358 protein-coding genes, 9 tRNA genes, 2 pseudogenes, 1 CRISPR repeat array and 4 riboswitches (1 of these 374 only partly in view) are annotated in these 406,209 nt (G+C 38.4%); of the genes and pseudogenes, 193 read left to right on the top strand and 176 right to left on the bottom strand.

Features of this window, described 5'->3' with window-relative positions:
- On the top strand, window positions 1–304 hold a 304-nt coding region (locus QWY93_RS17980), incomplete at its 5' end, for an AMP-binding protein (protein ID WP_290249789.1).
- Window positions 232–1,569: a non-ribosomal peptide synthetase gene (locus QWY93_RS17975; RefSeq protein ID WP_353959671.1), complete on the top strand. Its 1,338-nt coding sequence runs from the start codon at window positions 232–234 to the stop codon at window positions 1,567–1,569. The genes QWY93_RS17980 and QWY93_RS17975, both read left to right, overlap by 73 nt.
- On the opposite strand, the gene QWY93_RS17970 is transcribed toward QWY93_RS17975, so the two are convergent.
- From QWY93_RS17970 to QWY93_RS17910, 13 genes are all read right to left on the bottom strand, one after another.
- Entirely contained in the window at window positions 1,554–2,648 is a 1,095-nt protein-coding gene (locus QWY93_RS17970; protein WP_290246177.1) for a sulfotransferase family protein, read from the bottom strand. The genes QWY93_RS17975 and QWY93_RS17970 overlap by 16 nt on opposite strands.
- Before the next feature lie 157 nt (window positions 2,649–2,805).
- A complete protein-coding gene (locus QWY93_RS17965) occupies window positions 2,806–3,588 on the bottom strand; it encodes a sterol desaturase family protein (RefSeq protein WP_290246176.1) in 783 nt (260 codons plus the stop codon).
- Between the two features lie 230 nt (window positions 3,589–3,818).
- Window positions 3,819–4,739, bottom strand: a complete 921-nt coding sequence (locus tag QWY93_RS17960; protein WP_290246175.1) for an IS1595 family transposase — start codon at window positions 4,737–4,739, stop codon at window positions 3,819–3,821.
- A 265-nt stretch (window positions 4,740–5,004) separates the two neighbouring features.
- A CRISPR array of direct repeats spans window positions 5,005–7,100; the repeat unit is 46 nt; unit sequence GTTGTGAATTGCTTTCAGAATTATACCTTAGCTAGGTAATCACAGC.
- 116 nt (window positions 7,101–7,216) lie between these two features.
- Entirely contained in the window at window positions 7,217–7,564 is a 348-nt protein-coding gene (cas2, locus tag QWY93_RS17955) for a CRISPR-associated endonuclease Cas2 (protein WP_290246155.1), read from the bottom strand.
- On the bottom strand, window positions 7,557–8,246 hold the full coding sequence (gene cas1, locus QWY93_RS17950) for a type II CRISPR-associated endonuclease Cas1 (RefSeq protein ID WP_290249788.1): 690 nt from the start codon (window positions 8,244–8,246) through the stop codon (window positions 7,557–7,559). The genes cas2 and cas1 overlap by 8 nt, the downstream gene beginning before the upstream one ends.
- Window positions 8,144–8,449, bottom strand: a complete 306-nt coding sequence (locus tag QWY93_RS17945) for a CRISPR-associated endonuclease Cas1 (RefSeq protein WP_290249787.1) — start codon at window positions 8,447–8,449, stop codon at window positions 8,144–8,146. The genes cas1 and QWY93_RS17945 overlap by 103 nt, the downstream gene beginning before the upstream one ends.
- 17 nt (window positions 8,450–8,466) lie before the next feature.
- Window positions 8,467–9,072: a transposase gene (locus tag QWY93_RS17940; protein WP_290246173.1), complete on the bottom strand. Its 606-nt coding sequence runs from the start codon at window positions 9,070–9,072 to the stop codon at window positions 8,467–8,469.
- A 170-nt stretch (window positions 9,073–9,242) separates the two neighbouring features.
- On the bottom strand, window positions 9,243–9,746 hold the full coding sequence (locus QWY93_RS17935; RefSeq protein WP_290249786.1) for a hypothetical protein: 504 nt from the start codon (window positions 9,744–9,746) through the stop codon (window positions 9,243–9,245).
- A 71-nt stretch (window positions 9,747–9,817) separates the two neighbouring features.
- Window positions 9,818–12,223 carry a type II CRISPR RNA-guided endonuclease Cas9 gene (gene cas9, locus QWY93_RS17930; RefSeq protein ID WP_290249785.1) on the bottom strand — a complete coding sequence of 802 codons (2,406 nt, stop codon included), beginning with the start codon at window positions 12,221–12,223 and terminating at the stop codon, window positions 9,818–9,820.
- A gap of 14 nt (window positions 12,224–12,237) precedes the next feature.
- Complete coding sequence (cas9, locus tag QWY93_RS17925) at window positions 12,238–13,839, bottom strand: type II CRISPR RNA-guided endonuclease Cas9 (RefSeq protein ID WP_290249784.1); 1,602 nt, start codon at window positions 13,837–13,839, stop codon at window positions 12,238–12,240.
- Window positions 13,840–13,987: 148 nt separating this feature from the next.
- The gene (locus QWY93_RS17920) at window positions 13,988–14,464 is read right to left on the bottom strand and encodes an HIRAN domain-containing protein (RefSeq protein ID WP_290246163.1); all 477 of its coding nucleotides are present in this window, start codon (window positions 14,462–14,464) and stop codon (window positions 13,988–13,990) included.
- 436 nt (window positions 14,465–14,900) lie between these two features.
- Window positions 14,901–15,632 carry a LytR/AlgR family response regulator transcription factor gene (locus tag QWY93_RS17915; RefSeq protein ID WP_290249783.1) on the bottom strand — a complete coding sequence of 244 codons (732 nt, stop codon included), beginning with the start codon at window positions 15,630–15,632 and terminating at the stop codon, window positions 14,901–14,903.
- Complete coding sequence (locus tag QWY93_RS17910) at window positions 15,629–16,705, bottom strand: sensor histidine kinase (protein ID WP_290249782.1); 1,077 nt, start codon at window positions 16,703–16,705, stop codon at window positions 15,629–15,631. Before QWY93_RS17910 ends, QWY93_RS17915 begins: the two co-directional genes overlap by 4 nt.
- 287 nt (window positions 16,706–16,992) lie before the next feature.
- Here QWY93_RS17910 and QWY93_RS17905 point away from each other — a divergent pair, with 287 nt between their 5' ends.
- Window positions 16,993–19,506 (top strand): TonB-dependent receptor, encoded by a 2,514-nt coding sequence (locus tag QWY93_RS17905; protein WP_290249781.1) that lies wholly within the window; start codon window positions 16,993–16,995, stop codon window positions 19,504–19,506.
- Window positions 19,507–20,060: 554 nt separating this feature from the next.
- On the opposite strand, the gene QWY93_RS17900 is transcribed toward QWY93_RS17905, so the two are convergent.
- The gene (locus QWY93_RS17900; RefSeq protein ID WP_290249780.1) at window positions 20,061–21,041 is read right to left on the bottom strand and encodes a pyruvate dehydrogenase complex E1 component subunit beta; all 981 of its coding nucleotides are present in this window, start codon (window positions 21,039–21,041) and stop codon (window positions 20,061–20,063) included.
- 94 nt (window positions 21,042–21,135) lie between these two features.
- Window positions 21,136–22,497, bottom strand: coding sequence for an NAD-dependent succinate-semialdehyde dehydrogenase (locus QWY93_RS17895; RefSeq protein ID WP_290249779.1), 1,362 nt, complete (start codon window positions 22,495–22,497; stop codon window positions 21,136–21,138).
- A gap of 352 nt (window positions 22,498–22,849) precedes the next feature.
- On the opposite strand from QWY93_RS17895, the gene QWY93_RS17890 reads away from it, so the two are divergent.
- Together QWY93_RS17890 and QWY93_RS17885 are read left to right on the top strand one after the other, a co-directional pair.
- Window positions 22,850–23,350 (top strand): metallophosphoesterase family protein, encoded by a 501-nt coding sequence (locus QWY93_RS17890; protein WP_290249778.1) that lies wholly within the window; start codon window positions 22,850–22,852, stop codon window positions 23,348–23,350.
- A 256-nt stretch (window positions 23,351–23,606) separates the two neighbouring features.
- Window positions 23,607–24,353: an EcsC family protein gene (locus QWY93_RS17885; RefSeq protein WP_290249777.1), complete on the top strand. Its 747-nt coding sequence runs from the start codon at window positions 23,607–23,609 to the stop codon at window positions 24,351–24,353.
- A gap of 242 nt (window positions 24,354–24,595) precedes the next feature.
- On the opposite strand, the gene QWY93_RS17880 is transcribed toward QWY93_RS17885, so the two are convergent.
- Both QWY93_RS17880 and QWY93_RS17875 read right to left on the bottom strand, forming a co-directional pair.
- Window positions 24,596–25,402, bottom strand: a complete 807-nt coding sequence (locus tag QWY93_RS17880) for a 3'-5' exonuclease (protein WP_290249776.1) — start codon at window positions 25,400–25,402, stop codon at window positions 24,596–24,598.
- Window positions 25,399–26,766 (bottom strand): UDP-N-acetylmuramate--L-alanine ligase, encoded by a 1,368-nt coding sequence (locus QWY93_RS17875; RefSeq protein ID WP_290249775.1) that lies wholly within the window; start codon window positions 26,764–26,766, stop codon window positions 25,399–25,401. The genes QWY93_RS17880 and QWY93_RS17875 overlap by 4 nt, the downstream gene beginning before the upstream one ends.
- Window positions 26,767–26,958: 192 nt before the next feature.
- Here QWY93_RS17875 and dnaB point away from each other — a divergent pair, with 192 nt between their 5' ends.
- On the top strand, window positions 26,959–28,554 hold the full coding sequence (gene dnaB, locus QWY93_RS17870) for a replicative DNA helicase (RefSeq protein WP_290249774.1): 1,596 nt from the start codon (window positions 26,959–26,961) through the stop codon (window positions 28,552–28,554).
- Window positions 28,555–28,610: 56 nt separating this feature from the next.
- Complete coding sequence (locus QWY93_RS17865; RefSeq protein ID WP_290249773.1) at window positions 28,611–29,609, top strand: zinc-binding dehydrogenase; 999 nt, start codon at window positions 28,611–28,613, stop codon at window positions 29,607–29,609.
- Window positions 29,610–29,627: 18 nt separating this feature from the next.
- Here the strand turns inward: QWY93_RS17865 and QWY93_RS17860 are convergent, their stop codons facing one another.
- Window positions 29,628–29,951 carry a tetratricopeptide repeat protein gene (locus QWY93_RS17860; RefSeq protein WP_290249772.1) on the bottom strand — a complete coding sequence of 108 codons (324 nt, stop codon included), beginning with the start codon at window positions 29,949–29,951 and terminating at the stop codon, window positions 29,628–29,630.
- A 911-nt stretch (window positions 29,952–30,862) separates the two neighbouring features.
- Between QWY93_RS17860 and QWY93_RS17855 the strand changes: the two genes are divergently transcribed.
- From QWY93_RS17855 to QWY93_RS17835, 5 genes are all read left to right on the top strand, one after another.
- Complete coding sequence (locus QWY93_RS17855; RefSeq protein WP_290249771.1) at window positions 30,863–31,288, top strand: hypothetical protein; 426 nt, start codon at window positions 30,863–30,865, stop codon at window positions 31,286–31,288.
- A 605-nt stretch (window positions 31,289–31,893) separates the two neighbouring features.
- Entirely contained in the window at window positions 31,894–32,631 is a 738-nt protein-coding gene (locus tag QWY93_RS17850; protein WP_290249770.1) for an electron transfer flavoprotein subunit beta/FixA family protein, read from the top strand.
- Window positions 32,632–32,665: 34 nt separating this feature from the next.
- Window positions 32,666–33,631: an electron transfer flavoprotein subunit alpha/FixB family protein gene (locus tag QWY93_RS17845; protein WP_290249769.1), complete on the top strand. Its 966-nt coding sequence runs from the start codon at window positions 32,666–32,668 to the stop codon at window positions 33,629–33,631.
- A gap of 6 nt (window positions 33,632–33,637) precedes the next feature.
- On the top strand, window positions 33,638–34,246 hold the full coding sequence (locus tag QWY93_RS17840; protein ID WP_290249768.1) for a bifunctional nuclease family protein: 609 nt from the start codon (window positions 33,638–33,640) through the stop codon (window positions 34,244–34,246).
- Between the two features lie 333 nt (window positions 34,247–34,579).
- Window positions 34,580–35,866: a NupC/NupG family nucleoside CNT transporter gene (locus tag QWY93_RS17835; RefSeq protein ID WP_290249767.1), complete on the top strand. Its 1,287-nt coding sequence runs from the start codon at window positions 34,580–34,582 to the stop codon at window positions 35,864–35,866.
- A 56-nt stretch (window positions 35,867–35,922) separates the two neighbouring features.
- Here QWY93_RS17835 and QWY93_RS17830 read toward each other — a convergent pair whose 3' ends face one another.
- The gene (locus QWY93_RS17830; protein WP_290249766.1) at window positions 35,923–36,360 is read right to left on the bottom strand and encodes a peptidylprolyl isomerase; all 438 of its coding nucleotides are present in this window, start codon (window positions 36,358–36,360) and stop codon (window positions 35,923–35,925) included.
- Between the two features lie 219 nt (window positions 36,361–36,579).
- Here QWY93_RS17830 and QWY93_RS17825 point away from each other — a divergent pair, with 219 nt between their 5' ends.
- Window positions 36,580–36,849, top strand: a complete 270-nt coding sequence (locus QWY93_RS17825; protein ID WP_290249765.1) for a hypothetical protein — start codon at window positions 36,580–36,582, stop codon at window positions 36,847–36,849.
- Between the two features lie 58 nt (window positions 36,850–36,907).
- Here the strand turns inward: QWY93_RS17825 and pckA are convergent, their stop codons facing one another.
- On the bottom strand, window positions 36,908–38,509 hold the full coding sequence (gene pckA / locus QWY93_RS17820) for a phosphoenolpyruvate carboxykinase (ATP) (protein ID WP_290249764.1): 1,602 nt from the start codon (window positions 38,507–38,509) through the stop codon (window positions 36,908–36,910).
- A 392-nt stretch (window positions 38,510–38,901) separates the two neighbouring features.
- Between pckA and QWY93_RS17815 the strand changes: the two genes are divergently transcribed.
- Window positions 38,902–40,506, top strand: a complete 1,605-nt coding sequence (locus tag QWY93_RS17815) for a peptide MFS transporter (protein WP_379945306.1) — start codon at window positions 38,902–38,904, stop codon at window positions 40,504–40,506.
- A gap of 46 nt (window positions 40,507–40,552) precedes the next feature.
- On the opposite strand, the gene QWY93_RS17810 is transcribed toward QWY93_RS17815, so the two are convergent.
- From QWY93_RS17810 to QWY93_RS17800, 3 genes are all read right to left on the bottom strand, one after another.
- A complete protein-coding gene (locus QWY93_RS17810; protein WP_290249763.1) occupies window positions 40,553–40,699 on the bottom strand; it encodes a hypothetical protein in 147 nt (48 codons plus the stop codon).
- Between the two features lie 123 nt (window positions 40,700–40,822).
- Complete coding sequence (locus QWY93_RS17805; RefSeq protein WP_290249762.1) at window positions 40,823–41,056, bottom strand: hypothetical protein; 234 nt, start codon at window positions 41,054–41,056, stop codon at window positions 40,823–40,825.
- Between the two features lie 117 nt (window positions 41,057–41,173).
- Window positions 41,174–41,530, bottom strand: a complete 357-nt coding sequence (locus QWY93_RS17800; RefSeq protein WP_290249761.1) for a response regulator — start codon at window positions 41,528–41,530, stop codon at window positions 41,174–41,176.
- Window positions 41,531–42,720: 1,190 nt separating this feature from the next.
- Here QWY93_RS17800 and QWY93_RS17795 point away from each other — a divergent pair.
- The 8 genes from QWY93_RS17795 (at window position 42,721) to QWY93_RS17760 (ending at window position 54,184) form a co-directional block, all read left to right on the top strand.
- A complete protein-coding gene (locus QWY93_RS17795) occupies window positions 42,721–44,094 on the top strand; it encodes an undecaprenyl-phosphate glucose phosphotransferase (RefSeq protein WP_290249760.1) in 1,374 nt (457 codons plus the stop codon).
- Window positions 44,095–44,689: 595 nt separating this feature from the next.
- On the top strand, window positions 44,690–45,097 hold the full coding sequence (locus QWY93_RS17790) for a hypothetical protein (RefSeq protein WP_290249759.1): 408 nt from the start codon (window positions 44,690–44,692) through the stop codon (window positions 45,095–45,097).
- Between the two features lie 282 nt (window positions 45,098–45,379).
- A complete protein-coding gene (locus QWY93_RS17785; RefSeq protein WP_290249758.1) occupies window positions 45,380–46,243 on the top strand; it encodes a polysaccharide lyase family 20 protein in 864 nt (287 codons plus the stop codon).
- A 294-nt stretch (window positions 46,244–46,537) separates the two neighbouring features.
- Entirely contained in the window at window positions 46,538–47,662 is a 1,125-nt protein-coding gene (locus tag QWY93_RS17780; RefSeq protein WP_290249757.1) for a polysaccharide lyase family 20 protein, read from the top strand.
- 92 nt (window positions 47,663–47,754) lie between these two features.
- Complete coding sequence (locus QWY93_RS17775) at window positions 47,755–48,780, top strand: polysaccharide lyase family 20 protein (protein WP_290249756.1); 1,026 nt, start codon at window positions 47,755–47,757, stop codon at window positions 48,778–48,780.
- Window positions 48,781–48,881: 101 nt separating this feature from the next.
- Window positions 48,882–50,411, top strand: a complete 1,530-nt coding sequence (locus tag QWY93_RS17770) for a polysaccharide lyase family 20 protein (RefSeq protein WP_290249755.1) — start codon at window positions 48,882–48,884, stop codon at window positions 50,409–50,411.
- A gap of 101 nt (window positions 50,412–50,512) precedes the next feature.
- On the top strand, window positions 50,513–52,675 hold the full coding sequence (locus QWY93_RS17765) for a polysaccharide lyase family 20 protein (protein ID WP_290249754.1): 2,163 nt from the start codon (window positions 50,513–50,515) through the stop codon (window positions 52,673–52,675).
- A 666-nt stretch (window positions 52,676–53,341) separates the two neighbouring features.
- Window positions 53,342–54,184: a class I SAM-dependent methyltransferase gene (locus QWY93_RS17760; protein WP_290249753.1), complete on the top strand. Its 843-nt coding sequence runs from the start codon at window positions 53,342–53,344 to the stop codon at window positions 54,182–54,184.
- A 71-nt stretch (window positions 54,185–54,255) separates the two neighbouring features.
- Here the strand turns inward: QWY93_RS17760 and QWY93_RS17755 are convergent, their stop codons facing one another.
- The 17 genes from QWY93_RS17755 to QWY93_RS17675 all read right to left on the bottom strand — a co-directional run bounded on the left by QWY93_RS17755 (window position 54,256) and on the right by QWY93_RS17675 (window position 75,866).
- Window positions 54,256–55,227 (bottom strand): polysaccharide deacetylase family protein, encoded by a 972-nt coding sequence (locus QWY93_RS17755; protein WP_290249752.1) that lies wholly within the window; start codon window positions 55,225–55,227, stop codon window positions 54,256–54,258.
- Between the two features lie 78 nt (window positions 55,228–55,305).
- Window positions 55,306–56,946, bottom strand: coding sequence for a GNAT family N-acetyltransferase (locus QWY93_RS17750; protein ID WP_290249751.1), 1,641 nt, complete (start codon window positions 56,944–56,946; stop codon window positions 55,306–55,308).
- A 108-nt stretch (window positions 56,947–57,054) separates the two neighbouring features.
- Window positions 57,055–58,152: a DegT/DnrJ/EryC1/StrS family aminotransferase gene (locus QWY93_RS17745; protein ID WP_290249750.1), complete on the bottom strand. Its 1,098-nt coding sequence runs from the start codon at window positions 58,150–58,152 to the stop codon at window positions 57,055–57,057.
- Window positions 58,153–58,211: 59 nt separating this feature from the next.
- Window positions 58,212–58,778, bottom strand: a complete 567-nt coding sequence (locus QWY93_RS17740; RefSeq protein ID WP_290249749.1) for a hypothetical protein — start codon at window positions 58,776–58,778, stop codon at window positions 58,212–58,214.
- A gap of 44 nt (window positions 58,779–58,822) precedes the next feature.
- Window positions 58,823–59,908, bottom strand: a complete 1,086-nt coding sequence (locus tag QWY93_RS17735; RefSeq protein ID WP_290249748.1) for a GNAT family N-acetyltransferase — start codon at window positions 59,906–59,908, stop codon at window positions 58,823–58,825.
- A gap of 69 nt (window positions 59,909–59,977) precedes the next feature.
- The gene (locus QWY93_RS17730) at window positions 59,978–61,285 is read right to left on the bottom strand and encodes a UDP-glucose dehydrogenase family protein (protein WP_290249747.1); all 1,308 of its coding nucleotides are present in this window, start codon (window positions 61,283–61,285) and stop codon (window positions 59,978–59,980) included.
- The gene (locus tag QWY93_RS17725) at window positions 61,282–62,310 is read right to left on the bottom strand and encodes a DUF354 domain-containing protein (RefSeq protein WP_290249746.1); all 1,029 of its coding nucleotides are present in this window, start codon (window positions 62,308–62,310) and stop codon (window positions 61,282–61,284) included. Before QWY93_RS17725 ends, QWY93_RS17730 begins: the two co-directional genes overlap by 4 nt.
- Window positions 62,311–62,318: 8 nt before the next feature.
- Window positions 62,319–63,257 (bottom strand): glycosyltransferase family 4 protein, encoded by a 939-nt coding sequence (locus tag QWY93_RS17720; RefSeq protein WP_290249745.1) that lies wholly within the window; start codon window positions 63,255–63,257, stop codon window positions 62,319–62,321.
- A gap of 92 nt (window positions 63,258–63,349) precedes the next feature.
- Window positions 63,350–64,486 (bottom strand): glycosyltransferase family 4 protein, encoded by a 1,137-nt coding sequence (locus QWY93_RS17715; RefSeq protein ID WP_290249744.1) that lies wholly within the window; start codon window positions 64,484–64,486, stop codon window positions 63,350–63,352.
- A complete protein-coding gene (locus QWY93_RS17710) occupies window positions 64,483–65,271 on the bottom strand; it encodes a hypothetical protein (RefSeq protein WP_290249743.1) in 789 nt (262 codons plus the stop codon). Before QWY93_RS17710 ends, QWY93_RS17715 begins: the two co-directional genes overlap by 4 nt.
- Before the next feature lie 4 nt (window positions 65,272–65,275).
- Entirely contained in the window at window positions 65,276–66,388 is a 1,113-nt protein-coding gene (locus tag QWY93_RS17705) for a glycosyltransferase family 4 protein (RefSeq protein WP_290249742.1), read from the bottom strand.
- A gap of 2 nt (window positions 66,389–66,390) precedes the next feature.
- A complete protein-coding gene (locus QWY93_RS17700; protein WP_290249741.1) occupies window positions 66,391–67,659 on the bottom strand; it encodes an O-antigen ligase family protein in 1,269 nt (422 codons plus the stop codon).
- Window positions 67,656–68,444, bottom strand: a complete 789-nt coding sequence (locus QWY93_RS17695) for a hypothetical protein (RefSeq protein ID WP_290249740.1) — start codon at window positions 68,442–68,444, stop codon at window positions 67,656–67,658. The genes QWY93_RS17700 and QWY93_RS17695 overlap by 4 nt, the downstream gene beginning before the upstream one ends.
- Complete coding sequence (locus QWY93_RS17690; protein WP_290249739.1) at window positions 68,417–69,856, bottom strand: nucleoside/nucleotide kinase family protein; 1,440 nt, start codon at window positions 69,854–69,856, stop codon at window positions 68,417–68,419. Before QWY93_RS17690 ends, QWY93_RS17695 begins: the two co-directional genes overlap by 28 nt.
- A gap of 12 nt (window positions 69,857–69,868) precedes the next feature.
- A complete protein-coding gene (locus QWY93_RS17685) occupies window positions 69,869–71,413 on the bottom strand; it encodes a lipopolysaccharide biosynthesis protein (RefSeq protein ID WP_290249738.1) in 1,545 nt (514 codons plus the stop codon).
- Window positions 71,414–71,618: 205 nt separating this feature from the next.
- Complete coding sequence (locus QWY93_RS17680) at window positions 71,619–74,048, bottom strand: GumC family protein (RefSeq protein ID WP_290249737.1); 2,430 nt, start codon at window positions 74,046–74,048, stop codon at window positions 71,619–71,621.
- 999 nt (window positions 74,049–75,047) lie between these two features.
- Window positions 75,048–75,866, bottom strand: coding sequence for a polysaccharide biosynthesis/export family protein (locus QWY93_RS17675; protein ID WP_353959663.1), 819 nt, complete (start codon window positions 75,864–75,866; stop codon window positions 75,048–75,050).
- 283 nt (window positions 75,867–76,149) lie between these two features.
- On the opposite strand from QWY93_RS17675, the gene QWY93_RS17670 reads away from it, so the two are divergent.
- Window positions 76,150–76,632: a deoxycytidylate deaminase gene (locus tag QWY93_RS17670; RefSeq protein WP_290249736.1), complete on the top strand. Its 483-nt coding sequence runs from the start codon at window positions 76,150–76,152 to the stop codon at window positions 76,630–76,632.
- A 223-nt stretch (window positions 76,633–76,855) separates the two neighbouring features.
- Here the strand turns inward: QWY93_RS17670 and murB are convergent, their stop codons facing one another.
- On the bottom strand, window positions 76,856–77,875 hold the full coding sequence (gene murB / locus QWY93_RS17665) for a UDP-N-acetylmuramate dehydrogenase (RefSeq protein ID WP_290249735.1): 1,020 nt from the start codon (window positions 77,873–77,875) through the stop codon (window positions 76,856–76,858).
- Between the two features lie 190 nt (window positions 77,876–78,065).
- Here murB and QWY93_RS17660 point away from each other — a divergent pair, with 190 nt between their 5' ends.
- From QWY93_RS17660 to QWY93_RS17595, 14 genes are all read left to right on the top strand, one after another.
- Entirely contained in the window at window positions 78,066–79,004 is a 939-nt protein-coding gene (locus QWY93_RS17660; protein ID WP_290249734.1) for a succinylglutamate desuccinylase/aspartoacylase family protein, read from the top strand.
- 72 nt (window positions 79,005–79,076) lie between these two features.
- Window positions 79,077–80,222, top strand: coding sequence for an ergothioneine biosynthesis protein EgtB (gene egtB, locus QWY93_RS17655; RefSeq protein ID WP_290249733.1), 1,146 nt, complete (start codon window positions 79,077–79,079; stop codon window positions 80,220–80,222).
- Window positions 80,223–80,234: 12 nt separating this feature from the next.
- Complete coding sequence (egtD, locus tag QWY93_RS17650; RefSeq protein WP_290249732.1) at window positions 80,235–81,200, top strand: L-histidine N(alpha)-methyltransferase; 966 nt, start codon at window positions 80,235–80,237, stop codon at window positions 81,198–81,200.
- A 162-nt stretch (window positions 81,201–81,362) separates the two neighbouring features.
- Complete coding sequence (truA, locus tag QWY93_RS17645) at window positions 81,363–82,139, top strand: tRNA pseudouridine(38-40) synthase TruA (protein ID WP_290249731.1); 777 nt, start codon at window positions 81,363–81,365, stop codon at window positions 82,137–82,139.
- Between the two features lie 777 nt (window positions 82,140–82,916).
- Entirely contained in the window at window positions 82,917–83,498 is a 582-nt protein-coding gene (locus QWY93_RS17640) for a hypothetical protein (protein WP_290249730.1), read from the top strand.
- 306 nt (window positions 83,499–83,804) lie between these two features.
- A complete protein-coding gene (locus QWY93_RS17635; RefSeq protein ID WP_290249729.1) occupies window positions 83,805–84,764 on the top strand; it encodes a sensor histidine kinase in 960 nt (319 codons plus the stop codon).
- A 5-nt stretch (window positions 84,765–84,769) separates the two neighbouring features.
- Window positions 84,770–85,522 (top strand): LytR/AlgR family response regulator transcription factor, encoded by a 753-nt coding sequence (locus tag QWY93_RS17630; protein ID WP_290249728.1) that lies wholly within the window; start codon window positions 84,770–84,772, stop codon window positions 85,520–85,522.
- A 128-nt stretch (window positions 85,523–85,650) separates the two neighbouring features.
- Window positions 85,651–86,211 (top strand): hypothetical protein, encoded by a 561-nt coding sequence (locus QWY93_RS17625; RefSeq protein WP_290249727.1) that lies wholly within the window; start codon window positions 85,651–85,653, stop codon window positions 86,209–86,211.
- 76 nt (window positions 86,212–86,287) lie between these two features.
- Window positions 86,288–86,428 (top strand): hypothetical protein, encoded by a 141-nt coding sequence (locus QWY93_RS17620; RefSeq protein WP_290249726.1) that lies wholly within the window; start codon window positions 86,288–86,290, stop codon window positions 86,426–86,428.
- Window positions 86,429–86,664: 236 nt separating this feature from the next.
- Window positions 86,665–87,654, top strand: coding sequence for a CARDB domain-containing protein (locus QWY93_RS17615; RefSeq protein WP_290249725.1), 990 nt, complete (start codon window positions 86,665–86,667; stop codon window positions 87,652–87,654).
- A 278-nt stretch (window positions 87,655–87,932) separates the two neighbouring features.
- The gene (locus QWY93_RS17610) at window positions 87,933–88,952 is read left to right on the top strand and encodes a hypothetical protein (protein WP_290249724.1); all 1,020 of its coding nucleotides are present in this window, start codon (window positions 87,933–87,935) and stop codon (window positions 88,950–88,952) included.
- 12 nt (window positions 88,953–88,964) lie between these two features.
- Window positions 88,965–91,346 (top strand): T9SS type A sorting domain-containing protein, encoded by a 2,382-nt coding sequence (locus tag QWY93_RS17605; protein WP_290249723.1) that lies wholly within the window; start codon window positions 88,965–88,967, stop codon window positions 91,344–91,346.
- A 5-nt stretch (window positions 91,347–91,351) separates the two neighbouring features.
- A complete protein-coding gene (locus QWY93_RS17600) occupies window positions 91,352–91,768 on the top strand; it encodes a hypothetical protein (protein ID WP_290249722.1) in 417 nt (138 codons plus the stop codon).
- Between the two features lie 207 nt (window positions 91,769–91,975).
- The gene (locus QWY93_RS17595) at window positions 91,976–92,743 is read left to right on the top strand and encodes a LytR/AlgR family response regulator transcription factor (RefSeq protein WP_290249721.1); all 768 of its coding nucleotides are present in this window, start codon (window positions 91,976–91,978) and stop codon (window positions 92,741–92,743) included.
- A 97-nt stretch (window positions 92,744–92,840) separates the two neighbouring features.
- On the opposite strand, the gene QWY93_RS17590 is transcribed toward QWY93_RS17595, so the two are convergent.
- Both QWY93_RS17590 and hppD read right to left on the bottom strand, forming a co-directional pair.
- Window positions 92,841–94,568, bottom strand: coding sequence for a phospho-sugar mutase (locus tag QWY93_RS17590; protein WP_290249720.1), 1,728 nt, complete (start codon window positions 94,566–94,568; stop codon window positions 92,841–92,843).
- A gap of 267 nt (window positions 94,569–94,835) precedes the next feature.
- Entirely contained in the window at window positions 94,836–95,930 is a 1,095-nt protein-coding gene (gene hppD / locus QWY93_RS17585; protein ID WP_290249719.1) for a 4-hydroxyphenylpyruvate dioxygenase, read from the bottom strand.
- 354 nt (window positions 95,931–96,284) lie between these two features.
- Between hppD and QWY93_RS17580 the strand changes: the two genes are divergently transcribed.
- Window positions 96,285–96,707, top strand: coding sequence for a hypothetical protein (locus tag QWY93_RS17580; RefSeq protein ID WP_290249718.1), 423 nt, complete (start codon window positions 96,285–96,287; stop codon window positions 96,705–96,707).
- Window positions 96,708–97,007: 300 nt separating this feature from the next.
- Here QWY93_RS17580 and trpS read toward each other — a convergent pair whose 3' ends face one another.
- Window positions 97,008–97,979 (bottom strand): tryptophan--tRNA ligase, encoded by a 972-nt coding sequence (gene trpS / locus QWY93_RS17575; RefSeq protein WP_290249717.1) that lies wholly within the window; start codon window positions 97,977–97,979, stop codon window positions 97,008–97,010.
- 71 nt (window positions 97,980–98,050) lie between these two features.
- Here trpS and QWY93_RS17570 point away from each other — a divergent pair, with 71 nt between their 5' ends.
- Complete coding sequence (locus tag QWY93_RS17570) at window positions 98,051–99,148, top strand: DUF1573 domain-containing protein (RefSeq protein WP_290249716.1); 1,098 nt, start codon at window positions 98,051–98,053, stop codon at window positions 99,146–99,148.
- 337 nt (window positions 99,149–99,485) lie between these two features.
- Here the strand turns inward: QWY93_RS17570 and QWY93_RS17565 are convergent, their stop codons facing one another.
- Entirely contained in the window at window positions 99,486–100,694 is a 1,209-nt protein-coding gene (locus QWY93_RS17565; RefSeq protein ID WP_290249715.1) for an acyl-CoA dehydrogenase family protein, read from the bottom strand.
- Window positions 100,695–100,826: 132 nt separating this feature from the next.
- Here QWY93_RS17565 and QWY93_RS17560 point away from each other — a divergent pair, with 132 nt between their 5' ends.
- The 5 genes from QWY93_RS17560 to ppk1 all read left to right on the top strand — a co-directional run bounded on the left by QWY93_RS17560 (window position 100,827) and on the right by ppk1 (window position 108,220).
- Window positions 100,827–101,795 carry a tryptophan 2,3-dioxygenase family protein gene (locus QWY93_RS17560; RefSeq protein ID WP_290249714.1) on the top strand — a complete coding sequence of 323 codons (969 nt, stop codon included), beginning with the start codon at window positions 100,827–100,829 and terminating at the stop codon, window positions 101,793–101,795.
- Between the two features lie 81 nt (window positions 101,796–101,876).
- Window positions 101,877–103,454 carry an NAD(P)/FAD-dependent oxidoreductase gene (locus QWY93_RS17555; RefSeq protein WP_290249713.1) on the top strand — a complete coding sequence of 526 codons (1,578 nt, stop codon included), beginning with the start codon at window positions 101,877–101,879 and terminating at the stop codon, window positions 103,452–103,454.
- Window positions 103,444–103,827: a CoA-binding protein gene (locus QWY93_RS17550; protein ID WP_290249712.1), complete on the top strand. Its 384-nt coding sequence runs from the start codon at window positions 103,444–103,446 to the stop codon at window positions 103,825–103,827. Before QWY93_RS17555 ends, QWY93_RS17550 begins: the two co-directional genes overlap by 11 nt.
- Before the next feature lie 137 nt (window positions 103,828–103,964).
- Window positions 103,965–105,923: a DNA topoisomerase (ATP-hydrolyzing) subunit B gene (gene gyrB / locus QWY93_RS17545; protein WP_290249711.1), complete on the top strand. Its 1,959-nt coding sequence runs from the start codon at window positions 103,965–103,967 to the stop codon at window positions 105,921–105,923.
- Between the two features lie 116 nt (window positions 105,924–106,039).
- On the top strand, window positions 106,040–108,220 hold the full coding sequence (gene ppk1 / locus QWY93_RS17540) for a polyphosphate kinase 1 (RefSeq protein ID WP_290249710.1): 2,181 nt from the start codon (window positions 106,040–106,042) through the stop codon (window positions 108,218–108,220).
- On the opposite strand, the gene QWY93_RS17535 is transcribed toward ppk1, so the two are convergent.
- From QWY93_RS17535 to QWY93_RS17515, 5 genes are all read right to left on the bottom strand, one after another.
- Window positions 108,217–109,107 (bottom strand): Ppx/GppA phosphatase family protein, encoded by an 891-nt coding sequence (locus QWY93_RS17535; RefSeq protein WP_290249709.1) that lies wholly within the window; start codon window positions 109,105–109,107, stop codon window positions 108,217–108,219. The two genes, ppk1 and QWY93_RS17535, sit on opposite strands and share 4 nt — an antisense overlap.
- Before the next feature lie 138 nt (window positions 109,108–109,245).
- Window positions 109,246–109,455: a hypothetical protein gene (locus QWY93_RS17530; protein ID WP_290249708.1), complete on the bottom strand. Its 210-nt coding sequence runs from the start codon at window positions 109,453–109,455 to the stop codon at window positions 109,246–109,248.
- A gap of 61 nt (window positions 109,456–109,516) precedes the next feature.
- Complete coding sequence (locus tag QWY93_RS17525) at window positions 109,517–110,500, bottom strand: TerC/Alx family metal homeostasis membrane protein (RefSeq protein ID WP_290249707.1); 984 nt, start codon at window positions 110,498–110,500, stop codon at window positions 109,517–109,519.
- 67 nt (window positions 110,501–110,567) lie between these two features.
- Entirely contained in the window at window positions 110,568–112,349 is a 1,782-nt protein-coding gene (locus tag QWY93_RS17520; protein WP_290249706.1) for an SLC13 family permease, read from the bottom strand.
- A 10-nt stretch (window positions 112,350–112,359) separates the two neighbouring features.
- On the bottom strand, window positions 112,360–112,635 hold the full coding sequence (locus tag QWY93_RS17515; RefSeq protein WP_290249705.1) for a DUF202 domain-containing protein: 276 nt from the start codon (window positions 112,633–112,635) through the stop codon (window positions 112,360–112,362).
- Window positions 112,636–112,684: 49 nt separating this feature from the next.
- On the opposite strand from QWY93_RS17515, the gene QWY93_RS17510 reads away from it, so the two are divergent.
- Window positions 112,685–113,605: a DUF3078 domain-containing protein gene (locus QWY93_RS17510; RefSeq protein WP_290249704.1), complete on the top strand. Its 921-nt coding sequence runs from the start codon at window positions 112,685–112,687 to the stop codon at window positions 113,603–113,605.
- Window positions 113,606–114,028: 423 nt separating this feature from the next.
- Here the strand turns inward: QWY93_RS17510 and QWY93_RS17505 are convergent, their stop codons facing one another.
- The 4 genes from QWY93_RS17505 to QWY93_RS17490 all read right to left on the bottom strand — a co-directional run bounded on the left by QWY93_RS17505 (window position 114,029) and on the right by QWY93_RS17490 (window position 118,246).
- Complete coding sequence (locus tag QWY93_RS17505; protein WP_290249703.1) at window positions 114,029–115,564, bottom strand: DUF4301 family protein; 1,536 nt, start codon at window positions 115,562–115,564, stop codon at window positions 114,029–114,031.
- Window positions 115,565–115,816: 252 nt separating this feature from the next.
- Complete coding sequence (locus QWY93_RS17500; protein WP_290249702.1) at window positions 115,817–116,545, bottom strand: glycoside hydrolase family 25 protein; 729 nt, start codon at window positions 116,543–116,545, stop codon at window positions 115,817–115,819.
- Entirely contained in the window at window positions 116,532–117,398 is an 867-nt protein-coding gene (locus QWY93_RS17495) for a hypothetical protein (protein WP_290249701.1), read from the bottom strand. The genes QWY93_RS17500 and QWY93_RS17495 overlap by 14 nt, the downstream gene beginning before the upstream one ends.
- A 182-nt stretch (window positions 117,399–117,580) precedes the next feature.
- The gene (locus QWY93_RS17490; RefSeq protein ID WP_290249700.1) at window positions 117,581–118,246 is read right to left on the bottom strand and encodes an NAD-dependent epimerase/dehydratase family protein; all 666 of its coding nucleotides are present in this window, start codon (window positions 118,244–118,246) and stop codon (window positions 117,581–117,583) included.
- A 283-nt stretch (window positions 118,247–118,529) separates the two neighbouring features.
- On the opposite strand from QWY93_RS17490, the gene QWY93_RS17485 reads away from it, so the two are divergent.
- Genes QWY93_RS17485 through QWY93_RS17470 form a run of 4 tightly spaced genes read left to right on the top strand, consistent with a single transcriptional unit; the run spans window position 118,530 to window position 120,776 of the window.
- Window positions 118,530–119,093, top strand: a complete 564-nt coding sequence (locus QWY93_RS17485; protein ID WP_290249699.1) for a sugar-binding domain-containing protein — start codon at window positions 118,530–118,532, stop codon at window positions 119,091–119,093.
- A gap of 14 nt (window positions 119,094–119,107) precedes the next feature.
- Window positions 119,108–119,512, top strand: a complete 405-nt coding sequence (locus tag QWY93_RS17480) for a hypothetical protein (RefSeq protein WP_290249698.1) — start codon at window positions 119,108–119,110, stop codon at window positions 119,510–119,512.
- Between the two features lie 22 nt (window positions 119,513–119,534).
- A complete protein-coding gene (locus tag QWY93_RS17475; RefSeq protein ID WP_290249697.1) occupies window positions 119,535–119,840 on the top strand; it encodes a glycoside hydrolase family 2 TIM barrel-domain containing protein in 306 nt (101 codons plus the stop codon).
- A gap of 24 nt (window positions 119,841–119,864) precedes the next feature.
- Window positions 119,865–120,776, top strand: coding sequence for a hypothetical protein (locus QWY93_RS17470; protein WP_290249696.1), 912 nt, complete (start codon window positions 119,865–119,867; stop codon window positions 120,774–120,776).
- A gap of 209 nt (window positions 120,777–120,985) precedes the next feature.
- Here QWY93_RS17470 and QWY93_RS17465 read toward each other — a convergent pair whose 3' ends face one another.
- A complete protein-coding gene (locus QWY93_RS17465; RefSeq protein ID WP_290249695.1) occupies window positions 120,986–121,480 on the bottom strand; it encodes a YciE/YciF ferroxidase family protein in 495 nt (164 codons plus the stop codon).
- A 217-nt stretch (window positions 121,481–121,697) separates the two neighbouring features.
- Here QWY93_RS17465 and QWY93_RS17460 point away from each other — a divergent pair, with 217 nt between their 5' ends.
- Together QWY93_RS17460 and QWY93_RS17455 are read left to right on the top strand one after the other, a co-directional pair.
- The gene (locus QWY93_RS17460; RefSeq protein WP_290249694.1) at window positions 121,698–123,035 is read left to right on the top strand and encodes an erythromycin esterase family protein; all 1,338 of its coding nucleotides are present in this window, start codon (window positions 121,698–121,700) and stop codon (window positions 123,033–123,035) included.
- Between the two features lie 389 nt (window positions 123,036–123,424).
- Window positions 123,425–124,780: a transglutaminase-like domain-containing protein gene (locus QWY93_RS17455; RefSeq protein WP_290249693.1), complete on the top strand. Its 1,356-nt coding sequence runs from the start codon at window positions 123,425–123,427 to the stop codon at window positions 124,778–124,780.
- Window positions 124,781–124,929: 149 nt separating this feature from the next.
- Here the strand turns inward: QWY93_RS17455 and QWY93_RS17450 are convergent, their stop codons facing one another.
- The 3 genes from QWY93_RS17450 to QWY93_RS17440 form a co-directional block, all read right to left on the bottom strand.
- Window positions 124,930–125,148: a hypothetical protein gene (locus QWY93_RS17450; protein ID WP_290249692.1), complete on the bottom strand. Its 219-nt coding sequence runs from the start codon at window positions 125,146–125,148 to the stop codon at window positions 124,930–124,932.
- A 500-nt stretch (window positions 125,149–125,648) separates the two neighbouring features.
- Window positions 125,649–125,945, bottom strand: coding sequence for a GIY-YIG nuclease family protein (locus QWY93_RS17445; protein ID WP_290249691.1), 297 nt, complete (start codon window positions 125,943–125,945; stop codon window positions 125,649–125,651).
- Window positions 125,946–125,997: 52 nt separating this feature from the next.
- Window positions 125,998–126,071: transfer RNA gene (locus QWY93_RS17440), tRNA-Ile, on the bottom strand.
- Between the two features lie 135 nt (window positions 126,072–126,206).
- Here QWY93_RS17440 and QWY93_RS17435 point away from each other — a divergent pair.
- Window positions 126,207–126,842 (top strand): HAD-IA family hydrolase, encoded by a 636-nt coding sequence (locus QWY93_RS17435; protein WP_290249690.1) that lies wholly within the window; start codon window positions 126,207–126,209, stop codon window positions 126,840–126,842.
- Window positions 126,829–127,935 (top strand): site-2 protease family protein, encoded by a 1,107-nt coding sequence (locus QWY93_RS17430; RefSeq protein WP_290249689.1) that lies wholly within the window; start codon window positions 126,829–126,831, stop codon window positions 127,933–127,935. The genes QWY93_RS17435 and QWY93_RS17430 overlap by 14 nt, the downstream gene beginning before the upstream one ends.
- 317 nt (window positions 127,936–128,252) lie before the next feature.
- Here the strand turns inward: QWY93_RS17430 and QWY93_RS17425 are convergent, their stop codons facing one another.
- The 6 genes from QWY93_RS17425 to QWY93_RS17400 form a co-directional block, all read right to left on the bottom strand.
- A complete protein-coding gene (locus QWY93_RS17425) occupies window positions 128,253–128,561 on the bottom strand; it encodes a rhodanese-like domain-containing protein (RefSeq protein WP_290249688.1) in 309 nt (102 codons plus the stop codon).
- Window positions 128,562–128,563: 2 nt separating this feature from the next.
- Window positions 128,564–130,414 carry a T9SS type A sorting domain-containing protein gene (locus QWY93_RS17420; protein WP_290249687.1) on the bottom strand — a complete coding sequence of 617 codons (1,851 nt, stop codon included), beginning with the start codon at window positions 130,412–130,414 and terminating at the stop codon, window positions 128,564–128,566.
- Window positions 130,414–131,187 (bottom strand): PASTA domain-containing protein, encoded by a 774-nt coding sequence (locus QWY93_RS17415; RefSeq protein ID WP_290249686.1) that lies wholly within the window; start codon window positions 131,185–131,187, stop codon window positions 130,414–130,416. The genes QWY93_RS17420 and QWY93_RS17415 overlap by 1 nt, the downstream gene beginning before the upstream one ends.
- Before the next feature lie 152 nt (window positions 131,188–131,339).
- Window positions 131,340–134,249 carry a T9SS-dependent choice-of-anchor J family protein gene (locus QWY93_RS17410; protein WP_290249685.1) on the bottom strand — a complete coding sequence of 970 codons (2,910 nt, stop codon included), beginning with the start codon at window positions 134,247–134,249 and terminating at the stop codon, window positions 131,340–131,342.
- Window positions 134,250–134,441: 192 nt separating this feature from the next.
- Window positions 134,442–134,693, bottom strand: coding sequence for a NifU family protein (locus tag QWY93_RS17405; RefSeq protein ID WP_290249684.1), 252 nt, complete (start codon window positions 134,691–134,693; stop codon window positions 134,442–134,444).
- 3 nt (window positions 134,694–134,696) lie between these two features.
- On the bottom strand, window positions 134,697–135,791 hold the full coding sequence (locus QWY93_RS17400) for an Mrp/NBP35 family ATP-binding protein (RefSeq protein ID WP_290249683.1): 1,095 nt from the start codon (window positions 135,789–135,791) through the stop codon (window positions 134,697–134,699).
- Between the two features lie 230 nt (window positions 135,792–136,021).
- Here QWY93_RS17400 and dnaG point away from each other — a divergent pair, with 230 nt between their 5' ends.
- The 4 genes from dnaG to surE all read left to right on the top strand — a co-directional run bounded on the left by dnaG (window position 136,022) and on the right by surE (window position 141,185).
- A complete protein-coding gene (gene dnaG / locus QWY93_RS17395) occupies window positions 136,022–137,953 on the top strand; it encodes a DNA primase (RefSeq protein ID WP_290249682.1) in 1,932 nt (643 codons plus the stop codon).
- A gap of 82 nt (window positions 137,954–138,035) precedes the next feature.
- Window positions 138,036–139,271, top strand: a complete 1,236-nt coding sequence (locus QWY93_RS17390; RefSeq protein WP_290249681.1) for a bifunctional 3,4-dihydroxy-2-butanone-4-phosphate synthase/GTP cyclohydrolase II — start codon at window positions 138,036–138,038, stop codon at window positions 139,269–139,271.
- 353 nt (window positions 139,272–139,624) lie between these two features.
- Window positions 139,625–140,254, top strand: a complete 630-nt coding sequence (locus tag QWY93_RS17385; protein ID WP_290249680.1) for a hypothetical protein — start codon at window positions 139,625–139,627, stop codon at window positions 140,252–140,254.
- Between the two features lie 154 nt (window positions 140,255–140,408).
- Window positions 140,409–141,185, top strand: a complete 777-nt coding sequence (gene surE, locus QWY93_RS17380) for a 5'/3'-nucleotidase SurE (protein WP_290249679.1) — start codon at window positions 140,409–140,411, stop codon at window positions 141,183–141,185.
- Between the two features lie 185 nt (window positions 141,186–141,370).
- On the opposite strand, the gene QWY93_RS17375 is transcribed toward surE, so the two are convergent.
- Genes QWY93_RS17375 through QWY93_RS17360 form a run of 4 tightly spaced genes read right to left on the bottom strand, consistent with a single transcriptional unit; the run spans window position 141,371 to window position 147,425 of the window.
- A complete protein-coding gene (locus QWY93_RS17375) occupies window positions 141,371–143,800 on the bottom strand; it encodes a TonB-dependent receptor (RefSeq protein WP_290249678.1) in 2,430 nt (809 codons plus the stop codon).
- On the bottom strand, window positions 143,801–145,156 hold the full coding sequence (locus QWY93_RS17370) for an HTTM domain-containing protein (protein ID WP_290249677.1): 1,356 nt from the start codon (window positions 145,154–145,156) through the stop codon (window positions 143,801–143,803).
- Between the two features lie 3 nt (window positions 145,157–145,159).
- The gene (locus tag QWY93_RS17365; protein ID WP_290249676.1) at window positions 145,160–146,293 is read right to left on the bottom strand and encodes an imelysin family protein; all 1,134 of its coding nucleotides are present in this window, start codon (window positions 146,291–146,293) and stop codon (window positions 145,160–145,162) included.
- Window positions 146,283–147,425: a DUF4856 domain-containing protein gene (locus tag QWY93_RS17360; RefSeq protein WP_290249675.1), complete on the bottom strand. Its 1,143-nt coding sequence runs from the start codon at window positions 147,423–147,425 to the stop codon at window positions 146,283–146,285. The genes QWY93_RS17365 and QWY93_RS17360 overlap by 11 nt, the downstream gene beginning before the upstream one ends.
- A 755-nt stretch (window positions 147,426–148,180) precedes the next feature.
- Here QWY93_RS17360 and QWY93_RS17355 point away from each other — a divergent pair.
- The 4 genes from QWY93_RS17355 to QWY93_RS17340 all read left to right on the top strand — a co-directional run bounded on the left by QWY93_RS17355 (window position 148,181) and on the right by QWY93_RS17340 (window position 159,451).
- Window positions 148,181–148,645: a hypothetical protein gene (locus QWY93_RS17355; RefSeq protein ID WP_290249674.1), complete on the top strand. Its 465-nt coding sequence runs from the start codon at window positions 148,181–148,183 to the stop codon at window positions 148,643–148,645.
- A gap of 52 nt (window positions 148,646–148,697) precedes the next feature.
- Complete coding sequence (locus tag QWY93_RS17350; protein WP_290249673.1) at window positions 148,698–149,282, top strand: phage tail protein; 585 nt, start codon at window positions 148,698–148,700, stop codon at window positions 149,280–149,282.
- 173 nt (window positions 149,283–149,455) lie between these two features.
- Window positions 149,456–158,440: an MBG domain-containing protein gene (locus tag QWY93_RS17345; protein WP_290249672.1), complete on the top strand. Its 8,985-nt coding sequence runs from the start codon at window positions 149,456–149,458 to the stop codon at window positions 158,438–158,440.
- A 54-nt stretch (window positions 158,441–158,494) separates the two neighbouring features.
- A complete protein-coding gene (locus QWY93_RS17340) occupies window positions 158,495–159,451 on the top strand; it encodes a PorP/SprF family type IX secretion system membrane protein (protein WP_290249671.1) in 957 nt (318 codons plus the stop codon).
- Between the two features lie 9 nt (window positions 159,452–159,460).
- Here the strand turns inward: QWY93_RS17340 and QWY93_RS17335 are convergent, their stop codons facing one another.
- The 3 genes from QWY93_RS17335 to topA form a co-directional block, all read right to left on the bottom strand.
- Entirely contained in the window at window positions 159,461–160,177 is a 717-nt protein-coding gene (locus QWY93_RS17335; protein ID WP_290249670.1) for a pirin family protein, read from the bottom strand.
- A 46-nt stretch (window positions 160,178–160,223) separates the two neighbouring features.
- A complete protein-coding gene (locus QWY93_RS17330) occupies window positions 160,224–160,919 on the bottom strand; it encodes an SIR2 family NAD-dependent protein deacylase (protein ID WP_290249669.1) in 696 nt (231 codons plus the stop codon).
- Window positions 160,920–161,058: 139 nt separating this feature from the next.
- On the bottom strand, window positions 161,059–163,383 hold the full coding sequence (topA, locus tag QWY93_RS17325) for a type I DNA topoisomerase (protein WP_290249668.1): 2,325 nt from the start codon (window positions 163,381–163,383) through the stop codon (window positions 161,059–161,061).
- A gap of 164 nt (window positions 163,384–163,547) precedes the next feature.
- Between topA and QWY93_RS17320 the strand changes: the two genes are divergently transcribed.
- The 5 genes from QWY93_RS17320 to QWY93_RS17300 all read left to right on the top strand — a co-directional run bounded on the left by QWY93_RS17320 (window position 163,548) and on the right by QWY93_RS17300 (window position 167,608).
- A complete protein-coding gene (locus tag QWY93_RS17320; RefSeq protein WP_290249667.1) occupies window positions 163,548–164,021 on the top strand; it encodes a SixA phosphatase family protein in 474 nt (157 codons plus the stop codon).
- Window positions 164,022–164,208: 187 nt separating this feature from the next.
- The gene (locus QWY93_RS17315) at window positions 164,209–165,276 is read left to right on the top strand and encodes an agmatinase family protein (RefSeq protein WP_290249666.1); all 1,068 of its coding nucleotides are present in this window, start codon (window positions 164,209–164,211) and stop codon (window positions 165,274–165,276) included.
- Window positions 165,277–165,666: 390 nt separating this feature from the next.
- Window positions 165,667–166,065, top strand: coding sequence for a TOBE domain-containing protein (locus tag QWY93_RS17310; protein ID WP_290249665.1), 399 nt, complete (start codon window positions 165,667–165,669; stop codon window positions 166,063–166,065).
- On the top strand, window positions 166,065–166,733 hold the full coding sequence (gene modB, locus QWY93_RS17305; RefSeq protein WP_290249808.1) for a molybdate ABC transporter permease subunit: 669 nt from the start codon (window positions 166,065–166,067) through the stop codon (window positions 166,731–166,733). Before QWY93_RS17310 ends, modB begins: the two co-directional genes overlap by 1 nt.
- Window positions 166,733–167,608 carry a sulfate/molybdate ABC transporter ATP-binding protein gene (locus tag QWY93_RS17300; protein ID WP_290249664.1) on the top strand — a complete coding sequence of 292 codons (876 nt, stop codon included), beginning with the start codon at window positions 166,733–166,735 and terminating at the stop codon, window positions 167,606–167,608. Before modB ends, QWY93_RS17300 begins: the two co-directional genes overlap by 1 nt.
- On the opposite strand, the gene QWY93_RS17295 is transcribed toward QWY93_RS17300, so the two are convergent.
- From QWY93_RS17295 to QWY93_RS17285, 3 genes are all read right to left on the bottom strand, one after another.
- Window positions 167,589–169,562: a heavy metal translocating P-type ATPase gene (locus QWY93_RS17295; protein WP_290249663.1), complete on the bottom strand. Its 1,974-nt coding sequence runs from the start codon at window positions 169,560–169,562 to the stop codon at window positions 167,589–167,591. The genes QWY93_RS17300 and QWY93_RS17295 overlap by 20 nt on opposite strands.
- 273 nt (window positions 169,563–169,835) lie before the next feature.
- Window positions 169,836–169,917 (bottom strand) — tRNA-Leu (locus QWY93_RS17290).
- 540 nt (window positions 169,918–170,457) lie between these two features.
- Window positions 170,458–171,507, bottom strand: coding sequence for an MBL fold metallo-hydrolase (locus QWY93_RS17285; protein ID WP_290249662.1), 1,050 nt, complete (start codon window positions 171,505–171,507; stop codon window positions 170,458–170,460).
- A gap of 616 nt (window positions 171,508–172,123) precedes the next feature.
- On the opposite strand from QWY93_RS17285, the gene mbhE reads away from it, so the two are divergent.
- The 8 genes from mbhE to QWY93_RS17245 all read left to right on the top strand — a co-directional run bounded on the left by mbhE (window position 172,124) and on the right by QWY93_RS17245 (window position 178,962).
- A complete protein-coding gene (mbhE, locus tag QWY93_RS17280) occupies window positions 172,124–174,424 on the top strand; it encodes a hydrogen gas-evolving membrane-bound hydrogenase subunit E (protein WP_290249661.1) in 2,301 nt (766 codons plus the stop codon).
- 5 nt (window positions 174,425–174,429) lie between these two features.
- A complete protein-coding gene (locus tag QWY93_RS17275; protein WP_290249660.1) occupies window positions 174,430–174,846 on the top strand; it encodes an MnhB domain-containing protein in 417 nt (138 codons plus the stop codon).
- Window positions 174,843–175,217, top strand: a complete 375-nt coding sequence (locus QWY93_RS17270) for an NADH-quinone oxidoreductase subunit K (RefSeq protein ID WP_290249659.1) — start codon at window positions 174,843–174,845, stop codon at window positions 175,215–175,217. Before QWY93_RS17275 ends, QWY93_RS17270 begins: the two co-directional genes overlap by 4 nt.
- Window positions 175,218–175,221: 4 nt before the next feature.
- Window positions 175,222–176,733, top strand: coding sequence for a Na+/H+ antiporter subunit D (locus QWY93_RS17265; RefSeq protein WP_290249658.1), 1,512 nt, complete (start codon window positions 175,222–175,224; stop codon window positions 176,731–176,733).
- The gene (locus QWY93_RS17260) at window positions 176,733–177,227 is read left to right on the top strand and encodes a Na+/H+ antiporter subunit E (protein WP_290249657.1); all 495 of its coding nucleotides are present in this window, start codon (window positions 176,733–176,735) and stop codon (window positions 177,225–177,227) included. Before QWY93_RS17265 ends, QWY93_RS17260 begins: the two co-directional genes overlap by 1 nt.
- The gene (locus QWY93_RS17255; RefSeq protein ID WP_290249656.1) at window positions 177,224–177,496 is read left to right on the top strand and encodes an MrpF/PhaF family protein; all 273 of its coding nucleotides are present in this window, start codon (window positions 177,224–177,226) and stop codon (window positions 177,494–177,496) included. The genes QWY93_RS17260 and QWY93_RS17255 overlap by 4 nt, the downstream gene beginning before the upstream one ends.
- A complete protein-coding gene (mnhG, locus tag QWY93_RS17250) occupies window positions 177,497–177,856 on the top strand; it encodes a monovalent cation/H(+) antiporter subunit G (protein WP_290249655.1) in 360 nt (119 codons plus the stop codon).
- Window positions 177,857–178,032: 176 nt separating this feature from the next.
- Window positions 178,033–178,962: a universal stress protein gene (locus QWY93_RS17245; RefSeq protein ID WP_290249654.1), complete on the top strand. Its 930-nt coding sequence runs from the start codon at window positions 178,033–178,035 to the stop codon at window positions 178,960–178,962.
- 851 nt (window positions 178,963–179,813) lie between these two features.
- On the opposite strand, the gene QWY93_RS17240 is transcribed toward QWY93_RS17245, so the two are convergent.
- Window positions 179,814–179,905 (bottom strand) — tRNA-Ser (locus tag QWY93_RS17240).
- A gap of 547 nt (window positions 179,906–180,452) precedes the next feature.
- On the opposite strand from QWY93_RS17240, the gene istA (QWY93_RS17235) reads away from it, so the two are divergent.
- The 3 genes from istA (QWY93_RS17235) (at window position 180,453) to QWY93_RS17225 (ending at window position 183,831) form a co-directional block, all read left to right on the top strand.
- Entirely contained in the window at window positions 180,453–182,000 is a 1,548-nt protein-coding gene (gene istA / locus QWY93_RS17235) for an IS21 family transposase (protein ID WP_290249173.1), read from the top strand.
- A gap of 11 nt (window positions 182,001–182,011) precedes the next feature.
- Window positions 182,012–182,749 carry an IS21-like element helper ATPase IstB gene (gene istB / locus QWY93_RS17230; RefSeq protein WP_290246385.1) on the top strand — a complete coding sequence of 246 codons (738 nt, stop codon included), beginning with the start codon at window positions 182,012–182,014 and terminating at the stop codon, window positions 182,747–182,749.
- Window positions 182,750–182,925: 176 nt separating this feature from the next.
- A complete protein-coding gene (locus tag QWY93_RS17225; RefSeq protein ID WP_290249653.1) occupies window positions 182,926–183,831 on the top strand; it encodes a CHAD domain-containing protein in 906 nt (301 codons plus the stop codon).
- Here the strand turns inward: QWY93_RS17225 and QWY93_RS17220 are convergent.
- Both QWY93_RS17220 and aceK read right to left on the bottom strand, forming a co-directional pair.
- Window positions 183,828–184,496 (bottom strand): DUF4136 domain-containing protein, encoded by a 669-nt coding sequence (locus tag QWY93_RS17220; RefSeq protein WP_290249652.1) that lies wholly within the window; start codon window positions 184,494–184,496, stop codon window positions 183,828–183,830. The genes QWY93_RS17225 and QWY93_RS17220 overlap by 4 nt on opposite strands.
- A 282-nt stretch (window positions 184,497–184,778) precedes the next feature.
- Complete coding sequence (gene aceK / locus QWY93_RS17215; RefSeq protein WP_290249651.1) at window positions 184,779–186,506, bottom strand: bifunctional isocitrate dehydrogenase kinase/phosphatase; 1,728 nt, start codon at window positions 186,504–186,506, stop codon at window positions 184,779–184,781.
- Window positions 186,507–187,183: 677 nt separating this feature from the next.
- On the opposite strand from aceK, the gene QWY93_RS17210 reads away from it, so the two are divergent.
- From QWY93_RS17210 to QWY93_RS17200, 3 genes are all read left to right on the top strand, one after another.
- A complete protein-coding gene (locus tag QWY93_RS17210) occupies window positions 187,184–187,735 on the top strand; it encodes an NUDIX hydrolase (RefSeq protein WP_353959662.1) in 552 nt (183 codons plus the stop codon).
- Between the two features lie 78 nt (window positions 187,736–187,813).
- On the top strand, window positions 187,814–189,067 hold the full coding sequence (locus QWY93_RS17205; RefSeq protein ID WP_290249649.1) for a DUF819 family protein: 1,254 nt from the start codon (window positions 187,814–187,816) through the stop codon (window positions 189,065–189,067).
- 7 nt (window positions 189,068–189,074) lie between these two features.
- Complete coding sequence (locus tag QWY93_RS17200; protein WP_290249648.1) at window positions 189,075–189,317, top strand: (2Fe-2S) ferredoxin domain-containing protein; 243 nt, start codon at window positions 189,075–189,077, stop codon at window positions 189,315–189,317.
- Window positions 189,318–189,418: 101 nt separating this feature from the next.
- Here the strand turns inward: QWY93_RS17200 and QWY93_RS17195 are convergent, their stop codons facing one another.
- Window positions 189,419–189,742 (bottom strand): YbjQ family protein, encoded by a 324-nt coding sequence (locus QWY93_RS17195; RefSeq protein ID WP_290249647.1) that lies wholly within the window; start codon window positions 189,740–189,742, stop codon window positions 189,419–189,421.
- Between the two features lie 394 nt (window positions 189,743–190,136).
- Here QWY93_RS17195 and QWY93_RS17190 point away from each other — a divergent pair, with 394 nt between their 5' ends.
- From QWY93_RS17190 to metF, 4 genes are all read left to right on the top strand, one after another.
- Window positions 190,137–191,447 carry a hypothetical protein gene (locus QWY93_RS17190; RefSeq protein ID WP_290249646.1) on the top strand — a complete coding sequence of 437 codons (1,311 nt, stop codon included), beginning with the start codon at window positions 190,137–190,139 and terminating at the stop codon, window positions 191,445–191,447.
- 151 nt (window positions 191,448–191,598) lie between these two features.
- Window positions 191,599–191,697: riboswitch (SAM riboswitch) on the top strand.
- Window positions 191,698–191,762: 65 nt separating this feature from the next.
- Window positions 191,763–192,809: a homocysteine S-methyltransferase family protein gene (locus QWY93_RS17185; RefSeq protein WP_290249645.1), complete on the top strand. Its 1,047-nt coding sequence runs from the start codon at window positions 191,763–191,765 to the stop codon at window positions 192,807–192,809.
- A gap of 5 nt (window positions 192,810–192,814) precedes the next feature.
- Entirely contained in the window at window positions 192,815–195,523 is a 2,709-nt protein-coding gene (gene metH / locus QWY93_RS17180; RefSeq protein ID WP_290249644.1) for a methionine synthase, read from the top strand.
- A 92-nt stretch (window positions 195,524–195,615) separates the two neighbouring features.
- A complete protein-coding gene (gene metF, locus QWY93_RS17175; RefSeq protein WP_290249643.1) occupies window positions 195,616–196,569 on the top strand; it encodes a methylenetetrahydrofolate reductase [NAD(P)H] in 954 nt (317 codons plus the stop codon).
- 221 nt (window positions 196,570–196,790) lie between these two features.
- Here metF and QWY93_RS17170 read toward each other — a convergent pair whose 3' ends face one another.
- Window positions 196,791–197,408 (bottom strand): alpha-ketoglutarate-dependent dioxygenase AlkB family protein, encoded by a 618-nt coding sequence (locus QWY93_RS17170; protein ID WP_290249642.1) that lies wholly within the window; start codon window positions 197,406–197,408, stop codon window positions 196,791–196,793.
- A gap of 44 nt (window positions 197,409–197,452) precedes the next feature.
- A complete protein-coding gene (locus QWY93_RS17165) occupies window positions 197,453–198,298 on the bottom strand; it encodes a bifunctional helix-turn-helix domain-containing protein/methylated-DNA--[protein]-cysteine S-methyltransferase (RefSeq protein WP_290249641.1) in 846 nt (281 codons plus the stop codon).
- 569 nt (window positions 198,299–198,867) lie between these two features.
- On the opposite strand from QWY93_RS17165, the gene QWY93_RS17160 reads away from it, so the two are divergent.
- Complete coding sequence (locus tag QWY93_RS17160; RefSeq protein ID WP_290249640.1) at window positions 198,868–199,218, top strand: hypothetical protein; 351 nt, start codon at window positions 198,868–198,870, stop codon at window positions 199,216–199,218.
- A 144-nt stretch (window positions 199,219–199,362) separates the two neighbouring features.
- Window positions 199,363–199,488, top strand: coding sequence for a hypothetical protein (locus QWY93_RS17155; protein WP_290249639.1), 126 nt, complete (start codon window positions 199,363–199,365; stop codon window positions 199,486–199,488).
- A gap of 31 nt (window positions 199,489–199,519) precedes the next feature.
- Here the strand turns inward: QWY93_RS17155 and QWY93_RS17150 are convergent, their stop codons facing one another.
- Window positions 199,520–200,809 carry a glycosyltransferase gene (locus QWY93_RS17150; RefSeq protein ID WP_290249638.1) on the bottom strand — a complete coding sequence of 430 codons (1,290 nt, stop codon included), beginning with the start codon at window positions 200,807–200,809 and terminating at the stop codon, window positions 199,520–199,522.
- Window positions 200,810–201,374: 565 nt separating this feature from the next.
- On the opposite strand from QWY93_RS17150, the gene QWY93_RS17145 reads away from it, so the two are divergent.
- The 4 genes from QWY93_RS17145 to QWY93_RS17130 all read left to right on the top strand — a co-directional run bounded on the left by QWY93_RS17145 (window position 201,375) and on the right by QWY93_RS17130 (window position 206,341).
- Window positions 201,375–203,741 (top strand): TonB-dependent receptor, encoded by a 2,367-nt coding sequence (locus QWY93_RS17145; protein WP_290249637.1) that lies wholly within the window; start codon window positions 201,375–201,377, stop codon window positions 203,739–203,741.
- Between the two features lie 90 nt (window positions 203,742–203,831).
- Window positions 203,832–205,139 (top strand): PepSY-associated TM helix domain-containing protein, encoded by a 1,308-nt coding sequence (locus QWY93_RS17140; RefSeq protein ID WP_290249636.1) that lies wholly within the window; start codon window positions 203,832–203,834, stop codon window positions 205,137–205,139.
- A 143-nt stretch (window positions 205,140–205,282) separates the two neighbouring features.
- On the top strand, window positions 205,283–205,612 hold the full coding sequence (locus QWY93_RS17135) for a DUF6686 family protein (RefSeq protein ID WP_290249635.1): 330 nt from the start codon (window positions 205,283–205,285) through the stop codon (window positions 205,610–205,612).
- Window positions 205,613–205,627: 15 nt separating this feature from the next.
- Window positions 205,628–206,341 carry a DUF4198 domain-containing protein gene (locus QWY93_RS17130; protein ID WP_290249634.1) on the top strand — a complete coding sequence of 238 codons (714 nt, stop codon included), beginning with the start codon at window positions 205,628–205,630 and terminating at the stop codon, window positions 206,339–206,341.
- 967 nt (window positions 206,342–207,308) lie between these two features.
- Here QWY93_RS17130 and QWY93_RS17125 read toward each other — a convergent pair.
- From QWY93_RS17125 to mgrA, 14 genes are all read right to left on the bottom strand, one after another.
- A complete protein-coding gene (locus tag QWY93_RS17125) occupies window positions 207,309–208,256 on the bottom strand; it encodes an Ig-like domain-containing protein (RefSeq protein ID WP_290249633.1) in 948 nt (315 codons plus the stop codon).
- 183 nt (window positions 208,257–208,439) lie between these two features.
- Window positions 208,440–209,611, bottom strand: a protein-coding gene (locus QWY93_RS17120; RefSeq protein WP_435380184.1) for an IS3 family transposase whose coding sequence is annotated in 2 segments (ribosomal slippage) — window positions 208,440–209,350 and window positions 209,350–209,611 — 1,173 coding nt in all. Because the reading frame shifts where the segments join, the coding sequence is not laid out codon by codon here.
- A gap of 39 nt (window positions 209,612–209,650) precedes the next feature.
- Window positions 209,651–210,703 (bottom strand): hypothetical protein, encoded by a 1,053-nt coding sequence (locus QWY93_RS17115; RefSeq protein WP_290249632.1) that lies wholly within the window; start codon window positions 210,701–210,703, stop codon window positions 209,651–209,653.
- Between the two features lie 183 nt (window positions 210,704–210,886).
- Window positions 210,887–211,930: a carboxypeptidase-like regulatory domain-containing protein gene (locus tag QWY93_RS17110; RefSeq protein WP_290249631.1), complete on the bottom strand. Its 1,044-nt coding sequence runs from the start codon at window positions 211,928–211,930 to the stop codon at window positions 210,887–210,889.
- 168 nt (window positions 211,931–212,098) lie between these two features.
- Complete coding sequence (locus QWY93_RS17105) at window positions 212,099–212,881, bottom strand: hypothetical protein (RefSeq protein WP_290249630.1); 783 nt, start codon at window positions 212,879–212,881, stop codon at window positions 212,099–212,101.
- A gap of 348 nt (window positions 212,882–213,229) precedes the next feature.
- Window positions 213,230–214,012, bottom strand: coding sequence for a LuxR C-terminal-related transcriptional regulator (locus QWY93_RS17100; protein ID WP_290249629.1), 783 nt, complete (start codon window positions 214,010–214,012; stop codon window positions 213,230–213,232).
- 355 nt (window positions 214,013–214,367) lie between these two features.
- Window positions 214,368–214,898 (bottom strand): alpha-ribazole phosphatase, encoded by a 531-nt coding sequence (gene cobC / locus QWY93_RS17095; protein ID WP_290249628.1) that lies wholly within the window; start codon window positions 214,896–214,898, stop codon window positions 214,368–214,370.
- Window positions 214,883–215,689 carry an adenosylcobinamide-GDP ribazoletransferase gene (locus QWY93_RS17090; protein WP_290249627.1) on the bottom strand — a complete coding sequence of 269 codons (807 nt, stop codon included), beginning with the start codon at window positions 215,687–215,689 and terminating at the stop codon, window positions 214,883–214,885. The genes cobC and QWY93_RS17090 overlap by 16 nt, the downstream gene beginning before the upstream one ends.
- Window positions 215,690–215,746: 57 nt before the next feature.
- Complete coding sequence (cobT, locus tag QWY93_RS17085; protein ID WP_290249626.1) at window positions 215,747–216,796, bottom strand: nicotinate-nucleotide--dimethylbenzimidazole phosphoribosyltransferase; 1,050 nt, start codon at window positions 216,794–216,796, stop codon at window positions 215,747–215,749.
- A 2-nt stretch (window positions 216,797–216,798) separates the two neighbouring features.
- Window positions 216,799–217,527 (bottom strand): Dph6-related ATP pyrophosphatase, encoded by a 729-nt coding sequence (locus tag QWY93_RS17080; protein ID WP_290249625.1) that lies wholly within the window; start codon window positions 217,525–217,527, stop codon window positions 216,799–216,801.
- A gap of 2 nt (window positions 217,528–217,529) precedes the next feature.
- The gene (locus tag QWY93_RS17075) at window positions 217,530–218,039 is read right to left on the bottom strand and encodes a bifunctional adenosylcobinamide kinase/adenosylcobinamide-phosphate guanylyltransferase (protein WP_290249624.1); all 510 of its coding nucleotides are present in this window, start codon (window positions 218,037–218,039) and stop codon (window positions 217,530–217,532) included.
- On the bottom strand, window positions 218,036–218,188 hold the full coding sequence (locus QWY93_RS17070; RefSeq protein ID WP_290249807.1) for a DUF5522 domain-containing protein: 153 nt from the start codon (window positions 218,186–218,188) through the stop codon (window positions 218,036–218,038). The genes QWY93_RS17075 and QWY93_RS17070 overlap by 4 nt, the downstream gene beginning before the upstream one ends.
- A 201-nt stretch (window positions 218,189–218,389) precedes the next feature.
- Window positions 218,390–220,300 (bottom strand): TonB-dependent receptor plug domain-containing protein, encoded by a 1,911-nt coding sequence (locus tag QWY93_RS17065; RefSeq protein ID WP_290249623.1) that lies wholly within the window; start codon window positions 220,298–220,300, stop codon window positions 218,390–218,392.
- Window positions 220,301–220,414: 114 nt separating this feature from the next.
- Window positions 220,415–220,610: riboswitch (cobalamin riboswitch) on the bottom strand.
- A 167-nt stretch (window positions 220,611–220,777) separates the two neighbouring features.
- Entirely contained in the window at window positions 220,778–221,773 is a 996-nt protein-coding gene (gene mgrA / locus QWY93_RS17060; RefSeq protein ID WP_290249622.1) for an L-glyceraldehyde 3-phosphate reductase, read from the bottom strand.
- Between the two features lie 470 nt (window positions 221,774–222,243).
- Between mgrA and QWY93_RS17055 the strand changes: the two genes are divergently transcribed.
- From QWY93_RS17055 to QWY93_RS17000, 12 genes are all read left to right on the top strand, one after another.
- A complete protein-coding gene (locus QWY93_RS17055; protein WP_290249621.1) occupies window positions 222,244–222,576 on the top strand; it encodes a hypothetical protein in 333 nt (110 codons plus the stop codon).
- A 335-nt stretch (window positions 222,577–222,911) separates the two neighbouring features.
- A complete protein-coding gene (locus tag QWY93_RS17050; protein WP_290249620.1) occupies window positions 222,912–223,190 on the top strand; it encodes a hypothetical protein in 279 nt (92 codons plus the stop codon).
- Between the two features lie 185 nt (window positions 223,191–223,375).
- On the top strand, window positions 223,376–224,131 hold the full coding sequence (locus tag QWY93_RS17045; protein ID WP_290249619.1) for a DUF547 domain-containing protein: 756 nt from the start codon (window positions 223,376–223,378) through the stop codon (window positions 224,129–224,131).
- A 118-nt stretch (window positions 224,132–224,249) separates the two neighbouring features.
- On the top strand, window positions 224,250–225,596 hold the full coding sequence (locus QWY93_RS17040) for an NAD(P)/FAD-dependent oxidoreductase (protein WP_290249618.1): 1,347 nt from the start codon (window positions 224,250–224,252) through the stop codon (window positions 225,594–225,596).
- A 32-nt stretch (window positions 225,597–225,628) separates the two neighbouring features.
- The gene (locus QWY93_RS17035; RefSeq protein ID WP_290249617.1) at window positions 225,629–227,173 is read left to right on the top strand and encodes a 4Fe-4S binding protein; all 1,545 of its coding nucleotides are present in this window, start codon (window positions 225,629–225,631) and stop codon (window positions 227,171–227,173) included.
- Complete coding sequence (locus tag QWY93_RS17030) at window positions 227,173–228,621, top strand: cellulose synthase family protein (RefSeq protein ID WP_290249616.1); 1,449 nt, start codon at window positions 227,173–227,175, stop codon at window positions 228,619–228,621. Before QWY93_RS17035 ends, QWY93_RS17030 begins: the two co-directional genes overlap by 1 nt.
- A gap of 59 nt (window positions 228,622–228,680) precedes the next feature.
- Window positions 228,681–229,376: a glycosyltransferase family 2 protein gene (locus tag QWY93_RS17025; RefSeq protein ID WP_290249615.1), complete on the top strand. Its 696-nt coding sequence runs from the start codon at window positions 228,681–228,683 to the stop codon at window positions 229,374–229,376.
- Window positions 229,377–229,378: 2 nt separating this feature from the next.
- Entirely contained in the window at window positions 229,379–230,269 is an 891-nt protein-coding gene (locus QWY93_RS17020; RefSeq protein WP_290249614.1) for a hypothetical protein, read from the top strand.
- The gene (gene mptB, locus QWY93_RS17015) at window positions 230,270–231,598 is read left to right on the top strand and encodes a polyprenol phosphomannose-dependent alpha 1,6 mannosyltransferase MptB (RefSeq protein ID WP_290249613.1); all 1,329 of its coding nucleotides are present in this window, start codon (window positions 230,270–230,272) and stop codon (window positions 231,596–231,598) included.
- Between the two features lie 22 nt (window positions 231,599–231,620).
- Entirely contained in the window at window positions 231,621–232,370 is a 750-nt protein-coding gene (locus tag QWY93_RS17010; protein WP_353959670.1) for a DUF6503 family protein, read from the top strand.
- 2 nt (window positions 232,371–232,372) lie between these two features.
- Window positions 232,373–233,056 (top strand): haloacid dehalogenase type II, encoded by a 684-nt coding sequence (locus tag QWY93_RS17005; RefSeq protein WP_290249611.1) that lies wholly within the window; start codon window positions 232,373–232,375, stop codon window positions 233,054–233,056.
- A 568-nt stretch (window positions 233,057–233,624) separates the two neighbouring features.
- A complete protein-coding gene (locus tag QWY93_RS17000; RefSeq protein ID WP_290249610.1) occupies window positions 233,625–234,014 on the top strand; it encodes a LytR/AlgR family response regulator transcription factor in 390 nt (129 codons plus the stop codon).
- Between the two features lie 20 nt (window positions 234,015–234,034).
- Here QWY93_RS17000 and QWY93_RS16995 read toward each other — a convergent pair whose 3' ends face one another.
- On the bottom strand, window positions 234,035–235,246 hold the full coding sequence (locus QWY93_RS16995; RefSeq protein ID WP_290249609.1) for an S-adenosylmethionine:tRNA ribosyltransferase-isomerase: 1,212 nt from the start codon (window positions 235,244–235,246) through the stop codon (window positions 234,035–234,037).
- A 125-nt stretch (window positions 235,247–235,371) separates the two neighbouring features.
- On the opposite strand from QWY93_RS16995, the gene QWY93_RS16990 reads away from it, so the two are divergent.
- Entirely contained in the window at window positions 235,372–236,463 is a 1,092-nt protein-coding gene (locus QWY93_RS16990; RefSeq protein ID WP_290249608.1) for an o-succinylbenzoate synthase, read from the top strand.
- A gap of 62 nt (window positions 236,464–236,525) precedes the next feature.
- On the opposite strand, the gene QWY93_RS16985 is transcribed toward QWY93_RS16990, so the two are convergent.
- Both QWY93_RS16985 and QWY93_RS16980 read right to left on the bottom strand, forming a co-directional pair.
- Complete coding sequence (locus tag QWY93_RS16985; RefSeq protein WP_290249806.1) at window positions 236,526–236,717, bottom strand: cold-shock protein; 192 nt, start codon at window positions 236,715–236,717, stop codon at window positions 236,526–236,528.
- Between the two features lie 323 nt (window positions 236,718–237,040).
- On the bottom strand, window positions 237,041–238,249 hold the full coding sequence (locus QWY93_RS16980; protein WP_290249607.1) for a lactonase family protein: 1,209 nt from the start codon (window positions 238,247–238,249) through the stop codon (window positions 237,041–237,043).
- Window positions 238,250–238,751: 502 nt separating this feature from the next.
- Between QWY93_RS16980 and QWY93_RS16975 the strand changes: the two genes are divergently transcribed.
- Window positions 238,752–241,301, top strand: coding sequence for a phosphoenolpyruvate carboxylase (locus QWY93_RS16975; protein WP_290249606.1), 2,550 nt, complete (start codon window positions 238,752–238,754; stop codon window positions 241,299–241,301).
- 72 nt (window positions 241,302–241,373) lie between these two features.
- On the opposite strand, the gene QWY93_RS19790 is transcribed toward QWY93_RS16975, so the two are convergent.
- The 6 genes from QWY93_RS19790 to QWY93_RS16945 form a co-directional block, all read right to left on the bottom strand.
- A complete protein-coding gene (locus QWY93_RS19790) occupies window positions 241,374–241,655 on the bottom strand; it encodes a Dps family protein (RefSeq protein WP_353959669.1) in 282 nt (93 codons plus the stop codon).
- Between the two features lie 653 nt (window positions 241,656–242,308).
- Window positions 242,309–243,331 (bottom strand): hypothetical protein, encoded by a 1,023-nt coding sequence (locus tag QWY93_RS16965; RefSeq protein ID WP_290249605.1) that lies wholly within the window; start codon window positions 243,329–243,331, stop codon window positions 242,309–242,311.
- 12 nt (window positions 243,332–243,343) lie between these two features.
- The gene (locus tag QWY93_RS16960) at window positions 243,344–243,676 is read right to left on the bottom strand and encodes a DUF3817 domain-containing protein (protein WP_290249604.1); all 333 of its coding nucleotides are present in this window, start codon (window positions 243,674–243,676) and stop codon (window positions 243,344–243,346) included.
- 36 nt (window positions 243,677–243,712) lie between these two features.
- Complete coding sequence (locus QWY93_RS16955; RefSeq protein WP_290249603.1) at window positions 243,713–244,324, bottom strand: hypothetical protein; 612 nt, start codon at window positions 244,322–244,324, stop codon at window positions 243,713–243,715.
- A 90-nt stretch (window positions 244,325–244,414) separates the two neighbouring features.
- Complete coding sequence (locus QWY93_RS16950; RefSeq protein ID WP_290249602.1) at window positions 244,415–244,948, bottom strand: acyl-CoA thioesterase; 534 nt, start codon at window positions 244,946–244,948, stop codon at window positions 244,415–244,417.
- A gap of 73 nt (window positions 244,949–245,021) precedes the next feature.
- Window positions 245,022–245,687 carry a protein-L-isoaspartate(D-aspartate) O-methyltransferase gene (locus QWY93_RS16945; RefSeq protein WP_290249601.1) on the bottom strand — a complete coding sequence of 222 codons (666 nt, stop codon included), beginning with the start codon at window positions 245,685–245,687 and terminating at the stop codon, window positions 245,022–245,024.
- Window positions 245,688–245,816: 129 nt separating this feature from the next.
- Between QWY93_RS16945 and QWY93_RS16940 the strand changes: the two genes are divergently transcribed.
- The gene (locus tag QWY93_RS16940; RefSeq protein ID WP_290249600.1) at window positions 245,817–246,410 is read left to right on the top strand and encodes a riboflavin synthase; all 594 of its coding nucleotides are present in this window, start codon (window positions 245,817–245,819) and stop codon (window positions 246,408–246,410) included.
- A gap of 155 nt (window positions 246,411–246,565) precedes the next feature.
- Here QWY93_RS16940 and QWY93_RS16935 read toward each other — a convergent pair whose 3' ends face one another.
- Genes QWY93_RS16935 through tamL form a run of 3 tightly spaced genes read right to left on the bottom strand, consistent with a single transcriptional unit; the run spans window position 246,566 to window position 250,509 of the window.
- Window positions 246,566–247,153, bottom strand: a complete 588-nt coding sequence (locus tag QWY93_RS16935; RefSeq protein ID WP_290249599.1) for a phosphatase PAP2 family protein — start codon at window positions 247,151–247,153, stop codon at window positions 246,566–246,568.
- Window positions 247,154–247,155: 2 nt separating this feature from the next.
- Window positions 247,156–248,061 carry an oxygen-dependent coproporphyrinogen oxidase gene (gene hemF / locus QWY93_RS16930; RefSeq protein WP_290249598.1) on the bottom strand — a complete coding sequence of 302 codons (906 nt, stop codon included), beginning with the start codon at window positions 248,059–248,061 and terminating at the stop codon, window positions 247,156–247,158.
- 30 nt (window positions 248,062–248,091) lie between these two features.
- Window positions 248,092–250,509 (bottom strand): translocation and assembly module lipoprotein TamL, encoded by a 2,418-nt coding sequence (gene tamL / locus QWY93_RS16925; protein ID WP_290249597.1) that lies wholly within the window; start codon window positions 250,507–250,509, stop codon window positions 248,092–248,094.
- Between the two features lie 13 nt (window positions 250,510–250,522).
- On the opposite strand from tamL, the gene QWY93_RS16920 reads away from it, so the two are divergent.
- Both QWY93_RS16920 and QWY93_RS16915 read left to right on the top strand, forming a co-directional pair.
- On the top strand, window positions 250,523–251,260 hold the full coding sequence (locus QWY93_RS16920) for a TrmH family RNA methyltransferase (protein WP_290249596.1): 738 nt from the start codon (window positions 250,523–250,525) through the stop codon (window positions 251,258–251,260).
- Window positions 251,261–251,281: 21 nt separating this feature from the next.
- The gene (locus tag QWY93_RS16915; RefSeq protein ID WP_290249595.1) at window positions 251,282–252,286 is read left to right on the top strand and encodes a bile acid:sodium symporter family protein; all 1,005 of its coding nucleotides are present in this window, start codon (window positions 251,282–251,284) and stop codon (window positions 252,284–252,286) included.
- On the opposite strand, the gene QWY93_RS16910 is transcribed toward QWY93_RS16915, so the two are convergent.
- The 9 genes from QWY93_RS16910 to QWY93_RS16870 form a co-directional block, all read right to left on the bottom strand.
- Window positions 252,281–253,087, bottom strand: a complete 807-nt coding sequence (locus tag QWY93_RS16910; RefSeq protein ID WP_290249594.1) for a queuosine precursor transporter — start codon at window positions 253,085–253,087, stop codon at window positions 252,281–252,283. The genes QWY93_RS16915 and QWY93_RS16910 overlap by 6 nt on opposite strands.
- Entirely contained in the window at window positions 253,084–254,004 is a 921-nt protein-coding gene (locus tag QWY93_RS16905; protein ID WP_290249593.1) for a ribonuclease Z, read from the bottom strand. Before QWY93_RS16905 ends, QWY93_RS16910 begins: the two co-directional genes overlap by 4 nt.
- 2 nt (window positions 254,005–254,006) lie before the next feature.
- Window positions 254,007–254,384, bottom strand: coding sequence for an STAS domain-containing protein (locus QWY93_RS16900; RefSeq protein WP_290249592.1), 378 nt, complete (start codon window positions 254,382–254,384; stop codon window positions 254,007–254,009).
- 69 nt (window positions 254,385–254,453) lie between these two features.
- A complete protein-coding gene (locus tag QWY93_RS16895; protein WP_290249591.1) occupies window positions 254,454–255,389 on the bottom strand; it encodes a phosphoribosylaminoimidazolesuccinocarboxamide synthase in 936 nt (311 codons plus the stop codon).
- Window positions 255,390–255,667: 278 nt separating this feature from the next.
- Window positions 255,668–256,912: a toxin-antitoxin system YwqK family antitoxin gene (locus QWY93_RS16890; RefSeq protein WP_290249590.1), complete on the bottom strand. Its 1,245-nt coding sequence runs from the start codon at window positions 256,910–256,912 to the stop codon at window positions 255,668–255,670.
- A 14-nt stretch (window positions 256,913–256,926) separates the two neighbouring features.
- Entirely contained in the window at window positions 256,927–258,108 is a 1,182-nt protein-coding gene (locus tag QWY93_RS16885; protein WP_290249589.1) for an acetyl-CoA C-acyltransferase, read from the bottom strand.
- A 36-nt stretch (window positions 258,109–258,144) separates the two neighbouring features.
- Window positions 258,145–258,780, bottom strand: a complete 636-nt coding sequence (locus QWY93_RS16880; protein WP_290249588.1) for a hypothetical protein — start codon at window positions 258,778–258,780, stop codon at window positions 258,145–258,147.
- A complete protein-coding gene (locus tag QWY93_RS16875) occupies window positions 258,770–259,429 on the bottom strand; it encodes a hypothetical protein (protein WP_290249587.1) in 660 nt (219 codons plus the stop codon). The genes QWY93_RS16880 and QWY93_RS16875 overlap by 11 nt, the downstream gene beginning before the upstream one ends.
- An 11-nt stretch (window positions 259,430–259,440) precedes the next feature.
- Window positions 259,441–260,406 (bottom strand): vWA domain-containing protein, encoded by a 966-nt coding sequence (locus QWY93_RS16870; protein ID WP_290249586.1) that lies wholly within the window; start codon window positions 260,404–260,406, stop codon window positions 259,441–259,443.
- Window positions 260,407–260,782: 376 nt separating this feature from the next.
- Between QWY93_RS16870 and QWY93_RS16865 the strand changes: the two genes are divergently transcribed.
- From QWY93_RS16865 to glsB, 4 genes are all read left to right on the top strand, one after another.
- Window positions 260,783–263,146 carry a TonB-dependent receptor gene (locus QWY93_RS16865; protein ID WP_290249585.1) on the top strand — a complete coding sequence of 788 codons (2,364 nt, stop codon included), beginning with the start codon at window positions 260,783–260,785 and terminating at the stop codon, window positions 263,144–263,146.
- Window positions 263,147–263,151: 5 nt separating this feature from the next.
- Window positions 263,152–263,988 (top strand): DUF4249 family protein, encoded by an 837-nt coding sequence (locus QWY93_RS16860; RefSeq protein WP_290249584.1) that lies wholly within the window; start codon window positions 263,152–263,154, stop codon window positions 263,986–263,988.
- Between the two features lie 159 nt (window positions 263,989–264,147).
- Window positions 264,148–265,002: a lyso-glycine lipid O-acyltransferase GlsA gene (gene glsA, locus QWY93_RS16855; RefSeq protein WP_290249583.1), complete on the top strand. Its 855-nt coding sequence runs from the start codon at window positions 264,148–264,150 to the stop codon at window positions 265,000–265,002.
- A 4-nt stretch (window positions 265,003–265,006) separates the two neighbouring features.
- A complete protein-coding gene (gene glsB / locus QWY93_RS16850; protein ID WP_290249582.1) occupies window positions 265,007–265,963 on the top strand; it encodes a glycine N(alpha)-acyltransferase GlsB in 957 nt (318 codons plus the stop codon).
- 39 nt (window positions 265,964–266,002) lie between these two features.
- Here the strand turns inward: glsB and QWY93_RS16845 are convergent, their stop codons facing one another.
- The 4 genes from QWY93_RS16845 to sucC form a co-directional block, all read right to left on the bottom strand.
- The gene (locus QWY93_RS16845; protein ID WP_290249581.1) at window positions 266,003–267,418 is read right to left on the bottom strand and encodes an SDR family oxidoreductase; all 1,416 of its coding nucleotides are present in this window, start codon (window positions 267,416–267,418) and stop codon (window positions 266,003–266,005) included.
- A 117-nt stretch (window positions 267,419–267,535) separates the two neighbouring features.
- Window positions 267,536–268,117, bottom strand: coding sequence for a DJ-1/PfpI family protein (locus QWY93_RS16840; protein ID WP_290249580.1), 582 nt, complete (start codon window positions 268,115–268,117; stop codon window positions 267,536–267,538).
- 249 nt (window positions 268,118–268,366) lie between these two features.
- Window positions 268,367–268,440: transfer RNA gene (locus QWY93_RS16835), tRNA-Arg, on the bottom strand.
- A gap of 55 nt (window positions 268,441–268,495) precedes the next feature.
- The gene (gene sucC, locus QWY93_RS16830; protein ID WP_290249579.1) at window positions 268,496–269,713 is read right to left on the bottom strand and encodes an ADP-forming succinate--CoA ligase subunit beta; all 1,218 of its coding nucleotides are present in this window, start codon (window positions 269,711–269,713) and stop codon (window positions 268,496–268,498) included.
- 141 nt (window positions 269,714–269,854) lie between these two features.
- Between sucC and QWY93_RS16825 the strand changes: the two genes are divergently transcribed.
- On the top strand, window positions 269,855–270,514 hold the full coding sequence (locus QWY93_RS16825) for an ABC transporter ATP-binding protein (protein ID WP_290249578.1): 660 nt from the start codon (window positions 269,855–269,857) through the stop codon (window positions 270,512–270,514).
- A gap of 28 nt (window positions 270,515–270,542) precedes the next feature.
- Here QWY93_RS16825 and QWY93_RS16820 read toward each other — a convergent pair whose 3' ends face one another.
- Window positions 270,543–270,998: a peroxiredoxin gene (locus QWY93_RS16820; protein WP_290249577.1), complete on the bottom strand. Its 456-nt coding sequence runs from the start codon at window positions 270,996–270,998 to the stop codon at window positions 270,543–270,545.
- Between the two features lie 252 nt (window positions 270,999–271,250).
- On the opposite strand from QWY93_RS16820, the gene QWY93_RS16815 reads away from it, so the two are divergent.
- From QWY93_RS16815 to QWY93_RS16800, 4 genes are all read left to right on the top strand, one after another.
- Window positions 271,251–272,054, top strand: a complete 804-nt coding sequence (locus QWY93_RS16815; protein ID WP_290249805.1) for a DMT family transporter — start codon at window positions 271,251–271,253, stop codon at window positions 272,052–272,054.
- Window positions 272,054–273,529, top strand: a complete 1,476-nt coding sequence (locus QWY93_RS16810; protein ID WP_290249576.1) for a nicotinate phosphoribosyltransferase — start codon at window positions 272,054–272,056, stop codon at window positions 273,527–273,529. Before QWY93_RS16815 ends, QWY93_RS16810 begins: the two co-directional genes overlap by 1 nt.
- A gap of 163 nt (window positions 273,530–273,692) precedes the next feature.
- Complete coding sequence (gene pncA, locus QWY93_RS16805) at window positions 273,693–274,247, top strand: bifunctional nicotinamidase/pyrazinamidase (RefSeq protein ID WP_353959668.1); 555 nt, start codon at window positions 273,693–273,695, stop codon at window positions 274,245–274,247.
- 65 nt (window positions 274,248–274,312) lie between these two features.
- Window positions 274,313–275,104 (top strand): PhzF family phenazine biosynthesis protein, encoded by a 792-nt coding sequence (locus QWY93_RS16800; RefSeq protein WP_290249575.1) that lies wholly within the window; start codon window positions 274,313–274,315, stop codon window positions 275,102–275,104.
- 48 nt (window positions 275,105–275,152) lie between these two features.
- Here the strand turns inward: QWY93_RS16800 and QWY93_RS16795 are convergent, their stop codons facing one another.
- From QWY93_RS16795 to QWY93_RS16785, 3 genes are all read right to left on the bottom strand, one after another.
- Window positions 275,153–276,238 carry a 3-oxoacyl-ACP synthase III family protein gene (locus QWY93_RS16795; protein WP_290249574.1) on the bottom strand — a complete coding sequence of 362 codons (1,086 nt, stop codon included), beginning with the start codon at window positions 276,236–276,238 and terminating at the stop codon, window positions 275,153–275,155.
- Between the two features lie 325 nt (window positions 276,239–276,563).
- On the bottom strand, window positions 276,564–277,199 hold the full coding sequence (locus QWY93_RS16790; protein WP_290249573.1) for a peroxiredoxin: 636 nt from the start codon (window positions 277,197–277,199) through the stop codon (window positions 276,564–276,566).
- A 189-nt stretch (window positions 277,200–277,388) separates the two neighbouring features.
- The gene (locus tag QWY93_RS16785) at window positions 277,389–278,579 is read right to left on the bottom strand and encodes an aspartate aminotransferase family protein (RefSeq protein WP_290249572.1); all 1,191 of its coding nucleotides are present in this window, start codon (window positions 278,577–278,579) and stop codon (window positions 277,389–277,391) included.
- Between the two features lie 245 nt (window positions 278,580–278,824).
- On the opposite strand from QWY93_RS16785, the gene QWY93_RS16780 reads away from it, so the two are divergent.
- Window positions 278,825–279,958: a geranylgeranyl reductase family protein gene (locus QWY93_RS16780; protein WP_290249571.1), complete on the top strand. Its 1,134-nt coding sequence runs from the start codon at window positions 278,825–278,827 to the stop codon at window positions 279,956–279,958.
- 111 nt (window positions 279,959–280,069) lie between these two features.
- On the opposite strand, the gene QWY93_RS16775 is transcribed toward QWY93_RS16780, so the two are convergent.
- Window positions 280,070–280,945, bottom strand: coding sequence for a Cbp1 family collagen-binding glycoprotein adhesin (locus QWY93_RS16775; protein WP_290249570.1), 876 nt, complete (start codon window positions 280,943–280,945; stop codon window positions 280,070–280,072).
- A gap of 306 nt (window positions 280,946–281,251) precedes the next feature.
- Here QWY93_RS16775 and QWY93_RS16770 point away from each other — a divergent pair, with 306 nt between their 5' ends.
- Both QWY93_RS16770 and QWY93_RS16765 read left to right on the top strand, forming a co-directional pair.
- Window positions 281,252–282,013: a 3-keto-disaccharide hydrolase gene (locus tag QWY93_RS16770; RefSeq protein WP_290249569.1), complete on the top strand. Its 762-nt coding sequence runs from the start codon at window positions 281,252–281,254 to the stop codon at window positions 282,011–282,013.
- Between the two features lie 45 nt (window positions 282,014–282,058).
- Window positions 282,059–283,387 carry a Gfo/Idh/MocA family protein gene (locus QWY93_RS16765; RefSeq protein WP_290249568.1) on the top strand — a complete coding sequence of 443 codons (1,329 nt, stop codon included), beginning with the start codon at window positions 282,059–282,061 and terminating at the stop codon, window positions 283,385–283,387.
- Window positions 283,388–283,440: 53 nt separating this feature from the next.
- Here QWY93_RS16765 and QWY93_RS16760 read toward each other — a convergent pair whose 3' ends face one another.
- From QWY93_RS16760 to QWY93_RS16720, 9 genes are all read right to left on the bottom strand, one after another.
- On the bottom strand, window positions 283,441–284,205 hold the full coding sequence (locus QWY93_RS16760) for a cyclase family protein (RefSeq protein WP_290249567.1): 765 nt from the start codon (window positions 284,203–284,205) through the stop codon (window positions 283,441–283,443).
- A gap of 140 nt (window positions 284,206–284,345) precedes the next feature.
- Window positions 284,346–285,266, bottom strand: a complete 921-nt coding sequence (locus tag QWY93_RS16755; protein WP_290249566.1) for a DUF6807 family protein — start codon at window positions 285,264–285,266, stop codon at window positions 284,346–284,348.
- 111 nt (window positions 285,267–285,377) lie between these two features.
- Window positions 285,378–286,346, bottom strand: a complete 969-nt coding sequence (locus tag QWY93_RS16750; protein WP_290249565.1) for a transketolase family protein — start codon at window positions 286,344–286,346, stop codon at window positions 285,378–285,380.
- A gap of 133 nt (window positions 286,347–286,479) precedes the next feature.
- Window positions 286,480–287,331, bottom strand: coding sequence for a transketolase (locus QWY93_RS16745; protein WP_290249564.1), 852 nt, complete (start codon window positions 287,329–287,331; stop codon window positions 286,480–286,482).
- 10 nt (window positions 287,332–287,341) lie between these two features.
- Window positions 287,342–287,791, bottom strand: coding sequence for a thioredoxin-dependent thiol peroxidase (gene bcp / locus QWY93_RS16740; protein WP_290249563.1), 450 nt, complete (start codon window positions 287,789–287,791; stop codon window positions 287,342–287,344).
- Between the two features lie 64 nt (window positions 287,792–287,855).
- On the bottom strand, window positions 287,856–289,724 hold the full coding sequence (locus QWY93_RS16735) for a M23 family metallopeptidase (protein WP_290249562.1): 1,869 nt from the start codon (window positions 289,722–289,724) through the stop codon (window positions 287,856–287,858).
- Window positions 289,711–290,322: a fumarylacetoacetate hydrolase family protein gene (locus QWY93_RS16730; protein ID WP_290249561.1), complete on the bottom strand. Its 612-nt coding sequence runs from the start codon at window positions 290,320–290,322 to the stop codon at window positions 289,711–289,713. Before QWY93_RS16730 ends, QWY93_RS16735 begins: the two co-directional genes overlap by 14 nt.
- A 488-nt stretch (window positions 290,323–290,810) precedes the next feature.
- The gene (locus QWY93_RS16725) at window positions 290,811–291,689 is read right to left on the bottom strand and encodes a pirin family protein (protein ID WP_290249560.1); all 879 of its coding nucleotides are present in this window, start codon (window positions 291,687–291,689) and stop codon (window positions 290,811–290,813) included.
- A 71-nt stretch (window positions 291,690–291,760) separates the two neighbouring features.
- Window positions 291,761–292,216: a hypothetical protein gene (locus tag QWY93_RS16720; protein WP_290249559.1), complete on the bottom strand. Its 456-nt coding sequence runs from the start codon at window positions 292,214–292,216 to the stop codon at window positions 291,761–291,763.
- 772 nt (window positions 292,217–292,988) lie between these two features.
- Between QWY93_RS16720 and QWY93_RS16715 the strand changes: the two genes are divergently transcribed.
- The gene (locus QWY93_RS16715) at window positions 292,989–293,657 is read left to right on the top strand and encodes an MCP four helix bundle domain-containing protein (protein WP_290249558.1); all 669 of its coding nucleotides are present in this window, start codon (window positions 292,989–292,991) and stop codon (window positions 293,655–293,657) included.
- Between the two features lie 126 nt (window positions 293,658–293,783).
- On the top strand, window positions 293,784–295,532 hold the full coding sequence (locus tag QWY93_RS16710; protein ID WP_290249557.1) for an ABC transporter ATP-binding protein: 1,749 nt from the start codon (window positions 293,784–293,786) through the stop codon (window positions 295,530–295,532).
- Window positions 295,533–295,700: 168 nt separating this feature from the next.
- Here the strand turns inward: QWY93_RS16710 and QWY93_RS16705 are convergent, their stop codons facing one another.
- The 7 genes from QWY93_RS16705 to QWY93_RS16675 all read right to left on the bottom strand — a co-directional run bounded on the left by QWY93_RS16705 (window position 295,701) and on the right by QWY93_RS16675 (window position 300,856).
- On the bottom strand, window positions 295,701–296,411 hold the full coding sequence (locus QWY93_RS16705; protein ID WP_353959667.1) for a 3-keto-disaccharide hydrolase: 711 nt from the start codon (window positions 296,409–296,411) through the stop codon (window positions 295,701–295,703).
- A 142-nt stretch (window positions 296,412–296,553) separates the two neighbouring features.
- Window positions 296,554–296,880 carry an L-rhamnose mutarotase gene (locus QWY93_RS16700; RefSeq protein WP_290249556.1) on the bottom strand — a complete coding sequence of 109 codons (327 nt, stop codon included), beginning with the start codon at window positions 296,878–296,880 and terminating at the stop codon, window positions 296,554–296,556.
- A gap of 224 nt (window positions 296,881–297,104) precedes the next feature.
- Window positions 297,105–297,932 (bottom strand): amidohydrolase family protein, encoded by an 828-nt coding sequence (locus tag QWY93_RS16695; protein WP_290249555.1) that lies wholly within the window; start codon window positions 297,930–297,932, stop codon window positions 297,105–297,107.
- A 74-nt stretch (window positions 297,933–298,006) separates the two neighbouring features.
- Entirely contained in the window at window positions 298,007–298,864 is an 858-nt protein-coding gene (locus QWY93_RS16690; RefSeq protein WP_290249554.1) for a fumarylacetoacetate hydrolase family protein, read from the bottom strand.
- 75 nt (window positions 298,865–298,939) lie between these two features.
- On the bottom strand, window positions 298,940–299,695 hold the full coding sequence (locus tag QWY93_RS16685) for an SDR family NAD(P)-dependent oxidoreductase (protein ID WP_290249553.1): 756 nt from the start codon (window positions 299,693–299,695) through the stop codon (window positions 298,940–298,942).
- 83 nt (window positions 299,696–299,778) lie between these two features.
- A complete protein-coding gene (locus QWY93_RS16680) occupies window positions 299,779–300,699 on the bottom strand; it encodes an enolase C-terminal domain-like protein (protein WP_290249552.1) in 921 nt (306 codons plus the stop codon).
- Window positions 300,662–300,856: a hypothetical protein gene (locus tag QWY93_RS16675; protein ID WP_290249551.1), complete on the bottom strand. Its 195-nt coding sequence runs from the start codon at window positions 300,854–300,856 to the stop codon at window positions 300,662–300,664. Before QWY93_RS16675 ends, QWY93_RS16680 begins: the two co-directional genes overlap by 38 nt.
- A 325-nt stretch (window positions 300,857–301,181) precedes the next feature.
- Between QWY93_RS16675 and QWY93_RS16670 the strand changes: the two genes are divergently transcribed.
- Window positions 301,182–302,054, top strand: a complete 873-nt coding sequence (locus QWY93_RS16670) for an AraC family transcriptional regulator (RefSeq protein WP_290249550.1) — start codon at window positions 301,182–301,184, stop codon at window positions 302,052–302,054.
- On the opposite strand, the gene QWY93_RS16665 is transcribed toward QWY93_RS16670, so the two are convergent.
- From QWY93_RS16665 to gap, 3 genes are all read right to left on the bottom strand, one after another.
- Window positions 302,048–302,944, bottom strand: a complete 897-nt coding sequence (locus tag QWY93_RS16665) for a cation diffusion facilitator family transporter (RefSeq protein ID WP_290249549.1) — start codon at window positions 302,942–302,944, stop codon at window positions 302,048–302,050. The two genes, QWY93_RS16670 and QWY93_RS16665, sit on opposite strands and share 7 nt — an antisense overlap.
- Window positions 302,945–303,191: 247 nt before the next feature.
- Entirely contained in the window at window positions 303,192–303,443 is a 252-nt protein-coding gene (locus QWY93_RS16660; protein ID WP_290249548.1) for a YdeI/OmpD-associated family protein, read from the bottom strand.
- Window positions 303,444–303,726: 283 nt separating this feature from the next.
- Complete coding sequence (gene gap / locus QWY93_RS16655; protein WP_290249547.1) at window positions 303,727–304,761, bottom strand: type I glyceraldehyde-3-phosphate dehydrogenase; 1,035 nt, start codon at window positions 304,759–304,761, stop codon at window positions 303,727–303,729.
- A 193-nt stretch (window positions 304,762–304,954) separates the two neighbouring features.
- Between gap and QWY93_RS16650 the strand changes: the two genes are divergently transcribed.
- From QWY93_RS16650 to QWY93_RS16640, 3 genes are all read left to right on the top strand, one after another.
- Window positions 304,955–305,029, top strand: a tRNA-Glu gene (locus QWY93_RS16650).
- 26 nt (window positions 305,030–305,055) lie between these two features.
- Window positions 305,056–305,127, top strand: a tRNA-Glu gene (locus QWY93_RS16645).
- Between the two features lie 345 nt (window positions 305,128–305,472).
- Window positions 305,473–305,694 (top strand): hypothetical protein, encoded by a 222-nt coding sequence (locus QWY93_RS16640; RefSeq protein ID WP_290249546.1) that lies wholly within the window; start codon window positions 305,473–305,475, stop codon window positions 305,692–305,694.
- 198 nt (window positions 305,695–305,892) lie between these two features.
- On the opposite strand, the gene QWY93_RS16635 is transcribed toward QWY93_RS16640, so the two are convergent.
- From QWY93_RS16635 to gldC, 3 genes are all read right to left on the bottom strand, one after another.
- Window positions 305,893–307,356 carry a hypothetical protein gene (locus QWY93_RS16635; protein ID WP_290249545.1) on the bottom strand — a complete coding sequence of 488 codons (1,464 nt, stop codon included), beginning with the start codon at window positions 307,354–307,356 and terminating at the stop codon, window positions 305,893–305,895.
- Window positions 307,357–307,370: 14 nt separating this feature from the next.
- The gene (locus QWY93_RS16630; protein ID WP_290249544.1) at window positions 307,371–310,253 is read right to left on the bottom strand and encodes a TonB-dependent receptor; all 2,883 of its coding nucleotides are present in this window, start codon (window positions 310,251–310,253) and stop codon (window positions 307,371–307,373) included.
- Between the two features lie 231 nt (window positions 310,254–310,484).
- Window positions 310,485–310,829: a gliding motility protein GldC gene (gene gldC, locus QWY93_RS16625; RefSeq protein WP_290249543.1), complete on the bottom strand. Its 345-nt coding sequence runs from the start codon at window positions 310,827–310,829 to the stop codon at window positions 310,485–310,487.
- A gap of 335 nt (window positions 310,830–311,164) precedes the next feature.
- Here gldC and QWY93_RS16620 point away from each other — a divergent pair, with 335 nt between their 5' ends.
- Entirely contained in the window at window positions 311,165–311,590 is a 426-nt protein-coding gene (locus QWY93_RS16620; RefSeq protein WP_290249542.1) for a DUF2147 domain-containing protein, read from the top strand.
- Between the two features lie 21 nt (window positions 311,591–311,611).
- On the opposite strand, the gene QWY93_RS16615 is transcribed toward QWY93_RS16620, so the two are convergent.
- From QWY93_RS16615 to QWY93_RS16540, 16 genes are all read right to left on the bottom strand, one after another.
- The gene (locus QWY93_RS16615) at window positions 311,612–312,271 is read right to left on the bottom strand and encodes a CoA transferase subunit B (protein ID WP_290249541.1); all 660 of its coding nucleotides are present in this window, start codon (window positions 312,269–312,271) and stop codon (window positions 311,612–311,614) included.
- Between the two features lie 35 nt (window positions 312,272–312,306).
- Window positions 312,307–313,005 carry a CoA transferase subunit A gene (locus QWY93_RS16610; RefSeq protein ID WP_290249540.1) on the bottom strand — a complete coding sequence of 233 codons (699 nt, stop codon included), beginning with the start codon at window positions 313,003–313,005 and terminating at the stop codon, window positions 312,307–312,309.
- Between the two features lie 22 nt (window positions 313,006–313,027).
- Complete coding sequence (locus QWY93_RS16605) at window positions 313,028–313,954, bottom strand: bifunctional riboflavin kinase/FAD synthetase (protein ID WP_290249539.1); 927 nt, start codon at window positions 313,952–313,954, stop codon at window positions 313,028–313,030.
- Window positions 313,951–314,634 carry a tRNA pseudouridine(55) synthase TruB gene (gene truB / locus QWY93_RS16600; RefSeq protein WP_290249538.1) on the bottom strand — a complete coding sequence of 228 codons (684 nt, stop codon included), beginning with the start codon at window positions 314,632–314,634 and terminating at the stop codon, window positions 313,951–313,953. Before truB ends, QWY93_RS16605 begins: the two co-directional genes overlap by 4 nt.
- Before the next feature lies 1 nt (window position 314,635).
- Complete coding sequence (locus QWY93_RS16595) at window positions 314,636–315,433, bottom strand: undecaprenyl-diphosphate phosphatase (protein WP_290249537.1); 798 nt, start codon at window positions 315,431–315,433, stop codon at window positions 314,636–314,638.
- On the bottom strand, window positions 315,434–315,640 hold the full coding sequence (locus QWY93_RS16590; protein WP_290249536.1) for a DUF3098 domain-containing protein: 207 nt from the start codon (window positions 315,638–315,640) through the stop codon (window positions 315,434–315,436).
- A 1-nt stretch (window position 315,641) separates the two neighbouring features.
- Window positions 315,642–316,532, bottom strand: a complete 891-nt coding sequence (locus tag QWY93_RS16585) for a cell division protein FtsX (protein WP_290249535.1) — start codon at window positions 316,530–316,532, stop codon at window positions 315,642–315,644.
- Between the two features lie 209 nt (window positions 316,533–316,741).
- Window positions 316,742–317,131, bottom strand: a complete 390-nt coding sequence (locus QWY93_RS16580) for a VOC family protein (protein WP_290249534.1) — start codon at window positions 317,129–317,131, stop codon at window positions 316,742–316,744.
- 162 nt (window positions 317,132–317,293) lie between these two features.
- The gene (metX, locus tag QWY93_RS16575; protein WP_290249533.1) at window positions 317,294–318,349 is read right to left on the bottom strand and encodes a homoserine O-acetyltransferase MetX; all 1,056 of its coding nucleotides are present in this window, start codon (window positions 318,347–318,349) and stop codon (window positions 317,294–317,296) included.
- 396 nt (window positions 318,350–318,745) lie between these two features.
- Window positions 318,746–318,855, bottom strand: a riboswitch (SAM riboswitch).
- Window positions 318,856–319,228: 373 nt separating this feature from the next.
- Window positions 319,229–319,333 (bottom strand): 30S ribosomal protein THX, encoded by a 105-nt coding sequence (locus QWY93_RS16570; RefSeq protein WP_290249532.1) that lies wholly within the window; start codon window positions 319,331–319,333, stop codon window positions 319,229–319,231.
- Window positions 319,334–319,611: 278 nt separating this feature from the next.
- Complete coding sequence (locus tag QWY93_RS16565) at window positions 319,612–319,989, bottom strand: energy transducer TonB (RefSeq protein WP_290249531.1); 378 nt, start codon at window positions 319,987–319,989, stop codon at window positions 319,612–319,614.
- A gap of 100 nt (window positions 319,990–320,089) precedes the next feature.
- Entirely contained in the window at window positions 320,090–320,617 is a 528-nt protein-coding gene (locus QWY93_RS16560) for a M56 family metallopeptidase (protein WP_290249530.1), read from the bottom strand.
- Window positions 320,618–321,164: 547 nt separating this feature from the next.
- Window positions 321,165–321,887 carry an IS21-like element helper ATPase IstB gene (istB, locus tag QWY93_RS16555; RefSeq protein WP_290249529.1) on the bottom strand — a complete coding sequence of 241 codons (723 nt, stop codon included), beginning with the start codon at window positions 321,885–321,887 and terminating at the stop codon, window positions 321,165–321,167.
- 18 nt (window positions 321,888–321,905) lie between these two features.
- Window positions 321,906–323,483 (bottom strand): IS21 family transposase, encoded by a 1,578-nt coding sequence (istA, locus tag QWY93_RS16550; RefSeq protein ID WP_290249528.1) that lies wholly within the window; start codon window positions 323,481–323,483, stop codon window positions 321,906–321,908.
- A gap of 310 nt (window positions 323,484–323,793) precedes the next feature.
- The gene (locus QWY93_RS16545) at window positions 323,794–324,162 is read right to left on the bottom strand and encodes a BlaI/MecI/CopY family transcriptional regulator (protein ID WP_290249527.1); all 369 of its coding nucleotides are present in this window, start codon (window positions 324,160–324,162) and stop codon (window positions 323,794–323,796) included.
- Window positions 324,163–324,436: 274 nt separating this feature from the next.
- The gene (locus QWY93_RS16540; protein WP_290249526.1) at window positions 324,437–325,186 is read right to left on the bottom strand and encodes an acyl-CoA desaturase; all 750 of its coding nucleotides are present in this window, start codon (window positions 325,184–325,186) and stop codon (window positions 324,437–324,439) included.
- Between the two features lie 327 nt (window positions 325,187–325,513).
- On the opposite strand from QWY93_RS16540, the gene QWY93_RS16535 reads away from it, so the two are divergent.
- From QWY93_RS16535 to QWY93_RS16505, 7 genes are all read left to right on the top strand, one after another.
- A complete protein-coding gene (locus QWY93_RS16535; RefSeq protein WP_290249525.1) occupies window positions 325,514–325,858 on the top strand; it encodes a phage holin family protein in 345 nt (114 codons plus the stop codon).
- Window positions 325,859–326,031: 173 nt separating this feature from the next.
- Window positions 326,032–326,598 (top strand): hypothetical protein, encoded by a 567-nt coding sequence (locus QWY93_RS16530; protein ID WP_290249524.1) that lies wholly within the window; start codon window positions 326,032–326,034, stop codon window positions 326,596–326,598.
- Between the two features lie 71 nt (window positions 326,599–326,669).
- The gene (locus tag QWY93_RS16525; RefSeq protein ID WP_290249523.1) at window positions 326,670–327,572 is read left to right on the top strand and encodes a histone deacetylase family protein; all 903 of its coding nucleotides are present in this window, start codon (window positions 326,670–326,672) and stop codon (window positions 327,570–327,572) included.
- Window positions 327,573–327,687: 115 nt separating this feature from the next.
- Window positions 327,688–328,329 carry an OmpH/Skp family outer membrane protein gene (locus tag QWY93_RS16520; protein WP_290249522.1) on the top strand — a complete coding sequence of 214 codons (642 nt, stop codon included), beginning with the start codon at window positions 327,688–327,690 and terminating at the stop codon, window positions 328,327–328,329.
- A 106-nt stretch (window positions 328,330–328,435) separates the two neighbouring features.
- Entirely contained in the window at window positions 328,436–329,407 is a 972-nt protein-coding gene (locus QWY93_RS16515) for a deoxyhypusine synthase family protein (RefSeq protein WP_290249521.1), read from the top strand.
- A gap of 1 nt (window position 329,408) precedes the next feature.
- Window positions 329,409–331,127 (top strand): OmpA family protein, encoded by a 1,719-nt coding sequence (locus QWY93_RS16510; RefSeq protein ID WP_290249520.1) that lies wholly within the window; start codon window positions 329,409–329,411, stop codon window positions 331,125–331,127.
- Window positions 331,128–331,269: 142 nt separating this feature from the next.
- Window positions 331,270–331,482 carry a hypothetical protein gene (locus QWY93_RS16505; protein WP_290249519.1) on the top strand — a complete coding sequence of 71 codons (213 nt, stop codon included), beginning with the start codon at window positions 331,270–331,272 and terminating at the stop codon, window positions 331,480–331,482.
- A gap of 43 nt (window positions 331,483–331,525) precedes the next feature.
- Here the strand turns inward: QWY93_RS16505 and QWY93_RS16500 are convergent, their stop codons facing one another.
- Both QWY93_RS16500 and QWY93_RS16495 read right to left on the bottom strand, forming a co-directional pair.
- The gene (locus QWY93_RS16500) at window positions 331,526–332,065 is read right to left on the bottom strand and encodes an SRPBCC family protein (RefSeq protein ID WP_290249518.1); all 540 of its coding nucleotides are present in this window, start codon (window positions 332,063–332,065) and stop codon (window positions 331,526–331,528) included.
- Window positions 332,066–332,309: 244 nt separating this feature from the next.
- A complete protein-coding gene (locus tag QWY93_RS16495; protein WP_290249517.1) occupies window positions 332,310–332,642 on the bottom strand; it encodes a hypothetical protein in 333 nt (110 codons plus the stop codon).
- 445 nt (window positions 332,643–333,087) lie between these two features.
- On the opposite strand from QWY93_RS16495, the gene QWY93_RS16490 reads away from it, so the two are divergent.
- Window positions 333,088–333,732, top strand: a complete 645-nt coding sequence (locus tag QWY93_RS16490) for a DUF7255 family protein (protein WP_290249516.1) — start codon at window positions 333,088–333,090, stop codon at window positions 333,730–333,732.
- Window positions 333,733–333,769: 37 nt separating this feature from the next.
- On the opposite strand, the gene QWY93_RS16485 is transcribed toward QWY93_RS16490, so the two are convergent.
- Window positions 333,770–334,672 carry a 3-hydroxybutyryl-CoA dehydrogenase gene (locus QWY93_RS16485; RefSeq protein ID WP_290249515.1) on the bottom strand — a complete coding sequence of 301 codons (903 nt, stop codon included), beginning with the start codon at window positions 334,670–334,672 and terminating at the stop codon, window positions 333,770–333,772.
- A 144-nt stretch (window positions 334,673–334,816) separates the two neighbouring features.
- Here QWY93_RS16485 and QWY93_RS16480 point away from each other — a divergent pair, with 144 nt between their 5' ends.
- Window positions 334,817–335,647, top strand: a complete 831-nt coding sequence (locus tag QWY93_RS16480) for a CvfB family protein (RefSeq protein ID WP_290249514.1) — start codon at window positions 334,817–334,819, stop codon at window positions 335,645–335,647.
- On the opposite strand, the gene QWY93_RS16475 is transcribed toward QWY93_RS16480, so the two are convergent.
- Entirely contained in the window at window positions 335,644–336,003 is a 360-nt protein-coding gene (locus tag QWY93_RS16475) for an arsenate reductase family protein (RefSeq protein WP_290249513.1), read from the bottom strand. The genes QWY93_RS16480 and QWY93_RS16475 overlap by 4 nt on opposite strands.
- A 110-nt stretch (window positions 336,004–336,113) precedes the next feature.
- Between QWY93_RS16475 and QWY93_RS16470 the strand changes: the two genes are divergently transcribed.
- Window positions 336,114–336,521: a YkgJ family cysteine cluster protein gene (locus QWY93_RS16470; protein ID WP_353959661.1), complete on the top strand. Its 408-nt coding sequence runs from the start codon at window positions 336,114–336,116 to the stop codon at window positions 336,519–336,521.
- Window positions 336,522–336,650: 129 nt separating this feature from the next.
- On the top strand, window positions 336,651–337,568 hold the full coding sequence (locus QWY93_RS16465; protein ID WP_290249512.1) for an ROK family protein: 918 nt from the start codon (window positions 336,651–336,653) through the stop codon (window positions 337,566–337,568).
- A 3-nt stretch (window positions 337,569–337,571) separates the two neighbouring features.
- Here the strand turns inward: QWY93_RS16465 and QWY93_RS16460 are convergent, their stop codons facing one another.
- On the bottom strand, window positions 337,572–337,919 hold the full coding sequence (locus tag QWY93_RS16460) for a hypothetical protein (protein WP_290249803.1): 348 nt from the start codon (window positions 337,917–337,919) through the stop codon (window positions 337,572–337,574).
- A gap of 281 nt (window positions 337,920–338,200) precedes the next feature.
- Between QWY93_RS16460 and QWY93_RS16455 the strand changes: the two genes are divergently transcribed.
- The 10 genes from QWY93_RS16455 to QWY93_RS16410 all read left to right on the top strand — a co-directional run bounded on the left by QWY93_RS16455 (window position 338,201) and on the right by QWY93_RS16410 (window position 350,610).
- Complete coding sequence (locus QWY93_RS16455; RefSeq protein ID WP_290249511.1) at window positions 338,201–338,701, top strand: DNA topoisomerase IV; 501 nt, start codon at window positions 338,201–338,203, stop codon at window positions 338,699–338,701.
- Window positions 338,702–338,734: 33 nt separating this feature from the next.
- Complete coding sequence (locus tag QWY93_RS16450) at window positions 338,735–340,642, top strand: DNA topoisomerase IV subunit B (protein ID WP_290249510.1); 1,908 nt, start codon at window positions 338,735–338,737, stop codon at window positions 340,640–340,642.
- 94 nt (window positions 340,643–340,736) lie between these two features.
- On the top strand, window positions 340,737–343,358 hold the full coding sequence (locus QWY93_RS16445) for a DNA gyrase/topoisomerase IV subunit A (RefSeq protein WP_290249509.1): 2,622 nt from the start codon (window positions 340,737–340,739) through the stop codon (window positions 343,356–343,358).
- Between the two features lie 9 nt (window positions 343,359–343,367).
- Window positions 343,368–344,057 carry a TrmH family RNA methyltransferase gene (locus QWY93_RS16440; RefSeq protein ID WP_290249508.1) on the top strand — a complete coding sequence of 230 codons (690 nt, stop codon included), beginning with the start codon at window positions 343,368–343,370 and terminating at the stop codon, window positions 344,055–344,057.
- Window positions 344,058–344,188: 131 nt separating this feature from the next.
- Window positions 344,189–346,138 carry a threonine--tRNA ligase gene (gene thrS, locus QWY93_RS16435; RefSeq protein ID WP_290249507.1) on the top strand — a complete coding sequence of 650 codons (1,950 nt, stop codon included), beginning with the start codon at window positions 344,189–344,191 and terminating at the stop codon, window positions 346,136–346,138.
- Between the two features lie 88 nt (window positions 346,139–346,226).
- Window positions 346,227–346,778, top strand: a complete 552-nt coding sequence (gene infC / locus QWY93_RS16430; protein WP_290249506.1) for a translation initiation factor IF-3 — start codon at window positions 346,227–346,229, stop codon at window positions 346,776–346,778.
- 22 nt (window positions 346,779–346,800) lie between these two features.
- Window positions 346,801–346,995: a 50S ribosomal protein L35 gene (gene rpmI / locus QWY93_RS16425; RefSeq protein WP_290249505.1), complete on the top strand. Its 195-nt coding sequence runs from the start codon at window positions 346,801–346,803 to the stop codon at window positions 346,993–346,995.
- Between the two features lie 105 nt (window positions 346,996–347,100).
- Window positions 347,101–347,445 carry a 50S ribosomal protein L20 gene (gene rplT, locus QWY93_RS16420; RefSeq protein WP_290249504.1) on the top strand — a complete coding sequence of 115 codons (345 nt, stop codon included), beginning with the start codon at window positions 347,101–347,103 and terminating at the stop codon, window positions 347,443–347,445.
- A gap of 645 nt (window positions 347,446–348,090) precedes the next feature.
- A complete protein-coding gene (locus QWY93_RS16415) occupies window positions 348,091–348,822 on the top strand; it encodes a PPK2 family polyphosphate kinase (protein ID WP_290249503.1) in 732 nt (243 codons plus the stop codon).
- A 735-nt stretch (window positions 348,823–349,557) separates the two neighbouring features.
- Entirely contained in the window at window positions 349,558–350,610 is a 1,053-nt protein-coding gene (locus tag QWY93_RS16410) for a class I fructose-bisphosphate aldolase (protein WP_290249502.1), read from the top strand.
- Between the two features lie 171 nt (window positions 350,611–350,781).
- Here QWY93_RS16410 and QWY93_RS16405 read toward each other — a convergent pair.
- A tRNA-Met gene (locus QWY93_RS16405) sits at window positions 350,782–350,855 on the bottom strand.
- 408 nt (window positions 350,856–351,263) lie between these two features.
- Here QWY93_RS16405 and QWY93_RS16400 point away from each other — a divergent pair.
- From QWY93_RS16400 to bshB1, 8 genes are all read left to right on the top strand, one after another.
- Window positions 351,264–351,659 (top strand): START-like domain-containing protein, encoded by a 396-nt coding sequence (locus QWY93_RS16400; protein WP_290249501.1) that lies wholly within the window; start codon window positions 351,264–351,266, stop codon window positions 351,657–351,659.
- 83 nt (window positions 351,660–351,742) lie between these two features.
- Window positions 351,743–353,626, top strand: a complete 1,884-nt coding sequence (locus tag QWY93_RS16395) for an LptF/LptG family permease (RefSeq protein ID WP_290249500.1) — start codon at window positions 351,743–351,745, stop codon at window positions 353,624–353,626.
- Window positions 353,627–353,711: 85 nt separating this feature from the next.
- Complete coding sequence (rpsO, locus tag QWY93_RS16390) at window positions 353,712–353,987, top strand: 30S ribosomal protein S15 (protein ID WP_290249499.1); 276 nt, start codon at window positions 353,712–353,714, stop codon at window positions 353,985–353,987.
- 107 nt (window positions 353,988–354,094) lie between these two features.
- Complete coding sequence (gene pnp / locus QWY93_RS16385) at window positions 354,095–356,242, top strand: polyribonucleotide nucleotidyltransferase (RefSeq protein ID WP_290249498.1); 2,148 nt, start codon at window positions 354,095–354,097, stop codon at window positions 356,240–356,242.
- 78 nt (window positions 356,243–356,320) lie between these two features.
- On the top strand, window positions 356,321–357,184 hold the full coding sequence (locus QWY93_RS16380; protein ID WP_290249497.1) for a sigma-70 family RNA polymerase sigma factor: 864 nt from the start codon (window positions 356,321–356,323) through the stop codon (window positions 357,182–357,184).
- A gap of 197 nt (window positions 357,185–357,381) precedes the next feature.
- Window positions 357,382–358,332, top strand: a complete 951-nt coding sequence (gene trxB / locus QWY93_RS16375; RefSeq protein WP_290249496.1) for a thioredoxin-disulfide reductase — start codon at window positions 357,382–357,384, stop codon at window positions 358,330–358,332.
- Window positions 358,333–358,335: 3 nt separating this feature from the next.
- Window positions 358,336–359,370, top strand: coding sequence for a M23 family metallopeptidase (locus tag QWY93_RS16370; RefSeq protein ID WP_290249495.1), 1,035 nt, complete (start codon window positions 358,336–358,338; stop codon window positions 359,368–359,370).
- 52 nt (window positions 359,371–359,422) lie between these two features.
- The gene (bshB1, locus tag QWY93_RS16365) at window positions 359,423–360,139 is read left to right on the top strand and encodes a bacillithiol biosynthesis deacetylase BshB1 (RefSeq protein ID WP_290249494.1); all 717 of its coding nucleotides are present in this window, start codon (window positions 359,423–359,425) and stop codon (window positions 360,137–360,139) included.
- Window positions 360,140–360,168: 29 nt separating this feature from the next.
- Here the strand turns inward: bshB1 and pdxH are convergent, their stop codons facing one another.
- Complete coding sequence (pdxH, locus tag QWY93_RS16360; protein WP_353959660.1) at window positions 360,169–360,828, bottom strand: pyridoxamine 5'-phosphate oxidase; 660 nt, start codon at window positions 360,826–360,828, stop codon at window positions 360,169–360,171.
- Window positions 360,829–360,899: 71 nt separating this feature from the next.
- Between pdxH and QWY93_RS16355 the strand changes: the two genes are divergently transcribed.
- From QWY93_RS16355 to QWY93_RS16330, 6 genes are all read left to right on the top strand, one after another.
- Window positions 360,900–361,469: a YqgE/AlgH family protein gene (locus QWY93_RS16355; RefSeq protein WP_290249493.1), complete on the top strand. Its 570-nt coding sequence runs from the start codon at window positions 360,900–360,902 to the stop codon at window positions 361,467–361,469.
- Between the two features lie 61 nt (window positions 361,470–361,530).
- Window positions 361,531–363,387 carry a DUF349 domain-containing protein gene (locus QWY93_RS16350; protein WP_290249492.1) on the top strand — a complete coding sequence of 619 codons (1,857 nt, stop codon included), beginning with the start codon at window positions 361,531–361,533 and terminating at the stop codon, window positions 363,385–363,387.
- 158 nt (window positions 363,388–363,545) lie between these two features.
- Window positions 363,546–363,618, top strand: a tRNA-Thr gene (locus QWY93_RS16345).
- A gap of 118 nt (window positions 363,619–363,736) precedes the next feature.
- Window positions 363,737–363,809, top strand: a tRNA-Thr gene (locus QWY93_RS16340).
- A gap of 284 nt (window positions 363,810–364,093) precedes the next feature.
- A complete protein-coding gene (locus QWY93_RS16335) occupies window positions 364,094–366,571 on the top strand; it encodes a PIG-L family deacetylase (RefSeq protein ID WP_290249491.1) in 2,478 nt (825 codons plus the stop codon).
- A 93-nt stretch (window positions 366,572–366,664) separates the two neighbouring features.
- On the top strand, window positions 366,665–368,365 hold the full coding sequence (locus QWY93_RS16330) for a sodium:solute symporter family protein (RefSeq protein ID WP_290249490.1): 1,701 nt from the start codon (window positions 366,665–366,667) through the stop codon (window positions 368,363–368,365).
- Between the two features lie 20 nt (window positions 368,366–368,385).
- Here QWY93_RS16330 and QWY93_RS16325 read toward each other — a convergent pair whose 3' ends face one another.
- On the bottom strand, window positions 368,386–369,210 hold the full coding sequence (locus QWY93_RS16325; protein ID WP_290249489.1) for a DUF2911 domain-containing protein: 825 nt from the start codon (window positions 369,208–369,210) through the stop codon (window positions 368,386–368,388).
- 121 nt (window positions 369,211–369,331) lie between these two features.
- Here QWY93_RS16325 and QWY93_RS16320 point away from each other — a divergent pair, with 121 nt between their 5' ends.
- From QWY93_RS16320 to QWY93_RS16310, 3 genes are read left to right on the top strand one after another with little or no spacing between them, the layout of a single operon-like run.
- Window positions 369,332–369,940, top strand: a complete 609-nt coding sequence (locus QWY93_RS16320; protein WP_290249488.1) for a DNA-3-methyladenine glycosylase — start codon at window positions 369,332–369,334, stop codon at window positions 369,938–369,940.
- Complete coding sequence (locus QWY93_RS16315; protein WP_290249487.1) at window positions 369,940–370,860, top strand: 2-hydroxyacid dehydrogenase; 921 nt, start codon at window positions 369,940–369,942, stop codon at window positions 370,858–370,860. The genes QWY93_RS16320 and QWY93_RS16315 overlap by 1 nt, the downstream gene beginning before the upstream one ends.
- A gap of 17 nt (window positions 370,861–370,877) precedes the next feature.
- A complete protein-coding gene (locus QWY93_RS16310) occupies window positions 370,878–371,711 on the top strand; it encodes a universal stress protein (RefSeq protein ID WP_290249486.1) in 834 nt (277 codons plus the stop codon).
- Here the strand turns inward: QWY93_RS16310 and QWY93_RS16305 are convergent, their stop codons facing one another.
- Complete coding sequence (locus tag QWY93_RS16305; RefSeq protein ID WP_290249485.1) at window positions 371,712–372,440, bottom strand: tetratricopeptide repeat protein; 729 nt, start codon at window positions 372,438–372,440, stop codon at window positions 371,712–371,714.
- Window positions 372,441–372,547: 107 nt separating this feature from the next.
- Here QWY93_RS16305 and msrA point away from each other — a divergent pair, with 107 nt between their 5' ends.
- The 10 genes from msrA (at window position 372,548) to trmB (ending at window position 383,819) form a co-directional block, all read left to right on the top strand.
- Window positions 372,548–373,201: a peptide-methionine (S)-S-oxide reductase MsrA gene (msrA, locus tag QWY93_RS16300; protein WP_290249484.1), complete on the top strand. Its 654-nt coding sequence runs from the start codon at window positions 372,548–372,550 to the stop codon at window positions 373,199–373,201.
- Between the two features lie 60 nt (window positions 373,202–373,261).
- Window positions 373,262–374,290, top strand: coding sequence for a DNA polymerase III subunit delta (gene holA, locus QWY93_RS16295; RefSeq protein ID WP_290249483.1), 1,029 nt, complete (start codon window positions 373,262–373,264; stop codon window positions 374,288–374,290).
- A 15-nt stretch (window positions 374,291–374,305) separates the two neighbouring features.
- Window positions 374,306–377,290, top strand: coding sequence for a tetratricopeptide repeat protein (locus QWY93_RS16290; RefSeq protein ID WP_290249482.1), 2,985 nt, complete (start codon window positions 374,306–374,308; stop codon window positions 377,288–377,290).
- 31 nt (window positions 377,291–377,321) lie between these two features.
- The gene (locus tag QWY93_RS16285; RefSeq protein WP_290249481.1) at window positions 377,322–378,980 is read left to right on the top strand and encodes a TonB-dependent receptor; all 1,659 of its coding nucleotides are present in this window, start codon (window positions 377,322–377,324) and stop codon (window positions 378,978–378,980) included.
- 109 nt (window positions 378,981–379,089) lie between these two features.
- Complete coding sequence (locus QWY93_RS16280) at window positions 379,090–379,815, top strand: SPOR domain-containing protein (RefSeq protein WP_290249480.1); 726 nt, start codon at window positions 379,090–379,092, stop codon at window positions 379,813–379,815.
- Between the two features lies 1 nt (window position 379,816).
- Entirely contained in the window at window positions 379,817–380,512 is a 696-nt protein-coding gene (locus tag QWY93_RS16275; protein ID WP_290249479.1) for a MotA/TolQ/ExbB proton channel family protein, read from the top strand.
- A 1-nt stretch (window position 380,513) separates the two neighbouring features.
- On the top strand, window positions 380,514–380,906 hold the full coding sequence (locus tag QWY93_RS16270) for an ExbD/TolR family protein (RefSeq protein WP_290249478.1): 393 nt from the start codon (window positions 380,514–380,516) through the stop codon (window positions 380,904–380,906).
- 4 nt (window positions 380,907–380,910) lie between these two features.
- Window positions 380,911–381,852 (top strand): energy transducer TonB, encoded by a 942-nt coding sequence (locus QWY93_RS16265; RefSeq protein WP_290249801.1) that lies wholly within the window; start codon window positions 380,911–380,913, stop codon window positions 381,850–381,852.
- A 10-nt stretch (window positions 381,853–381,862) separates the two neighbouring features.
- Complete coding sequence (locus QWY93_RS16260) at window positions 381,863–383,155, top strand: bifunctional folylpolyglutamate synthase/dihydrofolate synthase (RefSeq protein WP_290249477.1); 1,293 nt, start codon at window positions 381,863–381,865, stop codon at window positions 383,153–383,155.
- A 1-nt stretch (window position 383,156) separates the two neighbouring features.
- The gene (trmB, locus tag QWY93_RS16255) at window positions 383,157–383,819 is read left to right on the top strand and encodes a tRNA (guanosine(46)-N7)-methyltransferase TrmB (protein ID WP_290249476.1); all 663 of its coding nucleotides are present in this window, start codon (window positions 383,157–383,159) and stop codon (window positions 383,817–383,819) included.
- 89 nt (window positions 383,820–383,908) lie between these two features.
- Here the strand turns inward: trmB and QWY93_RS16250 are convergent, their stop codons facing one another.
- Window positions 383,909–384,535, bottom strand: coding sequence for a beta/alpha barrel domain-containing protein (locus QWY93_RS16250; RefSeq protein ID WP_290249475.1), 627 nt, complete (start codon window positions 384,533–384,535; stop codon window positions 383,909–383,911).
- A 171-nt stretch (window positions 384,536–384,706) separates the two neighbouring features.
- Between QWY93_RS16250 and QWY93_RS16245 the strand changes: the two genes are divergently transcribed.
- The 17 genes and pseudogenes from QWY93_RS16245 (at window position 384,707) to QWY93_RS16165 (ending at window position 401,720) form a co-directional block, all read left to right on the top strand.
- Window positions 384,707–385,384: a hypothetical protein gene (locus QWY93_RS16245; RefSeq protein WP_290249474.1), complete on the top strand. Its 678-nt coding sequence runs from the start codon at window positions 384,707–384,709 to the stop codon at window positions 385,382–385,384.
- Window positions 385,368–387,005 carry a S8 family serine peptidase gene (locus QWY93_RS16240; RefSeq protein ID WP_290249473.1) on the top strand — a complete coding sequence of 546 codons (1,638 nt, stop codon included), beginning with the start codon at window positions 385,368–385,370 and terminating at the stop codon, window positions 387,003–387,005. The genes QWY93_RS16245 and QWY93_RS16240 overlap by 17 nt, the downstream gene beginning before the upstream one ends.
- Before the next feature lie 141 nt (window positions 387,006–387,146).
- Entirely contained in the window at window positions 387,147–387,797 is a 651-nt protein-coding gene (gene rpe, locus QWY93_RS16235) for a ribulose-phosphate 3-epimerase (RefSeq protein WP_290249472.1), read from the top strand.
- Between the two features lie 161 nt (window positions 387,798–387,958).
- The gene (locus QWY93_RS16230; RefSeq protein WP_290249471.1) at window positions 387,959–388,480 is read left to right on the top strand and encodes a hypothetical protein; all 522 of its coding nucleotides are present in this window, start codon (window positions 387,959–387,961) and stop codon (window positions 388,478–388,480) included.
- A gap of 226 nt (window positions 388,481–388,706) precedes the next feature.
- On the top strand, window positions 388,707–389,669 hold the full coding sequence (locus tag QWY93_RS16225) for a hypothetical protein (RefSeq protein ID WP_290249470.1): 963 nt from the start codon (window positions 388,707–388,709) through the stop codon (window positions 389,667–389,669).
- 92 nt (window positions 389,670–389,761) lie between these two features.
- Window positions 389,762–392,319, top strand: a pseudogene (gene gyrA, locus QWY93_RS16220) (DNA gyrase subunit A).
- Window positions 392,320–392,330: 11 nt separating this feature from the next.
- Window positions 392,331–393,542, top strand: coding sequence for a tetratricopeptide repeat protein (locus QWY93_RS16215; protein ID WP_290249469.1), 1,212 nt, complete (start codon window positions 392,331–392,333; stop codon window positions 393,540–393,542).
- A gap of 368 nt (window positions 393,543–393,910) precedes the next feature.
- A riboswitch (TPP riboswitch) is annotated at window positions 393,911–394,009 on the top strand.
- 56 nt (window positions 394,010–394,065) lie between these two features.
- A complete protein-coding gene (gene thiS / locus QWY93_RS16210; RefSeq protein WP_290249467.1) occupies window positions 394,066–394,272 on the top strand; it encodes a sulfur carrier protein ThiS in 207 nt (68 codons plus the stop codon).
- A 13-nt stretch (window positions 394,273–394,285) separates the two neighbouring features.
- Window positions 394,286–396,157 carry a phosphomethylpyrimidine synthase ThiC gene (gene thiC, locus QWY93_RS16205; RefSeq protein WP_290249465.1) on the top strand — a complete coding sequence of 624 codons (1,872 nt, stop codon included), beginning with the start codon at window positions 394,286–394,288 and terminating at the stop codon, window positions 396,155–396,157.
- On the top strand, window positions 396,157–396,762 hold the full coding sequence (locus QWY93_RS16200; protein ID WP_290249464.1) for a thiamine phosphate synthase: 606 nt from the start codon (window positions 396,157–396,159) through the stop codon (window positions 396,760–396,762). The genes thiC and QWY93_RS16200 overlap by 1 nt, the downstream gene beginning before the upstream one ends.
- Window positions 396,752–397,405 carry a thiamine phosphate synthase gene (gene thiE, locus QWY93_RS16195; RefSeq protein WP_290249463.1) on the top strand — a complete coding sequence of 218 codons (654 nt, stop codon included), beginning with the start codon at window positions 396,752–396,754 and terminating at the stop codon, window positions 397,403–397,405. Before QWY93_RS16200 ends, thiE begins: the two co-directional genes overlap by 11 nt.
- Window positions 397,386–398,153, top strand: a complete 768-nt coding sequence (locus QWY93_RS16190) for a thiazole synthase (protein ID WP_290249462.1) — start codon at window positions 397,386–397,388, stop codon at window positions 398,151–398,153. Before thiE ends, QWY93_RS16190 begins: the two co-directional genes overlap by 20 nt.
- Window positions 398,146–399,267, top strand: a complete 1,122-nt coding sequence (thiH, locus tag QWY93_RS16185) for a 2-iminoacetate synthase ThiH (protein WP_290249460.1) — start codon at window positions 398,146–398,148, stop codon at window positions 399,265–399,267. Before QWY93_RS16190 ends, thiH begins: the two co-directional genes overlap by 8 nt.
- Window positions 399,257–399,888 (top strand): annotated as a pseudogene (locus QWY93_RS19785) (HesA/MoeB/ThiF family protein); the annotation flags it as partial. The gene thiH and the pseudogene QWY93_RS19785, both read left to right, overlap by 11 nt.
- Window positions 399,874–400,326 carry a rhodanese-like domain-containing protein gene (locus QWY93_RS19780; RefSeq protein ID WP_353959666.1) on the top strand — a complete coding sequence of 151 codons (453 nt, stop codon included), beginning with the start codon at window positions 399,874–399,876 and terminating at the stop codon, window positions 400,324–400,326. The pseudogene QWY93_RS19785 and the gene QWY93_RS19780, both read left to right, overlap by 15 nt.
- A gap of 146 nt (window positions 400,327–400,472) precedes the next feature.
- The gene (locus tag QWY93_RS16170; RefSeq protein WP_290249456.1) at window positions 400,473–400,673 is read left to right on the top strand and encodes a dodecin family protein; all 201 of its coding nucleotides are present in this window, start codon (window positions 400,473–400,475) and stop codon (window positions 400,671–400,673) included.
- Window positions 400,674–400,760: 87 nt separating this feature from the next.
- Entirely contained in the window at window positions 400,761–401,720 is a 960-nt protein-coding gene (locus QWY93_RS16165) for an aldo/keto reductase (RefSeq protein WP_290249455.1), read from the top strand.
- 165 nt (window positions 401,721–401,885) lie between these two features.
- Here the strand turns inward: QWY93_RS16165 and QWY93_RS16160 are convergent, their stop codons facing one another.
- Entirely contained in the window at window positions 401,886–402,611 is a 726-nt protein-coding gene (locus QWY93_RS16160) for a hypothetical protein (protein ID WP_290249452.1), read from the bottom strand.
- Window positions 402,612–402,692: 81 nt separating this feature from the next.
- On the opposite strand from QWY93_RS16160, the gene QWY93_RS16155 reads away from it, so the two are divergent.
- Both QWY93_RS16155 and QWY93_RS16150 read left to right on the top strand, forming a co-directional pair.
- The gene (locus tag QWY93_RS16155; protein WP_290249450.1) at window positions 402,693–403,217 is read left to right on the top strand and encodes a HEAT repeat domain-containing protein; all 525 of its coding nucleotides are present in this window, start codon (window positions 402,693–402,695) and stop codon (window positions 403,215–403,217) included.
- A 115-nt stretch (window positions 403,218–403,332) separates the two neighbouring features.
- Window positions 403,333–403,941: a hypothetical protein gene (locus QWY93_RS16150; RefSeq protein WP_379945411.1), complete on the top strand. Its 609-nt coding sequence runs from the start codon at window positions 403,333–403,335 to the stop codon at window positions 403,939–403,941.
- Window positions 403,942–404,547: 606 nt separating this feature from the next.
- Here the strand turns inward: QWY93_RS16150 and QWY93_RS16145 are convergent.
- Both QWY93_RS16145 and hrpB read right to left on the bottom strand, forming a co-directional pair.
- The gene (locus QWY93_RS16145; protein ID WP_290249448.1) at window positions 404,548–404,772 is read right to left on the bottom strand and encodes a cold-shock protein; all 225 of its coding nucleotides are present in this window, start codon (window positions 404,770–404,772) and stop codon (window positions 404,548–404,550) included.
- A 206-nt stretch (window positions 404,773–404,978) separates the two neighbouring features.
- Window positions 404,979–406,209, bottom strand: partial view of an ATP-dependent helicase HrpB gene (gene hrpB / locus QWY93_RS16140; protein ID WP_290249446.1) — the end only. It continues 1,253 nt past the right edge of the window; 1,231 of the gene's 2,484 nt are visible here — the last part of the coding sequence; its start codon lies beyond the right edge, outside the window; the stop codon is at window positions 404,979–404,981.

Raw genomic sequence — 406,209 nt, 5'->3', positions numbered from 1 at the left:
AAGGTCAATAGAAATGCTGGTAGCTCTTTTGGCAGTTAGTAAGACTGGTGCAGCATATGTTCCTGTACATGCCTCCATCCCAATACGCCGGGTTGAGTTTATTCTAAAGGACGCACAGGTAGGTGTTTTGTTGACGAATATTGAGACCAAAATTTTGGATAATTTTGAGTTATCAATAATCCGCTTAACAGAAAATTCAAAGTTTAAAATGGGGAGTTTTCAAACCCCAACATTAAAATTGACCCAGAGCAACTTGCTTATATTATCTATACCTCCGGATCAACAGGTACTCCAAAAGGGGTAATGATTAGTCATGCTTCTTTGACAAATTTTCTTTGTTCGATGAGTAAAAGCCCTGGGATTTGTCAGAATGATATCCTGTTAGCAATTACTTCCCTTTCTTTTGATATTGCTGCTTTGGAGCTATTTTTGCCTTTGATGGTAGGAGCAACCATTATTATTGCCAGTGATGAGCTGCTCTCACAACCCCAGGAGCTTTGTGAATCAATAGATAAATTTAAGGTAAGTATTATGCAGGCCACCCCTGCAATTTGGCAATTGCTTCTCGAGACAGAATGGAAAGGTAGGCCAAACTTAAAAGCCTTATGTGGTGGTGATGTTTTGTCACTTCAACTGGCAAATAATCTTTTGGAAAGGGTGGGGAAATTGTGGAATATGTATGGGCCCACTGAAACGACTATTTGGTCCTCTATAAGTTTAATAAAAAAAGGAGATACACGGATTACCATTGGTCAGCCTATTGACAATACGCAGCTTTATATTCTAGACCGGTACCAACAGCAATTGCCGGTAAATGTAGTAGGGGAGCTTCATATTGGAGGGGAAGGAATAGCCCGTGGATATGTAAATATGCCCCAATTGACAGAAAAGAAATTTATACCTGACCCTTTCTCCCTCCAGAAAGGGGCTAAATTGTACAAAACTGGTGATCTAGCAAGGTATTTGGCTGATGGTTCTATTGAAATTTTGGACAGAAAAGATGACCAAGTTAAAATTCAGGGAAATCGAATGGAGTTAGGGGAAATTTCTGCTCTAATGGTTCAACACCCAATAGTAAAAGATGCCATTACCCTTGCCAGGCAAGAAAAATCTGGCGAAAAACGATTAGTCACTTATTTTGTCCCTAAAGCCTTTGATAAACCTCTTGATTTGGGAGAATTGAAAGAGTTTTTGGGTGAAAGACTTCCTAATTATATGATTCCCAACTTCCTTATTCCAATGAACTCATTTCCTTTAACTCCAAATGGAAAGATTAACCGGAAGGCTTTTCCAGTACCAGAAGATGTAAGGCTACTTTCTGGTTATATAGGGCCAAGGTGTGAAGAGGAGCAAATTTTGGTGGAAATTTGGCAAAACATATTAAATATTGAACAGGTGGGAGTGAATGAGAATTTTTTTGACCTTGGTGGAGCATCATTGCAGAGTCTCCAAATGGTGGCCAATGCAAATATGTATGGATTAAAAATAAAAGTAGAAGATATCTTTGAATATCAAACCATCCATGAATTGGCAACTTACCTAAAAGGGGAAAATTACAATATGGGATAATTCCAATAGCGGAGAAAAGGTTCCAGTTTTTCAGTAACAATTTCCCTTTCATTTTTAGCTATTGTATGTTTTAGTTGCACAAAATCCTTCTGTGGTCCAATAAATGATTTTAACTTATCTTTACAATAATCGAAATCTGGAAGGTGGAGAGTTTGATATGTTTTTTGAAGGGTTTCCAGTGGATTTTTTATGAAATCAATATAGGCGAGTTCGGTCAATTGCCCTGGTGGAATTAAATCTTTTGTCTCCAAATACCGTGACATCATTTGAGAATAGGTGTCCAAAATTATTTTATTGACATTGACCTTATTGCTGTTTTGTAAAGCGTAAACTTTTTGAACTACTTTCCAAAAACACTTATTGGAAGCGTATACCTCATAGGGATTACGATGAATGAAAATAAATTTAGCTTTGGGAAAAATGGAAAGCAAAAATTTTATTCTAGCTGTATTGGGTGGACTTTTGAGTACAAGTTGTTTTTGATGATTCGCTATGGAAATTTTTTTGAGCAGATAAACAAACGAATCCTTCCAAGCTTCTAATTCGGATTTTGTAATATTCTCGAAAAGCACATATTTACTAAACTGTTCATTCATCATCCCAGGGAAGAAGTAACCCCATTGGGCCCCTTTTTCATCTAAATAAGTGGTCATTGTGGCATCCTCTTCACCGGGAAAGCGAAAAGATAAGGGTACCCTGTGCACGGAATCTTTTAGTTTAAAAATCCGACAAATAAGCTCAAAAATTGGTAGTAATTTTTTTTCTGTACTTAACATTATTTCAGGTAGTACCATTTGATAATTACTATGATAACCAAAACGGTTGTCCTGCACCAAGCACTGGTGTAGATAAGAAGTTCCACTGCGATAATAACCAAGGATAAAAAGGGGAGACTTTTCAATTTGATGTTGACTGATTTTTTGATCATATAAGGCTAGCTCGATCCACCTGATAGGTTCAAATAATATGATCTTTAACAGCCATGGAGGGGTGTTTTTAAGCTTTGAAGGGTCAATACCACCATTTTTTCTGACCATCTTGTAAAAAGAAAATAAAGGAAGTGGAAAAAAACGGTGCATGAGCTGGCTGTTTTATCTTAATACATATAGCATTTTGAAAAAAAGTTAAAGTTTTTCCTCAATATTTCTCCAGGGAATACATTTATTAAATTTTGATAATTTTAATTCAATTAAAAAAATAAAGACCTGCCCAAGGTTAACTTTTTTTTGGGTAAAACTAATGGGCCATTTTTATTTTTTCACCAAATCTTCTTTTTTGAATGCTATCGTAAATTTTTACATAATCCGAATGTTCTGTCCCCATCAATCTATCCCAAATTCTAAAATATAGTCCATAATTCCCTTTAAAATTTGAATGATGAAGATTATGGTAAACAGAACTATTTATTACTTCAAATAACCAGGAGTTCCTAAACCACTTGGGCATGATTTCAAATCCCAAATGCCCGTAAACGTTTATGGTAAATGTACAAAAATTAAAAGTCAAAAACATTAATGGGTGAATTGGGACCGATAAAACGAGAATTGGAATAAAGAAAACCAAAGTAAATGCTTCCCAAAAATGAAAAGAGTAAGAAGCCCAAGGGGTAGGGGAAATGGATTTATGATGAACCCAATGTATGGTTTTAAAAAATAAGGGAAGATGGTATATCCTATGTAACCAATAAAAGTAAGTGTCATGGATAAATAAGGATAAAATCAAGCTAATAGGCATCCACCATAAGGGATAAGCCGTAATATCCCTGTAAATTTTGGTGTACTCCACCCAAGGACCGCGGATAATGATTATTGCTGCAAGAACAAATATGATATTAGAAACAAGGGAATGAAAAATCTCCCTTTTAAAATCCTTGCCATTGGCCAATCTTTTCTGAATTTTTGCTTTAAAATATTTATAAAAATAAAACTTATAAAAAATCAAAAAGGATACTCCTGCAACTACAAAGTATCGCATAAATGCAATGCCCACCCCGATCAAAAAGGCAATAATATTTTCCATTTTGACTTATGGTTGGATTAATACTAATATTTCAGATTAAGATTTACATCCAATACTTTTTTGGCTATGGTCTTTTTTAATGAGTTTTTGATCCATTTCTTAAACTTTATGGGTATAAGGCCTAATCAAATATTCCAAAGCATAATAAACCACAATTAACTAATAGAAAGTTAGAAAAATTAAATTTTACTTTTTAGAAAAAGTAAAGAATAAATTAATTTTAATTATGATTATCCGCAATCATGCCAGTAAGGATAAATGGAAGCAATAATGAGCCGGTCAAAAAGTTTTTGACCGAAATATTTTCTGTTGAGCTTATAACTAAACTCATCAAGATAGTTTTGCATCATCCTTTCACTTATCATATGGTATGTCTGCAGCTGTTTCTTTAAATTACTTATGGCTATATGAACCCATTTGAGGTTAAAATGGCCTTTATCAGTTCCAGAGACCTCTCTGACATGAACCTCAATACAGTCACCCAGATCTGAGAAGGTGGTACTCTTATCTGTTTGAAGCACTGAGTCCTGATCAATGAATTCTTTGACCAGACCTTGGGCTGTTTTTGCCTCTAAGTTCTTTATCTTCTTCATTTTAAAATATCTACAGCTCTTTTCAAGCTTTCCGGATTCAGGGTTTTCTAAAACTGTCGATTCGGCCATTACCGCTACAATGGACTGTTTTTGACTGCCCCTGCCTCTTTTGAGCTTGTTTTGGGATTTGGCTTTGGTGGCTTTTCCTACAAAGGCCTCATCATATTCTACCATATCCTCAAGCCTATAGATATCATCGCGTTGTCCCATGACCTTCCTGAGTTTATGGTACATCCTGAAAACAGGTTCATACCGCTTCATCCCAAGCTGCCTTTGTAGCTCTGAGGCACTGAAGCTCTTCTTAGTGGCGGTTATGAAGGTCATGGCCAGCAGCCAGGTCCTAATTGGAAGGTTGCTGTTTTCCATAACAGTACCACTCTTGATGCTGGTCCTGAACCCACATGAAGCACATTGAAAGGACTTCTTGTTTTCAAGCCAATAATGACGGTTACAGCTGCACCGTTTGCAAATGATGCCCGATTTTGTCCTTTGTTCTCTAATGAACTTAATACAGGAAGACTCGTCAGGAAACCGATTAATGAAGTTGATTATATTCATGGTCAAAACCGTTTATTTTGACCCAATTTATACAGAGTAATAACTTAACTAAAGCTATTGACACTAACTGTCACTTTTAATTTATTTGGCTACTGGTGTCATTGCGGATATACATAATTTTAATTTTAAAAATAAAATATTCATTATGCGTTTTTTTAAAATAACGAAAAAAATTATAGGTGAAATCATTAGGGGAAGATGCCAGGGAGATCCTCCCTAGTAAGGTAATCACAGCAAAAAAACTGCTGTTTAAACTGGAAATGCTGTTGTGAATTGCTTTCAGAATTATACCTTAGCTAGGTAATCACAGCAGAGTAATTTTGGAAATAGAACAGAGCATTGTTGTGAATTGCTTTCAGAATTATACCTTAGCTAGGTAATCACAGCTATGCCATAAAATTTATTATTAGCCAACTTGTTGTGAATTGCTTTCAGAATTATACCTTAGCTAGGTAATCACAGCTAATAGCATTAATTACACCTGAACCACACGGTTGTGAATTGCTTTCAGAATTATACCTTAGCTAGGTAATCACAGCCTTTCAACATTGTCATGAGTTATTCTTCCGTTGTGAATTGCTTTCAGAATTATACCTTAGCTAGGTAATCACAGCATTTGATACTGAATTTACCGGATCAGTAACGTTGTGAATTGCTTTCAGAATTATACCTTAGCTAGGTAATCACAGCATGCCTTCGAAGCTCTTCAATACCTTGACCGTTGTGAATTGCTTTCAGAATTATACCTTAGCTAGGTAATCACAGCACAAGTGTAATGAATGCCACCGCTATTGTGGTTGTGAATTGCTTTCAGAATTATACCTTAGCTAGGTAATCACAGCTTTTGATATTGAAGGAAAGCCAGATTATGTGTTGTGAATTGCTTTCAGAATTATACCTTAGCTAGGTAATCACAGCTGTATATGAAAACTGCTTCGAGCCTCCTACGTTGTGAATTGCTTTCAGAATTATACCTTAGCTAGGTAATCACAGCGTTTTTGCATAGGAACTGATAGAAACCTGTAGTTGTGAATTGCTTTCAGAATTATACCTTAGCTAGGTAATCACAGCTTTCTTCTGTTTATTAATCCTTTAATTTCCGTTGTGAATTGCTTTCAGAATTATACCTTAGCTAGGTAATCACAGCTGGAAATATTCAACTTCCTCCAGGTAATCAGTTGTGAATTGCTTTCAGAATTATACCTTAGCTAGGTAATCACAGCCTTAGGCGAAAATGAAAATAGAACAATGCAGTTGTGAATTGCTTTCAGAATTATACCTTAGCTAGGTAATCACAGCCTCCTTTTTGTGCCCATGGTAGGCAAGAGGGTTGTGAATTGCTTTCAGAATTATACCTTAGCTAGGTAATCACAGCTGGCCTGTAGTGTTCCGGCTCTCCTATTATGTTGTGAATTGCTTTCAGAATTATACCTTAGCTAGGTAATCACAGCAAATAGGCTCAATCATGCAGAGGAGGATTTGTTGTGAATTGCTTTCAGAATTATACCTTAGCTAGGTAATCACAGCAAAGGGCGCTTTTATAGTTACCAACATTTCGTTGTGAATTGCTTTCAGAATTATACCTTAGCTAGGTAATCACAGCCTATGGTGGCACAGGCCAACAAAGACAATGTTGTGAATTGCTTTCAGAATTATACCTTAGCTAGGTAATCACAGCCCACCCCTAAATTATCCCTATGCAGGAAATGTTGTGAATTGCTTTCAGAATTATACCTTAGCTAGGTAATCACAGCAAGGGGTGCAATATGAATTTAAAGGTCATCGTTGTGAATTGCTTTCAGAATTATACCTTAGCTAGGTAATCACAGCGTCTTTATGTCCTAACATTTTGGAAACTGTGTTGTGAATTGCTTTCAGAATTATACCTTAGCTAGGTAATCACAGCGTTACAAAATCAGGCTCAGAATGTTAATGCGTTGTGAATTGCTTTCAGAATTATACCTTAGCTAGGTAATCACAGCGAATCATTTGAGCGGGGGATATTTGAGGGAGTTGTGAATTGCTTTCAGAATTATACCTTAGCTAGGTAATCACAGCACCTGAAATTACCTGCACTTGGAGCACCTGTTGTGAATTGCTTTCAGAATTATACCTTAGCTAGGTAATCACAGCCAGAGGAGCCGCGAAAAAACAACAAAAGCGGTTGTGAATTGCTTTCAGAATTATACCTTAGCTAGGTAATCACAGCTGTGGGATTTGAGGAGGCTTCATCATGTACGTTGTGAATTGCTTTCAGAATTATACCTTAGCTAGGTAATCACAGCCCCCTCCGATTAGCAAACTCCCTATCTGCCGTTGTGAATTGCTTTCAGAATTATACCTTAGCTAGGTAATCACAGCATACCTCCATGTAAGTGGTTGGTATGCTGTTGTTTAAGTTGATATTTAGAAATAAAAAATCAAGCTGTTTTTGGGTTGTTAAAAAGGATAGTAGGCCAATTTCATTTTTCAAATGATTAAAATAAATCCAATTGTTGGGAGGGAGGTTCATTATCTACACTTTTGGTTCCGTGAAAAATTTCCATCAAGCCAAATTGCCGGTCTGTAATCGACATAATACCCACTTTTCCCTTCGGTGGAAGATTTTTTTTGACCCTTTTGATATGCACATCAGCATTTTCCCGGCTGGGGCAAAACCGCATATAGATGGAAAACTGGAACATGGCAAAGCCATCATCCAGAAGTTTTTTCCGGAAGGAGGAGGCTATCCTCCGGTCCTTTTTGGTTTCCGTTGGCAAATCAAAAAAAACTAAAACCCACAAAGTTCTATATTGGTTAAGTCTTGAAAAATAGCTTTCATCCATATTCGGGGTAAATAATTTTCCGGCTAATGCCTGCAAAACATTCAAATAAAGAACTGGTCGTTCTACTGGCTGCAACCATTAAAGGGCTTTTTTGCCCATCAATAATTACATCCAAGACCGGAATTTGTAATAATTCTCTTTTTAGGCAAGTGGTGAGTTGGGTGATATCTTCTTCTGTGTCCACAATATGGGACACGATCAGGTCAACAAAAGGTCGATAGGGTTCCATAATATCATCGGCCAGACAGTATGCATTGTATTTATTTCGATGCCAAATGCCAACATGGGGTAAAAGACCGGAAGAAACCAATGCTCTGGCAATAACAGCCCTAAGAATGGCATAACCATAATTTAAAAGGTTATTGGGAGGGATACCGGTTTGGTGGCGGTTGAATTCTGGAATATCAAATATATTTTGCCAATATATGGCGGCGGCCTGGGCTTCATGGTTGCCAGTATCCCCGGAATTTACATTTTTGGCCAGGTATTGTAATCGTTTATTTTCTTTCCCTTTATCTTCCAAAAGGCAGGCTTGATTTTGGATTTTGGCCGATACTGTTTGCTGCCAAAGGTTTTTTTTCAATGGGAGGGAAGCATTGAGTTGGTGTTTGATCCTTTCAGTTTGTTCGGTGTGGCCATGGATGGGAAGAAGGAGGCCGTTGGAAGGTGTTGCCCATTGCAAGTTACTACGGCAACTTTCTGATTATTCAATTTGGCCAATAGTCCATTGGTGATAGTGATCTGCGGATTTTCCAATATGACCATACCGATGTCTTCTATGGGAACTGTCTTATCAGGTTTATCATCTGTAAATGCTATCACCAATTGTTCATGCTTGGTGCTGAGGTAAGCAGGGTTTCCGAAGAAGAGGGTGCGTTTGATCATTTTTATAAGTTTATTACTTACTCTATTTCCAGGTTCTTATTTAATAATATCTCCCTTTTTACCTCCATCATATCATTGATATGAAATATTCCATCAAAGAAGTTCATAAAATAGGTACGCTCTAATAGAGACTTCTTTTCTAAATATTTATAAGCATGCCAGCCTGACCATTTCCAATCGTTTACCGATGTGGCAAACTCGTGTTTTATTGGGTTGAGATGGAAATACAGGAAGATTTCCTGCCATTGGGATGTTGTTTGGATTGGTTTTCTCCTGAAGTTATTGATAAACAAACTTCCTTTTCGTTTATACTTTTTGTTGAAAGTTTGGGCATAAGAACTGAAAAAGTTTGAAAATTGCTTGGAGATTAACTTTCCCAAAGTTTCAAACTTTGGAAAAGTTTTCTTCAAGGCTTCCTCAGACTTTACCCCAACCAAAAAATGAAAATGATTGGGCATCAAGCAAAAAGCATAGGTGTCCACTACATTCCCTAAGTATTTGCTATACTGTTGGAGAAAAAAACGATAATTTTCCTCCTCCCGGAAAATATCCTCCGAGCCACTCGCTTGCCGGACGGGCAGGTTGGCGTGTTTGTAAATATGGTAGGATTGGCCTTGTTCCATAAGATTGGTGGTTTGTGCATATTCAAACCTGTCAGGTCTGGGAGACCTGACAGGTTTTGATATTTTCTAGAATGAGAATATGCCTTAAGGTGTCTTTGTAAGTGTTTGGAAATCCCTTTTTGGATTTGTTGGTGAATGAATTATCTAGTTTCCTGTTTTTAAGCTCTCCATTAAACTTCTTTATTTTCATACTCGTGGTTTCCTATTTTTATTATTCCTGATTTGTTATGGACACTTTTGATATTTCCAAGTCTATCTGTATTAAGCTTAGAACAAAATTCTTTTATCATCACACCATTTACACTTCTTTCCATTTTATTAAGCGCTGAATATTCAACTTTATTTACAATGGCGGTAGATACGTCTTGTCTAAGGAAAAAACATTGATTTCCTGAAGAACTCACCATTTTGTATATCCTTTCTGTTTGTTCCTTGGTTAGATTATTAAAGTCAATGGTGTCAATGTTTTCATCCTCATTTGGCACATACACCAAATCATTTGGAGATAAATAAAACAGTAATTTTTCTTCTTTTTCGTTAATCTCTGGGACAGAAGTCAGCCCCTGTTTTTGCCTTTCTATCACAATATTCAAAGGGATGGTATCATAGCTTCGCTTCCCCTCACCATTTTGATATATGGCAAAAAATAGGTTGGTGCCTTTGGCAGCTTCCACATATTTCTTCCTCTTATTCCCCGTTTCTCCTACTTTAAATTTGTTCCCTTTTGGTTCATAAGTTCTTACCTTTAATATGGGCTTGTGAAATTTCCCCCATTGAGTTGAATGATATTTTTGTTCATCTCATCAACTCCTTCTGGGGTGAAGGCCAACTGTTCTGGTGCCATAGATTTGCCTTTTTCATCAACCCTGTTTTTATATTTTTCTAAATGGGCCAGTAGAATTTTTTGGATTCCGGTATCTGTAATTGATCCTTTAATCCGTTTTTCATTGAATGAAGTATCTAAGCTTGTACGTGTTGCTACTAAGTCATTTTCCCAATAATAAATTTCTACTCTAGAAATATCTTGAGTTTTCCACTTGTATTTTCTGTCCTTAAAATACTTGGTCAAAAGATTTTTATCATATTTCAATCTTGCTAAGGATTGAACTTCCTTTCTCAACGGCTTATTGACGATATCCGAAATATTGTCCAATGCAACTCCAAGAGAAACTTTCTTCTTTTTTCGAAGCTTAATTAGTCCAGAGACAGTGTCTTTATGTATTGGCTTCCTAATAGCCCAGTTAAGTCCTTTTTGTTCCACTATTTCTTTGGACTTTTGGCCGTTTTTTTTAATCCATTTTTCATATTTATTAGTAGCTTTATTTATCACCCTAAGGTTTTGCTTGAAACTTATTACTATGGTTTCTAAAGCGTTTCTGGAATCAATTGTAAAAGTTTCCCAGGGTTTTTGGAAATCTTTTGGCACCTCTCTTTCAATTCTATCTTTGGTTTTTGGGTGGGAGTAAGCGACTTTTACATATTTTCTTAGTTTCCTATTTAGATCAAAGCGTTCCTTAGATTTTGCATATTGGTTATTTAAAAGGTTGACGTGATCACGTGTTGCACAAGCTATAACCAAAGCATCTAAAGCATGGTGTCTGTGGTCAATTCTCTTTTTTTGGAAACCTTTTGACAACTCAAGAGGCACGGTGGGTAAGTATTTTTGATGATTTTTGTTCCAGCTTGTAAAACCTTTTGAATTGGTAAGCTGATTCATCCGTTCGAAGCGGGTTAAGATTATCCCATTCCAAATATCATTCAACCCCCAATCCTGTTTAAGGGTAGCAGTGATTTTTCCGTTACCTGGAATAAGATTTTTGGAATTGATGCCTTCATCATTAGTTTCTGAACGGACTATATTGGATAGGACTGCTGAAATATACTTGCTTATGTAACGAGTGTCATTTATTTGGCGCTCGATCATCTTCTCCGGAATTTCCTCCATGAGCAATTTGTTCCGCTTTGAAAAGGATTTGGAGTAATGGTCTTTTACAAAAGTTTCATATGTCCTGACCTCAAATATTTTTACGCTCTTGCCAAAACCATTTTCTACTATTTCTCCGTGATGGTTTTTTATAAATTCTAAACCTATTTGATTGTCTTTTAATTTGTTCACGGAAGCTTCACATATTACTTTATTGCTGAAACTGTCATCAAAGTATCGGCTTTGTGGAATAATGTGTTCGATTTCATATTCAGAAGTAAAAAGCTTTGTAAATGGAATGATTTCACCTGTATACGGGGAACGATATTTTTGTTCAAGCCAAAGCTTATAGCGCAATAATTCCGAAGAAGTAGGGATGGCCTTTTTGCTGATCTTTTCTATATCCTCTGGAATTTCAATATTGGAATTGAGCACTCCATTTTCATAAATTTTAAGAATTTCCTGCTGCATTGGTGAATATGGACGAACATTCTCAAAACCTGTATCATTCTTGAGTTCAGTTAGTAAAGCTTTTATACGAAGATTGGTGTTTTCATTATCCGTAATTTGGTTAGTTATTTGTTTGCGCTTATCTGCAGGATTTTTCATTTCCCGCCCCAATTCCACATGGATTTCATCAAAGAAATCTTTCTTCCCTTCGCCGTATTCTTGCCAAATATCCCTTACTACCCTGAGGGTTTCGGTTACTACTTGCTCTACAATGGGGTTACGCAGTGAGTGCTGCTTGAAATCTTTGATATAACCATCCAAATCAACAACCGAATTCCATTTTTTACTAATATCAGCTTCGGAATGTCTATCATAAACAATATAGCTTGCTAACCAAAGCTGTAAGCCTTGAAAATGATGGTACTCGGTTAAATTAATTGCTTTCTCCCTAACCCTATTTTTGATCTTTTCATCAAATTCACCAGTTGTGACTTTATCAATCCTGCTTTTTGTTTTTTCATCAATAGCATCCCAACTCCAATATTTTCCTAAACGTAATAAGGGTAATAATTTTTTAATGGCTTTTAGAGAAAAAGGGCCGTACTCGCTTTTAAACGGGGGGAACTTTTTGAAATTTTCCACAAAGGAATTGACATCCAATCGGTGTTTTTCAGCAAAGGTTTTCAGGGCTTTTTCATATTCTATTTTATCTGTGACTGAGTAGATAATATGCCACAAATTGTACTCAATTTCTCTTGTGAAGAAATCAAAAGACATATTTTCGACTTTTTTTAATCTTCTCCTGATTTCATAACCAGTTTCATTACAGGGATATTTTTTGATTCATCCTTTACAGAATCATACACGTAATTCCATCGGTACTTTGCAGTTTCTGCATTTAACGCTTTTCCCTTCAGTTCTTTAGAGGTAAGCAAATGTTTCAATATAATCTTATGGTCTACCTCTTTTTGCCTCATCAAAAACTCAAAAAGATTTTCCCAATCTTCAATGTTGGATAGAAACTGGCCAGTTACATCAACTTCATCCTCCTTTTTGTAGATCTTAAGGTTATACATCCATTGCCAAACCCTGAATTCTTGATAATAAGGATTGGATTTGGGGACAGCATTCAGGTATTTGGTTTTCCTTTCTCCGTTAATCCTGAAATTTCTGTACTCTAACGAGCATTTTCCTATATTAAATTTTTGGCTTTTTAGAGGCCGTTGGTAAAAAATGATATCCTCAAGGAAAAGGTGTGTAAAATCCTTTTTGCTTAATGCCCATTGGTGTGCATCATTGTTTCTGTATAGTTCTCTCACACATTCGTTGTACAAACCTTCATCCGTTAATTCAGGATGAAATGCCTTTTGTTTTTCCAGAATAGCCTTTAATTCTTCTTTGTAGAATTTACGTTCAATAGTACGGACTAATTTGCCCTTTACTTTTTGACTTGGGTTTTGTAATAGTGTGTCGTAGATATATGCACCTACCGTTTTACTAGAATGGTCAATTTCCTGTTCGGTTTTCTTTTTGATTAGTGTCCAATCATCTTCCTTTGGGGCTCTAAAGCTCCTTTTTTCATTTCCCTCTTTATCCCTTTTAATTGAGCCATCCTCATCCAGGTCAGTAGTAACAATGAAATCCCTGACTTTATCTTTCCAATCGTATAAATCTGTTTTACTTGAACGTCTATAAACCCATCCATTTTCGAGAATCAGTGAATACCAAGTCTCTCCCTTTTTATTAGTTTCTTCAGCTTTTATATCGATAATTTTCAATGAATAAAACTCGACCAATTTATTAGGATTTTCTTCCTCCTCTTCTCCTCTAAACTGATAGTACCCCCGCTTTTGATTAAAATTTAGGATGACCCAAGCGAGCTCCTCTTTTTCAATTTTCTGAGAAAGTGCTTTTTTTCGTAGGAAATAGATTGTCCAGTCATAAGGGATTAGTTTTCCTTCTTCTAATAACTGTGGTTGACACTTCTTGAAATCAACAAGCATCTCCTCAAATGATTTTTTGAAGATGAATTCTTTATTATTAAAAGCCAGTTTGGGCTCCATTTCCCTCTTGAACTTGCCAAGGCGATTCTCGAAATCTATTTGTGAAGAGTAATGCTTAGGGAGAAATCCCAAAATATTCAAAATACGATGTAGCCTTTCCCTACGGAGTAAATGTCTCTCGCGGAGTCTTCGGGTTCCTCTGAAACCTGTTCTTTCAGCCGTTTGGGAAACTGAATTTCCTTTTCCAAATTCTCCTAAAATATCCTGACTCATCGGAATAATCCTACTTCCCATTCCAAGTATTTCACCTTGCTTTTCCTCAAAGTTTTGCGCAACCAAAGCCCACCCAATAGAGTTTGTTCCCAAATCCAGTCCTAATATTCTTTTCATATTATAATTTAATTTATTCTTTATTTAACTTTTTTATTGCCTTTTTAAAATTCATTCCTAAATTGAAATCATAATTCTGAAAGCAATTCACAATAAGGATTATTCCGTTGTGAAAACATTCAAGGCGGGGCAACTCGCCTTTCTTTTTCTACCTCCTATATCCATCATCCACATCATCTGCTGCCTTGTTACTAAGTTTCTCTGTAGCTTCCTTTTCTGGGACGATCAGATTAGTCCAGATGCCTATTCCAAATTGATGCAAAGAAAGTTTAGCATTAACCATGGCATTTAACCTGGCACCAGCATCCATCAGGTTGGCCAGGACAATGTTTTCATAAGCAGGTAAATACCCCAGAAACATATTTTCCCATTTTACCCCAACTGCAATACGGTCATGTTCGTGTTCTGAAAATTGTTCCAAGATTACCAGGTCACCTGCCCGGATTTTCCCAAAACATTTATTTAAAGAATAATACTGGACCCCAAGCAGGTAATTGTCATATATTTGGATGGGCTTGGCAATCAGGTTGGTAACCAATTCAGCTTTAGGAGAAGAGCCTGGTAAAATCAGGGATATGCCTCCCAGTCCAGCCGATTTCAAAAATTCCTTTCGGTTAAGTTTCATAAAATTTTACTTTATGGGTCATTAAAGACCGAAAAACATGGATTAAAAAAGATGTTTACAAGCATCAAAAATAGAATTTTTGAATACAAACTGCGCTCTCCTTTTTTTGAATAAGATGCTTAGAATTAATCTCGTAATCTCTAAAATAACCATTTTATAGTGAAAATAATTACCTTTATTAGGTGAAATTTGCCCTTTCCGCTAGCTTCTTCAAAAAAAGATCCGGTGATTAGCATTCTAATTTAAATAATGGAGCACATTAATGAAATACCTAAATTGCGGTATTTTTTAAGATTAAGGGAATCGGGTTTTATCGGAGAGGAGGGAATAAATAGGGCTAAAATTAATATAAAACAATAAGTGGGGATGACCTAGCCAAACGTTGTTGGAGTAACCCTTCAAGGGTTCAAAACCTTGAAGGGTTTTACCATTAAAATCACCCCATCCAACGATTCAAAAACTTCAAAAAATTCTCCTTATAATTTTCACTTACCGTGATGGTGGATTTCCCAATTTGAATGCTGTTTTTGGTAATGGAGTGGATATGGTCCAGGGCTACAATAAAGGACCGGTGGACACGCATAAATTTATTGGAGGGGAGCAATTCCTCCATGTTTTTAAGGCTTGTCAGGGATAGGAGAGGATGGGGTTTGTCCACCAGGTGGACTTTGACATAATCTTTGTACGCTTCCACATAGAGAATGTCCTTTAGCAAAACTTTTACCAATTGATATTCCACCTTTAGAAAAATATATTCGGGTACTTCATCTACTTTTTTTATGGATTTTTTTTGGTTTTCAAAAAACTGCAAAGCCTTGGTGCTGGCCTTAAGAAATTCCTCATAATTATAGGGCTTCAGCAGGTAATCCAGGGCATCCACTTTATACCCTTCAATGGCAAATTGGTTATAGGCAGTAGTGAAAATGATACGGCAAGGGGAATCCTTTTTATTGGCGCCCATAATTCTGGCCAGTTCCATCCCGGAAAGATCGGGCATTTGGATATCCAGAAAAACCAAGTCTACCGGTTCTTTATGAATAAAAGCCAGGGCATCGATTGCATTTTCAAATTTACCCATCAAGTTCAAAAATGAAGTTTGGCCGATAAACTTACTGATCATTTCCAGGGCAAGGGGTTCATCATCTACAGCGATACAATTGATTTTCATGCCAGGTGGATTTTTAGGTTGACGCGGTATTCATTTTCCGGATTTTGATCATCGATTTCCAATTGAAACCGTTGAGCATAAAGCAATGAAAGCCTCCTTTTTGTATTGGTAAGGCCAATACCCTTTGCTTGCGATTCAGGGCTATTGGAATAAGAAGAAATGATATTGTTGCAGGTATATAGGTGCAATACCTGGTCCTTTTCAGATAGTTTCACTGTGATAACACTTTGTTGCTGAGAGCTGATGCCATGTTTGAAGCAGTTTTCAATAAAAGGAAGCAATATCATGGGCGCAATGCATTTTTCCTCCATCTGTTCCTGTATATCCAAGTTAATTTTTACCTTCTCAGATATCCGCAATTTCATTAACTCAATATAGTCTTTAATAAAATCAATTTCCCTACTCAATAGGGTCTGGCCCTTTTCTGTTTCATAAAGCACATAACGCATCAACCTGGAAAGTTTGTGCAGGGCAGTTTGGGCCCTTTCCACATCAATGTTGGTAAGGGAATAAATATTGTTGAGGGTATTGAAGAAAAAATGGGGATTGATTTGGGCTTTGAGATAAGATAGCTCCGATTTAATTCTTTGTTGGTCCAGTTGCTGTCTAAGGAACTCATCTGCCTGCCATTTTTTTACCGCCGCCACACTGGTGCTGATCCCAAGGGTAAGAAAAGCCACGATCAGGTTAAAAATATGGAAGGGGAGAGGTTTCTTTCTGGGGATATATTCCTCTTCAGGGTGAAAGGCCTGGTGCATCAGTTTGGGAAGACCCAACCAGTTTTCATAGTATTCCAGGAAGTACATGAGGATTACACTGACCCCAATTGTCAATAATAAAAACCAACCCACACGTGACTTAAACAGCAAGTTGGGAACCCATAAATGCTGATTGATATAAAATAAACCTATCAAAAGGATGAAAAAGGTAACCTGTCTAACCCAAAACTGATGGGGAAGGGCTACGTTCCAGGACAATGGAGTTAATAGGAAAAACAAGGTTCCCATCAGTATCCACCCTAAAATATGGATTAAAACGGTAATGTTTTTATGAAGGACAAGGGATGGTTTCATTCAGTACAGGTCAATTTAATTCTTTAAACATAAAATAATCCCGGCAAAACAGGAAAAGTTAATCGACCAATGAAAGGTTTTTACCTATGAAGCCCGGGTTTTCCTCTTTGGGCTATAATAATAATATTCCTAAAGGGCTTCGTCTGGGGAAATGACCATTCAGTCGATATTTCCGTCCGTTTGATCTATTTCATTTTTTAGTAATTGATTTACCCACTTCCTTTGTTGCTGAATCATGTCTTGAGAACAAGTTTGACTGATCCTTATTAAAATTGAACAAACCTATTATGAAAATTTATCTAAAAATTCAGTGGATCCTATTGTTGCTTTTTTCTTTTGTCAGTGGACAGATATTGGCCCAGGAAAAAACAATTTCCCAAAAAGGGGGCTTCCAATTGACTGGAAAGGTGATAGAAAAGGAAAGTGGAAATTCCATTTCCTATGCAACCATCCAGCTCTTGGATGCGAAAAGCTCAAAACAGATTGCCGGGGCTGTGGCAGATGATCAAGGTGAGTTTTTTATTACCGGATTTGAGGTGGGTTCTTATAAGGTACAGGTTAATTTTGTTGGGTTTGAAACCAAAACTTTGGAGGATGTTAAGATCCAGGAGGGGCAAACCCTGTTGAACTTGGGGAAGATCGGATTGCAGGAAGAATCCGTCTCTTTGGAGGAAGTTACCGTTCAGGGACAACGGGAATTGATCGAGGAAAAAGTAGACCGAACCATTTACAATGCTGAAAATGACAAAACTACGGTAGGAGGGGATGCCACAGATGTTTTGAGGAGAGTGCCTATGCTGTCAGTGGATCTGGATGGCAATGTCTCCCTAAGAGGAAGCCAAAATATCAGGGTGTTAATTGATAACAAACCTTCCACCATGTCAGCCAGTAGCATTGCCGATGCCTTGAAACAAATTCCCGCAGATGAGATCAAATCAGTGGAGGTAATCACTTCTCCTTCGGCCAAATATGATGCAGAAGGTTCCGGTGGCGTGATCAATATTGTAACCAAAAAGAATAATCTTCAGGGCACTTCCTTGAGTATCAATACCAGTGCGGGAATGAGAGGCTCCAACCTGGGCTTGAATGCAAGTGCCAGAAAGGGGAAATGGGGATTTTCTTTGGGTGGATTTGGCCGGGCAGGTTATAATATTCAAGGTGGATTTGAAAACAACCAATTGCTCACCAATGAGGATGGAAGTACTTCCCGTGTAGTCCAAAGTGCAGATACTCATACCAATATGTTGATGGGCAGGTATAATTTTGGGGCGGATTATGAAATCGACAAATACAATTGGTTAGCAGCCTCGGTAAATTTTGGCATGTTTAATTTTAAAAATAAGCAGGATAATTTATTGACCGAGAATTTCCAGGAGGATGAATTGGTAAGTGCCTTGATGAGAAGGGTAAATATGGATAACTTTTCCAATACGATTGATGTAAGCTTAAACTATACAAGGACTTATGAAAAACCTCAAAAGGAATTTAGCATTATGACTTTGTACAGCCGTAATAACAGAACCAATGATTTTGTTCAGGCTTTGCTGGATGGTGATTTTGAGGAAATTGAATCAAGGACTAAAAACGAAAATGCCAGCAACAATCAGGAATTTACTTTTCAGTTGGATTATATTACTCCCTTAGGAGAGGGAGAAAATCAGATATTGGAATATGGGGCCAAAAATATCCTGAGAAGGGTAAACAGTGATTATGTCTATTTTTCAGCTCAAGGCCCTGATGGAGATTATTTGGAAAATACAGATGCTACTTTTTCCAATGCTTTTAACTATGATCAAAATGTAACAGCAGGATATTTGTCCTATACTTTGGGTTTTTGGGATAACTATACGGTGAAGGCAGGAATGAGGTATGAATACACTCATATAGATGCGGATTTTGAATCCGGTGAGCAGGAAGCGGAAATTCCATCTTATGGGGTTTGGGTGCCCAGTGTTAATTTGAGCCGGAAACTAAAAAATGGCAATATGATAAAAGCTGCCTATAACAGAAGAATCCAAAGGCCATCCCTTAGGTATTTAAATCCCAATATTCAGGGGTCTAACCCTAGCATTATTACCCAGGGAAATCCCTTGCTTGATCCGGAGTTTACGGACAATTATGAATTGTCATACAGCACTTATTGGGATAAAGCCAGCTTTAATTTTTCCAGCTTTTTCAGAAATTCTTCCGGTGCCATCCAGCCGGTCAGAAGTATCCAGGAGGATGGGGTGATTTATACCACCTATGAAAACATTGGAAGTGAAAAGGCTTATGGCTTGAGTCTTTTTTCCAATATCAATATATCCGATAAATTTTCACTCAATGGAAGCATCGATGGCTATTATACGCAAATTGACAATAATGTTTCAGACCTGCAGTACCAGGCTTCCAATAATGGATTCGTAGTAAGCGGTAGGGTATTTGGAAATTATAATATCACCGACAGTTGGGTGCTTCAGGGATTTGGTTTTGCCCGAGGCAGGAGGGTCAATCTTCAGGGCTATGATAGTGGATTTGGAATCTATGGATTAAATATCAACAAACAGTTCAAAGAAAAAAAAGGAAGCATTGGTATAGGGGCTGAGAATTTCTTTACGCCGGAATTTAAAATGAGAAATGAAATCAATTCGGCAACCATCTCCCAGCAAAGCACCAATATGATGCGGAATATGAATTTCAAGATCAATTTCAGTTACCGGATCGGGAAAATGAGTGTAGGGCCAAAAAGGAAAAAGAAATCCATTGAAAATAATGATATGGATTCAGGAGGTGGCCAAAATATGATGGGGCCAGGGCAGTAAAAGCTTATCATTAAGAATTTTAAATGGGAAAGATATATTGGGTCCAAGTTTTCAAGCTTGGACCCTATTTTGATTCGATAAGGTGGATTTATCTCCATAAAAAATACGACCACCTTCGGGGGCGTGGAAAATGGTTTATCTTGTTATTTTATAGATATTCCATCCCTTCGGGATGGGGTGCAAATTACAAATAATGAATTTCTTTTGTTTAATTTTTCAAAAACGAGAATTTGTTAAACCAAAAAGGTTTATGGCCCCGAAGGATTCAAATCTATTTAAAAAAATTAAAGCAACCAGCCCCCGACCCCGATGGGATCGTATAAATTGATACTATAATAGGGAGAGGTAGGGATCCAATTATGGATTATCCGAAAAAGATTTTCTAAGCATATATTACTTTATTTCAATGATTAATTAAGGTCAGGAGACTTTATATTCCTAGGTCCAGTTCAGAGACTTGAACCATCTCAATCAATAAAACTTCTGGAAATTTTACATAAAAAAGCCTGTTTGGAACATCCAAACAGGCTTTTTTATGATATTGTCAATGTGACTTATTTTACATATGTCACTTTTTTTACGGCTTCGATGGTTCGCTTTACATTGGGAAGGGTTGCTTCAATGTAGGATGGCGCATAACTCAATGGAATGTCCATGGAGTTAACTCTCAGGACAGGGGCATCCAAGAAATCGAATGCTTGTTTCTGGATATTGAAAGCCAAATCAGTAGCGAGGGAAGCAATTGGATTAGCTTCTTCAACGACCACGCATCGGTTGGTTTTCTTAACTGATTCCATGATGGTAGGGTAGTCAATTGGTCTTACGGTTCTAAGGTCAATTACCTCAGCATCAATGCCGTCTTTGGCCAATTGATCTGCAGCTTCCAAAGCTACTTTCATAATTTTACCAAAAGAAAGGATGGTTACATCTTTTCCTTTTCTTTTGATATCGGCAACGCCCAATGGCAACAAATATTCACCTTCAGGCACTTCTCCTTTGTCACTGTACATCAATTCTGATTCCATGAAAATAACAGGGTCATCATCACGGATAGCTGATTTTAACAATCCTTTTGCATCATAAGGGTTGCTGGGAACAACTACTTTCAACCCTGGAGTATTGGCAAACCAGTTCTCAAAGTTGGAGGAGTGGGTGGCACCCAATTGGCCAGCATTCCCAGTCGGTCCTCTAAATACAACTGGTACATTGTATTGCCCTCCGGACATGGCAAACATCTTAGCAGCTGAATTGATGATCTGGTCCATGGCTACCAGTGAAAAGTTAAAAGTCATGAACTCAATGATCGGCCTAAGGCCATTCATGCCTGCACCTACGCCCAAACCGGCAAAACCCAGCTCAGAAATAGGGGTGTCATAAACCCTTTCCGGGCCAAATTCATCCAACATGCCTTGGGTTACCTTGTAGGCACCATTGTACTCGGCTACTTCCTCGCCCATGAGAAACACGTTTTTATCGCGTCTCATTTCTTCGTTCATAGCCTCTCTTAATGCTTCTCTAAATTGTATTTCTCTCATGTGTAAGCCAAAATTTTCGCTCGTAAAAATAGAAAGGAATCCTTCAATTACCAAGCCTATTGTCGAATTAAGCGACAAAATGGATAATTTCAGGTTATCCTAAATACACGGTTTTGATATTTACAAACTCTTTGATCCCTATTTCGCCCAATTCCCTACCATATCCAGAAGTTTTGATACCCCCAAAAGGGAGGTAGGGGTTGGATGCCACCATTTTATTGATAAATACAGCTCCTGTTTCAATTTCCCGACTTAATTGGTCTGCTTTATCTTTATCATTGGTCCAAACGGAAGCAGCCAGGCCAAAAGGGCTGTCATTGGCAATCTGGATGGCCTCCTCTACATTTTTTACTTTAAAGACCAATGCTACCGGACCAAAAAACTCTTCCCGGTAAGCGGGCATTTCCGGACTGAGGTTGGTTAATATCATCGGCTTAAAGAAGGATTTTCCCTTTTCGGGAACCATGCCATGTAATAAAACTTCAGCCCCCAACTTCAGGGAATCATCCACCTGGTGATAAAGTTCCTCTGCTAAGTCGGGCCTGGCCATACAGGCATAATCGGCCGATTCGTCCAGTTGTTCTCCCTGCTTATAGGATTCTATGGTTGATTTGAATTTCTCTATAAATTCATCATAAACTTCCTCTTCAATAATAAACCGTTTAGCAGCAATGCAGCTTTGACCAAAATTAATCATTCTGGCTTTGGCGGCTGTCTTTGCAGCTTTTTCCAAATTGGCATCTTTCAAAACAATAAATGGATCACTTCCGCCCAGTTCTAAAACTGTTTTCTTGATTACCTTGCCCGCTTCAGCAGCAATGCTTTGGCCCGCTTTTTCACTCCCGGTCAGGGTGACTGCTTTGACCAATGGGTTTTCGATGATGTTTTTTACTTGACCCGATCCAATCATAAGGGTTTGGAAGACTCCCTTGGGGAAGCCGGCCTTAATAAATATATCTTCAATGGCCATGGCACATTTAGGAACATTGGAGGCATGTTTGAGCAAACCGGTGTTTCCTGCCAGTAAATTGGGGGCAGCAAATCTGAAAACCTGCCAAAATGGAAAGTTCCAGGGCATTACTGCCAAAATAACACCTAGTGGATTGTAGATTACTTTGGCTTTTTTACCCTCAGGAAGCTTAATTGGCTCATCCTTTAAAAAACCTTCTGCATTTTCTGCATAATAATCACAGACCCAAGCGCATTTTTCCACTTCTGCCCGGGACTCCTTGATCACCTTTCCCATTTCAAGGGAAATGATGCGAGCATATTTTTCTTTATTGTTTCTAAGTACTTCAGCCACCTGTGACATCAGTTTGCTGCGGTCTTTTATTGTAATCCCGCGCCATTGTAAAAAAGCCTGATGGGAATCTTCAATTATCTGTTGTGTCTCCTGTTCAGAATGTTCGTTAAACTCCTGTAAAATTTCTCCATTATAGGGATTGATGGATTTCATAATATTATGGTGTTATGGATAAATTTATTTCTTATCAAAATCTATATATTCAATTGATTGAAGCTATTTCTGTTAGAATTAGACCAAAATAATTTGAAACAGGGACAAAAGTCCAAAGACTCCGTTCAAATGCATAGTGGCCATGTTTTAGAATTTCTAACAAAAAGAGATCATCAAATTAAATTTACAGACAAATTTTTCAAATGAAAACTAGATTCTGTAAACTGGTCCAAGATTAATTTGTCTTTAGGCGATATGTTATTACTATTTTACATTGCTTCCTAAATTGCATTTCTTTGCCTTTATTCCAATTAATTAATCCATTTATTATTTCCAGGATTTTTCCAAAATGATGAAAAAAATAGCTCTGATTTCTGACTCCCATAGTTTTATTGATGAGAAGACCTTGTCCCATTTGCAGGATGTGGATGAAATTTGGCATGCTGGGGATATTGGCGATTTCCAGGTAATGGAATCCCTGCCTATGGAAAAGGAATTGAGGGTGGTTTATGGAAATATTGATGATGAAAATGCCAGGAATTTATATCCAGAATGGCTTGATTTTGAAGTGGAGGGAGTGAAGGTTTTGATGACGCATATAGGCGGGAAGCCTCCCCGTTATGCTAAAGGGGTGGTTCCTGCCCTAAAAAAATTTCAGCCCAATATTTTTGTCTGTGGGCATTCGCATATTTGTAAGGTGGAATTTGACAAGCGGTTCGATTGCCTTTACATGAACCCTGGAGCCATTGGCAATCAAGGTTTCCATCAAATGCGGACCTTGCTAAAATTTGAAATCGAAAATGGAAAACCCCAAAATTTGAGGGTGATTGAGTTGGGGAGAAGGGGCGTGTGAGAGATAGATGTGAAATATGGGATTCTTCCAGGTTTCGCCCTGGCCTAACCGGTTCGGTGGTATAACAGATAAAAAATTAATAGACTTTAAAATAGAGAATTTAGAATGAAGGACTGACAATTGGAGCCTTTCAGTTCGACGATTTACCATTTCGACGATTCGTCCAAAACCTTAATAATTTAAATTCGAATCATTATTTTTTGATGCAAAGTGAAACCCGGGTCAGGGAAGAAAAGTACAAAAAGAAAAAGATTACATGGTATTGTATGAAGAAATAGCTTTTAATGAAATGAATGCCTGGCTCAAGAAGGTGAAGAAAAATCCATCTATCATCAACCGGATGGCTACAGGTGTTCAGCACAAAATCAATGATTATATTCCCGAAAAGGTACATCAGGCCATCACTTATGCTGTTGAAAAAATGGTTAAAGGGGTGATTTTTGGATCAAGCTATATCAATGCTACTATGCCAGAAAAGGCCACTTTTGAAATGCGGGAAAGCAGGATAAAGGAAAAAATTAAATTTTATCAAAGAACGGCCAGCGTGGAGGGGGCCGTAACAGGAGCAGGAGGGATTTTGTGGGGATTTGTGGATTTTCCTGCTTTTTTTGCCATCAAAATGAAATTGATGTTTGAAATAGCTTCCCTTTATGGCTATGATGTAAAGGACCTTAAAGAGCGGCTTTTTATTTTGTACATTTTTCAATTGGCTTTTTGCAGCCAAAAGAGGAGAAAGGAATTAGCAGGTTTTATGGAAAATTGGCCCCAATACAGTAAAACCCTCCCAAAAGAGGAAAGTGAAATTGATTGGCGGACTTTCCAAATTGAATACCGTGATTATATGGATCTGGCAAAGCTTGCCCAATTGATACCTGTCATTGGTGCAGGAGTGGGGGCAATAACCAATTACAGGCTTGCAGACCATTTGGGCAAATCAGCCATGCAGTGTTACAGAATTAGGTATTTTGATAGAAAGGGTTTATTGGATAAACCAATTTCTTGAGATGCAAAAACTGAGACATTATACACAAGTTGCAAGACACAAGTCAAAAGCCGATCAAATACATTTAGGTTGCTTATTTTGAAACAACCGGGTTTATCAGCCGTCAATAGATTCGACTACAGATTGACTTTAATTATAATCGAATTGATTTTGGTACTATCGGTAAAATCCTTGATACTCATTTATTAACGAAAAAAGGCAGGATTAATATCTCCTGCCTTTTTTCGTACTTCTTATTATCCCTACCGGTTATTAAAATTCCTAAGCTTAATCTGTGTGAATTTTCTTTTGGTATCCAAAGGGAAATCTCCTTTCATCATCCAATCATAATAATTGGGTTCTTCCTGTAGGACTTTTTCCACTGGCTTGCCTTTGTGTTTACCGAAATTAAAGCATTCCACTCCATCATCATTGAAAATAAAGCGGCCCGCAAGATCAACCATTTTTTCATTGATCAGGTTATGGATTTTTTTCATGTCATTTTCTATGGTACCGAGAGGTTTTCCCTGGAGGTCTACAGCTTTTTCATTTTCATACCTTTCCACTTGAGCCTTAAAAACCTCATAGGTGGCCAAGGTATCGGCTTCTGCACTATGGGCATTTTTCAACTCCTTGCCACAATAAAATTTATAGGCAGCAGTAAGATTCCTTTTTTCCATCATATGGAAAATCTTTTGAGAATCCAGCAAATTCCTCTTTTCGATATCAAAGTCAATTCCTGCCCTTAAAAATTCCTCTACCAATAAAGGGATATCAAATTTCAATACATTAAACCCAGCAAGATCGGCGCCTTCCAAAAACTGATGTAGTTCACGGGCGACATCTTTGAAAGGAGGTTCATTTTTAATGTCCTCATCATAAATCCCATGAATCAATGAAGCTTCTTTGGGAATTGGGATGGTGGGGTTGACCTTCATGGTTTTAATTTCTTCATTACCATCAGGATGGACCTTTACGATAGAAATTTCAACAATTCGGTCAGTGGAAATATTGATTCCTGTGGCCTCCAGGTCAAAAAATGCAAGAGGGGATTTTAACTTCAAATTCATTTTGTATGGGTATTTATTTTTTTGATAAGTGTTTCCAGCTCCATGTTATCGTAGTTTCCGGAACTCATCAGGAGCAGGTTAGTATTTTGATAAGGTTTTGCTTCTAAATAATTTTTTAGCTGATCAATATCCACGAAAAGCTTCAGGTCTTTCCTTTTAAAACCATCTTGAAGCATGGCCTCATCCATCAGTTCCAGTTTTTTCAAAGATACGGCTTTAGGGTTTAAATAAACAATCGCCTCATCTGCTGCATCGAAGGTATGGGCGTAATTGCTAATAAAGTCTTTATTTAAAGAACTATAGGTATGCAATTCCTGGGCAGCAATCAAGGTCCTTTTGGGAAACTGCTCTTTGACGGCCTCTACTGTAGCTTTCAGTTTAGATGGAGCATGGGCAAAGTCCCGGATAAAAAGACTGTTTTCAGAATTGGCCAGGATTTCCTGCCTTTTTGCAGCACCCTTGAAAGAGGAGATGGATTGGTAGAAAAACTCATCCTTAATGCCCAATGCCCTGCAAATTTCCAGGGCCCCTTGGAGATTTTGAAGGTTGTGTTCCCCAAAAATAGAAATTTCTTTTTCTCCAAAGGGGGTTTGCAAAAGGGTTTTCCCATCCTGGATTTGATAAGGATGGGCAACATAGGGTGTTTTGGGGAAATGATTGTTTTTTCCGGCAATATTTCTAACCTCTTTATCTAGGTCACAATAAATAAATTGACCTTGTTTTGGGGTCATAGCGGTTAGGTCTTCAAATTGTTTCCTGTAGTTTTCAAAGGTGGGGAAAACATTATAATGATCCCAGGCGATGCCGCTCATCAGCAGGATATCATGATGGTAATGGAAAAACTTCGGCCTGTGGTCAAGCGGGGAGCTCAGGTATTCATCCCCTTCCAGGATAATCAAGGGAGCATCAGAAAGTTTCACCATCAAATCAAAGCCTTTGATCTGTGCGCCTACCAAATAATCAAAGTCCATACCGGCCTCCTTCAATATATGTAGAACCATGGAAGTGATGGTGGTTTTTCCATGACTTCCTGAAATGACCACGCGCTTTTTATTGCGGCTTTGTTCATAAATAAATTCGGGAAAAGAAAATAGGGGAACCCCGAGCGATTGGGCTCTTTGCAGTTCAGGGTTGTCCGGTCTGGCATGCATACCCAAAATTACCCCGTCCAGGTCATTATGGATTTTTTCAGGAAACCAGCCAAAAGAATCTGGGAGGATTCCGGCCTTTCCTAATCGGGTTTTGGATGGTTCGTATATTTCATCATCTGACCCGGTTACCTGGTACCCTTTGGCTGCCATGGATAGGGCAAGGTTATGCATAACACTGCCTCCAACGGCAATAAAATGATACTTTTTTGACATGTCACAAAGATATTAATTTCAAAAAGCCAGGGAACTGTTGGAGAAGGAATATGAAATATTTTTTCCGATTATCAATATGGTATTGTGCGCGTAGATTTGTAACATGTTGTCAATAAGCAGGTTAATAAAGTGTTGATAACAAGTGAATAAATTGTTGAAAATCTTTGCATCAAAGCGGTTACATTTGTTCTTATGGCAGAAAGTAATACTACAGGAAGGGAAAGGTCTCCTTTTAGAAGAAAACAAAATAATGATTTTGGATTTGGGACGGGAATTGGTAAAATCCCCCCACAGGCAATAGAGCTTGAAGAAGCCGTTTTAGGGGCATTGATGCTAGAAAAGGAAGCCATCACCGTGGTGGTTGACATCCTAAAACCAGCCAGTTTTTATAAAGATGCACATAAGGAAATCTATGAGGCCATATTGAACCTTTTCAATGAAAGTGAGCCCATAGATCTGCTGACTGTTACCAACAAGCTTCGGAAAAACGGAAAGCTTGAAATTGCAGGTGGGGCCTTTTACATCACCGAGCTAACTTCCAAAGTTTCCTCTGCTGCTAATATTGAATATCACGCTAGGATCATCACCGAACAAGCCATGAAACGGGATATGATCCATGTGGCTTCGGAGATTCAAAGGGATGCCTATGAAGAGACTACTGATGTTTTTGAATTGCTTGACAAAATGGAGCAATCCCTTTTTGAAATTTCCGAAAATAATATCCGGAAAAATTATTCCGATATGAAATCCATTATGCGGGAGGCCATTACCGAATTGGAAGGTAAAAAGGACCTTAAGGATGGTTTGACCGGGGTTCCCAGTGGTTTTACTGCCTTGGACAGGGTTACTTCCGGATGGCAAAAATCAGATTTGGTGATCATCGCGGCCCGTCCTGCAATGGGTAAAACTGCCTTTGTGCTTTCTGTTTTACGAAATGCCGCAGTGGATCACAGCAGGCCAGTGGCCATTTTTTCCCTGGAAATGTCGGCCGTTCAGCTGGTTAACCGTTTGATTTCCTCAGAAGCGGAATTGGATTCAGAAAAAATTAAAAAGGGGAATTTGGCCGACTATGAATGGGAACAACTGATCCATAAGACCAGCAAATTGTCCTCTGCCCCTTTATTTGTGGATGATACCCCGGCTTTATCGGTGTTGGAATTGAGGGCCAAATGTCGAAGGCTTAAAGCGCAGAGTGATATCCAGATGATCGTTATTGATTACCTTCAGCTGATGTCAGGAGACTCTAAGGCTAATGCAAATGGAAACAGGGAACAAGAGATTTCCAGCATTTCCCGGGCTTTGAAGAAAATAGCTAAGGAATTGGAAGTTCCAGTTATTGCTTTGTCCCAGCTTTCCAGAGCAGTTGAAACCAGAGGTGGAGATAAGCGTCCCCAGCTTTCCGACTTGAGGGAATCTGGAGCCATCGAGCAGGATGCCGATATTGTCATGTTCCTTTACAGACCGGAATATTATGGTATCAATGAAGATGAAGAAGGTAATACCACAGCAGGAACTGGGGAAGTGATCATTGCCAAACACCGTAGTGGTTCGCTAGAAACTGTCAAATTGAGATTTATTGGCAAATACACCAAATTTACCGATCTGGATATGAATGTCCCCTATCAACCACAGGCTCAGGAAGCTTTTTATGGAAGTAAATTCCCAAGTGCTTCCGGAGGAAAAGGCTTTGATGATTCCAATATGATCCGGATCCAAAGTAAAGCCAATGGGGATGATGACGATGCATTCCCAGGGGGCCTGGGAAGTAATGAACCAGCTCCATTTTAATTTCAATTCAGAAAATCCTAAATATTCACCATTTAACAAAATTTAAATCACTGCTTATGAAGGGTATTGTCCTTAACTCCAAACATCCCGATAAAATAGAAATTAAAGAAGTTGAATTGCCTAGGTTGAAGCCACATGAGGTAAAGGTGAAAATAAAGGCAGCTGCTCTTAATCATAGGGACGAATGGTGCAGACGGGGACTTTATCCGGCACGAATTGATGGGGTTGTTCTGGGTTCTGATGGGACGGGAGTGGTGGAAGAAATTGGAGAATTAGTTGAGAAGGATTGGTTGGGTAAAGATGTAATCATCAACCCCGCTAAACACTGGGGAAATAGTCAAAAAGCCCAATCTGAGGAATTTCAGATTTTGGGTATGCCAGAGCACGGAACCTTTGCAGAATATGTTCAGGTACCTGCTGACCGGTTGAAAGAAAAACCTTTGCATCTGAAATATGAGGAAGCTGCCGCATTGCCTTTGGGTGGTTTGACGGCATACAGGGCAGTATTTACCCAGGGGAAAATAAGTGAAGAAGACAAAGTTTTGGTTACAGGATTTGGGGGTGGCGTAGCCCAATTTGCAGCTCAATATGCCATAGCAGCAGGAGCCAAGGTTTATGTCAACAGCAGCAAAGAAGAAAAGATCCGGAAGGCAATTAGTTTAGGTGCTCATGGAGGATTTAATTATAAAGACAAAGTCTGGGCAGCAGATGCCATCAGCCAAATCGGAGGTTTTGATTTGATCATTGATGGAACTGCAGGGGATACCTTTGATGACCTGACCAAAATACTCAATCCAGGAGGAAGATTGATTTTTTATGGAGCGACTTTGGGGAACCCTTCCTCAATTAATGCCCGAAGAGTTTTTTGGAACCAATTGACCATCCAGGGTAGCACCATGGGGAGCGACCATGACTTTGAAGAAATGGTCAATTTTGTCCAGGAGAAAAAGGTTATTCCTGTAGTGGACTCTGTTAGGCCTTATTCAAATGCCATTGAAGCTTTTGAAAAAATGAGTGAGGGTGCTCAAATGGGCAAATTGGTGTTGACCTTTTAATTTGACACTTTAGGAAAATTAATCTATATCATACTCAAATAAAAAATTTTGATAGGCATTTTGAAGCTCTCTTAGGGTATGCTGGTCATTTTGTTGCTTGGCCAGGTCAATACCTGATTCATAAATCTGCTGTGCTTTTTCCAGTTTCCCAAATTCAGCAAATAAAGCTGCAGCATGAAAATAAGTGGGCAGGTAATCAGCATGATTTTCCAATAATTTTTCGAAATAATCCCGGGCAGCCTCTTGGTCTGTATTTTGGTATTCCAGGGCGATGGCATAGAGGTTAAACGGGTTGTCAGGTTCTTCCTCAATAAATTGTAATAATAGCTTTATCCTGTCCATTGGGTGATTTTTAGCTTAATCCATTTGGGTATTAGGTGTTATTCGAAATTAATAAAATATCCATGAAATAAGGGCTAATAAGGGTGGATATTTGTCAAAAGATATTTGGAGACCCGATGAAAATGTAGGACCGAATAGGGTGTTTGAAAATGGTTTTTGGGGAGACTATCTGCTTTCTCTGGATTGAAAATATTTTTTGGAAAATGTTCTAGAAGATTTCCGCGCAGATGATTCAGGGTTCTGGCTTTAAACTGGGGTTTATGGAAAAAAAATTTAGGGCCAGGAGAAAGTTTATCCAAACCTATTAAATGAATTGAAACTTCATTTAATAATTTTAAAAGCCTTACTACTAAATAAAGAATTTGTTCACCACAGGGTTAAATATTTTCTTAAAGATTAAATTCAATTATTGATTTGATGTTCAATATCTATTTGGTTTTTTTTTCTTAGTAAAAAGGGATTTTAATCTGATTCTAGTAGTTATGGGACTTAAAATGTCCTTTTATGAGAAAAAATGGTTCATAGAAATATTGTGAATATTTGTTTTTACTTATAACTGGCTGTTTTTAGTTAGTGTTATAGGTTTGTTAATTGGAAAATGATAAACGTGCTGTTTTTGGTAATTATTGGTGTATATGGTACCTTGTAGTAATCAAAAAGTAAATATTTTTACAAATGAATATAACTACAACATAAAAATTGAATATTCGTTTCGTGTTTATATATAAAAATGAAAAAAGAAAAGCTATATTTAAGTGAGTTAAATGGAAACTGACAAAGTTGACTATTATTGGAAGACAAGAAGTCAAATGTCTTAATTGCCCAAAGAATAAACATTTTAATTTGAAAAAGTTAAATCGTTGGTTTTCAGTATTGTTAATTATTAGATTTCAAAACAAAAAAGAAGAAAAATGAACGTAAAGGAATTTATCAAAACCTATGGTGATTTGCCAACCACTGATTCTCCATTTATATATGTGGACGAAGAAGGTAAAAAGTATAGTAGTGTAGAGGAGGCTTATAGGGCCGGAAAGCAAGTTACTATTAAGAATACCAAAGATGCAGCCCTACAAGAGCTTGCTGAATTGGGTATTGAAAAAAAGGGGGATGCCAATAAGTTCGTTGAGCTTGTGGAATTTTTATATGGAAAATCTCCTTTAAAAAAAACCAGTAAGCGAGGTAGGAAAACATATACTGAAAAAGATAAGGAAGTTATTCTTAAAGAATGGGAAGAAGCAGATAACCAAAGTGTATCCAAATCCGAATTTTGCAGGGATAAAGGGTTGGTTTATCAAACTTTTATCAAATGGCTTAAGGATGCTGAATCCAATAAGTGATTCCCAAAATTTATTAAGAATATAAAAGGTGCAGAAAAACTGCACCTTTTTTTATTTATTGATTATTGAAGCCTTATTTCAATGAATTAAGTTGTTTTCTTAATTTAATTACCTGAACTGATCTGTATTGAAAGGAGCCTGGTGCAATCCAACTGTAATTGAACTGGGGGTTTTTTTGTTATATTGCTTTTAAATGATTTAGTAAGGAGTAGTTTTGGAGAAAATTTATTTCAGGCTGAACATTTGATTTTTGGTATTTTAAAATCCAAAAATAATTTCCCTGATTCATTCAAACCCAGGGTTTGGGAAGATAACTAAAATCAATCCATTCAGGATAGTTTAATCCCCTCCTTTTTTTTATTTTTGGCCTTATTAAAAAAATCATCTTTTAACAGATAAAACCTAAAGATTAGCAAATCAAACGTGGGCAAATTGGCCAATATGAATTTCAATAATTGGCAAAGTTGCTTCAAAAAAAACAGGTCAGTTTTATAGCAGGGGAAATTCATGGTTTTTTCCTCTTATTCTCAAATAAAACAACTGATAAAATATTAGTTTAAATAATTGATTTTCTGAATTTTATAGCAAAAACATAATATATCTATATGAAAATTCTTGTTTGTATTACCCATGTACCGGATACAACATCTAAAATTCAATTTACCGATAACAATACAAAATTCGATAAAACAGGTGTTCAATTTGTCATTGGCCCCTATGATGACTATGCCTTGGCTAGAGGAGTTGAATTAAGAGATGAAACGGGCGGAAGTCTTACAGTTTTGAATGTAGGGGAAGCAGAGACTGATCCCACCTTAAGAAAAGCCTTAGCCATCGGTGCTGATGATGCCATTCGGGTGGATGCATTTCCTAAGGATGCTTTTTTTGTCGCTCAACAAATTGCCCATTACGCCAAAGAAGGAAATTATGATTTGATCCTGATGGGTAGAGAGTCCAGTGATTTTAACGGTGGTATGGTTCATGGTATGGTCGCTGAAATATTGGATATGCCATCCATTTCTCCGGTTATGAAAATGGATATTGAAGGGGATGTGGCGAAATTGGCCAGAGAAATAGAAGGAGGAAAAGAATATTTGGAAGTGAAATTACCGTTTGTTGCTGGATGTCAGGAGCCCATTGCAGAATGGAAAATTCCTAATATGCGGGGTATTATGTCTGCCAGATCAAAACCTTTAAATGTAGTAGAAGTGGTGTCTGAAGAAGCTTCAACCGATACCATAGGGTATGAACTGCCTCCAGCCAAGGGTGAAGTTAAGTTGATAGATAAGGATAATGTTGAAGAGTTGGTTAACCTTTTAAAAAATGAAGCCAAAGTGCTTTAATTTTGCTTTTATAAAATTTTAAATTCAGAATATTATGTCCATTTTAGTATATATAGAGCACGACGAGGGAGCAGTAAAGAAAACTTCATTGGAAGCCGTTTCCTATGGGAAAGCATTAGGTGAAAAGGAAGGGAAATCGGTGACAGCGGTTGCATTAGGTAAAATTGATGACGCTGAGTTAACCAAAGTAGGTTCCGCAGGAGCGGATAAGGTGTTGCATGTAGCCGATGAGAAGTTAAGTGCAGGGGTGATCCAAGCCCATGCAAATGCTGTGGCCAAAGCATATGAAAAAGAAGGTGCTAACACCTTGGTATTGGCAAAGTCTTCTTTGGGGGATGCTGTTGCAGCTAGGTTGGCTGTTAAATTAAAAGCTGGGCTGGTTTCCAATGTAGTGGATCTTCCCGACACAAACTCAGGTTATAAAGTAAAAAGAAGTATTTATACTGGAAAAGCTTTTGCCATAACAGAGGTAAATACCGATAATAAAATTTTGGCGGTAAAGAAAAATGCCGTAAGCTTAAGGACAGATGGTCCAGATGCCAAAGTTGAAAAATTGGAAGTTGAACTTTCCGAATCTGATTTTTCTGCAAAAATAACCTCAACTGATAAAGCTACAGATGAAATTTCACTTCCTGAGGCGGATATCATCGTTTCCGGTGGTAGGGGGTTAAAAGGAGCAGAAAACTGGGGCATCATAGAAGACTTGGCCAAAGCTATGGGGGCTGCTATGGGGTGCTCCAAGCCTGTTTCAGATAGTGGCTGGAGACCTCACCACGAGCACGTAGGCCAAACTGGGGTAAAAGTTGCGCCAAGCCTATATGTGGCTGTTGGAATTTCAGGGGCGATTCAGCATCTTGCAGGAGTCAATGCTTCTAAATATATTGTAGTTATCAATAAGGATCCGGAAGCACCCTTTTTCAAATCTGCTGATTATGGAATAGTGGGAGATGCTTTTGAGGTTTTACCCAAATTAACTGAAGCGATAAAAGCGATAAAGTAAAAACTTGTGGAAAACACCGTAGAACTAGAAATACTAGGTTTATCATCCAACCATTCACAATCTGGGTCTTTTACCTTGGTAATGGGAGAAATGGCTGGCACAAGAAGGCTTCCTATAGTTATAGGGATGTTTGAAGCCCAAGCCATAGCCATTGAGATCGAAAAGATTGTACCCAATAGGCCCATGACTCATGATTTGTTTAAGTCCTTTGCGGCCAATTTTAATTTTACTATTGATCATATTTTAATTTCAGATATGCGGGAGGGGGTATTTTATGCAAAAATTGTCTGTAAGGAAGGAGATAAGACTTCTGAAATTGATGCCAGGCCTTCCGATGCAATTGCCATTGCTGTAAGGTTTGATGCCCCCATATTTTGCATTCAAAAGGTAATGTCCGAGGCAGCTATTGAGTTCAATGAAGAAGAAGAAAAGAAATCTGCGGAACCAAGTGCTTCCTCCAAGTCGGGCAAAACCGCTTCCTCCGGCAGTAAACATGAAAGCTCTTTAAAGGATTTTAGCCTTGAAAAGCTAAACCAAATGTTGGAGAGGGCAATCAATAGTGAGGATTATGAAAGGGCAGCAAGAATACGGGATGAAATAAACCGAAGAAACTAATATTCGAAACCTGGGGCAAAGCTCCGGGTTTTTTTTCATTTATTATTTTCCATTACGTAGGCTCCTTGACCCCTTGAATTTTAAGGGCAGGAAAAAATGGCCTTTTCATTTAAACAGTAAAGCAAAAAAATTATTGAACTTCAACAGCGTTACCATATAGCAGCTGCAATTTTTTTGGACCAAAAAAATATTTAATTTTCATTATCCGGTTACTTTTTAACTTTGAAGATTTGAAATCTTCAATATGATCTTGATTCCAAGGAAATTATTACCTTATATTTCCCAAATTTAATTCTAAAAAAATAATAGGAGCTTTTTGACTATCAATTAATTATGGATTTTATACGAGGTGTTTTTGGTGTAATCATCCTGTTAGGGTTTGCTTTACTTTTTTCTTCTGCCAGGAAGAAAATAAATTGGAGGCTGGTAGGGGTAGGGGTGGCTCTTCAAGTGATATTTGGTTTGTTGATTACTAAGGTGGGTTTTGTGGCGAGGTTTTTTACTGCAATCAGTCGAGGTTTTGTCAAAGTGCTGAGCTTTTCCCAAGATGGGGCGGAATTCCTTTTTGGGGATTTGGCTACGGATACTTATGGGATGATCTTTGCATTTCAGGTATTGCCTACCATTATCTTCTTTTCCACCCTTTCAGCAGGTTTGTATTACCTGGGAATATTGCAAAAATTGGTTTATGCCATTGCCTGGGTGATGGCAAGGACAATGAGGTTGACAGGTGCAGAAAGCCTTTCTGCTGCCGGTAATATCTTTTTGGGACAAACAGAAGCACCACTACTGGTTAGGCCTTTTATTGCTTCCATGTCCCGCTCTGAGTTGATGTGTTTGATGACCGGAGGAATGGCTACTATTGCCGGGGGCGTGTTGGCTGCCTATGTTTCGTTTTTGGGAGGTGATAGTCCCGAAGAGCAAAGTAAATTTGCAGCTTATTTGCTTGGGGCCAGCATAATGAATGCCCCTGCGGCTATTGTAATGTCCAAAATTATCGTTCCAGAAAGTCACCCTGATAAGTTGAATGATGATTTGGTGGTCAATGAGGAGGAGCTTGGGGTAAATTTGATTGATGCCCTTTCCAAAGGGGCTGCAGATGGTTTAAAATTAGCACTGAATGTTGGAGGAATGCTATTGGCTTTTATAGCGCTGATAGCAGCTCTGAATTATTTGCTATCTGGAATAATTGGGGATTTGACCGGCTTAAATCAAATGGTAAAAGAAACCACCCAAAACCAATTTGATGGATTCTCTCTAGAATATATTTTTGGCCAGATTTTTAGAGGATTTGCCTGGGTCATGGGGGTAGAATGGAAAGATACTCTTCAAGTTGGATCCCTTTTAGGGCAAAAAACGGTGATCAATGAATTTATTGCCTATTCTGGGCTTTCAGAAATGAAAGCAGCCGGTCAATTGTCGCCCAAATCCATCATTATCTCCACCTATGCCCTTTGTGGCTTTTCCAATTTTAGCTCTATAGCAATCCAAGTTGGGGGAATCGGAAGTATTGCTCCCAACCAACAGGGGAACCTTTCCAGGTTGGGATTAAGGGCATTATTAGCAGCAACCTTGGCTTGTATGATGACAGCCACTATTGCTGGGACCTTGTTGGAATAAAAAGACCAGAAATAAATCCCGGCCTTTTCTAATGAATTATTAAAGATAATTTCTTTTTAATCTTCACTAATGATGATTTTCTCGATTTTATCACCTGGTCTGATTAGGTCGATTACTTCTAAACCTTCGGTGACTTTTCCAAAGCAGGTATGGTTTCTGTCCAAGTGCTGGGTGTTTTGACGGCTGTGACAAATGAAAAATTGGGAACCTCCAGTATTTCTCCCTGCATGGGCCATGGAAAGGACACCCCGGTCGTGGTATTGGTTGTCACCACCTAGTTCGCAATCAATATGGTACCCTGGGCCTCCAGTTCCATCACCTTTAGGGCATCCTCCCTGGATGACAAAATTGGGGATAACCCGGTGAAAAGTAAGTCCGTCGTAAAATCCTTTTTTGGATAAGCTTACAAAATTATCCACGGTATTAGGTGCATCTTTTTCATAAAAAGTCACCTTCATGGTACCTTTTTCTGTGATGATTTCAGCAGTTTTCATGATAAATGATGGAAATATGGTTTATGTATTTGGGCTTGTTCGATTGCCTAGGGCAATAAGCGCACCCATACGATTTATTTTCCGCAAAGATAATAAATCTGGCCCACCGGATAATTAATTTTTTCTACTCTGCAAATTCCGAATCGTTTCCATATCATACCCAAAGGTTTAAATATTTTACAATTTTCATTATATTATAGTAAACAAACTAATTTAACCATGAATGACAGAGAAAAATTAGAAAAAATGGATAGGGCCTTAAGGTTATTGGATGATTTACGACACAGCCAGGTAGCTTTGATTGAAAAGGCCTCCCAACTTCAGCTTTTTGCCATGGAATTTAATTTTTCCAACATGGAAAAAAACATGGGTGAACTTTATTCCAGGTACAGTGATTCTCTTGAGATGTTAAACGAAGAATTAGAGAGGTTTGATATTCGAAGGAACAAGTTTGAGCACGAAAAACATTTGGATAGGCCTCAGGAATAAATATGGGATACATAAAAAGCGGTTCAAAACTGAACCGCTTTTTAATTTTTGAACTGTTTTATGTATGTGGGGCTCCTGAAAGGATGGTCTCATTTGCATATGCTTTATATTGTTCAAAGTTTTTCAAAAATGAATTGATCAAATGGTCTGCTTTCTGGTCATAGGCTTTTTTGTCTTCCCAGGTATTTTTTGGATTTAGTAGTTTATCGGGCACCTGGGGGCAATGCTGAGGAACGGCAATTTCAAATTTTTCGTGGGGGCGGTATTCCACATGGTCCAGTTCACCATTTAAAGCCGCATGGATCATTGCACGGGTATATTTCAATTTTATCCTTGATCCCTTTCCATAGGGGCCTCCAGTCCATCCCGTATTGACCAACCAAACATTGGCATGGTGGGTCTCCATTTTTTGCCCAAATAATTCTGCATATTTAGTAGGGTGCAGCGGTAAAAATGCTGCCCCAAAACAAGCAGAAAAGGTAGTTTGTGGTTCTGAGATTCCCACTTCAGTTCCTGCTACCTTGGCGGTGTAACCAGAAATAAAATGGTACATGGCCTGAGCTTTGTTTAATTTGGAAATAGGTGGAATCACTCCAAAAGCATCTGCTGTTAGGAAGAAAATATTGTGTGGAACTTCTCCGGTGGAAGGGATTGCAATGTTTTTAATGTGATGGATAGGGTAGGCGGTCCTGGTGTTTTCAGTAACTGACTTATTGGTATAATCTACCCTTCTGGTGTCAGGGTAAAACCTGGTATTTTCCACTATTGCTCCAAATTTTATGGCATCCCAAATTTCGGGTTCTTTTTCTCTTGTTAGATCAATTACCTTGGCATAACAGCCTCCTTCAAAATTAAATATATCTTCCTCGGTCCAGCCATGTTCATCATCCCCGATTAGTTTTCTTTTTGAATCTGCAGAAAGGGTGGTTTTTCCAGTTCCAGAAAGGCCGAAAAAGATGGCAGTGTCTTTGTCCTTGCCAATGTTGGCAGAACAGTGCATGGAAAGGACATTTTCCTTCAGGGGTAAGGTGTAATTCAATACCGAAAAAATACCTTTTTTGATTTCTCCGGCATAAGCACTTCCCCCTATTAAAATAATGTTTTTATTGAGGTTGATTATAGTAAAATTTTCTCCTCTGGTTCCATCAACAGCGGGGTTTGCTTTAAATTCAGGAGCACAGATGATGGTGAAATTTGGGTTGAAAGATTTTAACTGTTCTGTTGTAGGCCGGAGGAACATATTATAGCAAAATAAGTTTTGCCATGCATGGGTGTTGTAGATCCTTAAATCTAATTGGTATTTTGGATCTGCTCCCGCTATGGCATCTCGGACATAGACCTTTTTATCCTCTAAAAATTGAAGCATTTTTTCGTAAAGTCCTTCGTATTGCTCTGTTGAGATGGGTTTGTTGATTTCTCCCCACCAAATGGTATCAGTGGTGATTTCATCCTTAACAATAAACCGGTCCTTGGGGGACCTTCCAGTAAATTGGCCCGTGTCGGCCATCAGAGCTCCAGTATCAGTTAGCACCCCTTCATTGTTCCGAATTGCTTCTTCGATAAGGGCTTCTGGGGGGAGGTTGGTTAAAAATTGCTTTGCTTTTTCAACCCCTAAAGCATTAGGGTTGCCCCTTGAGTTTTTGGTCATTAAATCTTGCATAGCTTACTAAAGTTATTTGGGTTTTTATAAAATATTCCTATAAACAAATATAAACGAATTTATACTCTGACCTATTTTTTCAGCTTAAAAAAGTGCAAATTCAATCGATTTCGGAGGGGTTTTTAAGGATGGGCTGAGAAAAGTTGGTTTTGGTATATGAGGTGTTTTTGAGGGCATCGTTGTCCGATGTATGGTGCAAGTATTAATCAAAGAGAAAAGTGTAAAGAGCGCTTTACTTTTTACTTCACATTATATTTACGGTGGTGATCGGTTTTGTAATTGGATTTAACCAAATATTCGGAAGTAGAATCAGATCCTTTGATAAAACCAAATAGGTTTAAAATGAAAAATTCTTTTATCATTGTATATCACTAATACTAAATTTTCAGATCATGACCGATAATTTAGGATTTGAAAGCCACGAAAAAGACTTGCAAAAAAAAGCCTATCCGGAAGAAATACAGGGGCCCAAATTATTTGGCCATCCCAAAGGTCTGATGACCCTGTTTTTTACTGAGATGTGGGAACGTTTCAGTTTTTATGGTATGCGGGCTTTATTGATATTATTTATGGCTTCCCCTGTGGTTGATGGAGGGCTTGGTTTTGGAGATAAAACTTCCGGGGCTATTTACGGGCTTTACACTATGGGGGTCTATTTGTTAGCCTTGCCGGGAGGTTGGTTTGCTGACAGGTTATTGGGGCTAAAAAAGTCCGTTTGGTATGGTGGGCTTATCATTGCCTTAGGGCATTTTACCATGGGGGTACCGGGAATTTGGGGATTAATAAACTCATCATTTGAAGAGTCCGCAGTAGTTACCCGCTTAGATACTACTTGTTTTTTCCTGGGACTGATATTTATTGTTGTGGGAACTGGCTTGCTTAAGCCCAATATTAGCTCAATAGTAGGGCAGTTATACCCTGAGGGAAGTGCCAAAAGAGATGCAGGTTTTTCTATTTTTTATATGGGAATCAATATTGGGGGATTTTTGGCGCCATTGGCCTGCAGTACCTTTGCTAAAATTGATTGGCACCTTGGATTTGGGCTTGCAGGATTTGGAATGGTGCTAGGGTTGATTCAATATAAATTAAGTGGTAAATATTTGGAGGGAAAAGGAGAGTTAAAAAAATCCAAATCACCTCAGGAAATTAGAGCTAGAAAAAAATTGGTCAACACCTCCATCTTGGTATTGGCAGGTGTTGCCTTTTTGTTATTACTGATGTTTCAAGGAATTATTCCAGTCAATGCTGCGGCCATTGCTGAAGCTTCTTTTACTTTTATTGCTATTGTTGCTTTTTTGTATTTTGGCTTTTTGATTTTTTTTGGAGGCCTAAATTCCGATCAAAAGAAAAAAGTTGGAGTGGTGGCAATTTTATTTGTTTTTTCTGCCATTTTTTGGTCTGGGTTTGAGCAAGCTGGTTCTACCTTGAACCTATTTGCAAAGCGTTTTACAGACCGGCAAGTCCTGGGCTGGGAAATTCCGACCGGATATTTTCAATCAGCCAATTCCCTGTTTATTATCATTTTTGCCCCTTTGTTTGGAGCCATGTGGGTTTGGTTAGCAAGGAAGCAATTGGAGCCCAGTTCTCCTTTAAAGTTTGCTTTTGGACTGTTGCTTTTGGGGATGGGGTTTTTGGTGATGTATTTTGCTGCTAAAATTGCAGCTTCAGGACATTTGGTAGCTCCAACCTGGCTGTTGATTACTTACCTGCTCCATACTTTTGGGGAATTGAGCTTAAGTCCGGTTGGATTAAGTTTAACCACCAAATTAGCACCTAAAAAGTTTGAGGGACAAATGATGGGCATGTGGTTTTTATCGATTGCCTGTGGAAACTTGGTTGCTGGGATAATTGCAGGAAAAGCCAGCGGGGGGAGCAAAACGGCCTTGGAAGCTATGCCCGGTCAATATTTCTTAATTGTAAGCACTGTAGTAGGGGCAAGCTTAGTCCTTTTTATTTTAAGTAAACCTATAAGAAGGCTTATGGGGAATGTACATTAAAAAAAGGAGGTGACCTGGTCACCTCCTTTTTCTATTTCAGTGAAAATTATTTTTTCTTACTGTTTCCTTTAAAAAGGGTGTTTCTGATATCCATGGTAGAAAGGCCCGCACCTAATCCGATAAGGATACAAACAATTAACAGGAACAATTCGGCACCCGAACCAAGTGGGGAATTAAATATATCTAATAACATATGATAGAAAATTTTAAGAATCCATTTTGGTTGCTAATTTAATACCATGTAGGTTTTTGACAAAGCCCAACCCATAAAAAAAACAAGGTTACCTTCAAAAAGGTAACCTCTGGAGTTTAAATTTTAGTCCAATTCATCATTATAAGCTTCAAAGTCATCGTCCTCAAAATCATCCTCATCAATATCTTCTAGCTCATAATTGGCAAAATCCTCATCTTCCAGTTCACCTTCGTCTTCCAAATCAAAGAATTCTCCATCAATTTCTTCTTTGAACGCTGTATCATCCTTATCAAATTCCAAATTGAAATCGTCAAATTCTTCGAATTCTTCATAATCGTTTTCAGGGTCCTTCACCATAATAATTCCTGTTGAAATGGTTAGTATTAGTAGGGATTTACTGGGCTAAATACGATAAAAAAATCAAATAACTCAATAGGTGGGATGTGAAAAAATCAAAAAAAAAATAAGTGGTCATTAATTAAAAATATGACTAATATATTTGTTAATCATGGGTTTGGAAAGGTATTGCTTTACTTGGGAATAGTCATTGGCCCGGTTGATATCTCTTTGGTCTAATGAACTGCTTAGAATATATATTTCGGGAGAGGTTTTTCTTGGGGAAAACTGCTCCAGGAATTCCCAGCCATTCATTTCTGGCATATTCAAGTCCAGGAATAAATAATTGGGACTAATATTGTAAATTCTTTTTAAAGCATCTGCAGCTTTTTCAAATTTATAGATTTGGAAAGGTTCATGGAGATATTTGGATATCAGTTTTTCGGTAATAAACGTACTGATGGGATCATCATCAATTAACACTATCTTCAACATTAAATGCGAAATAAGTTATTTGAAATTCATTTTTGTTGGTTTAAATGTATGGATAATTTTTTTATTTGCACAATTTATTTTAAGAAATACGCTAACTGTCTGATTTTTAGTATGTTTTTTTTGATGTTTCGAGAATCAGGAAGTTGGTTGACAATAAATTGCCTGAAATCCCTGTTTTTTCAAAAATGTTTATGAAGTAATTTTCCTATCAATTGAGGGACAATGTCTTCCAGGATATGGGGGAGAGTTTGTCTGATTTCCCTTAAGGAAAATGAGGGAATAGGTCTGGTTATTCTTAATTCCTTTGGATGATTTCTGGGTGGATTTTATTGAATTTTGAAAAAAATTAGTTTTTAGGTTCAAATAATTACCTCCTCAATCAAGAGAGACAAGGTTCAAATTTGACCTTGGTTTTTTTCTTATTAACCCGATTAAAAGAGGAGAAGAAGATGATCTTTTGAAAAAATATGGAAGGATAAATGAGCGTTTTTTTTTTTGGGGATAAAGTTCGTTTTACCTTTCAACCTTAAAATTTACTGTTTAATATATTTTTCCCCATATGATGAATTTTTTATACATATAATAATGTGAACATGGGATAAAATGCCTTTTTTTTATGTTTAGAAAATAGGTTGAATTACCAAGGGGAATAAATGCTTTTAAAGGTTGTTGTTTTTAGAGAATAAGGTTACAAATATAATAAGGGGAGATTGGTTTGATGACAGAGAAAAAACGGATTATGCCTAATAGGAGTTTAGGTAATAATAGGGATTGAAAATAATCTGGGTGAAATTATTTAGAACCTCTAAAAATGTGATTCGAATTAAAAAAATTGTTTTTTGGTTGCAATTGACCTTGAAATCGGTTAAATTGTTTAGTTCGATAAGTTGTTGAAAAACAGTTGGTTATGTTGTTTTAGGTTGTGTATGAAAGAGATAAAATTGTAAGTGAATGGGTTTAATTTTACAGTGAATGGGATAAATATTAATAAATTAAAAGTTTGGTGAGATTCATAAGAAAAAAGCTGTAATCACCTGTCTATTCAATTTTATTTCTTATGGTTGAAGAGTGAAAATATCTTCTTGGTTGTATCATGTTTTTGCCAATAATATTCTTTAAGTAAAGGTTTATTGGAACTTGTTATAAGATTAATATAGGATATATTATTTGAAATTTTTGCCACTAATGTTATGGACAATTCTAATAAATTTGTTTCAGGTTTATTACTTGTTTGGGATGTGATCACCCTAAGTCTTACATTCCTGCTTTCGATTTCATTATTTAAGGAAAACAGTTTCCAGGTGATGGATTGGTTGGTGTTCTTTGGGCTTACCACTTTATGGTTTGTGATTGTATTGAGTAGGAAACTTTATTTGTCTGACATGGGTCAGGATGTCAGTAGCAGGATTGTCAATTTTCTGAAATCATGTATTATTCTAATCGTGCTTTTTGGATTGACTTACCTGATATTTACTTTTCCCCCTAATTTTAGGAATGCTGTCATTGCCTTTTCTATTGGTTTTCCTTTGCTAGGGGTGACTACCAACTTTATTATCATCAGCTTGATTAACCGATGGGGTAATAATGGAAACAGGCACAAGGATGTGTTGGTGACTGGAATGGGGAATATGGTAAATCAAGTAAACCATTATTTTAATGGCCACCCAAATCTAGGGTATAATATTAAGGGGTTTGTTAAGTACAGTGAAAAATCAACGGATAATGATGCTCAATATGTAAGCGATATCAGTCATATCGGGGATTATATGAATGAGAACCATGTTGATGAGATTATTGTAGCGCTGCCCATAAAATGCTCAAAAAAAATAAAATCCATCCTAAAAACTGCCGATTATCACGGGGCTAGGGTGCGATTTATTCCCGATTATAAAGAGGTGCTTGGGGAAGATTATAAAGTAATCCGTCATGGAAAAATTGATATGATCAATGCCCGTCAAATGCCTCTTGACAATAAATTATCTAATTTTATCAAAGAATGCTTTGATTGGTGTTTTTCAAGTTTGGCATTATTGTTTTTGGCCCCACTATTTTTGATTATTGCCATTTTAATAAAAATGGATTCTACAGGTCCGGTATTTTACTGTCCGGTCCGGATTGGTAAAGCGGGTAGGCCTTTCAGGGTATTTAAATTTAGGACGATGGTGACAAATGATAATGCTGGAATTTCTTCTACTCAATTTAATGACCCCAGGATTACAAGGGTTGGTAAGATTTTGAGAAAATACAGCATAGATGAATTACCCCAATTTGCTAATGTCTTTTTTGGTGAAATGAGTGTTGTAGGTCCCAGACCACACCGAAGTTACTTAAATCAACAATTTCAAAAAGCTGTAGATAAATATATGGTTCGGCATTATTTTAAGCCAGGGATTACAGGTTGGGCCCAGGTTAATGGATGGAGAGGTCCTACAGAAACTCAGGAACAGAAACAACAAAGGTTTCGACATGATCTATGGTACTTGGAGAATTGGTCTTTGTGGCTGGATATCAGGATAATATGGTTAACTATATTCGGTAAAAAAACTCATTCAAAAGCATTTTAATTTGGGTTGAAAAATTTAATCTGTAATAATAATTGTTTGGTATATATAATTTTGTAAATTTGTCGTTCAAAATTACTCTTCACGTATTCTTTAGTTCTAAACGACAAAACGAGTTTTTATAAATGTAATTTTTACACCAATTGTAAAAGTCTCTCTACAATTTGAGGAAAAATTCCACACATTATCGTTTTAGTTTTGATTGAATCTTATCAGTCAATTTCCGCTGTTTTTTTATTAAAAATTTAGAAATCAAAATTGATTTCTTTTTTTATTTTAATCATTTACAAAAAACTTAAGTTCATTTATTTTTCACCAAAAAGTATCTAAAATTTTATTTATTGGTATCATTATTGGGTATTCCCAAATCAAAATCACATAAATATTTAAGGTCTTGAGACGTCTCTAAATTCGGAAAAATTAAAGGAACTACTTAATCAACCTGTTTATGAATCATAGAAACAAAGGTCGCCCAAAAGCTTTTGGCAGGATTAAATTAGCCAACCAAAAATAAATTCTGCCAAGAAAAAAAAATGATAAAAGGAATTCAATTGAATTCCTTTATAATATAAGCCACCACCTATAAGAATAAATCTTAATGAAATTTAAACTTCCTCAAGGGAGGCCCCTTTATTACTGCGTCCAATCGGGTACTTCCTCCAATTTTTGGAAAATTTTAGATGCAGAAAAACATAAAATTGTTGTAGGGACCCAGGAATTGTTAAGGGTTGCCAAAGAATTTTCAGAAATTTTGCGTTTTGATATCACTTTTCTCAAAAGTGATTTATTGCCCGGTTTTCAGGTGCAATTCCCTAAGGAACAATCTTTTGATAATATTTTAAATCCTGATTTGAAATCTGACCCTGTGGGTCGGCTTAAATTGGGGAGTAGTAAAGCACTGGTTCAGGATCATGGCCTAAAGGGCTTTTTCCATGTAAAACCATCTTTCAAGATGAAGTTCCAAATCCTTTTATTTCATAAGGTAAGGGTGTGTAATCTGCTTTAAACCAGATTCATTACCCCATGCATAATGTTGCGCCTTAATCTTTCAACAAGAAAGTTTTCACCTTTTTAAAGGAAGGAGAATGGGTTGTCATGCATTCATGTATGAATTTGAAATGAGGTGAAGGGTATCCTGATCGATTCCTTTTTCCCTCTAGTATGGATGGGTAACGGTTAATCCAATTTTAGGAATCTGGTTTTTAGTGTGTTTTATATTAAAACAAAAATTATTCGTTTAATTATATTAATTCAGTATTGGTAAATGTCTCACTTTGTAAAAATTAAAATGCTAGGCCTTCATTTATTGGTAAGTATTATTATTTGTTCTTGTGATTTGATTGCAGGTGGAAAAGAGGAAGCACTTCCAGATTCTCAAGTGCTTGAGGTTGATGAGAAGGAAGTTGCTGCTCAGATGGTTGAAGAGGGTGATTCCATACCTTCTGGGGTAAATGGGAGCAGGGAATCAGAAAACCTTATATACAAAGTGACTTTTGAGGAAGAGGAACCATTAGAAGATTTTCATAGGCAGTTTGGAACCGATCATGCTTTTTCAGTGAGTTCCCAACCGGCTTATCAGGGTAAATATTCTGGCAGGTTTGAATTGCGGGATTCCGATCCGATGACAAGTAATGGGACCCGTTCAGAAGTGCTTTTTCCTGAACAAGATCATAATGAAAGGTGGTATTCATTTAGCCTGTATTTGCCAGCTGATGATTTTAAAATTGACAGCAATAATGACATTATCAGTCAATGGCACCAAGGGAGTGGCTCTGGTAGTCCAACCACAACCCTGAGAGTGGAAGATGATCGCTTCTTTTTGAAAAGTGGACCAAAGAAAGCAGAAAGGGTGGATTATGATATTGCTGAAGTCCAAAAAGATACCTGGAATAATTTTGTAATTCACATTGTCCATTCCTCTGGGGAAGATGGCCTTGTAGAACTCTGGTTCAATGGGGAGAAAGTTTTGAACATCAAAGGGGGGAACATGGATAAAGATTTTGGACTTCCAAGGTGGAAAATAGGAATTTACAAAGATGATTGGAATTACGATGAAACTACTGATACAGATCATAGAGTAATGTTTTTTGATAATGTCCTGATGGGAAATGAAAAGGCGACCTATGAAGAAATGTCAAGTAGCGGATTTTAGGCAGTATAATTATATAAAGTCAAAGGAGGTTTTTGAAGATAGATAAAGATCAAAAAATTGATTTTTAAAACTGGAAATGCGGAAAATATAATCACCTCCGATTAATCGTCATAAAGTAGTGTAGTGAAATAGAAATGTCCAAAAAATGGAGCATTATGGGGATTTTATGTGTCAATAGTATCAAAAAAATACTTGAATAATATTAAAAAAACAGAATATAAAAAATTAAATAGTATTAATAATAAAATAAAACCAAACTCAACCGATAAATAAATTAATAAACTAAAACTTTCAATGAAAAATTTAAAAATCAACCTTAAAAATGTAATTGCCCTATCTGTTATGGGGGCTGTATTTTCTTCTTGCGATTTGGTAGATTCTGAGGAATCCAACATGGAAAACGAAGCATTTTATAGTGCTACGGCCTCCTCTAACTTGATTTATTTTGAAACATTTGAAGACAGCGACCCGCTTTCCTTTGCCCATCACCAATATTCAGAAGATTACTCTTTCGGAAGAGCTCAGGATCCGGTATTTGAAGGCAACTATTCTGGTCGTTTTGAATTAAGGGATGATGATGAAATGGCTTCCAATGGAACCAGATCAGAAGTGTTGTTCCCTGACCAAGACCACAATGAAAGATGGTATTCTTTTAGCCTTTATTTGCCATCTGATGGATTCAAAAAAGATAGTAACAATGATATCATTAACCAATGGCACCAAGGAAGTGGATCAGGAAGCCCTACAACAACCTTGAGAATAGAAGATGATCGCTTCTTTCTGAAAAGTGGACCTACGAAAGAAGAAAGAGTGGATTATGACATTGCAGCAGTTCAAAAAGATACTTGGAATGAATTTGTTTTCCATATTATTCACTCGGGTGACAGCGATGGACTGGTAGAGGTATGGTTAAACGGCGAACAAGTGCTTAACATCAAGGGTGGAAACTTGAACAAAAACTATGACCTTCCAAGATGGAAAATTGGTATCTACAAAGATGACTGGAATTACGATGAGACCACCGATACGGATCTAAGAATTATGTATTTTGATAATGTACGGATGGGAGACGAAAATGCCTCTTTTGAAGATATGACCTCTCTCGTTGCTACAAGTTCAGGTGAAACTTCCACAACTGATTCCACTACAGACAGTACTGATTCCACTACAGACAGTACTGATTCCACTACAGACAGCACTGATTCTACTACAGACAGCACTGATTCCACCACGGACAGCACTGATTCCACTACAGACAGTACTAGTTCCACTACAGACAGTACTGATTCCACTACGGACAGCACTGATTCCACTACGGACAGTACTGATGACAGTACCTCTTCAGTAGAAATTTTTGAAGCAGGTAATTCTGGTAAAAAAATCAAAGGTGAAGCCAAAGGGCACGAAAAAAACAAATAATTGAAAGAATGAAGTAAACAGTTCCCTTTGAGGGTGCTGTTTACTTTTTCTAACCTATAAATATTCAATGTGGAACATTTAGGAGAGAATTCATGAATATCCTTATGACCAACCTAAGAAACATAATAACCGCCTTCCTTTTAGGTGTAGTCATTTCGGCATGTGATGTTTCGGGATTAGAAGAATCAAATCTAGAAAGGGAAGAAATATATAAGGCAACTAGTTCGGCCAATTTAATTTTTTTGGAAAACTTCGAGGAAAGTGATCCATTTTCCTTTGCCCACCTCCAATATTCAGAAGATTACTCTTTTGGAAGATCCCAAGACCACGTGCTTGAAGGAGACTATTCTGGTCGCTTTGAATTAAGAGAAGATGATGAAATGGCCTCCAATGGAACGCGCTCGGAAGTGTTGTTCCCTGAACAAGACCACAATGAAAGATGGTATTCTTATTCTCTATACCTGCCTACGGAAGGTTATGAATTTGATAGTAATTATGACATTATTAGCCAATGGCATCAAGGAAGTGGATCAGGTAGCCCCACAACCACCTTTAGAATTGAGGATGGTCGGTTTCAATTGGAAAGCGGCGATCATCAAGACAATAGGGAGTATTATGATATTGCCGCGGTAGAAAGGGATACATGGAATGAATTTGTGTTTCATATTGTGCATTCTTCCGGAGATGATGGATTGGTAGAGATCTGGATGAATGGCGAAAAAGTGTTGACTCTCTATGGAGGCAATATGGATAAGGATTTTGATCTTCCAAGATGGAAAGTAGGGATATATAAAGATGATTGGAACTATGATGAAACAACAGATACCGATCTGAGAATCCTTTATTTTGACAATGTACGGATGGGAGATGAAAATGCCACTTTTGAAGAAATGACCTCAATTGGAGCTACAAATTCAGATGAAACCACCGATACTGATTCCACAACAGACAGTACGACCACAGCCAGCCCTGATGACAGTACCACTACTAATAGTACTGATGACGATACCACCACAGCCAGCACTGATGGTGAATCCACCTCAGTAGAAGTTTTTGAGGCAGGTAATTCTGGTAAAAAAATCAAAGGTGAAGCCAAAGGGCACGAAAAAAATAAATAATAGAAAAGATGAAGTGAAAAGTACTTGATAAGAGTACTGTTTGCTTTGCCTTCTTTAAGGTGATATCTCAATTAAAACAGAAAAATATAAAGATACAATTAATGAATTTTCTTAACACCAACCTAAGAAATATCATGGCTGCTTCCCTTATAGGAGTAGGTATGTCTGCATGTGATATTTCGGGATTAGAAGAATCAAATCTAGAGAGCGAAGAAATTTATAAGGCAACAAGTTCTGCCAATTTAATTTATTTTGAAAACTTCGAGGATAGTGACCCGCTTTCCTTTGCCCATCACCAATATTCGGAAGACTACTCCTTTGGAAGAGCCCAAGACCCAGTATTTGAAGGAGCTTATTCCGGTAGGTTTGAATTAAGGGATGATGATGAAATGGCCTCAAATGGGACCAGGTCAGAAGTGCTGTTCCCTGAACAAGATCATAATGAAAGGTGGTATTCCTTTAGCCTTTATTTGCCTTCTGATGGATATAAAAAAGATAGCGACAATGATATCATTAACCAGTGGCACCAAGGGGGTGGATCAGGAAGTCCCACAACAACCTTGAGAATAGAAGATGATCGCTTTTTCCTTAAAAGTGGACCTACGAAAGAAGAAAGAGTGGATTATGACATTGCAGCAGTTCAAAAAGATACTTGGAATGAATTTGTTTTCCATATTATCCACTCTGGTGACAGTGATGGGTTGGTAGAGGTATGGTTAAACGGCGAACAAGTGCTTAACGTCAAGGGCGGAAACTTGAACAAAGACTATGATCTTCCAAGATGGAAAATTGGTATCTACAAAGATGACTGGAATTACGATGAAACTACCGATACAGACCTAAGAATTATGTATTTCGATAATGTCCGTATGGGTGATGAAAACGCTTCATTCGAAGATATGACTTCAGGGGGAACCAGCACTAGCTCAGATATAGAAGAAGAGCCTGTAACCGAAAGTGATGATAGTACAACTCCAACCGAAGGAGTAGGGCTTACCCTGATTAATACCAGTTCTGATGAGCCTATTGGCCAGTTTGGCACCGGAGCGTTGATCACTGCTAAAAGCCACCGTCTATCCATAGTCCCTGAATTTGGTGCAGATCAACCTTCATCTGTTCAATTTGAATTGAGTGGGCAGGATAATAGAACTTCAGAAGATGATGAATATCCATTTGCCTTAAACGGGGATGATGGAAATGGTGACTTCTGGTATGGGGAAGGATTATACCCAGGTGATTATGAATTGGTAATAACCCCTTATGAGGATGGAGTGGCCCGGGCTTCTCTTACCTATACTTTTACAATTGAGGAAGGGGATGAAAATATTATAACTGAGGAAGGTGTATATGTTACAGAAGAAACAACAAGCACCGTAATTGAGGAAGAAGAAATCACTGACGACAGTTCCTCTACAGATAGCACCACTGATGATGGTTCTACCACAGACAGTACCACTGATGATGGTTCTACCACAGACAGCCCTGATGACAGTACCACTAATAATAGTACTGATGACGATACCACCACAGACAGCACTGATGGTGAATCCACCTCAGTAGAAGTTTTTGAGGCAGGTAATTCTGGTAAAAAAATAAAAGGTGAAGCCAAAGGGCACGAAAAAAATAAATAATAGAAAAGATGAAGTGAAAAGTACTTGATAAGAGTACTGTTTGCATTGCCTTCTTTAAGGTGATATCTCAATTAAAACAGAAAAATATAAAGATACAATTAATGAATTTTCTTAACACCAACCTAAGATACATCATGGCTGCTTCCCTTATAGGAGTAGGTATGTCTGCATGTGATGTTTCGGGATTAGAAGAATCAAATCTAGAGAGCGAAGAAATTTATAAGGCAACAAGTTCTGCCAATTTAATTTATTTTGAAACTTTCGAGGATAGTGACCCACTTTCCTTTGCCCATCACCAATATTCGGAAGATTACTCTTTTGGAAGGTCTCAGGATCCGGTATTTGAAGGAGCTTATTCCGGTAGGTTTGAATTAAGGGATGATGATGAAATGGCTTCCAGTGGAACCAGGTCAGAAGTGTTGTTCCCAGATCAGGACCACAATGAAAGATGGTACTCTTTTAGCCTTTATTTGCCATCTGATGGATTTAAAAAAGATAGTAACAATGATATCATAAACCAGTGGCACCAGGGAAGCGGATCCGGTAGTCCCACAACCACATTGCGTGTAGAAGATGATAGATTCTTCCTGAAAAGTGGACCAACCAAGGAAGAAAGGAAGGATTATGATATTGCAGCAGTTCAAAAGGACACTTGGAATGAATTTGTAATCCATATTATCCACTCCGGTGACAGTGATGGTTTGGTAGAACTCTGGATGAATGGAGAAAAAATGCTAAATATCAATGGGGGCAATTTGAACAAAGACTATGACCTTCCAAGATGGAAAATTGGTATCTACAAAGATGACTGGAATTACGATGAGACCACTGATACTGACCTTAGGGTTATGTATTTTGACAATGTCCGCATGGGAGATGAAAATGCCTCATTTGAAGAAATGTCTACCCTGGGAGGAGTCAGTTCTAGTTCAGATTTAGAGGAAGAACCTGTACTGGAAAATGATGTGGATGATAGTACAACATCAACTGAAGGAGTAGGCCTTACCTTGATTAATACCAGTTCTGATGAGCCTATTGGGCAATTTGGAACCGGAGCTTTGATCACAGCTAAAAACCACCGGTTATCAATTGTTCCAGAATTTGGTGCAGACCAACCTTCTTCAGTTCGGTTTGAATTGAGTGGGACAGATAACAGAACTTTAGTGGATGATGAATTTCCATTTGCTTTGAATGGGGATGATGGAAATGGAAATTTCTGGTATGGAGACGGTTTGTATCCCGGTGATTATAAGTTGGTGATTACTCCATATGATGATGAAGTTGCCCGAGAACCCCTTACTTATACTTTCACTATTGAAGAAGGTGAGGATAATATTATTACTGAAGAAGGGGTATATGTTACCGGTGAAACCACTAGCCCTGTAATTGAAGAAGAAGAAAGCACTAGCCCTGTAATTGAGGAAGAAGAAAGTACTTTATCACCTTATGAAACAGAATTCCCAATCAATTACCTTACATTGATCAATACCAGCTATGATGAGCCTGTGGATAATTTTAATTCAGGTGCTCTAATCATTGCCAAAGATCACCGTTTATCCATAGTTCCAGAATTTGGAACAAATCGACCTACCTCAGTTCAATTTGAATTGAGCGGGGCAGATAACCGGATTGCTGTTGATGATGAATTTCCATTCGCCTTGAATGGAGATGATGGGAATGGAGATTTCTGGTATGGAGATGGTTTGTATCCTGGTAATTATGAATTGGTGATTACACCATATAATAATGGAGTTGCCCAGGAGTCTATTACTTATACCTTCACTATTGAAGCCGGAGAAGAAAATTATATTACTGAAGAAGGAGGATATGTTGCAGGAGAAACGACAAGCTCCGTAGAAGAGGAGGAAAGTACCACTTCTGAAAGTTTAGGTTCCCCCATCAATTACCTTACTTTGATGAATACAAGTCCTGATGGAACTATTGGTAATTTCTATTCAGGAGACCACATCGTTGCCGAAGATCACCGGCTTTCGATTGTTCCAAATTTTGGATCTGAACAACCTGCTGAAGTGAAGTTTGAACTTAGTGGAGAGGATAATCGAAGCAGTATTGATGATGAATATCCATTTGCCTTGAATGGAGATGATGGGAATGGAGATTTCTGGTATGGAGATGGTTTGTATCCTGGAGATTATGAATTAATAGTAACTCCATATTATGAAGTGAATGGAGAAAAAGTTCCTGGAACCTCTACAACGTTTACTTTTACCATTAGTGAAGGAAGCGAAAATTATATCAAATAATTATTGATATTCATTTTTTCATGGGATGGTTAGTCTTTGTAATCAAGGATTAATCATCCTTTTTTTTAATATTCCTGACATTTTTATATAAACCGGTTGCCTTTCAAAAAGCATTGCATATTCCTTAAATCTTTCTGATCATTTCGGAAATTTTATGCAGGTTAGCTATTCCAGGAAAGAATATATTTTAGTAAAAAATAGGTTTAATAATAAAAAAAAACTCCCTTTTTTAAGGGTAATAATTCTGAAAATTTTATGGGTATTTTGGAAATATTCCTGTAATCTCCAAAACCAAGAAGAGTACTACTTATTCATACGTATCCTCACAAGGCTTTAGATTGGCTCGAATTGTTCTGATTGAATTTCTCAATTAATTGATTTTATCTATAAATTTTTATTGCTGAAAAGAATGAGGGAAATCTGTAATTTATTTGTGTAGGAAATTGTCCTCTAAAAAGATATAAATGAAATGGTAATGTCCACTTGATTCGATTTCCTGATTCTCTGTCAAAATCTAAACCTATTGTTGTAATGTGAAGAATGTCAGGTATTTAACATTGAAAAAAAATGTTTTAAAATCACTGTTTTGTAGATCTGTTTTTGAATGTTGTCCTTTGATTTTTGTATATTGTATTATGAATTTCTCTGCTAAACCAAAACCACTGCATGATGTTGAAATTGAAAAAAAAACTCCCTCCCAACCGGACATATGAGCAGATTTTAAATCACTATTTGGTTGAAAAATCGATTTCAGATAGGCTGAGGAAATCTAATAGGGAACAGAGACAGGAAATCCTTGGCTCTATGTACGATGAATTGTTCAGTAAAGTACCTGATCACTCCAGGTTGACAAGAAGAAATTCAGAACAATTAACTGCACAAGCTAATAAGGAAAAATTACGGCTTATTAAGAAGTTTTTAAATGAAGATTTGATATTCGTGGAATTTGCTCCCGGGGACTGCAGGTTTGTATATGAGGTGGCTAAATACGTAAAATTTGCTTATGGTATAGATATTTCTGATCAACGAGATTCGAAGGAAAATGCTCCAAAAAATTTTCAATTAATTGTTTATGATGGCTATAATCTGAACGATGTGGAAAGCAATTCTATTGATATCTTATTCAGTGATCAATTGATAGAGCATTTCCATCCGGAAGACACAGAGTTACATTTTAAGCTGGTACACCGAATTTTAAAAAAGGGTGGCAAATATGTGTTTCGGACTCCACATAGGTTAAGCGGCCCACACGATATTTCAGCCTATTTTTGTGATGAAGCAGAATGTTTTCATTTAAAAGAGTGGACCTATTCCGAAATTAAAGCTTTGCTAAAGGATCTAAATTATTCGGATTTTCTTACAAGGTGGAGGGGAAGCAGGATAGACGTAAGTTTACCTTATATTTATTTTGGAGCTTTGGAAAAAATTCTACCAATATTTCCTAAAAAATATATAAGAAAGACGGCCAAACGCTTGATTCCATCTCTATATGGGGTGGCTATTAAATAAGGGGCAATTATTACCATTAACAAGCAACAAATTGTAGAATCCAAGCTTGGAATTCCTAATTCAAAGATCCTTCAGACTGATTTGTTTTTATATTTGTATTCGGAATACACAACAGGCTGGTTGGAAAATATTGCTCTGAATTTATCCCTCAATGGTTGCCATAATCCCATAATCCTACAGATATTTTCTGCCTGGGAAGCCCCTTCCAAAAACGCAAACCTGGGAATGAGGTAGGGATTGGAAATATTGTGTGGATTGATTTTTTCAGGCTCACAAGTAAATGCTAACTGATAATCCAATTTTTTTAATATGGAAATTTCCCTGAAAGAATAGTCTCCATTGGGATAAGCAAAAGTTGTTATTTCTTTATTGGTCCAGCTTTCCAGTTTTTTTTTGGACAATTCCAGTTCTTCATATACTTGATTGTAAGAACAATTTGGTAAAATGGGATGAGTATGCGTATGTCCTCCAATATGGACATATTTTGACTTTGAAATTCGCTTTATTTGATCAATGTCCATAGCATCCCTGTAATTTTGACCATTGACATTGTCCTGCTTTAATTTTTCGATTTGAAATAACCTTTCCTCATTGGGTAATTTTTTTAATTCTTGGACAGAAGGGGCTTTATTAAAATGGTTTTTTTTTGCTTGTAATACTTTTGACCACCAATAAGTCCCATTTTCCACAGGCTCGGTAGAAACGAAAATGGTTATAGGAATTTCAAACTTTTCTGCCAGAGCCACCATATTTTTTTCGTTGTCTCTCCACCCATCATCCACGGTTATTATTACGGCCCCTTTGGGGATTTCCTGCTTTTTTTGGATGATTTGGGTCAGCTGTTGTGGTGTGATAAACTGAAAATTATTCTTTTTTAGCCAATTGATGGTGTTTTTAAATTCCTTATAGGAGGGGTCGTGGAAATAAATGCCCAAAATATAATTTCCTTGCAAAGCTTTATTCTTTGCTCTATTTACTGATCCGCTAATAATGAGACCATAGGCCATAATGGCTTTCAGAATGTTGGTTAGGGTAATCTTCATGGAATTGGATTTAATTATAAAAGTTTCAATTTATAGGGTGATTTTTCCATCAAAAAAATGATGACCAGATCGCTAAATTTATACCTCCAAAACCGGTTTTATTTCGAACCCTTCTATTTTATTTTGAAAGTAATCTTGGTTTGAAAGAATTAGGATGTTTTTATCCAAATTATGAGTAATACAATCTTTTATTGCCAATAGGGTTAAGGGCCCATTATTTTGGCCCTTAACCCTATAATAAAAATTATAAATTAGGCATGAAGGGGTTTTTATGTCCAGTTTATTAGATTTCTTTATTATGGATTGGGGTTGATGGGTTAGCCATACCAAAAAATCCAATTTGTTATTTTTGGTATAAGTATAAACTTGTTGCCCTTCCTCAAGGCGTTTCATACAATCCATCAAAAATGCCTGTTTGGTAACTAACTCTCCCTTAGGGTCATATTTCAATAAATCTTTTAGATTATTTTTCTCCAAATTAAGCCCATTTTGTTTTACCGAATCAAAGCCACCATTTTTTTCAATCTTCCAAAGATGACCTGATTCGGAGCTATTTTTATTAAGAAGTAGCTTTTTGAAATAAAAAATTGGGCCCTGCTTAATAATATGTAACCATTGTTGCTTTTTAAAAATAAAATTGGCTTTTGAAGATTTGAGGAACCTGTCACTATAACCCTTATTTTTCAACCCATCTTTTACCCATTTATTGATACCCTGTTTCCATTTTCGTTTAAGTATGGGTAATGGATGACCAATGGTCAGTTCATATGCCTCCTGATATTGGTTGGCTAACATACTTTTATAGGGATCAGCACCTGGAGTAAGGTCAAATACTTCAAAACCTTCTTTTTCTAATAATTGACCCAACATTAGGAAATGGAGGATTCCTGGAGAATGTTTAGCTTGGAAAGGAGAGTGGGTATTGATTCCTTGTAAGTGGACCCATTTATTTCCCATTACCCCCACATTAGAAGCGATTATCTCCTCATCAAGTTTAAGAAGGGTAACATGGAGTAAGCCTAATTGAAAAAGCTTAATTAAAAAAGGTTTTCTGAACGGATCATCCGAAAACAATTGATTTCCATACACTGCCCCTTTTCTAAAATCGCATTGGGTAATTAAATCATCTATTATATGGTCAAACAGGTTTTGATCGGTGATTCTCTCAAAATTCAATGCTCCCCGCCTTTTCAGGCGATTTACCTTTTCTCTTTTGTTTTTTTTCCCCAATTCACGGGACATGGCTTCCCCATCCGCCAAAAGTAACGGGTGGGGATGGGTTTTTAGAAGAGTTCGGTTTTTCCACTGCCTCAGGGAATTGAATTCCAGACCAGGGGTGGAATAGGGAAGGTATTTCAGGTGTATTCCATTTAAAGGCAGCTCATTCCATAATAATTGGATCGCTTTATGAACAAAATCAAGACAATTTTCATTTTGATAAATCCAAACCTGGTATTCCGCTTGGTCTGCACCAGCACCAATGATCCATCCCTTCTGATCCATCGCCAAAGGAAAGACTCCAGTTAAAATTCCCTCCTGATTTTCCAGAACCAAAACGGGTTGATATTGATCCTTATACAATTGGTACCAACTGGAAATAAATTCCCATTGCTGAAAGGCTGTAGCCCATTGGCATTGGCCAGCCAACCGGTTCCATTTACTTTTTATATCTGGATCAAAAAGGTAATCAAGGGCATTATTGCCCAAAAGTAATTTCATATTGATTTAATTCAATAATTCCTAGACAGGGAGGGTACTTGGAGATTATTAATAAACTTCATTGGGAAGTGTTATAGGTGAAAATGTATCCATGTCGGAGCATTCTTTTCAAATGGAAGTTTTTACCGCATGGATAATTTGGTCCAATTCTGATTGATTCAGTTCTTGATGAACAGGTAAAGCCAACATTTTTTCCCTGAATTTTTTACTTTGAGGGAATGACTCTACCGGTAGAGAGGGATGAGGGTTGATCCAAAAAAGTAATCCCATTACCCCTTTTTTGCGTAATTTTTCTAGAAATGCAGTAGGGTTATCCATTTGCACTGGAAAAGCAAAAGGACAAGCCCCTTCAGTTAACTTCCGAAAGGGCATTGGGACCCATTCCGAAATTTGGTCCAAAAGGTATTGGTAATTCTTCCTTCTGATTTCAAATGTTTCCTCAGAAAGAAGCTTAGGAAGCAGGGATAGGGTCAATTTGGTTGGTGGAGTGTTAGGGTCATCCAGATTAAATTCTGCATGGGGTTTATATCGTTTAACTTTCCACCATCTAATTATGGGACTAACCCATAAATGGATAGCCCCCAGCTCACCTCTATGGGCTGCCACCCAGTTGAAATGCCTTTTGAATACTTTCCACCAGCCCAGTTTTGCAGGAACCTGAGGCAAAGAAGGGGGAGAAGTGCAAATGACCGCTCCACCATCTGGAATCCCATAAGTCTTGTAAAGGCAAAATATCCCCATCTGCCCAAAAGAACCCAGAGGTTGCCCCTGAAAATGTGCCAAAAAGGCTTGAGCAGCATCTTCAATAAAGATCAATTGGTGTTTTTCACACCAAGTTTTCCAAAAAGTGGCATTTTGAGGAAATCCGAGGTAATGGATAAGGTAAAAGGCCTTTACTTCTTCAGTAATCAGTGATTCTAATTCCTCAGGATCAGGCTCCAGGTTTTCATTTATATCATAATATTTTATTTTTAGGCCTGCTTGCAATAAAGCTTCTACTTCCGACCCATGGTGGTAGGCAGGGGTTAATATGACATCATTTTCTTGAAGCCCCATTGACTTGGAGGCATTCCATATGGCTTGTCTTGCCAAACTGAATATCCGGCAACCTTCCTGGTTTAATGGAAAGGGTGTCTGGTCAGCAGGTTTTCTAAAATAGGTGTTTAAAGGCAGGGTTGGCCATATTGCTAGTCGACGTAAGCTCATAGTCGGAGTCCTCCAATCTCAGGGTTAAAATTATTAAACCATTTAAATGTTACCTTTTTTTATCCTTGTTTATGCTGCCTCACCCATTCTTGAATTCCTGTTTTTTTGGGGTGAGAGCAGATGTAAATTTTAGGATCCTTTTTCTGGCTCAGCACTTTAATAATAGTTGCAGAAATAAAATCTCCTAAACGGTCCTTTATTTGGGGATGGTAAAAAATATCCGTTATCACGGGATGGGGTTTGCCTGGAAATGGTACCCCAAATAATTTTGTCCACCTTTTATCGGAACAAACCCATGCGCAAGCTAAAAGCACCCCATTTTCTGCCCAGGTAATAGCATGGAATTCCTCAGCATATTTTAACATGGAATCTTCCAGAAATTCCCATGGACTTCTTCCATATTGATCCTCCTCGTATGCCAATAAATCTCCTAATTTATTTCTTTTTACAGGTACCATTATTTGGTCAATGCTGGTGGGTAACTGGACGGGATATAATGTTTCCTGCTTTTTGTCTAATATTGGCTGGTCTTTTGATAGCAGTGCCTTAAGCCCATAATTTTTGATTTTTTTCAATCTATGTTTGAAATTATATTTCTTTTTTTTCAGGGCCAGCTGAATGGACATAGGCCTTTTTTTCCATCGCATAAGGTAATCATGGAAAAGATATTTTAGCCGTTGTTTTTTATCAAAAAGTTGGCTTCCTGCAATGCACATTTCAGTGACATGGTCATGATCTGTTGCCATTCGTTCCTTGTAGGCATCTCCACCGGGAGTAAGGTCAAATATGTTTTGGCTGTTTTGGGATAATAATTCTCCAAGAAGAATAAAGTGAACAAATCCAGGGGAATGGTTACCATAAACGGGAGAGTGGGTATTGATAGCACCCAGGTGGTACCAGTTTTTTCCATTAAGCCTAAAATAGAGGCCACTATTTCATCATCAACTTTTAGAATGGTGGCATGCAGTAAGCCTTGTTCAAACAGGGCCATTAAAAACTCCAATTTTTCGGGGCTATCGGTAAATTGGCATTTATTAAACATGGCCATTTGCCTAAATTCAAACTGTTCTATTAGGATAGGGAGAACCTGGGAAAATTCCTCTTGATCTGATATTTTCTTGAAAGAGAGGTCTCCGAATCTTTTAAGGCGGTTGTATTTATTTCTAAATTCTTTTTTTCGGAATAACTTAGAAATTTCAGGGTCATCCATCCGCATGATGGGCCTTTTATAAGCTTGCATCACGGTTTTTTTTCTCCATTTTGGATAAGTATCTATCCAACCTAATGGAACTTCCGGAATCAAATACCTAAAGAATATATGGCAATTGGGAAAATCCCTGTTTATCAAGGTTAAAGCCTGATGAATAAATTCATCATTTTCCTCCGGGGTGGAAAGCCAGGATTGATATTCTGCTTCATAATGGCCTGCCCCAATTATTTTTCCGCGGTAATTTTTCTTTGATGTACCCTCTTTTTGTGAACTTATGGCCATTGTTAATAATCCGGCCAGATTTTGCCCCTTATAATAAGTGACCATAATGGGTTCAAATTCATCCCTGTAAATTTGATACCAGTGGGTGACAAAATTAGGGTTTTGAAAAACTGTGCTCCATGAACATTTTTGATATAGCTCATCCCATTGGGTTAAAAAATGTTCGTCTTGAATAGCGGTAATCACTTGATCACCTGTAAGCAAACTTATTTTTTCCTTAGGAGTGACATCATCAGATGTATACTTTTTTTCGGTTGAAATCATCGTATTCTGATTTAAAAAGAAAAAGAAGAGGTGTTATTTAATTATGTTTACAACCAACTGAAAAGGTGGTTACCAACAAATCCCTTCATAATTAGGTAGATGTTCCAACTCCTTCACCCTTACCAAATCAATTATTTTGGTTTTCTTTTCAAATAATGAATAATAGGGAGTTGGGTCAAAATTGCGGTGATTGACTATCAGCACTTCAGCCTTGGAAATGGCCTCTTGGATGTCATTGGAAAGCAGGTCAGATAAATGAGGTAATTTGTCATTTATGTAGGCTTCATTGGCGCCGATTAGTTTGGAAAGCTGAACATTTTCATCAAAAATGGTCAGGTGATATCCTTTCCCAATCAGTGTTTCTGCCAAATCAACCGATGGGCTGTACCTCAAATCATCGGTGCCTTCTTTAAAGCTCAATCCCAAAAGGCAGATATTCTTTTTACCTGTATTTTCAATCAGGGTGAAAGCCCGCTTTTTTTGGTTTTCATTTGAATCTGCAATTCCCCCCAATACAGGAGTGTTCAAATAATTGTCATGTCCAAGGGTAACCAAACCTTTTAGGTCTTTGGGTAAGCAAGACCCTCCATATGCAAATCCCGGTTTGAAATAAGCTTTGGATATATTCAGGTTGGAATCCATGCAAAAAAGAGACATCAATTTATGGGAATCGATTTCAAGCGCCTTGCAAATGTTACCAACTTCATTGGCGAAGGTGATTTTTAGGGCATGGAAGGAGTTGTTGACATATTTTATCAATTCTGCAATTTTGATGTCAGTAATTTCGATGGGAGCTTCCAAATCTTTATATAAAGAGGCCACTTTTTCAATGGCTTCGGGATGGTCGCCCCCGATAACCGTCACCGAAGGGTGGAAGTAATCCTTCACAGCAGATCCTTCCCTCAAAAACTCTGGATTGGAAATAACAGCAAAATCTTTCCCTAACTTTTTTTGAGATACCTTTTCAATAATTTCACCGACTTTTTGGTTAGTGCCTGGTAAAACTGTACTTCTGATAACTATGGTATGGAAACTATCTTTTTCCTTCAAAGCTTCCCCAATTCCCTCTGCTGTTCTGAAAATATAGGAAAGGTCCAGATGACCATTGGTGGAGGAAGGGGTTCCCACACATATAATGCTTAAATCTGTATTGTAAACGGCCTCATCAGCACAGGTGGTAGCCTGTATTTTGCCTTCATCATGGGCACTTTTGATAATATGATCAATATCCTTTTCTAAAATGGTAGGACGCCCTTTATTGATCATATTTACTTTATATTCGCTTACATCTACGCCTGTAAGGTGGTGGCCATTTTTGGCCAGACAGCCCAAGCTGACACACCCTACATATCCTAATCCAAAAATTGATATATTCATTTTTTAGTTTTTTTAAAGTGATGAATTTGTTCCTTCATAAATTCCACCATGTCACACCAATTTTCCTGTAATTGGCTTCTTTGATTATCTTGTTGATTTTGATCAAATTTTTTGTTGAGGATGTCTGAAATCCAAGGTATTGCTGTTTCTCCGGGAAGATGTTTTAATATTCCCTTGTCCATAAGTAATTCATTGGCTTTCATCTTCCGGAAGCCGCAATAAACACTGGGGACGCCTAACATGGCCCCCTCTCTAGCCATACTGTCTCCTGAGGAGATTAAAAGTTTTGAATAATATATTAATGAGTGAATGTCCCCCACCGGTTCTTGAAGCAATTGCCAATGGTGGGGATATTTTTTTATTTGACTTTTATCCTCCAAGGACAAAACCACTTTGGTATTTGATGGAATATCGTTGGACATTTTTTGAATGATGCCTTCCTCTTGTCCATAATAATTGAAGGACTTATTACTGACTTCCCTTACAAATACATATTCATGGGGTTTTAGCCCGTATTCTTCTAATATCTTTGTACTAGGCCGAAATCTTTTTGGGCTGAGGTAACTCCATTCCTTCAAACAATCAAATGTGGAAACTTTATTGTTTTTTGGGACTATTGGGGGAAAGAACAGCTTATCGGAGAAAATTTCATTTAATCTGTTTACGCCCTTTCTTTCCGGATCATCATAAAATTGAATGATAGGAGTTCGGGTTAACCGGCAAGCAACTGCCAAGGGGATACTGCTTGCCGCTATGCAGATATCAAATCGGTGCTTTTTAATAAGGTTTAGAAAGTTGAAGGTCCTTTTTAAGTTGCCATTCCAAATGATTGACCATTTGGTCCCCTTGCTGCTTCCAACTGCAATCGGGTCAAAATCATTATATTCAGCCTGAATGATTTTGGGGAGTTTCCCTCTTTCCAAATAACAGATAGTCACTTCCCAACCCTCTTCCTTTAATTCTTTTGATAAATTTTTAAAGAGGTTAAGCTGGGCAGGATGTTTTATGTCAATTAAAATATTCATAGTGAAAATTAAATCCTGGCGACTAAATCATAAATCTTGTTTATTTTTTTTGCAATTTGCTGGTTATCAAATTTTTCCAATATGGGGCTGCGGTTTTGGACCCTAAGCTTTTTCTCAGATAAGTAGTGGAGGACTTGGACATAACTTTCCACATTTTTTGGAATGATAAAACAATTGTCTACCTCTGAACAGATAAATTTGACATCTCCCACGTCATTAGAAATTACTGGGAGGGAGTTTAGGATAGATTCCTTCACCACCTGTGGGCTGCCTTCTATCTGACTGCACATTATCATTACATCTGCAGCCTGCATTAGTTGGGTGATTTCCTCCCTGTGGTAACCCTTTAACTCAAGGAACTTTACCTGTTTTTGTGTTTCCTGAGCAAATGTATTGACCACTTCAAAGGCAAATTCGGGGTCTTTTTCCCTTCTGTTAAAACTGGACGAAAAGAGGATAATAAAATCATCATTTCCCCAACCTTTTAAAGCTCGCGTCATTTCCCTGAAGTTTAATCCAATCTTGGTATCTATTCCGCAGGGAATTATGGAGTAGTTTTTCCGGAAATACCGGGACATTTTATTGGAAACTAGAATGTTATGGGCGGAATATTGGGCGGCAAAAAGGGAAAATATCCTTTCAGAGCTTTTGTTGATATCACTCCCATGAAAGGTAATGACCACTTTTATTTTCCCCAGACTCAACAATTTACTAATGATAACCGCAATGGCAGAAAGTCCATAATGGACGTGAATAATATCAGTTTTAACTTTTTTGGTATGGATATAAATCTGATAACTAGCCAATAAATAACCCCAGAGGCCTCCTTTTTTTATCAAATAATGATGAATGGAATGACCATAATCTTTGCATAGAACATCTGCTTGTTCAATGATAAAAGGATGGGGCCTGCCTGTTTTAGACCTACTTACATATAGAATTTCCATTTGAATTTTGGAATAGAAATAAAGGGAGTATTTGTAACAACCATGACAGCATGAATCCTAAAACTGGATTACCATAAATAAATAATAGAAAATCAGGGACGGGTATTAAGGATTCCCTGATAAACTTGGTTAAATTCGCTCCCCATCCTTTCAATGGAGAATTGTTTTTCGGCAATTTTTTTTCCTTCAGCCCCAAATTGAAGGCGTTTGGGTTCATTATCAATCAAGTCCAGGAATAACTGGATGATTTCATCTAGGGATTGCTTTTTAATGAGGTACCCGTTTTTTTGGTCTTTTACCAATTCTTTTGTTCCACCAGTATCATTAGCAATGACCGGTTTTCCTAGAGCCATATATTCCAATACCGAATTTGAAATTCCTTCCCCGTGATTGGCCTCATTGGAAAAAAGCACTCCAATATCACATGCGTTTACCAATGCTTCTACTTCCTTTACCCTTCCTGGAAAATATATTTTCGGGTTTTCTAAACTTTTTTTAACAAGGGCATCATATAAGGGATTATTGATGTCATGAGCTCCTATCCCAATAAAGCTTATATCTTCCCGGATGGAGGTGATTTTTTCTGCTATTTCTAGAAAAAGTTGATGGTCTTTATTGACCGAAAAGGAAGCGGACATAATTACCAAAAAAGGGGTTTCGATTTTATAATCTGACTTTACTTTTGATTTGTCAGGTAAATTTTTGAAACGGTCTAAACTTATGCCATTATAAATAACCCTCGTTTTTTCTAGCGGGGGACGATAGGATTCAACTCCAGCTTTTGAATTGGCGAGGATAATAGAAGAAAAATAAAAGTTGATTCGATCGATCCAGGTATCCAAGGACCAAATATACTGGTGGGGTGGGGCTGAAGCTATTTGACTGTTGACCAAGGAGATTTTCAGCGAAACAACTGCAGGAATAGCATAAAATGTTTGTTTACTTCCCCATGTATGAATGATATGGGGTTTAATCTTTTTGCACAATCTGTAGAAATTTAAAATAATTCCCAGATGATTTTTTTTCTTTTCCTTATAAAGGGGTAGGATGGGGATTTCTAAATCATAATAGTCATTATAATGAACGTTATCCACCGTTATGACCAAGAACATTTCGAAATTGGTGTTTTTCTTTAGGTAATTTAACAGCTCCAATAACCGCCTTTCCTTTCCCCCGGCCATTAGACTTCCGATGTAAAACAAGATGCGGTATGATTTGTCTTGTTTCATATAATGGAATGTTTTATAGGTTGAGGTGGTGTCTTTTGAAATTTTTGGTTTAACCAATGTGAAATGGCCTGGTTTGGGGGTAAGGAAAGCTCCCTGGACAGCTTCATGACCCATTCCTGATGAATGCCCCTCAGCAAAAAGGGGATATATTTGATTCCCAGGATTTCTGCCATTCTGATCCGATGGTTTCCCCCTGTGCCAAGGCACAATTCACCATTACGGGTAATATGAAGTCTGATTTCTTCCACGGATGGTTTTCCTAACTGCTCCTGGGTAAGGTAACCATGATTTTCCATGGACTTAAAGGCTTTTTTTAGTTGGCGGAAGTAATTGTCAACTTCTTCTATTGTTTTACAACCCTGTGGATTTATTTTTCCTTCTTTTACCCGATAAACCATGTTTTTGTATTGTGGGGTTTTTCGAAATTTCTTCTTTTTTATAAACATTTTTCGAATAGTCTGATGGACATCCCGTTTGTTTGCTTTTTTGGGAACTTTTTCAAAAATAGATGGTAAGGGATGGATCATATTTATATCCCAGTCATCCTTATGACACCATCTGCCGGGAGGAGGATAAGGCAGGCTTGCATGCAGTTTTACCTGGTCGATTGATGCCCAAAAAACAGGGGGACTCAATGGAGGTGGCAGCCAGGCTACCTTTGTTTTTAAAGGCAAATTAAACAAGCATGCCAGTTGATAAAGGAGGGTATAAGGAAAATGGATCAATATCCATTTCGTATAAACTAAACTGGTTCTCAGGGATATCATTTTTTCTTCCAATCTCAATGAATTAGGGTTGATGGAGAATATCAACCAGCTTTCTGGCCAATACTTTGTAATGGTGGTTTTTATCTACATACCGAATAACATTTTCAGACATTTGGCGATAACTTTCCGGATTAATTTCTTCCAGCAGTCTGGCCAACCCATTCGCATCCTTATAGATGAGGCCTAGTTGGTACCCATCAATAATTCCATCTGGATTCACATTTTCGGTGGAAAGAATAGGGGTGCCAACGACCATGGCTTCCAAGAAGGTATTGCTGAATCCCTCGTAGTGAGAAGTGTTGAGCAGATACTTTGCATTTTTCAGGAAAGGGGGGACCTCTTTTCTGCTCAAAAAGCCCATAAACGTAACGTTGGGAAGTGTTTTTAGTCTTTTGAGGTCTTGGAGGGTGGCATTATCGATTTTATTGGTTTCCTTTCCAGCAATCCAAAATTGTTCATTTTTTAGTTTGCTGGCTATTTCATATAGCAAGTGGAGGTTTTTTTGGTATTGGAATATGCCTAACCAGGCAATGTAGCCCCGTTCTGAAGTTGCTTGGGAGAGTTGCCCATTATTTTGGTAGATGATTGGGTTGGCAATTTTGACTACTTTTTTGTTTGGAAAATTCCTTTGGATAATGCCTAACTGATAGTCGTTTTGACATAAAATACAATCGGTCATTTTCATCCCTTTTTTCATAAAATATTCCTGAAAAGGAGAATGTAAACGATGAAATCGTTCATCCAGAAAGTAATCATTGGAAATCCGGAGTATGTATTTGACCTTAAGTTGTTTGCACATAATTCCTATAAGGAAGCAAGCCCAACCGGGAACGCTTTGGTACAAATAATCCGGGCGAACCTTTTTGATTTTTTTATAAGTGTCCGGAAATCGATAATATATCCACCTTAGCCATCGGATTCCTTTTTTTTCATCGAATAAAGGAATAAGGTTAAAGTCCAGACTTTCCTCTTTTAGGGACCTGCTTGGTGCAGGATTGGTCAATAGCCAGACATCATTTCCTATTTCCTTTAAGCCTCTTGCCCAACCAAAAGTCTGTACTGCAGCCCCTCCGGAGGCATTTTCTTCTTTTTGAAGAAGATTAATAAGACTTTTATCGTAAAATAAAATCCTCATTATTATAAACTATGTTCAAGTAAAGTTTGGGGCTTGGGGTTAACTTTAAGCATGGTTCGTTTTACCCTTCCCAGGGGAAGCATCATCAGGTAAAACATCATGAGCATGCTTTCTACTTGCGTGTACCTACCCGTAATGGTATAAATCAAAAACGCTAAAAAGCAAAAAGCTATTATTATGAAATCCGTATAGGATTTTGTCCGCTTTAAGGATTGGATAAATGCGGTTAAGACCATGGAAAGGTATAGAAATAAACCGATAATGCCGCTCGAATGGACAATATTGGTAATGTCCCCATGCAATGTCCTGGGGCCTAAAGTTCCTTTGCCATAATTGCCGCCACTATCAAATAAGCCGTAGCCCAGCCAAGGGTCATAGTCAAAGCTTACAAAAGTGTCTGTATAAAGCATGTCGTATTCAAAGAATCTTTTTTCTTCACTTAATGCCCTGTCATCCAGATCCCTGAGTTCATATCTGTGAATAAATTGTTGGACAAAATCAGTTGTAAAGAATATGACGGCAGCCAATAGGACACCTGCGGAGATAAATGTGAAAACTTGCCCCAGGCGGTTTCTGCTTACCAATATTACAATAACTGCTATTAAAGCTAAGGTGCTTAGTCCCATAACCGACCTCCTCAAAGAGAGCATGATAAAACAAAAGCCTACAATAAAGATCAATACTTCCAAGGGTTTTTGTTTGCTCACCAAGCGATAAATGGCGACGAAAACTGCAAATGGCAAAATGTTAAAATCAGTAGCATATAGGTTCCCGTAAAGGATTCCACTTGAAATTCCATACATCTGGGAAGGAGCATAATTACTGATAGTGGAAAAAATGGCGTTTATAACAAATAAGGATAATATCATTAAGGATGCATAGTAAAGTTCATTGAAGATTTCAGGTCTTGAATATTTGATAAATACAGAATGGGCCAGTGGCACCAGGATAAAAAGACACATGGAGGAAAATACAAATGGTCTGATCTCCACCAGATCTGTGGTTTTTTGTAAAAGCCACAGGTATAAAAGAGCAATAAGCAGGGCGAATATATTGTACTTGAAAAAATCCAGATTGGAGAGGATTACCTTTCCAATTAGGGCAGAAATGAAGGTGTAAAAGAATAAGGCCGGGGCCACTTTATTGATCATGACATAGGCAAAAAACAATACAGGAAGGTAGATAATAGCCAGTTCCCCTCTTTTTAAAATCAGGTAAATGGCAAATCCATAAAAAGAGAGTTCAACCAGTAAAAAAAAGTGATTGATCATAACTCTTTATTTAAAATTTCCAGGATTCGTTTAAGGTTTTCCGCCACAGGGTTTTCCCCATTAATGGGGAAAACTTTTACCCCCTGTCTTTTAATGTTTTCGACAATTAATTTCATCAGCATTTGCCACCTTTGAATATCCTCAAATAAATCATCATTGTTTAGCCCAATATGGCCTATCAATGTTTTATGCCTTCCTTTTAACCGTTGAAGGATTAAAGGAGTAGAATCGATATAGACATAAAAGACTGCCTGGGGAAGGGGTACCAAGGAAAGGTATTCTTCTAATAAGGCGTTGACTTTTACCGGATCATTGTTTAACAAATAAGACCTTTGAAGTAAACCTTCATCTATTATGCAATAGGTAGATTGACTGACTTCACTAATGGTTTGATATCTGCTAAAATCCCTGAATAGGTAAAATGCGGACCGGTATCTTTGCCCGAGAATTTGGTTAGCCGGAAAACTGGAGTCCGAAAGGTGCTCCCAAATGAATTGGGCAAGTTCCTTATGTTTCTGGATGTATTTAATCCCTTTTATCGAGTTTACGGATTGGTGGTGCTTTTTTTTTAACAATTTTCTTAATTGGTAGTTGGACCAATCTAAAAACTTGAAAAAAGGAGGGGCTGGTTTTAAAACAGCATCTATATAAGTCCATTTCTGTAGGGGAGGTTTTATTCCCCGCAGTTTTTTGTAAAGGGTGGATTTTCCTACACCTGGAGCCCCAATAAATTCGATAGTTTGGGTTTTTTCGGCTTTTATGTTTTCAAGGTTAAGTTTTTCCACAATTCTGTTTTTATAGTAAGCAGGACATCTGAATAGGGTTGGTTCGCATCTATTTCAATGACCTTTGCATTGTGAAATTTTATATGATCAAAGTTTTTACACTTTTCTTCTATCATACTTTTGCTATGTTCGGGTTTTCTCAGGGCAGCTACCTCTGGATTTACATTTAACTTAAAGACCAGGTCGGGTTCCCATTGATTAAACTGTTTGAAAAGCAAGGCTTCCTTTTTAGAAAATAGATGTTTGCCATTTTGAAGTTTAGGACCATCATGCATGCCATTGATTTGATTTTGGGGAAAACGGTCGCAAATGATGATACTGCCATTTCGCTTCATTTTATGGGCAAGTTTTATCATTTTTATTTTTTTCCATGGTAAAAAAAGGTGGTAAAGCTCGCCCATACCTTTTTTTATCTTCTTGATGATTTTATTATCCTGATGTAAAATTTGGCTCAGGGAAAAAAGCTTTTTGCGATAGGAAAGAATATGTGGGTTTTTACCAAAATAGAAATAATGTGTATCAATCTTGAATGTCAGCCATTCCACCAGATCCCTGCTTAGGGTGCTTTTTCCAGACCCATCACTTCCGACAAGGGCAACAATTAACCCACCACCTACTAATTTCTTTCTTAAGCTTACAGGAGGTAAATACCTAAAAAAAAAAGAAATTGTTTTTAATTGATATTTGTAATAATAAGATTTGACCAGTGATTTTAACCAGGGTTTTCGGTAATATTTTTTAACCTGATGGTAGAAATATTTGGATAACCTGATTATTTCATCTGTTTCGTTTTCTTCTTTTACTTTTTCCAATCCAAGGATAAAATTGTCAGGGATTTTTAATTTCAAGGTCCTGCAAGTTAAGATCATTTTATCCGGGGAAAATTCTTCCAATAGTTGTTTTAATTCCTGAACCCTGTTGGTGGGTATTTCAGGTTTCCTTTTTAACCTTTGATTTGGAGGTAATTTGGCCCATATTCTAATTAAAAGGATAATAATCTCCATTTCTGCTTGAGGAATTGGCCAACCGCTTTTTTTATCTATTCTTAACTGGTTGAAAAATTCAGTTAGCCAAGGCAGATATAAATGCTTGACATATTTAATGCCCGTCACCAGTGCATAATGTGTGTGGAGGTGAAGGATCTTTCCTGTTTCCGGGTCCAACCCTAACCAGTCTTCTACCTTCGGAAAACGTCCCCATTTTGGACTTATGGCCTTTTTGAAATGAAGGCTTTTCATTATCTCCTCAAATTTTTCCCTGTGATCGGGGTCAATCAACAGCTCTATATCTGTTTGTCCCTCCAAGGATTGGGGCAAATGGCTATTGCCTTTCCAATGGGCAAATCTCACACTGGCCCTTAGTAATGCCTCTAAAAGGAAGGTAGATTGTTTCGTCGGATTGAATTTCTCCACCTTATTGTAATTTTAATGACTTTTAAAGAACTTGATTTCCGAAATTACAGCAACCACAGCTTGCCGATCTGGGGAATTAATTCCTACCCACCATATTAACAATCCGCTTAAAGGAAATACCACCAAGGCAATCATGAGGAGATTTAACCAATTGGTGATGACCATCCATTGACTTCCGTAGGTAGCTAATACCAGTAAAATTACTGTCATGAGCATAGGCTGCCAGGTACTTAATTTCCATGCGTCAGAGTTGTCTTTCAACCGTTTCTTTAATACTAGTGGATACCCTATGCTCAAAATTAGTCTTCCAAGGATAACGCTTATACATAGCCCGAAAATCTCAAAGTGTTTTACAAGTAAAAATGCTGCTATTATTGTTGCAGTGGATGCCAGGAAGGAAAGCAATACCTTGATTTGAAGTCGAAGGGTTACATTTATGATGTTGCTATCCATTTGAAAAAAGATGTATTGGATGGCGATGATCATGATCAAAAGGTTTTCAAAGGTCCCTGCATAATGTTCCTTCCCCACCCATAGGCTAATAAATGATTCGTTTAACAATAAAATGGTGACCCCAAAAGAAGTGACCATGATCCAGTTGAGGGTAATAAGGATATTCCTTGCTTTTTTTACTGTACCATAATCTCCTTTTCCAAATTTCCCTCCAATCCCTGGGATAATGCCATCGGTAACGGCCGCAATAATTTTTTTAATGGCAAAAGCAGTAAAAAGGGTAAGTGTATATTTTGTAACATAATCGGGGCCGATCAAATATCCCAATAGAATTTTATCACTGTTCATCAACATCATCTTTGTTACCATAAATGCCATAAACCAACCGCTTAATTTGCCGTAGGCTTTTATTTTTTCCTTGTTAGTTTTTCCAAATCCAAACCAGCCTACCGTTTTGTTGACGATATAATAAAAGGTAAACCCTAATGAGAGGGCGATCAATACCTGGACTATTGCTAGTCCTATCAACCCATACCCTTGAGTGATGGCAAGGACCTTTAGGCCGCCACCTACAGCAATGATGCCGGCACGAAAGCCCATCCGCTTAAATCCAAGGTTCATGCCTCTCAGGACAGATTCAAATAAATCAAAAACCTTGTGGACTACCAGGCTGAGAATTAACAGGGAACAGGTGATCCTTATTATATTATAATATTGCTCATCGATATTGGTAAGGAAGGGTGCATACCATACGATTACGGCTCCTATTATCAGGACAATGGGAATGATAAAGGCAGTAATGACCAATGCGGTCATTACTTCACTCCGGAGTTCTTCATCGGTGGCAATATCTCTTTTTTTGGAAACAGACCATTTAAGCACCTGGGTTGCCCTGGTATCAGCCATATTGGCGTAACCGGTCATCTGAGTCAACATTTGCCAAACTCCATAAAAAGTACTTCCCAACCCATGTACAATAAAAGGATTGATGATAAAACCGGTTATTTGAACTCCAACGTGGTCAATCATGGCCGTCAAAGAGTTGAGATAACCGTACTGTTTAAGGTTTTCTTTTTGCCTTTTTTGGGAAGTTATTTTACCCATATATGTGGTTTTATTTAATAATAAAGGGAATGGACTCTTGGTAAAACGTGGGAGATGATTAAAATTATTTGGTAAGCCAAGTGTCCGGTTTAAGTAAAGCTTCGCCTTGTAAGTCCCATTTTTAATGGGGCAAAAAGGTGTTTTAATAAGTATTGGATCAAAAGTGGATCCTAATTAAAAGGTTTTCAGGTGTTTAGGGTTGATTCTAAATCCCTACATTTCTGTGACTATTGCCAATTATCCTGTTAAACAGGCTTTTTCGGTTTCGGTCTTCTTTGTAATACCCATATCCATACCCTCCATAGTTCATATCCTTTCGGGCAATATCATTGAGGACTGTATAGATATTTTTTATACCCATTTTGTTTTTCAGGTTATTGACCTCATTCACAAAGGATTTTTTACTGAAATTATGCCTAAGAATAAATACTGTAAGATCTACCAGATGCAAAATTTCCAGGGTCTCACTTACCAATCCAATGGGAGGTGTATCTAGAATCACTACATCATATTCCAATTCCAATTTTTGGATCAGTTTTTCAAAATGCTTATTAACCAATAGTTCTGCTGGATTGGGTGGGGTGGGCCCTGCTAATAATAAATCCAGGTTTTTATATTTGGATGGTTGGATGATCTCAGACAAGTTTTCGTTTTGTTGGCTGAGATAGCTGCTTAACCCAATGTTATTTTTGATGTTAAAATCACCAAAGATCTTAGGCTTACGCATGTCACAGCCTATCAATATTGTTTTCTTATTATTTAGAGAAAAGGTGGAAGCCAGGTTGATGGCACAAAATGTTTTCCCTTCACCACTGATACTTGAAGTGATAGCAATGGTCACCTGTTTTTCTTTTGGGCTTATAAAATGAATATTGGTCTTCAATGCCCGGAAAGCCTCTGTAATTCCTGAACTGGGTTCTTTTAGGACAACAAGGTTAGATTTAAACCGATTGTGGCCAATCTGGGAGAGTAGGGGTGCAGCTAATTTCTTCTCCGTATCATTTATATTTTTAATTTTTTGATTAAAAGCGTAGAATAAAGTGATGATCACAAAGGGAATGGCAAACCCAGCAAAGCCGCCCATTACAAAATTGGTCATGTAAGGTAGGGTAATGGGAATGGCACCTGGTCCGGCGTATTCTACCACTTTGTTGGAAGTAGTATTGGAAGCCATAGCTATGGCTGATTCTGCCCTCCTTTGGAGAAGGAAAGTATAGATGCTTTCATTGATGGCAAATTGCCTCTGGATCCTCAGTAAATTTTGCTCGGTTAAGGGCAACCTGCTAAACTCTTCCTCTATCTTGGCAATTCTATTTTCCAGATTTCTTATTACCAGGTCGGCATTTTTATCCACATTAATCAGGACTTCTTTTACTGACCCATTGAGGTCTCTGATTTTTCGGTTAACCTCCCTTACAGCAGGAGAAGCTTCAGTTTGTGTGGAAAGAAGTCTTGATTTTTCAGTTTGCATGGTAATAAGATTTTCGATCAGGGAATTGAGGATTGGGTCTTCAATCCCCAAACCAGATGGCATTACAATTTCATTATAGTCCTCCCTGACCAGGTACTCTTTTAGGTTTTGGTAGTATTCCTTCTTGAATTTTTCCTGGGACAAAGCTGTTTCCAACTCTGAAAGGTGGGAAAACATGGTGCTTCCTTCGGTTCCGATATTATAGGTCTTGTTTCTGCTCCTGAAATTCTGAAGTCTGTTTTCAATAAATACAAGGGAGTCGGCCACTCCTGAGATTTGGCTGTCAATAAAATCGACCGTATTGCTGGCCAAACGGTTTTTTTCCTTGAGCTCTTGTTCCAGGAATACATCCATTAATTTGTTAAGGTAGTCAATACCTTTTTGTGGGTTTTTGCATACTAATGATATCCCCAATACGGATCCTGCGGGATTGATGGGCCAAACTTGAAGGTTTTCTCCGGTAAACTGCCCTACCAGACTGGACATTGGCCGGATTTTTATGGAGTAATCGCCATTCTGTTGATTGCTGTTTAACAATACTACCTTAATCCGGCATTGTTCGGTTTCGATCCATTTGTCAAAGGGAAATTTCCTCCCAATCAAATTGGGATTTTCAATTAGCAAATTACTTCCAGTTGGATCATGAAGGGTGTATGAATCGTCATTGAACTTTAGGGTATAGGAATTGAGGGAGTTCCATGAAATAGAAATAAACCCACCGGTCATTTGGGGATGTTTCCAATCAACTTCCACTTTTATAGGGCTTTTATTATAAATTTCCGTCGGGATAAATGGCCCGTTTTCATAATACTCCACATCAAAATCAAGCCTCCTTAATGCATCCTCTGCCATAGGTTTGGCTTTGAACATGATAGCCTCATTCGATGTCCTGTTATAGGATCTAAAGTTACCTTCTGCCAAGCCAGTAAGGTCAAGGATGTCCATATTACTGGCTTCTTCTTTGATAAGGAATTTGCTGTCTACCTTGTATTGAGGGTGAACAAATTTGTTTGCCATATAGGCTGCTCCCAATGCCAATACCATAGAAAGTAAAAAATAAGGCCAGTACTTTAAGTACCGAAGAAAAAGATCCTTCAAATTGAAGGACATTGAGCTCGATTCCTCAAGGTAATCCTCAGAATTATTTTTTGGGATAAGTTTCATGCCTGTTTTATTATGGTGAAAAACCAAATGATTGTTGATACCCTAGTTTGGTATTTAAGTTCCTTTAGGAGAAATGGATTGAAAATGCTATGTGGTGAATAAAAACCGAATGCTGTAAAATGAATAATTACCAAACCTGGGGCGAAATGGATCTTCTCCATTTCATTATTTCCGTCTCCTTGATGGGTGGTAAACTTGGATTTAAATAATTATTGGACCTTATGCCGGAGCATGCATTGGAAATTTTTATGGGACTAGAAAAAGCAATTACAAAGCTGTTTGAAGACTGGAAAACCAGCCTAGATGGCTTATGAAACCCAATACGGCTTGAGTTTTTTGATAATTATGCAATTTCATGTCGTAATGCTTTTCCTTTTGGATAGAAAATTTCTAATGCATCTTTCGGGTGTAAATAAATTGACAGTTTCTAAACAAAGATCCTGTACCAATATCTGCTTTTGAACTTAAAGATTCGTTCTGCGCCGTTTTATACAAACAAGGGGAAGGAACGTTATTCACCAACTTCAACTAAAGGGCTCCATTAATTGGTGATAATTGGATCCTTGGGGCTAGGCCGGCAAATCTTTGGTCACTAGCTTAATTTACCTTGCAGTGTTTGTATTAAATATATATTTTATTTAGGAAAAAATCTAGTTTTAAATAGAATAAAATGAATTATAAATACATAAAAAAGTTTGTTAAACCCCCTTGTTTGGTTGGGGTATGACTATGATTTGTTAATGTTCTATTGAAGATCCTTGAAGGAAAATGCTATCTGTTTACTCATTTGATGGTAGGAAAAATCCCCAGAGAACTAAATAGAATAGGGTAGAAGAAAAGCGAAGGAAGATTTCTGAAAGGTATCTTTTTTCTATCTGGTTCCCATTTCCAATGGGCTTTATGGAAAGCAAAATAGTTAAGTGTCTCACCTGTATTTTATTCAATTATTTCAAAATGGTAAGTTTACTCCCTTTCATTAAATCTAATATTATATCCTTTTTATTGGGTGGCATTAATAACAAGTAATACAGCGGTTAAGGAGGTGATTGCCAATTGGAAGGTTTGCAGGAAAGTGACACCTGTACCCAACTCCCGAACTTTCATTGGTTCGGCATATATCAAATCATTGGGCTTCAGGAAATAAAACTCTGAGGCCATCAAACCTTTATGGTTGAGATTAATCTTGTGGGTTTTAGATCCATCAGGGTATTGCCTGATGATATTCACACTATTTCTTTTGGCCAAAGTGGTTAGATCACCTGCATTGGCAATGGCTTCATATATGGTAACCCTGTTTTGCATCATAGTATACCGACCAGGTCTATTAAATTCTCCTAAGGCACTGTATCGGATTCCCCCCAGCCTAACCCTGACAAAGGCTTCATCCTCCTTGACATAATCTTTTACTTTAGCCCCTATCAATTCCTTGGCTTCTTTGGTGGTCAGGCCTACCAATTTGATTTCCCCAATCATGGGTAATTCAATATTTCCTTGATTGTCAATGGTATAACCATTGAGGAAAAATACATCGCCCGAATTGGCCAAACTTCCGCTCATCATCCGCATTTGTTCAGAAACTGCGGAGAAGGTGAAAATATCATTGATTTCTGGGCTTGTTGTTTTAATAGTTACATCCACAATATCGTTGTATTGTAAATGGTAATCTTCTGTTTCGTAGGGTACTAGATTCCCCTCATTAATAATGACAGGCTCTTTTTCTTCGAGGTCCTGCATATACATTACCCGTTTATTGGAAATACAGCTTGAGATAATGGCCATCAAAAAAAACGGGATGGTTACTCGATTAAAATGTTTCATAATTTTATTGGTTATTTAGTAGGTATTCCCCTGTACTGGCCCTGTAAATGAGTCAGTTAATCATTAGAAATTTAAAAAAATATTTTCATATATACATTTTAAATCGTAAAAAATGCTATTGAAATACATTAAAAAGTAATTAGTTTAATGTGATTGGTGATAATGGTTAGTGGATATGAATTAAGAATGGATTTTTTACTTGTGGCTTCTTTCAAGAGATTTTTGGAAAGATAGTGTGGACTTTTCAATTCTTCTTTATTTTTGCAAAGTAAAAAAATTCAAAATGGCACGACCTGACTTTGATGATATCTTTATGGAATTGGCTGTAAATCTGGCCAAAAGGTCTCACTGTATTAAAAAACATGTGGGGGCAGTTTTGACTAAAGAAACCAGGATCATTTCCATTGGATATAATGGCCCGCCTCCGGGTACCCATAATTGCGATGAGGAGTTTCCGGATACTGGATGCAGCAGGGACAGCAAGGGAAGTTGTTCTCTTGCCCTCCACGCAGAACAAAATGCCATTTTGTATGCGGTTAAAAATAATGCTTCGGTTGAAGGGTCGACCCTTTACGTGACTTTAGCTCCATGTTTGGCTTGTGCCAGGATAATTTTTTCGATGGGAATCTCCAAGGTGGTCTTTATGTATTCTTATGCAGAGTATAAAGGTCTTCCTTATGATGAGGGATTGGAATTCTTGGAAAAGTTTGGGGTTCAGGTGGAAAAGTACGAGCAGAAAATCACCTATGAGGACACCTTAATATGATTTTACCTGGTACGTTGTGGCGAAAAAGTTTGGAAGAAATTGTGCCGCCAATTGGAAGTATTAAGTATCAAGATTTTAGGTTCTAGAAAAAATCCTTTACAGCCCCTTTCTTCTGGAGATCAATTGCGTTTTTTTATTCACAATTTCGCTTTCAGCCTTTAACATTCCGCATTACCAGATTCGACAGTTAATACTTGCTACTTCCTTTTAACCATGATTACCGCTAAACGAAATTGACTTCAGGTTGGAGAGAAATTCCGAACTTTGCTTGTATATCCTTTTGGATTTTTTCTGAAAGTGCTTTGATGGCTTCCCCTTCGCCCTTCCCATAATTGACCAAAACTAGCGGTTGATTTTTATGGACACCTATTTCTCCAAAAGTTTTCCCCTTCCAACCCGCCTTGTCTATCAGCCAAGCAGCAGGTATTTTTACACCCTTTTCCAGTGGAAATCCTGGAATGTCGGGGTATTCTTCTTTTAAGGTCTGGAAATGTTTTTCGGGGATGGTAGGGTTTTTAAAAAAGCTGCCTGCATTCCCAATTTCCTGGGGGTCGGGAAGTTTTTCCTGCCGTATATGAATGACGGCCTTGCTGATAGCCTCAATGGTAAGGTCATGTTGGTTATACCCCATTTTCTTTAGAGTATTTGAAATGGACCCATAGCTGATATTAAAATGGGGTTTTTTGGAAAGTTTAAAAGTAACATGGGTAATGACATATTTGTCTTTGGCTTTGTTTTTGAAAATGCTTTCCCGGTATCCAAATTGACATTGGCTATGGTTAAATTTTTCCACGGACAAGGTCTCCCGGTTTACGGCTTCCAGTTCTTCAAAAACTTCTTTGATCTCTACACCATAAGCTCCTATGTTTTGCATGGGAGAAGCCCCAACAGTTCCGGGGATCAAAGAAAGGTTTTCTATTCCTGCCCATTTATGGGCTATGGCTTTAAGTACAAAGTCATGCCAGATTTCTCCTGCACCTACTTTTACCCAAATATTTTCTCCATCTTCTTTTAACACCTGAACGCCTTTGATGTCAATTTTGACCACCAGGGCAAACAAGTCTTTGGTCAATAGAATATTGCTTCCTCCTCCCAAAATATAAGCTGGGACATATTTATCCTTTGCTGTTTTTAATGCTTTTATTACTTCTTCATTGGAATGTACCCTGGTGAAAAATCGGGCTTTTTTGTCTATACCAAAAGTATTGTATGCTTTTAGAGAAATGTTTTCTTGTATATTCATGGTCGGGTTAATTGTAAGGCTAAGTCCCTGTCCCAATTTGGGTGTAATTCTAAGAAATTTTGAGTTTAAGCCTAATTTTATAAAATGATTGCTTTAATGTGATTACAAGCAACCATTTTAGTGCGAATTAAATAAGTTTTTAGGCAATAAGAAAATAAGCATTCTTGTTTCAAACAAAAATTAAAAAAATATGAAAGAAATGGTGATCAATGGGATCAGGATTCGTCCCGGCCAATCCTTAAATATAGAAATTGCCATTGCAAGACTTCCAACCCATACATTAATTGACCTTCCTGTATTTATTGATAGGTCAAAACAAGAAGGGCCTGTGGTTTTGATTAGTGGAGGGGTTCATGGAGATGAAATCAACGGAATCGTAGCGGTAAAAAAAATGTTAGAGGAAAAATTATTTAAACCGGTAAAAGGCACCTTGATTTTTATCCCTTTGGTTAATATTTATGGGTTTTTAAGTAATAGCCGGACTTTTCCAGATGGCAGGGATCTAAATAGAAGCTTTCCCGGTAATAATAAGGGGTCTTTGGCATCCCAGATTGCCTATATATTGACAACACAGATTATTCCTCATATCGATTATGGAATTGATATCCATACCGGGGGAAGGATGCTTTCCAATTATCCTCAGATAAGGGTGGATTTTAAGGACAAAATAGGCCTCGATCTGGCCAAAGCATTTGGGGCACGATTTATCATCAATTCTTCCCATATCGATAAATCATTTAGAAAAGAAGCCTTCAAAAAGGATAAGCATATTTTGGTATATGAAGGAGGGGAATCCATGCGTTTGGATGACTTGGTCGTTAGGGAAGCAATTGCAGGAACCCGAAGATTATTAAGCCATTTGGGCATGGTGGAGGATAAAGAGGAAAATTATTCTTCGCTGGTAATGAAGGAAAGTTCATGGTTAAGGGCAAAAATATCCGGAATTTTCACACCCTCGATATCGCTCGGAGAGGAGGTTAAAAGAGGTCAGGTTTTGGCCAAACTTTCTGACCCTTATGGACAGGTGAAGGTGGCAGTAAAATGTACTTCCAATGGATATGTAATAGGGCTAAACAACTCTCCGGTGGTTAATGCAGGAGATGCTCTTTTTCATATAGGTAAAGGATAAGTTGCGGGCTTTTTGAAAAAAATTAATAACTTAAATCATTCGGATTGAGTTTTATAATAAATTTCCTGCAAGATGACTGAGGATGAATTTTTAAAAATTAGGAACCGGACTGAGTACCTTTGTGAAAACCTGGAAACGGAGGATTTTATTATTCAGGCAGCAGAGCATGTAAGTCCGGCAAAATGGCATCTAGCCCATACCACTTGGTTTTTTGAAACTTTTGTTCTCAAAAATCACCTTCCTGATTACCGCGAGTTTCATCCTGATTTCGGTTATTTTTTCAATAGCTATTACAATGCAGTAGGTCAGCGTACTCAAAAAAATCAAAGGGGATTAATGACCCGGCCCAGTGTAGAAGAGGTTTTTGATTATAGGGGTTTTGTAAATGAACAAATGAGAAGATTACTGGCTAATTCACCATCCAATGATATTAATGAGTTGATTTACCTGGGACTTAATCATGAGCAACAGCATCAGGAGCTTTTACTTACCGATTTGAAATATAATCTATGGCTGAACCCGCTTTCACCTGCGGTGATCAATATCAAAGAATACGGTCCACAGCCAGAAGAATCCTGGGAAGATATTTCAGGGGGGCTTCATGAAATTGGTTTTGATGGGGCTGGGTTTTCCTATGATAATGAAAGAAAAAAGCATCAGGTATATATTGAAGATTTTGCTATTTCCTCCCGGTTGGTTACCAATGGGGACTATTTGAAATTTATTCTTCAGGGTGGTTATCAGCAACCTGAATGGTGGCATGCTGATGGTTGGGATTGGGTGCAAGCTAATAAAATCAATCAGCCTTTGTATTGGATCAACCGGACCCATAATCAGTTTCAATATTATACTTTGGACGGGGTGAAGGATCTTGATCCTCAGGCTCCCGTAGCCCATATTTCCTTTTATGAGGCAGCAGCATATGCTGAATGGGCAGGATGTAGGCTTCCTACTGAATTTGAATGGGAAGTAGCGGCAGAAAAATTGGAATGGGGACTCCGCTGGGAATGGACCAATTCTGCATATTTACCTTATCCTCATTTTGAGAAAGCCCCTGGGGCCATAGGGGAATATAACGGGAAATTTATGATCAACCAGATGGTTTTAAGGGGAGGTTCTGTGGCCACTGCTGAAGGTCACTCGAGAAAGACCTATCGCAACTTTTTTTATCCTCATCAAAGATGGCAGTTTACAGGTATCCGCCTTGCAAAAAAATAATCATTCCAAAAAATGCCTACGACTACCTCATACCTTTCCCATTTTGCCAAAGATGTATTGGAGGGCTTAAGCGCCAAGGAAAAATTTATTCCATCCAAATATTTTTATGATAAAAAAGGGGATCGCTTGTTTCAGCAAATAATGCATTTGCCTGAATACTATCTTACAAAAAAGGAATTTGAAATTCTGGATAAATTCAAAGACCGGATTTTAGCGCCAATTATTCAACAAGAAAAAGAATTCAATTTGGTGGAATTGGGAGCAGGAGATGGTTTGAAAACAAAAATTCTTATTGACTTTTTAATTCAGGAAAAAATCAAATTCAAGTATTTCCCAATAGATATTTCCGGCAATGCTCTGGAAGAACTTTCCAAAGCCCTGAAAAAGGAATTTCCAGGTCTTGGGGTTCAGCCCATTGAAAATTCTTATGGCGAAGCCCTTAAGATGAAAAACTGGAATAATGGCAGCCCTAGCTTATTGCTTTTTTTGGGGGCCAATATGGGAAATTTTAATCCAGAAGGGGTGGACAATATGGTTCAATTGATTTCAGGAGCCTTGCAAGCAGGTGATCAGGTTTTGATGGGAATAGATTTAAAAAAAGATCCAGAACTGATATTAAAGGCTTACCATGATAAGCAAGGGGTGACCAAAACTTTTAATTTAAATGTTTTGGAAAGGATAAACATGGAATTGGGAGGGGATTTCAAGCTTGACCAATTTAAGCATTGGCCTGTGTATAATCCAATGACAGGCGAATGCAAAAGCTATTTAGTAGCAATGAAAAACCAAACTGTTCATATAGAAGGAATAAAAAAAACTATATATTTCAAAAAGGCCGAATCCATTCATACTGAAATTTCCAAAAAATTTGACTTAGAGGAAGTAATGGCTTTGGCTCAGGGACATGGATTTGAAATAGTAAAGAATTTTTTGGACGACCAGGAATTTTTTGCTGACAGCCTATGGAGGAAACAATGAAAGGTGATATATATTAAGGTGGGCTTTTCAAATGCCACCCCATTTAGGGAGAGGAAAAAAACTAGTTATATGGATGTGAAAGGAAGTGTTGCAAGGAAACTCCGGTAAAGCGTTGATTTTTATTATTTTTGCAGTCAAATCTTAATCTGGAGGGCAGTATAAATGAAAAGCAAACCATTTACCTATTTTTTTCGGGTCCAATATTTGGGGCACCGGTACCATGGCTGGCAAAAGCAACCTGGTGTGAAAACTATCCAGGGGATGTTGGAAAGGAGTTTTAAAGTCCTTTTAGGGCATTTGGATTTTAATATTTTAGGAGCAGGAAGGACAGATTCAGGCGTGTCTTGTTTGGGTGGTGCATTCGAACTTTTTTCTGTAAGTCGCCTGGAATTGAATGGTCTTATAAAGCAGATCAATTTAATATTGCCGGACGATATCAGGATTTTATCCGCACAAGAGGTAGATTCTAGTTTTAATATTATCCAGGATGTTAAGGAAAAGGAATATCGGTACCATTTTGCCTCTGGTACCAAACCCCATCCGTTTGGTTCTCCATTTTTAGTGGTAATGCCCAAGTCCCTGGATATAGAAATGATGAAAGAAGGGGCAAATATCTTTACAGGAGAACATGACTTCCGTAGATTTTGCTTGAAACCCAATTCGGAAACCCAATTTAGAAGAGAAGTGGCCCATTGCGAGATTGTTCCCAATGAAGAGGGAGATTTATGGTTTCATTCCGGGCCAAGATATGAGTTGCGGGTAAGGGGTAAAGGGTTCCTAAGAAACCAGGTGAGGATCATGATGGGAGCCTTGTTTGAGGTAGGAATGGGGAAGCTCCAACTAGATGACCTAAAGGCCGCCCTCAACAGTAATGAAATAAGCCCATTGAGTAGAAAGGCCCCTGCCAATGGATTGGTATTGCAGCAGGTGGTGTTTTGAAATTTTCACCTTTCCCGCTGCATTTTTTAGCTATAATTAGATATTCAAAACCAAAACAGTATTTCTTTTTCCATAAATGGAAGGGTTAGCTATAAACCTCAGTTTGAATTAAAAAACGTCACTCCGTAGGCTTGGCGTGGGATTGGGGGAAAAAGCCATGGGAGTCTCGCATTTAACAGTTTGCCACGTCCTTTTTTCCTTCCTTTCCCTTGACAAAAAAGGGCTACTCAATGATGATTAAGGCCAAATTTCAATCCATTTAAGTCGAATTCAGGTTATAACATAAAACTCAAACTTTTCATGTAGTGGGCATTTCGTACAGGGAAATCGCCTTTAGATATGAAGTTTCTTACTCAAAGGGCCCCTGCATTCTGAAAGCGTTTTGTCATCCCGACAAGGGAGGGATCTTGACGGACTCAATAACGATATTGAAAACTAAAACCATCTTAGCGATACGATTTTGAAAAGATGCCCGCCACCACGGGCAAGTTCCTAACGCCTGTCCGTGGCGGATCAGCATGACAGCAGTACTTTATATATTAAATATTACTTTTAAGTTAAAAGCGATTTCCCTGGCCTATCGTACGAGGAAAAATTAGGGCTTATTTTTCATTATCAATTTTTCAATTATCAGCAAACCATTCGCAAATAATAACTCCTGAAAGCGTAAAATTAATTCCAGGTGGTAGATTAATATATGGTTGGGTAAATTATATATGAATTTCAATAACCATTTGAAAAAAATTACCTGTAATAATCATTTTAAAATCTGGAGTTATGAAAAAGTATTTATGGAGTTTAATAGTAATGGCTTTGGTGTTAGGGATGGGCAAACTTAATGCCCAGGAAAAGGAGGAGAAATCCGAACTATTAATGAAGGATGGCGTTGGGGTTTTAAATATGACTGTTGGATTGGGAAATGCCCTATATGGTGGGTATGGTTCCTGGTATTCGGTAGCTGTTCCACCTTTGGCGGTATCCTATGAAATAGGGATAATGGAAGACGTATTTGATGAAAATGGTAGTATCGGTGTTGGAGGATATTTAGGATATGCTTCCTATAAGTACAGATACAACAATGGATTTATTTCTGACTATAGAATCAGTAATTTTATTATTGGGCCTAGAGGAGCCTTCCATTACCAGTTTGTGGAAGACTTTGATACTTACATTGGGGTATTTTTGGGTGCCAATATTTCAAGCAACAATTTCGGAACAATTACCACAAGGACCCCTGGAGGCGTGTTGTTTGAAACTTTCTTGGGAGGAAGGTATTATTTTCAGGAAAATATGGCAGCCTTAGGAGAAATAGGATTTGGAATTGCTTATTTGAACTTGGGGTTGGCCATCAGGCTGTAAATAACATCAAACATAAAAATCATTTCAATGAGGAAATTCCTTTTTTAAAGATTAATGGGCGGTCGAAATCAAAAATGATGGAAGCTGTCATTTTTTTGGGATGATTTTTGCTCCGAATTCACATTTTTTAAAATCTAATATTTGGAAAATTGTTTTTGTATTTAAACTAGTATAAAAAGCTTTTTGTAAGTATATTAATGTAGTTAATGGTTTTTTACAAAATATTTTAGTGGAATAATACCTGTAAAATTACGGCATTTGTACTGTTGATCATCAAAAATGGGTTGTTCAATTTTAATAATCAACATGATGAAAATTTTAGCCTTCATTTTTGTTTTCTATATTTTTGACGCCCTTTCAAGTTTGTCGTGGAAATTACATCCAACATTATGGAGTCATTTCCAATCCAGCCCAGCTTGTGAGGTACCTAAAAGCTTTCTTAACGAGACGCCTAACATTTTCCTTCAGTTGCTATACCGGAAAGGAAATGTAGCTGATAATCAGGTGGAAAATCAATATAGATTATGGGCTGCCATTTTACTTTTTTCGACTATTTCGTTGATTGGTTTCTTAATGTATAAAAGAAGAAGGGACGTTCAGGAAAAAAAAAGGTTGGCCATTTTAAAATATCAACTCCATCAATCTGAATTAAAAGTTATGGGATCCCAGTTGAATCCCCATTTTATTTTTAATTCACTCAATTCAATAAGTTATTTTATTGCTGTAAACGACTCTGAAAAAGCTGACCAGTTTTTGTTGCGGTTTTCCAAATTGATGAGGAAAGTTTTAGAAAACTCAGGGCAAACAGAAATTATCTTAGCGGATGAAATGGAGACCTTAAATCTGTATTTGGAGCTTGAATCTGAAAGATTAAATCATGCTTTTGAATGTGAAGTTAAGATAGATCCGGAAATAGATCAAACCAACACATTGGTGCCTCCAATGATTTTGCAACCATTTATTGAAAATAGTATTTGGAACGGATATGCCGGAAATGACAAAAAAGGAAAAATTGTCATCCACATTAAAAATGACAAAAAAATGCTTTGCTGTATTATAGATGACAAAGGGAGGGATATCAATAATTCCTTTATCCCTACTTATATAAAAAACAATTTTACAAAGGCAACCAAGGGAGTCCAATTTACTAAGACAAGGATTGAAACCATCAATAAAATGAATAATAGAAAGGGAAAAGTTAATTTTATTGACTTAAATAATGGACTTAGGATAGAACTGGAGCTTCCCTTGGAATTAAACTTCTAAGGAGTATGATAAAAGCAATAATAATAGACGATGAAATACATTGTATAGAGCGATTAAAAAAAATTCTACTCAACCATTTTTCTATGTCCATTCAATTGGTGGGGACTTATAAAACTGTTTCAGGAGGGAAAAAGGCCATAGAAATTCTGAATCCTGATTTAATATTTTTGGACATTCAGTTAAAAAGTCAAAGCGGTTTTGATCTTTTAAATGAAATAGGAAAGGTAAATATCCATGTGATATTTACCACTGCCTTTGAAGAGTATGCCATTAAAGCATTTAAGTTTAATGCAATAGACTATTTATTAAAACCCATCGATCCTTCGGAATTAGCTGATGCTATTGTGCGACTACAAGGGGAAATGAAGAAAAACCAGCAATCTGAAAAGTTTGAAATACTTTTTAAGTCCCTTTGTGAGGAGAAAAAATCAAATAAAAAAATAGCCGTTCCAACAATGAATGGTTTGGTGATTCTAAATATTTCAGATATTATCCGATGTCAATCAGATGTAAACTACACCTATATATTTTTGGAAAGTGGAGAAAAAATGATGGTGTCTAAAAGTTTGAAAGAGTTTGAATTACTTTTGAAAGATTATCAGTTTTATAGGGTGCATAACTCTCATTTGGTGAATTTGGATTTTATTAAAAGTTATTTTAAAGGAAAAGGTGGATACCTTGAGTTATTAGATGGCTCTAGCGTGGAGGTTTCTTCAAGGAGGAAGTCCGGACTTTTGGTAAAACTTAATAAAGGCTGATTTTTTTATGTGAATAATAATAGGGTTTATCTAAAAATAAATATTGTATATCGGAAAGTAATTTAGGTTTTTGTAACTGTATTATACCTTAAATAAGGTATGAAATATATGTTATGGATAATATAGGTATGGAAAATTTACAAATTAATTATGGCAGAAAAACCGGTTGGTTTCTTGTGTTACTCTTGTCTTTTGCCTGTATTTTTACAAACTGTGGAATCGGTGAGGATTCGGTACCTGACAAATTGAATGATTTGAATAAATTAGGCTTTAAAGGGGTAACGGGAAATATCATGGAGGCAAGGGTAAATGGAAATGATTTTTGTACCCCAATTGGGACAGCCATTTATTTGGATATAGATGCACCCCGACTTTCCATTTTAGGTTTATTTGGTAATGCAAATCCGGGGTTTTCCAAATCATTAAATTTGGAAAACCCAGGGGAGGGAACTTATAGCCTCACCGATGGTCAATTTGGAACAGATAATGAGGAGGAAATTTATGCTGTTCATGAGGAAAAAGGGGAAGGAAGCGGTACAGTCACCATTACAGAACTCTCTAATTCCAGGGTAAAAGGCACTTTTGAGTTAACGGATATCGGGATAGATACCAGCGGTAATCCAAACGGTAAACAAGTGGAAGTCACCAAGGGAGACTTTGATCTTGCAATTGATTATAATCAGAATTGATTTTTTCTAAATCTTTTTTTCTATAAAAGAAAAGCCGTCATAGCTGTCCTATTAAATTCAAAAACCATCTGATTCAATGATTATTGGTGGTTTATTTTTATATGTTGGTTCAATGAGGGGAAATATATTTACCGGAAAGAAAATGGAGGTTATCGGAAAAATCTCTGGGTTTATTGGAATCCTTTTCTTTAAAGAAGAAAAACCGGGTAAATTATAAGTCATTAATTCTCATTAAAAAAAAGAAAAACTTAGCCTATCCCATTGCTGAATTAGTTCTATTTGACAACTTTTGATGGGTGAATTAATCCTATCGTTTTGTTGTGGGGAAGGGCTGTATAGTATGGTTTTATATTGTCTTTCGGTTATCATATTTTCATAGTGATAGGGGTGTCAAATAAGTTTATATAAGCATTGTGTAATTTGTATTAAAATATATAATTAATAGTCTTAATTATGGAAAAACAAATAAAGTTGAATAATATATTCTTGTTAATAGTCACGATAGTAGTCGGTTGTCTTACCGCGTGTATGGATGATATTGACGATATCACGCCGGCCAATGATGCCGAGAAGAATAATATTTATATGGCCCAGGCCAGTGTAGCGAGGCCGGATCTCTCCCCGTGGCAAAATCCGGCCGGGATGGATGAAAGTGATATCACCTTAAGCGCGGCGCCGGCAGACGGTACGCCGGTTACGGTTTCTGTTGATGTCACCAATTACGGCGATGCGGCGGTAAACACGGCCGATGATCCTGTCGCCGTGCGGTTAAAAGGCAATGGCGCTAATATTGCAACCGATGCCGATGCAACCAACGATACCAAGACCATTGATGACGGCACGGTGATTAATCCGGGCGAAAGCGTGACCGTGTCATTTACATGGACGCCGGATAGCGATAACGGCACGACGGGTATTGCCGCGAATGTTGATTCGAATGGTGTAATTTTTGAAAGTAATGAAGGCAACAATATCACCATTAAATCCGTGAACATTGATGCCGGGAATAATGCGGCGCCGGCCAGTATCGCCGGTTTTGAAAAGCCGCTGATTACCGATGATCCGAGCACGCCGGACATTGAAATTCTGGCGGTTAAAAAGCGCAGCCACCGGGCTATTCCGGTGAAGTTCACAATGTTTGATGAAAACGGTGTTGAGCTGACGGATCAGAACCTGCCGGAAGGCGCGGCGCCGACCATAAGCGTTTGGTTTAATCCAGAAGCATCCGGTAGTGGCACAACAGCGATTGAATCCGACCTGTTAAGCACGGGCGGAATCGATACAGGTTATGATTTCCGGTACGAGGATGATCATTGGGTTTACAATCTTTCAACAAAAGGGCTGAAAGATTCCGGTAATTATACCATCGAGGTGAACTCCGGCGATGATAGCGTTTATCTGATCAACCAAGACACCAATCAAATTTCTTTTCAGCGAAAATAAGCGTTAGAGATTATAAGGATTAAAATTATAATGCCGGGTCTTTCATTAAAGGGCCCGGTTTTGTTTTGCCTCCTTTATTTAGCCGTGTATGTTTCAACAGGTAAACAGGCTCATGAAAATCCAAAAAGAATTATTTGTGGACAATTTCCTATAACGGAAAAATGATATCAAATATCGGAAAAAAGAAGGTGTTGATGGAAATCCAGTTCCAGACTGCCTGGGGATGAGGTAACTTATAGGTAAACCATTTTATTTATTTCACTTTAAATCCGTTTGCTATGGTACGATTTTATCTAACATTTGTCTTTATTTTATCGATATCGGTTAGCGTTTTTGCTAAAGTATTAAGGGTGAATAACCAGGAAACTTCTAATCCTGAACAAAATACCTTTGCAAGTTTGGAGGAAGCTTATAGTTATGCTGTATCTGGAGATACCTTATATATAGAAGGTTCCAATATCAGTTATGGAAGTTTAACTATAGAGAAAAAAATAGTTTTGATTGGTCCAGGGTATTTTTTGTCAGAAAACGAGGGAGAAACCTTTCATAAACAAAATGCCCAAGTGAATAGAATTAATTTTAGTAATGGATCCTCTGGGGCAAAAGTTTTTGGTTTAAGTGTTTCTGCTGGGTTTTCTCCCCGGTTAAACATTAATGTTGATAATATTGGAATATTTGGTTGTTATTTTCCTGGAAGTACCATTTTATTTTCTGTTAGTAATTTGAATGACATTGTAATTCACGGTTGTTTTTTCACAGATTTTCCATTTTCATTTGGGTTTAATATAGCTCCTCCTCAAAATTACTTAATATCAAATAATATTTTTCAAAAAGGTTTTTTAATTAAGGATAATAATTCAGGAACCATTGTAAATAATGTTATTGGAGAAAGCACTTTTAATGTTGGCCTCAATTCTACTGTCCAAATCCATAATAATATTCTTTTAGGAGAGGATGAATCCGAAGCGGTATTCCCAGATGGAGGAGGAAGTAATGTTAGCTATAATATTTCCGTTGCTGGACAGTTTGGTAATGAAAATGGCAATCAATCAAATGTGACTGCTCAAGATATTTTCATTTTAGGAGAAACAACCTCAGATAGCCAATATATGGTCAGGGAAGGTGGGCCTGCAGATGGAACCGGAAAGGATGGAGAAGATTTGGGCCCTTTTGGTGGGGTGAAACCTTATAAATTATCAGGAGTCCCTGATTTGCCTGTCGTTTATGACTTTAGCACTTCCGGATTTGGTACACCTGAAGACCAATTGCCTGTTCAAATCAAAGTTAGGGCCAAATAAATAGGAGGGGATATGAGGTTCAAGATTTACTTGATTTTTGTATTGGCCATGGTCATCGGCTGTTCGGCATTTTCCCAACAAATCAGTCAGGGTGAATATTTTTTCAATCACTACGTTGATTTTGGGGAAGGTACTTCCTTTAGTTTAAATGACCAGGAGGCCAATTTGGATGTTGATATCAGCAGTCTTCCTGCTGGGATCAATAAGATATATACCCGGGTAAAAAATGAAAATGGTTTATGGTCCCTGACCACCCAAAGTACATTTTATAAATACCAGGCCCCTCAAAACCTGAAAATGGTGGAAGCGGAATATTTTATCGATGATTATGTGGATTTTGGAAAAGGGAATACGCTTGCTCTTGAAGAAGGGAGTGGGGATTACCTGATCGAATTGGATGGACTGTCTCCGGGAATCCACCTTTTGTATATCCGGGCCAAAAACAATTTGGGGCAATGGTCCCAGCTTAACAAAAGTGTTTTCTATGTTGAGGATGGTGAATTGGCCAAAATAGTTGCCCTTCATTATCGCTTCGTTGGGGAAGACTTTACCAGTGAATCCTATGTGTTTGAGGATTTTGAACCTTCCACCGAGGTGGTATTGGATCAAAACGATTTTATGGCCAATTCGGAAGGTTTGGAAGAGGGAAAAACCTATAAGATGCTATTGACAGCGGTCAATGAAAAAGGCCAAAGCAGTTTTAGGTATACCATTAGCTTCGTTTATTCCGAGGTAGCCCAAATCACCATTGAAAGCATAGAAACCGTTGATTTGACTTGTTTTGAGGCTAATGATGGAAATGCAACCATCAATGCTACTCTTGCAGGAAAAGACTTGGAATATAGTTTGGACGGTGAAAACTATGTTTCCAATTCCACCTTCGAAAATCTCTCAGCAGGAGATTACACGGCCTATATTAGAGAAGCCAACAATGCTGAAAATGTGGTAGAGGAAAGTTTCTTCATTACTTCACCTGCCTTGCTTGAGTTAACAGTGCAGGGATTGAACCAACCTAATTGCCCAGGGGATGAGACCGGTGGATTTAATATTGCCGTTTCAGGAGGAACAGCGCCTTATGAATATAAATTGTCCTCTCAGGAGAAATTCAAATCTGAAAATAGTTTTGGTAACCTGGGAGAGGGGTCATATACGGTGAATGTGCGGGATGCTAATGGTTGTGATCAAATTATTGAAGTTGATATTTCTCCTCTTGGTGAACGTCCTTCTGTTCCAACTATTGAGGTTTTGGAAGGATCTACCATTACCTTACAATCCAGTAACTCCGGAAATAATCAATGGTTTAAAGATGGAGAAATCATTCCAGAAGCTACCGGACAAACCTATGAAGTCCTTGAAGAAGGAGCTTATCAAGTGATGGTTACCAATTCCACAGGCTGTACAGCTATTTCCGAATCCCTAGAAATAGGACCAATTACTTTGGAAAATATTGAGACTGAAGCTTTGTCCTGTTTTGAGTCCAATGATGGTTCAGCAACCATTAATGCTACTGTTGAAAAAGGAGAGCTGGAATATAGCTTAGATGGCCAAAACTATACAAGTGAAAATACATTTGGGGATTTAGCTGCAGGAAATTACACTGGATACATTAGGGAAGTTGGAGAGCCTGCCTATGTTATTGAACCAAACTTTACCATTACAAGGCCTGCCAAATTAATGGCGGAAGTTGGAAGTATTAGCCACCCAAATTGTCCCAATGAGGCTTCAGGAAACTTTACCATAAGCACAACTGGAGGAACGGCACCATATAACTATAGCCTATCCGGGCAGGGAGGCAATCAGGAAGCTAACTCCTTTGAAAACCTTCAGGAGGGTGATTATACAGTTACCGTAAAAGATGCTAATGGATGTTCCGCTGCAGTTGCGGTTAATATCAGTGCCCAAGGGGAAGCCCCTGCTATCCCAACCATTGGAATAGAAGGTATGGATGAAATTTCTGCTGAGTTGTTCTTAGAATCCAGCAGTGCCCAAAATAACCAATGGTTAAAAGATGGGGAAGAAATTCCAGGAGCAACCGGTCAAACCCTAGATGTTACAGAAGCAGGAAGTTATCAGGTTAGAGTGACCGGATCTTCTGGATGTACTTCCATCTCAGAACCTGTGGCCATTACTTCCTCCCCGGAAATATCCGATTTGGATATCAAACTTTATCCTAATCCTGTAGAGGACGTCGTTCAGATTGAATTTGGAAGGGAAACGCTTCTTGAGAGGATACGGGTTTATAATGCAAATGGTATTCTAATAAGGGATATTGAAAATCCATTTGGTCCATCTAATAGTTTCTTTGTTGACTTAAGTGGATACACTTCCGGAATCTATACCATTCAGGTTGAAGGTTATGGCTTATTTGAGAGATTGAGACTAATTAAAAAATAGGAGATATGGTTAGTAGTAATAAAAATAGATTAATAGGATTGGTTTTGCTGATTTTATTTTCCTTATCGTCTTGCGGGAAAGACGGTAATGGAAACCCTCAGCAAACCGATCCCACAGATGAAGAATTAATTGTAAGGGACTGGAACCTGGTTTCTGTTACCTCGAATGGAATGGGCATTAATTCTAACGGATTTTCTATCAAATTCAATAAAGGGGGAACATTCAATTTTAATACTCCGGGAATCCCTGAATTACCCCAATCCGGGACATGGGTGCTGACTAATTCCGGCAATGTGATTATGCTCAATGGAAATGTAGAACTGGAAGTGGGGGTGCTCAATGTGAACCGTTTTGTCTTCGACCATTCGAATACCAATTTTAAAGAGGGAAATGTTACAACGGAGTTTGTTTTAGAAAAATAAATAATTTTTAGGTCCTAAAATTGAAAATAGGTCTTTTGCCATGCATAAGACCTATTTTTTTTAAAGGAAGAGGTCAGGTTTAAGTTTAAGAGTCACAGAAAATAAGGGAATATTTACAGATAATAAATTGGGTTTAAATTTTAAGGTTCATACCTGTACCTTAATGGTGTCGATTAATTTGTGAGGTTATCCTGAAATTTTTAACCTATGAAAGCTAAGGAACTTTTGCTGATCCAGCCCAATTGGAATCCTCCATTAAATATTTTTTATGAAGAGGCTGAATTTCCTCCTGATTATTCCATAAAAAGGATGGAAATGGGGGAAATGGCTGTCAAATATTTAAAACGTAATAAAATTGATTTGGCAATTATTAACCTGGAGGGCATTCAGAAAGATGTAATGAAGGAGTTAATAATTTTGAGCCATTTGTTAAATGATGATTTTGAAATTCCATTTATCTTATTGTCGGAATGGATATGTTCTGAAGTCAGGAGGGAAATATACAATAGTAGTCCTAGTGCCCATTTATTAAAACCCATTGATGCTGCTCAATTATCGGTAACAATTGAGAGAATATTACAGTGCGGAATGGTCAGCCCCAATAACCCATTACCTTATGATTTGAATGGGGGAAAGTCCTATCCGGGTAATGACAGCTTTTTCATCAGGGAAAAAGGGGTTTACCACAAGATAATCCTTGATGATCTGGAAAAAGTAGTGTCAGATGGGGATATAATTTATATCCATTTGAAATCAGGTTTGGGGCCATTTACGGCTTCCTTATGCTTGAAGAAATTTCAAAAGCAATTTCCCTTTCCGTCCCTCCAAAGGATTAATAAATCTTGTATTATTAACCTTAGACATCTTTCTAAATTTGACAATAATTATGTGTGGGTCAATGAAAAACCTATTCTGATTGGGGCCCGCTACAAAAAAGAATTTTTAAAAAAAGTAAAAATTGTTCGAACCGGTTGAAGATTGGTTCAAAATCTTTTTACCATTCATCTAAGGCAAAAAAAAGACAAGAGGTTTCATCTACCCCTTGTCTTTATTGTTCATTTCCATAAATAATTTACCCAAAAAACTTTTTCAATTCATCAATTCTCTTTGCTAGATGAGTCTCTACTGCGCGGTAGGCACCGCGGTTGGGTAAGTGCTCATTGACGGAAATATAGTATTTGATCTTGGGCTCAGTACCAGAAGGCCTTGCAGAGATTTTGCTGCCATCCTCCAGGTAAAACTGGATAACATTAGATTTGTCCATGTTCAAGGGTTCTTCTTTGCCATTGACCATATCATACACTTTGCTTTCCTGCACATCAACAACTTTGGTGACTTTCACACCATTGATGGTTTCCGGCCGGTTATTCCGGAAGCCGCGCATTAATTCCTGGATCTGTTCGGCTCCATCTTTGCCTTTTTTGGTGACAGAGATGAGGGATTCCTTATAGAAACCATATTCCTGGTAAATTTCTGCTAAAACATCAAAAAGAGTCATCCCTCTTTCCTTGTAATAGGCAACCACCTCTGCAAGCATAGCGCAGGCAGAAACGCCATCTTTATCCCTTACTTTGTCACCCACAAGGTAACCATAGCTTTCCTCACCGCCTCCGATAAACTGTTTTTTGCCTTCGTATTTCCGGATCAGGTTGGCAATATTCTTAAAACCAGTCAATACAGAATAACAAGGTACATCATAACCCTTGCAAATCTCATCGATCAATTCGGTAGTAACGATGGTGTTTACCATAAATTGATCACCGGTAAACTTGCCTCTTTTTCTCCAAAGCTCAAGTAAATAATAGGTAAGAATAGAACCGGTTTGGTTTCCATTGAGCAGCTCAAATTCACCTTTTTCATTAGGAATGGCAGCAGCATAACGGTCTCCATCTGGGTCACAGGCCAGGATAAGTTCTGCTTTGACTTCTTTTCCAAGCTTCAAAGATAAGTTAAGTGCTTCTGCTTCCTCCGGATTGGGATAGATCACTGTTGGAAAATTGCCATCCGGTTCAGCTTGTTCCTTGACCACATGGATGTTTTCGAAACCAAAAACCTTCAAAGCGGCTGGAACCATTTTTCCTGAAGCCCCGTGGATAGGAGAAAAGACAATGGGCATGTCTTTTTGGGTCAAGATGGCTTTTGGTGATAAGCTCAGTTTCTTGATGTCATCCAGGTAGCTGAGGTCCAGTCCTTTACCGATATATTCGAACAATTCTTCATTCTTATCCCATTTTACATCATCTATGGATCTGATTTTTTGTACTTCCTGGATGATGTTTTTGTCATGAGGAGCTACTACTTGTCCTCCATCATCCCAATATACTTTGTATCCATTGTACTCCTTAGGGTTGTGGGAGGCGGTTACCATAACCCCGCTTTGGCAGCCATAATAACGGATAGCATAAGATAGGACGGGGGTAGGCCTCATTTCTTTAAAATACATGACTTTGATCCCATTTGCTGTAAAGACATTAGCGGTTGTTTCAGCAAAAAGGGTATTGTTGATCCTGGAATCATGGGTAATGGCTACTTTGATCTCTTGATTGGGGAATGATTTCAACAGGTAATTGGCCAGTCCCTGAGTGGCCATGCCTACCGTATAGACGTTCATTCGATTGGAGCCTACTCCCATCAGGCCACGAAGCCCACCGGTTCCGAATTCAAGGTCTTTATAAAAGGCATCAACCAACTCTGACTGGTCTTCTGCCTCCATCAGGGCTTTAATTTGGTCTTTTGCTTTTTGATCAATATTACTCTTTAGCCAGGTTTTGGCTTTGGTGATTATGGATGTGTCTGTCATAATTTTTAAAAAACTTAAAATGAAATTCTAATTTACGTATAAAACCCATTTTTGCCACTTTCAGGGGAAAGAGAAACAAAAAAATAAGCGGGTTTTCTATTCAACCTACATTGTTAATTTTGAAATGGTTTTGTAAACCTGCCAGGTTTAGATGTGCAAATTGGCGAAAATCAAACCTTTAGCGGGTGAAACCTGGCAGGTTTTAACCTTTAAGATAAAATGACAAAGTAGAGTTCATAATTTTCCAAAATCCTTTTTATCTAGTGTTTATAGATTCCCTCTCAGTTCCTGTTCCCTTTCAATGGCCTCAAACAAAGCTTTGAAATTGCCTTTTCCAAATGATCTGGCACCTTTACGCTGGATGATTTCATAAAATAAGGTGGGCCTGTCCTGAACAGGTTTGGTGAAGATTTGTAAAAGGTAACCTTCTTTGTCCCTGTCCACCAGTATATTAAGGTTCTGTAGCGATTTAATATTTTCATCGATTTCCCCAACCCTGTTATGCAAGTCATCATAATAAGTGGGAGGGACTTCTAAAAATTCCACCCCTCTTTTTCTTAATTCTTCAACTGTAAAGATGATATCATCAGTAGCAATCGCAATATGCTGTACCCCAGGGCTGTTGTAATAGTCTAAATATTCTTCAATCTGGGATTTTTTCTTTCCTTTGGCAGGCTCATTGATTGGAAACTTAATATACCCATTGCCATTGGCTACCACCTTGGACATTAAGGCTGAATATTCAGTGGAAATGTCTTTGTCATCAAAGGTGACCAACAAGCTGAATCCCATTACTTTTTCATAAAAATTCACCCATTTGTTCATTTCACCCCACCCCACATTTCCTACACAGTGATCAATAAATTTAAACCCAACCGGTTGGCTGGAATATTGGCTTTTTCTTTCCATGAATTGAGGGAGAAAGGGGCCATTATAGTTTTTTCTGTCCACAAAGGTGTGAATGACTTCTCCATATGTATGAATAGAAGAAATGGTCACTGTTCCGAATTCGTCCTCGAGTGTTCGGGGTTCCTGGTAGGAAGAAGCCCCGCGGGAAGTGGTTTCTTCCCAGGATTTTTCCGCATCACTCACCTCCAAGGCAATGACTTTGACTCCATCACCGTGTTTTTTTATGTGGGTGGAAATAGGGTGGACATCAAAAAGAGGGCTGGTAAGCACCAACCTTATTTTTCCTTGTTCCAAAACATAGGAAGCCCTGTCACGGATGCCCGTTTCTGGACCTGCATAGGCTACCAGCCGGTAACCAAATGCATATTGGTAATAAAGTGCAGACTGCTTAGCATTGCCTACATAAAGTTCGATATGGTCAGTGCCTATTATGGGGAGAAAGTCATGTTCCATCTTGGTGTTTATTTGGGTTTAATGAATAAGCTTATAGTTAAAATAAATATAAAAAATTAATCCGGCTAATGAGATTGTTTTTTGAATTCCTGGATTTTTATTGATTGAGGCTGGATTCGCTTGATAAAGGAATAACTATCAATGATGGGGAAATGCTTTATCCTTATTAATAATAAAGAATTGATAAAAAGAAAATTATTGAGGGCCAAGCAAGTAAAGCAAAATTGATCCACATTGCCAAACAAAACCGTTCAGATGATCCGTTAAATTGTTTAAAGAAGTCTTAAGCCTTTTTTGGAAACTTTTTGGGTATTATCTACCTTCATATAAAAATTACAAAATCAAAGTTGATATATGGATTTGAATAAGTTAGACACAGACCTAACCGCTATTGTAGAGAAGAGGATTGAGTTAAGCAAAAAGACTTATGCTGACCCTGAATATGATGATATTGAGGAGGAAGTGCATGATTTGGAAGATGATTTCAATGAAGAGTTTGGCGATCAATTGGAAGGAGAATTAGAAAAAATATACGATAAGCTAGATTCAGATACAGATATATTGCTCCCTTCGGCTTATTTGGCCAATAAATACACCCCCATGCAACCTGATGCCCATGGAATTATTTCTTATGAAGTAAAAGGAAAAGAAGGGGTGCCTATCGAATCCGAACAATTTGATGGCCAGGATGTAAGAATCGTTCTGATTCCCAATCCAACTCGATTTGTGATGCAGATCAATGGTGTTTCTTTGAAGGATCTTTGGAGGTCCAGATAAAGGCAAAATAGAAAAAACCGGAAGCCTAAAAGTTTCCGGTTTTTTTGTGCCTCAATCATATTCTTATTCTTAGAAAAGTAGGAACTACGATTTTATTATTGAATTAATTGATTCTTGAGTTATCTGCTTCCAAACCTTGATTTCGATTTTTTGATTGTAATTAAAACTTGCAGATGGGGATTCAGTTAAATGGTTAACCAATTAACCATTAACTGGGGACCCGTAAAAATATTTGAGTTATTCCAAATAGGCCCTAGATTTATTAAGGACAAAGTAACGGACCCACCCAACAATTAATAATTAATACCCCAACTTTCCCCTTACTTTAGCCAGCATATTTTGGGCTTGTTCCCTGGCTTTTGCTTCCCCCTGTTCCAACTTACTTTCCAGTTCATCCAGGTTATTCATATAGTAATCGAAGATTTTTCGTTCTTCTGCAAATTTTTTCAATATCAGGTCCAGCAATTCCTTCTTGGCATGACCATATCCAAAGTTTCCTCCCTGATATTTTTGCCTCAATTCCTCGGTTTGGTCCGGATTGGAAATTAAGCTGAAGATTTTAAATACATTGCAAGTGTCTGGGTCTTTAGGGTCCTCCAAAGGAGTGCTATCGGTAACAATGCTGTACACATTTTTCTTCAGTTGTTTGGCCGGTAAAAAAATGTCGATATAGTTATTGTAGGATTTGCTCATTTTTTGACCATCAGTACCTGGAATGGTCATCAGTTCCTGCTTAATTTGGGCCTCGGGCAGGACAAAAATTTCCTCTTCCATCAAGTGATTAATGGTATTGGCAATGTCCCGGGTCATTTCCAAATGTTGTTGCTGATCTTTACCCACAGGGACCAGGTCCGCACCAAATATCAGAATATCAGCAGCCATCAATACTGGATAAGTAAATAAGCCTGCATTGACATCAGCAAGTCTATCCGATTTGTCCTTAAAGCTATGGGCATTGGCCAGCATGGGATAGGGAGTGAAGCAACTGAGGTACCAGGTCAACTCTGCAATTTCGGGAATACGGGATTGCCTGTAAAAGACTGTTTTGGAAATGTCCAGCCCAAAAGCCAGCCAGGCAGCTGCTACTGCATGGACGTTTTGTTTCCTTTGAGCCCCATCTTTGATGGTGGTGAGAGAATGGAAATCTGCTATAAAAATGTAGGATTCGTTTTTCTCCTTTTTGGTCAGTTCAACTGCAGGAATAATGGCCCCAAGGATATTTCCCAAATGAGGCCTTCCAGAACTTTGAATGCCAGTAAGTACTCTTGCCATCAGTTAAATTTTTGACGCAAATTAAATAAATATACACACAAATCGCCTTAATTTTCCCGTTATTTGTGCATATGAAACAGATTTGCCTTGTATCCTTCGTTTTTGTATCAATGTTATTATTTGGCTTTTCCGTTAAAGGTCAGGGACTTGAGAAGTATCCTTTGATTTGGGAAAGGTCCCAAATTGAATTGGGGTCGGTCCTTGAGGAATACGGAGAGGTAACCGCAGAATTTTATGTTTTGAATAACGGCCTAAAACCAGTGGTTCTCAAGGAAGTTGCGACAGATTGTGGTTGCACCACTGCTGACTATACAACCGATACTTTGTATCAGGACAAAATTGGCCGGGTAAAAATTGCCTATGATCCTCAGGGCACGGGTGGAAGGTTCAAAAAGGAAATCATTGTCCGGAATAACCTGAACCCAAAAGGAGACACCCTTTACCTGGAAGGATATGAAATTCCTCATCCTGAAAAAGTTGCCCAATATTACAATTCCCGGGTAGGAGATCTTGGTTTCCGTTTTAGCTCTATCAATATGGGAGAGGTGTTTACCAATAAGCCTAAAATCAAATATGTGGATTTTTATAACTTTAAAGATATGCCCATCACCCTCGATGAGCAAAGAAACCACTTGCCTGAGCATTTAAAAATTAATATGATTCCAGCGATTGTGCCTGCAAAATCCAGGGGCTTGCTGGCCATACAATATGATGGAGCAATTAAAAATGATTTGGGCTTTTTTGATGAAATTGTTCCATTCCACATTGAGGCTAATGGTGATCAGGAAATCGAGCTACGGCTTTTGACTACCGTTCATGAATACTTTGATCCGGTGCCTAAAAGTGAAGTGGATAATATTCCCAAACTGGCGATTTCTGAAGTGGAAGTGGATCTGGGAAAAATTTCCAGCAATAGGGTAGTGTCAAAGTCCATAAAACTGACCAATATTGGTGAAAAACCAGTCAATATCCGAAAAATAGTGACCAACTGTGATTGTGTTGATTATGAACTGAAGACAATGGACCTATTGCCTGGGGAGGATATGGATTTGCTGATAACATTTGATCCTAAGGGAAGGTTAGGAATTGACCATAAGACAGTGGCAATTTTCAGTAATGATCCCTTAAACCCGACAAGGACTATCGTGATCAAAAGCAGGATCGACTAGGTGGTTTAAGGTTGGAAAGTTATTAATGTTTTAAGATTAGAATGTTAGGGTTCAGATTAATCATGCATTGCCGGGTATAAATTGCCTATGACCTGATCATAATATCTTCACCAAGTCAATCACCAGTTCCATTCAAAAAATTCATGAAAAAAATAAATCGATGATTTAAAGGATTGGAATAAAAAATAAGTTTCCCATATACCAAATACTACAATTACCTTATTTACCGGTCCTTGTGTACATCGTACTTTGTACCTGGTACCATTGGAGACCAAATTTAGAATCTTTAAACTGCTATCCTTCTACGAAATCGTTGAGAAAATTCGTGCCAGAAAAATTACTTAAATGCCTGTATTCCCGTAATCTCCTGCCCTAAAATCAACAGGTGAATATCATGAGTTCCTTCGTAGGTGATGACTGATTCAAGGTTCATCATGTGGCGCATCAGGGAGTAATCTCCTGTAATGCCCATTGCTCCATGGATTTGGCGGGCTTCCCGTGCGATGTCCAATGCCATGGCTACATTATTTCTTTTGGCCAGGGAAATCTGGGTGCTTGTGGCTTTATCTTCATTCATCAACTTGCCCAATCTCCAAACCAATAATTGGGCTTTGGTAATTTCTGTAAGCATTTCTGCTAATTTCTTTTGGACTAATTGAAAAGATCCAATGGGTTTGCCGAATTGAATCCGTTCTTTAGCATACCGTCTGGCGGCATCAAAACAATCCATGGCCGCACCCAAACTGCCCCAGGCAATTCCATATCGGGCTGAATCCAGGCACATCAACGGGGCTCCCAGGCCGGATTTTCCAGGTAATAAATTTTCTTTTGGCACTTTTACATTGTCGAATACCAATTCACCAGTAGAAGAAGCTCTCAAAGACCATTTTCCATGGGTTTCGGGAGTGGAAAATCCCTCCATGCCTCTTTCCACGATCAGTCCGTGGACCCTTCCTTCTTCATTTTTTGCCCATATTACTGCAATGTCCGCATGGGGAGCATTTGAAATCCACATTTTGGAGCCATTGAGCAGATAATGATCTCCCATGTCTTTGAAATGGGTTTTCATTCCAGCAGGGTTGGAGCCATGGTCGGGTTCGGTCAGGCCAAAGCAGCCCAGCATTTTTCCGGCAGCTAATGGGGGTAAATATTTCTTTTTTTGGGCTTCTGAACCCATTTTATAAATGGGATACATCACCAAAGATCCCTGGACAGAAGCAGTGGACCGCATTCCGGAATCACCCCGTTCGATTTCCTGCATGATCAGGCCATAAGATATGTAATCCAATCCACCTCCCCCATATGCTGTTGGGATTTGCGGTCCGAAAGCGCCTACTTCTCCAAACTTTGGGACAATTTCTGGAGGAAAATGAGCATCCTGTGCCCAGGATTCGATATAAGGGGAAACCTCTTTTTTAACAAAATCCCTAATGGAATTCCGGATTAATATTTGCTCTTCAGTAAAAAGTTCATCGACCAGGTAAAAGTCTACTCCTTCAAAAAGGTCCTGGTGTGAAGAAGATTGTTTGGATTGAATTGCCGCCATGGAATTTTGGTTTATTGGGTTTTTAAATAGATTTTTGCACTTTCTATCTTATGAATTTGTTAACTTCTAGCTTATATCAATAAAGTAAGAAGTTTGATAAAAAGCCATAACAAAAGCGTAAAAAAATCATCCATGAATAGGGAGCAGCCTCCTAAAGAGATCATTGAAAAGATTCACCAGCTTCACGAAAAATTCAAAGCTTCTGGACAGGATTTGTCTTCCTATCTGGAAGGTTTATTATATGCTGATTACCTGACCTATTGGGATTATATTAACCTTGATACCTTATTGACCCTTCAGCAGCCTAAAACTTCCTTCAAGGACGAAAAAATCTTTATCATTTATCACCAGATCACAGAACTTTATTTTAAGCTGATCATTTGGGAACTGGAACAGATTGCTGGACAGGAAGAAATTAAGGCTGCTTTTATGAAAGAAAGATTGGATCGGGTGATCATGTATTTTGATCAGTTGATTTCCTCTTTTTCGGTAATGTGGAAGGGGATGGAAAAAGACCAATTTTTAAAATTCCGCATGTCCCTTTTGCCTTCCAGTGGCTTTCAGAGTGCACAATACCGGATGATTGAGATCATGTCCACAGAAATCCAGCATTTGGTCAATTTAAAGGAAAGGGAAGAATACCGGGATATCAACTTGACCAGTGTGGACAGTTTGTTTGATATTTTATATTGGCAATTCGGGGCCAAAGAACTCGCTACCGGGGAAAAGACCCTTACTCTGAAAACTTTTGAGCAGAAATATGGCAAAAAGCTCAAAGAGCTGATCATGGCTTATAGGAAAAAGAATATCTGGAAAACCTATCTAAAATGTCCGGACAAGGATGAAAAGCTGACGGGGATGATGCGGACCTATGATATGAAGGCCAATATTTTTTGGCCCTTGGCACATTATAAATCAGCCGTAAGGTACCTGCAGCGGGACCCTGGGGATATCGCTGCCACAGGAGGTACCAACTGGCAAAAATATTTGCCCCCCCGTTTTCAAAAGGTGATTTTTTATCCTGAACTTTGGTCTGACCAGGAGATAGAGGAATGGGGTAAAGGCTGGGTTGTACGGGAAGTTTTTGGCAAGGAAGAATAAAATTAGCTATATCCGAGATGAAGTGACTTCTTTTCCTGAAAGAATAACATTGTTCAATTTTAAGGATAAATACCTTACCTGATGAAAAAAGAAATCCAATTTCGGCTCAGCCCCAGAGAAGCCTTTGATGAAAAGGTTTTTGAGAAAAAGGTCCTCAGTGAACTAGGTCTCCATAAAGGGCAGGATAATATTCAAATTCGCCAAACAAAAAGATCCATCGATGCCAGGGGACGTCAGGTAAAAGTCAATGTTTCCGTAGAAACTTTTATCAATGAAGAACCCAGTAGCAGGGTAATAGGGGAATACCGGTATAAAAATATAGAAAATGCCTCGTCCGTCATCATTGTCGGCTCCGGGCCTGCCGGGCTTTTTGCTGCTTTGCGGGTTATTGAGTTGGGAGGAAAACCCATCATCCTGGAGAGGGGGAAGGATGTTAGGAGCCGAAGAAGGGATTTAGCCGCCATCAATAAAGAACATTTGGTCAATCCAGAATCCAATTATTGTTTTGGGGAGGGGGGCGCCGGAACTTATTCGGATGGAAAACTTTATACTCGCTCAAAAAAAAGAGGGGATATCAGAAGGGTACTGGAAATCATGGTGAAATTTGGTGCAACTGAGCAAATTTTGGTAGATGCCCATCCCCATATCGGTACCAACAAATTACCAGGGTTGGTGAAAGCTTTGAGGCAACAGGTGCTGGATGCAGGGGGAGAGATCCATTTTGATACCCGTGTAGATAACATTATATTAAATGGTAATGAAGTAATTGGCGTGAAGACGCAGGAAGGTGAAACTATTAAGGGATTGGGAGTAATACTGGCAACAGGCCATTCTGCAAGGGATATTTACCATTTGCTTTACCAAAAGAAAATACTGTTAGAAGCCAAACCATTTGCCTTAGGAGTGCGGGTGGAACATAATCAATCCCTGATTGACAGTATTCAATATCATTGTGCAGGGGACCGAGGACCTTATTTGCCTGCTTCTTCTTATTCTCTGGTACAGCAAACCTATTTTGAAGGAAAGCAAAGAGGGGTGTTTTCTTTTTGCATGTGTCCGGGTGGTTTTATTGTTCCTGCAGCTACTTCCCCAGGAGAATTGGTTGTCAATGGGATGAGTCCCAGCAGGAGGGATGGAAAGTTTGCCAACTCAGGGTTGGTGGCTGCTGTTGAACTTGAAGATATCCCGGAATTTGCCCAATTTGGGCCATTGGCTGCTATGGAATTTCAAGCAAAAGTGGAAAAAACCGCCTGGAAAGCAGGAGGGAAAACACAAGTTGCACCTGCACAGCGTTTGTTGGATTTTGTTGAGAATAAAGAAAGTCAAAATTTGCTGGAAACCTCTTACCAACCCGGGTTACAAACTTCCAATATGAATGAAGTATTACCCCCATTTATTGCCGTTAGGCTAAGGGATGCATTTATTGCATTTGGAAAAAAAATGAAGGGTTATCTTTGCAATGAAGCGCAAATAATTGGTGTGGAAAGCAGAACCAGTTCCCCGGTCAGAATCCCAAGAGAAAAGGATTCTTTTGAACACCCCCAAATCAAAAGATTGTATCCATGTGGTGAAGGGGCCGGTTATGCAGGTGGCATTGTTTCTGCGGCCATGGATGGGGAGCGTTGTGCTGAAAAAATAATGGAAAAATATGGAAAATGATTTGACCAAAAAAAAGACCCTAATAGTAGGAGTAAGTCAGAATACTTCCCGCTATGCTTATTCTGCCACTGAAATGCTCCAAGAGCATAAAGTCCCATTTGTTCCCATTGGAATAAATAAAGGGGAAGTCTTTGGGAAAAAAATTAAAAACCTCAGGGAAAAGCCAGAGATCTCGAATGTACATACCGTCACACTATATATCAACCCTGAACATCAAAAAGAATGGGAGGATTACCTGATTTCTCTGAAGCCCAAACGGATTATTTTTAATCCTGGAGCAGAAAACCAAGCTTTTGCCGAAAAGGCAAGAAAAGAAAATATAGAGGTGAAAAATGCCTGTACCATGGTCATGTTAAGCACAGATCAATTTTAAGGAAAAAGGCATCTTTAGAAAGGTCAATTTTTGAGGATTTTTAGCGGTTTTATGTCAAAAATGTCGTATTATTAGAGGTTGAAAGTGCAATTGAAGGTAGAGGATTTTATCCTCTTTATTCGTTTATAAATCCAATTATGAGTAAAGAACAAGAGTTGAAAAAGGGGGAATATTCTGCAGGGAATATTCAAATATTAGAAGGATTAGAAGCAGTAAGGAAAAGACCCGCCATGTACATTGGCGATATAGGTATTAAAGGGCTCCACCACCTGATTTGGGAAGTGGTGGATAACTCTATAGATGAAGCATTGGCGGGACATTGTGACACGATCCGTGTAACAATATTAGAGGATAATTCCATTTTGGTTCAGGATAATGGCCGTGGGATTCCTACCGATATTCACAAAAAGGAAAACAAATCAGCTTTGGAGGTGGTAATGACCGTCCTTCATGCGGGGGGGAAATTTGATAAGGACACTTATAAGGTTTCTGGAGGGCTCCATGGTGTGGGGGTTTCCTGTGTAAATGCCCTTTCTGCGCATCTTAAAGCCACAGTGCATCGTAATGGGAAAATTTTTGAACAGGAGTACTCCAGAGGGGTACCGCAAACCGATGTGAAGGAAGTCGGGACTACTGAAGATCGAGGTACCACCATCCATTTTAGACCGGATGAAGAGATTTTTTCAGTAATTGATTACAAATATGAAACCATTGCAACCCGGTTGAGGGAAATGGCCTTTTTGAATGCTGGTATTAGGATTTTTCTCCAAGACCTTAGGGACTTGGATGAGGATGGAAATCCCAAATCAGATGAATTTTTCTCAGAAGGTGGTTTGGTTGAATTTGTGGAATATCTGGATGAAACCAGGGAAAAAATAATTGAAGCCCCCATTTATATTGAAGGGGAGAAAAATGGAGTTCCGGTTCAAGTGGCTATGAGCTATAATTCCTCATTTTCAGAAAATGTTGTTTCCTATGTGAACACCATTAATACTTATGAAGGCGGAACCCATGTCTCAGGTTTCAGAAGGGCTTTGACCAGGACTTTGAAAGGGTACGCGGATAAATCCGGGATGCTGGATAAACTGAAAGTGGAGGTTTCGGGTGATGATTTCCGGGAAGGTCTGACCGCAGTTATTTCCGTGAAGGTTGCCGAGCCACAGTTTGAAGGCCAGACTAAAACGAAACTGGGAAATTCCGAGGTTGTAAGCGCCGTGGATAGCTCAGTTTCTGAAGTATTGCAATACTGGTTGGAAGAGCATCCCAAGGAGGCCAAGGTGATTGTAGGCAAAGTAGTTTTGGCTGCACAGGCAAGACATGCTGCGCGTAAAGCCCGTGAAATGGTTCAACGAAAAAATGTCCTTGGTGGGGGAGGGCTTCCAGGAAAGCTGGCTGACTGTGCCAATACGGACCCCAAAATTTGTGAACTGTACTTGGTGGAAGGGGACTCAGCAGGTGGTTCCGCCAAACAAGGCAGGGATAGGGATTTCCAAGCCATATTGCCATTAAAAGGAAAAATCCTTAATGTGGAAAAAGCCCATGAGCATAAAATTTATGATAATGATGAGATAAAGAACATTCTTACCGCACTAGGTGTTAAGTTTGGTACAGCTGAGGATGAAAAGGAGCTGGACCAAACAAATCTTAGGTACCATAAGATCATTATCATGACCGATGCTGATATTGATGGTTCCCATATTCGAACACTGATATTGACCTTGTTCTTCCGGTACATGAGGTCCTTAATTGAAAATGGTTATGTGTACATTGCCCTTCCTCCATTGTATTTACTAAGAAAAGGAAAGGACGAAAGGTACTGCTGGACGGAGGACGAAAGGGTAGCTTTGACCAAAGAGATGGCCAAAGATGGAAAAGTTGACAGTGTGGGCATTCAGCGCTACAAAGGGCTTGGGGAAATGAACCCGGAACAATTGTGGACCACGACAATGGATCCTAATTCAAGGGCATTGAAACAAGTTACAATAGATTCTGCTGCAGAGGCCGACCACCTGTTTAGTATGTTGATGGGTGATGAAGTGGCCCCAAGGAGGGATTTTATAGAGAAGAATGCCAAATACGCAAAAATCGACACTTGATGGTCAAGGACGTATAAGAAACTCAAGGGGCGATTAGCCCCTTTTTCGTTTTACTTTCCGGTAATTTTGGAACATTTTTTATTATTTAAAAACCGTACAGAAAGGTGTTTAAGGAAATGGAATTAATTCAAAAAAATAGATTTGAAGGCAAAATAGATAGCAGTGACCTGATAAGTCGGGATTTGAGTTGGTTAAAATTTAATGACCGGGTACTGGATCAGTCTAAAAAAGAGAGTAGATCGATTTTCGAAAAACTCAAATTTATGGCCATCACTGCCTCTAACCTAGATGAATTTTTTATGATCCGGGTAGGGTCTTTGTATAATTACCTTGATTATGATAAAGAAAGAATAGATTACTCTGGGTTAAGGGAAGAACCTTTCAAGGCCAAGTTGATGGAGGATTCCCAAGAATTTCATAAAAAGCAGCACTCCCATTTTATGGGAGAAATTCTACCTAAAACCAAAGCCGAAGGGTTTATCCTAAGCAATGTCAAAAACCTGAAAATAGAGGAGCAGGAGTACATAAAGGAATATTTCCATAAAGCAGTATACCCCATGCTCACTCCCATGGTTTTTGATGGCTACCATACCTTTCCCATCTTGATGAACAAGCTCCTTATTTTTGGAGTAGTGACGATCAATCCAGGGGATAAAAAGGACAATAGAAAGCTTTCTTTTGTTCAAATCCCTTCTAATATCCCCCGGTTCTTTGAGATTGAAAGAGGAGATTCGGTGATTTTTGTTCCTATTGAGGAAGTCATAAGAGAGCACATCGTTTCTCTATTTAGAAATGTCATTATAGAGTCCATTAACCTTTTTAGGATAACCCGAAACGGGGATTTTACCTTGGAGGAAAGTGAGGATATGGATTCCAATTTTTTGGAGGAGGTAAAAAGAAAATTAAATGAGCGGAAAACCGGCCGGGTGGTTCGGATTGAAATTGAGGAAGGCTATAGCCGCTGGATGATCAATCTTCTGAAAGATCGTTGGAACATCATGGATGACGGGATCTTTATGGTGGACCGGAGGAGTATGCTTGATTTTACCAGCTTTTGGCAGATTATTGGGCATAAACGGTTCAAGGATAAAATTCCCCAAATGCCTTATCCGGTTCCTCCGGTATCCTATCCGGAGGCGGGGTCCCAGGATATTTTCCAAGTGTTAAAACAAAAGGATGTATTACTTCACCATCCTTACAACAGTATAAGCCCCATCTTGAATTTGCTGGAAAAGGCAGCTGAGGATCCTAATGTGATGGCTATTAAAATGACCATTTACCGTCTTGCCAAACATTCCAGTGTTACCCATGCTTTGCTAAAAGCAGTGGAAAATGGAAAACACGTTTCTGTTCTTTTCGAGGTAAAGGCAAGATTCGATGAGGAAAATAATATTCAGGAGGCTAAAAAACTCCAAAAGGCGGGGTGTTTTGTGATTTACGGGGTCAGTAATTTCAAAACCCATACTAAATTGCTTCTGGTTGTCAGGAAAGATGAAAACAAAGTAACCCGTTATGTCCACCTTGGTTCCGGAAATTATAATGAGGATACGTCAAGGCTTTATACGGATTTGGGGCTATTGACCACAAATGAAGTCCTGGCCAATGACGTGTCAGAATTCTTTAATGTAATCACCGGCCATTCCATGCCTTCTACTTACAAAAATCTGATTACGGCTCCTATGGGAATGCGGAGTCAGTTAATCAAATTTATAGAAGATGAAGCTGAACATGCTAGAAAGGGCTTGCCTTGTGGTATTTTTATCAAGGTAAACAGTTTAGAGGACAGTGAGATCATTTATGCCTTATACCGGGCTTCCCAATCGGGAGTTCCCATTAAGTTAATTGTCCGTGGGATTTGCTGTCTTCGTCCTGGAAGGAAGGGCCTGAGTGATAATATTGAAGTGTATTCTATCGTCGGGGATTTTCTGGAACATTCCAGGATATACCATTTTCATAATAATGGAGACACCAGGACTTATGTCGGAAGTGCGGATATGATGGTAAGGAGCTTTGAAAAGCGTTTGGAATCCTTGTTTAGGGTCCAGGATGAAAACCTTGAAAAGCAACTGATGAATATCCTTGCTTACAATCTAAAAGATAATATCAATTCCTACAGGATGTTAGAGGATGGGACTTATGTGGCCAAAGAACCAAAAGAAGGGGAGGAGGAATTTAATATTCACCATGAGTTTTTTCATGTGACCCAGGAAATAATAGATAAGGTTCAGTTAATTGAATCTGAGGTGAAATCTATTGAGGAAGCCGAGGAGACAGAAGAAACCAAAAAAGCCCATTAAATAATGGGCTTTTTTACTTGATTTCTTTCAAATAAAACATTCATTACCCCATCTTTTAAGCCCACATCCGGGACGATCATTTTACTGGCTTTGGCAGCTTCCATAGCTGCCAGGTAAATATTCGAAGCAGGGATGATGACATCTGCCCGGTCGGGATTGAGGTTGAGTACATTGACCCTTTCCTCATAGCTAAAACCTTCCAGATAGGATTTTATTTCCTGGATTTTGGCAATGTCTAAGTAGCGTTTGTTTTTCCGGGGTTTGGTAAGTTCAAAAACCTTGTTGATATTTCCCCCTGTGCCAATGCAGGTGATTTTGTGTTTCAGGTCAATGTTTTCATGAATAAAATCCCTCATGCTTTTCCATACTTTAGGAGAAACATCCTCATCCAAGGTTCGAACTGACCCTATTTTAAATGATTTGCTGGCAATTTTTTTCTGGTTGGTGTAAATGTTTAGCTCGGTGCTACCACCACCTACATCCACATGGAGATAAGATTTGTTATCAATATAATTCCATAGGGCAATATTGATCAGGTCGGCCTCCTTGTTCCCGTCAATGATTTGAATTTTAAGGCCTATGTCCTGTTTGACTTCCTCAGCGATATCCCGGCCATTTTCAGATTCCCTCATTGCCGAAGTGGCACAAACCATATAATCATCCACTTCATACAGGTCAATCAAAAGCTTAAAAGCCTTCATAAGCTTAACAAACTTTCTCCTATTTGGGTCGCTGATTCTTTTGTCATGAAAGACATCCATCCCCAGCCTCAGGGGAAACCTTACATATTCTAATTTTTTAAAATTGATATTGCCATTGTAATGGGTGACGTGAGTGATTTGCAATCTAATGGCATTGGATCCAATGTCTACAGCTGCTAATTTCAAAGGTCTCTTTCTTAGTTACGTTTAAACTTTTCCCCGATATAAAATTTCATGGGCTTGCATGTTTTTGTGCCCAATGATTAACGAGGTTTTTAAGGTTATAAATGTAAAATAAAAAGAGGGGAATTTCACCCCATCAATTTATTTTTTGCGCGATAAGGCCAAAACAATGATGCCTGCGGCAATTGAAATCCCACCGGCGTAAGGTGGCCAGTTGATGTCTTTTTCTTTTTCAGTACTTAATTGAATGGGACCTGCATCAATAATCTTTTCTTCGGTAGTGTAAGAAACCCCGGTTATGATGAACATGATGATCCCTAAAACTATTAAAACAACTCCTAATATTTTCATGGTCTAATGAATTGATTGGAAATTCAAACTACAAAAAACTTACCATATTTTATGGGGTTTTTTAGTTTTCACTGGCTTTTTGCAATCTGTATTTATTTATGGATAGCATCATACTGCAAAAAAGAATCCCAATTACAACTGATAAAGAGTAAAGTGAGGAAATATGGAGAAAGGAGGATAAAACCATTTTAGCCCCAATAAATACAAGAATAATGGCTAATCCATATTTTAGGTATTGGAACATATCGAAAGCATTGGCCAATAAAAAGTAAAGAGCCCTTAATCCCAAGATGGCAAAGATATTGGAAGTATAAAGGATAATGGGGTCATTGGAAACAGCAAAAATAGCGGGAATGGAGTCCACTGCAAAAAGCAAATCGGTGAATTCAATTACCGCAACCACTACAAGCAATTGGGTAGCCCACCGTTTTCCGTGGATTTTTACAAAGAAACGGTCTTTATGGAATTCGGGACTCACCCTAAACAATCTATGGATGATTTTGGTGCCTATGGAATTGGAATAATCCTTTTGTTCTTCATCCTCTTCCTGCCAGGACTTCCAGCCTGCATAAACCAAAAAAGCCCCAAATAAGGTCATGACAAGATTAATATGAATCCTTTGTCCTGCAAATTCAAAAGCTGGAAGGTAACTGTATTCTATAAGGGTTACCCCAAAAAAGATAAAAATTGCCCTCATGAAAATTGCCCCTAGTATACCATAAAAAAGGACTTTGTGCTGATAAATATCGGGCACTTTAAAGAAGCGAAACACCATGATAAACACAAAAAGATTGTCCACACTTAAGGCTTTTTCGATCAAAAATGCAGTGTAATATTGGGAGGCTTTTTCCGACCCTAAATCCAAATAGATATATACCCCAAACAATAGTCCAAAGCCTATCCAAACTGCAGACCAGAATAAAGCTTCTTTTACCTGAACCTTATGGGCTTTTCTGTTAAAAAGGAAAAGGTCTGCCAAAAGCAAACTTAATATGATGATGATAAACCCGATTATGGTGAACCCCTCTTTTTGCAAATATTCCAATGTCCCTGAATTTTGGGCAAAAATATTAAATATTAAATGTTACCACTTAATGGTGGACCAAAAAATATTAAAATGGGAAAAATATAGGAATACAAATGGTGGCTAAAATCCAGTATAACAAATTTAAGGGGGTGCCAACTTTAAGGTAATCGATGAATTTATAATTGCCTGGAGTAAAGATCATGGTATTTGTCTGGTAACCCATGGGAGTCATAAAGCTGAGGGAAGCTCCAAAAGTAACAGCCATTAGAAATGGCCTGTCGCTAACTTCCATAGCTTGGGCTATGGAAATGGCAATAGGTGCCAACAGGGCAGCGGTGGCATTATTGGACATCACATTGGTCGTTAAAAAAGTGATGCCAAATACCATACTCATAACCAATTGGGGCCCATAATTCCCTATTTGGTTAACGATGAAATCTGCCAATAAGGTAGCCCCCCCCGTTTTTTCCAAAGCGGTGCCCATAGAAAGAATTCCTGCCAACATAAATATGACTTTCCAATCAACCGACCTATAAGCTTCCTCAGTATTTATTGATTTAATTATAACCAGGAGAATAACCCCTGCAATTGCTGTGATGGAAATAGGAAAAATATTAAAGGCTGCAGTACTCACCACCCCAATGACAATGGCCATGGTCTGAATAATTTTTATCCAATTCACTTTCTGGGTGGAATTTTCAGATATAATCAGCAAGTTTTCGCTTCCTTTTATCCTGTTGATAACTTCCTCATCACCACGGACCAATAATACATCTCCAGCGGATAACTTGGTGTGCTTAAGTTTTTTCTTTAGAATATCATTTCTGTGCCGAATGCCAAGCACGGTCATGCCCGGATAAGTTGCCCTGAAATTAATGGATTTGATTGTGTTGTTGACCAGAATTGAGTTGGGGGGCACAACCATCTCATATAATTTGTAGCCTTGGGATTTAAAATCTTCATCCTTGAACTTAAGATCTACTTTTAACTCAATGCCGGGGGTGTTTTTGATATGGTTTAGCGTTTCTTTATCACAACTAATCCGGATGGTATCGTTTTTCCTGATGACGGTATATTTGTAAGCATTGATCACCTCTCCATTTTCCCGGATGATTTGAATGGCTTCCACATTATAATCATTGAAAAGTTTGGAAGTAATAATAGAGGTGCCAATGTCTTCGAATTTTTCCCCAACAAAAATTTCGGTAATATAATCACCAAGGTCAAAGGTTTCTGAAAGGTCCCTCGAGGGTTGTCTGGAGGGAACCAACAAACGCCCTATAGTTAGCATATAAGCCACCCCTGAAATTAAAAAGATTATTCCCATCCCGCTCATTTCAAAAATGGAAAAAGGCTTCAAACCATTGTTTTCAGCAATACCACTTACCAGGATATTAGTACTGGTACCGATCAAGGTACAAACTCCACCCATCAAAGCCCCAAATGAAAGAGGCATAAGTAATTTGGAAGGAGGGATGTTGGTGTCTTTTGAAATTCTTAATAAGGTAGGCATTAACAAAGCAACAACGGCGGTATCATTAATGAATGCAGACAAAAGCCCAGAAATTGTCATAAGGGTCAGTAAAAAAAGGAACTCGTTTTTTCGGCTCATCCTCAAAAAAATAAGGTTAATGCTGTTGAGGGATCCAGTTTTAAAAACGGCAGCACTTATGACAAACATGGCCCCCACGGTGATGGTAGCTGAATTGCTAAACCCAGAAACTGCCTCTTCAAAGTTTAAAACTCCCGTAAGCATAAAAAGTACCATTACTAAAATAGAAATGGTATCAATGGATAGTTTTTCTGAAAAAAACAGAAATATTGCTAAACCAATGATGATAAAAACAATGATGATATCCAGTGTCATAAATCCTTATCTACATCCTTGCGTAATGACCTTTTTTGATTTTCCTTCTTATGGTAAAGAAATTTGTAATGCCCATCACAAAAAAAACAAAACTTATCCCAAAGGAAAGGTAACCAAACTCTTTGATATTTGCCAAATCCTCTACTTTGACCAGGGCTGTGCCACTTACCAGGAAATATAGGCTAGTCCTTATATAGCTTAATAAGGTTCGGTCATTTGCCAATTTCGTTCTTTGACGGGCCAAATAATCCCTAACGATCAATTCGTTTTCAGATTCTTTTTCCATAATTTTGAGCTTTATGGTTTTGAATATTCTCTTATTAAATCTATTAAAAATGCTTTTTTATCAAAAAAAAATTTTATCTATTATCTTTATTTTCCAATGTGTTATTCTTCAGTCCTTTGCCCAAGATACTGAAGCTGATTCTATTTTAGCGCCATCTAAAAAGGATACAACCTATTGGGTCAACAATTTTAAGGCAGGGTTGAATTTTAATCAGGCTGCATTTAGCAGTAATTGGAAATCTGGAGGAGTGAATTCTGTTGCCTTGGGATCTGTGATTGCCGGAAAGGCTAATTATGCAAAAGGAAAATGGTCATGGGACAATGAAATAGAACTTCTCTATGGAGTGGTGAAAAATGAAGGCCAAACTGTAAGGAAATCCAATGACCGAATATTTTTGGATTCCAAAGTTGGATATAAAATTTCAAAAAACTGGGGATCTTATTTTTCGGGAAACTTCCTTTCACAATTTACAAAAGGTTATAACTATGATGAGGATGGAAACCGAACTTTGATTTCCGGGTGGATGTCACCTGGGTTCTTGACAGCATCCTTAGGGTTCGAATATAAACCCAACCAGGAGTTTAACCTTAGGATTGGGCCTTTGTCGCCTAGGTTTACTTTTGTGACCGATGGGACAATAGCAGACAATGTACCCGAAAACTATGGTGTTACCCCTGGGGAAACGGTCAGGGCAGAGTGGTTCGCTTTTCAGCTTTTTGCAACTTGGGATAAAGATTTTAATGAAAATTTTAACCTGAAATCCAGGTATCAGATGTTTGCCAATTATGAAACCCTGGCTTTTGATTCAATTGATCATCGGCTTGATATTACATTAACCGCTAAAATTTCCAAGTTGATCAATGTTACTTTTACCAATATCAATTTATATGATATTGACCAAGATTCAGGCATCCAGTATAGTCAAGGGTTATCATTGGGAATACTTTATAAAGTAAATAATAAAAAATAATTTTTAGTTGTCTTTTCAAGCAAAATATTTTGAAAACTAGTAAAAAGTACTATTTTTGTTGTACTGTGGTAGTTAAATAATAGTTGGTTTAGTTTTCAAATAAAGGGCAGGGAATTTTTCTCTGCTTTTTGTTTTTTGGCCGGTCGGGAAAATTAGAAATTTTGCTTTGTGGTGTCTGCTTTTTTTATAGACCAACCGAGTAATCAATATTATATTTAGAAATGTGGGGATGATTTAATTTGGAGGATTGAAAGGGTCAAATTCTTTATTAGGGGATCCCATAACCAAAACTGTCGATCGTAATAAGGAATTATTATTTCCATGATGGAAATTCCATTCAAAGAAGAATAGAATAAAAAAGCCCACAATCAATTTTTATTATTGAGTGTGGGCCTTTTTGAAGTGAAAAATTATCAACTAAAATTACTGATGTTGCTCTCTTAACAAGTCATTAATGGTTTTTACGGGATTAAAAGTAATGAGTGGAACTTCCACAAATATGGTATTCCAATTTGCCATTGATCCATTCCATAATCCTGGTAACTCCAAAGCTTTGAGGTCTTTACCGTCCTTTGACTTTTTGGAGATGAACCCGGTATTTGGATCCCGGAATTTTAACAGGTCAAATTTATTTCCTTCATAATCCCTTACCCCACATACCAAATCCGTTGGGTTAAAATGGGAGGAGTTCTTCAAGATGGATTGATGTTGTGGGTCTTCCAGATTAAGTTGGGCAGTTTCTCCAATTTGTAATGATTGGGAACCATCTTTTTCCCTCACCCAAAATGGTCCACCACCCGGCTCTCCTGTATTTTCTACCATGCCACAAACCCTGATAGGCCTATTCAATTTTTTCTTGATGTATTTGGCCTTTTCTCCAAGAGTAAATGTGGGGTAATTGGGGGTGATCATAAAACCCAATTTACCTTCCAACAATTTTATTCCTTGATCTAATCTTTCTTCTGTAATTTCTTCATCCAAATCATGAAGGAGTTGGAAAACCTCCTGTTGGATTTCCAACAAAATGCTGGCGATAGCAATTTTATACTTTTTGGTAGTTTCTTTTAAGCGGTCAGGGACCACGTTATCAATATTTTTTATGAAAATTAAATCAGCATCAATATCATTTAGGTTTTCCAGGAGGGCTCCATGGCCAGCTGGCCGGAAAAGGATTTCTCCATTCTTTTCGATAAAGGGGGTATTGTCCATGTTGACCGCTATGGTGTCAGTGGATTTCTTTTGTTGGGAATAACTAACTTCAAACTTCACTTTATGTTTTTTTTCCAGGGATTCTTTCAGGAAATTAATTTTTTCTTCAAATTTTTCCTGGTGTTCAGGGGAGACAGTAAAATGTAGTTTTACGGTTTTGTTTTTTCCGATCCCATATTGGACTCCTTCAATAAAATGCTCATAAACCGGTGTTCTGCTTCCATCATTATAGTGATGGAATTTTATTAACCCTTTTGGTAGGTTACCATATCCCAGTCCTTCTTCATTTAATAAGTGGCAAATGATGATTGGATAGGCACCTTTTTCCAGGGCTTCCTCTAAATCCAGGTCTTTTTCCTTCATCACATTCACCAAATCCCTGTAGAAAGCAAAAGACTTAATATTGCTAATAAAATTCTTTACAAAAGGGTGTTTATCTATGTCCTTGTTCTCAGCATTCAAATACGCATAAAGGTCCTTGAACATTCTTGTGGCGGCGCCACTAGCAGGTACAAATTTGACTATATCTTTTTGTGCAGCTTTATCTGGATAGGTTTTTTGGTAATTCTCCAGTTCTTCCGGAGAGATAAGTTTTATTCCATGCCCAATTCTTGCGGCCTCTGTAATCGGTAAAAAGGGAAATCCTTCTTCAAAATATTTGATTTGCTCTTCCACTTTTTCAAGTGACATGCCCTGCTTGACGACCTGTTGTTTAGTGGTTTCGTTGATCATGTTAGTTAGATTAATCATTAAAAGTAAAATTTGATTTGTTATAAGAAGCCTCTCCCTTTAAGAAATGCTTTTTAGTACCTTTAAAATAATGATTTTGAGTATAAAAACTAGATGAAAAAAAGAAAAAGATAACGTTTGCATTAAAATTAAAGAAGAAAAAAATGGTAGGATTCATTCTTTTCTTCTTTTGGCTTTCTAAAATGCTGAGGGACTTTTTTATAAAAAAGGTCTGGTTTATTAAAACCAGACCTTTTATTTATTTATTGAGAATTATTTAAAAAAATTCTTTTCAGGGTTGTAAAGGTCATGATCTACATTTCCTATGGCCCCTTGAATTTTCCCCTTGTCGGTCCGTTGCCAAATTAACCAACCATTTTTTTTCCACGCAATAGGGGTTTTGGGATTTTTAACGCCGTATTCTGCAATCCAAAGAGGATATTTTGAAAATTCCGGAAGGTCCAGGTATTCATTTCCAAATTGGGGATCGGTGTATATAATAGGCTTTACCTTTAATTTTTCTTCTACCAAGGTTAACCATTTCAATACATTTTGTTGGAAGCTTTTTTTATCTACCGTATTTTTCATTCCTCCAGGTTCCAGGTCAAGGACTGGTGGCATATCTCCAGGGGTATATTCTGCCGCTTCCAAATAATTGGAGGCCTGTTTTTCTGGATTTTCCCCTGCCACATAGAAATGGTAAGCACCATGGATTAATCCAACATTTTTTGCCCCTTGTCGATTATGAGAATATTCCGGATCCTGGTATCCTTGACCCTGACTGGCTTTGTCATAAGCAAAATCAATATTGGCTGCTTTGATTTTCTGCCAATCGATGGTTCCCTGAAAATGGGATACATCAATTCCCAAAATAGGGTGGGACAGTAGGGTGTTTTCTATTTCCGACTTGGAATTTTGGGCGTTATCATTTTTTGTGTTCCCACAGGAAAAAAGAATCGAACACAATAATAAAGTCAGCCAATAGAGGTTATGTTTTCTCATGATGGGAAGGTTTGTTGATTTTTGGAAATAAACAGTCGTTTAAAATATGATTAATCAATTGGATAAATAAATACCAAAATAAAAGAGGAAGTAAACCAAAAATTATCAGAAAATTGGCCAGTATGGTGAGTGACAATTTGATGGCATGGTGTGAGGAAAATCTCAAATAGGCTAAAAGTTCTTTGCCGATTTTACTGGTTTCTTCTTCAACGCTATAAGTGGCCTTGAGTACCTTGTCTTCCACACGGTCCACTAAACCCAGTTTCCCTCCATGGTTTTCTTTTTGAGCCATTTGCAATCTTTTCAGTTTCTTTTGGTGCTGCTGTTTTTGGTGGTTGACAGAGTCCTTAGTGGCTTCTAAATGAGTTTTTAGTTCATCGCCCAACTCCATTTGGGTCTGGTGGACAATTGTTCTTATAAGGCTAGAATAAATATTTAGCCCCGGAGAAATCATTAAAAAAAGAATTAATAATTTTAAACAAAAGGGTTTATATTTTGTTAAAAACAAGCCCAGGAACAATAGGATCATGGTCCACTTAAAAACAATCCAATGGCTAATTTTTAATAGGGAAAGCTGCAAGAGAGTTAATATAGAGGCCAGATCCAAATAGTTATGGAGTTTTTCGAAATTTCCTTCAAATGCTTGTCCCCATCCTTTCAAAAAGGGAATGCTTTCTACCAAAGGGATTGTCAGGTCTTCAATTTCCTGTACTAGAAGAGTACCGGCCAATAAATTTTCTAACACTTTTTTTTCAAAAGATTGAGCCCCTTCATAAAAAAGGTTGAAAAATGATGCCAATATAAGTAATGCCAAAATGGTCAATCCCAAATAGAGACGGTAATTTCTTTTCATTTGTAAAAAATTAACTAATACTAAAATTTTCGTTTGGAAATGTGAAAATCAATAAAAAGGGTAAAATATCCCAGAAAAATCAATTATTGTTTTAGTTGAGATAAATTGAATAGCTCATTTAAGAGAAGATGAGAAACTGAGTTAAACTTTAAGCTATTAAAATTTTTCAGTGAGGCATAATATTACCTTCCTGCCAAAAGGTTGATATTTTTATTATTCAATATTTTTTGGCTTGATGGAAAAAGAACGGCGTTAATCATGGCTTTGCCAACTTTGGTGGTGGTTGTCACTAAGGATATTTTTTTCAATAATGGAAAAATAGGACGGGTTAAATTGAATGTGTTATACCAATTGGTTTTGGATTGAATGCCTTTTTCTGGTAAAATTATCCCAGGCCGAAAACAGTAAGCATCTTTAAATCCATGTTTTAAAATCATATTTTCGGTTTTGCCCTTTACCCTGGCCCACATCATCCTGCCTTTTTCACTGCTGTCGGTACCAGCACCAGAAACATAATTAAAAATCAAATCAGGATTAAAGTTAAGTAAAGTGTCCGCAAAAGTTTTGGTCATTAAGTAAGTGATTTTATAGTATTCTTCCTCCTTTAGCCCCATTGCAGAAATTCCCATACAATAAAAACAGGCATTATAACCAGAAAGTGACTCCTCAATTGGACTTAAGTTCAGGAAATCCTTATGGATAATTTCCTGAAGTTTGGGGTGAGTAATGTCGACGGAACTCCTGTTGATGACCAGGACTTTTTCCACTTCAGGATGGTCCAGGCATTCCAAAAGGACCGCTTTACCTACCATACCAGTGGATCCGGTGATTATGGCTTTTATTTTCATATTTAGATAGGGATGAAAGTTGATTTCAAAATAATCATACTTTTTAATTTACCGTTATTTTTAAAATATGTAAAGTTGCTGGAGAGGATAAATGAATTCGGAGGGACTTATTTCCTCAAAAGGTTCAATGACAATTTATTAAAAAATCAAAACGAAAAGCATTCATTTTTGATGATTTTGAATTTAAAAGATGGATTTGTCTTATTTTTTTGAAGGATTAGTAATATCAGGTCTACTGATTTCTTACCTAATTTTGACCTATCCTAAAATTAAACCTATAAAAATGAATAAACTAAGCCTATTAGGAGTATTGACTTTGTGTTTGTTTACGCTTGGGGCAAATGCCCAGGAATGGACTCCAAAACAGGCTCCTTTGATGACCAAATATGCAAATGATGTTGATCCAGGAAATGTGCTGCCAGAATACCCCCGGCTGCAAATGGTGAGAGAGGAATGGAAAAACCTCAATTGGTTATGGCAATTCCAGCTTGGAACCTGGGAAAATGAACCTTACCCCAAAGGGAATCTTTCCAGAGAAATTTTAGTACCCTTTGCCGTGGAATCCGCCCTTTCCGGAGTAATGGAGTCTCATGAGCGTTTATGGTACCGCCTTGAATTTACTGTGCCGAAAAATTGGACGGGAAAAAGGGTGCTTTTGCATTTTGGTGCCGTAGATTACCAATGCGAAGTATTTATCAATGATCAATCGGTTGGAAAACACCAGGGAGGTTTTGATCCCTTTTCTTTTGATGTTACAGATTATTTGAGCCAGGGATCACAAACTGTTACCGTAAATGTTTGGGACCCCACTGGCCGTGAAGGATTTTTGCGGGGTAAGCAGTCTTAAATCCAGCTGGGATCATGTACACTTCAGTAACCGGCATTTGGCAAACTGTTTGGCTGGAGCCTGTTCCTGAAAAAAGAATTGTGGACTTTAGAATGGTTTCGGATATCGACAAGTCTATGCTCAACCTTTCTGAAGAAACCGCGGGAAGCAGATTTCTGACTTATACAGCCGAAGTGATGGAAGGGGATAAGGTGGTCGCCAAAGTAGATGGCAAGCTCATGGCACCAAATGCTATAAAAATACCCAATCAAAAGCTTTGGTCACCTGATAATCCATTTTTGTATGCCCTGAAAGAAGGGGAGGAAATTGTCGATAAGTTGATACCTGTTTTGGAATGCGTAAGATATCTGTGGAGCAAGACGGAAAATTTCAACGATTGTTCCTCAATAATGAATTTGTCTTCCAAATGGGGCCTTTAGATCAGGGTTACTGGCAAGATGGATGTACACAGCACCGACTGATGAAGCCCTGCGATATGACCTTGAGATGACCAAGAAATTGGACTTTAACATGACCCGAAAATATATCAAAGTGGAGACTTACCGTTGGTACTATTGGTGTGATAAGTTGGGCTTAATGGTTTGGCTGGATATGCCTTCCCCAAACAGTTACACCGCTAACAACCCGGAGCCCAATAAGGAAGCATTTACTAATGAAATGATGCGAATGGTGGAAACTAATTGGAATTCCCCAGGTATTGTGATGTGGGTGATTTTCAATGAAGGTCAGGCTCAACATGATACCTAAGAATATGCTGCTTTAGTAAAAGGAATGGATTCGTCCAGGCTTGTAAATGAGGCTAGTGGTTGTTCCAATAGGGGTGCAGGTGACGTAGCCGATGTCCATAATTATCCTCCTCGAGCATATCCTAGTAGTCCTTATCAGGCTTTTGCTTGTGGAGAATATGGAGGGATTGGCTACCAGCTTGATGGACATATTTGGAATCCGGAGGATCTTATGCAGTATGTGACCATAAATAATGAAAAAGAATACCTAGGCATGTACAGTAAGTTTACTGATATGCTGACCGAATTTAAAACCAACCAGGGGCTAAGTGCAGCGGTTTATACAGAAATTACGGATGTGGAAATTGAGTTGAATGGTATTATGACATATGACAGGGTAATGAAGGTGGTTGCGGAACAAATTGCCAAGGCCAATCATCAAGTGATCCATGAAATTTGGTATAGTTATGATATTGTACCTTTTGCGAAAAATGCAGATAAAATATGGCATTACACTATAGAAAAACCTTCTCCTGGATGGATGGAAACAGATTCCTGGGATTCTGGAAAAGCTGGTTCCGGGTCTCCGGGTACTCCAGGTGCAATTAATGGTACAAGTTGGACCAGTCCTGAAATATGGCTAAGAAGAGATTTTGAATTGGGCAATTTGTCCAAAATAAATTTGGATAATTTAAGGTTAAAGATTCATCATGATGATGAAAGTGTGGTCTATTTCAATGGGATAAAAGCAGCAGAATTGGATGGCTTTACTTCTAGTTATGTTAATGTAAAAATATCCCAGGAAGCAAGGAAGGCATTGATATCCAATGGAACAAATGTCATTGCAATCCATTGTAAACAGCATAGTGGAGGGGAGTATATTGATGCTGGATTTTCCATTGCGACAGGAAACAAAGCGCTCCCAAAAAGTACCTTGGAGAAGGTAAAAGGAAAATAAAGATATTTGGTATATTAATAATTCAGCACCTTGCCCTGAGAAATAGGAAGTAAGGTGCTGTTTTTTTACAAAAACTGATAAAATGCATTTTAAACAAATTATAATACATTATAATCACAAATTAATTGATCAGCATTAATGTTAGGAAAATCCAAAATCCCGTCAAGACACATTGACCTCATCGATTAATATAAACTTTGTGATTTTTATTAGTGGATTGCACTAAGGTTTATAACTTTTTCAGCAAGTGCAGTAAGCTCCTTATCTATCGATTTTTCTTCTTCCAGACATTTACCGAGTAAATTTTTCGGCTCCTCAAACCCCAGCTCCTTGGCATAAGTTCGCAGCGTACCAAAACTCGCAATGTTATAGTGATTAAAATGCTGAATGGAAGTGATAATTCCAGCGTCCCGGGCAGCAGCATCTGAGCAGCGTTCACTTAATTTAATAGCTTCCCGAATTAGCCCTTCTGCAGCTTCATTCACCTCCCCATGCCGGTTTCGGTCTAGGGCTGCAAACACCTTTCCAATTCGATCCAATTGATCTTTGTTTTGACCGATATGATGATCAATGGATTCCTTCAATGTATTATTGGATGTTTTCTCTCTTAGTTTTGGAAAGGTTTCCATTTGTTGCCTGGTTGCATGATATTGTTCCTTAAGTTGCTCAAAGAACAAATCTTCTAAGTTATGAATGTGTTTCATGATCAGTAGATTACTTTTTATACCACAAGGTTCAATAGGATTGAAATAAACCTGTATTGAAGTTAAAATAAAACCATATTCCAAAGAATAATATTAATAGGTGGTAACAATTGATTTTGATCATTAAAATTCATCGGTGACTTTGGTATTTTTATTGGAGAATTACCTTTGGGATTCATTTCGAAATATTGGAGGAGCAAATTAAAATTGAAAAGCTATGAAAAGCCCTTTCTCCAAAAATCAATCTACAGATGAAATAGAAAAACATATTATCTCAAAGATAAAAGCCTATTCTATTTCATCGGAAACGCCCCTTTCTTTGGACCCATTGATTGAAAAGATTGGGGATGCTCAATTTGTCCTGTTAGGGGAAGCATCTCATGGCACCCATGAATATTATACCTGGAGGGCAGCGATCACCAAACGTCTGATTACCGAAAAAGGATTTTCTTTCATTGGGGTGGAGGGAGATTGGCCCGATTGTTACCGGCTCAATAGGTATGTCAAAGGGTACCCGAAAGCTGGGGAAAGTGCCCATGAAGTTTTGCATTATTTTAGAAGGTGGCCTACCTGGATGTGGGCCAATTGGGAAATGGTGGCCTTGGTTGAATGGTTAAAGCAACATAATGATCCTCTTCCCCGGGAAAATAAAGTAGGTTTCTATGGACTTGATGTTTATAGCCTTGGAGAGTCAATTGAGGTCATTTTAAAATATCTTAAAAAAACGAATGCTGAGGCTTTTCTGACTGCCCAAAAAGCGGCTGCATGTTTTGAGCCTTATGGTTATGAGGGTATTGACTATACACGGGATTCACAGATGGTACCCAAATCTTGTGAAAATGAAGTTGTGGATTTACTAAAGGAAATCCGTAACAACATAAGCCGCTATAACACAGACCCTGAAACGGGATTCAGCACTGAACAAAATGCCTTAGTGGCCAAGAATGCCGAAAAATATTACAGGAAAATGATCAAAGGAGGTCCCTTTTCCTGGAATATAAGAGACAGGCATATGGTTGATACATTAAACCGGTTATTGGATTTCCATGAAAATGGTGCAAAAGCCATTGTTTGGGCACATAATACCCATATTGGGGATGCCAGAGCCACGGATATGACCAAACATGGAATGGTGAATGTTGGGGAAATGGTAACCAGCCAACATGAAAATAAAGGAGTGGTTAAATTAGGATTTGGTTCTTACAAAGGAGCAGTTATTGCAGATCGAAATTGGGGAGATGTGATGCGGAAAATGAATGTTCCCCAAGGTATTGAGGGATCTTGGGAATATTTGCTGCATAAAGCTGGAAAAGAAAATAAACTCTTATTTCTAGATCAATTTAGAAATGAACCGGTTTTCGATACACCTATTGGGCACCGGGCCATTGGTGTGGTCTATCATCCTGAAAGAGAGCAACTCGGAAATTATGTCCCAAGCGTTATCCCAAGAAGATATGATGTATTTATTTATTTGGACCATACACAAGCTCTTAACCCCTTGCATATAAAACCAGATGGTCACCAGGTTCCAGAAACATTTCCCTGGGGGTTTTAGAATTAATTTTAAAGATAAGAATAGGGTTCAAAATCTGGTAAAATTTATTTGGTCACTATAAAAGGTTCATAAACCAATAGAAAATTATTTACAAACGTAAAAGGCTTTTTTATGGCACTTTTCCCTGTTTCCTAAGTAATAAAATCAAAATTGTGCAATTGTTAAGTGCCAGGTTTATTTTTTTCCTAACAGCCAATTAAGAAAAATTTACTGGAATCCAGATGTTTACCGATACCATTTCACATTATGGATGTTTTAGGGGTTCTAACAAAAAGGGCGGGTCAAAATTTAGGACTCTCTGTAATTTTATTATCCAAAGTATTAACTTTAATAGGAAGGAAGTTGAGTGTTTTTGCCACTATTTTTTCACAATAAACTTTAAATGTGATATGGAGTTGAAAAATCTTAGGAATATAAGTTGGGGAATAATATTGGTTTTGGCCTCCTGTAATTCAGAAGAAAATAGAAATGGGGTAAAAGAAGTAGTCCATTCTGATTTAAAGGAAACAAAAATTAGGGTAAGCGATATCGAAGAGGGAATCAAATCCCATATTCGAGAAAAGACTTTACAAGGGAATGGTTTTTTTCTTATCAACTATAGGGAAAATGATCTTCAGCTTAAATTGGTCCGTGTGCATACAGAATACATATCCAATTTAGGACCTAACTCCCATTTTGCCTGCGTGGATTTGGCCGATGTGAGCGGTGATGTGTATGACGTGGACTTTTTTCTGGAGGGTAAGCCTGGTGAAATGGATGTAACCGAAACATCGGTGCATAAACTTAATGGGAAACCATTTTATACCTGGAAACAAAGAAAAGACAAAACATGGTTTAAGGTTCCAGTTGAAAACGCATCTTCCGAATTATTAGGAGTTATTGAGGGAGAGGATGCATTCGAATTTCGTTATCAAGCCATATTACCCGAGATTATATCCGAAGGGGAAATGTGGGTTCCAATTGCAAAAAGTAACCGCTTCCAGAATGTTGAAATACTTTCTCTAATAGCTCCAGGTAAAAAGAGGATGATAAAGGAAAAGGATTTTGGAAATACCATGCTTTACCTAAAATTAAACCCTGAACACAGTGGAGATACGGTGGACATTCTTTACCAGGTAATACGAAAGGAAAAAGAACCTTATAAAGCAGAGAAAAACATTCCAGATAAATACCTGTCCTCAAACCTTCTTGTTCCAGTTGGGGGGCGTTTTCAAAAAATCGCCAATTTGGCAATTAGGGAAAGGGATAGCAAACTTGTTCAGGCAAGGGCTTTATATGATTATGTGATAGATCACATGCGTTATATGAAATTTGGCAATTACGGAAATGGTGATGCTAATTACGCTTGTGATACCAGGACAGGAAACTGTACTGAATTTCATTCATTCTTTATTTCCTTAGCAAGATCTATTGGTATTCCTGCACGTTTTTCCATTGGGGCCTCCATACCTTCGGAAAGAAATGAAGGAGGAATTGATGGTTATCACTGTTGGGCGGAATTTTATGCGGAAGAAAAATGGTGGCCGGTTGATATCAGCGAAGGCAATAAGTATACCGCATTAGCAACCTATTATTTTGGGAGGCACCCTGCCAACCGCATTGAATTGAGTAGGGGTAGGGATCTTGAAGTGGAACCCGGGCCTGTTTCCGGACCGATAAATTTCCATGCCTATCCCGTTTTGGAAATTGGAGGAAAATCTGCTTCTACTCAAACATTTTTTTCTTTCAATCGAAAATCCGATTAGATAAAAATTGGAGTAAAAAAATACCGGGTTTTCCCGGTTGTAAGATTTATTTAACCAGAACTTTAGAGTTTATTCTTGGCCTAAATGTTAATCCCTCTATTTTTTAAAAAGAGAGGAGTTATTTGAATAATCAATTCCTTGGTGCCATATTATTCCGGGTGCTCATTTTCACCTTCTGTAGTTTCGGAATGTTCGTGACTACCATTTCCTTCAGGATGTTCAGATTCCGAAGTATTTGTTTCCGCAGGTTTTTCTGTTGTTTCTTTTTCATTCTTTTTATTTCCGCAGGAACTTAAAGTTGCAGAAAACAAAAAGCCAAAAGCAAAAACTAATAATGCGAGGGTCTTTAAATTTTTTATCCAGTTCATGGTCAAATTTAATTATTGATTTAAGACATAAATTGTTCTCATTTTTATGAAATAAAAAATCATCTCCTTTAAATTAATAATATATTAAAGAAAATCAATTGGAAAATACTCCATTGATCTTATTACTAAAATTATTTAAGTTATTTCATAATATACACGATCATGGGAAAGAAACCAATAGAATTCTTATTGGGTTAACAATAATTTTATTTCCAATAAATCGCGGAGAAATTGATGTGCCGGGGAAGAACTGAAAACCCTTAAAGAAGTAAATTGAGAAAGAGACTACACCCTCTATCGTATTTAAGGTTTTAATTTATGAAGTAAATGAGGATTTTAAATTAGAACCAGTAAGCGATTTTTACCATTGATATCAATAAAAAACCCGTATTTATCATGGGAGGCTTATTTGTGGGCCCACCTGGGCTCGAACCAGGGACCCCTTGCCCCGAAAGCTTTCGGGGGAGTCAAGTGCTCAACCATTTCCAATCAAAAAAGAATTATTCGTGAAATTGAGATTGGAGCTTTCTTTTCATTTCAGGATACTTCAAGAGGTTTTGGATATAAACTTTAGATTTCATCTTTTTGATATGGATTTCAATTTTCCTTGCTTGAGAATAAGAAATACACTCCAATTCCCAAACTAATTTCCAATCCTCTGCTTTGTGGGTAAAATTGAGTCTGCTGTATTTTTTTTTAATGTGGTTTTCCAGTCTTTCCTTGATGCTTAATGTGGTAATACCTGTGTAAAATCTATTCATTTTTTCAGAAAAAAGGATGTAAACAAAGGAAATCATAAAAGTGAGTTTACGTAGAATAAAAAAAGGTCGGAATTAATCCGACCTTATGTGGGCCCACCTGGGCTCGAACCAGGGACCCCTTGATTATGAGTCAAGTGCTCTAACCAGCTGAGCTATAGGCCCGAAAAAGCTTTCTTTCTTTTTAATTTAATAAAATAAATTTACTTCGAAAGTAAAGGAAAAAGCTTAGACCATTTTTCCTTGCTTTTGGGAATGCAATGTTACATATTTGATCCCAAAACAACAACAAATACCAGTATGAAAATTGATAAAAACATTGATTTTTTTGTCTTTGATCTGGGTGGGGTCATCGTTGATCTTAATATCCCTTTTACTCTCAATAGGTTAGGGGGAAACCTAAATGGAGATGGAAAAGCCTTGGCGAAAAATTTTATGATGAACCCGATTCAGCATTCCTATGAAAAAGGGGAAATCGATGATCAAACTTTTAGGGTGGAAGTTAAGAAAGCTTTTCAGCAGGATTGGACCGATCAGGAGGTAGATGATATCTGGAATGCCATGTTGGGTGGAATTCCTATGGAAAAAATCGAACTACTCAGGGAACTCAGGAAAACCCATCCTATTTATATGTTGAGCAATACCAATGGGATCCATTATTCAAAAGTCCTGGAGATTCTCCTAAAAGATACTGGTGTGGAAAGCTTTGATGAACTTTTTGACCATGTCTTTGTAAGTCACCATATGGGCTGTAGAAAACCTGATGCGATAATATATGAGAAGGTATTGGATTTGGTAGAAAAACCTGCCGAAAAGGGAATGTTTTTTGATGATACTGAACCCAACCTCATTGGAGCACAAAAAGTCGGACTTCAAACTTGCCATATTAACCACCCCAATGCATTGATGGAATATTTTTCAGATGTACAGCAATAAAGAATACATTAGACATATACTCCTTTTTATCATTACTTTCCTTTGTACCACCCTGGCAGGAGGAGAGTGGCTTTTTGGGCGTAGCATTCTCTCCAGTGAAAAGCCGCTTACCTGGGCTTACTTCCTGGAATCAATGCAGTTTTCCCTGCCATTTATTGGGATTCTGTTGATCCATGAAATGGGCCATTTGTTCACCTCCATTTACCACCGGGTCAAATCTTCCTTGCCTTATTTTATTCCTTTATGGTTGGGATTCTTAGGCATGCCCTCTATTGGAACTATGGGTGCCATAATAAGGATGAAGACTTTGGTGAGCAGCAGGAAAAAGTTCTTTGATATTGGAGTAGCGGGTCCAATTGCAGGGTTTGTCATTGCTTTTGGGGTATTGGTCTATGGTTTTCAAAACCTGCCTGAGGCGGATTATATATATCAGGTCCATCCAGAATATCAGGATCCAAACTATTCCCCGGATGAAAGTGAAAACCTGAATTTGGAATTGGGCTATAACTTACTTTTCTGGGGGATGGAAAAGGTATTGGCTACTCCTGACCGTATGCCCAATATGATGGAGGTCATTCATTATCCCTACCTTTTTGCGGGGTATTTGGCCTTGTTTTTTACTGCTCTGAATTTATTGCCGATTGGGCAGTTGGATGGGGGGCATGTTATTTTTGGGCTGTTTCCCAATCACCACCGGGTCATATCGCTAAGTTTTTATATTGCCTTTTTGTTCTTTGCCGGATTGGGAATGGTCAACCCTTATGAGGGAACAGAATATTTATTGTTGGCACTGCCTTTATATGTAGGATTTATTTATATCTGTTTTAGAAGGGTAAGTATATCCAATTCCACCAAATGGACCATTACTTTATCCATTGTGGCTTTACAATATGTACTGCTTTTTATCTTTCCAGATGTTCAAGGGTATTCAGGTTGGTTGCTGTTTGCTTTTATTTTGGGTAGGGTGATAGGCATCGAACATCCCAAGGTAAAAGATGGCAGGGAAATCAACCTTCCCAGAAAAGTAATTGCCTGGTTAGCTATCATTATTTTTATCCTTTGCTTTACCCCACAGCCATTTCAAGTATCATAAGGGGGGGCGAAATTGAATGTTAACAGAGCAAAAGCTTGTTCTATATCAATAGGTTAGAAGAATAAAGAGCAAAGATTCGGAGGCCTTGAAAAGCAGGAAAAAATATTTGTGCTGTAATAGCTGGTTAACTTGTTAATCTTTGGATAATATAGCAGAATGGGAGCTAATAACGATTCCCAGCCATGTACATGTAGTACTGTTAGTTGAGGAATCCTAAAATTGCTGAAAAGAAAAGGTTAAAACATAGTTATAATCATTTAATAGCTAAGAACCTCCACGTTTGATTACCGATCAAAAAAAAGAAGAGTAGGGTCTCCCTACTCTTCTTCTTCCAGTTCTCTGAAAGCCAAAATGCCACCCAGGACATTTCTTACTTTCGAATATCCTTTTTCTTCCAGGAATTTTTTAGCATTTCCGCTTCTTGCACCTGAACGGCAATGAACCACAATTTCCTGGTCTTTGTATTTTTCGATTTCCTCAAGGGAATGGGGAAGTTGTCCCAATGGAATATTAAGAGCTCCTAAGTTATCTTCTTCATATTCCCATTCTTCACGAACATCGATAAATGGAAACTGCTCTTTTTTGTCTAATTTTTCTTTTAATTCTTCTACTGTAATGTCTTCCATAATTATTTTACTAGAATTCTAATGGTTTGTGGCTGGCCATTAACCAAAGCCTTCACAATATATACTCCCCGATGATTTTTTGCAAAACTAATGATTTTGCCTTTTTCAAAGGAATTGATGCTTGTATTAATTTCTCTTCCAAATGAATCAAATATCTTAACCTCATTAATATTTCCTTCCAGGTACAATTGGTCAATAACCGGATTGGGATAAGCACTAATCCCTTCTTCCTGGCCATTTCCACCCGAAACCGGAGGGGCTAAACTGAGGTGGGGTCTTAGCATCAAAGAACCGCTTACTTCCTCGTTTTGTTCCCAAATGCCTGCAATATTGTAAAATATCTTATCTCCTGAATCATTGGATATGTCAAGGCCTACATGTACAAAATCATTGGTAAACTGGGCAAAGCCCACATGAAATGTATCTTGAACCCTGATCCCTGTATCGAGTGGATAATGTATAAAACCATTGATGCTGTCTTTGGGCTGAATGGTGACTTCTTTGGTAAAAAGGGGAGTGTCATCCAAATCTTGCCAAACCATTAAGTCAATGGCCGTTCCCACTTGTCTGGAGTTTGTAAAATTAATACTTAGGGCATTAATATAAGCCGGTTGGCTCAGTTCATAAGCTACTGCCAACATACCGGACCTTTGGTTGATACCTGCTGCATAATCCACCTGACCATTGTCATAGGCAAAATAATCTCTTATTGGGATGGTTTGTCGGATGGTATCGTTGATCCTAAAGTCAATATGCGTATGGTAGGTAGTATCTTCTCCGGCAATTGAATCTATCAAAAAGAAATCCCCCGTGGTAAGATAAATGCTACTTTCCATATCAAAGGGATCCGTCCATGCTCTTTCTGGGAAAGGCCCGGGACTTGCACTGGAAAAGTCCCTTCTTTCATTGGCCAGAGGTACAGGGTTAAAAGGGGTATTATCATTGATTTGTATAATCAGTTCTTTGTTGGCCTTATCCCGGATTTCAACACTATATTCCATTGCCCTGAAACGATTGTTGAGATTGTAAAATTGATTGGTCAGGGCCTTTGCATGGGCATTGGGGTCCTGGTTGAATTCAAAAAGCGGCATGGCTCCATAAATCCCTAAAAAATGAGTGCTTGGCTGGGTAAGGGCCCTATCCAGGTATTGGGTATCCTGTTCAGACCTATTTTTATTGAGGTAAATATAATCGATCAACCAAGTGTCAAATGGGCCGGACAATCTACCCGCATTTTGAAACCTGAATTGGAAATGATCATGAAGATAAATCGATCCAAGGCCAATAATTTCCTGGCTAAATTGATCCCTGGAAAGATCTCCGCCTGATACCTCCCATACTTTGTTCCATTGGTCAAGGCTATCAAGAAAATAAAGTTCTAAACGGTCTGTTTCATCCGGCAATTCGGCTTTTCCTCCTGCTTCCCAAAAAAAACTCAAATAGATGCTTGCTTTTTCTTCATCTGGGATGGAGTCCAGGTAGATAGGCCTGCTGGTCAATTGGTCCCCAATTCCCTGTTCCCGGATGCTGTTGCTGTAAGGTTTTCCTTTTTCATTGGAACCATCCATTATTACTGCTCCTAAGGAAGGGGCATTCACTGCTGCCGACCGGGAAGCATGGGCTCCTTGCCCAAGCCAAAGCGTAGTGTCTAATTTTCCTTTGTGAAAATCATCCCAGAAGGGCAAAGAAATAGCGTCCTCTTTGATCCGGCCATGAAGAATATTTGATTTTTGCTCAATATTGGATGTCCTGTTGATGGGTAATTGCACCAACTGGGCTTTTACACTTTCCATGGAACCAATCAGCCCAAGGCAAAGAGCAATAATTGCTTTCAACAACCGGTATGATCGCATTATAAATTAGACTCTTTTTCCAGTTCAGAAATCCAAACATCCACCAATTCTCCAGTTTTTGCTTCAATTCCTGAAGGGGGAAGTTGTTTGACAATAGTTCCTTTGGGAACTGAATCTGTGGTGACATAGGAAATTTTGCCAATTCTCAATCCAGAGCCAACAATTAAAAACTCTGCCTCAGATTCATCCATTCCAATCAGATTGGGGATAGCCAGAGTTTGTTTGCCCAAACCATCTCCAACCACCAAATCTATTTTTGAGCCTTTGGCAATTTCAAAACCCTCTTTTATGGACCTCCCTCTGTATTTTTGATCCAATACCACATTAATCCCAATATCGGGGACATAAATAATCTCTCCGCGGACAAGGCCGTAATTGGCAAGCACCTCCTGGGCGTTTTTGAGGGGGCTGTTTTTCAAGTTTGGCATTTTCACCAATGGGGCATTTTCTGCATTGAGGGTAATATAGATTTTTCTGTCCTCCTTTACCTTGGCACCGGGACGGGGATTTTGCTTTAGTACCGTTAAGGGTGGTGCTTCTTTTACAAATCCGCTGTCCGGGGTGATAACATAACTCAATTTCCTCTCCTCGAGATATTCCTCCAATTCATCATAGTGGAAGTTCTCCAAATCCGGAACTGTTACCGTTTCCCCGTGATGGGTATAGCTGGGAAGAAAAATCTCAAAAAATAAAAACAAAAGGGCAAACAATAGTCCTAAAATGATCAGAATATGGGTTAGTATTCTTTTTATATCTGTTTTGAAATTACTCATTTACTGCCTTATAATTTACATTACGCTCCCGCAAAGTTAATTGTAAAATTTTACTTCCGGGAATCTTATTTTCCAATTAAAATTATAGTCCATAAGAAGTGTGCCAATTATTGATACGAACTTCAATATTCCATGGTTGGACTATAATTATTTTACTGAATGATTAACCTTTGGGTCGAACTGATAGTTTCACTGTTGATTTTAATTACAAATACTCCTGGGGAATACAGGGAAGTATGAAAACTATAAGTTTGATTTAGAGTATTGGGGTAGGTGACATCGTGGACTACCTGGCCGGTCAAACTGGCAATTTGGATTTGAACATCCTCAAAAGACCCGAGATTAAATGCAATATGAAACAAATCCGTTGCTGGGTTGGGGTAGAGGGAGGCTTGACCAGCACCTGGGTAAACTGGATCGGGATTATTGCCCAGGAAGAATTCAATATTATCCAAATAAACAGGGTTTTCTGCCTGGCTGCCTTGTTCTACCACAAATGCCAAGCGGACTTTTTTACTTTCACCATTGGCATATTCAGAAAGGTCCACAAATTCCCTGCGGAAAGATTCAGGTACATTGGGATCAACAGGGGTGCTGCCCGAAATTGTATTGAGTTCCACCCCTTGGAAAACTGCAACTTCCTGATCAAAGGTTACACCACCGTCCAGGCTTAACATTATTTTTAACCTGGTAACTTCTTCAACCCCACTTGCTGCCAGATCAAAGAAGATGCTGGCTTTACTTATTCCACTCCAATCCATCACAGGGCTACCAATCCAATAACTATTATCTTTCATTTGATTGCGGAGGTTGGCAATGTTATCACCTATTTCACCATTGTCTTTGGCTATCAATTCCCAGGAGATATTTCCATTTTCCGGATTGATGGTATGCCATGGTTCTAAGGAAAAGGAATGGTCAAAGTCTTGCCTCCAGGGGATTTGAAGATCTTGATCATCTTGGATAAAGTATCTTTGGAGGGTATTTCCCTTTTCACCGTTTTGGTCAAAATTGGGGGAAAATACCCGGTATTCCATTTCATTGGTGCCATTTTCCAGGGCATTTTCCAAGTCAATAATGACGGATTCACCTGGGGCGATCTGTTCTCCGGTAGAAATTAAAGTTTCTTTTGCCCGGTTATTTACCTTACGGTCCATCAGAAAGGAGTTTATCGTCAAATTCCCCGTATTGGTCAATAACAACCTTTCACTCTGCTGGCTGCCGTCGGTGATTGGTGAGGGGCTGACTACCCTTTCCAATTCCAGGTCATACCTAAATTCTTCAGAAGCCCTCAAAGAAATATCCTTAAGGAAAATATTATTACCGTAACCATTGATGCTGATAAAGGCTATGCGGATATTACCCAATTCGGAATAGGGTGCCAGATTTACCACCTCTGTCCTAAACTGGGAAGATGTATTGGGTATAAACTCATCCGAGGAGCTGGGTACAGTGCTTAATTCGTCTCCCTTTTTATCGTATGGAGCAGTTAATATATCAAAGGTATTTCCACAATCAGTGGAAATGGCCACAACCAACCTGTCATTAAAATCTTCACCGGGATATTGGGCATGTGCCATGTCAAAAACCAATTGTGCTTCCGGTGTTCCGGATAAGTTAATTTGTGGGCTGATAAAATAATCCAATTGGCCCTGGCTTTCATAATTGAAGTTGTTGATGCTGATCAACTGTTGTGAGCTGCCACCCAAAATAGTTTCTGAAGTGGTCCAGGTGGTGGCATCATCCTCGTTTTTGAGGGTCCATAGCTCTTCAAAGTCAGAAGGCCCGTACTCGTATGGAGCTGTAATGGTGGGCTGGATAAAGGGGGCAGAGCTTAAGCTATTATTATCGGTATTGTTGTCCTGAATTCCATTGATTTCCAGAACTTGGACATCAAAATCATTATCCACAGGATCTAAATTAATAGGGGCAAAAGTCAAGGTGTCCAATTCACCTAATTCCAAATCAACCTCAAAAGTTTTTTCTTCTAAAACTTGACCATCTAGCTGGATTTTAAGGGTTGTGGAACTTAAATGATTTTTTCCCGCATTGAAGACAATAATTTGTGGGGTGACATTGGGAGAACAGATAAAATCCTGTGGCACCAGGATTTTCTCCAAACCAAGGTCAAAATCAGAAATATCCGGCTCCTGGGTGGCTCTTCCATTTACCAGGGAGGCTCTTCTTGGGCTTTCCGTCAAAACCACATCCATCCGAACCACCTGTCCCTCGGTAAATAAATTCATGCATTGGTCTGGGGTGTAATCCATAAAATTCTCAACCATATCCCGGGTATCACAACTGATCCTTGGTGTGGTCCTGCAGCTGTTGTTGGATTGGTTTTGAGTAGGGGTGTCTTCCACAAAGTCATCCACATCACAACCTCCGTCACCCCAAATATGGCGAAGGCCAAAAAAGTGGCCTACCTCATGGGTAGTGGTTCTTCCTTTTGATGCGGAGGCAGCATTTCCTCCTGCACCAAAGTACCTGTAATCGATGGTTACCCCATCAGTTTCCCTGGTACTGGGGGAAAAGTTTAACCCTGGCAAATCTGAAGTCGGAAAAGAAGCAAAGCCAATGTAGGGATTTTCAAGTGGAACCACCCAAATATTTAAATACTCTTCTCCGGGCCAGTAGGCCATTTGACTAATGGTTTCACCATCACTAGGTACATAAGTAGACTGAGGGCCCTTTATACGGTTAATTCCATTGGTGGGCAAACCTCTTGGGTCCTGTTTAGCCAAAACAAACTGGACCATGGCATCTGCTGCTACCGGTAAAAATTCTTCAGGGGTATTAGTGGCATCTTCATTGAGCCTTCTAAAATCCTCATTTAGGATTTCAATTTGAGCTTCTATTTGTCCCGTAGGAATATTGGCTCCATCTCCAATGGCCGTACCATTGTGGATGATGTGGACCACAACAGGGATTATTCTGGGCTCTGTAGCTGCTTTCCTTAGTTCAGGGCGGGCTTTTCTGAGGGCTACCTGGTCCTCCATCCAGGCTTCAAAATATTCCCTTGATCCCAAAATGCCCAATTCCTTTTCCTGCTTCTCTTCCATGTAATGGATAGCACACTTTTCCCCATTATTTTGAATGGAGTTTTGAAAAGGCTCAAAATGTGAGATCCTGGAAGTTTGTGCAGGACTGGGGTGAGGGAAGTTGAAAAAAAGAAATAAAAAGGATAAAACTAACTTTATCCTTAAAATCAGCATTATCCTTTTCATTGATAATTAATTAAAAACCAGTTCAACTTATTCGGCCAAGGTGATATTGATGGCTTCTACCTTCTTAATTTCAGGAATTGCCTTTTTTACCGCTTCTTCAACTCCTGCTTTCAAGGTCATGGTGGACATTGGGCAAGAGCTGCAGGTACCAGTCAATTCCAATTGAAGGACCATATCATCATTTAGGCCTACAATTTTCACATTGCCACCATCGGCCTCCAAATAAGGCCTGATAGAGTCCAATGCATTTTCTATTTTTTCAATCAATTCAATTTCCATTTTTTAGGAATTTACCTGTACTATTTTTGTTTTATTTTTTTCGGCATTTCTGATGGCGACCTGTCTGGCCAGTTCCTCTGCCAAATGGTGAAAGGCTTTTTCGGTAACCCCTTTCTTATAAAATGCCGGATATCCACTGTCTCCGCTTTCGCGGATGGATTGCACTATAGGGATTTCCCCTAAAAAGGGAACATCAAATTTCTTTGAAAGTGTTTTCCCTCCGTCTTTTCCAAACAAATAGTATTTGTTGTCCGGCAACTCTTCAGGTGTAAAATAAGCCATATTTTCCACAACACCTAAAACGGGCACGTTTATTTGGGGCTGTTGGAACATGGTCAAACCTTTGGTGGCATCGGCCATGGCTACTTTTTGGGGAGTAGTTACAATGATGGCTCCGGTCACAGGGACGGTCTGTACCATAGTCAAATGGATATCAGAAGTGCCAGGAGGAAGGTCGATCAAAAGATAATCCAATTCCCCCCATTCCACATCCCCGATAAACTGTTTTAGGGCAGAACTTGCCATAGGGCCTCTCCAAACCACAGCACTGTCTGCAGGGGTCAGGAAGCCAATAGACATCAATTTTACTCCATATTGTTCGATTGGGATAATGATATTTTTTCCACCTTCCTGTTTTACTGCTGGCTGTTCGGATTCCACATTAAACATAGTGGGAATGGATGGTCCGGAAATATCCGCATCCACCAAACCAACTTTAGCTCCGGATTCAGCAAGTGCTACTGCAAGGTTGGATGCACAAGTGGACTTACCCACGCCACCCTTTCCGGAAGCTATGGCAATGATGTTTTTTACTTTAGGAAGTAATGGGGAATCATCCCTCACGGTGGTGACATTGGAGGTCATGTTAATGTCCAATTCTACCTCATCTCCAAGTTCCTTTTCCAGGGCTTCTGTACATTGACTCCTAAGCAGCTCTTTAAGGGGACAGGCAGGGGTAGTCAATACCACCTTAAAACTTAATTTATTGCCTTCCACTACCATATCTTGGATCATTCCAAGACTGACCAAGTCTTTTTTCAGGTCTGGGTCTTCGACAGTAGATAGGGCCTTTAGTACCTTTTCTTTGGTTATGATCATTACAAAATGTAATTTTTGCGCAATTTAGCTTTATTTAATGCTTTTTAAAACTCTTGTCTCTAATATCTGCCTCCTTTTCTTTTCCAAGTGAAAAGCAATTTGGCAATTGATGAAAGATAATAGGAAATTTTTGTTTGACCATATAACTTTTGGATATGGCAAATAGTTCTGTTCCAATCTAAATTGCCACCCATAATTTTTTATCTTTGAAACCGTTTCAAAATCCATACATGGCTTTAAATAAAATCACAACAGAAAAGGTCAGGGAAAGGGCTGATATTGAGGAGGTAGTGAATGATTATGTGCCTTTAAAGAAAAAGGGACAGAATCTTTGGGCCTGTTGCCCTTTTCATAATGAAAAGACCCCATCTTTTTCCGTTTCACCTGCCAAGCAGATTTACAAATGCTTTGGCTGTGGGGCGTCTGGAGATTCCATTCAGTTTGTGATGGATGTGGAAGGAATTGGGTTTAATGAGGCTATCAAACAGTTGGCCCAGAAATACGGTATTGAGATAGAGGAAGAAAAAGCTGCCACTCCAGAGGAAATTCAAGCCTATAATGAAAAAGAAAGTCTTTATATCGCCCAAGCTTTTGCAAGGGATCTATTTGTAAAAAACCTTCAGTCAGACGAAGGAAAATCAATTGGCCTAAGCTATTTTAAAGAGCGGGGTTTCAACCAGCACATCATTGAAAAATTTGATCTTGGCTATGCCCTGGACAGTTGGGATCATTTGATTAAATCTGCAAAATCAGCTGGGCATTCCGAGGAGATTTTGTTAAAAGGGGGATTGATTCTGCAAAAAGAGGGAGAATCCTCCAGGAAATATGACCGGTTCCGAGGTAGGGTGGTATTTACTATCCACAACCTGGCGGGCAAACCAATTGCTTTTGGGGCAAGAATCCTGACCCAGGATAAAAAACAGCCTAAATACATCAATTCCCCAGAAACTGCGGTTTACCACAAGAGTGATGTCCTCTATGGAATTTATCAGGCCAAACAAGCTATCCGAAATGAGGATAACTGCTATCTGGTGGAAGGATATACCGATGTGATATCCATGCACCTTTCGGGCATTGAAAATGTGGTGGCCTCTTCTGGTACTTCATTGACTGAAAATCAAATCAAGCTGATCAAGCGGTTTACAGACAATGTAACGGTCCTTTATGATGGGGATGCAGCAGGGATTAAAGCCTCCCTAAGGGGGATTGACATGCTACTGGAAGGTGGACTGAATGTTAAAGCGGTGGTTTTTCCTGAAGGGGAGGATCCGGACAGTTATAGCAGGAAGGTAGGGGCTAAGGAATTTCAGCAATACCTTAGTCAACATGCAAGGGATTTTATAGCCTTTAAAATTGATCTTTTTGCCAAAGATGCGTCGGGTGACCCCATCAAAAGGGCGGAAATTGTGAGGCAGGTGGTTCAGAGCATTTCCAAAATTCCCGATCCCCTGATCAGGACCGAATATGTCAAGGAATCTGCAAGACTCCTTGAGGTGGAAGAGGGGATTGTCATGACAGAGCTGAATAAGCTGCTTTTGAAAACCCAAAAGGATGCTTATTTCAAAAAGAAAGAGCAGGAAAATGTGGATTCCCCAACACCTGTAGAAAACCTATTGCCTGAGGGGAAAAAAGAGGGGGGCGCCAAACAAGCATTGGCATTGCAGGAACGGGAGATGCTGAGGTTATTGGTCAATTATGGGTTTGAAAAAGTTTCTGATGAATTGCATGTCTGTGAGTACCTGTTTCAGGAGACCAATGAATTGAAATTTGAAACCCCAGTTAACCAGAAGATATTAAAGTTATACAAGAAGGCTTTGAAGCAAGGGGTATTGCCGGAGCCTGGCTATTTTTTGAAATTAGAAGACTCTGAAATAAAAAAGGTGGTAATTGATATGATTGCCCCAAAACATGAAATGTCGGTAAATTGGGAGGAAAGACATCAAATTTATACGCAAAGGGAAACAGATGATCTTCCCAAGACTTTATATGCAGGTATTTTGAGGTTGAAGCGGAGGGTTTTGAAAAAAATGTTGGATGAAACAATACAAAAAATGAAATCTGCTGGAGAGGAGGAAATTCCAGAGTTACAGCAGGTTTATATGGAACTGAAACAATTTCAGGTTCAGATAGACAGACAATTGGGGACGGTGATCTCTACATAAATCAAACTAAAACTGCTTGTATTCGGTTTTAGAGAATAAAGGATGTATTTTTGCAACCTAATTGACCATTCAATAAAACACTATGGCTGAAGAAATAAAATTGGACACCATTGAGGAGGCGATAGAAGCGATAAAAGATGGAGAAGTGGTCATCGTAGTAGATGATGAGGACCGCGAAAATGAAGGGGACTTTGTCTGTGCAGCAGAAAAAGTCACCCCCGAAATTATCAACTTTATGGCTACCCACGGAAGAGGCTTGATCTGTGCTCCCATCATTGAAGATCGATGTGAGCAGTTAGGTTTAGAGTTGATGGTCGGTCGAAATACAGCTACATATGAAACCCCATTTACCGTTTCAGTTGACCTGATTGGGCATGGCTGTACCACTGGGATTTCTGCCAGTGATCGTGCCAAAACCATTCAGGCCTTAATAGATGATGATATTCACCCTGATGAACTGGGTAAGCCAGGGCATATATTCCCATTAAAAGCCAAAAGAGGTGGTGTGCTTAGGCGTGCAGGTCATACCGAAGCTTCCATAGATTTGGCCAGATTGGCCGGCCTTTATCCTGCAGGAGTGCTTGTGGAAATCATGAATGAGGATGGTACGATGGCAAGGCTTCCCGATTTAGTTGAGGTGGCCAAGAGATTTGACCTCAAACTGGTGAGCATTAAGGACCTGATTGCTTACCGATTAAAAAATGAATCCCTGATCAAAAGGGAAATTGGTGTGGATATGCCTACCTTATGGGGGGATTTTAACCTAATAGCCTTCAGACAGACCAATACCGAGGAAGTCCACATGGCCTTGGTAAAAGGAGATTGGAAAGAAGGAGAGCCAGTTATGGTAAGGGTTCACTCTTCCTGCATTACGGGAGATATTTTTGGCTCCTGCCGATGTGATTGTGGGCCTCAGTTGCACAGGGCTATGGAAATGGTGGAAAAGGAAGGTAAAGGTGTGGTCCTATACATGAATCAGGAAGGCCGGGGAATCGGGCTGATCAATAAATTGAAGGCCTACAAACTCCAGGAGGAGGGAATGGATACCGTCCAGGCCAATTTGGCCCTTGGTTTCCCGATGGATAAAAGAGATTATGGAGTAGGAGCCCAAATCCTCCGGGATCTTGGGGTTTCCAAAATCAAACTCCTGACAAATAATCCCACCAAAAGAGCAGGGTTGTTAGGCTATGGATTGGAGATTGTAGATACCGTGGCGCTGGAAATTTCCCCCAACACTCACAATGAAAAATACCTTACCACAAAAAGGGATAAGATGGGGCATCAAATTCTAAAAGAGGAAATTAACAAATTGAAATAAAAAAAGCCCCGAAAACTCGGGGCTTTTTTTGATACTTTTTGGAAGCGTTGGCTTCCTGGCTCCAGGTGAACATTATTTTTTCCGTAAAATATTTATAGTTTTTTTGAGGTAAGGTGGAAGCCTTGGCTTGGAATTTAGTTTGTTGGTATAGCTTGGTTCGGCTTTATGCCTTAACATGGACTTTTGTTACCAATGGGAATTTAAAAACTTGTTTTAGGGTTATCGAAATGCAAAATAATCCCTCATTTTATTTCTATTTGGACTAAAAATGATTACCTGGGAATTTTGTAAAGGGTTAACTAAAACTACAATTAATACGTTACTATTGTATAGTAACATAAGAGGAGAGCATCATGAAAAGACTGTTTTATTTATTGTTTTTTGTTTTCCTGGGATTGCAAATATCTCAAGCGCAGGATTTTCCGTCCCAAATTTGGCATGAAGGGAAATTGTATTTGGAAAATGGGGATGTGCTGGAAGGAAAACTAAAATATAACCTGGAGAACAATGTTGTCCAGATGAGGGATGGAAGCATCCAAACTTATGGAAGTTCTTCCATTCGTTATTTTGAGATTTTTGATGAATATTATGGAGGTATCCGGACCTTTTATAGTTTGCCTTATGCGATGAATGGAAACTATAAGGTTCCTATTTTCTTTGAACTTTTGATGGAAGGTGAAGATATTACCCTGCTTTGCCGGGAATATATCACCAATGAAACGAGAAATACGGGAATGTACAGCATGTATATGCACCCAATGTATGGCCCCCCTATGATGAACACCACCAAACTGGCCTTTGACTTTTATTTTCTATCTGAAGATCAGATTATTAAATACAACCAAAAGAAAAAAGAACTACTTGACTTTATGGATGATCGGTCCGAGGAAATCAAGCTATATATGCGCAAAAATAGGCTTTCCCACGATAGAAGAGGGGATTTGTTAAGGATCACGGCGTATTATAACCAATTGAAAGAGTAATTATTAAGTTTAAATAAATTTTGATAAGCAAATGATGAATCCATTTATTTGATTCATCATTTGCTTTTTTTATGCCCGAAGTTTTTACTCCATTATTAATGGATTAATTTTGATTTTGCTAAAATTCGATTAATAATCTAACCAAACTTTATAAATGTCTAAACCACTTATTTTAGTTTCAAATGATGACGGCATCACTTCCCGGGGAATCAGGGTACTAGTGGGAATCATGCAAAAACTCGGGGAGGTAGTGGTCGTTGCCCCGGATAGCCCACAATCCGGCATGGGACATGCTATCACCATTGGTAATACGATCAGACTGGATGAAGAGGAAATTTTTGAGGATGTTGTGGCCTATAAATCAAGCGGTACTCCGGCAGATTGTGTGAAACTGGCCAAGCACTATATTTTTAAAGATAGGAAGCCTGACCTTGTGGTCAGTGGAATAAACCATGGCAGCAATACCTCAATCAGTGTTTTGTACTCAGGAACCATGTCAGCTGCCATAGAAGGTGCCATAGAAGGGTATCCATCCATTGGGTTTAGTTTGTGCGATTATAGCTCTAAAGCGGATTTTTCACATGTAGAAGAATTTATAGAAAGGATTGCCAAACAGGTGTTGGACCATGGAATGCCCAAAGGGGTAGCTTTAAATGTTAATTTCCCTCCCAAGAGAAACGAATCTCTGAAAGGAATCAAATTGTGCCGCCAGGCTCGTGCCAAGTGGCAGGAGGAATTTGATGAGCGCTATGATCCCAATGGTAGGAAATATTTTTGGTTGGCAGGTAATTTTGTGAATTTTGACAAAGGGGAGGACAATGATGAATGGGCGATTGCCAATAATTATGTGTCTGTGGTTCCCTGTCTTTTTGATATGACGGCTTATCACGGTATTACCCAAATGAATGAGGAATGGGATTGGGAAGAGTAATTTGAAAGTATCAAGTAGCTAGATTTTAGTATCTGGATTCTAAGCGGGTCTGAATTTGCAATTCCGCCCCCTTTTTAGAGAGGTTTCTTATAATTCTAATTTGTGCCTCAGTCCGCTATTTAATATCAAAGTTTGGAGACTGTGGGGAGAATTGGTCCAAGTCTGGAGACTTGGACCATATCATTTTAAAAATTCAGTTCCAAGGACAAAAAGAAGCTTCTTCCTGAGGCTGGAATGATACCCGGTCCAGGATAGCCTGTTGCCCTTCTGGTAAAATAAGCATTGTCTGTTAGGTTATTAACACTTGCTTCCAATTTGGCTTTCTTGTATCTGTAACTAAGTGATAGATCCATGACCTGGTAAGTGGGAATGATACCTTCAACAGCTGAAGGAGTAAACCTTGCATTGGAGGCATCAGTGTAATGCTCCTGAACATAGGAGTATTGGTAAGTCATTTTAAAATCCTGAATGCCCAGGGTTATCCCTGGCCGGATACTAAATGGAGGAACTAATTCCACATAATTACCTTCCACAGGAGATTCCTCAGAGTTAATATATTTGGCATTGATCAATGAAAAATTGGTGAAAAGGTTCAGCTTATACCTTTTGTCAAAGGCAAGCCATCTTAAAATATCTGTTTCTCCAAATGCCTCCAATCCCATGCTTCTGGCATCGGCAATATTGGTTCTGTACCGATAAATTCTATAGTTTTCAGGATCCGTTTTTAGGATCGCACCAATCCGGTCCTGATAACGCAAGTAAAAAAAGCTAAGGTCATAGTTGAACTTCATACTTTTACCTCCCCGGATTCCAAGATCAAAATTATAGCCTCTTTCATCTTGAATGTCTTCATCTACTACCAGGTTTGGGTTGTTAACCCTGATATCATTGAAGTTGATAGAACGGTAATTTTGAGAAAAATTGGCATAGACCTCATGATAATCATTTACCTTATAACTCAGTCCCAATCCAGCAAATATAAAGGATCTTCTCCTATCCAAATCTTCAGGAACTTGATAAGTGGAATCTTTGGCAAACCCTGTTTCTTTGTCTTTTACCAAGATGGTTTTATTGTAATACCCAGAACCAGCTGTTCTAATATATTCAAACCTTACTCCCGGGGTAACACTGAAATTTTCACTTAGATTAATTACGTTTTCTGCAAATAGGGAAAAATTATTTCCGGGAAAGGTATAGTCGGAATTCTCCAGTTTGTCTGGATTGAGGAAATTGAAATCCGCATCACTTCCATCTGTCCCTAACCCTTGTTTTCTGTCGGTCAGCCCCCGGTAATATCTTGCCCCAAGCAGGGCTACTTGGGGTTGCTTTCCAATTTTATAGTTATAAATTAACCTTGCCTCTGATCCAAAATTGCTAAAATCATCCACAAAAAGGTTTCTTTCCTGCATGTCATCGGTCCGGTCAATTCTACCCAAATTACCCAGGGCATCCCTTCCCCCAATTAGGGCGAAATTTCGGATATTGAGTTTTAACTTATTATTGAACTTGTAGTCGATATGGTTACCAATGAGGTTCCAGTTGACCTGAAACCAGTTTCTGCTCCGGATGGATTGCCTTGGATCCTCTGCAAACAGGGCATCAGTCAATCCCCCGGGTTGCTGGGCCAGGTAGTCCATAAAGGTGTATTGAAAAGTAAGTTTAAATCTTTCATTGGGCTCATATTCCAGGGAGCCGTAGGCCATTTTTGCATCAAATTGGCTGTTTTCTCTCCATCCATTTCCCTTTTTATATTGGAAAAAGGTGTAATAATTCCAATTTCCACTAGTCCCGCCCAAACTGGTGAAAGTATTTAGGAATCCAAAAGAGCCAATGGTATTCCTTAAGGTGACGGCAGCTTTCCGGTCTTTAGGGCCTTTTTTCATGACAAAATTCAATAGGCCACCAAACTGAGTACCATATTGCAAAGAGGCGGCACCACGGACCACTTCAATTCTATCAACTGCCTCAGTGGCAGGGGTGTAATAGCTCTCAGGGTAGCCCAAGGCATCTGCACTGATATCATATCCGTTTTGGCGTACATTGAAATTGGCGGTCCTGCTGGGGTCCAAGCCTCTGGCCCCAATATCCAATTGCAATCCCGCTCCATCACTCTCATAAATATTCAATCCAGGAACTTTCGCATAAACCTGTCGGCTGTTGTTGGTGGCAAGGTTGGCAGTAAGGTCCCCCAATTCAATCACTTCATTTTTTTTGGCTTCAAAAATAGCCGTTCCTTCAACGGTTCTTAGCCTCCTTATGCCATTGGTATTTTCCTTTTTCCCGGTAACGGTGATGTCTTCCAATTCTCCATTGATGTCTTCCATTTCAAAGTCCAACACCAGAGAGGTTTTACTTCCAGGCAAATCCAATTCCTTGGACAGTGTCTTTTTCCCCATGGAAAACACCACTACAGTATAATGGCCATTGGGAATGCCTTGGAGGGTATAATGTCCATTATCATCCGTTAAGGCTTGATATGAGGTGTTTTTCAGGTAAACATTGGCCCCTGGCAGGGTTTCACCACTGAAGCTTACCGTCCCTGTAATTTCTACCTGGCACATGGCTCCAAAAGAGATGAGTGTGAATATTGAAATAAATAGTAAATACTTTTTCATTTATTCTGAATATGGTATAATCCAAGATTTATGTTGAAAGCTCTCCTTTTCCTGAGTGAGATCCACTATGGGATCAATAAATATCCGGTTGCCGCGGCCATTTAAGGTAACATACACTTCTGCCCGGATTTCAATATCTTTATAGCCTTGTTCCTCCATTTTACTATCCAGAAAATGGACAAATTGCAAAATCATATCTGGTTGGGTGGCCATTTGTTTTTCCTGCATGGGCGTGAGATAATCGCTGGCATAGGCTTCCCATTCTTTGCCGGTATTTTTGTCTTTGATATGGAAAATGGCATATCCTGCTTTTTCCATCAACATGACCCTCCAGGAAAAGCGGTAGCCTTGTTCGGTCCAGAACAAATGGCCAGGATATAATAAAAACCTCCATGGTAATAATATCTGGATGGTTAGAAAAAGGGCAAAAAACACCCATAAATACTTTTTATTGGGGAAATAGTGGCTAGGTTTATTTATAGGTTTTGGGGTAATAATTTCCCATCTTTCCAACAAATTCTTCATTTTAGAGATAAACCTTTCATGGGTCTCAGGGGCAAAGAAAATGGTAGTGGACAAAATCATAATAAAGGGAAACATCCCTATGGGAAATAGGATCCAGGTTGAAATATGAAAAACAATGACTGCCAAAAAAGCAAAAGGTCGTGTTTTGCGGTAAAAGAGGAAAAATGGAATACTTAAATCATATAAAGCACCAAACCAGCTAAAAGCATAAGCTACCCATAATTCATCCATCAAACCTCCCATTACCGGAAGATGGGTTAAAGGAGGTAGCCAAATGCGCAGAGGGAGTGCCTCAAATAACCAGTCTGGGTGTAATTTTGCCAACCCTGCGTAAAAATACACCAAGGAAAGCATCAATTGCAGGATAAGGACAAACCCATAAGGTATTTTTGGGGTTTGGATTAATGGTTTTATTTGGGCATCCAAAGAAAGAAAACGGTTAGCTGGCAAAAATATCAGGATAAAGGCAATTAGGCTTACAAAATAATAATGGTTCAAGTAATTGGTTTTATCAATCAATTCCACATAGGTGAAAGAGAGAAAAAAAACCAGCGCACTTAATCGAAAGTGATAGCCCACCATAATTCCAATGGCAGAGAAAGCCATGATCCCAAAAAGCCCATACATGCCCCAAACGCCTAAGGGTTGTACCCATGAAAATCCATAATAGGTAAAGTGGAATTCAGGGGCCAGGTATTGGGTTTCTATCCAGCCATTCCAAACAAACCTTAGAACGCTGACCAACATTATAAACCCGAAAAGCACCCTGAAACTTATCAAGGGTGCTATAGAAATGGGTCGGTTAATGGTTTGGTCAATTCTTGCTTTCATGGTTTAATCTCCATCATTATCGCTATAGGATATCAATACGCCAGTGGCAGATGGGATTTCGGCTTTTATCGTAAATACAAATTGCTGAAGCTTGCCGTGGGCTTCTTCAACGGGCTGAGGGTTAGATTCAATGGTGTTTGAAAGTGGAGAAGGGATAGATTCCACTGCTGCTATGGCCTGGTCAAGCTGGGAAATGACCACATCAGCCAAAAGGTCACCATTGCTTTGGGCTTTAAGGTCTTTTAGATAATTATATAATCCTACTCCATCCAGGTTCCCATTGGAACCGGTAAAAATATTTTTAATCCCTCTTAGATTATCAGCAGCAAGGGTAATTGATAAGTCACCATTATAGTAGGCTTCAACATTTTTTGGGATAATGTCACCCTGAGATCGTTTACCTAGTGGAATTCCTATTTTAGCATCCCTGGTAAAGACTTCAAAATATTGGGAAAGGGAATTGATCAACAAGCTAATGGAGGAACCGGCATCATTTCCGTCCTGGTTGATAAATTGCTGTCTGTAATTTCCTTCAGTAGCAATCCACCCATTGTAAACCTGGTCTATTTTTTCCTTTAAACGCTCGGTAAGGCTGGTTAAATAAGTTTTTCTATTTTCGGAATTTTGATCCGTGGTATAAAATTCCAAAAGGTCTACATCATTTTCCGCAAGACCATACAAAAGATAATCCAAGGCAGGTAGTCCTTTTTGATTCGCAGCGGAAAAGGAATCCAGATTGTATTCTCCTGATTCGATGGAGTTTTCTATACTGAAATAATCAGCAGGATAGGTGTTGAATTCTGCTCTTAGGGTTTGGTTAAATCCAGGCCCGAAATTAAAAAAAGCAACAGCCTGCCAGCTGCGGTAAGCTTGGGTAAAAGCAGTTCGTAAAGTACTAAGGTTAGCCTGTTCCGGGGTTTCTACAAATACCTGAGCAGCAGCATTCAAACTGGTAATCTCCCCATTTAGGTTTTCATATCCTGGGATAATGACATTGTCGGCCAAACTGGTTAATAGGGGTTGTCGGTCAATTTCAACCGAATTTTCCTTAGGGTCATCAACACAAGAAGGTAACAGGCAAATAATGCCTGTTACCAATGTTAATGAAAAAAATGCTGTGATGCGATTATAATTCATCTTCAACTTCTTTTAATTCAGGGTATGCATTAAGAATTTTATCTTTTGCATTTTGCAAACCTTGGGGAGTTACAGTCCAGAAATTACCATCTTCACCAAGGTCAACATTTAGGATGTCATTGATTTCAGCTTGGGATAAATTTGAATTTGGGCTGTAGCCAAAAGCTTTGATAAAGCCATGACCTTCAGATAGGTGGTGGAATAAGTTTCCGGTATCCTGATTATTTAGGTCTCCGATGGCAGATTTGATATAATGAACGGCTTTAGCAGCTGCAACCAATTCATGCAATTCAATGATAATATCAATTTGCTCATTTTTTACAACATGATTGTCGGCTACAATGGCAGCTCTACCTTTGATGTAAGCATCCATTAGAGGCTGATTGATACCAAGGGTTTCTTCCAAACCGTAGGTGTAACCAGCCCAGAATCTGCTGTGCTCTTCATCCAATACGGGATCTCCATTTGGGAAATCAGTAGGTACACCCCAATAACCGAAGGCTTCATCCCAGTGGTGTTCCATAGTGGTATAATTTTTACCTTCTTCAATGGCTTCATTATCCACCCCTTCACCGATTTTAGAATCAGAAAGGTAAACATTGAAGATTTGGTGATAGAAAACTGCTCCCATCAATCCTTTTTCAACCAATTGGGTGAATTCCCAACCTTTTTCATTGACATTGATGTAGCGGTCATCACCTCTGCTTATTCTTCCTGCTACACCGTCCTCAGCCATGGTCCCATTGACAGCTACATCCGCACTTACTTTTGCAGCTTGATCCAATAATTGTTTGAAACCATCTACTTCTGCTGGGTTGGTTTTATTTTCCAACTGCTTTGTAGAGGCATTTAATTCAGCATTTTCAAATGGCTCATTTGCATTGGCGTACATGTCCAATAATTTTTGAGAAGAAAGCTCACTACCACCGTCACCTGCTTTTAAGTAAGTCTTAATTTCTGATAACATGTTTAACCGGTCCGTTTGTCCCTGGAAGCTTACCGATGAAGCTCCATCTCTTTCAAAGGAATAAGTGGAAGGAACTTCCATTTGATTTTCTACATCCTGGCTGTCTTCTACACAAGAGAAAAGAGCACCTAATAGAGCTAAAAAAGGAAGAAAATTAGTTTTCATTAGTCCGTGTTCGTGTTTTTATTTAGATTGATTTTAATTTCTCACAAAGATAATGGGTGATTTTTTAAGGGCAAATATTAATTAGATTAATTTTAAATAAAGAACATCCCAAGGTTTTAGTTCTTGTTTTGGTTAAAAAGAATTATACAAATGCCCTGACAGAAGGTCGTTTGAAACAAATGGCTGAGCTTTCTAGGTTTTTGACAGAAAAATGATGGGATTGAAAAAATTATTTAAAAAATTCTTGTAGCCTGAATGGTCGATTTTTTATTTCAAAAATGTTGAAGAAATGATAGATATAACCAAAATAAGGATTTAGGAACCAATTATCTCTGCATTTTCCCATTCCTAAAGCAAAGTTTTTATTAATTAAAATAAAACTTGCATTTTATACCAGAAAATCGATCTTTGTAGGGGTTGAAGGCAAAATGACATATTAGCCAGTGTTATCCTAAATAAAATGGATTTTTTAGGGTTTTAAATTGAATTTAAATAGTGGGAAAGGTACCGTAACTAGAAGTTATAATTGCCTTTATTTTAAGGAATGGTATTTTATAATAGGTTTTAGTTGTTTTAAAGCATGTTTTTTGGATTTTATAAGCTTATTCCCTTATTGTATTATTTACCGTTTTGTGATAAGTGTTTTGAGAAGCGGGGAATCCTGCAATTATCTGGTTTGAAAAGAATTATTCAAAAATTTCCAGGGTTGGGTAGCTATCTTCAAAAAATGGTAGAAGGTTTTTAATTTCTGAAATATGGTTAATTGTGGATTTTTAGGATATAGAATAAAAAATTGCCAACTCAAACATGAGGAATTTGTAAAAAATTCTCATGGAAACACAACCATTTCTACATTGGTTACCAAATATGCTTTTTTTAACAGAAGAGGTTTTTGTTCAAAATCATTTAGGGATAAAAATATTGCTTGTGCCCATAGCTTGGCCTGGTACAAATGGAAGGATGAATTAAAGAATTATCCCAGTTGGTTGGAGCAGGAAAAAGTTCAGTCCCTGTTGCTGAATATGGATCAAACAAGAACCGGAATTTTCGAATTGGATCACAAAAAAGGGGAATTGGAAGAGAAAAAAATATTGGATCCCTCCCCAAATGACCAATCTGCCACCACAGAAATGAAGGATAATTATGAAAACCTGATCCAAAAGCTTCAGACAGATATGGATCAATTAAAGCAGCATTTCGACAAGTTTCACTCCGTTTAACTTTATTAATAGATAACCATAATAATTATTTTCTAACCTTAATCAACGAAAAATGGAAGAATTCATTGGAGTCATCAAACTGTTTGCCGGGAATTTTGCTCCCCGTGGTTGGGCTTTTTGTGAAGGACAATTAATGTCTATTTCTCAAAATACCGCCTTGTTTTCAATTTTAGGAACCACCTATGGTGGTGATGGCCGGACGACTTTTGCTTTGCCGGATTTAAGAGGGAGAGTACCTATTGGTCCTGGCAGAGGCCCCGGATTAAGTGATTATAGAGAAGGGGCAAAGGGCGGTTCAGAAACCAATACCCTGACCATTTTGAATATGCCAGCCCATAACCATGCCGCTGTGGTCAATGAATTCAGGGCGAATATTATGGCTTCTAATCAGGAAGGTACCGAGGAAACTCCCGGAACTAATGGTGCAGCTACCTTAGCTGCAAGTACCAATGGGGGAAGAGGAATCGATATCTATAACAGTGATGCTCCCAATGTTGCCTTAAATACAGGTACAGATGGATCTGCCAATGTAACCATTGGAAACACAGGCGGAAGTCAACCTATAAATAACGTGCAGCCCTATACGGCAATTAACTATATCATTTGTATGCAGGGGATTTTCCCGCCTAGGGGTTAATTTATTTTAAACTTATTGTATTAAAAGGATAGGGCAGGGGAATTCAAAATGACTCCGCCTTATCCCTATAAAAATCTAAAATTATTTCATGGCACTGATACAAAAATTGGGATTTCTCCATGGATTGGACTTTGGGTTATAGGGCAGTTTTTACAGTTTGGAAATAATTGAATATGGAAAAAATTTACGGAAAAAAATTATTGAAAGGGCTTTTCCCAATAATTATGGGATTGTTATTGGTGTTTCAAGTTAGTGGGCAAACATTTACTGAAGATTTTGAAGATGAAACAACTGGAAAAAAAACCCCTTTTAGCAGTTCTTCAAATGAGGCAAGTGTAAGTTTTGATTATGAATTTACAAGTGCTGGAGATGGTGGAATTGGTGAAGTTCTGGACAATTTTGGAGTAGGAGATTCTAAATCTCTTGATTTGCTTTCAAATGGTTCCACAGGGGCAATTGAAACTTTTAGAATAAAAAGGACTGATGGAGCGGAATTTGATTTTACTGGAATATATGTAGCAAATTACGGAGGTGATGTGATTACAGTCCAAGGATATCGTTCTAGTTCTTCAGTAGGTTCCCCTCAAACGGTATCTAATGGAGATATTAAATCCCTTACTTTTAATGTAACTGTAGATGAAGTTCATATTTCTTCCTCAGATTTTTTTTTAGTTAATATTGATGAATTTTCCGGGGAAATTGTTGCTTCAAATTCCGCACCAACCGCCTCAAGCTTTACCGCCTCCAATGGCCCGTATGAAAACCTAACCTATACTTTTTCCACTTCAGATTTTGGGTATTCCGATGGTGATGGAGACGTTTTGGATCATTTGTTAATAGAATCTGTGCCGGGATCAGGAACCTTATATGTGGATGCGGATAATGATGATGTTTATGATGGTGGAGAAGAGGTAAGCACCAGTGACCAGGTAAGCAAAGCGGATCTGGATGCAGGAAATTTACAGTATATCCAAAATGGAAGCACCAATACTTCATTCCAGTTTGAGGTAAATGATGGGACGGATACTAGTACCGGAAATTACACAGCTACCCTGAATGTCTCCGCCGTTCCCACAGTAACCTTAAGTCTTAGCCCAAGTTCCAAATCGGAAAGCTTAACTTCTAATAATGTGGTAACAGCCACGCTTTCCAATTCCTATGGAGCCAATACCACAGTGAATTTGAGTTTTGGCGGTACGGCGACCAATTCGGTGGATTATAATTTAAGCGGAACATCTATTACGGTTCCAGCTGGGAGTACTAGCGGAACAATTAACCTTAGCAATATTAGTGATGCCATCTATGAGGGAAATGAAACTGTTGTCATTGATATTTCATCAGTTAGTAATGGTACAGAAAGTGGGACACAGCAAGAGACCTATACAATTATAGATGATGATCCCCAGCCAAATGCTTCATTGGAATTGCTGAATGTTTATAACCCGATTACTGATGAAAGTGGAGGCCAGGCATACATTAGAGGTAAAATAGATAATATTGCAGGTGTGACCGTAACCATTCCTTTAACTTTTTCTGGTACAGCAACAGGAGGGGGAACTGATTATTCAATTACTGGAAGTTCTATTACCATATCCCCTGGAGAACCGATGGATAGCATTCGAGTCACTTCTATTTTTGATGGTATCGAAGAGGGGGATGAAACGGTGATCATTGATATGGATACCCCAACCAATGCTGTTGAAGACGGAACGCAGCAAGTCACTTTAACCATTAATGATGAAGATGCGGCACCACCTTCCGGGTATTCGGTATCAATAGACCAAAGTTCAATTAATGCTTTTAATGAATCGGATGCCAGTTTTACTTTTTCTGGTGCAGAGGTAGGTACTGATTATGATTATACCTTCTCCAGTTCAGGTGGTGGCACGGATGTAACGGGGAATGGAACCATAAGCACTACCACCGATCAAATTTCAAATATTGATTTAAGTGGGCTTCCAGATGGAACCATTACCTTATCAGTAACCTTAAAAGATAGTTTTGGAAACACGGGTACTGCTGCAACAGATACCAAAACCAAAGATGCTACAGCTCCTTCAGGGTACATTGCTACTTTTGACCAAAGCGGAATCAATGCTAGCAATGAATCCGCAATTAGCTTCACTTTTGGAGCAGCCGAAGTAGGGGCTGGTTATGATTATAGCATCTCTAGTTCAGGAGGTGGGACCAATGTTACTGGATCCGGAACGGTAGTGTCTTCCACGGATCAAATCACTGGTTTGAACCTAAGCGGATTAAATGACGGAACGCTTTCCCTTTCGGTGACTTTAACTGATGATGCAGGAAACACTGGAAGTACGGCCACGGATACAGAAACCAAGGATACTGCTGCGCCAACAGGCTATTCGGTAACCATAGACCAAAACCCGATCAATTCAGGAAATGAGTCTGCAGTTAGCTTTACTTTTGCCTCAGCAGAGGTAGGAACTGATTATGATTATACCATTTCGAGTTCAGGAGGTGGAACAAATGTAACGGGGTCAGGAACTTTAATCACAGCTACGGATCAAATTACTGGTTTGGATGTAAGTGGTTTGGGAGATGGCACCCTTACTCTTTCTGTAACGCTTACGGATGGTGCAGGAAACACAGGAAGTGCAGCTACGGATACTGAATCTAAGGATACAACAGCGCCTTTAGGGTATGCAGTAAGCCTAGATCAAAGCCCGATTAATACAGGAAATGAAACGGCAACCAGTTTCACATTTGCCTCAGCAGAGGTTGGAGCCGATTATAATTACACACTATCCAGCTCTGGAGGAGGAACGGATGTTACCGGATCAGGAACAATATCCACCGCTACCGATAATATCACAGGTTTGGATTTAAGTGGCTTGGGAGAAGGGACTGTTACCCTTTCCGTGACCCTAACTGATGCAGCGAGAAATACCGGAACTGCAGCCACAGATACTGAAACCAAGGATACCACCGCCCCATCAGGTTATTCGGTGACATTCGATCAAAGTCCAATCAATGGTGGAAATGAGCCTGCAGTAAGTTTCACCTTTGCTTCCGCAGAGGTGGGCGCTTCTTACAATTATACCCTATCTAGTTCAGGAGGAGGAACGAATGTTACCGGTTCGGGAACTATTGGATCTGCTACAGAACAAGTTAATGGTTTGGATGTAAGTGGTTTAGTGGATGGAACGATTACGCTTTCTGTAACTCTCACCGATACAAATGGTAATACGGGAACTGCTGCTACCGATACGGAAACCAAAGATACGGAAGCTCCAACTGGTTATTCGGTAGTATTAGACCAAAGTCCGGTTAATGCAGGGAATGAGTCTGCGGTTAGCTTTACCTTTGTTTCCGCAGAGGTGGGTGCTGATTATAGTTATACCCTTTCCAGTTCAGGAGGGGGATCCAATGTCACCGGATCGGGAACAATAACCACCGCTACCGATAATATCACAGGCTTGGATGTAAGTGGCTTGGAAGATGGCACCATTACACTTTCTGTAACCCTTACTGATGTAAACGGAAATACCGGAACTGTAGCTACGGACACGGAAACCAAAGATACTGCAGCACCATCGGGCTATTCAGTTACCATAGACCAAAACCCGATCAATGCAGGTAATGAGTCAGCAGTGAGTTTTACCTTTGCTTCTGCTGAGGTGGGTGCTGATTATAGTTATACCCTTTCCAGTTCGGGAGGGGGTACCAATGTAACCGGTTCAGGAACCATTGGTTCTTCCACAGAGCAGGTTAGTGGCTTGGATGTAAGTGGCCTGGCAGATGGCACCATTACGCTTTCTGTAACCCTTACAGATGTAAACGGAAATACCGGAACTGCAGCTACGGACACGGAAACCAAAGATACAGCAGCACCGTCGGGCTATTCAGTTACCATAGACCAAAGCCCGATCAATGCGGGTAATGAATCAGCAGTGAGTTTTACCTTTGCTTCCGCAGAGGTGGGCGCTGATTATAGTTATGCCCTTTCCAGTTCAGGAGGAGGGTCCAATGTCACCGGATCAGGAACAATAACCACCACTACCGATAATATCACAGGTTTGGATGTAAGTGGCCTTGCAGATGGCACCATTACACTTTCTGTAACCCTTACTGATGTAAACGGAAATACCGGAACTGCAGCTACGGACACGGAAACCAAAGATACTGCAGCACCATCTGGCTATTCAGTTACCATAGACCAAAACCCGATCAATGCAGGGAATGAGTCTGCAGTTAGCTTTACTTTTGGCTCGGCAGAAGTAGGATCGACTTATAATTATACCCTTTCCAGTTCGGGAGGGGGTACCAATGTAACCGGTTCAGGAACCATTGGTTCTTCCACAGAGCAAGTTAGTGGCTTGGATGTAAGTGGCCTGGCAGATGGCACCATTACGCTTTCTGTAACCCTTACAGATGTAAACGGAAATACCGGAACTGCAACTACGGACACGGAAACCAAAGATACAGCAGCACCGTCGGGCTATTCAGTTACCATAGACCAGAGCCCAATTAATGCAGGTAATGAATCAAGTGTCAGCTTTACTTTTGCATCTGCCGAAGTTGGTGCGGATTATAGTTACACATTATCCAGCTCAGGAGGTGGTACAAATGTTACCGGATCAGGGACAATAAGTACAGCCACAGATCAAATCACAGGTTTGGATGTAAGTGGCTTAGGGGATGGTGCGGTTACGCTTTCTGTTACGCTTACCGATGCAAATGGTAATACGGGAACTGCTGTTACGGATACGGAAACCAAAGATTCTGCAGTACCATCCGGTTATTCAGTGACCATAGACCAAAACCCGATCAATGCGGGTAATGAATCATCAGTGAGTTTTACCTTTGTGGGTGCTGAGGTAGGAACAGATTTTAACTATACGATATCCAGCACAGGAGGTAGCACCAATGTTACCGGATCAGGAACTATATCCTCAGCTACAGATAATATCACAGGCTTGGATTTGAGTGGCTTGGGAGATGGCACGGTTACACTTTCTGTTACCCTTACTGATGCAAATGGTAATACCGGAACTGCAGCTAGCGATACCAAAACCAAGGATGCAACAGTTCCATCTGGTTATTCAGCAACATTCGATCAAAGCCCGATCAATAACAACAATCAAAACAATACAAACTTTACTTTTGCTTCAGCAGAAGTAGGCTCGACTTATAATTATACCTTATCAAGTTCTGGTGGTGGAACGAATGTTACCGGTTCAGGAACAATAAGCACAGCAACTGATAATATCACAGGCTTGGATTTAAGTGGATTGGCAGATGGCACCATCACGCTTTCGGTAACGCTTACCGATGCAAATGGTAATGCGGGAACTGCTGCTACGGATACGGAAACCAAAGATACCGCAGCTCCAGCAGGTTACTCAGTAAGCTTTGACCAGGATCCGATTGATGAACCCAATCAGAATGTTGCAAGCTTTACTTTTACTTCTGCAGAGGTTGGAGCAACTTATGATTATAACTTGGTTAGTTCTGGAGGTGGTACGAATGTTACCGGATCAGGGACAATAAGTACAGCCACAGATCAAATCACAGGCTTGGATTTAAGCGGTTTGGGAGATGGCACGATTACTCTTTCAGTTACCCTTACTGATCCTGCCGGAAATACAGGGTCCACAAGCACGGATACCAGTACTAAGGATACGAATGATGCCCCAACTGCAAGTAGCCTTTCCATCAATGGAGCTTTGACCATTGGAGAGGTGCTGACGGGGAACTATACTTTTACAGATCCAGATGGGGATACCGAAAGTGGAACCACCTATCAATGGTATCTTTCCGATGATAATGCCGGAACAGGGAAAACTGCCATTTCTGGAGCAACCAATCAACAGTACACTTTACAATCTGCAGATCAAGGCAAATACATCGGTTTTGAAGTGACTCCTAATGACGGGAAAGATGCAGGTACAACGGTTGAAAGTACCCTGGTAGGTCCAGTTAAAATTGATCAAACCATCACCTTCCCAAGTATACCAACCAAAACTTATGGGGATCCTTCTTTTACATTAGGTGTTGCACAAACGGATCAAGGTTTGACAGTGACCTATACTGCAGATGATCCAACCGTGGTCAGTATAAGTGGTAATCAAGCAACTATTCTAAAAGCAGGTAGCACACAAATCACAGCTGCACAAAGTGGAGATGGTGTAACCAATGCCGCTACGGATATTACGCAAAACTTGACGGTAGATAAGGCTACCTTAACGGTAACTGCCGATAACAAAACCAAGGTTTACGGAGAAATTGATCCGACACTGACAGTTAGCTATGCAGGTTTTACCAATGGTGATGATGAAACCGCATTGGGCAGAACCCTGGATATCAGCAGGGCTGCCGGAGAAGATGTAGGCAGCTATACCATTGGGGTTTCCGGCTACACCTCGGGTAACTATACCATCAATTATGTGGATGGTACCTTTGAAGTCACGGAGGCTACCTTGACGGTAACTGCCGATGACAAAACCAAGGTTTACGGTGAAACTGATCCGACACTGACAGTTAGCTATGCAGGTTTTACCAACGGTGATGATGAAACCGCATTGGGCGGAACCCTGGATATCAGCAGGGCTGCCGGAGAAGATGTAGGCAACTATACCATAACGGCTTCCGGCTACACCTCGGGTAACTATACCATCAATTATGTGGACGGAACCTTTGAGATTACAAAGGCTTCCTTGACAGTAACTGCCGATGATAAAACCAAGGTTTACGGTGAAACTGATCCGACACTGACAGTTAGCTATGCAGGTTTTACCAATGGTGATGATGAAACCGCATTGGGCGGAACCCTGGATATCAGCAGGGCTGCCGGAGAAGATGTAGGCAGCTATACCATTGGGGTTTCCGGCTACACCTCGGGTAATTATACCATCAATTATGTGGATGGTACCTTTGAAGTCACGGAGGCTACCTTGACGGTAACTGCCGATGACAAAACCAAGGTTTACGGTGAAACTGATCCGACACTGACAGTCAGCTATGCAGGTTTTACCAATGGTGATGATGAAACCGCTTTGGGTGGAATGCTGGATATCAGCAGGTCAGCTGGAGAAGATGTTGGTAATTACACTATTACCGCTATCGGTTATACCTCAGGCAATTATAATATCAATTATGTGGACGGAACCTTTGAGATTACAAAGGCTTCCTTGACAGTAACTGCCGATGACAAAACCAAGGTTTACGGTGAAGCTGATCCGACATTGACAGTCAGCTATGCAGGCTTTGAAAATGGTGATGATAAAACCGCATTGGGCGGAACCCTGGATATCAGCAGGGCTGCCGGAGAAGATGTTGGTAATTACACTATTACCGCTATCGGTTATACCTCAGGCAACTATAACATCAATTATGTGGATGGCAATTTTGAGGTCACCCAGGCTTCCTTGACAGTAACTGCCGATGACAAAACCAAGGTTTACGGTGAAGCTGATCCGACATTGACAGTCAGCTATGCAGGCTTTGAAAATGGTGATGATAAAACCGCATTGGGCGGAACCCTGGATATCAGCAGGGCTGCCGGAGAAGATGTTGGTAATTACACTATTACCGCTATCGGTTATACCTCAGGCAACTATAACATCAATTATGTGGATGGCAATTTTGAGGTCACCCAGGCTTCCTTGACAGTAACTGCCGATGACAAAACCAAGGTTTACGGTGAAGCTGACCCGACACTGACAGTTAGCTATGCAGGCTTTGAAAATGGTGATGATAAAACTGCTTTGGGTGGAACCTTGGATATCAGCAGGGCTGCCGGAGAAGATGTTGGTAATTACACTATTACCGCTATCGGTTATACCTCGGGTAACTATACCATCAATTATGTGGATGGCACCTTTGAAGTCACGGAAGCTACCTTGACGGTAACTGCCGTTGACAAAACCAAGGTTTACGGTGAAACTGATCCGACACTGACAGTTAGCTATGCAGGCTTTGAAAATGGTGATGATGAAGCCGCTTTGGGTGGAATGCCGGATATCAGCAGGGCTGCTGGAGAAGATGTTGGTAATTACATCATTACCGCAACCGGTTATACCTCAAGTAACTATACCATCAAATATGTGGATGGCAACTTTGAGATTAGGAAGGCTACATTGACAGTTACCGCAGATACCCAGCTCAAAATATTTGGACAGGAAGATCCTGAATTGACATATCAGGCCTCAGGGTTTAAAAACGGAGATGGAAAAGAAGTAATGTCCGGAGCTTTGGCGAGGGCATCCGGTGAAGATGTGGGGGGTTATCCAATTTTGATAGGAACCCTGGATGCTGGGAACGATTACAAGATTAATTTTACTGGGGCTAACTTGACCATCCAGGCAAGAAAAATCGAAGAAGTAATTGAACCAGCCCTTGTGGAAGTAGAATGGGGAATGGAACTCGAGCAGGTTGATCTTCCAGCAACTGTTTTGGTAAGGACGGAAGCCAATGAGTTTATCAATCTTGAAGTGGAATGGATAAAATCAGGAATTGATACCCGAAGCAGTGGAGATTACAGGATTACGGGTAGGCTGCAATTGCAAGGAAGTATTTCTGGGGAAGCTTTACCAGTTCCTTCCATGTATGTAGTGGTATTGCCAAAACCCCTTCCTGAAAACATTCTATTGGATAACAATTCCTTTGAGGCAAGTGTAGAAAACAATTCTTTATCAATTGGTACCTTTACCATTGAAGATCCTGCTGATAACCAGCATGAGGTAATACTGGTACCTGGAGTAGAGGATAATGATTATTTCATACTTGATGGTAGGACCCTTTTCTGGAACAGTGAAGAAGCTCTTCCTGGAAGGACCCAATTTACCGTTGAAGTGAGGGTAATTGACGCAGATGGTAATGTTATGGTTAAGACCTATACTATTACCAGGGAAAGAGAAGGCTTGGAAGAAATTGAGCTTACCAACACTTTTAGTCCTAACGGTGATGGGGCAAATGATACCTGGGGAGTGCCTGAATTAAAATTCTTTGAAGGAATTCGCATTATGATTTTTGAAAAGAGTGGTAAAAGAGTCTTCCTTACCGATAACCCGGAAGTGAAATGGGATGGTACCTATAATGGGGAATTTCTAGCCCCCGGTGCTTATTTCTGGGTTATAAAAAATCAATTGACAGGGGAAATCAGAAGAGGGGTGTTAAACCTTATTTCAAGATAAACCCTATTTGGATAATCATAATTGAATTTATCACCGGTAAAGAATTTATAAAAGATGAAAAAATTAGTATATATATTCATAATTATTTCAATGATTGGATCAGGGGAAACCCTGGCCCAATCCAGAAAGTATATTAGCCAATTCAATTTTTTTCAAAGTTATTTTAATCCCGGCCTTACAGGATATGAAGGAAGTGCAGTTCGTGGCTTTGTTAGAAACCAATGGGGAGGATTCGAAGGTGCCCCAAAAACAATGTTCTTTAGTGCAGAACTGGATTTTGCAGAATTGCAAGGCCGGGAAAACCCAGCATTAATGGGGAAAAATGCAGCCAGTGTCAATTTACTGTTTGATAATTATGGTGCCTTTCGGGAAACTTCCCTGATTTTGGGTTATGCAAGTAGAATTCGCTTGACTGAAAAACATAATTTAAGGATGGGCGCAGGAATCAATTATACTTCTGTCAGGCTGGATGGAGCATCCTTGACGGTTGAGCAGCAAAACGATGATTTGCTGGGGCAGTATATGAATGGGTTTTCAGATATGCAGATACTGGACTTTAATTTAGGTCTTGCACTATCCCATGAAAAATATTACCTGTCATATGCCATGCATCAGGTCAATGGAGGGAATATTTCCAAAGGTGACGAATTCTTGGAAGGCAGGCCCATCAACTATATTGTCCAGGCAGGTTACCGGGAAGCTTTAAGTAATGATCTTTCTGTTATTGGAAATTTCTTTTTTAGGAAGCAAAAAGATTTACCCGACAATATAGAGTTTAATTTGAAAGCATTGATGAAGGACAAACTCTATGTGGGGCTTGGACACAGGGTGGATTATGCCAGTAACATTCAGGCTGGTTTTTTGCTGAAAAATGTAAGGTTGGGCTATGTTTATGAATTCCCCACCAACCGAAGTTTTCATTTACCAGGAAATACCCATGAATTTATGGCAATTTTCCACTTGTTCAGGACCAATGAAAGAAAATACCCTGAAGAGGTACTGATCTGGTAAATTGGAAGTTTAAGAGTCCATAGGGACTTCCATTAATAATAATTGTGTTGCGGATTTGGCATTAAAATCAACCTTATCCACCTCCCAGATCCCCAACCCATCTCTTTTCTGAAGGTCGAGGTTTACTGTGGAAACCTCACCTTCTAATACAAATACATAAAGGCCATTATTCTGAGGGTCTTTCAATTGGTAAGCCAATTTGACTCCCTCGTCCAAGTTGGCTAAATGGAACCAGGCATTTTGATATATCCATACTCCATCATCATCAGCATAAGGGGATAATATTTGAAAAAACTGGTTGTGGAGGTTTTCTTTTTTCAGAGTAATTTGATCATATCTAGGGGTGACATCCTTTTTATTGGGCAGAACCCATATTTGAAGGAATTTGACGGGCTTATCCTCATTTTTATTGTACTCACTATGCGAAACCCCTGTTCCTGCACTCATAACCTGAATATCCCCTTCCCGTATTAAAGTGGTATTGCCCATACTGTCTTTATGTTCCAAGTCGCCCTCTAGGGGAATCGAAATGATTTCCATATTTTGATGGGGGTGAGTACCAAAACCTTTTCCCCCGGCTACTTGGTCATCATTGAGCACCCTGAGTTTTCCAAATTGGATCCTTTCTGGGTCATAATAACCTGCAAAACTAAAAGTATGGCGACTAATTAGCCATCCATGGTTAGCATGACCTCTGCTTTCTGCGGGATGAAGGATGGTTTTCATAATAAATTGATAAGGTTAAAAGGTGGAGGATTTTCTTAATTTACGATTATTCCAAGTTTTGGGTCAATATGGATTTCATTTTTTCTACCCCAGAACTTGCAGGTCCTTCAATTTCAGTAAGGTGGGCACTTAAACCGGTTTCAGGAATTTTTTTGTCAATAATAAATATAGGAATTCCCTTAGGCGTATATTGAACCAATCCTGCTGCAGGATATACCAATAATGAGGTGCCTACCACAGCAAACAAATCAGCCTGCATGGCTGCTTCCATGGCCGGTTCCATCATGGGGACCATTTCCCCAAACCAAACGACAAAGGGTCTCAATTGACTTCCTTTTTCACATTTATCACCTAACTTGATTTCCCAATGGTCCATTTCATATACCAATGAAGGGTCTATGGAACTTTGGGACTTTAAAATTTCCCCATGCAAATGGATTACTTTGGAAGAGCCAGCCTTTTCGTGAAGGTTGTCAATGTTTTGGGTTACAATTGTTACATCAAACCACCTTTCAAGTTCTGCTAAGCCCATATGGGCTTGATTGGGTTGGACCTTTAAAGCTTCTTTTCGCCTTTGATTGTAAAAGTCCAGTACTAGGCTTTTATTTTTCCTCCAACCTTCTGGTGAAGCTACTTCCATAACATCATGTCCTTCCCAAAGTCCATTTTGGTCTCTAAAGGTTCTGATTCCACTTTCAGCGGAAATTCCTGCTCCAGTTAAAACCACCAGTTTTTTCTTCATTACTGAAAATTTTTAGTAAGACGAGGTTTACAAATAATATTTGCCTTACGCCAATTTAAATAAATATCTTCAAAATTGAGAACATGAAATGGCTGGGGGTTAGAACAAAAAAACCAGAGTATTAACTCTGGTTTTTAAATTATGATTTCTTTTTTCGGGTAGTCTTACCTCTTTTTTTGTCCGGTTGATTTTCTATCAATTCCATTGTTTCAGCGTAGGTTAAATCCTCTGCAACCTTATCCTTAGGAATCTTATAGTTCTTTTTACCAAATTTAATATAAGGTCCCCATCTGCCATTTAGTATTTGAATGTCAGGATTTTCATCAAAGGATTTAATGTGTTTTTTGGCATCTGCCTCCCTTTTGGCTTTGATAAGCTCAATGGCTTCTGCTTCATTGATGCTCAAGGGATCATATTCCTTACCCAAAGAAACAAATTTACCATCATGCCTCACATAAGGGCCAAAACGGCCAATAGCAGCCACAATCTTTTTGTCTTCAAAAGTGCCTACATCCCTGGGCAATTTGAAGAGTTCCAGGGCTTCCTCAAGCGTTATGCTTTCAATAAACTGGCCTTTTTTAAGGCTTGCAAATTGCTTGTCCTCATCATCCTGATCACCGATTTGCACCAGGGGTCCAAACTTACCCAAACGGGCAATGATCGGCTTGCCGGTTTTAGGGTCTTTTCCTAATTCACGGGAGGAGCTGACATTGGCCCTTTCTACATTGGCTGTATTTTCTACAGTGGAATGGAATTTCCCATAGAAATTGTCAATCATCTGATCCCACTGCTGGCCACCGTGGGCAATATCATCAAATTCCTTTTCAACCTTGGCGGTAAATTTATAATCAATGATATTGGGGAAATGCTCTACCAAAAAGTCATTGACAACCATGGCAATATTGGTGGGAAAAAGCTTGTTCTTATCCGAACCCGCATATTCTGTTTTTTCGGCTTTCTCAAACTTTCCATCCTTTATGACCATCTCAGTATATTGCCGGGGTTTTCCCTCCCTGGATTCCTTTATGACATAATTTCTTTTTTGGATGGTAGAAATGGTTGGCGCATAGGTGGATGGCCTTCCAATCCCCATTTCTTCTAATTTTTTTACCAATGAAGCTTCTGTATACCTTGCAGGAGGCCGGGTAAAGGTCTGCCTGGATTTCATTTCAATCAAATCCAATACCTGACCAATGGTCAATGGAGGAAGCAATCCTTTGTTGCCGTTTTCTTCTTCTTCATCCTCCTCATCCGTACTTTCTAGATATACTTTCAGAAAACCCTCAAATTTTATAACTTCTCCAGTGGCACTCAAGTGGTGGTCAGAATTGGAAATATCAATAGAGACATGGGTTTTTTCCAATTGGGCATCTGCCATTTGCGAGGCAATGGATCTTTTCCAAATCAGTTCATATAGTCTTTGCTCATTGCGGTCACTACCTGCTTCCTGGTTGGAAAAATTGGTTGGCCGGATGGCCTCGTGGGCTTCTTGTGCACCTTCTGATTTTGAAGTGTATTTTCTCGCTTTATGGTAATCCGGACCAAATGCGGAAAGAATCTGTTTTTTTGCACTTTCCATAGCTTCTTCGGACAGGTTCACACTATCTGTTCTCATATAGGTGATTTTACCTGCCTCATATAGCTTTTGGGCAATGGTCATGGTCTGGGACACAGAAAAGCTCAATTTTCTACTGGCTTCTTGTTGTAGGGTAGAAGTCGTAAAAGGTGCCGCAGGTGTCTTTTTGGCAGGCTTTTTTTCCAGTTTGCCAATAGAAAAATCAGCTTCCAAGCAATCCTTTAAGAATGCCTCGGCTTCTTCCTGAGTTTCAAATTTCTTAGGGAGCTCGGCGTGAAGTGTTTTTCCTTTTACATCAAAAAGAGCAGTTACCTTATAAGAAGATTTGGACTGGAATTTCTCAATTTCCCTTTCCCTTTCCACGATAAAGCGAACAGCTACAGACTGAACCCTACCAGCAGAAAGGCCGGCTTTTACCTTTTTCCATAGCACAGGGGATAGTTCAAAACCTACTAAGCGGTCCAAAATCCTCCTTGCCTGCTGTGCATTGACCAGGTCAATATCAATGGCCCTTGGATTTTCCAGGGCTTTCAGAATAGCATTTTTTGTAATTTCCCGAAATACAATTCTTTTGGTCTTGTCATCTGAAAGCTTGAGTACCTCTTTCAAATGCCATGATATGGCTTCCCCTTCGCGGTCATCATCACTTGCCAGGTAAATTGTATCGGAATCCTTGACCAAATTTTTTAACTGCTTGATCACATCCTTTTTATCCGGAGTGACTTCGTAGGTGGGTTTAAATTTATTTTTGATATCAATAGCCTTATCCCCTTTAGGAAGATCCCGGACATGCCCGTAGCTGGAAGCTACTTTGAAATCCTTCCCTAAATACCCTTCTATGGTTTTTGCTTTTGCCGGAGATTCGACAATGACTAAATTCTTTGGCATAATTTGTATCCTTTTAGGGTATAGCTTAAATAGCAATACCAACAAAAACCAAAAATAGAAGCGATTCCCTTCTCCTCCAAATAATAATTAATCTCATATTCATTTTGGCGGTACCAAGACTAATTTGTTAATTCATTAAATCATTTTAGAAAAAATCCTACACCATGAAACGAATAGCATTATTGCGGCATGGGGAAGCAGAGTATGGAAAAGGACAATCTGGAGATTTTGACAGAAAGCTGACCTCATCTGGAAAGTACAGGGTTGAAAGATTGGCCCTAGTATTGGCGGAACGAAAATTCAGCTTTGACCTGATACTTCAAAGCCCTGCAGTAAGGACCCAAGAAACAGCTGAAATCATAAGCACCGCCATAGAAATCAAAAAGAAATTAGAGGAAAAAGATTATTATCTGGCTGAAAAGGATGCCTGGCTGGAGAAAATAAATGACTTACCAGAAGAATTTGATTCTGCCTTGGTCGTGGGCCATAACCCAGGGCTTAGTACTTTGTTGGACTATTACGTTGGGGATTACTTTTTGAATTTGTCTCCTGGCATGCTGGCAATTGTGGAAATTGAAGTTGATTCCTGGAAAGCCATTACCGCTGGCTCCGGGGTGTTGGCGGAAGTGATTCAGTAATAGGGAATTGAATCTAAGTAAGGTCAAAGCATCAAGGAATATTATACATTTTTTTGGGCATTAGTGGGAAATTGTGTTAGATTAAGGAAGGAAAAATTGTGAATATAAAAGGTTGATGTCTTCAATTTTCCTGTTAAATTATTGGCATATTTTGCTTTTTTACTAGTCATCTTTACCCAAAATCGATATGACCACTAAATATCAATTAATTGACAAATTTGATCCTAATGGGGTAGGAGCAGAAGGAACATTATTTGGCCTGCCTTTTGACGAAATTACTGCAGATTTAATTGTAATTCCTGTTCCCTGGGAAGTAACGGTTTCTTACGCTCACGGAACCGGCGAGGGACCAGCCACAGTTTTGGCTGCTTCCAATCAAGTGGACCTTTACCAGGATGATATTCCGGAAGCCTGGAAACTGGGCATTTATATGTTGCCTATTCCCCAGGATATTCATTTGAGCAGTACCAACCATCGGATTTTGGCCAATAATTATATTGATTGGTTGGCGATGGGATCAGAAAAAGGAGATGAGGAACAGTTTACAGCGGTTCCTGGATTGATCAACAAGGCCTGCGAAAAAATGAATAATTGGGTATATGAAAAGGCAAAGGAATATTTATACCAAAATAAAATGGTAGCCCTTATCGGGGGAGATCATAGTACCCCTCTTGGATTTATCAGGGCTTTGGGGGATAAATATTCCAGCTTTGGGGTACTTCAAATTGACGCTCATGCAGATTTGAGAAAATCTTATGAGGACTTTGAGTACTCTCATGCCTCCATTGGTTTTAATATTCTGAAAGTGCCCGAGGTAAGTCATTTGGTTCAGGTTGGTGTGAGGGATTATTGTGAGGATGAAGCCGATTATGCAAAAGAAAATAAAAAAGTGACGACTTTTTATGATCGGAAAATTAAGGAGGATGCCTATGCAGGAAAAACCTGGTTAGAGCAATGTGAGGAAATTATAGATGCATTGCCCAGGGAAGTATATGTTACCATTGATATAGATGGATTGGATCCAAAACTCTGTCCTCACACGGGTACTCCGGTTCCCGGTGGTTTTGAAATGGAACAGGTGCTGTTTTTGATGAAAATGTTGGTCAGGGAAGGGAAAAAAATCATTGGATTTGACCTGGTAGAAGTAGCCCCTGGCCCCAATGAGGATGAATGGGATGGTAATGTAGGGGCAAGGGTGTTTTATAGAATGGCCAACTTATTTGGGGTATCCCAGGGGAAATTGGATCTATATTAAATAATTGGCAATAGAAGATTGAAAAAAACAGCAAATTTAAGTTTGCTGTTTTTTTATGTAGATAAAATGGGTAAGTAAAAATGATCTTAAAGAAGAATGAAGTTATCTGACCAGGTGTCAGTAATCCGAAAAATCAAAAGGGATCCACGGACTTTACTCCTTAACTCAATCAACTTTCTTCCTTTTTCAATATTTGGAGCTTGCGGTATATTTGGCCTATTTTTTTATAGAAGATGATTTGAAAAAATTCCTTTCCCCTTTAATCAGAAGTAATTTTAGATTTTCTTTGGGGTAATTGTTTGATGAGGGGAACTTATTTTCACCTTGATTCAAATAATTGAGGTTAATACTTCGATCCCAAAATCAATTGGCCAGGCATTCGAATGGTTTATGAACAATTTAAAAGGTACCATAAAAAATATTTCTGTGGATCAGCAAATTACCCTGGTGGATATTCAGGTAGGAAATTTGGATATGCTGGCCATTGTAATTGATACTCCTGAACATGCCTCATACCTAAAACTCGGAAGGAAGGTTAAGGTGATTTTTAAAGAGACAGAAGTTATCATTGCTCATAATCCTATATCTGAAATTAGCCTGCAGAATAAAATCCCCGGAAAAATTCTTAGAATGGAAGAAAATGCATTATTGACCAAAATAGAGTTGGATACGAATTTAGGCCCATTATCTTCCATTATTACCACCAGGTCTGCACATCATCTCAATTTGCAACCAGGACAATCTGTGGTTGCCTTAGTGAAAACCAATGAAGTAATGTTGTCGGTATGATGGATTGGGAACCCTTGATATTGACTTTTCAATTGGCCTTGGTGGTTACTTTGGTTTTATTGGTGATTGGCATTCCTTTTGGGTATGGTTTGGCCATGTCCAAAGGTAAATGGAAACCATTGGTTGAAACCTTGGTGAGTATGCCCTTGGTGCTTCCCCCAACTGTTCTTGGGTTTTATTTACTAATGGCGTTTAGCCCTGGGAATTTTATAGGAAAATGGTTGGACCAATGGTTAGGTCTTAAATTGGTGTTTTCATTTGAAGGCCTGGTTTTGGCTTCTGTGGTATATAGTTTACCCTTTATGGTTCATCCCATTCAATCGGGGATTTCAAAACTTTCCCCTTCTTTGACAGAGGCTGCCTATGTCATGGGGAAATCCAAAACTACGACACTTTTCCGGGTGCTTTTGCCCAATATCCGGCCTTCCCTTTTAACAGGCATTGTATTGACATTTGCTCATACTGTGGGTGAATTTGGGGTGGTCTTGATGATTGGAGGGAATATTCCCGGTAAGACAAAAGTAGCATCAATAGCCATTTATGATGAGGTGGAGGCACTACAATATGATAATGCCAATGCTTATTCCCTGATTTTATTTGCCATCACTTTTTTGATATTATTAGGCGTATATTGGGTCAATGGCCGGCAAATCAAGCAACTAATCTAATGATTACACTTTCGCTCCAAAAACAGTTAAAAACCGCAGCTGGGGATGTTCATTTGTCCCTGGAAGGTACTATCCAGAAACAGGAGTTTATCACCTTGTATGGAAAATCCGGAGTTGGAAAGACCACCACATTAAAAATGATTGCCGGGCTTTTATTCCCTGATGATGGGAAAATTTTGGTTCATGAAAAACTTTGGGTTAATGTAAATCAAAAGATTAACCTTCCTCCACAAAAGCGAAAAGTGGGCTTTGTTTTTCAAGATTATGCCCTTTTTCCCAATATGACCGTAGAAGAAAATCTTTCTTTTGCTCAATCCGGCAGGAAGGAAAAAAGGGTGATTGATGATTTGATAGAAATTACCGATTTGGGCAATCTAAAAAACAGAAAACCGAATTCACTGTCAGGGGGACAGCAACAAAGGGTGGCTTTAGCCCGGGCATTGGTGCAAAAGCCGGAAATTCTATTGTTAGACGAACCTTTGTCTGCTTTAGATCATGAAATGAGGATGGTATTACAGGATTATATTTTAAAAGTCCATCGGGAATTCCAGTTGACCACCTTTTTGGTCAGCCATGATATCCCGGAAATTATTAAAATGTCTGACAGGGTTTGGCATTTGGAAACTGGTAAAACTACCATAATCGAAGACCCCATGGACATATTTTCGGAGCATAGAATCAGCGGGAAATTTCAATTTACCGGGGAAGTGTTGGAACTCCTTCCTCAGGGCTTTATTTACATAGTTACTGTAATGATCGGTAATAACCTGGTCAAGGTAATGGCCGATGAACAGGAAGGAAAGCAATTAAGAGTGGGGGACAAGGTTATGGTGGCCTCCAAGGCTTTTAATCCCGTTATTCAGAAAATTTCTTGATATTTTGAATTCGGACCGCATTTAAAATAGCCATCAAAGCTACCCCCACATCTGCAAATACCGCACCCCAAAGACTTGCCATTCCCAGGGCCCCAAGGGTGAGCACTGCTATTTTTATCCCAAAAGCCAATCCAATATTTTGATAGACAATCTCCCTTGTTTTCTTTCCGATTTGAATGGCCAATGGGATTTTTGAAGGATGGTCCGTTTGGATTACCACATCAGCAGTTTCAATGGCAGCATCACTTCCCAGGCCTCCCATGGCAATGCCCACATCAGCTCTTGCCAGCACCGGAGCATCATTGATTCCATCACCAACAAAAGCGACAGATCTTCCGGTTTCTTTTAATAGTGATTCAAGTTTTTCCATTTTTTGATGGGGGAGCAATTCCCCGTAAGCTTGCTGTATTTTTAAGTCCTTAGCGACTTTTTGGGTAACTACATTATTATCCCCTGATAACATTATTAAATCCTTGAGACCCATTTTTTGGAGCCTTTGGGTGGTTAGTAGTGCATCAGATTTTAACTGGTCTGAAATAAAAAGATAACCTACATAATGGTTGTCAATGGCCACATGGATAATAGTTTCGGTGGCATCCAGGGTATCTGCACAGGTGATAACCTGGTATTGGTCCATCAATTGTTGGTTGCCCACCAAAATTATTTTCCCATCAATTTTTCCCTTCAGGCCCATTCCGGAAATTTCCTCCTGTTCCTCAGGGTCCATCAAAAGTAAATCCTCTTTTTTGGCATAATTTGTTATTGCCTTGGCAATGGGGTGGTTGGATTTTCTTTCCAGACTGGCAGCATAACCTAACCAATGGGGCTGGTTGGAATCCATTTTTTTTATGTCCTGCACTTCAAAAACTCCCTGGGTAAGTGTACCTGTTTTGTCCAGAACCACGGTATTAATTTTGGTTATTTGGTCCAAAAAATTCGCTCCTTTAAATAAAATGCCATTTCGGGAAGCGGCTCCAATCCCGCCAAAATATCCTAATGGAATAGATACCACCAGGGCACAGGGGCAGGAGATCACCAAAAATACCAATGCCCTGTATAGCCAATCCTCAAACACATAATTTTGAACAAAGAAATAGGGCAGGAAAGTGAGGGCTATGGCCAGGTAGGTCACAATGGGAGTGTACACCTTTGCAAATTTGCGGATAAATTTTTCGGTTTTGGCTTTACGGGAAGAGGCTACCTGTACCAATTCAAGAATCCTGGCCAGTTCACTTTCTTCAAATGCCTTGGAAACCTTTACTTCTATCAAATTTTCCAAATTGATCATTCCTGCCAAAAGGGAACCTCCCTGGCTGAATTTAACTGGTTTGCTTTCCCCGGTAAGGGCAGCAGTATTGAATCTTCCCTGAGAGCTGAGCAATTCCCCATCCAAAGGGATTTTCTCTCCTGGTTTTACCTGAATGGTTTCCCCAACCTTGATTTTTTCCGGATCTAAGGTGATATATTGATCCTCTCTCAATACATGGGCTTGATCTGGCCGAAGGTCCAATAGGGATTTAATATTTGATTTGGCACGGCGAACGGCCATTCCTTGGAAAGTTTCCCCAACCTGGTAAAACAGCATGACCGCCACTGCCTCGGGGAATTCACCTATTGCAAAGGCCCCCAAAGTAGCAATGCCCATCAGAAAAAATTCCGTAAAAACCTCTCCCTTTAAGATCAGGTTTAAGCCTTGTTTCAATACCGGCCAGGCCACAGGCAAATAGGCTAAAATATACCAGGCTAAGCGGAAAGACCCTTCAAAAAATGCAGGTTGCCACCATTGGTCGGCTGCAATTCCAAACAAAAGCATAGCAAAACTTAAAATGCTGGTTCCCCAGTTTTGAATCCATTTTGTAAAGGAAGTTTTAATTTTTACCTCTTCTATACAAGTGTTGTCATCACAACAACAGCTTTTTTCCTGGACCTGTGTTGAAATGTTTTTATTGTTCATACCCCAAAGTTAATCAATAAAGTAGTGCACGTAAATTGCATTTAACCACTGGGAAGAATTGGGAAATTTAAAATTGGAAGATAGAAATAGGGAGTACAGGAACATCGGGAAAAAAATGGGGATCCAATTTTTATTCTGTCACATTGCAAACCGTAGAATTCAAAAAAAGGAATGGATTTAATCTAAAAGGTTGATCACTGATCACCAAATACCAATTCTTAAAGGAACCAAAGTGTCAAACAAAAAGCCTCCCGGGAACCGGAAGGCTTAATGTGCGCACGAGAGGACTCGAACCTCCATGCCCGAAGGCACTGCCGCCTGAAGACAGCGCGTCTACCAATTTCGCCACGTGCGCTGGTGGTTTTTAAGTAATTTATTTCTTAAGGATGAATTGTCTTTCCCAAAGCGAGTGCAAATAAACTAAAGAACATTGGTATATCCAATGGCTGGTTTTAAAATTAGGTTGAAAATTCCCGGTGTAATATCAATCCCTCAAGTAAAAATAAAATCTTACTATTCCCTTTCTCGTACGCAATTACCGAAGTGTAATAAATTAAAATGACCTTTGGATGGCCCTTGAAGCATCTGGTTTTTGGGCGATTTAGGAGGGCGTTAAAAAAATGAATTAGCTCGCGAAGTGGACGAGCGAGATCCATTCATTTTTAGCCCAGAGCAATTGGCCAAAAATCAAATTAGGTAAACTAAGCTGTTATTGAAAACGAAATTGGCTCAATTTGAAAGATGCTTCACAGGCCTTGCCCCGAATGCTTTCGGGGTTGGGCACTTTTTCATCAAGGAAAAAGTGTCAAATCCATTTATTATTTTAAACGTGTAAAGTTCCAGGTTCTATAATTGAAAAGAAAGTTTATTAACTAAACGAATTGATACTGATTTTTTATTTGATTTTTTCCCACCAATTATCCATATCATTTAATGTTTCAAAAGTGAAAATTTTTCCCAATTCCGGAATAAAATAATCCTGTTTTTGGGCAATGGCTTCTTTGACAAACCTTTCCACCGGGTCTTTCCAATGGTGAGGGGAAAGGGTAAAGGCTCCCCAGTGGACTGGAACGGCAACTTGGGCCTGAGCATCCATGGCAGCTTGAATGCTTTCTTCAGGATAAAGGTGGACTTGGTGCCAGTGTTTATAGTATTGGCCGCATTCTACAAAGGCCAGATCAAATGGACCGTATTCCTGACCAATGGCTTTAAAATGATTCCCATAGCCTCCATCCCCGCTCCAATATATTTTATGGTCATTGGATTGGAAGATCCACCCTCCCCATAGGGTTTTTGACCTGTCCAAGGCACCCCGGCCGGCAAAATGCCTGGAAGGGGTAAAGGTGAGCTTAATACCCTGGAATTCCACTGCTTCCCACCAGTCAAATTCTTTTACTTGTTGTGCCGGAATTTCCCATTTTTCCAAATGCCGGGAAATTCCTAGTGCTACCAGCCAGATATTGACCTTTGGTTTAAGTTTCATGATGCTTTTATAATCCAGGTGGTCATAATGGTCATGGGTCAGCAGAATAGCATCAATGGGCGGAAGGGTATCGATAATGTCCAGGGTGTTATTACTGAACCTTTTTGTAGCAAATGGTCCAATAGGGGAAGCATCAGGCCCAAACATGGGATCGATCAGCAAATTGAATCCATGGAGTTGCATTAAGACCACAGAATGCCCATACCAGATGAATTTGGGTTTTCCATCTTCCGGTTGAAATTTTTCAGCGTCAAAAGGATGAATCGGCAGGCTTTGCTTGGGAACACGATCTTGTTTGCCTGAAAAATTATCCTTGAGAACGGTTGGGAGGGTTTTAAGGTTGATATCGATTTGGGTTGCTGCCAGATTCACGAATTTCTTACCATTCCAGTTTTTGGATTGTTGGAATTTATTGAGATCCTTTCTTCGGATGGATCCACCAAATTGGGCAGGGTTGAGCATGTGTTTTTTTATGGTTTTGTACGGAAGAATGGGGATTTGGGATACTTTATGGTTGTGGTTATATGGATTGTCGTGGTTAAATGGCCTTTTTAAAATAGTGGTTAATTGTTTAATCGGTTAAATGTTTAATTGAATGAAAGCCTTTGCTGATTCAAATCCAGGTGTTTTTTCGGTAGAAAGAGCCTTTTGCCAAGGAATGATTTTAAATCCAATTTTTTTTGTTGGATTTTTCCGTAATTGAGTGATTAGGTCAAAGGTGATAGGTGAAAACTTATTAGGTTCAGTTAAAAATTATAATGAGTCAGAAACTCAACTTATTAAGGTCCCACGTCGGAAACGGCGGGACAACAGGAGCCTTAGAAGTAGTACAGCCTTCGATAAAAAAAGGTCCCGTGGCACAACCGGCAGGACAACTTGGACAACTGAAAACCAGAGAAGAACTTCTCTTAAATATTGGAAATTCGAATAAATGTGTATTTTTACTTCTGCAGGTAAGAAATTGGTTTATATATATTTTTTTCAGTGAAAAACATGGTTTTTCCTTTAATGTTATTCTGAACAATTGCATAATTGGAATGGTTTATTGAACCAATACTTTGAATAAAATGGGTGATTGATGGCTGAAGTTTTGATCTTTATTTTTGTGCTGGCCGTTTTGGCTCCTTTTCTCCAAAGGTTTCACAGGATTGGTCTATTTTTGCTTTCTTCCTCTTTGCTGGGGGTGCTGGTTTATTTTGTTGGTTTGGTCCAGCCGGTTTTGGAAAAAGGCAGCCTGGAATATCCATATCAATGGGCCAATGAATTAGGAGTATCGCTTAACTTTTTGGTAGATGGCTTAAGCCTGTTTTTTGCCTTATTGATCCTTTCCTTTGGCCTTTTGATCTTGATCTATGCCTCCAGTTATCTGAAAGGAGATCCCAAAATTGGCCGTTTTTATATGTACTTTTTGTTCTTCTTGGGCTCCATGTTGGGATTGGTTTTAGCTTCCAACTTGATTAGTTTATTTGTTTTTTGGGAGTTGACCAGTTTTAGTTCCTATTTATTAATCGGCTATTATAACCAAAAAGAAAAATCCAGAAAAGCAGCCAGGCAGGCTTTATTGGTCACGGGCTTAGGGGGACTGGCCATGTTGGCTGGTTTTGTTTTGCTGGGCATGGCTGGTGGGACCTATGAGATTCCAGCATTATTGGATAATGCCGGCTTGTTGGAAAACCATCCTTATACCCAAGCCATCGTTTTGTTGATCTCGTTTGGAGTTTTTACTAAATCCGCCCAATTTCCATTTCATTTTTGGTTGCCCAATGCCATGGAAGCTCCAACACCGGTCAGTGCTTATTTGCATAGTTCCACTATGGTCAAAGCAGGTATCTATTTGATTTTTAGACTGAATCCACTCTTAACCCAATCAGAATTTTGGAAGGATATTTTATTGATAATTGGTGCCATTACCCTGTTGGTGGGGGCGGTGGAAGCATTCCGTTCGGATGACTTGAAAAGAGTATTGGCCTACACTACCATCAGTGCTTTGGGCTTATTTGTTTTGATGGCCGGAATTGGCTCCAAAGATGCTTTAAAGGCAGCTTTTATTTACTTGATTGCCCATGCGCTTTATAAAGGTGGATTGTTTTTGGTGACAGGAATTCTGGACCATAAATGCGGGACCCGGAATATCAGTGACCTTGCTGAGGTAAGAAAGAAAATGCCTTTAACTGCCCTTGCCACAGGATTGGCCTGTGCTTCGATGGTGGGGTTGATTCCTCTTTTGGGTTTTTTGGGAAAAGAGATGGTTTATAAGGCCTCTTTATCTTTCACTTCCTGGAATTGGGGGATGATGGGTATTGTAATGTTGTCTAATGTCTTTTTTGTGGCCATTGCATTTAAAATCTTTATTGCCCTCTTTTTACAACCTTCAAAGGATAAAACCACTCAACCGGTAAATGAAGCATCCATTTGGATGCTGATTGCTCCTTTGGTAATGGGTTTTGCTGGATTGTTTATTGGGGCTTTTCCGGAATTTTCTTTAAAATCAATTTCCGGATCTGCAGTGCCTTCTATTTTGGGAAGTCCTTTAGAGTTGGATTTAAGTTTATGGCATGGTTTCAATTTTATTTTCATATTAAGTTTGGCCACTATCGCCATTGGCTTTATTCTTTTCCTGGGCCGAACACGCATTTTGGTATGGATGTCCAAAATCAAAATTCCATTTGAATCCCTTCCAGAAAAGGGATATCAAAATGTAGTGGAAGGATTACAAAAATGGGCAAATAGCCAAACCCGCTGGATTCAAAACGGATATTTACGTAACTATATCAGCATTTTTATTTTCGTATTTATTGTTTTGGTAACCTTTCATGTAATCCGTTCGGGGTTGATTTTTGATGAATTGATAAAATTGGGTAGTCAGGATATAATCAATAATAAACTGATTATTTTATTTCTGGTTGTAGTGACTTTGGTTTTCATTTTTCTGTCAAAATCTCAATTGATGGTGGTGGCCGCCATTGGAATTATTGGTTATTCAATCGCATTGAGCTATACGATGTACAGTGCTCCCGATGTGGCCATAACCCAGTTTTTGGCAGAATCTTTAAGTTTGATCCTTTTGATTTTAATTGCTCCCCAGCTACCTGGATTGGTCAATACCAAATTAAAAATAAAAGGAAGGTATTTGTTGGTCTCCATTCTTTTTGGCTTGGTGATGACCTGGGTTACCTTGATGGGGATGGGGGTGGAAAAGTCCAGTCCGCTCAAAGATTATTTTCTCAAAAACAGTATATTAGAAGGTAAAGGAGCCAACGCGGTTAATGTGATTTTGGTGGATTTTAGAGCCTTGGATACTCTTGGGGAAATATCTGTGTTGGCCATTACGATGGTTGGGATAATATCATTATTGAAGGTTTCAAAAATAAACCCCTGATTTTTATGAAAACATTGGTGTTAGAAACTTTGCTAAAACCCCTGGTGCCATTATTTATTGTGTTTGCCTTGTATATGTTTTTCCGTGGGCACAATCATCCTGGGGGAGGCTTTATTGCGGGACTTATTGCGGTTATACCTTTGATGATTCATGCTATTGCCTTTTCCCCAAATAAAACAGTAGCCGTTTACAAGGTGAAGCCGTTTTTCCTTGCGACAGGCGGATTACTTTTGGCGGTTATCAGTGGAATGTTTTCTTTGATCAAAGGATCAGTTTTTATGGCTTCCCTTTGGCCGGAAAATGAAATGCCGGTATTTGGGAAAATAGGTACTCCCATTTTATTTGATTTGGGGGTTTTTTTGGTGGTGGCGGGATTTGTATTGAAGGTTACCTTTTTGTTTGCTGAAAAAGATCAAAAATGAATTTAATAGTTGCACTTGTCATAGGGATTTTGTTTGGCTCCAGCATTTACCTGATGCTCAATAGGAATTTCTTTAAATTGATCTTAGGGGTTATTGTCTTTGGATATGCCAGTATCTATTTCCTTTTTGTAATTTCCGGAGTGACCCAAAACAATCCACCTCTGATAAGGGAGGAAACAGCCGAAAACCTGCAAAAGTTAGCAGACCCATTGCCACAAGCCTTGACGCTTACGGCAATAGTCATAGGAATAGGGGTCCAATTGTTTGTAATTGTTTTACTAAAAAAGGTTTACGGAGTATTAAAAATCGAAGATTTGGATGAACTCCAATCCACAGATGAAATAGATCAACCCAAAAACAAAGAAGAATAAGCATTTGGTCCTATTTAACCCCATATTGATCCTGATCCTGGCCGCCATTTTATGCATGCTATTTTGGGTTAAACCGCAAATCCAAAAAATTATAACCATAAGCGCAATTTTTCTGTTTTTTGCTAGTGCAGTAAGATTAACATATTTGGTTACTACAGAGGGGATTCAGACGGTCCAGGCAGGGGAGTGGCCCTCTCCATTTGGGATTACCTTTGTGGCGGATACCTTTAGTGCGCTGATGGTATTGGTGACTTCATTAGTATCTGTTGCTTGTATTATTTATGCTTTGGAAAATATTGACAAAAGCAGGAAAGCAAAAGGCTTTTACCCCATTTTCCTGTTTATGATTTTTGGAGTAACGGGGGCTTTTTTAACCGGGGATGTTTTTAACCTTTATGTATGGTTCGAGGTGATGTTAGTGTCTTCCTTTGTATTGATATCCCTGGGAAGCGGAAAGGCCCAATTGGAAGGAAGTGTTAAATACGTGATATTAAATTTTTTGGCATCCTGCTTTTTCTTGGTTGGAGTGGGTTTGCTTTACAAAATCACCGGAACCCTAAATATGGCGGCTCTTTCCGTAAAAATCAAAGAGGTGGAAGAACCCGGGATGATTACCCTGTCGGCCCTGTTTTTCTTTTTGAGTTTTGGGATCAAGGCTGCCTTGTTTCCTTTGTTTTTTTGGCTTCCAGCTTCTTATCATACCCCTCCACTGGCCATTTCCGGTTTGATGGCCGGTTTGTTGACCAAAGTGGGAGTTTATGCCATGATCCGATTTTTTACCTTGATCTTTACCCATGATACCGCCTTTACCCATCAGCTTTTACTTATTGTGGCAGGATTGACCATGCTGGTAGGGGTTTTGGGGGCAATAGCCCATAATGATTTCAGGAAAATCCTTTCCTTCCACATTATCAGTCAGATAGGTTATATGATTATGGGATTGGCCCTCTTTACACCACTTGCACTTGCTGGGGCTATTTTTTATATTATTCATCATATCATCGTAAAGACGAATTTGTTCTTGATCAGTGGTTTAACAAAAAGCATTAATGGAAGTTTTCAAATAAAAAGTAATGGAGGGATTTATGATTATTTTCCCTTGATTTCAGTCTTATTTGTGGTGGCTGCCTTTTCACTGGCAGGAATTCCTCCCTTATCTGGCTTCTGGGCCAAATTTATTTTGGTGAAAGCAGGAATGGAAATTCACCAGGAGGTTATTGTTGGAATAAGTTTGTTAGTGGGGCTTTTGACTTTGTTTTCCATGACAAAAATTTGGACGGCAGTATTTTGGGCCAAAGGGACAAAGAAGTTGGAAATGCTGGTTTCTTCAGAAAATCATTTTCAAAATTCATTCCTTAAAGAAAAGTACCTGATGATTATTCCAGTGATCTTTTTGGCCATGATAACCTTATGGATCGGTTTTTTTCCCAATCTTTTATTGGACCTGGCAATACAGGCATCCGATCAACTCATCCAGCCGGATGATTATATCAATGCAGTTCTCAAACGTAATTAATGATGGTGTATTTATTCAATATATTGGCAGCCGTTTTCTTTACCTTCTTTACACATGAAGTTTATACAGAAATTCCCCATACTGCATTGATGAGCCTAAGTTTGTTTTTGGGGTATTATGGGGTTCTTTGGCTGTTTTCCTGGTTTTATAATAAAAGGCATTTTAAAAAAGTGCCCATGGCTATAGGCCTTTTTCTATTTTATATTAAAGAATTGTGGTGGGCTTCTTTAAAGGTGACTTACGACTCCCTTACACCCACTCACCATATGAAACCAGGGGTGATTGCTTATCCGATGATTGCAAAATCTGATATTGAAATTACGCTATTGGCCAATTTTATTACACTTACCCCAGGGTCTTTATCTATTGATATATCTGAGGATAGGTCGATATTGTATATCCATGAAACCTATATACAGCATGGAGATATTCCCAAGTATAAGGAGAAATTGAGGAACGGTTTTGAAAAAAGAATTTTGGAAATCACAAGATGAGCATTTATTACCTTTTATTAACGTTGGCCATTGGGGTTTTATTTATTGGGGTAATGCTGACCATGATCCGGTTTTTGATAGGCCCCACCTTGCCGGACCGTATCATTTCCCTGGATCTTTTATCTTCCATGTTAATAGGGATATTGGCTTTGTATTCCATTGTTTCCGGAGTGGATTCCACCCTTGAAGTGGCTTTGGTGCTTTCTCTGATCACCTTTTTAGGGACTATGGTATTTGCCAATTATTTGATTGAAAAGATGAAAAAATAAATGGGAATTCGAGATATAATTAGTGCAGGTTTGATTTTAATAGGGGTGGTCTTTATGCTTTTGGCTGCCATAGGACTGATTCGTTTTCCCGATTTCTATATTAGGAACTCCGCCAGCACCAAGGCTGCGATTCTGGGCTTAGGGCTGATCCTTTTGGGAACGGGTATTTATTACAATCAAATTCTGATTTTTGTTGAATTGTCGGCCATTTTCCTGTTTATCTTTTTAATCAACCCTTTGGCTTCCCATATCGTGGCCAGGGCGGCTTTTAAAACCAAGGTCCCTTTTTGGAAAAAAACCAATTTGGATGATATCAAGGAACTGGAAAAAAAAGAAAAGGATAAAAAGAAAGCTGATTAATTGTTTGTTTGGGGGAAGAATTTGCTTGAATGGAATCCAGCTGAATAAGAAAAAATTCTTATATTATATAAGTAATTAAACTTCAGGGATCACATTTCAAATTTTCGGGATTTGGGATGTGATGGATCTTGAACCTGAAAACTGTTCTTCCTATTAATCACAAATTGATCAAAGTTATGAGCTTTTTTACCAGAATAATGGTTGGCTTGGACCTAAGCGAAATGGATGATGAACTTATTGAATACGTCAGTAATTATGTAAAAGTGAACAAAAAGGTCAAAACCATTTATTTTGTCCATGTTGTCAATGATTTGGAATTGCCTGATAATATCCAGAAAAAATACGGTGACTTTTTGATTCCCAACGATGAAACTATCAAATATGAAATGAAGCAGGAAGTGAATAAATATCCTGATAGTTTCAATAATGTGGACATTCAATATGAAGTGCTGGAAGGCAGTCCATTGAAACAACTACTGCATTGGTCAAGGGTGAAATTGATAGAACTGATTATTGCCGGGAAAAAAATCCATGAAAGCGGCACAGGGATCGTGATGGAAAAATTGGCCCGAAAAAGCAAGTGTTCAATATTGTTTGTTACAGAAGGGCAAACAAGCCTTTTGCCCAGCAAAAAGGTGCTTATCCCAGTGGATTTTTCTAAAAGGACGGATAAAATAATAGAAGTTGTTAAGGAGCTTAACCACCAGGTTCCGGATTTGAAAATATTGGGGTTGAATGTAGTCAAAGTGCCGCACGGTTATTACAAAATAGGGAAATCTTTTGAGGAATTTTCCGAAATCATGGTCCAGAATGAAAAGGAAAATTGGGAAAAGTATAAAAACATTCATAAGCTGGACGACCTGGAAATAGAAATGCATTATGAGGTCAATAAAAGTGAAAATATTGCCAAAATAATTTTTGATTTTGCCCAACAAAGTGATGTTAGTTTGATCATTATGGCTTCAAAAGGGCAAACTGAAGCTTCAGTATTGTTGCTGGGAAGTGTGGCAGAAAAGTTGATTTCCTATGATTACCAAATTCCATTGTTATTGGTGAAAAACCCAGAAGATATAAATGATTTTTTCGATGCTTTGAAAAAAGTATAGAAGGAGGTTTGAAAGGGTTTGGAGAATTGGAATGTTGGAATGTTTTGAATTTTTGTTTTTGAATGTTCCTGATTAGGTAATAGATGTTAAAATCTTTTTGATAGGTTAAGATGTTGAGGATGCATGAACAGGTGCTAAAGGTTATAAACCCTATTCAGATCAATGGGGCTATCCAAGTTCTGTAGATGCAGTTTGGTTTTAGAAAGAAGTTTTCGTTGTGCTTTGCTTATTGGAGAACAAGGGCTTACACCATATGCAATCAAATTTTAGAGGAATTGAATTTGTTTGAAGAAAGTGATAATGGCTAAAAGCATGCAGGAATAGGAGATACAACCTATGAGATTTCAAATTACAAATCAATTCCCAGTTCAGCTTGGTATGTGATTGCAGGTAAGTGGAAGAATGTGGTTTGGAGGTGATAAAAATATTAACCTCCTTTTGAATTTGATTTTTTTAATTCTTCCAAAATTTCTTTTTGAACCTTAATAACTTCATTAATCCTAAACATCCAAGGTCCAATCCATCTTAATAATAAAATGATACCTACAAAGGCTAAAAGACATAAGAAAATGTTAAAAATCATAGAACCCATTACTTCAGATTGTAACAGGATGAAGAGTAAATTCTGCATGGCTAAAATATTGAAATTAGTAAAGTATTAAATAATTAGGAGAAATAAATTTTGGTTATTGAGTTAGTTAACTCAAATAAAAAGAGGGGATTTTAAATTAAGTAGTCAGTTTAGAGACTTTATTGTTCATTTTCTGAAAAAATGAATTTTGTGATTAATATGTGACTAGAAAAAGAAAAAGGCTTGCAAAAAACTGGTTTTTAGTTGTTTGCAAGCCTTATGGCAGAGAGTGGGGGATTCGAACCCCCGGTACGGTGTTATCCGTACGACAGTTTAGCAAACTGCTGGTTTAAGCCACTCACCCAACTCTCTATAATCTTATAAATATCCCCGCGACGGTTTATTTGCCGTGGCGTATGGTTAAAGCCATTCAGTGAAATATTTATTTTGTTCTCAAAGATAAAATTAAGCCTTTTGCTTAATGCTTCAAAATGTAGCTCATTTTATCCCCTTGAGCGATGCAAATATAAATGAATATTCTTCATTTTAACAAACTAAACCGCCCAATTAATGGCCGTTTTTTTAGATTATTTTTCAATTAAAGGTTAAGTTTCTGTTTGTCAGAAAGAAAAAATCTTAATCTTTTTGCAATTTATTTTATTCCGGAAAGGAAAGTGGGGTATTGTTTGTTTTTGTGGGAAAGCTTCGCCTTTTTAATGATCTTTATGGGTTGGTAAAATAGAAAATCAATTTGAAAAAAGGTGGATATAACGGTTTGATTTGTGCCACCCTTTTCGGCCAAACTGTGCCAGTCCTTTCGGTTTAAACCGTGCCAATTCCAGGGCAGATTTCGGTTCGAACCGTGCCACTTTTGAAAGATCAAGTTTAACCTGCTATATCGCCTGTAAAAAAGAGCGATATGGCCAACATACTTGATCCTATGGATATAAAGCAGATTTTCAGTTTACACAGGGACGGGCTCAGCAACCGGAAAATAGGTGCCGTACTGGGGATTTCCCGCAACACGGTCAACCAGTACATCTCCTGGCTTGCAGCCTCGGACTACGAAGTTGATGAGGTTCTGTCCCTTACCAGCGTTAAATTAAGGGAGCTGTTCCCTTCCCGCACAACCATAAAGAATGACAGGTTTGATGCCCTGATGCGTTATTTTGACCAAGGGAAAGCCGCCAGAAACCACCCGGGATTTACTTTTCTGCACCATTACGAGGAGTACAGGCAGCTTGTGGATTCTCCTTACAGCTATACGCAGTTCATGGAGCATTACCATAGAAAATATCCCAGGGAAGAGGGATCCATGAAGCTTGAACACCTTCCAGGCCATGAGGTGTTCATCGATTTTGCGGGCACAAAGATAGAAGTCGTGGACCGTGATACCGGGGAAGTCAAAAAGGCGGAAGTCTTTGTGTCAGTGCTTCCCTTCAGCCTGTTCACCTATGTAGAGGCATGTTGGAGCCAGAAACGTGAGGACCTTGTCCATTGCATGAACAACATGATGTGGTTTTTTGGGGGTGTCCCCAGGGCCGTGGTATCGGACAACCTAAAATCGGCGGTCAGCAGGGCCAGTAAATATGAACCGGAGATCAACCGTTCCCTTAAGGATTTTGCAAGGCACTATGATTGTGTCATCAATCCCACCAGGGCATACAGCCCCCAGGACAAAGCACTGGTCGAGAATGCGGTACAGCTGAGTTACCAGCGCATATACTATCCCCTTCGGGAGATGACCTTTTTTTCGATCCATGATCTGAACCGGGAGATAAGAAGGCTGTTGGAAAACTACAACAACATGCTTTTCCAGAGAAAGGAGGCCAGTAGAAGGGAGCTTTTCCAGTCCATGGAAAGGGAATGCCTGAAACCGCTTCCCACAGGCATATACCAGCTCAAGGACTATACCAGGGCAAAGGTCCAGAAGATAGGGTACGTCTACTTCTCCCCGGACAAAAGCTATTACAGTGTCCCGTATAGGTATATCGGAAAGTCCACCCAGATCCATTATACCAGGGACACCGTGGAAGTCTACCATTACCATGAAAGGATCGCCCTGCACAAAAGGAACGGGGCAAAGGGTTGCTACAACACCAACAGGGAACACCTCAGCAGTACACACAAAAAATACCTCGACTGGAGCCCGGACTACTTCAAGAAGCAGGCAGCTCCCTTGGGCTCCAATGTGGCCACATGTATCAGTGAACTTTTTATCGAATCAGATTACCCGGAAACGGCCTACAAAAGGGCACAGGGTATCATAAAGCTTGCAAAGCTTTATGGCAGGGAAAGACTGGACTCCGCATGTGGCAGGGCCATATATGCCAAGGCAATATCCTACCGCAGGATCAGGAACATACTTGAAAACAACCTGGACAAGGTCACCCCGGAAGAGCTGGACAAAAAAGAATCCCATATTCCCGACCACGAAAACATCAGGGGTGCATCCACTTACCAATAAACAAAACAATTATGAACAGTAACCAGACAGTAGAAAAACTCAGGCAGATGAGGCTCAGTGCCATGGCAGAGCTCCATCATCAACACATTGGCAGCAACAGGTTCGCCGACTTTACCGCCGATGAATACATCGCCCTACTGGCAGACCACGAATGGGAAGACCGGCAGAACAAGAAAATGGCCCGGTTGATCAAAAAGGCCGCTTTCAAACAGAAAGCATCCGTTGCCGACATCGATTACAGCCATAGCAGGAACCTTGACAAGAATATGTTCACCAGGCTTGCAGGGCTTGGCTTCGTGGACAAAAAAGAAAACATTATCATTACCGGACCTTCGGGGGTAGGGAAAAGCTATCTGGTACAGGCCCTGGGAAACCAGGCATGCCTGATGGGGTACAGGACAGTATACAGCAGCACCTCAAGGCTGCTGTCAAAACTCAAGCTCTCCAAAGCCGACGGAACCTACCTCAGGGAACTGAGGAAACTCCAGAACACCGACCTGCTCATACTCGACGACTTTGGGCTGCAGGCTTTTGATGCAACGGCAAGGGAAATAGTATTGGACATCATTGATGACAGGTTTACCGAAAAATCAACCCTTGTATCCTCCCAATTGCCAGTATCCACCTGGTACGATATCATTGGGGAAGGAACCATCGCAGATGCCATACTGGACAGACTGGTAAACTCTTCCCATAGAATAGACCTCAAAGGGGAATCTTTGAGAAAGGGAATCTTGAAAAATGAATAAAAATTAACCTACTTTAAATGATCTTTCTTAGTGGCACGGTTTGACCGAAATCACTGGCATGGTCAGACCGAAATAACCAAAAGGTTCTTTTTGTGCTTTTAAGGGTTAATAACTTGAAAACAAAGGATAAAGTAGTGCGTTGAATATAATATATCCAATATTGGTTTGTGATGGAAATGAGCATAAATATAGCAGAACCTTTTGAGCAGGGTTGGAAAAGAATTATCCTTGAACAGGTGGATTATGCCATTAAGCAATTGAAGGAAAATGAGGATAGGCATGATGCCATTCATGAGGTAAGAAAGGTGTTTAAAAAAGTCCGTGCTGCCCTGAGATTGGTTCGATCTGATATCAAATACTATAAAAAGGAAAATGTGTTTTTTAGGGATCAGGGAAGATTAATCTCAAAAATCAGGGATTATTCTTCTATCCAGGAAGCCTTAGCCAAACTAGAGGAAAGCAATACCCAGATAAAACATCAACCAACTTTTAATTCTCTTTTGATGGGAATTGTGGAGAGACGGGAAGCATTGGAAGAAGAAGTTTTAAAAAAAGACCATACTTTGGATCGCCTCCGGGAAAGCCTTGAAAAAAAACAAAAGGAAATCAATTCTTGGCCTGTCAAAATTAAAGGGTTTAAAACCATTGGAAAGGGAATTAAAAAGGTTTATAAAAGAGGAATGAAGGCAAGTAATAAAGCCAGAAGTTCCAGAAGGTCAACCGATTTTCATGAATGGAGGAAAAGGGCAAAATATTTGCAATATCAATTATTGATGTTAAAGCCTCTATGGCCAGATTTTATGGATGCCTGGAGCAATGAAATCCATGATTTAACGGATTTATTAGGTTTGGATCATGACTTGGCCCTTTTGGAATGGTTCATTAAAGAAGATGAAATGGTTTTCCCCTCAAAGGCGGAAGAGGAATGGTTTTATAACCAACTGCATCAGGCACAAAAGGAAATAAGGGTAAAGGCCATCCTTCAGGGTAAAAGGTGTTATTCCGAAGATACAGATCAGCTTCTCAACCGGCTTGAAAACTACTGGAAAGTTTACCAAGAAGAGGTGAATTGCAATGGTTAATTATGGAATCTTGTAACCAATTTAAATTGATTCATAACCTTATAAGTGGCCCTGGTAAGGTCTAAATTGATACTGGGTGAATGAATGTCGAAATTAGCCGAGGTATAACCCTGCCAGATAGTTTTGTTTTTCTTATAATCAATGACATAAATGATTAACATCCCCTCGTTTTCATAGTATTTGATGTTTTCATAATCTTCACCCACTTTTCTTTCTTCTTCCTCTTCTTCTTCCTCCTCGTCATTTTTATTCTTTTCCTCCTCTAGCAAAGCTAGCCTTTCTTTTCTTTCCTTCTCTTCTTTTTCCCTCAATTGGGCTTCTGTCAGGATTTCTACCCCCCGGGTAGTCAACCAATTGTCAAATTCAGGTTGGATATATCCGCGGTATTTTATTTGACTTAGAAATAATTTATAATATATGAGGATGTCAGGTTTGGTTTCTTGGTGCCTAAAACCTTGAGAGTTTAAACGGGAGGTGATCGTTCTGTCTATTATGGGGATTTGTTTAATACTGTCGGTACCAGTATCTTCCATAAATGCGAATGTTTTGTATTTTTTAAAATTCCCCCTATAGTCATAATCATATTCGGCAATAAAGTCCTTGGAGGAAAAACAAGCCGTACTAAGAAATAGGACCAATAAGATACATACCTGTGCTTTCTTCATGGCTATAATATTTTTAAGATAAACTGACCTTTTGTTCCTGGTATATTGCCCAGGGTTAATTCTTTTTACTGTGGTGGGTTTTTTGGGGATAACCTAAATTTGTAGGAGAAACCTAGCCTGTGTTTTTTGTTATCCTATTGAATATTAATTAATTAGACTGTTAAATCAAAATTAACAAGCCTTTAAAATAAGGTGGTGAAATAAAAGATTTGGATTTTCAATAGATATGCAATAAAAACTATTTTTGATCGTTGCATTGCAGCATAAGCTTTGGGGCAAATGTTAAACCTCAAGGTCTGGTCTGAACCGCATATATTCTGGATAGGGGAAAGCATGGATCAATTCCCCTGCTTCGATTCTTTTTTGGATTTCCTTCCAGTGGCCGGGATCAAATAGATTTTTATGGAATTCAAAGAAATAGGGTTTTACATCCGGTCTCCCAATCATAAACCGTTTAAAGTCCTCAGGAAAAACATCATTTTTTGAAATTTCATACCAAGGTTCCGAAGCATAAATTTGTTCATATGTCTGAGGTACTGGTTTTTCCCGGAAATTCATATTGGTAAGGAATTCAATCTCATCATAATCATAAAAGATAACCCGCTTTTGCCGGGTCACTCCAAAGTTTTTAGTCATCATATCACCCGGGAAAATATTGGCCTTGGCCAATTGTAAAATAGCATTCCCATATTCTTCCACAGCAAGTTTTGCATCCTCCTCATCACAAGTTTCCAGATACATATTCAGTGGGGTCAGCCTCCTTTCCGTATAAAGGTGTTTTATAATCAAGGTGTCTCCATCGATTTCAATAAGGCTATTGGCGGTGTTTTTTAATTCCTGCATCAGGTCTGGATGGATCCTGTCAAGTGGAAAGCGAAAATATTCAAATTCATGAGTGTCTGCCATTCTTCCCACCCGGTCATGAAGGGATACCAGTTTGTATTTGCTTTTAACCTCCTGTCGAGTCATGTTTTTGGGCGGGTCAAAATTATCTTTGATGACTTTAAAGACAATATTATAAGAAGGTAGAGTGAATACGGTCATGACCATTCCTTTAATCCCGGGTGCAGGAACAAATTTGTCATCGCTAATTTTAAGATGGTTGAGAAAATCCCTGTAAAACTCTGTTTTGCCATGTTTATTAAAACCAATGGCATTATAAAGTTCATAAACTTTTTTGTGGGTAATCACGGAGTTTAAAAAAGCCACAATTTGGGATGGAATTTCGATTTCCACCATAAAATAAGAACGGGTATAGCTGAATATGGCACTCATCAGGTTGGGATCGAAAATCAAGGTGTCCACGTATATCCCTTTGGGTCCATGCATAAATGGGATGATAAAAGGCATCCATTTTCCTCCCAAATATGTCCTTCCAATAAGGTATGCGGCTTTTTGCCGGTAAAAAACCTGTTTTAAGACTTGTGTAGTTGTATTCTCATCAATGGTATACCGGGAAAGAATTATTTCCCGCACACTCCTTACCAAAAATTGAATGTCTTTTTCTTTTTGGTAATAGGGGGCCTTAAAATCAAAATCTTCAATGATCTTTCTAATGATTTTTTGCAGCCCCCATTGGGAAGGGTAATTATAAAATAGGGGTTCCTGAGGATGGATATCACAAGAGTCATAGCCTTCATGGACAAACATCAAATCCTCGTCAATGGACAAACCTGAAACGGTTTTCCGAATGACCGAATTAAAAAAAGATTCGGCAAGCTCCTTATCTTTCCTATCAGCTATTACCTGGGAAAATTGCTGTTTGACCTCAAACCAAAAATCATGGTTCTTAATGGATTCTCCAAAAATGGATTTCAACCTAAAAACCAGGTCATTGACCTTGTCCTTGTACAGTCTTAACCTTTGCCGGTGATTAAGCTGGACCCCATCCCAGTCTCTTTCCCTAAAATAAATGGGGGCCAATTTGGTGTGTTCCTTAAATGCCTCCATGTAAATGGAATAATCCTCTAAAATTTCGGATACGGTAGATTGGCAGTCGGTGGCATTCATGATAGGGAAATGAAAATTGGTTATCGGTCTTAATTTGGGAAACCATATTATTAATGGGGGAGGTAGAAAACAAGTAGAGAAACATTTTATTTAATAAATTCTAATACCAGGCACCAATTATTGGCCAATTTAATTGGGGGTTGTCCATTTTAATTGCTGAAAACTATGCTGGTTTGTACCGGTAATTTTTTCAAATTTATTTCTAATGCAATCGTTTGTTTGTAGTATGAGAATTATTTTTTACCTTTCCGTGAAGTTATTCAGTACTTGAATAATTCAACAATAGGTTTAATAGGTTTGATAGTAAAAAAGGTTCGGACAATGTTCGAACCTTTTTTGTTTTAATTGGCCAAATAAACCCAATGGTTAATAAAAATTTTGTCAGAAAGATGGGCTTCAGTCCATCAATTCAGTAATAAGAAATCCTTGCTTCTTATTAAATACCCTTTTTTAAACCACTGATTTTAAATGAACTGTATTTTTTTGGTGAAATCTGGGCTGGTTATTAATGGTTTTTTAAAAGTACAACTTAATTTTAGGTGGAGTTAAGGCTAACCGAGTCCATTTGCATAGAAAAATTAATAATCTTACTTTTTGAAATGAATTGGGAAGAAATCATAAATACCTTAACCTTAAAATTAAAGGATCCTTTACCAGGCCGTAAGGGGCAAATTAGTATGGCTCCGAGACCAGTGGATGAAGCCCGGTTTAGCCATCCAAAAGGGGGCAAAGCCAGAATTGGTGCCGTCATGATTTTGCTATATCCAGAGCAAAACCGATGTATGGTTCCATTTATCAAAAGGCCCGTATATGAAGGAGTGCATAGCGGCCAAGTTGCTTTCCCTGGAGGGAAATGGGAGGAAACCGATCAAAATTTAAAAGAAACTGCCTTACGGGAAACGGAGGAAGAAATCGGGGTAAAAGGTAAAGAAATTGCTTTAATAGGAAGGCTGTCAGATTTATATATTCCTCCAAGCAATTTTTTGGTTTCCCCCTATATAGGTTACATCCCCTATAAACCTGTTTTTGATCCGGACCCTAAGGAAGTAAGCAGTATCATCCATTGTGATTTTGATACCCTGGTAGACCGGGCCAATAGGAAACAAAAGAAACTTCAACTTCAATCAGGCTACGCCGTGGATGCCCCATATTTTGATATCCACCAAGAAATAGTTTGGGGAGCGACTGCTATGATGTTAGGAGAATTGATGGAGGTCTGGGAAAAGTAAAGTATTGGCCATCATAATTTCCTTCAGTAGCTCTTTTTTCTAAATCTAATCGTTAAATAATTTACCGCTATAAAATAAATGCAAGAATCCACACCTCTGGTTACAAATGATGCTGTTGTTTTGGGAATTTTATTAGGCATCCTTGGTTTTGTTTTTTCAACTGCCAGTAGCCAAAAACTTTTTTGGAAGAAATTTTACCGGGTAGTCCCTACTGTGTTGCTCTGTTATTTTATCCCTTCTATTCTAAATTCTGCTGGGATTATTTCCGGAAAAAGTAGTCAATTGTACCATATGGCCTCCCGGTATTTGTTACCGGCATCATTGGTGTTATTGACTTTGTGTATTGACCTGAAATCCATTTTAAAACTAGGCCCTAAAGCCCTGATGATGTTTTTGGCAGGTAGTTTTGGAATTGTTTTGGGCGGCCCAATTGCGGTTTTGGTGGTTTCTACAGTAGACCCAAATGTGGTGGGGGGGACAGGTCCAGAAGAAGTTTGGAGGGGACTGGCCACCATAGCAGGAAGTTGGATTGGAGGTGGTGCCAACCAAACAGCCATGCTTAAAACCTTTGGAGCTAGCCCAGCATTGTTCAGTCAAATGATTGCCGTGGATGTAGTTATTGCCAATTTGTGGTTGGCCTTCCTATTGTATTGGGCAGCAAAACCAAAGCAAATAGATAAATTATTTAAAGCAGATAGCTCCGCCATAGAAGAACTTAAAAAAAAGGTTGAGGCTTACCGTGGAAGCATAATGAAAATCCCCAGTATGGCTGACACTTTTATGGTTTTGGGAGTTGGTTTTGGCATCACAGGATTGGCCCATGCTGCTGCCGACATATTGGCCCCATGGATAGGAAGCAATTATCCTCAATGGTCCCATTATAGTTTAGACTCCCCTTTCTTTTGGATTGTAGTGATAGCAACTACCGGGGGACTGGGTTTGTCTTTTACAAAGGCCCGAAGATTGGAAGGGGCAGGGGCTTCCAGGATAGGAAGTGTTCTGTTATACGTATTGGTGGCTACAGTGGGAATGCAAATGGATTTGCTTTCTATTTTTGATAATCTTACTTTGTTTTTAGTAGGCCTCATCTGGATGTTGGTGCATGTTTCAATTATGTTAGTAGTGGCCTATTGGATCAAAGCACCGTTTTTCTTTATTGCGGTAGGGTCTCAGGCCAATATAGGTGGGGCAGCTTCGGCACCCATTGTTGCTTCGGCCTTTAACCCTTCATTGGCCCCTGTGGGCGTCCTTTTAGCCGTTTTTGGTTATGCGGTAGGAACCTATGGAGCTTATTTGTGTGGAATATTGTTACAAATGGTATCTAATATGTAGTGGTTTTATGGCTGTTTACCGAAAATTTATCTTTGTCTGTACCGGTTCTGATTGTAAAAAAAATGGTTGCAAAGGACTTCTAAAGGAGGCAAAGGAAGTTATCAAACATGATGATCATAAAGGGAAATACAAATTGATCAAAACCAAATGCATGGACTTCTGCAAATCCGGCCCTATCTTGGTTTATAATAATGAAGTGATCAAGAGATGTGATAAGGGAAAAATGAAAGAGGTCCTTAATAAGGGCTAATTTGTGATTTTTGGGTTTTCTCCTTTGACTTGGTTAACCAAATTTCAAAGAAAACCAAAAAAAAGGCCCTCAAGGAAAAGGGCCTTTTTGGGATCCCAGTTTTATCCTTTCTTTTCTATAAAAACAGCTGTACCACTGGCAGTGACCATCAACATTCCATCCCGGATGGTTTCATAGTCCAGGTCAACCCCAACTATGGCATTGCCACCGTAAGATTGGGCTTGTATCTCCATTTCTGCCAATGCAGTGGATTTGGCCTCCTTTAATACTCGCTCATAGGTGCCTGATCTTCCCCCAACAATATCAGTAATGCTGGCAAAAAAGTCCCTGAATACATTGGCACCGATGATAGTTTCACCTGTGACAATGCCGCAATATTTAGTTATCTCATGGCCTTCTACATTAGGAGTGGTTGTAGTTATCATTTGGATTTTGTTTTGGTGAAAAATTATTTGGTTTCGATAATACACATTCCAACCAAATTATCCAATTTCGGAATGGTAACCCACTAGTTGAATTGTTATGGAATCAATTAGAAGCCCTGCCAAAGTTTATTTTTAGAGAATTTTTAAATCTTGGGATAGTTTTTTTTAGGTAGTAGGAAAAAATAATTTAGGGTTTATCCCCACCGATTTACTTGAATCAAATAAGTGTCGTTAAGTGGATATGGTATTTCTGGTATTGAAACAGGTATAATCATTTGACCCGAACGGCTTTGGACTGTCAACTTTTGTCCATTCACCTTCGTACACATTTTTTGTAATTTCTATAGGCCTAATCCATAATATTACCCTTATTTTTGTGGTTAAACTGCAGCCCATGAGAATAGCCTTATTGATTCTTTTCTCCTTTTTTTTCAGCACCTGGGTAAAAGCCCAGGTGGATAACCATTACCAGCGGTCCAGCCTTTATTTTTATTATGGAACTTCCGGTGGCAACTTGAGGGATTTTGATGAGATGCTGGAATCCCGAGGGGCAGAGGAGCTTAAGAATAACTACCACACTTTTGGGATGGGATACCAAAACCGTTTCAATGATTTTATTTTGGGGGCTGAGATTTACCAAAATAATGGGGTGGGAATGAATTTCAGGGATTACAAAATTGATTACCGTACCACCCGCATATTTCTTAACGTAGGTTATTCCTTTACTGAAGAAGGCAAATTTCACCTGATCCATTACATGTCCATGGGCTTAGGCAGTCTTAATTTTGAAATGCTGCAGCATAGGGAACCTGAAAGTATCAATGATTTCCTGACAGACCCTGCCAGGGGTTATATTTTAAGGAAAAATAACTTGCATAAAGGAAGTCAATATTTTGGGGTTTTCTTGACCGAAATAGGATTTCAGATGGGGTATGACCTTATCTTTCCCCCTTATGAGGAGGTGATTACATTGATGAGCAAATTTGGTTATTCCTTTAATCCTTTTGAGGATTCCTGGGTAAAACAGGGAGTTTCTTTTGACAATATCCAAAGTGGGGCATTTTTTAGGATTGGAGCTGGGATATCACTTCCAAAGTCTAATTACTTTTACCGGGATGCATCCTTGTCAGCCCAATTAATTTATGGGTTGCATTTTACCAGGCCTAGCGAATTAAACCAACTATTGGAACAACATGGATGGCGTACTTTTTCTGGGATTCCCAAAAACTGGGGGGCTAAGATTTTGGGTGAAAACCGAGGGAATTTATATGGTGTAGATCTTTATAACCTGGCCTTGTCCAACCAGGCCTCTGATGTTTATGAGCAAACGCTTAATAGCATTCGGATATATGGGAATATTGGTAAAAAACTGTATGAAAGAAAGAACTTTGAATTGAGCCTCTTGGGAGGGTTAGGCTATGGACAATTGCGGTATTCCATGTTGCACTTGAGGAAGTTGGATTTTCCGGGATTGATGGACATTCCTAATTATGATGGAGAACTTAAAAAAGGGGGATTAATGGCCAAGCCTGAGTTTATCCTGGCCTATGCCATGCCACTTTCCAAGAAAAAATCTTTAGATATAATTTATTCTGTAAATGCGGGTTATGAGATGCCAATAGGAAATTATAAATTAGCAGATCTGAAAATGACCCAATTTATGAATGGCCCTTATGTCCAATTTGGATTGGGGGTAAGGCCATAAATGACCCAACTGCAAAATAGCCGGGAAAGCGTGAATTCATTTCAATCATTATCGATAAATAATGAATTCATTCTCGATGGGATAGGACAATAAATGGAAATTATTTGTTTCAATGTAACTAAAATCCATTAATTCCTGTTACCTTTGAAGTTGCTTATCGAGAAAGACCGAGGGAAGGGCCCTATGACGTCTTAGCAACCTGAAAACAAGGTGCTAACTCCCATCCTGATGCCACAGGAAAAGATGAGCGGTAGATAAATTACCCATTTTTCTCCCGGTTCTTTGCTCGATATGGTCCTTAAATAAAAAATGAGCATGAATACGAGAACCGATATATTACTCGAACAACTTCAAAAGAAAATATTAGTACTGGATGGAGCCATGGGCACCATGATCCAGCGCTATCAATTGGAGGAAAAAGATTTCCGTACCCCTGCCTTAGAAAGTCATCCAAAGGAATTGAAGGGGAATAATGATTTGCTTTCGCTTAGTAGACCTGACGTGGTCAGGGAAATTCACTTGGCTTATTTGGAGGCAGGTTCGGACATCATAGAAACCAATACTTTTAGTAGTACCTCTATAGCCCAGGAAGATTATGGACTGGAGCATTTGGCCTATGAACTCAATTTTGAATCTGCTAAAATTGCCAAAGAAGCGGCATTAGAATGCAGCCAAAAAACTCCCCAAAAGCCCCGTTTTGTAGCCGGTGCAATTGGGCCGACCAACAGGACTGCCTCCATTTCACCTGATGTCAACGATCCGGGTTACAGGGCAATTACCTTTGACCAATTGGCTGAAGCTTATACCGAACAGGTAAAAGGCCTATTGGATGGTGGTTCAGACTTGCTCTTGGTGGAGACTATTTTTGATACCTTGAATGCCAAGGCAGCCTTATATGCCATTCAGGAGGTTTTTGAAGAAAGGGATTTGCCCTTGGATCCAAAAGATGGGGGAATCCCAATAATGATTTCCGGAACCATTACAGATGCTTCCGGAAGAACGCTTTCTGGACAGACCACGGAAGCGTTTTTGATTTCGGTTTCCCATGTTCCTTTGATCAGTGTTGGTTTGAATTGTGCTTTGGGAGCAGAAGACCTTAGGCCATATCTAAAAGTATTAGCGGAAAAGGCACCGTTTTTTGTAAGTGCTTACCCTAATGCGGGGCTTCCCAATGAATTTGGACAATATGACCAAACAGCTGAGGAAATGGCCGGCCAGGTGGAGGAATTCTTAAAAGAGGGCATGATCAATATCCTTGGAGGTTGTTGTGGGACCACCCCTGAACATATCAAAAAATTGGCGGATTTGAGCGAAGGCTATTCGCCTAGGAAATTAGAAGAAGAACAAAAAGCAGAAGTATAACCAGTATGGTTAATATAAAAAAAGACAGCCATTTGAAGCTTTCCGGCTTGGAACCTTTAGTTTTTACGCCGGAATTGAATTTTGTTAATATTGGAGAACGGACCAATGTGACCGGATCCAAAAAATTTGCCAGGTTGATCCTCAATGGACAGTTTGATGAGGCATTGGAAGTGGCTCTCGATCAGGTCCGAGGCGGAGCCCAGGTGTTGGATGTTTGTATGGATGAGGGGATGCTGGATGGAGAAGCTGCCATGGTCCAATTCCTAAATTTGATTGCATCTGAACCTGAAATCAGTAAAATTCCAATAGTGGTGGATAGTTCCAAATGGAACATCATTGTGGCGGGTCTAAAGTGTATTCAGGGTAAAGGAATCGTTAACTCCATCAGTTTGAAAAATGGGGAAGAGGAGTTTATCCACCAAGCCAAGACCATCAAAAAGTTTGGGGCAGCAGTTGTGGTGATGGCTTTTGATGAAATTGGCCAGGCGGATTCTTACCAAAGAAGAATAGACATATGTAAGCGGAGTTATGATATCCTTACCAAAGTAGTGAAATTCAATCCACAGGATATCATTTTTGACCCCAATATTTTCCCGGTGGCAACTGGGATGGAAGAACACCGGACCAATGCCATTGACTTTTTTAAGGCCACCAAATGGATCAAAGAAAACCTTCCCGGTGCAAAAGTAAGTGGAGGGGTCAGCAATGTAAGTTTTTCTTTCCGGGGTAATAATCCGGTAAGGGAAGCCATGCATGCTGCCTTCCTTTATCATGCGATCCAACATGGAATGGATATGGGAATTGTCAATCCCACTATGTTGGAGATTTATGATGATATTCCAAAGGATCTTTTGGAACATGTGGAGGACGTGTTATGGGATAGAAGGGAAGATGCAACCGAGAGATTATTGTCCTTTGCAGAAACAGTAAAGTCTTCCGGTAAAAAGGAAGTCGTAAATGAAGCCTGGAGGTCCGAGCCCGTTTCCAAAAGGATTGAACATTCCTTGGTGAAAGGGATTATCGACCATATAGTGGATGATGCAGAGGAGGCAAGACAGGAATTGAAATATCCATTGAAGGTGATTGAAGGGCCATTAATGGATGGAATGAATGTAGTGGGTGACCTGTTTGGGTCTGGAAAAATGTTTTTGCCACAAGTGGTAAAATCCGCCAGGGTGATGAAAAAAGCGGTAGCCTATTTGGAGCCTTTCATGCCAAAAGCTGGAGAAGAAGGTTATGAAGAGGGAAAAAGCTCCATCAAAAAAGTACTGTTGGCTACTGTAAAAGGTGACGTTCACGATATTGGGAAAAATATTGTAGGGGTGGTACTGGCTTGTAACAGTTACCAGATTATTGACCTTGGGGTGATGGTGGATGCACAAAAGATCATTGATGAAGCTATAAAGAACGATGTTGATATAATTGGCTTAAGTGGACTGATCACCCCATCGCTGGACGAAATGGTCAATGTGGCTTCTGAAATGGAGCGGCAAGGAATGACTACCCCTTTGCTTATTGGTGGGGCAACCACTAGTAAAATCCACACCGCAGTAAAGATAGACCCTGTTTACAGTGGTACGGTTGTCCATGTTTTGGATGCTTCCAAATCTGTTCCTGTTGCAGGAGAGTCCATTAGTGATGAAACCGCCGAAAGCTTTCATAATAAGATGAAGGCTAACTATAAAGAGCTAAGGGAAGCTCATGAAGCCAAACAACAAAATAAAAAAATGGCTACTTATGAGGATGCCAAGGCTAATGCTACTGTTATAGATTGGGAAAATTACAAACCGGTAAAACCTACCAAATTAGGGGAAACAGTTTTGGATCTGGACTTGAAAACTCTTAGGAATTACATTGACTGGACACCGTTCTTTAGTACATGGATGCTTTCCGGTAAATTTCCCAAAATTTTCGAAGATAAGGTGGTAGGGAAAGAGGCTAAAAAACTCTATGATGAAGCCAATGCCATGCTAGATAAAGCCATTGAGGAAAAGTGGTTGGCTGCTAAAGCAGTAGTAGGTTTATACCCGGTGAGGCGAATGGGTGATGATTTGATTGTTTTGGATGAAAATTTCAACGAAACCTCATTTGAATTTCATTTCCTAAGACAACAGGGTAAAAAAGGAAAAGGTGTTCCAAATCGTTCCTTAATAGATTTCCTTCATCCTGACCAAGTTGATTATTTCGGTGGGTTTGCCGTGACCGCAGGTTTGAACATGGAGGAAAAAGTAGCCGAATTTAAGGCCAATGGGGATGATTATAATGAAATCATGTTCAAAGCCCTTGGAGACCGCCTGGCAGAAGCAGCTGCCGAATATATGCATGAAGTGGTACGGAAAGACCTTTGGGGATATGCAGACAAAGAAAACTTTGAAAATGAAGATTTGATCAAAGAGGCTTATTCCGGCATTAGGCCTGCACCTGGTTATCCGGCCTGTCCAGAACATTCCGAAAAAATTACCCTTTTTAATTTGCTCCGTGCCGAGGATAATATTGGGGTCAATTTGACGGAAAGTTTTGCCATGGTACCGACTTCCTCTGTCAGTGGATTCTATTTTGCCAATCCGGAAAGTAAATACTTTGGACTGGGTAAAATCGGAGAGGACCAAGTGGCCAGTTATGCTAAAAGAAAAGGGGTAAGTAAAGAACAGGCCGAAAAATGGCTGTCACCAAATTTGGCTTACCAACCTAAATTGAAACCTGTGGTAAAATAATTTTCCATTGAGAAAAACCATGACATACATGGATCATTATTACAGATTTTTGAGGTTTGTTCCATGCATGACAGCGATTACAAAAAATATACATGAAAGTAATAGATCACATTAAGCAATCGAAAAAAACACTTTTTTCATTTGAAATTCTCCCTCCATTGAAAGGGCAAAGTCTGGACAATTTAATGGATGGGATCGCACCTTTGATGGAATTTAAGCCTCCATTTGTAGATGTTACCTATCACAGGGAAGAATTTATATACAAAAAACATCCCAATGGCCTGCTGGAAAAGGTGAAGACCAGGAAAAGGCCTGGGACGGTTGGGATTTGTGCGGCTTTGATGAACAGGTACAAGGTGGATGCGGTTCCTCATTTGCTTTGTGGTGGATTTACCAAAGAAGAAACAGAAAATGCCCTAATTGACCTTAACTTCATTGGTGTGGAAAATGTACTGGCTTTAAGAGGAGATGCGCCCAAGTCTGAAGCCAGATTTGTTCCTGAAGAAAATGGCCACCATTTTACCAATGAGTTGGTTGCACAAATTATTGATATGAACCATGGTAAATACTTGTATGAGGAAACTGAAACGGGTTTTCATACGGATTTTTGCATTGGTGTGGCGGGTTATCCGGAGAAACATTTTGAGGCTCCAAGTCTTAAATTTGATCTCAAATACCTAAAGGCCAAAATAGATGCTGGGGCTGAATATATTGTGACCCAAATGTTTTTTGACAATAATAAGTTTTTTGATTTTGTAAAAAATGTCAGGAATGCAGGTATTGATGTGCCTATTATTCCCGGTATCAAACCTATTACCACCTTGGGGCAGATTACCATGCTCCCAAGAACCTTTTTCCTGGATCTGCCGGATCCATTGATGGATGAATTGGAAAAATGCAAGAACAATAAGGATGTAAAAGAAGTGGGAATAGAATGGGCTATTCAGCAAACCAAGGAATTGGTTGATTTTGGGGTGCCCAGTGTCCATTATTACACCATGAGCAGGGCAGAAGCTGTAAGTAGAATTGCCCGGGAAGTATTTTAAAAAAGGCCACCTTTAGGTGGCTTTATTGTATTAAGTAAATAGACTTTTGTATCAAGTGGCTTTTATCGTCCAATTGGTCATCATTTGCACTGAGGGCCTAGTTTGTCCAGCATTTGCCATGCCATTTTATCGAAAAAAGAGGATAAGCTCAATCTACTTCCTTCAAGTTTTCCCGCAACATGCATTGTGAGACTAAAAATTGGGATCTTTGTTTTTTAAAGCTAGCCCTTTTCGATCTTCGAAAAAATTGTCCTAAAAGTTAAACTGATCCTAGGTCTGGTTACTTTTTTGGTGGGGGGTAAACGGTGGAGCCAGTTTGCCTGTGTATTTCCTTTCATTAACAATAAGCTTCCAGGTTCTAGGATAATAGAAATAGATTTTTTGGATATTTTATGTTTAAAATAAAATTTTCTTTCAGCCCCCAAACTCAAAGCTGCAATAACAGGTTGTTGGCCTAATTCGGGTTCATCATCACTGTGCCAGCCCATTCCTTCCTCTCCAAAATGATACAGATTTAATAAGCAGGTATTAAAGGAGGAATCTGTTTTTTCCTCAACGCTATTTTTTAGTCCCATTAACTCTTTGGTCCATGGCAAGGCTTTTTTTGTAGCGTTGGAGTAAGTATATAAATAAGGTTTATCGCCAAACCAGGCCACCTTTCTTTTAGTAAGGATCTTTTTGCCAAAAATATTGATTTCATCCTGTTCCCAGGGTATGGAGGTTTGAAGGTCTCTAAAATATTTTTGGGCGGAATTGTCATCCAAGATCTTTTCCAAATAATAAACCTCGCCATCATAGGGGAGAAGGTTATTCCTGGAACTGGGGATAAATCGATTCATGAGTATTTTAAATTAGCTAATTTTGGTTTCTGAGATAAAAAAAATCATTCTCCATATTCCTTAGCAGACTCCCAACCCAACATCGCCATTTTCCGGTCGCTTCCCCATTTATATCCCCCAATGATTCCTGAAGATTGAATTACACGGTGGCAGGGAATAAGGTAAGCAACAGGATTACGACTAATTGCGGAGCCTACCGCCCTGGCTGCATTGGGGTTTTGAATGGTTTTGGCCAGTTGTCCATATGTGCTAAGTTGACCCAATGGAATTTTAAGTAATGCTTCCCAGACTTTTAATTGAAAATTGCTTCCTTTTAAATGAAGGTTTATTGGGCTGTGGGGAAGACTGTCCCGGGCAAAAAACTGTATTGCTTTTTGTTGATGCTCATCCATTTGTTTTTTGGTTTTCGCTTTTGGGAATTGGGCCGTTATTTTAGTTCTAGCCTGTTGGTTTTTGTCCAGAAAATCAATTTGGCATATCCCTTTCGAGGTGGAAGCAATAAATAGTTTTCCAAATGGGCAGTTGGAAATGCTGTAATGAATTACCAGGGATTTTCCTCCATCTTTATATTCCCCAGGCGTCATGCCCTCAATCTTAATAAAAAGATCATGCAATCTCCCTGGCCCCGATAAACCCAAGTCATAACTGGTTTCCAGAAGATTTTTTCGGCTCTCTTTTAAAATCTTTTTGGCATGGGAGAGGCTAATATATTGAAGGAACTTCTTAGGACTTACTCCTGCCCATTCAGAGAAAACCCTTTGGAAATGGTAAGGGCTGAGATTAGCTATTTTAGCTACCTCCTCCAATTTTGGTTGTTTCTGGAAGTTTCTCTGTAGATAAGCAAGAGCTTCTGCTACCTTTTGGTAGGTGATATCTTCCTGGCTTTTCATGGTATGCAATGACGGTTTCTTCTGTAAAATTAGAAAGGAATTGGAAAAGTGTCCACCCGAAAATTGCGTTGTTACTAAATCATAAAAAGTAAAACTGATTATCCGTTTTCTTGCAGGTAAGATTATATGAGAATTGAAATCATTTAAAATGAAAAATCAATCAAAATTTTGCCACCTGTTTTCTAAATAAGTAGCTCTATGCAAACTTGCCGGTGTGGAATAGTGGGTATCTTTTTGGGTTTTAAGATTCCTGAATTAATTGCAGAGATTTATGATTATTAGAACCAAAGCTTAAAATTTTGTCCAACCAAGAGGGCTTTACAATTAAAATTCAATCAAGTTAATATTGCTAATAACATGATTTTTTTTGGGGTTATTTTACATAAATATTTGTTTCAAAAATGTTTTAACATTCTGAAAATCAGCTAACTTAAGTAAGGTTTTTCCGGTGCTTTTCGATATGGCTTACGGGTTAAAATAGTTGTTTATACCATGAAATTGGAGGGGAGTAAGACGTCCGAGGGGGATTAATAATTTAAAATATTGATTTCAACTATACCCAAAATATCATGGAAAAGCAATTGAATTTCATTCTTAGCCTGTTTTTAATGATGTTTGTTATTGTTCAATGTAATGAAAAGAAGATTGACAGTGCTTCAATGGAGAACCTTGTAATGTCAGAATCATCTTTTGGAGGTTTTGAAAGTCAAATAATTTGGGGTGAGCATCTTGTACTTACCAGTGGTTGTAATAATTGCCATACCCTTAAAAAGATGACGGCCCATGGGCCGGTGTTGGATACCGCACTTTTGTTATCCGGCCGTCCTTCAAAAATGCCCGGCATTGATGTAGATCGAAAGTTTATGGAATCCAAAGGATTCGTGGTGACCTGGGACTTGGCAGAATGGGTTGGGCCCTGAGGTGTTTCATATGCTGGGAACCTCACTCCACATGAAACCGGATTAGGTTCCTGGAAAGAAGAGCAGCTTTTCAAAGTCTTTCGAGAAGGGAAGTATAAAGGCTTAGATGATTCCAGAAATATCTTGCCTCCTATGCCCTGAGAAATGTATCAGCACTATACCGATAATGAAATCAAGGCCATATTTGCCTATTTAAAAAGCATCAAACCAATTGACAATATTGTTCCGGATCCACTTCCACCTACTCAAGCTATGCAACAAAGTCATTAGCTTTTGGTAAAAGTATCCTTTATTCCAATACTTAATTCTTAAGCCTTCCCAAGACAAAGTCATTCATGATTTCAACGGTCTTTTCCACCCCGTTAATTGATCTAACTTGATCTTTTAATTGGGAAGCATTCTTTATGTACTTTTCTTGGGAAACTTTTTTTACGGCTTTAAGGATCCGTTTTGTAGATACATCATAAATAGGAATCCTAATGGCTGTACCTGCATGGACCAGTCCATCAATATTGGCTTGCTGTTCCGCTTGAAAACCAATTCCCACCACTGGTGTTCCCGCCCAAGCAGCAGTCTGGATGGTTCCCTGGCCTCCATGGAGAACGGCTACATTGGCCATTTCATTGATCAAATGGGCAGGTAAAAATCTAGTAGCAAAAAAACGGTCGGTATTTGGCCCAAGCTCTTTGGGATCCAGAATGGTAGTAGTGGAACAGATAATATTACAATTCTCCAATTGTTGAAGGGCTTTTATGATTTTCTTCAACGTTTCAGGGAAACCTGAACTGCCAAATGAACAGAAAATATTCAGTCCAGATTGGCTAAAAACTGATTTAACCTCCTCTGGAACGGGGAGGTTCATTTGGGAAAAAATTGGACCGGAATAGTAATAACCGGGATCCAGGTCTTTTTCTTCCAGGCCACTTAATACGGGCATATCAGGTAAAATAGTAATATCCCCACGTACTATATCGGTGATATTGTAAATGGGAGCTTGGCCAAAATGTTTTCTAGCTTCATTAAAGGTGGTGAGTGATGCTTTTGCGGCATCTTTTAGCAATACACGCTTCATGATCTTTCTTTTAATACGGCTAGGCAAAATCCTTCTCATAAAGAAATTCCTTTCCATGGTGTTGGGCATGTTGTACAATTCCTTTTGGATAAATGCTGGACAGTTTACGGTAGGAACTTGGGTAACCATAGGCAGTTTGGCATAGGGAATCGAAATCATACAGCTTAGGTTTAAACCTGCATAAACCCCGTCGGGTTGAAACTCCTCCATGGCTTCCAAATCCGCTTCAGCCATTTTTATCCATTGTTGAGTGCTTACGGGAAGGGGAGTGCCCACTTTTGCCTTGTAGCGGTTGATGTCCATGATGATTTTATGCTGCTCCCAACTCAACTCAGGTGAAAGGTCTTTTTCATCAATGCCTGCTGAGCGAATCATATGATTATGGACACCGCCATGATTAAAAAATTTAACCCTGGTCCCTGTATTTTTCATCCCTTTTGCTGTTTCCAGGGCACGGGTAAAATCTCCCAAGTTATGGCCATAAGAAAAAAAGGCCCATTTTAGATCATTGTTTTCCATTGTCGGGGGGATTGGTGAAGGCAAAACCCTAAAATAAGCTGTTTGAAATATTGGCCTGCCATCTATATGATGCTCATAAAATAAGTCCAAAAATAAGGAACAGTGGGAAAATTTGAATAGTCTACACGTATTATATTTTGAATTTTAGAAAATGAAGGATGAGTTTGATACCTGGTTTTTTAATTGAGGTGCATTTCTAATTTTTTATGGAACTTGGGATTAATTGCTTTTTAATTCTGGTGTTTGGGCCAGAAGAAAAATTACAATTTGCTTATAATCAAATTTAAGGATGTTCCCATCTGGGTTGTCATTGGATGGCAACCAAAAGGTAAAAGTCCAGGTTTGGGCCGCTTTATTGTTTTTCTATTTAGTAGGTTGAAAAACAATTTTTTAACCGGTTCTAAGGTAAGCGTTTATTTTTTTAAGGGAAGAAGGATTTTATGTTCCTTCTATTGGAAAATTCAAAACATAGAAAAAATCAATTTAAAATGATTCTAAATAGTATAGGAAATAAGTGATTCAGTTTTACCTTTGCTTTTAATTAAATTTAATCTAAATAAGAAAGATGAAACAGGTTTTACTGCTATTTACATTTATAGTATTTGCTCAGGGTATTTTTGCCCAGTCAACAGGTAAACTGACAGGTTTTGTTGAGGATGAAAGGGGAAATCCCATTCCTTATGCATCAGTAATTTTGAAAGGGACTTCGTATGGAGCAGCGACAGGAGAGAAGGGGGCATATGAATTTTCAGCGCCAGAAGGAAATTATACTTTGAAAATCACTGCTATTGGTTTTACAGCCGAACAACATAAAGTTTCCATTGAAGCAGGAGAGAAAATCCAAGTTTCCAATATTTCCTTGAAGGAAGACCAGAAAGAATTAGGAGAAGTGACTGTAATGGGGGCCAGAAGTGAATATAAGGTGGATAAGCCATCCAGCAGTCTTCGTCTTAGTCAACCTTTGATCGAAACTCCTCAAAATATTCAGGTTGTTACCGATGAAGTACTTCAGGTTCAGCAGGTTATCGATATGAGTGATGGTGTTTTGAGAAATGTCAGCGGGGCTTCCCGATTGGAACATTGGGGCAACTTGTATGCTCGCGTTAATATGAGAGGTTCCAGGGCTGCTGCCTTCAGAAATGGAATGAATGTGACCTCCAACTGGGGACCTTTAAATGAAGATATGAGTTTTGTTTCCCATGTGGAATTTGTAAAAGGGCCAGCCGGCTTTATGATGTCCAATGGTGAACCCAGTGGGATTTATAATGTGGTTACCAAAAAGCCAACAGGTGAAACCAAAGGGGCGGTAAACTTAACTATGGGCAGCTTTGATCTTTACAGAGGAACTTTGGATCTGGATGGCAAATTGAACAAATCCGGAAAATTACTTTACAGATTGAATTTGATGGGTCAAACCCAAAATTCTTTCCAGGATTATACTTTTACCAACCGTTATAGCATTGCTCCAGTGGTAAGTTATCAATTGGATGACAAAACTTTGTTGACCCTTGAATATGCCTATCAACATGTGAAAATGTCTAATGTCGGTTCTGCTTATGTTTTCTCCACTGAGGGTTATGGGGGATTTGACCAAAGCTTTACCATTGCTGAACCTGGTTTGGATCCTACCAAAATTGATGATCACAGTGTCATGGCCAATTTGCAACATCAAATCAATGAAAATTGGAAAGTTACCGGACAACTGGCCTATTTCAATTCCAACCAGGTGGGGAGCTCTTTATGGTTGAACTATATTGATGAAGCTGGTAATATGATCCGGAATGCTTCCATTTGGGATGCAATTATGGAGTCAGCTTTTGGGCAGTTTTATGTAAATGGTGAGGCGATGACCGGAGCTGTTAAGCACAGTATTTTGGCCGGATTGGATATGGGTACTAAAGAATATATTGCGGATTGGAGTCAAGGACATGCTTTGGATTCTGAAGAGGCGTATTTTAATACAAATAATCCGGTATATGGAAACCCTGCCAATGGCCTGCCTCAATTTGACAGAAGCAGAAGTTTGAGGCAGCGGGCCAATAACACGGCCATTACCCAATCCTATTCTGGAATCTATGTGCAAGATGAATTGGGCTTTTTTAATAATGACCTTCGATTGACCCTTGCCGGTAGATATACCTATGTGAAGGAAAATTCATATGGATCCACATTGGATGAAAGCCAGGTGACTCCACGAGTGGGGCTAAGCTACTCTATTGATAACCAAACTTCTGCCTATGTCTTGTATGATCAATCCTTTGTGCCTCAAACAGGGGTGCTAAGAAGTGGAGAAAAACCCAAACCTATTACAGGAAATAATATTGAATTTGGTTTCAAAAGGGATTTTATGGACGGGAAATGGAGTACCAGCCTTTCATTGTACCGCATCTTGAAAAACAATCAATTGGTGCCAGAACCTCAGTCCTTAGATGATGAATCTAATGATACCCAATATTCTATCCAATTGGGGCAAACCCGAACACAAGGAATCGAATTCGATGCAAGAGGGGAATTGATGCCAGGTTTGGTGGTGATAACCAACTATGCCTATACGGATTCTGAAATCTCAAAAGATACCCGTGAAGAGCGGGTGGGAAATGTTGTTCCTGGATTTGCCAAACACTTGGCCAATGGATGGTTGACTTATTCCCTGCAAAATGGAGCTCTTAAAGGATTCGGAATTTCTGGTGGTTTTACCTATATGGCTGATCGAAGCACATGGAATTGGCCAGGTGACAATAAAAAAGCCCTTCCAGATTATTTCAAATTGGACGGAGGAATTTCATGGGAGAACAAAAAACTGTGTATACGAGCCAATGTTTACAATGTGCTCAATAAATATTTGTTATCAGGAAGTGCCTATTCCAGCTACTACTATTATCAAGCCCAGGCACCACGAAATGCCCGTTTGAGTGTAGGGTTTAAGTTTTAATATAGAGTAAGGCCTTGGTTGAGGAGGCGATGATTTTCCAATTAGTGTTTAAGTAGTCCGTTTGCTGAAAAGATATCTCTTGTAATCTCTATGAAATTATTCTATAAGAAAAAACTGGAACATAAGCCCTGCCTTCAAAAAAAGAAGCCCTCCAAAAAGTCGGGTTTTCGCAGGGTGAATGACTGGTTGCATTTGTGGTTGGGTCTGATTTCTGGGATAGTGGTATTTATAATCAGCATTACGGGCTGCATTTATGTTTTTGAAAAGGAAATCCGAAGCTTCACCCAAAGCTATCAATTTGTTGAAGCCCGGAATTTGCCAATGAAGCCCCCTTCTGTGCTCAAAAGTATATCAAAAGATTTTGTCCAAAGGGAGCATGGAGCGGTTCCTACCATTTTTGGGATCAATTATCCTGGAAAGGGTAAAGCAGCCATTGCGGCTTATTCTGATAAGGATTATGGTTATACGATGGTATATATGGACCCTTATAACGGCAAAGTACTTCATGAAAAAATCCTTAGCCATGATTTTTTCAGAATTGTGTTGATGGGACATTTTTACTTTTGGTTGCCCCCTGCTATTGGACAACCTTTTGTGGCCAGCTCGGTATTGATTTTTGTCGTACTGTTGATATCTGGATTGATAATGTGGTGGCCCAAAAATCTTAAAAAATCCAATGTCAATAAAAGTTTTAAAATCAAATGGAAGGCCAGCTTTAAAAGGGTCAATTATGACCTACATAATGTGTTGGGTTTTTATGCCCTTGTTTTTGCTTTGGTACTTTCTTTGACTGGACTTGTCTGGGGATTTCAATGGTTCAAAAAGGCTTACTTTTTTACTTTGACTGCAGGTCAATCACTGGAAGAAGTTACCAAGCCATCTTCCGATAGTACCCTTGTGGACTTACCTTTCAATGCCAGCGCGGAGGATATGATTTGGCAGCAGATGAAAAAGGAGTATCCTGATCCCAATGCCCAAATCCAAGTGGAGTTTGCCCATGAGAAAACCGACCCTATTAGGGTAATATATAACCCGAATTATGGAACCTATTACAAAAGGCAATTCCGTTTCTTCGATCAATACTCCCTTGAAGAAATCCAGAATGGGGGAGGAGTTTACCAGGAAAAGTTTGAGGAGGCTTCAGTTGGCGAGAAAATATACCGGATGAATTATGATATCCATGTTGGGGCCATTGCAGGTTTGCCAGGAAAGACCTTGGCTTTTTTTGTCAGCCTGATCTGTGCAAGTCTTCCAGTTACAGGTTTTTTGGTCTGGTGGGGAAGGAAAAAGAAAAAAGCTAAAAAGAAAAAGAAGGGAAAGCCACAGGGAAGTCCTTACAAAAACATAAGGTCAGACAGGCAATTAGGCCAACAAAAATCCAGAATCCCTGTCTCATAAAAATGTATAACATAAACTGAAAAATATTAAGTCCTGTGAAATGGGATGGGGTGCGTAATCGGTCGGAATTTTAGACAATTACATTTTAAACCCTACCCATCCACAGGCAATTATTTAAATGTAAAGCAGAATTAAAAGCGACCATGAGCCAATGTAAACCAGAAATAATTCTTCAGAAAGATGATTTTGTGTTGACCCGTTGTACTGAATGCCAAAGGGTTGGGATGATGTTTGGACAGTGCATGGTAAGTTTTGAACAAAAGGATTTTAATGGATTTTGCAGGTATTTGGAGGAACTTGAATTTGAGGAAGATCACAAGCCATTTTATGATGGTATTGACCCGATCATTGTAGAAACATTCCACACAAATATCCAATTAACCCTTAAGGAAGAGGAATTTTATCAACTCAAAGGATTATTGATAGAGGCTCATTTGCAATTACAAGTTCAGGAATTATTTAAAAACCATTAAAAGATTCGATTAAACATGAAAATCAAATTTAGCTTGTTGTTGGCCATTGGCCTTTTGTTAAACCTTGGTCAGGTGATGGCCCATGCCCTTTGGATCGAAACTGAAATGTCGGGAAAGAAAGGGTATGAGCAGGAAGTCAAAATTTATTATGGGGAATATGAGGAAGGAATGATAGAGGATGTGGCCGATTGGTACTCTGATGTCAAAGATTTCAAACTTTGGCTAGTGGGGCCAAACGGTGAAAAAACGGAATTGGAAACCGCAGCGGCAGAAGATCATTTTAAAGCCAAATTTACCCCAGAAATGGACGGAATTTACCGTTTGCAAATAAGCCATTCAGCCAAAGATTTAGGTGGAGATTACCTGTATCAATTCAATACAGCAACCCAGGTTTGTGTTGGAGATTCCAAAGCAATAGAGTTAAAGGGGGAAAAAACTGATCTGGCATTACTTTTGACTACTCCAGCAAAGAAAAGTCTGAAGAAGGAACTTGAATTTAAGACGTTCTTCAAGGGCTCTCCAAAAGCCGAGGTAAAAGTTGCAGCAGTAAGCCCAAAAGGTTGGACAAAAGAATTTGAGTCTGATGAAAATGGGGAATTGAGCATTGAAACACCTTGGAAAGGACAATATATTATTGAAGCTACTTATACCCAAGAAACCTCTGGTGAACATCATGGAGCTCCTTATCAATTTATCTGGAGATGTGCCACGCAAAGCATTGAAAGATAGGTTTGTAAATTCTTTTTTAACTGACTGACAGCTCCCCCTCCAAGTCGATTTTTTGAATTGGAGGGGATTTTTTTGTTTTACCGCATAGGTGAATTGGAAACATAGAGGATTTTTTTAACCACATAGGGACATAGGTCACATAGGAGGGTTGGTTCAAGTCTCTGACTTGGACCTTCCTGTACCCAGTCTCAAGACTGGGGTAAACGAAAGTGTTTTAAGGATGATTTGATTATTTAAGAAAGTCTGAAGATTTTTATAAGTTAGGATCCAAATCACTGGATTGTTTTCTTTGGCAAAATGCTAAGTTTTGAACCCTGTAAGGTCCTCCTCAAAATTTCATCTAATCGGAGTACAAAGACAAGATACATTGTACCTGATACCTTGTACTGATTTATCTTTTTGAAAATCTTAATATTATTCTTTTATAAAAACTTGATAAGAAAAAACTGGCTTGGATCCCACATAGGGACATAGGTCACATAGAAGGATGAGTTGGTTTAAGTCTTCGATCTATCATGGCAAACAGCCTTGGAGCTTTTATATAACCAATCTCCAGACTGGAGAAAATGAAAATGTTTTAAGGAAGATTATAAAAAAAGTCTGAGGATTTTTTAAGTTAAAGAAACCCATTGTCTTTATGTGGAATAAAGGCTTTGGTTTTTTTAGTGAGGGAAAACAATTTGGTTTCCCTCACCAAGAAGATATTTTTACTCTGCTGCCGCCTCTTGGGCATTTCACCATAAGCTGTAAGTCCGGTTTTAATGATAAGGGCAAATATAGAGGTCACTATGAATAAGAAAACCGGGTTAAATGCGGCCAAAGAGCTTTCAACTCTAGTATTAAGTAAAGAACCGAGCCTTGGCACCATGGAAGTTTGGTTTTTAGCACTCTAAATTTTAACCAGGGTCAGTTGTCCCGCACCTGTGCGCCGTGGCGTAGCACAGCTGACGGGACAACGGGGGGATGATCAATTTTGCCATTTTAGTGGGGCTTTATAATATCCTATAATTTTCTCCCCATTTTCATTAGTACAATCAATAATTAATTCATAGATTTCATCAACTTTCCTTACGACTAGTTTTCCTGAATTAACTATCTTCCATCCCTCCTTGCTTTCAAGCTCTTCATTCCAGTTTTCTGTATATTCACAAAATATAAAGGTATTTGCTTTTGGAAAACGCTTATCATGTGGAGTATATACTCCTTCAGTCAGCTCTGTATAACTGGATGATGCAATTTCGAAATACAAAATTTGTCCAGATCCCAATAAGTCAGGCATAACCCTTAATCCAGGTGGTTTTTCTTCGTAATCATGTATATCACTAATAAGGATACTTATCCCCTCTGATACTAATGTTAAAACTATTTCATTTCCAAATTCATTTCCATCATCATCAATCAAACTTCCTTCTTCATTAAGAATACCATCCGAAAGACTGTATTCTTTATCCCCAATTCTTAGAAAATTCTCTTTGTTTCCTTCTGAGGTAGCATTAAATTCCAATGAAGGACTTATCAATAATCCATCAGCATTTTTAATTACCACATCCACGGTTTGATCTTCACTTTCATAGCCCAAAGTCCAGAGAACTTCCGCTACTCCCTGTTCGTCTGTCATTATGCTTTGATTATCCACTTTTCCCCCTCCCTTGGTCACATTAAAGTATACAGGTATATCACTAAGTGGATTGTTCAAATTATCGGTTACCTTAACTTTTAGTGGCTCAGTGAGCGACATGCCCTGTGTTCCTTCTTGATCATTGCCAGACAGCATGAATAAACTGTCGGGAGCATTCCAGATGACTTTCTCATGTCTATAAGGTACTGAATAAATGGACTTTGAATAACCAAAAATAGTTATGTCAACTCCTGTTGTAATATCCACACCAGCTTTCAGGTTTGAATCCCAATCCAATGAGGGGGAGGCAATTTTAAAGCTGAAATCCTCAGTAGCTTTTGGGATACAATATGGATTTGCAACAAAAAACTGGACAAATGATTAAGCTCTATGTTAATATAATAACGCCTGCCGCGGGCTCCTCAAATTGTCAGTGCGATATTGAAAAAAAAATCACCCTGACAATTTCGAGGTCAGTCTTTATACGGTAATTTTTTTGTTGGTTTTTCCGAACTGATCAGGTGATAGGTACCCAAGTGAGGAGTGTCTCCTGTTCCTATTGTACCAGATTTCAATAAATTCGAAAATTTCCTGTTTTGCTTGCATTACTGATCCGTATTTACGGTATCCTGTTTCCGATTTCAGGATTTTGAAGAAGTTTTCAGCTACTGCATTGTCCCAGCAGTTTCCTTTTCTGCTCATGCTCTGCCTCACCTTTTCAGAATCGAGTTCATTCTTGAATTCACCGCAGGCATATTGTACGCCCCTGTCTGAATGGAAAACCAGGTCTCTGAAAAAAGGCCTGTTGATCTGTGCCATTCGCCATGCCGGTATAACTGTTGCCCCGGCATGCATGGTGGTGGACATCGACCATCCGATTATCTTACGGTCATACAGGTCCATGATCATGGTCAGGTAAAGCCATCCCTCTTCTGTCCAGATGTAGGTAATGTCCGATACCCATGATTTTGCAGGGCCATCAGGGCTGAAGTTCCTGTTAAGCAGGTTCGGACTGATTCTGAAACTGTGGTTAGATTCAGTGGTACAGACACTGAACTTCCCCGATATCACACTCCTGAGCCCATTTGCTTTCATTATCCTGGCAACCCTTGGCCTGGACACCGAAAAGCCCCTGTCCCTAAGCTCAATGGTTATCTTCGGACTTCCATACCGGCACTTGCTTTCAGCATAGATTTTATGGATTTCCCTGGATACTTCTTCTCGCTCCTCAGCACATTTGGATGGTTTTCGGTTAAGCCAGCCATAAAAACCGCTTCTGCTTACTTTAAAAACCCTGCACATCTTTTCAACAGCAAACTCGTGCCTGTGAGCCCTTATGAACCGGAATATTTGTTGTCCCCCTTGGAAAAGATGCTTACTGCCTTTTTTAGAATATCACGCTCCAGTTCGGCTTCTTTCAGGGCTTTTTTCAAGGCAAGGATTTCTTTCTCTTCTTCTGTTAGATGCTGTTTCCCGTTTCCGGGAAAGCTGCTGGATTCACTTGCTTTAAATTCCCTGGCCCAACGCCTGACCAGGTCTGGTCCAATCCCAAGTTCTCTTCCAACTTCAGTACTTGTTTTTCCATTCAAATGAAGCTCTACGGCCATCGTTTTAAAGGCCTTGTCAAATGTTCTCCTTTCTCTATTACTCATTGTTTCAAATTTAAGAAAAGAGCTTAACTTATTGTCCAGTCAAAGGTATACACTCCAATACGGCCCCAAAACACCAAAGAATTTTAAGCTTACTTTAGGGGTAATTGTTAAATTTTGCCCTAAATTGACCGAACCGCTTTTGTTCAAGGGCTTGGAAACTAGCTTTGGGTTAAGATCAAAATTACTGTCCCATTTATCGTTTTTATATTCTACCCCGGTAGATAAAAAATAATCCCCTGTAAATCCAGTTGTGATATCAAAGGCCGCTTCAACATTTGCGCTAAAACTGGCCACCAATTGTGTGTTTACAATTACTTTTACCGGAATTCCATAAACGGGAACGGTAAGAGGAATATCATAATCTGCTAAAGTCTTGTTGAAATCAGAGATATCTAAGCTGGCATTTGTATTTAGAGACAAGTCACAATCGACCAGCAGGTTTGCGTTTTCGGTTTTGAATTCGAGGTATGATAGGAAACCATCTTGATATTCGCCTTTGAAAGAAAAATTGGGATTAAATTTAGCCGTTCCCTTTGTGATCATAAAGGTAACAGGTCCTTCCTGATAGATTACTGTATTGGAAAAGTCATAGGAAAATCCATCATTGGATACCCTAACCCCTTCCGCTAAATAATTTCTTTTTATTCTGTTAGATGTTTTATCATTAGTTCCCGAGCTATCAGCAATGGTGGTATTAAATTCCAGGGTGGCATTTTTGAAAATATCCTCCATATTGGCTTGCTTGGTCTGTAAGGTCACTTTTTTGCCGTCTATTTCTAGTCCTGTTATCCTGCGGAGGAATCCTTCTTCTTCATCTCCAACGATTACATCATCAACTTTGATTTCAGGTACTGTTCCAGAAAATTCAATCTTATATATCCCATTTTCTATTTCAGATTCAGTGCTTAGCAACTCAGAATTTTCGTCCGAAATAATCACGGTATTTTCTTTTACAAATTCAGAATCAGGTTGATCATTATCAAAATCCTTTCTTGAATCCTGCTTTTCCGCATCAAGACAAGCTGATAGGATCAGGAAGAGGAATAACCACCAATTCCTGAATAGGTGCGGGGTGTTTTTTATGGGTTTCATAGCTTTGGGGTTTTGGGTAGATTAGTAGCAATATGAATGATTTATATTTTCTAGGTTCCTGGGAATAATTAATATTAGCTACAATTTTTTATTGCGGATTAGACTAAAGCTTTCTTTTTATTTCTTACCATCCGGAACCATATAATCTTTTTTCTGGACAATTAGTCTTGTTTAATTTAAATGTCAGGTATCCATATAGCTTACCTTCCCTTTATAATAGCCGGTAACTTTTTTTCCCTTGTTATCAGTACAATCAATTATTATCTCATAATTTTCATATGACCTATTAATAATGACTTCACCAGATCTAAAAAATCCATCCTCTAGGTTCTCAATTGTTCCATCCGTATTACGTCTAGTTTCGAAATATTCCCCTACATCCCATGTTCCTAAAGCTATTGATGGGTTTTTGGGACTTTTGTTAATATAGGTGCCTGAAGGAAGCCCCATAAAATCTGTTGCGTGAAAATAAAAGGTCAATACTATTTCAGAATCCTTTATATAGGAAGTTCCATTTTCCTCAGATTGTATTTTATTATCTATATTTAACTTTGTTCCATCAGTGGCTAACATTAATGTCATGGCATAGCCCGCCGGGTTTAACTTATTGGTATAATTAATTTTTCCGTAATCAAGACTGTATTCCTTATTACCTATCTTCAAATAATTCTCCACTTGTACCTGTTCCTGGAGTCGTTGTCCTGAATTATAACCAATATGGATCATAATTTCATTTTGGGAACCTGGTTGGACGGAAACCAGGTCTGTTGGAAGAGGAATTTTGTCATAATCATTAATCAAACCATCAGCATTTTGATCGAAAAACTTTATATCTCCGGGACTTGCTTCTGGTTGTTCCATGGCCGAATTAATTTCAGCTTGAGATTGAAAGATTCCTATGGGTTTTAAACCCATGTAATACCCATTTATTGGAGCAGGAGACTTTTGAAACAAATTGCTTTTATCTCCTTTGGAAACTTCCAAGAAGTAATTTCCTACCGTAAGACCTTTAAAGATGGCGACGCCATTTGCATTGGTTTGGCTTTGAGTGTATGGATTGTTATTGGTAAAATCCTTTTGTGACCGGTAAAGGCTTACTGTTGCATTACTAGAGGGTACACCAGTGGGAGTTCCTGATGTCCATTGGGTTGCATCCCATACTTCTATTCGGGTTTCCCCCGAAGAAACGGGTTCCGGATCTTCTACACAGCCTATAATGGTTATCATGTAGAAGGGAATGATTAATTTATATAGCGGTTTCATAGGGCAGGTATTATATTAGTGGGTGTAGTAATTGGGCGTATAATTAATTTTCCTTATTCTAAATCATTTATTGTAAAGTGTTCCTTGAACTTTTTAAATAAATTCAAAGGAGAATGATTTTAAGGGAACTGATCATTTGGAATTGAAAGAAAAGATCATTTTAATTTGCTTGGTACTAATGGGCACGTCCACCGTACCTTCCCCTTCCAGTTCGGAGGAGTAGTTTAATCTTGGTGTCTGTTTGAAATAGTCCATAGCAAAGCCTATCCATTTTCTCCTAATGGTGATTCCAAGATTTGGAAAAATGGATAATTCGGAAATGGATTCAAGTGGACTGCCCTCACCACCGGTTAAGGAAAAGGAATCTCCATTATTGTCTTCGTAATAATCCACCAGCATTGAATGAAAGGAGATACCTACTTGAACTCGGAAATCCAAAACCAACTTTTCTATAGGGTTAATTGATAGGACAGGACCTAGTTTGGAAGCCAAACTTAAATAATGAAATTTAGCCTGATCTGTTTCGGAATTTAGCCTGGCCTCTGAGTAGTCTCTCCAGTCCAGTTCGGAATAATTGATTGAAATGACCGTCCAATCCAGTCCATATTTAATGAGGCTATGTCCGGAGTGGTTGAAATAATAATTTCTTCCAAATTCCAGGGTATATCCTAAACCGGCACCGGTTCTTCCTGCTTGCAAATTGTCAAAAGGGGAAAGGGTATAATCCATTTCACTTTTTGGAATGGCAATAAAGCCCAATCTCATATATCCCTTTCTGAAATTGTTATTGGACAAATCCTCATTTGAGCTTTTAGTTTGTGTTGTGTCATTTTGGCAATACGCTGAAGTATTGAAAACAAACCAGGTTAGCAATATGGCAAAGGCCAAAAAGGTAGGTATAGGTGAGGTTTTCATCTTGTAAGGGGTTAATAATGATTTTTAATTATTTCCCCCGGCTTGCCTAGGATGATCCGGGTGTGATTTAGGAAAAAATGATTTCCCAATAAGCACTTTCAAGTTGGCCCTACCTGAAGTACACCTATAATTATCATATTGTAGTGTTTTATATAAATTTAGCTATTCACATAAGGGTGATCAATCCCCCTTTTGGGGGATTTTTTAAAAGTAAGTTTAAACTCAGCCCATTAGGTACATAAGTTATAAGATTCTCAAACCGAAAAATTGGTTGATTTTCAGTGGAAATGGGTAATTAAAAATGAATTGATCAATGAAAAATAGTAAAGAGGTATCAAAAGAAGGCAATTAAATCCATCCTTCACTAATACTTCTGGCAATAAGTTCAGTAGCGTTTTTACAACCTGATTTGATTAAAATATTTTTCCTGTGGGATTTTACGGTTTCCAATGAAATAAAAAGTTTTTCTGCAATGTTCTTGGATGCAACTCCATCTGCAATCATTTTCATGATTTCAATTTCTCTTTTTGAAAAGTTATTTTCTTTGAGGGCTTTTTCATTTTGATCTTGATCGGTTGGGTAGATATCCATATTTAGATAGGAGGGCAGTCCACTTAAACCAATAATGGAAAATTTCAGATTGTTTCTTTTAGTAAGATGATTAATATTGGTAAGGATGTTAATAGATTTTATAAAATTACCTTTTTCGTCCAAGGTCAAAACAAGTGCCTGATGGTTAAATAATTCGTACTTGCCCGTCTTTGTGATGCATCTAAAATTATAGCAGGCCTTATATTTTGTAAATTTTTCTTGTCCAAGCTGATGAAGGAAAGTGATTACTCTTTCCTCCGCTTTGACCACAAAGTCCATATCATCTGGATGGGTTAATTTTAGAATATCGTCAATAGTATGAATAGTGTCAGGATCTACACCATGAATCTCTTCAAATCCAGAACTAATGTGGGAAATGCTAAAGTCATAAAAATCAATAAGGAAATAATAAAAAGGACCTACTGTAAAAACAGAACTAACAATTTCATCGAAATTGATGGAGGGTAAGGCAGTCCTATCTTTTTTCTCCAACACTGCTTTTTCCCATACATTATGCATTTGGGTCAAATCTAGTTTCATGGGATTTTAAGAAAATGATGTATAAATAAAATAAGATAAAATTTTGTGCAAAACAATTACTGTAATATATGATTCATTTAATTGTATTTTAAAATAAGTTTATTGTTAGTGAAATTATTAAAGGGATGCTGAGGGGATTTTTTTAACACAAAGGATCCAATGGCACATTGGGAACCCCTTTCAGGTCCCTATCCAAATAGGGCATATTGGGAGGAACCTGATTGGATAAGGAAAATTTGTATTAGGAAGGTTTAATTATTATTGTCTAAGTGAATAACCTAGAAGGAAAAGAGCATAACATAATAAACTTTGAAATATTCTAACTTTGTGTCCTTGGTGCTTAATAAAGTTAAATCTAAATGGTCATCTTCACAATATCTCCAAAACCCACCTTAAATTCAAAGGAATCTTTTAATTCTATCCCATTGACATAAGCATGGATGGCACGAATGGGACCCCCATGGGAAATGATGATGGCGCGGTCATGGCCATGGCTCTTAAGGTCTTTTAGAAAGCCCAGACAGCGATTGTATAAATCCATATAGGACTCACCTTGTGGACAGGGAACATGGACAAAATCTTCCATCCAAGGTTTCAATTGGGATTCGGGGATATCATCCCAGGCTTGCATTTCCCAATCCCCAAAATTCAATTCCATTAACCGGCGGTCAAGTATTGGGACTTGAGAAAATAAGGCATTGGCCAAGCTATGGCAGCGGAGTAAGGGGCTGGAGTAAACTTTATATTCTCCTTCCAGTCCTTCCAATTCCTTTTTGATGCATTCAACCTCATCATGGAAAGTCTCTGTTAATGGGAGATCAGATTGTCCATAGCAAATTCCTTTGGCAACTTTTGGGCTGGTATGCCGGATCAGATATATTTCCATACCAGCATTAAGCTTAAGTAAAAAATTATTTCAACCACTTGTTGTACTGCCCCCAGGCAATCTCCTGTATATCCTCCAATCCATTTTTTGAACCAACTTCCCATCCACCATTTGGCAATAAAACATGGGATCAACACCAAAAATACTGCATAATTCTCCAGAAAGGTCAGCGGTATTAATCCGAAAACCGCCCCGATAAAATAATCGGAAATAGAAATCCCACTTGTGGCCAAAGGTTTGGATTTACTTCCCACTTCATCATTGGCTTTTGCATATTGGTGAGTACGGAAGAAAGTAAACGCCACAAATCTGCTTATGGTATGGCCAGCAATAAATATGCCCCACAGCTTCAAATAAAAATCATTGGAAATGGCATTCCCTTTCACCCAATCAACCAGGGCATATAATGCCAAAAATTTGATAGCCAGCATCAAAAACAGGCCAATGGCTCCATAGGTGCCCAACTTGCTATCCTTCATGATCAGCAAAATTTTTTCTTTAGTCCAGCCTCCCCCAAAGCCATCCATGGTATCGGCAAAGCCATCTTCATGAAAAGCTCCAGTCATGATTACTCCAGTAACCATTGAAAAAATAATGGCCAATTCGGAAGGAAAAACCTGGAATAATACCAGGAAAACCAATCCGGAAATTCCTCCAACTGCCCATCCAATTAAAGGAAAATACTTTCTGGAAAGCTGTAAGTATTCCTCGGAATGATCTACCCATGATGGACATGGAATTCTGGTATAAAACATCACAGCTGTAAAAATGGCCTGAATTTCTCTCTTCATTTTAATTAGAGTTTTTATTTTGGGTTTCCTTGGTTGAATTTAAGTCAAAATAATTGTTTAGTTTGATTTTTGGCTGACTCCTGCACTTTCGAAACTGGCCATTTCATTGAGGAAAGTACAGGCCGATTGGATAAGAGGGAAAGCCACTGCAGCTCCTGAACCCTCTCCCAATCTCATGCCAAGTTTTAATAGTGGACTGGCTTTCAAATATTCCAGCATGGCTTCGTGACCTTTTTCTCCAGAACAATGGGCAAAAACACAATAGGCATGAATTTCAGGAATAATTTGATTAGCTACCAAAAGTGCCGCGGTGGCGATAAATCCATCCACCAAAATCAACATTCTATTTTCTGCAGCCTGAAGCATGGCTCCACAAATCTGTGCAATTTCAAATCCCCCGAATGTTGCCAATAGTTCCATGGGATCTTTGGAGTTTACCTGTTGATGTTTTTCCAAGACCTTTTGAAGGGTAACCAGTTTGGTTTTTAATTGCTCTGGATTTGCTCCGGTCCCCTTGCCCACACAGTCTTCCAATTTAGTTTGACAAATATGATGCATCAACAGAGAAGCTGAAGAGGTGTTGGCAATGCCCATTTCTCCAAAACCAATGGTATTGCAACCCTTTGCAGCGATTTGATTAACCAGATTGGCTCCTTTTTCAATGGCCATTTCACATTGACCCCTGGTCATTGCAGGCCCATAAAGGTAATTTTTGGTGCCAAAGTCTACCTTTTGATCCACCAGGTTTGGAAGCGCTCCAAAATTATAATTGACGCCAGCATCTACAATGGTCACCTCCAAATTGTGTTGATTAGCCAAAACATTGACCGCAGCTTTGCCTGACAGGAAATTCATGACCATTTGAAAGGTAACCTCCTGAGGAAAAGGATTGACTAAACCCTCTTTGGAAATGCCATGGTCGGCAGCAAAAACAACCAAATGAGGTTGATGGATCTGTGGAGAAGTGCTTTGCTGAATCAATCCGATTTGTAAGGCCAGTGCTTCCAAACTTCCCAATGAACCAGGAGGTTTTGTTTTCAAATCAATTTTGGTCTGGAGGGCTCCTTTTATTCCCTGGTCAGGAGTTTTAATATTAAATTTCTTCATACTTAATCAGGAATGAGGTCACAATAATGGAATCCTGCCTGAGGTTTAGGCTTCTCATCTGCCGGCAAACAGCTATCATTTTTGTCTTTAGGCGCATTGTAGGATTTAAATACTTTTTCACCCAAGCTAAAGGAAACAGGTTCTTTAAAAATAGGCCCATCATAAACGAAAGTGTGAAATTCCCCGTTTTCCCCACAAGGATCTACATCTTTTGGAAGGTCTTTAAGAAATTCTTTGTCGATGATTCGGCCCGCAAATTCCGAAGGCAATAATTCCGCTTTGGTGCAGATCACAATGGTTTTGAATCCCAAATCAATAAATTCATGGATCAGCTCCTTTGTGTCTTTTTTCCAGAGGGGGAAATGGCCTTTTATACCCACTTCAGCCAGGCGGTCTTCCCTGTATTGTTTGAGGTCTTCCAAAAAAATATCCCCAAAAATGCTATGGGTAATCCCTTCTTTTTTCAGCCCTGATAGGGTGTTTTTCATGGTTTGATCATATTCGGACATGCTGGGCATTTCTGGGAGGAGAATTTCTTTTATTGGAAGCCCAATAGATTTACCCTGGGCCTGTAAAAGTTCTTTCCGAACTCCATGCATTGAAATCCGGTTAAAATGGCTGTTGACAGTGGTCATTAAGGTATGGATTTCAAATTGACCCTCATTCAAAACCTTATAAAGCGCCAATGCACTGTCCTTTCCACCGCTCCAATTAAATATACTTTTAATCATTTTCATTTCAGTTGTAAGGGGAGTCCGGAAACCATAAATATGGCTTTGTCTGCCTTTTGGGCAATGTATTGATTGATCCAGCCTTGAAGTTCTGTAAATTTCCTCCCTACTTCAGTTTGGGCATGCAAGCCCATACCGATTTCATTGGAAATAATGATCAGATTGGTATTTTGGGCATTCTGAAAAATTTGATCTAATTCATCTTTGCAGGACTGAAGACAAAGATTAAGGTCATTTTTTGAATCCGCAAACCAATTGGTCAGCCAAAGCGTGACACAGTCCAGGACCACTACCTTTCCTTCAATTTCCACTTTGCTCAAGTATTTCTCTTCCTCTATGGTGGTCCAGCTATTATCCCGGTCAGCCAAATGTCTGTCCACCCTTTTTTTAAAATCCTCATCCCAAATTCTGGAGGTTGCCAAGTAGTGGGGACTGTCAGAAAGTTGTTTGGCCAATTCCTGCGCATGGCGGCTTTTTCCCGATCTTTCACCTCCTGTAATGTAATATATCATGCCTTTTTAATTTCTTGATATGGACAATTTTGGCACCCATTTCCACAACATTTCCCTTTTCTGAGCAGGTACCATGCCGAAAATACAAAAAATCCCTGCTTATTAAGGGTGTAATCAATGCCTTCTATCAATTGATCAGGGAGGCCCATTTTCTGGACCGTCTTAATTTTTTGAGGAGTAAGGGTAGATATCCAGTCTGATATCCTTCGTTGTACTTCTGATTTTAAACAGGTAGGGCAGAGGCATCCCTTTGATTTTTCCAAGGGGACAATAGGAGGAAAAGCACTGCACCAACAGGAGTCAGAACAAGTAAATTTTGTTTGGCAATGGGGGCAGTGCTTTTCCATTAATTAAAACTGATATTGGGCTCCCAAAGAAAAGGTCCTTCCTCTGGTGGTATATCCGTATATAGCGGTAAATTCTTCATCAATAAGGTTATTGATGGCCCCATATACCCTTAATTTATTTTCTAATAAAGTCCGTTGTATGTATAGGTCAACTAAACCAAAACCTTCCAATTCCATCTCCCCTTCACTGAAATCATAGAAGGTTCTTTTTCCTGTGAAATTGTATTTTAAGGAAAATTCAGTGTTTTCGATTGGCTGTGCATTCACCGTCCAACCCCATTTATTTTTGGGAACCCGGTAAAATGTGCTAGGTTTATCGGTATTTACATGGGCATAATGGCCAGACAGGTCCAAATACTTATTGGGTGTCCAAGAAAAGTCTGCTTCAAATCCTTCAACACTTCTTTCTGCTTCGGTATTTTGATATTGCCCACCGATATAGGAACCATCTTCATCGAATATGGAAACAAAATCAATAGGGCTGGTTTCATCTCTAGTAAAATGAACAAGGTTTAATGTAAACTCCTTTCCAACATATAAAGAAACTCCCTGTTCATAATTTAAAGACTCTTCGGGGTTGAGCATGTCATTCCCATATTGTGGAGAATTTATTTGGTACAGAGAGGGTGTGATATAAGAGGTGGAGATAGAAGCCAATACTTTTAACGATACCGATGAGGAAATAGGCACATAGTAGCTTGGGTTCACATTATAGATGAATTTGTGGTCATATTCGGAGTGGGTATTTACCCTGGCACCTGCATGAAGGTTAAAACCTGATTGAGCCTCATAGAAGAAAGAGGCATAGGGATCCACCAAAGTGAATTTATTGGATTTAAAATCAAGTTCCCCGGGTTGTTCATAGGAGAATTGCTGCAAATTAACACCCCATAGCCCTTTTAAGCCTGGCAAAATATTATGTTCCTGGGTGAGGTCTATTTGAAGGTTTCTTCCCTTGTACTCGGAGGGGAAATTACTGATAAATTCCCTTTCATTCAGGTTGTAAACAGACTTCAGGCTTACCTTACCTTTTGCATATTTATAGGAGGGTGTAATGCCAAACCTTAATTGGTTATTGATTTGTTGGAAATCCGCATCTGCAAAGGTTCCTTGATCATAATCGGCTTCCATGTCATCGTAGCCTGTAAAAAAATCCAGGTTGAATTTTTCTGAAAATTCATACCCTAATTTTAACAGGGCATTTTTACGGTCCAAACCATCTTTTCCAAAAGGGATAGTGGCCTGCTCATCGGAAGCGGAAGAAAAGCCTTCAGAGGTCAAAAAATTTCCAGAGACCAAATAGCTGAATTTATCCTTTTTGCCATTGAAGCTAAGGTTGCCATTATAAGTACCGAATGACCCAGCATTAAAATCAACACTTCCACCAAAAGGTTTGTTTCCTTTGCTTTCCTTGAGCTTGATGTTGATGACAGCTGCTGAAGCTCCAGTTCCGTATAGCGTACTAAGGCCGCCCTTTAATACCTCGATAGATTCTACTTGGTTTAGCGAAAGCAATCTAAGGTCATAAGTTGAGGAAATGTTTGAGGGATCATTAATGGGAAGGCCATCAATGAGGATCAGGGTGTTTTTGCTGCTTGCACCTCTTACAAAATAACTGATATTGGTTCCAGGAGAGCCAAAGTTACCATCCATTTGAATGCCGGGTACCTCATTTAGGATATCGGCTACAGATTTTCCTGCATTTCTTTCCAGGTCTTGCTGGGAAAGTTTGTAGATGGTTTTTCCAGATTTTTCTACCGGGATTTCAAACTTCGTCCCAATAACCACCACTTCATCAAGTTCGGTAGTATCCTGGGAAAATGAGTTTTGAGTTCCTAAAAGGAAAGTAATCAATAGGGCGGGTATAGCCCACTTTCTGCCTTTAATGGGCAGTTGAACAAATTGGGTGTTCATAGCGTTTAAAATTGGTTTTTAAGATTGTGGACACTATGAACTTTCTGGGGAAATGTAAAAGGGCCTTTACTTAATTAAAGGCTGACTCCATTGCTTTTCACCCGAAAGCTCTGAATTAAGTGGTAGAAATTGGCAGGTCTTCTGACTTACTTCACTTTGGATGACCTTCCCATGCGCCTAAGGCACACAGTGGTGCTGATTTTCCAAAGCTATGATGAAGCTTACAGCTGCGGGTACAGTTCCGGAATTTCACCGGATTCCCTTTTAAATCCCTTTTATGTAAAGGGATACCAAAAACTGGTGCAAAGATAAAGGAAAATATTTAATTCCTCATCAATTTTGTTCTTAGTTAGACTAAGCTTTTAAAGTTATAACAATGGGTGGAAGTAAGGAATTCAAATGGAAATAAGTTGAGGTTTAGGGGGAAGAAAAAGGTGTGGAATTTTTATTTCCACACCTTTTTGCAGGAATAAATTTTTAAGATTCAAGTATATTTTCGATTTTAACCAATTCCTCTTCGGTGAATTGAATATTGTTTAAACAAGCAATGGAATCTTCCAATTGACTGGTTTTACTGGCACCGATTAATACTGAGGTCACCCTTTCATCCTTTAATAACCAAGCTAATGCCATTTGGGCAAGGCTTTGCTCCCTTTCCTTGGCCAGCTCATTAAGTGATTTGATTTTGGAAAGGTTGTCCTCGGTAATTTGGTCTGTTTTTAGGAAACCGTGTGATTTGGCAGCCCTGGAGTCTTCTGGAATTCCATGAAGATATTTATTGGTCAACATGCCTTGAGCAAGGGGGGAAAAAGGAATGCAGCCCACTTTTTCTTTGCCCAAGAGGTCCATTAAGCCATTTTCCACCCAACGTACAAACATGGAGTATTTGGGCTGGTGGATTAAGCAGGGAGTTCCCAGGTCCTTAAGGATTTTAAAAGCTTTTGCTGCTTCCTCTTTCTTATAATTGGAGAGGCCCACATAAAGGGCTTTTCCTTGTTGGACGATTTGGTGCAATGCCCCCATGGTTTCTTCTAAAGGAGTTTCAGGGTCTGGACGGTGATGATAAAAAATATCAACATAGTCCAGTCCCAGTCTATTAAGGCTTTGGTCCAGGCTTGAAATCAGGTATTTTTTGGAGCCCCAATCCCCATATGGGCCTTCCCACATATAATAACCTGCCTTGGAGGAAATAACCATTTGGTCCCGAAGGCCATGGAAGTCTGTTTTCAATATTTTTCCGAAATTTTCTTCAGCGGAACCGGGAGGTGGCCCATAATTATTGGCCAAATCAAAATGCGTAATTCCAGCATCAAATGCCGTACGCAAAAGTTTTCTGGAATTTTCAATACTGTCCACATCCCCGAAATTGTGCCAAAGGCCTAAGGAGAGGGCAGATAGTTTCAGGCCGCTATTTCCACAGCGCCGGTAAATCATATTTTGGTAACGTTTTGGGTTAGGTTGATAGGTTTGCATATTATCAATTATCTATTAATACAAAACCATGAATATAGGTATTTAATTAGGTTATTCATTCCAAGTGAGAATAAAAGGCGGCTGAAATGTAATTTCTTAAATGGATTTGGGTAGGAGGGCAATGAAAAAATTCTTTCAGGTTTTTCCCTTGATCAGAAGAAATTATTCAACAAAAAAATATCTAAGGAGTTGATGATGAATTATGAAATCCTGAAAATATATTTTAAAGAACAAAAAAAATAGGATAAAATAATTATTAGTACTTGACATCAATGATTTTTTTTCAGAACTTATCTTTCCGTTTTCGCTAAAAAACTTTTGATTAACGTAAGGCGGGTAAATCATCTGTTGAACTTTAAATTAAGGTAATGATGATCAATGAGAAGCTACTATCCCCCCACGATTTGCCGTTTTTTTGGCAAGAGATTAATTACGACCGACTTTATGATATTTTTCAATTTATACCGGTTATGGAAAAAGAATTTGACCGGGTAGAAAGGATAATTGGAAAAGAATTGACCTTGGAAGCGGCCTATTTTTATTATGATTTTTATGACTTGGCTCATGAACTTAAACATGAGATAAAAGCATTGGATTTAAAATTGTCAATGGATCATAATGCTTGCCTGGAAAAATTAAGGTATGGACAAGACCTGTATCAAGAAATGGATCGCTTAAGTTTATGCAAATTACTTTTAGCAGCCGTGGTCATTGACCAGTATAATCATGGATTTTTTGAAAGAAAAATGAAGGACAAAACCATCGTTAGGTTGTTAAAAGCACTCCAACTTTCTTTTCGTTGATTTTTTTATCAAACTTGGTGAAAAGGTTCAGGAATTTTTCCTGAACCTTTTTTTATTAAATCAGGGCTAAACCAAGGGAACGGCGTTTTTTAATAAATAACATGTAAAATAAACCAAAAAAATTGCTTTTTATAAACTCAGTTACTACATTGTCCTTTCTATCGAACTACCAAGTTTTGAGTGATGTCTGGGCTCCCTCACCGGGGGAATATGAAAAGCAAAATCAGTTTTAAGATTTATAGAAGTTAAATATTTTTCCTTTCAGATTTTTTACAAAGGATATCAAAAAGTCACCAAAATAAAAAACTCATATTATCAACCTAAAAAGTTTTGTTATGTGGATACGATCTATACACGGAGCTATTTCGGTGGTCCATGCGACTCAAAGTCCCGACCACCTATTTATCAAGGCTAAAAATAAAGCCGAACTTTCCCGCTTATTCGATGAACATAGGATCATGGTCGATGAGGGAGATCAACTTAAATATGGTATTTCTATTTGCAAACAGGAATTTGCAGATACTTTGATTAAGATGATCAAGGAAATAGATTATTATGATTTCAATCTTGAAATTCTAAAATTAAATTCTCACCTAAATAGTTCTATGGCATAATTTTACGCTTTAAAAACATGTATTATTTATTTCCCTGTCAATAAATAATGCCAGGGAATGGTTTTAGCTATACTGGATTTAAATTCCATTATAATAGAAACAATACTATATTTTTTCCCGTCAAATATTTCAATTCATCCCTAAAATTGAATGAAATGATTTTTAAATGGAATTTTTTCCCCTGGATGGTAATTTCATTTTTATTGATTTTGATAGGGGTGAATGCCTGTCAGGGGCAGTTACTGGGAGAGGAAGGGAGTCAGGTACCTTCTCATAAAATTTGGGATGAGCTGTTGAACAAATATGTCCACAAAAATGGGATTGTGGATTATGAAAATTTTCAACAGGACTCAATCTTGCTTGGGGACTACTTAAACCTGGTCAGTCAAAATCCACCTGACCGAAACCAATGGTCCAGGGAAGAGCAATTGGCTTATTGGATCAATGCTTATAATGCCTTTACCGTTAAATTGATTTTGGATCATTACCCTATTGAAAGTATTAAAGATTTACATCCCTTTCCTTACATACCAGGAATAAATTCGGTTTGGCACTTGGAATTTTTTGAAATCGGAGGTAAACCTGCCAGTTTAGACCAAATAGAACATAAAATCCTGAGAAAGGAGTTTGAAGAGCCCAGGATCCATTTTGCTATTAATTGTGCCTCTTATTCTTGTCCACCATTAAGGCCAGAAGCATACCAGGCTGGTAAATTGGATATGCAATTGGAACATCAAGGCCTTTTATTCATCAATAACCCTAAGTGGAATATTATTGATAGGGAAGATGTAAAGCTTTCAAGTATATTCAAATGGTTTAAAGAGGACTTTACTAAAAACAAAAGTCTAAAAGAATTTGTAAACCAGTATTCCGAAAACAAAATTAAGAAAAGCCAAAATATTTCTTTTTTGGATTATGATTGGAGCTTAAATGATCATTAAAGGCTGTTTCCTGATTTTTTTAAACCTTATTTTTCCATGATATTAATTCTATTTCCATGAATTGCTTAAATTCCTAGTTTAATTCAATAAACTAATCTCCTAATTCCGCAAAACTAAAATGGAGAAGGAAAACAAAAATATTGTAATTATCGGAAATGGGATTTCAGGGATTACCTGTGCAAGGAATATTCGTAAAATGGATACAAAGGCCAGGATTCAGGTTATTTCCGGAGAAACCCCTTATTTTTTCAGTCGTACGGCATTGATGTACATTTTTATGGGGCATATGAAATTTGAAAATACCAAACCCTATGAAGATTGGTTTTGGGATAAAAACCGGATAGAATTGATTCATGACTGGGTACAATCCGTGGACTTTCAGCTAAAGAAATTACAGTTGAAAAACAGCCCTAAATTGGAATATGATGTACTCGTACTAGCCACTGGCTCAGTTCCCAAAACATTTGGATGGCCTGGGCAAGACTTGGATGGAGTTCAAGGTTTGTATTCCAAGCAAGATTTGGATATAATGGAAGAAAATGCCCAAAGGACTAAGGAAGCAGTGATAGTAGGAGGTGGGCTGATAGGGATAGAAATGGCGGAAATGTTGAATAGCCGATCTATTTCAGTAACCATTTTGGTCAGGGAAAAGGGTTTTTGGGGAAATATGTTGTCCCTGGAAGAATCCCAATTAATAGAACGGCAAATCAGGAATCATCATATAAAAATAAAAACAGCCACCCAGTTAAAGGCAATTAATCCGGATGAAAAAGGAAGGGTAACTTCTGTGGAAACCGATAAGGGAGAAAAAATCCCATGTCAGTTTGTTGGATTGGCAACTGGTGTCAGGCCTAATGTAGACTGGTTGAAAGGCAGTGGCCTGGAATTAAACCAGGGTATATTAGTAGATGAATTTTTCCAGACTAACAAGGATGGCGTATATGCAATTGGAGATTGTGTAGAATTCAATGATTCTCCAGGAAAAGATGGAAGGCGTTTGGAGCAGGTTTGGTACACAGGGAGGATACATGGGGAAATTTTAGCTTATAACCTTACCCATTCTCCCAAATCATATCAACCAGGACCATGGTTTAATTCTGCAAAATTTTTAGATATGGAGTTCCAAAATTATGGGTGGATTCCAAACAAGGCTGTTGAGGGGATGAAATCCTTTTATTGGGAACACCCAAATGGAAGGATGGCTTTCAAGGCCGTTTTTGATCAGAACGATTTTCTAAAGGGAATCAATGCTTTTGGCCTTAGGTTGAGTCATAATTATTTTGATAAGGCTTTAAAGGAAAACTGGACCATAGACCAAACCATGGCAGGGATATTTAAAGCAGACTTTACTCCGGAGTTTACTGGAAATATTCTAAAGGACATTTTAGATGCTTATAATCTTCAATTCCAAAAATCCATCATGCCCCAAAAGAAAAAAAGAATCTGGGAAAGGCTGTGGAAGTAATGAAATAAAATAAGGTTAAAACCAGGTAGGCTATGCGTTGGATTCAAAAAATAGGGCTTGTTCTTTTTATCATTGGATTGATCCACTTTTCTGTCATTCCGTTTCTAGGGGAATTCCAATTGACTCCTGAAAAACTTGAAGAGGTGGTTCAACCGGGACACTTGGAAGTTTTAGGAGAGGAATTGGCTACTATGGTAGGTGACACCTACAGGTCACCCTTGGGATTTGTTGCCGACTATAAAAGAAATTTCAATGCTTTCAATGAGGGATTGAAGGAAAGGCAATTATGGGATAAGGTCATTTGGAATGATTATGCTTTTCCCCTAACTAAAGCAGCGGCCAAGGGATATGTTGTTAAAAATAAAATGATGCTCTTGTGGAGTTCTATTGGTTTGGCGGTTTTTGGGGCATTGATTTATATTTTTCCTTTGCATTGGAATGAGCCAAAGGGGATCAAACATAATGGAATCTTTCGGTCTTCAATGAAGTCACGGGGTGTATTGGGGATAATTACCGGAGCATATTTAATTTTATTGTATATTATTTTGTACTGGTTTCCCGAATATCTTGTCAACTTGACCATCTTAATGGATCCCTTAAGTTATTTCCTGTCAGGAAACCCAGCCAGTCAATGGTTTTTTTATGGAGTACTTTACACCTTGGCCATTTTGGTAATGGGGATCCGGATGTTTCGAAAATACCGTGGAAATAAATACCAAACCATACGGACTACTTCTGTAATGTTTTTCCAGTTGTCCTTTGCTTTCCTGATTCCAGAAATACTTGTCCTGTTCAATAAGCCTTGGCACGATTTTAAAAATATTTGGCCTTTGGATTATAGTTTTTTTTATGAATATCGTTTGGAGGGCATGTTAAATAGTGGAACTGTTGGCATGATTATGTTGATTTGGGGAATCATTTTAATTGTTTTGGGAGTCCCATTATTAACCTATTTTTATGGTAAAAGGTGGTATTGCAGCTGGGTATGTGGTTGTGGGGGATTGGCTGAAACTCTGGGGGATCCTTATCGTCAGCTTTCTGATAAATCTTTAAAAGCCTGGCAAATTGAAAGGTATATGGTTCATGGGGTGCTGGTATTTGCAGTAGTGATGACATTGGTTACTTTGTCCAATTATTTCACTTCCTTTGGCCTTCTTGGTAACGCAACCAATATGCTTCATCAGTGGTATGGATTTTTGATAGGTTCTGCATTTGCGGGAGTGGTAGGGACGGGCTTCTATCCTTTTATGGGAAGCAGGGTTTGGTGTAGATTTGGTTGTCCTTTGGCGGCCTATCTGGGCTTGGTCCAAAGGTTTAAATCCAGATTTAGAATTACCACCAATGGAGGGCAATGTATTTCCTGCGGCAACTGCTCCACTTATTGTGAAATGGGCATTGATGTCCGCTGGTATGCCCAAAGGGGGCAAAATATCGTAAGATCTTCCTGTGTGGGCTGTGGGGTTTGTGCAGATGTTTGCCCAAGGGGAGTTTTAAAATTGGAAAATGGTCCAGAAAAAGGGAGAATAAATGAACAGCCGATTTTAATCGGAAATGATTCTGTTAGTCTGAAAAAATAATGAGTTGGATTTTATATAGCTTTATTGGGCTTTACCTGTTGGGAATGTTGTTTATATTCGTTTACGGACTAGCACAGGCCCACTTGTTGTATCATTTTTTCAAGAATGGAAACCCTCAGAAAAAAGGACAAGTTCCTGCCCATTGGCCACGGGTTACCATTCAGCTTCCCATTTTTAATGAAAAATATGTTGCTGAAAGGCTTATTGATGCCATATCCCAAATCCATTATCCCAAAGAAAAGTTACAAATTCAAATTCTGGATGACAGTACAGATGAAACCAGTAAAATTTTAAAGGAAAGGTTAAAGCTATATCCGAATTTTAATTTTCAATATATCCACCGAAAGGAAAGAAAGGGTTTTAAAGCTGGAGCTTTAAAGGAGGGCCTTCAGCATGCAAAAGGAGAATTTATTGCCATTTTTGACTCTGATTTTATACCTGACCCTCATTTTTTATACCAATCCATTCCACATTTCAGCCAAATAGAAGTGGGGATGGTACAATCCAGATGGAGCCATCTGAATGAGAATTACAGTTTGCTTACCCGCTTGCAGGCATTTGCCTTGGATGCACATTTTATGATAGAGCAGGTAGGAAGAAATAAGCAAAATGCCTTTATCAACTTTAACGGAACTGCTGGTGTTTGGAGAAAATCCTGCATTCTGGATGCTGGAGATTGGGAATCAGATACCCTGACGGAGGATTTGGATTTAAGTTACCGTGCTCAAAAAGCAGGTTGGAAATTTATTTATTTGAAAGATGTGGAATCCCCTGCCGAATTGCCTCCTGTCATGAGTGCATTGAAATCCCAGCAATTTAGGTGGACAAAGGGAGGGGCCGAATGTGCAGTAAAACACCTTAAATCTGTTCTGAAAGGAAACTTTCCATTAAAGGTGAAATTGCATGCCCTTGCCCATTTGCTCAATAGTACGGTGTTTATTGCTGTTTTAATGGTTTCTCTTAGTAGTATTCCTTTATGGTATGCTGTAATAGCAGGCTTATTTCCTTCTATTTTGTTTAAATGGGCAGGCCTTTTTTTATTAGGATTTGGATTGATCAGCTTGGTTTATTTGGTTGCCAGGTTGCAAGCCCATAAAAGTAAATGGAAAGCAATGCGGGATTTTATTTGGGAATGGCCGTTTTTTTTGGCGGTATCCATGGGGATGGCTCTCCATAATTCATTGGCGGTTTTAGAGGGGCTTTTTGGAAAGAAATCGCCCTTTATCCGTACGCCCAAATTTAATTTAGAAAAATTTAAAAATGGCAAGAACCAATACTTAAATTGGCAAAAACCTTGGACTACCTATGGAGAGGGAGGATTGGCTATTTTATTTTTGTCCATGGTCATTTTAGGATTTTACCTCCAAAACCTAATAATGGTACCTTTCCATTTTCTTCTGTTTTTGGGTTATGGCATGGTCTTTTGGCAAAGCTTTAAATCTGCCTAAACCCTGAAAATCCCCTTTATTTTTTTAATTTCCAGTCAATATTAATTTTAACTATAAACATGCCCAATAATCCACCCATCATAGATGTTATCATTCCAGCCAATAATGAGGAGCAATCCATAGGCCATGTCGTCAGGGAAATTCCCGGGATTGTTAGATCCATTGTTGTAGTCAATAATAACTCAACTGATACTACAGCAGAGGTCGCACGTCAGGCAGGGGCAGAGGTTGTGGATGAACCGATAAAAGGATATGGCAGGGCTTGTTTAAGAGGGATAGCTTACCTTTTAAATAAAGAAACCCCTCCGGGGATTTTAGTTTTTTTAGATGGGGATTACAGTGATTACCCTGGGGAACTGGAAAAAGTTGTGGCCCCCATCATTCATCAAAACGTAGATTTAGTTATCGGGTCCAGGGAATTGGGTATAAAGGAACCCGGGGCAATGACATTTCCGCAGGTTTTTGGGAATTGGCTGTCTACTCGATTGATGTTTGTTTTTTATGGTGTGAAATATTCTGATTTAGGGCCATTTAGGGCTATAAAATGGGAAAAACTCCAGATATTAAATATGGTGGACCAAAACTTTGGTTGGACCATCGAAATGCAGATCAAAGCAGCAAAACATGGTTTGCAGTATCGGGAAATCCCGGTAAATTACAAAAAAAGGATAGGTACGTCCAAAGTTAGTGGAACGGTCAAAGGAACCTTTATGGCTGGTTATAAAATAATCCTGACGATATTTAAATACCTATAAGGATGAAAAAAGAAGTGAATTTCTTGGTGATTTTGGCTAGTCTGTGGAGCCTTATGAGCTGCAACCAATTTAAAAAAAGGGAAATGGATTTTGACCGTTTCGGAGAATATTGGTTTCAGGGCAAAGCAGAAATTAATGCTTTTGACTTGGTACAATATCGATATGGTGAACCCCGAAAAGGGGAAGCGGTTCTTGTCTTTGTTACTGAGCCTTTTTCGAAGAGTAAGCAGGTAAAATTGGACCATCCAGAAAATGCAATAGTGGATGAACAAACGGTAATGAAAATGAATCTTACCAAGGACTTTGTTACTGGCATTTATCCCTACCATATGATGATGTCAACCTTTACCCCGGTTTTTGAAAAGCACCCTTCAGTCAAGGTAAATGCATCCTCTCAGGAATGGTGTGGACATACTTTTTCCCAATTGAATTGGAAAGATGGAGAATATCAGTCCAGATTGTTTTCTTATTTCGAATCTGAAGGCGATTATCAAAGGAGGCTTGAAGGTATGCCTGAAAGTGAAATCTGGAATCTGATAAGGATTAACCCTGAAGATATTCCTGAAGGAGAGATTTTGGTGATTCCTGATTTGTTAAATTTAAGGATGACTCATAAGGAGATGCAAGGCTATAAAGCAACTTGTCATTTAAGCCCGTTAGACAATGGAATTTCAGTTTTAAGGTTAGAATATAATAATTACAACCGGAAACTGGAAATTGGTTTTGACAGCAAATTCCCCTTTGAGATTTATTGGTGGGAGGAAATAAAGGAAAAGGAAAACGGAAAGGATGAAATTACGAGGGCAGAAAGAAAAGGACAGCTAATTACCCCTTATTGGAAACAGAACGGTAGCAAGTATCTTCACCTTAGGGATTCCTTAAACTTAAAATAAATGAAGGGGAACACTGCAAAAATAGGGGTTTTGATTTTCTTGTTCTTATTGACTTTGGGGTTGTTGAGTTATGGAATTCCCCGGGAAAATTTTATTATTTATTTTGCAGTATATGCAATATTATTTTCTGTTTACCTGGCTGTAGTTAGCCGTTTTTTGCATAAGAGGTTTTCATTTTTCCAATTAATCTTCACAGCAGTTGTAGCCAGGTTAGTGGCTTTTTGGGGAATACCTGGTCTTTCGGATGATTTTTACCGCTTTTTTTGGGATGGCCATATGCTATTGGAGGGAATAAACCCTTACGCTTATTCTCCCCAGGAGTTTTTGACTATTTCATCGAGCAGTTATTGGGAAAACTTATACCCTTTCCTAAATTCCCCTGAAAATTTTAGCGTATATCCCCCCATCAACCAAGCCATTTTTGCAATTGCAGCTTGGTTTGGTGGACAACCTTTTATTGGCCAACTGATTATTATAAGGTTGATATTATTAATATTTGAATGCTGGTCAATTTTTTTGATGGTTAGATTATTTGAAGTCAGGGGAATGGCCCAAAATGCCGCATGGTGGTATGCACTTAATCCGCTGGTCATCATAGAGGTGATTGGGAATTTGCATTTTGAAGGAATGATGTTACCCTTTATTTTGCTGGCTGTTCTTTCTTTGGTTCAAGGGAAATCTTTGAAAGGAGGATTGGCCTTGGGTTGTGCGGTAGGAGTCAAATTGACGCCATTGATTCTTATTCCATTAATTATCAGATATTTGGGAAAGAAAAAAATTCTGCTCTGGGGGATTGGATTGGTGACCACATTATTAATTTCATTTTCCCCTTTATTGTGGGGGGCGAGTTGGTTAAACTTCTGGGAAAGCCTAAGTTTATATTATGGCAAATTTGAGTTTAACGCTTCCATTTATTACCTGTTGAGAGAGGTTGGTTATTGGATTAAAGGATACAATACCATAGTTATTTTGAGTAAAGTATTGGCCTTAATAACCTTTTTATTGATTTTGTTTTTTAGTTGGACCAGAAATAATAATAGAAAAGAGGGCATGATTCAGAAATTGCCTTTAATTTATTTTGTCTTCCTTTTATTCAGCATGGTGGTTCACCCTTGGTATTTGATACCACTATTGGGTTTAGGGATTGTTGCAGGAATGTATTTTCCGGTGGCCTGGTCATTTTTGGTTTTTTTGTCATATCATGCCTATCAAAGACAGGTATATCAAGAATCTACAATAATCATAATTTTGGAATATGCACTATTGTTTTATGCTATATATTTGGATAAAAACAAAATATTTCACCGCAAAACCCTTAATTTTAAGTAAAAAGGGGGATCGGGGGGTGAAAATGGTGAATTGCTTTCAAGCTTTATTGTGGGCATTGGTTTTTCTTATGGTCGCCAATGGTTGTAATAAACCAGAAAAGGCCCAATCCATCGTAGATCAAAGTATTGCAGCCCATGGTTGGGAGGGGAAAAATAAGTTTTCACTACAATTTAAGTTTAGGGAGATATATTATACCATGAATAGGGATGGGGGGCGATTTGAATATATCCGGGAATTTAAAAATCCGGATGGCCAAAGGGTCCGGGACATTCTCAATAATCAGGGATTTCAAAGATATATAGATGGTATTGAGGTTGAGGTGACCGAGGAGATGGCCCAAGCTTACAGTAATTCCATTAATTCAGTTTTTTATTTTATGTTGTTGCCCTATGGCCTGAATGATCCAGCAGTAAATAAAAAGTGGTTAAAGACCACGAAAATTGAAGGAGAAAAGTACGACCTTATTCATGTTACCTTTGATAAAGAAGGTGGTGGGGTGGATTATGAGGATGAATATTTCTATTGGTTTGATAAAAAGACAAAAATGATGGATTACCTGGCTTATTTATACCATTCAGATGGTGGAGGACTTCGGTTTAGAAAAGCAATTAACCGAAGAAAAATCCAGGGAATTACCATTCAGGATTATATTAATTATGAAGCCGACCCTAATGTAGTCAAATTAAAGGATTTGGGACGTTTATATAACCAAGGAAAATTAAAAGGACTGTCGAGGGTGATCAATGAAAATGTCCAAATAACAGTTGATTGAATATGAAAACTACTTTAGCGTTTGATGTGCATGGAACTTTGGTGGATGCCACTAAAGTGCTAGAGCCATTGTCTGAATTTTTAGGTGAAGCTGCGCCACAAGTTTTTGATACCTGGAAATACAAACAAAGAGAATATGCTTTTCGGAGGAGGTTGATGGAAAGATATGTTAATTTTTCAGTCTGTACCCAACAAGCCTTGGATTATGCCTGCATGCATCACCAAGTAAACTTAACTGATGAAGAGAAAAATCAAGTTATGGAATTCAGCAAATCCCTTCCTGCCTTCCCAGAAGTGAGGGAGGCATTGTTGGCCTTAAGAAATATGGGCTTCCGAATGTTTGCCCTTTCCAATGGGCCTCTTCATGAGGTGAAAGATTTACTAAAACAAGCTGATTTGGCTTCAATTTTTAAAGAAATATTTAGTGTGGAAAAAACCAAAACTTTTAAACCGGATCCAGCCGTTTATGAATATTTCCTCAGGCACAGTCATACCGGACACAAATATACCTGGTTTATCTCCGGGAATTCCTTTGATGTAATTGGAGCCAAAAATGTAAACCTTAAAGCCATTTGGATACAGCGCTCACAAAAAACAGTAATGGATCCCTGGGGGGTAGAACCGGATAAAACCGTAAAAAATCTACAAGAGGTGGTGGAGTTTTTTAAAGAAAATAGAATGAAATAAAAAGCCATTTTTGGTTTCACTGGTTGCCTTCATACCCTAAAAAAATAAGAAGTCCGTAAAAATGGATTGGCCAGAAAGAGGATGCCCCTATAATATGTGATGATCACCAAATTGGCCTATGGTTCCAAAAAATTAAAAGAATTGGAACAAATCCAGCCTTCCGATAGGCCGCAGTAAAATTTGGTGTTATTTAATTTCCCCAATTAAGCCCGGTAAAAGATATTTACTGGGCTTTTTGATTTTTAAAGAGGCAAAATCATCATATCACCTAAAAATATCATTTTTAATAAAAAAAAATGGATTTTAAATACAATATTATGTATATTGAATCTCATGCATGGAGGAAAAGGTGAATTCCCATGTTTTGGCAGGGTGAAGGTGGAGTGGCAAATTTTTCGATTATGTTTTGCTCCGGAAAATTCAATTCGGACGAACGGAAATTATCAAAAATTTATAAGCCTTTTATCTGAAAATACCAGGTAGAAAGGTTAATAGCAATTTCATGAAGTTTTTGTATAGTCACAGCAAAACAAGTCTAATGAATGGAGAATTAATCACATACCACAACATGAAAAGGGACAAAAATGAAACTAATCGGGATAACAATTTTTCAACAAGGGAAGACCTGTTGATCAAGGATGCATTGTTTGTTCGGGATAAAGGATGTTTGAAAAAAATAAAATTCAAGGATATTTTATGGTTAAAAGGGGATGGAAATTATACCACTTTGGTAGCCAAAGGAAAGGTTTATTCCCTAAGAAACATTCTCAAAGAATTTGAAGCAATTTTACCTCATGATGAATTTGTAAGGATTCATAAATCATACTTGGTCAGGATAGATAAAATTGACACCATATCACCCAAAGAAGTCACAGTAGTCAATCAAAAGGTTCCTGTAGGTCGAACTTATTACCAAAAACTTATCCATGGGATCAATAAATTAGGAGCAGGTGCTTGAGTTTATCTTCCCAAACCCGATTATTTCCATAGTAAACTACTATCCCCGTAACTCAAAAAACGATACCTTTGAGCTAACGCTTCTTGGTAAATACTCTTCCATTGTCCTTTTGTAAAAGCAGCCACCAGTAAAATTAGGGTTGAGCCCGGTTGGTGGAAATTGGTCAACAAACCATCACAAACCCTGAAATTGTAACCGGGCATGATAAATATTTCTGTACTTCCGGTTATCTCTTCCTTGTTTTCCTCCTTCATAAATTGAAGTATGGCTTTGATGCTATCTTTTAGGTCAGGCAATTTTGCGTGGTTTTCATAAGGGAATAGTTTGGGGATAAAAAAATCCTTTCCCTTATTATTAATCAATTTTACTCCATACCAAAAAATACTTTCCAGGGACCGCATTGAAGTAGTACCAACAGCCACTATTTTCCCATTTTGCTCCAACAGTTTTTCCAAATTTTCCCTTTTGATAACTAGCTGTTCGCTGTGCATAGGGTGGTTGGTAACTTCCTCGTCCTTGATAGGTTGGAAGGTTCCTGCACCAACATGTAGGGTAAGATAGTCTGTTTTTATGCCTTTTCTATCCAGGTTTTTAAGTACCTCGTCAGTAAAATGAAGCCCTGCAGTAGGTGCCGCTACTGCTCCTTCTTTTTTTGAATAGACGGTTTGGTAGCGCGGCTTGTCTTCTTCGGTGACTTTCCTGTGGAGGTAGGGAGGTAAAGGGACTTCTCCGCTTGCTTCTACAATCGAGGCAAAGGGAATATCAGTATTCCCCCAATCAAATTTTACTTTCCTGTTGGTCCTATCCAACAATTCTGCCTGGACCGAAATTTGTTTTCCTTGAATTATGGCTTCCCCTCTGAGGATTTCACCATCTTTCCATTTTTTGAGATTTCCGATCATTGTTTCCCAGGACACCGGCTGAGTGGAAATCATTATTTTATTGATTTCAGTAGTTGGGGATACGGGATTTAATAAGAAGATTTCAATCTTGGCCCCGGATTCCCTTTGAAAAATTAATCTGGCCGGTATTACTTTGGTATTGTTAAATACCATCAGGGTATCTTCAGGTATTAGGCCAGGTAGATCATAAAAATGAAAGTGATTGATGTTACCAGCTTTAAAATGTAGCAATTTGGAATTATCCCGTTTCTGCAAAGGAAACCTGGCAATTTTTTCATCAGGTAAATCATACTGGTAATCAGAGAGCTTGATATTGGGTTTTTCAATCATGGGGAAAATACTCCTTCATTTTATGGTATTTCTACCGATACTATACTGGATTTAGGGGCAATTCCTATAGATTTGCCAATTAATGCTACAAATATAAGGTTTTACCTATCCTGAAGAACAAAATTATGCCAAATGCATTGCAATTAAAGGCCGATTATAAAAAATATACTCTGGATTTTAAATTTGATGCCGGAACTTCCAGGGGGGTGTTAAAAACCAAAGATTCTTATTTTATCAAGGTTTATAGGCCAGAATACCCCAATGTTATAGGTACCGGTGAGGCAGGACCCCTTCCTAAGCTTAGTATGGACGATTTGCCTCAGATTGAGGAAGTATTAAAGGATTATATAGAAAAATTTTCCCAACAAAGGATCCAATGGTCAGAAAAGGGAATTCTTGAATTTGCCAGGGCTTTTTTTGATGATCAACATCCAAGCATAAGGTTTGCTTTTGAAACAGCTCTTTTGGATTTATATAATGGGGGACAAAAAAAGATTCTTGAAAATGATTTTTACCAAAACAATAGCCCTATTCCGATAAATGGGTTGATTTGGATGGGAGATTATGGCTTTATGGAATCTCAAATAGAAAAAAAACTTTCTGATGGGTTTAGCTGCATCAAAATGAAAATTGGAGCCATTCATTTTGAAAGGGAGTTTGAATTATTGGAAAAAATAAGGAAAAGATTTACTGCGGATGATATTACCCTTAGGGTGGATGCCAATGGTGCATTTCCTGTGGAAGAGGCTATGGGTAAACTGGAAAAACTTGCTGAACTGGATTTACATAGTATTGAACAGCCTATTAAAGCTGGCCAGTGGAAAGAAATGGGACATCTTTGTCAAAAAAGCCCGGTTCCCATTGCCTTGGATGAAGAACTCATTGGGGTTACCACCTTGGAAAAGAGGAAGCAACTTTTGGACAACATCCATCCCCCTTATATCATTTTAAAGCCTACTTTATTGGGGGGAATTGGCGATACCCGGGAATGGATATCCCTTGCTGAGGAAAGAGGAATTGGCTGGTGGATGACTTCAGCACTGGAAAGCAATATTGGCCTCAATTCCATTGCGCAATTGACCTCCAGTTTCCAAACCAAAATGCCTCAAGGGCTTGGAACAGGTCAACTATACCACAATAATATTCCTTCCCCATTGAAGATTTCCAAGGGTGAAATTTTTTATGATAAAAATACCCAATGGGGAGATTGGCAATAAAAAAGCTGCTTAAATTTTTAAGCAGCTTTAAATTACGCTTTTGATGTTAAGTGCTTTTTATATTAGGCCAACTTTACATTCACTGCATTAAGTCCTTTCCTTCCTTCTTTAAGGTCGAAAGTTACATCGTCGTCTTCCTTAATTTCATCTACCAAACCGGAGATGTGAACGAAATACTCTTTTGAAGACTCATCGTCAATAATGAAACCGAATCCTTTAGATTCATTAAAAAATTTTACTTTTCCTGTGTTCATGATAATGTAATTATAATGTATTAATGCTTTCAAAGGTAATGATAGTTTTGAAATTTACGAGCGATTGAAGATATATTTTTTTGTTATGCTAAAAAATAATAATATTTATTTTTAAAAAATAGCACTATGATGAAAATTGTTTCATCATTTATTAAGAATTTTTTACTACAAAATTTGATCGAAAATTAAACTTTTATTCTAAAAAACACTAATTAAAGGCATTAAATACCATATTGGATAATTACATTCTTCTGGTACAATTTAGTTTTAATGGGTTGGGATTCTTATTGTGAAACTTTATTGACTTCTAAGGGAATCATAACTCATTTATTTTCAATCTCATAAAAATAAACAGGTTTATGAATTGGGAAACGAACCTTGGTGTCCTGAATTTTTCCTGTTTTTCGGTTCCTATCCATCAATACAATTTCGTTTGAATTTTGATTGCCTACTAATAGGTAATTACCATCTCTGCTAAGCGTGAAATTTCTTGGGGTTTGTCCTTCAGAGGAGACAGTTTGGATTTTATTTAGCTTTCCAGATTTCTGATCAATTTCGAATACAATGATTTGATTGGCTTCTCCACGGTTGGAGGCATATAAGTATTTTCCATCATTTGAAATTTTAATTTCTGCCCCACTTACTTCACCCGAGAAGTCATCTTCCGCAAGGGGATAAGTAGCCAAATGCTCGATTTCAATTTTGTCTTCTTTTTCTACATAACTATATAACCCCACCTCTGCAGTCAATTCATGAATTAGGTAAAATTTATTTCCAGTATGGTTAAATACTAAATGTCTTGGGCCTGACCCAGCTTTAACCTCATAGTAGGGAGGGGTTGCAGCTTTGAAAGGACTGTTTTCTTCCATTGTGGTTTCATAGCAATATATCCTATCTGTACCCAGGTCTCCTACAAGAAACCTTTTTCCATCAGGATGGAAAACAATACTATGAACATGGGGCTTTTCCTGTCTGTTAGGGTTGATACTATTGCCTTTATGTTTGAATTTTTGAAGGGCTTCACCTAAGGTTCCATCTTCCAAAACCGGAATTACTGCCAAATCACCACTTCTGTAATTTGCTGCCAAAAGATACTTTTCATCTGGGGAAAGGGAAATATAGCAGGGTCCACTTCCCAAAGTGCTAACTGAATTAATGGGGTGCAATTTTAAACTGTCCCCATCAAAATGAAAACTACAAACGCTCCCTCCAATATCTCCTCCAGATTCCTGGACCGAAAAAAGTAAACTTTGATCCTGGTTACTGATCACAAAGGAGGGGTTGTTGATGCCATTTTGTAGCAATAATGAGTCAAAATCATTTGTTTTCGGGTTTAACTCTATTAAATGAATCCCTTGGTCCGACTGAGAGGTATAGGTTCCTACCCAAAATTTTAGGTTAGATTTCAATCTGTCCTGATTATCTGAGTCCGGGTTTTGGCAGGAAAAGAAGTTTAATAAAATTCCCGTAATTATTGGGATTTGCATTAGGCCCTGAAGAAAGCCTGAAAGTAGAAGGTTATTGGTTTTCATGAATGATAGAATTAAAACTAAATTCCAAATTAATAAATAAGGTTTGAAGGTTATTTTTTTTGAATTGAAAATCTTTTATTGAAAAGATATAAAAGTTTAATATTTCAGAAGAATAGTTCAAGGGTTCCATTTTTTATGGATGGGATTCTTTATTTGGCCATTAATAATTTTAAACTAAACCGTAATGTTGTTTGGTTTCCAAATTTTTAATGGAAGAATGGTTAAGGAAATTGGGGGAAATGTCTGGTTTGTAAATAAGTCTTTGATTTTGGGCCCAATTTCCCATTTATTATTAAAGAAAAGCCAAATTTAACTATTTTAAAAAACTAGTGGTTTGATTAATGATTTGATTGTGAAAGTTTAGAAATATTGTGTAAAAAGTAATAAATGATCATTTTTCATGTTTACAATTCAGGTTTTTTACTAATTTTGATGGGAATGTTTAAAAATCGATCAAATTTGATTAATTTAAAATTTTAATTCAAACCAGCGATTTAAGCTTATGCATAATAATTACCAAACCGAGGTAGCTAAGAGATTTACCATTTATAACAGTTTATTTCTTGATTTGCCTTTTGACAATATTTACAGGACTGGGACATTGCTTCCCATTTTAACCACTTCTTGTCAAAAGGGATTTGAAAACAAAAAGACTCCTAAGGAAATCATCGATCAATTTTTTGATGATTTAATGCCTTCCACAAACGTCAAAGAAAGGCAAAGTCTGCTATTCCAATTTGTGCAGTATGTGGAAAGACAAGTGGTACTATTCGATTCTATCGAGGATGCGGCATTTGAAAAAATCAATGATGTTAAGGGAAAAGGTTCAATGAATGCCCTTATTTCCCGGGCAGAAAGTGATAAAAAGAAAGAAGCCTTGATAGAAAAACTCAAGACTTTTTCTATCAGGTTAACCCTTACCGCACACCCCACTCAGTTTTATCCTGGTAACGTTTTAGCCATCATTACCGACCTTGAAAGTGCCATCAGAAACAATGATCTGGGAAATATTGATTTATTGTTGAGGCAATTGGGCAAAACTGCTTTTATCAATAAAGAAAAACCATCTCCCTATGATGAGGCAGTAAGCCTGTGTTGGTTCTTGGAAAACGTATTTTACAAAAGCATTCCGGATATTCTGGTTCGGGTTTTGAGAAAGCTAGACATACCATTAAATGAATGGGATAACCCCAACTTATTACGGGTTGGATTCTGGCCAGGTGGAGATAGGGATGGTAACCCATATGTGACCCATGATATCACTGAAAGTGTAGCTAGTAAATTACAGGAGACCATTTTAAAATGCCTATATAGAGACCTTAGAAAAGTAAGAAGAAGACTTACTTTTAAGAAAGTGGAGCCATTGATGATTGAGGCAGAAAAAGGTATTTATAATACCCTTTACGGTGGCAAAAAAGTTTTCCGGTCAAAAGAAGACCTTTTGAAGGTATTGGAAGAGGTCAGGGAAATGATCAACAAACACCACGAGGGTCTTTTTGTTGACTTGTTGGATGAATTTATCCTTAAAGTTAAAGTTTTTGGTTTTTACTTTGCCAGCATGGACATGCGGCAGGACAGCCGGAAACATGAAGCCCTTTGGAAGGAAATTATTCAGGTTTTGGAAGGTCCTGAAGGCCTGAAAAAGTATGAAGCTGCATCCGAAGATGAAAAAATAGAAAAAATTCTTTCCATCAAAGAGTTGCCTAATACAAGTGACCTTAATGATGAATTCCATCAGGAAATGCTGAAAAGTATTGCTTCCATTAAGGATGTTCAGAAAAATAATGGGGAAGAAGGGCTTCACCGTTATATAATTTCTAACTCCCAATCTGCTCTTCATATCCTGCAAGTGTACCAATTGAACAAATTGATATTGGGCAAAGAGGGGGATTTGAAGTTGGACATTGTTCCATTGTTTGAAACTATTGATGATTTGGCTGCAGCACCTGGAATTATGCAACAGCTGTATAAAAATGATATTTACAAGGCACACCTTAAATCCAGAAAGGGTAAGCAAAGTATCATGTTGGGCTTCTCCGATGGAACCAAGGATGGCGGATATATCAGAGCCAATTGGTCCATCCTAAGAGCCAAAGAAGAGTTGACCAAAGTTTCCCGGAACAATGAAGTAAGCGTGGTCTTCTTTGATGGTAGGGGAGGACCTCCAGCAAGGGGAGGTGGAAATATGCATAACTTCTATGCATCACTAGGTGACCAAGTGGAAAATGAAGAAATCCAAGTTACCATTCAGGGGCAGACTATTTCTGCTAATTATGGTAAACAAGTTTCTTGTACATACAACCTTGAACAGCTTTTGAGTGCTGGGTTGGAAAACCATCTTTACCCAAGTGTTGAAAACCGGTTAACGGATGAACAGCGGGAATTAATTGATGAAATGGCTGATATTAGTTATCAATCGTATAAAGAATTCAAGAGTCATCCTCAATTTGTTCCGTATCTTGAAAAAGTAACACCTCTTAAATTCTTTGGGAAAACCAATATTGGTTCACGACCACTTAAAAGAAGTAAAGGCGAAGGGATGAAATTTGAGGATCTCAGGGCCATTCCTTTTGTAGGATCCTGGGCTCAAATGAAACAAAATATCCCTGGTTTTTATGGGGTAGGAAAAGCCATCGAAGAGATGGAGAAGAAAGGTAAAATAGAACAGGTGAAAAAACTGTATAATGATTCCTTGTTCTTTAAATCACTTTTGGGAAATTCCATGCAATCGCTGGCAAAGTCCTTTTACCCATCAACTGCATATTTGAAGGATAGTGATTCATACGGAGATTTCTGGAACTTAATGTATGAGGAATATAAAAGGTCTTACGACAAGATTTTAGAAATTTCAAACCTAAATGAATTGCTTTCTGATAATAGCGTGAGCAAAGAATCCATAGAAATCCGTGAGAAAATCGTATTGCCATTAATTACCATTCAGCAATATGCCATCCAAACCATGTTGGAAAATGGTAAAGAGGATGCAGTACTTCAAAATTTGATTTTGAGAACTATGTTTGGAATTATCAATGCAGCAAGAAACGCAGCCTAATTCAAACATAATCCATAAAAAAATCCCCGGTCAATATTGACCGGGGATTTTTTATTTTAAATGTCCCTTAAATTACTTAAGAAATGAAGTTAACATCCAATGATGCAACTCGATACTTTTTATCATAGCAATTAACATATCCTCTGTGGCAGAATCACCTAAGTCGGCAACCCTTTCTGCACATTCATTCATGTTTTCTGCCAAGATTTCAAAGTCCCTAAGCACTTCTTTTACCATTTCATCAGATGGCACATCAGTGCCAACCTCCTTAATTTCTGCATTTTCCAGGTACTCCCTGATTAGGCTGAAGGGAGTCATACCAAATACCCGGATTCTTTCTGCAATTAAATCTATATTTTCGAAGGCTTCATTATAAAGCTCTTCAAATTTTTCATGAAGATCAAAAAGTCACCTCCAGTTACATTCCAATGGAAGTTTCTAAGTTTTTGATAATGAACATGATAATTAGCTAATAGTGTGTTTAGGGATTCAACAATTTTTTCGGATTCATCCTTGTTATAACCTAATTTTTTAAATACTCTTTTTTCGGTTGTGTTCATGTTCTACTCGTTTTTAAGTTTAACTAAAATAATTACCCTCAAAAAGGTTCATTAAAATTTAAAATTCTAAATACAATTATTTGGGCCTAAATCCCGATCAGGATTTTTTCCTGCCCCTTTAAATGATTAACTATAGATGTTACGACATTGTTTAAATTTTGTTGGATATTTTTATAATAAAATTCCATGAAAAAAATGTTTTTTTTGAATAAAAAATAGGATAAAGGTAAAGATCATAAATAGTTGGTCTAGATGGTTAGCAAAGATATTTTTAGGCCCCTGTCCCTTTTCCAATGGAGAAAACAAATATTACAACAGTCCCTCATCGAATAAAAATTTAGGAGTAGCAAGTAATTATCTAATAAAAAATAAACAATTAAGCCTGATTTCGATTTATTTTAAGAGGTAATTGACCTCCTGAATTTTTCTCAAAAAAAAATGGACATCCTATTTATGAAGGACCTGTTTTAAACTCAATCTCAGGATTTCCCCCATACTGTTGCACTTCAAGAATATGCTATTTCTATAATGCTTGGCCAGGTCATTTCTAAGGTACTCCACATTTTCCTGAGGGGAAATGATGTCATTTTCCATACTTTTTAGGATGTCTTCAATTTCCCTGGTGGAAGATTTTAGCCTAGTAGCGATCAAAGCTCTTTCTTCCCTTTGATATTGGACCATAGATTCAGGAGTAATATGCTTGATGCCAAGTTGAATCAAAGTGTTGTTTTGTTTGAAATATTGGGGCAGGTAAATTGATTTTTTTCCTTCATAGGACTGTTGGTCAAAGTCAATTGCCCTTATTCTGTAATGGGTTTCTTCAAAATCAGGGGTTACATCCACGACAAAATTGGATGAATGCATGTCACCAAGAAGCCTTACAAAACACCTTTCATTGAATTTGACAAACTCCTTTGAAATCCTAATGGGATTGAGGTGGGGGTCGTGGATATGATGTTTCATAAATTGTTCCCCTGGGATTCCTGCGATATGTTCCTCGATCAGGGTGTCCTGATACACCATAAAATTAATTCTATTGGGAGAGAGCAAATGTTCCAATTGAAGGCCATACACGCGAGAAGCATCTGCATGTTTTATGTAGAAATAATCAAAATTATCATTGATTTGATTGACTATCCTTACCCGGAATGGCTTGGTATTGCCATAAACACATAAATCCACCCGGTCAACATAAAGGTGCTGCATGACGCTCATGTCACCTTCAGCTTTTAGAATGGCATAGATTTTTTTGAGGTTATAATGAATATCCAATCTATCATATTCATCATAAAAAACAGTTTCCCACAAGGTGTCATTTCCCTTGAAATCATACAGGGCAATCGAACTACTGAATCTCAATAATTCCCTATAATGAATGGGAATATCCACTTCTCGACCATATTTGATCAGGTACCTTCTAAGCCCTGTGCTGATGGGGTAGATATGCTTCTTTTTACTGATCAATACCATATTATCCTAAGGTTATGAACGTTGAGGATTTTCCTCAAGTTGCCGGTGGTCTTTCCGCAACTTCCTGTCAAATAGAAAGGGGCCAAAGGGTAAAACGGACATGAGGAGGCCAATCAAAGTCCTTCTAAAATTCCACCCTAATATCTTTCTGGTTGGAAAAATGGCATAAACATAGGCAATAAACAAAAGGCCATGAATCCAGCCCATATAGGTTACCGCAAAAGGCATTTCCATCATATATTTGAGTGGCATGGCCACAAACAGAAGCAAAAGAAAGGAAATTCCTTCTGCAATACTGATCCAACGGAAATGGTATATGGCTTTTCGTTTTTTTTCAATATTCATGAACAAAGAGGATTTTAATAGGGACAAAGGAAGGACTTACTTATTGATATTAAAAAATACTTGGAGTATTTTCCATAGTTTCCTTTTTAAGGTTTCATCCTCAAAAATAGCAACCAAGTCATCTGCAAATAAAAATTCCCTTTCTCCTTCTGTGATAATTTCATAAAATGCCGTATTGAGCCCTGCAATGGTATGATTTATTTTTCCAAATACAATGACTTTGTGGGGATCCAATTGTTCAATACTATTGTCTTGAGCTATGGAAAGGGATTCGGAGGACACCAAGGCAATATCTTTTAAAGAAAATGAAATGGCCCCTAAAATTTTAAAAAGAAACTCCCTGATATTATTATCCAATTGCTTTCCCTGGTAAATAATCAAAAGGCCCTTTTCGATTTCCCCTTCATATTGTAGCTTTTGATTTTTTTCCAGGTATGCGCGTTCCTCTTGTTCCATTAAATTACCATTAGAAGCTACTTGAGAAGAAGAACCCATCTCCGAGATAATATTATCTTCTTCATCCTCTTCCTGGCCTTCAAATTGTTTTTTGAGTTTTTGTGCCAATTGAATTTCTTTCAATTCACTTGGAATAAGAACAAGTTCCTCTTCCAAAAATAACTTTAAGCTATTTAAATCCATTTCTTCCATTGGGCTAAATTGGTCAAAAAATTGTCTGAAAGCAACCCAACCCCCTGTTAGGAGGGCGGAGTTTTACTTTAATTGATTTGCAATTAAGCCTTATTTGGGTGGGCCATCCTGAAAATTAAAAATGGATTTTAATTCTACAGCATCTTTGGGGTCCATCCTTTGGGCAAGGACCAATCTTAATTGCCGCCTCCTCAAGGCACCATCAAATAATTCCTTTTCCAGTTCGGATTCCGGTTTTAATTGAGGGACCTCTATAGGACGGCCATTTTGGTCAACAGCAACAAAAGTAAAAAAGGCCCTATGGGTTTTAGTTTTTTTGTTGGCTGGAATATCCTCTGCCCATACTTCTATGAAAACTTCCATGGAACTATTGAAAGAACGGGTCACCTGGGCCTTTAGGGTAACCACATTTCCAAGGGCTATAGGATGTTTGAAGGAAATGCTGTCTGCCGCAGCGGTAACTACAATCCTGTTGGAATGTTTTTGGGCAGCTATGGCGGCTACAATATCCATCCAATGCATCAATTTTCCTCCCATTAGATTATTCAACGTATTGGTATCATTGGGAAGCACCATTTCGGTCATGACTACCTCAGATTCTTTTACAGTTTTTTGTTTTGCCATAGCTATTTGCTTATATCCAAAAATAAAAAATATGGGGAGTTTATTGATGATTAAGATGGGAATCCAGAAAATTTTATTTGGAGCCTTCCCATCCTTCTTTGCCTAAAAGGGGAACGAAGGCAAAATTTTCGAATTCCTCCTGAATGATCTTTTTTGGGGACCTTTTGGTAAATTTCATCATTTTTTGGGATAACCGACCTCCAATAGGAATGACCAAAATCCCACCAACTTTTAATTGTTGCAATAAGCTTTTTGGTACTTCAGGGGCAGCAGCGGTAACAATTATTTTGTCAAAAGGGGCTTGTGAAGGGAGGCCTTGGGAGCCATCTCCATGATAAAAATTGACCTTAATTCCTATTTTGGGTAAAAACTTTTTGGTCTGTTCATAAAGTTTCTTTTGGTATTCAATGGTATGCAATTCTGCACCCAATAAATATAAAATTGATGCTTGGTAGCCCGAACCAGTGCCTATTTCCAAAACTTTATCCCCTGGTTCTACTTGCAATAATTCAGTTTGGAAAGCAACGGTAAAAGGCTGGGAAATGGTTTGACCTTCCCCTATGGGAAAGGCTTTGTCTTCATATGCATGGGAATGTAAAGCACTTTCAAAAAAGAAATGCCTTGGAATAGTATTGATGGCATTTAAAACCGCCTCATCCTGTATCCCTTTTTTCTTTATCAACTCAACCAATGCCTTTCTCTGCCCCTTGTGGGAATAGGTGTCTTCTAAATTCAACATGCAAAAAACCTGAACTGTTTTTAATGGAAACTTATTACTTTTATGCTAAGTTAATGGATTATTAGGCTTAATTTTAATAATTCATAGCTTAATTCCATTATTGCTTGATGTTTAAATTTTAACTCTAATATGTTTACGGGAATTATTGAAACCCTGGGCGAAGTAAGGGCCATCCGGAAGGAAGGGACAAATGTTCATTTTGATATTTATTCACCTATTACCCAAGAATTAAAAATAGATCAATCCGTTGCTCATAATGGGGTATGTCTGACGGTTATTAATATCCAATCTGATATTTTTACGGTAACAGCGATTGATGAGACTCTCAGCAAGACCAACCTTGGATCCTGGGAAGTTGGTAAAAAAATTAATTTAGAAAGATGTATGCCTGCTAATGGAAGATTTGATGGCCATATTGTTCAAGGGCATGTGGATCAATTGGGAAAAGTGGAAGGCATAGCAGAAAAGGATGGAAGTTGGATTTTTGACTTTGTTTATGACCCGGAAAAAGGAAATTTAACTGTAGAAAAAGGGTCGATTACCATCAATGGCACCAGTCTCACTTGCTTCAATTCCAAAAAAGGGGGCTTTTCTGTGGCGATTATACCTTACACCTATGAGCATACCAATTTTCATCAGCTGAAAGTAGGGGATGAGGTCAATTTGGAATTTGATATAGTTGGTAAATATATTCAACGGATGACCAAGGGATATGAATTCTAAGCTTCCTGGGTGAATTTTGAACATCCTATCAGCTGGAATATCCTAATAATTGGTATTAGAAAAAAAAGGAGCAATTTTCCGCATTCAGTTTTTGGCTCTTTTCTATTAGGGAAAACCCGAAAAGGATTCAAGATTAATTTATCCATACGGTTGACTTATTGGATAGGGGGGAAGAGGTGTTTAAGGTGCAGCTCTGGTTTTAGTTTAATAATGATCCACCAAACTATAATAGCGGCCAAAAGACCAATAAAGGCCCCTACAAGGACATCCAAGGGGTAATGCACACCCAAATAGATCCGGGTATAGGAAACAATGGCCGCCCAAAAGAACAACCAGGTAATTGATTTGCATTTATTAATTAAGAACAAGACAAAATACCCGGCCACGGCAAATGAATTGGAGGCATGGGAAGAAGCAAATCCATACCTGCCCCCGCATTTTTGGTAATTATACACTATCCCTTCCCATCTTGGATCATGGCAGGGACGTAGCCTTTCAAAGAATGGTTTCATAATGCCAGAGGTTGTTTGGTCACTGATAAGGATTGTCAATCCAATACCTAACAACACCCATATACTATTTTTTTTGAAGGTTTTTATGGTAAGGAAAACCAAAAAAGCATACAAGGGAATCCAAATATATTTTCCCGTCAAAGTATACATGATGGGATCCAACCAATCTACATGTTGGGCATTGAGAAAAAGAAAAAGCTCTTCATCCCAGCTTTTGAGGGTTTCCAGCACGGTTAATTATTTATCCAGTTAATATCCTTTTTGAGTAATTCCAGGGTTTTGGCTTCCTGGCTGCCTTCTTCAGGGATATTCATATATTCCCATTGGGCTTGAGGAGGCATGCTCATCAGAATGCTTTCGGTTCGGCCATTGGTGTCCAAACCAAATTTGGTCCCTGCATCCCAGACCAAGTTGAACTCAACATAACGGCCCCTTCTTAAAGCTTGCCATTGTTTTTCTTTTTCCCCAAAAGGTAACTCGGCATTCTTCTTCATAAAATGCCTGTAAATTTTGGGAAACAAATATCCAATGGATTTCACAAAATCATATAAATCATCAAAGGGGGTTTCTTCATCGGCAGTCAAACGGTCAAAGAAAATTCCTCCTACACCCCTGGTCTCATTTCTGTGGGGAAGGTAAAAATAATCATCAGCCCATTTTTTGAATTTTGGGTAATAGTTTGGATTGTACCTATCACAAGTGGCTTTGAGTTCACGGTGGAAATAATTAGCATCTTCTTCATCCACATAATGGGGAGTAAGATCTATTCCTCCGCCAAACCAATAAACCCCATTGCTCATTTCAAAATACCGGATATTCATATGGATAATAGGAACCATAGGACTATGGGGATGGATCACAATAGAAACTCCGGTGGCAAAAAAGTCAGCTTTTTCCAGGTTCAGCTTTTTGAGGATTTTTTCAGGGGTGGGGCCATGGACAGCAGAAAATGCTACGCCACCTTTTTCAATGATATTTCCTTCTTTGATTATCCTGGTTCTCCCGCCACCACCTGCTTCCCGGGTCCAAAGGTCTTCCTGGAACTTTCCAGATCCATCTTCTTCTTCCAATTCTTTGCAAATATAATCTTGGATGGATTTAAATTCCTCAGCAATTTGGTTTTTATCCACTTGATGCATCTTTTTTTAATTTCCTGTAAAATTAAAGTTTTAGAAAGGATATCCAATGCCGATGTTAAAGACGGTTTGACCTTTCTCCCCAAGGGGATTTTGGAAGGATAGATTGTCAAGAATAAACCTTTCTCCTAAAGGGCGAGCCGGATCAATGGCCTTGATGCCCATATCTAACCTCAATACCAAAAAATCAAAATCCATCCTTAAACCTATTCCAGTTCCAATTGCAATATCCTGAATAAAGGATTCTGGTTGGATTTGAGCCCCTTCCCGGGTGGGGTCTTTTTTTATTGTCCATATGTTTCCTGCATCTATAAAAAAAGCGCCATCAAAATAACCGAAAAGTTTCCTACGGTATTCTAACATGGCTTCAAATAAAATATTACCCGGCTGTTCAAACCGGTAGTCAAAGGAACCATCTGAGGTTATTTCAGGGGTATAACTTCCTGGACCTAACCTCCTGGGCTGCCAAGCTCGAATACTGGTGCTTCCACCCGCAAAGTAGTACTTTTCATAGGGAAGGACACCTTCACTAATCCCATAAGGATATGCCAAACCAAAATTTAAACGGTAGGCAAAAGTGCTTTTCCGGTTAATGGGAAGATATCTCCTGAAGTCTGATTGAAATTTAAGAAACTGGAAATGGCTCAAGCTTCTGGCTTCCAAAAATTCAGTATTGATGAAATTGAGCATAGTGCCGCCACCTTCCAAAAACAAGCGCCATAAAGAAGCTCTATCCCGTTGGTAAATGCCGTATTCATTAAAGTTGATAATAACTTGGCCAGAAATACTACTTACATAAGAAGATTCAAATGAATTGATCAGGTTGTTTCCCAAAGATTGGAGCTCAAGAAGCCGGTCTTCAAAAGCAGGATCCAGATTGGAACGAATAAAGTTGGCATCCAGCCAACTTACTGTAAATTGATGCCTTTGATTGCTAGTAGCCCAATTATAGGCAAAAATGGTATTGAAACTTTCTCTGGCATATTCTGGCCTGTTGACATAATTATAACCCAATAAGGTCCTGGTCCTGGGGTTATATCTTCCAAAAGCTTTTAATGCCCAATCATTGAATGGAAAAAGGAACTGGGGGAAGAGGATGGAAGCTGAAGTGCTTAATTCCCGGCTTCGATAAACACCTCCTTCTGTGGTAGCGGAAGCAACACCTTCAAGGCCGGCCCTGAAATTGAATTCGAATATTTCCAATCCCCGGAAAAGGTTTCTGTTCCTTAGGGAATGGCTGAAAAAAGGTCCCGGGAGTTGTTCGGTAATACTTGCTCCAAGTTGGTTGGTGATTTGATATTTTTCGTTTGGCTTGGTGAATATTTTTGCCGTTATGGAGTTTCCCAAGGTATCAAAAGCAATATTGACAAAGCGGAAAATGTCCAAATTTGCCAGCTGCCTTTGGGTCTCCAACACCTCCGAACGATTATATAAGGCCCCCTTTTTCAGAAAAATCCTTGAATCCAGGATTTTTTCTGAGTACCGGTCCCTATACATCTGAAATGTAATGCCCTCATGTTGAAATTTTACTTCCTCATCCAAAATAAGGTCATTAGGACTGTCAATAGAAAACAAAATAGAATCTACAGTGTACACTTTATGGTTTTCAGCATAGGTAGGTTTCCTGATAACCTGTTCCACCGTAACCTTATTTTCAAGCGTATCCTTATAGACATTATATGCTATATAGGATTTTGAAAAAGTGTAGTAACCATTGTTTTTAAGAATATCTTCAACCCTTTGCCGTTCTTTCCTAAGATTATTTTGGTTATAAATATGGCCTTCACGGATCAGGCGGTTCTCTTGATGTTGCCCCAACAGCTTATAAATATTTTCATCTCCCGACCGGGTAAAAATACTGTCGATGACGTAAGGGGTGCCTTCAGAAACATTGTAGGTAATAAAAGCCTTTTTATTTTTTTTATTTACTTCTGTAGTGACCTTTGCATCAAAATTTCCATGGTTTTCCAGATAAAACTGGATTTGCTCTTGGGACTGGTAAGTTTTGACACTGTCATAGATTACATTTGGATTGCCGGTCCGCATAAACCAATTGCCATATTCTAATTTTTTGTTCAATCCCTCAATCCTTGAGTTTAACCGGTTAAATTTTCTGTACCATTTATTTTTTTGAGGATCCTCTTCAAGCTTAGCCTGCACCTCCTGTAGTTGGTTTTGGATTTCATCTTTTTTTTGGGCTAATCTTAGGCTGTCATATCCGATTTTTCCCAGGTTGTAAATAAAAACACCTGGCGAAAAATTGAAAAGCGGAACCCGGGTGTTAGGGGTCTGTGTGATAAGTTCTTTGATATCATCTTCATTATTTTGCTCCACCCCGGTCACCTCTACCTCATATACCAAATGTTCTCCTTCTTTGAGCCCTTTGGTCAAAGAACAGGAAGAAAGCAAAAGTAATGCTAGTAGAAAGTTTATATATTTGAACTTATTCACAACTGAAACTTTAATGATCAGCAAAAATACGCTTAAGTTTATTAAATCCTTACAACAGAAAAAAATCCGTAAAAATGAACGTGCATTTTTTGTGGAAGGATCCAAGAATGTTACTGAACTGCTGAAATCGGATTTTGAAGTTACACATCTACTTTTTACCGACAAATATTCCCTGGAACAAGCTGCCCTTGTGGATGATTTTAAGGGAGAAAAAGCCTTAGTGCAGGCAAAGGTACTGGAAAGTACGGGGGCATTCAAATCAAATGATAGTGCTTTGGCAGTGGCCAAAATGAAACCTAACCACCCATTTTCCTTAGATAATGACCTTGCCATTGCATTGGATGATGTAAGGGACCCTGGAAATTTGGGAACCATCATTAGGATTGCAGATTGGTATGGGATTAAAAAATTAATTTTATCAGAGCAAACGGCGGATTTTTATAACCCTAAAGTTCTCCAAGCAAGTATGGGTTCATTTACCCGCGTTGATTTCTTCTACACCTCATTGGAGAAATATCTGTCTCAAGTCAATATTCCTGTTTATGGGGCTTTTTTGGAGGGAGGAAATATCTATCAGGCTTATTTGGAAACTCCCGGGATTATTTTGATGGGCAATGAATCCAAAGGAATATCCCCAAATCTGGAAAAATGGGTCAACCAAAAATTAACTATCCCAAGATTGGGGAATGCTGAATCATTAAATGTGGCCATTGCTACGGCCATTATATGTGATAACTTTAGGAGGTTATAATGAAGCCGAAAAATAAAGAGTATGTCAAAATTTAAACAGATACTAAAAAAGGCTGGTTTCAATGGTTTTTTTGTGGCATTAATTGGGACTATTTTTTTGGCTTATTTATTTCCTGAATGGGGAAGTGAAAAAAGTTGGGTTCCATTGGACGAAATTACATATTATGGGATATCCTTGATTTTTTTCTTTTATGGGGTAAAACTTGATCCTGTAAAATTGGGTCGGGGCCTTCAAAACTGGAAATTACACGTGGTGATCCAATGCACTACTTTTTTACTGTTTCCTGTAATGGTACTGGTGGTCAAATCAATTTTTGGTACAGGCCAATCCAACCTTTGGCTGGGAGCATTTTATTTATCCGCTTTGCCCAGCACAGTTTCAGCTTCAGTGGTAATGGTTTCCATTGCAGGTGGAAATATTCCCGCAGCAATTTTTAATGCCAGCATTTCAAGTATTGTTGGGGTGTTTTTGACTCCGGTTTGGATGGAATTGTTTCTCGATGGTGTGGGGATGGAGTTTGATTTATTAATGGCTTTTTGGAAACTCAGCCTACAGGTTTTATTTCCTGTTATTATCGGATTTATTTTACACCGTATTTTGGGAGGATGGGTCCAAAAGTATAACCAAACCCTAAAGTATTTTGACCAAACCATTATTCTCTGTATAGTATTTTCTGCTTTTTCGGCATCCTTTGAAAGGGAAATGTTTGCTGGGCACAGTTGGCTCTTCCTGATAGGTTTGGGTGGGTTGATGTTGGGTTTGTTTTTATGGATGGCAACCTTGATGTATGGGGTAGGGAGGAGCTTGGGTTTTAGTAAAGAAGACCAAATTACAGTTCTTTTTTGCGGCTCTAAAAAGTCCCTGGTACAGGGAGCCGCTATGGGCAGGGTGCTATTTCCAGATCCGGTAACATTTGGGGTGATTTTACTGCCATTGATGATTTATCACAGCCTCCAATTGGTGGCTGGAAGTGTCATTGCACAGCAATTGGCCCAACAAATGAAATTGAGAAGAAGAGTTTCATAAGAAAGATGTGTCACTGGCAGCTTCCAAGGTCATTTTTTCAGCAATATCTTTTCCCAAATATTTATCAATCAGGTCATGTCCTAAATACAAAAGTGGGGTAAGGATAATTGCCACTGTAAATTTATAGATATAGTTGATGATTCCCACGGCAATTAATTGGGGAATAGACCAATTCCCAAAGACATAAAAGGCTATTCCTAATACCACAAAGGAATCAATAAACTGGGATACCAAGGTGGATCCAGTTGCCCGCAGCCATATCATCTTAGAACCGGTAAGTTTCCTCAATTTTTGAAAAACAAAAACATCAATCAATTGTCCCAGCAAAAAGGCAACCAATGAACCTATAATAATTCCCAAACCTTGTTTGAAGATAGTATCAAAAGCAAATTCAATATTAAAAGTATTCCCTTGAGGATCTGTATTATTTACATCCAACCAAAATGGGGCTGGGGGTAAAGTTGTTACAATGCTAATTACCAGGAAAATATAGGCAATAAACATAGCAGTCAATATGCTGATTTTCCTAACCCCTTTTTTTCCAAAATATTCGTTAATAATATCGGTGGTAATAAAAACAACAGGCCAAATGACTGCCCCAGCAGTTAAATTAAAGTCCAGAACATATTCTCCAAAGAAAGTCCAATGGGCTGGAGCAAGACCTAAGGCACGCTCTCCTGAAAAAATTTTAACTCCAATCAATTCAGCTAAAATGGCATTGGTCAAAAAGATACCGCTTAAAATAATGAAAAGATTGGTTTTTTTGGACTGATATGTTTTATCCGTATTAAGTTGATTCATTCGCTTACACAATATGATTCTCCTTCCACACTCAAAAAGCTATTTGGAAAAATGTCTTGTGCTTCCAAAAGCAAAGGGCTTAAATCTGAATATCTTGTGGAATAGTGACCCAATAATAGTTTTTTTACTTTTCCAGCCCTGGCAATAGCGCCTGCCTGAGCAGCCGTACTGTGAAAAGTTTCCCTCGCCCGTACCGCCTCATCATTCATAAAAGTAGCCTCATGATATAGTAAATCCACCCCTTTGATAAAAGGAACCAATTCCGGATCATAAATTGTATCTGAACAAAAAGCGTATTTTCTCAATGGTGCAGGGGGGTAGGTAAATTCCTCCACAGGGTACAAAACATTTCCCTCCTCATCCAAAAAGTCTTTTCCAGATTTTAAGGTTTCTATAGCCTCCAAGCTAAGCTTTTGATCCTTTAATTTTTCTTTGACAAGGTTTCTGGGTTTGGGTTTTTCAATAAAATAAAAGCCTGTACATGGAAGTCGGTGTTTCAATGGAAAACTATAAACTTGATGGGTATTATCATCCACCAACAGTGATTTTTTATCCGGATCGGTAGGAATAAATTTTAAGGGATAATTTAGTTTTGTATTGCCATGCTTGAGGTGGGCAATGATGATTTCATCTAATCCCTTGGGACCAAAAATCGTTAATGGATCCTTCCTTCTATTTAAATGAAATGTGGAGATCACCCCCATTAATCCCAGGTAATGATCTCCATGTAAATGGGAAATAAAGATGTTATTAATCTTGGAGAACTTTACCTTGTATTTCCTTAGTTGGATCTGGGTGGATTCCCCGCAATCTACAAGATAAAGTTGATTACCTAATGTAACCACTTGACAGGTCTGATTCCTACCATGGGCAGGTACTGCTGAATTGGCGCCTAAAATGGTAACCGAAAAATCCAATTTTAATTTTCCTCTTCCTCCTTGTTGCCTTCAATTTCATTCATAAAGATGGCATCAGCAGCCTCTTCATGAGATCTTACCACATGCAGGACTTTATCCAACATGGAAATTTTGATCAATTTAAGGACATGTTCCTGGGGGGAGGTAATTACGAAAATCCCTCCGTTTTCTGAATAAGCCCGATGCCCTACCAAAAGGGCACTCAAGCCACTGGAATCAGCATATTTCACATGACTTATGTCCATCATAAGGTTTTTGTATCCTTCCGCATGAACCGTTAATAGTTCTGATTTCAAATCAGGGGAAAGGGAGGAATCCAATTTTTCCTCTTGAAGGGTAAATATGACGTATTGCTCTTTTTTATCTACTGTATATTTCATGGTATTTTAATTTATATCCTTTCTCAATTGGGAAAGGAAATCTTCCTTGTAAACCGGAAGGTTTTACAATTAAATATTTGAAGCAATTGATTTCTTAATTCTTTCCATCATTTCGGAATTATCAGCCTTTTTAAATGGCTCGCCTGTGATTTTCTCATAAAGTTCAATATAGCGTTCCGAAATATCATTTACAATTTTATTGGGCATGTTAGGCACCTTTTGACCATCTTTCCCCTGAAATCCATTGGAAATTAACCATTGTCTAACGAATTCCTTAGAAAGTTGTTTTTGGGGAAGTCCTGCTTCCTGGTTTTTTTGGTATCCTTCTGCATAAAAGTAACGGGAAGAATCAGGGGTATGGACTTCATCGATCAATAAAATTTCATCTTTATATTTCCCAAACTCATATTTGGTATCCACCAGGATCAGGCCCTTTTCTGCTGCCATATCAGTGCCCTTAAGAAAAAGAGCCCTAGTATACTTTTCCAAAATGGCATAGTCTTCCGGACTTACAATGCCTTGATTAAGAATTTCTTCCCTTGAAATGTCCTCATCATGACCTTGGTCTGCTTTGGTTGTAGGAGTGATAATAGGGGTGGGGAGTTTATCATTTTCTTTTAAACCTTCAGGTAGGGAAACCCCACATATGCTTCGTTTTCCTGCCTTATATTCCCTCCAGGCATGGCCAGCTAAATACCCCCTGATGACCATTTCCACTTTAAATGGTTCACATTTTTTGCCAATGGTTACATTGGGATCAGGTATAGAAGTTACCCAATTGGGGACTATTTCTGATGTTGCTTCCAAAAACTTTGCAGCGATTTGGTTTAATACCTGGCCTTTGTAAGGAATCGGCAAGGGCAAAACCACGTCAAAAGCTGATATCCTGTCGGTAGCCACTACGGCTATTTGGTCCTGAAACATGTAAACATCCCTTACTTTTCCCTTATAAAAATCAGTCTGTTCAGGAAATTGAAATTGAGTTTCTTTAATGGCGGTATTCATATGAAATAATTTCTTTTTTGATCTAAGCGGATTTCAAAATTCATTTGACCCTTTAAAACTGATTTTAAAGGCCCTTTTATTGATGCAACAAAAATAGGATATAGCCAGATTTTTACCTTTCAAAAGGCCATAAAATTCTTGTTTTATTTTTTGAATTATAATTTTTTGAAATTTGCCAATAGGTATAACTTAACTGTTTTAGGGAACTTAAATCCAAAAACAACCCTCAATAGCCTCATTAGGGGCAAGGACTTATCTTTTTTAATAATAATAAACTTTTAAGGCTCCAGAGAAGGAACTTTCCGGTTATTTTTATAGGTGCCATTTTCTACCAACTCTCCTGCTTTATTAAAAACCTTGTATTCCCCATTTTTCCAACCTTTTTGGTAATTCACCATTTTTTTTAGCTGGCCATTGGGAAAGTAGGATTTTTCCTGCCCTATTTGTTTTCCATTTTTAAAGGTCTTTTCAAGGATGACTTGCCCCTGTTCATTGAACATTTCGTATTTACCATCCAATTTTCCTTCATAAAAATGAATGTTTTCCTTTATTTCTCCATTTGGATAAAAGGATTGCGAAACACCATGTGGTTGGCCTTGCTTAAAAGAGACTTGCTTTTTTAATTGACCGTTTTCATAATAATATTTTTGGGATTGAAAATTTCCTCTATCATTAAAATGATTGATTTCGGATATTTGACCTGAAGGGTAATATTTGATATGTTTTCCTTCTGGAATTCCTTTTCTATAAGCAATGCTGTCAGCCACTTGGCCATTTTTATGAAATTCCAAAAAGGTGCCATGAGGTTTTCCCTTTTTATAATTCCCCTTTCTGGCCAATTTCCCATTTTCGTAAAAAATTTGGAAGTCTTTATGGGGAAGTCCATCCTTATAAAGATACTTTTCCCTTAACTGCCCTGTAGGAAAATAATTGATGGATGGCCCATGGAGAAGTCCTTCCTTGTAATTTTCTTTGGATTTCAGAGTACTATCAGGGTAAAAGGTCAGGACTTCTCCTTCCATTGCCCCTTGTTTATAATGGGTTACGGATTGGATGTTTCCATTTTCATAATATTGAATGCTTTCGCCCTGAGGTAAATTATTGGAAAAGTAAGTAATAGCTCTTAAGCTTCCATCTGGAAAATAGGTGGTGACTTTCCCCTCCAACAATCCTTGTTCAAAAATTGCTTTTTGAATCAGATTGCCTTCTTTGTCATAGGTTAGAGCCAGGCCATTTTTGAGATCATTTTTATAAATGGTGGTTTTTAAAGTATCCGAAGAAGTAGTGGGAAAATAATCCACAAATAATCCCTCTTTTTTCCCATCTATGAATTTCCCTTTTTGGGATAATGATCCATCTTCAAAAAACATTTTATAGGAGCCTTCGGGGACTCCGTTTTTTTGGTAGTAAATTTCCTTTACTCGTTTTTTTTCAGGACCATAATAAGTGGTTACTTTTTGCTGGCTCCATGCCTTAGGCATAATAAACCAGCTAAAAATCAAAATAAGAAAAAGTCGGATCATTGAAATTTTAGTAATTAATCAATTTTTTCTATAACCAAGGCTGATGCTCCTCCACCACCATTGCAAATTCCAGCTACTCCGATTTGCCCATTTTTTTGGCTCAGAACAGAGTTAAGGGTAGTAATGATCCTGGCTCCTGATGCTCCCAGAGGATGGCCCAATGCAACAGCTCCCCCGTAAACATTAAGGCGGTCTGGGGAAATTTTCAATTCTTTTTGATTGGCAATAGCAACTGCGGAGAAGGCTTCGTTGATTTCATAGAAATCCACATCAGCTGTAGACAGGCCAGCATTTTTTAATGCTTTGGGAATGGCAATAGCTGGGGCAGTGGTAAACCAAATGGGATCCTGCGCCGCATCTGCGAATCCCCTTATTTTCGCCAAAGGTTTCAACCCCAATTCTTCAGCTTTTTCTTTGCTTACCAAAACTAATGCGGAGGCCCCGTCATTTATTGTAGAAGCATTGGCTGCAGTAACAGTTCCCTCTTTATCAAATACAGGTTTAAGTTGGGGAATTTTTTCAAAAACAACATTTTTATATTCCTCATCCTCATCAATGGTAATTGTTTCCCCCTTTCTTCCTTTGATTTCGACAGGGACCACTTCCTCTTTAAAATTACCAGATTTCCAGGCTGACTCAGCTCTTTTGTAGGATTGGATGGCATATTTATCCTGATCCTCACGGCTTATTTTCAGGTTTTTGGAGGTGTTTTCAGCGCAATTCCCCATTGGGAAATTGTAATAAATCTCATGCAAGCCATCCTTTGCTAAGCCATCTATCAACTCCCCATGGCCATATTTATAGCCAAATCTAGCTTTTGGAACATAAAAGGGAACATTGGACATGCTTTCCATGCCACCTGCTACCATGATATCATTTTGCCCGGTCATAATGGACTGGGCAGCCAACATGATGGCCTTCATTCCAGAGGCACATACTTTGTTGATAGTGGTACAAGGTACCTCATAACCAATTCCAGCTCCTATGGATGCTTGGCGGGTTGGGGCTTGTCCCAAATTTGCAGAAAGTACATTGCCCATAAAAACCTCCTGTACTTGATCAGGGCTTACTTTTGCCTTTTCTAAAGCTCCCTTTATGGCTACAGATCCCAATTGTACTGCAGACATTCCAGATAGCTTACCTCCAAAGCTACCTATGGGGGTCCGTACGGCTGATATGATATATACTTCCTTCATTTGGGGGTATGGCTTTGTGGGTTAGAATGTGATTTATTAATAATCCGGAAGGTTACTATCCGGCCTTTTGCTGGCTTTTCGTCTTTGTTGTTGGATGTATTTTAATTCTGAATTATTCATTGCATCCAAAATCTGGGTGGCTTGTTCTGGGGAAATATTCATCTTCTGAAGCTTTTGCCTCAATTCCTCCATGGCCTTTTCCCTTTCTGATAGATCGCTTTCCTGACTTGAAGGTTCCTTTACCGGTTCCTCACGATTGGACTTTTCTCCTCGCTTCTCATCTGTCTTGGTTGATTCCTTGGCTCCATCTTCCTGGGTTTGCTCTTCACCTTGGCCATCCTTTTTTTGGTCTTTTTGTTGCTGTTGTTGTTGGTTCTGGTCTTGCTGTTGATCCTGGTTATTTTGCTTTTGTTGTTTATTTTGCTGTTGTTGGTTTTCCTTTTGTTTCTCTTTTTCCTCTTCCAACTTTTCCTTTAATGCATTCAGTTTTCGATCGTCGGGATATTTTCGTAGTCCCTCACTTAAGGTAGTCGGAAGATTTTCATAATCACTGTTTACATATTGCCTGGCTGCCTGGTTAAAATATGCCAAAGCGGATTGGGCAGATGCTACTTGGGGGAGGCTCAGACCACCCAGCAATAAAGCGAAATAAACCAGTAGTTTAATTTTCATTGATTTCATTAATGTCGCTTAGGTTCTTTATAAACTCCTGATATTGAGAAACAGTTTCATCAATTTCCAGTGCACTGTTCATTACATCCAAGGCTTCATTAAATTTAAACTGATCCACCAACTCATCTGCCTTGGCTTTCATTCTTTTGGCATAGTTGGAAGGTTCCTTTTTGTCTTTTGAATCCTCGTTTTCATCCTTTTGCTGATCCTCATTTTTCTCCAACCAACGGGCCAGTAACTCATAATTATAACGGGCCTCCTCATTGGAAGGGTTTTTTATGAGGGCCAGTTTGAATGCTTCCAGGGCTTCTTTGTGTTTTTTCTGATTGCCCAATAATACTCCTTTTTGATTTATGGCAGCCGAAGCAATGGTGTTTTGAGAGGCTCCCGCAAGTTCGCTGTATTTTTGCTGGGCGTCCTCTTCCTGACCATTAAGTTGATAACTTAAAGCTAGGTCAAAATTGGCTTTCTCGGTATGTATTCCATAATCATTGATCAAGGCCAAATGGTCTCTGACAGCTGCTTCATAATCTTCTTCCGCATAATGAGCAGCCGCTTTTTCTATTGCCTCATTTTTTTCAGAAATTTCTTTCCAGGATGAGGGGATCAATAATAGAAGAATTAAAATATTTTTATTAATAAAACCCATTTGTAAATTATTTACATACTAATGGTTCGTAATGGTAATATCATATCAATTACAGCAAATCCTAAGGCAACTAATAGAAAATAGAAGTATTTGTTTGCAGATGCTTCCACAGTTTTGGAACCTTTTACTGTACCTTCTATTCTTTCAATGGTGGTAATCAACTGGGGGATTTCCTGAGCCTGGTCACTTAATTCAAAATATTGGCCATTGGTTTCTGTGGCTATTTTTTTAAGGGTTTTGGTGGATAATTTACTGATGGCTGGTTGATTGTTGGATTCATCTATAACCACCCCATTTCCCCTGGGAATAGTACTCCCTGCTTCCGTTCCAACACCTAGACTGAAAACCCTGATTCCTTCATCGTTCAGGTCATCCAGAATGGGGTTAAGTTCTCCAGCAAAATCCTCTCCATCACTTATTAGAATAATGGATTTGGATTTGGGATCTTGGTTTTCATCATTCCGGAATTTTTTTAAAGCCATGGTTAAGGGAGCTGCCAGGTCAGTTCCATAATTAGGCACAAGACCGGTATTGAGCCCGTCCAAATGTAATTGGATAACATTCTGGTCAAATGTCAATGGACATTGGACAAAAGCTTCCGAACTAAAAATAATAAATCCAATTCGGTCTGTACTGAAGTTTTTGACCAGGTCTTTTAGTTCATATTTTATCCGTTGAAGCCGGGATGGCCCTATATCGGTGGCATTCATTGACCTGGATAAATCAATGGCAATAAAAATATCCTTTCCTTCCTGTTTGATCTCTTTAGTTCCTGTACCTATAGAGGGGCCAGCCAAAGCCACAAGGAATAATCCAAAATAGACTACCCTCAAAGTCAGTTTCGTTAGCAATCGATGCTTTTTGACTTTGAGTTTCCGGTTGATTTTCCAAAATCTATATAAATACGCCAAGTATAGCAGGCCGAAAATAACCGCTAAAACTGTAATTAATGTAACATTAGGATATGCCCAAATCATGGCTTGAAATTAGGAATTTTAAATCAAAACGAAAGTCCAAGACTCAAATTATTGGAACATGAAATTTTTGGTTTATTTCTTTAAAGAAACTCCGAAAGGATGAAAGAGGAAAGATACCCCAATTCCGAAATAAATTGATTTAAAGGGGACCTGAATGATCCTATTTGGATTATCAGCAAAGATATAATTGAATAATAGATTGTTAGGAAAAGTTTAGGGAGTTGAGCGTATTAGTACCCAACCCTGTTTTACCTAAACAAAAAGAGACTGACGTATAATTCGCCCTTATTTTTTCATCGGAAATTATTTTTGGCCTGCATCTTGTCGTGTAAGTTCCAGTTTTAAGCCAATTGTTATATGAATTGGAATTAATTTTATGAAAGGACCTCTGTTTTTGATTGTTTTTTATTTAGGCTTTTTCGGGCCAAGTTTTCACAGCCTTGCCCAGGAACCCATTAAAGTGAAGGGGATAATCCAGGATGAGTCAACCGGAGACCTCTTGCCGGGTGCAAGTGTTTATTGGCAAGAAAATTCAGAAAATGGACTTGTGAGTGATAACAAAGGATCCTTTACTATTAAAGCGGATAGCCTCCCCCAAAATTTGGTGGTTTCATTTATGGGATATAAATCCAAGGTTGTTAAAATAGACCTATGGGATATCCATTCCCTACTTAAGGTCCAGATGAAGATGGAATCACATAATTTAGGGGAAATTACTGTCAATGAACAGCATCCTAAACAACATGTACAGAGTGTGGAATTGGGGAAAAATTCCATACCCATTGGGACTATTCAAACCATTCCTGTGATTTTTGGGGAGGCGGATATATTTAGAAGTTTACAGCTATTACCTGGAATTCAATCCGTAGGGGAGGCAAGTTCAGGATTATATGTGAGGGGAGGTTCCCCTGACCAAAACCTTGTGCAGTTGGATGGGGCTCCTGTATATAACCCCTCTCATTTCTTTGGATTTTTCTCGGTATTTAATCCCAATGGGGTTTCCGATGTAAACTTATATAAGGGAAATATACCTGCTTATTATGGAGGGAGATTATCCTCTGTGATTGATGTAGACCTGAAAGAAGGAAATTCAGATAAAATCAAAGGCCAGGGAGGGATTGGTACCATTAGTTCAAGGTTGAGCCTCGATGGCCCACTTTTTTCAGAAAATTCAACTTTTGCCTTCTCCGCAAGAAGGACCTATGCGGATATGATTTTAAAATTTTCGAAAAATGAGGAGGTCAACAGTAACCAGCTTTATTTTTATGATCTAAGTGGAAAATTAATGTTCAGGCCATCTGAAAAAGATAAAATTACTATATCAGGTTTCCATGGAAGTGATCAGCTGGGGATAAAAGGTACTTTTGGATTTGGCTGGGACAATTGGGTACAGTCCATTTCCTGGAAAAGAAGTTGGAATGAAAAAGTATTGATGGATGTCAATGCTTATTATTCTCAATATGATTACCTCCTAAATATTCAGGATGAATCCAACGATTTTATTTGGAAGAATCAATTGGGCGAAGGAGGTTTTAAATGGGAATTAATGGTAAATCCGAGTTCTAAAGCTGAATTCCGGATGGGAATGCATTCAAGGTTGTACAATTTTGCCCCAATAAACGTTACCCCGGGAGAATCCAGCAATATTGAAGCAGTGAAGACCAAAGGGGGGCGTGCTGCTCAACAAGATGTATTTATAAGCGGGGAGCTGGATGTAAGTAAGCGATTAATGTTGGAGGCAGGGCTAAGGTTAAGTTTTTTTGTGCCATTTGGTCCGGGAAAACAATATGTCTATGAAAATGACCAACCCCATCCGGAAAATGAGGTGGTTGATACCCTCTATTATAAAGAATTCCAGGTTATGGATTTTTATCAGGGAAAGGAACCCCGGGTAGCATTAAGGTTTTTGCTGAGTGAAGAATTGTCATTAAAAACAGCATTTAATCGCCATTTTCAGTATTTGCAAGTAGCATCCAGCAATTCAGCCGGGCTGCCCATTGATCGATGGGTTTTGGCTGGGAAATATATTCAGCCCATCAGAAGTGATCAATATTCCTTGGGGATTTTTAAAAACTTCAATGATGATCAATGGGAACTTTCTTTGGAAGGTTACAAAAAAGTCTTTAAAAATATTATTGATGTCCGACCAGGGGCAGGGGCTTTATTTACCGACCAAATAGAAACCCAGATTTTGGCTGGAAATGGATGGGCATATGGGGCGGAATTATTTCTGAAAAAGAATAAAGGAAATACTACAGGTTGGCTTTCCTATACCTATTCCAGAACATTTAGGTCCATCCCTGGAATAAATAATGATGAAGCTTATCCCCCTAGGTATGACCGTCCCCACGATTTGTCTTTGGTTTTGCAGCATAAATTTAGTGAGCGGGTATCTGCTTCCATGAATTTTGTTTACACCAGTGGTCAGGCTGTAACCTATCCAGAAGGGTCATATAAGCTAGAAAACCGGTTTATTCCCTATTACGGAGAAGAGCGAAATCAGGACAGATTCCCGGATTACCACAGATTGGATTTGTCCCTGACCCTTAAGAATAAAGATAAGGGGCAAAATTGGAAAGGGAGTTGGAATTTTGGTGTTTATAATTTGTATGGGCGAAAAAACCCCTTTTCTTACCAATTTTCGAATGTAGATCCTTCCGGTGGGTCAAATAAACCGAAGGTTATTAAGACATACCTGTTTACCATTCTGCCTTCCATTAGTTATAAATTTGAATTTTGATTCCTATGAAAAAGTTGTTTTTAATCCTAACCAGTATTTGGTCTCTTTTATCTTGCCAAGAGGAAGTTCATTTGGAATTGGAAAAAGCTGATCCTATGCCAGTCATCGAAGCCAATTGGACCAATAGGGAAGCTTATAACAATGTGAAAATCTCCTATTCCTCAGATTACTATGATTCTTCTTCGTATGAGCTGTATAAAGATGCAGAGGTGTTTATTATGGATGATGAAAACGGCCAAAAAATCCCCTTTCAGTTTAATGAAAAAAATGGATCTTACCTGCCAATAGATATTAAAAAAGGGGAGATAGGCCATAAATATACCTTAAATGTTCAAATGGAAGGACATAAATACAAGTCAAGCGGGATAATGCTTGCCCCCCCGGTACTGGATAGTGTAACTTATACCTACAAAGAAGAAAGAGCCCTAAGGCCGGCAGGGTATTATTTGAAAATTTATGGTAAAATTCCATTTGAAAGCAACAACTTTTACCGTGTATTTGCTTTCTCTAATCCATTTAGTCAGGTGACCAAACCCAATTTTTTATTATTTGATGATACCTTTGGAACATCCCTTTTAGATAATGGTTTTGAAATTGAGAATATTCCATTCCAAGAAGGAGAGACAGCTTATTTGGGGTTATTTCGGCTCAATAGGGATGTCTATACCTACATGAGTGAACTGTTGACAATGGTAATTAATGATGGAGGACTATTCAGCCCGCCACCTCAAAACCCAACAAGTAATATTGAACTTTTAGTAGGGAAAAAAGAGGCTTTAGGTTATTTTTTGGTTTCCCCTTTAATTACCGAAAAAGTAGAAATCGAAGCCGAAACTGATTGAATTTGCTTCCTCGTTTAGGTGCCCCATTATTATTTTTATTATTTTTAGCCTTCGAAAATAGCTTTTAGGGGTCGTTTTTGAAGGAATTTTAATTAATATGGATGATCCACATTGCTGTTTACCAGTTCATTAATCCTGATTAATAATTTAAGAAAAGCAATGTGGGGCACCCAAAACAAACCTGAATTGAAGGAGCCAGAAAATAAATTTATAGAAATCCGGAAGGTCATCCAGGATAAAAATCCCAAATTGTTGAAATGGATACCCAAATTCGTCCTGAATTATATTCGGAAAATTGCCCATGAAGATGATTTAAATAATATCATGAAGAAATGGGGGCATCTGCATGGTTTGGAGTTTGTAGATGCCTTGATCCAGGAATTTGGAGTTGAGGTGGAGTTGAAAGGGGAGGAAAATATCCCCATGGACCGGAGTGTGATTTTTGCCTCCAACCATCCTTTGGGAGGCTTGGACGGCATTGCCTTTATGCATGCTTTGGGAAAATACAGGAAGGATTTACGTTTTTTGGTCAATGATATCCTTACCCTAATCAAGAATTTTGAACCGTTATTTGTTCCAGTCAATAAACACGGGGCCCATGGAAGAGCTGCTGCTAAAACCATAGAAGAAACCTATGCTGGTGACTATGCGGTATTGATTTTTCCCTCAGGATTGGTATCCAGAAAGCAGGAGGGAGACATTAAGGATTTGGATTGGAAAAAGAGTTTTATCAATAAAGCCAAAAAATACAAAAAGGATGTAGTCCCAGTTTATATCGAAGGAAAAAACTCCAATTTCTTCTACAATTTGGCAATGATCAGAAAAAAAATCGGGATAGAGGCCAATGTTGAAATGTTTTATCTTGCCGATGAGATGTTTGCCCAAAAGAATAAAAAAGTAACCATACATGTAGGAAAACCCATATCTTACAATTATTTTGATAGTTCAAAGAGTGAAAAGGACTGGGCAGAGGAAGTAAAAAATAAGGTTTATTCCATAGCCTCAGAATTATAAGTTTATGCAAGAGATTATACCACCGGTAGATAGGGCCATTATAAAAAAGGAATTAAGCCAGGAGCGTTTTTTAAGGTTCACCAATAATGGAGAAAATCAAGTTTACTTGATCAATTATCACAATGCACCTAATGTGATGAAAGAGATTGGTAGATTGAGGGAAATTACTTTTCGTGGCTCTGGAGGAGGAACCGGGTTGCCTTATGATATTGATGATAATGACACCTGTGAAAATTGTTACCAGCAATTAATTGCTTGGAATCCTGAGGATGAGGAAATTATTGCAGGATACCGATTGATTGATTGCAGCAAAGCTGTGATCAACGATCATGGGGAGGTAAATCTTTCCACCGCTCATTTATTTAAATTTTCCGAAAAATTCAAAAAAGATTATTTGCCCTATACCATTGAATTAGGCCGGTCCTTTGTTCAGCCTAAATACCAACCTAGAAAGGAAAATAGGAAGGGGATTTTTTCTCTAGACAACTTATGGGATGGCTTGGGAGCGATTGTAGTTATTCATCCTGAAGTGAAATACCTGTTTGGAAAGGTTACCATGTACCCTCATTATAATGCAGAAGCAAGGGACCTTTTGTTGTACTTTATGAACCATTATTTCCCCGATAGGGAAAAATTGGTTGAGCCTATTAAGAGTTTGGGATATAAAGGGGACATTTCCGAGCTTGAAGATCTATTTGAAGGAAAGGAATATAAAGAAGGGTATAAAATCCTGAATACTAAAATCCGGACTTTAGGTGAAAATATCCCCCCTTTGATCAATACTTATATGAACCTTTCTCCAACAATGAAGACTTTTGGTACTGCCATGAATTATGAATTTGGAGCAGTGGAGGAGACCGGAATCATGATTACCATTGCCGATATTTATGAAACCAAAAAGCAAAGGCATATTGAAACTTATGAGCGGGATAAGTTTTATGATAAAAAGGTTAAGGATTAATTAAAAAAAGCCGTTTAAGCTGAGGTTTAAACGGCTTTTTTATTTAGCTAATTTCCGGATCATACCACCAAATATCAATCCATGAAAAGGGTAAACCATATACCAATAAATCCGGCCCCATAATCCTTTAGGCCTAAAGGTGGCAGTTTGAATTAGCCGGTTATTTTTTACCTGAAATTCCAGCCAAGCTTCTCCAGGAACTTTCATTTCTGCATAAAGTAGTAACCTTCCTTCTTCTTTTTTTGCATATAATACCCGCCAAAAATCTATGCTGTCCCCAGGGTGGATTTGTTCCGGATGAGTCCTTCCTCTTCTCAAACCAACCCCGCCCGAAAGTTTGTCCAGAATTCCCCGGATTTTCCAAAGCCAATTGGCATAATACCAACCTTTTTTTCCTCCGATTTTCCAGATTTTGTTGAGGCAATCATTTTTATTTTCGATAGCGGATTCTCTCGTATCTTTAAAACATCCGTATTGTGGAACACGGATAAATTCAGATAGATTTTGGGATAAGCGGCCACTGATCATAGAATCCTTCCAGCTTGAAATAATTTCCTGTTGCTCTATTTTTGAAAATGCTTTTTGTAGGGCTGATGAATAATCAAGGGGCTGAATTTTGAGGATTTTTTCCAGCTTTTTATCCCTGCAGACCACATGAACTTTCATGCTTTCAACCAGGGAAACAGCAAGTTGGTAAGTGGTGGAAGTTACAAAAAATAACCAATAAGAGCTTAATTTTGGGGTCAGTACCGGAACTACCCAAATTTTTCTTTTTAAATTTCTTGAACGAGCATAGCCAATTAACATTTCCTTGTAATTGAGGACATCTGGACCTCCTATATCAAAATCCTGATTGTAAGTTACAGGATTAAATAGGGTCAAAATCAAAAATTGGATGACATCCCTGATGGCTATGGGTTGGCAACGGGTATGGACCCATTTTGGCGCCACCATGATGGGGAGTTTTTCAACCAAATCTCTGATAATTTCAAATGATGCACTTCCTGAGCCAATGATAATTCCTGCCCTTAAAACAGTGAAATTATAATTGCCCTTAGATAATTCATTTTCAACAGCTTTTCGGGATTCTAAATGCTTGGAAAGTTTGTTTTCATTGACAATACCACTCAAATAAATTACATGCTTTGCTTGTGTACTGTTAATGTATTTTCTGAAATTTCTAGCTGTTTTTATTTCCAAAGAAGAAAAATGGGAAGAAGAGGCCATAGAATGAATAAGGTAATAGGCCCCATCGATATCATTTGAAATATTACTGAGTGAATTTTCATTTAAAAAATCAACTTCAATTACCTCTACATGTCCTTCCATAAAAGGCTGTAGATAAAATCGCTTTTTATCCCTTACACAGCATATTACATGATGGCCTTCCTGGATTAAGGCTGGCAAAATTCTCTTTCCAATGTATCCGGTTGCTCCCGTTAATAAAATCTTCATTAGTCCAAATTGCTTATATATTTGAATACCTTTTGAAGGAGAAATTGTTTAAAAATGGAGTAAAAAAGTGGCCCAATTGCCTGGGCCATTTGGGATTATAGGGAACAAATAAAATGGTTAGGATTCACTGATCTTTATCCCCAACATTTTATAAAATTCCCGAAGGATAGCTGGATGACCGGGCCAAGCAGGGGAGGTAACCAAGTTGCCATCCACCACGGCTTCATCCACTTCAACATTTTTCCAGGTACCACCCGCCAATTCAATATCAGGGCCGACTGCAGGGTACGCAGTAAGGGTTCTGCCACTTATGACTTTTGCAGTAGTTAAAACTTGGATTCCATGACAAATGGCTGCAACGGGTTTGTTTTTTTCAAAAAAGTGCTTGGTTATATAAATTACCTTTTCATTTAACCGAATATATTCAGGCGCCCTTCCTCCAGCAATATACAAGCCATCATATTCATCCAGTTTAACACTTGCCATATCAGCATTGATCCCAAATTGATGGCCTGGAGTTTCCTTATAAGTTTGGTCACCAACAAAGTCATGAACAGCTGTTGGAACGGTGTTTCCTTTTTTTCTGTCTGGAGCGTTGGTGTCCACTTCAACCCCTACTGATAATAAAGCTTGGAAAGGAACCATAGCTTCATAATCTTCAACATAATCTCCCACTAACAACAATATTTTCTTTGACATAATTAAATGAGTTTGGTTTGATTTAAAAATGATTATTTCGATTAATTTAGGGATTTTTTCAGGAAAAGTAGGGACAAAAAAATCTTCTGTTTACATTTTGTGATTTGGTAAGGAAAATAGAATTTCCATTTGTTTGATAATAGAGTTGGTATTTGGGGATTTCTAAAAGTTTATCAAAAAAAAACACTTTTATTCCATGCTTTTAGGTCAAAAAATAGAAAAGCCCCTTGCAAGACAAGAGGCTTTCTGTACGCGCGGAAGGATTCGAACCCTCAACCCTCGGAGCCGAAATCCGATATTCTATCCAGTTGAACTACGCGCGCTTTAGGCCGATTTAAGGGCAGCTGCCCTTAAATCGGCTACAAATATAGTATAATTTTATGCGTTTTTAAGCACTTCTTGTACTTTTTCTGCAGCTTCTTTCAATGTAATGGCCGAGAATACTTTCAGACCAGATTCATCGATAATTTTAGCTCCCTCTTCAGCATTGGTACCTTGAAGTCTTACAATGATTGGCACGGCAATATCACCAATAGATTTGTAAGCTTCTACAACACCGCTAGCAATTCTATCACATCTTACAATACCGCCAAACACGTTGATCAGAATGGCTTTAACGTTAGGGTCTTTCAAGATGATTCTGAAACCAGCTTCAACAGTAGTAGCGTTAGCTCCACCACCTACATCAAGGAAGTTGGCAGGCTCTCCACCGGAAAGTTTGATCATATCCATGGTTGCCATTGCTAGGCCGGCACCATTTACCATACAGCCTACATTACCATCCAGCTTCACATAGTTCAGGTCAGATTTGCCTGCTTCTACTTCCAAAGGATCTTCTTCGGACAAGTCTCTGAATTCAGCAAGATCTCTGTGTCTGTATAGTGCATTGTCATCCAAATTTACTTTGGCATCCACAGCAAGGATCTTGTCATCAGAAGTTTTCAACACAGGGTTGATTTCAAATTGAGAAGAGTCTGTGGCATCATAAGCTTTATAAAGGGAAATGATGAATTTTACCATTTCTTTAAATGCATTGCCAGTAAGGCCAAGTGCAAAAGCTACCTTTCTAGCTTGGAAACCTTGAAGGCCTACTTTAGGGTCAATCCATTCCTTGATGATTTTTTCAGGAGATTTCTCAGCAACCTCCTCAATGTCCATTCCTCCTTCAGTAGAGGCCATGATCACATTGCAACCTTTAGCCCTATCCAATAGGATGGAAAGGTAATATTCCTTTGGCTCAGAGTCACCTGGATAATATACATCCTGTGCTACCAAGACTTTATTTACTTTTTTCCCTTCTGGACCAGTCTGGTGGGTAACCAGGGTCCCGCCTAGGATGTTTTTAGCCTTTTCAGTGACTTCATCCAATTTTTTGGCCAATACCACGCCATTGGAATCAGTTTCCTGTACTTTGCCTTTTCCACGTCCACCTGCATGGATCTGTGCTTTTATTACATACCATGAGGTACCTGTTTCTGCGTTCAATAATTTGGCTGCGTCATGCGCTGCTTCGGGTGTATCGGCCACGATACCTTCCTGAATTCTGACACCGTAACCTTTGAGAACTTCTTTAGCTTGATATTCGTGTATATTCATCCTAGCGAAAATTTTTGCCCGAAGTTAACTCACACAAACCGATAATTCAAGGATTAATTTGCTCTTTTTAGCAAATAGGGTGGATTTTTAACCTAGATTTGAAATTATTTATATCTTTAAGATTCTTTTAAGTCTACTACTATGCTTGAAGCAAAAGGTATCCAAAAATATTATGGAGATCTCCATGTCCTTAAGGGTGTGGATGTTAGAATTGATGCTGGAGAAATTGTATCTATTGTAGGGGCTTCAGGGGCCGGCAAAAGTACTTTATTACATATTTTGGGAACCCTGGATCAGCCTGATCAGGGGGATGTGCAGGTGGATCAAAGAATCCTTAATAAATTAAAAGGGGATAAGCTGGCTGCATACCGGAATGCCGAAATTGGGTTTATTTTCCAGTTTCATAATTTATTACCTGAGTTTACTGCCGAGGAAAATATCATTATCCCAGGATTGATAGCCAAAAAATCAGAGGCTAAATTAAAGGAAAGTGTTCAGGAACTTGCACGTTTGCTGGGAATTGAAGGGAGATTAAACCATAAACCTTCGGAGCTTTCCGGGGGAGAACAGCAGCGGGTTGCCGTGGCCAGGGCCTTGATCAATAATCCCAAAATAGTATTTGCAGATGAACCCAGCGGAAATTTGGACACTCATAATGCGGAAGCCCTCCATGAACTGTTTTTTAAACTAAGGGATGAGTTTGGGCAGTCCTTTGTAATTGTTACCCATAATCAGGAGCTGGCCAAAATGGCCGACAGGATGCTGACCATGCAGGATGGATTAATAATATCTGGTCAATAATTGATTCCTGCATTTAAAAACAGGGAGGTTATTTAATTTGGGTCAATTCATCAACCATTTTTTCTACATGCTTAGGTCCATTAAATAATCCCTCATGGACCGCCATTATCTGGTGGTTGTTGTCCAGTAAATAGGTTATTCTTTTTGGGATATTGAGAACAGGCATCAAGGCTCCATAGGACTTGCACACTTCTCCATTAGGGTCTGAAAGCAGTTCAAAGGGAAGTTGATGATCATTTTTGAACTTTAGATGGCTGGGGATATCATCCCGACTAATGCCCACAATAGGTATATTAAGGTCCTTAAATACATGGAAGTTGTCTCTAAAACTGCATACTTCCTTAGTACAACCTTTTGTTTGGTCTTTGGGATAGAAAAATATCAGGCATGCCTGGTTTTTAAAATTTTCACCTAAAATAAACTTCTTTCCCGAAGTGGATTCCAAAGTAAAATCCGGGGCTTTCTGACCTATATTGAGTGCCATAATATTTCTTTTTAATTGATTTGATTAAACCATTAAGTAAAAGACCAAGTTTGGAAACATTTTGTTCAAAATTTTATTCAATTTTCTGATTTTTATTTCAATTTGATTCGAAAATGGAAATTCGAATGGGAGGTAAGGGGAAATTAGCATACAGATCAGGAATAAATCATAAAAGGATTGTTACCTTTGCGGTTTGTTTAAATCAATCATTAAAAGGTACCAAGGATTTTGAATCAAAAGAGTGTTCAGCACATGTTGCTTGCTGGAATATTTTTTGCCCTTATGCAGGTATTGGTGAAATATATTCCACATCTCCCAGCGGTGGAAATTGTGTTTTTCCGGTCCCTGATCAGCATGGTAGCGACTTACCTTATCCTAAAAAGGAAGAGGGTTTCTCTTTTTGGTAATAATAAAAAGTTACTGATGATCAGAGGGGCTTCTGGGGCATTGGCTTTGATCATGTTTTTTTACACCCTTCAAAATGTGCCTCTTGCCAGTGCAGTCACCTTACAATATTTGTCCCCCATATTTACAGCAATTTTAGGAATATTTATTGCAAAGGAAAAAATAAAGCCCATCCGTTTATTTTACTTTGCATTGGCCTTTGGTGGGGTGTTGATCATCCAGGGATTTGATCCAAGGATGTCGATGAAATTTTTGCTAATTGGGGTAGGTTCCGCCTTTTTTGCAGGAACGGCCTACAATATCATCAGAAAACTAAAAGGATCAGAACATCCCCTGGTGATTGTTTTTTACTTTCCTTTGGTTACACTGCCCATAGTGGGCGTTTGGAGTTATTTTAAATGGGTAATGCCCAGTGGTTGGGATTGGCTGATTTTAGCCGCCATAGGAACCTTTACTCAAATGGCCCAATATTATATGACATTGGCTTACCAACATGCAAATCTTGCCAAGATTGCCAGCTTAAACTATATTGGGATCGTATATGCCCTTATTTTTGGTTTTATCTTTTTCGGTGAAACCTTTAACTTGCTGACGTATTTAGGTATGGGCTTGGTTTTGTTGGGGGTAATTTTAAATATTCAATCAAAATAATGAAAATAACAAAAGATTTATACCACGGGTCTTTGGCCCTTTTAACTGATTTTTACCAATTGACCATGGCTTATGCCTATTGGAAATCCGGGAAAGCTGATCAACAAGCAGTTTTTAATTTGTTTTTTAGGAAAAACCCATTTCAAAGTGGGTTTACGGTTGCAGCGGGTTTGGATTATGTAATAGATTTTTGCCGGAATTTCAAATTTGAAGAAAATGATCTTGAGTATCTTCAGCAAATGACCCAAAAGGATGGTACACCTACCTTTGAAGAGGGCTTTATCCAATATTTAAGGGAATTGAAATTTAGTTGTGATGTGGATGCGGTGGAAGAAGGAACCGTAATATTTCCCAATACGCCTATGGTCAGGGTGAGGGGGCCATTGTTGCAATGTCAGTTATTGGAAACTCCATTGTTGAATATTATTAATTTTCAAACTTTGGTGGCTACCAAAGCGTCCAGAATTTCCCTAGAGGCAAAAGGGGATCCGGTGTTGGAATTTGGGTTACGGCGAGCCCAAGGTATTGATGGAGCTTTGGCAGCAAGTAGGGCCTCTTACATTGGAGGCTGTTCCTCTACCAGTAATGTGATGGCCGGAAAACTATTTGGAATCCCTGTTTCAGGAACTCATGCCCATAGTTGGATTATGGCTTTTGATACTGAATTGGAAGCTTTTGAAGCATATGCTGAGGCATTTCCGGATAATTGCATTTTTTTGGTAGATACTTATGATACCCTCAAGGGGATTCAAAATGCCATAAAAGTGGGGCAAAGTCTTAAAGCCAAAGGGAAGAAGATGTTGGGAATAAGAATTGATTCCGGGGATTTGGCTTATTACAGTAATGTAGCCAGGGAGATGTTGGATGAAGCTGGTTTTCCCGATGCCAAAGTTGTAGCCAGCAATGATCTGGATGAACATATATTGTCTTCCCTGAAAATGCAGGAAGCGGCAATAGATATTTGGGGCATTGGGACAAAATTAGTTACTGCTTATGACCAGCCCGCCTTGGGAGCAGTTTATAAAATGGCTGCCATTAAAAACGAAAAAGGGGATTGGGTGCCCAAATTAAAAGTTTCCCAGCAAGCTGTGAAAATTAATATTCCTGGTTTCCAGAATGTTAGGCGTTTTTACAAAAATGGGAAAGCCATGGCTGATATGGTTTATCTGGAAAATGGAGAAAAGCTGCCAGATGAAATTACTATCATTGACCCCAATGATCCTACAAAAAGGAAAAAAATTCAGTCAGGTGCTTTGGAAAGTAAAGTCTTATTGAAATCTATTTTTAAAGAAGGTGAAAAAGTTTATACCCGACCAAAATTGGATGAAATCAGAGAAAAGACCCTAACTGGCTTGGGGAGGTTCGATAAAGCCCATAAAAGATTAATTAACCCCCACATTTATCCTGTTGGTTTGGAGGAGTCACTTTACCATTTGAGGACAGATTTGGTTCTCAAGGCAAAAAATTACCATTAATCCATTTCAGCAGGAAAAGAAAATATAAGGGAGGTACTTATTCTTTTTAATATCCAATTTATCTGGGTAAATTATTGTCGATATTGAACCAAAAAGCTGGAATTATGAAAGCCTTATTAATTGTGGATGTTCAGCATGATTTTCTTCCGGGGGAGCTTTGGAGGTGAAGGATGGTGATAAAATTATTCCAATAATTAATAAACTTCAAAGCAAATTTGATTTCATTGTAGGGACCCAGGATTGGCACCCAGAGAACCATTTGAGTTTTGCTGCAAACCATAAAGGAAAAAAGCCCGGTGAGATAATAAAACTAGATGGAATGGATCAGATCCTGTGGCCGGTGCATTGTGTTAAGGAGTCCCATGGTTCCCAATTTCATCCCTATTTAAAAACCGAAGGTTGGAAAAAGGTTTTTAAAAAAGGAACCAATCCCAAAATAGATTCCTATAGTGGTTTTTTTGATAATCATAAAAGGCAAGATACCGGACTAGGTAAGTACCTAAAGGAGAATGGAGTTGATACGGTTTACGTAGTGGGCTTAGCAGCTGATTATTGTGTGAAATTTACGGTGTTGGATGCTGTTTCAGAAGGGTTTAAGACTTATTTGGTAAAAGATGGTACACGTGCAGTTAACCTTGAACCCAATGATTTTGAAAAAGCCATCAAAGATATGGAGGAAGCTGGAGCCCAGATGGTGAAAAGTGAAGACCTTATTTAGGACAGGGTATAAAAAAATAATTAATATTCAATTTTATTCTGTAATCAACTTTTAAACCCAAACATATGCAATTACCGATTGTAACAATTGATGCATTTACTGATATACCTTTTTCAGGAAACCCTGCTGCCATCTGTTTATTACCAGGGCCTGTTCCAGAAGAAGGAATGCAACTTATAGCAGCTGAAATGAATCTTAGTGAAACAGCTTTTTTAGAACAAACTGGAGAAAATACCTTTAAAGTAAGGTGGTTTACTCCTACCCGTGAAGTGGATATATGTGGGCATGCTACTTTGGCCAGTGCATTTATGCTGTATGTGGAAGAAGTGGTAGATATGGACAAGGACATTGTTTTTGACACCAATTCTGGCGAACTGGTAGTCAAAATGGAGGGAGATGAAATTGTGATGGATTTTCCCATTATACCCACCAAAGAAGCTGAACACCCCTATTTTAAGGATGATTTTTTTGGACAAAAAGTGATCGGGGCTGCTGCTTTGGATAGAAATTGGATTTTGGAATTGGAAAACTTTCATGCAGTTGAATATGCACGTCCCTTGTCCAATGTGGTAGCAGTGCACAGTGATGAAGGAATCATCATTACCGCAAAAGGGGACGATCAGTATGATATTTACTCCCGGTATTTTGCGCCAAACCTAGGAATAAATGAGGATCCAGTTACGGGTTTTGCCCATTGTGCTTTAATTGATTATTGGCATAATAAGAATGGATTAGAAAATCTAAAAGCTTTTCAGTCCAGTAGGCGGGAAGGTGAAATGAGACTTGAAAAAATAGGGGACAGGGTTAAAATTTACGGAAAAGCTGTTAAAATTTTTGAAGGTTTTTTGGAAATATAAACAAAGCCCTGAATTCATTAAGGGCTTTTTTCTTGGCTTTTCAATGTTTTAAGGCACTTTATATAGAACTGCATTAACATTCATTCCAGCTCCTACCGAAGCAAATAAGATATGATCTTGTGATTTGAGTTGATGGTCTTCTAATTTCTTTTTATTTAATAAGTCCAAAAGGATGGGGACGGTCGCCACGGAATTATTACCCAGTTTGGTAATGGTCATAGGCATTATTTCCCTTGGGTCAAGTTTTTGTCCATAAAATTTCAATATTCTTTTTGTGATGGCATCATCCATTTTTGCATTGGCTTGGTGGATGAGGATTTTTTTGATGTCGGAAATTTCCAAACCAGCTAGATCCAAGGTTTCCTTGACTAAGCCAGGAACGGTGTTTAGGGCATATTCATATAACTTTCTTCCATTCATTTTCATAAATAAGGTATCATCCTTGTAATCGGGATTGTAGGAAAGCCCCATTTTGAGTAGCATCGCATGATTAATGGTATCAGAACGGCTTTTGTGTTTCAAAATCCCAATAGGTTCTTCGCTATCTTGGGCTTGGATGACAACGGCCCCTGCGCCATCTGCGTAAATCATGCTGTCAATATCATGGGGGTCTGAAATCCTGGATAAGGTTTCTGCTCCTATGACAAGAATATTTTTTGCGTCCCCTGCTTTGATATAGTAATTGGCTTGGATTAATCCCTGCACCCAACCGGGGCAACCAAAGGGTAAATCATAGGCAATGCAATTCGGATTTTGGATTTTCAGTTTGTATTTGACCCTGGATCCCAAACTTGGTAAAATATCAGTTTTTTGGTTGTCAAAATTGACATCACCAAAATTATGAGCAACAATTATATAATCCAGGTCTTCTTTATCAAGTTGTGCACTTGATAAGGCTTCTTTTGCTGCAAAAAAAGCCATGTCGGAAGTTACATATTCATCTTCTATGTACCTTCTTTCTTCGATTTCAGTGATTTCCTGGAATTTTTGGATTATTTCTTGGTTGGATTTTTTGAGTCTTTCGCCTTCTTTGTTGAAAAATTTTCGGTCTAAAAAGTCTTCGTTTTTTATTATCCGGCTGGGAATATAACTACCCGTTCCGATAATGACTGAATAAAGTTGATTTTCTGACATCTGTTGAAATAATGTTGATCTATATTAAAGATTGGAGTGTTGAAAGGTAATAAAACTTGCAAATAATGCCATGATTTAGGGTGAAAATATAAACTATGGAAGGTTAAAAACGAAATACTTTTGTAGGAAAAAAAGATTAGTAATGGCCCAAATCAAATTCATTATTGGCCATTCTGGCAGGAAGAGGAATACAGTTGGCCTGGAGGGAGGAAAGTGAAGCCTGTATAAGATAAAGTCTGAACAGGGATTTAAATATTGGATTATTTTTAATTTAAAAAAAAACGCTTTTCCTAAGATTCGGAAAAGCGTTTTTTTAATCCACCTATTACAAATCCGGTTGAGGTGTGATTCTCAAATAGGGTTTGATTTCCTTATGACCTTTGGGAAATTTTCCAGGAATTTCTGCATCGGTAATAGCTGGAAGAATTACCACATCTTCACCATGCTTCCAGTTTACTGGAGTAGCTACAGAATGATAAGCGGTTAGTTGTAAGGAATCAATCACCCTGAGCAGCTCATCAAAATTCCTTCCGGTACTTGCAGGATAAGTTATGATGAGTTTGATTTTTTTGTCAGGGCCAATGATAAAGACAGATCTCACAGTAGCCTTTTCATCGGCATTTGGGTGGATCATGTCATAAAGTTCAGAAACCTTATGATCCTCATCCGCAATGATCGGATAATTCACTTCAGTACCTTGGGTCTCATTAATATCTTTTACCCAACCCTTATGGTCTTCCAGACCATCAACGCTTAAGGCAATCATTTTGACATTCCTTTTTTCAAACTCTTTTTTTAGTTTGGCTGCAGCCCCTAATTCTGTAGTACAAACCGGAGTATAGTCTGAAGGGTGGGAAAATAAAATTCCCCAGCTATCGCCCAAGTACTCATAAAGATTGATTTTCCCTTCGGTACTATCCGCGGTAAAATCTGGTGCATTGTCTCCTAATCTTAATGACATAAATTGATTATTTTGGTTATAACAAAGTCTATTGATTTGATAGGGAAAACGATTAACTCTCCATAAAAGTTTACTTTTTCCCATATAATTTATCCTTATTTAGGATAATAAAATTCTGTCCTGAAAACCCAATAAAAATAACAAAATACCTCCAAAATTTCAGTTTCTTAAATAAGAATTATACTTCTTTTAATTATCAGCTTTTTCTTTGATGGCTTGTGAAATTATCTCACAAGACTCATGGATTTCCTCCATGGTAATGGTCAGGGGAGGGGCAATTCGCATGGAATCATTACAAAATAGGAACCAATCGGTTACAACGCCCAATTCTATGGCCCGGTCTATGATAGGTTTTAGTATTTCAAAAGATTCGAACTCCACCGCCATCATCAAACCTTTGTTCCTTATGGAACGGACTTGGGGGTGGTTGAGCAGTTTTTTGAACAAATGGGCTTTAGGCTCAACCATTTCGATCAGGTTTTCATTTTTGAGCACTTGAATTGTAGCTAAAGAAGCTGCAGCACTTACCGGGTGTCCCCCAAAAGTTGAAATGTGACCAAGTAAGGGATTTGTTTTAAATACCTCCATTATTTTTTTGGAAGATATAAAAGCCCCTATGGGCATTCCTCCTCCCATGCCTTTGGCGCAAACTAATATATCCGGTATAATTTCATAATGCTCAAAGGCCCAGAACTTTCCGGTCCTTCCAAAACCTGCCTGGATTTCATCCAAAATCAACAAGGCACCCGTTTCATTACACTTTGCTTTTAAGGCTTTAAAATATTCTTTGGAAGCCACCCTTACTCCAGCTTCACCCTGGACAGTCTCAATAATTACCGCAGCAGTTGATTCTGTGATTTTTGTGAGGTCTTTCGTTTCCCCAAAAGCAATATGTGAAATACCGGGAACCAATGGTCTGTAGGCTCGTTTTAGTTCTTCATTTCCTCCAACGGATAATGAACCATGGGTACTACCGTGGTAAGCATTGTTACAGCATATGATTTCCCGCCTTCCCGAAAATCTTTTTGCCAGTTTTAAAGCTCCTTCCACCGCTTCACTTCCACTATTTACCAAATAAACATTATCAAGTTTGGCAGGAAGAGTATCACTTAGTGCTTTAGCAAGCATGACCTGGGGGGATTGAATATATTCCCCATAGACCATCAGGTGAAGATATTTGTCCAATTGTTCTTGAATGGCCTCTATTACCTGGGGATGTCTGTGGCCAACATTGCTAACGCCAATGCCGGAAATCAGGTCTATAAATTTTTCTCCATTTGGCCCATACATATAAATTCCTTCTGTTTTTTCAATTTCCAGCATAAGGGGAAAATCAGTAGTTTGGGCTAAATGGGAAAGAAAAAGCTGTCGGTTATTCATAATTTTATTGAATTCAATTAATGTGATATTAGTTTGGAATTAATTTTTTCCAACCCTATTCAAAATTAGTGGGTTTTGGGCAATTAATTTAATACTCTCATAAAATCCATCCATTTCCATAGTGGGGTAAAAATTTGGTCAAAACTAACCACATAAGGAAAAATGTACCCATTTGATTCAAATCAATCGGGAATTAAGTATTACTTTGGTGGGAATATTTGGTCATTATTACACTATAGGAAGGAATGGAATACTTCGATGTAGCAGTTATAGGGAGCGGCCCTGCAGGTGCTTCGGCTGCTTTTCATTTGGCCCAAAAAGGGATAAAATCGGTAATTGTCGAAAAAGAAGTTTTGCCACGTTACAAAACTTGTGGTGGTGGATTTGTATATAGGGGTAGAAGGAAATTGCCTTTTGATATTTCTCCAGTTGTGGAAAGAGAGTTTCATCAAATCAACTTGTATTTTGAAAATGAAGATTTGATGTTGACCACCAAACGGGAAGTGCCAGTGATCAGTATGGTGATGCGGGATGATTTTGATAATTTTATCATTGAAAAAGCTCAAGACCAGGGAGTATGCTTAAAAGATGGCCATAAGCTTACCGGTATTACTTTTGGTGAAATCCTAACCCTTCATACGGATCAAGGAGATATACGGGCCAAAATGATCATTGCTGCGGATGGAGCATTGAGTCAAACCGCAAAAATGGCGGGGTGGAAGGACACTAGGAAATTGATCCCAGCTTTGGAGTATGAAGTAGAAGTTAAGCCGGAAGATTTTGAAAGATTATCCAAAGAGGTCCGGTTTGATGTAGATAGTATTCCGCATGGATATGCCTGGAGTTTTCCGAAAAAAAATCACCTTTCCTTGGGAGTGGCCTCCGCTCGGAAAGCAAGAATTGATTTAAAGGCCTATTACCGGAAATATCTGGAAAAGCTTAATATTAAAGAAGTTATTAGTGAAAAAGCCCATGGATTTCAGATACCGGTAGCTCCCAGGACGGATGGATTTTTCAGAAATAAAGTTTTTCTAATTGGTGATGCAGCAGGCTTTGCGGACCCGGTGACTGCAGAAGGGATTTCCAATGCCTTAAGAAGTGGTGAAATGGTGGTAGAAGCAATTTTGGAATCGAAGCTTGTTCCTGAAAAAGCCGGTGAATTATACCAAAGTAAATTGGAAGGAGAGCTGTTACCGGAAATTAATACGGCCGAGAATGTTTCAAAATGGTTTTACAGCCAGCGAATGATTAGAAATTTTTTGATGAGAAAATATGGGGGGCAATTTATAGAAGCCATGACAGATATTTTTATTGGGGAAAAAAATTATCCAACCAATATCATGGACAGTCTAAAAAATAAAATAAAGGAGCTGTATTAACCCTTTTTATTTGACAACAATTTTATAATTCATATTTAAATAGAAAACCCCAGTTCAAGCCAAACAAGGAAGAACTGGGGTTTTCTATTTTTTTTCTCAGTAACTAGGCAATTATTCATATAAAATCACCAGGTATTTAGATGCTTTCCAAAATGCCCTTGGGTCGGAGATATAAAGGCTGTCCAAATTATTTCCATCCTCTGAATTGAGTCTATAGGATTCTGAGGGATGGGAGGTAATGACTGTTGCTTTTTTTCCATTTAAGGGAATTGCCTTTGTCTGGGAGATATCAATTTTTTCAAAGATTTCCTTATTAAAGTCTTCGGCCAATTTCTTTACTGAGCCAATGCCGATAATACCTCCTTCTTTGTCAATTACCCCTTTTTCCTTCAAGTCTTTGTAAGTCCCAGAAGTAACATAGGCCGTATTAAGGGCTTTTATTTGTTGGTTAATGCTATCGGTTTTAATTTGATTGACCAATGATAAATCACTGACCTTGGTTTCTAAGGTATCCACAGTAACGGTAAGCATCTCTTTTTCTTTGGCAAGTAAGGCTAACTCATCCTGCATTTGGGTGATTTCTGTTTTTCTTTCTTCCAACCTGCTATTTAGGCTTTTAACCATTTGGTTAAATTCCCCGAGCTTAATATCGGAATTATTGACTTTTTCACTTAATGAGGCTATTTTTTGCTTGTTTTCTTCCATTAAAGTATTAATGGTTTTAAGGTCCTGAATGATAGCTGCTCTAGCATTATTGGGATTTTCATTGGATTGGGTGGACCGGTTAATCATATCCTCCTTTTCCTTAATCATGGCTAGATTAGCTTCAATTTCATTGATGGTTTGGATAAACTCATTGATAGTGGAGTCATTTTCTGCGGCTTCCTCTTTCAATTCAGCATTTTCCTGACTGAGTTGATTCAACTTTTTCTGGTTACATGAAACCAGTAAAGAAAATACGGTGAAAATGAGTATGTACTTTTTCATGGCATAGTGATTAATTTGAGATTTATAGTGATTTCTAAATTCGTGATTTTATTTTTTTCAAAACAATATATTATAAGTTACCTATTTATCCGTTTATTTTAAATTGTAAGTGGTTAATTATCACCAAAAAAATCTGCAAAAGTTGTGCCCAATTTTAAAAGCTTCATATTGCAATTGAAAAAGCAACCATCTGTGGAATTTTTCCATAAATAGGGGGGGGCAACTTTTGAATTATTTTATTTTTTATTTTAATCCTAAATCGATTAACTTCTAACTTTTAATTTTACCATATAACCCAGTCAAAAAATGAAATACCACCTATTATTTTACATATGGTCCATAGGGCTTTTGGGTACTGTGTCCAATGCTCAAACCAATAATAAAAATGTCGATTTACCTCCCGAGGCCACAGAGCAATGGGAGCCACAGCCCAGGGTGGTCAAACCTGGTGAAAAAGACCATTTACCACCTTCCGATGCTATTGTACTTTTTGACGGAAGCAACCTGGTTCATTGGAAAAGTAATAAGACAGGAGAAAATCCGGAATGGATTATCCAAGATGGCATTGTTACAGTAAATCCCGGATCCGGCAACCTGGAAACCAAGGAATCTTATGGGGATGTTCAAATCCATTTGGAATGGAGAGCACCATCCGAAATCAAAGGGGAAGGCCAAGGGAGAGGAAATAGCGGACTTTTGATAATGGGAAAATATGAGGTGCAAATTTTAGATTCCTATCAAAATCGGACTTATAGCAATGGCCAGGCAGCCAGTATTTATAAAGAATATATGCCTTTGGTCAATGCCATGCGATCTCCCCAAAAATGGAATACTTATGATGTTTTTTTTACAGCCCCAAGATTCAATTCTGACGGGATTTTAATGAAACCAGCCTACCTAACAGTGATCCATAATGGCGTGTTGGTTCATAACCACCGGGAAATAAAAGGAGTTACCGCTTACATTGGCGTTCATCAATATAAACCCCATCCCGCCGAATTGCCCTTTCAATTACAGGATCATGGTAACCGGGTCAGTTTTAGAAATATCTGGGTAAGAAAACTTTAGCCTTCTTTTTTATTATTTAATAAACCTCAAATAACCTCAACCTTTATGTCATCTAGAAGAAAATTTCTGCAAAATTCCTTGTTGGCTTCAGCAGGGTTAAGCTTACCCAGCTATGTGTCTGCTCATGACCTGGAAAGTTTAGCGAAAACTATAGGTGCCAATGATATGATCAATTTTGGCCTAATAGGGGCCAATGGGATGGGCTGGTCCAATATGAATTCCTTTATGAAAATGCCCCATGTAAATTGTGTGGCTGTTGCTGATGTGGACCAAAGTGTGCTGGATAGGAGGGCCTTGGATGTTGAAAAGCAAAGAGGAAAAAAGCCCAAGTTGTATAAGGATTACCGCAAAATGTTGGAAAACAAAGATATTGATGCGGTGATTATTGGGACCCCAGATCATTGGCATTGTTTGAACCTGGTAGATAGTTTGGAAGCTGTGAAACATGTTTATTTGGAAAAACCCATTGCCAATTCTATAGAAGAATGCAATGTGATGGTCAATGCGGCCAAAAAATACGGAAAGATGGTTCAGGTTGGACAATGGCAGCGAAGTGGAAGCCAGTATGATCAAGCCATCCAATTTGTGAAATCTGGTCAATTAGGTAATATCCGATTGGTAAAATGCTGGGCTTATCAGGGATGGATGGATCCAGTGCCGGTGAAGCCAGATACCCCTGTTCCCGAAGGGGTCGATTATCAAATGTGGTTAGGGCCTGCACCAAAACGTCCTTTCAATGAAAATCGATTCCATTTTAATTTCCGTTGGTTTTGGGACTATGCAGGGGGGTTGATGACGGATTGGGGTGTTCATGAAATCGATATTGCACTTCATGCTATGGGAGTGAAGGCTCCAAAATCCATTATGGCTTCAGGAGGGAAATTGGCCTATCCAGAGGATGCCTCTGAAACTCCAGATACTCTACAAACTGTCTATGAATTTGATGGTTTTAATTTGCTTTGGGAACATGCCACAGGCATTGATGGGGGCAATTATGGATACACGGAAGGGATTGCCTTTATCGGTAATAATGCCACTTTGGTAGTTAACCGGGGTGGCTGGGAAATTATTGCCGAGAAGGATGGGGAAAGACCTCGCTTGGAGTCTATGGAAAGAGTGAAACCAGAAGGCAATCCATTGGATATCCATACGGCCAACTTTGTCGATGCCATTACCCAGAATGATGCTTCACTTTTACATTGTGGAATAGAAACCGGAAGTATTGCAGCTATCAATGCTCATATGGGTAATATTGCCTTCAAAACCGGGGAAAAGATCTATTGGGACGCTGAAAAAGAAAATTTTGGTCATCAATCAGCGGATGAATTGATCAAGGCCCGTTACCATAATGGATGGAAGTTGCCGAAATTTTAAATAAGCTTTTATTTTTAGAAACAGGTCTAACATTGGTTTGACCTGTTTTTCCATTAATCTTCATTTAAGATTCCCACAACCCTAGAGGGACCTGCAGAAGCTCCTACCAATTTTAAAGGAAATGCAGCCACTTTAAAACCTGAATAAGGAAGTTGTTCGAGGTTGACTAATTGTTCCATATGACAATATTCCTTTCCAACCAGATGCGCTTCCCAAAATAAATCAGGGTCATTTGATTCTTTGGCTTTTTGGATCATATAGGGCAGAGGAAGGTCCCAGCCCCAGGAATCTATGCCCATTACTTTCACCCCTTGATCAATCAGCCATTCGGTGGCCGATTTACCCATTCCAGTACCTTTTTTATGAAAATCTTTGGTTCCATTGTATTTATCCCTGCCTGTCATGATCAATACGATCATATTTTCCTTGATCTCCAAATTTTCTGCAGACAAAAATTCTTTGATATCCTCAATGGTTATAGGGTCAAAATCTTCCTTGTGCCGCATATCAATGACCAAACCCTCTCCATAGCACCATTCCAGGGGAATTTCATCAATGGTTTTGGAACGGGCCCCATTGGTGGTGGGGGAAAAGTGCCAAGGTGCATCGATATGGGTAGTGGAATGCACACCCAATTTTTGAATCAAATCATCTGCCCATCCAGTAAAATCTTTAGGAAAAAGCCTAAAGGGTAAACCAAGGGCCCTGATTAACCATTTGGCTTTCCGGTGGGGTTTATGCTTAATTTTTACCCTCATAAACCAAGGGTCTTCCTTATTGTATTGAATGGGTTTGGACAGGTCTATAATTTTTGTCATGGATTAATTTTTACTTATAAAAAAAATGATTAAAAACTTTTTTAGGCTACAAACCTATCAGGAATAGTTTTATTTGCCAACAAAAGGGTCTCCAATAGTGGGAGTAGTGTTAAGTCTATAGTGCTTTATTAAGCCTTCCTTTACTTTTTATTTGAAAATTGTTGATAATATTTTTCAATTTCTTTTGAAGTCAGATTCTTGTGGACGAGGATTCGGTTTCTAATATTGAGGTTTTTTCCCTTTGGGATTTTTATTGGTTTTCGTCCTGGAAATGCCATATTTTGCATGCTTTTAGCACTCCTTAATATCCAGCCTTGGAATGAGGGAAGTTTTTCAGGTTCTCCCATGATGGTAATGCCATTTGTTTTGGGACTAAAATCACCACTTAAATTGATCCATGGTCCAGCTTGAACAGCAAGGTTTTGGGGCATTACATTTCCATTGATATCACTAAACCGTATATTTTCAGGTAGGTCAATCCTGGGTGAAAATCCCCCGTAGCCTTTTGCATCTTCCGATCCCCCAATTTCCAAATTGTCCACCAGAGCCTGAAGATCAATATCAAAACTTAAAGCATAGACATTCTCTTCCAAACGTTCATAGCTTATTAGGACCTTTTCTTTCAAGACTGCTTGGTTTTCCAACTGGGGAATTTCCCAATAAACATGAGCTTCCAAAATGGCTTTTCCATCATTAATGTTGGTGTTGGTTGATTTTACCTCCCAGGAAATCCCTTCGCAAAGCCAGGGGTCTGCTACTCTTATTCCATCCACATATAGCTGGTGCCAGGTCCAGAAAATGCCTCTATGGTGGTAATGGTCCTCCGGAAAATCTTCAGTCAAAGGCTCCCCGTCCAAACTGTATAAAGGGTGGATATAATTGGCCCTTGGGTATTCCCCCCCCTTTGATTTGGTGGTCATCCGGTAAAAAAATCTTGGATTACCATTTTCCTTCAACCAAATCCCTTCTTTATTTTTTTCAAAGTTTAAAGTTTGGCTTTGTAACGGATTGGAAAAGGTGAATAAAATATAGCAGAGAGAAAATAATATGAGGTTTTTCATTTTGGGTTGATTTTAAATTTCTTTCTCCAATTTAAAACAAAAAAAACAGTAACCTGTACTGCTTTTGCAGGGTAGGTTACTGTTTTTAGGAAGAGGTCTGTAATTTACCTTTTATTTTCTGCTTAGAGCTTTTTTGGCTGCTTTAACGATATTTTCAGCGTTCAAACCGTATTTCTGAAGGAGGGCATCAGGTTTTCCGGATTCACCAAAGGAATCATTTACACCAACATATTCCATAGGAGCAGGGTTGTTTCTAATCAAAGTTTGGGCAATTGCATCTCCCAAACCACCATTCAACTGGTGTTCTTCAGCAGAAACACAGCATCCAGTTTTAGCAACAGAATCCAGAATGGCTTCCTCGTCCAAAGGTTTTATGGTGTGGATGTTGATTACCTCAGCACTGATGCCTTCCTCTCTTAATAGAGCTTCAGCAACAACCGCTTCCCATACAAGGTGACCAGTAGCAAAAATGGTTACATCCTTACCTTCGATCATTTTCCAGGCCTTTCCAATTTCGAATTTCTGATCAGAAGGAGTGAAAATAGGCCATTTTGGACGACCAAATCTCAGGTAAACAGGACCTTCATAATCAGCGATAGCTATGGTTGCTGCCTTGGTCTGATTATAATCGCAAGGATTGATTACAGTCATATTGGGCATCATTTTCATCATGCCTAAATCTTCCAGTATTTGATGGGTAGCACCATCTTCTCCTAAAGTCAAACCAGCGTGAGAAGCACATATTTTTACGTTTTTCTCAGAATAAGCTATAGATTGACGGATTTGGTCATACACACGACCTGTAGAGAAGTTGGCAAAAGTTCCGGTAAAAGGGATTTTACCATTAATGCTCATACCAGCAGCCAAGCCCATCATGTTGGCTTCTGCAATTCCAACTTGGAAGAATCTTTCAGGGAATTCTTTTTGGAAATCCCCCATTTTAAGCGAACCAATAAGGTCTGCACATAGTCCCACTACGTTGGGATTTTTCCTTCCGGCTTCTAATAACCCATCTCCAAAACCGGACCGGGTATCTTTTTTCTCAGTATATGTGAATTTAGTTTCTAATGTCTTTTCCATGATTTTTCAATTGTTGAAATGTTGAATAATTGAATGGTCGAGGAATATTTATTTGGGAATCGACAATTCAATATCCGTGTAATTAAGTACGCTGTAATCAATTACTTGATACTTCGTACTGGATACTTTGTACTTAATAATCGCCCAGGGTTTCTTCCAGTTGACCCAAAGCTTTTTCCAATTGCTCATCATTTGGAGCAATACCGTGCCACTTATGGGTACCAACCATGAAATCAACACCATAGCCCATATCAGTATGCAAAAGGTTCAATACAGGTTTGCCTTTTCCTAGCAAACTTTTAGCTTTTTCCAAACCTTCCAATACGGCTTCCATATCGTTGCCATTTGGGGTTTCCATCACTTCCCAACCAAAAGCTTCCCATTTAGCTTTCAAGTCTTTCAAGTCCATGACATCTTTGGTAGGACCGTCAATTTGTTGGCCATTGAAGTCGATGGTAGCAATCAGGTTGTCCACTTTGTGGTGGGGAGCATACATGGCTGCCTCCCAGATTTGACCTTCCTGCTGTTCACCGTCCCCCATTAGGGCATAAACGGTGCTGTCATCTCCGTCGATTTTCTTGGCTTGGGCAGCTCCAATGGCTACAGAAAGTCCCTGACCCAATGATCCGGAGGCAATTCTGATTCCTGGAAGGCCTTCTTCTGTGGCAGGGTGACCCTGAAGCCTGCTGTCCATTTGACGGAAGGTGCTTAATTCTTCAAGGTTGAAATAACCGCTTCTGGCCAGCACACTGTACCATACAGGAGAAATGTGTCCATTGGAAAGGAAAAACAGGTCTTCACCTTTTCCTTCCATTTGGAAATCTTTATTGTGGTTAAGTTGGCTGAAGTACAGCGCAACAAAAAATTCAGTACAACCTAATGACGCACCTGGGTGGCCTGATTGGCAAGCGTGCACCATGCGTACAATGTCTCTTCTAACTTGAGAACAGGTTTTTTTCAATTGGTCGATTGAGAGTTTTTCCATTTTAAAGGAATTATTTAAGGATTTGATTAGAATGCTCTTTTGTTTTTACTTTATCGATGATCTCGGCCAAATTACCTTCTTCATCTATAACAAAGGTAGTTCGTACCGTGCCCATATAAGTTTTTCCGAAATTCTTTTTCTCTGCCCAGGTACCATATAAGTTGTGGACAGTCTTGTCTTCATCAGAAATCAAAGGGAAAGGAAGATTTTGCTTTTCAATGAATTTCTTGTGGGATTTTTCAGAATCCGGACTAATGCCCAATACTACATAACCTGCATCTAATAATGCATCATAATTATCCCTTAGATTGCAAGCCTGAGCTGTACATCCTGGGGTATTGTCCTTAGGGTAAAAATAGAGTACTACTTTCTTCCCTTTGAAATCGGATAACCTGATGGTATTTCCATCTTGATCTTTGGCTTCAAAGTCAGGGGCTTTCTTTCCTACTTCTAATGACATACAAATTGTTTTTAGGTTAAGTGTATTTTTGACATTTAAATTTCATAAATTATTTCGGATAATGCTATAAATTTCTAATAAATCTTTCTGTATTGTTAGCATTATCAGTGACACTAAGCTCAATTTTGCCTTTGAATGGCTTGTTGTTTAGCTTTTCTGTCCATATGACCCCATGTTTATGTTCATACCGTAGAATGACCCATTCTCCGTTTACACAGAGCTTAAAGTCCTTTATTCCGGACAAATCATCTCGAATATAGAACCTTAATTGGGAAGAATTGATTCTTATCGGTCTTATTGTTGGGGGACTGTCATCTCTATCGAGTACAAAAGTACCAAATTTTTTGGTATTAAACCTGATATGGTCATTTCCCCATTTTCCCCCCAGGAATGCTTTCCATCCGTTGGGATAAAGTTGATACACATGAAGTTTGCTGGTATCTCCTTCAAAGCCCTCAGTCGACATGCTTACCTCCATGGGATTCCTGAGGTATTCATGTTCGTCATTGATTTCCAAAGCGGGTCTATTTTCAAATTCTTTATAGTTTACCCTGAGAAAGAGATCATCCAACAAGGTGTTTTTGTCAAATTGAATTGATGTCTTTCCATTAGTGTAATAAATCTCCTCCTGGAATGGGATTCTCGCTTCCACTTCTGGGTAAACCATAGAAGTACAAACATCCACGGAGTCAGGAATTCCATAATTCAAGTCCCAAAGGTAGGTTCTGTGGTGGGCTGATTCATAAGCTGTTTGTACATCCATCATAAAGCCATTAACGTAAAACATGGCCAATTTCCCTTCTTTTTCCAATGGAGCGTGTAGGACCATCCATTTATTATGGTTTTCTATTTTTGGAAGTGAACCACCTGGATAAGAACCATTGCTTTTAATCTCTTCCTTTTCTCCTTTAAACTGAAGTTCAAGGAGACTGGTATTTCCGTAAGCATCCTGCACTTCTACCTTTACATCTTTTGTTGAATCAGGTTCAACTTGGATTGCTCCACTAAAAACACTGTCAGGATAGTAAAAGTCAAATGGATTGTTAGGAACCCGGTAAAGTTTAGTATATCGGTTTCGATAAGTATGCCTTAAGACAAACCTTCCAATTTCAAAATCAATTTTATCAACATCTATTTCAAAGGTCTGCTTTCCACTTTCATATATTTTAAACAATGGAAAGCCATTGGGATTATACATTCCATCCAGTTTATCATAACCCCGAATCTCAATTCCAACTTTTCCTGTTATGGTTACCGGTTGGTCTACAACGAATTTGTTGCCTCGGTAATTAATCCTTAATTCTGTTCTCTCAAATTTTCCATTGATTCTACTGTTGTATTCCAAGGGGCTTAGGGCAACATCGGCAATTATTGGAGGGGTGCTGTCTTTGATCTCATCAAATCCAAATTTTAATGGATCCAAAGCCCTTTCTAGTGAATCACGGATCTCAAAATGCAAATGGGGACCTCCTGAACTTCCTGTATTTCCAGAATAGGCAATGGTATCCCCTTTGCTTACCCTTAATACCCCGGGTTCGAGGATAACCTCTAAACTGTTTTGTTTGGCCTCAGCCATTTTCTGCCAAATGTATTGGGCTATTTTAGGGGCAAAATCCTTCAGGTGGGCATAAACGGTATATTGACCATTTGGGTGTTTTAAGAATAGCACATTTCCATATCCAAAAGAAGAAACTTTTATCTTTTGGACATAGCCATCTGCTGCAGCGTGAACAGGAAGCCCTTGCCTTCCTTCGGTTTTTATGTCTAAGCCACTATGAAAATGGTTGGACCGGATTTCTGACATGTTTCCAGCCAGGAAATTTTGTTGACCTGGATTTATTGGAAATAGGTAGTAACCTTTTTCCACTTGCCCAGAAGCAGAAAAACAGCTTAGTAATAATAGAAAGAATACCAGGTTTTTATTTAACTTCAAAATCCAACAGCTTTTTATCCTCAATATACCCCTCTAACCGGTCTCCTACATGGACTTTGTTTACACCCACTGGTGTTCCGGTAAATATTAAATCTCCTTTTTTTAAAGTAAAAAATTTGGAGATATATTCTATTATGACCCCAAAATCAAAAAGCATCAAAGAAGAATTACCTTTTTGTGCAAGCTCTCCATTTACATCTAACTTGAAATTGATATCATTAAGGTCTTTAAACTCGCTAATTTGCAAAAAAGAGCCAATAGGGGCAGAACCATTAAAGCCTTTGGCAATTTCCCAGGGAAGTCCTTTTTCTTTGCATTGTAATTGGAGGTCCCTTGCAGTAAAATCAATCCCAATCCCAATTTCATCAAAATACCGATGGGCAAATTCCCTTTTGATGAATTTCCCCTCTTTGTTGATTTTAAGGACAAGTTCTATTTCGTGTTGAACATTATCCGAAAATTCCGGTAAAAAAAATGGCATATTATTTTTTAACAGGGCAGTATCAGGTTTTAAAAATACTACTGGAGCCCCTGGCTTTTCATTTTGTAATTCATTTATATGTTCCACATAATTACGACCAATTGCTATTATTTTCATGCAAGCGGGATTTAATAAGGTGTTGGGACAAATTTCCCACAAAGAAACTATATAAGCATGGATTAATAAAATGTTTTTGATCGATAGTTCCTTTTGGGAAGGATTTCCACTTTCAATAAAAATGCCATTCTGCAATAAAAAAATGGATGAAAGGTTTTCCCTTTGAATCGGAAAAGGTTATTTGTTGGATTCTAACTAGGGTTTTGAAACCTGGTGAAAGGAGAGTTAAATAAAGGTTTTAAAATTGGAAATCAAATGCGCTATTTAATAATGTCCCTATGAGGAAGAATATGCATGGCAGAAGAAATATTGAAAAGAAGGTTAGTAGAGCAATTCAAAAAAAATAAATGGTAAAAAATGAATTTTGATAATTTATTTTTTACCATAACCACTATCTTGATTATTGATTTTGACTTATTTTACCAATGTAGCTGTGGTAATTTTACGTAGGGCTAATAATGATCAAATCTCTTTAAAATAGGGCTCTTTTAGTCTAGTGAGGGGAGGGGAATATAGGATTTGTCACCTTTGACCATAGGCCACTTTTTTTCTTCCCATAATTTTTTTGCTTGAACAATTTTTGATTTTTCCGAGGATACAAAATTCCAATCGATAAATCTTTCTTCTGGAAATGGATGCCCTCCAAATAAGAGGAGATGGCTATTTTCCTTGATTTTTAGGGCACATTGGTTATCAATTTTTGAAACCAATAAATCGCCTGCATCTATTTTATTGTCACAAGCTGTAACGCTCCCTTCCACGATGCATATCCCAATTTCTCCATTTAATTGCCCTGCAATTTCCAAGTCAAAATCTTGATTGGTTTTAATTTCCACCATAAAAAGTTCAGAATGAACGGGCACAGGAGATGATTTTTCAAATGCATTTCCTGCTACCAAAGTAAATGATGCCCCATTTTCTTCCCAATAAGGAAGTTCCCTTGCATCAATATGGTGAAATTCAGGATCCATATCTTCCCTTTCTTTCGGCAAAGCCACCCAAATCTGATACCCATGAAATGGAAAGTTTTGACCTTTACGCAAATGTTGGGGAGTTCTTTCTGTATGAGTAACCCCTTTTCCAGCTGTCATCCAGTTAACTGATCCGGGAGTTATAAGCTGTTTGGTTCCCAAACTATCTTCATGAACCATTTCCCCTTCCAATAAAAAAGTAAGGGTTGAAATACCAATATGTGGATGTTGGTCAATGTCCATGTATTTACCAGGGCCAATGACTGATGGCCCCATATGGTCAATAAATACGAAAGGCCCCACCATTCTTTTTTTTCTGAAAGGTAATAATCTTCCTACCAGAAAATCCCCAATATCCCGACTTCGCTCAGCTATAATGAGATCCAAGGTGGACATGAATTATTTGTTTTGAGATGTGGAACTCCAGGAAGGTACCAAGTTTATTTGGTTTTTTCTAAATTTATACATTAATTTTTGGAATAATGAAAAATGGTTATTGGATTTTCCTTTTTCTTTTGTTTTTCCACTTTTTCTTGTTGGGAAGTTGCTGGATTGTTTGTGAAAAACAATTTGAAGGTCATGGCCTTATCGAACACTTCAATTTCCGATATATCCAATAGGGCAGTTTTAAAGGATTCGTTTCCATATTTTATTTTTACAACCGAATTGGGATCAACAGAACTTTCCTCCAAAAGTTTTAACACATCCTTTGTGAAAAGATTTCTGATAACCATATCGGTTTTATTTTCGGTTATTACCAGATGAGTCTCTTTACCCTCTTTGGAAATTGTATTTTCCTTAGAAACAGAAAGGACGGATTGGATTTTTGAACCACTTTGTACAAATGAAGCTGGTAAATATTCCAGTTTCAATTGCAAATTTGGGGTTAATTCTAATAGTTGTATAAGGTCGGCAGTTTGCATGATCTGGGTATTTAGGGATCAATTATGATATAAGGATAACCATTTTTTGCCAATTTTATACAAGGAAACAATAAAAAATATTGGTTGGTTTGAAAAAAAAATGTATCAACAAAATGTGGTGATTCAATGGTTTTAAGAAAGGTTATTTTTAAATTGTGATTTTAAATATTATAAAATGTTATTAGAATAGTTATAAGTGTATAACGTGTTATCTATCAGTGGGTTTAATGGCAATAAACTTAGATGTTTTGTTGGAGTTAACAATCAAAAATTTACCTTTATTGACTTTTTTCTCTGAATAAAATTTCAATTTTTTGAATACTTTTTTGGCATCCTTCCGGGCCAATTTTATGAAAGTAAAATTAAACTCAGAAATAAAAGAGATTAAAATTCAAGGAAATGGCAATTACGAGAAAATTGTTTTCCAGACGGAAATTAAAAACGAAATCCAGAATTCCAGCATATAAAGAATTAAAAAGGGAAGGGTTTTTTGTCTTTTAATATTATGTATCGATCCTTTTTTTAAAATTCCCGGGGCAGGTCTCCCCTAATAAAATTTGCGGCCTAAAAGTAGGCCTTAAAAATAATGAGAAGGGTCATGGAATTATTTTTTTAATAATCAATGAAAATTATTTAAATGGTGATATGTTTGTTAAATAAATGTTAATCAATGGATCATTAGCAATAACAATGGGAAAATCCAGCTGCTAATGACTTCTCAATCCAAGAATGACATTAAAAGTTTTGCAACAAATCCGGAAAGGAGCAAATCATGAGATGGACCTACAGTATCAAGAATAAACTCACCATTGCTGCTCTTTTAGCAGTAGTGTTTTTTTCTGTATTTGTGAAAAATATTCTTGATGAGGAAAAAGTTTCAGATTTAACAGCTTCATTTTCTACTTTTTATGAAGATAGGCTATTGCCTGAAAGTTATATCTTCCAGCTTTCCGATAAACTTTATCAAAAGCAATTAATAATTCAACAACTTCAACAACCATCAGATTTTTTATTGGAAAAAGAGAAATACCAGTCTCATAATGAATTTATTGATTCTATCTTGGTGGAGTTTGAAAATACATTGTTGACTGAAAATGAGGCGGTTTATTTATCCGATTTAAAGGAGAATATCCTTCATTTGAAATTGATTGAAGAAATATTAGCAAAACCTGACCTCAAACAGGAACGATTCTTATTGGCTAAGAAGCATTCGAAAGCGACATTGAATCAGGCCAAGGATAATTTGAGCAAGCTCTCTGATGTTCAGTTGGCAGTAGGAAAAGCCTTAAATGATTATTCACAAAAAATCCGGTCAGGTAGTTTGGTTTTGACCCGTTTTGAGATGGCCATTCTGGTGGTTTTAGCTTTGTTGATCAATGCATTAATATTTAGTTCGGAAACGGTAAAATCCAAGTTTAGGCAAACTTCCCATTTAAATTAAATCTAGATCAGGAAGGTGGCTTACTATTTTGCCATTTTTTAATACTGAAATTTATTTTTTAAATCCCATTCCAGATTCCCCTTTTTAATTTTACTTTTAAGAACCAATGAATTAAATCTTTTTTTAATGAATAGATCCCGAAAGGAAAGAAAAGTCACCATTACTCATGTGTTTAAAACTATTGTTTGGCCAAGGAGAAAGCACTTGTTTTTTGGATTGGGATTGATCATAATAAGCAGATTGGCTGGTTTGGTTTTGCCGGGTGCCAGTAAATTTTTGATGGATGAAGTGATTCCCAATAATAATATGAAATTGCTAAAATGGTTAGTGATTGCCGTGGGGATTGCAGTTACTATTCAATCAGTTACTTCTTTTGCTTTGACCCAAATTTTAAGTGTAGAAGCTCAGCATTTGATTGCCAAGTTGAGATCAAAAGTCCAAAAGCACATTATCCATCTTCCCATCCGTTTCTTTGATAATGCAAAAACAGGGGAACTTGTTTCACGAATCATGACTGATGTGGAAGGGGTTAGGAATTTGGTGGGAACAGGCTTGGCCCAAATGGTTGGAGGGGTGTTGACTTCTATAATTTGTCTGGTCCTTTTGATCATTATAAGCCCGATGATGACTTTATATGTCCTGGTACCTGTTGTCATTTTTGGGTTGATTTCTTTGAAGGCTTTTGGGAAAATAAGGCCCATTTTTCGGGAGAGAGGAAAAATCAATGCAGATGTAACAGGAAGGCTTACTGAAACTTTGGGGGGAATCCGGGTGATCAAAGGGTTTAATGCTGAAAGCCAAGAAACAAAAACCTTTGAGGATGGAGTGATAAAGTTATTTTTAAACATCAAATCAAGCCTTACTGCCACCAGTTTGGTGACTAGCTCAGCCACATTTTTGCTGGGGATAGCTTCTGCTGGCATTATGGGAATGGGAGGTTATTTTATCATCGAAGGTGAAATGTCTATTGGGGATTTTTTAGCTTTTACCTTATACCTGGCTTTTATGATTGCACCCATAGTCCAGATGAGTAATATCGGAAGTCAATTGACAGAAGCTTTTGCCGGTTTGGACCGGACAGAGGATATTATGAATCTGCCTCTGGAAGAGGATGAAAAAGTTAGGGATATCCAATTGCCAAAAATCCATGGGGATGTTGTTTTTGAAAACGTCCATTTTGCCTATGAAAAGGGAAAGGAAGTAATCAAAGGTGTTAGTTTTGAAGCACCTGCAGGAACAATGACCGCATTGGTGGGAACTTCAGGATCCGGGAAAACAACAATAGCTGGCTTGGCAGCATCTTTTCTTAATCCAAGGGATGGTATTATAACTATTGATGGGCAGGATTTGGCTCAGGTTAATTTGTCCAGTTTCCGAAGCCAATTGGGTGTGGTGCTTCAGGATGATTTTTTGTTTGAGGGGACCATCCGTGAAAATATTTTATTTCCACGTCCAAATGCCGGGGAGAACCGGTTGATGCAGGCCATTCAAGCAGCTTATGTGCATGAATTTACCGATAGGTTTGAGGAAGGTATTGATACCTTAATAGGGGAGCGGGGTGTAAAACTTTCCGGAGGGCAAAAGCAAAGAATTGCCATAGCCAGGGCTATTTTGGCTGATCCCCGGATTTTGATATTGGATGAAGCTACTTCCAATCTGGACACAGAAAGTGAAACCCTGATCCAATCCAGCTTAAAAGATTTGATGAAGGGAAGAACAACCTTTGTTATCGCCCACCGTCTCAGCACCATCCGCCAGGCGGATCAGATTTTGGTCATCGAAAAGGGCAAAATTGTAGAAAGAGGCCAGCATCAGGAGTTGATGGACCTGCAGGGAAGGTATTATGAGCTTTATACTTACCAGGCTAGAATCTAAGGGAAAGTATCAAGTAGCTGGTATCAAGATTTTAGATGATCCCAAGTTGTTGGATGATTTCAACAACCACGATATACAGGATATTAAGGTCCCACAGCTAAGCCGATGGGACTCTAAAACTTGATTCTAAAAATCCGTGTCTGAAGATTTTAAATCCAATTTTTCTATTCAAATATTCCTAAACAGCACATCGTGTCCTTCTGACTGAAGTTTTATTCCACTGGGACGGTTGGTTATCCCTTTTCCTCCCTCATTTCCACCATCTATTCCTGAAAATTCACTTCCCCAAACTTGTTTAATATGTTCGTTGGAATGTACTTTTTGGCCGTTGAAATATAGGGTAACCAATGCTTTTTCAATAAGTTTTCCGGTTTCTCCAAATCGGGCGGACCGGAATACGATATCATAAGCATTCCAATTGCCCAATCCATAATAAATATGGTAAGGAGCAGCTTTTTCATTAATGATGGCAGCCATTCCATGGGTAGTTGAATCTCCGTCTAAAACCAGAATTTCATAGCGGTTTTGGAGATAAACCCCGCTATTACTTCCTTCATTTTGAATCAAAAATTCAACATGCAACCTAAAGTCGCGAAACTTTTCTTTGGTTACAATGTCTTCAGCTCCATATTTTTCATTTGTTCCTGCAGGGGCATTGCTGCTTAAAGCTGGTCCATCATTCACAGGATCTGCAACTATTTGCCATTTAATAGGAAGTGTGGCCGCTAACCTCGGCCCCTCCCAGTAAGTCCATTTTTCATGCAACAATTCCTTACTTCCATCGAAAAGAAGTTCCGCATTTTGTGGCATTTCAGCACCAACCCCCAAATGATTTTGGGCATATGGGCATAAGATTGCTTTAATGAAATAATGAATAATAAGAAAAAGATCTATAAGGCTTTTACTTTAATTGATGTGTCCATTTTGGGTTTGGTAAATTGATTTAGCTAAAATATAAGTAAACTAAATAAAAATTTCATCTCCGGTCAAAACACCATTTTTGGCCATTTTCAAATTAACCCTAAAAAATCCTATCCATTATTTGCCATTTTTCGCCTTCAGGTACTCCTGGGAGCCCCTTTTGATATTTCCACATCAAATTTTCCCATTCCTGGACTTTAGGATTGTCAGCATCCATCTGGGCTTTCTTTTCAAAGGAAAATCCTTCATCGGCCTCGATTAACATGAATAATCTCGTTTTCCAGCGGAAAATTTCCATATTTTGTATACCTGCATTTTTAATACTTTCTAGTATTTCAGGCCAGACTTTTTGATGATATGCCTCATATTCTTTAATCAATTGAGGGTCATCTTTCAAATCTAATGTAAGAGCGTATTTTTTGGACATTTTGATTCAAATGTATTTCAAATAAAATGGGGATGTCCGATGGCTTTGCCTTCGGATTTTTTAAAGTTGAGCCTTGGTCTCCAAGAATTTGACTTTTAGCTTTTCACATTCGGTTTCGAGCTTCCAGCCTTAGGCTTTCTGCTTTCGGCCTTTGACTTTCGGCTTTCAGCTTTATGCTATCTATATCTAAAGAAGATTTTCAGTGAAGTTTCATTCCCAAATCCCTAAGAAATGCCATAAAATTTAGCTGCAGTTTTGCCTATGATATCTTCTTGTTCTTCCTGACTCAATGATTGGATAAAGTTCCGGACTATTTCAATATTTGACGGATAAGTAGATGCTACCAAAGCCACCGGCCAATCGGATCCAAACATCAATTTTTTGCTGCCAAATGCTTCTAATGCAACTTCCATATAGGGCTTGAAATCCTCTTTTTTCCAATTATCCCAATTGGCTTCAGTAACCATCCCTGAAACTTTGCAATTGACGTTATCAAATGAGCCCATTATTTTCATCTGTTTGGCCCATTCATCTATCTTTCCATCTTTGATATAAGGTTTGGCCAAGTGGTCAATCACAAAAGGCTGGTTGGGGAAACTTTTGACCAGATCAATTGCTGCTTCCAAATGGTGCGGGAAAATCAAAATGTCATAAGTGTAATCCAATTTACCCAATTTGGTCAAACCTTCTCTAAAATCCTTTTGCTCCATCAATTCAGGAGGTTGACCTTGTAAAATCATTCGGAAGCCGGCCATATTTTCTTCCTGCTTATAATTCTCCAGATCCTTTTGAACACCCTTTGAACTTAAGTCAACCCAGCCTACAACTTTTTTGATCCATGGATTTTCCTGGGCTAGCCTAAGCAAAAATTCATTTTCACTCAAAGATTCATCAGCCTGAACGACAACAGATCCATCAATTCCTTCCTTATCCAAAAGAGGTTTTAAATCAGAGGGGAGAAAATCCTTTTGGATCTTTGACATACTTTGGTCAATCCATTCATGCTTTACGGGTTCGTATTCCCAAAAATGCTGGTGGGCGTCTATTTTCATATCATGATTTTTATGTGGTTATAAAAAAACTGGCTACCCCATGGGGTTGCCAGTTTAAAATAAAGGAGTCATTGTTAACCTTTGTAATTAACAGCTACTTGTTTGGAAGTACCTAATCCATCAATGCCTAATTCCACTTCGTCCCCTTCTTTGAGGAAAGTCGGTGGATTCAGGCCAAGACCAACGCCAGCTGGGGTACCTGTGGAAATAATATCACCAGGTAACAAGGTCATATAATTGCTTAGATGACTGACTAAAGTTGGGATGTCAAAAACCAGGTCAGAAGTATTGCTATCTTGCAGCATTTCTCCGTTTCTTTTTAGCCACAGTCTTAAATTATGAGGATCTTTTATTTCATCTTTGGTCACCAAATAGGGGCCAAGCGGGGAGAAGGTATCATTGCTTTTTCCTTTTACCCATTGCCCACCATGGTTAAGTTGATAATCTCTTTCTGAAACATCATTCAATAAGCAATATCCAGCCACATAGTCCATGGCATCTTTTTTATCCACATAGCTTGCTCTTTTTCCTATCATAACGGCCAACTCCACTTCCCAATCCGTCTTTTCTGACCCTCTTGGAATGATGATATTGTCATTGGGACCGGTAAGAGATGATGTGGCTTTCATAAATATTACCGGTTGTTTAGGCACTTCCATACCACTTTCTTTGGCATGAAGCGAATAGTTCAAACCTATGCATATGATTTTGGAAGGTCGCTTGATAGGAGGGCCGAGTCGAGTTTCCTTATTTACTTCGGGGCATTCTCCTTCATGATCTTTTAACCAGGCTGATAATCTTTTTAAACCATCCTTATCTAAAAAATCTTCCGTCCAATCTTCTCCAAAAGCACTACAATCAATCCAAGTTCCGTCTGTTTTTTCTATTCCGGGCTTTTCTTCACCGGTATTTCCAAATCTTAATAATTTCATTTCTATTTATTTTGGTTTAGACTGCTTGTTAACAGTCATGGTTTTGAATTATGTTCAAATAATTTGACCTTTGTTTTAAGTTTTTAAATTTAAGAAACCACCATCTATGGGATAATTTCCTCCGGTTAGGAAGCTGGCTTCGTCAGAGGCAAGGTAAAGGGCCATGCTTGCAATTTCCTCTGGTTTGCCCATTCTACCAATTGGTTGTGTGGCGGCTAGTTTATCAAACATTTCCTTTTCTTTTCCTGGATAGTTTTTGGCTAAAAATCCATCCACAAATGGGGTATGCACCCTTCCAGGAGATATAGCATTGCAACGGATATTATAATCCACATAATCCCTTGCAATAGAAAGGGTCATGGAAAGCACCGCACCTTTGGTCATGGAATAGGCAAAACGGTCTGCCAAGCCCATGGTGGATGCTACCGAAGCCATATTGATGATAGAACCGCCCTTTTCTTTCATTTTTGGCAAGGCAGCCAAGGTACAATTATAAATCCCTTTAACATTCACTTCGTACAGCCTGTCAAAATCTTCCTCCTTGGTATTTTCAAGGTTCCCTACATGAGAAATTCCCGCATTATTGATCAATACATCCAAATTTTCGGGGATACTTTCCACTAAAGATTTTACAGCTGCTGTTTTGGAAACATCTCCTTGTAAAAAACTGACTTTAAGACCCTTTGCTGTTAATTCTTCCTGCACTTTTTCCCCAGCTTTTTGGTCAAAATCTATAAAATAAACTTGACCACCCTTTTCGGCAAATTTTGTGGTCATGGCCAGGCCAATTCCGCTAGCCCCTCCGGTTATTAAAATGGTTTTATTTTGCATGTATTACTATTTTTCAAATCAACTAACAAAACTTGAAAATAGATGTTTCAGATTAAATAGCCATCCTGTAGGTTGCTGTATTTTCAATTTGGAGAATTTAAATGAATTTCCTCCAACAATACCTGTCCATGATTAAAATCGTAAGCTTTAAGAGATTGGGGTTTCATTTTAATACTGTAGCCGGGAAAAGTAGGGACTTGATACTTTCCATTTTTTATTTTTACAGGATCAATGAAATGTTCGTGCAAATGACCCACATATTCAATCACCCGGTTTTCCATAGTCCCGCTAATAAAGATAAAATCCAACATTGAAAGAGGTTGAACATATTCGCAAAGACCTACACCAACATGAGGGCAAATAGGGACATTATTTTTTTTGGCGATAAGCATTATGGCAAGGTTTTCATTTACTCCAGTCACGGGGCAACTATCAATTTGACAAATTTGTAAAGCACCAGCCTTTATCAATTGTTTAAAGATCACCCGATTTTGACCGTGTTCACGAGTCGCCACCAAAATTGGCTTTACAGCATCGCTGATCGTTTTATGGCCAAAAATATCATCCGGCCTTGTAGGTTCTTCTATCCACAAAGGCTTGAACTGGGCCAGGGCTTTCAAGTTTTCAATGGCTTCATCAACTTCCCACCTTTGATTGGCATCCATCATCAGGTACATTTCATCTCCTATTTCTTCCCGGATAATCGCTGCCTTTCTTAAATCGTCCTGAAGATTGGAGCCCACTTTCATTTTGATATGCTTCCAGCCCTCTTCCTTGGTAAGTACTTCGGTGATATAGCTGAAATCTATGCAGGAAAGAAGTTGTTCAGGGGACATTTCCCCCAACAATCTCCAAAGGGGTTTTTGCTTAGCTTTGGCGTAGAGATCCCATACTGCATTGATGAGTGCTCCTGCGGCAAGGTGAATCACACCTTTTTTAGGGCCAAGCCATCTGATTTGGCTGTCACTATTGATGAGCGCCCATGTACGCTGTGATAGCTTCAAGAGATTTTCCAACCACTTGGGGAGCTATGGCTTTTATGGCTGCACAACAGATATCATTTCCCCTGCCAATAGTAAAAGTCAATCCATGACCTTCCAATCCCGGTTGATTAGTTTTTAATATGATATATGCTGCAGAATAATCCGGATCAGGATTCATGGCATCGGAGACAAGTTTTTCTCGGCTGGTGGGAAAACGGATATCCTTTACTAAAAAAATCTCCTATTTTTTTGCCATTCTTATTGGCTTTTGGGTTTGATAAAATTTTTTCAAATTTTTACTTTTTACAAAAGTGGTGCTATCCAAATTTTTATTGTTTCACATACTATTTTTGCCTTATTATTATCTTAGGTTAATTAAAAAGGTAAAATTTGCTAATGAATTTTCTTTTTTTAAATTGCAATCGATTGCATGAGAGGGAGGAATCTTTTTGTGATGAGCCAGTTGACAAGGAATTCAATAAATAACCAAATTTTTAACCCCTATGAAAGCAAAATTACTTGAAAGAAAAAGTCCTTTTGACCGGTCATTTACAGTAGCCAAACATTCATATTCTAACTTTTTGGATGTCTGGCATTATCACAGCGAACTGGAGTTAGTTTATATTATAAAAAGCACTGGTACACGTTTTATCGGAAATAATATCCAAAAGTTTAAGGAAGGTGATTTGATATTAATTGGGGAAAACCTGCCTCATCTCTGGCAAAATGACCCCGAATACTTTGAAAAAAAAAATGAGTTGCATGCTGAAGCTTACAGCATTCATTTTAACCAAAATTTTGCTGGGAAATCCTTCCTACAAATGCCTGAGTTAACCCCATTGCGAAGATTAATGGACCGGGCCAAACAAGGGATAAATTTCAAAGGAGAAATAAGGGGAAAAGCTGTAACTCTCCTTGAGAAAATGGATCAGGCCAAGGGACTTGACAAGTTAGTCATGTTATTGGAGCTTCTGGGTACACTTTCTCAGGAGACAAAATATGAGCTGTTAAGCAATGAAGGCTTCACCTTCCCGCTCCATAATTCTGGAGATGATAGGGTTGACAAAGTTTACTCCTTTACTTTCAATAATTTCAAAAGGAATATTTCCCTGGAAGAGGTGGCCAATTTGGTTCACCTTAATCCAACGGCATTTTGCAGGTATTTTAAGAAAGCAACCCAAAAGCCTTATTCCCGGTTCTTAAATGAAATCAGGATAGGATTTGCTTGTAAGTTGTTGATGGAAGAAAAAAGGAATATATCAGAAGTTGGTTTTGAATGTGGTTTTAATAATCTTTCCAACTTCAACAGGCAGTTTAAAAATGTCATGGACATATCTCCATCAGAATATGTGAAAAAGCATAAAATCCATCAATAATTTTTATTTGAATTTTCCATTTCTGGATCTAAAGGACAAATTTCTTCCGGTAATTCCACTTCAATCGTATGGTGTGAAAAAGGGTATCCTTTGAGGACTTTTTTTACACTATTTTTTACATCAATGACCTCTTTCAATTGTTGGATATGTTTTAGCTTGATGTGGGCAGTAAAGACATGTTTTTCCCCATCCAATGACCAAATATGAATATGGTGAAGGGATTCCACATGTGGGATTTTTTGTAATTCCTCCATGATTTCTTCCTCATTGATTTCCTTGGGGCTTGCCTGGAGAAATACATAAATGGTGTCTTTTAATCTTTTAAATACATTCCAAAGGATAAACAGGGAAATACCTAAGGACAAAGCCGGATCCACATATGGGGTTTTGACAATCAGTAAAACCAAAGCCCCTAAAAGAACTGCTACCCAGCCAAGTACATCTTCCAATAAATGCCAGGATACCACTTTTTCATTCAAGGTCTTACCATGGCTGAGCTTGTAGGCAGCATATCCATTAACTGCTACCCCAATAAGGGCAAATATCAACATGCCTTTTGCGTCGGAAAATTCCGGGGTAATTAACCTTTGGATGGCTTCCTTGATAATAAAAACACCTCCTACAATTAGGATCAGGCTGTTGATCAGGGCACCTAACAGAGAAAATCTTTTAAAGCCAAAGGTAAAAGTACTAGTGGCTTTTTGGGTCGATTTTCTGGCTAAATACCATGAAATCCCTAAAGAAATGCTGTCCCCTAAATCATGCAACGCATCTGATATAATGGCGATACTATTGGTGTAAAATCCCCCAATAAATTCCAAAATCGTAAACCCCAAATTGAGGAAAAATGCCAATTGGATGTTTTTTTTGGGATGATGATGTTCTGACATAATTTTTTATGGAGTTTGTTAAAACTAGTAAAAATAATTTGGTGCTTACCAAAGAATTGGGTGATAAAAAGCTGTGCTTTTGATAATCCCCTGGTGGGTTTCTTTACAGGAAAATCAGATCAATCAAAGGCAAAAGAGGCAAGATCATTGATTAAAAAGTTCAAACCGATAATTATGATAATTCATTCTGGCCACTTGAAAACATGTTAACAAGAATGGGGATCCTTGTTTTTAAATAAGCTGATTTTTATAATCCTTGTAGGTAATTATAATATTTAATCATTTCCATTAATTTTTTGAAATCTAATTCCATTTTCACCTGTTTGAGATGTTCAACATTCGCCAAGGCTTTATAAATATTAAGTGGGTTATGGGTGCTTTTGAATTTGCTGACAATAAAAATTAAGTTCTTTTGCCTTCCCTTAGTTAACCCTTGGAAATAATTATTCTCTTCTCGGTCTTGTTCCAGCAATACCTGCAATTCTTCTGGTATTTCCATTCCAAAAGAGAATCTTTAATATTTTAAAGATAACAGGCAGCAAAATTTTAATTTAACCTTTTCCCTTAATGAGTTTATTTACAAGAATAGACCAATATTCATTGCTTTTTATCAATGCTGTCCAGATTTCCACACAACCCACTGAACAAATAATCCTTCGGTTATCATCCTCTAAAAATTTACGGCCTATTTCTTCCGGTAAAGGGAAATAGTATTGCTAAATATTAAAATCAAATTTTTCCAGTTTGGAGTTTATAATTTTCAAATTTGATCAGGTTTATTATTAATGGGCCCTAAAGTGGGTGCTTTTTGGAGATTTTATCTGGATTAATTTTTGGATGAGATCCAACATCCTGTTGGAATATCCGGATTCATTATCGTACCAACCAATAATTTTCACAAAGTTTCCTTGAACTACTGTTAAGTCTGAATCAAATATGCAGGAATACGGATTTCCGATAATGTCGGAAGAAACAATAGGATCCTCGGTATAGGCTAAAATTCCCTGCATTGATTCTTTTGAAGCACTTTTAAAGAGTTTTTTGATTTCCTGTAGGTTGGTTTCCTGCTGGAGAACTACATTTAATTCGGTCAATGACCCATCAGGAACTGGAACACGATAAGCCATGGCATGGAGTTTTCCTGAAAGGTGGGGGAGGACCAATTCTACCGCTTTGGCAGCATTGGTTGTGGTGGGAATGATAGAACAGGAAGCTGCCCTTGCTCTTCTTAGATCACGGTGTGGGGCATCTTGAATATTTTGATCGGCTGTATAAGCGTGGACTGTGGAAATAAATGCCTTATCCACACCATAGGCATCGTCCAAAATTTTGACCATTGGAGCCAGGCAATTGGTCGTGCAGGAGGCATTGGAAATAATTGTTTCTTCGCCAGAGAGGATTCCTTCATTCACACCCAGAACAACGGTAGGGATATCCTTGCTTTGGGCAGGTGCTGAGATGATCACCCTTTTAGCACCGGCTACCAAGTGTCTTTCGGCCCCTTCCCGGTGGGTAAATCTCCCAGTAGCTTCAATGACCAAATCCACATCAAGGGATTTCCAGGGCAAGTCAGCTGGATCTTTTTGACTATACATGCGGACCTTTTGGCCTTTGACCGTGATTTGGTCTTCCAAGACCTGTATTGGGGCTTCAAATTTTCCATGGATAGAATCGTATTTGAGCAAATGCACCAAGGTGTTGGTATCCATCAGGTCATTAATAGCAACCACTTCTATATTTTTCTTTTCTAATAATAATTTAAAAGTCAATTTGCCAATCCGTCCAAATCCATTAATGGCTACCCTTAATTTTGTCATTGATTTTTTATTGCTTTTTGTAGTGGTGAAATTACTAAAGTAACTGTAATTTCACCACAAGAATATTTTTATAGCTAATATCCAATAGGTTAAAAACAAAAAGCCAAATAATTTTTGGCAGTGTTTTGCATTGTAAATTTAAGCCTCTATATTTGCATCACCTTACAGAAAGGCACGGATAGTAAAACAAACTGGTCCGTTCGTCTAGGGGTTAGGACGCATCCCTTTCACGGATGAAACACGGGTTCGATTCCCGTACGGACTACCACTTTACATCCCGCTTTTCTGTATCAAGGTCCGTTCGTCTAGGGGTTAGGACGCATCCCTTTCACGGATGAAACACGGGTTCGATTCCCGTACGGACTACTAAACAAAGTGATGTAATCATCATTTTCTGATTGCTTATAGCATGATGAATTTTTGTTTTATGGTTGTTAGTGGTTAAAGTGAATGAAAGCCGATCTTTAATAAGGGTCGGCTTTTTTTGTTCTATAGCTAATCCAATTCCTGTAACCATTTTTTAATACCAATAAAAAAAAATTTTTTATTGTAATTTTATGAAAAATGCTAATCCTTGAAAGGAATAAATGAATAAGGTTTCATAATATAATAAAAAAGAGTTCAGTTATATTATTAAATAATAATTGAAATTGGCATATCCTTTGTAAAGAAAATTATAAATCTAAACACTAATTTTTAACTAATATGATTATGAAAAAAGTATTAACATTAGTCGCTGTAGCAGGAATGCTTTCACTATACTCCTGTGGAAATGAAAAAAAAGACAGCGCTGAAGAAAAAATGGAGGAAGCAGGTGATGCTGTAGAAAACACAATGGAAGATGCTGGTGAAGCCGTAGACGAAGCGGCTGAGGATGTAAAAGAAAAAGTTGAAGAAACAACTGAAGAAATTGAAGGTGACGGAAATAATTAATCCTTATCCTGAAGTTAAAAACATAATATAAGGTGCCTTATTTAAGGCACCTTTTTTTAGCAATATAAAATACACTCTTTCATTTTATAGGTTATCATTTACTCCCTAAATGAATATCTTTTTCAAATGGTAGAACCTTGTACCCTTACAAATAAAATAATTGTTAATACTTTCCCGTAATAATAAATTCTCAATTTCTTACTGGGGCAGGTCGTTTCCCACATAGGCATTGGGATTTACTCTAGGGATATTTGCATTCCACTTAGAGTTGATGTTTTCGATGATCAAATTAGTCAAAAAGGCATTTCCCCTTCCATTAGGATGAATCCCATCAAGAGAAATTCCCCCAGTAGGTGGGATGATGCTATTAGTTAAACTTACCCCTCCAGCATTCAAATTTCCTGCAGTAGCTTGTTCCACCAATTGGGCGGCGTCCACCATTACCAATCGATCACTATTTGAATTTACAGCAGCCTCTATGTAGCTATTAAAAGAATTGATCTTGGCCATGATTTCTTTTTGCTCATCGGGAATCAAAATGAAGCGATCTTCTACGGGGAAGGTTAGCCCCCTAATCCCTTGAGGATTTTGGGAAGATGGCATCCCCAAAGTTTGGGATAAGGCTAATACTGTTTTATCACTTTCTTTGCTTTGTCTTATTGAGGGTAAGCCCAGTATACTTAAATCCGTTAAACTTTCATCTTCCATTACGAAGGGATTTTGGCCGGTTTCAAAGGTGATGGTTCGGTATTGCATTTCCTCTTGTGAAATTAACCCATTACTTGCAGCTTGGGCTAGGCCTCCATTGTATAATGCATAGCTTAAATTTGCTTGGTTGGCCTCTGTTTCTGATAATGGAAGGGCATTGATGGGAACAAGGTTAAAATGGGGCAAAATATTGATATTAGGTATGTTTACCACTACCCCCTTTGCATTGGAATTGGCATTTAAGATGGTTCCCAAAGCGGCAGTGAATTGGGATTGAAAATCGGCATCAGATGTTAATATTGCAGGGTTTGACGCACCTCCAACGGCATAGCCAATCACATCATTGGCACCCAGCCAAAAGGTGAAAAAAGTTCCACCGTTGGCCAAAGCCATCGCTGCATCCCCGATAACTGTTGAAGTACCCGGATCACTTGCAAATCGGGCATATAAGGGATTAAATGCTGGGTTTTGTTCACTATTTGGCCCCCCCGTCAATGGTGTTAAAGCCAGCCCCAAAGTAATTCCTGGTACTCCAAAATTGTTTAATTGGGATACTTCACCTGTATAGGCCATTGGGATATCACCTGGTCCAATGGGTTCAGGAGTTGCATTTCCTGTTGCAGGATCTATGGTCAATATCAATCTTCCCAGGGGCCCATTCGGTCCCATCGTGTAAAAACCGTTTTCTGAATTAATATCCGGTATATTAAATTCTCCACCATTGACCAATTTTAATTGATCCGCCAAAATAACAGGAAAGGAGTTTTGTTGGCCACGGTTATAAAGAGCAGCATCCATATATCCAGCAGTAATTGAATTCCCTACAGAAATCATTTTTGAAAAATCAGCATTCCCCGGGGTTGGTTCATTGGAGGGGAGTTCAGGAAAATCATACTGACAGGCTGTGAAAAAAAAACTTGTTAATAGAAAGAAGGTTTTACATTTATTTTTCATGGCTTCAGTCCGGTTTAATTTAACAACTCATCAAAAGTGATGGACATATAGTAAATTGCTCCGGTTAGCGGCCCTCCAAAATTGTAAAAATATCGGTTGTTTAAAATATTAGCGCCCCCAATTTTTAGTTTTGTTTTAGAGTCGGGATACCTAATACTTAACTGAGCATCCAAATTTTGGATTGAAGGGACTTTTCCCTGAGCAAATGAGGATTCCCACCTGAAATCACTTTGGAAACGGTAGGAAATATTAAATCCAAGGTTTTCAGTTAACTTCCTATTGGTAAAGGAAAGGTTGATTTTGTGCTCTGGTGTGTTGAAATCATTGAGGAACCCTTCCTGAATATCGGATAAGAGTTTATTATAATTGTAGTTTCCACTTAATGTGAAGTTTTTGGGAAGATTATAGGTTACTCCCAAAGTTGCTCCATTTGCTTTTACGTTATCACCCTCGATATTTGTATATGTGGAGAAAGTGTTTTCTTCCCCAATAGTGGTAACAGGCGTTAGTAGGCTAGGGGCATTTACAGCATTAATAGCTAGTTGTTCCATATTGATTGGGTTAGGATAAACTGGACCTGGTGCTTTTCTTACAGCTGTCTGAGTAATAAAATTATCATATAAACTGTAATAATAGGCCACATCAATCAACAGCCTGCTATCTGCCAATAATCCTCTATAACCTATTTCCACAGCTTTTACTTTTTCAGGTCTAAGTTCCGGCAAAGAATTGACTGGTTTTAACAAAGAGGTTGCTTCAGGAGAAACTGGGCTGGCTCCAGCCCCAACTGCTGCTGCATATTCATTTGCTGAGGCTAAAGAAAAGGCATTATTGAATATGTCGTATTTGTTCCTGTAGTAAGGGAGACCTCCCAATAATCTCATTGAAACAACATTGAGGTCAATATGTTGTCCCTGTGTGTCAGGCATTCTAAAACCAGTTTGATAGGACATTCTGATATTACTGTTTCCCTGACTGATCACGGCTGAAACTCTGGGGCTAAATTGGCCTTCAAAATTTTCGTTTTTGTCATAACGAATAGACCCCATCAGCTTTAGTTTTTCATTTAGCAACTGCTTGGATGCCTGAACAAAGCCCCCATATTCCGTAATGGTAATATCATTTCCCTTTACATCTGCGTAAACGGTACCGTTAGAATTCAGGTCATATAAGCGATAAGTAGCTCCAATTTGCATGTCTAAAAAAGGAATTTCCTCCTTAAAATTGTATTGTCCTTCTGCCAAATACATTTTTGATTTTTCATTGAAAAGGGAGCCTGTAGGAATAAAATCTGATCGGACGCTGGCTTGTGCCTCCTCAAACTCTGGTGTTCCAGGAAGAATCCGACCTTGATCTGCAAAATTTCTGGCTGCTTGGTGGGCAGCAGCTTGTTGAGTTGTTGACCCAAATTCTCCTCCCGGAACCCCTTGTTGGGCAAGAGCACCCATATAAGCAAGGGTATATTCTCCAAACCAAGTTGAATTATCCTTCCAAATGCTGTTAATATTTACTCCAGTAATATCAGCTATATAGGAGTCTCCTGAGTTATCCCTGGTGGTATAGCCTCTGAGGAAGAAATTGTCACCCTTTAATTCCAATTTATGTTGGGTGATAGCAAAGTTTTTTAAGGAATACCGTTGGGCACCGGTATATACGGAGGTTCCTGAACCGAAATTGAGGGAATAGGAGAGTTCTAAAAAGTCATTTAACCTGTAATTCAATGAACCACTTATCTTATAATTTGCTGCATTATAGTCTACCAAATATCTTTCATCATATCCCGTTCGTGATACCACCTGGTCAGGGATACTGCTCACATAGGCACTTAGACCTAATGCTTCAGCTTGTTGTTGGATAGTGGATAGATTTCTTAATAGTCCAATATTACTGGAAACTTCATCTCCAAATACGTGGACCCTATTTGCCCCTGGGTTAAAGGGTAGGTTGCCCTGGCTGCTAATATTTAAATCTGTTTTATCAGTTCCATACCAGTCAGTGGCTCGCATAAATGTACCATTGATTTTGAAAGCCCACTTGTTATTGAATGCTTTTGCATAGCGAATGGAACCCTCATACATAGGTCTAGGAGCACCAGTAGGTTCTTCAGCATTGCTGTTGAAATGGTTCATTCCCTGTTTGTAATAAGCACTTAATCCTTGGTATTCAAATGGGCTTTTACTTGTTACCAATAGGATACCATTAAATGCATTAGGTCCATATAAGGCTGATGATGCCCCTGGAATAAATTCCACACTTTCCACGTCCAACTCCGATGGTCCGTTCAGGTTTCCAATAGGAAAATTAAGCGCTGGTGCCTGAGTATCCATGCCGTCTATCAATTGAACGAAACGGATATTTCCTGTGGAATTAAACCCTCGGGAATTGAGTATTTGAAAGTTGATAGAGGAAGAAGTAATGTCCACACCTTTAAGGTTTGCAATACTTTTATAATAGGTGTCGCTGGCATTTTCTCTGATGCTAAGGATATCCATTTTTTCGATAGAGATAGGGGAGGTCAGAATGCTTTCTTCTACTCTTGAGGCAGAAACTACAACCTCCTGGCCCAAAAGTGTTTGTTCCTGAAGTTGAACATTTAAGTTTTTAGTTTCAGCACTTGAAATTCCAATTTCCTCTTTAGCATAGCCAACCATGCTAAATATTAAGGTAAGGGGTGGGGATTGATTAATTTCCAACAAAAAGTTACCATCCAAATCTGTAGTGGTGCCGATGATTGTTCCTTTGACCTGGATATTAACCCCAATCAAAGGTTCATTATTTTCCCCATCTTTTACCGACCCTGAAATGCTGGTTTGGGCAATGACATTATCGGTAAAAAAGGACAAGAATATTGACAGCAATATAACTGGCAAACATCCAATTGAAAAAAAAGTTTTCATGATTAATATTGGGAATTGGGTTGGACATTTTTGGTTAATTTTTGTGGCGTTGCTTATATTAAATATAACTTAATAAGTTGATTAATAGGGCTTTTTATTGGATTATTTTGGGGTGATAATATAAGCTGTCCCAGTAAAAGAAATAAAATCAGCAAATGAATAGGAAGAAATCAAAAAAAAAGCAACCATTTTGGTGGTTGCCTTCGAGGAGAATGTAGTTAAAATAATGCTTTATTTATTTCCTTTCTTATTTTCTTCATTTACATGGGTTACCAAACGGTCACAAAGATCCTTAATTTCCTCAGACATATATTCATCTCCGGTACTATTTAGGAGAGTTTGCGCCATACCTCCCAAAATATCTATATAAAACCTTTTCATTTCGGCCATAGACATATCCTCAGTCCAAAGATCAATCCTTAGGGTACTGTGATTTAGGTTGTCCCATATATTTAAACTAATGCTTTTAGTAGATTCAGCACCTTCACTTTCCTTATCAGTGGCATCCCATTCAATGGATTTTGGAAGATTTTTTTCGTCCAGGTTTACTTTAAAATTTATCTCAGAGTTTTTCATAATGCAATGTTGGATAATAAACTGCAAAAATAGTAAACAAATTGGGGAGTTCATGAAGTTTTAAATTAAAACTAATCCTACTTCCATTTTTCATCGCAAAGAATAATTTTCCTTCTTATAAGAATAGAAAAGAATAATAAGGCCAAACAAGTATACAAGATTTTGATTAGGATAATTGAGTTGCCCCATTTACTAAATAGAACTATACCAATGACATAAATTAACCACTCGTTAAAGTCATTTAAGCCCAGAATTGGGTTGTTTGAAATATTCCAGGGACTCAGCTTAAACACTTTTGAAACTTTCCAGTTAATTAATCCAGAAAAGTAAAACTTATGCATTTAATAATAAAACTGATATTTATTTTGACAGGTTTATCAAATGACCCGCCAGCGGATTTTATCCTAGGGTCTTGGTACACCGAGGAAAAAGCTGCATTGATAGGATTTTCAAAAAATGAACAAGGATATTTTGGTGAAATTATTTGGCTTAAAGATTCCTTGAAAAGTGGAAAAACAAAAGTTGATGAAAATAACAAAAATCCTAATCTCCGTAAAAGGCCCATATTGGGAATTCCTATAGTCTGGGGATTAAAATATGAAGATGGTAATTGGGAAGGGGGGAAGTTGTATGATCCCCAAAGTGGATCAACCTATAATTGTCAGATCAAAGTAAAGGATACATTAACCATAGAAGTTAGGGGATATTTAGGTTTGCCGGCATTCGGCCGTTCTGTTTATTGGACAAAAGTTGAAAAATGAGGTGATTCTTGAAAATTCCAATTAAACCAATTTCATTTCCGTAACTTCCCCAGAGACGATCAGTCTTCCCTCTGTTTTAGATTGGATTTCCTCGATACTTACCCCTGGAGCTCTTTCCAAAAGTTTGAAACCTCCCTCAGGCAAAACCTTTAACACAGCCAAATCCGTTACAATTTTATTGACACATTTAATCCCAGTAATAGGCAGGGTGCATTTTTTCAATAATTTGGATTGACCGGATTTGCTGCAATGTTGCATAGCAACAATAATATTTTGGGCTGCAGCTACCAAATCCATGGCACCCCCCATTCCTTTGACCATCTTTCCTGGTATTTTCCAGTTGGCAATATCCCCGTTTTCGGAAACTTCCATGGCCCCTAATATGGTAAGATCAACATGGCCTCCCCGGATCATTGCAAAGGAATCTGACGAATTAAAAAGTGCTGAACCTTTGACCATGCTGATGGTTTGTTTTCCGGCATTGATCAGGTCAGGGTCCACTTTGTCCTCGGTAGGGAAGGGGCCAACGCCCAAAAGCCCATTTTCAGAATGAAGCACAACTTCCAGTTCATCGGGAATATAATTGGCCACGAGGGTGGGAATTCCAATTCCCAAATTAATATATTGGCCATTTTTTATTTCACGGGCAATGCGCTGTGCTATTTGTTCCTTATTGAGCATTATTTTGGATTTAAAGTTGCTTAAAAATGGAAATTTTATTTTTCCCGGATAGTCCTTTTTTCTATCCGTTTTTCATAATCCCTTCCCTGGAAAATCCGCTGGACAAAAATCCCAGGGGTATGGATTTGATTGGGATCCAATTCCCCCGCAGGAACCAATTCTTCCACTTCAGCTATTGTGATTTTACCTGCAGCTGCCATCATGGGGTTAAAATTCCTTGCTGTTCCTTTAAATATGAGATTCCCTGCTGTATCTCCCTTCCATGCCTTTACCAATGAAAAGTCTGCCTTTAGCCATCTTTCTAAAATGTATAATTTTCCGTCAAATTCCCTGATTTCTTTTCCAGCTGCCACTTCCGTTCCTACGCCTGCAGGAGTGAAAAAGGCTGGAATGCCGGCTCCTCCTGCCCGGGTTCTTTCTGCCAGGGTGCCTTGGGGAATCAATTCTACTTCCAGTTCTCCACTTAATAATTGTCTTTCAAACTCTACATTTTCGCCAACATAGCTGGAGATCATTTTTTTGACCATCCTTTTGACCAGCATCAATCCAATGCCAAAATCATCTACGCCAGCATTGTTGGAAATGCAGGTCAAACCGGAAATGTCCTTTTCCAAAAGGGCTTGGATACAATTCTCAGGAATTCCGCAAAGGCCAAAACCACCCAACATCAAAACTGCATTGCTGGGAATATCCCGAACAGCTTCTTCTGCATTTTTTACTGTTTTATTGATCATGTTCCTTGTTTTGGCTAAGAAATTAATTAAAAATTTGCTTTGCTTTTTGCTTGTCTTTCTCCAATTGGGCTTTTAATTCATCTAAATTTGCAAATTTTCTTTCCGGTCTCAAAAATTCTTTAAAATAAACTGTGATTTGCTGATCATAAAGATTGCCCTCATAGTCAAATAAATGAACTTCGATGGTTTTTTCCAATCCATCCACGGTGGGCCGGTTGCCTATATTAAGCATTCCCTGGTAAATTTCATCCTTTACTTTAATGTGGACTGCATAAGCCCCATCACTGGGGATCAATTTATAATTACTAGGTACATGGATGTTGGCCGTGGGAAAATCAATTGACCTTCCTATTTGTTGGCCTTTGATAACAATCCCATTGATTTCATATTCCCTGCCCAAAAATTCATTAGCCACCTGGATTTCCCCTGATTCCAGGGCCATCCGGATTTTGGTACTTGAAATTCCAACATGATCTACATCGGCCCTTGGGATTTCTTCAATGTCAAACCCATATTTTTCCTTGTTGGCCTGGAGATGATCAAAACTGCCTTCCCGGTTTTTGCCAAAACGGTGATCATAACCAATAACCAACTTCCTGGTTTGAATCTTTTCGACCAATATTTGCTGGACAAATTCTTCCCCGGTCAACTGGGAAAATTCCTTGGTAAAAGGTATAGTCACCAAATGATCCACACCAAATGATTCCAACATTTTTGCTTTTTCCTCAAAGGTTGTCAGCAAACGCAGGTTATGCTCTTCAGGGTAAAGTATTAATCGGGGGTGGGGCCAAAAAGTGATCAATACCGTTTCCCCTTTTATTTTATTGGCAATATCCCGGATTCTTGCCAGTATTTTTTGGTGTCCCAAATGGACTCCATCGAAGGTACCACTGGTAACTACCGCATTATTTACAGGCTTAAAATGTTCTAGGCCTTCGTATATTTTCATTGATCCTGGGTTTTTTCGGATTTTATTTTGTCAACTAATTCCATCACCTCATTGGCATCATCCAATTTAAAATTTCCTATCCTTGTTCTGGTGAGTGCGGACATATATGCCCCAACTTTTAAGATTTCACCTATATCCCTTGCGATACTTCTAATATAAGTTCCTTTGGAACAAATAATTCTAAAATCTATTTCCGGAAGTTCAAAACGGGTGATCTCAAATAAAGAAATTTTTACTGGACGTGGATCCAATTTAACCTCTTTTCCCTTTCTAGCGGATTCATAAACCCTTTTTCCGTCTTTTTTGATGGCAGAGTGGGCCGGGGGGATTTGTAATATATCCCCGGTAAGTTTTTGTGAAGCTTTTTTAACTTCTTCCAGGGTAAGATGGGAGGGATCTGCAACATTTTCAATTTCTTGTTCCAGGTCAAAAGATGCGGTAGTTTTGCCCAAAACAAAGGTGCCGGTATATTCCTTTTCCATGCCCATATAATCATTGATGCTTTTGGTTTTCTTTCCTGCACAAATGATTAATAAACCAGTGGCAAGGGGATCCAATGTCCCGGCATGGCCTACTTTTTTTATTTTAAGGGTATTCCGGATTTTTTTGACTACATCAAAAGAAGTCCACCGGTAAGGTTTGTTGATTAGAAATACTTCTCCGTAGGGTTTTTGGTCCATCTTATATATATAATCCACCTAAAATGGCAATGCTGCCAACTATAGCGCAATAAACTGCAAAATAAATTAGCTTTCCTTTCCTTACAATATTAATCATCCAAATACAAGCAGCCAAACCTGCCAAAAATGCAGCCAGGAATCCAAATGCCAAAACGGCCCCTGAAATACTTTCTGCAATAGCAGGAGCTTCTATAAATTTTTTCATTTTCAGGGCGGAAGCTCCCAGGATAGGTAACAGGACCATTAAAAAAGAAAACCTGGTGGCTTTATCCTTTTCCACTCCAATCAAAAGGGCTGTGGCTATGGTTGATCCTGACCGGCTGATTCCAGGTAAAATGGCAATGGTCTGAGCAAGACCAATTATTAAAGCTTTGGAAAAGGAGACTTCACCTTCTTTTTTATGGACATAATGGGAAAATGTCAATAGGCAGGCTGTAACCCATAACATAGCTCCCACAAAAATGATTTTCCCACCAAAGAATGCTTCCACTTCTTTTTCAAAAAAAACTCCAACAATGCCAATTGGAACCATTGAAAGGAGGATTTTGGAGGTGAACTTGGTGCCCTCATTCCATTCAAACTTGAACAAATCTTTGATTATTGCCGCAATGTCCTTTCTAAAAACAAATACCGTACTCAATGCCGTCGCAGCATGAACCACAACGGTAAATAATAAATTGTCTGCAGCGGATACTCCCAGTAAGAAAGTTCCCAGCTCAATATGGCCACTACTGGAAACCGGAAGGAACTCAGTCAATCCTTGGATAATGCCAAGGATAATAGCTTCGAAAATGGTCATTTATTTTTCTGATTTGTAAAAAATGGCGTAAAACTCAAAAATAAAACCTGCTAATGTAATGATGGGCCCTATCGTCAAACCCATTGGCCCAAAGCCATGGGGATGGCCATCAAGACTGATGATCAAAAATCCAATGGTGATAATAACAATGCCAATGATCATCAATAAATAATTCTTTTTAGAGAAAGGAAGGTTGTTTTGATCCATTTTAATATAATTCGTCCAATGTCATGTTTAAATATTTGTTTACTGCACGCAAGGTGCTAAAAAATGAAAGAATGGCTCCCAATAAAATCAAACCGCCAAATAAGATGAACAGCATTTCATTATTTTGGAGGATAGCAAAGCCGTCTATATTGGCTTTGGTATATTCGATCAAACCGTAAAGAAGGCCCGAAGAAATTAATCCTGCCAAAGCCCCAAAAAAGAAAGATCTTCCTAAAAATGGTTTTCGGATAAAACCTTTGGTTGCACCTACCAACTGCATACTTCTGATCAGAAACCTTTGGGAAAAAAGGGCCAGTCGAATAGTGTTATTAATCAATATTATTACTGTCACCACCAATATCAAAATGAAAGCACCAAGGACAATACTTACTTTCAGCAGGTTTTTATTGATGGACTCTACCAGATCATTCATATAAGTGACTTCAAATACACCATCCATATCCCCAATTTCCTCTACTATTTCCTGCATTTTTTCACTGGTCTGATACTCCTCCTTAATAGAAATTGTATAGGAATCCCGTAAAGGGTTATCATCCAGAAAGGCTGTAAAATCTTCCCCGGTATCCTCCAGAAAGGATTTGGCTGCTTCTTCATCTGAAATAAAAGCCACTTGGGCACCATCCTCTTTTTGTAGTAAATAGGGTTTGGACTCTAAGCTTTTTCCAATTTTTGCCTTATCAGCATCCGAAGTGTTTTTATTCAGAAATACTTGCACTTCAATATTTTCCCTAATAATGCTGGTAAGAGATTTTGCCTGTATTACAATTACTCCGAAAAGTCCAACAATGAAAAGGGATAGCGTAGTACTAAAAAGTACGCTTATAAATTTAAAGCTTCCTAATCTTTTCTTTTTTCTTGAAGTGCTGCTCATGGGCTTTTTGAATTGTTCCAAAATTAATCAGCGATCCCAATTTAACCAATCTTATTGAAGTAAATTGAAAGGAAGATATACGCTTACAAATAACGGTGATAGGGGTAATATCTTGTTGATTTCTAATTTTTCCTTCTGGGAGTTTGATTAAGTCATTATTTATAAGGGGGTTAAATAAAAATCAGGGCCGACTATTTGAAGAAGGGAAACTATTCCCAAATCCCCTTGGGAACAATTTCCAAAACATGTCCAAATGGATCCTCAAAGTAAATACTTTTTAAACCATCCATCCAATCCTGTTCATGTGTGATTTTAATTCCCTTTTCCAGCAGGCTAGATTTGGTTTTTAAATAATTTTCCGCTTTTACCTCAAAAGCAATGTGCTGCTTCCCATGGGCAAAATGGGGAGGGAGATGGGTTTCATTAGCTGTAGTTTCCGGAATGAAACAAAGAAGTACGGAGCTTCCGCACCTAAAAAAAATATGCCTGCCATCTTCAATAGAAATGACAGGCATATCTAATTTTCCATTATAAAATGTTTTGGCTTTTTCAATATCGGATATATATAGGCAGGTTTCTTTTATTTGTGTATAATCCATAATTTAATTTAGGGAAAACATCGCTTATTTCAATGGTTGAAATCCTTATTCTCTACCTTAATTTTTGGATCCACTCACTCCAATTCCTCTTTGAAGCTATCAAACTGATAATCCTCTTTGATCATTAATTGAAGGTAATTAATTATTAGCTTTCTGGAAATTTCAAGAATTGTCTTCCAGATTAAATGATTTAAGTATATAGTTAATCTGTTCATTTTCAATCAAAAAGGCATCATGCCCATAAATCGATTTGATTTCCCTGTATGAACCTTTTGGTACATTTTTGGCAATAAACTGTGACTCTTCTTTTGTAAATAAAAGGTCGGTATCCACTCCAATGGCTAACACCCTGGATTTTATTTCCGATAGGGCTTTGGCGGTTCCTCCCCGGTTTCTTCCCAAATCATGACTATCCATTGCTTTTGATAAAGTCCAATAAGAAAGAGCATTGAACCTGTTAGACAGCTTTTGACCCTGATACCTGAGGTAGGAGCAGATTTTAAAATTGTCTGTTTTTTCTTCTGTATCCTTTTGAAATGCTTCAAAAGTTTGGTGGTGCCGATAACTCAACATTCCAATAGCCCTGGCTGCTTCCAAACCTTTTTTCCCAGCATCTTCATGGTTTTCGCCCCAGGTCCCATCTGCTTCAATGGCCATCCTCTGTGCCTCGTTGAAACCTATGGTCCAGGGTGAAGTTTTGGCATTGGAGGCAACAATAACAGTGTTTTTCACTTTTTCCTGAAGGTTGTAAGCCCATTCCAAAGCTACTTGGCCACCCAAAGAACCTCCTATTATCGTATCTATTTTTCTGATCCCAAGATGGCCTCTCAACTTTTCAAAAGCCATGGCCATGTCCCTGGTAGATAGTTGGGGGAAATCATAATAATATGGTTTCCCTGTTTTCGGATTGATGCTCATTGGTTGAGTTGATCCATAACAGGAGCCCAAAATATTGGCACATACGATAAAATTTTTGGTAGGGTCAAACAATTTATCTTCTCCTACTAGTCCACTCCACCATTCATGTACATTGGCATCCCCGGTAAGGGCGTGTAAAATCCACACCACATTATCTTTTTGTGGTGTCAGGTGACCTTGAGTGGTATAGCTGATCCGGAATTCCGGAAGGGATTCCCCGGATTCAAGCACCACTTCTTCATCACAGTGAAATACTTCTTGGGTCATATCGGAAATAAGATACGTAGATTGTAAATTCATGTGTTTCCTTTCTTTTTCAAAAGCGGTTTATAATTCCGCTCTGATGTCTTTTTGAATGGTCCTATGAAATTCACAGGCCATATTAATGGGTATTAGTCCATTCTCCAGTAAAATTTTATAAAAAGCCCCTTCAATTACTATTTGGTTCTTTGCTTTTAACTGAAATATATTTTCAAAAGGGTAAGGAAATTCCATTGGTTGATTTTGAATATTTTGTTTAGAAACTGGAAAAGGCTTGAAATGCCAAAGGCATTCCGGTTCCTGGGTTAGAACCGCATGGGCATCAGCATTACTTCATACATTTTTGGGTAAAATGTTGAGAAATAATTAAATGAAATGTTTTGGAGTGAATTTTTTGTTGTGTGCTTGATCCTTTTTATAAAATTCATATTTAAGAATTTATATTTCCAAATGAGGATATTCACATTTGGCAGGAATTGGCACCTTGGATTTTCCAGGTTGCCAGAGGGTCCATGAGCCTGTCTCTCACCTCTTCTGTATAAATCCTTATACTTTCTAAAAAGTAAAAGGATGACACAAATAAACGACGCTTATTTTGAATATCCAAGCTTCCAAAAGGGGATTTATAAAAAAATAAGATAATTTTATTCCCTATAAATCCAATAGGGAATACCTGAAAGTCCAAAATATTCAATGGAGTGGTTTGTTCATTTCTGAAAATTTCAGGCATTTAAGTTCCCTAAAAGTTAAATCATAAATTCTATGGGGTGTGGGAAGCAAATATTACAATTTCAAGGGTAGGGTATATTATTCTTTCAATGGGTCTAATTCCCCTAAATTAATAAAAGCACCAGTCGTATCATCCTGGTGCTTGATTTTGAGATTATTCAGTATTAGTTATTCTTTATTTTGCTCGTCCTAAGCCAATTTAACTTTAATGTTTTGGGCTTTTCTTGGACGGCTGGCTCCAAAGGTTCCCTTATGGATTTTTCCACGTTTTGTCTTCAAATCACCTTTTCCCATTACTTTAATTAGTTAAGATTAAATTAATTATTCTAATTTCAAATGTAATAGTAACCTAACAATTTGCCAAACTTTAAAATTGTTGAAATGTTGGATAAATGAAAGGAATGATTGATTTTATTTTTTAAATATCATATAAGGTATAAAAAAAATTGGTGTAAATGCGATAAACAAAATCTATTTATAAAAAAAAATCAAATACCCAATAAGTATTTTACTGGAATTTATTTGAATTAATCTTTTACTTTCTTGGCCTTATAAATATTCAGAAACCATTCTTACTGGGTAAATTGGTCAAAGTTTAGGGGTAGAATGATTTTGGTAGGCAATTCCTCTCCAATATCCTGATTGGTATTGAATTTTGGAAAATCCACAAGGGTAAACAAACGTAGGACCTCTTCATCCCTACCCCAACCTCCAGATTTCAGAATACTGGGTTGAAGAGAATTTCCCCTTTCGTCCACTACAAATTCAACCTCAACAGTTCCTAATTGGCCCCATTTTATTGCATCCATGGGGATATGAAGATTCTGACTTAGGAAATTTTTCCAAGTTTTATTGTTGAATATTGTTTGAGGTATTATTCCTGATGTGTTATGATCATGGGATTTGGCTCCATTTTTAGGCTCACTTTTGAAAACCTCTATTATTTCCAAAACTTTTTTATATTCTTATAATCCCTTTATAAGGCTAAATTCATATTGAAGTTCTCCGAGCTGAGCTATCACTACCCCATTTCTTAAAGCACTTACAAATTCATAATGGACAGGTGTCTTTAATCTTTTGATTTTGGCGGGAACTTTTACCGAATCCTGTGCAGCCAAAATTTGGTTTTTTTATTATAGAGACTGGTTGATGAAAGAGATAAGAAAGGAGAGGTCTTTTATCCATTGGTTTTAATGAAACCAAAGCCAAAAGGAAAATAGAAAGAGGTATTACTCCAAAAACTTTTAGCCAATTAATGTTTCCTGTTTTTTTGATCATTTCAATCCTTTTTAGTGTAGAAGGCTTTCCAAATTGATGACCAATTGGAATACCAGCTTTCTCCAAAGCCATTTTGGCCACTAGTATGGAATAAGATTGGCTATCGGATAAATGATTTAGTGCATATTGGTCTGCAGAAAATTTGTGTACATCCATTAAAGCTGCACGCATTGAATGAATGGCAGGATTGAACCAGAATAAAATGGTTAAAATCTGGTAAAACAATAAGTCCCAGGTATGACCTTCGTGGATATGGCCTAGTTCGTGGGAAAGAATTTGTCCTTTTTCCTGCTCACTCACCTTTATTGTATCATCCCAAAACAACTTGTTGAAGTAGGAAAAGCAGGGGCCATTCCAAAAGTTGGGATTAAAAAATATTGACCTTTAAGTTGGAAAGATGTTTGATACCATCCCTTTTCTTTTAGTTGTCGGAGCTGTAAGGTATGCCAAGAGAAACGTCCCAAAAGAAAGATCAAAACACATAAATAACCAATTATTAAATAATCTTTCCATTCTAGAAGAAGGGGAAGATTTGTGCTTTGCACAGTAAATTCGGGAAGACCATAAGTGACGATAATATCATTCCGTACTTCAGTTTGGGTTAGGGCTCTAAAAAAATCATTGTTCTTAAGGGAAATATTTGGCTTGTCAGATGACACTGGGATTTCAAGCAATGGTATGACCATCGCTATTAAAGGAGCCGTTAATAAAAATATCCTTGATAAACCAAAAACTTTTTGGTTTTTAAGGAAAACCTGGATATTCCGGATGATATTGACCCCTGTTCCGGGCATATTGACCCCTCTTTAGGAGAGGTTTGGTTTAATAATCAGATGGCCTGACAATTTTACATTTTTTTTCTGAGACTTTCCCCTTTCAGCTCGATTCTGTAGGAGGCGTGTACCAACCGGTCAAGAATGGCATCTGCGATGGTCGGCTCACCTATGACATCGTACCAGCTTGAGACAGGGAGCTGACTTGCAATAATAGTGGATTTTTTACCGTGCCTGTCTTCGATAAGCTCCATAAGATCGATCTGTTGCTGTTTATCCAGGTTTGTCAGGCCGAAGTCATCGAGGATGAGCAGGTCCGTTTTTGCCAGTTTATCAAAGAACCTGATGGCAGTGCCGTCCAGTCTGACCATCTTGATTTTGATCATGAGCTTTTGGGTGTTGAAGTAAGCGACCTTTTTCCCATGCACACAGGCCTGGTGGCCAAGGGCCGAGGCCAGGTAACTTTTTCCACAGCCGGTAGCCCCCGTGACAAGTACAGCATCCCCATTGGTTATATATTCCCCGGTTGCCAGGGTTGCCAGGAGCATATCATCCAGGCCCCTGGTTTTGTCCAGGGAGAGTTCTTCCAGTGAAGCTTTGTAACGGAACCCTGCGTTGGATTCCAGTCTTTTAAACCTCCTGTTGTCTCTTTCCTGTTCTTCTGCCTGTAACATAAGCTCAAGTCCTTCGGCAAGGGAGAGGCTTTGGTTTTTACGGGTCTCCTGTAGCGTTGTCCATGTTTGGCGCATGCCGTGGAGCCTGAGTTTGATAAGTTGTGTTTCGATCGGATTGGGCATAGTTGTTTAAAGTTTAAGTTATTGATATTGGTCATAATATGTTTTTCCCCTGACATTCCCGTGTTCAGGAAGTTCCCTGGCAGACGGCTCCGCTGTAGCTTCTGTCATATTGTTTTCCAGCATGTTCTTGATAAAGGTATAGGAGTATACTTTGTACTCCATGGCTGTATTGCAGGCTTTCTCCAGTCGCTCCTTATCCACCTTCCTGCCCAGGGCGAGCAGCCCGTCACAGGTCCTGTAAAGCTGTTCGGGGATCTTGCCCTGTTTAAACAGCAGGGAGATGTACCTGGACAAGACCTTTGAGTGTTGGGCGGCTTTGCTGCGGTAATATTCAGGACTTCTGTCCCTATAATGCTGGTGCTGGGAACACAGGTGTTCTTTGAGCGTGGAATAACTCCCTTGATTGAAGCCTCTGCTGTGTATGGCCACCCGTTCCCCTTTATGGAACACATAGAGCATACTCCGTGTATAGATCACCTTTACCCTTTGGCCTATCAGTGTATAGGGGACACTGAAATAGTGGTTGTCCCGGGCCAGATAGATGTGGTTGTTTTTGGCAACGGTCAGCCGGGCATAGTGTCTCAGCTCGAAGCGTTCCCCGGGGAGTTTCCCCAACAGGCCCTTCTCATCGGCGAGAAACTTCTCTTCCCTGCAGTAGGGCTTTTGCTGCATCCGGGTCTGGTTATGGGCTTTTACCTTTTGGCCAATGGCCCTGTTTAAACTGTGTATATCGAAGAACTGCATATTCCTGAGCCTGGCATATACCCGGGAGTAAAGGACCTTTACCTGGTTCTCTACCAATGCCTTGTCCTGCGGCTTCCTCGCCCTGGCAGGCACTACGGCCGTGCCGTAGTGGTTGGCAAAATCCTCAAGAGCCTGGTTGATACTTGGCTCATACTTGTCGGCTTTGTTCACTGCAGCTTTCAGGTTATCGGGGACCAACAGCTGTGTCACACCCCCCAACTGCTCCATACAACGGCTTAGGGCATATAGGAAGTCCGGGATGGTCTGGGAGGCCACGGCCATGGCAAAGGCATAATCCGAATAGGGAAGGCAGGCCACAAACAGCTGGCACCGGACCTCTTCTCCGGTTTCCCTGTCTATGTAGGCGATGGGCTTGCCTGCAAAGTCTATATACAGCTTCTCTGCAGGCTTATGCTCAAGTACCATGGATGGCTTTGCCCGGGCAAGATCCTGTTGGTTGAGGTGGTGGCAAAACTGGCTACGGCCGTATCCATCGGGATAGGACTGCCTGTACTCTTCCCATAAAAGAGTTTTGGTCACCCCTTTGCGCTGGAGCTCTTTTTGATAATAAGCAAGGTTGGAGATAAAGTGTTCGTACCGGGGATCTTTGTAAGAAGGGTCCCCTGAAAGGAACTGTTTCTCAATCTCAGGTACCTCCATGGACAGGAGCTTCTCCGTCGTAAGCCCTGTTTTCTTATTGTTTTCCAACAGCTTGTCCAGCTTAAAAAGATAGCTCTTGACTGTGTTTTTGCTCATCTCCAGCATGCGGGCTATGGTTTTGATGCCCTTGCCCTGCTGCCGTAAAATAATCATCTGCTTGATCTGACTCATCGGTTTTGGTTTACCTGCCATCGGATTATGCTTAGCGGTTTCGAAAATGTCCGCTAAAAAACCAAAACCATTCCATAGAGGGGTCAACTTGCTCCGGAATTTAAGCCTCAAAGGGGTCAGCTTGCTCCGGATTTAGCTCAATTTTTTCTTCAGGGGGTCAACATCCGCCGGAATGACAGGCGATTCTGGCCCTTAAAGCCACTTTGGTACCTGAATAATTGCCTAATTCGGAGGGGTCAGTTTACTCCGGATTATCCAGAAAACCCAGTAAAACCATAAAAAAATAATAGGCAGAAGGTGCTCTGCCAAATGTAATCAAACCAATGTGTCATTAACCTGATTTTACATCATCTTTGACCTCTTTCATCAATTTTTCAAGATCCTTGATGTCCAGTTTTTCATCTTTGGCAAAAAAGGAAGCTAATTTGGAAAAGGATCCACCAAAGTAACCTGACAAGAGGTTTTTAATAGAAAAACTTCTGTATTGATCTTTGGAAACTATGGGGAAATATTTGTGTGATTTTCCATAGGCTTTATGCTTGACAAATCCCTTTCTCTCCAAAATCCTGATAATGGTCGAAACGGTATTGTAGGCAGGTTTTGGGGAGGGCATCTTTTCAAGAATTTCTTTCACAAATCCTTCCTCGATTTCCCAAAGAATTTGCATGACTTGTTCTTCGGCTTTGGTTAATTCTCTCATGTGATTAAGCTGTTTTTTTATCAACTTAATCATTTAGTTTTATATAATCAAGTGGATATAGGAGCAAATAAAAGGTAGGAATTGAAAGCTTCCCTACAATACAGGAAAGGAAAATAACGCCTAAAATTTGGGAATGGATTTGGGGACTTTGGTTTGGGATTTGGCCTTTATTATTTTTCTTCGATCACATTTAATGAACAAGACCTGTTCAATAAGGATTTTGTAAAAAGTGTTTTAGTCAAAAAAAAGCCGCAATTCAATGCGGCTTTAAAATTTATGCTGTTCTTAATTTTATTATCCTTGTCATATGCAGCAATTTCACAATGGGGTAGGTAGGGTCAAATTCGTACCATTTTACTGCAAAGTTGGGACGGTTGGGTAATTTATGGTGGTTGTTTTGGAACAATTCACCCAACATTAAAATATCCATCAACAAACTGTTTTTACTGTGGTCATTGTTATCAAAATTGGCATATCCATATTTATGACCACTCCAGTTTACAATTGCTCCGTGAACTGGTCCCATCATAAAATGTATAGGAAGGAGGAAGTACATCCACCAATGCGTACCTGCCAGCTCAAATACACTTATGCTTAAAACATAAATAGCTACATATAAAACTCCCCAAGCAACCCTTACAACCATGGAGTCTGCCATAAGGTCAAATTTTTTCCAATCCGGAACATCCTTGGAAAACCTTTCTTCGGGCTTTAGCCTAAAGGAAAAATAGTCATTATATATGTTTTTGGTTTTCCACATCATTGTAAACAGATTTTCCGTATGATGGGGGCTATGAGGATCCTTTGGAGTATCACTGTAGGCATGGTGCATTCTATGGAGAATGGCATAGGCCCTCGGGGATAAATAGGAACTTCCCTGGCATATCCAAGTGAAAAGATAGAAAAACTTTTCCCAGAATTTATTCATCAAAAACATTTGATGAGCCGCATAGCGGTGAAGGAAAAAGCTTTGGCAAAACAAAGAGAAATACCAGTGCAGTAGAAAGAAAATTATTAAGATCACTTATTGTTTTTTATTGATTAATGCTACAAAGATACTTTTAAAAAGCCATAAAAGTAATACGTATTTTCATTATTTTTTAATTTTATGATATTATTCATGTTTTTTGCAGGAATGATTTGGAAAACAAGGTCGAATTCCAGGTTTTAAATCCCAGATCGGGGTTTATTGGGGAGGAAAAAAAAGATTGAAGTTTTACTAAAAATCGGGAATTGAATGGTTAATTTCCTGTCTGGGCCGGTAAAATAGAAGGTCCTCACTAAATTTAATTTGATTGAAAAATATCAGATTATTTTTCCTAATTTAAAATTTTAGTTCAAATAAATTTATATGAAAATCATTATCCAACTTGTTGTGGCTGGATTGGCAGTCATTATTTCAAGCTACCTTTTACCAGGAGTTTCTGTCGACAATTTTTTCATCGCAATAATTATAGCAGTTTTGTTGAGTTTATTAAATGTTACCATTAAACCATTGTTAATTTTATTGACCATCCCCATCACGCTTTTGACTTTAGGTCTTTTTTTATTGGTCATTAATGCTTTTATCATTTTACTAGCTGCGGAAATCATGCCTGGTTTTGAGGTCAATGGTTTTTGGTGGGCACTTTTTTTCAGTTTAATATTGTCAATCATTAATTCATTGTTGGGAGTCAATTTGCTTGAAAAAGACTGACGGTAAAGGGCATGAGAATGCAATTGTAAAAAAAATGGCAATCATTTTTTTTTAAGGTAATTAGTTGTAATTTAATTAATTATAATCGGTGGTTACAATAAAAATGGTAACTGTTTTAATAGTTTCATAAATATAGGCTATGTTGTAATTAAAAAGGTACTATGACGCTAACGATGTTATATAAGAACGAAGGACTGAAACCAGAGACCATTGCTAAATTAAAGGAGGAATTGAAGGCTTCAGGTAAACCATTTAAAATAATTCCTTCTGAAAACAACAGTGATGAATTTGTCAATTTTTATTTCATTGGTATGTACGAAGGCAGAGAAGTGATTTATGATGCCGCATTGTATACTTTGAGACTTCACCACTCCAGTGAGGTGTATGAATTGGCAGAACATAAAGCAGCCCAGAAATTTCCCAATTTTAGAGGGATAAAATATGAAGAGGATGAGAATGGGAATTTAAAACCCCTTAATAGTGATGAGGAGGAAATTGGTTGGTTTATGACGGAAATAATTATGGAAATAGAGGAAGAGGAATCCGTCAAGGTGCAGGAATTTATTGATTTGGATACCAATCATGATTTTGGCATTGGATTAGATGCAGCAATTAATGTAGATAGAATAGACGAAAAGGTCATTTCAAAATTTATCCAGGAATTTAATGATGATACCATTAGGTTGGATGAAACCTTTTATGCCTTCCAGTCTGAAGACGAAGACCTTCAAGAAGATTAATAATTCATTAAAATTTAATTTCCAGTGCCGGTTGTTTTAAACAACAATCGGTTTTTTTATGTTTAGATTATATGCTAAAGATAGCTTGGTCGCCAATTTATTCACACCCATTACCAAAGGGGCACCGGTTTCCAATGGAGAAATATGAATTGCTTCCCGAGCAATTGCTTTATGAGGGAACTATTGAAAAAGATAATCTATTTGAACCAATAGCCCTGGAAAATAAATGGATTACAAATACCCATCAGCCTGCTTATTTTAAAAAGTTATCTGATTTGGACTTGACCAAATCTGAAATTAGAAAAACAGGCTTCCCTCTTAGCAGGGGTCTGATTGATCGGGAGGTGCATATTATGCATGGATCCGTACAGGCATCCCTCTTTGCTTTGGAATATGGGATTGCCATGAACATAGCCGGAGGGACCCACCACGCCTTTTCTGACAGGGGGGAGGGTTTTTGTTTGCTAAATGATATAGCTATTTCTGCCAACTACCTGATTGCAAACAAACTTTCAAGAAAAATATTGGTAGTGGATTTGGATGTTCACCAAGGAAATGGCACGGCAGAAATATTCGGTGAAGAACCTCAGGTTTTTACTTTTAGTATGCATGGTGCTTCAAATTACCCCATGAAAAAGGAAAAGTCTGATCTTGATGTAGAATTGCCGGATAAAACCGGGGATGATTTGTATTTAAAAACCTTAGACCGGCATTTAAAAAAACTATTGGAATCTGTAGCTCCAGATTTTATTATTTATCAAAGTGGGGTGGATGTATTATCCACTGATAAACTGGGAAGGTTAAGCTTAAGCATTGAAGGTTGTAAAAGGAGGGATAAAATGGTTTTGGATCTGGCTTTTCAAAATGAAATCCCCATTATGTGTTGTATGGGAGGAGGATATTCTGAAAAAATAAGTCATATTGTTGAAGCTCATGCCAATACTTATAGGTTGGCCCAGGAAATTTTCTTTTAATTTTTTAAGCATTAAATATTTTCCAACTAGAAAAATTTGATCCACCCTATATTTCAATTTGTAGAATCATAAGTTTGTTTATATTTGCGAGAAGTTGAATTAACAAATAATAACCGTGAAGAAATTAAGTAGAGTATTAGGAATTTTAGGCATTTCAGCCCTTATTTTTACTGGCTGTAATCAAGGAGAAAACACAACCCAAGGTGCAGCCCAAGACAATAATGGTGACAATGGGGTGAATATGAGCAATTTAAAAATTGCTTATATCAATACCGACAGTGTTATCCAAAATTATGATTATTTTAAGGAAAAGTCAGAGGAAATTTCTGAGAAAGGTAAACGTTACGAATCCGAACTTTCCAACCGTGCCAAAGGCTTTGAGCAGGAGGTTTCTAATTTTCAGCAGTCTGCCCAAAACATGACCATGAACCAAGCCAGGGCCAAGGAAGAGGAGTTGATGAAAAAAGAAAGGAATCTGGTATCCTACCGGGATAATTTAATGAAAGAACTGTCTGCGGATGAAAATCAGCTCTATAATGAAGTGTACGATAAGATTCAGGTATATTTAAAGGAATATGCCAAGGAAAATGATCTTGAAATGATTTTGTCCTATACCAGGGGCGGTGGCGTTTGGTATGCCAATGAGGCTTTGGATGTAACTCAATCGGTAATTGAGGGAATCAATGAAAATTATGCTTCTAAAGAAAATAAATCCTCTGGTGAATCAACTGAAAAGGAAGAAAGCAAAGAAAAATAATACCAGCATCTATATTTTCTATTGAAAAAGCTCGGTTTTCCGGGCTTTTTTTGTGTAAGTTAATATTTTTGACTTAAACCTTATTTTAATTAAAAAAGCATCCAGGATGAAAATTACTGATTTTCTAAAGCACAATTTTAGACATTTTAATGCTGCCGCCCTCATTGATGCAGCAGAGGGTTATAAGGCCCATCTTGATAATAATGGTAAAATGATGGTAACCCTTGCCGGTGCCATGTCAACGGCCGAACTCGGCATTTCTTTGGCTGAAATGATCAGGCAAGATAAAGTGCATATCATCACTTGTACTGGGGCCAATCTGGAAGAAGATGTATTTAATCTTGTAGCCCATGATTATTATGAGCGCGTACCTCATTACAGGCATTTATCCGCCGAGGAGGAAAAAGGGCTCCTAGATCGCCATATGAACCGGGTAACGGATACCTGTATTCCGGAAATGGAGGCTATGAGGAGAATAGAAAAGGTGATTTTGGAAGAATGGCAGAAAGCCGATAATGCTGGAGAAAGTTATTTTCCCCATGAATTTTTCTACAAAATTTTGTTGTCTGGAAAACTGGAGGAGTATTACCAAATAGATCCCAAAAACAGTTGGCTGATGGAAGCAGCCAAGAAAAACCTCCCTATTATAGTTCCAGGATGGGAGGACAGTACTTTGGGTAATATGTTTGCGGGGCATTGTATTTCAGGTGATATAAAAAATGTTCATACCGTCAAAAGTGGAATTCAGTACATGATGTACCTGGCAGATTGGTATACTCAGGAAGCAATTCCAGAAAGTACTGTCGGATTTTTCCAAATTGGCGGGGGAATTGCTGGGGATTTCCCTATATGTGTCGTTCCCATGCTCCATCAAGACCTGGAGCGTGATGGAATACCGCTCTGGGGATATTTCTGTCAGATATCTGATAGTACCACTTCATATGGATCCTATTCCGGAGCAGTTCCTAATGAAAAAATAACATGGGGCAAACTGGGGATAGATACCCCAAAATATATCATTGAGTCAGATGCCACGATTGTGGCCCCCTTGGTATTTGCAATAGTTTTAGATCAGTAATATGAAAAACAACAAAAAGTCAATTTTACTCAAAGCAGGTATTCTTCAAATACTTGCTTTTTGTGTTTTTTTACCTTCCTATGGACAGGGTATTTATTCCTTAAAGGAGGTAAATAGTTCCTATGATGAGCAGCATCCGGTATTATCCCCAAACGAAGAGCTTTACTTCACCGTGGCCCACCATGAAAAAAATAAAAGGGGAGAAAAGGATCTGGGAGATGTTTGGTTTAGTTCAAAAAATGACTTTAACCAATGGCAAGATGGGCAACCCATTGCTGACCTTTCCACCGACGGCTATGATGTATTGATAGGATTTTCCTCTAGTAATTCTGTTTTGGTTTATCATGATGGAAATGGAAATAAAAGCCATGGAATATATGAATACAAAAGGAAAGGGGAGAGTAATTGGGAAATGAGCCAGGCCCAGAATTTTGGGAGCTTTAGGAATAAAAGTAATTATTTCGGGGCCAGGCTCCATGGTTCCGGGGAAATTATGGTCCTTTCCATGGAATCCTACGGATCCTATGGAAACGAGGATATTTATGTGAGTTTTAAAAAAGAAAACGGTCGTTGGTCTATGCCCCAAAACCTAGGGCCAAAAGTTAATTCCTTTCAACAGGAAATGACCCCTTTTCTTTCGGAAGATACACAGATCCTTTATTTTTCCTCCAACGGCCATGGAAGCAAAGGGGCAAGGGATATTTTTTACAGTCAAAGGTTGGATGATAGCTGGGAAAACTGGACTGAACCAACCCGGCTTTCAGATAAAACTAATACCCCGGGTATGGAATTGTCCTACTTTATTCCTTCCAATAATCCATATACGGCATATTATACCACCACACAAAATAGTGAAGGCTATGGGGATATAATGATGTTAAGGGCAGAGGAAATTACACGTAAAGAAATACCTAAAGGGCCAGAGCTTTCCAATACAATTGCAGAAAATCAGCTTCCAATTGAAAGTGAAATTGCAACAACTTCTGTTTCGGAAATGGAACAGGAAAATTCAAAAAATAAATTTTTAAGTCAGGGACCTGAACCGGTCCAAACTGGGGAAGATATTAATCAAGATCTTGAAAAAAACCAGGAAGAAAATCAAATTGTACCCGTATATTCTGATAATGAGAAAACGGCAAAAATTAAGGTTTTGGATGCTTCAACAAAATCACCGATCACCTATACAATTTCATACAGAAATGAAATTGGAGAAACCACAGCAAGCCAACAGGTGGAAAAAACAGAGGGGGAATTTCCCTTGGGTAGTAATGCAGAACGTATAAAAATTACTGCTCCCAACTATCTTCCTTATTCTGTTTCTGTAGAATCCTTTACCCAAAATGTGGAAATAATATACTTGACCCGTGTATCAAGGGGAGCAAGTATTGTTCTGGATGATATTTTATTTAAACGTGGAACTTCAACCTTGGCAGACCAAGGGTCCAAAGAAGCTATTTTGGATTTGGTGGAATTTATGGAAGAACATCCTGAGGTTAAAATTAAATTAGAAGGGCATACCGATAATGTAGGTAATTCTATGTTAAACAAAGAATTGTCGCTCAATAGAGCTGGTGCTATCCGTGATTTTATGGTTGATCAAGGTATTGCTTTTGAAAGAATCATGACAGCTGGATGGGGTGGGAGAAAACCAATAGCCAGCAATGATACAGAGCAAGGTCGAAAATTGAACCGAAGGGTTGAAATGATTATAATGGATTAGTCCTTATTTTTGAAATTGGAGAGGAATTTGTAGTAAAATATATTATTAAAGATAATAATTAATAAAAAATTAGGTAAATTATACCGTCTATCTTAAATATATAGATAGTATGATTTTGTTTAACCCAATTAATATTCACACAATGAAAAAATTAATTTATTTATTTTCAATTGTAATGTTAGCTTCTTTGGCTAGTTGTGGTTCCGAAAAAAACAAAGAGGAAACCCAAGAAGCACCAGTGGAAGAAGCCCCATCAAAAGAGGAATCTAAAACCAAAATCAGATTAGATGCTGATGATAAAAAGGTGGAAGTGGAATCTGAAAAGATTGATGTAGAAATCGATTCAAATGAATAAAATAAAAAAGGGTTAGCAATTTATGGTGCTAACCCTTTTTTATTTAATCTTCCATTTCATTTTTTAAGTTTTTAAGCCCCTGTTCTAATTGTTCACCCAGCATTTCTTCCGTTCCCATTAATGCAAGCATTAAATTCATTGGGTATTGGCTTTTTCCTTCAAATCCCCATTTTACCTTCGTTTGATCTTTTGATACCTCCTCAGTAATCATATATGCATTATCTGTGGCCTCAAATGGTTCATAAAAACGGAGTTCGTAATCTATCCTTTGATTTTCTTCAATACGGATAATTTCGAGTTCTCCTTTACCTACACTTGGTTTTTCACTATCCCATGATGAAACAAATCCAACTGTTCCATCCGTCCCGGTATAAGATTTATCCATTTCGGGGTCCATTTGCGCCCAGACACTAAAATTATCCTGATTTTTCAATTGCTTTACATAGGAGAAAACTTCGGGAAGGGGTTTTTCGATGATAATTTCCCTTTCGGCAGCGTATTCTTTTTTGATGAATAATGCAGCAATTAAGGCGACTGCAACCACCCCAATGATGCCGTAAAGGATTCCTTTTAAAATTTTCATGGTTTAGCTGTTATTGGTTAAAACAATGAATTACTTTGAATTATTGCATTAATAAATATGGGTTTTAAAACAAAAAGTTAAATTAATAAAATAATTTATTGTTTTTGGGTTAATAGTGAAATAAAAAATGGGTTTTTGTAAGTTAATGGGGAAAATAATTTAAGAGATTATGAAAATGAAACTTAATTATTTAAAGGGTTGATTAAATTGTTTATACTCCAGAAATTTAATTGGTTAACCCATTTTATAACTCACCTATTAAATTGTTTAATTCTTTTTCTATGGTAATAATGAAGCCTTGGAGTTTATCATATTTTTCGGGAAAGGTTGTAGGGATATCCTTTTCCATAGATTGCAGCAATTGTTTCACCTCCAGAGCACCAAGGTATCCCATTGTTGATTTGGCCTTATGGACTTTTATCCTTACATCCTCATATAGACCATTTTCATAAAGTTCAGGTAAACCCTTTAGTTCAGGAAGGTTTATGGTCAAAATCATTTCCATCATTTGTGGTAACAAATCCCGGTCTTCACCTAAAAATTGAAAAATGACCTCTTTATCAATAACTTTGTACATCTTATTAAACTGTTCTTAAATGTAAAAATGGATAATAATCTTTTTTGACTTGATAGTATAATTCCATTGTTAAAAAAACAATGGCAAAATTAACTTATTTATGAAAATAACACTAAAATGGATAAGATTTTTTATTAATTACTGATTCAATTAATTTTGCAAATGCTTAGTCAATTTGGATTTAAATCCCAGGTTTCTATTTCAATATGAAAAAAAATAAGGTAGTATTTCTGGTAGTGGGGATTATTTTCTTTATCATTATTCTTTTAATAGGTATTGATATGTCCTCACGAACTACTTTTCCAGGCTCTAAAGGAAATTTGAAAGAAAGGATTAGTAATGAAATCAAATAGGGGGAATTTTCCTTAGAGAAGACCTTATAGGAAAATAATTAATATAAAAAAATGGGGTTAAATCTCTTTAAAAACCAACAAAGCTTAATAAAGTGCATTATCTAAAAGTAAATACCCTATTGGACATCCTCCAGGAAAAGGAGGTGCCTTTCGAGGAGGAATTTAGAATTGAGGTGAACCGGAATTTATTAGATCAAAAAGCCAGGGAATTATTGGCTGATGCCTATAAATCTCTTGATGGAAAAGGGGAATTTATCATTTTGGATAAACTTAAGTTTGATTTTAAAATCGACCGATTTTTATTTCTATATGACGATGCCGTTCATTTTAACAGGTATAGGTTAAGTACTTTAAAGACAGGTATTTATGATACCTTTACTTTCCCCTGGGTTGAAGGTTACAAAAGACTTTGCAGGACTTTTGAAAAGGAGTGCCATAAAGCAGGTGTTCAGGAAAGGGTTTGGAATGGCCCCCCTGTTGCTGGCCGTTGTTTTGGCCCTTCTGAAGATTTTGGAGACCTATCCAATAATGGTTCTGCAGGTTGGAAATTAAATGCCTATAATGATGCCCAATATGATTTATTGAGTCGACTCCATGGTTATAAAATCATTAGGATTTCTATGTATGAAAACTTAATGACCGGTGGTAGTCTGAAGAAAATAGATCAGTTGCTGACCAGGCCCAATCAAGATTTATATAACCCAATTGCTTCTTGGTTACTTAGAAAAATGGAGTAGGCAAAATTTAATATTGGCCATCTTTATAATCAAATCTTCAATATTGTCGGTTACTTTTGAATCTTTCTGCAACCGTTTTTTCTTTTGAACCAATGGTGTATTTGTAAAACCCTTTTCCAGATTTCATCCCTAAATGTCCTGCCTGTACCATATTAACCAGGAGGGGACATGGAGAGTATTTGGGATAACCAAAGCCTTCATGTAACACATTTAAGATGGATAAACAAACATCCAAACCAATGAAATCGGCCAATTGGAGGGGACCCATTGGATGAGCCATACCCAATTTCAAAACCGTATCTATTTCCTCAACCCCTGCTATCCCTTCAAAGAGGGTGGTAATTGCTTCATTGATCATAGGCAATAGAATCCTATTGGAGACAAATCCAGGGTAATCATTTACCTCAACTGGCACTTTGTCCAAATTCCTCGATAAAGCCAATATCTGATGAACAGTTTCATGACTGGTGCTGTAACCCCGGATGACTTCTACCAATTTCATGACAGGTACAGGATTCATAAAATGCATGCCGATTACTTTTTCTGGTCTATTGGTAGCACTTGCAATTTTGGTAATAGAAATGGATGAAGTATTGGTTGCCAGAATCGTTTGTTTAGGACAAATTTGATCCAGTTTTTGAAAAATCTCAATTTTGATAGGTAGGTTTTCGGTGGCAGCTTCCAGGACAATATCTGCATGTTTGGACCCTTCTTCCATTTGGGTAAAGGTTTGGATCCTATCCAGAATTTCTTCTTTGTCATCCTCCAAAACAGTTCCTTTCTCAATTTGCCGGTCAAGGTTTTGGCTGATCCGGTCAATAGCTTTTTCCAATATTTTGTGTTCAAGGTCAATTAAAGCCACTTGGTGTCCATATTGAGCAAAAACATGGGCAATGCCATTTCCCATGGTACCAGAGCCTATCACTGCGATTTTTGTCATTATTCGATTATTTAGGGTAGATAAAATCCTTTTGGATATTATTAAAATAAAAGGTTAAGCTTTGGAATCCAATATTTAAATAGAATATCCCCAAATGGGAAGTTGGGCAGCCCTTTTTGTGCATAAAATACTTACCTTTGGGGCATGAAAGAATTAGGGAGAATTTCCACCTTGTCCATCAATAGGTTTACAGCCAATGGTGCTTACTTACAACTTAGTAATGGAAATGAAGTTTTACTGCCCAAGAGTTATCTTCAGGGGGATGAGCAAGAAGGAGATGAAAAAACTGTTTTTATATATACTGATAGTGAAGACCGGCCCGTAGCCATTACCCAAAAACCGATTGCTTTGGTAGATGAATTTGCCCTAATGAGAGCAAAAACTATCACATCTTTTGGGGCCTTTATGGATTGGGGCCTACCAAAAGATTTATTTGTCCCGAAATCGGAAATGGGAAAACCTATCCAAGCAGAGGAGAAATATTTGGTCATGGTTTGTGTTGATTACAAAACCAATCGATTGATAGGGGTTTCCAAGTATCAGGATTTTATTTTAAGTGATACTGAAAACTTTTCTGAAGGGCAGGAGGTCGAAATTTTGGTATTTGAAAAAACAGAATTGGGATTTAAAGTTTTGATTGATGGCAATTATGAAGGTCTGATCTATGAAAATGAAATTTTCGAGCCTTTACAGGTAGGAGATAAAAAAAGGGCATATATCAAGAAGAAAAGGGAAGATGGAAAACTGGATGTCCAGCTTAACCCCATTGGAAGGCAAAAATATGAAGAAGGGGCTGAAAAAATCTTGGAAACTTTAAAAGTCCAGAAATTTTTGCCCCTTCACGATAAATCATCCCCTGAAGAAATCAAAAAGACCCTTGGGATGAGCAAAAAGCACTTCAAACAGTCAATTGGTCAACTCTATAAAAGTAAAAGGATTCTTTTGCATAAAGATGGGATTGAGTTAATTGACTAGTTTAATTTTAATATCTCTGTTGGAGTGGTACATAAAACAGCTTTATGCTGTTTTATGGCAATGGGTGCCTTGATCAAATAAGGATGTTTGACAAGTATGTTTAACCAACCTTCTTCATCCCAAGTTTTCCCCGCAATCATGGATTGGTATTCCGGATGAGACTTGTTCAATATATCCTTAGCTCTGAGGTTTAACATATCCAATATGAGTTTCCACCCTGTAGAGGTTATTTTTTCTTTTTCAATGTTTATTTCGTGGACATGTCTGGAAATAGATCTGGCATATGCCCTAGCTTGTTTATCAATAGAATGGGTAGGGATATAATAAAAGAAAAGCTCATTGGGATGCATTTCCATAAAAACTCTGGTTTGTTGTTGTAATTAAAATTACAAAATAAATGCGTTAAACCAAATATATATGAATGTATATATGAAAAGTAATGGTTTAAATTTTGCAAAAAGTCATCATGGATTTAAATAATTTCAAAACAAAATCTCAAAGTGAATACGCTAATCATAAAAAAATAAAGCCACGGTTAAAAAAAATAAAACCAAAGGTTTTGGATGAGAAATTTAAGGATGGGCATGACCGCCAATTCGAAAAAATGGATTGTTTGGATTGTGCCAATTGCTGTAAGACCACAAGTCCTATATTTCTTCAAACAGATATTGATAGGCTTTCCAAATTATTAAAAATGAAATCCTCTGTGTTTATTTCAACTTATTTACATCGGGATGACGAGGGAGATTTTGTATTACAGTCCAGTCCATGCCCATTTTTAGGGATGATAACAAATGTTTTGTATATGAATCCAGGCCAAAAGCCTGCCGGGAATACCCCCATACAAACAGGAAAAATATGCATGGAATATTGAATTTGAGCTTAAAAAATACCCTGGTTTGCCCTGCCGTATTTCAAATCTTTCAAGACTTTTATAAAGAATTTAGGAAGTAATTTGAAGTCTTTGTTATTTTTGGTCATCAAACCTATTAATAAATGAACCATGAATAATCAAAAAGAATGCTTTTTGGGTGTCGATGTTGGAGGAACCCACCTTAAAATAGGAAAAGTTAGCCAAGCGGGGGAAATCCTTTCGTTTGACAAAGAAGACACCACTCCCTACAGGGATAACCCTAAAGGCTTCAATCAATGCTTTGTAGAAGTCATAGGCAAATACCTTTCTAAATACCCAGATGTGAAAAGGGTGGGCATTGGCTTGCCGGGTTTAATTGATAAGGAAAGGACCACTACCTTGGAGATCCCTGCCATTCCAGCTTTGAATGATTTTAATTTAAAAGGCGCTTTGCAGGAGAAATATCCAGAGATCGCATTTTTTCTGGAAAATGATGCCAGTGCTGCAGCCATGGGGGAGTATAAGTTTGCTTCCACCGCTCCCTCTCCAAATTTCCTGTTTATCACTATGGGGACTGGCATTGGAAGTGCCATGGTTCTAGATGGACAAATTTTTAAGGGAGCAAGGGGTAATGCCATGGAAATGGGGCATATGATGTCCCGCGGAAATGCAAGATTGGAAACCCTGATTGGAAGAAATGGAATTTTGAATATATTGGAAAGGATGGCCAAAGCTTATCCTGAAAAAGCTGGGGTATTGAATGACCAGGAATTGGGGACCCACCTGTTGGTGGATACTGCCAAAGAGGGTAATCCAGTTTCACTGATGACTTTTGAGGAGGTAGGAGATATTTTGGGAATTGCCATTGTGTCCACCGTTAGAATATTGGATGTGAATGAAATATATTTTGGAGGGGGGATTTCCGCGGGCCTAGAGTTTATGATGCCTTCATTGGAAAAAACAGTTAGGCAGTATCTTTCCGGATATTATCTTCAAGATATCAAGCTGAAAAAAGCTACATTGGGCAATAACGCAGGAACCTTAGGAGCAGCGGCCTTGTGTTTTTAGAAGTTAAGGGTTGAGAGTGGTAATAGTAACCTCGCTGACCTTGTTGATTGCATTTAGTCGAAAAAGAACCTTTAGAGGTTCTTTTTCATTTTTTCCCCCTTCACATTCAGCAGAAGGTTCTAAATAATAAAAAAAGTAGATTTGGCTTTTATTCAACAATTCCACCCGGTCAGGCCTGCCAAAAGTAAGGATCAATTCTTGATTATTGGCTTCAAGAAAAGTGTTTTTGAGTTTTTTTAATTCCTCTAAGTCTTGTATTCTCAAACCTTTACAACCATTTCGGTCGTTTTTCCAGTTTTCCAGGCTAATTTTTCCAACATCCAATTTTGAGGAGCAGGAAACAAAAAACATTATCAGTGGAATAAATAAGAAGCTGGCCTTTTTCAATTTAAGTGTTTTAGATTTTAGGAAACTTTCGGCCCGAAAGTACGAACTCTCCCCAAGAAGTAAAATCTACATTGGAAAATTTTTGTAGGCGTTTATCCTTAATAAAAAGTTATTGTCCCCCTTGGAATCAATCTGTTAGGAAGGGGATTGAAATTTTATTGGAGGGCAGAGAATAAATACGGAAAAGTACTTGAGGAGGACTTCCATTTGAAATTTTTATATTAGCAGCCAAATTTACGATGAATATGTATTATAGATTTGCCAAAGCTTTTCACCTGCTTACTGTACTCTTCTTTATTGTCACTTTTTTATACCTTTATTCGGGTTTGCCTGAAAAGGTCATATTAGAAGTGGATGAATTTGGAGAGATTCTTAAAACCATTTCCAGAAACACGTTTTTTTATACGGGAATTGGGGTTTTTGTTATTCTAAATTTATTATTGGTTACCCCGGCCAAAATGATTGAAAACAAAACTTCCAGGAATCTCAGGAAATTATTTGAAGTTGGGGATCCATCCCGGGATCAAATTTTGTCATGGATATATTCCTTTGTAGGGATCATTAATGTTTCAATTGTGGTCATTGCCTTTTATATTCACAACATCAATAGGTCATTGGAGTTGGGAATTGAAAACAATTCTCAATTCCTAATGTATGTTTTGCCAATCTTTTTTGTAATATGGATTGTGATGTTGTTTGTAATCCTGACCAGAAAAATTAGACAGGTCAAATCATCTCATAAATAAACTCCTCATACCCACATCTGATTAAAAAAAAATATGGCTGATAATAAAGTACAGTATACTGAAGATAGTATCAAATCCCTGGACTGGAAAGAACATATCCGGCTTAGACCCGGGATGTATATTGGAAAATTGGGGGATGGAAGTGCCCAAGATGATGGTATTTATGTGTTGGTCAAAGAAATTCTGGACAACAGTATTGATGAACATATGATGGGCTATGGAAAGACAATTGATTTAAAAATCAGTGAACATAAGGTAGAAGTAAGGGATTTTGGTCGAGGAATCCCTTTGGGAAAAGTTGTGGATTGTGTTTCCAAAATCAACACTGGGGGTAAGTATGATAGTGGTGCTTTCCAGAAATCCGTTGGATTGAATGGAGTAGGTACCAAAGCAGTAAATGCCCTTTCTGAATATTTTAGGGTACAGTCTTTTAGGGATGGAGAAACAAAAATTGCAGAATTTGAAAGGGGGGAGTTGTTTGAGGACAAGAAAGTAGAAAAGACCTCTGAAAGAAATGGGACAAAAATTGTTTTTAAACCTGACCCAACGGTATTTAAAAATTATCACTTTATTCCCGAATACCTGGAAAACCAGGTATGGAATTATGCATTTTTGAATGCTGGATTATCCATCAATTTTAATGGTAAAAAATTTTATTCAGACAAAGGGTTACATGATCTTTTGGATAGGAGGATTGATGAGGAAAGCAAAAGGTACCCAATAATCCACCTTAAAGGAAATGATATCGAGATGGCATTGACTCATTCCAACCAATACGGGGAAGAGTATTATTCCTTTGTCAATGGCCAGTTTACCACTCAAGGGGGAACCCATTTGGCCGCTTTTAGGGAGGCTATTGTAAAAACGATAAGGGATTTCTTCAATAAAAATTTTGATGCTGCGGATGTTCGCCAAAGTATTGTGGCATCCATTGCCGTCCGAGTCCAGGAACCTGTTTTTGAATCCCAGACTAAAACTAAACTGGGCTCCCATAGCGTGGGACCAGATGGCCCAACCCTAAGGACCTTTGTTAATGATTTCATCAAAACAGAACTGGACAATTACCTGCATAAAAATCAGGAAACCGCCAATGCTCTGTTGAAAAGGATAATGCAGTCCGAAAGGGAAAGAAAGGAAATTTCCGGTATTAAGAAGCTGGCCAATGAAAGGGCCAAAAAAGCGAATCTTCACAACAAAAAGCTGAGGGATTGCCGGGTCCATTATGATGACAAAAAGGGCAATGAAGAAGCTAAGAATAACACTATGCTTTTCATTACCGAGGGGGATTCAGCATCAGGCTCCATTACGAAGTCCAGGGATGTTCAAACCCAAGCTGTTTTTTCCCTTCGTGGAAAACCTTTAAACTGTTTTGGGATGACCAAAAAAGTGGTGTATGAAAATGAGGAATTTAATCTTCTCCAGCATGCACTGAATATTGAAGATGGAGTGGAAAATTTACGTTATCGGAAAATAGTCATTGCGACAGATGCAGATGTCGACGGAATGCACATCCGCTTATTGATCATGACTTATTTCCTTCAGTTTTTTCCGGATTTGGTCAAAAATGGTCACTTGTTCATTTTGGACACGCCGTTATTTAGGGTAAGAAATAAAAAGGAGACCATATATTGTTATTCTGAGGAGGAAAGAAGAAATGCCATCGCTAAACTTGGAAATAAACCTGAGATTACCCGCTTTAAAGGTCTTGGGGAAATTTCCCCTGATGAGTTTGGCGGATTTATTGGGGAAAACATCCGTTTGGACCCTATTATCCTAAACAAGGATACCAAAATTGGTGATTTGCTAACATTCTATATGGGTAAAAACACTTCCAACCGGCAATCCTTTATCATAGAAAATTTAAAAGTGGAAAAGGATATTGTGGAGGTAGAGAGCAATGCAAAAAAAGCAGCGGACAAAGCCCCATTGGAAACTGAATAATGCCTCAAAGGAAGGCACCTGTAGTGAACCTGCTTTCTATATCTTAATTAAGGAAGGCTAGGTATTTTAGGAAGATTTTATTGATGACTATAAAATGAGTGATTTAGAAAATAATAATTCAGAAAACAAAGACGATGCATTGCATGATTCCCTTGCGGTAACTGGGATGTACCAAAATTGGTTTTTGGATTATGCCTCTTACGTGATATTGGAGCGGGCGGTACCGGCCATTGATGATGGATTTAAACCCGTACAAAGGAGGATTCTTCATGCCATGAAAGAGATGGATGATGGTAGGTTCAACAAGGTGGCCAATATTATTGGTCAAACCATGCAATACCATCCCCACGGAGATGCCTCAATTAGTGATGCAATTGTTCATTTGGGACAAAAAGATATCCTGATAGAAACCCAGGGAAATTGGGGGGATATTCGAACAGGGGATGGGGCAGCGGCTGCCCGGTACATAGAGGCAAGGCCTTCCAAGTTTGCACAGGAGGTGGTCTTCAATCCTCAAACTACTGAATGGCAATTGTCCTATGATGGGCGAAAAAAAGAACCGGTCACTTTGCCAGTAAAATTTCCATTGCTATTGGCACAGGGGGTTGAAGGAATTGCCGTAGGGCTTTCCACTAAAATCCTACCACACAATTTCTGTGAATTGATAGAAGGATCCATTGAAATTCTAAAAGGAGGATCTATCAACCTGGTACCTGATTTTCCAACAGGTGGATTGGCAGACTTTTCGGAGTATAATGAAGGTCTCAGGGGAGGTAAAATAAAAGTTAGGGCAAGAATTGAAGAAGGAGATGGTAAATCCCTTTTGATTAAAGACATTCCATTCGGAACTACCACAAACTCATTGATTGATTCGATCATTAAAGCCAATGATAAAGGCAAGATCAAAATTAAAAAAGTAGTGGACAATACCGCAAAGGATGTTGAGATCCAGGTGTATTTAGCATCGGGACAATCCCCGGATATGACCATCGATGCCCTTTATGCTTTTACTGATTGTGAAGTTTCCATTTCTCCCAATGCTTGTGTCATCATTGGCGAAAAACCTGTTTTCCTCAGTGTTAATGATATTCTGAAGTATAATACCAAGCAAACCAAAGCCCTGCTAAAAAGGGAATTGGAAATCAAAAGAGGAGAATTGATGGAAAAGCTTCTTTTTTCCTCTCTTGAAAAAATATTTATTGAAAACAGGATTTACAGGGATATTGAGGAATGTGAAACTTGGGAAGATGTATTGAGTAACATTGACAGAGGATTGGATCCCTTTAAGCCTAATTTTTACAGGGAAATTATCGAAGATGATATAATCCGTCTTACTGAAATAAAAATCAAAAGGATTTCCAAGTTTGATACCTTTAAGGCAGATGAATTGATGCGGAAATTGGAAGAGGAGCTGAAGGAAGTCAACCATAACCTGAAGCATCTTACGGAATTTGCCATCAATTATTACCAGAAATTGCTGGATAAGTATGGAAAAGGCAGGGAAAGAAAAACTGAAATCAGAGCATTTGATACCATACAGGCAACTACTGTAGCCGCCAATAATGCCAAACTTTACGTCAACAGAAAAGATGGTTTTATCGGTTATGGACTGAAAAAGGATGAACTGGTTTGTGATTGTTCAGACCTTGATGATATTATTGCCTTTAAAAGGGACGGTACCTGTGTTGTAACCAAAATCCAGGATAAGGTCTTTGTTGGAAAAGATATCGTTCATGTGGGTGTCTTTAGGAAAGGGGATGAACGCATGGTTTACAATTTGATTTACCTGGATGGTAAATCCGGTAGGGCCATGGTCAAGCGATTCCAGATTCTCAGTGTCACGAGGGACAGGGAATATTTACTTACTAAAGGAACCAAAGGCTCCAAAATCCTTTATTTTTCCGCCAACCCCAATGGAGAAGCAGAAATTGTAACTGTTTACCTCACTCAAGGCTGTAAAGCCAGGGTTAAAGTTTTTGATTTTGATTTCAAAGAAATCGATATTAAAGGCAGGGGTGCCGGAGGAAATATCCTTACAAAATATCCCGTTAGAAAAATCCAATTGAAAATGGAAGGGGTCTCTACCCTTGGAGGGCTGGATATTTATTATGATGAATCTATTGGGCGTTTAAATACCGATGAGAGAGGAAAATTAATTGGTAATTTTCTGGGAAATGATAAAATTATTGCATTCTATAAAGATGGTAGTTATGAAGTGACTTCCTATGAGTTGACCAATCGTTATGAACCCTCTGAGTTGATGTGGATAGAAAAGTTTGATCCTCAAAAAGCCATTTCGGCCATTTACTTTGACGGGGCCAGCAAGCAGTTTTATATCAAGCGGTTTATGATCGAAACTTCTACTGCGAATAAGAAATTCAACTTCATTTCGGACCATAAAAAGTCATATCTAAAAATTATTTCCACCGATTCACAACCACAAGTCAATGTGAAAATTCAAAAAGGTAAGGAGGTAGAGGAAGTTCAATATGATCTGGATATGCTTATTGATGTAAAAGGATGGAAATCAGTAGGTAATAAAGTTTCCAACCACCCCATTAAGGATATTACATTATTAACCCCGCCAAAACAAGAACCAGCACCCAATAAACCTCAAAAGGAAGGGGCAAATGACGAATTGGAGGTTGGGTCTAAAATCGACCTAAATGTCGATGAGGATGAGGAGGACGAAAGGGATCAATTGGGGTTATTTTAAGAATCAAAAATGAGCGGGGAAAAACCTGATAAACACCTGATCAATTATTTGGCAGGTTATGTGACAGACAATAAAAAAGCCAGGATGGAGGAAGTCCTGGCTCAAAGAACCCGTTATTTTACATTGGTTTTGGAGGATATTTATAAACCTCATAATGCCAGTGCGGTAATCAGAACCTGTGATTGTTTTGGCGTTCAGGATATTCATATCATTGAAAAATCCACCTCTTATAAAATCAACCCATATGTTACGCGTGGGGCAGCTCAATGGGTGAAAATCCATAAGTATGAAGAAAGGGTAGATTCCAATGCGGTGGATAACTGTTTTGGACAGCTTAGGGATCAAGGTTATAGGATTTATGCCACCTCACCGTTTCAGGGAAGTATATCCTTAGATGATTTAGAACCAGATTCAAAAACGGCTTTGGTATTTGGCAATGAACATGCCGGGGTAAGTGAAGAGGTAATTGAAAAAAGTGATGGACTTGTAAATATCCCCATGACCGGCTTTACCGAAAGTTTCAATATTTCAGTTAGTGCTTCCATATTTTTATATGACCTTCAACAAAAAATCCGGAAACACATTCCAAACGATTATTTCTTGTCGGAAGAGGAAAAAGAGGAATTAAGGCTGGAATGGTATAAAGGGGTGGTGAAAAATGTGGATATCCACTTACGGAATTTTTACAAAGAAGTATAATCAACCTCAGAAAGCTTTATTGGGTATTCTTTAAATTTAAAATTTTTCTAAACCATAGTGAATGTGCATATTTGCAGTCTTAATGCACCTGTTGTAAAGGTGTTTTGTTTTATAAAATTGATTCAATTTAAATGTCTGACCAATTGATTAACATCACTTTGCCTGACGGGGCAGTGAAGCAATTTGAAAAAGGGACTACAGGGCTTCAAATCGCGCTTAGTATTAGCGAGGGCTTAGCCAGAAATGTTCTTGCAACTAAGGTAAATGGAGAAGTTTGGGATGCTACCCGTCCTATAAATCAGGATGCAGAAGTGCAATTGTTGACCTGGAATGATAAAGAGGGAAAATCCACTTTTTGGCATTCATCTGCCCACTTGTTAGCAGAAGCATTGGAAGCTTTATATCCAGGTGTGAAATTTGGCATCGGGCCATCTATAGAAAATGGCTTTTATTATGATGTGGATTTCGGTGATAAAACCGTTGATGGAAGCGAGCTGGAAAAAGTGGAAGCCAAGATGATTGAGTTGGCTCGTCAAAAAAATGAATACAACCGAAAGGAAATTTCCAAAAAAGATGCTGTAAATTATTTCCAGAAAAAAGGAGATGAATACAAATTGGAATTAATTGATGGTTTAAATGATGGAGAGATTACCTTTTATCAACAAGGTAATTTTGTAGATCTTTGCCGGGGGCCTCATGTTCCTAACACAGGCTTCATTAAAGCTGTGAAATTACTGAATATTGCCGGTGCCTATTGGAGAGGGGATGAAAACAATAAAATGTTGACCCGAATTTATGGGGTTTCATTTCCAAAAGCTAAAGAACTCAAGGAACACCTTCAAATGTTGGAGGAGGCCAAAAAAAGGGATCACCGGAAATTAGGTCGTGAACTGGAGCTTTTTACTTTTTCGGAAAAAGTAGGCATGGGTCTGCCACTATGGCTACCCAAAGGGGCCCTGTTAAGGGAAAGGTTGGTGAGTTTTCTTAAGAAAGCCCAGGATAAATCGGGGTATCAGCAAGTGGTTACTCCGCATATTGGTCATAAAGCACTTTATGAAACTTCAGGGCATTACGAAAAATATGGAAAGGACTCCTTTCAACCTATAGCTACTCCTCATGAGGGGGAGGAATTTCTTCTGAAACCTATGAATTGCCCCCACCATTGTGAGATATATAAGCATAAACCCAGGTCTTACAAAGATCTCCCTATCCGCTACGCTGAGTTTGGTACAGTTTACCGTTATGAACAAAGTGGGGAATTGCATGGATTGACCAGGGTAAGAGGGTTTACCCAAGATGATGCACATATTTTCTGTCGCCCAGATCAGGTCAAAGATGAATTTGTTAAAGTTATTGACCTGGTTTTGTATGTATTTAAGGCTTTGGGCTTTGAGGATTATACCGCTCAAATTTCGTTAAGAGACCCCGAAACCAAAGAAAAATATATAGGCGGCGATGAGGCTTGGAATAAGGCAGAAGCCGCCATTATTGAAGCTGCTGAAGAAAAAGGATTGGAGACTGTTACCGAGTTGGGAGAAGCTGCTTTTTATGGTCCAAAACTGGACTTTATGGTCAAGGATGCATTGGGTAGAAGTTGGCAGCTGGGAACTATCCAGGTGGATTATCAGTTGCCTGACCGTTTCCAATTGGAATATGTTGGGTCTGACAATCAAAAGCACCGTCCAGTAATGATTCACAGAGCCCCATTTGGTTCTTTGGAACGTTTTGTTGCGGTGTTGATCGAGCATTGTGCGGGTAACTTCCCGTTATGGTTATCCCCAGAGCAAATTAATATTTTGCCAATTTCTGAGAAGTTCATAGATTACGCCAATAAGGTTCACCAGTTACTGGAAGAAAATGATATTGTGGGGAACATTGATAACCGGGATGAAAAAATCGGAAGGAAAATCAGGGATGCTGAAGTTAAGAAAGTTCCATTTATGTTGATCGTAGGGGAGAAGGAAGAACAAGAAGGAAAAGTTTCCATACGGAAGCATGGGGAAGGAGATCTGGGAAGTTTTACTCCGGAAGAATTTGTCAAGTACTTCAAAAATATTATTTCGGAATCGCTTAATAAATAAAAATAAACTGTAAAAAAGAATCGGGATTTTCATAATTCAAAAAATATCCGATATTTGCAATCTAATTCATTAATCAATCATAACTATTTTGAGAGGAAGAAAACCGTTTAGACCGAGACAAGAAGAACCTTACAAAGTTAACTCCAAAATCAGGGCCAAGGAGGTCAGGTTAGTTGGGGATTATGCCGAGGGTGGCAATGAAATCATGGCTACTGATAAAGCCATTAAGATGGCCGATGCGCATGATCTTGATCTCGTTGAAATTTCTCCAAACGCCAATCCACCTGTATGTAAGGTGATCGATTATGCGAAGTTTAAATATGAACAGAAGAAAAAGCAAAAGGAAATAAAAGCCAATGCTGCTAAAACTGTTCTCAAAGAAATCAGGTTTGGTCCCAATACGGATGACCATGATTTTAATTTTAAACTTAACCATGCGAAAAATTTTCTTAAGGATGGAGCCAAAGTAAAAGCCTATGTTCATTTTGTTGGCCGTTCCATTGTATTTAAGGAAAGGGGTGAAATGTTGTTATTGAAATTTGCTCAGGCGTTGGAAGAATTGGGTCAGGTGGAGCAACTTCCCAAAATGGAAGGAAAGCGTATGAACATGTTCATTGCGCCAAAAACCAGTAAGAAATAATTTCAACAAATAATACAGTGTTATGCCTAAAGTAAAAACTAAATCAAGTGCGAAGAAAAGATTCAAATTAACTGGATCTGGAAAAATCAGAAGGAAACATGCTTACAAAAGCCACATCCTGACCAAGAAAGCTACCAAAAGGAAGAGAAATCTTACCAAAATGGGAGAGGTTCATCAGTCAGATGAAGGAAGAGTAAAAGACATGTTGAGAATTTGATTTTTCAACAATTAAATTAAAGGTTATTTATTCACCAGATGTTTGGTTTACAAGTCTCTTTCGAAGTTTCGTGAAGGGCACCAAAAGTCAAAAAATTAGATTATTATGCCAAGATCAGTAAACGCAGTAGCGTCAAGAGCAAGAAGAAAAAAAGTACTTAAAGCCACCAGAGGTTACTTTGGAAGAGGCAGCAATGTTTGGACCGTAGCTAAAAACAAATACGAAAAAGGTTTAACTTACGCCTATAGAGACCGTAAGGCCAAGAAAAGAGAATTCAGAAAACTTTGGATTCAACGTATCAATGCCGGTGCCAGACAATATGATATTTCATATTCACAATTCATGGGTCTTCTTAAGAAGGCTGATATCGCCCTTAACAGAAAAGTTTTGGCCGATCTTGCCATGAATCATCCAGAGGCATTCAAAGCTGTTGTTGAAAAAGTTAAGTAAGAAAGCACTAACTTACTGACATAAAGCCCCTCAATTGAGGGGCTTTTTTTTGCCTTTTACTATTTTTTAAATGCCTTGATTTTTGGTTAAAAATTTTAATCTTCAGTTCCAATTAAAAAAGTCACTTCGTAGCCAGATATTTGGAAAAAGGGGCAGCATGAATTTTACAATATGTGTGGATATAGTTTATAAGCCCTGTCATAAATCAATAGGCCCATCCGATTTATTAAGGTTGGAGGTCATGGAATAAAAGGGATGTACTTTTCTATTTTTTCACTTATCGGGAAGTAGCTCATTTCAGCGACGGGAAAAAGGAATTAAAATATTAAATTAATAAAAAAGAAAGGATTCAAATTAAAACGGTTCCATAGGATAGAGGTGCAGCTATTGCAATAATTTCATTATTTATATGGGGTGTTAAATGTAACTCATATTCCAAATTAATAGCTGGACAAAATTAATCCACCAAAAAACAACCTAAAACGATAGTGTTAAAAAAACCGATTGGTAAAATATCAATACAACCTTTCCGATTGGATTTTCAAAGGAAACAATAAGTAATATCATTAATGAGTTGGCCTATCTCCAAAAAGGAAATAGCTGGCAATAACCCGTGATTTTTTTTACCCTAAAACTCGAACAAAAATGAGTGCATTGAAGGACATCTCAACTTTGCCTCCAAAACAGGCAAAAAGGGGTAAATGCAAGAATGGACTTATGGCATTTCATAAGCGATTATTTGAGTTGCAGAATGTTTTCTATGCAGATGGACGTTATGGATTACTTATCATTCTGCAGGGCATGGATACTTCTGGAAAAGATGGTACGATCAGGCATGTGATGACCTGCATGAACCCGATGGGACTTAGGGTACAATCATTCAAAAAGCCTACCGAAGATGAACAGAACCATGACTTTTTATGGAGGGTATATCCACACATACCACCCAAAAGTATAATTCAGGTCTTTAATCGTTCCTACTATGAAGATATTATTATTCCAGTGGTAAACCAATCCCAGCCAAAAGACCTGATAATGCATCGCCTAAATCTGATCAACGAAATTGAACAACACCTTGTTGAGAATGATATTCATATACTAAAATCCTTCCTACATATTTCCCACAGCAAACAACAAGAAAGAATTAAAGAAAGATTATCCATGCTGCACAAACGATGGAAATACAGTAAGGATGATGAAACAGCTGCAAAAAAATGGGATGCCTACCTAAGGATCTATGACACACTCATTGTGGATTGTAACTATGTTCCCTGGCATATAATTCCAGCGGACAAACGATGGTACCGTAATTATTCTGTTGCAAAAACGATCATAGAATATTTAGAAAAATTAAATCTAAAATACCCCAACAAATAATTATTGGATCTTCAGGGTAAATAAATTTCAAAAACCATTCATAATCATGAAAAGCATGAACAAATGGCTTACCCTCAAAAGAGGTATAGAATTCAATATGGGGGACTGACATGACTGTTAGGAATATGATCTAAAAAAAAATATTAATGCTTATTCCAGGAAGGGGGCTGGACTTCCATTTCAGTTTAATGCATTTCCTATTTTAAAAGGTTTCCTGGGAATTGAACTGGTTTTTGAAGGGAATTTTCACGAACTTATATACTACCATACCCGATCTTTTTCTATGGAGGCTGGCCTTTCCTTTAGTGGTTAAAGGATGAATTGAAGAAAACGGCCCCGGGATGATGGCCATTGCTATAATAATCATCAATCCAGGGGTTCAAATACAGTAATAGGATAGGGGGTAGAAAATGTTCTTTTGGGAGTTGATTACCTTGATAGTTAATATACTGATGAGCCCCGGGGATTAAATAAAACCCTTTTTGAGAGCCTCTCAAGGCCTTGAGCTGTTGTTCAAGATAATAATTCTCCAAGCTCATAAAATACAAAGTGATCACATTATGAAATTGAAACTTTAAGAATTGAACATGGAGTATATTTTCTAATTAAATCGAGAGAAAAAGTTCCTGCAGTTGAATAGGTTATCAAAGGGGAGTATTAATTAGATTGAGTTCCTTTATGGCCGCCATAATTGCTCAGGTTTGAAACATCAGATGAAATTTAAAATTTACAGTTATGGACAAAATCAAAACATACTTAAAGGACCAAGAGGAATATTTACTAGGGCATACCTGTAAATCCATAGACAAATCCCGGCTGACCCTACCTGGGCCAGAATATCTTGAAAAGGTATTTGTCAACAGTGATCGCAACCTTCAGGTCCTTAATTCACTTTCGAGGCTATACAATTCAGGCAACCTGGCCGGCACAGGTTATTTATCCATCCTCCCTGTCGATCAGGGGATAGAACATTCTGCGGGGAGCGCCTTTGGCCCTAACCCAGACTATTTTGATCCGGAAAACATTGTGGAACTTGCCTTAGAAGCCGGTTGCAATGGGGTGGCTTCCACCTTCGGTGTATTAGGGCTGACAGCACGCAAGTATGCCCACAAAATCCCTTATATCGTTAAGATCAATCACAATGAACTGTTGACCTACCCCAATAAATTCGACCAAGTATTGTTTGGGACGGTAAAAGAAGCCTGGAACTTGGGAGCTTGTGCTGTTGGGGCTACGATCTATTTTGGATCAGAGGAATCCATCCGGCAACTGAAAGAAATCGCCGAAGTGTTTGTTTATGCCCATGAATTAGGAATGGCTACCATTCTATGGTGCTATATGCGCAATTCAGCATTTAAAACAAAAGAACAAGATTTTCACACCGCTGCTGACCTTACCGGCCAGGCCAATCACCTTGGAGTTACCATACAGGCTGATATCATAAAACAAAAACTACCCAATACCAATGGTGGTTTTACTGCACTTCATTTTGGGAAGACCTCCAAAGAAATGTATGAAGACCTCAGTTCTCCCCATCCCATAGATTTGTGTCGTTTCCAGGTTGCCAACTGTTATATGGGAAAGGTCGGGCTGATCAATTCCGGGGGAGCCTCATCCGGCCAATCGGATTTTGAAGAAGTCATCAAAACAGCTGTTATCAACAAAAGGGCCGGTGGCAGTGGATTGATCTGTGGAAGAAAAGCATTTCAAAGACCGAGGAAAGAGGGTGTTGAACTTCTGCACTTGATACAGGCTGTTTATAACAATGAATCCATTACGATTGCATAAATGGGGTCCAATTGCAAACAAACTACAAGAACTGAAAAAATAATACTAGTGGGTATTCCAGTATAAGTTTTTCCGGAGAATTTTGAAAGTAAAACGTAAACAGTGAAAAGGCCATCCATGATTAAAAAAATAGGAATAAAAAAAGCTTCCCCTTTTAGGGAAGCTTGAAAGTAGCGAGGACGGGAGTTGAACCCGTGACCTCAGGGTTATGAATCCTGCGCTCTAACCAACTGAGCTACCTCGCCATTTAGTGTTTTCTTTCAACTTTTATGATAGTTGAATCTAGCTTCGACCGTCATGCCCTTATCTGCCTGGTCTGATATAAATCCTTCCTGTTAAGCCTATTAATTCTCTTATCTAGACACCTGATTATTACCCAGTAAAGCAGGTCGGCAATTTATTATTCAAATATTTACTCCATTTGATGTTGAAGGTGTGTTTTCAAGAGTGTATATTACTTAAAACTCTAACAAATGGCTCAAGCAAGAAATAAAGGTGGACTTTCTTTTAAGTCTTTTGAATATTCAGTAGGAAGTGTTTAATATTAACTACTGCCTTGCTGAATGGGAATGCAAATATGTAAGCTAATGTGATTAAAAGCAAGCCAAACAAGTGAAAATTATTAACTTTTTATTGAACAAAAATTTAAGGTTATGGTAAAGAATAAATTTGTAGCTGACTATCAGATGAATACTTCCAGGTCCGTTGTTTTCCCTTATTTGAGTACTGCAAGTGGGTTGTCGGAATGGTTTGCAGATGATGTCACAATCGATGATGATAAGGTCTTCGACTTTATTTATGAAGGTGTAGACCATTATGCAAAGATCGTTGCCCTAAGGTCAAACCACAGTGTGAAATTTGAGTTTTTTGACCCTAAACATCCGGAGGAATCTGACCGGTCATATGTGGAGTTTAGAATAGAAGAAAACGAATTGACACAAACGCTGTTTATTAAAGTGATCGAGTACAGTGACACTTTTGATGATGATGCACAGGAAACCATTTGGGAAGGATTGATCAACAACCTAAAAGAAATAATTGGAGGATAATTTATCCTTTAATTATCATTTTTAATTTAATATGATGAACTTTGGGATGTCATATTAGAGGGTAGCTTGGTGCGTTTCTTCAAATGAAAAAATTAGATAAATTGATTCTAGGGTCTTTTTTAGGCCCATTTTTATTAACCTTCATCGTAGTGGATTTTATTCTACTTACGGTGAATATGTTAAAATACTTCGATGAAATCTTTGGGAAAGGCTTAGGATTCGGAGTGTATATGGAACTTATAGCCTATTTTGTGGTATCCATTTCTCCAATGGCCTTGCCTTTGGCTGTATTGCTTTCCTCACTGATGACTTTTGGCAATTTAGGGGAACATTTTGAACTTACGGCTATCAAAAGTAGTGGGATATCTTTATTGAGGGCTTTGATGCCTATTGGAGTGTTTGTCCTTATTTTATCAGGTTTTGCTTTTCTTTCCAACAACTACCTTGTTCCCAGGGTTAACCTCAAAACATTTAGTCTTCTTTATGATATTAGGATGAAATCTCCGGCATTGGATATTAAAGAAGGTGTTTTTTACAATGGAATTCCAAATTATAGCATTAAGGTAAATAAGAAATTGGATGATGTAAGGTTAAAGGATATCATCATTTATGACCATACGGCTGGCCAGGGAAATATCAATGTTATTTTGGCGGATTCAGGAAGAATGGAGCCGTTTTTTAATGACCGCTATATGAAATTGACCCTGTTTAATGGTTATAGCTATTCTGAAGAAAAAAGACAAAGGGGAATTCGAAATGAACCAGTAAATTTTTGGCGTACAAAGTTTGATAAAAACGAAATGGTTTTCAGTTTGGATGCATTTCAAATGAAACGTACTCCTGAGAACCTATGGTCTTCTAATAGGTCCATCAAAAACATTAGTGAAATTAAAGTTGATTTGGATTCAATGTCCAAAGAACTCACTAATTACGCCTATTATAATTATGCCAGTACTTCATCTTCCTTCTCATTCTTTACCAGGGATGACAAGTTGGAACCACCTCAAGATTTGAAAAAGCAAAAGGCTAAGATTGATTCCATTAAATCTGAAAAATGGAGGAGGAAGATGGAAAAAGATCGACAGAAAAATTTGGCCAAAAACCAAACCACATCAAATCAATCAAATAGTTCAAAGGACACTGTCAAATCTACTCCCAACTTGGAGGAGGACACCATTTCAGGTTCAATTAAGAATGTCAAAGACACAGTGGAAAATAATTTGAACTTGGCTGAAAATGCTAGTAAGGATACTTTGATGGGCAAAGATAGTTTGCTGCAAAGTGAGGTTGTTACTAATAAGAAACCCTCCGTGAAGGATACTTTGTCGGAGGATAATTTAAGTAAAGATTCCCTTCCCAATCCTAAAGCGGATACCGCAGAACAGGATTCTCCAGCAAAAGCATTTGGGAAAATGGTGGCCAAGGATAAGGAAAAGGATGAACCTGCATTTAAAAGCTTTTCTTCCATACAAAAAGCAAAGGTAGATTCAATAATAAAAAAAGGGGGGTATGAAAGGAGAGGTGCTTCTATTGCTTTAAATAGTGCCAGGACTTTGAAAAACAATTTCTCCCAAAATCAGGTTAAAATTGAAGATATGGCTAGAAAACACCGTAGGTTTCAAATATCCTGGTATCAAAAATACACACAGGCATTTGCCTGTATCGTCATGTTTATGATCGGGGCTCCCTTAGGGGCAATTATAAAAAAAGGTGGTTTGGGAATGCCGGTTCTCTTTTCCATTATCTTTTTTATTCTGTATTACATGTTGACTATTACAGGAGAAAAATGGGCTAAGGAAGGACTTGCAGACCCATTATTTGGAACATGGTTTTCCAATTTGGCATTAATTCCATTTGGAATATTCTTTTTACGACAAGCTAGGAAAGATGCCAGGTTATTTGATCCAGACATGTACAAAACTGCCTTTGGAAAATTGAAAAATAAATTGAAAAGGAGGCGAAATTAAAAATGAAAGTTCCTTTTATAATTAAAAATTATAATTGTAACTTTGTATCTGTTTTAATCAAAAGTATCCATTAATTTAACTAAGCATGTATTTAACACCAGAGAAAAAATCAGAGTTGTTCAAAAATCATGGTAGGTTAAAGTCAGAAAATGATACAGGATCTCCTGAATCACAAATTGCGCTTTTTACCTTCCGAATCAAACATTTAACCGATCACCTAAAATCTAACAAAAAAGACCACTCTTCCCGACTGGGATTGTTGAGATTGGTTGGTAAAAGAAGAAGTCTTCTAAACTATCTTTACAAAAACGAGATTGAAAGATATAGAGCGATTATTGCAGAATTAGGATTACGTAAATAAAAATATTGTAAGGTTCTCCGCGTTGAGAACCTTACTTTTTTCTTTCCCCCATCTATTTAAACCTTACTTTTAAAACTAATCACAAGATTTATTCCTAAAGAAATCGTATGTTACCAAATGTAATTTCGAAATCTATTGTCCTGGAGGACGGTAGAGAAATCATTATTGAAACCGGTGCATTGGCCAAACAAGCAGATGGTGCTGTAGTAGTTAAAATGGGCAATGCCATGCTTTTGGCAACCGTAGTTTCAAAACAAGAGGCAGGGGAGGATGTAGACTTTCTTCCCATGTCAGTAGATTACCAAGAGAAATTTGCCGCTTCCGGTAAAATTCCTGGGGGATTCTTAAAAAGAGAAGGAAGGCTCTCAGATTATGAGATTCTGATCAGCCGTATTGTAGACCGGGCTATTCGTCCGATTTTTCCTGAGGATTACCATGCAGATACCCAGATTGCAATCACCCTAATGTCCTCAGATACAGACGTATTGCCTGATTGTTTGGCAGGATTGGCTGCTTCTGCTGCCCTTGCCGTATCAGACATTCCATTTAATGGCCCAATTTCCGAAGTTAGGGTCGCTAAAATTGACGGAAATCTATTCATTAACCCAACTCCAGAAAAGTTAGAAAAAGCCAGTATGGAGTTTATAGTGGCTGGATCACTGGATCATATCCTTATGGTTGAAGGCGAGGCCAATGAAGCTTCTGAAGATGAAATGGTAGAAGCCCTTCAATTTGCTCATGAGGAAATCAAAAAACATTGTCAAGTACAAAAAGAATTGACCGTTGAGGTTGGTAAAGAAACCAAGCGGGAATACAACCACGAGAAAAAAGATGAGGCCTTATTCGAAAAAATGAGGACTGAACTTTATGACAAATGTTATGAGGTAGTTAGTCGTCAAATCCCAAATAAAACCGAAAGAAGTAGCCTAATCAGTGAGATTAAAGAACAGTTTATCGAGAGCCTGGGAGAGGACCATGAATATGAAGCAAGCTTAATTGGTCCATATTTTGGCAAAATCCATAAAGAGGCTGCTCGTAATCTTACCCTTAATGAGAAAAAGAGATTAGACGGGAGGAAGTTGGATGAAGTAAGACCCATATGGTCTGTGGTTGATTATTTACCATCGGCTCATGGATCTGCGGTATTTACAAGAGGTGAAACCCAATCTGTTACCACCTGTACCTTAGGTACCAAACTGGATGAACAAATGGTCGATGGAGCAGTAATCTCAGGCTATAATAAATTCTTCCTTCATTATAATTTCCCAGCATTTTCTACCGGTGAGGTTCGTCCCAATAGAGGACCGGGCAGAAGGGAAGTTGGTCATGGTAACTTGGCCATGAGAGCCCTTAAAAAAGTCCTTCCCTCTGATGAAGAAAACCCATACACTATTAGGGTGGTGTCCGATATATTGGAATCCAACGGATCTTCTTCCATGGCCACCGTATGTGCCGGGTCTTTAGCTTTGATGGATGCAGGAATCAAAATTAAATCTCCGGTTACCGGGATTGCTATGGGTATGATTTCTGATCCTGAATCAGGGAACTATTCCATTCTTTCAGATATTTTGGGAGATGAAGATCACCTTGGTGATATGGATTTTAAGGTTACCGGAACAGAAAAAGGAATCACTGCCTGCCAAATGGACCTTAAGGTGGAAGGTTTGGACTATAATGTGTTAAAAGAGGCACTATACCAAGCCAGAGAAGGTAGGCTTCATATCCTAAAAGAGATCTCCAATACCTTGGCAGCTCCAAAAGCTGAATTGAAACCACATACTCCAAGATCTTATAATATGACCATTCCTAAAGAATTGATTGGTGCGGTTATAGGTCCAGGGGGAAAAGTGATCCAAGAAATTCAAAAGGACACTGGTGCCACGATTGTAATTGAAGAGGTTGAAAATACCGGCAAGATCAATATTTTCTCCAATAACCAGGAGTCTATGGATGCTGCTATCTCAAGGATAAAAGGAATCGTTGCCCAACCAGAAATAGGAGAGACTTACACAGGTATAGTTAAAAATATTATGCCTTTTGGGGCATTTGTGGAGTTTATGCCGGGTAAAGATGGTCTTTTGCATATTTCTGAAATTAAATGGGAAAGATTGGAGTCCATGGATGGTGTATTGGAACCTGGAGAAGAAATCGTCGTTAAACTTATTGACATCGATAAAAAAACTGGTAAATTCAAATTATCCAGAAAGGTTCTATTGCCAAAACCAGAAAAAACTGGAAAGAAAGAAAAAGATTAATCTGAATCATTAGTATTTTGAACTTATTTTCGATTTATTTCTGTTATAAATAAGTCCTAACTAAAATGTAATTCCTGAATGAGGCAGCTCAAAATTAGCAAACAGATCACGAATAGAGAAAGTCAGTCTCTAGATAAATATTTACAAGAAATAGGTAAAGTGGATCTCCTTACTGCAGATGAGGAGGTTGTACTTGCCAAAAGAATCCGTGAAGGTGATCAGCTAGCCCTTGAAAAATTAACCAAAGCCAACCTGAGGTTTGTGGTATCTGTTGCAAAACAATATCAAAACCAGGGACTTTCTTTGGGAGACCTTATTAATGAAGGAAACCTTGGACTTATCAAAGCAGCACAGCGATTTGATGAAACCAGAGGGTTTAAATTTATCTCCTATGCTGTATGGTGGATCAGGCAATCCATTTTGCAGGCCCTTGCCGAACAATCAAGGATTGTAAGACTCCCACTTAACAGGGTAGGCTCCCTGAACAAAATCAGTAAAACCTTCTCTGAATTGGAACAAAGGTTTGAAAGGGAACCTTCTCCCGAGGAGTTGGCTGAAGTGCTTGAAGTAACTGCCGGAGAGGTAGTGGATACCATGAAAATTTCCGGTAGGCATGTATCCATGGATGCGCCATTTGTTCAAGGGGAGGAAAACAGTCTATTGGACGTGTTGGAAAATGACGGGGAGGAAAAGCCTGATGATGGCTTAATGAATGATTCCCTTAGAAAAGAAGTTCAAAGAGCTTTATCCACTTTGACCCAGCGGGAAGCTGATGTAATTACCCTTTATTTCGGCCTTAATGGGGAACATGCCATGACCTTGGAAGAAATAGGAGAGAAATTCAGCCTAACCAGGGAAAGAGTAAGACAAATAAAAGAAAAAGCTATCAGAAGGTTGCGTCACACTTCAAGAAGCAAAACGCTGAAACCTTATTTAGGGTAACGGCTTAATAATTTCTCTAATTCAATAAAAAAAGGGACTCCGATGTCCCTTTTTTTATTGTGGCTATTTGATGGTTGGCACAATGGCCGGCCACTTTGGAAATGAATAATTTTTCCATTTAGGGAATTTTAACAAGGGTAAACTTTGTTAGAAGGATTAAAATTTTAAAATTTGCCAACCCGAAAAACACTTGTTTGATGAATCAAGAAACAGAAAAAGTAAAAGTACTGATTATTGGCTCTGGACCTGCAGGTTATACAGCGGCAATTTACGCTGCTAGGGCTGGATTAAACCCCATTTTATATACTGGTGGCCAACCAGGGGGACAATTGACCATTACCACTGATGTGGAAAACTACCCAGGGTATCCGGATGGTGTGCTAGGCCCCCAAATGATGGAGGACTTTAAAAAACAAGCGGAAAGGTTTGGTACTGATGTACGGTACGGATTGGTTACGCAAGTGGATTTTTTCCATAATCCACATAAAATTATCGTGGATGACCAGCATGAGATATTGGCCGAGACCGTGATTATTTCCACAGGGGCTTCAGCAAAATGGCTGGGATTGGAAAGTGAAGAAAGATTAAATGGCAAAGGAGTGTCTGCATGCGCCGTTTGTGATGGATTTTTCTTTAGAAATCAAAAAGTAGCTATTGTTGGCGGTGGAGATACGGCCTGTGAAGAAGCCGCTTACCTTGCGAATATTTGCGATAAAGTATATATGTTGGTAAGGAGCGATGAAATGAGGGCTTCTCAAATCATGCAAAAAAGGGTGATGAACAATCCTAAAATCGAAATTCTTTGGAATTCAGAAACTGAAGAGATCCTCGGTGAGGAAGAGGTAGAAGGAGTGAGGGTAAAAAACAATCAGACCCATGAAGTTTCTGAATTGGAAGTAACTGGTTTTTTTGTGGCAATTGGGCACCAGCCTAACACCCAAATTTTTGAGGGTATGATTGAAATGAATGAATCAGGTTACATTAAAACTCTTCCTGGAAGTACTAAAACAAATATTGAGGGAGTATTTGCATGTGGAGATGCCCAGGATCATATTTATAGACAAGCCGTAACTGCAGCAGGAACCGGATGTATGTCAGCCTTGGATGCTGAACGTTATCTTGCCGAAAAGGAATTGTCTAAATTATAACTAATGAGTTTAAAATATATTATTAGTTTAATTATATGTTTAAGCCTGTGTGTGGGACTTTCTAGTCTTCATGCACAGGTTTTTCCACGAATAATCAAAAAAGACAAAAAAAATCCCATCAAAGTCCCCGATTCCAGGAAGCTTCTTCTTTTTGATATTGAAGAGTACATGTTGGATCTTAGGAAAGGGACAGATTCATTAATTTATAAAGATCATGTTGACCTCAGAAGACGGTTGACTTTGGTAAGCGAGGATACGCTTTCCCTTGTATGGGTACCTACCCATCATTTGGTTCAGGTTTCTGAACAAATTCAAATAGATAGCATTTGGGTAACTGCGTTTGAGCATTATTCCTCCTGGGATAGCCAAAGAATAAATAGCTATGATTTTAACCCAAAGGATTTTAAAGATACTATTCAGGTAAAGCTTTACGATTCTTTTTTTGGTACCAACTGGCACTCCCCATTAGAGGATACCAAGATTAACTCTGAATTTGGGTTTAGAAGGTACCGTTGGCACCACGGGACTGACCTTGACCTAAATCGGGGTGATCCTGTTTACAGTGTGTTTGATGGGATTGTCAGGATGAGGACCTATGACCGCTATGGGTATGGGTATTATGTGGTGATCAGACATAAAAATGGACTAGAAACCCTATATGGTCACCTTTCTAAATTTAATGTAGAAGTGGGGCAGGAAATAAAAGCTGGAGAGGTTATTGGCTACGGAGGTAGTACCGGAAGAAGCACGGGGCCCCATTTGCATTTTGAAGTGAGGTATCAAGGGTTATCTATCAATCCTACCGAATTATTTGATTTTTCTATTGGAAGGTTAAAAAGCAATGTATATACCATCACTGCTTCCAGTTTTGATCATGTGATCAAAATGCAACAGGCAGTGTACCATCGAGTAAGAAGTGGTGAAAACCTAAGTGTTATCGCCAGGAGATACGGGACTACTGTATCTCAAATTACTAGAAGAAATAATATCTCTTCCCGTTCTATTTTAAGGGTTGGGCAGAGACTAAGAATCCGTTGAACCTCCCAGGGTTTTCCTTGAAGTGTGAGGCGGGATAAAAATAAAATTTTACATGAAATTAGATATTCTAACCATCGCGTCACATCCAGATGATGCGGAATTATCTTGTTCCGGAACCCTAGCCGCCCATATTGACCAAGGTTATAAAGTGGGCATTTTGGACTTGACAAAAGGAGAAATGGGAACCCGTGGGACCCCTGAAATCCGACTTCAGGAATCTTCCAAAGCTGAAAAGGTGCTGGGGCTTCATGCAAGGGAAAACTTAGGTTTTAGGGATGTGTTTTTCAAAGATGATGAGGAACATCAATTGGAAATAGTTAAAATCATTCGAAAATATAAGCCTGAAATTGTCCTGGCTAATGCTATCTCCGATCGGCATCCAGATCATGGAAAAGGTGGGTCCCTTGCCTCTCACGCATGCTTTGTTAGTGGGCTTAGAAAGGTTGAAACTACTTTGGAAGGAAAAAATCAGGAGGCTTGGCGGCCCAAATTTGTTTACCATTATATTCAAAACAATTATATTAAACCGGACTTTGTCTTTGATATTACGGATTATTGGCCAAGCAAAATTGAAAGTATTAAAGCTTTTAGTTCACAATTTTATGACCCTAATAATAAAGAACCTGAAAGTTTTATAAGTAGTCCTGAATATTTTGATTTTATTAAAGCAAGGGCTCAAGAATTTGGCCATAGCATCAATGTGAAATACGGAGAAGGGTTTACGGTGGAAAGAATGATGGGTGTACAAAATTTGTTTGACCTAAAATAATAAGTCAGGGTTACTACCCTGACTTATTTTTATGGAGCTAACCTCACTCTTTTCCATTGATCGGGACTGGTAAGTAAATATAAAATCCGGTCATGGAGTCGGTTGGGTCTTCCCTGCCAAAATTCCACCCTATCAGGGATTAGTCGATAACCTCCCCAATTATCGGGCTTTTCCATGGGGTTATTTTTAAAGTAATCAATCATTTCTTTTTCCTTAGATTCAAGGAATTCCCTGTTTGGAATTATTTTACTCTGGGGGGATACCCAAGCCCCTATTTGGCTTCCTGGCGGTCTGGATAAAAAATACTTCTCGGATTCCTCCTTACTGGTTTTTACAATATTTCCCTCTATTCTTACCTGCCTCTCCAATTCTGGCCAGAAAAATGTCATTGCTGCATATGGATTATGCTCCAATTCCTTTCCCTTTTGGCTTATGTAACTAGTATAAAATACAAAACCGTGATCCAAACCTTTTAATAACAAAATTCTTGAAGTCGGCCGGTTTTGAAGGTTGACTGTTGCCAGGTTCATAGCACTAGGCTCATTAACTTTAGCTTTAATGGCTTGTTTGAGCCAAATGTCAAATTGTTTAAGTGGAGAATCCTCAATTTCTTCTACCCGAAGCGACTTCAAAGTATACTCGGTTCTTATCGCAGCAATATCCATAAATAGCATTTTGTAATTGGTCATAAAAATACCATTGTTATTGCATTTATGAAATTTTGATCTATATTAAAGTTCAGTTATTTAAAGTATGTTCCATGGCAAACAACTTGAATATGAAACCTAAATCCGGCCAATTGCTTATTTCTGAGCCTTTTTTGCAGGATGAAAATTTTGTAAGATCGGTTGTGCTGCTTTGTGAAAACAATGAAAATGGTTCATTTGGATTGGTCTTAAATAAGCTTTCCATTTTAAAAATCAATGATTTATTAGAAGATCTAGAATTTTTGGATTTGGAGGTATATGTTGGTGGTCCTGTGGAACAAAACACCCTTCACTTTATATATAAAGGTGAAGAAGCCATTGAAGGAAGTATCCAATTGGGAACTGATTTATGGTGGGGGGGCAATTTTGAAGAGTTGGTGATTAAATATAAAGCTGGGAAAATTGATTTAAATAATTTCCGCTTTTTTATCGGCTATTCAGGTTGGTCAGAAGGACAATTGGAGGATGAACTAACTGAAAAAACTTGGATATTATGCGATAATATAGATTCTAATGCCATATTTGAATCCCCACCAGATGACCTTTGGAGGGTGATTCTTAGACAGATGGGAGGGGACTTTCAGGTTTTGGCAAATTATCCCATTGACCCAAGATTAAATTAAATCAAATTTGTTACTTTTGTTAACAGCATATTTGGGAGAAAGTACTCATAACTTATAGATTATGGAGAATAATAAAGAAATGTCTGATGACAAAAAGGTGACCGACGAGGTAATGGAAAATAACTTTGTTGGTAAACAATCCGAAGCGGAGAAGGAAAATGAAAATCAGGATCACCCTCATGAAGATGAAAATCATGATGAGGAGGAACATGACCAGGATTTCAGTCACTTATCAAAAAAAGAACTAATAGTTGCTTTAAAGGAACTGTTAGCCAAAGATGAATATATCAAAGCCGACCCCATTGCCAATGATATCAAGTCACATTACGATGACTATTACAATAAAGAAAAAGAGGAAGCCTTAAAAAACTTTATTGAGGATGGGGGAACTAAGGATGATTTTGAGTACCGCCAAAGTGAGGATGACCGTACTTTTTTTGCTTTGTTTCATGATTTTAAGGAGAAAAGATCTCACCATATAAAAGAATTAGAAAAGGATAAGGAAAAAAATCTTTATGCTAAAAATCAAATCCTGGAACAGCTCCGGGAATTGGTTGATGGAGAGGAAACTACCCATAGTATAAGCACCATAAAAGAAATTCAGCAGCAATGGAAGCAGATTGGACCTGTTCCAGCTGCCCAAAATAAAAGTTTATGGGCATCCTATAATGCCCTTATGGACCGGTTCTATGATAATAGAAGCATTTATTTTGAATTGAAGGAGCTGGACCGGAAAAAAAATATGGAGGGAAAGATCGAGCTTTGTGAAAAAGCAGAAGCCCTTGACCAAGAAGAGGACTTAAGAAGTGCTATAAAAGCCCTCAATGAACTCCATGAAGAATTCAAACATATAGGGCCCGTTCCCAGAGAGGAACAAGAAAATATTTGGCAAAGATTTAAGGCCGCCTCTGATGCCATCTATGCCAAGAGAAAAGCCTACTATGAAAGCCAAAAAGAGGTTTTCAAGGAAAACCAAGTAAAAAAAGAAGCATTAATTGCCAAACTTGGGGATTTTAAAGATTTTAAAGCAGACCGGATTAAGGATTGGAATACAAAGACCAAAGAAATTCTGGAAATCCAAAAGGAATGGGAATCTATTGGTCCTGTACCCCGTGAATGTGGAAAGGAAATTAACAGAACATTTTGGGGCTTGTTTAAGCAATTTTTTCACCACAAAAACCTTTTCTTTAAAGAACTGGACGAAATCAGAAAGACCAATAAGGAAAAGGCCGAAGAACTTATAAAAATTGCTGAATCCTATCAGGATAGTACAGATTGGCAAAATACAGCCAATAGTCTGATCAAATTACAGCAAGATTGGAAAAAACTAGGACCAACCCCTGAAAAAGTCAGGGATGATCTTTATAAAAGGTTTAAAACTGCCTGTGATATATTTTTCGATAATCGCAGGAAAGCCAATAAAGATATAAACAAAGAGTTTGAAAAGAATTTAAGCCTTAAGGAGGAAGTCTGTAAAAAGATCAATGAGCTTGCAGATTCTAATGAATTAAGTGTTGATAATCTTGAGGCATTGGTTGGAGAGTATAATGGAATAGGCTTTGTCCCAAGGAAAAATATAAAGGAGATTGCAGGGAAATTCAATCAAGCCGTAGAAGCTTGTGTTGATAAAATGGATACTGATGGAGAAAACCGAGAGGAGTTCCTTTTCCGTTTAAACCTCAATAAAATTCAAGGGGATCCAAATAGTGACCGGGTATTCAACAAAAAAGAACATGGTATCCGGAAACAAATTGCTGACCTTGAAAATAATATTACACTATGGAAAAATAACTTAGAGTTTTTTGCCTCCTCTCGAACTGCCGATAAATTGAAAGATCAGTTTGACCATAAAATTGAAAAGGCTGAAGAGGAAATTGAAAAGCTAAAGAAAAAATTATCCATATTAAGAGAATTTTAAGGTTCTAATTGCTAGGGAGATAAAATAATCTCCCTAATTTTTTTCTAAATACATTTGGGTTGAATGAGTGATCCCCCTATATTTGCCCTCGCAATAAGGGAATAGCATCCTTTAAGACGCCTAATCCCAATGATTATTGGGTGGGTAAAACAAAAAAAGCCTCCTTAGCTCAGCTGGTAGAGCAACTGACTTGTAATCAGTAGGTCGTTGGTTCGATCCCGACAGGAGGCTCAACTAACCTGAAAAAGATCAGGAAATTATAGAAAATTAAATAACTTATCTAGGATTTTAGATTAAGGAAGTCTACATGCCCTGATGACAGGAAAGGGATGATAGGACAAAAAAAGAAGCCTCCTTAGCTCAGCTGGTAGAGCAACTGACTTGTAATCAGTAGGTCGTTGGTTCGATCCCGACAGGAGGCTCAAAAGGGTAGTAAAAAGCTACCCTTTTTTTATGGATATATTTTTTTCCTCATATTTTCTGACCTAGTTAATGGCTTGTGAAGTACCTTTTTTCTCCTTTAGAAGGATTTTTATTGAACGGTGAAATTATGAAGGGTAAGGAACTTGGGGGGATTTTTTTCGTTGTACATAGATTATTAGCCCCTTTCGATAGCTGATCATCCAATAATTAACCCATTGGTAAAAAAATGGTTTATCTTTTGAAATGGTTAATTTAGTTTTGCATTTTATTTAAATCAGGTTTTATGAAATATATTTATTCTTCATTTCTGGTCATTGCGACATTTTTGACAATTAACCCTTTATTTTCCAAAAGCCCTGAGTTAGTCCCTTCCTCAAAAATTTATCATGAATTGTTAAGGTTAAAAGCCACCCATAGGGTGCTTTACATTGCAGCTCATCCGGATGATGAGAATACAAGATTGATAGCCTATTTAGCCAATAAAACACATGGAGAAGTGGCATACCTTTCCTTGACCCGTGGTGATGGTGGTCAGAATTTGATAGGGAAAGAGCTTGGCATAGGTCTGGGGATGATCAGAACCCAGGAACTGTTAAAAGCAAGAGAAATTGATGGTGGGAGGCAATTTTTCACACGTGCTATTGATTTTGGGTACAGCAAAAATCCAGATGAAACTTTAAATAATTGGGATAAGGAAAAATTGCTTTCAGATGTGGTTTGGATTATCCGGAATTTTCAACCCGATATTATTATCAACAGGTTCAATACTACCCCGGGATTTAACCATGGTCACCATACTACATCTGCCATCCTTTCCACAGAAGCATTTGACAAAGCAGCAGATCCCGCTGCCTTTCCCGAGCAGCTCCAATATGTAAACACCTGGAAAGCAAAAAGGATCTTTTGGAATGCCTACCATTGGGGAAGGCCATATCAGCCCGACCCAGATAAAAAATCTTATGCATTTACGGTTGGGGAGTATAATCCCATCCTGGGCACCACATATGCTCAAATAGCAGCCGAAAGCAGAACAATGCATAAGTCCCAAGGGTTTGGATCCACGGCTTCTTTAGGGGATAACAAAGATTATATTGAATTAATTGATGGGGCAAATTTTAATGAAAACCCTTTTGAAGGTATTCCGAATAAATGGTCAAAAATTGAAGGGGGAGAGACCATTGAAAATGCCATTAAAATTGCGTTGAAAGAATATGATTTTAAAAATCCTTCAAAGAATATTTCCTTTTTATTGAATATCAAAAACCATATGAAAAAGGTCAAGGATAAACCCATATGGCTAAAGGAAAAAGAGAAGTCTCTTGAAGATATCATCCTAAAATCCTTGGGTGTCCAAATTGAATATTTGGCCAATAAAGAAAAATCATTTCAAGGTCAAGAGGTGGAAACTACATTATTAGTGAATAATCCCTCTGGAAAGCCTTTGCAATTATCTTCTTTTCAAGTACTCCAAAATAAAATTCCATTGGAGGGAAAAGTCAGGGACAACGAGGTGAAACAAAAAAGCTTTGATATTACCATCCCGAATTCTTTTCCAATTTCCCAACCTTATTGGCTAAAATCTCCCCCAGTAAATAATCTTTACCAAATTGAAAATCAAAAAGAAATTGGAAAACCATTTAATGACCCAAGCATTTCAGGGAAATTATATATTGAAATAGATAATTGTGAATTTGAAATTAATGTTCCTTTACAATATAAATACAACGATCCAGTAAAAGGGGAAGTCAATCAAACTTTTACCATTATCCCTGAGGTAACCGTTAATGTGGATCAAGAACAGGTTTACTTACTTAATAATGAACCAAAGACCGTTAAAATTGAAGTGAGTTTTGCCAACGGTATTAAAAATGGCGAATTGATTTTGGACGGTCTGAATCCTGATGCCTATCAAATTCTGGAGGAAAAAAAGAGCCCCGAAAAGGGGGTGTCAACTTTTCTTTTAAAGGTAAACGGCAGTACTCCACTTGGAAAAACCAAGGTAAATGTTCAGTTTAAAACAGAAGAGGGAAAAATATATGATAAAGGGATTGATTACATTACCCATAACCACATTCCGAAATTAACATGGTTTCCATATACCCAGTTTGACCTGATCAAGTTGAATTTGAGGATTTCTGAGCAGAAGATAGGTTATATCAAAGGTGCAGGGGATGATGTTCCTGAAGTCCTTGCCAATTTAGGATATGATGTTACCATTTTGGAAGAAGGGAGTTTAACCTTAGATAAGTTCAAGGATTATTCTACCATAATTGTTGGAATTCGTGCTTTTAATGTCAATAAAAGCTTAAACCAAAGTTTTGAAGAATTGATGCAATATGTGGAAGATGGAGGTAATTTAATTGTTCAATACAATACGACAGCTTCTCTAATGCGTGAATCCCCGGGACCATTTTCTTTTTCAATTTCCCGCAATAGAGTAGCGGTAGAAGATTCACCTGTAAAAGTTGACTTTGATGTCCATAAGGTTCTTCAATATCCTAATAAAATAGTTATGGAGGATTTTAATAATTGGAATCAGGAGCGGGGACTTTATTTTCCTGACCAGTGGGATGATAGATATGTCACTCCAATTACCATGAATGATCCAGGTGAAAATCCCACCCAAGGTAGTTTGCTATTAGCTAATTATGGGAGTGGGACCTACACCTATTCTAGTATTTCTTGGTTTAGGTTACTTCCTGCAGGAGTTCCCGGCGCCATCAAACTTTTTGTTAACCTGATCGAGCAAGGAAATGAATGAACCTCAGGCAAACTGGAATAAAATTTATTTTACCCTCCTCATGGTACTGGCCACGTTGATTATTTTATTTTACGCAATGACTAGATATTTTTCATGAGTTCACTGGATTGGATAGTATTATTCGGGACCATATTATTGATAGTTGCCTATGGGGTGTATAAAACCTATGGTCCCAAGGATATAGAAGGGTACCTAAGGGGAGGAAATGATATGAATTGGTGGACTATTGGGCTATCCATTATGGCTACCCAAGCTTCTGCCATCACTTTTTTGAGTACCCCAGGACAAGCATATCAAGATGGTATGAGGTTTATCCAATTTTATTTTGGTCTTCCCCTGGCAATGATAATCCTATCCATCACCTTTATTCCTATTTATTATAAACTAAAATTATATACTGCGTATGAATACTTGGAATCCCGGTTTGACCTCAAAACCAGGACCTTGTCGGCTTTGTTGTTCTTAATTCAAAGGGGGCTAGCAGCTGGGATTACCATATATGCACCATCCATTATTCTATCCACCTTATTGGATTGGAACTTGACCTTTACCAATGTATTTATTGGGATATTGGTTATCATTTATACTGTATCAGGAGGTACCAAGGCTGTTTCTATAACTCAAAAGCAGCAAATGGCAGTCATGATGGGGGGGATGATTTTGGCAGGTGTTTTTGTGGTTTATTTGTTGCCGATTCAATTTACTGAGGCGCTACATGTGGCTGGAAAAATGGGTAGGCTTAATGTGGTGAATTTTAATTTTGATCTTGCAGATAGATATAATTTCTGGTCAGGCATGACAGGAGCTTTGTTTTTGTTTTTGTCCTATTTTGGCACTGATCAATCTCAAGTTCAACGGTATTTGAACGGAAAATCCCTCAGGGAAAGTAGGATGGGCTTGATCATGAATGGTTTTTTAAAAGTCCCCATGCAGTTTGTTATTTTGTTTATTGGGGTAATGGTTTTTGTTTTTTATCAGTTTTATCAACCCCCTGTTATTTTTAATAAGGTTCAAACAGAAAACCTCGAACAAAGCCAATGGAATGGAGAATTTGAAGACTTGAAACAAGAATATTCACAGGTTTTTGTAGAAAAAAATAAAGATATCAAGTCCATGCTGGAGGTCATTGGCAATGGAGAAAATGCCGATTTAAGTCAAATTCAACAAAATATTCAACGAAAATCCAGGGAACAGGAAAAAATAAGGGAATCAGTAAAATCTTTAATCAAACAAAATAATCCACAAGCAGAAACGAGGGATACAGATTATGTTTTTATGCGATTTGTGATGGATTATTTACCTAAGGGTGTAGTAGGATTGCTTTTTGCAGTAATATTTAGTGCAGCCATGTCCTCCACAGCTTCGGAATTAAATGCCCTTGGCAGCACCACGACAATGGATATATACAAAAGGTCTCTAAGAAAAAACAGGAGCCCAAATCATTATTTGATTTCTTCCAAGTGGTTCACCGCCCTTTGGGGTGTTTTTGCCATCTTATTTGCCACTTATGCCACCTTATTTGAAAATTTGATTCAAGCAGTTAATTTGCTGGGTTCATTATTTTATGGAACTATTTTAGGGATGTTTTTGGTGGGATTTTATCTTAAGAAGGTGAAGGGGGATGCCGTATTCATAGCCGCCTTGATCGCAGAAGCTACCGTGCTGGCAATTCATTGGAAAAATGGAAAAGAGCTTTGGGGCATCCAAGTGGATATAGGTTTTTTATGGTATAATGCTATTGGATGCCTTCTTGTATTGGTATTGTCAATTATTATCCAAAAAGTAAGAAAATAAAGGCGGAGATTACCCGCCTTTTATTTTATTGATTTAATCAGCCTATCGTTCAACCCTACATAATCCAGGTTTTTAGCCTCCATTGCCAACTCTTTTGATTTGCTTGCACTTTTTATTGCTTCATTCTTTAACCCTAACTTATCTTCAATTTTGGCTTTAAGATGTTCAGTCCAGTATTTTGAATCATTTTCAACGGATTTTTTGATCCATTCAAGGGCTAGTTTCATATCCTTATCTTTTGTAAAATAATAATAGGCTGCCTGGTAGTATAAGCCTGGTGAAACTTCCTCAGGATTGATTACCAAATCTTCGATTTGGTTCATTACAATGGAATCCACTTCGGTTTCAATTCGGAATTGGACTTCAGTTTTTTCCCATTTTAGGGATAGGGAAGCTCCTGTGTCAGAAAGGTCGCCAAAACTTATTTCCAATGTTTCATACTTTGGTTTTAATTTATCGGAATCAACAGTAAATCTTAGGGCATCATCTTTTTTCTGGTAGCCAATGGCACCCCAAAGCTCTGTATTATTTGAAAGAATAATTGTCCATTGCTTTTTGTTGGGTATAGTATAAAGAGCATAAGTCCCTTTTTTCACCTTATGGCCTTCAATAGTTACCTCATTTGAAAATGATATTTTGGTGGCAGCATTTGCCCCAGTTCTCCAGACTGTACCGTAGGGAACAAGGGTTCCAAATATTTTCCGGCCCTTGACACTTGGCCTACAGTAATCCACCCTAACATCTGTTAATCCAATCTTTTGGCTCAAACTTGCTGAAGGACTGGCTTGTGGGATTTGTAATTGCTGGCCATTTGCTCGAAAGAAGGAACAAAATAAACCTAGCATAATCAGGACTTTTAAATTAAAGTTCATGGATGTAATGTAATAAGTTTAATTTTTAATAGTTTTTATAATATTTTTTTCTATTTACTAATATTTTTGATATTATGATAACGCAAATAAAACCATGAAAGATATTAAAATTCTTCCAAAAGAATTTTTTTTAAATAGAAATGTGGTTGAAATCTCTATGGACCTTTTGGGCAAAGTTTTGGTGACCCAAATGGATGGGAAAATGACCATGGCAAGGATAGTTGAAACCGAAGCCTACGATGGAGCGGTAGATAAAGCTTGCCATGCTTATCCTGATAAAATGACCCGAAGGACCGAGGTAATGTTTAAGGAAGGGGGGAGGAGTTATGTTTACCTGTGTTATGGTATTCACCACCTTTTTAATATTGTAACCGAAAAAGAGGGGATGGCAAAAGCTGTTTTGGTCAGGGCAGTGGAACCTTTAGAAGGTTTAGAAACGATGAAAAAAAGGAGAAATCAAAATGGCTTGTATCAATTGACCAATGGCCCTGGCAAGGTTTCCCAAGCTTTAGGGATTTCGACTTTCAATAACGATACTGTCCTTTATGAAAAGGAATCTCCTATTTGGCTAGGGAATATTCCCCAAAATTCAAATTTTGAGATGGTAAGTACTACCAGAGTAGGTGTGGATTATGCAGGAAATGATGCTTTGCTTCCTTGGAGATTTTATATTAAAAACAGTCCATTTATCAGTAAAAAATAATGAGTTTAGCTATTGTTTCACCAAAAAGGGATGTATTACCTTGGGTCAAAATTCTTGAAAAAGATGCCCCAGATATTCCCCTTCAAATTTATCCAAATGTTGACCGTCCCGAAGAAGTAAAAGTGGCGATGGTATGGCAACATCCAATTGGGTCTCTTGAAAGATTTTCCAATTTGGAATTGGTTTGTTCTATGGGGGCAGGAGTGGATCATATCCTGGGGGATCCCCATATACCAGAAAATATTCCTATTACTAGAATTGTTGATCCTAAATTGACTTTTTCCATGACTAATTATGTGGTCATGGGAGTGCTTAATTTTCACAGGCAAATAGAACGTTACCAAAAAGATCAAAATCTTAAAAAATGGGATATGTCCAATCCTGAAATCCCCATAAGAGTAGGAGTTTTGGGCGTTGGAGAGCTTGGAGGTGATGTTTTGGACAAATTGGCTTTTATGGGATTCGAGGTTATTGGGTATGGAAATAGCCCTAAGGAAAATTTTAGGCACCTCTATTATTATGGGAATCAATTGGAGGAGTTTCTTCAACAAGTGAATGTCCTGATTTGCCTTTTACCCCTTACCCCAAAGACCAAAGGGTTTTTAAATCAATCTCTTTTTGAAAAATGTAAAAAAGGTACTTACCTGATCAATGTTGCAAGGGGAAGTCATTTGGTTGAGAAAGACTTACCTGTGGCTATTGAAAAGGGGTATATCTCTGGAGCTTTATTGGATGTTTTTTGTAATGAGCCCTTACCCAAAGAACATCCATTTTGGGAAAATCCGAAAATTACAATTACCCCGCATATTGCCAGTATTACAAATCCGGGAGCGGCTGTCCCTCAAGTAATAACCAACTATTACAATTTGATTGAAGGAAAACCACTGTTGAATGTAATTAATAAATCAAAAGGTTATTGAACCAAAATTTTACTGAAATGAAAACTTTTACAATACTTTGCCCAACTGACTTTTCTGAATGTTCTTTAAATGCCATTGAATATGCTGCTAAAATTGGGGAACAATACCAGGCAGACCTGATACTTTTTCATGTCCCAGATAAGGATGATTACAAAAAATTATTTCGTCAACCTGGAATGGATCTTTTATCATTTGCAAAGAAAAAAATGGATAATTTGGTTGAAGAAGTAGAACGGGAGAGTTGTGGAAAAGGGCTAAACTCTTGTAAAGGGATATTATTGGAAGGTAAAACCGTTCAAACCATTATTACCTTTGCCAATGAAAACAAGGTGGATTTAATAATTATGGGAACAGAAGGGGTTAATGATATCAAGCATAATTTCATTGGTTCCAGGTCCAGTAAAGTGATTGATGAAGCCCTGCAGGATGTAATGATTGTTCCCCGTAAGGTTTTTTTCAAAACCCCGAGAAAATTTGTTTATGCGACCGATTACCTGGAAGAGGATAAATTGGCCATACAAAAAGTAGTGGAGATGGCTGAATTTTTTGATAGTGAAATTGATATTGTCCACGTGGGTACCAAAAATAAAATTATTGATAAGGCATTGCACCAAACAATGATTTCAGAGATAAAACCCTTTATCCGTTATGAAAAAGTAAGTTATGTACTTAAAACTTACCGGGATGAACCGGGCTTAGGCCTTGAAAATTACCTGATTACTGCTAAAGGTGACATTTTAGTAACTTTAAGCAAGAAAAAAAGCTGGTTTGACCAGCTTTTTACCAAAAATTTATCCAAAAAGATGTCTTATTTTATTAACAAACCATTGTGGGTAATCAAGAGCATTTGATTAACTTCTTTTAAATTTTGACCATATAAAGGAAATAAATTCATTCCAGGTACCTTTGTCTGAAAACACCTTTTTTATTACTTGCATGTAGTCAGAGAAAGAAACCTTTTTTTGACCGGAATCAGGAATAGGTTCCATTTTTTCCTCGCCAGAGATTGATTTATTAAAGTCTGAATATTGCTTTTTTTGAGGTTCAGGTGGTGTGCTGTCACCTTGGGATTTTTCACCTCCAACCAATTTATCTGCTGTATGGTAGCTGTTTTGGGATCTTTCTTTGTAGCCTAATTTTTCTTCAACAATTCCTTTATTATTATAAGCAACGGCATCCTCGGGATCCAGTTCAATGGCCTTTTCATAGTCCTCAATTGCTCCTTTCAGGTCTCCAATGCGGTCTTTTAAAAAGGCCCTGCTGGAATATCTGTAGGGGTTTTGTGGGTCCAGGTTTAGGGCCCTGCCCATTTCCGACAATGCTTCCTCATTCCGTTTCAACAAATGAAGGACAACTGCCCTGTCACTGATAAAATCAGGATTATATGCATCCAATAAAGCCAATTGATCAAAATCGCTTAAGGCATTTTCCAATCTTCCCAAACGGGAAAGAATTCTACCACGGTATAATAAATGGGCCGGCTCCTTTGGGCTTTGTTCCATTAATTCATTGAATACCGTTAATGCCTCCTCAAACTTACCTTCTTTATAATAGGAAATGCCTGTTTGTAAATTACTCACTTTATTGTTGTTTAATTGCTCGTCAAAATTAATAACTTAATGCCTAATTTTTAAACCCTATACCAGGAGATATAGTTTAATCCAGTAAGCTATTCAAAAACCAGGTTATGATTTTATTTAAACACATATTGCTGTTATTAGTTTCCTTAACTCTAGTATCCGCCTGTAACGGACAGGGAAAGAATAACCAATCCACCTATCAAAAACCAAAATTGAATTATAGTCAATTGGATACAGCTACTTTTGCTGGAGGATGTTTTTGGTGTGTGGAAGCTTCTTTTGAACAAATAAAAGGAGTGAAGGAAGCTGTTTCTGGGTATGCTGGAGGAAAAGAAAGTTCTCCAACCTATAAACAAGTCAGCCAAGGTCTTACTGGCCATGCAGAAACTGTTGAAATTTATTATGATCCTCAGGTAATTAATTATGGAACCTTGTTAGACATATTTTTCACCGCCCATGATCCTACTCAACTGAACCGGCAAGGGCCCGATGTTGGAAAACAGTATCGGTCTGTGATATTTTATCACGATGAAAACCAACAGAAATTGGCCCAAGATAAGATCAGGAAACTCAATGACAGTGGTCGGTTTCCAAAAAAAATTGTAACCCAATTAGTGCCATATTCGAAATTTTGGGTGGCTGAGGATTATCACCAGGATTATGAAAAGCATCACCCAGACAATCCATATATAATAAGCGTTTCCAAGCCAAAAATAGAAAAGGTAGCCCAAAAATTTTCCCATTTGCTGAAAGAGGAATAACACCGGTATCTTATTCCAAAAAAACCATTTCTTTCTATATTTGGGCTGAATTAACAAGTTATGGCAAACCAACCGGAAACTGTCCTTAAGGATTTGAAAAGTGGGAAATATGCCCCTGTTTACTTTTTGCAGGGTGATGAACCATATTTTATAGATCTGATTACAGGTTATATTGAAGAGCATGCCATTCCAGAGCATGAAAAAGGTTTTAACCAAATCATCATGTATGGGAAGGAGTCAAACATGAACACGGTCCTAACCAATGCCCGCAGGTTTCCAATGATGGCTGATCGGCAAGTGGTTATTGTTAAGGAAGCCCAAAACATTCCAGATCTGGGAAAAGAAGCAGGGGACAACTTATTGATTAATTATATAAAAAACCCACTCCCAAGCACCATATTGGTTTTTTCCCATAAATATAAGGTCTTGGATGGAAGAAAAGCGCTGGCGAAGGAACTGGATAAAAAAGCTATTTTGGTCAAGTCTGCCAAAGTGCCGGAATATAAACTATCTCCCTGGGTGGATGCCTACATAAAAAGCAAAAAATTTACCATTGATCCTAAAGCCAGCCAAATTATTACCGAATCAATTGGGAATAATCTGGAAGTCCTTACTAATGAAATTGATAAAATGCTGATCAATTTCTCAGAGCCAACCCAAATAAACAGTGACCATATCCAGCAATATATTGGCATCAATAAAGATTACAATAATTTTGAATTGACTAAGGCTTTGAGTTATAGGGATGTGCTGAAGGCTAACCGGATTATAAATTATTTTAGCCAAAACCCAAAAAGCAATCCTCTGATCCCCATTATTGCATTGATTTATTTACATTTTTCACGATTGCTTTTGATTCATGATCCTGAAAATAGGAATTTTCCAGAAAGGGAATTGGCAACCAAACTAAAGGTCAATCCTTATTTTGTAAAGGAATACATGATTGCCTCCAAAAATTACTCTTTAGGCAAGGTTATTGAGAACATCACATACATAAAGGAAGCAGACCTTCGTTCTAAGGGTGTAGGTACCACCGGTATGGTTGAATCTGAAATCCTTAAAGAACTCATATTTAAATTGATGCATTAATTGGATTTTCTGAAAATGAAAAAAATATTTCTTTTGATTTTTACCCTCAGCGGCTTTTTGCAGGTAAATGCTCAATCAGGCTTATACCAAACAGCCATTGAAAAGGATATAGACGAGGCTTATGAGCTTTTCCATAAAAACCAATACAGTGCTGCCAAATATGAGTTTGAATATTTAAAGGAAAAAGACCTTTCACCCTCTCAAAGGGTAGAAGTTGATTTTTACCATGCCCTTGCTGCACTCCGAATAGAAAACCCCGATGGGCCGGGTTTAATGGAAAAAATTAGGGTAAATTACCCTGATGATCCTAAATCCAATCAGGCAAGTCTCTTATTAGGTGATTATTATTTTGACCAAAGGCATTACAAGACAGCGCTTAAACATTATGGACAGTTCAATACCAATGTAGCTTTGGCAGAGCAAAAGGCTGAACTTTGGTTTAAAATGGGGTATGCCTATTTTAAGCTTGGAGACTATACCAATGCCCGAAGATATTTTGATCCGGTAAAAAAGATCCCAAGTCCTTTAATAGCCGATGGTTATTATTATTCCGGTTTCTCTGCGTTGAAACTTGAAAATTACCAGATCGCAATTCAGGATTTCAAACAGGCGGACAGGTATCCTTCCTACCAATCAAAAGTCCCATATATGCTGAGCGAAGCCTATTATCGCCAACAACAATATGAGGAATTAATTCAATATGTAACCCCTATTTTAAAATCCAGATCTGCCCTCGACCAGAAAGAGGAAATATATCTGCTACTTGCAGAGGCTTATTTTGAAAAAAGGGATTTTACCCAAGCGGCTAACTACTATGATGCATCTTCGAAAAGTGGAAATGGAAACCTAAGCAGGGAGCAGAAATACAAAGCAGGGGTAGCACAATTTAAGGTTGATAATCCTCAAAAAGCTACCAACTATTTTAAAGAGGTTGCATTGGAAAAAGATCGTTTAGGTCAAGTGTCAAGTTATTATCTAGGTCATTCCTATTTAAAATTGAATAATGATCAGTTTGCCCTAACCAGTTTCAATACTGCCTACAAAGGGGATTTTGATCCTGAAATTAAATCTGAAGCCCTTTATAATTTTGCGAAAATCAATTTGGAAAAAGGAAGTTTCAAGGAAGCAGTAAACGCCCTTGACACTTATTTGGATAGATTTCCCCAGGGAGCCCAGGTTCAGCAAGTGGAAAACCTTCTGAGTGATGCTCTGATCAATACTAATAATTATTTGCGGGCCATTCAGCATATTGAGCAAATGGGCCAAAAATCCAATCGGATAAAAGCTGCTTACCAAAAAGTAAGCTTTTATCAGGGGATAACATATTTCAGAAACAAAAGGTATAAAGAGGCAATCATTTATTTTGATAAATCCCTTTCCTATCCAATTGACCAAGATATTGTTTCCCAGGCACATTTTTGGAAAGGAGAGACTTATATGGCAGATGAAAATCCCAATCCAGCTATTAGGTCTTATGAACAAGTGGTCCAGATGGGGACAAGAGCTGAGCCAGAAACATTGTTGAAAACTCATTATGGTTTGGGGTATGCTTATTTTAATACCCAGCAATACCACAAAGCTGCAACCCAATTTAAAGCTTATACTGATAAACTCCGAGGGGCGAGGGAACAAGCTCATTATGAGGATGCATTGATACGTTTAGGGGACAGTTATTATGTCCAGAAGAAGTTTGAAAATGCATTGCAGGCGTACCGAAATGCCATCCAGCTTAGGAGAAGTTTTTCTGATTATGCTCATTACATGGCAGGTGTTGCCCTAAATTTCCAAAATAGAAACCAGGAGGCTATTGCCCAGCTGGACCAAGTGATTGATGGATTTCCCAATAGTCCATACCGGGATGATGTGATATTCAAAAAAGCCCAAATCAATATGGAAGAATCCGATTATTCCAAAGCCAGGGAAGGGTTTAGCCTATTAATTCAGGAAAGGCCAAATAGCCCTTATGTTCCTTATGCTTTGGAAAGTAGGGCAATTGCTAATTACTCTTTACAAAATTACAAGAGCACCATTTCGGATTACAAAAAAATCCTGGATAGTTATCCAAATGCGGAAAATGTAGATGCTGCATTGGTAGGTTTACAGGAGGCCTTGTCTTTGGAAGGTAGGTCAGGGGAATTTTCCGAATATTTGGCATCATATAAAAATGCCAACCCGGGAAATGAAAGTCTGCAAAACATAGAATATGAGGCTGCAAAAAATTTATTTTTCAGTCAATCTTATCAGGAAGCCATTAAAGCATTTAAAGGTTATTTGAAAAGTTATCCCAATTCAAGCCATAATCAAGAGGCGCAATATTTCATTGGGGATGCATATTATCGTTTGGAGCAATATGATAAAGCTTTGGAGGCTTTTTATGAATTGGAAGACAAAGGTGCTTCCAGCCAAAAAGCTAAAGCTATCAGCAAAATAGCTGAACTGGAATTTAAAAATAAAAATTACCTTAAAGCTGTTCCCTACTATTTGAGTAGTTCCAAAAATGCAAGAGACAGGATCGAAGAGTTTGAAGCTTTTAATGGCCTGATGGAATCCTATTATCAAATAGGTAGATTTGATAGTGCTATTTATTTTGCTGATAAGGTAATCCAAATGGGGGATATTACAGCCAATGCCACCTCCAAGGGATACTTGGTGAAGGCAAAATCCTTTTTGGAGAAAGGGGAAACTACAAAAGCCCAAGATGAATTGATGGCGCTGCTCAATCAAAGTGAATCTGTTGAAGGGGCAGAAGGATTATACCTATTGGCCAAAACCTTCCACGAAAGTGGCAACTATAAGCAGTCCAATGAAACCATTTTTGATTTTTCTGACCGTTATGCAGTTCACGACTATTGGTACGGAAGGTGTTTTATTCTCTTGGGGAAAAATTACCTGGAATTAAAGGAAAACTTCCAGGCCAAAGCCACTTTGGAATCTATTATTGAAAATTCAGAAAACCAAGAAGTAGTAGAAGAAGCTCAAAAAGTACTGGAATCCATATAAGGATTTTGTAAAAGCTAATATTTAATCAAGGATGAATAAAATACTGATAATCATATTTTTATGCTTTGTATTGTCCCCTGTGTTAGGACAGGAAAAACAAGGTAATGAAAGAGGGGAAGTAAAGGATACCGAATTCATTATTCGAAAGGACAGGGTGTTAACTTTGCCTAAAAAAAACAAAAATTTTGAAAAGGTTCCTGCTTTACCCCAGCCTGAGGGCTTGGATAAATTTGACTATGAGGTAAGGGATTTTTTCTTCCAATTAGATCCCAGTCCATCTAAGATGAAACCTTACCAAAAGAGGTTTGAATCTTCAACCGGAGAAACATATCATAGCTTTGTTAAATTGGGATATGGAAATTATCAGTCTCCATTGGCGGAATTACATCTCAATAATTTGGAAAGCGATTACCTCAATTATGGAGTTTACCTTAAACATCAAGGTTTCTATGAAGGCCCAATTGACAAAAAAAATTCTGCAGAAGACCATACCAATATTCGAATAGCAGCTAATTATTTTATGGAGTATTTTGAGGCTTTTGGCAAAATCGGATATGATCGGGACAAATACCACTTTTATGGTTACACTCCAAATCTTGAAATAAATCCTGAGGACATCGGTCAAATATTCCACACCCTATTTGGTAGAGGGGGCATCAGAAATATAGACCGTATGGATCCATTTAATTATGAGATCTCCCTTGGAGCAAGAATATTTAATGATGACTATTCTGCAAGGGAACATCAGGTTGATTTGAATGCAAATGCCTATTATCAAATCAGTGATAATTTTAAAGGAGGACTAGAGGGGCAAGCTTTTTTAACTTCCCCATCAGATGAGACTTATTCAGACCTCAACAGAAATTATCTTAAAGCTTCGCCTTATTTGGAATTCAAAAATGAAAAGTTCAAACTTTTGGCTGGAGCAAATATCATTTTAGAAAATGATGAAATTCCCGGAAAAAGCTCAAGTGCCCATTTATTCCCCAGGTTAAAAGCCAATTACCAATTAGAAGAGGAATTTGGTCTTTATGCTTCCTTCGAGGGGGATGTTCAAAGAAATACCTACTACAGTTTTGTCCAGGAAAACCCTTATTTGGGGCCCAGTGAAAAGTTGCTTAATACTATTCAGGATTTTAAAGCAACGGGGGGAATAAAAGGAAATATTAATGATGCCTTTACTTATAAGTTTGCCATAAGTTATGGGCAATATGATCAGATGCATTTTTATGGTAATCATGAAAATGATAGTACCCGTTTTCAAGTTGTTTATGATTCAACCACAAATGTATTGAATTACAAAGGGGGTATAGGTTATGAATTTGATAAAATTTATCAATTAAATGCAGAAGTCAACTATTATCATTATTCATTAGAAAGTTTAACCGGAGCTTGGCATAGGCCAAAATGGACATTGGACGTTCGAAACCAATTTACTCCTGATGCCAGGTGGTTGATTCAGGCCAATGCTAAGGTTATGGGTGGAATAAATGCTATTAATTTTCAATCGGATCGGACGAGTACCTTAAATCCAATTATTGACTTACAAGTTAAGGCAGACTATAAACTGACAGATCAGTTTTCTTTATTTGTAGAAGGTAACAATTTATTGCATCAAAGAAATCAACGGTTTTGGAACTATCCAAGCCGTGGAATTCAGGGAATTGGAGGCTTGACCTTTAAATTTTGATTGAAATCATTACTTATTAAATTACAAAAATATAAAGTAAACCAATATTGAGTAATTAGCTGTTTTATCTTAGCTTAGCGAATTCATTTGGCAATAAATAGATTTCAAAATGACTAAAAAGGAGCGGGAAGAAGATCAATCAAAAAAAGAAAAAGACAAAGATTTTGGCTTGCCTGAAGTGGAGATAACGCCCATTAGCAAAGATGAGCCAAAATCTGCCAAACCTACTCCAATTCCTCCTTCAGAAAAAGAGGAAAAGCCACAACCTAGTCCGGTTTCAGGAGAAAAGGAACAGGTGACTTCAGAAGACAAACAAGAAAAGGCAGCCGATCCTAAAAAGGAAGAGGATAAAAAATCCAATACAGCTGGAATACTGATCTTAGTGCTACTTTTTATAGGCATTATAGGATTTGCGGCTTGGTATTTGTCCCGAGATGTGGCACCTGGAAATGAAATGGAAGTCAAATCTCCTGTTGCTACCTCGGAGGATGTTCCCGAGGAAATTGAGAAAACAGAACCAAAAATAACTGAAAATATTCCCCAGGATCCAGAACCGGAAATGGAAAATGAAATTTCCATGATTGAAATAGACGCTAAAGGAGAATCCCCACGTTATTTTGTCGTTGTGGGTGCCTTTATGGACGGTGATCTGGCAAGAGATTATTCAGATAAATTAAATGAACAAGGTAAAAACACCTTCCTGATTCATCCAGGTTATGGGTCCAATTTACATAAATTGGCCATAGGGGATTTTGACAATGTGGAAGAAGCATCTGCAATGATCCAGGATGAACAACCGGATTTCGAAGAAACTTTATGGGTTTTGAAATATTAATATGACTTTATTACAAACATTATCGACCAACAATCAAGCAGTTGTTGATAGCCTTTCCACGGTGGAAAGCAGCGGACAAAGCATTGGCCTAATGGAATTAATGATCAAAGGAGGATACATGATGATTCCTCTTTATGCCTTGTTTATTTTGGCCATTTTTATTTTTGTGGAAAGGATCATTACCCTGAAAAAAGCTGCTCAAACGCCAAAAGGTATGGTGGACCAAGTGAAAATGATGGTCCAGACAGGGGATATTGGAGGAGCCAAAATGATCTGTGATGGTGAAAACACTCCCGTTGCCAATATGATTTCCAAAGGACTGGAAAGGATAGGAAGTCCTTTGAAAAATATCGAGGTGGCCATTGAAAATGTTGGGAAAATAGAAATTTACAAACTGGAACGAAATCTTAATATGCTGGCAACAGTTTCTGGTGCTGCCCCTATGATAGGATTTTTAGGTACAGTTGCAGGGATGATCCGGGCTTTTATCGGAGTAGCTCAGGAGGAAGGGATGGTTTCGCCCAAATTGCTTTCCACAGGGATTTATGAAGCCATGATCACTACGGCTACCGGTTTAGTTGTGGGGATTATTGCTTATTTGGGATATAATTACCTGGTGACCAGGGTTTCCAAACTGATCCACCATATGGAATACACTACCGTAGAATTTATGGACCTTTTACAGGACAAAAAATAATATGGCACTTCAATCCAAACATAAGGTCAATACAGCTTTTAGCATGTCCTCCATGACAGATATTATCTTTCTGTTGTTGATCTTTTTTATGTTAACCTCATCTTTTATCACGCCATCAGGTCTTCCTGTTAACTTGCCATCCAGTGAATCCTCAGACATTATTATGCAGGAAGTTACGGTTACGGTTACAAAAGACCTGAAATATTCGGTTAATGACAGGATTGTCAGCCGGGAGGAAATTAAAGGTGAATTGACGTCGTTATTAGAAGGAAAGAAAGGTCAAGTGGTGCTTCATATTGATAAGGAAGTTCCTGTAGAATATTTGGTAGAAATAGGAGGAATAGCGGCTTTATTGGAAGCCAATGTATCCATTGCTACCAGGCCCTATCAATAGATTTATGCAATTGGAGGAAGTAAATAAAGAGGAATTAAAAAGTAAAAAAAAGGCAGCCATAATCACCATTATTATTAATGTGTTGGTGTTGGTGGGGATTTATTTTATTGTGGTTTGGAGACCACCTGTTCCACCTATTCCAAAATTTGGTTTGCAGCTTAACCTTGGATTTACAGAAGTGGGTAGTGGAAATCGACAAACTGAAACCCCACCTTCAGAAAATAAGGAAGCGACTAACGAAAATCCTTCCCCAGGTGCACCAGAGCAGGTTGCTGAACCTGTGAAAACAGAAGCAGTGCCCAAATCCCAACCTGAAGCTCAGCCCGAGCCAACGCCAACTAAAAGTGCATTGGAAACTAAATCCAATGTGGCAAGTCCTTTGGAAGGAAAAGAGAAAACTTCTGAATCTACAAAAGAAAACCAAAAACCAGAGGTAAATAAACAACCTGAAACCCAACCAAAAGAAGAAAAATCGGAAAAGGTGGAAGAAAAACCAAAAATTGATGAAAGGGCAATTTTTGGTGCTGGGGGAAATCAAGGAAATAGTAACCAAGCCAGTACTGGTAGCAGTCAGGGAACTACTACCCAAAAAGGGGATGAAGGTAAAAGTACCGGGACCATTGATGGTAGGGCGGTGATGAAATCTGGCAATGGTAATGCAGGTCAAGGTGCAGGATATAACCTGGATTTGGCAGGTTGGGATTTTGCCAATAAGCCCAATATTCAGGATAATGTGTCCAATAGGAACGGAAAAATAGTTTTTAAAATAGTTGTGGATGACAATGGAAGGGTTGTTCAAGCGATTCCATTGGAATACAATGTGAATAATGAAGTACTAAGTTATTACCGGGGTGTGGTCAATAAACTTACTTTTAAAAGGCAAAGCGGTAATCCGGCTGCTGATTACTCAGAAGGAAAAATCACCTTTATCATTAAAGTAGATTAAATTTACCAGCATGAATTATCAGGAAACGTTGGACTACCTGTTCAATGCATTGCCCATGTTCCAGAGGGTGGGAGCGGCAGCATTCAAAAAAGACCTCGGGAATACGGTTAAACTATGTAAACAACTGGGAAACCCCCAGGATCAATTTAAATCCATCCATATTGCCGGCACCAATGGTAAAGGAAGCTCTTCCCATATGTTGGCCTCAGTATTACAAGTAGCCGGCTATAAAGTAGGCCTTTACACTTCTCCGCATTTAAAATCTTTTACGGAAAGGATAAAAATAAATGGAAAGGAAATCCCCCCCGGTGTGGTGGTTGATTTTGTGAAGAATAACAAGGAATTTCTTGACCAGTGTAAGCCCAGTTTTTTTGAAATGACTGTGGGTTTGGCTTTTGCTTATTTTGCCGCAGAAAAAGTGGATTATGCAGTTATTGAAGTTGGTATGGGGGGAAGGTTTGACAGCACCAATATCATAAATCCAGAACTTTGCTTGATTACCAATATTGGTTTGGACCATACCCAGTTTTTGGGAGAAACCATAGCTAAAATTGCCTTTGAAAAAGGAGGGATCATCAAAGAAAATGTTCCTGTAATAATAAGCCAAACCCAGGAAGAAGCTGCTCCGGAATTTAAGGAGATTGCCTTTCAGAAAAATGCCCCCATTTATTTTGCAGATCAATATTACCAGGTGTTTCAAAAAGGATTAAATAAACATAATTTACTTTGTGACTATCAGTTAGTTAAGTGTGGTATTGAAACTGTTGTTTCAATGGATTTATTTGGACAATATCAAGAAAAAAACCTTCCTGGGGTATTAAAGGTTTTAGATATTTTGGGTGAAATGGGCTTAAAGTTAAATGCTGAAGCTATCCATAAAGGGCTAGCCCATGCTGCATCAAATACTCATTTAAAGGGACGATTTCAAAAACTACAAGAAGAGCCCTTGGTTTATTGTGATACCGGTCACAATGTGGATGGTATGACAGCATTGGTCAAACAAATTAGGTCCATGGACTATGACCGATTATATATGGTTTTAGGCATGGTAAATGACAAGGACATCACTCAAGTTCTAGCACTTTTACCAAAAGAAGCGCATTATATTTTTTGCCAAGCCAAGCTCCCACGCGCCTTGGATGCCAAGGAACTAAAAGATAAGGCCTTTGCATTTCAATTACACGGGGAAATAATAAGGGATGTGAATATGGCTTTTAAGGAGACCTTGAAAAAAGCGGGGAAAAAAGACTTAATTTTTGTTGGAGGTAGTACATTTGTGGTCGCAGAATTAGAGAACTTATAAAATGGGAAGAAAAAAGCTCGCCAGATTCAAGGATAACGAAGAAAACGAAAATGTTATTCAGGAAGGGAAATCAATTTTTGAAGAGATAAAAGGAAATTGGAATAAAAAACAATTTGAAAATGAACACCCCATAGTTGTTGAACTTGCTTGTGGAAGGGGAGAGTTTACAGTGGGCCTTGCCAGAGAATACCCTGAAAACAATTTTATAGGTGTTGATATAAAAGGGTCCAGGATATGGAAGGGTAGTACTACTGCCATCAAGGAGGGATTAGAAAATGTGGCTTTTCTTCGTACCCAAATTGAGCTTTTGGATCGATTTTTTGGTAAAGATGAAATTGAAGAACTTTGGATCACATTTCCAGACCCAAGACCAAGGGATGGAGATGAGAAAAAACGATTGACCTCGCCAAGATTTTTGGAAATCTACAAACCCATGATAAAAAAGGATGGGATTATACATTTAAAAACGGATAATACCGGATTGTTTGATTATACACTAGAAGTTTTGAAAGAGCGGGATGATATTAAGGATTTGGGCTATACCGATGATTTTTATTCCTCAGAATATAAAAACGATCATCATGGTATCAAGACACGTTACGAAGCCATGTTTAGTGAAAAAGGGGAAAAAATAAAGTACCTAAAATTTAGATTTGATAATTAAAACAAATAGTTCTTTTACCCATGGGTAAAAGAACTATTTGTTGTGTGATCAAGAATGAAAGGAAAGAGAAAAATCAATTAATATAAATTTCAATCCGCCTCTTCCAAAGCTTCCAGAATATCTGCTAATTCATCAAAATCCTTATATCCGGGTTTTATCTCATCTCCACCTTTTAGGGCAATTCCTTTAACCGAGGTAGATTCAAGAGTTTCTTCAATTTGATCAGCTTCCAACCCAAATCCTAACAAAACATCACACTTGTCAGCAATTTCCTGGATTATTTGGGTTGTTTCCCTGTCCAACTTTAAATTTTCTGATTCTATTAACAGGATCACATCATTTTCCTTTAAGCTGGGGGCTTTGGTCAATAAATATTGCAGGTCCTCTACTGATTTTACCAGGTTTTTCCAGATTAATTTATAGGAACTGTTAACTAACATTTGAAGGTGGACCTCTTCAGGAGTTTGGATATAATCCACCCCTTCATATTCTTTAAGGATATTTAAAATATTTTCTGGATGGGACGCTTCAAATTCTGCAACATATTCCAATCCAGACAACCATTCAGTCAATTCCTTAAATTTTTGGGGAGGCATATAATCCTTATTTTCCTTTTCCAGGTTGAATCCCATTAGGTTTACATACATGCCTGCGCAATATCTTGCGTCACTTAAATTATTAACCGTGCTTATTTTTACGAAAGTTTTGAGCGCCATGCAGCTACTGTTTATTAAATTTTAAATTCAGAAACATTTTATGTGGGCCAAAGATAATCAGAAATGAATCGACTTCTAACCCTAATGCCAACCAAACTTCTTTTTTGGGGCTAAAAATGGGGATATCAGGGGAAAAATGTATTTTTAGATTTCAATTATCTTCGGAAAAATATGAAGTGCATTTTCCCTTTCCTTTTATTACTTTTGTTGGCTTCCTGTGGAAGAGAGGAAGAGCCGATGGATTTGTCGCATGATTATATGCCGCTGTCGATAAACCGCTTTTGGGTTTATGAGGTGGAAGAAACCATATATTTTGGGGAAGGCGATCAGGAAACTTCTCAATATTATTTGAGAGATATCATCACAAATAGTTACATCAATAATGATGGGGTATTGGTATATATGGTTAATCGCCAAAAATCCATGGACCAGTTAAATTGGGTAGAAAAGAGTACTCATTCCTTTCATATTAAAAATAATGCACTTGTCAGGCATTCCGAAAATAAGACTTTGGTTGTTCTTGTATTCCCTCCTAAGGACCTTGCTGCCTGGGATGGTAATATTTATAATTCAGAAAATACTGATGAATATTCCATGGTACTCCTTAACTCTTATGATCTAAACCCTGGCTTGTATAATCGCGTTACCAAAGTAACCCAAGAAAATGAAGATGACCAGATAACCATCAGGGATAATAGATATGAAGTTTATGCCAAGAATGTGGGAATGATAGAACAATATCATGAGGTATTGACCTATTGTTCAAGGAATGATTGTCTAGGAGATCAAATTATCGATGGAGGGAGTTTTAGGCATTTGAAATTAATTGATAATGGCCAATTACAGTAAAATATATTTAACCTTTATTCTGATCTTTGTGAGTTTAATGGGCTTTGGACAAGATCGATATGTAGTTAAATATAAATATAAACCCAATTCAACATTCAACCTGAATGAACCAGAAACTTTTTTGACCCCAAAGGCAATAGAAAGAAGGGAAAAAGAAAGAATTCTCCCGGACAGCACAGACCTACCTGTATCACCAAAGTACATCCAACAAGTAAAACCTTTGGTAAAAAGGGTTAATTACCATCTAAAATGGTTTAATGCCTCTGTTGTAGTTGCTGATGAAGGACAAGTGGCTGATTTGGAAAAGTTGCCATTTGTAAAGGAGGTTGAGCTCATCGCCAATAAATTTCATGAACAGGAAATTTCCGCCCAATCCAGTATTTTAAAACTTCCGCTAAAAATAAAGTTAAAGTCCAACACTGAGGAGGATTATGCACTTCAAAATAACCTTTTGGGAATTCCAGAAATGCATCAGGAAGGTTTAACAGGCAATGGACTTACCATTGCGGTATTTGATGCAGGTTTTTTAAATACCGATAAAATAGATGGCATGAAACATCTTTTTGATAATAATCAAATTATAACTGCAAGAGATTTTGTGACCCCTTGGTCCGAAAATGTGTTCAGGTCAGAAACCCACGGAACCTCCTCGCTTTCATTAATTGCTGCCAATGACCAAAACACTTTGGTATCTGGAGCCTATGACGCCAATTATATATTATGTATTACAGAGGATGTTTCCTCTGAATTTAGAGTAGAGGAATATAATTGGGCCAGGGCTGCAGAATATGCTGATAGTTTAGGGGTGGATATCATTAATAGCTCTTTGGGGTACAATCATTTCGATGACCCTGCAATGAATTATTCCAAAGAGGCCTTGGATGGAAAAACGGCCGTCATAAGCCAGGCGGCTTTTATGGCTGGGGAAAAAGGGATATTGGTGGTTTCAAGTGTAGGTAATTCAGGAGGGAATACCAATACCACCTTAACCGCCCCGGCCGATGCTAAGGGGATATTGGCAGTTGGTGCGGTAACCTTGGATCTCAATAGGGCTTCATTTAGTTCTGTAGGGCCAACAGCTGATGGCAGGATCAAACCGGACTTAATGGCATTAGGAGATGGCGTGAGACTTTGGAGGGTTCAAAATGGTACCTCTACAGCAAGTGGGACTTCTTTTTCTGCACCCCAGATCACTGCCTTGGCGGCTGGGATATGGCAGGGGAGGCCCCATTGGACCAAAGATGAATTAATTGATTATTTGTTAAAAAGCGGAAGTCAAGCAGAAAACCCTGATTCCTACTTTGGGTATGGAATCCCTGATTTTTTTGTAGCCTATCAAGGAGAAATAACAGGTGAGGAAATAGTACCAGAAAAATTTGAGACGGTTATCTATCCCAATCCAACAGATGGAAATCAACTTTACATAAAATTTGGCCATATGGATACTTGTGATTTTACCATTTATGATACAAGTGGTAAGGTCCTGGCCCACAATATCCTTTACAGATCATCCAACAAAATCCCATATGAGGCAAGCCTAACTTCTTTTTCCTCTGGCGTTTACATCATCCAATTAAGTGAAGGCATTTTAAGGGAAAGACACAAACTCTTTATTCAGTAAATTAAGAATTGTTTTTTAGCAAGGCCTTCTAGTTATTTGGGCCCCATTACTTTTTGAAAATTTAAAGGCTTTTCCGGTACTTTTACAGAATTTTGTTTTCTTTGCGTCGTATTTCAAATTTTCAATGACCTAAATAAAACAATGAGTGCACTCGTAGCTCCTTCAGTATTGGCTTCTGATTTTGCCAATCTTCAAAAAGAAATAGAAATGATTAATGAATCCCAAGCCGATTATATCCATGTGGATATTATGGACGGGGTTTTTGTTCCCAATATTTCTTTTGGCCTTCCAGTAACAGAGGCAATAAATAGACATGCCAAAAAACCATTGGATGTCCACCTGATGATTGTCAACCCTGACCAATATTTATCCGCTTTTAAAAATGCAGGAGCCAGTGTTATCTCCGTTCACCTGGAAGCATGTAATCACCTTCACCGGACTTTACAAGCTATCAAGGAATTGGGATGCCAGGCAGGAGTTGCGCTTAACCCACATACTTCTGTAGAATTACTGAAAGATGTAATAAAAGAAATTGATATGGTAATCATCATGTCAGTAAACCCGGGTTTTGGTGGGCAAAAATTTATTGAGCAAACCTATACCAAAGTCAGGAGATTGAAAGAAATAATTGATGAGGCAGGTGCCAGTACCAAAATTGAAATAGATGGGGGAGTTAATCTTGAGAATGCCCCAAAATTGGTGAAAGCCGGAGCTGATGTCTTGGTAGCAGGAAGTTTTGTTTTTAATGCCAAGGACCCAATTGCTACCATTGCAGGACTGAAAAAAAATTAAATTTGCAAAAACCTCAATTTCAAAAGATAACCCCTTTACATTTTTATTTAGTCCCCAAACCGTTGGGGATTTTTTTTTTGTATTGCTTGCTTTATTGGGTCTAAACCTTTTTATTGGAAGCTAGTTTAGTTTTGAAAGTTTAAATTAAAAAGATTAAAGAGATGAAGCGTTTATTTGGATTGGCCTTATTGCTACTTGTTTTATTGAATGTAAATGCCATGGCGCAAGATGAAAGTGCTGCGGAAGAAGTTACGGATGAAGAAATCCAAAAATTTGCCGCAATGGAAGATTCTGTGATGGTGTTTTACAATCAGAAAAATGAAGAGCTGGTTGATATGATCAAGAATAATGAAGTGATTGATGGAGCAGGCCGGTATAATGAAATCAAAGGTGCTTGGGGAAATGAAGAGAAGCTTGCAGAAATCGAGCTGACAGAAGAGGAAAAAGCTGCCTATGAAGAAATTCTTGGTTTTATGGAATCTTTGTCCGGTGAAGTAAGGGATCTAAAAATTAGCTTGATCAAAAATGATGAAATCTTGGGTGCGGCTACTTATAACAAAGTAAACAAAGCCATGAAGTCCAATCCTGAAATCAAAGAAAAGGTGGATAGCACTATAGCTGAACTTCAGGATGCAAGAGAAAGTGAAAGCAGTGAAGAAGGTGGGGAAGAGCCTGGCGCCTAATTGGAAAAAATATTAATTAATACTAATTAGATAAACCCTCCAAAAAATGGAGGGTTTATTTATTTTAAGGCCAAAAATATCGTTAATAAAAGGAAAAGCATATTGGATTTTCAGAATTGTACGGAAATCTAGTTATATTCCCCTTCCAAAAAAAAATATGGATATGTTTCCTATAAGGTACCTTAATTTCATCTTTTCCTTTTTTGGGCATCCAAAAAAACTCTTGATGATAAGTATTACTTTATTGGTAAGTACTTTAGTATATTCTCAGGATGAAGATATTTTTGGAATAGATACCAAATTAAAAACCAGAAAAAGTGAAAGTGAAGTGGGTAATTTCACCAGAGGGATCATAAGTAATATCAGCCTCGAAATTGCTGGTGGATATGGCAGACAGGATAACCAAATGAATTTTTTAAGTTCCACTCCTGATGGATATCCAATTAGTTCACTGCCCACAGATTCCTCTCCGGGCAATATCCCAGCTAATGAGACCAACGAATTTAATAATTGGAGTTACTCGGTTCCAATTGATGCAGGAGTAAGGATTAATCTTTTTAATATTTTCACCATTGGAGGGGGATATGGAAGAGCATTTGGAAAAATGCCCGCAATGACCAATGACCAATATGCCTTTCATTTTGAACAAGAGAAGTTTGTCTTTGAAAAATTGTATGGGACTTTGGGACTGGTGATTTATGATGCGAAAAGGAGAATTTCATTTTTAAAATGGAGATACAGGAAGTATGCCTCCCAAAACACGTATATGCAAGCAGAAAAAAAGCTTAGGATGCAGCAAAGGTATCCATGGAGATTTATAGTAGAGGGAGAGTATGGAACTGTTAAATTTAGTAAAAGTTTTGATCAAAATCTCAGCATTACAGAACCTTATTATGGAGTAGGTTTGCGGATTGAAAGAGACCTTTCAGAATACACCAAATTGTTTATAAAACCTGCGGTGGAAATGAAAACATTTAATTATAACCATCCCTCCCTAGAAGAAATACAAACTATTGACCAGATGGTTTACCGAATTCAATTTGGGGTATCACTCCGGCTACCTGGAACCAAAAGGTGTAAAGTAGCTGGTTGTGGTGTGAAAATGAAACACTTACATGATGGAGTTGAATATAGAGGGAGTTCCATCTGGAATATGCAAAACAGAAAAATAGGGCAATGGTATGAATAAAGCGGTTTTTTATCTCAATTTGTTGAAAATTTAGTATTTCAAAAGCATATTCTTTTTATTATCTTGCAAACTTATCTTGAGAAATTTTAAATATGGCCGAAGGAGAAAACGAGAACATCATACCCATTAATATTGAGGAAGAAATGCGAGGGGCATACATCGATTATTCGATGTCTGTCATTGTTTCCAGGGCTCTTCCCGATGTAAGGGATGGATTAAAGCCGGTGCACCGCCGGATCCTTTTCGGGATGCAGGAATTGGGCGTCCTTCATAACAAACCTTATAAAAAATCAGCCAGAATCGTCGGGGAAGTATTAGGTAAATACCACCCCCATGGTGATAGTGCGGTATATGAAACCATGGTCCGAATGGCCCAGGATTGGTCTTTAAGGTACCCTTTGGTAGATCCCCAGGGAAACTTTGGGTCTATTGATGGGGATAATCCGGCAGCCATGCGTTATACGGAAGCCAGGTTGAAAAGGATCGCTGAGGAATTACTGGTGGACATCAATAAGGAAACTGTTAATTTTCAGCTCAATTTTGATGATTCCCTAAAGGAACCAGTTGTATTGCCTGCAAAAATCCCAGCTCTTTTATTGAATGGAGCTTCAGGGATCGCTGTAGGGATGGCCACCAATATGGCGCCCCACAATTTGGGCGAAATTGTGGATGGAATTACAGCGTATATCGATAATAATGAAATCTCCATTGAAGAGCTTATGCAACATATAGTTGCACCAGATTTTCCTACTGGAGGGATCATTTATGGTTATAATGGAGTCAAATCCGCCTTTGAATCCGGAAGGGGAAGGGTAATCATGCGTGGTAAAGCCACTGTTGAAACCAAGAGTTCCGGAAAAGAAATGATCGTGATCAACGAGATTCCTTACCTGGTCAATAAAGCTAGCATGATTGAGAAAACTGCTCAATTGATCCAGGAAAAGAAATTGGAAGGTATTTCTGCCATAAGAGATGAATCGGACAGGCATGGAATGCGCATAGTTTATGAATTGAAAAGGGATGCGGTTCCCAATGTTATCCTCAATAATTTATATAAACAAACCCAACTTCAGACCTCTTTCAGTATAAATAATGTGGCACTGGTAAAAGGAAGGCCACATACCCTCAATCTTAAGGACCTGATCGTGCACTATGTCAACCATAGACATGAAGTGGTGACCAGGAGAACCCAGTTTGAATTGCAAGAAGCCGAAAAGAGGGCTCATATATTGGAAGGGTACCTGGTGGCTTTGGATCATCTGGATGAAGTTATTGACCTGATTAGAAATTCCAGGGATCCCGAAACTGCCCGTACAGGTTTGATGGAAAAGTTTGAGTTGACTGAAATTCAAGCCAGGGCCATTTTGGATATGAGGCTACAACGCCTTACTGGAATGGAGAGGGAAAAAATCCAAAAGGAATATGATGAATTGATGAAGCTTATTGAAGAGCTGAAAGAAATTTTGGCCGATAAAGATAGGCGAATGGAAATCATCAAGGAGGAATTGGCGGAAATTAAAGACCGTTATGCCGATGGACGAAGGACCATTATTGAGCATAATGCTGAGGATTTCAGCTATGAAGATATGATTCCAAATGAGGAAGTCATCATCACCGTTTCCCATCAGGGTTATGTAAAGAGGACCGCTCTAAAAGAATACCGAACCCAAAGTAGGGGGGGGTTGGTTCTCGGGGAGTTAGTACAAAAGATGATGATTTCACAGAATATATCTTTAGTGCCTCCACTCATAATTATTTATTAATCTTTACAGATAAAGGGAAGCTATTCTGGCTAAAGGCTTATGCTATTCCAGAAGGGAGCAAAATCTCCAAAGGAAGGCCTATCCAAAACTTAATCAATATTGAAAGTGATGACAAAATGCGGTCGATCATTCAGGTCAAGGACCTATCTGATGAAGATTATATCAACAACAACTTTTTGGTTATGGTCACCAAACAAGGTGTGATCAAAAAAACCGCCCTGGAACAATATTCAAGACCAAGGTCAAATGGAATTATAGCTCTCAATATCCGGGAAGAAGACCAACTGCTTAATGTTGAACTTACCCATGGAGATTCCCATATCATTATTGCGGCTAAGTCGGGTAGGGCTATCCATTTCCATGAGTCCGCGGTAAGGCCTATGGGAAGAACGGCTACTGGTGTTAAAGCCATCACCCTAGCTGGTGAAAAAGATTATGTTGTTGGCATGATTTGTGTTGTTAGGGATGATGCAACCTTATTGGTCGTTTCGGAAAAAGGGTACGGAAAAAGGTCTTCAGTAGATGAATACAGAATCACCAATAGAGGTGGTAAAGGGGTGAAAGCAATGAATGTCACCGAAAAAACAGGGGATTTAGTTGCCATAAAAGAAGTAGTAGATAGTGATGATTTATTGATAATCAATAAATCGGGTATAATCATCCGAACCCCAGTTGCAGGTCTTAGGATAATGGGACGTGCCACCCAAGGTGTTAGGTTAATCAAACTCAATGAAAATGACGAGATCTCTTCTATAGAAAAAATTGAACAAGTAGAGGAAATTGAAGAAATCGATCCTGAAGCTTTAACTGATTCTGAAGAAAGTACAGACACCTCAAACAATACAGACGACACTAACGAACAACCTGATAAACCAAAAGAGGAATAAACAAACGAAAAATGAGAAAGTTAATTTTATCTTTAGCGCTGGTCGGAATTGCTACCACCATTTCCTTCGGACAAAAGAAAGCAGTAAGACACGCTGAAAGAAATTTGAGAAAAGGGGATTTAAAAGAGGCCCTAACTGATATTGAAGGAGCTATTAAAGATCCTGAAACTGGAAAGGAATCTGAGACTTATATGATCAAAGGTAAAATCCTTACCAGCCAGTTTGCTTTGGATTCAACCAATACCATTTCTACGGTAGAAACTGGCCGGAATGCTTTCGATTCCTTTTCTAAAGCTATGGAGATGGAAGGTATGGATTCTACCAGTAAAGTAGGAAAAGAAATTTATCAGGACTACACCCCAGGCTTGCCTGAAAACCTACAAGGGCAAGGGGTTTATAAATTAAAAACCTCCTCCGTTAATAAAGGAATTAGCCGCTATGAGAAAGATGACCTGGAATTGGCTCATGAATTCTTTAGTTTAGCAGCCGATATTGATCCTGCAGATACTTCGATTGTTTTTAATGCAGGTTATACTGCCAACTCAATAGAAAAATATGATGCAGCCAAAAAATATTTGACCTGGTTATTGGATGATCCGGAATATAATAAGTTAAATGCTTATTATTTCCTTATCCAAATAGCTACTAGTCATGATGAAAATCCAGAAGAAGCTTATCGACTAGTTAAAGAAGCAAGGAAAGAATATCCTTCAGATAAAGGTCTTTCTGAATATGAGATTCAATTGTTGCTTCAATTGGAAAAAACAGATGAAGCCATGGCTTCCATCAAGGAATCACTGGAAAAAAATCCGGATGATGCTGCCATAAGATTGAGATATGGATACTTGAAAGAGCAATCTGGAGATTTGGAGGGTGCCCTGCAGGAATATGTTAAAGCTGTAGAAACTGACCCTGATTTTTATGAAGGAAATTACTATGCCGGAGCTTTGTATATCGATATGGCCAGGGATATCATCAATGAGGTGAATAACCTGCCTGATGATGAATGGGAAGCCAAGTCTGATGAAATGTTAGCAAAGGCTGATGAGCTTTACAAAAAAGCTATCCCTTATTTCACCAAAGCTATTGAGCAAAAACCGGACAATACAGAAGTTTTGCAGATCCTTTATCAAATCCATACCCGTTTAAAAAATGAGGATAAAGCAGCCGAATACGACAAAAAGCTGCAAGAACTTATTGGGCCTAACTGGATGGAAGGATAATATAAATCCCAATAATATTAAAAAAGGGTTGCTGTTGATCAGCAACCCTTTTTTTGTTTCAGTCCTTTTGATGTATTTTGGAGAATCAAATTTGTATAATAATCAAAAAAAGGATAACAGATTAAAGTTCAAAAATCAATCACTTGTATTTAATAATTATGGTCTGCGCAGGTTAATTTAAATCCCTCCTCATTTTTAAGGCCATTGATTGGGTGAAAAAACACCTCTAATATTCTTTTGGGGTCTAAAGGGGCCTAATGTAATTATTCCCGTAAAACCCCAATCTCCATAATCAATTCTTAATTTTTCAATAAAATTTAAATTTGATTTTTGATATTCCTATATCCTTATACCTTTGTGGTTGTTAAACAAAACTTTAGGGGTGTTCCGATATCTTTCGGAGCTGAGACATACCCTTGGAACCTGATCCCGGTAATGCGGGCGAAGGGAAAAGTGAGCCGTCCTTCCGACAGATTATTTTCATTCCTGAAGTTTTTTATTTTAATCCAAAAACAGATTTCTTATGAAGTTTCTCCTGAATGGGGAACCTTGTAATCAATCGGCTGAAGCCCTTACTCTTAGTGAAATGTTGGTTTCCAACCAAATTAAGGACCAAAGGGGCATCGCTATTGCCGTTAACCAACAAGTGGTTCCCAAAATCCAATGGAGTGATTTCCAACTTAATGAGAATGATGAAGTTTTGATCATTAAAGCAACTCAAGGAGGATAATCAAAAAAAAATTATGAAGGAACTTAATGAAAAGAAAATCGGTGATATCATCACCACCGACCCATTCCCCAATTCCAAAAAAGTTTTCGTATCCGGCAAAATCCACCCTATCAAGGTTGCCATGAGGGAAATTTCCCTGCATGATACTGTTTCGCACCTTGACAGGCATGAGACAGTGGAAAAAAATGCTCCGGTAACTGTATATGACACTAGTGGTCCCTATACAGATCCTGATGTGAAAATTGATGTAAAAAAAGGTCTTCCCAGACTTCGGGAACAATGGATTTTAGATTCAGGAGATGTTGAAAAATTGGAAAAATTATCTTCTGAATATGGCCAAAGAAGGTTGGATAACCCTTCCTTGGATAAATTCCGATTTGACCTGATCAAGCCGCCTTTCAAAGCCAAAGAAGGTAAAAATGTAAGCCAATTGCATTATGCAAAAAAGGGCATCATTACTCCGGAAATGGAATATATTGCCATTCGGGAAAATCAAAAAATTGAGGAAATTAACCATTCCGTCAAACAACATCCTGGGCAAAATTATGGAGCCAATACTCCAAAATCTTTTATTACCCCTGAGTTTGTAAGGGATGAGATAGCAAAGGGTCGTGCGGTTATTCCAGCTAATATCAACCACCCAGAAGCAGAACCCATGATTATCGGGAGAAACTTTCTGGTAAAAATCAATGCGAATATTGGTAATTCTGCCATTGGATCCAGTATTGAAGAGGAGGTAGAAAAAGCGGTATGGGCATGCCGATGGGGTGCTGATACCATTATGGACCTTTCCACCGGTAAAAATATCCACGAAACCAGGGAATGGATTCTTAGGAATTCTCCGGTTCCAATTGGAACTGTGCCTATTTATCAGGCCTTAGAAAAAGTGAATGGTAAGGCAGAAGACCTAACATGGGAGCTATTCAGGGATACATTAATCGAGCAAGCAGAACAAGGTGTGGATTACTTTACCATCCATGCAGGTGTATTGCTTCGTTATGTTCCTATGACTGCAAAAAGGGTTACTGGTATTGTTTCCCGTGGTGGTTCCATCATGGCAAAATGGTGCCTGTCCCACCACAAAGAAAATTTCCTTTATACCCATTTTGAGGAGATTTGTGAAATCATGAAGGCCTATAATGTTACCTTTTCCCTAGGGGATGGTCTTCGCCCTGGCTCCCTGGCAGATGCCAATGACCCAGCCCAATTTGCTGAATTGGAAACCTTAGGGGAATTGACCAAAGTAGCATGGAAACATGATGTTCAAACCATCATCGAAGGTCCTGGCCATGTTCCAATGCAATTGATCAAAGAAAATATGGACAAACAATTGGTTGAGTGTGGCGAAGCACCATTCTATACGCTTGGCCCATTGACCACGGATATTGCGCCAGGATATGATCATATCACCTCGGGTATTGGTGCTGCCATGATCGGATGGTATGGTTGTGCGATGTTGTGTTATGTAACCCCTAAAGAACACTTAGGGCTTCCAGAGAAAAAAGATGTTAAAGATGGTGTAATCACTTACAAGATTGCAGCTCATGCAGCTGACTTGGCCAAAGGTCACCCAGGTGCCCAATACAGGGATGATGCATTGAGTAAAGCAAGATTTGAATTCCGATGGGAAGACCAGTTCAACCTTTCCTTGGATCCTGATACGGCCAGATCATTCCATGATGCTACCTTACCTGCAGACGGTGCCAAAATTGCCCATTTCTGCAGCATGTGTGGACCTAACTTCTGTTCCATGAAGATTACTCAAGATGTGAGGGACTATGCTGATGAAAATGGTCTTAATGATGTGGATGCCATTGAAAAGGGAATGGAGGAAAAAGCTGATGAATTCAATAATAAAGGAGGGGAGATTTACCTTGACCAATAATGAAATTGATCCTGATCACCGATCCAGATCAACCTAATGATGAAATATCCACCCTGGTCCATTTATTGGACCAGGGGGTTTATAGGCTTCATATTCGGAAACCAGATTGGACGATCAATCAAGTGGAAAAATTATTGTTCCAAATTCCCGAAATTCATTACCCGAAAATTTCACTGCACCAATACCATCAGTTAACCTTTTCCATGAAATTGGGAGGGAATCACTTCAAAAGTAATCAGAAGGTGATTACTAGCCCTGGAAAAATATCCAGTAAATCATTTCATCACCTGGGCAATTTAATGGAAACGCCCTATCAGGGATTGGATTATGCTTTTTTAAGTCCCGTGTTTGATAGCATTTCCAAAAACGGCTATCACCAAAATTTTAATCCGTTGGATTTAAAATTATGGATCCGGAAAAATAAAGCTAAAATTCCCTTTTCACTAATTGCCTTGGGGGGGATTATTCCTCAAAAGGTAGCTATGGTAAATGAAATGGGTTTTGATGGAATTGCCGTTTTGGGGGCAATTTGGAAATTAAAGACTAAAAATGAAAGGGTTAATACTTTTCGGGAATTTATTAACTACATCCAAAATGAAGTATAGACAAATCAGTGTCCTACATTATATAACTCCGAACCTAGATCACCAGGATGATTATCTAAAGGATATTTCCAATGCTTGTCAAAATGGGGTTGAATGGGTACAGCTTAGGATGAAAAATTACCCTAAAGACCTGGTCTTGTCAACTGGGATGCAGGCGAAAAAAATCTGCGATCACTTTAATGCCAAGCTTATTATTAATGACTATCCAGAAATTGCTAATTATGTAGGTGCTTATGGGGTTCATGTTGGGAAAGAGGATGAAGCTGTGGTTGAAATAAAAAAACGATATGGCAATAAGCTTAAAATAGGAGCTACAGCTAATACATTTGAGGATATTGAAGCTGCAGCACCTTTTGTCGATTATATTGGTTTGGGTCCACTTAGATTTACCGCAACCAAGGAAAAACTGAGCCCTGTTTTGGGTTTGGAAGGTTACAGGGAAATTATTGAAAAATGCACCAACCAAGGCATTGACCTTCCTGTAATTGGAATTGGTGGAATTAGATTGGAGGATATGGATGACCTTAAAAAAACCGGACTCCATGGGGTTGCAGTATCTGGGTTGATTTATCAATCCTCTCATAACCAAGACACTATCCAACAAATAAAAAATAAATTTGCATATGTTGAGTATAGCCAATAAAAAATTTAATTCAAGGCTTTTTACGGGAACAGGAAAATTCCCCAATTATTCTTCTATGAAAGAAGCCTTGGAAGTTTCAGAATCCGAATTGGTAACTGTTGCCTTGAGAAGGGTAGATGTTCAGGATGAAGCCGATGATATGCTTAACCACATCTCCCATGAAAGGATGAATTTGCTGCCCAATACTTCTGGGGTAAGAACAGCTAAGGAAGCCGTTTTTGCTGCCCAGTTGGCGGCAGAAGCATTGGAAACCAATTGGGTCAAATTGGAAATCCATCCAGATCCTAAATATTTGTTGCCTGATCCCATTGAAACATTAAAGGCAACAGAGGAATTGGTGAAAGCAGGTTTTGTGGTTCTTCCTTATATTCATGCCGATCCGGTGCTTTGCAAAAGATTAGAAGAAGCTGGTGCAGCCGCAGTAATGCCTTTGGGGGCACCCATAGGTAGTAATAATGGATTAAGGACTTTGGATTTTCTAAAAATTATCATTGAGCAAAGTAATGTGCCAGTAGTAGTCGATGCTGGACTTGGGGTTCCATCCCATGCTGCCCAGGCTATGGAACTGGGTGCTGATGCTGTTTTGGTAAATACTGCAATAGCCGTAGCCCATGATCCGGTTCAAATGGCAAAGGCCTTTAAAATGGCTGTAGAAGCAGGAAGGATGGCATTTGAATGTGGTCCAGCAGCAGCAAGCAATCATGCGGTGTCCAGCAGTCCATTAACAGAATTCTTGTCTTATGAATAATTTTAATGAGCTTCTAGAAAAATATCCAGCAGAGGAATTAAATCAAAAGATACATCAAGTCAGTGCGGAACAGGTAAAGGCAGTATTGCAAAAAAAGGAAAAAAGCCTCAATGATTTCCTGGTAATGATTTCACCAGCTGCGGCCCCTTTTCTGGAAGAAATGGCCATCCAAAGCAGGGAATTGACCCTGCAAAGATTTGGCAACAATATGCAGATGTTTGCACCACTTTACCTTTCCAATGAGTGTCAAAATATTTGTACCTATTGTGGATTTAGCTACAATAATAAACTTCCCCGCAAGACCCTTTCTGATAAAGAAATTCTGAAGGAAGTCGAGGTGCTCAAATCAATGGGTTTTGACCATGTTCTCCTTGTTACTGGAGAGGCTAATAAAACGGTGGGGGTTGACTATTTGGATCATGCCATTCAGGTCATTAAACCACATTTTGCCAATGTCAGCATTGAAGTACAGCCCCTGGATCAGGATGAATATGAAAGGCTGATCAAAAGCGGTCTTCACAGTGTTTTGGTTTATCAGGAAACCTATCATAGGGAGGCTTATAAGGAATACCATCCCAAAGGGAAGAAATCAAATTTCGATTATCGTTTGGAAACTCCTGACAGGTTGGGAAGAGCTGGCATCCACAAAATTGGTATTGGTTCACTAATTGGTCTGGAAGACTGGCGGGTGGACAGTTTTTATACAGCTATGCACCTGGAATATCTTGAAAAGAAATATTGGAAAACAAAATATGCCATATCTTTTCCTCGCCTAAGACCACATTCCGGTGGGCAAGAACCTAAGGTGGCTATGAATGACCGGGAATTGGTACAATTGATTTGTGCTTATAGGCTTTTTAACCCTGATGTAGAATTGTCGCTATCCACAAGGGAAACCGAACACTTTAGAAATCACGTCATTAAATTGGGCATCACTTCTATGAGTGCAGGGTCAAAAACCAATCCTGGAGGTTACGCAGTGGAGAAACAATCCCTGGAACAATTTGAAATTTCAGATGAAAGAAGTCCTGAAAAAATAGCGCAATTGTTAAAAAATAGTGGGTACCAACCTGTTTGGAAGGATTGGGATCCTGTATTGCAATATGCAGAATAATAAATCAATAAGATATAGCAGGCATTATTCTTTGCCCGGTTTTGGCAAGGAAAAACAAGAATTACTGGAAAAAAGTAAGGTATTGGTAATAGGGGCAGGTGGATTGGGCTGTCCAGTCCTCCAATACCTTACTGCCGCTGGTATAGGAACTTTGGGCATTGTTGATGGGGATAAAGTTGAACTTTCCAATCTCCAAAGGCAGGTGCTGTTCAGCATGGATGATATTGGTCATAGCAAAGCTGAAATTGCCGAAAAAAAATGAAATTGTTAAATCCCGAAGTGAAATTTAAGGTTTACAGGGAATTTCTCAATCATGAAAATGCCATAGAAATTATCAGGGAATTTGATGTGGTAGTGGATGGCACTGATAATTTCAATTCCCGGTACCTCATCAATGATGTGGCAGTAATGTTAGGCAAGCCGGTTGTTTTTGGCTCTATACTGGGATTTGAAGGTCAGGTATCTGTATTTAATTGGGGAGAAAAAGGCCCAACCTACCGTTGTGTATTTCCGGAAGCCCCTGATCCTTTAAACTCTCCAAGTTGTAGTGAGCTTGGGGTTATTGGGATTTTGCCAGGAATGATTGGAAGTTTTCAGGCCAATGAAGTGATCAAAATCTGCACGGGAATCGGGCAACCTTTAAGCGGTAAACTTTTAATTTATAATGCATTGACCAATGGTCAAATAACCCTTTCAGTTTCTCAGATCCCTGAAAATAAAAAGGTTCAAAATCTGGATGCTACCAATTTTGTTTGTAATTCACCCTCTAATGGATTAGAGGTATCAATTGAGGAATTTCTCCAGGATGAGGATTATTGGAAGGAAAAAATCATTGACCTCCGGTCAAAAGGTGAATTTCATCAATTCAATAGAGGAGGAAGAAATCTTCCTTTGCAAAAGTTAGCTATCCAATTCAAAGAACTGGAGAAAGGCCGGGAAATATTATTGGTATGCCAATCCGGTCAAAGAAGCCAAAAAGCTATGGAGTTTTTGATGGATAATGGATATAAAAATGTAAAACACCTTAAAGGAGGTTTGCAGGGGTTGGAAGATAATTAATGGCTATAAATGGTTTCTATAAATGCTATTGAAAGATTGGGCTATTTCCACACAATACTGGTGAAAATTTATTAAATTGATTCCTTACCAGGGAGTTATGCCCAATTTCACTTTTAATAATTTTAGAACCCAAAATTTAAAAGCCTATGTCTATTGTAAAAGTAATTGAAGTCATTGCCCATTCGGACAAAAGTTTTGATGATGCGGTAAAAAATGCGTTAACAGATGCTTCCAAAACCGTAAAAAATATCAAATCTATTAATGTTGAAAATATGAACGCCAAGGTGGAAAATAACCAGATTGTTTCCTATGGTGTGAATGCAAAAATTTCTTTTGAAATAAGTTAAGTTATTTTCTAAATTAGTTGATCCCTTGAAAAAGCTTTATGATGCTCTTTTCAAGGGATCAATTATTTTATACCCTTAATCAGACATATGAAAACTTTAAACTTTAAAAACGGTGACCAAATGCCCATTTTGGGCCTGGGAACCTGGCAATCTGAGCCGGGAGAGGTCTTTAAAGCCGTAATCGAAGCCATTAAAATAGGGTATAGGCATATTGATTGTGCCTACATTTATAAAAATGAAAAGGAAATAGGAGAGGCATTGGCCAAAGCTTTTAAGGATGGTTTGGTTAAAAGGGAGGAACTTTGGATTACTTCTAAACTTTGGAATGACTCTCATGAGGAGCATCAGGTTTTTTCAGCCTTGGAAAATACCCTCAAGGATTTACAATTGGATTATTTGGACCTCTATTTGGTACATTGGCCCCTTGCTTTGAAAAAAGGGGTGGATTTTCCTGAAGGTACGGGAGATTTCTTGACCCTTGACCAGGCCCCATTATCCAAAACCTGGAAAAAAATGGAAGAGGCAAAAGAAAAGGGACTGGTAAAACACATTGGAGTATCCAATTTTAAAATCCAAAAGCTTCATGATTTGATGGAGTCGGCCACAATTGCTCCTGAAATGAATCAAATTGAAATGCATCCTTTTTTACCCCAATATGAATTGGTAGGATATTGCAAGGAAAAAGGTATCCACCTTACTGCTTATGCACCCTTAGGAGCTGCCTATCGGGTGCATTCGGAAGAGGACCTGAAATTACCCTTACTTCTTGAAAACACCACCGTCCTTGATATTGCCCAAAGACATCAAGCAACACCTGCCCAAGTGGTACTGGCGTGGGGAATGGCGAGAGGAACAGCTGTGATTCCTAAATCAGTAAATCCACATCGTTTAAAGGAAAATTTTGACGCTATTAACCTTAAACTTAATGAATCTGAATTAGCCTTATTAAATCAATTGGAAGGACCATACCGGTTTACCACAGGGGAACTCTGGACTGCTTTTAATAGCCCTTATTCTAAGTCAGATTTTTGGGAGGAATACACCTAAAGAACAAATATTAAATATTAAAATCCAATAGCAGGCGCAGTAATTTCTGCGCCTATTTTCTTTAAAATTCTATTTTTTCCTTTATTTATCTGCAAAGATCCCTGCAAAAACAAAATCAATAAAGGTTGACCTAATCAATCCCGATGGGCAAATGAAGATTTCCTTTTACCAATTATCCTCATCAATATCCTCATCATTTTCCTCATCTTGATCATTTTCTTGTTCCATTTTCAACCATTCATTAAAAATGGAGAGGCCTTCTTGATGGCTCTTTAGCTCTGCATTTAATAAAAAATTATTGGCATCCAAAAGGGCTTCGTAAGTAGGTTGTTGAATATGTTTGGGAATCTTTAAAATCCTGGAATCCCCTTTTTCAAATGGGGGACTAATTTTTGAATTGAACCAAAACGGAATAAGGGTGGTCGAACAACTTATTCCAATCTTATCAATACGGTTTTCCAAAAAATAATCCTGTAACCTTTTATTTATTTGTTCAAAAAACTCCAAAGTTTCCCCAAGCCTTACCCTGGACCCCGCTCTTGATTTCCCCTTTGTCTTGAGGTGTTTGATCTGGCTTTTTCCTTGTTTTTTTCTAACCATATAAGCCCTAAAAACCTTGTGGTCAAGGTTTTCTCCATTTTCAAAATACCCCACACTTGCCAGACCAGACCGGATTATCACCAAAACATAATTGACCATTTCATCCGGATTTTCAAAGTATTCTTCAGGAGGGGGCAGGCTAATTGGAAGTCTTAATCTTAGCAATTCCCTCTGGCCATCAAAAAAACTCATTTGATGCTTATTGTCTTGATAATCAAATGGAATTTGGTTGTACTTGATATGAGCAAGTATTTTTTTGCAATGCCTTTGTGTAATTAGCCGTTGTTCCATTATTAAAATTTAAAAAACCTATTTTCCGGCCCTTGGTGATTAACTTGTATATTTGGCAAATTACCAAAAAACTAAAGAAAGATGGCCGAATCAATCGATCAATTGATCCAAAATATGTGTAATAAAGCTGATGAAGATGCCTTCCTGTATGCTGATAAATTGTCTCAAATCGGGACAAAGGAGGTATTGGAGAAATTAATTGAAATTTTAAAAGGGGAGGACATTGAGGATGCCTATTTAGCTGTAAGAGCCCTCTCCCAGATGGAAAATAATCAGGAAGCTTTGGAACCATTAATGGAAATCATCCATTCACCAGCAAATAAGGACAAAAATGGAATTTTTGTTCAATACCTGGAAGGATTTGATTTGAGCCAAAAATTTGTTGATATCCTTAGGTTGTATTTGTTTGGCAATTTTAAGACCTCATTTTTGGCTAAAAATTATTTGGATTACACCGAGTTTGATATCACTCCAAGGGTTATCAGAAAAGCAGAAAAGCATTGGAAACATTTTCAGCATAATTGTAACCATGATCATACTTATGAAATAAAAAAACAGGAAGTAGAATCTATATTGGGAGATTTGAAAGCCATGTTTGAGGAATAAACCTTCATTATAATAGGAGGGGTTTTAATCGCATTTATTGGGCTATTTTCCTGAAATTGAGGTGAAAGAATTGTAAATTGGGTTTAAATTCTTAAAGATTTAAACCCAAAAAATGATGTTGAAAGTCTTCCTGTTTTTGTTGGTGATGGGCCAAATTCTTCCGATAAAGGCCCAAAATCACTATCCTTCTACCTCAGTCCAAATTAAAACAGCCGTATTGGCTGCGCCTGAATATAGCAGGGAAAATGCTTTGGTTTATGGTTATAATTCAAATGGGGAATTAAAGGTTATCAGGGAAGGTTCTAATGAAATGATTTGCATTGCAGATGACCCTGAGAAGGAAGGGTTTAATGTGGTTTGTTATCATAAAGACTTGGAACCTTTTATGGAAAGAGGGAGAGAGTTGAAAAAAGAGGGGAAATCTTTTCAGGAAATTTTTGAAATCAGGGAGAAGGAGGTGAAGGAAGGAATACTAAATATGCCGCAAGATGGGGCTACTTTGTATGTCCTTACAGCTCCAAAGGAAAATTATGATCCTTTGACAGGAGAAATAACAAATTCTTATTTTCGCTATGTGGTTTACATTCCATTTGCAACAGTGGAAAGCACTGGTCTTCCATTAAAACCGGAAGCTCCTGGAATGCCCTGGATAATGGATCCAGGTACACACCGTGCTCACATAATGATCACTCCCCCAAAGAAATTTGGTGATGGTGAAAAATAAGGAAAAGTCCGTGAACCTGTCCCCTAAGAAATGGGAATTTGGGTTTCCAACCAGGCTTGGATTCATCATAGATAATTTTTTAAAAACAAATTTTCCTTTAATCCATATTCTTTGGAAAACCTAAGGGCAGTAAACTAAAAACGACACCCAGTTTCCAAGGTGTCATTCCAATATAAAAGGTAAATTATCCTTCTTTCTTTTTAGCTTCTTGCTTGGCTTTTTTAGCCAATCTTTTTTCCTTCAGGCTTTTTACTGGTTCCTTTTTGGCCATTTCTTTTTTACCCCTTTATCCTTTGACATGACGATAGAAATTAAATAAAACATGAACTTATAGAAGCTCTAAATAGTCGCCTGGGAACTCTTTTTAAGTTGGACCTTTAAAAAAGAGGTAAGGTGATTATAAGATTTTCTTTAGGAAATTTAAGGAAGTTTTTTCATTAAAAATCCAAGTATTCAATAATTATTTTTTAAAGTTATTTTCCTTATAATCAGCAACTAGTGGGGTGGCCTTCATAGAAAAAAAGTACATCTTGATCAAGATGACCATGGATTGATCTATATTTCCTAGTGCCCTTAAAATAATACGGTATCAAGCCCTTTTAAAAATTAGGAATTGGGTTTATTTTTCTTCCCTTCAGCTTTATCATCAGTAGGCTCCGGAGGAGTATCGGTGATATTGCCGAATTCATCCACATAAGCAATCATATCTTCCAATTTACCACTGGATTCCTGTTGCTTTCTCTCTAGCTTGTTTTCAAATTTTTCCTTTTTCTTCTTGGCTTTTCTATCTGCCTTCTGTTTTTTAATGAAACTGTTATTGGATCTTCCCATATATATTGTTTAAGTTCAGAATTTTCAAGGCAAATTATCCCACTAATAAAATCCTCTTCGGTAAATATTGAGAGAAAAGGATAATTACATTCCATTTGACAGGGAATAAACCTGGAAATAGAAAATAATTGGATTAGAAGGGGGTTGGCTTGAATGAGTTAAACAAAGGTCAATAAAATTGTGATGGGAAACTAATTTATTGCCGTTTATTTCCCTCTTCTTTTTACTCCCCGGACTGCTTCTGCTTCCAAGGGGTTTTCCGGCCATTGGTGTTTTGGATACCTTCTTTTTAACTCCTTTTTAACTTCAAAATAGGCATTTTCCCAGAAACTCCTCAAATCACCTGTGATCTGTACCGGTTTAAAGCCTGGGGATAATAAATGCACCATTAATGGGGTATTTCCTTCATTTACTTTTGGGCTGTCCAATAACCCAAAAACCTCCTGAAGCCGAACCTCTAATACTGGTAGCTCGCCATCCTGGGAATATTTGATTTTTACCCGGGATCCAGAGGGGACTTTAATTTTTTCCGGAGCTAGTACTTCAAGTTGGTTTTGCAATTCAAATGGTAAATCATGAAACAATATTTTTTTAAGATCCAGTTTTTTTAAATCTTCCGGTTTCTCAATTCCTTGAATATAAGGAATTAACATATCCGGTTTTTTTGTAATTGCCCCGGAACTCAGGTCTGGCCAATTTTCATCAGGCCTCCATATTCGCAAGCTGTTGATCCTGTTTTGGAATTGTTCCACCTCTTTGTCAAAGTTTAATAACCTTTCACCTTCATTTTGTATGGCTTTGTAAATTGCCTTTTCCTTAAGGGAAGGATCAAAATGTTTAAGGGGCTTTTTCTTCAAAACAATGTGACCGATTCGCCATTGTTTTTCTGCAATAAAACCACCCTTATGGGTTTCCCAATTGACTACCTCTTGTTCTTTAACCATCGGTGCGAGGTATTCTGGATCTAAAGGGGCAGCCATAAAAATTTTTCCCATCCCATCCCTTGCGTCAATATGGGAAATACAAATCCAAGGTTCATGGGCAAGGTGATCCAAATGGGACATCATCGCCAATTTTCCATTGGTCAATTGAAATTGGGCATTATTACCAGGTCTTGCATGGGCAATCCTCTCTGGGTAGGCATAGGTCAATAATAAACCGGTATCCAAGTGATCAAAGGAAACATTCTCTATTTCGATCCTAAAAAGTTTTCGATAGTTTCCTGCTACCATTTCGATTTTGGCCAATTTTTTCCCTTTCCTTTTTTGATCACGATGTCTACGTAAAGCTTCCAACCTAAGGTTAAAATCAGTCCCCATTTCCTTATCCAGAGGATCTCTTTCATCCAAAAGGGCAGCAATATCAGTGGCCAAAGGCAGTTTACCTAGTCCTTTAGCTTTGATTAACATATGGGCTATTCTGGGATGGCAAGGTAAA

It is taken from the genome of Echinicola jeungdonensis (assembly GCF_030409905.1).
In the GTDB taxonomy this organism is placed as follows: Bacteria; Bacteroidota; Bacteroidia; order Cytophagales; family Cyclobacteriaceae; genus Echinicola; species Echinicola jeungdonensis.
Note: the sequence above shows the minus strand (reverse complement) of the source record. Positions and strands in the feature narration are given on the sequence as shown.

What these genes read in the sequence shown, in the direction of transcription:
- QWY93_RS17970 (WP_290246177.1), bottom strand. Translation starts at nt 2,648, where the DNA reads ATGCACCGTTTTTTTCCACTTCCTTTATTTTCTTTTTACAAGATGGTC.
- QWY93_RS17965 (WP_290246176.1), bottom strand. Translation starts at nt 3,588, where the DNA reads ATGGAAAATATTATTGCCTTTTTGATCGGGGTGGGCATTGCATTTATG.
- QWY93_RS17960 (WP_290246175.1), bottom strand. Translation starts at nt 4,739, where the DNA reads ATGAATATAATCAACTTCATTAATCGGTTTCCTGACGAGTCTTCCTGT.
- cas2 (WP_290246155.1), bottom strand. Translation starts at nt 7,564, where the DNA reads ATGGATGAAAGCTATTTTTCAAGACTTAACCAATATAGAACTTTGTGG.
- QWY93_RS17945 (WP_290249787.1), bottom strand. Translation starts at nt 8,449, where the DNA reads ATGATCAAACGCACCCTCTTCTTCGGAAACCCTGCTTACCTCAGCACC.
- QWY93_RS17940 (WP_290246173.1), bottom strand. Translation starts at nt 9,072, where the DNA reads ATGGAACAAGGCCAATCCTACCATATTTACAAACACGCCAACCTGCCC.
- cas9 (WP_290249785.1), bottom strand. Translation starts at nt 12,223, where the DNA reads ATGTCTTTTGATTTCTTCACAAGAGAAATTGAGTACAATTTGTGGCAT.
- cas9 (WP_290249784.1), bottom strand. Translation starts at nt 13,839, where the DNA reads ATGAAAAGAATATTAGGACTGGATTTGGGAACAAACTCTATTGGGTGG.
- QWY93_RS17920 (WP_290246163.1), bottom strand. Translation starts at nt 14,464, where the DNA reads ATGAAACTTAACCGAAAGGAATTTTTGAAATCGGCTGGACTGGGAGGC.
- QWY93_RS17915 (WP_290249783.1), bottom strand. Translation starts at nt 15,632, where the DNA reads ATGAAAATCAATTGTATCGCTGTAGATGATGAACCCCTTGCCCTGGAA.
- QWY93_RS17910 (WP_290249782.1), bottom strand. Translation starts at nt 16,705, where the DNA reads ATGAAACCATCCCTTGTCCTTCATAAAAACATTACCGTTTTAATCCAT.
- QWY93_RS17905 (WP_290249781.1), top strand. Translation starts at nt 16,993, where the DNA reads ATGAAAATTTATCTAAAAATTCAGTGGATCCTATTGTTGCTTTTTTCT.
- QWY93_RS17900 (WP_290249780.1), bottom strand. Translation starts at nt 21,041, where the DNA reads ATGAGAGAAATACAATTTAGAGAAGCATTAAGAGAGGCTATGAACGAA.
- QWY93_RS17895 (WP_290249779.1), bottom strand. Translation starts at nt 22,497, where the DNA reads ATGAAATCCATCAATCCCTATAATGGAGAAATTTTACAGGAGTTTAAC.
- QWY93_RS17890 (WP_290249778.1), top strand. Translation starts at nt 22,850, where the DNA reads ATGAAAAAAATAGCTCTGATTTCTGACTCCCATAGTTTTATTGATGAG.
- QWY93_RS17885 (WP_290249777.1), top strand. Translation starts at nt 23,607, where the DNA reads ATGGTATTGTATGAAGAAATAGCTTTTAATGAAATGAATGCCTGGCTC.
- QWY93_RS17880 (WP_290249776.1), bottom strand. Translation starts at nt 25,402, where the DNA reads ATGAATTTGAAGTTAAAATCCCCTCTTGCATTTTTTGACCTGGAGGCC.
- QWY93_RS17875 (WP_290249775.1), bottom strand. Translation starts at nt 26,766, where the DNA reads ATGTCAAAAAAGTATCATTTTATTGCCGTTGGAGGCAGTGTTATGCAT.
- dnaB (WP_290249774.1), top strand. Translation starts at nt 26,959, where the DNA reads ATGGCAGAAAGTAATACTACAGGAAGGGAAAGGTCTCCTTTTAGAAGA.
- QWY93_RS17865 (WP_290249773.1), top strand. Translation starts at nt 28,611, where the DNA reads ATGAAGGGTATTGTCCTTAACTCCAAACATCCCGATAAAATAGAAATT.
- QWY93_RS17860 (WP_290249772.1), bottom strand. Translation starts at nt 29,951, where the DNA reads ATGGACAGGATAAAGCTATTATTACAATTTATTGAGGAAGAACCTGAC.
- QWY93_RS17855 (WP_290249771.1), top strand. Translation starts at nt 30,863, where the DNA reads ATGAACGTAAAGGAATTTATCAAAACCTATGGTGATTTGCCAACCACT.
- QWY93_RS17850 (WP_290249770.1), top strand. Translation starts at nt 31,894, where the DNA reads ATGAAAATTCTTGTTTGTATTACCCATGTACCGGATACAACATCTAAA.
- QWY93_RS17845 (WP_290249769.1), top strand. Translation starts at nt 32,666, where the DNA reads ATGTCCATTTTAGTATATATAGAGCACGACGAGGGAGCAGTAAAGAAA.
- QWY93_RS17835 (WP_290249767.1), top strand. Translation starts at nt 34,580, where the DNA reads ATGGATTTTATACGAGGTGTTTTTGGTGTAATCATCCTGTTAGGGTTT.
- QWY93_RS17830 (WP_290249766.1), bottom strand. Translation starts at nt 36,360, where the DNA reads ATGAAAACTGCTGAAATCATCACAGAAAAAGGTACCATGAAGGTGACT.
- QWY93_RS17825 (WP_290249765.1), top strand. Translation starts at nt 36,580, where the DNA reads ATGAATGACAGAGAAAAATTAGAAAAAATGGATAGGGCCTTAAGGTTA.
- pckA (WP_290249764.1), bottom strand. Translation starts at nt 38,509, where the DNA reads ATGCAAGATTTAATGACCAAAAACTCAAGGGGCAACCCTAATGCTTTA.
- QWY93_RS17815 (WP_379945306.1), top strand. Translation starts at nt 38,902, where the DNA reads ATGACCGATAATTTAGGATTTGAAAGCCACGAAAAAGACTTGCAAAAA.
- QWY93_RS17810 (WP_290249763.1), bottom strand. Translation starts at nt 40,699, where the DNA reads ATGTTATTAGATATATTTAATTCCCCACTTGGTTCGGGTGCCGAATTG.
- QWY93_RS17805 (WP_290249762.1), bottom strand. Translation starts at nt 41,056, where the DNA reads ATGGTGAAGGACCCTGAAAACGATTATGAAGAATTCGAAGAATTTGAC.
- QWY93_RS17800 (WP_290249761.1), bottom strand. Translation starts at nt 41,530, where the DNA reads ATGTTGAAGATAGTGTTAATTGATGATGATCCCATCAGTACGTTTATT.
- QWY93_RS17795 (WP_290249760.1), top strand. Translation starts at nt 42,721, where the DNA reads ATGGACAATTCTAATAAATTTGTTTCAGGTTTATTACTTGTTTGGGAT.
- QWY93_RS17790 (WP_290249759.1), top strand. Translation starts at nt 44,690, where the DNA reads ATGAAATTTAAACTTCCTCAAGGGAGGCCCCTTTATTACTGCGTCCAA.
- QWY93_RS17785 (WP_290249758.1), top strand. Translation starts at nt 45,380, where the DNA reads ATGCTAGGCCTTCATTTATTGGTAAGTATTATTATTTGTTCTTGTGAT.
- QWY93_RS17780 (WP_290249757.1), top strand. Translation starts at nt 46,538, where the DNA reads ATGAAAAATTTAAAAATCAACCTTAAAAATGTAATTGCCCTATCTGTT.
- QWY93_RS17775 (WP_290249756.1), top strand. Translation starts at nt 47,755, where the DNA reads ATGAATATCCTTATGACCAACCTAAGAAACATAATAACCGCCTTCCTT.
- QWY93_RS17770 (WP_290249755.1), top strand. Translation starts at nt 48,882, where the DNA reads ATGAATTTTCTTAACACCAACCTAAGAAATATCATGGCTGCTTCCCTT.
- QWY93_RS17765 (WP_290249754.1), top strand. Translation starts at nt 50,513, where the DNA reads ATGAATTTTCTTAACACCAACCTAAGATACATCATGGCTGCTTCCCTT.
- QWY93_RS17760 (WP_290249753.1), top strand. Translation starts at nt 53,342, where the DNA reads ATGATGTTGAAATTGAAAAAAAAACTCCCTCCCAACCGGACATATGAG.
- QWY93_RS17755 (WP_290249752.1), bottom strand. Translation starts at nt 55,227, where the DNA reads ATGAAGATTACCCTAACCAACATTCTGAAAGCCATTATGGCCTATGGT.
- QWY93_RS17750 (WP_290249751.1), bottom strand. Translation starts at nt 56,946, where the DNA reads ATGAAATTACTTTTGGGCAATAATGCCCTTGATTACCTTTTTGATCCA.
- QWY93_RS17745 (WP_290249750.1), bottom strand. Translation starts at nt 58,152, where the DNA reads ATGAGCTTACGTCGACTAGCAATATGGCCAACCCTGCCTTTAAACACC.
- QWY93_RS17740 (WP_290249749.1), bottom strand. Translation starts at nt 58,778, where the DNA reads ATGTCCATTCAGCTGGCCCTGAAAAAAAAGAAATATAATTTCAAACAT.
- QWY93_RS17735 (WP_290249748.1), bottom strand. Translation starts at nt 59,908, where the DNA reads ATGATTTCAACCGAAAAAAAGTATACATCTGATGATGTCACTCCTAAG.
- QWY93_RS17730 (WP_290249747.1), bottom strand. Translation starts at nt 61,285, where the DNA reads ATGAATATATCAATTTTTGGATTAGGATATGTAGGGTGTGTCAGCTTG.
- QWY93_RS17725 (WP_290249746.1), bottom strand. Translation starts at nt 62,310, where the DNA reads ATGAATATTTTAATTGACATAAAACATCCTGCCCAGCTTAACCTCTTT.
- QWY93_RS17720 (WP_290249745.1), bottom strand. Translation starts at nt 63,257, where the DNA reads ATGGAAATTCTATATGTAAGTAGGTCTAAAACAGGCAGGCCCCATCCT.
- QWY93_RS17715 (WP_290249744.1), bottom strand. Translation starts at nt 64,486, where the DNA reads ATGAAACAAGACAAATCATACCGCATCTTGTTTTACATCGGAAGTCTA.
- QWY93_RS17705 (WP_290249742.1), bottom strand. Translation starts at nt 66,388, where the DNA reads ATGAGGATTTTATTTTACGATAAAAGTCTTATTAATCTTCTTCAAAAA.
- QWY93_RS17700 (WP_290249741.1), bottom strand. Translation starts at nt 67,659, where the DNA reads ATGATCAATCACTTTTTTTTACTGGTTGAACTCTCTTTTTATGGATTT.
- QWY93_RS17685 (WP_290249738.1), bottom strand. Translation starts at nt 71,413, where the DNA reads ATGGGTAAAATAACTTCCCAAAAAAGGCAAAAAGAAAACCTTAAACAG.
- QWY93_RS17680 (WP_290249737.1), bottom strand. Translation starts at nt 74,048, where the DNA reads ATGAAACTTATCCCAAAAAATAATTCTGAGGATTACCTTGAGGAATCG.
- QWY93_RS17675 (WP_353959663.1), bottom strand. Translation starts at nt 75,866, where the DNA reads ATGAAACATTTTAATCGAGTAACCATCCCGTTTTTTTTGATGGCCATT.
- QWY93_RS17670 (WP_290249736.1), top strand. Translation starts at nt 76,150, where the DNA reads ATGGCACGACCTGACTTTGATGATATCTTTATGGAATTGGCTGTAAAT.
- murB (WP_290249735.1), bottom strand. Translation starts at nt 77,875, where the DNA reads ATGAATATACAAGAAAACATTTCTCTAAAAGCATACAATACTTTTGGT.
- QWY93_RS17660 (WP_290249734.1), top strand. Translation starts at nt 78,066, where the DNA reads ATGAAAGAAATGGTGATCAATGGGATCAGGATTCGTCCCGGCCAATCC.
- egtB (WP_290249733.1), top strand. Translation starts at nt 79,077, where the DNA reads ATGACTGAGGATGAATTTTTAAAAATTAGGAACCGGACTGAGTACCTT.
- egtD (WP_290249732.1), top strand. Translation starts at nt 80,235, where the DNA reads ATGCCTACGACTACCTCATACCTTTCCCATTTTGCCAAAGATGTATTG.
- truA (WP_290249731.1), top strand. Translation starts at nt 81,363, where the DNA reads ATGAAAAGCAAACCATTTACCTATTTTTTTCGGGTCCAATATTTGGGG.
- QWY93_RS17640 (WP_290249730.1), top strand. Translation starts at nt 82,917, where the DNA reads ATGAAAAAGTATTTATGGAGTTTAATAGTAATGGCTTTGGTGTTAGGG.
- QWY93_RS17635 (WP_290249729.1), top strand. Translation starts at nt 83,805, where the DNA reads ATGATGAAAATTTTAGCCTTCATTTTTGTTTTCTATATTTTTGACGCC.
- QWY93_RS17630 (WP_290249728.1), top strand. Translation starts at nt 84,770, where the DNA reads ATGATAAAAGCAATAATAATAGACGATGAAATACATTGTATAGAGCGA.
- QWY93_RS17625 (WP_290249727.1), top strand. Translation starts at nt 85,651, where the DNA reads ATGGAAAATTTACAAATTAATTATGGCAGAAAAACCGGTTGGTTTCTT.
- QWY93_RS17620 (WP_290249726.1), top strand. Translation starts at nt 86,288, where the DNA reads ATGATTATTGGTGGTTTATTTTTATATGTTGGTTCAATGAGGGGAAAT.
- QWY93_RS17615 (WP_290249725.1), top strand. Translation starts at nt 86,665, where the DNA reads ATGGAAAAACAAATAAAGTTGAATAATATATTCTTGTTAATAGTCACG.
- QWY93_RS17610 (WP_290249724.1), top strand. Translation starts at nt 87,933, where the DNA reads ATGGTACGATTTTATCTAACATTTGTCTTTATTTTATCGATATCGGTT.
- QWY93_RS17605 (WP_290249723.1), top strand. Translation starts at nt 88,965, where the DNA reads ATGAGGTTCAAGATTTACTTGATTTTTGTATTGGCCATGGTCATCGGC.
- QWY93_RS17600 (WP_290249722.1), top strand. Translation starts at nt 91,352, where the DNA reads ATGGTTAGTAGTAATAAAAATAGATTAATAGGATTGGTTTTGCTGATT.
- QWY93_RS17595 (WP_290249721.1), top strand. Translation starts at nt 91,976, where the DNA reads ATGAAAGCTAAGGAACTTTTGCTGATCCAGCCCAATTGGAATCCTCCA.
- QWY93_RS17590 (WP_290249720.1), bottom strand. Translation starts at nt 94,568, where the DNA reads ATGACAGACACATCCATAATCACCAAAGCCAAAACCTGGCTAAAGAGT.
- hppD (WP_290249719.1), bottom strand. Translation starts at nt 95,930, where the DNA reads ATGGAACATGACTTTCTCCCCATAATAGGCACTGACCATATCGAACTT.
- QWY93_RS17580 (WP_290249718.1), top strand. Translation starts at nt 96,285, where the DNA reads ATGGATTTGAATAAGTTAGACACAGACCTAACCGCTATTGTAGAGAAG.
- trpS (WP_290249717.1), bottom strand. Translation starts at nt 97,979, where the DNA reads ATGGCAAGAGTACTTACTGGCATTCAAAGTTCTGGAAGGCCTCATTTG.
- QWY93_RS17570 (WP_290249716.1), top strand. Translation starts at nt 98,051, where the DNA reads ATGAAACAGATTTGCCTTGTATCCTTCGTTTTTGTATCAATGTTATTA.
- QWY93_RS17565 (WP_290249715.1), bottom strand. Translation starts at nt 100,694, where the DNA reads ATGGCGGCAATTCAATCCAAACAATCTTCTTCACACCAGGACCTTTTT.
- QWY93_RS17560 (WP_290249714.1), top strand. Translation starts at nt 100,827, where the DNA reads ATGAATAGGGAGCAGCCTCCTAAAGAGATCATTGAAAAGATTCACCAG.
- QWY93_RS17555 (WP_290249713.1), top strand. Translation starts at nt 101,877, where the DNA reads ATGAAAAAAGAAATCCAATTTCGGCTCAGCCCCAGAGAAGCCTTTGAT.
- QWY93_RS17550 (WP_290249712.1), top strand. Translation starts at nt 103,444, where the DNA reads ATGGAAAATGATTTGACCAAAAAAAAGACCCTAATAGTAGGAGTAAGT.
- gyrB (WP_290249711.1), top strand. Translation starts at nt 103,965, where the DNA reads ATGAGTAAAGAACAAGAGTTGAAAAAGGGGGAATATTCTGCAGGGAAT.
- ppk1 (WP_290249710.1), top strand. Translation starts at nt 106,040, where the DNA reads ATGGAATTAATTCAAAAAAATAGATTTGAAGGCAAAATAGATAGCAGT.
- QWY93_RS17530 (WP_290249708.1), bottom strand. Translation starts at nt 109,455, where the DNA reads ATGAAAATATTAGGAGTTGTTTTAATAGTTTTAGGGATCATCATGTTC.
- QWY93_RS17520 (WP_290249706.1), bottom strand. Translation starts at nt 112,349, where the DNA reads ATGACACTGGATATCATCATTGTTTTTATCATCATTGGTTTAGCAATA.
- QWY93_RS17515 (WP_290249705.1), bottom strand. Translation starts at nt 112,635, where the DNA reads ATGGAAAAAGAATCTGAAAACGAATTGATCGTTAGGGATTATTTGGCC.
- QWY93_RS17510 (WP_290249704.1), top strand. Translation starts at nt 112,685, where the DNA reads ATGCTTTTTTATCAAAAAAAAATTTTATCTATTATCTTTATTTTCCAA.
- QWY93_RS17505 (WP_290249703.1), bottom strand. Translation starts at nt 115,564, where the DNA reads ATGATTAATCTAACTAACATGATCAACGAAACCACTAAACAACAGGTC.
- QWY93_RS17500 (WP_290249702.1), bottom strand. Translation starts at nt 116,545, where the DNA reads ATGAGAAAACATAACCTCTATTGGCTGACTTTATTATTGTGTTCGATT.
- QWY93_RS17495 (WP_290249701.1), bottom strand. Translation starts at nt 117,398, where the DNA reads ATGAAAAGAAATTACCGTCTCTATTTGGGATTGACCATTTTGGCATTA.
- QWY93_RS17490 (WP_290249700.1), bottom strand. Translation starts at nt 118,246, where the DNA reads ATGAAAATAAAAGCCATAATCACCGGATCCACTGGTATGGTAGGTAAA.
- QWY93_RS17485 (WP_290249699.1), top strand. Translation starts at nt 118,530, where the DNA reads ATGAATAAACTAAGCCTATTAGGAGTATTGACTTTGTGTTTGTTTACG.
- QWY93_RS17480 (WP_290249698.1), top strand. Translation starts at nt 119,108, where the DNA reads ATGTACACTTCAGTAACCGGCATTTGGCAAACTGTTTGGCTGGAGCCT.
- QWY93_RS17475 (WP_290249697.1), top strand. Translation starts at nt 119,535, where the DNA reads ATGTACACAGCACCGACTGATGAAGCCCTGCGATATGACCTTGAGATG.
- QWY93_RS17470 (WP_290249696.1), top strand. Translation starts at nt 119,865, where the DNA reads ATGGATTCGTCCAGGCTTGTAAATGAGGCTAGTGGTTGTTCCAATAGG.
- QWY93_RS17465 (WP_290249695.1), bottom strand. Translation starts at nt 121,480, where the DNA reads ATGAAACACATTCATAACTTAGAAGATTTGTTCTTTGAGCAACTTAAG.
- QWY93_RS17460 (WP_290249694.1), top strand. Translation starts at nt 121,698, where the DNA reads ATGAAAAGCCCTTTCTCCAAAAATCAATCTACAGATGAAATAGAAAAA.
- QWY93_RS17455 (WP_290249693.1), top strand. Translation starts at nt 123,425, where the DNA reads ATGGAGTTGAAAAATCTTAGGAATATAAGTTGGGGAATAATATTGGTT.
- QWY93_RS17450 (WP_290249692.1), bottom strand. Translation starts at nt 125,148, where the DNA reads ATGAACTGGATAAAAAATTTAAAGACCCTCGCATTATTAGTTTTTGCT.
- QWY93_RS17445 (WP_290249691.1), bottom strand. Translation starts at nt 125,945, where the DNA reads ATGATTTCCTTTGTTTACATCCTTTTTTCTGAAAAAATGAATAGATTT.
- QWY93_RS17435 (WP_290249690.1), top strand. Translation starts at nt 126,207, where the DNA reads ATGAAAATTGATAAAAACATTGATTTTTTTGTCTTTGATCTGGGTGGG.
- QWY93_RS17430 (WP_290249689.1), top strand. Translation starts at nt 126,829, where the DNA reads ATGTACAGCAATAAAGAATACATTAGACATATACTCCTTTTTATCATT.
- QWY93_RS17425 (WP_290249688.1), bottom strand. Translation starts at nt 128,561, where the DNA reads ATGGAAGACATTACAGTAGAAGAATTAAAAGAAAAATTAGACAAAAAA.
- QWY93_RS17420 (WP_290249687.1), bottom strand. Translation starts at nt 130,414, where the DNA reads ATGCGATCATACCGGTTGTTGAAAGCAATTATTGCTCTTTGCCTTGGG.
- QWY93_RS17415 (WP_290249686.1), bottom strand. Translation starts at nt 131,187, where the DNA reads ATGAGTAATTTCAAAACAGATATAAAAAGAATACTAACCCATATTCTG.
- QWY93_RS17410 (WP_290249685.1), bottom strand. Translation starts at nt 134,249, where the DNA reads ATGGAAGAGAAGCAGGAAAAGGAATTGGGCATTTTGGGATCAAGGGAA.
- QWY93_RS17405 (WP_290249684.1), bottom strand. Translation starts at nt 134,693, where the DNA reads ATGGAAATTGAATTGATTGAAAAAATAGAAAATGCATTGGACTCTATC.
- QWY93_RS17400 (WP_290249683.1), bottom strand. Translation starts at nt 135,791, where the DNA reads ATGATCATAACCAAAGAAAAGGTACTAAAGGCCCTATCTACTGTCGAA.
- dnaG (WP_290249682.1), top strand. Translation starts at nt 136,022, where the DNA reads ATGGCTTTAAATAAAATCACAACAGAAAAGGTCAGGGAAAGGGCTGAT.
- QWY93_RS17390 (WP_290249681.1), top strand. Translation starts at nt 138,036, where the DNA reads ATGGCTGAAGAAATAAAATTGGACACCATTGAGGAGGCGATAGAAGCG.
- QWY93_RS17385 (WP_290249680.1), top strand. Translation starts at nt 139,625, where the DNA reads ATGAAAAGACTGTTTTATTTATTGTTTTTTGTTTTCCTGGGATTGCAA.
- surE (WP_290249679.1), top strand. Translation starts at nt 140,409, where the DNA reads ATGTCTAAACCACTTATTTTAGTTTCAAATGATGACGGCATCACTTCC.
- QWY93_RS17375 (WP_290249678.1), bottom strand. Translation starts at nt 143,800, where the DNA reads ATGAAAAAGTATTTACTATTTATTTCAATATTCACACTCATCTCTTTT.
- QWY93_RS17370 (WP_290249677.1), bottom strand. Translation starts at nt 145,156, where the DNA reads ATGAAAGCAAGAATTGACCAAACCATTAACCGACCCATTTCTATAGCA.
- QWY93_RS17365 (WP_290249676.1), bottom strand. Translation starts at nt 146,293, where the DNA reads ATGAATTATAATCGCATCACAGCATTTTTTTCATTAACATTGGTAACA.
- QWY93_RS17360 (WP_290249675.1), bottom strand. Translation starts at nt 147,425, where the DNA reads ATGAAAACTAATTTTCTTCCTTTTTTAGCTCTATTAGGTGCTCTTTTC.
- QWY93_RS17355 (WP_290249674.1), top strand. Translation starts at nt 148,181, where the DNA reads ATGGTTAATTGTGGATTTTTAGGATATAGAATAAAAAATTGCCAACTC.
- QWY93_RS17350 (WP_290249673.1), top strand. Translation starts at nt 148,698, where the DNA reads ATGGAAGAATTCATTGGAGTCATCAAACTGTTTGCCGGGAATTTTGCT.
- QWY93_RS17345 (WP_290249672.1), top strand. Translation starts at nt 149,456, where the DNA reads ATGGAAAAAATTTACGGAAAAAAATTATTGAAAGGGCTTTTCCCAATA.
- QWY93_RS17340 (WP_290249671.1), top strand. Translation starts at nt 158,495, where the DNA reads ATGAAAAAATTAGTATATATATTCATAATTATTTCAATGATTGGATCA.
- QWY93_RS17335 (WP_290249670.1), bottom strand. Translation starts at nt 160,177, where the DNA reads ATGAAAACCATCCTTCATCCCGCAGAAAGCAGAGGTCATGCTAACCAT.
- QWY93_RS17330 (WP_290249669.1), bottom strand. Translation starts at nt 160,919, where the DNA reads ATGAAGAAAAAACTGGTGGTTTTAACTGGAGCAGGAATTTCCGCTGAA.
- topA (WP_290249668.1), bottom strand. Translation starts at nt 163,383, where the DNA reads ATGCCAAAGAATTTAGTCATTGTCGAATCTCCGGCAAAAGCAAAAACC.
- QWY93_RS17320 (WP_290249667.1), top strand. Translation starts at nt 163,548, where the DNA reads ATGAAACGAATAGCATTATTGCGGCATGGGGAAGCAGAGTATGGAAAA.
- QWY93_RS17315 (WP_290249666.1), top strand. Translation starts at nt 164,209, where the DNA reads ATGACCACTAAATATCAATTAATTGACAAATTTGATCCTAATGGGGTA.
- QWY93_RS17310 (WP_290249665.1), top strand. Translation starts at nt 165,667, where the DNA reads ATGAACAATTTAAAAGGTACCATAAAAAATATTTCTGTGGATCAGCAA.
- modB (WP_290249808.1), top strand. Translation starts at nt 166,065, where the DNA reads ATGGATTGGGAACCCTTGATATTGACTTTTCAATTGGCCTTGGTGGTT.
- QWY93_RS17300 (WP_290249664.1), top strand. Translation starts at nt 166,733, where the DNA reads ATGATTACACTTTCGCTCCAAAAACAGTTAAAAACCGCAGCTGGGGAT.
- QWY93_RS17295 (WP_290249663.1), bottom strand. Translation starts at nt 169,562, where the DNA reads ATGAACAATAAAAACATTTCAACACAGGTCCAGGAAAAAAGCTGTTGT.
- QWY93_RS17285 (WP_290249662.1), bottom strand. Translation starts at nt 171,507, where the DNA reads ATGCTCAACCCTGCCCAATTTGGTGGATCCATCCGAAGAAAGGATCTC.
- mbhE (WP_290249661.1), top strand. Translation starts at nt 172,124, where the DNA reads ATGGCTGAAGTTTTGATCTTTATTTTTGTGCTGGCCGTTTTGGCTCCT.
- QWY93_RS17275 (WP_290249660.1), top strand. Translation starts at nt 174,430, where the DNA reads ATGAAAACATTGGTGTTAGAAACTTTGCTAAAACCCCTGGTGCCATTA.
- QWY93_RS17270 (WP_290249659.1), top strand. Translation starts at nt 174,843, where the DNA reads ATGAATTTAATAGTTGCACTTGTCATAGGGATTTTGTTTGGCTCCAGC.
- QWY93_RS17260 (WP_290249657.1), top strand. Translation starts at nt 176,733, where the DNA reads ATGATGGTGTATTTATTCAATATATTGGCAGCCGTTTTCTTTACCTTC.
- QWY93_RS17255 (WP_290249656.1), top strand. Translation starts at nt 177,224, where the DNA reads ATGAGCATTTATTACCTTTTATTAACGTTGGCCATTGGGGTTTTATTT.
- mnhG (WP_290249655.1), top strand. Translation starts at nt 177,497, where the DNA reads ATGGGAATTCGAGATATAATTAGTGCAGGTTTGATTTTAATAGGGGTG.
- QWY93_RS17245 (WP_290249654.1), top strand. Translation starts at nt 178,033, where the DNA reads ATGAGCTTTTTTACCAGAATAATGGTTGGCTTGGACCTAAGCGAAATG.
- istA (WP_290249173.1), top strand. Translation starts at nt 180,453, where the DNA reads ATGGCCAACATACTTGATCCTATGGATATAAAGCAGATTTTCAGTTTA.
- istB (WP_290246385.1), top strand. Translation starts at nt 182,012, where the DNA reads ATGAACAGTAACCAGACAGTAGAAAAACTCAGGCAGATGAGGCTCAGT.
- QWY93_RS17225 (WP_290249653.1), top strand. Translation starts at nt 182,926, where the DNA reads ATGAGCATAAATATAGCAGAACCTTTTGAGCAGGGTTGGAAAAGAATT.
- QWY93_RS17220 (WP_290249652.1), bottom strand. Translation starts at nt 184,496, where the DNA reads ATGAAGAAAGCACAGGTATGTATCTTATTGGTCCTATTTCTTAGTACG.
- aceK (WP_290249651.1), bottom strand. Translation starts at nt 186,506, where the DNA reads ATGAATGCCACCGACTGCCAATCTACCGTATCCGAAATTTTAGAGGAT.
- QWY93_RS17210 (WP_353959662.1), top strand. Translation starts at nt 187,184, where the DNA reads ATGGCTCCGAGACCAGTGGATGAAGCCCGGTTTAGCCATCCAAAAGGG.
- QWY93_RS17205 (WP_290249649.1), top strand. Translation starts at nt 187,814, where the DNA reads ATGCAAGAATCCACACCTCTGGTTACAAATGATGCTGTTGTTTTGGGA.
- QWY93_RS17200 (WP_290249648.1), top strand. Translation starts at nt 189,075, where the DNA reads ATGGCTGTTTACCGAAAATTTATCTTTGTCTGTACCGGTTCTGATTGT.
- QWY93_RS17195 (WP_290249647.1), bottom strand. Translation starts at nt 189,742, where the DNA reads ATGATAACTACAACCACTCCTAATGTAGAAGGCCATGAGATAACTAAA.
- QWY93_RS17190 (WP_290249646.1), top strand. Translation starts at nt 190,137, where the DNA reads ATGAGAATAGCCTTATTGATTCTTTTCTCCTTTTTTTTCAGCACCTGG.
- QWY93_RS17185 (WP_290249645.1), top strand. Translation starts at nt 191,763, where the DNA reads ATGAATACGAGAACCGATATATTACTCGAACAACTTCAAAAGAAAATA.
- metH (WP_290249644.1), top strand. Translation starts at nt 192,815, where the DNA reads ATGGTTAATATAAAAAAAGACAGCCATTTGAAGCTTTCCGGCTTGGAA.
- metF (WP_290249643.1), top strand. Translation starts at nt 195,616, where the DNA reads ATGAAAGTAATAGATCACATTAAGCAATCGAAAAAAACACTTTTTTCA.
- QWY93_RS17170 (WP_290249642.1), bottom strand. Translation starts at nt 197,408, where the DNA reads ATGAATCGATTTATCCCCAGTTCCAGGAATAACCTTCTCCCCTATGAT.
- QWY93_RS17165 (WP_290249641.1), bottom strand. Translation starts at nt 198,298, where the DNA reads ATGAAAAGCCAGGAAGATATCACCTACCAAAAGGTAGCAGAAGCTCTT.
- QWY93_RS17160 (WP_290249640.1), top strand. Translation starts at nt 198,868, where the DNA reads ATGGAAAAGCAATTGAATTTCATTCTTAGCCTGTTTTTAATGATGTTT.
- QWY93_RS17155 (WP_290249639.1), top strand. Translation starts at nt 199,363, where the DNA reads ATGTATCAGCACTATACCGATAATGAAATCAAGGCCATATTTGCCTAT.
- QWY93_RS17150 (WP_290249638.1), bottom strand. Translation starts at nt 200,809, where the DNA reads ATGGAAAACAATGATCTAAAATGGGCCTTTTTTTCTTATGGCCATAAC.
- QWY93_RS17145 (WP_290249637.1), top strand. Translation starts at nt 201,375, where the DNA reads ATGAAACAGGTTTTACTGCTATTTACATTTATAGTATTTGCTCAGGGT.
- QWY93_RS17140 (WP_290249636.1), top strand. Translation starts at nt 203,832, where the DNA reads ATGAAATTATTCTATAAGAAAAAACTGGAACATAAGCCCTGCCTTCAA.
- QWY93_RS17135 (WP_290249635.1), top strand. Translation starts at nt 205,283, where the DNA reads ATGAGCCAATGTAAACCAGAAATAATTCTTCAGAAAGATGATTTTGTG.
- QWY93_RS17130 (WP_290249634.1), top strand. Translation starts at nt 205,628, where the DNA reads ATGAAAATCAAATTTAGCTTGTTGTTGGCCATTGGCCTTTTGTTAAAC.
- QWY93_RS17115 (WP_290249632.1), bottom strand. Translation starts at nt 210,703, where the DNA reads ATGAAACCCATAAAAAACACCCCGCACCTATTCAGGAATTGGTGGTTA.
- QWY93_RS17110 (WP_290249631.1), bottom strand. Translation starts at nt 211,930, where the DNA reads ATGATAACCATTATAGGCTGTGTAGAAGATCCGGAACCCGTTTCTTCG.
- QWY93_RS17105 (WP_290249630.1), bottom strand. Translation starts at nt 212,881, where the DNA reads ATGAAAACCTCACCTATACCTACCTTTTTGGCCTTTGCCATATTGCTA.
- QWY93_RS17100 (WP_290249629.1), bottom strand. Translation starts at nt 214,012, where the DNA reads ATGAAACTAGATTTGACCCAAATGCATAATGTATGGGAAAAAGCAGTG.
- cobC (WP_290249628.1), bottom strand. Translation starts at nt 214,898, where the DNA reads ATGGAAATATATCTGATCCGGCATACCAGCCCAAAAGTTGCCAAAGGA.
- QWY93_RS17090 (WP_290249627.1), bottom strand. Translation starts at nt 215,689, where the DNA reads ATGAAGAGAGAAATTCAGGCCATTTTTACAGCTGTGATGTTTTATACC.
- cobT (WP_290249626.1), bottom strand. Translation starts at nt 216,796, where the DNA reads ATGAAGAAATTTAATATTAAAACTCCTGACCAGGGAATAAAAGGAGCC.
- QWY93_RS17080 (WP_290249625.1), bottom strand. Translation starts at nt 217,527, where the DNA reads ATGATTAAAAGTATATTTAATTGGAGCGGTGGAAAGGACAGTGCATTG.
- QWY93_RS17075 (WP_290249624.1), bottom strand. Translation starts at nt 218,039, where the DNA reads ATGATATATTACATTACAGGAGGTGAAAGATCGGGAAAAAGCCGCCAT.
- QWY93_RS17070 (WP_290249807.1), bottom strand. Translation starts at nt 218,188, where the DNA reads ATGGGCCTCCCTGATCAATTGATAGAAGGCATTGATTACACCCTTAAT.
- QWY93_RS17065 (WP_290249623.1), bottom strand. Translation starts at nt 220,300, where the DNA reads ATGAACACCCAATTTGTTCAACTGCCCATTAAAGGCAGAAAGTGGGCT.
- mgrA (WP_290249622.1), bottom strand. Translation starts at nt 221,773, where the DNA reads ATGCAAACCTATCAACCTAACCCAAAACGTTACCAAAATATGATTTAC.
- QWY93_RS17055 (WP_290249621.1), top strand. Translation starts at nt 222,244, where the DNA reads ATGGAAAAAGAATTTGACCGGGTAGAAAGGATAATTGGAAAAGAATTG.
- QWY93_RS17050 (WP_290249620.1), top strand. Translation starts at nt 222,912, where the DNA reads ATGTGGATACGATCTATACACGGAGCTATTTCGGTGGTCCATGCGACT.
- QWY93_RS17045 (WP_290249619.1), top strand. Translation starts at nt 223,376, where the DNA reads ATGGTAATTTCATTTTTATTGATTTTGATAGGGGTGAATGCCTGTCAG.
- QWY93_RS17040 (WP_290249618.1), top strand. Translation starts at nt 224,250, where the DNA reads ATGGAGAAGGAAAACAAAAATATTGTAATTATCGGAAATGGGATTTCA.
- QWY93_RS17035 (WP_290249617.1), top strand. Translation starts at nt 225,629, where the DNA reads ATGCGTTGGATTCAAAAAATAGGGCTTGTTCTTTTTATCATTGGATTG.
- QWY93_RS17030 (WP_290249616.1), top strand. Translation starts at nt 227,173, where the DNA reads ATGAGTTGGATTTTATATAGCTTTATTGGGCTTTACCTGTTGGGAATG.
- QWY93_RS17025 (WP_290249615.1), top strand. Translation starts at nt 228,681, where the DNA reads ATGCCCAATAATCCACCCATCATAGATGTTATCATTCCAGCCAATAAT.
- QWY93_RS17020 (WP_290249614.1), top strand. Translation starts at nt 229,379, where the DNA reads ATGAAAAAAGAAGTGAATTTCTTGGTGATTTTGGCTAGTCTGTGGAGC.
- mptB (WP_290249613.1), top strand. Translation starts at nt 230,270, where the DNA reads ATGAAGGGGAACACTGCAAAAATAGGGGTTTTGATTTTCTTGTTCTTA.
- QWY93_RS17010 (WP_353959670.1), top strand. Translation starts at nt 231,621, where the DNA reads ATGGTGAATTGCTTTCAAGCTTTATTGTGGGCATTGGTTTTTCTTATG.
- QWY93_RS17005 (WP_290249611.1), top strand. Translation starts at nt 232,373, where the DNA reads ATGAAAACTACTTTAGCGTTTGATGTGCATGGAACTTTGGTGGATGCC.
- QWY93_RS17000 (WP_290249610.1), top strand. Translation starts at nt 233,625, where the DNA reads ATGAAAAGGGACAAAAATGAAACTAATCGGGATAACAATTTTTCAACA.
- QWY93_RS16995 (WP_290249609.1), bottom strand. Translation starts at nt 235,246, where the DNA reads ATGATTGAAAAACCCAATATCAAGCTCTCTGATTACCAGTATGATTTA.
- QWY93_RS16990 (WP_290249608.1), top strand. Translation starts at nt 235,372, where the DNA reads ATGCCAAATGCATTGCAATTAAAGGCCGATTATAAAAAATATACTCTG.
- QWY93_RS16985 (WP_290249806.1), bottom strand. Translation starts at nt 236,717, where the DNA reads ATGAACACAGGAAAAGTAAAATTTTTTAATGAATCTAAAGGATTCGGT.
- QWY93_RS16980 (WP_290249607.1), bottom strand. Translation starts at nt 238,249, where the DNA reads ATGAAAACCAATAACCTTCTACTTTCAGGCTTTCTTCAGGGCCTAATG.
- QWY93_RS16975 (WP_290249606.1), top strand. Translation starts at nt 238,752, where the DNA reads ATGCATAATAATTACCAAACCGAGGTAGCTAAGAGATTTACCATTTAT.
- QWY93_RS16965 (WP_290249605.1), bottom strand. Translation starts at nt 243,331, where the DNA reads ATGGTATTGATCAGTAAAAAGAAGCATATCTACCCCATCAGCACAGGG.
- QWY93_RS16960 (WP_290249604.1), bottom strand. Translation starts at nt 243,676, where the DNA reads ATGAATATTGAAAAAAAACGAAAAGCCATATACCATTTCCGTTGGATC.
- QWY93_RS16955 (WP_290249603.1), bottom strand. Translation starts at nt 244,324, where the DNA reads ATGGAAGAAATGGATTTAAATAGCTTAAAGTTATTTTTGGAAGAGGAA.
- QWY93_RS16950 (WP_290249602.1), bottom strand. Translation starts at nt 244,948, where the DNA reads ATGGCAAAACAAAAAACTGTAAAAGAATCTGAGGTAGTCATGACCGAA.
- QWY93_RS16945 (WP_290249601.1), bottom strand. Translation starts at nt 245,687, where the DNA reads ATGTTGAATTTAGAAGACACCTATTCCCACAAGGGGCAGAGAAAGGCA.
- QWY93_RS16940 (WP_290249600.1), top strand. Translation starts at nt 245,817, where the DNA reads ATGTTTACGGGAATTATTGAAACCCTGGGCGAAGTAAGGGCCATCCGG.
- hemF (WP_290249598.1), bottom strand. Translation starts at nt 248,061, where the DNA reads ATGCATCAAGTGGATAAAAACCAAATTGCTGAGGAATTTAAATCCATC.
- QWY93_RS16920 (WP_290249596.1), top strand. Translation starts at nt 250,523, where the DNA reads ATGATCAGCAAAAATACGCTTAAGTTTATTAAATCCTTACAACAGAAA.
- QWY93_RS16915 (WP_290249595.1), top strand. Translation starts at nt 251,282, where the DNA reads ATGTCAAAATTTAAACAGATACTAAAAAAGGCTGGTTTCAATGGTTTT.
- QWY93_RS16910 (WP_290249594.1), bottom strand. Translation starts at nt 253,087, where the DNA reads ATGAATCAACTTAATACGGATAAAACATATCAGTCCAAAAAAACCAAT.
- QWY93_RS16900 (WP_290249592.1), bottom strand. Translation starts at nt 254,384, where the DNA reads ATGAAATATACAGTAGATAAAAAAGAGCAATACGTCATATTTACCCTT.
- QWY93_RS16895 (WP_290249591.1), bottom strand. Translation starts at nt 255,389, where the DNA reads ATGAATACCGCCATTAAAGAAACTCAATTTCAATTTCCTGAACAGACT.
- QWY93_RS16890 (WP_290249590.1), bottom strand. Translation starts at nt 256,912, where the DNA reads ATGATCCGACTTTTTCTTATTTTGATTTTTAGCTGGTTTATTATGCCT.
- QWY93_RS16885 (WP_290249589.1), bottom strand. Translation starts at nt 258,108, where the DNA reads ATGAAGGAAGTATATATCATATCAGCCGTACGGACCCCCATAGGTAGC.
- QWY93_RS16880 (WP_290249588.1), bottom strand. Translation starts at nt 258,780, where the DNA reads ATGAAAATTAAACTACTGGTTTATTTCGCTTTATTGCTGGGTGGTCTG.
- QWY93_RS16875 (WP_290249587.1), bottom strand. Translation starts at nt 259,429, where the DNA reads ATGGGTTTTATTAATAAAAATATTTTAATTCTTCTATTATTGATCCCC.
- QWY93_RS16870 (WP_290249586.1), bottom strand. Translation starts at nt 260,406, where the DNA reads ATGATTTGGGCATATCCTAATGTTACATTAATTACAGTTTTAGCGGTT.
- QWY93_RS16865 (WP_290249585.1), top strand. Translation starts at nt 260,783, where the DNA reads ATGAAAGGACCTCTGTTTTTGATTGTTTTTTATTTAGGCTTTTTCGGG.
- QWY93_RS16860 (WP_290249584.1), top strand. Translation starts at nt 263,152, where the DNA reads ATGAAAAAGTTGTTTTTAATCCTAACCAGTATTTGGTCTCTTTTATCT.
- glsA (WP_290249583.1), top strand. Translation starts at nt 264,148, where the DNA reads ATGTGGGGCACCCAAAACAAACCTGAATTGAAGGAGCCAGAAAATAAA.
- glsB (WP_290249582.1), top strand. Translation starts at nt 265,007, where the DNA reads ATGCAAGAGATTATACCACCGGTAGATAGGGCCATTATAAAAAAGGAA.
- QWY93_RS16845 (WP_290249581.1), bottom strand. Translation starts at nt 267,418, where the DNA reads ATGAAGATTTTATTAACGGGAGCAACCGGATACATTGGAAAGAGAATT.
- QWY93_RS16840 (WP_290249580.1), bottom strand. Translation starts at nt 268,117, where the DNA reads ATGTCAAAGAAAATATTGTTGTTAGTGGGAGATTATGTTGAAGATTAT.
- sucC (WP_290249579.1), bottom strand. Translation starts at nt 269,713, where the DNA reads ATGAATATACACGAATATCAAGCTAAAGAAGTTCTCAAAGGTTACGGT.
- QWY93_RS16825 (WP_290249578.1), top strand. Translation starts at nt 269,855, where the DNA reads ATGCTTGAAGCAAAAGGTATCCAAAAATATTATGGAGATCTCCATGTC.
- QWY93_RS16820 (WP_290249577.1), bottom strand. Translation starts at nt 270,998, where the DNA reads ATGGCACTCAATATAGGTCAGAAAGCCCCGGATTTTACTTTGGAATCC.
- QWY93_RS16815 (WP_290249805.1), top strand. Translation starts at nt 271,251, where the DNA reads ATGTTGCTTGCTGGAATATTTTTTGCCCTTATGCAGGTATTGGTGAAA.
- QWY93_RS16810 (WP_290249576.1), top strand. Translation starts at nt 272,054, where the DNA reads ATGAAAATAACAAAAGATTTATACCACGGGTCTTTGGCCCTTTTAACT.
- QWY93_RS16800 (WP_290249575.1), top strand. Translation starts at nt 274,313, where the DNA reads ATGCAATTACCGATTGTAACAATTGATGCATTTACTGATATACCTTTT.
- QWY93_RS16795 (WP_290249574.1), bottom strand. Translation starts at nt 276,238, where the DNA reads ATGTCAGAAAATCAACTTTATTCAGTCATTATCGGAACGGGTAGTTAT.
- QWY93_RS16790 (WP_290249573.1), bottom strand. Translation starts at nt 277,199, where the DNA reads ATGTCATTAAGATTAGGAGACAATGCACCAGATTTTACCGCGGATAGT.
- QWY93_RS16785 (WP_290249572.1), bottom strand. Translation starts at nt 278,579, where the DNA reads ATGAATAACCGACAGCTTTTTCTTTCCCATTTAGCCCAAACTACTGAT.
- QWY93_RS16780 (WP_290249571.1), top strand. Translation starts at nt 278,825, where the DNA reads ATGGAATACTTCGATGTAGCAGTTATAGGGAGCGGCCCTGCAGGTGCT.
- QWY93_RS16775 (WP_290249570.1), bottom strand. Translation starts at nt 280,945, where the DNA reads ATGAAAAAGTACATACTCATTTTCACCGTATTTTCTTTACTGGTTTCA.
- QWY93_RS16770 (WP_290249569.1), top strand. Translation starts at nt 281,252, where the DNA reads ATGAAATACCACCTATTATTTTACATATGGTCCATAGGGCTTTTGGGT.
- QWY93_RS16765 (WP_290249568.1), top strand. Translation starts at nt 282,059, where the DNA reads ATGTCATCTAGAAGAAAATTTCTGCAAAATTCCTTGTTGGCTTCAGCA.
- QWY93_RS16760 (WP_290249567.1), bottom strand. Translation starts at nt 284,205, where the DNA reads ATGACAAAAATTATAGACCTGTCCAAACCCATTCAATACAATAAGGAA.
- QWY93_RS16755 (WP_290249566.1), bottom strand. Translation starts at nt 285,266, where the DNA reads ATGAAAAACCTCATATTATTTTCTCTCTGCTATATTTTATTCACCTTT.
- QWY93_RS16750 (WP_290249565.1), bottom strand. Translation starts at nt 286,346, where the DNA reads ATGGAAAAGACATTAGAAACTAAATTCACATATACTGAGAAAAAAGAT.
- QWY93_RS16745 (WP_290249564.1), bottom strand. Translation starts at nt 287,331, where the DNA reads ATGGAAAAACTCTCAATCGACCAATTGAAAAAAACCTGTTCTCAAGTT.
- bcp (WP_290249563.1), bottom strand. Translation starts at nt 287,791, where the DNA reads ATGTCATTAGAAGTAGGAAAGAAAGCCCCTGACTTTGAAGCCAAAGAT.
- QWY93_RS16730 (WP_290249561.1), bottom strand. Translation starts at nt 290,322, where the DNA reads ATGAAAATAATAGCAATTGGTCGTAATTATGTGGAACATATAAATGAA.
- QWY93_RS16725 (WP_290249560.1), bottom strand. Translation starts at nt 291,689, where the DNA reads ATGTCCACCTTGGATCTCATTATAGCTGAGCGAAGTCGGGATATTGGG.
- QWY93_RS16720 (WP_290249559.1), bottom strand. Translation starts at nt 292,216, where the DNA reads ATGCAAACTGCCGACCTTATACAACTATTAGAATTAACCCCAAATTTG.
- QWY93_RS16715 (WP_290249558.1), top strand. Translation starts at nt 292,989, where the DNA reads ATGAGATGGACCTACAGTATCAAGAATAAACTCACCATTGCTGCTCTT.
- QWY93_RS16710 (WP_290249557.1), top strand. Translation starts at nt 293,784, where the DNA reads ATGAATAGATCCCGAAAGGAAAGAAAAGTCACCATTACTCATGTGTTT.
- QWY93_RS16700 (WP_290249556.1), bottom strand. Translation starts at nt 296,880, where the DNA reads ATGTCCAAAAAATACGCTCTTACATTAGATTTGAAAGATGACCCTCAA.
- QWY93_RS16695 (WP_290249555.1), bottom strand. Translation starts at nt 297,932, where the DNA reads ATGAAAATAGACGCCCACCAGCATTTTTGGGAATACGAACCCGTAAAG.
- QWY93_RS16690 (WP_290249554.1), bottom strand. Translation starts at nt 298,864, where the DNA reads ATGAAATTATTAAGATTTGGAAATACCGGTGAAGAAAAGCCCGGAATA.
- QWY93_RS16685 (WP_290249553.1), bottom strand. Translation starts at nt 299,695, where the DNA reads ATGCAAAATAAAACCATTTTAATAACCGGAGGGGCTAGCGGAATTGGC.
- QWY93_RS16675 (WP_290249551.1), bottom strand. Translation starts at nt 300,856, where the DNA reads ATGAATCCTGATCCGGATTATTCTGCAGCATATATCATATTAAAAACT.
- QWY93_RS16670 (WP_290249550.1), top strand. Translation starts at nt 301,182, where the DNA reads ATGAAAGCAAAATTACTTGAAAGAAAAAGTCCTTTTGACCGGTCATTT.
- QWY93_RS16665 (WP_290249549.1), bottom strand. Translation starts at nt 302,944, where the DNA reads ATGTCAGAACATCATCATCCCAAAAAAAACATCCAATTGGCATTTTTC.
- QWY93_RS16660 (WP_290249548.1), bottom strand. Translation starts at nt 303,443, where the DNA reads ATGGAAATACCAGAAGAATTGCAGGTATTGCTGGAACAAGACCGAGAA.
- gap (WP_290249547.1), bottom strand. Translation starts at nt 304,761, where the DNA reads ATGACAAAATTAAGGGTAGCCATTAATGGATTTGGACGGATTGGCAAA.
- QWY93_RS16640 (WP_290249546.1), top strand. Translation starts at nt 305,473, where the DNA reads ATGAAAAAAGTATTAACATTAGTCGCTGTAGCAGGAATGCTTTCACTA.
- QWY93_RS16635 (WP_290249545.1), bottom strand. Translation starts at nt 307,356, where the DNA reads ATGAAAAATAAATGTAAAACCTTCTTTCTATTAACAAGTTTTTTTTTC.
- QWY93_RS16630 (WP_290249544.1), bottom strand. Translation starts at nt 310,253, where the DNA reads ATGAAAACTTTTTTTTCAATTGGATGTTTGCCAGTTATATTGCTGTCA.
- gldC (WP_290249543.1), bottom strand. Translation starts at nt 310,829, where the DNA reads ATGAAAAACTCTGAGATAAATTTTAAAGTAAACCTGGACGAAAAAAAT.
- QWY93_RS16620 (WP_290249542.1), top strand. Translation starts at nt 311,165, where the DNA reads ATGCATTTAATAATAAAACTGATATTTATTTTGACAGGTTTATCAAAT.
- QWY93_RS16615 (WP_290249541.1), bottom strand. Translation starts at nt 312,271, where the DNA reads ATGCTCAATAAGGAACAAATAGCACAGCGCATTGCCCGTGAAATAAAA.
- QWY93_RS16610 (WP_290249540.1), bottom strand. Translation starts at nt 313,005, where the DNA reads ATGATCAATAAAACAGTAAAAAATGCAGAAGAAGCTGTTCGGGATATT.
- QWY93_RS16605 (WP_290249539.1), bottom strand. Translation starts at nt 313,954, where the DNA reads ATGAAAATATACGAAGGCCTAGAACATTTTAAGCCTGTAAATAATGCG.
- truB (WP_290249538.1), bottom strand. Translation starts at nt 314,634, where the DNA reads ATGGACCAAAAACCCTACGGAGAAGTATTTCTAATCAACAAACCTTAC.
- QWY93_RS16595 (WP_290249537.1), bottom strand. Translation starts at nt 315,433, where the DNA reads ATGACCATTTTCGAAGCTATTATCCTTGGCATTATCCAAGGATTGACT.
- QWY93_RS16590 (WP_290249536.1), bottom strand. Translation starts at nt 315,640, where the DNA reads ATGGATCAAAACAACCTTCCTTTCTCTAAAAAGAATTATTTATTGATG.
- QWY93_RS16585 (WP_290249535.1), bottom strand. Translation starts at nt 316,532, where the DNA reads ATGAGCAGCACTTCAAGAAAAAAGAAAAGATTAGGAAGCTTTAAATTT.
- QWY93_RS16580 (WP_290249534.1), bottom strand. Translation starts at nt 317,131, where the DNA reads ATGGATTATACACAAATAAAAGAAACCTGCCTATATATATCCGATATT.
- metX (WP_290249533.1), bottom strand. Translation starts at nt 318,349, where the DNA reads ATGAATTTACAATCTACGTATCTTATTTCCGATATGACCCAAGAAGTA.
- QWY93_RS16570 (WP_290249532.1), bottom strand. Translation starts at nt 319,333, where the DNA reads ATGGGAAAAGGTGATTTGAAGACAAAACGTGGAAAAATCCATAAGGGA.
- istB (WP_290249529.1), bottom strand. Translation starts at nt 321,887, where the DNA reads ATGCCCAATCCGATCGAAACACAACTTATCAAACTCAGGCTCCACGGC.
- istA (WP_290249528.1), bottom strand. Translation starts at nt 323,483, where the DNA reads ATGGCAGGTAAACCAAAACCGATGAGTCAGATCAAGCAGATGATTATT.
- QWY93_RS16545 (WP_290249527.1), bottom strand. Translation starts at nt 324,162, where the DNA reads ATGAGAGAATTAACCAAAGCCGAAGAACAAGTCATGCAAATTCTTTGG.
- QWY93_RS16535 (WP_290249525.1), top strand. Translation starts at nt 325,514, where the DNA reads ATGAAAATCATTATCCAACTTGTTGTGGCTGGATTGGCAGTCATTATT.
- QWY93_RS16530 (WP_290249524.1), top strand. Translation starts at nt 326,032, where the DNA reads ATGTTATATAAGAACGAAGGACTGAAACCAGAGACCATTGCTAAATTA.
- QWY93_RS16525 (WP_290249523.1), top strand. Translation starts at nt 326,670, where the DNA reads ATGCTAAAGATAGCTTGGTCGCCAATTTATTCACACCCATTACCAAAG.
- QWY93_RS16515 (WP_290249521.1), top strand. Translation starts at nt 328,436, where the DNA reads ATGAAAATTACTGATTTTCTAAAGCACAATTTTAGACATTTTAATGCT.
- QWY93_RS16510 (WP_290249520.1), top strand. Translation starts at nt 329,409, where the DNA reads ATGAAAAACAACAAAAAGTCAATTTTACTCAAAGCAGGTATTCTTCAA.
- QWY93_RS16505 (WP_290249519.1), top strand. Translation starts at nt 331,270, where the DNA reads ATGAAAAAATTAATTTATTTATTTTCAATTGTAATGTTAGCTTCTTTG.
- QWY93_RS16500 (WP_290249518.1), bottom strand. Translation starts at nt 332,065, where the DNA reads ATGAAAATTTTAAAAGGAATCCTTTACGGCATCATTGGGGTGGTTGCA.
- QWY93_RS16495 (WP_290249517.1), bottom strand. Translation starts at nt 332,642, where the DNA reads ATGTACAAAGTTATTGATAAAGAGGTCATTTTTCAATTTTTAGGTGAA.
- QWY93_RS16485 (WP_290249515.1), bottom strand. Translation starts at nt 334,672, where the DNA reads ATGACAAAAATCGCAGTGATAGGCTCTGGTACCATGGGAAATGGCATT.
- QWY93_RS16480 (WP_290249514.1), top strand. Translation starts at nt 334,817, where the DNA reads ATGAAAGAATTAGGGAGAATTTCCACCTTGTCCATCAATAGGTTTACA.
- QWY93_RS16475 (WP_290249513.1), bottom strand. Translation starts at nt 336,003, where the DNA reads ATGGAAATGCATCCCAATGAGCTTTTCTTTTATTATATCCCTACCCAT.
- QWY93_RS16470 (WP_353959661.1), top strand. Translation starts at nt 336,114, where the DNA reads ATGGATTTAAATAATTTCAAAACAAAATCTCAAAGTGAATACGCTAAT.
- QWY93_RS16465 (WP_290249512.1), top strand. Translation starts at nt 336,651, where the DNA reads ATGAATAATCAAAAAGAATGCTTTTTGGGTGTCGATGTTGGAGGAACC.
- QWY93_RS16460 (WP_290249803.1), bottom strand. Translation starts at nt 337,919, where the DNA reads ATGTTTTTTGTTTCCTGCTCCTCAAAATTGGATGTTGGAAAAATTAGC.
- QWY93_RS16455 (WP_290249511.1), top strand. Translation starts at nt 338,201, where the DNA reads ATGTATTATAGATTTGCCAAAGCTTTTCACCTGCTTACTGTACTCTTC.
- QWY93_RS16450 (WP_290249510.1), top strand. Translation starts at nt 338,735, where the DNA reads ATGGCTGATAATAAAGTACAGTATACTGAAGATAGTATCAAATCCCTG.
- QWY93_RS16445 (WP_290249509.1), top strand. Translation starts at nt 340,737, where the DNA reads ATGAGTGATTTAGAAAATAATAATTCAGAAAACAAAGACGATGCATTG.
- QWY93_RS16440 (WP_290249508.1), top strand. Translation starts at nt 343,368, where the DNA reads ATGAGCGGGGAAAAACCTGATAAACACCTGATCAATTATTTGGCAGGT.
- thrS (WP_290249507.1), top strand. Translation starts at nt 344,189, where the DNA reads ATGTCTGACCAATTGATTAACATCACTTTGCCTGACGGGGCAGTGAAG.
- rpmI (WP_290249505.1), top strand. Translation starts at nt 346,801, where the DNA reads ATGCCTAAAGTAAAAACTAAATCAAGTGCGAAGAAAAGATTCAAATTA.
- rplT (WP_290249504.1), top strand. Translation starts at nt 347,101, where the DNA reads ATGCCAAGATCAGTAAACGCAGTAGCGTCAAGAGCAAGAAGAAAAAAA.
- QWY93_RS16415 (WP_290249503.1), top strand. Translation starts at nt 348,091, where the DNA reads ATGAGTGCATTGAAGGACATCTCAACTTTGCCTCCAAAACAGGCAAAA.
- QWY93_RS16410 (WP_290249502.1), top strand. Translation starts at nt 349,558, where the DNA reads ATGGACAAAATCAAAACATACTTAAAGGACCAAGAGGAATATTTACTA.
- QWY93_RS16400 (WP_290249501.1), top strand. Translation starts at nt 351,264, where the DNA reads ATGGTAAAGAATAAATTTGTAGCTGACTATCAGATGAATACTTCCAGG.
- QWY93_RS16395 (WP_290249500.1), top strand. Translation starts at nt 351,743, where the DNA reads ATGAAAAAATTAGATAAATTGATTCTAGGGTCTTTTTTAGGCCCATTT.
- rpsO (WP_290249499.1), top strand. Translation starts at nt 353,712, where the DNA reads ATGTATTTAACACCAGAGAAAAAATCAGAGTTGTTCAAAAATCATGGT.
- pnp (WP_290249498.1), top strand. Translation starts at nt 354,095, where the DNA reads ATGTTACCAAATGTAATTTCGAAATCTATTGTCCTGGAGGACGGTAGA.
- QWY93_RS16380 (WP_290249497.1), top strand. Translation starts at nt 356,321, where the DNA reads ATGAGGCAGCTCAAAATTAGCAAACAGATCACGAATAGAGAAAGTCAG.
- trxB (WP_290249496.1), top strand. Translation starts at nt 357,382, where the DNA reads ATGAATCAAGAAACAGAAAAAGTAAAAGTACTGATTATTGGCTCTGGA.
- QWY93_RS16370 (WP_290249495.1), top strand. Translation starts at nt 358,336, where the DNA reads ATGAGTTTAAAATATATTATTAGTTTAATTATATGTTTAAGCCTGTGT.
- bshB1 (WP_290249494.1), top strand. Translation starts at nt 359,423, where the DNA reads ATGAAATTAGATATTCTAACCATCGCGTCACATCCAGATGATGCGGAA.
- pdxH (WP_353959660.1), bottom strand. Translation starts at nt 360,828, where the DNA reads ATGACCAATTACAAAATGCTATTTATGGATATTGCTGCGATAAGAACC.
- QWY93_RS16355 (WP_290249493.1), top strand. Translation starts at nt 360,900, where the DNA reads ATGGCAAACAACTTGAATATGAAACCTAAATCCGGCCAATTGCTTATT.
- QWY93_RS16350 (WP_290249492.1), top strand. Translation starts at nt 361,531, where the DNA reads ATGGAGAATAATAAAGAAATGTCTGATGACAAAAAGGTGACCGACGAG.
- QWY93_RS16335 (WP_290249491.1), top strand. Translation starts at nt 364,094, where the DNA reads ATGAAATATATTTATTCTTCATTTCTGGTCATTGCGACATTTTTGACA.
- QWY93_RS16330 (WP_290249490.1), top strand. Translation starts at nt 366,665, where the DNA reads ATGAGTTCACTGGATTGGATAGTATTATTCGGGACCATATTATTGATA.
- QWY93_RS16325 (WP_290249489.1), bottom strand. Translation starts at nt 369,210, where the DNA reads ATGCTAGGTTTATTTTGTTCCTTCTTTCGAGCAAATGGCCAGCAATTA.
- QWY93_RS16320 (WP_290249488.1), top strand. Translation starts at nt 369,332, where the DNA reads ATGAAAGATATTAAAATTCTTCCAAAAGAATTTTTTTTAAATAGAAAT.
- QWY93_RS16315 (WP_290249487.1), top strand. Translation starts at nt 369,940, where the DNA reads ATGAGTTTAGCTATTGTTTCACCAAAAAGGGATGTATTACCTTGGGTC.
- QWY93_RS16310 (WP_290249486.1), top strand. Translation starts at nt 370,878, where the DNA reads ATGAAAACTTTTACAATACTTTGCCCAACTGACTTTTCTGAATGTTCT.
- msrA (WP_290249484.1), top strand. Translation starts at nt 372,548, where the DNA reads ATGATTTTATTTAAACACATATTGCTGTTATTAGTTTCCTTAACTCTA.
- holA (WP_290249483.1), top strand. Translation starts at nt 373,262, where the DNA reads ATGGCAAACCAACCGGAAACTGTCCTTAAGGATTTGAAAAGTGGGAAA.
- QWY93_RS16290 (WP_290249482.1), top strand. Translation starts at nt 374,306, where the DNA reads ATGAAAAAAATATTTCTTTTGATTTTTACCCTCAGCGGCTTTTTGCAG.
- QWY93_RS16285 (WP_290249481.1), top strand. Translation starts at nt 377,322, where the DNA reads ATGAATAAAATACTGATAATCATATTTTTATGCTTTGTATTGTCCCCT.
- QWY93_RS16280 (WP_290249480.1), top strand. Translation starts at nt 379,090, where the DNA reads ATGACTAAAAAGGAGCGGGAAGAAGATCAATCAAAAAAAGAAAAAGAC.
- QWY93_RS16275 (WP_290249479.1), top strand. Translation starts at nt 379,817, where the DNA reads ATGACTTTATTACAAACATTATCGACCAACAATCAAGCAGTTGTTGAT.
- QWY93_RS16270 (WP_290249478.1), top strand. Translation starts at nt 380,514, where the DNA reads ATGGCACTTCAATCCAAACATAAGGTCAATACAGCTTTTAGCATGTCC.
- QWY93_RS16265 (WP_290249801.1), top strand. Translation starts at nt 380,911, where the DNA reads ATGCAATTGGAGGAAGTAAATAAAGAGGAATTAAAAAGTAAAAAAAAG.
- QWY93_RS16260 (WP_290249477.1), top strand. Translation starts at nt 381,863, where the DNA reads ATGAATTATCAGGAAACGTTGGACTACCTGTTCAATGCATTGCCCATG.
- trmB (WP_290249476.1), top strand. Translation starts at nt 383,157, where the DNA reads ATGGGAAGAAAAAAGCTCGCCAGATTCAAGGATAACGAAGAAAACGAA.
- QWY93_RS16250 (WP_290249475.1), bottom strand. Translation starts at nt 384,535, where the DNA reads ATGGCGCTCAAAACTTTCGTAAAAATAAGCACGGTTAATAATTTAAGT.
- QWY93_RS16245 (WP_290249474.1), top strand. Translation starts at nt 384,707, where the DNA reads ATGAAGTGCATTTTCCCTTTCCTTTTATTACTTTTGTTGGCTTCCTGT.
- QWY93_RS16240 (WP_290249473.1), top strand. Translation starts at nt 385,368, where the DNA reads ATGGCCAATTACAGTAAAATATATTTAACCTTTATTCTGATCTTTGTG.
- rpe (WP_290249472.1), top strand. Translation starts at nt 387,147, where the DNA reads ATGAGTGCACTCGTAGCTCCTTCAGTATTGGCTTCTGATTTTGCCAAT.
- QWY93_RS16230 (WP_290249471.1), top strand. Translation starts at nt 387,959, where the DNA reads ATGAAGCGTTTATTTGGATTGGCCTTATTGCTACTTGTTTTATTGAAT.
- QWY93_RS16225 (WP_290249470.1), top strand. Translation starts at nt 388,707, where the DNA reads ATGATAAGTATTACTTTATTGGTAAGTACTTTAGTATATTCTCAGGAT.
- QWY93_RS16215 (WP_290249469.1), top strand. Translation starts at nt 392,331, where the DNA reads ATGAGAAAGTTAATTTTATCTTTAGCGCTGGTCGGAATTGCTACCACC.
- thiS (WP_290249467.1), top strand. Translation starts at nt 394,066, where the DNA reads ATGAAGTTTCTCCTGAATGGGGAACCTTGTAATCAATCGGCTGAAGCC.
- thiC (WP_290249465.1), top strand. Translation starts at nt 394,286, where the DNA reads ATGAAGGAACTTAATGAAAAGAAAATCGGTGATATCATCACCACCGAC.
- QWY93_RS16200 (WP_290249464.1), top strand. Translation starts at nt 396,157, where the DNA reads ATGAAATTGATCCTGATCACCGATCCAGATCAACCTAATGATGAAATA.
- thiE (WP_290249463.1), top strand. Translation starts at nt 396,752, where the DNA reads ATGAAGTATAGACAAATCAGTGTCCTACATTATATAACTCCGAACCTA.
- QWY93_RS16190 (WP_290249462.1), top strand. Translation starts at nt 397,386, where the DNA reads ATGTTGAGTATAGCCAATAAAAAATTTAATTCAAGGCTTTTTACGGGA.
- thiH (WP_290249460.1), top strand. Translation starts at nt 398,146, where the DNA reads ATGAATAATTTTAATGAGCTTCTAGAAAAATATCCAGCAGAGGAATTA.
- QWY93_RS16170 (WP_290249456.1), top strand. Translation starts at nt 400,473, where the DNA reads ATGTCTATTGTAAAAGTAATTGAAGTCATTGCCCATTCGGACAAAAGT.
- QWY93_RS16165 (WP_290249455.1), top strand. Translation starts at nt 400,761, where the DNA reads ATGAAAACTTTAAACTTTAAAAACGGTGACCAAATGCCCATTTTGGGC.
- QWY93_RS16160 (WP_290249452.1), bottom strand. Translation starts at nt 402,611, where the DNA reads ATGGAACAACGGCTAATTACACAAAGGCATTGCAAAAAAATACTTGCT.
- QWY93_RS16155 (WP_290249450.1), top strand. Translation starts at nt 402,693, where the DNA reads ATGGCCGAATCAATCGATCAATTGATCCAAAATATGTGTAATAAAGCT.
- QWY93_RS16150 (WP_379945411.1), top strand. Translation starts at nt 403,333, where the DNA reads ATGTTGAAAGTCTTCCTGTTTTTGTTGGTGATGGGCCAAATTCTTCCG.
- QWY93_RS16145 (WP_290249448.1), bottom strand. Translation starts at nt 404,772, where the DNA reads ATGGGAAGATCCAATAACAGTTTCATTAAAAAACAGAAGGCAGATAGA.